This window comes from Reyranella sp. (assembly GCF_004297265.1).
Classification (GTDB): Bacteria; Pseudomonadota; Alphaproteobacteria; order Reyranellales; family Reyranellaceae; genus Reyranella.
The window spans coordinates 1-335,922 of the sequence record NZ_SCUT01000050.1; the positions used below are offsets into that span (position 1 = coordinate 1).

312 protein-coding genes, 1 tRNA gene, 2 pseudogenes and 1 riboswitch are annotated in these 335,922 nt (G+C 66.6%); of the genes and pseudogenes, 141 read left to right on the top strand and 174 right to left on the bottom strand.

The features are described 5' to 3' along the window. The 7 genes from EPO41_RS21625 to trxA form a co-directional block, all read left to right on the top strand. Positions 1–931: adenosylhomocysteinase (locus tag EPO41_RS21625; RefSeq protein ID WP_296329543.1), on the top strand; the 931-nt coding region annotated here is incomplete at its 5' end. A 40-nt stretch (positions 932–971) separates the two neighbouring features. Beyond that, positions 972–1,415 carry a tRNA (adenosine(37)-N6)-threonylcarbamoyltransferase complex ATPase subunit type 1 TsaE gene (gene tsaE / locus EPO41_RS21630; RefSeq protein ID WP_296329545.1) on the top strand — a complete coding sequence of 148 codons (444 nt, stop codon included), beginning with the start codon at positions 972–974 and terminating at the stop codon, positions 1,413–1,415. Next, complete coding sequence (locus tag EPO41_RS21635; protein WP_296329547.1) at positions 1,402–2,409, top strand: phosphotransferase; 1,008 nt, start codon at positions 1,402–1,404, stop codon at positions 2,407–2,409. Before tsaE ends, EPO41_RS21635 begins: the two co-directional genes overlap by 14 nt. Then, complete coding sequence (locus EPO41_RS21640; RefSeq protein ID WP_296329550.1) at positions 2,406–3,098, top strand: nucleotidyltransferase family protein; 693 nt, start codon at positions 2,406–2,408, stop codon at positions 3,096–3,098. Before EPO41_RS21635 ends, EPO41_RS21640 begins: the two co-directional genes overlap by 4 nt. After that, on the top strand, positions 3,095–6,040 hold the full coding sequence (gene addB / locus EPO41_RS21645) for a double-strand break repair protein AddB (RefSeq protein WP_296329552.1): 2,946 nt from the start codon (positions 3,095–3,097) through the stop codon (positions 6,038–6,040). The genes EPO41_RS21640 and addB overlap by 4 nt, the downstream gene beginning before the upstream one ends. Beyond that, the gene (gene addA, locus EPO41_RS21650) at positions 6,037–9,477 is read left to right on the top strand and encodes a double-strand break repair helicase AddA (RefSeq protein ID WP_296329555.1); all 3,441 of its coding nucleotides are present in this window, start codon (positions 6,037–6,039) and stop codon (positions 9,475–9,477) included. Before addB ends, addA begins: the two co-directional genes overlap by 4 nt. 86 nt (positions 9,478–9,563) lie before the next feature. Further along, positions 9,564–9,881, top strand: coding sequence for a thioredoxin (gene trxA / locus EPO41_RS21655; RefSeq protein WP_295132524.1), 318 nt, complete (start codon positions 9,564–9,566; stop codon positions 9,879–9,881). A gap of 9 nt (positions 9,882–9,890) precedes the next feature. On the opposite strand, the gene EPO41_RS21660 is transcribed toward trxA, so the two are convergent. The 3 genes from EPO41_RS21660 to EPO41_RS21670 are packed head-to-tail and all read right to left on the bottom strand — an operon-like array spanning position 9,891 to position 13,381. After that, positions 9,891–11,189, bottom strand: coding sequence for a folylpolyglutamate synthase/dihydrofolate synthase family protein (locus tag EPO41_RS21660; protein ID WP_296329559.1), 1,299 nt, complete (start codon positions 11,187–11,189; stop codon positions 9,891–9,893). Positions 11,190–11,202: 13 nt separating this feature from the next. Further along, positions 11,203–12,096, bottom strand: a complete 894-nt coding sequence (accD, locus tag EPO41_RS21665) for an acetyl-CoA carboxylase, carboxyltransferase subunit beta (protein WP_296329561.1) — start codon at positions 12,094–12,096, stop codon at positions 11,203–11,205. Positions 12,097–12,133: 37 nt separating this feature from the next. Continuing rightward, a complete protein-coding gene (locus EPO41_RS21670; RefSeq protein WP_296329564.1) occupies positions 12,134–13,381 on the bottom strand; it encodes a D-alanyl-D-alanine carboxypeptidase family protein in 1,248 nt (415 codons plus the stop codon). A gap of 41 nt (positions 13,382–13,422) precedes the next feature. Here EPO41_RS21670 and EPO41_RS21675 point away from each other — a divergent pair, with 41 nt between their 5' ends. Further along, positions 13,423–14,073, top strand: coding sequence for an MBL fold metallo-hydrolase (locus EPO41_RS21675; protein ID WP_296329569.1), 651 nt, complete (start codon positions 13,423–13,425; stop codon positions 14,071–14,073). Positions 14,074–14,222: 149 nt separating this feature from the next. On the opposite strand, the gene trpA is transcribed toward EPO41_RS21675, so the two are convergent. From trpA to EPO41_RS21710, 7 genes are all read right to left on the bottom strand, one after another. Further along, positions 14,223–15,059, bottom strand: a complete 837-nt coding sequence (trpA, locus tag EPO41_RS21680) for a tryptophan synthase subunit alpha (protein WP_296330422.1) — start codon at positions 15,057–15,059, stop codon at positions 14,223–14,225. Then, positions 15,059–16,273 (bottom strand): tryptophan synthase subunit beta, encoded by a 1,215-nt coding sequence (gene trpB / locus EPO41_RS21685; RefSeq protein ID WP_296329572.1) that lies wholly within the window; start codon positions 16,271–16,273, stop codon positions 15,059–15,061. The genes trpA and trpB overlap by 1 nt, the downstream gene beginning before the upstream one ends. Before the next feature lie 58 nt (positions 16,274–16,331). Beyond that, positions 16,332–16,901, bottom strand: coding sequence for a RidA family protein (locus EPO41_RS21690; protein ID WP_363247309.1), 570 nt, complete (start codon positions 16,899–16,901; stop codon positions 16,332–16,334). A gap of 12 nt (positions 16,902–16,913) precedes the next feature. Continuing rightward, positions 16,914–17,552, bottom strand: coding sequence for a phosphoribosylanthranilate isomerase (locus EPO41_RS21695; protein WP_296329574.1), 639 nt, complete (start codon positions 17,550–17,552; stop codon positions 16,914–16,916). Beyond that, entirely contained in the window at positions 17,549–18,301 is a 753-nt protein-coding gene (gene pyrF / locus EPO41_RS21700; RefSeq protein ID WP_296329577.1) for an orotidine-5'-phosphate decarboxylase, read from the bottom strand. The genes EPO41_RS21695 and pyrF overlap by 4 nt, the downstream gene beginning before the upstream one ends. Before the next feature lie 38 nt (positions 18,302–18,339). After that, positions 18,340–19,824 carry a glycerol kinase GlpK gene (gene glpK, locus EPO41_RS21705; protein ID WP_296329580.1) on the bottom strand — a complete coding sequence of 495 codons (1,485 nt, stop codon included), beginning with the start codon at positions 19,822–19,824 and terminating at the stop codon, positions 18,340–18,342. Between the two features lie 77 nt (positions 19,825–19,901). After that, positions 19,902–20,921, bottom strand: a complete 1,020-nt coding sequence (locus tag EPO41_RS21710) for a polyprenyl synthetase family protein (RefSeq protein WP_296329584.1) — start codon at positions 20,919–20,921, stop codon at positions 19,902–19,904. A gap of 145 nt (positions 20,922–21,066) precedes the next feature. Here EPO41_RS21710 and EPO41_RS21715 point away from each other — a divergent pair, with 145 nt between their 5' ends. The 3 genes from EPO41_RS21715 to EPO41_RS21725 are packed head-to-tail and all read left to right on the top strand — an operon-like array spanning position 21,067 to position 23,057. Then, positions 21,067–21,711, top strand: coding sequence for a methyltransferase (locus EPO41_RS21715; protein ID WP_296329586.1), 645 nt, complete (start codon positions 21,067–21,069; stop codon positions 21,709–21,711). Between the two features lie 25 nt (positions 21,712–21,736). Next, a complete protein-coding gene (locus EPO41_RS21720; RefSeq protein ID WP_296329589.1) occupies positions 21,737–22,576 on the top strand; it encodes a S49 family peptidase in 840 nt (279 codons plus the stop codon). 13 nt (positions 22,577–22,589) lie between these two features. Continuing rightward, positions 22,590–23,057 (top strand): ketosteroid isomerase, encoded by a 468-nt coding sequence (locus EPO41_RS21725; protein WP_296329592.1) that lies wholly within the window; start codon positions 22,590–22,592, stop codon positions 23,055–23,057. A 24-nt stretch (positions 23,058–23,081) separates the two neighbouring features. Here EPO41_RS21725 and EPO41_RS21730 read toward each other — a convergent pair whose 3' ends face one another. The 3 genes from EPO41_RS21730 to EPO41_RS21740 are packed head-to-tail and all read right to left on the bottom strand — an operon-like array spanning position 23,082 to position 25,601. Continuing rightward, positions 23,082–24,017, bottom strand: coding sequence for an N-carbamoyl-D-amino-acid hydrolase (locus EPO41_RS21730; protein WP_296329595.1), 936 nt, complete (start codon positions 24,015–24,017; stop codon positions 23,082–23,084). Between the two features lie 29 nt (positions 24,018–24,046). Then, the gene (locus tag EPO41_RS21735) at positions 24,047–24,877 is read right to left on the bottom strand and encodes an NAD(P)-dependent oxidoreductase (protein ID WP_296329598.1); all 831 of its coding nucleotides are present in this window, start codon (positions 24,875–24,877) and stop codon (positions 24,047–24,049) included. After that, the gene (locus EPO41_RS21740; protein WP_296329601.1) at positions 24,864–25,601 is read right to left on the bottom strand and encodes a FadR/GntR family transcriptional regulator; all 738 of its coding nucleotides are present in this window, start codon (positions 25,599–25,601) and stop codon (positions 24,864–24,866) included. Before EPO41_RS21740 ends, EPO41_RS21735 begins: the two co-directional genes overlap by 14 nt. An 83-nt stretch (positions 25,602–25,684) precedes the next feature. On the opposite strand from EPO41_RS21740, the gene EPO41_RS21745 reads away from it, so the two are divergent. The 3 genes from EPO41_RS21745 to EPO41_RS21755 are packed head-to-tail and all read left to right on the top strand — an operon-like array spanning position 25,685 to position 28,504. Beyond that, positions 25,685–26,674 carry a TRAP transporter substrate-binding protein gene (locus EPO41_RS21745; protein ID WP_296329605.1) on the top strand — a complete coding sequence of 330 codons (990 nt, stop codon included), beginning with the start codon at positions 25,685–25,687 and terminating at the stop codon, positions 26,672–26,674. Positions 26,675–26,715: 41 nt separating this feature from the next. Beyond that, complete coding sequence (locus EPO41_RS21750) at positions 26,716–27,210, top strand: TRAP transporter small permease (RefSeq protein WP_296329608.1); 495 nt, start codon at positions 26,716–26,718, stop codon at positions 27,208–27,210. 13 nt (positions 27,211–27,223) lie between these two features. After that, complete coding sequence (locus EPO41_RS21755; protein ID WP_296329610.1) at positions 27,224–28,504, top strand: TRAP transporter large permease; 1,281 nt, start codon at positions 27,224–27,226, stop codon at positions 28,502–28,504. A 6-nt stretch (positions 28,505–28,510) separates the two neighbouring features. On the opposite strand, the gene EPO41_RS21760 is transcribed toward EPO41_RS21755, so the two are convergent. After that, positions 28,511–29,734 (bottom strand): Zn-dependent hydrolase, encoded by a 1,224-nt coding sequence (locus EPO41_RS21760; RefSeq protein ID WP_296329613.1) that lies wholly within the window; start codon positions 29,732–29,734, stop codon positions 28,511–28,513. A 116-nt stretch (positions 29,735–29,850) separates the two neighbouring features. Between EPO41_RS21760 and EPO41_RS21765 the strand changes: the two genes are divergently transcribed. The 3 genes from EPO41_RS21765 to EPO41_RS21775 are packed head-to-tail and all read left to right on the top strand — an operon-like array spanning position 29,851 to position 33,718. Next, positions 29,851–31,983: a protein-disulfide reductase DsbD domain-containing protein gene (locus tag EPO41_RS21765; RefSeq protein ID WP_296329616.1), complete on the top strand. Its 2,133-nt coding sequence runs from the start codon at positions 29,851–29,853 to the stop codon at positions 31,981–31,983. A gap of 9 nt (positions 31,984–31,992) precedes the next feature. Continuing rightward, positions 31,993–32,634: a redoxin domain-containing protein gene (locus EPO41_RS21770; protein ID WP_296329619.1), complete on the top strand. Its 642-nt coding sequence runs from the start codon at positions 31,993–31,995 to the stop codon at positions 32,632–32,634. Positions 32,635–32,644: 10 nt separating this feature from the next. Continuing rightward, entirely contained in the window at positions 32,645–33,718 is a 1,074-nt protein-coding gene (locus tag EPO41_RS21775; RefSeq protein ID WP_296329622.1) for a DUF3500 domain-containing protein, read from the top strand. A gap of 8 nt (positions 33,719–33,726) precedes the next feature. On the opposite strand, the gene EPO41_RS21780 is transcribed toward EPO41_RS21775, so the two are convergent. After that, a complete protein-coding gene (locus EPO41_RS21780; protein WP_296329623.1) occupies positions 33,727–34,782 on the bottom strand; it encodes a putative zinc-binding peptidase in 1,056 nt (351 codons plus the stop codon). 105 nt (positions 34,783–34,887) lie between these two features. On the opposite strand from EPO41_RS21780, the gene EPO41_RS21785 reads away from it, so the two are divergent. Further along, positions 34,888–35,976, top strand: a complete 1,089-nt coding sequence (locus EPO41_RS21785; protein WP_296329627.1) for an ROK family protein — start codon at positions 34,888–34,890, stop codon at positions 35,974–35,976. A 96-nt stretch (positions 35,977–36,072) separates the two neighbouring features. Here EPO41_RS21785 and EPO41_RS21790 read toward each other — a convergent pair whose 3' ends face one another. Then, positions 36,073–37,149, bottom strand: a complete 1,077-nt coding sequence (locus EPO41_RS21790) for a pyridoxal-phosphate dependent enzyme (RefSeq protein ID WP_296329629.1) — start codon at positions 37,147–37,149, stop codon at positions 36,073–36,075. 124 nt (positions 37,150–37,273) lie between these two features. Here EPO41_RS21790 and EPO41_RS21795 point away from each other — a divergent pair, with 124 nt between their 5' ends. Next, the gene (locus EPO41_RS21795; protein ID WP_296330425.1) at positions 37,274–38,248 is read left to right on the top strand and encodes an HAD family hydrolase; all 975 of its coding nucleotides are present in this window, start codon (positions 37,274–37,276) and stop codon (positions 38,246–38,248) included. A 15-nt stretch (positions 38,249–38,263) separates the two neighbouring features. Here EPO41_RS21795 and EPO41_RS21800 read toward each other — a convergent pair whose 3' ends face one another. From EPO41_RS21800 to EPO41_RS21835, 8 genes are all read right to left on the bottom strand, one after another. Then, complete coding sequence (locus tag EPO41_RS21800) at positions 38,264–39,115, bottom strand: endonuclease/exonuclease/phosphatase family protein (protein ID WP_296329634.1); 852 nt, start codon at positions 39,113–39,115, stop codon at positions 38,264–38,266. A gap of 148 nt (positions 39,116–39,263) precedes the next feature. Further along, entirely contained in the window at positions 39,264–40,007 is a 744-nt protein-coding gene (locus EPO41_RS21805) for a hypothetical protein (RefSeq protein WP_296329637.1), read from the bottom strand. A gap of 140 nt (positions 40,008–40,147) precedes the next feature. Beyond that, on the bottom strand, positions 40,148–40,915 hold the full coding sequence (locus EPO41_RS21810) for a fumarylacetoacetate hydrolase family protein (RefSeq protein WP_296329640.1): 768 nt from the start codon (positions 40,913–40,915) through the stop codon (positions 40,148–40,150). After that, a complete protein-coding gene (locus EPO41_RS21815) occupies positions 40,912–42,003 on the bottom strand; it encodes a sn-glycerol-3-phosphate import ATP-binding protein UgpC (protein WP_296329665.1) in 1,092 nt (363 codons plus the stop codon). Before EPO41_RS21815 ends, EPO41_RS21810 begins: the two co-directional genes overlap by 4 nt. Before the next feature lie 3 nt (positions 42,004–42,006). Continuing rightward, on the bottom strand, positions 42,007–42,855 hold the full coding sequence (gene ugpE / locus EPO41_RS21820; protein WP_296329667.1) for a sn-glycerol-3-phosphate ABC transporter permease UgpE: 849 nt from the start codon (positions 42,853–42,855) through the stop codon (positions 42,007–42,009). Then, complete coding sequence (gene ugpA / locus EPO41_RS21825; RefSeq protein ID WP_296329670.1) at positions 42,855–43,736, bottom strand: sn-glycerol-3-phosphate ABC transporter permease UgpA; 882 nt, start codon at positions 43,734–43,736, stop codon at positions 42,855–42,857. Before ugpA ends, ugpE begins: the two co-directional genes overlap by 1 nt. A 92-nt stretch (positions 43,737–43,828) precedes the next feature. Next, complete coding sequence (gene ugpB, locus EPO41_RS21830; RefSeq protein ID WP_296329673.1) at positions 43,829–45,148, bottom strand: sn-glycerol-3-phosphate ABC transporter substrate-binding protein UgpB; 1,320 nt, start codon at positions 45,146–45,148, stop codon at positions 43,829–43,831. A gap of 133 nt (positions 45,149–45,281) precedes the next feature. Next, positions 45,282–45,974: a glycerophosphodiester phosphodiesterase family protein gene (locus EPO41_RS21835; protein ID WP_296329676.1), complete on the bottom strand. Its 693-nt coding sequence runs from the start codon at positions 45,972–45,974 to the stop codon at positions 45,282–45,284. 51 nt (positions 45,975–46,025) lie between these two features. Here EPO41_RS21835 and EPO41_RS21840 point away from each other — a divergent pair, with 51 nt between their 5' ends. The 5 genes from EPO41_RS21840 (at position 46,026) to EPO41_RS21860 (ending at position 51,819) form a co-directional block, all read left to right on the top strand. After that, positions 46,026–46,790, top strand: coding sequence for an SDR family oxidoreductase (locus EPO41_RS21840; protein ID WP_296329679.1), 765 nt, complete (start codon positions 46,026–46,028; stop codon positions 46,788–46,790). Then, positions 46,790–48,205, top strand: a complete 1,416-nt coding sequence (locus EPO41_RS21845) for a sodium:proton antiporter (RefSeq protein ID WP_296329683.1) — start codon at positions 46,790–46,792, stop codon at positions 48,203–48,205. Before EPO41_RS21840 ends, EPO41_RS21845 begins: the two co-directional genes overlap by 1 nt. 130 nt (positions 48,206–48,335) lie before the next feature. Continuing rightward, the gene (locus EPO41_RS21850; protein ID WP_296329685.1) at positions 48,336–48,872 is read left to right on the top strand and encodes a TRAP transporter small permease subunit; all 537 of its coding nucleotides are present in this window, start codon (positions 48,336–48,338) and stop codon (positions 48,870–48,872) included. A 121-nt stretch (positions 48,873–48,993) separates the two neighbouring features. Further along, positions 48,994–50,601: a TRAP transporter large permease subunit gene (locus EPO41_RS21855; RefSeq protein WP_296330430.1), complete on the top strand. Its 1,608-nt coding sequence runs from the start codon at positions 48,994–48,996 to the stop codon at positions 50,599–50,601. A gap of 228 nt (positions 50,602–50,829) precedes the next feature. Beyond that, on the top strand, positions 50,830–51,819 hold the full coding sequence (locus EPO41_RS21860) for a TonB family protein (protein WP_296329688.1): 990 nt from the start codon (positions 50,830–50,832) through the stop codon (positions 51,817–51,819). An 85-nt stretch (positions 51,820–51,904) separates the two neighbouring features. Here the strand turns inward: EPO41_RS21860 and EPO41_RS21865 are convergent, their stop codons facing one another. The 4 genes from EPO41_RS21865 to EPO41_RS21880 all read right to left on the bottom strand — a co-directional run bounded on the left by EPO41_RS21865 (position 51,905) and on the right by EPO41_RS21880 (position 56,776). Further along, positions 51,905–54,322 (bottom strand): TonB-dependent receptor, encoded by a 2,418-nt coding sequence (locus EPO41_RS21865; RefSeq protein ID WP_296329691.1) that lies wholly within the window; start codon positions 54,320–54,322, stop codon positions 51,905–51,907. Between the two features lie 113 nt (positions 54,323–54,435). Further along, complete coding sequence (locus EPO41_RS21870; protein WP_296329693.1) at positions 54,436–55,398, bottom strand: FecR domain-containing protein; 963 nt, start codon at positions 55,396–55,398, stop codon at positions 54,436–54,438. 50 nt (positions 55,399–55,448) lie between these two features. Further along, complete coding sequence (locus tag EPO41_RS21875) at positions 55,449–55,958, bottom strand: sigma-70 family RNA polymerase sigma factor (protein ID WP_296329696.1); 510 nt, start codon at positions 55,956–55,958, stop codon at positions 55,449–55,451. A 92-nt stretch (positions 55,959–56,050) separates the two neighbouring features. Then, positions 56,051–56,776, bottom strand: coding sequence for a hypothetical protein (locus EPO41_RS21880; RefSeq protein ID WP_296329698.1), 726 nt, complete (start codon positions 56,774–56,776; stop codon positions 56,051–56,053). A 127-nt stretch (positions 56,777–56,903) separates the two neighbouring features. Here EPO41_RS21880 and EPO41_RS21885 point away from each other — a divergent pair, with 127 nt between their 5' ends. Further along, positions 56,904–57,623 (top strand): hypothetical protein, encoded by a 720-nt coding sequence (locus tag EPO41_RS21885; RefSeq protein WP_296329700.1) that lies wholly within the window; start codon positions 56,904–56,906, stop codon positions 57,621–57,623. A gap of 11 nt (positions 57,624–57,634) precedes the next feature. Here the strand turns inward: EPO41_RS21885 and EPO41_RS21890 are convergent, their stop codons facing one another. Then, the gene (locus tag EPO41_RS21890) at positions 57,635–59,806 is read right to left on the bottom strand and encodes a PAS domain S-box protein (protein ID WP_296329703.1); all 2,172 of its coding nucleotides are present in this window, start codon (positions 59,804–59,806) and stop codon (positions 57,635–57,637) included. A 262-nt stretch (positions 59,807–60,068) separates the two neighbouring features. On the opposite strand from EPO41_RS21890, the gene EPO41_RS21895 reads away from it, so the two are divergent. Further along, the gene (locus EPO41_RS21895) at positions 60,069–61,247 is read left to right on the top strand and encodes a hypothetical protein (RefSeq protein ID WP_296329706.1); all 1,179 of its coding nucleotides are present in this window, start codon (positions 60,069–60,071) and stop codon (positions 61,245–61,247) included. Between the two features lie 362 nt (positions 61,248–61,609). Here the strand turns inward: EPO41_RS21895 and EPO41_RS21900 are convergent, their stop codons facing one another. From EPO41_RS21900 to EPO41_RS21930, 7 genes and pseudogenes are all read right to left on the bottom strand, one after another. After that, positions 61,610–64,105, bottom strand: a complete 2,496-nt coding sequence (locus EPO41_RS21900) for a PAS domain S-box protein (RefSeq protein WP_296329709.1) — start codon at positions 64,103–64,105, stop codon at positions 61,610–61,612. Positions 64,106–64,253: 148 nt separating this feature from the next. Continuing rightward, positions 64,254–65,777: pseudogene (locus EPO41_RS21905) on the bottom strand (PAS-domain containing protein); the annotation flags it as partial. Positions 65,778–65,953: 176 nt separating this feature from the next. Next, positions 65,954–66,445, bottom strand: a complete 492-nt coding sequence (locus EPO41_RS21910) for a response regulator (protein ID WP_296329711.1) — start codon at positions 66,443–66,445, stop codon at positions 65,954–65,956. A gap of 17 nt (positions 66,446–66,462) precedes the next feature. Next, the gene (locus EPO41_RS21915) at positions 66,463–67,179 is read right to left on the bottom strand and encodes a hypothetical protein (RefSeq protein WP_296329714.1); all 717 of its coding nucleotides are present in this window, start codon (positions 67,177–67,179) and stop codon (positions 66,463–66,465) included. A gap of 164 nt (positions 67,180–67,343) precedes the next feature. Next, positions 67,344–67,715 carry a response regulator gene (locus EPO41_RS21920; protein WP_296329716.1) on the bottom strand — a complete coding sequence of 124 codons (372 nt, stop codon included), beginning with the start codon at positions 67,713–67,715 and terminating at the stop codon, positions 67,344–67,346. Between the two features lie 109 nt (positions 67,716–67,824). After that, positions 67,825–68,367, bottom strand: a complete 543-nt coding sequence (locus tag EPO41_RS21925; RefSeq protein ID WP_296329718.1) for a response regulator — start codon at positions 68,365–68,367, stop codon at positions 67,825–67,827. Continuing rightward, positions 68,367–69,113 carry a response regulator gene (locus EPO41_RS21930; protein WP_296329721.1) on the bottom strand — a complete coding sequence of 249 codons (747 nt, stop codon included), beginning with the start codon at positions 69,111–69,113 and terminating at the stop codon, positions 68,367–68,369. Before EPO41_RS21930 ends, EPO41_RS21925 begins: the two co-directional genes overlap by 1 nt. 223 nt (positions 69,114–69,336) lie before the next feature. Here EPO41_RS21930 and EPO41_RS21935 point away from each other — a divergent pair, with 223 nt between their 5' ends. Together EPO41_RS21935 and EPO41_RS21940 are read left to right on the top strand one after the other, a co-directional pair. Then, complete coding sequence (locus EPO41_RS21935) at positions 69,337–71,511, top strand: ATP-binding protein (RefSeq protein ID WP_296329724.1); 2,175 nt, start codon at positions 69,337–69,339, stop codon at positions 71,509–71,511. Further along, the gene (locus EPO41_RS21940) at positions 71,508–72,020 is read left to right on the top strand and encodes a low molecular weight protein-tyrosine-phosphatase (RefSeq protein ID WP_296329726.1); all 513 of its coding nucleotides are present in this window, start codon (positions 71,508–71,510) and stop codon (positions 72,018–72,020) included. The genes EPO41_RS21935 and EPO41_RS21940 overlap by 4 nt, the downstream gene beginning before the upstream one ends. Before the next feature lie 205 nt (positions 72,021–72,225). On the opposite strand, the gene EPO41_RS21945 is transcribed toward EPO41_RS21940, so the two are convergent. From EPO41_RS21945 to EPO41_RS22010, 14 genes and pseudogenes are all read right to left on the bottom strand, one after another. Continuing rightward, positions 72,226–75,081 carry a PAS domain S-box protein gene (locus EPO41_RS21945; RefSeq protein WP_296329728.1) on the bottom strand — a complete coding sequence of 952 codons (2,856 nt, stop codon included), beginning with the start codon at positions 75,079–75,081 and terminating at the stop codon, positions 72,226–72,228. 48 nt (positions 75,082–75,129) lie between these two features. Beyond that, positions 75,130–75,315, bottom strand: a pseudogene (locus EPO41_RS21950) (hypothetical protein); the annotation flags it as partial. Positions 75,316–75,375: 60 nt separating this feature from the next. Further along, positions 75,376–77,811 carry a TonB-dependent siderophore receptor gene (locus EPO41_RS21955; RefSeq protein WP_296329732.1) on the bottom strand — a complete coding sequence of 812 codons (2,436 nt, stop codon included), beginning with the start codon at positions 77,809–77,811 and terminating at the stop codon, positions 75,376–75,378. 134 nt (positions 77,812–77,945) lie between these two features. Further along, positions 77,946–78,920, bottom strand: a complete 975-nt coding sequence (locus tag EPO41_RS21960; RefSeq protein WP_296329733.1) for a FecR family protein — start codon at positions 78,918–78,920, stop codon at positions 77,946–77,948. A gap of 96 nt (positions 78,921–79,016) precedes the next feature. Then, positions 79,017–79,523, bottom strand: a complete 507-nt coding sequence (locus EPO41_RS21965) for a sigma-70 family RNA polymerase sigma factor (protein WP_296329736.1) — start codon at positions 79,521–79,523, stop codon at positions 79,017–79,019. 100 nt (positions 79,524–79,623) lie between these two features. After that, the gene (locus EPO41_RS21970; protein ID WP_296329738.1) at positions 79,624–81,066 is read right to left on the bottom strand and encodes a saccharopine dehydrogenase C-terminal domain-containing protein; all 1,443 of its coding nucleotides are present in this window, start codon (positions 81,064–81,066) and stop codon (positions 79,624–79,626) included. A 95-nt stretch (positions 81,067–81,161) separates the two neighbouring features. Further along, positions 81,162–82,292: a type III PLP-dependent enzyme gene (locus tag EPO41_RS21975; RefSeq protein ID WP_296329740.1), complete on the bottom strand. Its 1,131-nt coding sequence runs from the start codon at positions 82,290–82,292 to the stop codon at positions 81,162–81,164. Between the two features lie 409 nt (positions 82,293–82,701). Then, the gene (locus EPO41_RS21980) at positions 82,702–83,964 is read right to left on the bottom strand and encodes an MFS transporter (RefSeq protein ID WP_296329742.1); all 1,263 of its coding nucleotides are present in this window, start codon (positions 83,962–83,964) and stop codon (positions 82,702–82,704) included. Next, positions 83,961–85,112, bottom strand: coding sequence for a dATP pyrophosphohydrolase (locus EPO41_RS21985; protein WP_296329744.1), 1,152 nt, complete (start codon positions 85,110–85,112; stop codon positions 83,961–83,963). The genes EPO41_RS21980 and EPO41_RS21985 overlap by 4 nt, the downstream gene beginning before the upstream one ends. 7 nt (positions 85,113–85,119) lie before the next feature. Next, positions 85,120–86,040 carry a metallophosphoesterase gene (locus EPO41_RS21990; protein WP_296329745.1) on the bottom strand — a complete coding sequence of 307 codons (921 nt, stop codon included), beginning with the start codon at positions 86,038–86,040 and terminating at the stop codon, positions 85,120–85,122. A 14-nt stretch (positions 86,041–86,054) separates the two neighbouring features. Continuing rightward, positions 86,055–87,281, bottom strand: coding sequence for an aminotransferase class I/II-fold pyridoxal phosphate-dependent enzyme (locus tag EPO41_RS21995; protein ID WP_296329747.1), 1,227 nt, complete (start codon positions 87,279–87,281; stop codon positions 86,055–86,057). A 2-nt stretch (positions 87,282–87,283) separates the two neighbouring features. Then, positions 87,284–87,565 carry an acyl carrier protein gene (locus EPO41_RS22000; protein WP_296329749.1) on the bottom strand — a complete coding sequence of 94 codons (282 nt, stop codon included), beginning with the start codon at positions 87,563–87,565 and terminating at the stop codon, positions 87,284–87,286. A 134-nt stretch (positions 87,566–87,699) separates the two neighbouring features. After that, positions 87,700–88,620: an NAD(P)-dependent oxidoreductase gene (locus EPO41_RS22005; protein WP_296329751.1), complete on the bottom strand. Its 921-nt coding sequence runs from the start codon at positions 88,618–88,620 to the stop codon at positions 87,700–87,702. A 9-nt stretch (positions 88,621–88,629) separates the two neighbouring features. Continuing rightward, a complete protein-coding gene (locus EPO41_RS22010) occupies positions 88,630–90,369 on the bottom strand; it encodes a fatty acyl-AMP ligase (protein WP_296329752.1) in 1,740 nt (579 codons plus the stop codon). Positions 90,370–90,566: 197 nt separating this feature from the next. Here EPO41_RS22010 and EPO41_RS22015 point away from each other — a divergent pair, with 197 nt between their 5' ends. From EPO41_RS22015 to EPO41_RS22025, 3 genes are read left to right on the top strand one after another with little or no spacing between them, the layout of a single operon-like run. Then, positions 90,567–91,748, top strand: coding sequence for an aspartate aminotransferase family protein (locus tag EPO41_RS22015; RefSeq protein ID WP_296329753.1), 1,182 nt, complete (start codon positions 90,567–90,569; stop codon positions 91,746–91,748). A gap of 2 nt (positions 91,749–91,750) precedes the next feature. Further along, positions 91,751–92,677 carry an ornithine carbamoyltransferase gene (gene argF / locus EPO41_RS22020; RefSeq protein ID WP_296329755.1) on the top strand — a complete coding sequence of 309 codons (927 nt, stop codon included), beginning with the start codon at positions 91,751–91,753 and terminating at the stop codon, positions 92,675–92,677. Further along, positions 92,674–93,639 carry an Hsp33 family molecular chaperone HslO gene (locus EPO41_RS22025; protein WP_296329758.1) on the top strand — a complete coding sequence of 322 codons (966 nt, stop codon included), beginning with the start codon at positions 92,674–92,676 and terminating at the stop codon, positions 93,637–93,639. Before argF ends, EPO41_RS22025 begins: the two co-directional genes overlap by 4 nt. Positions 93,640–93,716: 77 nt before the next feature. Here the strand turns inward: EPO41_RS22025 and EPO41_RS22030 are convergent, their stop codons facing one another. The 9 genes from EPO41_RS22030 to EPO41_RS22070 all read right to left on the bottom strand — a co-directional run bounded on the left by EPO41_RS22030 (position 93,717) and on the right by EPO41_RS22070 (position 102,627). Then, complete coding sequence (locus tag EPO41_RS22030; protein WP_296329762.1) at positions 93,717–94,979, bottom strand: ABC transporter substrate-binding protein; 1,263 nt, start codon at positions 94,977–94,979, stop codon at positions 93,717–93,719. Positions 94,980–95,025: 46 nt separating this feature from the next. Next, positions 95,026–95,853 (bottom strand): carbohydrate ABC transporter permease, encoded by an 828-nt coding sequence (locus tag EPO41_RS22035; RefSeq protein WP_296329765.1) that lies wholly within the window; start codon positions 95,851–95,853, stop codon positions 95,026–95,028. Continuing rightward, entirely contained in the window at positions 95,850–96,749 is a 900-nt protein-coding gene (locus EPO41_RS22040) for a sugar ABC transporter permease (protein WP_296329768.1), read from the bottom strand. Before EPO41_RS22040 ends, EPO41_RS22035 begins: the two co-directional genes overlap by 4 nt. Further along, entirely contained in the window at positions 96,736–97,893 is a 1,158-nt protein-coding gene (locus tag EPO41_RS22045; RefSeq protein WP_296329770.1) for an ABC transporter ATP-binding protein, read from the bottom strand. The genes EPO41_RS22040 and EPO41_RS22045 overlap by 14 nt, the downstream gene beginning before the upstream one ends. Positions 97,894–97,917: 24 nt before the next feature. Further along, positions 97,918–99,018 carry a TauD/TfdA family dioxygenase gene (locus tag EPO41_RS22050; protein ID WP_296329773.1) on the bottom strand — a complete coding sequence of 367 codons (1,101 nt, stop codon included), beginning with the start codon at positions 99,016–99,018 and terminating at the stop codon, positions 97,918–97,920. Positions 99,019–99,116: 98 nt separating this feature from the next. After that, positions 99,117–100,079 carry a LysR family transcriptional regulator gene (locus EPO41_RS22055; protein ID WP_296329776.1) on the bottom strand — a complete coding sequence of 321 codons (963 nt, stop codon included), beginning with the start codon at positions 100,077–100,079 and terminating at the stop codon, positions 99,117–99,119. 129 nt (positions 100,080–100,208) lie between these two features. Beyond that, positions 100,209–100,640: a hypothetical protein gene (locus EPO41_RS22060; RefSeq protein ID WP_296329780.1), complete on the bottom strand. Its 432-nt coding sequence runs from the start codon at positions 100,638–100,640 to the stop codon at positions 100,209–100,211. A 95-nt stretch (positions 100,641–100,735) separates the two neighbouring features. Continuing rightward, on the bottom strand, positions 100,736–101,866 hold the full coding sequence (locus tag EPO41_RS22065) for a zinc-binding dehydrogenase (RefSeq protein WP_296329783.1): 1,131 nt from the start codon (positions 101,864–101,866) through the stop codon (positions 100,736–100,738). Next, the gene (locus tag EPO41_RS22070; RefSeq protein WP_296329786.1) at positions 101,866–102,627 is read right to left on the bottom strand and encodes an SDR family oxidoreductase; all 762 of its coding nucleotides are present in this window, start codon (positions 102,625–102,627) and stop codon (positions 101,866–101,868) included. The genes EPO41_RS22065 and EPO41_RS22070 overlap by 1 nt, the downstream gene beginning before the upstream one ends. Before the next feature lie 89 nt (positions 102,628–102,716). Here EPO41_RS22070 and EPO41_RS22075 point away from each other — a divergent pair, with 89 nt between their 5' ends. Genes EPO41_RS22075 through EPO41_RS22085 form a run of 3 tightly spaced genes read left to right on the top strand, consistent with a single transcriptional unit; the run spans position 102,717 to position 109,550 of the window. Next, a complete protein-coding gene (locus EPO41_RS22075) occupies positions 102,717–106,112 on the top strand; it encodes a transglutaminase family protein (protein ID WP_296329789.1) in 3,396 nt (1,131 codons plus the stop codon). A 55-nt stretch (positions 106,113–106,167) separates the two neighbouring features. Beyond that, positions 106,168–108,669: a circularly permuted type 2 ATP-grasp protein gene (locus EPO41_RS22080; protein ID WP_296329791.1), complete on the top strand. Its 2,502-nt coding sequence runs from the start codon at positions 106,168–106,170 to the stop codon at positions 108,667–108,669. Between the two features lie 2 nt (positions 108,670–108,671). Continuing rightward, complete coding sequence (locus tag EPO41_RS22085) at positions 108,672–109,550, top strand: transglutaminase family protein (RefSeq protein ID WP_296329796.1); 879 nt, start codon at positions 108,672–108,674, stop codon at positions 109,548–109,550. Positions 109,551–109,702: 152 nt separating this feature from the next. On the opposite strand, the gene EPO41_RS22090 is transcribed toward EPO41_RS22085, so the two are convergent. After that, positions 109,703–110,563, bottom strand: a complete 861-nt coding sequence (locus tag EPO41_RS22090; protein WP_296329799.1) for an isocitrate lyase/PEP mutase family protein — start codon at positions 110,561–110,563, stop codon at positions 109,703–109,705. A gap of 195 nt (positions 110,564–110,758) precedes the next feature. Here EPO41_RS22090 and EPO41_RS22095 point away from each other — a divergent pair, with 195 nt between their 5' ends. From EPO41_RS22095 to EPO41_RS22115, 5 genes are all read left to right on the top strand, one after another. Continuing rightward, on the top strand, positions 110,759–112,126 hold the full coding sequence (locus EPO41_RS22095; protein ID WP_296329801.1) for an MFS transporter: 1,368 nt from the start codon (positions 110,759–110,761) through the stop codon (positions 112,124–112,126). Between the two features lie 28 nt (positions 112,127–112,154). After that, a complete protein-coding gene (locus tag EPO41_RS22100; protein ID WP_296329804.1) occupies positions 112,155–113,369 on the top strand; it encodes an acyl-CoA dehydrogenase family protein in 1,215 nt (404 codons plus the stop codon). A 14-nt stretch (positions 113,370–113,383) separates the two neighbouring features. Next, a complete protein-coding gene (locus EPO41_RS22105) occupies positions 113,384–113,809 on the top strand; it encodes a VOC family protein (RefSeq protein WP_296329805.1) in 426 nt (141 codons plus the stop codon). A 242-nt stretch (positions 113,810–114,051) separates the two neighbouring features. Continuing rightward, positions 114,052–115,935: an alpha/beta hydrolase domain-containing protein gene (locus tag EPO41_RS22110; RefSeq protein ID WP_296329807.1), complete on the top strand. Its 1,884-nt coding sequence runs from the start codon at positions 114,052–114,054 to the stop codon at positions 115,933–115,935. Positions 115,936–115,959: 24 nt separating this feature from the next. Beyond that, on the top strand, positions 115,960–117,024 hold the full coding sequence (locus tag EPO41_RS22115; RefSeq protein ID WP_296329810.1) for a 2-dehydropantoate 2-reductase: 1,065 nt from the start codon (positions 115,960–115,962) through the stop codon (positions 117,022–117,024). A gap of 21 nt (positions 117,025–117,045) precedes the next feature. Here EPO41_RS22115 and EPO41_RS22120 read toward each other — a convergent pair whose 3' ends face one another. Then, positions 117,046–117,492, bottom strand: coding sequence for an Lrp/AsnC family transcriptional regulator (locus EPO41_RS22120; protein WP_296329813.1), 447 nt, complete (start codon positions 117,490–117,492; stop codon positions 117,046–117,048). 138 nt (positions 117,493–117,630) lie between these two features. Between EPO41_RS22120 and argG the strand changes: the two genes are divergently transcribed. The 8 genes from argG to EPO41_RS22160 all read left to right on the top strand — a co-directional run bounded on the left by argG (position 117,631) and on the right by EPO41_RS22160 (position 126,361). Continuing rightward, entirely contained in the window at positions 117,631–118,881 is a 1,251-nt protein-coding gene (gene argG, locus EPO41_RS22125; protein WP_296329816.1) for an argininosuccinate synthase, read from the top strand. A 223-nt stretch (positions 118,882–119,104) separates the two neighbouring features. Beyond that, positions 119,105–120,694, top strand: coding sequence for a TIGR04028 family ABC transporter substrate-binding protein (locus tag EPO41_RS22130; RefSeq protein WP_296330433.1), 1,590 nt, complete (start codon positions 119,105–119,107; stop codon positions 120,692–120,694). A gap of 14 nt (positions 120,695–120,708) precedes the next feature. Then, positions 120,709–121,653 carry an ABC transporter permease gene (locus tag EPO41_RS22135; RefSeq protein ID WP_296329818.1) on the top strand — a complete coding sequence of 315 codons (945 nt, stop codon included), beginning with the start codon at positions 120,709–120,711 and terminating at the stop codon, positions 121,651–121,653. Next, on the top strand, positions 121,650–122,507 hold the full coding sequence (locus tag EPO41_RS22140) for an ABC transporter permease (protein WP_296329821.1): 858 nt from the start codon (positions 121,650–121,652) through the stop codon (positions 122,505–122,507). The genes EPO41_RS22135 and EPO41_RS22140 overlap by 4 nt, the downstream gene beginning before the upstream one ends. Beyond that, positions 122,504–124,153 carry an ABC transporter ATP-binding protein gene (locus tag EPO41_RS22145; RefSeq protein ID WP_296329823.1) on the top strand — a complete coding sequence of 550 codons (1,650 nt, stop codon included), beginning with the start codon at positions 122,504–122,506 and terminating at the stop codon, positions 124,151–124,153. Before EPO41_RS22140 ends, EPO41_RS22145 begins: the two co-directional genes overlap by 4 nt. Continuing rightward, complete coding sequence (locus EPO41_RS22150) at positions 124,150–125,184, top strand: putative FMN-dependent luciferase-like monooxygenase (protein WP_296329826.1); 1,035 nt, start codon at positions 124,150–124,152, stop codon at positions 125,182–125,184. Before EPO41_RS22145 ends, EPO41_RS22150 begins: the two co-directional genes overlap by 4 nt. Then, the gene (locus EPO41_RS22155) at positions 125,181–125,756 is read left to right on the top strand and encodes a CMD domain protein (protein WP_296329828.1); all 576 of its coding nucleotides are present in this window, start codon (positions 125,181–125,183) and stop codon (positions 125,754–125,756) included. The genes EPO41_RS22150 and EPO41_RS22155 overlap by 4 nt, the downstream gene beginning before the upstream one ends. Beyond that, a complete protein-coding gene (locus EPO41_RS22160; RefSeq protein WP_296329831.1) occupies positions 125,753–126,361 on the top strand; it encodes an alkylhydroperoxidase domain protein in 609 nt (202 codons plus the stop codon). The genes EPO41_RS22155 and EPO41_RS22160 overlap by 4 nt, the downstream gene beginning before the upstream one ends. A 179-nt stretch (positions 126,362–126,540) precedes the next feature. On the opposite strand, the gene EPO41_RS22165 is transcribed toward EPO41_RS22160, so the two are convergent. From EPO41_RS22165 to EPO41_RS22200, 8 genes are all read right to left on the bottom strand, one after another. Continuing rightward, on the bottom strand, positions 126,541–126,975 hold the full coding sequence (locus tag EPO41_RS22165; protein WP_296329833.1) for a hypothetical protein: 435 nt from the start codon (positions 126,973–126,975) through the stop codon (positions 126,541–126,543). 20 nt (positions 126,976–126,995) lie between these two features. Then, on the bottom strand, positions 126,996–128,612 hold the full coding sequence (locus EPO41_RS22170) for a choline dehydrogenase (RefSeq protein WP_296329839.1): 1,617 nt from the start codon (positions 128,610–128,612) through the stop codon (positions 126,996–126,998). Between the two features lie 229 nt (positions 128,613–128,841). Then, the gene (locus EPO41_RS22175) at positions 128,842–129,816 is read right to left on the bottom strand and encodes a dipeptide ABC transporter ATP-binding protein (protein WP_296329843.1); all 975 of its coding nucleotides are present in this window, start codon (positions 129,814–129,816) and stop codon (positions 128,842–128,844) included. Next, a complete protein-coding gene (locus tag EPO41_RS22180) occupies positions 129,809–130,798 on the bottom strand; it encodes an ABC transporter ATP-binding protein (protein WP_296329844.1) in 990 nt (329 codons plus the stop codon). Before EPO41_RS22180 ends, EPO41_RS22175 begins: the two co-directional genes overlap by 8 nt. Further along, positions 130,795–131,688 (bottom strand): ABC transporter permease, encoded by an 894-nt coding sequence (locus tag EPO41_RS22185; RefSeq protein ID WP_296329846.1) that lies wholly within the window; start codon positions 131,686–131,688, stop codon positions 130,795–130,797. Before EPO41_RS22185 ends, EPO41_RS22180 begins: the two co-directional genes overlap by 4 nt. 7 nt (positions 131,689–131,695) lie before the next feature. Continuing rightward, complete coding sequence (locus tag EPO41_RS22190; protein WP_296329848.1) at positions 131,696–132,643, bottom strand: ABC transporter permease; 948 nt, start codon at positions 132,641–132,643, stop codon at positions 131,696–131,698. 28 nt (positions 132,644–132,671) lie between these two features. Further along, positions 132,672–134,267: an ABC transporter substrate-binding protein gene (locus tag EPO41_RS22195; protein WP_296329851.1), complete on the bottom strand. Its 1,596-nt coding sequence runs from the start codon at positions 134,265–134,267 to the stop codon at positions 132,672–132,674. 87 nt (positions 134,268–134,354) lie between these two features. Then, positions 134,355–134,732: a VOC family protein gene (locus EPO41_RS22200; protein WP_296329854.1), complete on the bottom strand. Its 378-nt coding sequence runs from the start codon at positions 134,730–134,732 to the stop codon at positions 134,355–134,357. Positions 134,733–134,777: 45 nt separating this feature from the next. Between EPO41_RS22200 and EPO41_RS22205 the strand changes: the two genes are divergently transcribed. Continuing rightward, a complete protein-coding gene (locus tag EPO41_RS22205) occupies positions 134,778–135,563 on the top strand; it encodes an aldolase/citrate lyase family protein (RefSeq protein ID WP_296329855.1) in 786 nt (261 codons plus the stop codon). Positions 135,564–135,605: 42 nt separating this feature from the next. Here the strand turns inward: EPO41_RS22205 and EPO41_RS22210 are convergent, their stop codons facing one another. After that, a complete protein-coding gene (locus EPO41_RS22210; RefSeq protein ID WP_296329859.1) occupies positions 135,606–137,258 on the bottom strand; it encodes a thiamine pyrophosphate-binding protein in 1,653 nt (550 codons plus the stop codon). A 202-nt stretch (positions 137,259–137,460) separates the two neighbouring features. Here EPO41_RS22210 and EPO41_RS22215 point away from each other — a divergent pair, with 202 nt between their 5' ends. Then, entirely contained in the window at positions 137,461–138,930 is a 1,470-nt protein-coding gene (locus tag EPO41_RS22215; protein WP_296329863.1) for an NAD(P)/FAD-dependent oxidoreductase, read from the top strand. 17 nt (positions 138,931–138,947) lie between these two features. Next, complete coding sequence (locus EPO41_RS22220; protein WP_296329866.1) at positions 138,948–140,540, top strand: GMC family oxidoreductase N-terminal domain-containing protein; 1,593 nt, start codon at positions 138,948–138,950, stop codon at positions 140,538–140,540. Between the two features lie 91 nt (positions 140,541–140,631). On the opposite strand, the gene EPO41_RS22225 is transcribed toward EPO41_RS22220, so the two are convergent. Beyond that, positions 140,632–141,657, bottom strand: a complete 1,026-nt coding sequence (locus EPO41_RS22225) for an amino acid ABC transporter substrate-binding protein (RefSeq protein ID WP_296329869.1) — start codon at positions 141,655–141,657, stop codon at positions 140,632–140,634. A 23-nt stretch (positions 141,658–141,680) separates the two neighbouring features. Beyond that, positions 141,681–142,658, bottom strand: a complete 978-nt coding sequence (locus EPO41_RS22230; RefSeq protein ID WP_296329874.1) for a tripartite tricarboxylate transporter substrate binding protein — start codon at positions 142,656–142,658, stop codon at positions 141,681–141,683. A 53-nt stretch (positions 142,659–142,711) separates the two neighbouring features. Here EPO41_RS22230 and EPO41_RS22235 point away from each other — a divergent pair, with 53 nt between their 5' ends. Then, positions 142,712–143,875: an acyl-CoA dehydrogenase family protein gene (locus EPO41_RS22235; protein ID WP_296329877.1), complete on the top strand. Its 1,164-nt coding sequence runs from the start codon at positions 142,712–142,714 to the stop codon at positions 143,873–143,875. Between the two features lie 134 nt (positions 143,876–144,009). Here the strand turns inward: EPO41_RS22235 and EPO41_RS22240 are convergent, their stop codons facing one another. The 4 genes from EPO41_RS22240 to EPO41_RS22255 all read right to left on the bottom strand — a co-directional run bounded on the left by EPO41_RS22240 (position 144,010) and on the right by EPO41_RS22255 (position 148,794). Next, a complete protein-coding gene (locus EPO41_RS22240) occupies positions 144,010–145,290 on the bottom strand; it encodes a hypothetical protein (protein WP_296329879.1) in 1,281 nt (426 codons plus the stop codon). A 50-nt stretch (positions 145,291–145,340) separates the two neighbouring features. After that, positions 145,341–147,188 (bottom strand): ABC transporter ATP-binding protein/permease, encoded by a 1,848-nt coding sequence (locus EPO41_RS22245; protein ID WP_296329882.1) that lies wholly within the window; start codon positions 147,186–147,188, stop codon positions 145,341–145,343. Continuing rightward, the gene (locus EPO41_RS22250) at positions 147,189–147,986 is read right to left on the bottom strand and encodes a class II aldolase/adducin family protein (protein WP_296329883.1); all 798 of its coding nucleotides are present in this window, start codon (positions 147,984–147,986) and stop codon (positions 147,189–147,191) included. A 67-nt stretch (positions 147,987–148,053) separates the two neighbouring features. Then, positions 148,054–148,794, bottom strand: coding sequence for a sulfite exporter TauE/SafE family protein (locus tag EPO41_RS22255; RefSeq protein ID WP_296329885.1), 741 nt, complete (start codon positions 148,792–148,794; stop codon positions 148,054–148,056). Between the two features lie 91 nt (positions 148,795–148,885). On the opposite strand from EPO41_RS22255, the gene EPO41_RS22260 reads away from it, so the two are divergent. Then, positions 148,886–149,827 carry a LysR substrate-binding domain-containing protein gene (locus tag EPO41_RS22260; protein ID WP_296329889.1) on the top strand — a complete coding sequence of 314 codons (942 nt, stop codon included), beginning with the start codon at positions 148,886–148,888 and terminating at the stop codon, positions 149,825–149,827. On the opposite strand, the gene EPO41_RS22265 is transcribed toward EPO41_RS22260, so the two are convergent. Together EPO41_RS22265 and EPO41_RS22270 are read right to left on the bottom strand one after the other, a co-directional pair. Beyond that, entirely contained in the window at positions 149,781–150,416 is a 636-nt protein-coding gene (locus EPO41_RS22265; RefSeq protein ID WP_296329892.1) for an NrsF family protein, read from the bottom strand. The two genes, EPO41_RS22260 and EPO41_RS22265, sit on opposite strands and share 47 nt — an antisense overlap. Continuing rightward, the gene (locus EPO41_RS22270) at positions 150,413–150,961 is read right to left on the bottom strand and encodes a sigma-70 family RNA polymerase sigma factor (RefSeq protein ID WP_296329895.1); all 549 of its coding nucleotides are present in this window, start codon (positions 150,959–150,961) and stop codon (positions 150,413–150,415) included. Before EPO41_RS22270 ends, EPO41_RS22265 begins: the two co-directional genes overlap by 4 nt. 154 nt (positions 150,962–151,115) lie before the next feature. Between EPO41_RS22270 and EPO41_RS22275 the strand changes: the two genes are divergently transcribed. The 4 genes from EPO41_RS22275 to EPO41_RS22290 are packed head-to-tail and all read left to right on the top strand — an operon-like array spanning position 151,116 to position 153,499. Continuing rightward, a complete protein-coding gene (locus EPO41_RS22275) occupies positions 151,116–151,406 on the top strand; it encodes a DUF2282 domain-containing protein (protein WP_296329897.1) in 291 nt (96 codons plus the stop codon). An 11-nt stretch (positions 151,407–151,417) separates the two neighbouring features. Then, on the top strand, positions 151,418–152,272 hold the full coding sequence (locus EPO41_RS22280) for a DUF692 domain-containing protein (RefSeq protein WP_296329901.1): 855 nt from the start codon (positions 151,418–151,420) through the stop codon (positions 152,270–152,272). Continuing rightward, the gene (locus EPO41_RS22285; RefSeq protein ID WP_296329904.1) at positions 152,256–153,053 is read left to right on the top strand and encodes a DNA-binding domain-containing protein; all 798 of its coding nucleotides are present in this window, start codon (positions 152,256–152,258) and stop codon (positions 153,051–153,053) included. The genes EPO41_RS22280 and EPO41_RS22285 overlap by 17 nt, the downstream gene beginning before the upstream one ends. Continuing rightward, positions 153,050–153,499, top strand: coding sequence for a DoxX family protein (locus EPO41_RS22290; RefSeq protein ID WP_296329907.1), 450 nt, complete (start codon positions 153,050–153,052; stop codon positions 153,497–153,499). The genes EPO41_RS22285 and EPO41_RS22290 overlap by 4 nt, the downstream gene beginning before the upstream one ends. On the opposite strand, the gene EPO41_RS22295 is transcribed toward EPO41_RS22290, so the two are convergent. From EPO41_RS22295 to EPO41_RS22370, 16 genes are all read right to left on the bottom strand, one after another. After that, the gene (locus EPO41_RS22295; protein ID WP_296329910.1) at positions 153,477–153,956 is read right to left on the bottom strand and encodes an Lrp/AsnC family transcriptional regulator; all 480 of its coding nucleotides are present in this window, start codon (positions 153,954–153,956) and stop codon (positions 153,477–153,479) included. The genes EPO41_RS22290 and EPO41_RS22295 overlap by 23 nt on opposite strands. A gap of 32 nt (positions 153,957–153,988) precedes the next feature. Then, the gene (locus EPO41_RS22300; RefSeq protein ID WP_296329913.1) at positions 153,989–154,261 is read right to left on the bottom strand and encodes a hypothetical protein; all 273 of its coding nucleotides are present in this window, start codon (positions 154,259–154,261) and stop codon (positions 153,989–153,991) included. Between the two features lie 124 nt (positions 154,262–154,385). Then, entirely contained in the window at positions 154,386–155,162 is a 777-nt protein-coding gene (gene soxA, locus EPO41_RS22305) for a sulfur oxidation c-type cytochrome SoxA (protein WP_296329916.1), read from the bottom strand. Next, positions 155,159–155,479 carry a thiosulfate oxidation carrier complex protein SoxZ gene (gene soxZ / locus EPO41_RS22310; RefSeq protein WP_296329919.1) on the bottom strand — a complete coding sequence of 107 codons (321 nt, stop codon included), beginning with the start codon at positions 155,477–155,479 and terminating at the stop codon, positions 155,159–155,161. Before soxZ ends, soxA begins: the two co-directional genes overlap by 4 nt. After that, on the bottom strand, positions 155,479–155,922 hold the full coding sequence (locus EPO41_RS22315) for a SoxY-related AACIE arm protein (protein WP_296329921.1): 444 nt from the start codon (positions 155,920–155,922) through the stop codon (positions 155,479–155,481). The genes soxZ and EPO41_RS22315 overlap by 1 nt, the downstream gene beginning before the upstream one ends. Then, the gene (gene soxX, locus EPO41_RS22320) at positions 155,923–156,357 is read right to left on the bottom strand and encodes a sulfur oxidation c-type cytochrome SoxX (protein WP_296329924.1); all 435 of its coding nucleotides are present in this window, start codon (positions 156,355–156,357) and stop codon (positions 155,923–155,925) included. It lies immediately after the preceding gene. 4 nt (positions 156,358–156,361) lie between these two features. Continuing rightward, positions 156,362–157,618 (bottom strand): NAD(P)/FAD-dependent oxidoreductase, encoded by a 1,257-nt coding sequence (locus EPO41_RS22325; protein WP_296329926.1) that lies wholly within the window; start codon positions 157,616–157,618, stop codon positions 156,362–156,364. Positions 157,619–157,631: 13 nt separating this feature from the next. Beyond that, complete coding sequence (locus tag EPO41_RS22330; RefSeq protein ID WP_296329931.1) at positions 157,632–157,925, bottom strand: cytochrome C; 294 nt, start codon at positions 157,923–157,925, stop codon at positions 157,632–157,634. Further along, on the bottom strand, positions 157,925–160,096 hold the full coding sequence (locus EPO41_RS22335; RefSeq protein ID WP_296329934.1) for a molybdopterin cofactor-binding domain-containing protein: 2,172 nt from the start codon (positions 160,094–160,096) through the stop codon (positions 157,925–157,927). The genes EPO41_RS22330 and EPO41_RS22335 overlap by 1 nt, the downstream gene beginning before the upstream one ends. A gap of 15 nt (positions 160,097–160,111) precedes the next feature. Then, the gene (locus tag EPO41_RS22340) at positions 160,112–160,561 is read right to left on the bottom strand and encodes a (2Fe-2S)-binding protein (protein WP_296329937.1); all 450 of its coding nucleotides are present in this window, start codon (positions 160,559–160,561) and stop codon (positions 160,112–160,114) included. Between the two features lie 99 nt (positions 160,562–160,660). Continuing rightward, the gene (locus EPO41_RS22345) at positions 160,661–161,992 is read right to left on the bottom strand and encodes a membrane dipeptidase (protein ID WP_296329940.1); all 1,332 of its coding nucleotides are present in this window, start codon (positions 161,990–161,992) and stop codon (positions 160,661–160,663) included. Positions 161,993–162,000: 8 nt separating this feature from the next. Further along, positions 162,001–163,059, bottom strand: coding sequence for a TlpA disulfide reductase family protein (locus EPO41_RS22350; protein WP_296329942.1), 1,059 nt, complete (start codon positions 163,057–163,059; stop codon positions 162,001–162,003). A 19-nt stretch (positions 163,060–163,078) separates the two neighbouring features. Continuing rightward, positions 163,079–164,713 (bottom strand): thiamine pyrophosphate-requiring protein, encoded by a 1,635-nt coding sequence (locus EPO41_RS22355; protein WP_296329944.1) that lies wholly within the window; start codon positions 164,711–164,713, stop codon positions 163,079–163,081. 110 nt (positions 164,714–164,823) lie between these two features. Further along, positions 164,824–166,005 carry a VWA domain-containing protein gene (locus tag EPO41_RS22360; RefSeq protein ID WP_296329948.1) on the bottom strand — a complete coding sequence of 394 codons (1,182 nt, stop codon included), beginning with the start codon at positions 166,003–166,005 and terminating at the stop codon, positions 164,824–164,826. Positions 166,006–166,027: 22 nt separating this feature from the next. Further along, positions 166,028–166,876: a MoxR family ATPase gene (locus tag EPO41_RS22365; RefSeq protein WP_296329949.1), complete on the bottom strand. Its 849-nt coding sequence runs from the start codon at positions 166,874–166,876 to the stop codon at positions 166,028–166,030. A 78-nt stretch (positions 166,877–166,954) separates the two neighbouring features. Then, on the bottom strand, positions 166,955–167,650 hold the full coding sequence (locus EPO41_RS22370; RefSeq protein ID WP_296329951.1) for a cytochrome b/b6 domain-containing protein: 696 nt from the start codon (positions 167,648–167,650) through the stop codon (positions 166,955–166,957). 201 nt (positions 167,651–167,851) lie between these two features. Here EPO41_RS22370 and EPO41_RS22375 point away from each other — a divergent pair, with 201 nt between their 5' ends. After that, positions 167,852–168,307: a cytochrome c gene (locus EPO41_RS22375; RefSeq protein WP_296329953.1), complete on the top strand. Its 456-nt coding sequence runs from the start codon at positions 167,852–167,854 to the stop codon at positions 168,305–168,307. Positions 168,308–168,361: 54 nt separating this feature from the next. On the opposite strand, the gene EPO41_RS22380 is transcribed toward EPO41_RS22375, so the two are convergent. The 3 genes from EPO41_RS22380 to EPO41_RS22390 form a co-directional block, all read right to left on the bottom strand. Beyond that, positions 168,362–169,012 (bottom strand): TetR/AcrR family transcriptional regulator, encoded by a 651-nt coding sequence (locus EPO41_RS22380; protein WP_296329958.1) that lies wholly within the window; start codon positions 169,010–169,012, stop codon positions 168,362–168,364. A 617-nt stretch (positions 169,013–169,629) separates the two neighbouring features. Continuing rightward, positions 169,630–170,493 (bottom strand): alpha/beta hydrolase, encoded by an 864-nt coding sequence (locus EPO41_RS22385; RefSeq protein ID WP_296329960.1) that lies wholly within the window; start codon positions 170,491–170,493, stop codon positions 169,630–169,632. Further along, positions 170,490–170,711: a hypothetical protein gene (locus EPO41_RS22390; RefSeq protein ID WP_296329963.1), complete on the bottom strand. Its 222-nt coding sequence runs from the start codon at positions 170,709–170,711 to the stop codon at positions 170,490–170,492. Before EPO41_RS22390 ends, EPO41_RS22385 begins: the two co-directional genes overlap by 4 nt. A 269-nt stretch (positions 170,712–170,980) precedes the next feature. Between EPO41_RS22390 and EPO41_RS22395 the strand changes: the two genes are divergently transcribed. Genes EPO41_RS22395 through EPO41_RS22405 form a run of 3 tightly spaced genes read left to right on the top strand, consistent with a single transcriptional unit; the run spans position 170,981 to position 173,153 of the window. After that, positions 170,981–171,472 carry a hypothetical protein gene (locus EPO41_RS22395; RefSeq protein ID WP_296329968.1) on the top strand — a complete coding sequence of 164 codons (492 nt, stop codon included), beginning with the start codon at positions 170,981–170,983 and terminating at the stop codon, positions 171,470–171,472. Then, positions 171,469–172,674 carry an SEL1-like repeat protein gene (locus EPO41_RS22400; protein ID WP_296329970.1) on the top strand — a complete coding sequence of 402 codons (1,206 nt, stop codon included), beginning with the start codon at positions 171,469–171,471 and terminating at the stop codon, positions 172,672–172,674. Before EPO41_RS22395 ends, EPO41_RS22400 begins: the two co-directional genes overlap by 4 nt. A gap of 11 nt (positions 172,675–172,685) precedes the next feature. Further along, the gene (locus tag EPO41_RS22405) at positions 172,686–173,153 is read left to right on the top strand and encodes an MmcB family DNA repair protein (RefSeq protein ID WP_296329974.1); all 468 of its coding nucleotides are present in this window, start codon (positions 172,686–172,688) and stop codon (positions 173,151–173,153) included. Between the two features lie 3 nt (positions 173,154–173,156). Here EPO41_RS22405 and EPO41_RS22410 read toward each other — a convergent pair whose 3' ends face one another. From EPO41_RS22410 to EPO41_RS22430, 5 genes are all read right to left on the bottom strand, one after another. Then, positions 173,157–175,328 (bottom strand): peptidase domain-containing ABC transporter, encoded by a 2,172-nt coding sequence (locus EPO41_RS22410; RefSeq protein ID WP_296329977.1) that lies wholly within the window; start codon positions 175,326–175,328, stop codon positions 173,157–173,159. A gap of 111 nt (positions 175,329–175,439) precedes the next feature. After that, the gene (gene metK, locus EPO41_RS22415; protein WP_296329980.1) at positions 175,440–176,726 is read right to left on the bottom strand and encodes a methionine adenosyltransferase; all 1,287 of its coding nucleotides are present in this window, start codon (positions 176,724–176,726) and stop codon (positions 175,440–175,442) included. Between the two features lie 190 nt (positions 176,727–176,916). Next, positions 176,917–177,387 carry a helix-turn-helix transcriptional regulator gene (locus EPO41_RS22420; protein WP_296329983.1) on the bottom strand — a complete coding sequence of 157 codons (471 nt, stop codon included), beginning with the start codon at positions 177,385–177,387 and terminating at the stop codon, positions 176,917–176,919. A gap of 195 nt (positions 177,388–177,582) precedes the next feature. Continuing rightward, complete coding sequence (gene lnt, locus EPO41_RS22425; protein ID WP_296329986.1) at positions 177,583–179,088, bottom strand: apolipoprotein N-acyltransferase; 1,506 nt, start codon at positions 179,086–179,088, stop codon at positions 177,583–177,585. A 15-nt stretch (positions 179,089–179,103) separates the two neighbouring features. Then, positions 179,104–180,054, bottom strand: coding sequence for a hemolysin family protein (locus tag EPO41_RS22430; RefSeq protein WP_296329989.1), 951 nt, complete (start codon positions 180,052–180,054; stop codon positions 179,104–179,106). Between the two features lie 51 nt (positions 180,055–180,105). Here EPO41_RS22430 and EPO41_RS22435 point away from each other — a divergent pair, with 51 nt between their 5' ends. After that, positions 180,106–180,936 (top strand): aldo/keto reductase, encoded by an 831-nt coding sequence (locus EPO41_RS22435; RefSeq protein ID WP_296329992.1) that lies wholly within the window; start codon positions 180,106–180,108, stop codon positions 180,934–180,936. Between the two features lie 2 nt (positions 180,937–180,938). On the opposite strand, the gene ybeY is transcribed toward EPO41_RS22435, so the two are convergent. From ybeY to EPO41_RS22465, 6 genes are all read right to left on the bottom strand, one after another. Next, positions 180,939–181,367 carry an rRNA maturation RNase YbeY gene (gene ybeY / locus EPO41_RS22440; RefSeq protein WP_296329994.1) on the bottom strand — a complete coding sequence of 143 codons (429 nt, stop codon included), beginning with the start codon at positions 181,365–181,367 and terminating at the stop codon, positions 180,939–180,941. 25 nt (positions 181,368–181,392) lie between these two features. Continuing rightward, positions 181,393–182,346: a PhoH family protein gene (locus EPO41_RS22445; RefSeq protein WP_296330436.1), complete on the bottom strand. Its 954-nt coding sequence runs from the start codon at positions 182,344–182,346 to the stop codon at positions 181,393–181,395. A 17-nt stretch (positions 182,347–182,363) separates the two neighbouring features. After that, positions 182,364–183,776 carry a tRNA (N6-isopentenyl adenosine(37)-C2)-methylthiotransferase MiaB gene (gene miaB / locus EPO41_RS22450; RefSeq protein ID WP_296329998.1) on the bottom strand — a complete coding sequence of 471 codons (1,413 nt, stop codon included), beginning with the start codon at positions 183,774–183,776 and terminating at the stop codon, positions 182,364–182,366. 31 nt (positions 183,777–183,807) lie between these two features. Further along, positions 183,808–184,683 carry a lysophospholipid acyltransferase family protein gene (locus tag EPO41_RS22455; RefSeq protein WP_296330003.1) on the bottom strand — a complete coding sequence of 292 codons (876 nt, stop codon included), beginning with the start codon at positions 184,681–184,683 and terminating at the stop codon, positions 183,808–183,810. After that, entirely contained in the window at positions 184,676–185,518 is an 843-nt protein-coding gene (locus EPO41_RS22460; RefSeq protein ID WP_296330006.1) for a GNAT family N-acyltransferase, read from the bottom strand. Before EPO41_RS22460 ends, EPO41_RS22455 begins: the two co-directional genes overlap by 8 nt. Positions 185,519–185,584: 66 nt before the next feature. Further along, positions 185,585–186,022, bottom strand: a complete 438-nt coding sequence (locus tag EPO41_RS22465) for a Fur family transcriptional regulator (RefSeq protein ID WP_296330009.1) — start codon at positions 186,020–186,022, stop codon at positions 185,585–185,587. 44 nt (positions 186,023–186,066) lie between these two features. Between EPO41_RS22465 and EPO41_RS22470 the strand changes: the two genes are divergently transcribed. Next, on the top strand, positions 186,067–186,300 hold the full coding sequence (locus tag EPO41_RS22470; protein ID WP_296330012.1) for a sulfurtransferase TusA family protein: 234 nt from the start codon (positions 186,067–186,069) through the stop codon (positions 186,298–186,300). Here the strand turns inward: EPO41_RS22470 and EPO41_RS22475 are convergent, their stop codons facing one another. Both EPO41_RS22475 and tsaB read right to left on the bottom strand, forming a co-directional pair. Then, positions 186,301–186,771 carry a GNAT family N-acetyltransferase gene (locus tag EPO41_RS22475; protein ID WP_296330016.1) on the bottom strand — a complete coding sequence of 157 codons (471 nt, stop codon included), beginning with the start codon at positions 186,769–186,771 and terminating at the stop codon, positions 186,301–186,303. 12 nt (positions 186,772–186,783) lie between these two features. Continuing rightward, complete coding sequence (gene tsaB / locus EPO41_RS22480) at positions 186,784–187,458, bottom strand: tRNA (adenosine(37)-N6)-threonylcarbamoyltransferase complex dimerization subunit type 1 TsaB (protein WP_296330018.1); 675 nt, start codon at positions 187,456–187,458, stop codon at positions 186,784–186,786. A gap of 57 nt (positions 187,459–187,515) precedes the next feature. On the opposite strand from tsaB, the gene ddpX reads away from it, so the two are divergent. Beyond that, a complete protein-coding gene (gene ddpX / locus EPO41_RS22485) occupies positions 187,516–188,073 on the top strand; it encodes a D-alanyl-D-alanine dipeptidase (RefSeq protein ID WP_296330021.1) in 558 nt (185 codons plus the stop codon). 24 nt (positions 188,074–188,097) lie between these two features. Here the strand turns inward: ddpX and EPO41_RS22490 are convergent, their stop codons facing one another. The 6 genes from EPO41_RS22490 to EPO41_RS22515 form a co-directional block, all read right to left on the bottom strand. Continuing rightward, a complete protein-coding gene (locus EPO41_RS22490) occupies positions 188,098–189,204 on the bottom strand; it encodes a glucosaminidase domain-containing protein (protein ID WP_296330023.1) in 1,107 nt (368 codons plus the stop codon). Positions 189,205–189,304: 100 nt separating this feature from the next. Next, positions 189,305–189,853: a NifU family protein gene (locus EPO41_RS22495; RefSeq protein WP_296330026.1), complete on the bottom strand. Its 549-nt coding sequence runs from the start codon at positions 189,851–189,853 to the stop codon at positions 189,305–189,307. Between the two features lie 291 nt (positions 189,854–190,144). After that, positions 190,145–190,627: a universal stress protein gene (locus EPO41_RS22500; protein ID WP_296330028.1), complete on the bottom strand. Its 483-nt coding sequence runs from the start codon at positions 190,625–190,627 to the stop codon at positions 190,145–190,147. Positions 190,628–190,647: 20 nt separating this feature from the next. Next, on the bottom strand, positions 190,648–191,493 hold the full coding sequence (locus EPO41_RS22505; protein ID WP_296330031.1) for a TIGR02186 family protein: 846 nt from the start codon (positions 191,491–191,493) through the stop codon (positions 190,648–190,650). Next, positions 191,490–192,416: a sulfite exporter TauE/SafE family protein gene (locus EPO41_RS22510; protein WP_296330035.1), complete on the bottom strand. Its 927-nt coding sequence runs from the start codon at positions 192,414–192,416 to the stop codon at positions 191,490–191,492. The genes EPO41_RS22505 and EPO41_RS22510 overlap by 4 nt, the downstream gene beginning before the upstream one ends. An 8-nt stretch (positions 192,417–192,424) precedes the next feature. Next, positions 192,425–193,453, bottom strand: coding sequence for a DUF2333 family protein (locus tag EPO41_RS22515; protein ID WP_296330037.1), 1,029 nt, complete (start codon positions 193,451–193,453; stop codon positions 192,425–192,427). An 83-nt stretch (positions 193,454–193,536) separates the two neighbouring features. Here EPO41_RS22515 and EPO41_RS22520 point away from each other — a divergent pair, with 83 nt between their 5' ends. From EPO41_RS22520 to EPO41_RS22535, 4 genes are all read left to right on the top strand, one after another. Further along, on the top strand, positions 193,537–194,490 hold the full coding sequence (locus EPO41_RS22520; protein ID WP_296330040.1) for an alpha/beta hydrolase: 954 nt from the start codon (positions 193,537–193,539) through the stop codon (positions 194,488–194,490). A 10-nt stretch (positions 194,491–194,500) separates the two neighbouring features. Continuing rightward, a complete protein-coding gene (locus EPO41_RS22525) occupies positions 194,501–195,625 on the top strand; it encodes an MFS transporter (RefSeq protein ID WP_296330043.1) in 1,125 nt (374 codons plus the stop codon). Between the two features lie 66 nt (positions 195,626–195,691). Then, complete coding sequence (locus tag EPO41_RS22530) at positions 195,692–196,138, top strand: MarR family transcriptional regulator (RefSeq protein WP_296330050.1); 447 nt, start codon at positions 195,692–195,694, stop codon at positions 196,136–196,138. Continuing rightward, positions 196,135–196,629, top strand: a complete 495-nt coding sequence (locus EPO41_RS22535) for an ATP-binding protein (RefSeq protein ID WP_296330053.1) — start codon at positions 196,135–196,137, stop codon at positions 196,627–196,629. The genes EPO41_RS22530 and EPO41_RS22535 overlap by 4 nt, the downstream gene beginning before the upstream one ends. On the opposite strand, the gene gloB is transcribed toward EPO41_RS22535, so the two are convergent. Beyond that, entirely contained in the window at positions 196,626–197,402 is a 777-nt protein-coding gene (gene gloB / locus EPO41_RS22540) for a hydroxyacylglutathione hydrolase (RefSeq protein WP_296330056.1), read from the bottom strand. The two genes, EPO41_RS22535 and gloB, sit on opposite strands and share 4 nt — an antisense overlap. Before the next feature lie 72 nt (positions 197,403–197,474). Between gloB and EPO41_RS22545 the strand changes: the two genes are divergently transcribed. Genes EPO41_RS22545 through EPO41_RS22560 form a run of 4 tightly spaced genes read left to right on the top strand, consistent with a single transcriptional unit; the run spans position 197,475 to position 200,145 of the window. Continuing rightward, positions 197,475–198,260 (top strand): methyltransferase domain-containing protein, encoded by a 786-nt coding sequence (locus EPO41_RS22545; RefSeq protein WP_296330059.1) that lies wholly within the window; start codon positions 197,475–197,477, stop codon positions 198,258–198,260. Between the two features lie 20 nt (positions 198,261–198,280). Then, positions 198,281–199,213, top strand: coding sequence for a DUF1932 domain-containing protein (locus tag EPO41_RS22550; protein WP_296330064.1), 933 nt, complete (start codon positions 198,281–198,283; stop codon positions 199,211–199,213). Beyond that, positions 199,203–199,706: a YbaK/EbsC family protein gene (locus tag EPO41_RS22555; protein ID WP_296330067.1), complete on the top strand. Its 504-nt coding sequence runs from the start codon at positions 199,203–199,205 to the stop codon at positions 199,704–199,706. Before EPO41_RS22550 ends, EPO41_RS22555 begins: the two co-directional genes overlap by 11 nt. Then, the gene (locus EPO41_RS22560) at positions 199,699–200,145 is read left to right on the top strand and encodes a GNAT family N-acetyltransferase (RefSeq protein ID WP_296330070.1); all 447 of its coding nucleotides are present in this window, start codon (positions 199,699–199,701) and stop codon (positions 200,143–200,145) included. The genes EPO41_RS22555 and EPO41_RS22560 overlap by 8 nt, the downstream gene beginning before the upstream one ends. Positions 200,146–200,210: 65 nt before the next feature. Here the strand turns inward: EPO41_RS22560 and metW are convergent, their stop codons facing one another. Together metW and EPO41_RS22570 are read right to left on the bottom strand one after the other, a co-directional pair. Beyond that, positions 200,211–200,816: a methionine biosynthesis protein MetW gene (metW, locus tag EPO41_RS22565; RefSeq protein ID WP_296330071.1), complete on the bottom strand. Its 606-nt coding sequence runs from the start codon at positions 200,814–200,816 to the stop codon at positions 200,211–200,213. Beyond that, positions 200,813–201,982 (bottom strand): homoserine O-acetyltransferase, encoded by a 1,170-nt coding sequence (locus tag EPO41_RS22570; protein WP_296330438.1) that lies wholly within the window; start codon positions 201,980–201,982, stop codon positions 200,813–200,815. The genes metW and EPO41_RS22570 overlap by 4 nt, the downstream gene beginning before the upstream one ends. 60 nt (positions 201,983–202,042) lie before the next feature. Beyond that, positions 202,043–202,118, bottom strand: a riboswitch (SAM riboswitch). Positions 202,119–202,222: 104 nt separating this feature from the next. Here EPO41_RS22570 and EPO41_RS22575 point away from each other — a divergent pair. From EPO41_RS22575 to EPO41_RS22590, 4 genes are read left to right on the top strand one after another with little or no spacing between them, the layout of a single operon-like run. Further along, positions 202,223–203,074, top strand: a complete 852-nt coding sequence (locus EPO41_RS22575; protein ID WP_296330073.1) for a chorismate mutase — start codon at positions 202,223–202,225, stop codon at positions 203,072–203,074. A gap of 24 nt (positions 203,075–203,098) precedes the next feature. Then, the gene (gene hisC / locus EPO41_RS22580) at positions 203,099–204,190 is read left to right on the top strand and encodes a histidinol-phosphate transaminase (protein ID WP_296330077.1); all 1,092 of its coding nucleotides are present in this window, start codon (positions 203,099–203,101) and stop codon (positions 204,188–204,190) included. Beyond that, complete coding sequence (locus tag EPO41_RS22585) at positions 204,187–205,071, top strand: prephenate/arogenate dehydrogenase family protein (RefSeq protein ID WP_296330078.1); 885 nt, start codon at positions 204,187–204,189, stop codon at positions 205,069–205,071. Before hisC ends, EPO41_RS22585 begins: the two co-directional genes overlap by 4 nt. Before the next feature lie 8 nt (positions 205,072–205,079). Then, positions 205,080–205,688: a gamma-glutamylcyclotransferase gene (locus EPO41_RS22590; RefSeq protein WP_296330081.1), complete on the top strand. Its 609-nt coding sequence runs from the start codon at positions 205,080–205,082 to the stop codon at positions 205,686–205,688. Here EPO41_RS22590 and EPO41_RS22595 read toward each other — a convergent pair. Further along, positions 205,639–206,265: a TetR/AcrR family transcriptional regulator gene (locus EPO41_RS22595; RefSeq protein WP_296330084.1), complete on the bottom strand. Its 627-nt coding sequence runs from the start codon at positions 206,263–206,265 to the stop codon at positions 205,639–205,641. The two genes, EPO41_RS22590 and EPO41_RS22595, sit on opposite strands and share 50 nt — an antisense overlap. Before the next feature lie 170 nt (positions 206,266–206,435). On the opposite strand from EPO41_RS22595, the gene EPO41_RS22600 reads away from it, so the two are divergent. Beyond that, complete coding sequence (locus EPO41_RS22600) at positions 206,436–207,590, top strand: aminotransferase class I/II-fold pyridoxal phosphate-dependent enzyme (protein ID WP_296330087.1); 1,155 nt, start codon at positions 206,436–206,438, stop codon at positions 207,588–207,590. 130 nt (positions 207,591–207,720) lie between these two features. Here EPO41_RS22600 and EPO41_RS22605 read toward each other — a convergent pair whose 3' ends face one another. Then, positions 207,721–208,878, bottom strand: a complete 1,158-nt coding sequence (locus EPO41_RS22605; RefSeq protein WP_296330089.1) for an acyl-CoA dehydrogenase family protein — start codon at positions 208,876–208,878, stop codon at positions 207,721–207,723. Between the two features lie 57 nt (positions 208,879–208,935). On the opposite strand from EPO41_RS22605, the gene EPO41_RS22610 reads away from it, so the two are divergent. Both EPO41_RS22610 and EPO41_RS22615 read left to right on the top strand, forming a co-directional pair. Further along, a tRNA-Gly gene (locus tag EPO41_RS22610) sits at positions 208,936–209,010 on the top strand. A gap of 23 nt (positions 209,011–209,033) precedes the next feature. Beyond that, a complete protein-coding gene (locus EPO41_RS22615) occupies positions 209,034–210,368 on the top strand; it encodes an enoyl-CoA hydratase/isomerase family protein (protein ID WP_296330092.1) in 1,335 nt (444 codons plus the stop codon). 133 nt (positions 210,369–210,501) lie between these two features. Here the strand turns inward: EPO41_RS22615 and EPO41_RS22620 are convergent, their stop codons facing one another. The 4 genes from EPO41_RS22620 to pyrC are packed head-to-tail and all read right to left on the bottom strand — an operon-like array spanning position 210,502 to position 214,343. After that, complete coding sequence (locus EPO41_RS22620; protein WP_295133027.1) at positions 210,502–211,092, bottom strand: ActR/PrrA/RegA family redox response regulator transcription factor; 591 nt, start codon at positions 211,090–211,092, stop codon at positions 210,502–210,504. A gap of 23 nt (positions 211,093–211,115) precedes the next feature. Continuing rightward, complete coding sequence (locus EPO41_RS22625; RefSeq protein WP_296330095.1) at positions 211,116–212,462, bottom strand: ActS/PrrB/RegB family redox-sensitive histidine kinase; 1,347 nt, start codon at positions 212,460–212,462, stop codon at positions 211,116–211,118. A gap of 4 nt (positions 212,463–212,466) precedes the next feature. Further along, positions 212,467–213,264 carry an NUDIX domain-containing protein gene (locus EPO41_RS22630; protein ID WP_296330101.1) on the bottom strand — a complete coding sequence of 266 codons (798 nt, stop codon included), beginning with the start codon at positions 213,262–213,264 and terminating at the stop codon, positions 212,467–212,469. 23 nt (positions 213,265–213,287) lie between these two features. Then, positions 213,288–214,343 carry a dihydroorotase gene (pyrC, locus tag EPO41_RS22635; protein ID WP_296330104.1) on the bottom strand — a complete coding sequence of 352 codons (1,056 nt, stop codon included), beginning with the start codon at positions 214,341–214,343 and terminating at the stop codon, positions 213,288–213,290. 51 nt (positions 214,344–214,394) lie between these two features. On the opposite strand from pyrC, the gene EPO41_RS22640 reads away from it, so the two are divergent. After that, positions 214,395–215,450, top strand: a complete 1,056-nt coding sequence (locus EPO41_RS22640) for a serine hydrolase (RefSeq protein ID WP_296330107.1) — start codon at positions 214,395–214,397, stop codon at positions 215,448–215,450. Beyond that, positions 215,447–216,349, top strand: coding sequence for an alpha/beta hydrolase (locus EPO41_RS22645; protein WP_296330111.1), 903 nt, complete (start codon positions 215,447–215,449; stop codon positions 216,347–216,349). Before EPO41_RS22640 ends, EPO41_RS22645 begins: the two co-directional genes overlap by 4 nt. Positions 216,350–216,488: 139 nt before the next feature. Here EPO41_RS22645 and EPO41_RS22650 read toward each other — a convergent pair whose 3' ends face one another. From EPO41_RS22650 to EPO41_RS22660, 3 genes are read right to left on the bottom strand one after another with little or no spacing between them, the layout of a single operon-like run. Next, on the bottom strand, positions 216,489–217,775 hold the full coding sequence (locus EPO41_RS22650) for a TRAP transporter large permease (protein WP_296330114.1): 1,287 nt from the start codon (positions 217,773–217,775) through the stop codon (positions 216,489–216,491). A 2-nt stretch (positions 217,776–217,777) separates the two neighbouring features. Then, positions 217,778–218,374, bottom strand: coding sequence for a TRAP transporter small permease (locus EPO41_RS22655; protein ID WP_296330119.1), 597 nt, complete (start codon positions 218,372–218,374; stop codon positions 217,778–217,780). A 37-nt stretch (positions 218,375–218,411) separates the two neighbouring features. Further along, positions 218,412–219,482 carry a TRAP transporter substrate-binding protein gene (locus EPO41_RS22660; protein ID WP_296330122.1) on the bottom strand — a complete coding sequence of 357 codons (1,071 nt, stop codon included), beginning with the start codon at positions 219,480–219,482 and terminating at the stop codon, positions 218,412–218,414. Between the two features lie 150 nt (positions 219,483–219,632). Between EPO41_RS22660 and EPO41_RS22665 the strand changes: the two genes are divergently transcribed. From EPO41_RS22665 to EPO41_RS22695, 7 genes are all read left to right on the top strand, one after another. Next, on the top strand, positions 219,633–220,601 hold the full coding sequence (locus EPO41_RS22665; RefSeq protein WP_296330124.1) for a hypothetical protein: 969 nt from the start codon (positions 219,633–219,635) through the stop codon (positions 220,599–220,601). 176 nt (positions 220,602–220,777) lie between these two features. After that, positions 220,778–221,500, top strand: a complete 723-nt coding sequence (locus EPO41_RS22670; protein ID WP_296330127.1) for an MBL fold metallo-hydrolase — start codon at positions 220,778–220,780, stop codon at positions 221,498–221,500. Positions 221,501–222,548: 1,048 nt separating this feature from the next. Beyond that, positions 222,549–223,550 (top strand): ABC-three component system protein, encoded by a 1,002-nt coding sequence (locus tag EPO41_RS22675; protein ID WP_296330130.1) that lies wholly within the window; start codon positions 222,549–222,551, stop codon positions 223,548–223,550. Then, positions 223,538–224,053 carry an ABC-three component system middle component 2 gene (locus EPO41_RS22680; protein ID WP_296330133.1) on the top strand — a complete coding sequence of 172 codons (516 nt, stop codon included), beginning with the start codon at positions 223,538–223,540 and terminating at the stop codon, positions 224,051–224,053. Before EPO41_RS22675 ends, EPO41_RS22680 begins: the two co-directional genes overlap by 13 nt. Continuing rightward, complete coding sequence (locus EPO41_RS22685) at positions 224,050–225,915, top strand: hypothetical protein (protein ID WP_296330136.1); 1,866 nt, start codon at positions 224,050–224,052, stop codon at positions 225,913–225,915. The genes EPO41_RS22680 and EPO41_RS22685 overlap by 4 nt, the downstream gene beginning before the upstream one ends. A gap of 84 nt (positions 225,916–225,999) precedes the next feature. After that, positions 226,000–226,965, top strand: coding sequence for an aldo/keto reductase (locus EPO41_RS22690; RefSeq protein WP_296330138.1), 966 nt, complete (start codon positions 226,000–226,002; stop codon positions 226,963–226,965). 301 nt (positions 226,966–227,266) lie between these two features. Further along, on the top strand, positions 227,267–227,665 hold the full coding sequence (locus tag EPO41_RS22695) for a globin family protein (RefSeq protein ID WP_296330140.1): 399 nt from the start codon (positions 227,267–227,269) through the stop codon (positions 227,663–227,665). 141 nt (positions 227,666–227,806) lie between these two features. On the opposite strand, the gene EPO41_RS22700 is transcribed toward EPO41_RS22695, so the two are convergent. Continuing rightward, on the bottom strand, positions 227,807–227,998 hold the full coding sequence (locus tag EPO41_RS22700; protein WP_296330141.1) for a hypothetical protein: 192 nt from the start codon (positions 227,996–227,998) through the stop codon (positions 227,807–227,809). An 87-nt stretch (positions 227,999–228,085) separates the two neighbouring features. On the opposite strand from EPO41_RS22700, the gene EPO41_RS22705 reads away from it, so the two are divergent. Both EPO41_RS22705 and EPO41_RS22710 read left to right on the top strand, forming a co-directional pair. Further along, entirely contained in the window at positions 228,086–228,538 is a 453-nt protein-coding gene (locus EPO41_RS22705) for an SRPBCC family protein (RefSeq protein ID WP_296330143.1), read from the top strand. 112 nt (positions 228,539–228,650) lie between these two features. Continuing rightward, complete coding sequence (locus tag EPO41_RS22710) at positions 228,651–230,324, top strand: amidohydrolase family protein (RefSeq protein ID WP_296330146.1); 1,674 nt, start codon at positions 228,651–228,653, stop codon at positions 230,322–230,324. A gap of 96 nt (positions 230,325–230,420) precedes the next feature. Here the strand turns inward: EPO41_RS22710 and queE are convergent, their stop codons facing one another. Continuing rightward, positions 230,421–231,146, bottom strand: a complete 726-nt coding sequence (gene queE, locus EPO41_RS22715; protein ID WP_296330149.1) for a 7-carboxy-7-deazaguanine synthase QueE — start codon at positions 231,144–231,146, stop codon at positions 230,421–230,423. Continuing rightward, positions 231,143–231,673, bottom strand: a complete 531-nt coding sequence (locus tag EPO41_RS22720; RefSeq protein ID WP_296330152.1) for a 6-carboxytetrahydropterin synthase — start codon at positions 231,671–231,673, stop codon at positions 231,143–231,145. The genes queE and EPO41_RS22720 overlap by 4 nt, the downstream gene beginning before the upstream one ends. Before the next feature lie 209 nt (positions 231,674–231,882). On the opposite strand from EPO41_RS22720, the gene EPO41_RS22725 reads away from it, so the two are divergent. Beyond that, complete coding sequence (locus EPO41_RS22725) at positions 231,883–232,590, top strand: ribonuclease activity regulator RraA (protein ID WP_296330154.1); 708 nt, start codon at positions 231,883–231,885, stop codon at positions 232,588–232,590. A gap of 14 nt (positions 232,591–232,604) precedes the next feature. Here the strand turns inward: EPO41_RS22725 and EPO41_RS22730 are convergent, their stop codons facing one another. Continuing rightward, entirely contained in the window at positions 232,605–233,987 is a 1,383-nt protein-coding gene (locus EPO41_RS22730) for an adenylate/guanylate cyclase domain-containing protein (protein WP_296330157.1), read from the bottom strand. A 167-nt stretch (positions 233,988–234,154) separates the two neighbouring features. On the opposite strand from EPO41_RS22730, the gene EPO41_RS22735 reads away from it, so the two are divergent. The 6 genes from EPO41_RS22735 to EPO41_RS22760 all read left to right on the top strand — a co-directional run bounded on the left by EPO41_RS22735 (position 234,155) and on the right by EPO41_RS22760 (position 240,310). Further along, positions 234,155–234,721, top strand: coding sequence for a glutathione peroxidase (locus tag EPO41_RS22735; protein ID WP_296330160.1), 567 nt, complete (start codon positions 234,155–234,157; stop codon positions 234,719–234,721). A 195-nt stretch (positions 234,722–234,916) separates the two neighbouring features. Next, positions 234,917–236,080 carry a phytanoyl-CoA dioxygenase family protein gene (locus tag EPO41_RS22740; RefSeq protein WP_296330163.1) on the top strand — a complete coding sequence of 388 codons (1,164 nt, stop codon included), beginning with the start codon at positions 234,917–234,919 and terminating at the stop codon, positions 236,078–236,080. A 4-nt stretch (positions 236,081–236,084) separates the two neighbouring features. After that, entirely contained in the window at positions 236,085–236,531 is a 447-nt protein-coding gene (locus EPO41_RS22745; protein WP_296330165.1) for a hypothetical protein, read from the top strand. 188 nt (positions 236,532–236,719) lie between these two features. After that, positions 236,720–238,405 (top strand): gamma-glutamyltransferase, encoded by a 1,686-nt coding sequence (ggt, locus tag EPO41_RS22750; RefSeq protein ID WP_296330168.1) that lies wholly within the window; start codon positions 236,720–236,722, stop codon positions 238,403–238,405. A 283-nt stretch (positions 238,406–238,688) separates the two neighbouring features. Further along, entirely contained in the window at positions 238,689–239,300 is a 612-nt protein-coding gene (locus EPO41_RS22755; protein ID WP_296330171.1) for a hypothetical protein, read from the top strand. Continuing rightward, complete coding sequence (locus EPO41_RS22760) at positions 239,297–240,310, top strand: hypothetical protein (RefSeq protein WP_296330174.1); 1,014 nt, start codon at positions 239,297–239,299, stop codon at positions 240,308–240,310. Before EPO41_RS22755 ends, EPO41_RS22760 begins: the two co-directional genes overlap by 4 nt. 78 nt (positions 240,311–240,388) lie before the next feature. On the opposite strand, the gene EPO41_RS22765 is transcribed toward EPO41_RS22760, so the two are convergent. The 3 genes from EPO41_RS22765 to EPO41_RS22775 form a co-directional block, all read right to left on the bottom strand. Beyond that, positions 240,389–240,529, bottom strand: coding sequence for a hypothetical protein (locus EPO41_RS22765; protein WP_296330176.1), 141 nt, complete (start codon positions 240,527–240,529; stop codon positions 240,389–240,391). 78 nt (positions 240,530–240,607) lie between these two features. Next, a complete protein-coding gene (locus EPO41_RS22770) occupies positions 240,608–241,213 on the bottom strand; it encodes a hypothetical protein (protein ID WP_296330178.1) in 606 nt (201 codons plus the stop codon). 290 nt (positions 241,214–241,503) lie between these two features. Beyond that, positions 241,504–242,253, bottom strand: a complete 750-nt coding sequence (locus EPO41_RS22775) for an SDR family oxidoreductase (protein ID WP_296330180.1) — start codon at positions 242,251–242,253, stop codon at positions 241,504–241,506. A gap of 97 nt (positions 242,254–242,350) precedes the next feature. Here EPO41_RS22775 and EPO41_RS22780 point away from each other — a divergent pair, with 97 nt between their 5' ends. After that, on the top strand, positions 242,351–243,568 hold the full coding sequence (locus EPO41_RS22780) for an aminotransferase class III-fold pyridoxal phosphate-dependent enzyme (RefSeq protein WP_296330182.1): 1,218 nt from the start codon (positions 242,351–242,353) through the stop codon (positions 243,566–243,568). A gap of 147 nt (positions 243,569–243,715) precedes the next feature. Here EPO41_RS22780 and EPO41_RS22785 read toward each other — a convergent pair whose 3' ends face one another. Both EPO41_RS22785 and EPO41_RS22790 read right to left on the bottom strand, forming a co-directional pair. Then, a complete protein-coding gene (locus EPO41_RS22785; protein WP_296330185.1) occupies positions 243,716–244,519 on the bottom strand; it encodes a glycoside hydrolase family 25 protein in 804 nt (267 codons plus the stop codon). Between the two features lie 13 nt (positions 244,520–244,532). Further along, on the bottom strand, positions 244,533–244,976 hold the full coding sequence (locus EPO41_RS22790; protein ID WP_296330187.1) for a hypothetical protein: 444 nt from the start codon (positions 244,974–244,976) through the stop codon (positions 244,533–244,535). A 117-nt stretch (positions 244,977–245,093) separates the two neighbouring features. Here EPO41_RS22790 and EPO41_RS22795 point away from each other — a divergent pair, with 117 nt between their 5' ends. Continuing rightward, complete coding sequence (locus EPO41_RS22795) at positions 245,094–246,689, top strand: GMC family oxidoreductase N-terminal domain-containing protein (RefSeq protein WP_296330188.1); 1,596 nt, start codon at positions 245,094–245,096, stop codon at positions 246,687–246,689. Between the two features lie 113 nt (positions 246,690–246,802). Here the strand turns inward: EPO41_RS22795 and EPO41_RS22800 are convergent, their stop codons facing one another. Both EPO41_RS22800 and EPO41_RS22805 read right to left on the bottom strand, forming a co-directional pair. Beyond that, positions 246,803–248,113, bottom strand: a complete 1,311-nt coding sequence (locus tag EPO41_RS22800; protein ID WP_296330189.1) for an HlyD family type I secretion periplasmic adaptor subunit — start codon at positions 248,111–248,113, stop codon at positions 246,803–246,805. Further along, the gene (locus EPO41_RS22805; RefSeq protein ID WP_296330192.1) at positions 248,110–249,918 is read right to left on the bottom strand and encodes a type I secretion system permease/ATPase; all 1,809 of its coding nucleotides are present in this window, start codon (positions 249,916–249,918) and stop codon (positions 248,110–248,112) included. Before EPO41_RS22805 ends, EPO41_RS22800 begins: the two co-directional genes overlap by 4 nt. A gap of 275 nt (positions 249,919–250,193) precedes the next feature. On the opposite strand from EPO41_RS22805, the gene EPO41_RS22810 reads away from it, so the two are divergent. After that, positions 250,194–251,240 carry a glycosyltransferase gene (locus EPO41_RS22810; protein ID WP_296330194.1) on the top strand — a complete coding sequence of 349 codons (1,047 nt, stop codon included), beginning with the start codon at positions 250,194–250,196 and terminating at the stop codon, positions 251,238–251,240. A 24-nt stretch (positions 251,241–251,264) separates the two neighbouring features. On the opposite strand, the gene EPO41_RS22815 is transcribed toward EPO41_RS22810, so the two are convergent. Beyond that, entirely contained in the window at positions 251,265–252,452 is a 1,188-nt protein-coding gene (locus EPO41_RS22815; RefSeq protein WP_296330196.1) for a glycoside hydrolase family 5 protein, read from the bottom strand. Between the two features lie 37 nt (positions 252,453–252,489). Between EPO41_RS22815 and EPO41_RS22820 the strand changes: the two genes are divergently transcribed. After that, positions 252,490–253,680 carry a hypothetical protein gene (locus tag EPO41_RS22820; RefSeq protein ID WP_296330198.1) on the top strand — a complete coding sequence of 397 codons (1,191 nt, stop codon included), beginning with the start codon at positions 252,490–252,492 and terminating at the stop codon, positions 253,678–253,680. Between the two features lie 182 nt (positions 253,681–253,862). On the opposite strand, the gene EPO41_RS22825 is transcribed toward EPO41_RS22820, so the two are convergent. Together EPO41_RS22825 and EPO41_RS22830 are read right to left on the bottom strand one after the other, a co-directional pair. Then, positions 253,863–255,623, bottom strand: a complete 1,761-nt coding sequence (locus EPO41_RS22825; RefSeq protein WP_296330201.1) for an NAD(P)/FAD-dependent oxidoreductase — start codon at positions 255,621–255,623, stop codon at positions 253,863–253,865. Positions 255,624–255,643: 20 nt separating this feature from the next. Further along, positions 255,644–256,618 carry a tripartite tricarboxylate transporter substrate binding protein gene (locus EPO41_RS22830; RefSeq protein ID WP_296330204.1) on the bottom strand — a complete coding sequence of 325 codons (975 nt, stop codon included), beginning with the start codon at positions 256,616–256,618 and terminating at the stop codon, positions 255,644–255,646. Between the two features lie 71 nt (positions 256,619–256,689). On the opposite strand from EPO41_RS22830, the gene EPO41_RS22835 reads away from it, so the two are divergent. The 3 genes from EPO41_RS22835 to EPO41_RS22845 all read left to right on the top strand — a co-directional run bounded on the left by EPO41_RS22835 (position 256,690) and on the right by EPO41_RS22845 (position 259,970). Beyond that, positions 256,690–258,144: an MFS transporter gene (locus EPO41_RS22835; RefSeq protein ID WP_296330206.1), complete on the top strand. Its 1,455-nt coding sequence runs from the start codon at positions 256,690–256,692 to the stop codon at positions 258,142–258,144. A gap of 238 nt (positions 258,145–258,382) precedes the next feature. Beyond that, positions 258,383–259,600: an MFS transporter gene (locus EPO41_RS22840; protein ID WP_296330210.1), complete on the top strand. Its 1,218-nt coding sequence runs from the start codon at positions 258,383–258,385 to the stop codon at positions 259,598–259,600. Between the two features lie 103 nt (positions 259,601–259,703). Then, complete coding sequence (locus EPO41_RS22845) at positions 259,704–259,970, top strand: GlsB/YeaQ/YmgE family stress response membrane protein (protein ID WP_296330213.1); 267 nt, start codon at positions 259,704–259,706, stop codon at positions 259,968–259,970. A gap of 21 nt (positions 259,971–259,991) precedes the next feature. On the opposite strand, the gene EPO41_RS22850 is transcribed toward EPO41_RS22845, so the two are convergent. Both EPO41_RS22850 and EPO41_RS22855 read right to left on the bottom strand, forming a co-directional pair. Then, positions 259,992–260,996: a 2-hydroxyacid dehydrogenase gene (locus EPO41_RS22850; RefSeq protein WP_296330215.1), complete on the bottom strand. Its 1,005-nt coding sequence runs from the start codon at positions 260,994–260,996 to the stop codon at positions 259,992–259,994. Positions 260,997–261,028: 32 nt separating this feature from the next. Continuing rightward, positions 261,029–261,181 (bottom strand): hypothetical protein, encoded by a 153-nt coding sequence (locus EPO41_RS22855; protein WP_296330216.1) that lies wholly within the window; start codon positions 261,179–261,181, stop codon positions 261,029–261,031. 126 nt (positions 261,182–261,307) lie between these two features. On the opposite strand from EPO41_RS22855, the gene EPO41_RS22860 reads away from it, so the two are divergent. Both EPO41_RS22860 and EPO41_RS22865 read left to right on the top strand, forming a co-directional pair. After that, the gene (locus tag EPO41_RS22860; protein ID WP_296330221.1) at positions 261,308–261,955 is read left to right on the top strand and encodes a hypothetical protein; all 648 of its coding nucleotides are present in this window, start codon (positions 261,308–261,310) and stop codon (positions 261,953–261,955) included. Between the two features lie 112 nt (positions 261,956–262,067). Continuing rightward, positions 262,068–262,796, top strand: a complete 729-nt coding sequence (locus EPO41_RS22865) for a glutathione S-transferase family protein (RefSeq protein WP_296330225.1) — start codon at positions 262,068–262,070, stop codon at positions 262,794–262,796. Positions 262,797–262,823: 27 nt separating this feature from the next. Here the strand turns inward: EPO41_RS22865 and EPO41_RS22870 are convergent, their stop codons facing one another. Next, positions 262,824–263,039 carry a hypothetical protein gene (locus EPO41_RS22870; RefSeq protein ID WP_296330228.1) on the bottom strand — a complete coding sequence of 72 codons (216 nt, stop codon included), beginning with the start codon at positions 263,037–263,039 and terminating at the stop codon, positions 262,824–262,826. A gap of 120 nt (positions 263,040–263,159) precedes the next feature. Between EPO41_RS22870 and EPO41_RS22875 the strand changes: the two genes are divergently transcribed. Further along, the gene (locus EPO41_RS22875) at positions 263,160–263,405 is read left to right on the top strand and encodes a hypothetical protein (protein ID WP_296330231.1); all 246 of its coding nucleotides are present in this window, start codon (positions 263,160–263,162) and stop codon (positions 263,403–263,405) included. An 87-nt stretch (positions 263,406–263,492) separates the two neighbouring features. Here EPO41_RS22875 and EPO41_RS22880 read toward each other — a convergent pair whose 3' ends face one another. Further along, entirely contained in the window at positions 263,493–263,705 is a 213-nt protein-coding gene (locus tag EPO41_RS22880; RefSeq protein ID WP_295133764.1) for a cold-shock protein, read from the bottom strand. A gap of 270 nt (positions 263,706–263,975) precedes the next feature. Here EPO41_RS22880 and EPO41_RS22885 point away from each other — a divergent pair, with 270 nt between their 5' ends. Then, complete coding sequence (locus tag EPO41_RS22885) at positions 263,976–265,451, top strand: FAD-dependent monooxygenase (protein ID WP_296330234.1); 1,476 nt, start codon at positions 263,976–263,978, stop codon at positions 265,449–265,451. On the opposite strand, the gene EPO41_RS22890 is transcribed toward EPO41_RS22885, so the two are convergent. After that, positions 265,438–265,833, bottom strand: coding sequence for a hypothetical protein (locus tag EPO41_RS22890; RefSeq protein WP_296330237.1), 396 nt, complete (start codon positions 265,831–265,833; stop codon positions 265,438–265,440). The two genes, EPO41_RS22885 and EPO41_RS22890, sit on opposite strands and share 14 nt — an antisense overlap. Positions 265,834–266,065: 232 nt before the next feature. Here EPO41_RS22890 and EPO41_RS22895 point away from each other — a divergent pair, with 232 nt between their 5' ends. Together EPO41_RS22895 and EPO41_RS22900 are read left to right on the top strand one after the other, a co-directional pair. Further along, positions 266,066–266,437 carry an STAS/SEC14 domain-containing protein gene (locus EPO41_RS22895; RefSeq protein WP_296330240.1) on the top strand — a complete coding sequence of 124 codons (372 nt, stop codon included), beginning with the start codon at positions 266,066–266,068 and terminating at the stop codon, positions 266,435–266,437. 70 nt (positions 266,438–266,507) lie between these two features. Beyond that, a complete protein-coding gene (locus EPO41_RS22900) occupies positions 266,508–266,939 on the top strand; it encodes a DUF3775 domain-containing protein (RefSeq protein WP_296330241.1) in 432 nt (143 codons plus the stop codon). A gap of 10 nt (positions 266,940–266,949) precedes the next feature. On the opposite strand, the gene EPO41_RS22905 is transcribed toward EPO41_RS22900, so the two are convergent. From EPO41_RS22905 to EPO41_RS22915, 3 genes are read right to left on the bottom strand one after another with little or no spacing between them, the layout of a single operon-like run. Beyond that, positions 266,950–267,180: a hypothetical protein gene (locus EPO41_RS22905; RefSeq protein ID WP_296330243.1), complete on the bottom strand. Its 231-nt coding sequence runs from the start codon at positions 267,178–267,180 to the stop codon at positions 266,950–266,952. Between the two features lie 17 nt (positions 267,181–267,197). Beyond that, positions 267,198–267,638 carry an SET domain-containing protein gene (locus EPO41_RS22910; RefSeq protein WP_296330246.1) on the bottom strand — a complete coding sequence of 147 codons (441 nt, stop codon included), beginning with the start codon at positions 267,636–267,638 and terminating at the stop codon, positions 267,198–267,200. 4 nt (positions 267,639–267,642) lie between these two features. After that, positions 267,643–268,509 carry an isocitrate lyase/PEP mutase family protein gene (locus EPO41_RS22915; protein ID WP_296330250.1) on the bottom strand — a complete coding sequence of 289 codons (867 nt, stop codon included), beginning with the start codon at positions 268,507–268,509 and terminating at the stop codon, positions 267,643–267,645. 199 nt (positions 268,510–268,708) lie between these two features. On the opposite strand from EPO41_RS22915, the gene EPO41_RS22920 reads away from it, so the two are divergent. After that, positions 268,709–270,250 carry an ABC transporter substrate-binding protein gene (locus EPO41_RS22920; protein ID WP_296330256.1) on the top strand — a complete coding sequence of 514 codons (1,542 nt, stop codon included), beginning with the start codon at positions 268,709–268,711 and terminating at the stop codon, positions 270,248–270,250. A 39-nt stretch (positions 270,251–270,289) separates the two neighbouring features. On the opposite strand, the gene EPO41_RS22925 is transcribed toward EPO41_RS22920, so the two are convergent. The 3 genes from EPO41_RS22925 to EPO41_RS22935 all read right to left on the bottom strand — a co-directional run bounded on the left by EPO41_RS22925 (position 270,290) and on the right by EPO41_RS22935 (position 273,154). After that, positions 270,290–271,270 carry a zinc-binding dehydrogenase gene (locus EPO41_RS22925; RefSeq protein WP_296330259.1) on the bottom strand — a complete coding sequence of 327 codons (981 nt, stop codon included), beginning with the start codon at positions 271,268–271,270 and terminating at the stop codon, positions 270,290–270,292. Between the two features lie 94 nt (positions 271,271–271,364). Continuing rightward, the gene (locus EPO41_RS22930; protein ID WP_296330261.1) at positions 271,365–272,078 is read right to left on the bottom strand and encodes a LytTR family DNA-binding domain-containing protein; all 714 of its coding nucleotides are present in this window, start codon (positions 272,076–272,078) and stop codon (positions 271,365–271,367) included. Then, a complete protein-coding gene (locus tag EPO41_RS22935) occupies positions 272,066–273,154 on the bottom strand; it encodes a histidine kinase (RefSeq protein ID WP_296330265.1) in 1,089 nt (362 codons plus the stop codon). Before EPO41_RS22935 ends, EPO41_RS22930 begins: the two co-directional genes overlap by 13 nt. A gap of 200 nt (positions 273,155–273,354) precedes the next feature. Here EPO41_RS22935 and EPO41_RS22940 point away from each other — a divergent pair, with 200 nt between their 5' ends. The 5 genes from EPO41_RS22940 (at position 273,355) to EPO41_RS22960 (ending at position 282,229) form a co-directional block, all read left to right on the top strand. Next, entirely contained in the window at positions 273,355–276,837 is a 3,483-nt protein-coding gene (locus EPO41_RS22940; protein WP_296330268.1) for a Calx-beta domain-containing protein, read from the top strand. A 308-nt stretch (positions 276,838–277,145) separates the two neighbouring features. Further along, on the top strand, positions 277,146–278,276 hold the full coding sequence (locus EPO41_RS22945; protein WP_296330271.1) for an acyl-CoA dehydrogenase family protein: 1,131 nt from the start codon (positions 277,146–277,148) through the stop codon (positions 278,274–278,276). 11 nt (positions 278,277–278,287) lie between these two features. Continuing rightward, entirely contained in the window at positions 278,288–279,544 is a 1,257-nt protein-coding gene (locus EPO41_RS22950; protein ID WP_296330274.1) for an acyl-CoA dehydrogenase family protein, read from the top strand. A gap of 94 nt (positions 279,545–279,638) precedes the next feature. Beyond that, positions 279,639–281,288, top strand: a complete 1,650-nt coding sequence (locus tag EPO41_RS22955) for an amidohydrolase (RefSeq protein ID WP_296330276.1) — start codon at positions 279,639–279,641, stop codon at positions 281,286–281,288. Beyond that, on the top strand, positions 281,285–282,229 hold the full coding sequence (locus tag EPO41_RS22960) for a CobW family GTP-binding protein (protein WP_296330280.1): 945 nt from the start codon (positions 281,285–281,287) through the stop codon (positions 282,227–282,229). The genes EPO41_RS22955 and EPO41_RS22960 overlap by 4 nt, the downstream gene beginning before the upstream one ends. On the opposite strand, the gene EPO41_RS22965 is transcribed toward EPO41_RS22960, so the two are convergent. Together EPO41_RS22965 and dctP are read right to left on the bottom strand one after the other, a co-directional pair. Then, complete coding sequence (locus EPO41_RS22965) at positions 282,193–283,191, bottom strand: D-2-hydroxyacid dehydrogenase (RefSeq protein WP_296330283.1); 999 nt, start codon at positions 283,189–283,191, stop codon at positions 282,193–282,195. The two genes, EPO41_RS22960 and EPO41_RS22965, sit on opposite strands and share 37 nt — an antisense overlap. Positions 283,192–283,228: 37 nt before the next feature. After that, entirely contained in the window at positions 283,229–284,302 is a 1,074-nt protein-coding gene (gene dctP, locus EPO41_RS22970) for a TRAP transporter substrate-binding protein DctP (RefSeq protein WP_296330285.1), read from the bottom strand. 20 nt (positions 284,303–284,322) lie between these two features. Between dctP and EPO41_RS22975 the strand changes: the two genes are divergently transcribed. Then, positions 284,323–284,886 carry a glutathione S-transferase family protein gene (locus EPO41_RS22975; RefSeq protein ID WP_296330289.1) on the top strand — a complete coding sequence of 188 codons (564 nt, stop codon included), beginning with the start codon at positions 284,323–284,325 and terminating at the stop codon, positions 284,884–284,886. Positions 284,887–284,986: 100 nt separating this feature from the next. Here EPO41_RS22975 and EPO41_RS22980 read toward each other — a convergent pair whose 3' ends face one another. The 5 genes from EPO41_RS22980 to EPO41_RS23000 all read right to left on the bottom strand — a co-directional run bounded on the left by EPO41_RS22980 (position 284,987) and on the right by EPO41_RS23000 (position 290,437). Beyond that, complete coding sequence (locus EPO41_RS22980; protein ID WP_296330292.1) at positions 284,987–287,317, bottom strand: xanthine dehydrogenase family protein molybdopterin-binding subunit; 2,331 nt, start codon at positions 287,315–287,317, stop codon at positions 284,987–284,989. Positions 287,318–287,405: 88 nt separating this feature from the next. Continuing rightward, complete coding sequence (locus tag EPO41_RS22985) at positions 287,406–288,044, bottom strand: NIPSNAP family protein (RefSeq protein WP_295133240.1); 639 nt, start codon at positions 288,042–288,044, stop codon at positions 287,406–287,408. A gap of 13 nt (positions 288,045–288,057) precedes the next feature. After that, positions 288,058–289,242 (bottom strand): mandelate racemase/muconate lactonizing enzyme family protein, encoded by a 1,185-nt coding sequence (locus tag EPO41_RS22990; protein WP_296330295.1) that lies wholly within the window; start codon positions 289,240–289,242, stop codon positions 288,058–288,060. 80 nt (positions 289,243–289,322) lie between these two features. After that, on the bottom strand, positions 289,323–290,111 hold the full coding sequence (locus tag EPO41_RS22995) for an SDR family oxidoreductase (RefSeq protein WP_296330297.1): 789 nt from the start codon (positions 290,109–290,111) through the stop codon (positions 289,323–289,325). Beyond that, a complete protein-coding gene (locus tag EPO41_RS23000; protein ID WP_296330300.1) occupies positions 290,108–290,437 on the bottom strand; it encodes a nuclear transport factor 2 family protein in 330 nt (109 codons plus the stop codon). The genes EPO41_RS22995 and EPO41_RS23000 overlap by 4 nt, the downstream gene beginning before the upstream one ends. 96 nt (positions 290,438–290,533) lie before the next feature. Between EPO41_RS23000 and EPO41_RS23005 the strand changes: the two genes are divergently transcribed. After that, positions 290,534–291,427 (top strand): LysR family transcriptional regulator, encoded by an 894-nt coding sequence (locus tag EPO41_RS23005; protein ID WP_296330303.1) that lies wholly within the window; start codon positions 290,534–290,536, stop codon positions 291,425–291,427. A 194-nt stretch (positions 291,428–291,621) separates the two neighbouring features. Continuing rightward, entirely contained in the window at positions 291,622–292,629 is a 1,008-nt protein-coding gene (locus EPO41_RS23010) for a hypothetical protein (RefSeq protein WP_296330306.1), read from the top strand. Here EPO41_RS23010 and EPO41_RS23015 read toward each other — a convergent pair whose 3' ends face one another. The 3 genes from EPO41_RS23015 to EPO41_RS23025 all read right to left on the bottom strand — a co-directional run bounded on the left by EPO41_RS23015 (position 292,630) and on the right by EPO41_RS23025 (position 295,197). After that, the gene (locus tag EPO41_RS23015; RefSeq protein ID WP_296330311.1) at positions 292,630–293,493 is read right to left on the bottom strand and encodes a transglutaminase family protein; all 864 of its coding nucleotides are present in this window, start codon (positions 293,491–293,493) and stop codon (positions 292,630–292,632) included. A gap of 11 nt (positions 293,494–293,504) precedes the next feature. Beyond that, entirely contained in the window at positions 293,505–294,590 is a 1,086-nt protein-coding gene (locus tag EPO41_RS23020; protein ID WP_296330313.1) for a sensor histidine kinase, read from the bottom strand. A 427-nt stretch (positions 294,591–295,017) separates the two neighbouring features. Further along, on the bottom strand, positions 295,018–295,197 hold the full coding sequence (locus EPO41_RS23025) for a hypothetical protein (RefSeq protein ID WP_296330316.1): 180 nt from the start codon (positions 295,195–295,197) through the stop codon (positions 295,018–295,020). Between the two features lie 197 nt (positions 295,198–295,394). On the opposite strand from EPO41_RS23025, the gene groL reads away from it, so the two are divergent. From groL to EPO41_RS23040, 3 genes are read left to right on the top strand one after another with little or no spacing between them, the layout of a single operon-like run. Next, the gene (groL, locus tag EPO41_RS23030) at positions 295,395–297,053 is read left to right on the top strand and encodes a chaperonin GroEL (RefSeq protein ID WP_296330319.1); all 1,659 of its coding nucleotides are present in this window, start codon (positions 295,395–295,397) and stop codon (positions 297,051–297,053) included. A 48-nt stretch (positions 297,054–297,101) separates the two neighbouring features. Further along, positions 297,102–297,644 (top strand): hypothetical protein, encoded by a 543-nt coding sequence (locus EPO41_RS23035; protein WP_296330322.1) that lies wholly within the window; start codon positions 297,102–297,104, stop codon positions 297,642–297,644. A gap of 52 nt (positions 297,645–297,696) precedes the next feature. After that, the gene (locus tag EPO41_RS23040; RefSeq protein ID WP_296330325.1) at positions 297,697–298,146 is read left to right on the top strand and encodes a hypothetical protein; all 450 of its coding nucleotides are present in this window, start codon (positions 297,697–297,699) and stop codon (positions 298,144–298,146) included. A gap of 34 nt (positions 298,147–298,180) precedes the next feature. Here the strand turns inward: EPO41_RS23040 and EPO41_RS23045 are convergent, their stop codons facing one another. Beyond that, positions 298,181–298,465, bottom strand: a complete 285-nt coding sequence (locus EPO41_RS23045) for an acyl carrier protein (protein ID WP_296330328.1) — start codon at positions 298,463–298,465, stop codon at positions 298,181–298,183. Between the two features lie 330 nt (positions 298,466–298,795). Between EPO41_RS23045 and EPO41_RS23050 the strand changes: the two genes are divergently transcribed. The 6 genes from EPO41_RS23050 to EPO41_RS23075 all read left to right on the top strand — a co-directional run bounded on the left by EPO41_RS23050 (position 298,796) and on the right by EPO41_RS23075 (position 305,279). Beyond that, positions 298,796–299,476, top strand: a complete 681-nt coding sequence (locus tag EPO41_RS23050) for a DUF4286 family protein (protein ID WP_296330331.1) — start codon at positions 298,796–298,798, stop codon at positions 299,474–299,476. A gap of 219 nt (positions 299,477–299,695) precedes the next feature. Next, positions 299,696–300,547: a ferric reductase-like transmembrane domain-containing protein gene (locus EPO41_RS23055; RefSeq protein ID WP_296330334.1), complete on the top strand. Its 852-nt coding sequence runs from the start codon at positions 299,696–299,698 to the stop codon at positions 300,545–300,547. Between the two features lie 12 nt (positions 300,548–300,559). Next, positions 300,560–301,246 carry a molybdate ABC transporter permease subunit gene (gene modB / locus EPO41_RS23060; RefSeq protein WP_296330339.1) on the top strand — a complete coding sequence of 229 codons (687 nt, stop codon included), beginning with the start codon at positions 300,560–300,562 and terminating at the stop codon, positions 301,244–301,246. Continuing rightward, complete coding sequence (modC, locus tag EPO41_RS23065; RefSeq protein WP_296330341.1) at positions 301,243–302,304, top strand: molybdenum ABC transporter ATP-binding protein; 1,062 nt, start codon at positions 301,243–301,245, stop codon at positions 302,302–302,304. Before modB ends, modC begins: the two co-directional genes overlap by 4 nt. A 53-nt stretch (positions 302,305–302,357) precedes the next feature. Continuing rightward, positions 302,358–303,980: an FMN-binding glutamate synthase family protein gene (locus tag EPO41_RS23070; protein WP_296330345.1), complete on the top strand. Its 1,623-nt coding sequence runs from the start codon at positions 302,358–302,360 to the stop codon at positions 303,978–303,980. A gap of 69 nt (positions 303,981–304,049) precedes the next feature. Continuing rightward, the gene (locus EPO41_RS23075) at positions 304,050–305,279 is read left to right on the top strand and encodes a PLP-dependent aminotransferase family protein (RefSeq protein WP_296330347.1); all 1,230 of its coding nucleotides are present in this window, start codon (positions 304,050–304,052) and stop codon (positions 305,277–305,279) included. Positions 305,280–305,401: 122 nt separating this feature from the next. Here the strand turns inward: EPO41_RS23075 and EPO41_RS23080 are convergent, their stop codons facing one another. The 4 genes from EPO41_RS23080 to EPO41_RS23095 form a co-directional block, all read right to left on the bottom strand. Continuing rightward, on the bottom strand, positions 305,402–305,821 hold the full coding sequence (locus EPO41_RS23080; protein WP_296330350.1) for a VOC family protein: 420 nt from the start codon (positions 305,819–305,821) through the stop codon (positions 305,402–305,404). 14 nt (positions 305,822–305,835) lie between these two features. After that, the gene (locus EPO41_RS23085; RefSeq protein ID WP_296330352.1) at positions 305,836–306,468 is read right to left on the bottom strand and encodes a YceI family protein; all 633 of its coding nucleotides are present in this window, start codon (positions 306,466–306,468) and stop codon (positions 305,836–305,838) included. Positions 306,469–306,494: 26 nt separating this feature from the next. Then, complete coding sequence (locus tag EPO41_RS23090; protein WP_296330356.1) at positions 306,495–307,031, bottom strand: SRPBCC family protein; 537 nt, start codon at positions 307,029–307,031, stop codon at positions 306,495–306,497. A gap of 85 nt (positions 307,032–307,116) precedes the next feature. After that, positions 307,117–308,724 carry an NAD(P)/FAD-dependent oxidoreductase gene (locus EPO41_RS23095; RefSeq protein ID WP_296330362.1) on the bottom strand — a complete coding sequence of 536 codons (1,608 nt, stop codon included), beginning with the start codon at positions 308,722–308,724 and terminating at the stop codon, positions 307,117–307,119. Positions 308,725–308,836: 112 nt separating this feature from the next. On the opposite strand from EPO41_RS23095, the gene EPO41_RS23100 reads away from it, so the two are divergent. The 5 genes from EPO41_RS23100 (at position 308,837) to EPO41_RS23120 (ending at position 317,548) form a co-directional block, all read left to right on the top strand. Then, the gene (locus tag EPO41_RS23100; protein WP_296330365.1) at positions 308,837–310,150 is read left to right on the top strand and encodes an FAD-binding oxidoreductase; all 1,314 of its coding nucleotides are present in this window, start codon (positions 308,837–308,839) and stop codon (positions 310,148–310,150) included. Beyond that, positions 310,147–312,447, top strand: coding sequence for a xanthine dehydrogenase family protein molybdopterin-binding subunit (locus tag EPO41_RS23105; protein WP_296330368.1), 2,301 nt, complete (start codon positions 310,147–310,149; stop codon positions 312,445–312,447). The genes EPO41_RS23100 and EPO41_RS23105 overlap by 4 nt, the downstream gene beginning before the upstream one ends. Further along, positions 312,444–313,037: a DUF938 domain-containing protein gene (locus tag EPO41_RS23110; RefSeq protein ID WP_296330371.1), complete on the top strand. Its 594-nt coding sequence runs from the start codon at positions 312,444–312,446 to the stop codon at positions 313,035–313,037. The genes EPO41_RS23105 and EPO41_RS23110 overlap by 4 nt, the downstream gene beginning before the upstream one ends. 145 nt (positions 313,038–313,182) lie before the next feature. Further along, positions 313,183–314,343 carry an efflux RND transporter periplasmic adaptor subunit gene (locus tag EPO41_RS23115; protein ID WP_296330374.1) on the top strand — a complete coding sequence of 387 codons (1,161 nt, stop codon included), beginning with the start codon at positions 313,183–313,185 and terminating at the stop codon, positions 314,341–314,343. 19 nt (positions 314,344–314,362) lie between these two features. Then, the gene (locus tag EPO41_RS23120) at positions 314,363–317,548 is read left to right on the top strand and encodes a multidrug efflux RND transporter permease subunit (RefSeq protein ID WP_296330377.1); all 3,186 of its coding nucleotides are present in this window, start codon (positions 314,363–314,365) and stop codon (positions 317,546–317,548) included. Between the two features lie 24 nt (positions 317,549–317,572). On the opposite strand, the gene EPO41_RS23125 is transcribed toward EPO41_RS23120, so the two are convergent. Both EPO41_RS23125 and EPO41_RS23130 read right to left on the bottom strand, forming a co-directional pair. Further along, positions 317,573–318,025 carry a hypothetical protein gene (locus tag EPO41_RS23125; protein ID WP_296330379.1) on the bottom strand — a complete coding sequence of 151 codons (453 nt, stop codon included), beginning with the start codon at positions 318,023–318,025 and terminating at the stop codon, positions 317,573–317,575. A gap of 3 nt (positions 318,026–318,028) precedes the next feature. After that, positions 318,029–318,535, bottom strand: a complete 507-nt coding sequence (locus EPO41_RS23130; RefSeq protein ID WP_296330384.1) for a pyridoxamine 5'-phosphate oxidase family protein — start codon at positions 318,533–318,535, stop codon at positions 318,029–318,031. Between the two features lie 93 nt (positions 318,536–318,628). Between EPO41_RS23130 and EPO41_RS23135 the strand changes: the two genes are divergently transcribed. Then, the gene (locus EPO41_RS23135; RefSeq protein ID WP_296330387.1) at positions 318,629–319,852 is read left to right on the top strand and encodes an FAD-binding oxidoreductase; all 1,224 of its coding nucleotides are present in this window, start codon (positions 318,629–318,631) and stop codon (positions 319,850–319,852) included. Between the two features lie 51 nt (positions 319,853–319,903). On the opposite strand, the gene EPO41_RS23140 is transcribed toward EPO41_RS23135, so the two are convergent. Both EPO41_RS23140 and EPO41_RS23145 read right to left on the bottom strand, forming a co-directional pair. Next, a complete protein-coding gene (locus EPO41_RS23140) occupies positions 319,904–321,274 on the bottom strand; it encodes an ATP-binding protein (RefSeq protein ID WP_296330392.1) in 1,371 nt (456 codons plus the stop codon). Continuing rightward, positions 321,271–321,933, bottom strand: coding sequence for a response regulator transcription factor (locus EPO41_RS23145; RefSeq protein ID WP_296330395.1), 663 nt, complete (start codon positions 321,931–321,933; stop codon positions 321,271–321,273). Before EPO41_RS23145 ends, EPO41_RS23140 begins: the two co-directional genes overlap by 4 nt. Before the next feature lie 175 nt (positions 321,934–322,108). Between EPO41_RS23145 and EPO41_RS23150 the strand changes: the two genes are divergently transcribed. The 4 genes from EPO41_RS23150 (at position 322,109) to EPO41_RS23165 (ending at position 326,372) form a co-directional block, all read left to right on the top strand. Beyond that, entirely contained in the window at positions 322,109–322,492 is a 384-nt protein-coding gene (locus EPO41_RS23150; RefSeq protein WP_296330397.1) for a PepSY domain-containing protein, read from the top strand. A gap of 146 nt (positions 322,493–322,638) precedes the next feature. After that, complete coding sequence (locus EPO41_RS23155; protein WP_296330399.1) at positions 322,639–323,109, top strand: DUF2271 domain-containing protein; 471 nt, start codon at positions 322,639–322,641, stop codon at positions 323,107–323,109. Between the two features lie 25 nt (positions 323,110–323,134). Then, positions 323,135–325,354 (top strand): PepSY domain-containing protein, encoded by a 2,220-nt coding sequence (locus EPO41_RS23160; protein ID WP_296330402.1) that lies wholly within the window; start codon positions 323,135–323,137, stop codon positions 325,352–325,354. Then, a complete protein-coding gene (locus tag EPO41_RS23165; protein WP_296330405.1) occupies positions 325,344–326,372 on the top strand; it encodes an FAD:protein FMN transferase in 1,029 nt (342 codons plus the stop codon). The genes EPO41_RS23160 and EPO41_RS23165 overlap by 11 nt, the downstream gene beginning before the upstream one ends. A gap of 240 nt (positions 326,373–326,612) precedes the next feature. Here EPO41_RS23165 and EPO41_RS23170 read toward each other — a convergent pair whose 3' ends face one another. After that, positions 326,613–326,990, bottom strand: a complete 378-nt coding sequence (locus EPO41_RS23170; protein ID WP_296330408.1) for a response regulator — start codon at positions 326,988–326,990, stop codon at positions 326,613–326,615. 215 nt (positions 326,991–327,205) lie between these two features. After that, positions 327,206–328,993 carry an alpha/beta fold hydrolase gene (locus EPO41_RS23175; RefSeq protein WP_296330440.1) on the bottom strand — a complete coding sequence of 596 codons (1,788 nt, stop codon included), beginning with the start codon at positions 328,991–328,993 and terminating at the stop codon, positions 327,206–327,208. A gap of 179 nt (positions 328,994–329,172) precedes the next feature. Here EPO41_RS23175 and EPO41_RS23180 point away from each other — a divergent pair, with 179 nt between their 5' ends. The 4 genes from EPO41_RS23180 (at position 329,173) to EPO41_RS23195 (ending at position 334,582) form a co-directional block, all read left to right on the top strand. Beyond that, complete coding sequence (locus EPO41_RS23180) at positions 329,173–329,730, top strand: cytochrome b/b6 domain-containing protein (RefSeq protein WP_296330411.1); 558 nt, start codon at positions 329,173–329,175, stop codon at positions 329,728–329,730. Positions 329,731–329,854: 124 nt separating this feature from the next. Then, the gene (locus EPO41_RS23185) at positions 329,855–332,464 is read left to right on the top strand and encodes a plasma-membrane proton-efflux P-type ATPase (RefSeq protein WP_296330414.1); all 2,610 of its coding nucleotides are present in this window, start codon (positions 329,855–329,857) and stop codon (positions 332,462–332,464) included. 14 nt (positions 332,465–332,478) lie between these two features. Further along, positions 332,479–333,309: a polyphosphate kinase 2 family protein gene (locus EPO41_RS23190; protein WP_296330416.1), complete on the top strand. Its 831-nt coding sequence runs from the start codon at positions 332,479–332,481 to the stop codon at positions 333,307–333,309. 28 nt (positions 333,310–333,337) lie between these two features. Further along, positions 333,338–334,582: an SLC13 family permease gene (locus EPO41_RS23195; protein WP_296330419.1), complete on the top strand. Its 1,245-nt coding sequence runs from the start codon at positions 333,338–333,340 to the stop codon at positions 334,580–334,582. Positions 334,583–335,922 lie beyond the last annotated feature (1,340 nt).

Consider the following 335,922-nt stretch of genomic DNA (forward strand, 5'->3'; position numbering starts at 1 on the left):
CAACGAGGAAGAGGAAGTCCTCTACAAGGCGATCCTCAAGACCAACAAGGAGAAGCCCGGCTGGTACGCCAAGCTCGGCGCCTCGATCAAGGGCGTCACCGAGGAGACGACCACGGGCGTCCACCGCCTCTACAATATGGCGAAGGAAGGCAAGCTGCTGTGGCCGGCCATCAACGTGAACGACTCGGTCACCAAGTCGAAGTTCGACAATCTCTATGGCTGCCGTGAATCGCTGGTCGACGGCATCCGCCGCGGCACCGACGTCATGATGTCGGGCAAGGTCGCGATGGTCGCGGGCTTCGGCGACGTCGGCAAGGGCTCGGCCGCCTCGCTGCGCCAGGCCGGCTGCCGCGTGATGGTCTCCGAGATCGATCCGATCTGCGCCCTGCAGGCCGCGATGGAAGGCTATGAGGTCGTCACGATGGAAGAGGCGGCGCCCAAGGCCGACATCTTCGTGACCGCCACCGGCAACGTCGACGTTCTCACGCTCGACCACATGAAGGCGATGAAGCACCGCGCCATCATCTGCAACATCGGCCACTTCGACTCCGAGATCCAGATCGCGAGCCTTCGTAACTTCAAGTGGCACAACGTGAAGCCGCAGGTCGACGAGGTCGAGTTCCCGGACGGCAAGCGCATCATCGTGCTGTCGGAAGGCCGCCTGGTGAACCTGGGCAACGCCACGGGCCATCCGAGCTTCGTGATGTCGGCCTCCTTCTCGAACCAGACGCTGGCCCAGGTCGAGTTGTGGACCAACCCCGGCAAGTACGAGAAGCAGGTCTACACGCTGCCGAAGTTCCTCGACGAGAAGGTCGCCGCGCTGCACCTCGAGAAGGTCGGCGCCAAGCTGACCAAGCTCCGTCCCGACCAGGCCAAGTATATCGGCGTGCCCGAGGCCGGCCCGTTCAAGGGCGACCTCTACCGCTACTAATCGCCCCACAGGGCTGCGTGCTAAAAGTCGGCATCTGACGATGCCGACTTTTTCTTTGTCCCTTCCCAACGAGGCCGCGACCGAGCGGCTGGGCACGGCGCTCGCCGTCCGGCTCAGGCCGCGCGACGTCGTGGCGCTCGAAGGCGGCCTGGGCGCCGGCAAGACGACATTGGCCCGTGCCATCCTGCGCGCCGCCGCGGGCGAGCCGGCGCTGATCGTACCGAGCCCGACCTTCACCCTGGTCGAGGTCTACGAGACCCCGCGCGGCAACTTCTGGCATTTCGACCTCTATCGGCTCGAAGAGCCGGAGCAGGTTTTCGAACTGGGCTGGGAAGAAGCCCGCGCCGATGGCGTGGCGCTGGTCGAATGGGCCGAGCGGCTGGGCCCGCTGCTGCCGCGCCAACGGCTCACCGTCAGCCTGTCGGTCGAGGGAGAAGGCCGCCGCGCGACCCTGGAAGGAGATTCCCGTTTTGGCGAAGTCTGAACGCGACGTGCTGCGCGCCGAGTTCGTGAGCAGGGCCGGCTGGGGCGATGCCGGCGAACGCCTGCTGGCCGGCGATGCCTCGTTCCGGAAGTATTTCCGCCTGACGCGGCCGCGCGGCTCGGCGGTCGTCATGGATGCCCCGCCACCGCAGGAGGACGTGCGGCCCTTCGTACGGATCGGCCGGCACCTGATCGCGCTCGGCCTCAGCGCGCCGGAAATCCTCGCCGAGGACGCCGGGAACGGCTTCCTGCTGCTGGAGGATTTCGGCGACGACACCTATGCGCGCGTGCTGGCGGCGGGCGGCGACGAGGGCGAACTCTACAGCCGCGCCACCGACGTACTGGTCGAGATCTATCGTGCGGGCGAACGCAGCCTGCTGCCGAATCTCGGCGCCTATGCCGGCGATGCGCTGATCGAGGCGGCGATGTTGCTGCCCGAATGGTACCTGCCGGAAGCCACCGGCAAGCCGACCCCGCCCGAGGAGACCGCACGCTACGTCGCGGTATGGCGCGAATGCCTGGCGGCACTGCCCGCCACGGGTGAAACGCTGCTGCTGCGCGACTATCACAAGGACAATCTCCTGTGGCTGCCGGCGCGGCCGGGCGTGAAGGCCTGCGGCCTGCTCGACTTCCAGGATGCCCAGCGCGGGCACCCCTCCTACGACCTCGTGTCGCTGATCGAGGATGCGCGCCGCGACGTGGCGCCCGCCGTCCATGCCGCCTGCCTCGACCGTTATATCGGCGAAGCCGGGATCGCCGACGCCGCCGGCTTCCGCACCGGCTTCGCGCTGATGGCCGCGCAACGCCACGCCCGCATCATCGGGCTTTTCGTCCGTCTGCTGCGCCGAGACGGCAAGCCGGACTACCTGCAGCACCTGCCTCGGGTCTGGCGCATGTTCGAGCGTGCCCTGCAGCACGAAGCGCTTACGCCACTGCGCTTGTGGGTCGATGGCACCCTGCCGCCGGCACTGCGCCGCATCGGAGCGGGCTCGTGATCCGCAGCGCCATGATCCTGGCGGCGGGTCGCGGCGAGCGCATGCGGCCGCTCACCGATTCGACGCCCAAGCCGCTAATCCCCGTCGCGGGCCGGTCGATGCTGGAGCGTGCGATGGATCGCCTGCAGCGCAGCGGCGTGCAGAACATCGTGGTGAACGTGCATCACCTGGGCAGCCAGATCGCCGACCGGCTGCGCGGCCGCGCGCGCATCATTCATGAAGATCGGCTGCTCGAGACCGGCGGCAGCGTGCGTAACGCGCTGCCCCTGCTCGGCAATGGACCGTTCTTCGTCCTGAACGGCGACGGGCTGTGGCGCGACGGACCGGAATCGATGCTGGGCCGGCTGGCATCGGCCTGGAATCCCAACCGCATGGACGCGCTGCTGCTGCTCCATCCGCTGGCCACCGCCATCGGCCGCGAGGAGAAGGATCGCGGCGACTACTATCTCGAACCCGACGGCCGCGCCCGCCATCGCGGTGCAGCCGAGACCGCACCGTATCTGTTCGCCAGCATCTCGGTCTGCGATTCGCGCCTGTTCAACGGTTCGCCCGAAGGCCCCTTCTCGCTGCTCAAGCTGTGGAACCGCTCGGAGCAGGCGGGCCGCCTGTTCGCCCTGGTGCACGACGGCGACTGGTTCCATGTCGGCACCCCCGCCGCGCTCGCCGAAGCCGAACGCGTGCTGGGATGAAAGGCCTCTTCACCATCGGCACGGAGCGTCGCTTCGCCGACGAGCTGGCGCGGGTGGTGCTGGCCGAGCATGGCGGCGATCCGCTTTCCCTCGCCGATGTGCTGATCCTGCTGCCGACGCGGCGCTCGGTGCGTGCGCTCCGCGAAGCCTTCCTGCGGGCTGCCGACGGCACGCCGACGATCCTGCCGCGCATGGCGCCGCTCGGCGACGTCGACGACGGCGAATGGGAGATCGCGTCGGGCGATGGCGATGCGCTCACCTTGCCCCCGGCCATCGACCCTGCCGAGCGCGAGGCGCTGCTGGCGCAACTGGTGGCGGCCTTCACCGACGACCAAGGCCACCCCATCGCGCAGTCGGCGGCGCAAGCGCTGAAGCTTGCGCGCGAACTCGGCCGCCTGCTCGACGAACTGGCGATCGAAGGCGTGTCGTTCGATCGGCTCGAAGGTCTGGTCGAAGGGAACTTCGCGAGCCACTGGCAGCGCACGCTGAAGTTCCTCGCCATCGTCGGCGAACACTGGCCGCAGATGCTGGCCGCGCGCGGGCGGATCGATGCCATTGAGCGTCGCACCCTGGCGATCCGCAACCAGGCCAAACGCTGGCGTGCGAGGCCGCCGCAGACACCGGTGATCGCGGCCGGCTCGACCGGCTCGCAACCCGCGACCCGCGACCTGCTGGCGACCATTGCCGAACTGCCGCAGGGCGCGGTCGTCCTGCCCGGCGTCGACCACGATATGGACGAGGCGAGCTGGGACGCGCTCGATCCGTCGCATCCGCAATATGGTCTTCGCGAATTGCTGACCGCGCTGGGTCGCGCGCGCAGCGACGTGGCGGAATGGCCCGGAGCCGCCGGCGGCTCGGCGCGTCATTTCCTCATCACCGAACTGATGCGGCCGGCCGAGACCAGCGAATCCTGGGTCAAGCCGGAGCCGGCGTCGCTGGAGCATGTGACGCGCGCCGATTGCGCGACGCCGCACCAGGAGGCGCTGGTCGTGGCGCTGGCGCTGCGCAGCGTCCTCGACACACCGGCACGAACGGCCGCCCTGGTCACGCCCGACCGCGAACTCGCGCGGAGGGTCACCGCCGAACTGAAGCGCTGGCACATCGACATCGACGATTCGGCCGGTGCGTCGCTCGCCGACACGCCGCCCGCCGCGCTCCTCCATGCGCTGATCGCCGCCATCGACTCGGGCTTCGCGCCGGTCGAGCTGCTGGCGCTGCTCAAGCATCCGCTGTGCACCCTGGGCAGCGAACGTGCGGCCGTGCTCGATGCGACGCGGCGGCTCGATCGCAAGTGCCTGCGCGGCCTCAAGCCGGCGCCGGGCCTCGACGCGATCCGTGCCCGCGTCGACGAAGCGAAGTTCGGCGATCCCGCCAGTCGCGCAGCCGTGCGGACGTTGGTCGACCGGCTGGGCGACGCGACGTCTGCACTGGTCGCGATGATGCAGGGCGACGCGGCGCCGGATGCGCTGCTCGATGCGACCGTCGCCGCGGCGGAGAAGATCGCCTCGGTGGAGGCGTTATGGTCGGGCGACGCGGGCAGTGCCCTGGCCGACGCGCTGGGCCGCCTGCGCACCGCCTGGACGGACCGGCCCGCGATTGCGTCCGGCGAATGGCCCGGCCTGTTCGCGGCGATGCTGGAACCGGAAACCATCCGGCCGGCCTTCGGCCGTCATCCGCGCCTCTCGATCTGGGGCCCGCTCGAAGCCCGCCTGCAGCGCGCCGATCTTCTGGTCCTGGGCGGCCTCAACGAAGGCACTTGGCCGCCCGCCGTGGAGACCGGCCCGTGGATCAACCGCCCGATGCGCGCCGAACTCGGCCTGCAGCAGCCCGAGCGGCGGATCGGCCTGTCGGCCCACGATTTCGTGGCGGCCCTCGGCGCCGAGCGGGTGCTTCTGACGCGCGCCGAGCGCGAAGGCGGTGCTCCGACCGTGCCGTCGCGCTGGCTGGCGCGCCTCGATGCCCTGTTCGGCTACGAGCCCGGCTCGGCACCCGTCCCGGAATACATCCAGCGCGGCCGCCGCAGCTTCGTCGCCTGGGCGGAAGCGATCGACCGGCCAGACGTCTATGCGCCCTGGCTGCGGCCTGAGCCGCGCCCCCCGCTCGAAGCGCGACCCACGCGGCTGTCCGTCTCCAGCGTCGAGCAATGGCGGCGCGATCCCTACGGTCTCTACGCCCGGCGCATCCTCGGGCTGGAGGCGCTCGATCCGCTGGAGGCCGAGCTGGGCGCGGCCGATCGCGGCAATGCCCTGCACGACGCACTCGACGAATTCTTGCGCGCGCATCCGTCCGGCGTGCTGCCGCCCGATGCGGTGCGGGAGTTCGAAGCCTTGGGCGAGAAGCATCTCGCCGACCTACTGACCGCACCGGCCGAGCGGGCCTTCTGGTGGCCGCGCTTCCAGCGCCTCGCGCGCTGGTTCGTCGGTCAGGAGAACGCGCGCCGCGCGGTCGGCACGAAGCTGCTGGCCAGCGAAAGCAACGCCGCGATGACCGTCGGACCCGCGTCGCATCCGCTGCGCATCGAGGCGCGTGCCGACCGGGTCGACGAGCTGGAGCGCGGCGCCTGGGAGATCATCGACTACAAGACCGGCAGGGTGCCGACCAAGGACGAGCTGGAAGCCTTGTTCGCGCCGCAGCTCCTGCTCGAAGCGGCGATGGCCGAGCGCGGCGGCTTCGAGAAGATCGACGGCAGGGCGAAGACGGTGCGCCTCTCCTACTGGCAGGCCAACGGCCTCGGCGACGGCGGCAAGGTGAGCGAGATCAAGGGCAGCGATGAACTCGTGGCGGAGATGATGGCGCTGGTCGAGAAGATGGCGGGGCACTTCGCGAACCCGAACACGCCCTATCCGGCCCTGCCCTGGCCCGCCTACGGCCCGTACTTCAACGACTATGCCCATCTCGAGCGCATTGCCGAATGGTCGACGGCGGGAGGCGGCGAGGAATGAGCGACGTCCTCGACGCCCTTGCCCTCGCGACCGAAGCGCAGCGGCGTGCCACGACGCCTGATCATTCGGCCTGGGTCGAGGCCAATGCCGGCACGGGCAAGACGAAGGTTCTCACGGATCGCGTGACGCGGCTGCTGCTGAACGATGTGAAACCCGAGCGCATCCTCTGCCTCACCTTCACCAAGGCCGCGGCGGCCGAGATGCGCAATCGCCTCGCCCATCAGCTCGGCCGCTGGGCGCTCGCCGACGAAGCGACGCTCGATACCGGCATCGCCAGGCTGATCGACAAGGCACCGACCCCGGCGCAAAGGATCGTGGCACGCCGCCTATTTGCCCGCGTACTCGATGCGCCGGGCGGCATCAACATCCTCACCATCCATGCCTTCTGCCAGGCGCTGCTGAAACGCTTCCCGTTGGAGGCGGGCGTCGCACCGGGCTTCGAGATCCTCGACGAGGCCGAGGCGCAGACGATCCTGCGCCGCGTGCAGGACGAGCAGATGGAAGCGCTCGCACGCAGCGACGCGCCGCCCGCGCTGGCCGCCGCCCTTGCCAGTGTCGCCGCCAAGGTCTCGATCGCCGAATACGCCGAACTGATGACGCGGCTGCTGAGCGAGCGCGCCTGGCTGCTGGCCCATGTCGTCAACGAAGCCGGTCTCGCGAGGCTCGGTCGCCGGCTGCGACGTCAACTAAACTGCGAGCGCGTGCCGACGCTCGACGAAGCCGCCCTGCGCGAGGCGGCGCGGAACTTGATCGAGACAGGCGGCAAGACCGATACGCCGAACGGCCAGAAGATCGCAAGCTGGCTGGCCGAGGACCGCAATGACCTGAGTCCCGCCTATCGCGCCGTGTACTTCACCAGCGAAGGGCAGGTGCGCAAGTCGCTGGCGACCAAGGCGGCACAAAAGCGCCTGCCCGGCATCGTCGACATTCTCCAGGCCGAAGCCGAGCGTCTCGAATGCGCGCGCGGACAGGCGCTGGTCGAACTGACCCTGGCACTGCTGCGACTGGGCCTCGACGTCGCCGATCGCTATACGCGCGCCAAGCGCCGCCGCGCCGTGCTCGACTACGACGATCTGATCGTCGCCACGCGCCGCCTGCTGGAAAGCGCGGAGAGCGCCGCCTGGGTGCTCTTCAAGCTCGACGGCGGCATCGATCATGTGCTGGTCGACGAGGCACAGGACACCAATCCCGACCAGTGGGAAGTGATCCGCCGCCTCACCGAGGAGTTCTTCGTGGGCGAGGGCGCAGTCGGCCGCAGCCGCACGATCTTCGCGGTGGGCGACACCAAGCAGTCGATCTTCGGCTTCCAGCGCGCAGATCCGCGCAAGCTGAAGGAGATGCGCGAATGGTTCGACGAGCGCAGCCGCGTCGCCGACCGAATCTTCGTGCCGGTCGAGCTCAACGTCTCGTTCCGCTCGACGCCGGCCGTGCTCGACGCGGTCGATTGCGTGTTCGGCGAGATCGAAGCGGCAAAGGGCGTCGCCGAACCGGGCGACGTGATCCACCTGCCCAGCCGCAAGAACGAGCCCGGCCGGGTCGAACTGTGGCCGCTGGTCGAAGCCAGCGAGGACAAGGCCGACACGAAGGACATCGAGGGCACCGGAAGCGGCGGCGCTTCGCAGGCGCTGCCACACGAACGACTGGCGCGCCTGATCGCGGCCCACACAAAGCACCTGATCGGCACCGAGCGCCGCGCGCGCGACGGCGAGAATCTTCATGCCGGCCACTTCATGGTGCTGGTGCGGCGGCGCAACGAATTCGTGAACGCGCTGGTGCGCGCACTGAAGCGCGAGGGCGTCGAAGTCGCGGGCGTCGACCGGCTGAACCTCGGCCAGGAACTCGCGATCCAGGACCTCCTGGCGATGGCGCGCTTCGTCCTGCTGCCGCAGGACGATCTCAACCTCGCGGCGCTCCTCAAATCTCCGCTGATCGGTCTCGACGAGGACCAGCTCTTCATCCTGGCCTGGAAGCGCCCCGGCCATCTCTGGCGCGCCCTGCGGGAGCGCTCCCACGAGGCGCCGTTCGCGGCGGCCCATGCGACCCTGGCGGAGTGGCTGCGGCGTGCCGATTACGACACGCCTTTCGACTTCTTTGCCCGTGTGCTCGGGCCGCAGGGCGGCCGTCGCCGACTGCTGGAGCGGCTGGGCCGCGAGGCCTCCGATCCGATCGACGAGCTGCTGGCGCGCGCGTTGCAGTACGAAGGCATCGAGGGCGGTTCGCTGCAGGGCTTCCTGCGCTGGTTCGAGACCGGCGGCGGCGAGATCAAGCGCGATCTCGACCAGAACCGCAGGCGCGAGCTGCGCATCCTGACCGTGCACGCCTCCAAGGGCCTGCAGGCGCCGATCGTCTACCTGCCAGACACAACGCGGGTGCCGCGCGATTCCGAACGGCTCCTGGCCGGCACCGAAGGCGAGGCACGGCTCTGGCTGCCGCGCGCCGACGATGCCAACGAGGCGGCCCGGACGTGGCGGAGCGAGGCGCGCGATCGCGCATTGGAGGAGCAGAACCGGCTCCTCTACGTCGCTATGACCCGCGCCGAGGACCGGCTCTATGTCGGCGGCTGGGTCGGCTCCAAGAAGCCCGATCGCGGCTGCTGGTACGAACGCATCGAGACCGGGCTGCGTGCCAGCAGCGAGGCCGGAAGCGGCCGTGCCGTGGCGCGGACGTTCGACTTCACCGCGCTCGTGGCCGACGGCTGGTCGGGCAATGGCTTCGAGCTGACGAACGAAGGTCGCATTGTCGAAGCCGAGCAGCGAGAGTTGCCGATCGCCGACGAGGCGCCGCTGCCTCCCTGGTGGACCGAGCCTGCGCCGGGCGAGCCCGACCCGCCGACTCCGCTCGCGCCCTCGCAGCCGCTGCCCGACGAGGCCGCCGCCGCGCCGCGGGCCTACAGTCCGCTGATCGCCGACGATCTCCGGCGATGGCAGCGCGGCCTGCTGCTGCACGATCTGCTGCGCCATCTTCCCGGCCTGCCCGCCGCGGAGCGCGCCGCCGCCGCCCGCCGCTTCCTCGCGCAGCCCGCGCACGCGCTCGCGCCGGAAGACATCGAGCAATGGGCCGACGAAGCGCTTTCCGTCACCGAGGCGCCGGTGCATGGCGCACTCTTCGCCGAAGGATCGCGCGCGGAAGTGCCGTTGATCGGTACCGTGCAGACGCCGCGCGGCACCTTCACCGTCAGCGGCCAAGTCGACCGGCTGGCCGTGTCGGACACCGAGGTGCTGATCGTCGATTACAAGACCAACCGCCCGCCGCCTGAGCAGGCCGCGGGCGTGGCGCTGGCCTATCGCCGCCAGCTCGCGCTCTATCGCACCCTGCTCCAGCGGATCTATCCCGGCCGGAAGGTGAGAGCCTTCCTGCTCTGGACGGCCGCGCCGCGGCTCATGGAGATCTCCGAAGAAACCCTAGAGAAATCAATGCCTTATGCCGCCGCATCTTGACTCGGGGGGCGTGCGTTCCTAGCTTCTGGACCAAGGGCGGCGCCGGTCCCATCGACCGGCCTGTAGTGTATTTGGGAGAACCCGCGATGACCGTCAAAGCAACCGATGCTTCCTTCGAAGAGGAAGTCCTGAAGTCCGATACACCCGTCCTCGTCGACTTCTGGGCCGAATGGTGCGGCCCCTGCCGCATGATCGGCCCCTCGCTGGAGGACATCTCCAAGGAGATGGACGGCAAGCTCAAGGTCGTGAAGATCAACATCGACGAGAACCCGATGGCGCCGACGCGCTACGGCGTCCGATCGATCCCGACCCTGCTGCTGTTCAAGAACGGCCAGGTCGCGGCCACCAAGATCGGCGCCGAGCCGAAGCAGAAGCTGGTGAGCTGGATCAACACCGTCGTCTGATCAAAACGGCTAGCCGTTGCGGACGAGGACCTCGCCCGCAAGGTAGAGCGAGCCGCAGATGAGAATGCGCATCGGCGCGGGCTGGGTGGCCAACAGGTCTTCCAGCGCCGCGCCGATGTCGTTTGCGGGCGCGCAATCGAGGCCGACATCGGCCGCCTTGGCGCAGGCCTCCTGCGGCGTGTAGGCGGCGTGTCCCTCGGGGAACGGCACCGCGCGCGCCGCCGTGGCGTAGCGCGCCAGCGGCCTCAGGAAGCCCGAAGCGTCCTTGGTCGTCTGCATGGCGAAGACGAGGTAGAGCGGCAGCGCCGCTGGCTCCTTCGCCCACTCCGCAGCCATGCGGCCGAGCACGATGCCGCAATCCTCGTTGTGGCCACCGTCGAGCCAGAGTTCGCATCCGGGCGGCATCGAGCCCGGCAGCGGCCCCTTGGTGAGACGCTGCAGGCGTGCCGGCCATTCGACGGAGCCGAGCCCCTTGCGGATGGCGGCGTCGCCGATGTCGAAGCGCGCTGCCCGAAGTCGCTCGATACAGGCGACGGCGGTCGCGGCATTGTCGATCTGGTGGGCGCCCGCCAGCGCCGGGTTGGGCAGGTCGAGCGCGAGAAGATCGCTCTCGTAGCGGAAGCCCGACTCCTGCGGCGTCACCTGCCATTCGCGACCCATGCGAAACAGCGGTGCCGCGAGCTTGGCCGCCTCGGTCTCGATGACCTCGGCACTCACCTCGCGCTGCCGGCCGATCACGGCCGGCGTCGCGCGCTTGATGATGCCCGCTTTCTCCCAGGCGATGCCTTCGAGCTTGTCGCCCAGGAAGCCCGTATGGTCGTAACCGACCGGCGTGATGGCCGACAGAGCCGGCTCGATCACATTGGTGCTGTCGAAGCGGCCGCCCATGCCGACCTCGATGATGCCGAGGTCGGCCGGCACGCGCGAGAAGGCGAGGAACGCAAGCGCCGTGGTGATGTCGAAGAAGGAGATCGGCGTGTCGCCGTTCGCCTCCTCGCACTCGGTCAGCATCTCGTCGAGTTCGTGATCGTCGATCAACCGGCCGGCGATGCGGATACGCTCGTTGAAGCGCACGAGATGCGGCGAGGTATAGACGTGCACGCGATAGCCCGCGGCCTCGGCCATGGCGCGCAGGTAGGCGACCAGCGAGCCCTTGCCGTTGGTGCCGGCGACATGGATCAGCGGCGGAAGCTTCTTTTCGGGAGAACCCAGGCGCACGAGCAGCCGTTCGATGCGCTCCAGCCCGAGGGTGATCACCCTCGGATGGTGGCTCATCAGACGCTGAACGATCGGATCGTTCGCGGTCACGTCAGCGATTCCTTTAGCGTGAAGACGGCACCGCGAGGGCGCGGTTTTCGACGACCAACGGATCCATGAACAGCGAGACCATGCGGATCAGGGTCTCGCGCATCTTGTGACGGTGCACGACGGCATCGACCATGCCGTGCTCCAGCAGATACTCCGAACGCTGGAATCCTTCGGGCAGCTCCTGACGGATCGTGTCCTGGATCACGCGCGGGCCGGCGAAGCCAATGATGGCATCCGGCTCGGCGATATGAACGTCGCCCAGCATCGCGAACGAAGCCGAGACGCCGCCGGTCGTCGGATCGGTCAGCACGACGATGTAGGGCAGCCCTGCCTGCTTCACCTTGCGCACGGCGATCGTCGTGCGCGTGAGCTGCATCAGCGAGAGGATGCCCTCCTGCATGCGCGCGCCGCCCGAGGCCGAGAAGACGATCAGCGGCGCGCCGCGCGCGACGGCGAGATCGGCGGCCATCACCAGCCCCTCACCGACGGCGGTGCCCATCGAGCCGCCCATGAAGCCGAAGTCGAGCAGCGCCACGACGGAGAGCCGATTGCCCATCAGGCCGCTCGCCACGACCAGCGCGTCGGTCGTGCCCTCGGCCTTGGCCTGAGCCTCCTTCAGGCGCGCGTCATAGCGCTTGGTGTCGCGGAACTTGAGTGGGTCGGCGTTCACCCGTGGCAACGGATGCAGCTCGTACTTGCCCTCGTCGAACAGAAACGGCAGGCGCTTCATCGGACGCAGCCGCATGTGGTGGCCGCAATGGCTGCAGACTTCCTGGTTGGCTTCCCAGTCGCGCGTGAACAGCATCTGTTCGCACTTGGGGCACTTCACCCAGAGATTGTCCGGCACTTCCTTGCGGGCGACCAGCGCACGCAGCTTGGGGCGGACGAAGTTGGTCAGCCAGTTCATGGGCGCGGTATCGCACGAATGAGGGGATGGGCCAAGGTCAGCGCCAGAACCCGCTATAGGGCGCCACGAAATCCGAAGGTTTCTTCACCATGCAGAAGGATTTCCGCGCCTGGTAGTCGGCGCACAGCCTCTGCGCCGCCTCTGGCTGGAGATCGGCGATGATGGCGGCCTGCCTCGTCACCTTTTCGGAAGAGGTGACGGGCAGGATGTACTCCTTGCCGTGGTGCGCAACGCCCATCGCCATCAGCCTGGCCTGTCCGGCGTCGAACGCATTCTTTGCCGTCCGCCAGTCGCCGAAGGTGCCGAGCCAGACCGCATCGCCCGGCATGTCGTAGCGGATGCCGCCGCACTCGCCGTAGGGCAGCACCGTCACTGGGCCGCCCTCGCCATTGCGCAGCTGCCAGACCTTCTGGCGATTGCCGCCGGTCTTGAGCGCATAGGCCTCGTCGAACAGGCGGACGAGGAATTCGTCGCGCAGGTCGGCCCGGCGGAAGCCGAAGGCGACGGCGACCAGCCGCCTGCCGTCGCGCACCGCGCTGCCCACGATGTTGAAGCCCGAGGCGCAGATGAAACCGGTCTTGAAGCCGTCGGCGTAGGGCGAATAGAGGTCGAGGAACTTGATACCCGGTCCGATCCGCTGCTTGCCCAGCATGAACTCCTTGGTGCGAAAGTAGCCGTAGTACTGCGGGAAGTCCTTGAGCAGGGCCAGGGCGAGCATCGCCATGTCGCGCGCCGTCGTGGTCTGCCCAGGGTCGGGCCAACCATTGGCGTTGCGAAAGGTGGTGGCCGTCATTCCCAGACGCTGCGCGGTGTCGGTCATGCGCTGGGCGAAGGCCGGTTCCGAGCCGGAGATGCGCTCGCCGAAGGCGGTCGCGACATCGTTGGCCGAGCGGGCGACCAGCGCCTGGATCCCCTGCTCGACGGTGACGCTCTGCCCCGGCGCCAGGCCGAGATGGGAGGCGGGCTTCTTGCGGGCGTTCTCCGAAAAGGGAAGCGTCGTGGCGAGGGTGAGGCGGCCGGACTTCAGCTCCTCGAAGACGATGAAGAGCGTCATCATCTTGGTCAGCGAGGCGGGATACCAGAGGGTGCCGGCATTGCGGTCGAGCAGGGCCTCCCCCGTCGCGACGTCGACCACGACGTACGGCCCCGCCGGGACGGGGCCGGAGGGTGAAGCGACGGTCGCGATCTGGGCCCGAGCGGAGGCCAGCGAAAGGGCGAAGAGGCCCAGAATGCACAGCAGAAGACGCACGTTGATTGCCATCGATGCCGGAAGGAAGGCCAGCATACGCCCTTCCAACGGGCCACGGGAGGCATTAGATCGAAAGCATGCTCAAGGTCATGATCGCCCCCGTCACCCCGTTCCAGCAGAACTGCTCCATTGTCTGGTGCGACGAGACCATGGAAGGCACCGCCGTCGATCCCGGCGGCGACTTCGACATGCTGCGCCAGGCGATCGACCAGCAGGGTATCAAGGTGACCAAGGTGCTGCTCACGCACGGCCATGTCGACCATGCCTCGGCGGCCGGCACCATGGCCGAGCATTACGGCGTGAAGATCGAGGGCCCGCACGAGGACGACCTGTTCCTGATCGAGGGCCTGCCGGACTCCGGCCGTAAGTACAATTTCCCGGTCTACAAGCCGTTCGTGCCCGACCGCTGGCTGACACACGGCGAGACGGTGAGCCTGGGCAACCTCACCCTCGACGTGGTGCACTGCCCCGGCCACACGCCGGGCCATGTCGTGTTCGTGAACAAGCCGGCGAAGGTCGCGTTCGTGGGCGACGTGCTGTTCCGCGGGTCGATCGGCCGCACGGACTTTCCGCGCGGCAATCACGACCAGCTCCTCGATTCGATCCGCCACCGCCTGTGGCCATTCGGCGACGACATCACCTTCGTCCCCGGCCACGGCCAGACCTCGACCTTCGGCTGGGAACGCAAGACCAACCCTTACGTCGCCGATCTGAACTTCGAGGATTGAGACGACAGCCTCATGCTGAGGAGGCTGCGCGGCAGCCGTCTCGAAGCATGGGTACACGCACGCCACACTTGTAGCCCATCCTTCGAGACGCCGCGCTTCGCGCGGCCCTCAGGATGAGGTGGTGCGGGCCGGTCCGGGACGGAAGGATCTTAAGCCTTCCGCACGCCCCTGACGCCATCCGCCAATGCCTTGATGTAGGCGAAAACGCCCGGCACCAGTTCGGGCTTGGCCTTGCCCTTGTCGTCGAGGCCTGCCTTGACGTGGTCGATAATGGCGGTGCCGACGACGGCGGCGTCGGCGTGGCGCGCCACGGCCGCCGCCTGCTCGGGCGTGCGGATGCCGAAGCCCACGCCCACCGGCAGCCTGGTGTGGCGCTTGATGCGCTCGACATGAGTGCGTACCGCCTCTTCCGTCGCCGACTTGGTGCCGGTGATGCCCAGCACCGACACGAAATAGACGAAACCCGACGCGAACTTCAGCACGGCCGGCAGGCGCACGTCGTCGGTCGTCGGCGCCGTCAGCAGGACTGTGTCGAGGCCGTTGGCCGTCGCGTGCGGCTTCAGCTCGTCCGCCTCTTCCGGCGGCAGGTCGACCAGGATGAAACCGTCGACACCGGCCGCCGCAGCATCCTTGCAGAACTTCTCGGGTCCGCGCTGATAGATCAGGTTGTAGTAGCCCATCAGCAGGATCGGCGTGTCGTTGTCGCCGGTCTCCTTGCGGAAGCGGCGCACCATGTCGAAGGTCTTGTCGACCGTCATGCCGGCCTTCAGCGCGCGCTGCCCCGCGAGCTGGATCGACGGACCGTCCGCCATCGGATCGGTGAACGGCATGCCGAGCTCGATCAGGTCGGCGCCCGCGGCCGGCAGGCCTTTCAGGATCTGGTAGCTGATCTCCGCATCGGGATCGCCGGCGGTGATGTAGGTGACGAGTCCGGCCCGCTTGTCGGCCTTGAGCTGGGCGAAGCGCTTTTCGATGCGGCTCATGATCAGATCTTCATCCCGAGGCGTTCGGCGATCTGCGGGACGTCCTTGTCGCCGCGGCCGGAGAGGTTGATCACGAGAAGATTGTCCTTCGGCAGGGTGGGCGCGAGCTTCGCGGCGTAGGCGACGGCGTGCGAGGATTCGAGGGCGGGAATGATACCCTCGAGCTTGCACAGGAGCTGGAACGCCTCGACTGCCTCGTCGTCGGTCGCCGAGACATACTCGACCCTGCCCGTCTCTTTCAGCCACGAATGTTCGGGCCCGATGCCCGGATAGTCGAGGCCGGCCGAGATCGAATGCGCCTCGGTGATCTGGCCTTCCCTGTCCTGCAAGAGATAAGTGCGGTTACCGTGCAGCACGCCGGGACGGCCGCCGGTCAGCGACGCGGCATGCTCCTCGGTGTCGAGACCGCGGCCCGCCGCCTCGACACCGAAGATGCGGACGGTCGGATCGTCGAGGAAGGGATGGAACAGGCCCATCGCGTTCGAGCCGCCGCCGATGCAGGCGACCAAGGTGTCGGGAAGGCGGCCTTCGGCCTCCATCATCTGCTTGCGCACCTCGTCGCCGATCACGCACTGGAAATCGCGGACCATCGCCGGATAGGGATGCGGGCCGGCCACCGTGCCGATGCAGTAGAAGGTGTTCTCGCAGGTCGCGACCCAGTCGCGCAGCGCCTCGTTCATCGCATCCTTGAGCGTCGAGGCGCCGGCCGTGACCGGCCGCACTTCGGCGCCCAGCATCTTCATGCGCGCCACGTTCGGCGCCTGGCGGTCGACGTCGACCGAGCCCATGAACACCACGCAGGGAATATCGAACAGCGCGCAGACGGTGGCCGTGGCGACGCCGTGCTGGCCCGCGCCCGTCTCGGCGATCACCCGCGTCTTGCCCATGCGCTTGGCCAGCAGCACCTGGCCCAGCACGTTGTTGATCTTGTGGCTGCCGGTGTGGTTCAGCTCGTCGCGCTTCAGGTAGATCTTCGCGCCGCCCAGCTTTTCGGTCAGGCGCTGCGCGAAGTAGAGCGGGCTCGGCCGGCCGGCATACTGCGTCAGCAGATACTTCAGCTCACCCTGGAACTGCGGATCTGCCTTGGCCTCGTTGTAGGCCTTCTCCAGGTCGAGAATCAGCGGCATCAGCGTCTCGGCGACGTAGCGACCGCCGAAAATGCCGAAATGTCCCCGCTCGTCGGGGCCGATACGATAACTGTTGGGTGTGCTGGACATTGCTCTTCCTGTCGGGACGGGCCGGCTTAGCAGCCCCGGCAGGGGCCGGTCAAAAGCCCTAGATTTTCTTCTTCTTGGCCGCCTTCGCCTTGGGAGCGGGCTTTGCCTTGGGTGCAGCCTTGGGCTTGGCAGCCGGTCTGGCGACGGCGGCGCGCGGCGGCGGGGCATCGTCCTCGATCTCGACGATCACCTCGATCTCGACCGGGATGCCGCGCGGCAGGGAGCCCATGCCGACGGCCGAGCGGGCATGGCGGCCCTTCTCGCCGAACACCTCGACGAAGAGATCGGAGCAGCCGTTGATGACTTCGGGCTGGCTACCGTACTCTGACGTGGCGTTGACCATGCCCAGCACCTTGACGATGCGCTTCACCCGGTCGAGGTCGCCGAGTTCCGCCTTGAGGGCGGCGAGGATGCTGAGGCCGGTGTCGCGTGCGAGGCGATTGGCCTGCTCGAGCGAGAAGTCGCGACCCACCTTGCCCACTGGCAGCGGCTTGCCCGGCAGACCCGGCCCCTTGCCTGCCATGAAGAGCAGGTTGCCGGTACGCACGGCATTGACGTAGCTGCCCATCGGCGTTGTCGCCTCGGGAAGTTCGATGCCGAGCTCCTTCAGCCGCTCTTCGACTTTCATGCCCTCTGCTCCTCAAAGCACTCTTACGGCGCCCAGAAAGGCGCGGATCAATTCAATGGATTTCACACCGCGCGTCGCTTCTACACCAGAAGAAACGTCGACGGCGCGCGCGCCAGTGACGCGGACCGCTTCGGCCACATTTCCGGGATTGAGTCCACCGGCGAGGAACCAAGGCAGCTGCACGGTCCGGCCCGACAGGATCGTCCAGTCGAAGGGCTTGCCGTTGCCGCCTGGCAGGAGTCCCTCGGCGGGCTCGAACATCAGTCGGTCGGCGACACCAGCATAGGCCGCGACGCCGCGCTCGACATCGGCGGGCGTCTCGACCTTGATCACCTTCATCACCTGCTTGCCCGTCCGCGCCTTGAGCGTCGCGACGCGCTCCGGCGTTTCGGCACCGTGAAGCTGCAGCATGTCGATCGCGCCCGTCGCCAGCCGCGCATCGATCAGCGCATCGTCGGGATCGACGAACAGGCCGACACGGACCACGGTCTGCGGCACGCGCTCACCCAGCGCCTTCAGAAGGTCGAGCGATTCGATATGGCGCGGCGAGCGCGGAAAGGTGACGAAGCCCACGAAGGCCGCGCCGGCCTCGACCGCGGCATCGAGCGTCTCCGGCGTCGACAGTCCGCAGATCTTGGCTTCGACCGTCATAGGTCGTTGACGCCGGCCTCACGCGCGATCGCCTCGGCGGCGGCGCGCGGGTCCTGGGCCTGGTAGATCGGCCGGCCCACGACGAGGTTGGTCGCACCGAGATCGACCGCCTGGCGCGGCGTCATCGCCCGCTTCTGGTCGTTGGCGGCACTGCCGACCGGGCGAATGCCGGGCACCATCAGCACGAAATCGGGACCGCATTGCTTGCGCAGGGCCGCAATCTCGTGGGGGGAGCAGATCACGCCGTCGAGACCGCTTTCATGCGCCAGCGCCGCGAGCCGCAGCACCTGGTCCGATGGATCGGCGTTGACGCCGGTCGATTCGAGATCCGACCGGTCGAGCGAGGTGAGAACGGTGACGCCGAGCAGCCTCGGCCGCGCGACATTCTGTTTTGCTGCCTGCGAACCGGCCTCTTCGACCGCCGCCTTCATCATCTCGCGGCCACCGCTCGCATGGATCGTGATGAAGGTAGGCGCCAGTTCGACCACCGCACGGATGCCGCCGGCCACCGTGTTGGGAATATCGTGCAGCTTGAGATCGAGGAAGAAGCCCACGCCCGTGGCCCGCACGGGCGTCGGGAAGGCGTAGCGCACGCCCGGCGCACCGTGCGCCAGGAAGAATTCCAGCCCGAGCTTGATGCCCCCGACCGCCGGCTTCGGTCCCCCGGCGACGCTCTGGATGAGCTTGGTGGCGTGGGCGAGATCGATCGTGTCGATGCTGGAATAGACGGGATTCGTGCGGGTCTTCATGGCGGGCGCAACCTAATGGCCGTGCCCCTCAGCAGCAATCAGGAACTGCGCACCCGGCGGACCGCGTCCTTCCAGCCGGCATAGCGACGATCGCGCGCGGCGCTGTCTTCCGCCGGCTTGAAGGCCCGGTCGAGCACCCAGGTCCTGGACAGGGCATCGAGCGAAGGCCACAGGCCCGCCTTCAGCCCGGCCAGGAAAGCCGCCCCCAACGCCGTGGTTTCGGTGACTTCCGGCCGCTCGACCGGCGTGCCCGTCGTGTCGGCCAGCCGCTGCATCAGCGGGTCGTTCACCACCATGCCGCCGTCGACGCGGACTTCGTCGATCTGGGCGCCGTCGCCCCGCATCGCCTCGAGCAGGTCGCGCGTCTGGTAACAGACCGAATCGAGGGTGGCGGCGGCAATCTCGCCCGGACCGGAATCGCGCGTGAGCCCCAGGATCGCAGCCCGCGCCTCGGGGTCCCAATGGGGCGCCCCCAGCCCGACGAAGGCCGGCACCATATAGACACCGTGGCCATCCCTCGCGCCGGCGGCCACCTTTTCCACGTCGGAGGATTTTTCGATCAGCTTCAAACCGTCGCGCAGCCATTGAACGGCGGCGCCGGCGATGAAGATGCTGCCTTCGAGCGCATAGGTGCGACGGCCGTCGAGCTGGTAGGCGATCGTCGTCAGCAGTCGATGACGCGAATGCACCGCCATGCTGCCGGTATTGAGCAGCGCAAAGCAGCCGGTGCCGTAGGTGGCCTTCACCATGCCGGGCTTGATGCAGGCCTGGCCCACGGTGGCGGCCTGCTGATCGCCGGCCATGCCGAGGATGGGAACCGGCGCGCCGAGGATCGCCGTGTCAGCGACGCCCAGCTCACCGGAACAATCGACGACCTCGGGCAGCAGCGACGCCGGCACGCCGAGGATCTTCATCAGTTCGGCGTCCCAGGTCCCCTTGCGGATATCGAGCAGCAGCGAGCGGCTGGCATTGGTCGCGTCGCTGGCATGCACCTTGCCACCGGTCAGGCGCCACAGCAGGAAGCATTCGATGGTGCCGGCAGCAAGCGCCCCCTTCTCTGCCGCGGCGCGGGCGCCGGCAACGTGATCGAGGATCCAGGCGATCTTGGTGCCCGAGAAATAGGGATCGAGCAGAAGTCCGGTGCGGTCGGTGAAGAGCTTCTCGTGCCCGTCCTTCTTCAGCGCGGCGCAGCGGTCGGCGGTGCGCCGGTCCTGCCAGACAATGGCATTGTGAACCGGTTTGCCGGTGGCGCGGTCCCACACGACCGTCGTCTCGCGCTGGTTGGTGATGCCGATGCCGGCCAGCGCCTTGGCGTCGAGCTTCGCCTTGGCGAGCGCGCCGCGGCAGACCTCGACCGTCGCCGACCAGATCTCCTCCGGATCGTGCTCGACCCAGCCGGGCTTCGGGAAAATCTGCGGCAATTCCTTCTGCGCCGAGGCGATCGGCCGGCCATCCGCATCGAAGACGATGGCGCGGGTGCTGGTCGTGCCCTGGTCGATGGCGAGAACGTGGCTGGTAGGCATGGCAGATTAGAGCACACCGGCCTTTGGCCAGCATCTACGTCTTTTCTGCTGCGCGCCTTCGCTTCGCTGCAGGTGCGTCAGTGGGCGCGATCGATGGCGAAGTCGACCGCCTCGAGGAGCGCGGCCTTGAGCGGCGTACTGGGGAACAAGCCCAGCGCATCGCGCGCCATGGCGCCGTAGTGGCGCGCGCGCTCCAGCGTGTCGGACAACGCGCCGTGGCGCTCGATCAGCTTCTGCGCCTGTTCGAGATCTTCCGGACGCTGATCGAGCTTCTCGATGGTGCGCTTCCAGAATTCGCGATCGACGGCACCGCCGCGCAGGAAGGCGAGGATCACCGGCAGGGTGATCTTGCCTTCGCGGAAGTCGTCGCCGACCGACTTGCCGAGCTTGGCCTCGCGGCCGGAATAATCGAGCGCATCGTCGACGAGCTGGAAGGCGATGCCGAGATTCATCCCGAAGCTCTGCAGCCCCACCCTCTCGGGGCCGTTGCGGCCGGCCACCATGGCGCCTACCTCGGCCGCCGCGGCGAACAGCTTGGCCGTCTTGGCCTTGATGATCTCGAGATAGGTCGATTCCGGCGTGCTGATGTCGCGCTGGCTCACCAGCTGCAGCACCTCGCCCTCGGCAATCGTCGAGGAGGCGTTCGACAGCACGCCAAGAATATCGAGGGAACCGACTTCCACCATCAGCTCGAAGGCGCGCGTGAACAGGAAATCGCCCACCAGCACCGAGGCCTTGTCGCCATACACGGTGTTGGCGGTCGGCTTGCCGCGGCGCAGAGCGCTCACGTCGACGACGTCGTCATGCAGCAAGGTGGCGGAATGGATGAATTCGACACAGGTCGCGAGCTTGATGTGACGATCGGTGCCTTCGCTGTAGCCGCACAGCCGCGCCGCCGCGACCGTGAGCAGCGGACGCATGCGCTTGCCGCCGGCGCCGACCAGATGATTGGCGAGCTCGGGAATCAGAGCGACCGGCGAGCGCATGCGCGCCACGATCTCGCGATCGACCCGCCCCATGTCGTCGGTGCAGAGCGCCAGAAGCGGTTCGAGGCTGGGCGACTTGCGCTTGCCTCCGAGAGAGACGACGGTTGCCATGTCGGAGGCCAAACTCTCCGGTGAAGCCTGTTACTGCGAATCAAAGTCGTGAGAGATGAGTAGCACGGAATTCGCGCCGACCGAAAACACTGTGATGGGCAGAAGAGTGAAGCTCTTGCAGCCCCGACGCGGATATCGAATTGCCGTGGATGCGGTCTTGTTGGCCGCAGCGGTCGACGCGAAGCCAGGCGAGAGCGTGCTCGACCTCGGTGCGGGCGTCGGCGCCGTGGGCCTTTGCATCGCCGCGCGCGTGCCCGACTGCCACGTCACCGGCATAGAGCTGCAACCCGCGCTGGCGGCACTGGCCGCGCGCAACGCCGTGCTGAATGACGCGGCAGACCGTGTCGTGACGGTGGTTCACGATCTGGCGCACCCTCTGCCGCCCGGCTTGGGGCCCTTCGACCATGTCGTGACCAATCCGCCCTATCTTCCGGCGGCCGTTGCGGATCCCTCGCCCGACCGCAGCAAGGCGCTCGCCACGGTCGAATCGAGCGCAGATCTCGCACGGTGGCTGACCGTGGCGACGGAAGCATTGAAACCTGCAGGGACTCTGCTTGTGATCCACCGCAGCGACCGGCTGGAAGAAATCGTCGGCGCGCTGGTCCGTTTCGGCTGGGGTGACGTCACCGTGAAGCGACTGCCGCCGGCCGCGCGCGTGCTCGTCCGCGCGCGCCGCGCCGATGAATTGCGCCGGCACGATGCCCAGCCGCTGGTCCTGCATCGACCCGAAAGCGGCTACACCGACGAGGCCGAGGCCATCCTGCGCCACGGACAGCCGCTTGCCTTCTAGAAGCGGCGCCGCGACAGTGCCCGGCATGCTGGATTGGATCAGGAATCGTCTTCGCCGCGGGCCCGTCGTGCCCGTCGTTCGCCTCTCTGGCGTCATCGCTTCCGGTGGCCTGCTTGGCAGCCGCGGCCTGTCGATTGAATCGGTCGCGCCGCTGCTGAAGCGCGCCTTCGAGATGCGGGGCGCCAAGGCCGTCGCGCTGTCGCTCAATTCTCCCGGTGGCTCCCCCGTACAGTCCGCGCTGATCGCCCAGCGCATCCGGCTGCATGCCGCAGAAAAGGGTCTGCCCGTCATCGCCTTCGTCGAGGACGTCGCCGCCTCGGGTGGTTACTGGCTCGCCTGCGCCGCCGACGAGATCGTCGCCGATCCGAGTTCGATCGTGGGATCGATCGGAGTCATCAGCTCGGGCTTCGGCTTCCAGGACCTGATCGCGCGCATCGGCGTCGAACGCCGCGTCCATACGTCGGGCGAGAACAAGTCGATGCTCGATCCCTTCCGGCCCGAGCAACCCGATGACGTCGTGCGGCTGAAGCGCCTGCAGGCGGAAATCCACGACGGCTTCAAGGACTGGGTCCGGCAGCGGCGCGGCAAGCTGCTGAAGGGCGACGAATCCATGCTGTTTACCGGCGAGTTCTGGACGGCCCGACGCGGCATCGAATTCGGCCTGGTCGACGGTTTCGGCGAACTGCGCGCGACCCTGCAGGCCCGCTATGGCGAGAAGGTGCGACTGCCCGTCATCGGGCCGCGGCGGCGCCTGTTGTCGCGCTTCGGTCTGCGAACCGGGATGGGCGGCGGCATCGACACTATTGGACCGGCCACGCTCGCCGCCCTGGAAGAGCGCGCGCTCTGGCAACGTTTCGGACTCTAGGGAGAGGCTTTCGATGAACCTTCGCAACCCGGTCAACTCCGACGACCTTGCCGCCGTGCGCCAGTGGTTCGACACGCTGTCGAAGCATTGCCGCGCCGTCGACTACGAAGGCGCGCGACCGATCTTCGCCGACGACATGATCGCCTTCGGCACCTTCACCGACTTCATGATCGGCCGCGACCTCGCTGAACAGAAACAATGGCGCAACGTCTGGGGCACCATCCGCGAGTTCCGTTATGACCTATCGAAGATCGAGGCCATCGTTTCGGCCGACCGGCTGACCGCCGTCGGCATGGGGGTGTGGCAGTCCGACGGCTTCTATCCGAACGGCGACCGTTTCGACCGGCCCGGGCGCACGACGGTGGTGCTGGGGCGCAAGGCGGTGGGCGACCCGTTCGTCGCCACGCACACGCACATGTCGCTGTTCCGTGGCACGCCGGACCGCAGCTACGGCAACTTCCCGAAAAGCGAAGTCGTCTGAGCGACGCCTTCGCCTGAAAACGGGCTACGCCGGATCCTGCGCGCCCTTGCGCTCGACGATCATGCGGTACTGGTCGGGCTGGCGATGGACGGCGAAGTTGAAGGTCGTCGTCTTGTAGCTCCGGCCGGCATCGAGATCGCAGCGATGGACGATCAGCTCGTCGCCGTCGCCGCCGGCGCGCGCGAGGACCTTGCCCGAGGGCGCCACGATCATGCTGTCGGCCAGCGACGGGACGCCCTCCTCGGTGCCGCCCTTGGCGACGCCGACCACCCAGGTGCCGTTCTGGTAGGCGCCGGCCTGCATGGAGAGCTGGTTGTGGAACCAGGAATGCTCGTCATGGTCGGGGGACGGCGCATTGTGAAGCGGCGTGTTGTAGCCCAGCAGCACCATCTCGACGTTCTGCAGGCCCATCACGCGATAGGTCTCAGGCCAGCGGCGGTCGTTGCAGATGCACATGCCCATGTTGCCGCCGAACGCTTTCACGACCGGGAAGCCGAGATTGCCGACCTCGAAGTAGCGCTTCTCGAGATGCTGGAACGGCCGCTCCGGCTCGTGCTCGGCATGACCTGGCAGATGGACCTTGCGATATTTGCCGACAATGCTGCCGTCGCGCTCGACCAGGATCGAGGTGTTGAAATGCCGGATGCGGCCCTCCTCGTTGGCAAGCTCCGCATAGCCGAGACAGAAACCCATCGCGAGTTGCTTGGCCTCGGTGAACAGGGTCGCTGTCTCGTTGGATGGCATCTCCTGCTCGAAGAAGGAATCGATCTCGGCCTGGTCCTGCATCCACCAGCGCGGAAAGAACGTGGTGAGCGTGAGCTCGGGAAACACCACGAGCTCGCAGCCCATGCGCTTTGCCTCGCGCAGATGGGCGATCAGCCGCTCGACCACGTCGCGGCGGGAATGGCTGCGCTGGATGGGACCCATCTGCGCCGCACCGACAGTCAGAAAACGCGTCATCGTCACCTCTTCGGCGGCGAGTATAGCCTCTAGGAGAGGATGCGCTTCACATCGTTGGTGAATTCAGCCGAGCAAAAAGTGCCGCCCTGGAAGAGATCACCGACCGGATCTGGTCCGATCCTTGCCTGTTCGGCTTCGGCGTGGGCGCGATGGTCTTCGGCCTTGTCCTGCGGACGATAGCCGAATTGCTGGGCACGCGAATTGTCCCACCAGCCGGCCGCATTGTCGGATGCGCCGTAGAAGATCTCGTAGTGCAGGTCGGGATGATCGAGCCCGATCTGGAAGAGCTGCACGAGGTCGCGCGGCGAGATCCAGATGGAGAGCCGGCGCACGTCGAGCGGCACCGGCCCGACATTGCCGATCCGCAGGCAGGTCACGCCGATTCCGTGCTTGTCGGAGTAGAGGGAACCCAGCGCCTCGCCGAACACCTTGCTGACGCCGTAGCGGCTGTCGGGCTTCACCGTGAGGTTGGTGCCAATGCGCTTCTTGCGCGGGTAGAAGCCGACCGCGTGGTTGGACGAGGCGAAGATGATCCGCTTCACGCCGGCCTCGCGCGCCGCCTCGAAGACATTGTAGCAGCCGATGATGTTGGCCTGCAGTATCTGGTCCCACGTGCCCTCGACCGAATGGCCGCCGAGATGGATGACACCGTCGGCCCCCTTCAGCACCGCAGCCACCTCGTCCGGCCTGGTGAGATCGGCAGCAACGAAGGTCTCGCCTGGCTGCAGATCCTTGGGCTCGACCCGGTCGCTCAACACCAGCCCCGGATAGAGCTTGGCCAGCAGCGGCCGGGTCATGGTGCCGATGCCACCGGCAGCGCCGGTGAGGACGATGCGGCGTGTATCGCTAGCGTCGGCCATTCCTGTTTCCTCCTGCCAATTTCCGATAGCGCTCGAGCGAGCGCGTGAGATGGTCGCGCATGGCACGCCGCGCTTCTACCGGTTCGCCCTCGGCGATCGCCGTCACGATGCGCGTATGCTCGACCTGAATGCGCTCGAGATAGAGGCGGCGCTCCTCCGGCGTGTCGACCTCGAGCCGCACGCTCTGGCGCGGGATCACATGGCTGCCGAGATAGGCCAGGAAGCGCGGGAACTGGTCGTTGCCGGTGGCCTCGGCGATCGCGCGATGGAAGGCGAAATCCTCGGCGACGGCGCCTTCGCCGCGCTGAAGGGCATCGCCGATCGCCCGCAACGCCGCGCGGATAGGCGCGAGCTGCTTCCGGCCGGCGCGCTCGGCCGCGAGGCCGGCCGTCTGAACCTCGACCGCCAGCCTCAACTCCATGACGTTCAGGATGTCGGACAGCGAGGTCGCACGGGGCGGAACAATGCGGAAGGGTCCCGCGGCGGGATCGGCGACGAAGGCGCCGGACCCGCGGCGCGTCACGACCAGCCCATCGGCGCGCAACGCGGCGACCGCTTCGCGCACCACGGTGCGGCTCACGCCCAGTTCGCTCGTCAGCGCCTGCTCGGTCGGCAATCGCGCGCCGGGCGCCAGCCTGCCGCCGCGGATGTCCGCACTCAGCCGCGCCACGATCTGCTCGGCAAGATTGCCGGGCGGTGAAGGGATACGGGACTTTCCTGGCATGCGGCTTGTCGGCTTCCGGGGGCGGTGCTAGCGTTCAAGTTGTCGTACAACTTTACAATAAAGATTTAAAGCGGAGGAACGACATGAAGCGGCGCAACATCATCGTGCTGGGCCTCGGCGCTGCCACGGCGGCGGCAGCCGGATCGCGGGCCTTCGCCCAGGACAAGGTCGTCCTGAAGTCCACCGACGTGCATCCGCTGGGCTATCCCACGGTCGAGGCCGTGGTGCGCATGGGCAAGAAGCTGGAAGCGGCCTCCAATGGCAGGATGTCCGTGCAGATGTTCCCTTCCGGCCAGTTGGGCGGCGAGAAGGAGATGATCGAGCAGGCTCAGGTCGGCGCCCTTCAGATGGCCCGCATCAGCACCGGTCCGGTCGGGCCCGTCGTCGACGAGCTGAACGTCTTCAACCTGCCGTTCGTGTTCCGCGACGAGGCGCATATGCGCAAGGTGATCGACGGCGAGATCGGCCGCGAGATGCTGGAAAAAGTGAGCGCCAATCCCAAGACCGGCCTGATTGGCCTGTGCTGGATGGATGCAGGCTCGCGCAACGTCTACACCAAGAAGCCGATCCGGACGCCCGAGGATCTCAAAGGGCTCAAGATCCGCATGATGGGCAATCCGCTGTTCGTCGACACGATGAACGCGATGGGCGGCAACGGCATCTCGATGGGCTTCGGCGAGCTTTACAACGCGCTGCAGACCGGGGTCGTCGACGGCGCGGAGAACAACCCGCCGACCTACGAGGTGCAGAACCACTACCAGCTCTCGAAATACTTCTCCTTCACCGAGCACCTGATCATTCCCGAGATCCTGGTCTTCTCGCGCCGTTCCTGGGACCGGCTCTCGCCGGCCGACCAGGCGCTGATCAGGAAGGTCGGGGCCGAAGCCCAGCTCGAGCAGCGGGAGCTGTGGGACGCCAAGGTCAAGGAGGCGCTGGCCAAGCTGCAGGGCCTCGGCGTCACCCTGGTCACCGACGTCGACAAAAAGGCGTTCCGCGCCTCGGTGAAGCCGGTCTACGACAAATACGGCGACAAATACGCCGCCCTGATGAAGCGCATCGATGCCGTGAGCTGACCGCCGGTCGCCCCGCGATGTTCAATGCCTACTCCCGGGCGATGGACTGGCTCCATCGCCTTTGCCTGGGCCTGTGCGGCCTGAGCCTGCTGGTCATCTCGCTGATCATCCCGTGGGGCGTCTACAGCCGCTACGTGATGGGCAAGGGCTCGCACTGGCCCGAGCCGCTCGCGATCCTGCTGATGATCGTTCTCTCCTTCCTGTCGGCCGCCCTCTGCTACCGCGACAATCTGCATATCGGCGTCATGGTGCTGCCCAACCGGCTGCAAGGCGCCGCCCGCCTGGCACTCGGCTGGCTGGTCGAGCTCTGCATGCTGGCCACCAACCTCTTCATGCTCGTCTACGGGCTCGCGCTGGTGCAGACGACCTGGAATCAGACCATCTCGGAATTCCCCATCATCTCGGTCGGCCTGTCCTACATGCCGATTCCCGTCGGCGGCACGATCACCCTGCTGTTCCTGGTCGAACGGCTGTGGGCCGGCCGCTTCTTCGAGAAGGCCAACGACGAGATCATCACCGCCTCGCCGGTGGAATGACGGAGCATATCCAGTGGACGCGTTGATCCTGATCGGCGGCTTCTGCCTCTTCTGCGCGATCGGCATGCCGGTCGCCTATGCGCTCGGCCTCTCGGCGATCATGGCCGCGCTGTGGATCGACATCCCGCTCGAAGCGGTGATGCTCAAGGTCTCCGACAGCGTCGACGACTTCCCGCTGCTCGCCGTGCCGTTCTTCGTCCTGGCCGGAGCCATCATGGCCGAGGGCGGCATGGCGCTGCGGCTGGTCAATCTCGCCAAGGTGTTCGTTGGCTTCATCCGCGGCGGCCTGGCGCTGGTGAACATCCTTGCCTCGACCTTCTTTGCCGGAATCTCCGGCTCCTCGGTGGCCGATACGGCCTCGATCGGCTCGGTGATGATTCCGCAGATGGTGCGGAACGGCTATCCGCGGCTGTTCTCCGTCAACGTCACGATCAGCGGCTCGCTGCAGGCGCTGCTGATCCCGCCGTCGCACAACGCGGTGATCTATTCGCTGGCCGCCGGCGGCACCGTGTCCATCGCCGATCTGTTCCTGGCGGGCGTCATACCCGGCTTCATGCTGGGCGTCTCGATCATGGCGCTCTGCATCTTCATCGCCTATCGCGACAAGTATCCAAAGGGCGAGGTCGTGCCGCTGAAGGCCGTGCCCAGGATCTTCCTCGACGCCTTCTGGGGCCTGGTCACCATGGCGATCATCCTGGGCGGAATCCTGAACGGCGTATTCACCGCCACCGAAGCGGCGTCGATCGCCTCGATCTACGCTTTCCTCGTCACCATGTTCATCTATCGCGACTACAAATGGCGCGAGCTGCCGATGCTGATGGCGCGCGTCGTGCGCACGATCGGCATGGTGATGATCATGATCGGGTTCGCCGGCGCCTTCGGCTACCTGATGGCGCTGATGCAGATCCCCGCGAAGACCACGCAGCTCTTCCTGGCACTCTCCGACAACAAGCTGGTCTTCCTGCTGCTGGTCAACATCCTGCTGCTGGTGCTCGGAACGTTCATGGACCTGGCGCCGATGCTGCTGATCTGCACCCCGATCCTGCTGCCCGTGGTCAAGGCGCTCGGCGTCGATCCGGTCCATTTCGGCATGATCATGATCCTCAACCTCGGCATCGGGCTGATCACGCCGCCGGTCGGACCGACCCTGTTCGTCGGTTGCGCGATAGGAAGAGTGACCATGGAGGCGGTCACGCGCACCTTCTGGGTGTTCTACGTGCCGATGCTGATCGTGCTGGGGCTCGTCACCTACGTGCCGGCCCTCTCGCTCTGGCTGCCGTCGCTGACGCGCTGACCCGGCCTAGGAGTCGGCAAGCTCCAGCATCACGTTCAGCAGCACCTGCGCGCCGGCCGCGAGGTCGGCGGCCTCGGTGTGCTCCTTCACATTGTGGCTGAGGCCCGCCACCGACGGCACGAAGATCATCGCCGTCGGGCAGAGGCGCTGCATCATCTGGGCGTCGTGGCCCGCGCCCGACGGCATGCGCCGCGTGCTGAGCGACAGCGCTCTGGCGTGATGCTCGACCCGGTCGACCAGGCCAGAGTCGAAGATCACCGGCTCGAAGCGCGCCAGCACCTTGGCCTCGACCTCGACCCGTTCGGCCTGCGCGACCTCCGCGATGTGTGCGGCGACCCGCGCCTCGGCTTCCTTGAGCCTGGCCTCATCGGTGTTGCGCAGGTCGACCGAGAAGATCGCGCGGTTGGGCACGACATTGATCAGGTTGGGCCGTAGCGCCAGCGAGCCCACCGTGGCGACCTGGTTGCCGCCCATCTCCCAGGCCAGCTTGCGCGCGAAGAGATTGACCGAGGCCGCGAGATAGCCCGCGTCCCGGCGCAGGCGCATCGGCGTCGTGCCGGCATGGTTGGAGACGCCGGTGACCGTGTACTCGGTCCACGAGATGCCCTGCACGCTCTCGACGACGCCGATCTGTACCTTCTCCTCATCGAGGATCGGCCCCTGCTCGATATGCAGTTCGACGAAGGCATGCGGCTTCACCGCGCCGGGCTTCGCCGGCCCGAGATAGCCGATGCGCCGCAGCTCGTCGCCGACCGTGGCGCCTTCCTTGTCGGCAGCGGCATAAGCCTCGTTGAGGCCGAGGCCGCCGACATAGACCAGGCTGCCCATCATGTCGGGCTGGAAGCGCGCGCCCTCCTCGTTGGTGAAGAAAGCCACCGCGATCGGCCGGCGCGTCCTGACGCCGGCCTCGTTCAGCGCCCGCACGACCTCGAGCCCCGCCAGCACGCCGTAATTGCCGTCGTAGCGCCCGCCGGTGCGCACCGTGTCGACATGGCTGCCGGTCATGACCGGCGCGAGGTTCTCGGTCCCGGCGCGCAGGCCGATGACGTTGCCGATCGCATCGACCGTCACGGCGAGGCCCAGCGCCGTCATCCAGCCCACGACCAGGTCGCGTCCGGCCCTGTCCTCGTCGGTGAGCGCCAGCCGCGCGCAGCCGCCGCCGTCGATGGCGCCGAGGGAAGCCAGCTCGTCGAGGGCACCCAGCAGGCGCCTTTCATCCAGTCTCAACATGAATTCTCCAGTGGAACCAAGACCTTAGTCGTTCGCAGACCATCGGGCAAAATATCACGGCGGCTTGATCCGGATTGCCTTGCCAGCGCCATGGGTCGGGGTCACTTAGGAAGGCGATGGCCCGTTTCCTCGCCTTTCTGTTCGTGCTGCTGGCAGGCCCGGCTTTTGCGCAGACTGTCGTGCAAACCGACAATGTGCGGTCCGAGCTCGTGTCCGAAGTCGCGACCGTGAAACCCGGCGAACCGTTCTGGGTCGGCCTGCGCCAGACCTTGCGGCCGAAGTGGCACACCTACTGGAAAAACCCGGGCGAATCGGGATTGCCCACCGAGATTGCGTGGAAACTGCCCGAAGGCGCCAAGGCCGATCCCATCGTCTGGCCGGCGCCGATCCGCTTCGATATCGGTGGCGTCATCAATTACGGCTTCAAGGACGAGTCGGTGCTGCTGGTGCGCATCACGCCGCCGGCTGGCCTGACGGGACCGTTCACCCTCGCCGCCGAAGCCAACTGGCTGGTCTGCGAGGACGTTTGCATCCCCGAGGAGGGCAAGTTCGAGCTGGTGTTGCCGTCCGGTGCGGCCACGACGCCGGCGCCGCCCGCCACGCTCGCCCTGTTCGAACAGGCGCGCCGGGCGGTCCCGATCGCCAGCCCGTGGCCGGCCCGCTATGGCCTGTCCAAGGCCGGCGACCCGACCCTGCTGGTCGAGGCCAAGGGCCTGAAGCCGGACGCGATCAGCGACGTCTACTTCTTTCCCGCCGAGTGGGGACCCGTCGCCACCATGGCCAAACAGAGCGCCACGGTCACGGCCGAGGGCATCCGCATCCCCTTGAAGAAGGGTGACGCCAAGGCCGCGATGCCCGCCGAACTCGCCGGCACCCTGGTCCTCACCGAAAAGACCGCCGACGGCAGTGTGAAACAGGCCTTCGATCTCTCGGCAAAGCTCGATCCTGCCTTCGTGCCAGCCGCGGCCGCATCGCTCGCAAATGCCGTGGGTGCCGAGCAGCTCTCGCTGTTGCAGGCGCTGGCGTTCGCGCTGCTGGGCGGGCTGATCCTGAATCTGATGCCCTGCGTCTTCCCGGTGCTGGCCATGAAGGCGGCGGCCTTCGCGCGGCTCGCCGGCCACGAGCGCAGTGAGATGCGGCGCGACGGGCTCGCCTATACGGCGGGTGTCCTGGTCGCCTTCGCCGCCATGGCGGGGGTCGTGATCGCGATCCGCTCGACCGTGGGCGACGTGAGCTGGGGCTTCCAGTTCCAGTCGCCGGTCTTTTCGCTGCTGATCGCCTATCTGTTCTTCGTGGTCGGCCTCAACCTCTCCGGCGTGTTCGAGGTCGGCAGCCGGCTGGCCGGCGTCGGCCAGGGTCTCGCTTCCAGGGGCGGTACGACGGGGGCTTTCTTCACCGGTGTGCTGGCGGTGATCGTGGCGACGCCCTGCACCGCGCCGTTCATGGCGGCCGCCCTTGGCTTTGCGCTCAGCCAGCCGGCGCCCGCCACGGTCGCGGTGCTGCTGGCCATGGGCCTGGGGCTTGCCCTTCCCTATCTCGCTTTGTCGATGACGCCGGCCCTGCAGCGGCTGATGCCGCGGCCCGGCCCGTGGATGGACCGGCTGCGCCAGTTCCTCGCCTTCCCGATGTACGCCTCCGCCGTCTGGATGATCTGGGTGCTGACCCAGCAGACCGGCGCCGACGGCGTGCTCTATGCGCTGGGCGGCATGATCCTGATCGCCTTCGCGATCTGGCTGCTGCGGCTCGGCAACGGCGCATCGGCGGGCACCTGGGTCCGCCGCGGACTGGCCGCTGGTGCCGTCCTCCTGGCCTTTGCCGCCACGCTCAAGCTGGACGACAGTCCCGCCACCGCCGCCTCGGCGTCGGGCGGCCCGAACGCCGGCGTCAGCTTCGACGGCTGGGAACGCTTCTCGCGCGCCCGCATGGCCGAAGCCGTCGCCGCGGGCAAGCCGGTGTTCGTCGACTTCACCGCCGCCTGGTGCATTACTTGCTTGGTGAACGAGCGGGTAGCGCTCGAAACGCCAGCCACTCGCAAGGCGTTCGAGCAGGCGGGGGTCGTCAAGCTCAAGGGCGACTGGACCAACCGCGATTCCGAGATCACCGGCGTGCTGAAGGAACTCGGCCGCGCCGGGGTGCCGTTGTATCTGTTCTGGGCGCCGGGGGCGGATCGGCCGAAGATCCTGCCTCAGGTCCTCACCGAGTCGCTGATCCTGTCGGAGTTGTCGTCAATCCAGCAAGCCAAGCGTTAGGAGGTAGACATGTCGAAGCTGAATGTTCCCCGTCGTTCGCTAATGATCGGTGGCGCTGCACTCGCCCTCGCCCCTGCTGCGGCTTTCGCCACCTCGAGCCCGGACATCGGCAAGCCCGCGCCGCAGTTCAGCGCGGTCGACAGCAACGGCAAGACCTGGTCGCTGGCCGACCTCAAGGGCAAGGTCGTCGTCCTGGAGACGACGAATCACGACTGCCCCTACGTAGGCAAGCACTACACGTCCAACAACATGCAGGATCAGCAGCGTGAGGCCGCCGCCAAGGGCGTCGTCTGGCTGACCGTCGCCTCCTCCGCCAAGGGCGAGCAGGGCCATGTGACCGCGCAGCAGGCGAACGAACTCACCCGGAGCCGCAACGCCGCGCCGGCGGCCGTGCTGCTCGACCCCGAGAGCAAGGTCGCGCGCGCCTACGGCGCCACCGTGACTCCGCACATGTACATCATCGATGCCAATGGCATCCTGGTCTACAAGGGTGGCATCGACTCGATCCCGTCCTCGAACGTCGCCGACATTCCCAAGGCCACGCAGTATGTCCGCGTCGCTCTGGGCCAGGTGCAGGCCGGCCAGCAGGTCGCCGACTCCTCGACCCGCGCCTACGGCTGCACCTTGAAGTATCCGAAAACCTCGACCTGACGAACCGGCCATGCCGCACGACGGCTGGCATCCGCACGACGAGACTCACGATCACCACCACCGTCACGGCCCGCCCAAGCGGCGGACCGTGCTGGCGGCGGCGGCGCTGCTGCCGTTCGGGAGCGCCAGCGCCCAGACGGTCGATGCCGCCCAGCGCATCGCCGACGCCGCCAACCGCTTCCTCCTCTCGCTCGACGACGGTCAGCGCCAGAAGGCGATGATCGCCTTCGAGTCGGGCAAACGTCTCGACTGGCACTACATTCCGCGCAGCCGCTCCGGGCTGAGCGTGGGCGAGATGCGGTCCAACCAGGCCGATGCCGCCCGCGCGCTCTTCGCCTCGGTGCTGAGCCAGCGCGGCCTCGAACTGCTCGACGGTGTGCGCCTGCTCGAAGGCGTGCTGCGCGAGCAGCAGGGCAGCTTCCGCGACCCCGGCCGCTATTACGTCTCGGTCTTCGGCACGCCCGGCCGTTTCCCCTGGGGCTGGCGCTTCGAGGGCCATCATCTGTCGCTGAACGTGGCGCTGCCCGCGCCCGGCCACGTCTCGGTAACGCCCTTCTTCGCCGGTGCCCATCCCGCCACCGTGCGCGATGGTCCCAATGCCGGCTTCCGCCTGCTCGGCGCCTCGGAAGACATAGCCCGCCGGATCATGGCCGGCCTCGACGAGCAGCAGCGCCAGGCCGCGACCATCGCGAACCGTTCGTTCGGCGAGATCGTGGCCAGTCCGCAGCGAGAGCAGGATCTCGGCAGTCCGAAGGGCCTGCTGCTCGGCGACATGACGGGCGCGCAGCGCACCCTGCTCGAGGCGCTGATGGACCGTTTCCTCGGCACGCTTGCCGCCGACCTGCTGGCAAAACAGAAACAGCGCGTCCTGGAACAAGGTCTGCCGACATTCCGCTTCGCCTGGGCCGGTTCATTGACACCGGGCGAGGCGCACTACTTCCGCCTGCACGGGCCTGCGACCCTGATCGAGCACGACAATACCCAGAACAGCGCCAATCATATCCATGCCGTGTGGCGCGACCTCGCCGCCGATTTCGGCCGCGACACGCTGGCCGATCACTATCGCCAGCAGAAGCATCGCTGAGGGACGGCTCAGCCCGGGTGGACAAGCCGGTGGATGAAGCCCAGCTTTTCGATCACCGGGGCCGACAGCACGAAGGGATAAAGGTCGGCCTGTCCCATGGCGCGGTTGAGGCTGTTCAGCGCCAGCGATAGCGGCATCCAGGCGTCGACGAGCTGACCGATTTCGGCCGCGCGATAGGGATCGAAATCGACGGTGGCATCGAGCTCGTCTCCCTTCGCGAGACGGGGCTGCACCGTCAAGCCGAAGGCTCGCGCGATCTCGAGCGTGTCGACGATGTGCATATAGTGCGCCCAGGTCTCGGCGAAGTCCTCCCACGGATGGGAGCTCGCGTAGTGGCTGACGAAGTTCGCCTGCCAGTCGGGTGGCGCGCCGTTGGCGTAGTGAGCCTGCAACGCCTGCCCGTAATCCTGGCTGTCATCACCGAAGAGTTGCCGGCAGGCCTCCAGCTGACCGCCATCTCGCACCAGCCGGTCCCAGTAGTAGTGACCGATCTCATGACGGAAATGCCCGAGGAGTGTCCGGTACGGCTCGTGCATGGCGACGCGGTTCTTCTCGCGCACCGCATCGTCGGCCTCGGCGAGCGCGATCGTGATGAGGCCGTTGTCGTGGCCTGTCATCACGCGCGGCGCATTGGGCTCGGGGAGTTCGGCCAGGAAGTCGAAGGCCAGTCCATTTTCCGGTGATTCGGCCTTGGTCGGTAGCGGCAGCTTCAAACGCAGCAGCGAATAAAAGAGCCGGTGCTTGGCGATCTCGATCTTCTGCCAGTGAGCCAGGTTGTCGGCGATCGCCAGATCGGGGATCGTCCTGTTATGCCGGCAGGACAGGCAGAAGGTTTCCGGGGAATCCGACTCCACCAGCCAGTTGCAGGCGGCGTGCCGGGCGTTCGCGCAAAAGCGATAGAGCACATCCGGCGAGGCCAGGGCACGCCACGAATCGCCCTCCGGCTCGAGAGCCGAAAGAGTCGCGACAGCGGGTACGTATCCCAGCTTGTGTCCGCATTTCACGCAGACATCGTTCTCGAAATAGAGGATCTGCTGGCAGCTTTGGCACTTGAACAGTTTCATGGCCGCCACAACGCCCGACCGGCCGCCATGTTGCGTTGCAGTCCCGTTGCGCGGGAACTTTATCCCCTCCTCGGCCGTTCAAGGGCCATACAGGGGGAGATGCACATGGCAGCCCGGACCGGAATCGAAACTGGGGCATCGGCCGAAGTGCCCGTCGAAGCGCCCTCCGTCTTCGTGCACGGCGGTCGCGTCCTGCCCTCCGTCACCGTGGATACCTACAACGAAGAGCTGCGCGACGAGGAAGGTTTCGTGGGCGACCGCGCCAGCCGGCGTGCGTTCCAGGCCATCCTCGCCGACTGGCGCGACCGGTTGAAGGAACGCGGCGAAGATCCGTTCGGCGACGTGCCGATGGAAGAGATATCGAAGTCCAAGCTGGACAAGATGCTGAACGGCGGCGACCCGGTCTCCGCCGGGCTCGTCCATACCGTCGTCGAAGAGTTCGCGGGCGAGCTGGCGACGGTGGTGCGCCGCTTCCTGCGCCTCGGCTCATGGAAGGACACCGAGCGCATCGTCATCGGCGGCGGCATGATCGGCAGCCGGATCGGCGAACTCGCCATGGGACGCGCCAGCATCATCCTGGCCGCCGAGAGCGTGACGATCGAGCTGCAGGCGATCGAGAACGATCCCGACGAGGCCGGGCTGATCGGCGCCGTGCACCTGGCGCCGAGCTGGGTAATGGCGGGACACGATGCCATCCTCGCCGTCGACATCGGCGGCACCAACGTGCGGGTCGGCGTGGTCGAGCTCAATGCCGGCAAGCGCGGCGAAGTCGGGGAGGCCGACGTCTGGAAGCGGCAGGTCTGGCGCCACGCCGACGACGAGCCCGACCGCGACGAGGCGATCGAAAGGATCGCCGCGATGCTGAACAAGCTGATCGACCGCGCGAAACAGGAGAAGATCAAGCTCGCGCCGTTCATGGGTATCGGCTGTCCCGGCCTGATCGACGAGCACGGCTTCATCCTGAAGGGTGGTCAGAACCTGCCGGGCAACTGGGAGGGCAAGTCGTTCAACCTCGCGGCCGCCCTCTCCGCCCATCTTCCCAAGATCGACGGGCACGAGATCTTCATCCAGATCCACAATGACGCCGTCGTCCAGGGCCTGAGCGAGGTCCCGAACATGAAGGACGTCGAGCACTGGGGCGTCATGACGATCGGCACCGGCCTCGGCAACGCCCGGTTCACCAATCGGGAGTGACGCAAAGAACGAAGCAATGGAGCGCGCAACTCCAGTTGCGCTCAAGCATCGCCGCTAGAACATGAGCGCCACTGGAGTGGCGCGCTCCAATGAGCCCTACCCCATCTGGTAGCCGGGCGTGGACCTGGAGATGGCGATCTCCTCCGCGTCCATGTCGTCGATGATGCCTTCGAACAGCGGCGTGGTGAGATAGCGCTCGCCAGTATCGGGCAGCATGCAGAGGATGACCGAACCGGGCGCGGCCTTCTCTGCCACCTGGAGTGCCACGGCGAAGGTCGAGCCGCCGGAGATGCCGGTGAAGATGCCTTCCTTCTGCGCCAGTGCCTTGGCGCACTTGATGCCTTCGGCTCCGGCGATCGGCAGCAGCTCGTCGTAGTACTTCTTGTCGATCGACTCCTGCAGCACGAGCGGAATGAAATCCGGCGTCCAGCCCTGGATCGGATGCGGCTCGAAGGCAGGATGGCTGACCGAAGGGGAGCCGTCGGCGGCCCTCTCCTGCGCCTTGCCGCTACCGACGAGCTGGGCATTGGCGGGCTCGGTGAGGATGATCTTCGTCTCCGGCCGCTCCTTGCGCAGCACCCGCGCCACGCCGGTGACAGTGCCGCCGGTCCCGTAGCCGCTCACGAAATAGTCGAGCCGGCCGCCCTTGAAGTCGGCCAGGATCTCACGCGCCGTCGTGGCTTCGTGAATCTCGGCATTGGCATCCGTCTCGAACTGATGGGCGAGGAACCAGCCGTTGGCCTTCGCGAGCTCGACCGCCTTCTGGTACATGCCGAAGCCCTTCTGGGCGCGCGGGGTCAGCACGACCTTGGCGCCCAGCATGCGCATCAGCTTGCGCCGCTCGATCGAGAAACTGTCCGCCATGGTAACGACCAGCGGATAGCCCTTCTGGGCGCAGACCATCGCAAGCCCGATGCCGGTATTGCCGCTGGTCGCCTCGACCACGGTCTGGCCCGGCTTCAGCGTGCCGTTGCGCTCGGCGGCCTCGATGATGTTGACGGCCAGGCGATCCTTCACCGAGCCGCCGGGATTGAAGGCCTCGGCCTTGACGTAGATCGTGACGCCCTTGGGCGCCAGCGCGTTGATGCGGATGCACGGCGTGTCGCCGATCGTGTCGAGCACGTTGTCGTAAAGCCGACCGCGTCCCGCGGTGGTCCGGATCTTGGTGCCCATTGTCGTCTCCCGTTGGGTGGAGGCGAATTCTACGCCGGTTCAGCGGCAGCGCGAAACTGGCGTAGGATGGCGAGGATGCGGGGGTGGGGAGCAAGCGATGAGACGCCGGACATTCTTGACGGCCATGGGAGCGGTGGCGTTTCTGGCGACGGCCCGGCCGGGCGCCGCACAGGCCGACGGGCTGCCCTCCTGGAATGACGGGCCGGCGAAGCGGTCGATCCTCGATTTCATCGCGCGCACGACGACGCCGGGCGGGCCGGACTGGGTGCCGGTAGCGGAGCGCATCGCCTGTTTCGACAATGACGGCACCTTGTGGACCGAGCAGCCTGTCTATTTCCAGGTCGCTTTCGCCGTCGATCGCATAAAGGCGCTGGCCGTCCAACATCCCGAATGGCGCACGCAGGAGCCCTTCCGGTCGGTGCTGGCCGACGACCGTGCCGCACTGGCGACGCTGGGCCTCAAGGCCATCGTGGAAGTGATCGAGGCCACGCATGCCGGCATGACGACGGAGGATTTCGCCGCGACGGTGGTCGACTGGCTCGCGACCGCGCGCCATCCCCGCTTCGACCGACCCTATACCGACCTCGTCTACCAGCCGATGATCGAGCTGCTGGCGCTGCTGCGCGCCCACCAGTTCAAGACCTTCATCGTATCCGGCGGCGGCATCGAGTTCATGCGGCCCTGGACGGAACGCATCTACGGCATCCCGCCCGAGCAGGTCGTCGGCACGTCGAGCGTCACGAAGTTCGAACTGAGGCCCGACGGCATGCCGGTCCTGATGAAGGAGCCCAAGGTCGAGTTCATCGACGACGGGCCGGGCAAGCCGGTCGGCATCAACCGCTTCATCGGCCGGCGCCCGGTCCTGGCCTTCGGCAACTCAGACGGCGACCAGCAGATGCTGGAATGGACGGCCGCCGGCAGCGGCGCCCGCTTCATGGGGCTGGTGCATCACACCGACGCGGTGCGCGAATACGCCTACGACCGTCCCTCGCCGGTCGGCCAGCTCGACAAGGCGTGGGACGAGGCGCTTCGCCGCGGATGGACCATCGTCGACATGAAGAAGGATTGGAAGGTGATCTATCCGTTCGAGCTGCGCTGACGTCCGTGTGCCCCGCTAGAGATCGAACTCCACGAAGACCGGCCAGTGGTCGGACGCGACGATGCCGTAGCCGATCCAGGCCTTCTTCACCCTGGGCGTGAGGTCGTGCGTGACGAAGACATGGTCGATGCGGCCCTCGCGCGGGAACGACTCCACTTCCTCCTCGCTGTTGCCCGCGGCGATCCAGGCGTCGGCCAGGTGCATCGTTGTGCCGAGGCGGCCGTAGTAGCTCGTCTCGCCGCAGACCAGCGGATATTCGGGATGGTCCGGCGTGAAGTTGAAGTCGCCGGCGACAATGGCGGCACGCGACACGTCGGGCCGGCGCTCCTGGAACATGAAGGTCGAGCCGGCGGCGCTGTCCCACGTCGCGCCGATGCGCTCGGCGTTGAGCACCGTCTCCATCAGGGCGCGGACCTGCGGCAGGCGCTGCTGAGGGCCGACATGGCTGAGATGGACGCTGTAGACACGCAGCGGTCCGGCCGGCGTCGCGATCGACGCCTCGACGAAGCCGCGCTGCAGGTCGAAGCGGTCGACGAGCGCTGTCTTGGGCAGGAGATGGCCGCGTGCCCAGACGATCGGCCAGCGCGAGATCACGGCATTGCCGAAGCTCCGGCGGCGGTTGACGATCCGCCCGTCGGCGCCGACCTCGCTGGCGTCGGACTCCATGGCACCGTGATACCAGTGATAGCGGTTGAGCCGGCCGGCGATCTCGGCGGTCTGGTCGGCGAAGCCGTTCTGCGGCCAGCCAGAAACGGCTTCCTGGATACAGACGATGTCGGCTTCCGCCACCGTGTCGGCGATGCGGGCCACGTCATAGCGTCCGTCGGAACCGACGCCGTAGTGGATGTTGTAGGTACAGAAGAGCATCCTGGCTGCTAACACATTGATCTATTCAGAGTTGCTTGGTTCACGTTAGATCAAGCATGCTCCGAAGTACCCGCTTTGGTGCAGGCTGCGACGTTACAACCACCATCGGGCCCGCTTCGTTCAGGACGAGAAGCGGCCGTGCCGAAGCCTATTCGGTCTTCGCGGTCGTAACGCCCGAACGACGGTCATAGGTCAATGTGATCTTTGTGAGATCGCAAAGGTCCAGGCTCTCCCAGATCGCTTCCGAATTGTCGTCAAAGACGACCTTGAGGTCTTGCATGCATCGGCCCTTGGCTTTGGGGACGGTGATCTTCCAGACCTCCCCGTTCTCGATGGTATGATCACCAAGAATATCCTTCCCCCAGGTCTTCGACTTCGTTGGCGACACGTAGAGTTCGCTGATCGCCGAGCCGGTCGCATTCGCCAGCCCGAAGCTCGTGCTGCTGCCGGCTGTGGCGGCAGTAGGAGGGGCGGCGGCAGGAGGGGCTGCCGCAGGAGGAGCAGGTGCAGCCTGGCCGGGCGCAGCGCCCATCATGACGGGCAGGCAAGGTCCTTGCGCATCGAAGTAGAGCGTGAAGGCCTTTGCCAAGGGTTTCGGGACAGAGTTCTCGCCGAAAGCCTCGCCTTTGGCTTCGGTTGCCTTCTGCAATTTCATTACCTCTGCCACGGCGTGGCGGTCGCCAGGGGTGATCTTGTCGGCTATGCAACCACACCATTTGGATCTGTTCGAAGCTGGCGCCTGTTTAAGCATTTCGCTGGTGTTTACGTAGTCGAGGCATGCGTCGGCCAGAACATCAGCTCGAGCCAAGGTCGAAAGCGAAAGTGTCGCCGCGCATCCAAAGGCCGCGGCAATGTACCGAAGTCCAATCATCAAAATCCCCCCCGTCGCCATGATCTCCGCCTTTACGATAATGGCAACAGCAATCCGGGACGAGCCGGGCGGAATGTGGCATGCGCCACCCGTCGTTCAGGGGCATCCCGAGGAACTTCTGAGGCGGCAATTGGTTCGGCCGCTCCGGCTCCTGGCCGTCTTCAGCCGTACCGGTTGCGCAAGGTGCCGATGCCGTCGATCACGATCTCGACCACGGTGCCGGCCTTCATCGGCAGGACACCCAGCGACGTGCCGCAGGCGATGACGTCGCCCGGGACGAAGGTCATGTCCTGCGAGAGGCGGCTGACCAGCTCGGCCGGCGGGAAGATCATGTCGTCGACCCGGTAGTTCTGGCGCTCCCGGCCGTTGACCAAGGTGCGGACCGTGAGCGACCCGGGATCGAGGCCGGTCGCGACGACCGGGCCGAACACGCCGAACCCGTCGAAGTTCTTGGCGCGCGTCCATTGCGCGAAAGACGGATCGCGCTGCAGCAGTTCCATCGCCGTCACGTCGTTCACGCAGGTGTAGCCCAGGATATGGCTGGCCGCCTCGTCGACCGACACGGCCGAGCAGGTCCTGCCGATCACGATGCCCAGTTCGCCCTCGTAGGCGACCCGGCCGTCATAGGATTTCGGCACCGGGATCGCCTGGCCGTGCGCGGCGAAGCTGTTCGGCGCCTTCAGGAAGGTGAGCGGCTCGGCCGGAATCGCCCAGCCGTTCTTCTCGGCGGCGGCGCGGAAGTTGTTCCACAGCGCCACCATCTTGGTGGGTTCGGTCGGTGTCAGCCAGCGCGCCACGGCCGCGGCCACCTCCTCGCCGGTCGCGGGTCCGGGATCGAAGATCGTGCCTTCGTGCAGGCGGATGCGCTCGCCGTCGACGGCACCGATGCGTGCACGTCCCTCGTGCTCGATGCGGGTCCAGAGGGTCATGCCGCGTCGGGGATACGCTTGCCGGTCTGCGAATCGAACAGATGGAGGTGTCCGGGATCGGCCTTGAAGCGCAGCTTCTCGCCGGGCTTGGCGAGGATGTGTCCGCTCTGGCGGACGGTCACGACCTCGCGCGCCTCGCCGAAACGGCCATGCAGCAGCGTGTCGGCACCCAGCGGCTCGGCCAGCTCGATCTCGAATTCCAGCGGGCCATCGGATGCCGGATGCAGATGCTCGGGGCGGATGCCGACGGCGACAGGGGTCCCGCCGGCGGCCGTGGTGGTGAGGCCGATCGGCAGCACGATGCGGACGGCGCCCGTGCCGGCCAGCTCGATCGACCGGCTGCCCTCGACCACCTTGCCCGCCAGGAAGTTCATGGCGGGCGAGCCGATGAACCCCGCGACGAAGACGGAGGCCGGGCGCTCGTAGACGTCCATCGGCGTGCCGATCTGGTCGGCGACGCCGGCGTTCATGACGATCAGCCGGTCGGCCAGGGTCATCGCCTCGACCTGGTCGTGGGTGACGTAGATCGAGGTGACGTCGAGCTCGCGCTGCAGGCGCTTGATCTCGAGCCGCATCTGCACGCGCAGCTTGGCGTCGAGATTGGACAGCGGCTCGTCGAACAGGAAGACGGCCGGCTCGCGCACGATGGCGCGACCCATGGCGACCCTCTGACGCTGGCCGCCCGAGAGCTGGCGCGGCTTGCGTTGCAGGAACGAGCCGAGTTCGAGGATCTTCGCGGCCTTCTGGACGCGGGTGTCGATCTCGGCCTTGGAGAGGCCGCGGATCTTGAGACCATAGGCCATGTTCTCGTAGACGCTGAAATGCGGATAGAGCGCGTAGTTCTGGAACACCATCGCGATGTCGCGATCCTTGGGCTCCAGCTCGTTGACCACGCGGTCGCCGATCGCGATGGTGCCGCCCGTGATGCGTTCCAATCCCGCCACCATGCGCAGCAGGGTGGACTTGCCGCAGCCCGAGGGGCCTACGATGACGACGAACTCGCCGTCGGCGATCTCGATGTCGACGCCGTGGATGACCTCGAGCTTGTCGTAGCTCTTCCTGACGCCGCGCAGGTGGACTTGCGCCATGGCCTACTTCTCCGTCTCGACCAGGCCGCGTACGAACTGGCGCTGCATGAACACGACGACCAGGACCGGCGGCAGCATGGCGAGCATCGCCATGGCCATCAGCAGGTTCCAGCTCGGCACCCCGTCGACGACGTTGGCCTGGCGCGAGACCGTCATGACGACGGTGTAATAGCTTTCCTTGGTCGTGATCAGCAGCGGCCAGAGATACTGGTTCCAGCCATAGATGAACTGGATCACGAAGAGCGCCGCGATCGAGGTCCGGCTCATCGGCAACAGGATGTCCCAGAAGAAGCGCATCGGCGAGGCACCGTCGACCCGCGCCGCCTCCGTGAGCTCGTCGGGTACGCTGAGGAAGAACTGGCGGAACAGGAACGTCGCCGTTGCCGAGGCGATCAGCGGGATGATCAGGCCGGAATAGGAGTCGAGCATGCCGAGCGAGGCCACGACCCCGTAGGTCGGCACGATGCGCACCTCGACCGGCAGCATGAGCGTCACGAAGATCGCCCAGAAGAAAAACATCCGGCCGGGGAAGCGGAAATAGACGATCGCGAAGGCCGAGATGATCGAGATGGCGATCTTCCCGATCGCCACGCCCAGCGCCATGATCATGCTGTTGGTCAGCGTCATCATGACCGGCGTGCTGCCGACCTTGCCATACCCTTCGGTCAGCACCTTGGCGTAGTTCTCGATCAGATGCGGCCCCGGCAGGACCGGGATCGGCGACTGCAGCATGGTCTGCTGGCTGTGCGTCGAGGCCACGAACGTCATCCAGACCGGGAAGGCGATGATGACCACGCCGAGCAACACGACGAAATGGCTCAGCAGCGTGAGGAAGGGCCGGTTCTCGACCATCAATAGTGCACCCGGCGCTCGATGAAGCGGAACTGCACGAAGGTGAGCGCGATGACCACGACCATCAGGATCACCGACTGCGCCGAGGAGCCGCCGAGATCCTGGCCGCGGAAGCCGTCGTTGAAGACCTTGAACACCAGGATCTCCGTGGACTTGCCGGGGCCGCCCTTGGTCAGCGAATCGACGACGCCGAAGGTCCCGAAGAAGGCATAGATGATGTTGACGACGAGCAGAAAGAAGCCGACCGGCGAAAGCAACGGGAAGACGATGTCCCAGAAGCGCCGGCCGGGGCCCGCACCGTCAATCGCCGCCGCCTCGATCAGCGATTTCGGGATCGACTGCAGCCCGGCCAGGAAGAACAGGAAATTGTAGCTGATCTGGTTCCACACCGCGGCGATGACCACCAGCAACAGGGCCTGGTTGCCGTTGACCACATAGTTGAATTCGATGCCGATGCCCTGGAGCATCCAGGCCAGGATGCCGACCGACGGATTGAACAGGAAGCCCCACAGAACGCCGGCGACGGCCGGCGCCACGGCGTACGGCCAGACCAGAAAGGTCTTGTAGGCCGTTGCTCCCCGGATCACCCGATCGGCCATCACCGCCAGCAGCAGCGAGATCCCGAGCCCGATGGCGGCCACCAGGAAGCTGAACACCACGGTGATCTGCGCCGAGTGGGCGTAGCTGTTGTCGCGAAAGAGCTGGGCGAAGTTCTCGAACCAGACGAACTTGGAATTGCCGCCGAAGGCATCCTCGATCAGCACCGACTGGTAGATCGCCTGGCCCGACGGCCAGAAGAAGAAGACCAGCGTGATGATCATCTGCGGCCCCAGCAGAAGGTAGGGCAGCCAGCGTTCGTTGAAGGTGACGCGCTTTTCCATCGAGCTAGTCCGTGGCCCTCCCCCTCCCTGCCTCCCCCGCCTTGCGGGGGAGGTGGTCCGAAGGACCGGAGGGGGAAAGCAACGGCAAGGCCTTACTTGTTCGCAGCTTCGAAGCGCTTGAGCTGCTCGTTGCCGGCCTTGACGGCGTCGTCGAGCGCGGTCTTCGCGTCCTTCTTGCCCGACCAAACGTTCTCGAGCTCGCCGTCGACGATGTCGCGGATCTGCACGAAGTTGCCGATGCGCAGGCCCTTGGAGTTGGCCGTCGGCGGGTTGAGCGTGAGCTCCTGGACGGCCACTTCGCGGCCCGGGAACTTCTTGTAGAAGCCCTCCTTCTCGGTCGCCTCGGCGGCGGCCAGGGTGATCGGCACGTAGCCCGTCTCCTGGTGCCACTTGGCCTGCACGGGCGTGCTGGCGAGGTAGCTCAGGAACTTGGCGACGCCCTTGTACTCGGCCGCCGGACGCCCCTGCAGCACCCACAGGGTGGCGCCGCCGATGATCGAGTTCTGCGGCTTGGCGATGACGTCGGGCGAGTAGGGCATCATGCCGATGCCGTACTTGCTCGTGCCGCCCAGCGCCTTGTCGATGCCCGCGGCCGAGCCGGACGAGGCGATGTGGAACACGCAGTCACCCGCGGTGAACAGCGCCGTCGACTTGCCCTCGCGGCCGCCGTAGACGAACGTCTTGTCCTTGGTCCAGTCGGCCAGCATCTGGATGAACTTGACGCGCGCGGGGTCGTTGAACTTCAGCTCGATGTCGATGCCCCCGAAGCCATTGTCCTTCGTGGCATACGGCAGATTGTGCCAGGCGCCGTAGTTCTCGATCATGGTCCAGGTCTGCCACTGCGGCGTGAACCCGCACTTGGCGCCGGCGGCGACCGCCTTCTTCGCCATCTCGCCCAGCTCCGGCCAGGTCTTCGGTGGCGTGTTCGGGTCGAGGCCGGCCTTCTGCAGCAGCTCCTTGTTCCAGTACAGGACCGGCGTCGAGGAGTTGAACGGCATCGACAGCAGCTTGCCGTCCGGCGTCGAGTAATAGCCGTAGACCGGGCCGATATAGGCCTTGGGATCGAACGGCTCCTTGGCGTCGGCCATGAGCTGGTAGACTGGATAGACGGCGCCCTTGGCGGCCATCATGTTGGCCGTACCGACCTCGAAGACCTGCACGATGTGCGGCGCCTGCTTGGCGCGGAAGGCGGCGATCGCGGCCGTCAGGGTCTCCGTATAGGAGCCCTTGTAGACCGGGTTCACCTTGTATTCGCTCTGCGACTTGTTGAAGCCCTCGGCGAGGGCATTGACGGTGTCTCCCAGATTGCCGCCCATGGCGTGCCAGAACTGGATTTCGGTCTGCGCAAACGCGGTGGACGCGCTCGCGAGGGCCGCCGCGGCCGCGACGGAAGACAGCAGTATCCGTGTCATGTCGAACAAACCTCCCAGAAAAATCCCCGGCGATGTATCGACGGGCCGCACGACTGTGATGTGTCGGTTTTATTGCGGTCTGATGACAGAACACCAAGACTGCGCACCGAGCGCAACCCCCAATTGGTCGAACCTACTGGAGCGCGGCCAGGATCACGTCCGGCGCGTCGGTGATGACGCACTGCACGCCCATGCCGACCAGCGCCCGGGCCACGTCGCCGTCGTTGATCGTATAGACGCTGAGGACGTAGCCGGCCTTGCGGATCTCGACGGCCCGGACCGCCGTCAGGCGCTTGCCATTGGTATTGATGCCGGCCGCCGCCACCGCTTCGGCGCGGCCCCGCCAGTCGTCCTTCAGCTCGTCGATCAGCAGCGCCCTCGCAAATTCCGGCGCGGCGTCGCGGGCGGCGGCGAGGGATTGGTCCTTGAAGCTCGACAGGAGCGGCGCCGGCAGCGCGGCCGGCCACAGGCGGCGCAGGGTCTCGACGGTGACCCGCGCAGTCTCGGCCTCGCGGCCCTCGCACGGCTTGATCTCGACGTTGCAGCCCAGCCCCAGTTCGGCGAAGCAGGCGATCGCCTGCGCGAAGGTCGGCACCGACGACGGCAGCTCGGACGCGCGCATCTCGGGCGCCAGCCTGTCGATTCCGGTCGTCCGCTTCAGCGACGAATCGTGCAGGACGATGGGCACGCCATCGGCCGTCAGCTTGACGTCGATCTCGACCCAGGTGGCCCCACGCCGATGGGCCTCCCGGAACGATTCCAGCGTGTTTTCGGGGGCATAGGCCATGGCGCCGCGATGGCCGATCACGTTGGGGAGTTGCAGCATTTGCGAATCCAAAGCTAAGTCGGCTGTCGCAATAGCCGAATGTCCCGATCCATGTCGACCTTCCCGGAAAAATTCCGCCTCGACGGCCGCACCGCACTGATCACCGGATCCGCCCGCGGCCTGGGCTGGGAAATGGCCAAGGGCCTGGCCGAGGCCGGCGCCCGGGTGCTGCTGCACGGCCGCTCGCACGAGAGGCTGGCGCCGCGGCTGGCCGAACTGCGCGCCGCCGGGCGGGCGACGGACGGCGTGGTGTTCGGCATGGCCGACCGCACCGCCATGAGGCTGGCCCTTGCCGATGCCGGGCCGGTCGACATCCTGATCCACAATGTCGGCGAACGCGACCGCCGCCCCTTCACCGAGATCGAGTCCGACGACTTCGCGCGCCTGATCGACACCGATCTGTCGGCAGGGCAGGCGCTGATCCGGCTGGTCGTCCCGGGCATGGTCGAACGGGGTTGGGGGCGGCTGATCCTCGTGACCTCGATAGCCGCGACGCTCGCCGCGCCCGGCGCTTCGTCGTACATCGCCGCCAAGGCGGGCCTCGAAGCCCTCGCCCGGGCGCTGGCGTCGGAACTCGGCGCCACCGGCGTCACTTCCAATGCGCTCTCGCCCGGCTTCTTCGCGACCGAGACCAACGAGGCGCTGATCGATTCGGCCGCCGGCGAACGGATGCGGCTGCGCTGCCCGGCCAAACGCTGGGCCGACCCGTCGGAAATCGCCGGCGCGGCCATCTTCCTCGCCTCCCCCGCCGCGAGCTACGTCAACGGTCATACGCTCACCGTCGACGGCGGCGTCACCGCAACCTACGTGAGCTGATGAAACCCCGACACCTCCTCCCCGGTCTGCTCACCTTCGCCTTCGCGCTGCCGGCACTGGCGGCCGGAGCCGATGCCCCGGCGATCGAAGGACGCCATCTCGGCCTCGCCTGGATGATCCCCTTCGCCGGCATCCTGCTGTCGATCGCGATCCTGCCGCTCGCCGCGCCGAGCTTCTGGCATCACCATTTCGGCAAGGTCTCCGCCGCCTGGGCGGCGATGATCGTCGTCCCTTTCGCCGTCCTTCATGGCGTTCCGACCGCTGCCTACGAGATCATCCATCTCCTCCTGCTGGACTACATCCCCTTCATCGTGCTGCTGCTGGCGCTGTTCACGGTGACCGGCGGCATCCACATCAAGGGCAACCTGTACGGCTCGCCGTCGATGAACACCGCCCTGCTGGCCATCGGCACGGTGCTCGCGGGCTGGATGGGCACGACCGGCGCCTCGATGCTGCTGATCCGTCCCATTATCCGCGCCAACGACGACCGCCGGCACAAGATCCACGTCTTCGTGTTCTTCATCTTCCTGGTGTCGAACATCGGCGGGGCGCTGACGCCCCTCGGCGATCCGCCGCTGTTCCTGGGCTTCCTGAAGGGCGTCAGCTTCTTCTGGACGACGGAGCATCTGTTCGGGGAGATGCTGGTCTGCGCGCTCGTTCTCCTCGCGCTGTTCTACGTCATCGACAGCTACTGGTACCGCAAGGAAGGCCGTCCGAAGCCCGACCCGACTCCCGAGACGCCGGTGCGGATCGAGGGCGGCGTCAACGTCATCCTGCTGGCAGCCATCGTCGGGGCGGTGCTGGCCAGCGGCACCTGGAAGCCCGGCGTTCACTTCACGGTCTTCCACGTCACGCTCGAACTGCAGAACGTGCTGCGCGACCTGATCCTGGTCGCGATCTGCCTCCTGTCGCTTCGCGTCACCTCGCGCGCGTCGCGCATCGACAACGGCTTCAGCTGGGGGCCCATGATCGAGGTCGCCAAGCTGTTCGCCGGAATCTTCATCACCATCGCGCCGGCCCTCGCCATCCTGCGGGCCGGCAAGGACGGCGTCCTGGCGCCCCTGGTCGCGCTGGTGACAGGACCCGACGGGCAGCCCAACGACATCTGGTATTTCTGGCTGACCGGCATCCTTTCGAGCTTCCTCGACAATGCGCCGACATATCTCGTCTTCTTCAACCTGGCCGGCGGCGATGCGAACCTGTTGATGGGCGCGCTCGCCAGCACCCTGGCGGCGATCTCGTGCGGCGCGGTGTTCATGGGCGCCAACAGCTATATCGGCAACGCCCCCAACTTCATGGTCAAGGCCGTCGTCGAGGAGGCCGGCATCCGCATGCCGAGCTTCTTCGGCTACATGGCCTGGTCGTGCGGCATTCTGCTACCGCTGTTCGTGTTGCTCACCTGGATCTTCTTCTGAGCGAGGTCGACACGGCGGCATGCGCATCATCGGTAGTCGTGCAATCCGGATTTTCTGGCACGGAGGAAAATCGGCATTAGAATGAATCGTAGCTGATAAGAAATATCTAGGGACAGGGAGGCTTGGGAAAATGGCCGCACTCCTCAAACTGAGTGCAGCGATCGATCGCATGACGGAGTTCGTCGGACGTTCGCTGTACTGGCTGATCCTCGTCATGGTTCTGGTCAGCACCCTGAACGCCATCTCCCGGAAATTCCTGAACATCAGCTCGAACGCCTGGCTCGAACTGCAGTGGTACATGTTCGCGGCCGTGTTCATGGGCTGCGCGGGTTATGCACTCCTGCGCAAGGAGCACATCCGGATCGACATCATCGCGAGTCATCTGTCAGATCGGGCCAACCAGCGCATCGCCCTGTTCGGTCACGTCTTCTTCCTCGTGCCGCTTTGCCTGATCATGCTCTATTTCTGCTGGCCGTACTTCTTGGAGTCGGTGCGGGTCAACGAGCATTCGAGCAATGCCGGCGGCCTGGTCCGCTGGCCGGTCAAGCTGATCATGGTCGTCGGCTTCGTGCTGCTGCTTGTGCAGGGCATCTCGGAAATCATCAAGCAGGTGGGCGTGATGCTCGGGGTCTATGTCGACCCGCGCACCGCACCGTCCTCGCACTGAGGCCCGCGCCATGAAAATTCTTCGCGGGATATTCTATCTCTTCCTGATCTTCATCGCCGTGCTGCTGGTGTCGTCCTTCGTTGCACCGCAGAGCGTGCTCGCGGGCTGGGTCAAGGCCGAGATGGCGCCGATCATGTTCGTGTCGCTGGTCTTCTTCCTGTTGCTCGGCTACCCGGTTGCCTTTTCGTTGAGCGCGCTGGGACTGCTCTACGCGATCGTCGGCATCGAGCTGGGCCTGTTCACGCCCAACCTGATGCAGGCGCTGCCGAATCGGCTCTACGGCGTGATCGAGAACGAGACCCTCCTGGCGATCCCGTTCTTCACCTTCATGGGACTGATCCTCGAACGATCCGGCATGGCCGAGGATCTTCTCGATACGATCGGCCAGCTGTTCGGGCCGCTGCCCGGCGGCCTCGCCTATGCGGTCGTGTTCGTGGGCGCGCTTCTGGCGGCGACCACGGGTGTCGTGGCTGCGTCCGTGATCTCCATGGGCCTGATCTCGCTGCCGATCATGCTGCGCTACGGCTACGACCGGAAGCTCGCATCCGGCGTCATCGCCGCCTCAGGCACCCTGGCGCAGATCATTCCACCCAGCATCGTGCTGATCGTGCTCGCGGACCAGCTCGGCCGATCGGTCGGCGACATGTACAAGGGCGCCATCATTCCCGGCTTCGTCCTGACGGGCCTCTATGTCGGCTACGTCTTTTCCAGGACGATCTTCACGCCGGGGGTGGCGCCGGCGCTGCCGCCGGAAGCGCGGCAACTCAAGGAGGACAATGGCAGCGCCGGCTACACGTCGCTGCTCGTGCTCGTGGCTTGTGTCATCGCCTGCAGCCTTGTGCTGGCCCACGTGCTGCACTGGGAGGGCATCTGGGCGGCGTCGCTGTCGGGCGTTCTGGCCTATGTGCTGGCGATCGCCAACCGCAGCTTCAACCTCGGACTGTTGAGCCGGCTGGCCCAGCAGGTCGTCATCGTGATGATGCCGCCGCTGGCGCTGATCTTCCTGGTGCTGGGCACGATCTTCATCGGTCTCGCGACCCCGACCGAGGGCGGAGCGATGGGGGCCACCGGCGCGGTGCTACTGGCTCTCGCCAACCGGCGGCTGGATTTCGCCCTGCTGCGGCAGGCCATGGATGTGACGGCCAAGCTCACGGCCTTCGTCATCTTCATCCTGGTGGGGGCGCGCGTCTTCAGCCTGAGCTTCTACGGCGTGAACGGCGACCAGTGGGTCGAGCATCTCCTCCTGGGATTGCCAGGTGGACCGATCGGCTTTCTCATCGTCGTGAACATACTGATCTTCTTCCTGGCCTTCTTCCTCGACTTCTTCGAACTGGCCTTCATCATCATTCCACTCCTGGCCAAGCCGGCCGAAGCCCTCGGCATCGACCTCATATGGTTCGGCGTGCTGCTGGGCGTGAACATGCAGACGTCGTTCATGCACCCGCCCTTCGGCTTCGCCCTGTTCTACCTGAGATCGGTCGCCCCCGAAGGCAGCTACGCCGACAAGGTCACGGGCAAGATGATGGACGGCGTCACCACGGCGCAGATCTATTGGGGTGCTGTGCCGTTCGTCGCCATCCAGGTCATCATGGTGGCGTTGGTCATCGCCTTCCCCGGCATGGTCACGGCCGGCCTCGACAAGGGCAACGGCGTCGATCCCAACAAGGTGAAGATCGAGATCCAGGCACCGCCCTCGGTCGACGACGCCCCGCCGATCTCGTTCAAGTAGTCCGATGCGGGTGCCCCGCCCGGAAAAACGGGCGGGGCATTTGGGAGCGGGCAGCTGAAGACCGCAATTTCGCCGGCATTTCCAACAAAGTAATGGACAAGAAACCGCAGGAGCGGCTTGGCGTCTTTCCTGTAGGTTTACGTTCGCCCCGGCCTTAGGTAGACCCCAGGCTCGCCCGCCCGCTCCGAGGACGCCAAGCATCGGGGCGAAAAGCTCTAGAATTGCCTCGTGGCCCACGCTGTAAGCGCCTTCTCATACCGTTCCGACCGCATGTCGCCCGTCGCGCTCGCGCTGGCGATCCTGCTGCATGCGCTGGTGGTGGCGGTCCTGTGGTGGCTGGCGCAGCAGAAGCCGCCGGTGCCGCCGGTCGAGGAGGCGATCACCGTCTCGTTCGAGCAGCCCAAGCCGCCCCCGCCCGAGCCGCCGCCGCAGCCACCCGTGGCCCAGCCGCAGCAGGTTCCGCTCCCCCAGGCGCTGCCGCCGATCAACCTCGGCGTACGCCCGCCGGCACCCGTCACTGGGGACCGGCCGACCCAGGCCCCGCCCACCGACCAGGTGTCGAAGGAGCCGCCGGCGCCTCCGCCGCCGCCTGAGAGCAAGGAGGAGCCGAGCCTCCTGACCGAGCCGGAAGCCGCGCCGCCCACGCCTGAGCCTCCCGTCGAGGCGCGCGTGGAGCAGCCCACGGAGCTGGGGCTGAAGACGGCGCCGACGCCTCCGCCGCCGGCGAAGCCAGCCGAGCCCGCCCCAGCGCCGAAGCCCGCGCCGCAACAGCAGGCGCTCGCCACGCCGCCGAGACCGCCCTCGCCTGCGCCGAAACCCGAGCTGAAGCCCTCACCGCTCTCGACGGCGCCGTCGCGGCGGCCGCCCTCCGCGTCCTCGGCCGAGCCGCCGTCGCAGCACCGCTTCGTCAATCCCGCGGACACCTATGCGCGCGCCAAGGTCGCGGACAATTATCTCTCGGAGGTTCTGCGCAAGATCGTGGGCTACCGCTACCAGTCGAGCACCCAGGCGCGGCGAGGCGTGACGGTCGTGCGCATCGTCATCGCCCGCGACGGCCGGCTGCTCGGCGCCACCGTCATCAGCTCGAGCGGCGAACCGGAGTTCGACGAGGGCGTGCTGGCCGGCGTCCGCGCCGGCGCGCCCTACTCGCCCCTGCCGGACAACATCAAGGGTGCCAGCGCCCCCTTCGATCTACCGCTGGTGTCGGTCAGGCGCTAGATACTCTTTTTCCGATTCGTCTGATTCGTTTATTTCGTTTGTTTCGTTTATTTGAGAGGATTCATGAATCTTCAGACACACACTACTAGAAGTCTGCGCTGAGCGACAGCAGGAAGGTGCGGGGCGCCCCCATCGCCAGGCCGTTGGTCGAGTTGGCCGCCGCCCAGTAGTTCAGGTCGAACAGGTTCTCGACGTTGAAGCGCAGCGACAGCGGCTTGCCGTCCGCCCGGTCGAACGTGTAGCGCATGCCGGCATCGAAGCGGGTCCAGGCCGGGATGCTCTGGGTATTGGCCGGATCGAGATACTGCGCGCTGGTGTAGATCGCGCGGCCTGAGAAGGTGAGCCCGCGCAGGAACGCGGCATCCCATTCGGCACCGAGATTGAGCTGCACGTCGGGCACGCCCGTCGCCTTCTTGCCGCTGGTCAGCACCGAGCCGGTATTGACCAGCACGCCGTTGGTGAAGGCGATGCCGCCCAGCACGCGCAGGCCGGACAGGGGCTCGCCGAACAGGTTGATCTCGATACCCTGGTTGCGTTGCAGGCCGTCGACGCTGAACGCGGCCGTCGTCGGGTTGGTGATGCCGGCGGGTTGCTCGATCTGGAACAAGGCGAGCGTCGTGGTCAGGCGACCGAAATCGACTTTGACCCCCAGCTCGAACTGCGTCGACTTGATGGGTGCGAAGACCTGGCCGGCATTGGCGGTGCCGGCCGGCGCGGTGGGACCCTGCTGCAGCCCCTGCATGTAGTTGCCGTATACGGACACGTTCTGCCAGGGCTTGGCGATGAAGCCGACGCCCGGCGTCACGGCGCTCTGGTCGTAACTCGATGTGACGGCACCGGCGGCGTTGAAATTGTCGATCCGGATGCGCTGGTAGCGGCCCCCGAGGATCAGCTGGATCCGCTCGTCGGCGGCCGAGATCAAGTCGGCGAAAGCCACGCTCGTCAGCTCGCGGTCATTGACCTTCGGCGGCGACGGCAGGGTGACGTTGGGATTGTTGACGAATGTCGGGAGATAGAGATTGGACGGCGTATTGAGGATGGGCGAGTAGAACGAATAGCCCGTCCCCGCCAGCCGGGTGCCGGTCAGCGACACGGAATGGTCGAGCAGTCCCGTGCGCAGCCGGCCGCGGACCCCGACCTCCTGCGTGTTCAGGTCGGTCCGCGACGGAAACTTCGCCACCGTGTCGATCAGGTTTCCGTTCGCGTTGTTTATGTTGGCGAAGCCTGTCAGGCCTTCGAACCGGTTGGTCCTCGCCCCCGCGCCGCCGAACACCGTCCAGTCGGCTGAGATGTCGAACTCGGCACGCGCCACGCCGAAGATGTCCTCCGTGTTGACGAAGGTCCAGGGCTGGAACCAGTTGGCGCGACCGCCGGGCGCCAGCGGCACGGTGAGCCCCGCCGCGACATAGGTCGGACGCTGAGGCGCGTTGACGTTCTGCTTCTGGTAACCGAAATCGAGCGAGGCGCGGAAGCGCTCGCCGCGGAAGTCGGCCCCGAACACCGACGCGATGATCTCCTGCGTCTGGCGATCGACGGGCGTATTTCCGGCGCGGAATACACCATTGTACCGCAAGCCGAACACCTTGTCGGCGCCGTAGCGCCGGCCGAAGTCGAAATTGCCACCGAACTGACCGCTGGAGAAGTAACCAGCCGTGAGCCGCGTGAGGTCCTCGTTCGCCGCGCGCTTCGGCACGAGATTGACCACACCGCCGATGCTGCCGAACGGCGGCATGCCGTTCAGCATCGCACTGGTGCCCTTCAGCACTTCGACGCGTTCCAGATACTCGGGCGTCACGGTCAGCGCCGGCGCCGCCCCGAACATGCCGTTGAACGCGAAATCCTGATTGCTCAACGGAAAGCCACGGATGAGGAGCGGCGTCGTGTAGCTCGCGGCGGGCCAGGAAACGCGCACGGACGGATCGTTGGCGACGACGTCGGCGATGCTGCGCGCCTGCTGGTCGCGGATGAGCTGTGCCGTGTAGCTGGTCTGGTTGAACGGCGTGTCCATCACGTCGCGCTCGCCGAGCAGGCCGAGCTGCGAGCCCTTGCCGACCTGGCCGCCGGCATAAGGGGGCGGCAGATTGTCGATCATGGCCTGCGGCGGGACGGAAAAGCCCTGCACCTGCACGGGATCGAGCTGAAGCGCGCCCGACGACGCGTTCGGCTTCTGCAGCGTCAACGTGTTGCCCACGATGCGCGGGACAAGCCCGGTGCCGCTCAGCAGTCGCTCCAACGCGACGTCTACAGAGAGACTGCCGGCGACTCCGGAAGTCGTGATCCCCTGCACGACCGCCGGATCGATCGAGACCTGAAGTCCTGCCTGCCTGCCGAACAGCGTGAGCGCATTGCCGAGAGGACCCGCGGGAACGGCGAAGGTTCGCTGGTCTCTCGCTGGCACGGCGTCGGTCGCCGGAGCGCCCTGCGCCCACACATCCCTGGACGACAGGGTCACAGCGGGCAGTACCGCAATTCCCAGGAGCAACGCCAGCCTCGACACCATCATGATCCCCCGCTTCGGGATCACTCGCGCATGCGCCTCGGACTGCGACCCCGTGCGAGGAGAACGTCGGCGGCGTTCGCCCTTTCACGGGAAAAGAGACAGCCGGAAGAATTCTCTCAGTCGGCCGATACGATGACGAGCCACGGCAGCACCTGCGTGACGCTTATCTCGCCGTACGCGCGGCCCAGGGCGCGCAAGGCGTCGACGGGCTCGCGCAGCCGATAGACGCCCGTCACGCGCCGTCTTGCGACCGCGTCGCTGGCGATGACGATCGCGCCGTTGAAGTAGGGACGAAGCTCGTTCACCACATCGGCGATGGGCTGATCGTGGACAACGATCTCGCCGTGCCGCCACAGGCCGATCTCACTCTCGGCTCGAATGCCGTCGCGCAGGCCGCCCGCAGCATCAACCTGGAGCCAGCGCCCGGCCACCAGCACGCGAGAGAGAGCGCCGTGATCGACACGGACGCGACCTTCGGCAACGGCAACCGCAGTTCCCATCCTGTCCAGCCGAACCTCGAATTCCGTGCCCAGCACGGTGGCACGGACATCCTGCGCTTCCACCTGAAACGGACGCCCAGGGTCCGGAGTTACCCGAAAGAAGGCCTGGCCCGCCAGGAGCCGCACTTCCCGCCGCCCCTCCCTCAGCGACACGTCGATGCCACTGAGGGGCGCGAGTTCGACGGAGCTTCCGTCCGCAAGCCTCACCTCGCGCCACTCGCCGGCCGCCGTCGCGAAATCCGCCTCCAGCCTGAGCATCCATCCCGGCAGGAAAAGCGGTGCCGCGAACGCCGCGAGGGCGATCCCGGCGCCGGCGGCAAGCAGGCGGTGTGCGAGCCTCTTCCGGGGCAGGGGCACCGGCCCGGAGGCCGCCTGCGGTCGCCGCGCGAGCGGTTCGCCGATCAGTTCGAAGGTCTGGGAGATCTCGGTCCAGGCGGTTTCATGGGCGGGCGCGGCCGCCCGCCAGGCCGCAAAACGAGCCTTGGTGTCCCGATCGTCGGGCGCCTCGCGCAGGCGGACCAGCCAGTCGGCCGCTTCGTCGGACGCGCGTTCGCGATCAGCCTCGGATGTCACCGCCATGTACTTCTAAACGCCCGACGTCCGGAATTTTCAAGAGTTACTCGGAGCGATCAATTTCTCCGGTCGAGGCGCTTCTGGCAATGACGCACGCCCTGCACGACCAGCTTGTGGGCGAGGCCGATGGAAATGCCGAGATGTGCCGCGATGTCCTTCAGTCTCGCATCCTCGAGCCGGTACATCCGCAGGGCAATCCGCGTGCGCTCCGGCAGTTCCGAGAGCGCTTCGTTGAGGATCGCGAGTTGCTCGCGGTGCAGGGAGTGCGCCTCCGGCGACGGACTCGGCGACGGGCGTTCCTCGACCGTCGCCCGGTCGGCCTGCCGGGCGAAGACACGACTCTCACGCGCCGCCTTCCGTCTTCCGTCGAGCGCCAGATTGCGGACGATCCGGTAGAGATAGCTCACCGGGTCCTGCAGGAAGCGTCCGCTCCAGGCGCCGTTGAAGCGCAGCCACGCCTCCTGGACGACATCCTCGGCAAGCGCCTTGGAACCGACGATCGCCGCCGCATATTCGATCAGCGCACTGCGATGCTCGATGTAGAGATCCGTCGTTTCAGAAGACACCGGCGCACTCGAAGGACCGACCCGCTGCTACATGTATCGCAATTGCGAACTATTCGCAAATACCCCCAAGCGGTAGCATGTTGTCGGCAGACTCAGCGGTCGTAACCCACCAGCTCGAACGTCTCGCGGCACGACTCGTAGATGGCCTTCTTCTGCCTCTCCGTCAGAATCTCCGCAGCGGGACGGCGATCGGCGCGCTGCACCGTCTTGGCGCGCGGCAACTCGCCATCGAACCGGAGTCCGGACTTCGCGAGGACCGCATTGAACGACGCGGGCAGATCCTCCTGGCGGATGATCTCGTCCAGGGCGACCTTGCCGTCGATGGTGTAGAGGTCCCTGTTGTCGATCTCCTCCCGGGCGATCAACTCGTCGAGCACGGCCTGGAAGTCGGCGGCGGGCCTTCCCATGAACCACATCTTCCAATAGGCCTGCGAGACCGCCTTCTCATACGGGTGCCGTTCGATCGTCCACTTGTGGGCCTTCTGCCAGAAGGCCTCGCCGAGCATGCGGCGCGCCAGGCTCGCCGGCATGTGGTTGAAGTACTCGTTGCCGGTGGGGTGTCCCTTCATCATCTCCTGGTAGTCGGCTTCGCCGCCCCTCTCGAGAACGCCCTCGTGGCCGCTCGCCGAGGCCGGCCCAACGCGGAAATTCTGCGGTCCGCGCCAGCCCTGCGCCTGCCGGATCTTCTCGTCGTCGGGATGGATGGGCGTGATGATGTCGGACTCGCCGCAAAGCCTGCTGAGCACCAGCTCGATCGCCGTACCGGCCGTCTTCCGGGTCTTGATGAAGATGAAGCCGTGTTCGAATGATGCGATCATGCCTTGCATGCCTCTCTGCTCGTCTGCCGCTGGCGCCTGTCGCAGGGCCTCGCACGCACCCCGTCGATGGTGGGCCCGGACGTTCCTGCTGGCGAAGCTCAGCCTTTTCTTCGTCCAGGCGCAAGCAATGGCGCAGGCGAGCGCGGAAAACCTCCAGAACACGTCAAACGATCCGCTGACGCCCAAGATGGCGTTCGAGTTTCACAACTATGCCCAGCCCGTCCTCGCGGAACGGCCTGGCAGCGGAGCCGATCAGGGATTCCTTCGCTTCGTCCTGCCTCATGCCCTGCTCGGCGTGGACCAGATGATGCGCGCGTCGCTGCCGGTCGTGTCCAGCTCCTGGGACCCCGAGAAGGCGGTCAACGGCGTGGGCGATTTCACGGTCTTCGACCTGGCCGTCTTCTATTTCGGCTCCGTGAAGACCGGCATCGGCCCGCTGCTGGTCGTGCCGACGGCCAGCTCGCCGGCCCTGGGCACGTCCAAGTGGCAGGCAGGCGTGGAGACGGTCGTCAGCGCGCCCCATTCCTGGGGCCTGACGACGCTCCTCGCCTCCTGGCAGCAGACCTTCGACGGCACGCTCCAGACCGTGACCGCGCAGCCGCTGCTCTTCTACAATCTCGGCGACGGATTCTATCTGCGCTCCACGGGCATCGCGTCCTTCGACCTGGGCAAGAATGCCGTGGTCCCGGTCGGCCTCGGGCTGGGGCGCGTGTTCGAGCTTCCCGGCGGCGCCAGCCTCAACACCTTCGTCGAGCCGCAATATTCGGTGATCCAGAGCGGCCCGGGCGTGCCGTCATTCCAGGTCTTCGCCGGAGTGGTCGTCCAGCTTCCCGTCAGGTTTCGCTGACGGGACCGGCATCAGTCCTTGGCGGCCGGTGGCGAGGCGATCCTGCACAGGGCGTAGGAGATGTCGTCGGCGAGGGCCGTGAGGAGCTGGACCTCCTCCGCGTCGAAGGCCAGCGCCTCTGCCGCGTAGAGCGAGAGCGCCGCCACCACCGCATCATGGCATCGCAGCGGCAGGGCGATGCTGGAGCGATAGCCGCGCCGCAGCGCTTCCTCGCGCAACGGCAATGTCGCGGGATTGCTCGCGAAATCCTGGTTGACCTGGACGGTCCCCGTCTCGATTGCCACGATCGGCGGCCCGCTGATCGTGGGTTGGGCCTTAAGGACGCTCTTGGCCTGGGCGAGATAGCCTTCGTCGTGCCCTGCGACGGAAGGAAACCGAATTCTTTCGGCCGGATCGCCGCTGGCAACGGCGACGGCCACCATCCTGTAGTCGCCGAACTCGACGAGAGCGCTGCAGATCTGATCGAAGATCTCGGCCTCGGATCGGGCTCGCAGCAGGATGCTGGTTGCCGCCTGCAGCGAGCGCTTCACGCGTCCCAGCCGCAGAACCTGCTGTTCGAGCCTCACGCGATCGCTGATGTCGACGCCGATCGCCTGACGATAGATCCGCCCGTCGAGTTCGAAGGCGCTGACCCGCACTTCCGCGGGAAACGTGCTGCCGTCCTTGCGGCGGATCATGGCACGGACCTCGATCCGGCCTCCCGGCGCCGCCAGGATCGCGTCCCCCTGCTCTGCGTCCTCCGCGCCGTCGGGTATCCGGAGGTATCGCGCATCCATACCCCGGAGTTCCTCCGCACTGTACCCGACAGCCTTCTGCGCGGCCTCGTTGGTCTCGAGAATGCGGTTGTCGCCGTCGAGCACGATGAACATGTCCTGCACGGCGTGAACGAATCGGAGGTTGCGCACCGCCAGTTCGTGCGTTTCCTCCCGCTGACTTCTCCAGAGCGACCAGACCAGGAAAGCTCCCACCAGGATGATCGCCCCGAATACGAGGACGATCTTCTCGGACCGGCGATCGACCGGGCCCATCACCTCGGCTTCGTCCGATTTGGCGATGACGATCCAGGGAACGGTCGCAGCGGACTGGGACGCGATGAAGACCCGCTTGCCGCGATAGTCCAGGCCTTCCCGCGTGCCGTCTCCATCGCGGATCGCGGCGGCGGCCGTGAGGTTCGGGGTCGATAGAGGGAGGCGCAGCCCCGAGGGTGAAATCGGCTGCTTCCAGAAGCGCGGCGCAAACAGGTAGAGGGCGTCGTCCCCATCATGACGCACCAGCAGGACTTCCGACGTCGCGCTGTCGGTCGGCCACGCCTGAATTTTCCGGAACAGGTCGACACCCGGGTCGACCACGAGCACGACGACGAACGGGCGTGGCGCGGGCGCACCGGCTTCGAAGGGTTGCACGAATGCCATGCTGGGGCTCGGTGGCGTTCCGGCATCGAGTTGCACCGGTCCGATCTTCAGCTTGCCGTCGCGGGCCGCCTCGCGCACCAGGCCTTCGACGCGGTCATGATCCTTGTGACCGGGAACGCCGCCAGCCTCCGCCAGCAATTGCCCATCGGTCGAAAACAACATGATTTCACGCCGCTCGGCGTGTCCGATCAGCACCTGATACAGGACCAACTCGACGATCTGCCGCAGCTCCGGAGTCTGCTCGATCTGCTCGAGCGGCAACCCTTTGAGGGACGTGATCAGAAATCCCAGGTCGATCGCTCTTTCGGCGACCCACTGGTCGATCTGCTGCGCCTTGAGGCGGGCGATACCGGCTTGCTGCGACATCCGCTCATCCCGAAAGGCGGTGCGCAGATCGTTGTTTAGAAGATATCCAGTACCCGCGATGCCCAGAGCAAAGGCGGCGAATACCACCACGAGCAACCGGTCTCCCGCCCTGAGGGTCGCTTCGGCGGGAGCCCCCTGCCGGATGCTCGTTACCAACGAACGCTGGAAGAAGAAGCCGAAGGCAATCAGGGCGATTACGAGGCCCGTCGCCAGCAGTGCTCCCCGCGAAAACAGGTCCTGCATCGCCCTCTGGAACGACGGGACCAAGTCCAGCCAGTGTTCGACCGTGAGCGCGGCGGCAACAAGCAGCAATCCGCCGAGTGCGGCCAGGGAAATACAAAAAATCCACCGCGCAGAGCCGGCTTTGGGTTCCGTCCTGGACCGAGGAAGCTGCTGCTGTTTCATCGTTCCCCGACCTGGGTGCATCTAGCGTCGCCTGAACGCGTCGCGGAATTTGGCCACCCCAGTATAGCCAAGGCGCCGACGGCGCCCTTGATCCAGCGCAATCATCAACCCTGCGCCCATGATCTAAAGAGGGATGGTGAATACGGAAGAGGTTGCATGATACATTCTCTACTCGCGCCGGGGAAATCCCCCCGGGGTGTTGCTGCGAGACGGGGGAAAAGTGTGACCCACTCCGAACCGGTGGCAGCGCGCGGTGGACGGGATGCCTAGGTGGCTGTCGTCCTTTGCGATCGGCTTCCTCTTCTGGAGCTTCGTGCCGGACGCCCGTGCCTTCAATATTACCCTCGACAGCAAGTCGATTCCCGGGTTGACCCCGAAGGCGCCCCTGGTCGCCCACACGCTTCGCATCACCGGCCGTTTCGAACAGGGCGATGGCGACAAGCTGCGGGTCATGCTGGTCGGCCTCAAGGGCAAGACCGTCCGGATGGCCAGTCAACCGCTGGCCACCGCCGAGCTCAGCAGCAGCGGCGGCGACCTGCTGGAAGGCTTGAAGGTCGGGTATCTGTTCCGCGAGTTCGAGGTCGCCACGCTCGTGCGCAAGGGCGACATCTGCCTTTCCGCCTGTGCGATGGCGTTCCTGGGTGGTACGGCCAGCCGACTGCCGCCCACACCCCTGCCCAGCCGCACCATCGAGATCGGGGGTCAAGTCGGCTTCCACAATTTCACGCTGGATTCCACGGTGGTCCAGAACGAGACGAAGGGCGATGCCACGGCGGGCATCGCCCGTGGCTTCGGACTGGGCAGGGCCGGCGCGTCGGCGCTGATCCGCTACGCCGCCGACCTCGGGGTCGATGCGGGCTTCATCGCACAACTGCTCGTGCGACCGCCCGACACTTGGCTCTACATCGACACCGACGAAATGTTCCTGACCGTCGGCGCCTGCCCGAGCGGGTCCGAACCGCCGCTGGGCCGCCTCGAACTGCAGGCCGTGAATGTCTGCAATCACGCAACCGGCGGGGCCAGTGTCGCCGAAGCGTCCCAGGCACGCCCGATGACGGCCCGCGAGGCCAAGCGCTACCTGCTCGAGCAGGTCCAGCGCAACATCGAGAGCGTGAACGTCAAGGGACCGCTGGTCGGACAGCTCGCGGGCGTCCTTGCCTCGAAGGACGACCGGCTGATCGACAGTGTCTATTCGGACCTGCGAGCCGGCGGGATCGCGTTGCCCGAGCCGGTGGGCCGAAGCTTCATGGTCAGCGGCTATACGTTCGGTGAACTGCAGGCCGAGTGCCAGGTGAACCTGTCGGCGAGCGATCCCAGCAAGTTCGACTTCGTCCTGGTCATCAGGGGAGTCGGCCTTTCCCGTCCGCTCGCCCTGCCGCCCCCCATGTGCCCGGCCCTCTTCCGGTACGACGGTCAGCAGGTCCTCAATCCGAAACGATGAGCGGCCGCCGACGATCCGTGAGGCCTATCATAACGCCCAGAGGTGAGAGTCTGGCGGGAAATGAATGCAGCCAAGACAAGAGGCTATGAATAGCCCCAATAACCTCATCCTGAGGAGCCGTGCGCAGCACGGCGTCTCGAAGGATGGGCAAAAGACGCGGTGCTCGTTCCCACCCTTCGAGACGCTCACTGCGTTCGCTCCTCAAGGTGAGGTCGGTGGTGGTCGGATAGACTCATTCAACCCCCGTGCGGAAGAGCCCAGGTTGCGCTGGAAATCCGTCTCGTCGGCCTCGACGACGTCCGCGTTCGGGCTCTCGAGCGCCCGGATGATTTTCGAGAGCACACTCCCGTCCGATGAGGCGCCTATCGGGTGCCTTCGACGGCGTGCCGAACGGCAACCGCGAGATCGACCTTGCGAAAGGGCTTGGTCAACAGGCTGACGCCCGGGTTCAGCACACCCAGCGTGGAGATGGCGTCATCGGAGTAGCCCGACATGAACAGCACACGCATGTCGGGATACAGTCCGGCCGCCCTGCTGGCGAGCACCTTGCCGTTGACTGCCCCCGGCATGATCACATCCGTCAGGAGGAGATCGAACGCAGGGCCGGCGTGAAGTTTGCCGAGTGCCGCCTCCCCGTTGCTCGCCTCGATGACGGTATAGCCGAGGCTGGACAATTGTCCGGCCACGATGGCGCGAACCTGATCCTCGTCTTCCACCACGAGGACCCGCTCGGTGCCGCGCGGAATATGGATGTCCGGAGTCGCGGTCTTTGCCCCGTCCTGCTGATCCGCCCGGGGCAGGTACAACCTGACGACCGTGCCGTGCCCCAGTTCGCTGTATATCGAGACGTGTCCCTTCGATTGCTTGGCGAAGCCATAGACCATGCTGAGCCCGAGCCCCGTGCCCTTGCCCACTTCCTTGGTCGTGAAGAAGGGTTCGAATGCCCTGGACAGGACCTCTTGCGTCATGCCCGTTCCGGTGTCGGTGACGGACAGACACACATAGTCGCCTGGCCTGGCCTCCGGATCGAGCGCCGCATGGTCCTCGTCGAGCGTGACGTTTCCGGTCCTTATCAAGAGGCGCCCGCCCCCTGGCATGGCGTCCCTGGCGTTTATGCAGAGGTTGATGATCGCGGCCTCGACCTGGCTGCGGTCGGCGTTGGTTTCCCAGAGATCGTCGGCCAGCACCGAATTCATCTCGATGTGCTCACCGAGGGTCCGGCGCAGCAGCGTGCCCGTGGCCACGACCAGGTCGTTGAGATTGATCTTCTGCGGCCGCAATGTCTGCTTGCGGGAGAATGCCAGCAACTGGCGCGTCAGCTGCGCAGCCCGCTCCGCTGCGCCGCCGATCCTCTCGATACTGCGGCGGGTCTCCGAGGCGACGTCTTCGGCGTCGAGGACCGCGTCGACGTTCGCCATGATCACCATCAGGATGTTGTTGAAGTCGTGAGCGACGCCCCCCGTCAGCTTTCCCACGACGTCCAGCCGCTGCGACGCGCGCAACTGCTCCTCCGCCGCCACGCGCTCGCGTTCACCGCGCAACCGGTCGCTGACATCCGACATGACCGCCAACGTCGCGGGCCGGCCGTCGTACTCCAGCAGCCGAACGGCCATTTCCACATCGATGAACGTCCCGTCCTTCCTTCGGTGACGGACATTCTTGAGGAGACTGCTGTGTTCGCTCGAATACGAGCGCTGACTGTCGGCCAACTCCTGCAGATCCTCTGGCGCATAGAAGTCCTTCATCGTCATCGCGAGCATCTCCTCCCGCGACCAGCCATACTGCTTCACCGCCGCGTCGTTGACCGCAATGAGACGGTGACTGTCGCGGTCCTTCACGATGATCGCGTAGGGTGCGGCCTGGAAGAGCGTCCGGTAGCTTTCCTCCGAGTGGCGTACCCGGTCCTCGAGTTCGCGCTGCTCAGTCACGTCTTCGGCGCTGCCGACGATCCGGACCGCCTTTCCCAGATGATTGCGAATGACCGCCGCCCTCGCGATCATCTGGCTGTACGACCCGTCGGCCCGCCGCAGCCTGTACTCCGCCGACCATTCGTCGCCGCCACCCCGCAAGGCCGCGATCAAGTCTCCAAGAACCCTTTCGCTGTCTTCCGGATGGATCCGCTCCAGCCAGGATTCTGGGCTGGCGGGCTTGTCTTCGGGCTTGAAGTAGCGGGCCGGACCGTCCTCGGTCTGCCAGATCACATTGGAAGCCAGCTCCCAATCCCACACGATATCGGCGCTGAGCTGCGCGACCGTCCTGAAGCGCAGCTCGCTGATGGCGAGTGCGTCCTGGGAAGCCTTCCGCTCGGTGATGTCCCGCTGAACCGAAACAAAATGGGTGATGCGGCTCGTGTCGTCGACGATCGGGGCAATGTCGAGTTCCGCCCAGTACGCCGCGCCGTCCTTGGCATAGTTTATGAGCTCGGCGCGAACGGGCGAGCCGGCTTCGAGGGTCGTGCGAATGCGGGCGAGTTCGGTTCGCGACGTTGCCGGGCCCTGGAAGATTCTTGGCGACTTGCCGATGAGTTCTTCCGGGCGGTAACCCGTCAGCTTCGTGACGGCGTCGTTGGCATAGACGATGCCGGGCCCCGGCTCATCGATGAGGTTTGCCTTGGTGATCAGGAAGATGTCGTTCGAGCGCGAGACCGCGGCTTCGAGAAGAGCGAGTTGCTCCCGCTGCTCCCTCGAGCTGGTGACATCCTGGAAATAGACAGCCAGGCCTTCGCTCGAAGGATAGGCGCGTACGCTGAACCACTTCGCGAGACCGGGGTCGTATTCGACGAACGTCGTCACTTCCTGCCTTGCGGCAGCCTCGCGCAATTGCTGTTCGAGACCCGAGCCGACGATGTCGGGAAACATCTCCCACAGCGATCTGTCGTAGAGATCGGTGTCGCTGGTTGACGAAGGTAAAGTGCCAATTCTCGTCGATCGTAACGAACCCATCGTTGATGTTGTCGAGCGTCTGATAGAGCTGCTCCGCCAGCCGCCTGGAACTCTCGCGGGCCTCCAGCAGCTCCGTTATGTCCTGCAGTGCTCCCCGGATCGACCTGATCGCACCGTCCGGGTCCCGTACGGCCTCGCCGATCACGCGCACCCAGACGCGTCTTCCCGTCGCGGTGACGATGCGCAGCGTCTCGTCGAAAGGCCTGCCGTCCAGGGCGCAGAGGTCGAGCGCGTCCTCCATCTTCTTTCGGTCTTCGGAGACGAAATATCGCAGACCTTCTTCGAAGGAGGGACTGAAGCCCGGCGGTTCGTCGTGGATCTCCGCGGTCACGGGCGACCACTGGAGCTGTCCCTTCTCGAGGTCGGAGACCCAGCCGCCCAGCCGCGCCGTTCTTCCCGCCACGCGCAGCAGGTTCGTCGCTTCCTCCGCCTTCAGTTGGGCGAGCTTCAGCTCCGTGCAATCCTGGCAGGTTCCGACGGCATGGCTGGACTTGCCATCGCTGTCGACCACGGCCTGCCACCGCTCGACGACGAATTTCAGTTTGCCGCCGGGCGTGACGATGCGGTGCTCGACGGTGCAGACGTCCGACGAGCCGAATGACGCCCTGAAGGCATTGTCGACGGCGGCGCGATCGTCCGGATGGACCAGCGCGAGGAACCGTTCGTGCGTTGGCGAAAACTCGTGCGGCTCGACCTCGAAGATCCGGAAGGTTTCGGCAGACCACCGAACCTCCATCGTGTGCAGGTTCGTTTCCCAGCTCCCGACCTTGGCGACGGTCTGCGCCGCCACCAGGCTCTTCCTTTCGCGTTCGAGCTGCTGGGCGAGGCCTTGTCGCTGCGCATCGTGCCGGCGAGCCTGGGTCACGTCGGAATAGGTCATGACGCCACCGCCGTCGGGCAAGGGCTCGAAATGCACGGAAACGATCCGCCCGTCCTGTCGCTCGCGATCGTTCGTGAACGGCTCACGGCTGCACATCAGCCGCGTACGGAGGGCGATGGCCGCCTGTTTTTCTTCGGGCGCATACTCGCCCCGTTCGGCGAGATAGCTCAGGATCTCATTCAGCGGCATTCCGTGGGCATCGAAGCTCTTGTCCAGCTCGAGGAAGTCCCGCAGGCGCTCATTATAGACGACGATCCTCATATCGCGGTCGAACAGCACGACACCCTGTTCGATATTCTCGAGGATGGACTGCAGATCCGCGGCATGTCCCGCGGCTTCCCGCTCGCGGCGGCGGAGGTCCGTAAGGTCGTGACCGACGCCGATATAGCCCGTGAAGACGCCCTGGTCCGAGAACAGGGGCGTGCCGCTGACCCGGAGCGGCCGCACGATCCCCTTCGCATCCACGAGCGTGGTTTCGAACTGCCGAAAGGGCCGACGATGGGCGAGATCATCGAGATGGGCGCGCCAGCCCGGACTTTCAGGGTCGGCCCGCTCGAGCTCCACGCGGCTCTTGCCGATGACCGACGCGGTCGGGACGCCGAAGATGCTCGTGAATTGCTCCGACACGAACGTGAAGCGCAACTTGGCGTCCATCTCCCACCACCAGTCGGAGGCCACTTGCGCCAGCAGTGAGAACTTGTCGGTCATGACGCCCCTCCTCCGGGCCGCCGAACGGTCCACTCTCTTCGGTGCGCCGGCGCCTCGACCGTGAGCGCGCGCCCGCGTTCCGAAGCATTGCCGAGGAGCGTCTCCCTGTCGAATGGGACGACAAGTCGCCAATCCGCCGGGAAGCGCCACCACAAGGCGAACGGCAAGGATCGGACTCAGCGCTTCCGGGGAAGGCCATCCGGAATGGGCGGTGTCTCGGGGCGTGCAGGCGAACCGATGCCCAGGGAGATCCAGGCTCTGGGCGTCTCCTGCTCCACGGGGCGGTCGCAGGACGTGCGGACCATGCGCTCGACGGCCTGCGCCAGCGCCCGCAACGGCAGCGGCTTGTTCAGGAATGCGCGGATGCGAAGCTGCCTTGCCATGTCTTCCGAGATTCCACCGACATCGCCCGACATCGCGATGAAGGTGGTATCGGGCCATGCCTCGCCGAGCTGGCGGATCAGGTGAAGGCCATCGATGTCCGGCAGGACGCAATCGACCAGGGCGACGACGGGATTGTAGCTCCGGGCGAGCGCAGCCGCCGCTTCTCCATCGAAGGCGACATGGGTGGACAGGCCGCGGCCGCGAAGCGCCGCCGCAATCGCCGCGGCCAGCTCCTGAAGGTCGTCGACGACGACGACATCGCAGCCGACCCGACCGGCGGTCATCCCAGGCTCCTGCTGTTTCATGCGGGTCCCCTCGAGCCCGGCGGCCGGGACCCTGCCGGTGGCGTCAACGAAGCCTTCACCCCGTCCACCCCGATCCCGCACGTCAGGGGCTGGCCACGCCGGCCGGCGCTACCGGGATCCGGCGGCCGCCTGGTGAATCCCCAGCAGTCGGCGTCCGGCGCATCGAGCCAGCGCACCTGGGTCGGTGCGCTGAGATGCATGAAGGCCATGAGCGAGCCGTAGGGTGTGCCGCGCGCCAGCGCGTTCTGGGCAATCAGCTCGTTGCAGACCATTGAACGGCTACGCTCCCGGGCATCGTAGCAGGAGTGCAGACCGAGTCGCCCGCCCTCCGCGACGGTGCGGTGAATGCCCGACAGGAACAGGATCTGGGCGCAGGCCGAGGCACAGGCGGCGCCCGGCATCACGATGGTGGAGACGCGCTCCTTGTCCATGATCTCGACCATGGCGAAGGCATCGAAGACCGAGCCACCGGAGCTGTCGAGCGCCATGATCTTGTGTCCGAACGCATCACGGTCGGCCGACTGCAATGCGACGCGCAGCCGGCCGGCATCGCCTTCGGCGATCGGGCCTTTCGCAAGTACGAAGCGCTTGCCATCGGCCAATACCGACGTCGAAAACGTCATGGCCGCGGCGGGCGGAATGGCCCAGGCCAGGAGAATGACGGCGAGCAGTGCCGCGGCACGGCATGGGAAGGTCCGATCGGTGAAATGCATGGCGCAAGTCCTCCTCCGATACCTCTAAGGCGGATGGATGCAGCGCGCCCGCGCCGACGTCTCCATTTTGGATGGGCTTGAGCGCGACCTTGCCAGCAAGCGCCGGCAGACAGCGGGCAAAGCTGCTTTTCAACGCCTCCGCTCTGGAAGCGAATCTGCGACGGTCAGGTCCGGGTAAATGCCGCGCACAATGTCCGCAGGGACACCGGCTTTTCGACGACGACGCAGGGGGCCAGGCTAATCCCGCCGCTCACCTTGTCGATCCGGTCGAGATCATGATTGCCCGACATCAGAACCCATTGGCAATTCGGCAGTTCGGACGAAAGGCCAATGTAGAAATCGACGCCGTTTCCGTCGGGAAGATTCACGTCGCATACAACGACTTCCGGCGGCGTCGATCCGGCGACCAGTCGCCGGACAGCAGCCCGGCCATCGCCGAGTGATCCGCAATCCGTGACCTCATGGCCGCGGCGTTGAAGATACTCGCGAATTTCAGTCCGAAGATCTGGGTCGTCCTCGACCAGAAGAACTCGCACACTCACCCCGGCGCATCGGGCAACATCGTGCCCAAAACCGCACGCGCGCATCGAGTGAGAACCCGATGGGGAGTGAAGTCAAGGATTGCACGCGCGCATGCACGAATATCTAGACTGCGTCTCGCGACAATCCGAACGGCAGCGAGAAAAACGGCTTCCTTGGCAGCAACGGAGGCAGTCCCGTACGCGTCGTCGTCCTGACCAGCTTGCGCACTGCACTGCGAAGGGGCCCGAGGGCGACCGGCTTGTTCATGAACGTGAAAATGCCGAACTTGGCGAGTGTCAGGTCAGACAGCCAGTCGATGCGGCCCGACATCACGATCATGGCCGTGCCGGGGCTGAGGCGCTTAATGCGCCCTGCCACCGTCACGCCGTCCATGTCGGGCAGATTGTAGTCGATCAGGGCGACCCTGGGCCGTAGCTGCGCGACCGTATGGATCGCGAGGGAGCCGCTCACGGTGGCCTCGACCCTGAGGCCGGCGCGGCGAAGGTAGCAGGCGAGTTCCTCGGCCTGGGTCGGATCGTCCTCGATGATCAGGACGTCCGTACCGAATGCCTCGGCGTCGGTGTCTGTGTGTGCCATGCCCCAGACTAGGACGGTCCCGGCCTGCCCTTCACCCTCGATCGCCTCCGGATCGGAGGGATCGCGCATCAGGTCGGCGGTCGCTGCAGGTAGGTATCGAAGAAGCCTTCGACGGCTGCGAGGCCGGCCTGGGTCAGGCGCACGATGGTACGGCGCTTGTCTTCGATGTCCTCGGTACGCTCGATCAGCCCGTGGGCCTTGAGCTGATCCATGCGGCGCAGCGCCGTGGTCAGGGGCACGCCCGATGCGGCTCCCAGGCTGGTGACGGTGACCTCCGCCCCGGCCAGATGGCCATCGTACAGATCGAGCAACATCTCCCAGCAGGGATCCGAGAAGAGCTGGGTGGGAAAATGCTGGCTGCGCATCCTGCGCAGGGAGCGCATCTGCTTCAGGGCGGCGCGTTTGCGGGTGGCCAGTCCTCCGGTTTCGGCGCCAACCGCCGGCGTCGCGCGGTCGCGTCCCTGGCGGGCAAGGAGGGCGGACTTCACCGCCTTCACGAGGCGTGGCCCGTCGACGGGCTTGGTGAGCAGGTCGCGAGCCCCAAGGCGGATCGCCTCCACCGCATCGTCGAAGCCGGCATGGCCGCTCACGAAAATCACCTCTGGCCCGTCGCCGCCGCCCAGCCTGGCGAGACGCTCGGCAAACTCGAGGCCCGTCAACTCGGGCATGCGCAGGTCGGATACCACCACTTTCGCCCGCCTCCCGTCCGCCAGGAGCTTCAGGGCCTGCCAGCCGTCGCCGGCCGAAAGGCAGGACAGGCCGGCCTTTACCATGCATTCGACCAGTTCCTCGACGGCATCGGAATCGTCGTCCACGACCAGGACATCGACGGTACGATCCGGGGGAAAAGGGCCATCCGGGCTCGACATGCAGGAAAGGCTTCCCTTGCGGCGGCAAATCATTTCCAAAGTGGAAGCGATCGGAGGCGGCGCCTCCTCCCAAACTGCCCGGTCTCGGGTACATTCCGCAAGGGTCTGCACCTGATGGGGCAGAGATTATTGTGGGCGCTGGAGTGCCTGGTCTCGGGACAGGCTGGCAATGACATTGTCAATCGCAGGTATAGGAAAGGCCAAGACGGAGCCGGCGCGCAATCGCGTCCTCGACGTGCTGAGCCGACCGGTGAGCAAGCGGCGCACGGTGATCATCTGCGCCGTCCACGTCGCGCTTGTCTGGGGCCTTGCGTTTCTCGTGGTGGGACAGAACTACGAACTTTCGGTCGCGGGCTGGAAGACCTCGGCGGAGAACATCTCCCTCACCGTGGCGGCCCACGCGGCCCAGACGCAGGGCGCGGCGGATCTGGTCGGCAAGAGCATGGCCGACTGGGTCAGCGACGAGCGCATCGAGACGCCTGAGCAGTTTCGCCGGATCATGGGAGAGAAGCGTTTCTTCGAGGCGATGCGCGATCGGATCGTTGGCCAGCCGCAGATCGGCGTGGCGCTGATCTTCGCGGCCAACGGCGACATCGTGAACACGACCACCGCCTGGCCTCCCCCTCAGCTCAATGTCGCGAACCGGGAGTCCTTCACGAGCGCCATAGAGCCCGGCGTGAAGACCCTGGCCCTCAGCGCCACCGCAACCGGACGGATAAGCGGCAAGCCGCGATTCTTCGTCTCCCGCAAGGTCGTGTCTCAAGCGGGCGAGTTGCTTGGCGTGATCGCCGTAGGGCTCGAATCCGAGTTCTTCGCCGACTTCTACAGGCGCATCGCGCTTGGTCCCGATAGTTGGCTCGCGCTGTTCCGGAACGACGGTACCTTGCTGGCGACCAGCCTTCCCGACCAGCCGCTCGGCAAGCGCCTCGACAAGACGCTTCCCTATCGCCTGATCGAGGCCGGCCAGGCCGGCAAGGCCGTCCTCACCAAAGGTCCCTTTCCCTACTATGCCGGCAGCAGTCCAACCCGGATCGTCGTCGCAACGAAGGTCGGGAGCCTTCCCGCCTATGTAACCGTCGTCGTCGGTGAAAGCGCCTTCCTGACACCCTGGCGCGACCGCAACCTGCTGATCTTCGTCATTGCCGCCATACTGACGGTGCTCACGGTGGTGGCGGGCCTGGGCATCCTCCTCCTGATCGAACGATCGGCCGCGGCGGCCCGCGAAGCCTCGGAGCGTCAGGTCCTCGCGGCGATCGTCGACACGCCGCTGGCGCTCACCGCGGTCGTCGACCGGACCGGCAAGGTCATTCACGCCAATTCCTCGTTCCGGAGCCTGTTGTGCGCAAATGGCCACGATGACGTATCGAATGCCCTGTTCAATCCCGCCCTCGAGGGAATCGAGCCGCTGCTGTCGTTCGTCAAGGGTGATGCGCCCCTGGCCGAAGTCGACGTCCAGCTCGTGAAAGCTGGCGATCAGACGCGCAGGTTACGCTTTTCCCTTTCGCGCCAGACCCTGCCCGACAGTGGCGAGAGCATCATCATGGTGGGGCACGACGAGACGCTTCGCCACCAGGCGGAGCGCGCGATCGCCGTCTCCGGAAAGCTGGTGACGCTCGGCGAGATAACCACGGGCATAGCCCACGAACTCAGCCAGCCGCTGAACGTCATTCGCATGGCCGCGCAGAATGCGCAGGCCGAAGCGGAGCCGCAACCCGCGGCTGATGGTGACGATTCCGAACCACCGCTGCCGATGATGTCCGATCGCGAGTTCCGCGCGTTCGCCGTCACCAAGCTCAACCGCATCGTGGCGCAGGTCGACCGGGCAGCTTCCATCATCTCGCGCATGCGCATCTTCAGCCGCGCGACGCGGGAGGGCCCGCAATCCTTCGACCTGCGCGACACCTGTCGCGCTGCCGTCGCCCGCGTCGCACAGTCCTACCGTGCCGCGGAGATCGTGCTGGAAGAAAAGCTCGGCGAAGAGCCTCTTGCCGTATCGGGACACCCGCCCCTGCTGGAACAGGTGCTGGTGAGCATCCTCGCCAACGCGCGCGACGCACTGGCCGACACGCTGGAGAAGAGCAGGACCGTCGAATTGTCGGCGGGTCGCGGTGCCGGCGGCCGCGTCTGGGTACGGGTGGCGGACAACGGGCCAGGCGTCCCCGAGGCCCACCGCGAACGCATCTTCGAGCCCTTCTTCACGACGAAGCCGGAGGGTCAGGGCGCCGGCCTCGGCCTGGCCGTGTCCTACGGCATCGTCCGCGACGCTGGGGGCACGCTGACGCTGAAGCCGGGCGGACCGGGCGCCACCTTCGAGATCGATCTTCCGGGGAGCATTCCATCGTGAGCATCGGGGTTCTGTTCGTCTCCACCGGCGGCATCTGCCGTGCGCCGATGGCGGCAGGCGTCTTCCGAACCTTCGCGACGAGGGCACGGATCGAGGACAGGTTCGACATTGCCGCCGTCGGTACCTTCGACGGCCATGCGGGCGAACCACCCTCGTTGCTGGCGTTCGAGGTCGCCCAGCGTCGGGGCTACGATGTGCCGGTCGCGCCGGTGAGGCCGCTGCGGCCGGAGGACCTGTCTCGCTACGATCACCTGATCGCCATGGACCGGAGCACCCTCGCCGCCCTGCGCTGGATGGCACCGAGCGGCCGCACCGACCTGCCGCAACTTCTGATGCGCCATGTCCCGCAGGCCGCGGCCATCGACATCGTCGATCCGTATGGTGGGACCGCCGAGGACTACGAACGGGCGCTCGATCTGATCGAGAAGGGATGTGCCGGACTGATGATGACGATCGTCTCGAACGGCAACCCATCCCTACAAGGTAAAATCCACGAAGATCTGCCGTAGACTCGATAAACGCTCTGCTAGGGGCTTCCCGCTTCAAGTTCATCCACACACCATCCTCATCCTGAGGAGCACGCCAAGGGCGTGCGTCTCGAAGGATGGGCAACAAACGTGGTGCTCGTGCCCATGCTTCGAGACGGCCCTGCGGGCCTCCTCAGCATGAGGTTGGCGGTAGCGGTGATTCTATCTCGATCGGAAAGACCCTAGTCTACCGCTCTCCATCTGCTGTCGATTCGCGCGCCTCCGCCAGCGCCCTTCTGACGACGCGCGCGAGTTGGGCCTTCCGGAACGGCTTGGACAGAAGGGTCTGGCCCGGCGGCAATTGGCCGGCGGCCGGGATCGTCCCGTCCGGATAACCGGACATGAGCACGACCGGAAGGCCGGGGCACAAACGTCTCACCTCGTCGAGCAATATGTCGCCGCTCACCGGACCGGGCATGACGACGTCCGTGAGCAGGAGATCGAAGGCATCGGTGTCGCGGCGCAAGATCGACAGCGCCTCCGAGCCGTTGCCGGCCTCGGTCACGCGGTAGCCCAGCCTCTCGAGTTGTGAGACGACGAGTACACGGACCGAGGCCTCGTCCTCCACCACGAGGATCCGCTCGGTGCCCCCAGGGAGATCCTCCTCGCCGCTTTCGGGTTTCGCGTGAATCGCCTTCTCGTCAGCCAACGGAAACAGCATGCGTACGGTCGTGCCGTGACCGGCGGCTGGCGCCGGGACGCTCTCGATCTCGACCAGCCCCTTCGATTGCTTCACGAAGCCATAGACCATGCTCAGTCCGAGGCCCGATCCACGTCCGGCCTCCTTGGTCGTGAAGAAGGGTTCGAAGACCCGGTCCCGCACCTCGGGAGTCATTCCGGTGCCGCTGTCGGTCACCGAAAGCACGACGTATTCGGTCTCCTCGCCGTCAGCCGCGGCTCGCGTTTCGCGCCTGGTCGCGACGGTAAGGGTGCCTCCCGCCGGCATTGCGTCGCGCGCGTTCAGGCAGATGTTCAGGAAGGCGGTTTCGAGCTGAGGTCGATCGGTCAGGATGGCCGGCAACCCGGATTCCATGCTGGTCTCGAAGGCGATGTGCTCGCCGAGCGTCCGTGCCAGCAGTTCGGAGGTCGTCGTCACGAGGTGGGCGATGTCGAGGCGTTCGGGCGTGAGTGTCTGGCGGCGAGAAAAGGCGAGCAGCTGGTGCGTCAGCTTGGCCGCGCGCGCCGCAGCGCCATTGATGCGCTTGAGGTGTTCGACGGCGAGATCGAGGGTCGCGCTGCCGTCCGCCGTCTCCTCGATGACGGCATCGGCATTCGCCATGATCACCATGAGGATGTTGTTGAAGTCGTGGGCGACTCCCCCCGTCAGCTGGCCGATGGCTTCGAGCTTCTGGGATTGCCGCGCGGCCTCCTCACGGGCCTTGCGCTCCGTAATGTCGACTCCACTTCCCACCAGGCGAATGGCCTGACCTTCTGCGTTGCGGATGACCTTTCCCTGTGCCGACATGAGTCCGTAGGTCCCGTCTGCCCGGAGGAGGCGGTATTCCTCGCACCAATGATCGCCGCCGCCGTCAATGACGGCCTGGGCCCCCTCCAGCACCTTCGACAGGTCGTCCGGATGGATTCGTCTACGCCAGTGATCGGTGACATCTGCTGTCTCTTCGGGCTGATAGCCGTACGTGACCGCCGCAAGGCCGCTGCGCCATACTGTGTTTTCCGGGATGTTCCAGTCCCATACGAGATCGGACGTCATCGAGGCGATGATCCGCAACCGCTCCTCGCTCACCGCCAGCGCGTCCAGCGCTTCCTTGTGCCTCGTGACGTCACGGATGATCGCCGTGTAGTGCGTCAGGCGGCCATGCAAATCCCGGATCGGCGCCAGGCTCACCTCGGCCCAGTACATTCTTCCGTCACGGGCGTAGTGCAGCAACTGCGCCGTCGTGGACTTTCCATCTTCCAACGCGGAGAGGAGACGCGCCGCCGCCGCAGGATCCGTATCGGGGCCGTGCAGCAGTTCGGCCGGCGTCCGACCCACCGCCTCGGAAGCGGAGTACCCTGTCTGTCGCGTAAAGGCTTCGTTCACATAGGCGATCCGATGCTTTCGCCGGTCGTCCATTCGATACTCGGTGATGACGACCATGTCGTCGAGATGCGAGACCGCAGCTTCGAGGAGGCTGTGATCCCGCTCCGCGGTCAGGTCGCGGCCGACGGCGCAGTAGCCCCCACCGGCCACGCGGGCGAACCTCATGGCGACGGGCACTTCGCAACCATCGCCGTGCAGCATCAGCGTCTCGATCGTATCGGTCGCCACGCTGTCTCTCGTGAGGATGCGGCCCAGCCGGGCCTCGAAGGCGGCGCGTGCAGCGGGAGCGACCAGCGCCGAGACCGGCTTTCCCGGCAGTTCGGCCGGATCGATCCCGAGCACCTCCCGAAACTGCGCGCCCGCATCGGTGACGTGACCTGAATCGTCCAGCGCGAGCACGAGGTCGGGCGAGGCGTCGACGATTCTCTGATAACGGTCACGCGCCTGTTCGGCCTCGCGCGCGCTGTCGGCCAGCCGCCTGGCCAGGTCGATGCGGTCGGTCTCGGCTGCCGGCAGCCAGCGCCAGACGACCAGAAAGAGAATGAGGCCACCGGCGAACAGGTTCACCAGCCGCGGCAGGACGACGAGGGCCGGGGCCTCGAGCAGTATCTTCAGGTCCGATGGCAGGACGCCGTAGACGGCATTCCAGTAGGCGCCAAAATAGGCGTTCTCGAACAGCGTGCGGAACGCGTCGATCGACAGCACGACCACGAGAACGAAGAATAATCGGTTGACGTCGGGAGGGCGCCGCAACCGGGCGAGCAGCACGCCCAGCACGACGGCCCACAGCAGCACGCCGATACCGTAGGTGGCGGGTACGACGAACCTCTCGAGCCCATGCAGCATGGGTGCCTCCCGGCCTATTGGTTCATTGATTACCGCCGATCGTACAAGGTCTGGCGCAACAAAGCGCGCGGCAAATGAAAATAGAACCGTCGTTGCGCAGGACGGGGCAGTTCCCGCAACTACGATGCTGCGGGTCTTTCTCGTGGGTTCATCCACGACGGAGCGGCTACCCTCCTCGATATCCGTCCCTGTCGACGCCGCCTTCTACAGGCTGAAGGGCGGCGTCGGCGACCACGGCTCCCTGGTATTTCCGAACGCTTGTCTGAACTGCCAGGGGTCGGACTCGTCGAGGTCCTCGGGGAAGAGGTCGCCGCGGCCCTGCAGCGGGGTCCAGTCGCTGTACTTGCCGACGACCGGGCCGAGATAGGGCATGCGGATATCCAGGTTGCGATTCCCAGGAGGATAAGACGACACCGAAGGCACCGGGTTCTCACGACGACGGCAGGGGCCTCACCATTTGTAGGTCAATGTCGCCAGGACATTTCTCCTGAACCCGTAGTAGCAGGTCGTCGTCGTCGAACAGCCCGCCACATATGTCGTGTCGAAGAGGTTGTTGACGTTGAGCGCCAGCCTGGCGCCCGAGGCTGCGGGAAAAGCCTCTCCTAGATCGTACTGCAAGGTCAGATCGGCGATCGTATATCCCGGCACCATGAAGGTATTCGCGGGGTCTCCGTATGACCAGCTCGTATAACGCACGCCACCACCGAGCGTGAGACCGGCCAACGGTCCCTTCTGAAAGGTGTAATCGACCCAAGCCGATGCAAGCTCCGGAGAAACGCCGGCCGGCATCTTGCCGATCAGTCCGCTGTTGCTCTTGGTCACCTTGTTGTCGAGGTAGCTGTAGCTCGCGACGACGTTCAGTCCTTCCGCCAGGCTCGCGGTGGCAGACAACTGGACGCCCTGGGATGTGATCTCGCCGGTCTGCACCTGCGAGTTGCCGTGCGCGGGGTTGGGATCCGCGGTCAGTACGTTCTGCTGCTTGAGATCGAAGTACGCGATCGTGAACAGGCCGTTGAAGAAGGTCGGCTTGTACTTCACGCCGATCTCGAATTGCTGACCGGTCGTCGGACGAAAGGGCGTGCCGGCAAAGTCGACGCCGATCACCGGCTCGAAGGACTCGGCATAGCTGGCATAAGGCGCAATCCCGTTGTCGAAGACATAGTTGACGCCGGCCCGGCCGGTGAACGCCCCGTCGTACTGGCCGGTCACGCCCTTGGTCAGCCAGTTGTTCTGCTTCTGGATGGACCAGTCGTACCGGCCGCCCAGCGTCACCATGAGCCTGTCGAGCTTGATCTGGTCCTGCGCGTAGAGACCGGTCTGGTTCTGGGTCTGGCTCAGATTCTGACCGAGGGCCGGCAGTACGATATTCTGGAAATAGTTGGGGCTCAGGATATTCAGCGTGGGCGCCGCTCCCACCGCGTAACGATAGGACCAGTTGGACTGGTAGTAGTCGAGGCCGAGCAGGAGCTCATGGCCGATGCCGCTGGTCTCGAACTTGGCAAGCAATGTGTTGTCGATGGCGAAGGTATCGAGCCGTTCCGTATCCAGGATCAGGTTGCGGCGCAGTGTCGTCGCGTTGGCGTACCCGGTTGCGTAGAGAAAATTATACGTGAGATCGATATGGCGATACCGCGCATTCTGCCGGAACGTGAACACGTCATCGAAGCGATGCTCGAACTGGTAGCCGATCGAGTATTGATCGCGCTGATAGACGTTGAGGTTCCGGTCGCCTGTGAAAAGACTCGTCGGTATGTATCCGAAGGGCGCTGGTGCAATGGATCCCAGCGCCGGGAGTCGCCCGTACAGGCCGCCCGCCGGATCGTCCTGATAATTCACGAGCACGGTGAGGCTGGTGTTGCTGTCAGGCTTCCACATCACCGTGGGGGCAATCGTCAGGCGCTGGTTGCGGATGTAATCGACCTGCGCGTCCGCATCGCGCGCAAGCGCCGTCAGGCGGTAGGTCAGCTTGCCTTCGTCGTCGAGCTTGCCGGCCGTATCCATGGCGCCCTGGAGCCTGTTGTAGCTTCCGGTCTGCAGCTGCAGCTCACTGAACGTCGTGCCGTCCGGTCTCTTGCTCACCATGTCCATGAGACCGCCCGGAGAGCTGCGGCCATAAAGCGACGAGGCAGGCCCCTGCAGGACATCGATCCGCTGCAGGAAATAGGGTTCGGTCTGCGACGCCGCGAACGAGCCGGTACCCAGGCGCAACCCGTCGAGATACTGCACAAGCGGGAAGCCGCGGGCGCTTGCATAGTCGAACCGGTTGTCTTCCTTGCCCGACACCGAGACGCCCGGGCTGTAGCGCAGGGCTTCGTCGACCGTCTGGGTTTGCCTCCTCTCCATCTGCTCCCGCGTGACGACACTCACACTTTGCGGGATGTCGAGGATGGGCGTGTTCGTCTTGGTGCCCGCGGCGCTCCTGGTCGCCACGAAGCCGATCGTTCCATCGGTTGATTTATGCGGTTGGCCTTCCACGCTGATCGGATCGAGGTGCACGGCACCGGCCGGACCGGTCTGCGCCGGCTTCTGCAGCACGATGGTCGCCCCCGACGGCATCGAGAAGATCAGCCCCGTGCCGGCCAGCAACCGCCGCAGCGCTTCTTCGACCGTAAAGCTACCCTGCACGCCAGGAGTGGACTGTCCCTGGATCACCGCGGCGTCTGCCGTGATCTGCCGGCCCGCCTGCTGCCCGAAAAGGACAAGAGCCGTGGAGAGTGCCTGTGGCGGGACGTTGAAGCTTCGTTGATTGGTGGTCTGGGCAATGTCCAGGCCCGGGCGAGGCTCTTGCGCGCGAGATGCCGGCACGATCGAGGCCAGTGCCGCGAGGACAGCGGCAAATCCCGCAGCAATGTTCAGGTAGTTGCCGCCAGCACAGGTATTCTTCACGCGAGACTCCATTCGACGCACATGGAGCGGACGCGACAGTTGCGGCGGCGACCCGTGAAGGTCTCGCGATCATCTCCCTTGATTCACGGAACGACGCCGACCCAGGAAATTCTTGCAAAAAAGTTGGCGCGACCCTATTCGGCCGAAATCAGGAGCATCCAGGAGGTGACCCGGCGCACCTTGGCACCGTGGGCATGCCCGATGGCGCGCAGTGCCTCTTCGGGATCCGCCAGATTGTAGATGCCCGTAACGCGCCGAGAGCCGAGGCTCCCGTCGGTCATGATGATCGCGCCGGAATAGAACCGCCGGAGCTGGTCCACCGCTTCCTGCAGGCTCATGTTCTGTGCCACGAGCTGTCCCTTTCGCCAGGCCGCGACGGTGAGCTGGTCGGCCGATCGCGCGACTTTCCCATTGAATTCGATGCGGATCGCCTCGCCCGCCTGGAGACGTTCCTTCGTCCCGAACTGGGAGGCCTCCACCTCGACCTGACCTTCCTCGACCCCGACGAACACGCCCCAACTGTCCCTGCGGACGTCGAACCGCGTCCCGACGACCGTGGTGCGCACCGGTCCGCTGATGACGCGGAAGGGCCGCGCCGGGTCCGGCCTGACCTGGAAGAATGCCTCCCCTTCGACCAGCGTCACCTGTCGCTCGCCCGCAGTGCCGGAAACTGCAATTGCGCTCCTGGCCGAAAGCATGACCGTGCTGCCATCGTCCAGCCCGATGTCACGCAGCTCGGCGGTGGAAGTGAGATGATCGGCTTCGAGCCGCTGCAGTACGGAGGGCCCGACCGTGAGGGCGATAGCCGCTGCCGCAGCCATGCCGAGCGTGGCGACAATCCAGCGTCGCCGGCGCGGCGTTCGTGCCGACGCACTGCGCTCCCGGCTTGAGAGATAGGTGGGCCATTCGTCGGACGGACGGGGCGGTATCGATCGCCCGATCTCGAGCACGCGCTGTGTCGACTGCCAGACTGCATCGTTCAGAGAGCTGGCGCTTCGCCAGACCTCGAACTGCCGCCGCAAGTTCGGATCGTCCGGATCTTCCTGCAGCGCGATCAGCCATGAGGTGGCTTCCCGCGCCGCCTGCTGTCTGGGCCCGTCAGCATCCATGGCAAAATCCCATGCCGATACAGTCTCACGCCGCGCCAAGAGCAGAAATCCTCTTTCCTTGACGTTCCCGCGGGCGGATTTTCTTTAATGGGCCTTTCATGGCCACCCCAACCGCTTCCGGCAATGGTCCATGCCGGCCGCGACAAGCGCCTGCGCGTAGGGCACGGAAATGCCGAGAAAGCCGGCGATCTCCCGCAGCTTGCACCCGCCCAGTCTGTGCATGTCGAATGCGATCCGGGTGCGGTCCGGCAGCTCGTTCAACGCATCGTTGAGAAGGCGCAACTGCTCCCGGTGTATCGCCTGCGATTCCGGCGTTACCGGCTTATCGTGGCTTTCCTCGGCCGCCGCATCGAGCTCGATGCCGACCAGCACGCGGCTCTTTCGCGCGGTTCGGCGGCGCGTATCCAGTGCGAGGTTGCGGACGATCCGGTAGAGATAGCTCAGCGGCTGCGCGAGATACCGACCGCGCGTGCTCTCGTCGAAGCGCATCCACGCTTCCTGCACCAGGTCTTCCGCCTCTGGCCTCGAGCCCACGATCTTCGCGGCATACGCGACCAGTGCGTTCCGGTGCATCGAGAAGAGTGAGGCGCTGTCGGTCGACACGATGCGTCGGGTCTAACGCAATTGCGAATAACTCGCAATCCAGGATCAGCGGGGCTTCTATCTCGGATTGCCAGCTTCGCCGACCGATGCGCCGCCTGGATCACACCACCCGGAAATTCCTGAACTGCCAGGGGTCGGACTTGTCGAGGTCCTCGGGGAAGAGGTCGCCGCGGCCCTGCAGCGGGGTCCAGTCGCTGTACTTGCCCACGACCGGGCCGAGATAGGGCATGCAGATCTCGAGGTTGCGCTGGAAGTCCATCTCGTCGGCCTCGACGATGCCCTCGTTCGGGTTCTCGAGTGCCCAGACGATGCCCGAGAGCACCGGAGCCACGACCTGGATCGAGGTCGCGTTGTTGTAGGGCGCGAGCTTCCGCGCCTCGTGGATGTCGATCTGCGAGCCGTACCAGTAGGCACCCTTCTTGTGGCCCATCAGCAGCACGCCGAGCTCGTCGCGGCCGGACGTCACTTCCTCGACGATCAGGCGCTGGCGCTTCTGCTGCTTCAGGTTCTTTCCCGCCAGTTCGTGCATCGACATGATCGCCTGGTCGCACGGGTGATAGGCGTAGTGCACGGTCGGGCGATAGACGGCCTTCTTGCCGTCATGCACCGTCAGGTAGTCGGCGATCGAGATCGATTCGTTGTGCGTGATGATGTAGCCGTGGAACGGCCCCTCGATCGGCGTCCAGGTGCGCACCTGGGTGAGCAGGCCCGGACGATTCAGATAGATCGCCGCGTCGCAGCCGAAGGTGTGGCGCTTGCCGTCGGGCGGCAGCGCCTTCTCGTGCGTGCCCCAGCCCATCTCGGCGGGCTGGCCGCCCTCGGAAACGAAGCCGTCGATCGACCAGGTGTTGACGAACTCGCCGACTTCCTTCGGCTTGGGCGAGACCTGCGTGTCGCGCTCGGCGATGTGGATCACCTTCACGCCCAGCCGCTGGGCGAGCTTGCCCCAGCCCTCGCGCGTGGTCGGCACCGCCGTCTTCACGCCGGTGTCGCGCGCCACGTTCATCAGCGCCTGCTTGGTGAAGTGCGAAACCAGGCCCGGATTGGCGCCATGGGCGACCACGGCCGTCGTGCCGCCCTTGTGACGGGCCTTGAGCTTCATCATCGTGTCGCGCAGCGCGTAGTTCGAGCGGCGCGAGACCGACAGGTTGGGGTCGGAATAGCCGCCCGGCCACGGCTCGATGCAGGTGTCGAGGTAGAGAACGCCCTTCTTCTGGCACAGCTCGATCAGCGCCGTCGATGCGACCTCGACCGAGAGATTGACCAGGAAGTCGCCCTGGCCCAGCCGGTTGTCCAGGGTCGACCGGAGGTTGGACTCGGTCAGGCGCTTCTCGACGAACTCGACGCCGAAGCGCTCCGCCTCGTCCTCGCCGCCGCGCATGTCGTCGGTGATGATGGTGATCTGCTCGGGCTTGATGCCGATATGGCGGAGGATCAGCGGCAGCACGCCCTGACCGATCGAGCCGAAGCCCACCATGACCATGCGGCCATGGAAATCGAGGTACTTCTTCGCGGCGGGCTTGCGTGCAGTCTTCTTCGCCATGTCAGCGTCCCCGTTCCTTCATTCAGCAGCCAGTTAAAACAGCAACGGGGCCCTTCTCAAGGCCCCGTCGTTCCGTACGCCCGAATTGTGTCAGTTCAGATGCAGACCGCCTTGAGCGGCGCGAAGCCGTTGAACGCGACCGAAGAGTAGGTCGTCGTATAGGCGCCGGTCGAGAGGATCTCGACCTTGTCGCCCGGCTTGAGGGACAGAGGCATCTTGTACTCCGTCTTCTCGTAGAGGATGTCGGCCGAGTCGCAGGTCGGGCCGGCCAGCACCACCGGGCCCATGCGCGTGCCCTCGCCGGGCGTGCGCAGCCGGTACTTGATGCTCTCGTCCATCGTCTCGGCCAGGCCGGAGAACTTGCCGATGTCGAGGTAGACCCAGCGCTTGCGGTCGCCCTGCGCCTTGCGCGAGACCAGCACGACCTCGCTCTGGATCACGCCGGCATCGCCCACCATGGAACGGCCCGGCTCGATGATGACCTCGGGCATGCGGTTGCCGAAGTGGCGCACCAGCGCGCGCGTGACCGCGTCGCAATAGGCGTCGATGCCGCTCACCTCGGCGCGATAGCGCGCGGGGAAGCCGCCGCCCAGGTTGACCATGCGCAGGTCCACGCCCGCCTCGGCCAGCGCGAAGAACATCTGCGAGACCTGGGCCAGCGCCTTGTCCCACTGGTCGAGATCGGTCTGCTGGCTGCCGACATGGAAGGAGATGCCGTAGGCGTCGAGGCCCCAGTCCTGCGCCTTGCGCAGCAGGTCCTTGGCCATCTCCGGCGCGCAGCCGAACTTCTTGCTGAGCGGCCATTCGGCACCGCCGCAATCGACCAGCACGCGGCAGAACACGCGGGCGCCGGGCGCCACGCGCGCGAGCTTCTGCAGCTCCGCCTCGCTGTCGAAGGCGAACAGGCGCACGCCCTGCTGGTAGGCCCAGGCGATGTCCTTTTCCTTCTTGATGGTGTTGCCGAAGGAGACGCGGTCCATCGAGACGCCGGTCGCCTGGATCATCTCGATCTCGCCGCGGCTCGCCGTGTCGAACTTGGAGCCCGCCGTCGCTAGACGAGCCAACACCTGTGCGGCTGGATTGGCCTTCACGGCATAGAAGATGTGCGCCGTCGGCAGCAGCTCACGCATGCGCCGGAAGTTGCTCTCGACCACGTCGAGGTCGATCACGAGGCACGGCGTTTCGGGCTGCTGCTCGCGGAGATAACGGAAAATACGCTCGGTCATCGCTGGGGGGTTCCCCGTAGGATAGTCAGTCTGTCGGAAAGAGATCGAACACGACGTACGGCGCCAAGCGTGGCGCGGTACGTCAGCCGATACTCGACTGAGCTAAAATCCGTTTATGCGGCTGAGCGAGGAAGGAGGCCCGAGCGAGGGTCGGGCAAATGACATAATAGCGGGGAACGCGCCCCGCGCGGTATGCAACCATCTCAGAAGCTCCTTCCCGGACCCGGCTCGAAACCGGCACTGCCAAAAAGAACACTTTCCGTCGTTGCGTAACCACAGAGGGCCAGCGGCACGTGCGTTGGGCGTCTTGTACGTTGGCTATCTACAACTAATCGACGCGGTTACAAGAAGAATCTGTCCCGCCTCGCAAATTAATGAGCCGCTTGTGGTGCGGGCGGCACACGAGATGTCAGACGCGTGGCAGCGAGGAGCCGGGCAGCTTGATCGACGCGGCGAGCACGGTAAGCGGCACCAGCATCACCACCGAGCCAATGAGCGCGGTGCGGACGTCGAAGAAGTTGGCGATCTTTCCCCACAGCAGCGCGCCCAGCACCATGGCGCCGAAGAACACCATCTGATGAACCGCCATGCCGCGCGCGCGCATGTAGTTGGGCAGGATCATCTGCACCGAGGCGCCGTTGTTGGCGATGACGGTGATCCAGCAGGCGCCGTTGATGGCAACGACGGCACCGACCACGACCGGCGTCATCGCCAGCGCCGCCACCAGCGTGGCGGCCGCCGAGATGCCCATCGCCCAGATGTTGGCGCGGTCGGCTCCCAGCAGGCGGTTCACCGTCGGCAGCATGAAGGCCGCGGCGACGGCACCGGTGCCGAACACGCCGTAGAGGATGCCGAAGGTGAACTCGTCGAGGCCCAGCTCGAAGCGGCCGATCACCGGCAGCAAGGTTCCCATGGCGATACCCGGGACGAAGAAGCAGAGGCCGCGCGCGAAGATCGCGCGTAGCTCGGCCGAGCCGCGGACGAAGGCGATGCCGGCGCGCGCCGCCTCGCCCAGGGTTTCGCGGCGCTGGGCGGCGCGCGCCTCGGCCGGCCGCTTCCAGGCGCGCATCGCGAGGATCACCCCCACATAGGTGAAGGCATTGATGGCGAAGAGCAGGAACACGCCGACCAGGCCCAGCAGCAGCTGGCCTATGACCGGACCGATGGTGCGGGCGAGGTTGAAGCCGGCGCTGTTCAGCGCGATGGCGGGGCGGAGCTGCGGGCCGGTCACGATCTCGGGCACCACAGCGTGCCAGGCCGGCGCGTTCATGGCGTTGCCCAGCCCCATGCAGAAGGACAGCGCCAGCAGGTTCCAGTGGTCGAGCTTGCCGAAGAAGGCCAGCACCGCCAGCGTCGCGGCCACGCCCATCATCCAGACCTGGCAGCCGATGATGTAGCGCCGGCGGTCGAACCGGTCGGCCAGGATGCCGGCGAAGAAGCAGAACAGGAACATCGGCAGGGTGCCGGCCGCGGCCAGCAGGGCCACGAAGATCGGCTCCTGCGTCAGGCTGGTCATTTCCCAGGCGGCGCCCGTGGTCTGCATCCAGCCGCCGACGTTCGACATCAGGTTGGCGATCCACATCGCCAGGAAGGAGCGATTGGCGAGCGGCGCGAACGCAGACGGCGGCTTCGGCGGCCGCGCGGGCGCCGGCCCAGGAACCGTCGGTGTCACCCCGCCAGCACCTTCTCGTAGATGCGGTGGGTCTTGTAGTGCACCCCGCCGACCGAGCGGATGATGTTGTTGGTCGCCTTGTTGTCCTCGAGGATCCAGCCCAGCTCCGCCGAGGTCTTGCCCAGCCGCTTGCCGTTCGCCCTGAGGGTATCGATGGCGATCATGGCGAGGCCGGCGCCGAGCAGTGGATGGTTGCGGAACTTCTTCTTCACGCCCATCAGCGGCACCCGCGTGCTGCCGACGCCGGCGATCTTGAGGCGCCACAACAGCTTGGCGAGATTGATGGGCCCCAGCTTGCCGTCGAATTCCGCGACCGCCTCGTAGATGTTGGTGAGCGCCACGATGAAGGCCACGCTCTCGTCGTCGACATCAACGAACACGGCGAGCTCGGGCACGATCACCGGGCCGAAGGCCTTGGAGGCGTGGTCGATCTCGGCCTGGGTGAAGGGCACGAAACCCCAGTTGTCGCTCCAGGCGTCGTTGAAGATGCCGACCAGGGTGCGCACCTCGGCATCGAACATCTTCATGTTGGCCGTGCGCACCTTGACCCGGCCCTCCAGCCCGCCGCGCGCCAGCAGCTTGGCGCCGATCGTCTCGGGCGCGTTCTGGACGTCGTAGTCGTAGGAGAAGACGTCCTTGGCCTTCACGTAGCCGCAGGCCTCGACCCTCGGCCCGGCATAGGCCGGGTCGTAGGGCACCAGCAGGACCGGGCGACTGTCGAAGCCATGGATCAGCAGGCCGACTTCCTCGTTGACCGTGAGGCTGAACGGACCGGTCACGTGCTTCATGCCCTTGGCCAGGAGCCAGCCCTCGGCCGCCACGAACAGGGCGGCGAAGATCGCCGGGTCGTCCTCGGCCGCCAGGCACCCGAAATGGCCGGTGCTGTCGTTGTATCGCTGGAGATGGGCGCGATCGATCTGGGCGGAGATGCGACCGACCACCTTGCCGGCCCGCCGCGCCAGGAAGAAGCGCACCTCGACATGCTCGAAAAGCGGGTTCTTGCCCGGCGTGAAGGCTTCCCGGCGCTCGACGTCGAGCGGCGCGATGTAGCCCTTGTGGCCGGCATAGAGGCGCTTGGGCAGCGCGATGAAGGCGTTCAGGTCGGCCTTCGACTCGACCGGGCTGACGACGATGTCCGACGAAGCCATTGCCGCCTCAAGCTGCCAGGGCGGCCGGCGCGCCGCTGTTGAATACGATCCGGCCGTCGGGCTCGCAGCCCGTGCCGTCGGCCCTGAGCGCGCGGATGTCGACGGCGATGCGCCAGCCCGCGGTCTCGCGCTCGATGCCGATCAGGTGATAGCGCGCCCGGCCATACTTGCTTCCCGGCGCCGCCGAGGCCGAGGTGACGCCGACGACCGGGATGGGCCCCTGTGGGCCCATGATGCGCGCGACCTCGCTGCGGTGGTTGTGGCCGTGCAGCACGATCTCGCAGCCGACCTGGCGGATCATCGCCTGGAAGGCGGCCGCGTCGGTCAGTCGCTTGAAGTGCGTTTCGGTGGTGAGCGGCGGATGGTGGATCATCACGACGCGGCAGAGACCTTCCCGGCCGAGGTCCGCCAGCAGCTTCCCGGCGGCGGCGATCTGCGCCTCGCCCAGGGTGCCGGTCGCGAGAAACGGCGGCTTCGGGACGCCGCTGTTCAAGCCGACCAGCGCCACCGGCCCACGCCGGCGCAGGGTCGGGAACACCCTGAAATCGGTCGCGGGTGGCTGACCATCGCCCGCCATGTAGGCGCCCCACCGGCCCAGCCCCTCGCGCCACAGGGTGGCGACGTAGACGTCGTGGTTACCGGGAATGACCGTGACATCGCCGGGCGTGCCGAGGTCCGCCAGCCATCGGGAGGCGCGGGCGAACTCGTCGGGCAGCGAGATGTTCACGAGGTCGCCGGTCAGCGCGATGTGATCGGGCTTCTGCGCCTTGATGTCGGCCACGATGCCGGCCAGCGCCTCGGGCCGATGGAGTTGCACACGATTGCGCCACCAGTTGAAGTAGCCGGTGGCGCGCTTGCCCAGGAGATCGAGAACGCGCGCCGGCGGCATCGGCAGATGCGGATCGGACAGATGCGCGAGGGTGAACATGGCGGATCCGCCCCTTAGCGGGCGCCGCCCACCACGCGGAGCGTGCGGTCGTCGAGGACGCCGAGCTGACGGCCGATGCCGGTCATGACCTCGATCATGTGCTCGAGCTGTTCCCTGGTGTGCACCGCGCAGACGGAGCAGCGCAGCAGCGACACGCCGTTGGGCGTCGCCGGTGGCACGGCCACGTTGACATAGATGCCGGCATCGAGCATCGCGCGCCAGAAGCCGATCGCGGTCATGCGGTCGGGCAGATGCACGCCGACCACCGGCCCGTGCTCGGGGCCGAGCTTGAAGCCCTTGGCGGCCAGGCCTTCGTACAGCGTGGCGACGTTGGCCCAGAGCTGCGTGCGCAACTCGGGCCTGGCCTTCACCACCTTGAGCGCCTGCCGCACCGAGGCCACGATCGACGGCGGCAGCGACGCCGTGAACATGTAGGAGCGCACCGTGACGCGCAGGATGTCGAAGTCGGGGTCGTCCGAGACGCAGTAGCCGCCGATGGCGCCCAGCGTCTTGGAGAAGGTGCCGACGATGAAGTGGCAGTCGTCCAGCACACCGGCCGATTCGCAGAGGCCGCGGCCATTGTCGCCCAGCGCGCCCAGCGAATGGGCCTCGTCCACGATCACGTAGGCGCCGTACTTCTTGCAGACGTCGATGAACTCGCGCAGCGGGGCGCTGTCGCCCAGCATCGAATAGATGCCTTCCAGCACCACCACCCGGTTGCCCGGACGGTCGCCCAGTCGGCGCAGGCGCGCTTCCAGGCTGGAGGGATCGTTGTGCTTGAAGCGCACGACCTCGGCCTGCGTCATCTTGCAGGCGTCGTAGATCGAGGCATGGCTGTCGGCATCGATCAGCAGCTGGTCGCCCTCGCCCGCGAGGGTCGAGATCAGGCCGAGATTGGCCTGGTAGCCGGTCGTGAAGACCATGCAGTGCTTCTTGCCGTAGAACTCGGCGATCTCGCGCTCGAGCGCCACATGCTCGCTGTAGCTGCCGTTGGCGATGCGCGAGCCGGTCGTGCCGGTACCCTCGGCACGGATCGCCTCAATGGCGGCTTCCATACAGCTCGGGTCGAAGGTCAGGCCGAAATAGTTGTTGGTGCCGACCAGCAGCATCTTGCGGCCGTTGATGATCGCTTCGGTCGGCGACAGCACCCGTTCCATGCGAATCTGGAACGGGTCGTAACCGGTGGTCCGAACGTCCCGATAGGCCTCGAGCAGGCCCGCATGCCGGTCGAACAGGCCCATGGCTAACGCCGGGCGCAGAGCTTCTGGATAGTGTCCGCGAGCTGGTCGACGGTGTGAATCTCGGCCACGACATTCATGGGAATCGAGATGTCGAAATGGTCCTCGAGCTCCATCACCATGTCCATGATGGCGAGCGAATCGATGGTCAGGTCCTTGGCGATCACCGTGTCGCCCGTGATCGGCCGCTCGCCGGTCTGGAACGGCGCCAGGTGACGACAGATCTCGCGAATGACCTCACCTCGCGACTGGCCGCTGACGCGGGCGCGTTCGAGGGTGTCGGTCATGCCGTCAGTTTCGACGATCATTTGATGGGCAGTGCGCAAAACGCTCTCCAGGGCCCGGGGGTGGGCGGTCACCTTGTGCCAGAAACAGCGATTCCGAGTGAAATGACAAATTGTTACGCCGTGTTTCACACGTCCTATAGCCAGTGCTTCGCGCGGTACCACAAGATCGTGTCCCGAAAGCCGGACGTGAGGTCATAACGGGGCTTGAAGCCGATCGCTGCGGCCAGCCGCCGGTCGGTGACCGACCAGTCGGGGTGGAAGATCTCGTTGACCTTCCCCCGGGTCAGGATCTGGGCGCCCGCGCCCAAGGCCTGCCGCAGCTCGTTCCAGCGGGCGATCCAGGCCATTACGCCCCGCGGCACGGAGAGACGCCACGGCCGCCGACCCAGCGCCTCCCCGGCTGCCTCGGCCATGTCGCCGTAGGTATAGGTCCGCCCGTCGTCGATTTCGCAGGTCGCGTTCGCCGCCGGATGCTCGAGGGTCAGGGCCAATGCCTCGGCGAGGTCCGCCACATGGATGAGCGACAGGCGCGCCTCCGGCACGCGGGGCTGCGGCGCAATACCCGAGTTAACCGCCCGGAAATAGGCCAGCGTCTCCCGGTCGCCCGGACCATAGACCGCCGGCGCGCGGACGATCGTCCAGGGACCGCTGCGGCCGGCGACGACCGCCTCTCCCGCGCGCTTGCTCGCGCCGTAGGCAGAAAGCTGCGGCTCGCGGGCGGCCAACGACGAGAGCAGGACCATGTGGGCGTCGGGCGCCAGCGCCGACAGGAGCGCAGCGCTGTCCCGGTTGACAGGCAGGAAGTCCCGGTCAGCCTTCGCCTTGATCAGTCCCGCGGCATGGATCACCGCATCCGCCCCGTCGACGAGCCGGCGCAGGGCGGACTCGGAGGAGAGGTCGCCCAGGATGAGGTCGGCATCGACGCCGGCCAGCGACGGCAACGGGGACCAGCGCCGGACCAGAAGGCGCAGGCGCCAGCCCCGCCGCGCGAGGGCCGCGACGAGATGCGGGCCGACAAAGCCGGTAGCCCCGGTGACGGCGACCAGCCTGCCCATGGCGAGCGGTCAGGCCGCCTCGGGCTTGGGCGCGTAGAGGCCAGCCAGGTAATTCGCCTTGGTCCGGGCGCGCGACAGCTTGCCGGACGAGGTGGTCGGCAGGCCCAGGGTCGGCGGCACCAGCGCGACGTCGCAATCGACGGCGATCGCCTCACGCACCGCCCCCGCCACGTCGCGCGCCAGCGACGCGCGCGCCTCCTCGCCCGACACACGCGCCAGCACGGCCACGACCACGCGCTCGCCTTCGCCGGTATCGATCGAGAAGGCCGCCGCATCGCCATTCTTTACGACGCGCTTGGCCTCGACCGCCCATTCGATGTCCTGCGGCCAGACGTTGCGGCCGTTGACGATGATCAGGTCCTTGGCGCGGCCGGTGACGACGATCTCGCCGTCCAGCATGTAGCCGAGGTCGCCGGTATCGAGCCAACCGTCCACCAGGACTTCGCGGCTGGCCTCGGGCTCGCCGAAATAGCCCGGCATGACGCTGGGGCCCGACACGAAGATGCGTCCGACCTCGCGGTCGGCCAGCACGGCGCCGTCGGGACCGCGCACTTCGAGCTGGTGGCCCGGCAGCACGCGACCGCAGATCACGAAGCGCCGCGCCCGCTGATGGTCGTTCGGATCAGCGGCCGGCACCGCACGCTGCGCCTCGGCCAGCGCCGTGCGGTCCACCGCATCGGTGCGGACTTCGGTATCGTGCGGACAGAAGGTGATGGCGAGGCAGACCTCAGCCATGCCGTAGCTCGGGATGAAGGCGGTGCTGTCGAAGCCGAACGGTGCGAACGTCGTGGCGAAGCGCTCCAGCACGTCGGCCCGCACCATGTCGCCGCCGATGCCGGCGTGGCGCCAGCAGCGCAGGTCGAGATCGGGCGGGACCTGGGCCGCGCCCCGGCGGACGGCGAGGTCGTAGCCGAAGCTCGGACTGTAGGAGATGGTGCAGCGGTTGCGCGAGATGAGGTTGAGCCACTGCATCGGCCGGCGCGCGAAGTCGCGCGGCGTCAGGTAGTCGATGGAGATCTGGGTCGAGAGCGGCGCCATCAGGAAGCCGATCAGGCCCATGTCGTGATAGAGCGGCAGCCAGCTCACCGCGCGATCACCCTCGACGACGTCGAGCCCGGCCGGTCCGACCATGCCGGCGAGATTGGCCATCAGGGCGCGCTGGGTGATCTGCACGCCGTGCGGGTGACGCGTGCTGCCCGACGAGAACTGGATGTAGCACTGCTCGTCGGCGCCGAGCGGTCGCAGGTCGACCGGCTTCTCGGGCAGCGCGTAGAGGGCGTCCATGCCGCCATGGAGCCGGACAGCGGGGAATTCCCGGGCCGCGTCGGCCAGATATCCCGCGAGATCGTCGAGACCGACCGCCGCGACCGCCCCGGAGGCGGCAAGCTGGCGTCGAAGCTGGTCGAGATAGGCATCCTTGCCGCCGATGCCGACCGGAATCGAGACCGGCACGGGCAGCAGGCCGGCATACTGGGCGCCAAAGAAGGCGTCGAAGAAGCCCGGCCAGGTGTCGGCCGTGATCAGGATGCGCTCGCCGCGCGCGAAGCCGGCGCCGATCAGCTTGCGGGCGACGACATGGGCCCGTTCGCGGACCTCGCGCCACGGCAAGGCTGAAAGCTGCTCACCCCTGGCATTATAAAAGGTCACGCCGGTCTCGCCGCGGGCCGCATAGTCGAGCATCGCGGGTACGGAGACGAAGCCGGCGCGATGCAGGGGCAGCGTGGAATTCCGGGTGGGCAGCATTTTCATCAGAAGGCGGGTCTCCTAGCAGAGGGGTCGGGACCCCTCAAGGCGCGCGCCGCCGGCAGCCCGGCCCAAGTTGACACACCCGGACCCCGGTAAGATAGTGCCCGCCCCTCGCCAAAACCCGGAGTTTCCATCCCGGAATCGTCGGATCGGCGGGGGTTTTTGGTTTTTGAGGGAGGCTCGCTGTGATTACGGCTGTGATGCCGACGTACGGTCGCAAGGACGTCGTGTTCGAACGCGGAGAGGGCAACTATCTCTACGCGGTGGACGGCCGACGTTACCTGGACTTCACGTCCGGTATCGCCGTGAACGCGCTGGGCCACTGCCATCCCTACCTGGTCAAGGCGCTGACCGAGCAGGGCTCCAAGCTCTGGCACACGTCGAACCTGTTCCGGATCGGCAACGGCGAGAAGCTGGCCAAGCGGCTGGCCGAGAACTCGTTCGCCGACACGATGTTCTTCTGCAACTCCGGTGCGGAGGCCATCGAGGGCGGCATCAAGCTGATCCGCAAGTATCAGTACATGAACGGCCAGCCCAAGCGGTACAAGATCATCTGCTTCCAGGCGGCGTTTCACGGCCGACTGCTGAACGCGCTCGCCGCCACCGGCAACGAGAAGTACCTCGAAGGCTTCGGCCCGCCGGCGCCCGGCTACAAGCATGCGCCACTGAACAACACCAACGTCGTCCGCGACATGATCGACGACGAGACCGCCGGCATCCTGGTCGAGCCGATCCAGGGTGAAGGCGGCATCCGCGCCACGACCACGCAGTTCCTGAAGGACCTGCGCGCCATCTGCGACGAGTTCGGCCTGCTGCTGTTCTACGACGAGATCCACACGGGTTTCGGGCGGACAGGCAAGCTGTGGGGCTACGACTGGTCGGGTGTGAAACCCGATGTCGCGGCGATCGCCAAGGGCATGGGCGGCGGCTTCCCGATCGGCGCCTTCATGGCGACCGAGAAGGCGGCGGTCGGCATGGTCCCCGGCACGCACGGCTCGACCTATGGCGGCAACCCGCTGGCCACCGGCGTCGCCAATGCGGTGCTCGACATCCTGCTGGCGCCGGGCTTCATCGAAGATGTGCGCGAAAAGGGCGAGTACCTGAAGGGCAAACTCGAGGAACTCTGCCGGAAGCATCCCACGGTGTTCGTCGAGCAGCGCGGCATGGGTTTCCTGCAGGGCCTGCAGTGCGCCCCGTCGGTGACGTCGGGCGACATGGTGAACAAGCTGCAGTCGCTGGGACTCCTGGTCCCGCCGGCGGGCGAGAACGTGATCCGCATCTTCCCGGCCCTGATCGCCGACAAGGCGGCGCTCGACGAGGGTATCGCGATTCTCGGACAGGCCGCGGAGTCGTTCGAGGCGGCGGCAAAGGCCGCCGAGTAGCCATGGCGACGCCCAAGCACTTCCTCGACCTCGACCAGGTCGATCCCAAGACGCTTCGCCAGATCCTGGATCACGGCAAGGCGATGAAGAAGGCACGGTCCAACGGCGGGCACGAAAAGCCGCTCGCCGGCAAGACCCTCGCCATGATCTTCGAGAAGCCCTCGACACGCACCCGCGTGTCGTTCGAAGTCGGCATGCGCGAGCTTGGCGGCCAGACGATCATGCTGGGCCGCACCGACACCCAGCTCGGCCGCGGCGAGACCATCGCCGACACCGCGCGCGTGCTCAGCCGCTACGTCGATATCATCATGATGCGCACCACCGTAGAGGAGAAACTCCTCGAGATGGCGAAGTATGCGACGGTGCCGGTGATCAACGGGCTCACCGACAAGACGCATCCCTGCCAGCTCATGGCCGACGTCATGACCTACGAGGAGCATCGGGGCTCCATCGAGGGCAAGTCGGTGGTCTGGTCCGGCGACGGCAACAACATGGCGACCTCGTGGATCCATGCCGCCGTGCAGTTCGACTTCGAGCTGCGCATCGCCTGCCCGCCCGAGCTGACGCCGCCGGCCGACGTGGTGCAGTGGGCGGAGAAGTCCAAGGGCCGCATCTCGATCGGCCACGATCCCGAGTCGATGGTGAAGGACGCCGACTGCGTCGTCACCGACACCTGGGTGTCGATGGGCGACGAGGATCCCGACAGTCCGAGCGCCGCGCGACGGCACAACCTGCTGCGCGCCTATCAGGTCGACAAGCACCTGATGAAGCAGGCCAAGAAGGATGCGATCTTCATGCACTGCCTGCCCGCGCATCGCGGCGAGGAAGTGACCGCCGAGGTGATCGACGGTCCGCAGTCGGTCGTGTTCGACGAGGCCGAGAACCGCCTGCACGCCCAGAAGAGCATCCTGGCCTGGTGCCTGTCTTGAGTTCAGACTCGGGAGGATTTCCTTCCGACGACTGGGACCGCGTCCTTCCTTTCCAGCTGGACGCGCTCGGTGTGCGCGGCCGGCTGGTCCGGCTGGGTCCCGCTCTGGATGAAGTGATCGAGCGCCACGGCTATCCACTGGCCGTGGCGCGGCCACTGGCCGAGTCGATGGTGCTGTGCGCCACCCTCGCGACCTCGCTAAAATACGATGGCATCTTCACCTTGCAGATCAGCGGCGACGGGCCGATCCGCCTGCTCGTCACCGACCTCACCAGCGATGGCGCCCTGCGCGGCTACGCGCAGTTCGATTCCTGGAAGCTCGCCATTGCGCTCGGCAGCGGCAACGAGGACGCGCCCGATGGCTACATTCCGAAGCTGTTCGGTCAGGGCCGCCTTACCTTCACCGTCGACCAGGGCCAGCACACCGAACGCTACCAGGGCGTGGTGCCGCTCGAGGGCGCGACGCTGGCGGACTGCGCGCACACCTACTTCCGCCAGTCCGAGCAGCTGCCGACCGGCATCAAGATCACGGCACGCCGCGACGACACCGGCGACGGGCACCGCTGGCACGCGGCCTCACTCATGGTCCAGCAGATGCCCGAGTTCGACGCCGGCCGCCTCGACGTCGATGCCGAGCAGCGCGAGGACGACTGGCGCAAGGCGGTGATCCTGATGGCCTCGGCCACCGAGAAGGAAATGCTGGATCCGGCGTTGCCCGGCACGACGCTGCTGCACCGCCTGTTCCACCAGGAGCAGCCGCGTGTCTTCGAGCGCCGCGCCTTCGAGGCGCGCTGCCGCTGCAGCCGAGAGCGGATCGACAACGTGCTGCGCTCTATCCGCCGCGAGGAACTCGGCGATCTGCGCGACAAGACCGGCCGTGTCTCGGTGAAGTGCGAGTTCTGCTCGACCGAATACGCCTACGACGACGGCGATCTCGACCGTATCTACGCCGCGGTCGCGTAGATCACGACGCCGGGGACGGGCGTTCAGGCCCGTGTTCCCGGCGAAGGACCATGGCGGATCGGGCGAGGCCGTCCGCGCTATTTCGGCAACAGCGCCTGCACCTGCGTGACGGACCGCTTCAACGCGTCCTCCGGCGTGGCCTTGCCCGCCACGACCGACTCCATGACGTCATAGATCACCTGGATCGCCTTGAGGCTGTTCTCGCCCGGGAAGCCGAGCCAGGCCGTCGTGCGTGCCCGCTGCGAGATGGCCGTGCGCATGTTGGGATTGTTCGCGTAGTAGTTGCCCAGCAGTTCGGGCGTATCGATTGCGATCTGGTTCGACGGCATGTAGCCGATATGGCGGACCATGATCGTCTGGCCGATCGGACCAGCCGCGAACTTGATGAACTCCCAGGCCGCGGCCTGTTTGGCCAGGTCCTTGGCGAAGATCATCATTGTCGCGCCACCCGAGACGATCTTCGAATCCGGCCGCGGGCTGGGGAACGGCGCGGTGCCCAGCTCGAAACGAGAACCGATCTTGTTCGTGAAGCTGTTCACGCGCGCCGAAGACGACATGTAGAACCCGATCTGGCCGGCAATGAAAGCCTGCGTCGCCTGTTCGTCGGTGAGGTTCGGCATGCCGCCCTCCTTCACCAGGTCGCGCAGGATCTCGAAGGTTTTGAGGCCCGCCGGCGTGTCGAAGCCCACCTTCTTGCCATCGGTCGACAGCATCTGGCCGTCGTGCGTGAACAGCAGCTCCTGCCAGAGATAGTTCCCTGTCGTCGTCCACACCATGTAGGCACCATGGGTGTTGCTGGCGGCATCGGTGACCCTGCGCGCAAGCGCAAGCAGTTCGGGCCACGTCTTCGGCGGCAGGGCGGGATCGCCACCCGCCTTGCGCAGCAGGTCGGCGTTGAAATACAGGATCGGCGTCGAGAGCGCGAACGGCATGCCGTAGAGCTTGCCGTTCACGAGGCCGGTCGAGATCATGCCCGGCACGTAGCCCTGCTTTTCCCAATCCGCTTCCTTCGCCACGAAGCCGTCGAGAGGAACCGCAAGTTTGCGGTCGACGAAGAGGTGCATGAGGTTGGTGCCGTTGAAGGCGATGTCCGGCATGCTGCCCGTCACGGCGCCGCGCAGCACGGCACTCGCCGTCTCCTCGTAGGCCTTGGTCGGCGCAAGGAGCTTCACCTGGATGTCCGGCCGTTTCGCGGCGAACGCCTTCACGATCTCCTCGACCGGGGCCTGGTAGAGGTAGGGCTGCGGATAGAGCACGGTGATCTCGACCGCACCGGCGCCGCGCATGCCCGCGAACCCGAACAGCAGCAGGGTGGAAAAGAGAAAGAGCAGTCGTTTCATCGGAGAGCTCGCTGATTGTGAGGGAGGAACACGGGAACGGCCGGCGTCACTTCGAGCCCAGCCAGGTCATGCCATCGAGGAAGCGCCGCTGGGCCAGCGCGAACAGGACGAGCAGCGGCGCTGCGATCATCAGAGCGCCCGCCAGCAAGGGGCCGTAGTCCGAACCGATCTCCTGGACCTGGAACAGCATCACGCCGAAAGGCGGAGTGGCCTTGGCTCCGGACGTGACCACCACCGACGGCCACAGGAGGTCGTTCCAGTGCGCCACGAGCGAAATGATGACGAGCGCGCCGATGGCGGGTGAGATCATCGGCACGAGCAGGCGCACCAGGATTTCGCCCTCGCCCAGGCCGTCGAGCCGCGCCGCCTCGATCATCTCGTCGGGAATCCGGAGGAACGCCTGCCGCAGCAGGAAGATCCCGAGCGGTGAGATCGTCCAGGGCAGGATGAGGCCGGCATAGGTGTCGATTAGCCCGGCCCCTGCCGCCATGATGAAGAGCGGCAGCGCCAGCGCCGCCGGGGGAACCACCAGCGCCACCAGAACCGCGAGCCAGATCAGGCGAAGGCCCGGCACACGGGCCTTCGCCAGCACGTAGGCGGCCGGAATCGCGACCAGAAGCTGGCACACGATGATCGCAACGCAGACGAAGACCCCGTTCGCCAGGAAGTGCAGCAACGGCGAGGCCGTGAGCGCGCGCGCGTAGTTCTCGAAGCCGATCCAGCGGCTGGGGAGGAGATGAAACTTCGGCGAGAACACGTCCTCCGCAGGCAGCAAGGAGATCCGGATCGCCCAGAGCAGCGGCAGCAGCACCAGGACGGCGCCACTGATCAGCACGACATGCCGCGCCAGTCCCGTGAAACGGGACCGGGTCATCGGGAACGCCCCGCGCGCGTCGCGTAGAGCTGGGCCAGGCTCAGCGCCAGGACCACCGCAATGAAGAGGATCGTGGCGGCTGCGGCAAGGTTCGTCCGGAAGAGTGAGAAGGCTTCCTGGTAGATGAAGTACAGCGCCACCAGCGTCGCCTTCTCCGGGCCGCCGCGCGTGATGATCGCGACCGTGTCGAACACGCGCAGCGCATGGATCGAACTGAAGACCAGAACGAAGACCGTGATCGGCGCGAGATGCGGCAGGGTCACATGCCACAGCCGATCGACAACCGAGCCACGCCCGTCGAGTGCCACCGCCTCGACCAGCTCGTGCGGCACGGTCTTGAGCCCTGCCAGGAAGAACAGCATTGCAAACCCCGCCTCGCTCCAGATGCCGATCATCGCCAGGGTCGGTAGCGCGGCTTGCGGGTCCTGCAGCCAGTTTCCGGGCGCGAAGCCCAACAGGCGCAGCACTTGCGGCACGGCGCCCACCGATGGGCTGAGCAGCATCTGCCATGCGACCGACATCGCCGCGAGCGTCGCCACCGATGGCAGGAAGAAGATCATGCGATAGAGGGCCTGCCCGCGACCGCACTCGGCGATCAGCAGCGCCACGGCGAGACCCGCCAGGGTCGTGACCGGTACCACGGCGCCGACATAGCGGGCGGTGTTCCAGACCGCGACCTGGAAGTCGTGATCCTCGAGCAACGCACGGAAGGTCTCGAGACCCACGAACCGAGGCGGACCGCCGCCGAGATGCCAGTCCGTGAAGGCCGTGGCGGCCACGAGCACCAGAGGCATCAGGATCATCACGACCAGCAGCAGAACCGCCGGCGCCAGCATCAGATAGGGACCGACGATGGAATCCCGCCAACGTGGAAACCGCGCCTCAACCACGCGCATAGGCCGCGATCGCGACGGGAAGCCCGGCAAGCCGTGAGCCGTCCTCCGAGAAGTAGAGGGCATCGTCGGCCGAGATGGCGGCGCGGACTTCGTCGCCGGGCCGGAACGCGAGCGCCCGGCCGGCACGGGCGACGAGAAGAGCTTCCCCGCCGTCCCGGCCAGCGAGATGGACGAGGCCGTCATGCCCGTGATCCTCGATTCGCGCGACCCGCAACAGAGGTCTGCTCTCGTCATGGCCTGGGGCGATCCGCACATTCTCGGGCCGAACCGCCACACTCACCTTCTGGCCGGCCGTGGTGCCGAGGCGCACATCGAAGACGAAGCCGCCGGCCAGCACGCGACCCGACGCGTCGGCCACGCCGTCCAGGACATTGATCGTCGGCGTGCCGACGAAGCGTGCGACCGCGAGGGAGACGGGATCGCGATAGATTTCCGCGGGCGTGCCGAACTGGGCCACCCGGCCTCCCAGCATCACCGCGACGCGGTCGGAAATCGCCAGCGCCTCGCCCTGGTCGTGCGTGACGAAGACGCAGGCGACCCCGAAGGCCCGCTGGATCTGCACGATCTCGTCACGCGCCTGCACCCGCACCTTGGCATCGAGACTGGAGAGCGGCTCGTCGAGCAGCAGCAGCCGGCTGTCGCGCACAAGGGCGCGGCCGATCGCAACACGCTGACGTTGCCCGCCGGACAACCGTCCGGGCACGCGGTCGATCACGCCTTGGATATCGAGACGGCCGGCGATGTCGTCGACCGCGCCGTCGATCTCGCGCTCGATCGACCGCACCGACGGCGAGAACCGCAGCGGGCCGAGCATCCGTTGCAGCCGGGTCAGCCGGCGGGCGCGCAGCGGCAGGGCAATGTTTTGCCGGCCGGTGAGATGTGGATAGAGAGCCAGCGACTGGAAGACCATCGCCACGTTGCGGGCGCCGGGCGGCAAGCTGGAAACGTCACGCGATCCGATCTGAACCACGCCGCGGTCTGCGCGCTCCAGGCCGGCGACGATCCGCAGCAGGGTCGACTTTCCGCAGCCCGAGGGGCCGAGCAGGCTGACGATCTCACCCTCTGCAACGGTGAGATCGATATCCGCCAGCACGGCCCCGGAGCCGAACGACTTGCAGACGCCTCGTACGCTGAGAGCCGGCACGCTACCCCCGAAACAAACGCATGTTCACGCGAAGGCTGGCGTCAGCGGTTCCATCGGAATGGTGAGCGCCTTGCGGTTGGGAATGTTGACGCCGCCCCGCACCGTGCCGCGCTCGATATGGACCCAGCGCTCGGCGATCGCGGGATGGAGCTCGCGCCCGTCGGGCAGCGAAATCCAGATGCGCATCAGGTGGCGCTTCTTCGCGGGATCGGGCCCGTCCTCGAAAGGGGTGCGCGAATGGAAGACGACATGGTTGTGCACGAACTGAAAATCCCCGGCCTCGAACGGAATCTTCACCGAGAAGGCCGGATCGTCGCAGATCGAGAAGAACAGCTCAGCCGCCTGCCACTGCTGCTCGGTCATCGGCGGCGCGTCGGTAAAGCGGCGGGCCGACTTCAGGTACTCGAGCAGAGGCGCGTAACCGGTGAAGGTACAGTCCTGCCACATGAACACCGGAATGCGCATCCAGGGGAACTTGCCTTCCGGCACCTCGCCCCGGCGATCGACGGTGACCGGCTGATAGAGCGCGCGGCAGAGATCGGGAGCCCGCCGCATCATCTCGTCGTGCACGGCGATGCCGCTGACCAGCGCGCTCTCGCCTCCTGCCATCGCGGTATGCAGGCAGCACAGGCCGACCAGGTCGCAGGAGTCCGAATGAAACGACAGGCCCGCGGAGGTCTGGGTCAGGCGCTTGTTGTAGTCGTCGACCTTTGTCCCGATGTCGATGACATGCCCGATCATGTGGCCGTTGCGGTTCTGCGGAACGACGTCGCCGAGGTGCGAGGCCAATCCCCAGTACATGCGCATGATCGTGTCGCGATCGTACTTGTGTACCGGCAGGCCGCGCAGATAGCCGAAGCCGTAGCGGTCCATGATGTCGGCACGCAGGGTGGCGACCTTCGCGGCGAGGGTCGGCAGGGGGAAGTGCTCGCGGCGCAGATCGAGGATGTCACCGACCACGATCCCGGAGTGAGCGGCGGCCGTTTCCAACTCGGCCACCTCCGCCTCCGTCAAATAGTGGATCCACGACTTGTCCGCAGCGAGATCGGCGCTCTTCCAAGCCAGCCGGCCACCGATGGGACCTGGCGCCGGGTCGAGCCCGGGCGTGCTGTTCGGTTGGTTCAAGACTTCGCCTCCATGCACACAAACGTCGATGCACGGAGACTAAGGGGCGGAGAATACGCTTTGATAACAAAGCCACAGGCCTTGCTTATCGCAAGGTATCACCGCTTCTTATTCGGACACGAACATGCGAGGCGTTGTTGCTGGGACTCCGCTGACGCACGGATCTCGGACAAGAGGGCCCGCAGCCCGGAATCGAGCACCTTGTCGGTGCGCAATATCAGCGAAAGGCGGCGGCGCACCGGCTGCGCGAGACGGCGGCGGACGATCGTATCGGGCATCGATCTCGTCGCCAGATCGGGAATCAGCGACACGCCGAGGCCGGCGCCCACCAGCACCTTGATGGCCTCGATGCTGCCCAGCTCCATGGTGGGGATGGGGCTCACGCCCCCCGCCCGAAACCAGCCGTTGACGATATCCCGCGTGCGGCCCGCCGGGTCGAACAGGATCAGCGGCAGGTGCGAGAAATCCTGCGGCCGCAACGGGTCGGGAAGCTGAAGTTCCAGTCGCTTCGGCAGGATGGCGACCAGCTCCTCGTCGAACACATGCTCGAGGTGGATCGCAGGATTCGACTTGAGCTCGTGCGCGGTCACCAGCCCGACATCGATGGCGCCCTCTTCGACACCGGAGACGATATCGGACGTGTTGCCCGTCACCACGACCAGCTGCAGGTTCGGCATTGACGTCTGCGCGCGTGCGAGCGGTTCGGGCAGGAAATGAATGCAGGCCGTAGCACCCGTCCCCAGGCGGACCAACCCCGTATCGGCTTCGCGGAATGCGGCGACGGCCGGCTCGATTTGATCCAGCGCGGCGAAGGCGCGCCGCACCGGCTCGATCATCGCGCGACCGGCGGGTGTCGGCAGCATGCGGATGCCTACCCGTTCGATCAGGCGAACGCGCAGCACCGTCTCCAGCTCCTGTAGCTGCTGACTGACGGCTGGCTGCGTGACGCCAAGGGTCCGCGCCGCCATCGAGGCGCTGCCGTTCTCGGCAGTGAGCAGGAAGGCGCGTAGTTGGCGCAGGGTGACGGCGGCCTTGGCACCGCTTCTCGGTCTGGTCGCCACGGTCGGGACTCGTTCGCTCGCAGCTTCGGGGGCGTGTAGTTGCGGGCCAATCCCGCCATGCTCATAAGGTCGATTCGAGCACAGACCCGAGAAAGTCTTATGACGATTGCGCCGCGGAACGAAGCCGCGTTACAGAACGGTGGCAGAAGCCGATGCCCTCAGATGGACGTAGGCAAGATAGTTCGCCTCGTGCCACTTCATGGTGAAACTCTGGGCCAGCTGGTCCAGGGCATCCCTCGACACCGCAGCTCTGGTTTCGGCGAGGAATCGAGCGAGCTGGCTTTTATCCATGACGTCGATGCCTGAAAGTCGTGATTGGCACTTCACGATGGCTTCCAAGGCCACTTTCTTTTGCGCCAGAGACCAGCCCTGTATGGATCCTGGTTCGGGAGACCGCCCGCTTCTCGTCCGCAAGAACGATCCGAACATGTGATCCAACGGCGTCGGTGCGGCTTCCCCGCCGGCCAGGGTGCCGTCGTCGACGATGTACAATCGCCGGCCGCCGATCACCAGCTCCCGGCCGAGCCATCGTCGGATTGTCGATGCCAATCGCGTGAGCATCGACGAGAGATAGGGCCTTCATGTTTCAGCCCGATGATCGCTCCAGCGACTGCTTTCAATGTCGCGACTGGCAAGCCGATTGATGCGGGCCTGACCTAACCGTGCGGCACCAGGACCTGCCGCACGGTGGCGACGTCCTGCAGGCGGTCGAAGCCTTCGTTGAGCTGGTCGAAGCCGATGCGCTGGCTGACCATGCGGTCGACCGGCAGCTTGCCCTGCTGGTAGAGCGCGATGAAGCGCGGGATGTCGCGCACTGGCACGCAGCTTCCCATGTAGGAGCCCTTGATCGTCTTCTCCTCGCTGACCAGCATGCTCTGCTTGAACGAGAAGTCGGCGACGATGGGCGAGAGGCCCGCGGTCACCGTCGTGCCGCCCCAGCGCGTCACCAGATAGGCCGTCTCCATCGCCTTGATGGTGCCGGCGAGATCGAAGGCATAGTCGACGCCGCCATTGGTGAGGTCGCGCACCTGCTGCACGTGATCCACGTCCTTGGCATTGACAGTGTCTGTCGCGCCGAGCTGGCGGGCGAGGCCGAGCTTCTCGTCGGAGAGATCGATGGCCACGATGCGGCCGGCGCCCGCGAGCACCGCGCCCATCAGGCCGCTCAGCCCCACGCCGCCCAGGCCGACGATCGCGACCGAGCTGCCCGGCTCGATCCTGCCGGTGTTCACCACCGCGCCCACGCCCGTGACGACGGCGCATCCGAACAGCGCCGCCACGTCGAGCGGCAGGCTCCTGTCGATCACCACGATCGAGCCGCGGTCGACCACGGCATATTCGGCGTAGCAGGAAACGCCGGAATGATGGTTCACCGGCTTGCCATCCAGGTGCAGGCGATGATGGCCCGACAGGAGCTGACCGGCGGCGCGCGGGCTGATCGAGCGTTCGCAGATGTAGGGACGGCCTTCGAGGCAGCGCCGGCAGCGGCCGCAGCTCACGTTGAAGGTGAAGCAGACATGGTCGCCGACCTTCACGTCATGGACGCCCGCGCCCACTTCGACGATCTCGCCGGAGCCTTCGTGCCCCAGCACGATCGGAACGGGGCGCGGCCGGTCGCCGTTGATTAGCGACAGGTCGGAGTGGCAGAGGCCGCCGCCGCCCACCTTGACCAGGACCTCGCCCTCGCCCGGCGGGTCGAGATCGACCTCGACGACCTGGATGGGCTTCGACTTCGCGAAGGGGCGGGGCGCACCGCAGACCGTGAGAACGCCGGCTTTCATTTTCATCAGGCTATTCCTCCATCGACCCGGACCAGCGATCCGGTGGTGAAACTCGATTTGCTCGACGCGAGATAGAGCGCCGCTGTCACGATCTCTTCCGGCTGGCCGCTGCGCCTGAGCGCCGCCGTCGGATTGGCCTTGTGCTCGTCCGGCCAGGCCTTGGACACGTCGGTCAGGAACCGACCCGGCGAGATGGTGTTCACCCTCACCTTCGGGCCGTATTCGAACGCGAAAGCCTCGGTCAGCGCGTTGAGCGCCGCCTTGGCGCCGGCGTAGGGGGCGATCTGCGGCCGCGGACGCAGGGCCCCGGCGCTGGAGACGTTGATGATCGAACCACCCTCGCCCGCCGCCATGCGGCTGCCGACCAGCGACATCAGGCGGAACGGCGCCTTGAAGTTCAGCGACACGATGCGGTCGAACAGCTGCTCGGAGGTTTCGAGCGACGAGGGCGCAAGCGGCGACGAGCCGGCATTGTTCACCAGGATGTCGACCTTGCCGAAGGCCGCATAGGCGGCATCGACCAGGTCGTCGAGTTCGGACCAGTTGGCGACGTTGCAGGCATGGGTTGCCGCGTTGCGGCCCATCGCCCGCACCTCGGCGGCGGCCCTGTCGCAGGCCTCGAGCTTGCGGCTGGTGATGAAGACGTCGGCACCGTGCGCGGCAAAGGCCTTCACCATCTGGTAACCCAGCCCGCGGCTGCCGCCGGTGACGAGGGCGACCTTGCCCGTGAGATCGAAGTAGTCGGTCATGATGAGGCGCCCGGTCAAGAAAGGATCATGACAGAGCATAGCGCCACTTCCTTGCTTAGTGGCATGTCACTTGCTTAGTCTGTCTCGGAGCGAAACAGCAGGCCGTCATGAGCATCCACGTCGCGCTGCATCATCGGACGACCTACCGGTACGACCGACCCATCGAACTGGGGCCGCAGATCGTCCGTCTGCGTCCAGCCCCCCATAGCCGGACCCCCGTCCTGTCCTATTCGCTGAAGGTCACGCCGGCCCAGCATTTCATCAACTGGCAGCAGGATCCGCAGGGAAATCACCTCGCCCGGCTGGTATTTCCCGAGAAGACCGACCTGTTCGAGGTCACGGTCGACCTGGTGGCCGACATGTCGGTCATCAACCCGTTCGACTTCTTCCTGGAACCCTCGGCCGAGAAATGGCCCTTCGCCTACGATCCCTCGCTGGCCGAGGAGATCGCGCCGTTCCGCAAGCTGGAACCGCTGGGGCCGAGGCTGTCGGCCTGGCTCGCATCGGTCGACCGCAAGGAACAGCGCACGGTCGATTTCATCGTCGGCCTGAATGCCCGCCTGCAACGCGAAATCGGCTACATCGTCCGCATGGAGCCGGGCGTGCAGAGCTGCGAGGAGACGCTCGGGCGCGCCAAGGGATCGTGCCGCGACACCGGCTGGCTGCTGGTCATGATCCTGCGCCATCTGGGCTTCGCCGCGCGGTTCGCCTCGGGCTACCTGATCCAGCTCGTCGCCGACGAGAAGCCGCTCGAAGGTCCGGAAGGCCCGACGCACGATTTCACCGACCTCCACGCCTGGTGCGAGGTCTACCTGCCCGGCGCCGGCTGGATCGGCCTCGACCCGACCTCCGGCCTGCTGACCGGCGAAGGCCACATTCCCCTCGCCTGCACGCCCGAGCCATCGAGCGCCGCGCCGATCGAAGGCGCGATCGAGAAGGCCGAGGTCGAGTTCGAACACGCAATGACGGTGACGCGCGTGCGCGAGACGCCGCGCACCACCAAGCCCTACACCGAGGACCAATGGGCCACCCTGCTCAAGGTCGGGGAGGCGATCGAACGCGACATCGGCAAGCACGACGTGCGGCTCACCATGGGCGGCGAGCCGACCTTCGTGTCGGTCGACGACATGGACGGGCCCGAATGGAACACGCTGGCGCTGGGACCCGAGAAGCGGCGACTGGCCGGCGTGCTGTTCCGCAAGCTCGCGCACCGCTTCGCGTCGGGACCGCTGCTGCATTTCGGCCAGGGCAAATGGTATCCCGGCGAGCAGCTCCCGCGCTGGGCCCTCGGTTCCTACTGGCGCAAGGACGGCGAGCCGATCTGGCGCAATCCGCAGCTCTATGCGCTGGAGTCCAAGCCGGTCGGCGCCACCGTCGAAGCCGCGCACCGCTTCGCGCTGGCCTTCGCACAGCGCCTGCAGCTCGACCCCGACTATCTTTTTCCGGCCTACGAGGACACCTGGTACTACCTCTGGCGCGAACGGCGCCTGCCGAGCAACGTCGTGGTCGACGAAGCGAAGGTGAAGGACCCGCTGGAGCGCGAGCGCCTGGCGCGGGTCTTCGAGAAGGGCCTCGAAAGCTCGGTTGGCTACGTGCTGCCGGTCATTCGGGATCACAATGGGCGCGACCACAACGGCCGCGGCAACGGGCATGCACATGCGCCGCGCTGGAAGAGCGGTCCGTGGTTCCTGCGCTCCGAGAAGTGCTACCTGATCCCTGGCGATTCGCCGATCGGCTACCGGCTGCCGCTGGATTCGCTGCCCTGGGCGGCGCCGGGCGACACCGACTACATCGTCGAACCCGACCCGATGGCACCGCATCCCGACCTGCCGCCGCTCGACGCCTTCCGGCGCGCGCCAGTGCTGCGCCGCCAGGAACCGGGCCTTACGCGCGATACGGTCGGCGATGCCGAAGCCCGCCGCGAGGCGTGGCGCCGCGCGCTGGCCCCGAACACCGGCCTGGGGCCCGCCGTCGGCAGTTCGGCCGCCGGCGTCGTGCGCACCGCGATGGCCTTCGAGCCGCGCGACGGCCATCTCCACGTCTTCATGCCGCCGACGGAGCGCATGGAAGACTATCTCGACCTCGTGACGGCGCTCGAGGACACGGCCGAGGAGCAGAGCCAGCCGATCTTCATCGAGGGCTATACGCCGCCCAGTGATTCGCGGGTCCTGCACTTCAGCGTCACGCCCGATCCCGGGGTGATCGAAGTCAATATCCACCCCTCGGCCACCTGGACCGAGGTCGTCGAACGCACGGAGATCGTCTACGAGGAAGCGCGCACGACCCGGCTCGGCGCCCAGAAGTTCATGATCGACGGGCGCCACACCGGCACCGGCGGCGGCAACCATGTCGTGCTGGGCGGCCCCACCGCCGCCGATTCGCCGATCCTGCGACGGCCCGACCTGCTGAAGAGCCTGCTGGGCTACTGGCTCAATCACCCGTCGCTCTCCTACCTCTTCTCCGGCCTGTTCATCGGCCCGACCAGCCAGCATCCGCGGGTCGACGAGGCACGCAACGATGCGCTGCACGAGCTGGAGATCGCCTTCCGCCAGATCGCGCCCGGACGGCAGACGCCGCCATGGCTGGTCGATCGCGTGTTCCGCAATCTGCTGGTCGACGCGACCGGCAACGCCCACCGCACCGAGTTCTGCATCGACAAGCTGTTCACGCCCGATTCTGCCGCCGGCCGGCGCGGGCTGCTGGAGCTGCGCGCCTTCGAGATGCCGCCGCACTGGCGCATGAGCGTGGCGCAGCAGGCGCTGCTGCGCGGCCTCGTCGCCAAGTTCTGGGAGCGCCCCTACGAGAGGCCGCTCAGCCGCTGGGGCACCCGCCTGCACGACGATTTCATGCTGCCGCATTTCGTGTGGCAGGACTTCAACGACGTGCTCTCGGATCTCGGCGAGGCCGGCTACGCCTTCGCCCCCGAGTGGTTCGCCCCGCATTTCGAATTCCGCTTCCCCAGACTGGGCGAGGTGGCGCAACGCGGTCTCGAACTCGAACTGCGCCATGCGCTGGAGCCGTGGCACGTGCTGGGCGAGGAGCCGGGCGGCGGCGGCACGGTGCGTTACGTCGATTCCACGGTCGAGCGCCTGCAGGTCAAGGTCGCCGGCTTGAACGACCAGCGCCATGTCATCGCCTGCAACGGCTGGAAGCTGCCGCTGCGCGCCACCGGCACGGCCGGCGAATACGTCGCGGGCGTGCGCTACCGCGCCTGGCAGGCGGCGAACTCGCTGCACCCGACCATCGGCGTGCACGCGCCCCTCACCTTCGACATCCACGATTCGTGGAGCGGCCGCTCGATCGGCGGCTGCACCTATCACGTGGCCCATCCCGGGGGCCGCAACTACGACCGCATGCCGGTCAACGCCAACGAGGCCGAGGCGCGCCGCCGTGCCCGGTTCTTCGCCATCGGACACACCGGCGGCCCCTCGCCGGAACCGCGGCCGCTCGACAATCCCGAGCATCCGCTGACGCTCGACCTGCGGCGGGCCCAGGGCCTATAGTTCGCCCGCCTCACAGGCAGTCCGACCGTTCGTCTCAACATCTGTTTCCGGGCCCATGGAGTCGTTGCGCGGCCTCTCTTCCTCGCCGGCGAGCGCGTACGACGAACTGGTCACCGGCCAGAAGTCGATCCGCTACCACTGGCAAGGCATCCTGAGCGTCATCCGCTCGCTGCCCAACGGGCTCGGCGAGCGGGTCGAGAGTGCGCGCCGGCAGCTTGAGGAATCGGGCGCGACCGTCAACCTGCTGGACGACCGCGGCGCGGCGCGCTGGACCTTCGACCCCCTGCCGCTCGTCATCGCGCCCGACGAATGGTCCCGTCTCGAGGCCGGCCTGATCCAGCGCGCCAAGCTGCTCGACCGGGTCCTGGCCGATGTCTACGGCCCGCAGACGCTGCTGAAGAAGAAGCTGCTGCCGCCGATGCTGGTCCACGCCAACCGGCATTTCCAGCGTCCTGCCCGGGTCACCGACGGCGCCGCGCCGCGACGTTACCTCGGCAATTATGCGGTCGACCTGGTGCGGCTGGGGAACGGACGCTGGCACGTCCTGGCCGACCATACCGAGCTTCCCGCGGGAGTGGGCTATGCCCTCGAAATGCGCCGCGTGCTGGCGCGCAGCCTGCCGGAGGCCTTCCGCTCCATTCCCGTCCGCCATCTCCGGCCCTTCGTCGACCGCTGGCAGGAGTCGCTGCGCTCGATGGCGCCGGCCGCCGTGTCCCAGCCCAACATGGCGGTGCTGACGCCAGGCTCGCTGTCGGCCACCTATTTCGAGCACGTCTATCTGTCGCGCGTGCTGGGCGTTCCGCTGGTCGAAGGCGGCGACATGGTCGCGCGCGACGGCCAGGTCTCGATCAAGACGCTGGCCGGCCTCCGGCCTGTGCATGTGCTCTTGCGGCGGCTCGACAGCGCCTTCGCCGACCCCCTGGAAATGCGCGCCGATTCCGCGCTTGGCGTCACCGGCCTCGTGGAAGCCACGCGCAACGGCAACATCTCGCTCGCCAATGCACTGGGATCGGGGGTCGTCGAGACGCCGGCCATCATGCCGTTTCTGGAGCGGCTGAGCGAACACCTGCTGGGCGAGAAGCTGCGCATGCCGTCGCTCGACGTATGGTGGCTGGGCGAGCCAGCGGCGCTGAGCTTCGCCATGGCCAATCTCGATCTCATGATCGTGCGTCCCTGCCTCGGCCAGGATCGCGAGCCCATCGTCGTGGGCATGCTGGAGCCGGCCGAGCGCGCAGCGCTGGTCGAGCGCATCCGCGCCCAGCCCGGCCAGTATGTCGCGCAGTATCCCATGACGCCGTCGCTCACGCCGAAGTGGGACGGGCAGTCCCTTGTGCCGTCCGCCGTCGTGATGCGCGCCTTCGTCGTCGCCGACCACGATACCTATCACGTGCTGCCGGGCGGCCTTGCCCGAGAGCCCGACGGCGACACCGCCCTGCGCTCGCTGAACCGCCTGCACGGCACCCTGAAGGACGTATGGGTGCTGGCCGAGGATGCGGCCGACGTGCAGCTGCCGACGACGCGGCGCTTTCACCAGCTCGCCGTCGAGCGCGGCACCGCCGACCTGCAGAGCCGCGTCGCCGACAATCTCTTCTGGCTCGGCCGCTACATCGAGCGCCTCGACAACGATGCGCGACTGCTGCGCACCACGGCGGCGCGCGTGGCGCAGGGCGCCGTCGGCCCGCGCGACGCGGTCGAACTGAGGTTGCTCGGCCGGTTGCTCGACGCGGCGAACCTGATGGATCACTCGTCGGCCCTGGCGCCGCCCGAGAGCGCGTTGTTCCAGCAGGGGCTGTCCACCGTCGCCGCCGACGATCGCGGTCTCGCCACCGTGCTCGACGGCATCCAGCGGCTCACCGCCACGATGCGCGACCGCTTCTCCATCGACATGACGACGGCCGCCGGCCCGGAGATGATCGAGGTGCGCAAGCGCCTGCTGGCCGCGCGCGGCAACCTCGACCCGCTGCTCGCAGCCCTCGACGAGATCGTGCGATTCGTCGCCACGCTCTCGGGCCTCGCGCAGGAGAACATGACGCGCGGCACCGGCTGGCGATTCCTCGATCTCGGCCGCCGGATCGAGCGCGCGCTGCACGTGCTGACCGGCGCGCTCGGCCCCTTCACCCTCTCGCCGATCGACTGGGACGCCGCGATGCGTCTCGCGCTCGAACTGTGCGACAGCACCATCACCTACCGCACGCGCTATCTCGGCCAGCTCCAGCCGGCCCCCGTGCTCGACCTCGTCATCCTCGACGATGCCAATCCGCGCGGCCTGGTGTTCCAGCTGCGCACCATCAAGGGTCATCTCGACTATCTCGCCCGCGCCTCGGGGGTGCGGGTCGCCGCGCCGCCGGACTCGCTGGAGGTGGATCTCGAAGCCGTCGTGCGCCAGTTCGGCGGCGACGAGCAGGCCTGGCGGCACGAGGGACTGGCCCTCGCCATGCTGCGCGACGTCGCGTCCGACACGGAGCAGCAGCTCGACAAGCTTTCCGAGGCGATCACCCGCGCCTATTTCTCCCATGTGCCGGCAGCCCAGGCCGTCGGCTCCTCGGGCGGAGACTGAGCGTGCATTACCTCCTCTCGCACCGTACGACCTACACCTACGCCAGCACGGTGGATTCGGCGCACCATATCGCGCACCTCCGCGCCCGCGACTTTCCCGGACAGAAAGTCAGCTCGATCAGCATCGTCACCAGCCCGCTGCCGGCGCTCGCCGTGCAGCATGTCGACCATTTCGGCAACCTCATCGACATCTACCGGATCGACAAGCCGCACACGCGCTTCGACATCGAGGTGCGGGCCGAAGTCGAGGTGCGTTTTCCGGAGCCGCCTGCCGCCGTCTCGACACCGCCCTGGGAAGACATAAGGGCGTCGCTTCTCGGCGACGGATTTCCCCAGAATGTCGAGGCCAGCGAGTTCGTCCACGAATCGCCGCTCGTGCCGCGCGTCGAGGCGCTGCGTGCCTACGGCGCGCAATCCTTCACCGCGGGACGTCCCATCCTGGAGGCGGCGCGCGAACTGACCTCGCGCATCAAGACCGACTTCGAATATCACCCCGGCGCCACCGACATTTCGACTCCGCTCGCCGACGTCTTCGCCGGCAAAGCCGGCGTCTGCCAGGATTTCGCCCATGTCGAGATCGCGGCCCTGCGCGCCCACGGTCTCGCGGCGGGCTACGTCTCGGGGTACATCCGCACCGTCCACTCCCGGGAGGAACTCGCCCTGCGCGGCGCCGACGCGAGCCACGCCTGGGTGGCCGTGTGGTGCGGCGCGGAGGCAGGCTGGGTCCATCTCGACCCCACGAACGACCTGATCGCGCACGAGGATCACGTCGCCGTGGCCTGGGGCCGCGACTTCTCCGACGTGAGTCCTTTGCGCGGCGTCATCCTGGGCGGCGACTCCCATTCCTACGGAGTCGCCGTGACCCTGGTGCCGACGGGCTGAGGCACAAAAAGTCCGTCGTCTCGACCGGAGCCTCGCGTAGCGAGGCGTAGTGGAGAGACCTCCTCTCAACCAAATGGCGGCAGATCGTGGAGAGTAGGTCTCTCCACTCCGCGCTGCGCGCTCCGGTCGAGACGACGGAGTTTTTTCGACAATCACCCACCCAAAAACTCCTTCGTCCAGCGCGCATAGTCGGCGTCGCGCGTGACCTTCTTCATCAGTTCCGGGCTCGCCACGCCCTGCAGCTTCGACGGCTGGGTGCCGTCGCGCAACGCCTTCAACGTGTCGTACACGGCCTTCACCGCCGCGGCGAAGGGCTGGTGGCCCTGCAGCGCGATGCGGACGCGGCGCGCACCGAGATAGGCGAGATCGGTGAGGTCGCCCGACACGCCGCCCAGAATGATCGGCAGCGTGGTCGCGCCGGAGATCGCGTCGAGCTCGGCGCGGGTACGCACGCCCACGAAGAACAGCGCGTCGACGCCGGCCGCCTCATAGGCCCTGCCGCGGGCGATCGCATCGTCGAGGCCCGTGATGGTGATCGCGCTGGTGCGGCCGGCGATGCAGAGCGACGGATCCTGCCGGCCGCCGAGCGCGGCCTTCATCTTGGCCACGCCCTCGTCGATCGAGATCAGCCGCGGCGCCATGGTGCCGTACGGTGTCGGCAGATCGGTGTCCTCGAGGCTGAGGCCGCAGACGCCTGCGGTCTCGAGCTCCTCGACGGTGCGGCGGGCGTTCAGGGCATTGCCGTAGCCGTGATCGGCATCGACCATGAGCGGCAGGTTGCCGGCCCGGTTGATGCGGTAGGCCTGGCCCGCGAATTCGCTCAGGGTCAGCACGATCAGGTCGGGCGCGCCCAGCACGGTCATGGAGGCGACGGAGCCGGCGAACATGCCGATCTCGAAGCCCAGATCCTCGGCGATGCGCGCCGAGATCGGGTCGAACACGGAGCCCGGATGGACGCAGCGCTCGCCCGCGAGCAGCGTCCGGAAGCGCTTCCGGCGGTCGGTCCAGTGCATGACGAATCTCTCCCCCTTGGTCTCCCCCTCCTTAGCAAAGGAGAGGGCTGCCATGCAGCGAAGCATTTCGACGGGCAAACACGGCGGGGGCACCAACCTTGCCGCTGCGGTGTGCCCGGGCGTAGCGTAACCGCCAGGGACGCGTGAACAGTGCGCGGCAAGCGCCCCCAAACAAAAGCGCACGGGGGAAATGCCATGTTCGATGTTCTCGACCGGCAGACCAAACTGACCGGCAACCAGAAGAAGATCATCGCCGCGGCGGTGATCGGCGATGCTCTCGAATTCTTCGACTACTTTCTCATCGGCTTCGTTCTCGCCTTCCTGATCGGGCCCTGGAAGCTCACCTTCGGACAGTCGGCCATCGTGCTGCTCTCGTCCGGCGTCGGCGCCATCCTCGGCGCCTATATCTGGGGCTGGCTCGCCGACCGAATCGGCCGCCGCAAGGTGTTCATCGGCACCGTGCTGAACTTCTCGATCGCCACCGGCCTTCTCTACTTCACACCGGAGAATGGCTGGATCTACATCACCATCATGCGCTTCTTCGTGGGCTTCGGCGTCGGCGGCCTCTATTGCGTCGACCTTCCGCTGGTCCAGGAGTTCGTGCCGGCGCGCAAGCGCGGCTGGGTCGGCGGTCTGGTCACCTGCGTGATCCCGCTCGGCGTCGGCCTCGGCGCGGTGCTGGGGGCGTTCATGGGCGCCGACCAGTGGCGCCTGCTGTTCGCCATCGGCGTGCTGCCGTCGGTTCTCGTCCTGCTGGTCCGCCTGTGGGTGCCGGAATCGCCGGTCTGGCTGGTCCGCCAGGGCCGCTACGAGGAAGCCCGCAAGTCGCTGGCCTGGGCTCTGCAGATGAAGCCTGAGTCGCTGCCGCTGCCCACCGCTCCGGCCGTCGAACCACCAAGGGTGAGCTGGTTCGAGCTCTTCAAGTATCCACGCAGCCTGCTCGTCTCGTGGCTCGGCAATGCCGGCGCCCAGACCGGCGTCTATGGCGTAACGCTGTGGGCGCCCTCCCTGTTCGTGCTGCTCCTGAAGGTGACGCCGCAGGAAGCGGCCAAGATGATGATCCTGCTCACGATCATGGGCTTCATCGGCCGCCTGTCATTCTCCTATCTGTCGGACGCGATCGGACGGCGGGCCGGCGGCGGGCTGATCGGACTGGGCGCCGGCGTGCTCATCATCGTCGCGGGCTACAACTACAATGCCACGCTCATGGGCATGTCGGCGCTCTGGATCCTGCTGGCGCTGGCCTTCTTCTTCGCCGATGGCGGCTTCGCGATCGTCGGCCCCTATGCGGCGGAAGTCTGGCCTTCGCACCTGCGCACCACCGGCATGGGCTCGGCCTACGGCTTCGGCGGCATCGGCAAGATCATCGGGCCGCTGGGTCTCGCGCTGATCGTCGGGTCGAACAACTACCTGAAGCCCGACGTGCCGCTGCCGCAGATTCCGACGGCCTTTCTCTATCTCGGCTGCTGGTTCCTGATGGCCGGGGCGGTCTATTATTTCTTCGGGCTGGAAACCAAGGGCAAGTCGATCGCGCAGATCGACCGGGAACTGGCGACGGCCTGATGCACACCAAGGTTCGAGGAGGATGGTCTTGGACACGCTGATCCCGTCTGCCGCCGATCTCGCCGGCGACCCGGCCGTGATCTCCCGTGCCGAGGCCCTCCGGCCGGCCGTCGAGGCCGCCTCGAACGAGATCGAGGAGACGCGCCGGCTGCCGCCGGCGCTGCTCGACAAGCTCCACGAGGCGCGGCTGTTCCGCCTGTTGCTGCCGCGTTCGTCGGACGGGATCGAGACCGATCCCGTGACCTTCTTCCATGTGATCGAGACGATCGCGCGCGGCGACGCCTCGACCGCCTGGTGCCTGAGCCAGGCCGGCGGCTGCGCCATGTCGGCCGCCTATCTCGACCTGCCGGTCGCCCGCGCGATCTTCGGCGACGATCCACGCGCGGTGCTGGCCTGGGGCCCCGGCCCCAAGGTCAAGGCCATCGAGTGCACAGATGACAAGTTGGGGGCCGGCTACCGCGTCACCGGCGTCTGGGCCTTCGCCTCGGGTGGCCGTCACGCCACCTGGCTCGGCGCCCATTGCCCGATCTTCAAGGCCGACGGCTCGCCGCGGCTCGACGACAAGGGCCGGCAGCAGGAGCGCACCATGCTGGTGCGCTCCGGCGACGTCGAGTGGACGGACATCTGGAACACGGTGGGCCTGCGCGGCACGGCGAGCGACCAGTTTGCGCTGAACGACTTCTTCGTGCGCGCCGACCATTCGATCACGCGCGAATTCGAACTCGAGTGCCGCGAGAGCGGGCCGCTCTACAGGATGGGCGCCGGCACCTGCTACCAGGTGGGCTTCGCCGGCGTGGCCTGCGGCATCGCCCGCGGTGCGCTGGACTGCTTCCTCGATGTCGCCCGCAACAAGGTGCCGCGTGGGCTGAAGAGCCCGTTGCGCGACAATGCCGTGGTGCAATCCAACCTCGCCCAGGCCGAGGTCAATCTCCGGGCCGCGCGCGCCTTCGTGCTGCAGTCGATGGCCGGCATCTGGAAGGACCTTTCCGCCGGCAACACGATCACCGTCGAGCAGCGCATCACCGTCCGCATGGCCGCGACCAACGCCATCCACAAGGCCAAGGATGCGGTCGACTTCGCCTACAATGCGGCGGGCGCCACGGCGATCTTCGAGAACCATCCTCTGGAACGCCGGTTCCGCGATATCCACACCGTGACCCAGCAGCTGCAGGGCCGGCTTTCCCATTTCGAGACCGTGGGCGCCTGGATGATGGGCGCCGACGCCGACCTCACGTTCGTCTGACCCGGAGACCGACCATGCCGCTTGGCCCTCTTCAGCACTACACGATCGAGCCGTCCGACCTCGAAGCGACCAAGGACTTCTATTGCGACGTGCTCGGCCTCGAGAACGGCGACCGCCCGCCGCTCGGATTCCCCGGCTACTGGCTCTATTCCGGCGGCGTCGCGACCGTGCACCTGCTGGGTGAGCGCAAGCCGCGCGAGGGCATCGTGGTGCGCGGCACCGAGAAGAAGTTCGAGGATACCGGCCGCTTCGACCACATCGCCTTCGCCGCCAGCGACCTGGCCGGCGTGCGCAAGCGCCTGCAATCGAAGAACGTGAAGTTCCGCGAGCAGATCGTGCCGCGCACCGGTGCGGCCCAGATCTTCCTCTACGATCCCGACGGCGTCGGCGTGGAACTGAACTTCCCCGCGGAAGAGGTCCAGGCGGAAGCCAGGGCCTAGATCGGGATGATTTCAAGGCAGATCAGCCAAAGACTCAGGAGCTTCGAAGCAGAGCCCGTCGTCTCGACCGGAGCCGAGCGTAGCGAGGCGAAGCGGAGAGACCTTTTATCTGGGATTAGCCGGCATTTGGTGGAGAGCAGGTCTCTCCACTCCGCGACGGAGCCTGCCCCGAGGCATTCGAGGGGCGCTCCGGTCGAGACGACGGAACCTCTGGTGCTCAACCTCGAACCTGGCGTGTATTAGTGCTCGTCTCCCTGGATATCGAGAAGGTCGAACCGCTCGCAGACGGCGCCGTGTTTGGCGAGGTTGGCGCCTATGAGCGCGTCATCGCCGTCGCCAAAGGCGAGGTCGATCCGTCGTCGCCCGCCAACAGCGGCATCGCCCTGATCGACAAGGCGCCGCTCAATGCCGCCGGCAGGGTCGAGTACGCAACCAGCGTGTTCATCCTGCGGCCCCGGGATCCTGCGCGCGGTAACGGGCGGATCCTCTACGAGGTCAACAATCGCGGCCGCAAGATGCTGTTCGGCAACATTGCCGACGGCCCGCAGGGCGTGAACGACCCGAGGACCCTGGCCGATCTCGGCAACGCCTTCCCGCTGCGGCTGGGCTACACGATCGTGTGGTCCGGCTGGGATCCCGACGCGCCGCGCGCCAACATGGGGCTCGCCCTCACGGCGCCCATTGCGACCGACAACGGCCAGCCGATCGTGCAGACGGTCCGCGAGGAATGGGTCTCCGGCACGCGCCTCGGCGTGCTGGAGACCTTCAAGCTCTCTCACGAAGCCGCCACGCTGGAACAGCCGCGGGCGCGCCTCACCGTGCGCGAACGCGCCGACGACGAGCCGCGCGAGCTGCCGCTGAACCAGTGGTCGTTCGTCGACGCCCGCTCGATCAGGCTGCGCGAGGGCACCCAGGCCAGGCCGGGCTACCTGTACGAGTTCCACTACGAAGCGAAGAATCCCAAGGTCCAGGGCCTGGGTTTCGCGGCGACGCGCGACGTGGTGAGCTGGCTGCGCCATTCGCCGGAAGCGCTGAAAGCCACAGGCCGGCCTATCACGCATGCGCTGGCCATCGGCTTCTCGCAGGCCGGCCGCTACCTGCGCAATCATATCTCCGATGGCTTCAATCGCGACGAACAGGGACGCCGCGTGTTCGACGGCATCCTGAGCCACATCGCGGGCGTCGGCCGTGTGTTCTTCAACACGCCCTTCGCCCAGCCGGCGCGCACCAGCACCCAGCATGAGGATCACGGGTTCCCCGAGAACGAGTTCCCCTTCTCGACGGCGACGCAGAGCGATCCGCTGACAGGCAGGAGCGGCTCGCTGTTCCGGGGCGACGGCAGCGATCCGCTGCTGATCGAGACGAACACCTCGACCGAATACTGGCAGAAGGGCGCCTCGCTTCTGCACACCGATCCGCTCGGCACCCGGGACGTCACGCTCCCCGGGAACTCGCGCGTCTACATGATCGCGGGTACCCAACATGGCGGCCGCGCCGGCGCGACGACCGATCCCGGCCCGAACGTCAATCCGCGCAACCCGCACAATCCGATGCCGGCGATCCGCGCCCTGCTGGTCGCGCTCGACGAATGGGTGGTGTCGGGCAGGGCGCCGCCGCCCAGCCGCGTGCCAACGCTGGCCGAAGGGACACTGGTCGAACCGAGCGAGACCGGCTTTCCCGCCGTGCCGGGCGCCGCGATCGTGCGCATCACAAACACCGTGGCGCCGCCCGGTGACTGGGTGAAGCCCGCCCCGTCCGACAAGGCGTATCCCACCCTCGTCAGCAAGGTCGACACCGACGGCAACGAGGTGGCCGGCATCCGCCTGCCCGACATCGCCGTGCCGCTGGCGACCTATACCGGCTGGAACGAATACAAGCCGCCCTACCCCGCGGGCGAAATCGCCGACCGCGACGGAAGCTGCCTGCCGCTGCCGATCGACAAAGCCGCCCGCGAAACCTCGAACGACCCGCGGCCATCGATCGCTGAACGCTACAGGAGCGGCGCAGACTATGTCGCCCGGGTCCAGGCCGTGGTCGCACAACTCATGGCCGACCGGCTGCTGCTGGCCGAGGACGGCGAACGCTATCTCGACCGCGCGCGCAAGGAGCCGCGCGTCGCGCCTTAACGAACGGATTCAAGGGAGATCAGGATGGGCAAGAGAATCGCAGTCGTCGGCACGGGTGCCCTGGGCGGCTATGTCGGCGGCTACCTCGCACAGGCAGGCCTCGACGTAACGCTCATCGATTTCTGGCCGGAGAACATCGAGATCATCCGCAAGCGCGGCCTCGAGCTTGACGGCGTGACGCCGGAGGAGAAGTTCACCGTCACCAAGGCCAAGACCATGCATCTCACCGAGATGCAGGACCTGTCGCGCCAGAAGCCGATCGACATCGCCTTCGTGTCGATGAAGTCGTACGACACCGAATGGGCGACCGCGCTGATCAAGCAGTACCTGGCACCCGACGGCTATGTCGTGTCTCTGCAGAACTGCCTGAACGAGGAGCGCATCGCGGGCGTCGTCGGCTGGGGCAAGACCGTCGGTATGGTCGCCTCGCTGATCTCGGTCGACATGTACGAGGCCGGAAAAATCCGCCGCACCGTCTCCAAGGGCGGCGACAAGCACACCGTGTTCCGCGTCGGCGAGGTCCATGGCCGCATCACCAAGCGGGTCGAGGAATTGCGCGAGATGGTGGGCATGATCGACAGCGCCAAGACCACGACCAACCTGTGGGGCGAGCGCTGGTCGAAGCTCTGCCAGAACGGCATGAAGAACGGTGTCTCGGCCGCCACCGGCATGACCGGCACCGACTGCGATCGCAACGACGCGGTGCGCCGCTTCTCGATCAAGCTGGGCGGCGAGGCGGTGAGGGTCGGCCAGGCGCTGGGCTATCACATCGAGAAGATCGGCAAGTTCGAGCCCGAGCTGCTGGCGCGCGCATCCGAAGGGGACAATGCGGCGCTCGACGAGGTCGAGGCGATCCTGCGGCCCGGCTCCAACACCAATCCCAATCCGCGCGCCGACATCCAGCGCCCCTCGATGGCTCAGGACATCATCAAGGGCCGCCGCACCGAGATCGAATTCATGAACGGCTACATCGCCGAACGCGGCGACTTCATCGGCGTCAAGGCGCCGACGCACGCCAGACTCACCGAGATCGTGAAGAAGGTCGAGCGCAAGGAGCTGCAGCCATCCGCCGCGCTGCTCGGCGGCTGATACAGGGCGGCGCGCGAGGACCTATCGGACCTTCGCCAGCATGAGCTTGGACGTCGTTCTCTCGACGCCCGATACGGCGATGATCTCGCCGATCGTGGTGTCGAGGGCGGCGGTGCCGTTGCCGTCGACGATCGCGAGAAAATCGTCGTTCTCGCCCACCATCTTGTAGAGTTCGCGTATTCCCCGGATCCGGGCGATGGCCCGGGCCACCGCGTCGCGGTTCTTCAGATTGGCCTTGATGAAGATGCAGGCCGTGACCTGTGCCGCCGTGGCCGCGGCATTCACCTCGACCGTGAATTTCGAGATGACGCCCCTTCGCTTCAATCGATCGATGCGGTCCTGAACCGTCGCGCGCGCGAGGCTCAACTTCCGCGCCAGCACCGTCGCAGGTTCACGGGAGTTGGCGGCCAGCAGCCGCAGGAGTTCGCGATCGGTATCGTCCAGCCCATCGCCCTTCCTGGTGCCCACTGACGGATCCCTCCTCCGGCCAATCGCCGGAAGCCTAGCATAGTGGCCGATCGATTCGCCGATGTTCGGCACATTGCGCCCTTCAGACCGGCCAAGCCGGCGGGTACCCAAGGAAGGGAACGAACGGGGGTAGCTGGCATGAACGTCCACGATCTCAAAGGCGAACGGATGGCCTTCGCGGCGTCCGGCGGATTGGACAGCTGCACGATCGTGCACTGGCTCTCGGCCAACGGCGTGAAAGTCGTCTGCATGACGGCCGATCTCGGTCAGCCGGATGAAACGAGCTTCGACGAGATCGGGAAGCGGATGCTGGCGAGCGGCGCCGACGCGTTCGTCGGCATGCCCCTTCAGGAGACCCTCTCGGAGATCGGCCTTGCCGTCGTACAGGCACAGGCATGCTACGAGGGACGCTACTGGAACACGACCGGCGCCGGACGCCAGGCGATTGTCCAGGGGCTGGTCCGACGGATGCGCAAGCACGGCCTCTCGATCATGAGCCATGGATCGACCGGCCGGGGCAACGACCAGGTCCGCTTCCAGATCGGCGCAAATCTGCTCGACCCCGACCTGAAGGTCTACGCGCCGTGGCGCGATCCGGCGTTCCTGGAGCGCTTCAGCGGCCGGCAACAGATGATCGACTATTGCGAGCAGCACGGCATTCCCATCAAGGCCACGCGCGACAAGCCCTATTCGACGGACGCCAACCTGCTCGGCCTCACGCACGAAGGCGGCGCCCTCGAACGGCTGGGAACGCCTGCGGATTTCGTGACACCGGCGATGGGCGTCTGGCCGGAGCAGGCGCCGGAACGCGCCGAGATCGTCGAGCTGCGCTTCGAAAACGGCCGGCCAACCGCCGTGAACGACGAACGGCTGTCCCTGCCCCTTCTCTTTCGCCGCCTGAACGCCGTGGCCGGGCGCCATGGCGTGGGGATTGGCCATCACATGGTCGAGAACCGCTTCGTCGGCGTGAAGTCACGTGGCGTCTACGAAGCGCCGGGCATGGAACTGCTGGGCACCGCCTACGCCCTGCTGTCGCAGATCGTCCTCGACAGGCGGGCCACCGAACTCCTCACGACCCTGTCAGGCACCCTCGCGCGGCAACTCTACCAGGGTTACTGGGCGGACCTCGCCTCCCAGATGGCGCGCGCCGCGATCGCCCATACCGCAGCCTTGATGAGCGGCACCCTGCGCGTGTCGCTGTACCGGGGCACGATCCGCTTCGTATCCGGGGTCGACATCCCGCATTCTCTCTTCACGGCCGACGGCTCCATGGAAGCCGAGGGATCGTTCGACCATGCGGACTCCGAAGGTCTCCTGCGGATCCTGAGCCTGAATGCGCGCACGCTCGCGCGGGCGGGGCAGATCGCAGATCACGATGCCGGTGGATGATTTTTCCGCACGTTTTCGCGCCGCAGCAGAATTTGCTCCCGCGAGCCCGTGAAATTGACAATCTGCTCTGTGTAATCGGCAGGATCTCGCGGCCATATATCCCGCTCGCACGGCGAGATTCGGTCCAAATTCTGCATGGCGTCTCCCGTGCCCTAGTGGCTTCGAGGGGGTTGTCGTGATTCAGGTGAAGTATCAGCGGTTTCTGGCCGGCGCGCTTGCGTCGCTGGCGTCCATCGCCGTCCTGGCAGGTAGCGGCGCGGCGCAGACGGCGGTCAACAAGGGCGGTACGCTGATCTATCTGGAGCAGCAGCCGCACACCAACCTCTACCCGCCGGCCGGCGGCTTCTACCCCAACGGCGGCGTGCTCAATCAGATCACCGACAAGCTCACCTACCAGAACCCCAAGACGCTCGAGATCGAGCCGTGGATCGCCGAGAGCTGGACGGTCAACGCCGACGCGACCGAATACACGTTCAAGATCCGGCCGGGCGTCACCTTCTCCGACGGCACGCCGCTCGACGCCGCCGCCGTGGCCAAGAACTTCGACACCTACGGGCTCGGCAACAAGGCGCTGAAGCAGCCGGTGTCAGAGGTGATCACCAACTACAAGGGCAGCGAGGTGGTCGATCCGCTGACCGTGAAGTTCTTCTTCACCAAGCCCTCGGTCGGGTTCCTGCAGGGCACCTCGGTGATCGGCTCGGGCCTGGTCTCGCTGAAGACGCTGGCGCTGCCGTTCGACGCGCTGGGCGACGCCACCAAGATCATCGGCTCCGGCCCATTCGTGGTGAAGAGCGAGGTGCTCGGCCGCGAGCTCGTGATGGAGGCGCGCAAGGACTACAAATGGGGTCCGGCCAAGCTGGCTCACCAGGGCCGCGCCAACCTCGACGGCATCAAGTACGTCGTGACCCCCGAGGACAGCGTGCGCATCGGGGCGCTTCTCGCGGGCCAGGCCAATGTCATCCGCCAGGTCCAGGCCTATGACGAAAAGCAGGTCCAGTCGAAGGGCTTCGTGATCTATGCCGCCCCGACTCGCGGCGTGAACAACACGGTCGTGTTCCGCCCCGACAATCCCCTGGTCTCCGACATCCGCGTGCGCAAGGCGCTGCTGCACGCGACCAACGCCAAGGAGATCGTGGCGACGCTGTTCTCGGCCAACTATCCGCAGGCCAAGTCGATCATCGCCTCGACGGCGCAGGGCTATGTCGACCAGTCGGCCAAGCTCGCCTACGACCCGGCGCTCGCGGCCAAGCTGCTCGACGAAGCCGGCTGGACGATGGGCCCGAAGGGCCTGCGCCAGAAGGACGGCAAGGAACTGGTGCTTCAGGCCTACGAATCGCCGCCGCAGCCGCAGAACAAGGAGACCCTGCAGCTCGTCGCCCAGCAATGGGCCAAGGTCGGCGTGAAGCTGAACGTGCTGGCGGGCGATGCCGGCAGCCGCGTCGCCGACAGCCTCGACCCGATGAAGACGCCCGTCGCCCCCGCGATGGTCGGCCGCGCCGATCCCGACGTGATCCGCAGCCAGTACTATCCGACGACGCGCAACGTGCTGCTGCAGAAGGGCGGCGTCAGCAACAAGGTCCAGACCTTCGTCGACGAGAAGCTCAACACGCTGCTCGAGGAGATCGCCGCTGCCACCGATCCGGTGAAGCGCATCGCCCTGGTGGGCGAGGTGCAGGCCTATGTGATCGACCAGGGCTACACGATCCCGATCTTCGAGGAGCCGCAGGCCTTCGCGGCATCGCCCAAGGTCAAGGACTTCACCTTCGAGGCAGTTGGCCGGCCGAGCTTCTACGCGACCTGGATCGCGAAGTAGGCGCAGGGCAGGTCATGGCGCGCTATCTCCTCGGCCGGGTCGGACAGGCCCTGGCCGTGCTGGCCCTGACTTTCACCGCGGCGTTCCTGCTGCTGCAGGTGCTGCCGGGCGATGCGATCATGATCAAGTTCATGAGCCCCGACATGGGTCTCACGGCCGACCAGATCGCCGAAATCCGCGCCTCCTACGGCGCGGACCGGCCGCTGTGGGAGCGCTACCTCACGACCGTCGTCAACTTCCTCACCGGCAATTTCGGCATGTCGATCCAGGCCGGCGTGCCCGTGAGCCAGCAGCTCGCCACGAATCTGCCGCCGACCCTGCTGCTCGCCTCGCTGGCCTTTGCCGCGGCGCTGGTCCTGACAATCATCCTGGCCACCGTCTCCAACATGGTGGGCATGGAATGGCTGCGGGCCGGGCTGCAGTCCCTGCCGTCGCTGTTCATCTCGGTGCCGGTCTTCTGGCTCGGCATCATGCTGATCCAGATCTTCTCCTTCCAGCTCGGCCTGGTCTCGGTCATCAGCCCCGGGCCGGTCGAGAGGCTGGTCCTGCCGGTCCTGACCTTGGCCATTCCGATCTCCGCGCCGCTGGCTCAGATCCTGATGCGCAACATCGACCAGGTGCTGGCGCAACCCTTCGTCGCCGTCGCCCGCGCCAAGGGCGCCTCGCGCAACTGGGTCCTGTGGAAGCACGTGGCGCGCAACGCCATCATGCCGACGCTGACCATCGCGGGCGTTCTGTTCGGCGAGCTGCTGGCCGGCGCCGTCGTCACCGAGGCGGTGTTCGGGTTGAGCGGCCTGGGCGGCCTCACCTACCAGGCCGTGGGCAACCACGACACGGCGGTGCTGCAGGCCATCGTCGTGATCTCGGCGCTGGCCTTCGTCACGATCAACCTGATCGTCGACCTGCTCTATCCGGTGCTCGATCCCCGGCTCGGTTCGAAATCGGGAGCGCCGGCATGACCGCGGAAACCGCAAGCGCCGCCAGCGCCGACATCCGACCCGGCTGGACGACCCGGCTGAAGCGCGTGCCGGTCACCCTGGCTCTCGCCTGGACCGTCGTGTTCATCGTGCTCGCCTGGGCCGCCCTGCCGTCGCTGTTCACGGGCTACAGCGGCACCGAGGGCGTGCCGGGCGAGCAGCTTCGCCCACCCAGCGCCGAACATGTTTTGGGTACCGACGGACTCGGCCGCGATCTCTATGCCCGCATCGTCTATGGCGCGCGCCATTCGCTGTCCGGTGCCTTCGTCGCGGTCACGGTCGGCCTGCTGATGGGCACGCTGCTCGGTTTGATCGCGGGTGCGCGCGGCGGCTGGATCGATGCGGTGATCATGCGGCTGGTCGATTCGATGCTGGCCGTGCCCTCGCTCCTGCTTTCGCTGAGCATCATCGTGCTGCTGGGCTTCGGCACCATCAACGTCGCCGTCGCGGTGGGCGCCGTCTCGGTGGCGCGCTTCGCCCGCCTCGCGCGGTCGGAAGTCGTGCGGGTCCGTCGCAGCGAATATGTCGAGGCGGCCTTCGGCAGCGGCGGCACCTTCTGGGCCGTCCTCTACCGCCACGTCCTGCCCAACTCGCTCACCTCGGTGATCGCACTGGCAGCCCTTCAGTTCGGCTCGGCCATCCTCGCCATCTCGACGCTCGGCTTCCTGGGCTACGGCGCGCCGCCGCCCACGCCGGAATGGGGCCTGCTGATCGCCGAGGGCCGCAACTACCTGTCGCGCGCCTGGTGGCTCACCGCCGCACCGGGCCTCGTCGTCGTGCTGGTCGTGCTGTCGGCCGACCGCATCAGCAAGGCACTGGGCAGGACCGCGCCATGACCGTCACGCCCATCCTCCAGGTCGACGATCTCGCCATCGCCTACAAGACCGGCGATCGCGAACAGCGGGTCGTGCACGGCGTCTCCTTCAGCGTTGCGCCCGGCGAGGTCGTGGCGCTGGTGGGCGAGTCCGGCTCCGGCAAGACCACGACGGCGCAGGCGACGCTCGGCCTGCTGGCCGGCAACGGCCGGGTCGAGAGCGGCATCATCCGCCTCAACGGCACCGACATCACGAAGTGGTCGCAGAAGCGGCTGGATTCGATCCGCGGTGCCGTGGTCAGCCTGATTCCGCAGGATCCCGGCAGCTCGCTCAATCCCGTGCGTACCATCGGCTCGCAGCTCGCCGAAGTGCTGCAGATCCACCGGCGCGGCGACCGCAAGGCGATCCAGGCGCGAGTCATCGAGCTGCTGGAACGGGTCGGCCTGACGCCCGCCGAGATGCGCGCCAGGCAGTATCCGCACGAACTGTCGGGCGGCATGAAGCAGCGCGTGCTGATCGCCATCGCCGTGGCACTCAAGCCGGCACTGATCGTGGCCGACGAGCCGACCAGCGCACTCGACGTTACGGTACAGCGCCGCATCCTCGACCTGATCGATGAGCTGCGCCGCGAGAGCGGCACGGCAGTCCTGCTGGTGACGCACGATCTCGGCGTCGCCGCCGACCGCGCCGACCGCCTCGTCGTGCTGCAGCACGGCCGCATCCAGGAACAGGGAGCCGTGAAGAACGTCCTGGCCGCTCCGCGCAGCGCCTACACGCGGCGCCTGCTGGCCGACGCGCCTTCGCTCGGCAAGCCGCGGCCGGTCCGGCCAGGCGTCGACACACAGGACTTCGCCATCGAGGTCGAGGGCCTCACCCACGATTTCCCGGTGACCGGCGGCGAGGCCGGGTCGTTCCGCGCGGTCGACAATGTATCGTTCAAGGTCCGGCGCGGCACGACACACGCGATCGTGGGCGAATCGGGCTCGGGCAAGACCACGGCCATCCGCAGTATCGTCGGCTTCATCAAGCCCACGGCCGGCCGCATCCTGGTCGACGGCGTCGATCTCACGACCCTGAAGGGTGAGAAGCTGCGGCAGTTCCGCAAGCACATCCAGCTCGTCTATCAGAACCCCTACGGTTCGCTCGATCCGCGCCAGACCATCGCGCGCATCGTCGAGGAGCCGCTGCTCAACTTCGAGCCGATCCCGGCCGCCGACCGCGCCCGCAAGGTGCGCGACATGCTGGCCCGCGTCGGCCTTTCGGAGAATTTTCTCGAACGCCATCCGCGTGCCCTGTCGGGCGGTCAGCGGCAGCGCGTCGCCATCGCCCGCGCCCTCGTGCTCGATCCGAGGGTGCTGGTGCTCGACGAAGCCGTCTCGGCGCTCGACGTCACGGTGCAGGCGCAGATCCTGTCGCTGCTCGACGAGCTGCAGAAGACGCTGGGCCTCACCTACCTGTTTGTCTCGCACGACCTCGCGGTGGTGCGGCAGATCTCCGACACGGTGTCGGTCATGCACAAGGGAAGGCAGGTCGATGGCGGTCCGATCGAGACCGTCTTCGGCCGCCCCGACAGCGCCTATACGCGCGAATTGATCGAAGCCATTCCCGGCCGCGGCCTTCCGGTCCTTGCCGTTCCACCTGAACTTCCCCCAAGGTTGAGCCCATGACGACGTTTCCGATCAAGCGACTCGGTTTCTTCACCCGCCTGCTCGACCAGGTGGACGCGGCCGAACGGTACCGCCTCGCCACCGAGCAGATCCGGCACGCCGAGACGCATGGTTTCGATTCAGCCTGGATCGCCCAGCATCATTTCCACGAGGGCGAAGGCGGCTTGCCCGCCCCCTTCGTGTTCCTGGCCCATGCCGCGGCCCATACGTCGCGCATCCGCCTCGGCACCGGCATCGTCACGCTGCCGTTGGAATTGCCGATCCGCGTCGCCGAGGATGCCGTCGTCACCGACCTGATGAGCGGTGGCCGCCTCGAAGTCGGTGTCGGGCCGGGCGGCAATCTCACGGCCTTCACCGCCTTCGGCCTCGACAGCGACCGGCGCCATGCGCTGTTCGACGACAATCTCGCCCTGCTGAAGACGGCGTGGTCCGGAGGCGCGCTGCCCGGCGGCGACAAGCTCTATCCATCGAGCCCGACCCTGGTCGACCGCATCTGGCAGGCGACCTTCACCGTGTCGGGCGCACGCCGGGCCGGACTGGCCGGCGACGGGCTGATGCTGTCGCGCACCCAGCCGCGCTCGCCCGAGGCGCCGAAGGCGTCCCTCGCGGACATCCAGAATCCGATGCTCGACGCCTATCTCGAGGCGCTGCCCAAGGGCGTCGAGCCGCGCATCCTCGCCTCGCGCACCATCTTCGTGGCCGACGACCACAAGGAGGCGATGCGCCTCGCCGAGATCGGCCTGTCGCGCATGCGCCATCGGCTGGCGGCCACGGGCAACTTCAGCTCAGGCAGCCTGGTGGGCGACCTGATCGCGGCGATGGACGTGCATATCGGCACCCCGGACGAGGTGATCGCCTCGCTGCAGGCCGACTCCACCCTGCAGCGTTCGACCGATCTCACCATGCAGGTTCACTCGATCGATCCGCCGCACCCGTATATCCTGCGCTCGATCGAGCTGTTCGCCGAGAAGGTTGCGCCCGCATTGGGCTGGGCGCCCGAAGTCAAAGCGGGGACGAGACAAGTCGCATGACCGATGTGATCGACAGCCTGGTGGGAATTTCACCAGGCTCAAAGCTGGACGCGATCCGCGCCCAGCGCTCCGAGGCGCGCAAGCACGCGCAGGCGAGCTACACCTCGCTGTTCGAGCCGAAGGACCGGGGCGGCGTCAGCACCGACGAGCGCCATGCCGTCGCGTCGTTCGTCGCCGGCCTGCACGGCGAGCCGAAAACGGATGCCTACTATGCGGCCAAGCTCCCCGCCAATCTGCGCACAGCCATCGCGACCGAAGTTTCGGCCGCGAAGACCAAGGGTCCCTACGGCCACTTTCCCAAGGGCCCGCTCTCGGTCGAGGACGCGCCGGGCCCGACCTGGAAGGTAAGCGATGCCGGACGTGCCGCACTGGGAGCGCGTCTCACGGCCGCCTTCGAGCACACGCACATGCTGGTGTTCCATCCACGCGATGCGTCGGCCGCGTCGCTGCAGTCGCTGCTCGACGCCGGCTGGTCGACCGACGACATCGTGACCGTCTCCCAGCTCGTCTCCTTCCTGTCCTACCAGATCCGGGTCGTGGCCGGCCTGGGCGTCCTCGCGAGCACCCTATGAGCACCGACAAGACCCTGACGCCGCCGCCGCACACCGAGCCGGTGGTCTTCACCCGCGACATGCTCGACTGGCTGCCCTGGCTGGAGCCGATGGCCGAAGCCGACATGACCGAGCACCACATCAGGAGCCTGGTCGATGCGGCGCGCGTGAAGTCGCCGTACTTCCGGCTGCTGGCGCGCGATCCCGACGTGCTGGAGGCCCGCACGCGAACCGACAAGGACATCTTCTACAATCCCGAGGCCGGCCTGCCGCGCGCCGAACGCGAGCTGGCGGCCGCCGCGACGTCCCGGCTCAACGGCTGCATCTACTGCGCCTCCGTCCATGCCCGCTTCGCTGCGACCTATTCCAAGAGGATCGACGACGTGCAGCGCCTGCTCGACGAAGGCGTCGACGCCAAGCTCGACGAGCGCTGGGAGGCGATCGTCGCGGCATCGGTGGCGCTCACCACCCTGCCGATGACCTTCGGCAAGGACCATGTCGAGCGCCTGCGCGCCGTTGGCCTCGACGACGCCGCCATCGCCGACCTGATCGGCGCGGCCTCGTTCTTCAACTGGGCCAACCGTCTCATGCTCTCGCTGGGCGTGCCGGCGACTCAGCCGAAGTAAAATAACATCCTCACCCTGAGGAGCGCTCCGCAGGAGCGCGTCTCGAAGGGTCGGCACGCGCACCACGTCTATTGCCCATCCTTCGAGACGGCGCTGGGCGCCTCCTCAGGATGAGGTGATGTGGAAAAGAAAAACGCCCGGCGGAGCGATCCGCCGGGCGTTTTGGTTTCAGGCCACTCTCAGTAGGGCAGGCCGTAGTAACCCGGATTGCCCCACTCGCCCCAGTCCCAGTCGCTGTCGACGGCATTGTCCATGCCGGTCGGGCTGTAGGGATCGTCCTGGAAGTTGGCGCGCATCGCGGTGGCGATCATCTGCTTCGACGCCTCCTTGATGTAGGCGTTGTAATTGTCCTGCGTGCCCATGTAGAGGCAGCCGCACATGGTCGGGTCGGCGTACACCCACACCGGCTTGCCGTTGTAGGTCTTCCGCACGAGCTTGTGCGGCGGCAGCTTCTTGAACGAAGCCGCCTGGCCCGGCGTCTTCAGGGAGACGACCTTGAAGCCCGAATCGGCCAGCATGTCGCGCTTGGATTCGGTCTTGGGATCGGTGCCGTGACAGGCTGCCAACAGGCCGCCCATCGCCAGCGTGGCGAGTATGGACCTCACAGGCTTCATCACATCCCCCAATGTTACCCTCAGGCGGCAGCCTTGAGGCCCGCCTTCGCATCCTCTTTGATCATGTCCGCGCCCTTCTCGGCAACCATGATCGTGGGGGCGTTGGTGTTGCCCGAGGGCACCGTCGGCATGATCGAGGCGTCGATCACCCGCAGCCCGGCGATCCCGTGCACCCGCAGCCGGTCGTCGACCACGGCCATTGGATCCGAGCCCATCTTGCAGGTTCCGATGACGTGATAGGTCGTCTGGCCATTGCCGCGGGCGAAGCTCAGCCACTCGTCGTAGCTCTGCACCTTGTCGCCGGGATTGTTCTCGAAGGCGATATACTTCGACATCGACGGATGCGAGACGATCTTGCGGGCGATCTGCATGCCGGCGACCGTGGCGTCGCGGTCGATCTGGGCCGAGAGAAAGTTCGGCCGGATGGCCGGCGCGCTGCCCGGGGTCGCCGACTTGATGTGGATCGAGCCGCGCGAGTCGGGCCGGCACTGGCCGATGACGACCGTCATGCCGGGCTCGCGCTCGAGATCGCGCTTCTGCGCCGTGTCGTAGCTGGCATGCGCCATGTGAAACTGCATGTCGGGCGACTCGAGGCCCGGCCGCGTGCGCACGAATCCGTAGACGACGCCGGCGGTGAGGGCGAGCGCGCCGCGACCCGACGTGTAGTAGCGCACCACCTCCTTCACGAGGTTGATGCCGCGGGTGCGCTCGTTCAGCGTGATCGGCAGCTTCACCCTCCAGTTCATGCGCGGCGCGAAATGGTCGCCGTAATTCTCGCCGACGCCCTTCAGCTCGTGCTTCACCTCGATGCCGAGATTGCGCAGGAGCTCCGGCTGGCCGATGCCGGAGTGCTCCAGCACGCCGGGCGACTGCACGGCACCGCACGAGACGATGACCTCGCGCCCGCAGCGGGCCTCCTTCGCCTGTCCATGAACGCTGTAGGAGACACCGACGCAGCGCTTGCCCTCGAGGATCAGCTTGCTCACCAGGGCGTCGGTTTCGATCGTCAGGTTGGGACGCGAGCGCACCGGATCGAGGAAGGCCCGCGCCGTCGACTGCCGCTTGCCGTTCTTCATCGTCACCTGGAAGTAGCCGAAGCCCTCCTGGTTGCCATTGTTGTAGTCGGCGTTCTTCGGATAGCCGCTCGCCTCGGCCGCATTGATGAAGGCATCGCAGAGCTCGTGCGTATCGCACATCTGCGCCACGTTCAGCGGGCCGCCGCGGCCGCGGCTGTCGTCGCCGCCCGGCTCGTAATTCTCCGACTTTTTGAAGTAGGGCAGGACCTGCGAATAGGACCAGCCGCGGTTGCCGAACTGCGCCCACGTATCGTAGTCGAGAGGCTGGCCGCGCACGTAGAGCATGCCGTTGATAGAGCTCGAGCCGCCAAGCGTGCGGCCGCGCGGACAGGGAATGCTGCGTCCGGCCATCCCTTCCTCCGGCTCCATCTGGAAGTTCCAATTGAACTTCTCGTGGTTCAGGAGCTTCGTGAAGCCCGCCGGTATGTCGATCCACATCGACTTGTCCGGAGGCCCGGCTTCCAGCAGCAGGACCTTGACGTTGGCATCCTCGGTCAGGCGGTTGGCCAGCACGCAGCCGGCGGACCCACCGCCCACGATGATGTAATCCCAAATGGCCATAGCGTTTCTGTCTCCCTCTGGAGACAGTGTAGCGCGTCTGTATTCCGGCGCGACTCCCCTCCTTCAAACTCCTCTCCGGCCACGCAGTGGGGGGGAGAGGCTGGGTGAGGTGGGTCATGCTCTTTGCAGGAGCGAAGGTCGGACTTTGGTGAGGCACCACCTCACCCTCCCATCGCTGTGCGATGGGCCCCTCTCTCCCCCGCTTCGCGGCGGAGAGGGCTGTTCCATCCTACCGCAGGTGGCAGGAGACCTGGTGCCCCGGTGCGATTTCGCGCAGCGGTGGCGACTCCACCTTGCAGCGCGCCACGGCATACGGGCAGCGCGTATGGAAATGGCAGCCCGACGGCGGCTTCACGGGGCTGGGCACGTCGCCCTGGAGCACGATCTTCTTGCGCTTGATGGCTGGATCCGGCACCGGGACGGCCGCCAGCAGGGCTTCCGTATAGGGATGCTGGGCGTTGGTGAAGATCGACCGCGTGTCGGCGTATTCGACGATGCGGCCGAGATACATCACCGCGATCTGGTGGCTGATATGCTCCACCACCGCGAGGTTGTGCGAGATGAACAGATAGGAGAGCCGGCGCTCCGCCTGCAGTTCCATCAGGAGGTTGATGACCTGGGCCTGGATGGAGACGTCGAGCGCCGAGACCGGCTCGTCACCCACGATCAGCTTCGGCCCCAGCGCCAGGGCGCGGGCGATGCCGATGCGCTGCCGCTGACCGCCCGAGAACTGGTGCGGATAGTTCTTCATCTGCGCCGTGCGCAGGCCGACCCGCGCGAACAGCGCCGCGACCTGCTCCTGGCGCTCCTTGGCATTGGCGACGCCGTGGACCAGCAGCGGCTCCCCCACGATGTCGCCCGCGGTCATGCGCGGATTGAGGGACGAGAACGGGTCCTGGAAGATGATCTGCATCTGCCGGCGGTAGGGCCGCAGCTCGCCCTTCGACAGACCGATGATCTCCTTGCCCTCGACCTTGATCGACCCCGAGGTCGGCTCGACCAGGCGCATGGCGGCGCGGCCGGCCGTGGTCTTGCCGCAGCCCGACTCGCCCACCAGACCGAGCGTTTCGCCGGCGCGCACGGTGAAGGTCACGCCGTCCACCGCATAGACCTGGCCGACCGTACGGCGCAGCAGGCCCTTCTTCACCGGGAAGTGCTTCTTGAGGTCCTTGACCTCGATGACAGGGGGATTTGCGCTAACCATGTGTGTGCCAGCAGGCGGCCCAGTGACCGGGCTGCTTCTCCTCATAGGCCGGACGCTCGCTGCGACACTTGTCGTCCGCCCTGCCGCAGCGGGGCGCGAAGGCGCAACCGGGCGGCAGGTCGAACAGCGGCGGCACGATGCCGGGAATTTCCTGCAGGCGTTCGTTGGAGCGATCGGTTTGCCCGCGCATCAGGTCGAGGCGCGGGATCGAATTCATGAGGCCGACCGTGTAGGGGTGAAGCGGCCTGGCGAACAGCTCGCCCACGGCCGCTTCCTCGACCTTGCGACCGGCATACATGACGATGACCCGGTGCGCGGTCTCGGCGACGACGCCGAGATCGTGCGTGATCAGGATCACGGCCGCGCTGAATTCGCGCTGCAGCTCGACGATCAGTTCCAGGATCTGCGCCTGGATGGTGACGTCGAGCGCGGTCGTCGGCTCGTCGGCGATCAGCACCTTGGGATTGCAGGCCAGCGCCATCGCGATCATCGCGCGCTGGCGCATGCCGCCCGACAGCTGATGCGGATACTCCTTCGCACGCTGCGCGGGCTCGGGGATGCGGACCAGATCCAGCATCTCGATCGCGCGCTTCATCGCCGCCTTGCGGTCCATGTCGCGGTGAAGGATCAGCGCCTCGGAGATCTGCTTGCCGATCGTCATCACCGGATTGAGCGACGTCATCGGCTCCTGGAAGATCATCGAGATCTCGTTGCCGCGCACATCGCGCATCTCCTCCTCGGAGATCTTCAGCAGGTCGCGGCCCGCCAGCCTGATCGAGCCCGACACGATACGTCCCGGCGGGTCGGGGATCAGCCGCATCAGCGAGAGCGCGGTCATGCTCTTGCCGCAGCCGGATTCTCCGACGATGGCCAGGGTTTCACCGGCGGCGACCTCGAAATCGACGCCGTCGACCGCCTTGACGATTCCCTGCCGCGTATAGAACCAGGTGCCGAGATCGGACACTTCCAGAAGAGAACTCATGTACGCTGTCTCGGATCGAGGATGTCGCGCAAGGCGTCGCCCAGCAGGTTGGTGCCGAACACGGTGAGGCTGATGGCGACGCCGGGGAAGATCACGAGCCACGGCGCCGTGCGGACATATTCCGCAGCTGACTCCGAGAGCATGCGCCCCCAGGATGGATAGGGTTCCGGAATGCCGAGGCCGAGGAAGGAGAGCGACGCCTCGGTCAGGATCGCCGAGCCGAGCTGGGCCGTGCCGAGGACGATCAGCGGCGCCAGCGTGTTGGGCAGCACGTGCCGGACGGCGATGCGGACCTCGCCCATGCCGATGGCACGGGCCGCCTCGACGAAGGGCTGCTCGCGCAGCGAGAGGGTGCTCGATCGCACGACGCGCGCCACGCTGGGCACCAGCGGGATGGCGATGGCGATGATCGTGTTCTCCAGCGAAGGCCCGAGCGACGCCGCCATGACCAGCGCCATGACCAGCAGCGGAAGCGACTGCATGATGTCCATCAGGCGCTGTGTCGCGAGATCGAACCAGCCACCGATGAAGCCGGACATCAGGCCGATGGCGACGCCCAGGATACCGCCCAGCAGGGTGGCGCCGACGGCGACGGCGAGCGAGATTCGCGCGCCGTAGACGATGCGGCTGAACATGTCACGGCCCATGAAGTCCGCGCCCAGCCAGTAGACACCGCCCGGTGTGGCCAGCGAGGCGCGCGAGTTGGTCGACAGCGGATCGTGCGGCGCGATGACGTTGGCGAACAGCGCCGTCAGCACGAAGAGCAGGACAAGAACCGCTCCCACCGCGCCGAGCGGATAGCGGCGGGCGAGGAAGCCGGCCTGGCCCCAGAAGCCCGATACGTTGGCGCCGGCCTTGGCCAGCGCGGCATCATGGTCGATGACAGCCATGGGTGCCTCAGTCCGCGTACTTGATGCGAGGGTCGAGTGCCATGTAGGCCATGTCGACCAGGAAATTGACGACGACCACGCAGAAGGCGATCAGCATCACCAGGTTCTGCACGATCGGGTAGTCGCGCCACAGGATGGCCTCGACGAGGAAGCGCGCCACGCCGGGAATGTTGAACACCGTCTCGGTCACGATCAGGCCGCCGACGAGGAACGCCGCCTCGATGCCGATGATGGTGACGACCGGCAGCAACGCGTTGCGAAGCGCATGCTCGTAGTTGACCGTGGTCTGCGATGCGCCCTTGGAGCGAGCCGTCCGGATATAGTCCTGCCGCAGCACCTCGAGCATGGACGATCTCGTGAGGCGCATGATCAGGGCGGAGCTCCGGAATCCGACGGCGGCAGCCGGAATGCTGAGCAGCAGCATCTCGTCGATGAAACTTCGTGGCTCGTTGGTGTAGATCGGGATCATGCCGAACCACTGGACCGACGCCATGAGGATCAGCAGGCCGAGCCAGAAGGAGGGCAGCGACAGGCCGCTCAGGCTGATGATGCGCAGCAGGTAATCGATCCCCGAATTCTGCCGCACGGCGCTGATGACGCCGAGTGGCACGCCGAGGATGACCGAGAAGAACAGCGCCAGGCCCGCAAGCTTGGCGCTGATCGGAATGCGTGGCGCGATCTCCTCGATGGCAGGCCGCTCGGACACGTAGGCGAAGCCCAGGTCGCCGCGCACGAGGCCGCCGACCCATTGCAGGTATTGATCGAAGATCGGCCGGTCGAGGCCAAGCTCGCGGGCGATCTTGGCCTTCTCCTTGGGATCGGCGATGCCCGCCGAATCCACCAGGATGTCGGCAATGTTGCCGGGCACCAGGCGCAGCATGACGAAGATGAGCACCGACATTCCGAAGAGAGTCAGGACCATCAACAATACGCGGCGGGTAAGATACGCTCCCATCCTCGTCGTGCCTCCGTACGCCTCGGCGTTACTTGTCGAGCCAGACGTCTTCGAGACGCCAGCCGTTGTAGATGCTGTTGTGCTGCAGGACGAGGTTCTTCACGGCCGGCGCCCAGCAGGTGTTGGCGACGCCATGCGTGATCGGCGGACGGGCCGCGTCCTTGAGCAGCGCCTGCTCGATCTTCGTCACCATGGCCTTGCGCTTGCTCACGTCGGTCATGGCCGACTGCTCGTCGATCATCTTGTCGATCTCGGGGTTCTTGTACCCCGTGTAGTTGCGGTCCGACGTGCTGTAGAAGTTCTCGTAGAACACGCCGTCCGGATCGTCGAGGCCGGCACCCGTCAGGTTCATTCCGACCTGATAGTTCTTCTGCTGGATCTTGTTGTACCAGATCGTGGTGTCGATCGGCTCCAGTTCCGCATCGATGTAGATCTGCTTCAGCTGGTCGATCAGGATGACGGCCGGGTCGCGGTAGATGGCGATGTTGCGGGTCGACACCTTGATCTTGAGCGGCTTGTCGGGGCCGTAGCCCAGTTCCTTCATGAGGCCGCGCGCGACCTCGCGGTTCTTCTCGATGTCCGGCCCGAAACCGGGAAGCTTCTCGAGCTCGCCCTGCGTCATGCCCCAGACACCGGCCGGCGGCGGCAGCATCGTCGCGCCACGCAGGTCGTTGCCCTGGGTCAGGATGTCGCTGAACGGCGTGCGATCAAGCGAATAGACCAGTGCCTCGCGCAGCTTGGGATTGTCGAACGGCGGCGCGTCGCGATTGACCAGCAGGTTGCTGTGCACGTTGGTCGGCCGCGCCTCGCAGATCGCATCCTTCTTCTGGTCCTTCACGTCCTTCAGCAGCGGGAAGGTGATGTCGGAATCGAAGGTGAGGTCGTACTCGCCGGCGACGAAGCCCAGCACGCGGGTACTGCGGTTCGGCACGATCTTGAACTCGATGGCGTCGAGGTAGGGCCGCCCCTTCTTCCAGTAGTCGGGGTTCTTCACCAGCTTGATGGCCTCGTTGCGCTTGAACTCGGCGACCTTGAACGGGCCGGTGCCGATCGGCTTGGAGCGCATCGCCCGCGAATCGACGTGACACGGATAGACCGGCGAATAGCCGGCGGCCAGCATCGACAGGAACGACGGCTGCTGGCGCTCCAGCGTGAAGGTGACCTCGTTGTCGCCGTTGGTCGTGACCTCCTTGAGGTTCTTGTACCAGACCTTGCGCGGGTTCTTGCGGATGATCTCCTGCTTCTCGTCACCGCGCAGGGCGTCCCACGTGCATTTCACGTCCTTGGACGAGAAAGGCTTGCCGTCGTGCCACTTCACGCCGCTGCGCAGCTTGAAGGTGAGCTTCGTCTTGTCGTCGTTCCACGCCCAGCTCTCGGCAAGCTCGGGCACGATCTTGTCGGGGCTGTTGATCTTCTCCTTCGGATCGAAGAACACGAGGTTGTTGAACACGGCCATGAACGGCATGTTCACCGAGATGGTCGCTTCCTCGTGGATCGAGGCGCTCGGCGGATTGTCGCGATGGGACACACGGAGCGTCCCGCCCTGCTTCTGTGCGAAGGCAGGGGCAGATATGACGACGGCGGCCACAAGGCCGCCGGCAATGATTGCCAGGCGATTGCGCATTTTCATCCTCCCAGAAGCACGCTCGTTGGCGTGTTCGTTCTTCCCCGTTGGCCGGCAGGCTATCACATCATGTGAGATGGCCAAGCCTTAATGCGTCGGACCTTTGAGTTCTATCTGGTTGCCTTCCGGATCATGGAAATAGACCGACGGGCCGGTGCCTTCGGCGCCGTAGCGCTCGACGGTTTCGCCGACCGATATGCCGAGCGGCTCAAGCCGCATGACGATGGCGTCACGATCGAACGGCTCGATGCGGAAGCACAGATGATCCATGTTTCGCGTCGTCACGTGCGCCTCATTGGCAATGAGGTCGAGCAGGGAAGCGCCCGCTCGCATCTGCACAAGACGCAGCGTGTCGATGCGCCGCTCCTCGCGAAATCCCAGCGCCTGCTCGTAGAAACGCACCATTCCCGGCAGATCGCGCACACGCAGCACGACATGATCGATCCGTTCGACTTTGAAGGTCATGGCGAATAGCTTCCTCCAGGCAGTTCCAAACCAATGGAGGAGAGAATGGCGTTCGCAGTCAATGCCGCCAAGGCGCGCCTGAAGAAGAACGAGCTGTCGATCGGCATCGGCATCCGGCTGGTCCGCAACGTCGACATCGTGAAGGTCATGAAGGCCGCCGGCTTCGACTGGCTGTTCATCGACCTCGAGCACGGATCCATGTCGATCGAGACGGCGTGCGAGATCGCGATCGCCGCACAGGATTCGGGTATCGCGCCGATCGTACGCGTGCCGTATGGCGAACTGACGATGGCGACCAGGGTGCTGGACGGCGGCGCGCTGGGCATCGTCGTCCCGCATGTCGATACGCCGGAGGAGGCGAAGGAGATCGCCGACAAGCTGCGCTATCCGCCGCGCGGCCATCGCTCGGTGGGCGGCGGCCAGGCGCAGTTCGACTACGAGCCGATGCCGCTCGGCGAGATGACGACCAAGTCGGACGAAAACACGCTGATCGTGGTGATGATCGAGACGCCCAAGGCGGTCGAGAATGCCGAGGCGATCGCGGCGGTGCCGGGCATCGATTGCCTGCTGGTCGGTTCGAGCGATCTCTCGATGGAAATGGGCATCCCCGGCGACACCGGCAATCCGAAGGTCCAGGCCGCCGTCGACAAGGTCGTCGCCGCCTGCCGCACGCACGGCAAGTGGCCGGGCATGGGCGGCGCTTATACGGAAGAGCTTCTCAAGCTCTACATCGACAAGGGCATGAAGTTCATGCTGTCGGGCAACGACCTGCCGATGCTGACGGGCGCTGCCCGCGCGCACCAGGCCAAGGTGCGGGCGTTTCAGAAGTAAGCTGCCGGGGGCGCGCCACTCCAGTGGCGCGCCCCCAGCTTCTTAGCGCTTCCCTTCGATCTCGATCTCGACGAGGTGCGGCTTGCCCGACTTGAAGGCGGCCTCGACGGCCGCCTTGATGTCGTCGGCCTTGGAGACATAGGTGCCGGCGACGCCCATGCCCTTGGCCAGATCGACGAAGCCCATGGTCGGGCCGGTCAGGTCCATGTGCATGTAGGGCTTGTTCGACTTCACGTCGAAGCGCGCCCGGTAGGCGTCGATGTTGTGCTTCAGCACGCGATACTCGCGGTTCGCCAGGATGACGAACACGATCGGCAGATCGTGATGCGCCGCCGTCCAGAGTGCCTGGATCGAGTACATCGACGAACCGTCGCCCGACACGCAGAGGATCGGCCGCTTCCTCTCGGCCACCGCCACGCCGATGGCGCCCGCGAGCCCCTGGCCGATGCCGCCGCCGCGGCCGCTGTAATAGTCGCCCGGTCCCTTGAAGGTGAAGGTCTTGAAGAGGTCGAGATTGGCGGTGATCGTCTCGTCGACCACGACGACGTCCTGCGGCGAGCCGGCGCGGACCTCGGCCATGGCACGGGCCATCGAGGTCGGCGTGCGCGACCAGGCCTTCTCGACGCGCGCTTTCTGGGCCGCATCGTCAGCCGCCTTGCGGGCCTTCATCGCTTCGTTGCGCTTGGTGGCCGCCGCGGCATCGATACCGGTCAGCGCTGCCTCGAGCGCTTCAAGCGCCGCACCCGCATCCGCGACCACGCCGGCATCGAGCGCGAAATTGTAGGCAAGCCGCGAGGCGCCCGCCTCGATCTGCAGCACCTTGGTGCCGGCCGCGAAGGGCGAGCCCGCCGCGTACCAGACTTCCTCGAAGAAGGGACCACCCACCATCAGCACGAGGTCGTTGCCCGCGAGCTGCTTGGCGACACCCGCCGCATCGAAGGCCAGCGTGCCGCAATAGGCCGGATGATCGGTCGGGAACGAGTTCTGTCCGCGCAGCCCCTCGAACCATACGGAGGCTCCCAGCTTCTCGACGAGCTTGACCAGGGTCCTGTCGGCGCCGGCGCGCGCGATGTCATCGCCGGCGACGATGGCCGGGCTCTTGGCTCCGGCCAGCAGCTTCGCCATGGCGGCGATGCCTGCCGGATCAGGCCGGGTCGCCGTGTAGGAATGGCCGGGCTTGCCGGCCGGAATGGTGGTCTCCTGCTCCATCACGTCGATGGGCAGCGCCACGAAGACCGGACCGGCGGGTGCCTCGTTGGCGATCTTGAAGGCGCGCTGGAGGATCGGCCCCAGCTCGTCGGCTCGCTCGACCTGCACGCTCCACTTGGTGACAGGCGCGGCGATGGCGGCGAGGTCGTGGCCCAGGATCGGATCGCGCAGGCGCATGCGCGTATCCTGCTGGCCGGCCGTCACCACCATCGGCGAATTGTTCTTCAGCGCGCTGTAGATCGCGCCGATCGCGTTGCCGAGGCCGGGGGCCACATGGAGGTTCACGAAGGCCGTCTTGCCGCTGGCCTGGGCATAGAAGTTGGCGGCGCCGGTCGCGACGCCTTCATGCAGGTGCACGATGTACTGGAGCTGCGGATAGTCGAGCAGGGAATCGAGCAGCGGGCTCTCGGTCGTGCCGGGATTGCCGAAGATCCGGTCGACGCCGTGATTGATCAGCGTCTCCAGCAGAACCTGACGTCCGCGCATTCAATACTCTCCCTTTGACTTTCCTTGCTCCGGATCGGCGATCCCGTTTCGAGTGTACCGGCGCCGGAGGCCCCGTGACATCCGGAGATGATCGCCGCCGGCCCTCCAGTTCCTCCCCGTGATACGACAGGCCGCAGAGGCTCGCAGTTCAATCGTCGGGGAGGCCCTGCTAAGGAAATGCATGGAGGGTCGGAAGCACGGCATGGATGGAATTGTCGAGCGGCATTCGGCGGGCCTGGACGAACTCGAGAAGGTCGCGCGCCACGACCTGGCGCGGTTGAACTATCCGCCGGCCAACTGGGTGCCGGAGAAGACCGGCGCGGACGGCAAGCCCGTGCTCGATGTCCTGATCGTCGGCGCCGGCATGTGCGGCCAGACCGCGGGCTGGGGCCTGCTGCGCGAGGGCATCCGCAACATCCGCGTGATCGAGCGCAACAGCCACGGCCATGAAGGTCCGTGGAACACCACGGCGCGTATGCCGACCCTGCGTTCGCCCAAGCACCTCACCGGCCCCGACCTCGGCGTGCCGTCCCTCACCTTCCGCGCCTGGTACGAGGCCCAGCACGGCGCCGACGGTTGGGAGAAGCTCTACAAGATCGCACGCCTCGACTGGCTCTCCTATCTCCTGTGGGTGCGCAAGGTCGTCGACCTGAAGGTCGAGAACGGCGTGTCGCTGCTCAAGGTCGAGGCGGCCGGCAACTTCCTGCAGGCGAGCCTGTCGACCGGCGAAACGCTTCTCGTGCGCAAGCTCATCCTGGCCAACGGCCGCGACGGATCGGGCGGATTCCGCTGGCCGTCTTTCCCGTCGTTCGATCCGGAAGATCCTTCTCGCGAAGGCCGCGTCTTTCACACGCTGGAAGAGATCGATTTTGCAAAGCTGAAGGGCAAGCGCCTCGGCATCCTGGGTGTGCTCGCGACGGCGATCGACAATGCCTGCACGGCGCTGGAAGCCGGCGCGGCAGAGGCGATCTGCTATGCGCGACGACCGCACCTGCCCCAGGTCAACAAGTCGAAGGGCGTGTCCTTCCCCGGCTTCCAGCGAGGCCAGGGCATGCTGGACGACGATTGGCGCTGGAAAATCTACACCTACATGCTGGCCGCCGGCTCGCCGCCGCCGCACGAATCCGTGTTGCGCGCGCAAAGACTGCCGGGCTTCGCCTTTCGCTTCGCCGAGCCATGGCTCGACATGATCGTCGAGAAGAACGGCGTCACCGTGAAGACGACCAAGGGGACGGAGCGTTTCGATGCGGTCCTGCTCGGCACCGGCTTCGACATCGATCTCGCGCGGCGCCTGGAACTGGGATCGTTCGCCGCCAACGCGACCCTTTGGGGCGACCGTCGCACGCCGGCGGAAGCCACTGCCAACGCCGAGGCAGCCCGCTATCCCTATCTCGGTCCGGCCTTCGAGCTGATCGAGAAAGTGCCGGGCCGCACACCCCATATGGGCGACATCCACCTCTTCAACTGGGGCAGCATCCTGAGCCATGGCGCGCTCGCCGGCGACATTCCCGGCCTGTTCGTGGGTTCGACGCGCCTCGTGCAGTCGATCTCGCATGCGCTGTTCCGCGAAGACGTCGAGACGCACGTAGAGAACATGTACGCTCAGGAAGATCCGGAGCTCGCGCCGACCGACTATTTCGTGCCGCGCGAAAGGCGATCCGGCACGCTCTGAGGGGGGGGGGAAGAAACATGCAGGCGGATTATGTCGTCGTCGGCGCGGGATCGGCCGGCTGCACGGTTGCGGCGCGCCTCAGCGAAACCGGCGCGACGGTGATCCTGCTGGAGGCCGGGCCCAGCGACTGGCATCCCATGATCCACATCCCGGCCGGCATCCGCTCGCTGATCCGCAATCCGCTGGTGAACTGGAATTACACGACCGAGCCGGAGAAGGGCTCGGGCGACCGCCGCATCGAATGGCCGCGCGGCCGCACCCTGGGCGGCTCGAGCTCGATCAACGGCATGCTCTATGTCCGCGGCGCGCCAGCCGACTTCGACAACTGGGCGCAGATGGGCTGCCGCGGCTGGAGCTACGACGACGTGCTGCCCTTCTTCATGAAGTCCGAGCAGTACGTGCAGGGCGGCGACAAGGAGGTGCGCGGCCAGGACGGCCCGCTCAAGGTCGAGGACTATCGCACCATCCTGCCCCTCACCCATCGCTTCGTCGAAGGTGCGCAGCAGGCGGGCTTCCCGTTCAATCCCGACCTCAACGGCAAGACACGCGACGGGGTCGGCTACTCGCAGATGACCCGTCGCGGCCGCTGGCGCGGCTCGACGGCCCAGACCTATCTCCGCGAGGCGCGCGGCCGCCCCAACCTGCGGGTCGAGACGAACGCCCAGGGCGGCCGGCTGTTGTTCGAGGGCAAGCGCTGCGTGGGCGTCGCCTTCCAGCGCGGCGGGAACCTCACCGAGGTCCGGGCCAACCGCGAGGTCATCGTCTCCGGCGGCGCCGTCAACTCGCCGCACATCCTGCAGATCTCGGGTATCGGCCCCGCCGCGCACCTCCAGTCGCTCGGCATTCCGGTCGTGCACGACCTCGCGGGCGTCGGATCGAACCTGATCGACCACTATGTCGTGCGTGTCGTGCATCGCGTGAAGGGCGCCGAGACGGTCAACGAGGTCTCGCGCTTCCCGCGCGTGCTGCCGGAGGTGCTGCGCTTCGCCTTTACCGGCCGCGGCGCCCTCACCTTTGGCGTGACCACGGCGCAGGTCTTCTGCGACAGCCGCGAGGGCCTCGCCTCGCCCGACCTGCAATTGCTCTTCACGCCCGGCAGCTCGCATCCGCTCAAGTTCGGGCAGCTCGACGAGCAGCCGGGCATGAGCTGCGTCGTCTGCGTCGTGAAGCCCGACAGCCGCGGCACCATCATGGCGGCCTCGTCCGACCCCTTCGCCCGGCCGCAGATCAAGCCCAACTATCTCACCACGCATACCGACGAGCTGGCGCTGCTGGGCGGTCTTCGGCACACGCGCCGCATCTTTGCCGCCCCGGCCCTCACCCAGCACAGCGAAGGCGAGATCCAGCCCGGCCCCGATGTGAAGACCGATGCCGACCTGCTGGCCTATGCCCGCCGCGCCGGCAACACGCTCTACCACCCGGTCGGCACCTGCCGGATGGGTGAGGACCCGCGCGCCGTCGTCGATTCACGCCTGCGCGTGCACGGCATCCACGGGCTGCGGGTGATCGACGCCTCGGTGATGCCGACCCTGACGACCGGCAACACCAACGCGCCCACCATCATGATCGGCGAAAAAGGCGCGGCGATGATCCGCGAGGATGCGCGCTGAGGCTATCAATGGAGCGCGCAACTCCAGTTGCGCTCAAGCTTCGTCGATCAGCAAGACATGAGCGCAACTGGAGTTGCGCGCTCCGATGAGACTAGCGGATCGGCGGGGCGTATTGCAGGCCACCCTGGGTCCACAGCGCGTTCTGGCCGCGCGGGATCTTGAGAAGCGAGCCCGAACCGACGTTGCGCTCGAAGACCTCGCCGTAGTTACCGACCTGCTTGATGATGTTGTAGACCCACTTTTCGTCGACCCCGAGCGCCTTGCCCATGCCCGGCGTGACGCCCAGGATGCGCTTGATCGTGGGGTTGTCGCTCTTCAGCATCTCGTCGACGTTCTTCGAGGTGATGCCGTATTCCTCGGCCTCGATCATCGCATACTGCGTCCAGCGCACGATGTCCTCGAACTGGTTGTCGCCGTGGCGCACGACCGGTCCCAGCGGCTCCTTCGAGATGACCTCGGGCAGGACGATATAGTCGTCGGGGTTGGGCGCATTGGCGATGCGCGTCGCATAGAGCCTCGCCTGGTCGCCGGAATAGGCGTCGCAGCGGCCGCTGAAGAAGGCGCTGCGGCTCTGGTCGGGATCCTCGAACAGCACCGGCTTGAAGCTCATCTTGTTGGTGCGGAAATAGTCCGCGATGTTGAGCTCGGACGTGCTGCCGGTCAGCACGCAAATCGAGGCGCCGTTCAGTTCCTTGGCGCTCTTCACGCCGAGCTTCTTCGGTACCATGAAGCCCTGGCCGTCATAGTAGGTGACGCCCACGAAATCGAGGCCGAGCGCGGTGTCGCGCGTCAGGGTCCAGGTCGAGTTGTTCGACAGCAGGTCGACCTCGCCCGCCTGCAGCGCCGTGAAGCGCTGCTGGCCCGAGAGCGGCACGTACTTCACCTTCTCGGAATCACCAAAGAGGGCGGCGGAGACACCCCGGCAGATGTCGACGTTCATGCCCGTCCACTTGCCTTGGTTGTCGACCACCATGAAGCCGGCGATGCCACCCACGGCCACGCCGCAGATAAGCTGGCCACGCGCCTTCACGGCATCGAGGTCCTTGCCGGCCATGGCATGGCCCGACGGGAGGATCATGGCCGCACCGAGCGCCATCGCCGCAAACATCTTCTTCATCGAACGTCTCCTCCTCAGGCCGGTCACTCGACCTTGGCGCCCACCGTCTTCACGACTTCGGCCCACTTGGCGCGATCACGCTTCACCGTGGCCTGGAACTGATCGATCGTTTCATAGCGCGGCGTGTTGCCGAGTTCGACCAGCTTCTTCTGGACATCGGGGTCCGCCAGCGCGGTCTTGATCGCCAGGTTCATCTTCTGTGCGATCGCGGGATCAAGACCCTTCGGCCCGAAGAGACCGAACCAGGTGTAGCTCTCGAAGCCGGGCAGGCCCGCCTCGTCGATCGTCGGCACGTCGGGAATCGCCGGCACACGCGTCTTGGTCGAGACGCCCAGCAGCTTCATCTTGCCCGCCGCCGCCTGCGGCATCGCGATCTGCACCTGGGCGAAGATGCAGCAGGTGTCGCCGTTCAGCACCGACTGGATGGCGTCGGGGGAGCCCTTGTACGGCACGTGCACCATGTCGAGGCCGGCCTTGGCCGTGAACTCGGCAAAGGCCAGGTGCGTGCCGGCGCCGTTGCCGGTCGAGGCATAGTTATACTTGCCGGGTGCGGCCTTCACCTTGGCGATGAAGTCCTTCACATCTTTGGCGTCGATCGCCTTGGGATTGATCGCCAGCACGTTCGACACGTCGACCAGGGTCGAGATCGGCGTGAAGTCCTTCTCCACGTCGAAGGGAAGCTTGCTGTAGAGGGCGGCATTGATGCCGTGCGTGCCGGCCGTGCCCAGTAGGAAGGTGTAGCCGTCGGGCTTGGCCTTCGCCACGAAGTCGGACGCCACGTTGCCGCCGGCGCCCGCCTTGTAATCGATCACGATGCGCTGACCGAGCGCCTTGTCGAGCAGCGGCTGCAGGACGCGCGCGACCACGTCGGTGCCGGAGCCCGGCGGGAAGCCCATGACGATGGTGATGGGGCGGGCCGGCCAATCCTGCGCCGACGCCGGAAGAGCGACGGATGCCGCACAGAGAAAAAGCGCCATGGTGCCGAGCAGAAATCTGCGCACTGTGATGTCCTCCTAGTCCGATACAATGCTCATGCAAGAAACGGGGAAAAACCATGGGTTACATGACCGACGAGCGCCGCATGATCCAGGAGACGGCGCGCGCCTTCGTCATGAAGGAAGTGCTGCCGGTCGCGAACAGGCTCGATCCGGAGAAGGGCGACATCCCGCCGGAGCTGATCCAGAAACTGGCCGATATGGGTTATTTCGGCATCGTCATCCCCGAAGAGTATGGCGGCCTGGGCCTCGGCGTCTTCGAATACTGCCTGATCACCGAGGAGCTGGCGCGCGGCTGGATGAGCGTGGCCTCGATCATCGCCCGCGGCAATGGCCTCAGCGCCGGCCGCGGCATGACCGAGGCCCAGCGCGCCGTGTTCCTGCCCCGCGCCGCCCGTGGCGAATTCCTGGGCGCCGCGGCCATGTCCGAGCCGAATGTCGGGTCCGACCTCGGCAGCATCGCCTGCCGCGCCCGCCGGGACGGCGACGACTGGGTGGTCACCGGCAACAAGTACTGGTGCACCTTCGCCGACGGCGCCGACTACATCATGCTTGTGGCCCGCACCTCCGACGCGCCCGATCCCAAGCGCAAGCATGTCGGCCTCTCCTCCTTCCTGATCGAGAAGCCGCGCGGCACGCTGCCGCCGGGCGTGAAGGGCGCGCCGATTCCCAAGATCGGCTATTTCGGTTGGAAGACGTGGGAACTGGCCTTCGACGAATGCCGCCTGCCCGGCTCGGCGCTGATCGGCGAGGAAGGCCGCGCCTTCTATTACATCTCGGCCGGGCTCGAGCGCGCCCGTGCCCATACGGCGGCCCGCGCCATCGGCCTCGCCCGCGGCGCGCTGGAGGACGCCACCGCCTACGCGCAGGAGCGCCGCCAGTTCGGCCAGGCGATCGGCGATTTCCAGAACACCCGCTTCCGCCTCGCCCGCATGGCCACCGAGATCGAGGCGTCGCGCCAGCTCATGTATTTCGTCTGCGACGAGATCGACCAGAAACGGCGCTGCGACAAGGAAGCGGCGATGGTGAAGTTCCACGCTTCCGAGATGGCCGAGAAGGTGACCTCCGAGGCGCTGCAGGTGTTCGGCGGCGCCGGCTACACCACGCTCCATGCCGTCGAGCGCTACTGGCGCGACGCGCGCCTCACCAAAATCTTCGAGGGCACCTCCGAGATCCAGCAGCGCATCATCTCCGACCACCTGCTCGGCAAGCTGAAGGCCTGAGAGAACGGCCTGCCTCCCCATTCAGATGGGGAGGTGCCCCGAAGGGGCGGAGGGGTCATGACCCCATCGCCCTCGTGAGACGAGGGCACTTCCCCTTTGCGGAACCCGCAAAGGGGAAGAGATTGAGCAAAGCTCTACTGACGCTTCGCCCTACGGCAAACCTCCGCAACCCGCGGAGCGATCATCGCGGCGAACTTTGAGGAACCCGTCGGCGAGAAGTGCTCGCCGTCCCAGAAATCGGCGGGCACGAACTGCTTTTCGTCGATGGCGATGTAGGTGTCGCCCAACGCTGCCGCTTCGCGCTGGAGGATGCCCGTCAGCCGCGAGAGCAGCGCCCGCAGGTCTCCAAGACTGACGAAGGGCGCCCACAGGCTGCCACGCCAGTTCGCCGCTTCGAGCGAGGCGTGATCGAAGACCTCGCCCACCCAGACGGTGGCAATACCGCGCTGACGGTTGATCGCCGAGATCGTCCGGACGTTGCGCGTGAAGATTGCCTCGAGCGCCGGATCGGGATCGGCACTCACCTGCCCGTCCGGCTTCGGCGCCCGGGCGGTATCGAAGGCGAAGGCGGCCAGGCGGCCGAGAAGACGCAGCAGCGGCGACACCGCGGGAAGCAGACGTTCGACGCGGCGCACTTCCAGAGCGTCGATCAAGAACGGCGTCTGATAGTCGGCGTAACCGGGATCGAGGTTGCGGAAGTGGGCGCTGGCGACATCGCCTCCGCCGACGAGATAAACAGCACAATCGGGCTGCGTGCCGTAGGCCGGTTGATAGAACGCCGTCCGGATCGCGATCTGGACCGTGCTGTTGGAAGTGACCCCGTGGTTCAGCACGGCGAACCTCTCGCCGCCCAGCAGGGCTTCGAGCCGCTCGGGCCAGGTCTCGCCGTCGCGAACGGCCAGATCCTCGGTCGTCGAGCCCCCGAAGACGGCGACGACCGTCTTGTCGCGCAGTTCCCCGGGCGACCGCTCGCGGCCGCGCAATCCCTGCGAATCGACGTGGTACTTTCCGGAAGCATTCGCCGATGTCGGCACGTTGGCCGCCTGCAGGAGGGGATGCCAGGTCCTGATCACTTCGCGCGGCCTGTCGGACGGCAGCAGGTCGCTCTTCGCCAGGTCGTGACGCGTCAGGGCGACGGAGCCGAGGCCGAGGCCGAGCTCGACCGCCGCGAGCGACAGGACCACCATCGTGATGCGCGGCCAGGGCGCGCAGACGATGCCGAGCCCGAGCAGGATCGCGACATAGGCGAAGTACCAGACGCGCGGCGAGCCCGGCGCCAGTTCCAGTGCCAGCCGGTAACGCCACACGACAGCTAAAGCCACCGTCGCCAGCGCCAGCGACACCAGGATCGCGATCGTCCGCTCGAAGCGATGGGGCTTCGCCAGCCCGATGTGATGTGAAACCCAAAGGAACATCTGCCTGCGGGCAATATCACGCCGCCGCGGGCCTCACAAAAAACCGAGGTTCAGCGGCCCAGCAGGTTGGCCCGGACCTTTGCCCAGAAGCCGGGGTCGCGCGGCGCCGAGCGGCTGGCCGCCGCCATCTTGCGGTAGAGGTCGCCCAGCGGCCGCTGGCTCGCGTCGGCCCGGAGCCTCGTACCGCCGGCACCAGGCTCCAGCGTCAGCTCGCGCGTATGGAAGAGTTCGAGTCCCGGCCGATGGCCGATGCTGATGACCGAGGTCTTCGGCAGCTCCTCGATCAGGAGCTTCATGACGTTCTCCTGGCCGGCCTCGTCGAGCGCCGACGTGGCCTCGTCCATGAAGATCCAGTCGGGCTTGTGGACCAGCACGCGGGCGAAGGCCACGCGCTGCTGCTCGCCGCCGGAGAGGATGTGGTCCCAGCGCTCGGTCTCGTCGAGCCGGTCGCGCAGATGGTCGAGGCCGACCTTGTGCAGCATGTCCTTCAGCGTCTCGTCGCTGATCCCCTCTTCCGGCTCGGCCGGGTAGAGCATCGCGTCGCGCAAAGTGCCCAGCGGGAAATAGGGCTTCTGCGGCATGAAGGTGATGCTGCCGGTCGGCAGGTGGATGGCGCCGCGGCCCCATGGCCACACACCCGCTACGGCGCGCATGATCGTGCTCTTGCCGCTGCCGGACTTGCCGCGGATCAGCACGCGCTCGGGGCGCACGATCTCGACCTCGGCCTCCGCCACCAACATTTCGCCGCTGGGGCGGGCCACGCCAAGATCACGCATCACCAGCTTGTCGGACTCTCCCGCCGGATGCACCACGATGCGCGCCTCGTCGGGCGCCTCGCTGCTTTCCTCGAGATCGGTCAGCGCCATGTGCAGGTGCACGACCCTGTCGGTCGAGGCGCGCCATTCGGCGAACTTCGGGAAATTGTCGATCAGCCAGGACAGCGCCCACTGCACGCTGGAAAAGGCCTGTGCGGTCTGCATCAGGCCGCCGAGCGCGATATCCCCGCCGAGATAGCGCGGCAGGGCGACGATCAGCGGCACGATCGGCGCGAGATAGGCCAGCGAGCTGGTGAGCAGCGAGAGATTGCCCTGGCCGAGGGTCTGGACATTCCAGGCCGAGCGCAGGTCGAACAGCGAGCCGCGCAGGCGTTCGCGCTCGTCATCCTCGCCGCGCATCAGGGCGATGCCCTCGGCATGCTCGCGCGCCCGCGTCAGCCCGGAGCGAAAATCGGCCTCGCGGCTCTGCCGAACGTTGCCGGCGTGGATCAGGCCGCGGCCCAGGAAGTAGGTGAGCGTCGAGCCGATCAGGGCATAGGCCACCGCAGCCCACACCATGTAGCCGGGCAGGTCGAACTCCAGGCCGAACAGCCTGATCGGCAGGGTGCCCGACAGGATCCAAAGGACGCTGAGGAAGGTGAAGAGCTGCAGCACGCACTGCAGGATGCTCTGCGCGAACTCGACGGCGAGTTCGGTCGAGATGCGGATGTCCTCGGCGATGCGGCCGTCGGGATTGTCGACCTCGTCCGCCAGCATACCGAGCTGGTACTGGCGGCCGCCGTTCAGCCAGCGCAGCACCGTGACGTGCGACAGCCAGGAGCGCCAGTTGATCTGCAGCCGGCGCTTGACGTGCAGCTGGATCGCCACCGCGACACCGGCGGAGGCGACGATGGCCGCCAGTATCCAAAGCAGCCGCATCAGCTCGACGAAGTCACGCTTGTCGAGCGCGTTGAAGAAGTCCCTGTTCCAGATGTTCAGCCACAGCGCGATGCCGACATTGGCGACACCCAGCAGCACCAGGCCGCCGGTGAGCGACCAGGCGACGGCACGATAGCCCGGCGCCGTCCAGTAACCACTGGCGACGGCGGCGAAGGCGCGTATCGAGCTGTGCGGTGTATCCAATCAGTCGCGGAAACCCGGATCGATCCGGTCGAGCTTCCGCAGGAGCGCCGGCCAGTCCAGCAGGCCGAACGGCCGCCGGGTCTTCGGCTGGTAATTCATGTAGGTCGCATCGACCACCTCGGCCGGGACCTCGATCAGCTTGGTGTTGCACGACATGGCCGCGATCTGAGTCTTGCAGCTGAGCTCCAGCCGGTGCATCGCGTTGAACGCCTCGGGAATGGTCGCGCCGGTCGTCAGCAGGCCGTGATTGCGCAGGATCATGGCATTGTTGTCGCCCAGACTCTTCACCAGTGCCTCGCGCGCCGCGAGGTCGAGCACGACGCCGTCGAAGTCGTGGTAGCTGATCCTGGCGAAGCGCATCGAGGTCTGCGTGTTGGGCAGCAGGCCGCATTCCATCGTCGAGACCGCCATGCCCGGCCAGGTGTGGGTGTGGATCACGCAGGCGACGTCGGGCTTGGCCATGTGAATGGCGCTGTGGATCACGAAACCGGCGCGGTTGACGCCGTATTCGAGGCCGCCGTTGAACTCCGGCTTGGCGAGGATGTTGCCCTCGTGGTCGATCTTCAACAGGCTCGACGCGGTGATCTCTTCGTAGAGCAGACCGTAGGCATTGATCAGGAAGGCGTCGGGCTCACCGGGCACGCGCACCGAGATGTGGTTCGCGATCAGGTCCGACATGCCGTACAGGTCGATCAACCTGTAGCAGGCGGCGAGATCGACACGAGCCTGCCACTCTTCGGGCGAGACGTTCGACCGGAGATTGGCAACCTTTGAAGTCTTGAGGGCGTGCACGGCCATGGAAACGCTCCAGGAATAAAACGGTTCCTGAAGCTAGACCCGGCCTCCGCTTCCGTCCATCGACGGCTCAGACCAGCCCGCGCGCTGCGAGATAGGCGCCGAGAACCAGAAGACCCGTGAAGAAGCACAACCGGAATGCCCCTGGCGACAGGCGCGCACGTACCGCCTGGCCCAGTCGCATCCCCGCCAACGCCACCGCGACGCCTGCCAACGACGGCCAGGCCAGGCTCAGGTCGAGGCCGGCGCTTCCGGCCAGGGCGACGGCCAGGGCCAGCGTCGAGACGGTGAAGGACAGGCCCAGCGCCTGCACCAGCTCATCCTTCGTGAGACCGATCGCCTGGAGATAGGGCACGGCCGGGATGACGAAGACTCCCGTGGCGGCGGTGATGGCGCCGGTCGTGGCCCCCGCGACCGGGCCCAGCCATCCTTCAATAGCAGCCGGAACGGTGAGCTTCAGCGCCGCGAGCCCCGAGACGGCATAGGCGATCAGCGCCATGCCGAGGGCCAGCGCGCCATAAGGCCCGCCCAGCCCCGAGATGAAGGCGGCGCCGGCCCAGGTGCCGAGGCAGACCCCGACGTTCAGGGGCCAGAGCCGTCGCAGGAGAGGCCTGAGATGCGGCCCGTCCAGCATCTGCCAGACATTGGTGATCAGCGACGGCAGGATCAGCAACGCCGCCGACTCGACGGGCGACAGGATCACGGCCAGCAGGCCCATCGAGATCGTGGGAAGCCCCAGTCCGATGACACCCTTGGCGAAGCCGGCCAGGGCGAAGACCGCGAGGACGAAGGCCAGGGTCGAAAGCGCCATGGCTTACCCTTGGCGGCACGCCGGATGCTTCGCAATGCGCAGAATACGGAGTATGCCTTCGGCCCAAGCGAAGGCTTATGGAGGCGTCCCCTTGCGCTTCGACCTCACCGACCTGCGGCTTTTCCTGCATGTAACGCAAACCGGCAGCATCACGCGCGGCGCCGAACGGGCGCACCTGGCCCTTGCCTCGGCCAGCGCGCGCATCCGCGGCATGGAGGAACTGCTCGGCGTTCCCTTGCTGAAGCGCGGCCGGCGGGGCGTCGAGCCGACCGATGCGGGTCGCAGCCTGCTCGACCATGCCCGCATCGTGCTGCAGCAGATCGAGACGATGCGCGGCGATCTCGGCGCCTATTCGCGCGGCCTGAAGGGCAGCATCCGGATCCTCGCCAACACCTCGGCGCTCTCGGAACATCTGCCGGCGCTGCTGGCGACCTTCCTCGCCGCCAATCCGACGATCGACCTCGATCTCGAGGATCGCGAGAGCCCGGCGATCGGCGCCGCCATCGCCGCGGGCGACGCCGATATCGGCATCGGGTCGCAAGCCGCGCTGGTCCCGGGACTGGAAAGCCATCCCTTCCGCACCGATCGGCTGGTGCTGGCCGTGCCGGCGGGGCATCCCCTCACCGGCAAGCGCCAGACCGGCTTCGCCGAGCTGCTCGATCTCGACTTCGTGGGCCTGCCGCGCGGCACCGCCCTCGACGAGCACGTGGCCATGCAGGCCGCCCGCCTCGGCCGCGCGCTGCGGCTGCGCGTGCGGGTCAACAGCCTCGACACCGTCTGCGCCATGGTTGCGGCGGGCGTCGGCGTCGGAATCGTTCCGGAAGCCACCGCCCTGCGCCACCGCCGCGCCCTGCCGCTCGCCATGTTGCGCCTCACGGAGGCCTGGTCGATGCGCGAGCTCGCCCTCTATGTGCGCGACGCACGGCGTCTTCCGAAGCCGGCGCGTCGGCTCTTCGAAGCCCTACGCGGAGCGGGCGAGCGGCCCGTTACCAGCGCAACAGGCGGTGCCCGACGGCAGCCCCCACGAGAATGACCGGGATCGCCGCCAGCGGATACCAGGTGAGAACGAAGAGCGGCGAGTCGTCGAAGCAGTGGAAGGCATAGATCGCAGCTGCGGCCGCAGCGGCCAGCGCGCCGGCAGCAGCGCCGGCAAGCGCCGGACTGGCTGGTGCACTCCGACGCAGCGCCAGCAGCAGCATCGCAAGGGGTGCGAGAGCAAAGACCGGAATGGCCGTCAGGCACACGAGCGCATTGCTGCCGACCAGCCGCGCCTCCCAGGTCTCGGCTGGGAGCACGGCGAGTTCGGTCCCCAGCGCGGCCGCCGCAATGAGGAGAACCGGCAGCACGGCCCACTGCCATCGCGCGGTGGCCACCGGCCGGGCCATCGCAATACAGGCGCCGGAGGCCGCCACCAGGGCGGCCAGCACCAGCACGAGCTTGAGGTCGAAGCGCCAGGTGGCAAAAGCCGCCGATAGATCGACGCGCGGTCCGAACTCGACCGCGAAGATCACGAGCGATACCAGCGCGCCCGCCAGGACGGCCCGCCCCATGGAGCGTCCGAGGGGTCTCGCCGAACCGGCGCGGTCGGCGACCAGGGACGCCACGAGTTGCTCGGTCTTCATGTCCTGTCCTTGCGATAGGCAGCGGCCAGAGCGCGAAGGGCACGATGAAGAGTCACCCGGACGGCGCCCTCGCTCATGCCCATCCTCGACCCGACGTCTCGCGCGCTCTGCCCCTCGATGGATATTCCTTCCACGATCCGGCGCTGACGCTCGGGAAGGCTGGCCAGCATCTGCCTCGCATCCAGGGCGCTCCCCTCCTCCGAGGTTGCGGGCGCGGCGAGTGTTTCGGAATGGTCGTCGATATCGACGTGATCGGTGAAGCCGCGGCGGCGCAGATGGTCGACCAGCTTGTGGCGCGCGATTGCCCTAAGCCAGGGCTGCAAGGGCTGCGTCTCGTCCCATGTGTCGCGCCTAAGATGCATGGCCAGCAAAGTCTCCTGGACGATGTCCTCGCAATCCGCATTCGGACGGCCCGCCGCCGCGAGGCCGCGCGCCGCCACCGCACGCAACCACGAAGCGACGTGGAGCAGCAGGCGCCGATACGCCTCGTCATCCCCCTTCCGGGCTGCCCGCATGAGCACGGCGAGATCTTCCGGATCGGACAACAGAACTCACTCTTCACGTGTTCGTGTGGAAGGGCTCGAACATTACAGGCGCTTTGCACGAAAAAGAAATGCGACGGCCTGTAACGCCGACGCTCGCGCGCCCGAATGACCTCTTGCGAGCCGACATTGGCTCGAAAGCCAGGAGGACTTGTCCATGATCAACCGTACCACCACCGCGGCCCTCGCCGCTGCCGTCGCCGCCGCGGCCCTGATGTCGTCCGGCGCCAACGCCCAGACCGCCAACACCGACAAGGAGAAGTGCTACGGCATCTCGATGGCGGGCAAGAACGACTGCGCCGCGACCGGCAACAATTCCTGCGCCGGCCAGTCCAAGGCCGACTACGACGCCAAGGCCTGGAAGTATGTCGCCAAGGGATCGTGCGCCACCATGGAGGTGACCCTCAAGGACGGCATGAAGCGCAAGGGCACCCTGATGCCCATGTAAGGAGCGTCGTCGTGACGGTGGACCGCCTGCCTCGTGCCGGTGCCGGGCTCAAACCCGAACACCAGCGGCACATCCTCGAAGCCCGGCCCGATGTCGGCTGGTTCGAGGTGCATGCCGAGAACTACATGGGAGCCGGCGGTCCACCGCATCACTCCCTGGAGCGCATACGCGCGCTCTATCCGCTGTCGGTGCACGGCGTGGGTCTATCGATCGGATCGGCCGATGGCATGGCGCCGGGTCACCTCGCCCGCTTGAAGACGGTGGTGGACCGCTATCAGCCCTTCACCGTGTCAGAACATCTCGCCTGGTCGACACATGACGGGATCTTCCTCAACGATCTGCTGCCGCTGCCCTACACCGAGGCCACCCTGTCGCTGGTGGCGCGCCATGTCGACGAGGTCCAGACGACGCTCGGGCGGCGCATCCTGATCGAGAACCCCTCGACCTATCTCCGCTTCGACGGGGAGGAAATGCCAGAGACGGACTTCCTGCGCGCGCTCGCCCGGCGCAGCGGGTGCGGCTTGCTGCTCGACATCAACAACGTCGTCGTCTCCGCGGCCAATCACGGCTTCGACCCCCGCGCCTATCTTGCAAGCTTCCCGCACGAACATGTCGGCGAAATCCACCTCGCCGGTCACGCCGTGCTGGAGAAGGATGGCGAGACGCTGCTCGTCGACACGCACGACCGCACCATCTCACTGGAGGTCTGGCGTCTCTTCCGAGAGGTGATTGCGCGCCACGGCCGTCGCCCCACGCTGATCGAATGGGATGTCGAGGTGCCCGCCTGGCAGGACGTCGAGGGTGAGGTCCGGCAAGCCCAATCTCTGCTGCAGTCGGCACGAGGCCTTGATGCCCGCGCAGCCTGAGGGAACCGGTCTCGCCGACCTGCAGCGCCGCTTTGGCCTGGCCCTGCTTCAGGGCCCCTTGGTGATACCCCACGGCATCCGACGAGACACGCAGCCCACACGCGGGCGACGGTTCGGCGTCTACCGCAACAATGTGAAGGCCAGTCTGGCCGCCGCCCTGGCGGCACGGTTTCCGGTGGTTGCGCGTCTGGTCGACGAGGATTTCTTCACCGCCATGGCGCTCGTCTTCATCGAGCGCCATCCGCCGCGCTCGCCCGTCCTCGCCGAGTATGGCGCTGCCTTCGCGGAATTCCTGGAAGGGTTCGAGCCCGCCGCAGACCTGCCCTACCTGCCCGATATCGCCCGGCTGGAATGGGCACGCCACGTCGCATTCCACAGCGCCGATGCCAGCCCGGTCGACATCGGCCGCCTCGCGGCGCTGCCACCCGAAGGGCTCGGCTCCGTGAAACTCGGTCTGCATCCCGCCATGGCCATCATCGCCTCGTCCTGGCCCATCGTGTCTATCTGGAGCACCAACACATATGACCTGACATCCCAGGCGCCGGCGGCCGATTGGACGGGCGAGACGGCGCTGGTGACGCGGCCGCATCTCGAGGTTCTCCTCCATCGGCTGCCACCGGGCACGGACCGGCTGGTGACCGCGCTGGCCAGCGGCGTCGCGTTGGGCCAAGCCGCCGAAGCCGCCTCACGCGCTTGCCAGGATTTCGATCTCGCAATCGCCCTCTCGACCCTTTTTGCCGCGGGCGCCGTCGCAACCCTGTCCGAAGGATCGTCCCGATGATTGCCCTGCTCTCGCGTCTCGACTCGCTGCCGGCACGCATCCCGCACGAGTTGCTGGCGCTTCTCGCACGCCTTTCCGTCGGCACGATCTTCCTGCGCTCGGGCCTGCTGAAGCTCGACGGCTGGGCCGACGGCACCACCCTCACGCTGTTTCGCGAGGAGTACAGGCTGCCGCTCCTGCCACCGGAGTTCGCGTCCTACCTGGCGACCGCAGCGGAACTCAGCCTGCCGCTCCTGCTCTTCCTCGGCCTGTTCACGCGGCCGGCGGCGCTTGCCCTGCTGGGCATGACCCTGGTGATCGAGATCTTCGTCTATCCCAACGCCTTCGACACGCACGGCGTCTGGGCGGTGGCGCTGCTCTATCTCGCCAAGTTCGGGCCAGGCCAATTCGCGCTCGACCGCCTTCTCTTCGCGCGGGCGATTCCTAACGCTTACGGACGGGCTTGAGATCGGAGACGATCGGATAGGCCGTCGTCGACTTCACCCTCTCCATCGAGAAGCGCGAGGTCACGTTCTTGAGCGGCATCGTGTCGATCAGCTTCTTGTAGAACAGATCGTAGGCCTGCATGTCGGGCACAGCGACCCTCAGCATGTAGTCGATGTCGCCGGCCATGCGATGGAACTCCATCACCTCGGGCATGGCCGTGACGGTGCTCGCGAACTTGGAGAGCCAGGCCGAGGAATGGTCGCCGGTCTCGATCGACACGAACACGGTAAGGCCCATGCCGATCGACTCGGGCGAGATCAGCGCCACCCGCTTCAGGATGACGCCGGACTTCTCCAGGCGCTGGATGCGTTTCCAGCAAGGGCTTTGCGAAAGACCGACCCGATGGGCGATCTGCGCCAGCGAAAGGCTCGCATCCTCCTGGAGGAGCGCCACGATCTTCTTGTCGATGGCATCCATGTTCATCAATCCGTCAACGCGGGGCGGCCAGTCTAGACCGGAAGCGACTCCAGGCGCACCGGAACGCCCAGGCGCTCGGTGAGAACGATAGCGAGTGCCTCGACGTCGCCATCGACCCGCCCGGCATAGCTCACCAGCCTCGGCGGGGCGTCCTTGAACCATGAAAGACGCCAGATGCCCGCCTCGCAGACCAGCGATCCGACGATTTGCCCGTCTGCGGAGACCGTCCAGAGAGCGGGCTCTTCATAAGCCGCCTGGAACAGGCGGGCCGCCCGGGCGACGAGGGTGCTGGCAAGGCTGAGCATGGGCGGACTGTACGGGCGCGTTCGCTCCTGCAGCAATGAAACGCTCGGTCGAATCCGGCGGCGACAAGGGCAGGAATCGCTCCGGCTCACACCCTTGGGAGAATTTCTTCTCCTGCGGCCCCGCTCAAGGCCGGATCGCAGGCGTCTCCAGCTTCAGGCCCTTCGCCCGATCCATCAGGAAAAGTTCCACGGCGACATACTCGGACGCATCGAGCGGCCAGGCTTCGGCCCGAATGCCGGCCAGGCAATTGCGCAGTCGCCGCTTCAGTGAGCCCAGCGCCTGCCATTCCAGGCGATAGATGGGATAGCCCGTCGGATGCGCCTCCGGGATGACAACGCCCGCCAGCTTCTTGCCGGCATTGTCGTCGTGGCAGATCGCGCAGGAAAGGTTGAGCTGACCCTGGCGGCGGCGATAAATCTCCGCCCCCTGCTGGCGGAAGGCGTCGAGGCGGTGGTCGTAAGGCGGCGCGATCGGCATGTCTCTCGACTGATGTGCGACATAGGCGGTGAGCGCCAGCAGCTCGCGATTCTCGGGCGGCAGCCGGTCGGCTCTCTGATGTTCGGTGCGGCAGAGGTTGATGCGGCCCTCGAGATCGACCGGACGGTCGCCGCCTTGCGGGATGGCAGGGTAGCGCGTGGCCACGCCCTTCATGCTGGCGGCGGCGGCGCCATGGCAGTCGGCACAGGATTTGTCCGCGACGCCTGTTTGCTTGCTCCAGAGCTGGCCGCCGAGCTGGACGAACAGCATGCCGGGATTGGCGGTGTCGTCGTCCTGCATCTTCTGCAGGGCCTCGCCCATGTCCTGATAGCCCGACCGACGCTTGTCCGCGCCGACCTGCGCGGTCGCATAGGAGGCCGCAAACACCAGCCCGAGACCGACGACGAGCAGCCGCCTGCTCATTCGACGGCGATGTCGACCCGATGCTCGGCGGCGAAGCCTTCGTCGCCGGTCCAGCGCAGGACGACCGTGCCACTGTCGTTCGCCCGGGCGAAGAAAGAGACGAACGGGTTGGCGGCAATCGCGGGCGACATGTCCATCGCGAAGATTTCGGTGCCGTTCCAGGTCGCAGTGAAGCGCTCGATGATGTTGCGCGGGAGAATGCGGCCGTTGGGGCCGGGCCGGAAGCCCGTCTCCATGGGGTGCAGGATCAGCGCCTTGATCTCGATGACATCGCCGCGCCTGGCGGTTTTCGGGGCGTTCACCAGAATGTTCGACATCAGGTCGCCTCCTCGAGGCAGGCGGCCAGGGTCACGATCACGTCGGCGCCGGCGCTCCAGAATTTGCCGTCGCTGGTCTCGGCGATGGCGATGATCCGCTGGCTGTCGCCCAGCTTGATGCGCGTGCCGATGACGGCCCTGCCGTTGCGCGGGCCGAGTCGTGCGGAAAAGACGTTGGGTTGCGGGTTCTTCTCATTGAAGACGTGGATCGCCTTGACGTGGTCGGCTTCGGTCATCGGGCTCTCGACCGACACGGTGAGCGGAACGGTGCTGCCGTTCTCGACCAGCGGCGGCACGTCGAGCTTCACGCGACCTTCGGTCGGTGTGGCCGTGCCGATGACCTTCCGGATCGCCTCGGCCATGGCGTCCGGCGTCGCCGCCGCGGGGGCGAGCGGGAGAATGACGATGGCGGCCGTGCCGGCAAGGAAGAGACGTCGGTCCATTCAATCCTTCAACGTGACGAGATAGGCCACGACATCCTCGACCTGTTCGGCCGACAGGATCGTCTTGCCTTCGAAGTTGCGGGCGACCCGCTGCAGGCCGCCGGTACGATAGTAGGCCGGCATGATCGTGTCGGCATTGAGACGTGACCCGTCGACGATGCGCAGTCGGAGTTGCCCCTCCGACCAGCGCGAGCCCGCACCGGCGAGGCTGGGCGCCAGATCGCCCTGGAAGCGTTCCTCGGCGATCGGACCGGAATGGCAGAGCAGGCAGAGGCCCACGCTGCGGTTGGCGACGATCGCCCGGCCGCGCGCGGCATCGCCCGGGCGACCCGTGAGCGAGCGGGGAATGGTATCGTCGACGATCTGAGGGGGGACCTGTTGGGCCGCCGCGGGACAGGCGGCGAGCGCGAGAGCGAGGACGGCCAGGGCCCGCATCGCATCAGCCGAAGGTCTCGGCCGTGATGGTGCGGAACCAGCTCGACGCGTAGAGCGCCTCCTGGCCGCGCAGGCCGCCCACGGCCACGAGCGGGCTGACGCCGCCGGCCCCCGGAACATCGGTGAGCTGCCCCTTGTCGGGCCGATAGACGCCGGCGATCGAGATGCCGTAATCGGCCGCGAGCAGGCTGTAGCAGGTGTTGATCACGATCGGATCCTGCGGCTTCTCGCCGGCCAGCAGCTTCACGAGGGCAGCGGCACAAACCTTGGCCTGGGCGTTGGCCGCAAAGGCCGACTTCGGCATGCCGCCCATGATGGCCGCATCGCCCAGCACATGAATGCCCGGCTGCAACGTCGATTCGAAGGCGACCGGCTCGACCGGGCACCAGCCGGTCCGGTCGGCGACGCCCGCCTGCGCGGCGATGGCCCCGGCCCTCTGCGGCGGGATCACGTTGGCGACGGAAGCCTTGTGGGTGGCGAACTCGGTCGTGAGGGTGAGCGTCGCGGGATCGACCGACGTCACCTTGCCGCCCTGGCTGAGCGGCACCCATTCGATCATGCCGGGGTACAGCTCGGCCCAGCCGTTCTGGAACAGGCGCTGCTTGGAGAACGCATCCTTGGAATCGAGCAGCAGCAGCTTCGATTTCGGCTTCCAGATCGCGAGCCAGTAGGCGATCAGGCTGGCGCGCTCGTAGGGGCCGGGCGGGCAGCGGAAGGGATTGGCGGGCGCAGACATCACGACGAGTCCGCCATCGTCCATCGCCTGCAACTGCCGGCGCAGCAGCACCGTCTGTGCCCCCGCTTTCCAGGCGTGCGGCATCTTCTGCGCCGCGGCCTCGTCGTAGCCGGGGATGGCGCCCCAGTTGAAATCGATGCCCGGCGACATGACCAGCCGGTCGTAGGAAAGCTTGTTGCCGTCGGCCAGTGTGACCGTCTTCGCGTCGGCATCGACTGCGGTCGCGCTCGTCTCGGCGACGGTGACGCCAGAGCCCTTGATTCCGTCGTAGCGGAACTGCTGCTGGCCGATCTCGCGCAGATCGGCCAGCACGGAGTTGCTGAACGGACACGAGGTGTAGACCGGATTGGGCTCGACCAGGGTGACGTCGAGCGCAGGCTGCAGCGCCTTCACGGTGCGCGCCGCCGTAGCGCCGCCGAAGCCGCCGCCGATCACCACGACCCTGGCCTTGCCTTGGGCCGAAACGACGGCCGGCGCGAGCCCTGCCGCGGCGGTGAGCTTCAGGAAGTGACGACGCGTCGCCATGCCTGCTTTGTCCCTACTCCGGCTGCGCCGCGAACCAGGCCGCGATGGCCTCGGTCTGCGCATCGTCGAAACCCTTGGCGATGCGGCCCATCACACTCGACGGCCAGGCACCGCTGCGATACTCGCGCATGAAGGTGACGATGTCCGCGGCCTTGCGGCCAGCAATGTGCGGGATCACCGAGTCCGCCACCTTCTTCGGGGCGTGGCAGCCCGTGCAGGAGCTGGCGCCCGGCGGCGCATCGGCCGCCGTTGCCGGACCGGCCAGCAGGATCATGCTGGCCAGGCCCGGCAGCAGCGCGCGATGCATCAGGCGCCCTTCTTAAGGTCGTTGTTCGCCAGCGGCAGATTGCGCACCCGCTTGCCCGTCGCCTTGGCGATCGCGTTCAGCACGGCGGGCGCCGCGACGGCGATGGTCGGCTCACCGACGCCGCCCCAGAAGTCGTGGGTCGGCACCAGAACCGTCTCGACGTCGGGCATCTCGTCGATGCGCATCACGTTGTAGCTGTCGAAGTTGGTCTGCTCGACCGCACCGTCCTTGACGGTGATCTCGCCATACAGGGCAGCCGACAGACCGTAGACGAACGAACCTGCGACCTGGCGCTCGATCTGCGCCGGATTGACCACGTGGCCGGGATTGGTGGCCGCCGTGATCTTGTGGATCTTGAGCTGCCCGTCTGGGCTCACCGAGACCTCGGCGACGCCGGCGACGTAGCTGCCGTAACCCATGACCTGCGAAATGCCGTGGAAGCGGCCCTCGGGCAGCGGCTTGCCGTAGCCCGCCTTGTCACACGCGGCCTTGAGCACCGCCGCCCACTTGGGCTTCAGGTACTTCAATCGATAGGCCAGCGGATCCTGGCCCGCCGCCGCCGCCAGCTCGTCCATGAAGCATTCCATGTAGACGGCGTTCTGGTTCACGTTCACGCCACGCCAGAAGCCCGCCGTGATGTGCGGGTTGCGCATGGCGTGGTCGACCATGAGATTGGGGATGTCGTAGCCGTAGGTCGCTTCGACACCGGACTGCATGAGGCCCTGGAAGGTGGCCGGATCCATGCCGTTCACCAGGTTCTGAGGCAGCAGCGAGGCTAGGATCGACTGGCCCGAGATGCGGATGTGCAGGCCGACCAGATTACCTTGGGCGTCGAGGCCCGCCGTCATCTTCGCCATCGTCGTCGGATGGTACTGGCAGTGCGTCATGTCCTCCTCGCGCGACCAGATGAGCTTGATCGGCGTGCCAGGCATTTCCTTGGCCGCGAGCACGGCCTGGCGGACATAGTCCGAACGGCCGCGCCGGCCGAAGCCGCCGCCCAGCATGAGCTTGTAGACCTCGCACTTGGCGATCGGGAGACCGGCCGCCTCCGACGCCGCGGCGAGCGCCGCCTCGCCGTTCTGCGTGCCGCACCAGACCTCGCACTTGTCGGGCGTGTAGAGCGCCGTGGCGTTCATCGGCTCCATGGTGACATGGTGCTGGTAGGGGAAGCTGTAGGTTGCCTCGACCTTCTTGGCCGCCCCCTCGATCGCCTTCTGCGCGTCGCCCGCCTTGTTGCCGACGAAGGCTTCCTTGGCGGTGAGGCCTTCCTTCAGCATCTCGGAGATGGTCTCGGTCGAGACCTTGCCGAGGTCGCCGATGTTCCACTCGGTGGTGACGGCGTCGAGCGCCGTTTTGGCCCGCCAGTAGGTGTCGGCCACGACCACGACGGCATCGCCGTCGATCGCGAAGATCTTCTTCACGCCCGGCATCTTCTCGGCCTTGCTGGCGTCGAAGCTCTTCAGCTTGCCGGTGATCACCGGGCAGGCGCGTACCGTGGCGACCAGCATGCCCGGCATCGTGTGGTCCATGCCGTAGATCTGCTTGCCGGTGACCTTGTCGACCGTGTCGAGCCGCGGCAAGGGCTTGCCCGCGACCTTCCAGTCCTTCGGGTCCTTGAGCTTCACCTCCTTGGGCGGCTCGAGCCCGGCCGCCGCCGCGGCGACCGCGCCGTAGGTCACGGTCTTGCCCGAGGCCTTGTGCGTGATGGTGCTGTTGGCCGCGCTGCATTCCGCCGCCGGCACGTTCCACTGCTTCGCGGCGGCCGCGATCAGCATCTCGCGGGCGATGGCGCCCCCTTCGCGGACATATTGCTGGCTCTCGCGGATGCCGCGGCTGCCGCCGGTCGAGAAGTTCTTCCAGACGCGGTTGCGCTTCAGGTTCTCGCCGGGTGTCGGATATTCCCAGGTCACCTTGTTCCAGTCGCACTCGAGTTCCTCGGCCACGAGCTGGCAGAGGCCGGTGAGCGTGCCCTGCCCCATCTCGGAGCGGGCGATGCGGATCACCACCTTGTCGTCGGGATGGACGACCACCCAGGCATTCAATTCCTTGACGGCCTGCGCATGCGCCACGCTTTCGTCGAAGGGCAGGTGGAAGCCGAGCGAGAAGCCGCCGGCGACAGCCGCGCCGCTGACCAGGAAGCCGCGACGGCCGAGAGAAGTCTGGATCGTCATGATGCGTCCCTCCCCTTAGGCCTTGGCCGCGGCGTGGATGGCGGCGCGCACCTGCTGGTAGGTGCCGCAGCGGCAGATGTTGGTCATCGCCTCGTCGATGTCGGCATCGGTCGGGTTGGGCTTGGCGGCGAGCAACGCCGTCGCCGCCATCACCATGCCGCTCTGGCAGTAACCGCACTGGGGCACGTCGAGCGCGACCCAGGCCTTCTGGATCTTGTTCAGTACGCCGTTGTCCGCGATCGCTTCGATGGTGACGACCTTCTGCGTGCCGACGGCATTCACGGGGATACTGCACGACCGGACGGGCGCACCGTCGATATGGACCGTGCAGGAGCCGCATTGCGCGATGCCGCAGCCATACTTGGTGCCGGTCAGCCCCAGTTGTTCGCGCAGAACCCAGAGAAGGGGTGTATCCGGTTCGGCAGTGTATTCGACCGCCTTGCCGTTGACGTTGAGGACAGCCATCCCAGCCTCCCGTTGTTCAGGAAATATGGAAATAGCCTAGCCCAGGGAGGGCGCACCTGCCTAAGCAACCGTACCGCTCTCACGGAGGTTTGATGGCCTTCAGCCGACACTCGCTTCGAATACGCGGCGGAAATTGCCACCGAGCAGTTTTGCCGTCTCCTCTGCGTTGAATTTCGTGCGCAGGGCGGACGCCAATTGTGGCAAATCGGTGTAACTCGACATGGCACTGGCTCCCACAAGGCCGAGCTGGTCGGTACCGAGCCCGACGTGATCGATGCCGACGACATCGACCATCCTCGCGAAGCCGTCCCTGGCGTACGCGACGACGTTCGGGAAATAATCGGCGACCGGCCAGATCCCGATGACGCCGCCGGTCGCGGCTACCGCTTTCGCGTGATCGGGCAGGATGCGGCGCGTCCAGGCGGCCGGCCGGGTGATCAGCGAGGTATGCGACAGGACGAGCGGCTTCGTTGTGACCGCGGCTGCCTTCTTCACACCTTCGAAGGTCGCATGGGCGACGTCGACCACGATGCCCAGCGCATTGCAACGACGAACCACTTCGGCACCGAACGCGGTCAGCCCGTCATGTACGCTGGGCTCGGTCTGGATGTCGCCCAGTTCGTTGGGCCGGTAGTGCGTCAACTGCAAATGGCGCAACGCCCAGCGCTGATAGGCCTCGTCGAGACGCTCGATCCTGCCTTCGAGGAAGTCGGCGCCCTCCGACGCGACGATGATCGATGGTCGGCTCGAGTGCGCAGCCCGCAGCTCCGCCGAGGTCCTGACGATCGCCATCCCTTGCTCGCGCGCGAGCGCATGCAGCGCCGGGAAGGCGCGCTGGCTGAACGCATAGAGCTCGCCCGGATGAGGATCACGGCTGGGTCTCAGCCGGCCGGCCGTGAGCTTGATGGTCGGCGAGTCCGAAACGACGGCCAGTGAAATCACGGATACGCCCCCTTGGCGCATTGGCTCGGCGACGGGGACAGATCCGCCGCTCCCGTAGCTCAGCCGCGTCAGGTTCCCGGCATGACTGTGAAGATCGACTGCCATGCCGTCCGTTGACTGTGCCATCGCGGGCACCGGAAGGCAGAACAATGGGCTCGCGGCCATCAAGGCCCGGCGCGTGACTCCCTTCACTGCCTCAGCCTCGCGCAATTGATAGCGCCATCCGGCGGCCTCGAGCGAAACATGCCAGATGCCGCTCAGCCGCAGCGCTCCATTAGCGATCTCGATCGGCTGTCGGGTGAGCACTTCAACGACCGCCAGCGGATTGTTGGGCACACACACCTGGCAGCAGCCAGGCTCCCCCATCATCAGGAAACCAGCATTGCCGCCCCACGCGCGCGAGCCGAGGGCAAAGCCCGTGATCTCGACGCGCTTGCCGTTCGCTCTGTCAGCGCGCGGCTTCCCGAGGTCGGTCCACGAGAGGCGCATCGACTCCTCTACAGTTTGGCAGGCGGATAGTACGGGCGATCGCCCAGCGCCTGGACGCGCTTCCAGAAATCGGGACCCGACGCCTTGCCGACCTCATCGAGATCGGCCGCCTGACGCCAGAGGCTCCACGAAACGGGGTGAAGGCGACTCGCCTCCGCCATCTGCAGGTCGCCTTCGGCGGCGCGACCGTTCGCGCGCAGCCAAAGCCCAAGACGGAAACGCGCCCGCGCCTCGGCGATATCGGGCGTCACCTTCGGCAGGCCCGCACGCGCCTCGTCGGCCGGCAATGCATGCGCGCCGGTGGTGACCCAGGCGCGCACCGCGTCGAGATAGGCCTGTCGTGCCACCAGTCGCTCGGCCTGGTCCTCCGCAGACATGGTGCGCGTCGCCAGATTCATGCGCCGGAAGTGATCGGTCGAGCCGGCCGTCTCGGGCGGTCGCGCGATCCGGCCCTGCTCATCGATCCAGATCGCCTGCGGCACGTTCACGAGATTGTAGAGGTCCTCGAGGCGATGGTCGGTGTCGATCAGCTGCCAGTAGGAGGTCTTCGCCTGCTCGATCCATGGACGGGCATGCTCGGCGCCGCGGCTCTCCTGCGCCACGGCCACGACCATGAACCCCTTATCCTTCAGTTCTTCGTAGAGATCCTGCCACACGGGCAAGTCGAACCGGCAGCCTCACCAACTGGCCCAGGTGGCGAGGAAGACCTTGCGGCCGCGCAGCTGCGACAGCGACCGCGGCACACCGTCGAGATCCGGCAGGGTGAAATCGGGCGCCTCCAGCCCTTCGAGCGCGGCGTTGCGCTCCTCTGGCGGTGCCCCCAGCGCCCACACGTCCTGCGTTTCGCTGGCGACCACGGGACCGCCCAGCTTGGTCCAGAAGGCCCTTAGATCGACCTCGTTGGGCGCCAGCGCAGCGGCCGGCAGCGGCACGCACAGATCGGCGCGGCACATGCCCTCGGGTTTCAGGATCCAGCCCGTGACACGCTCGGCATCGACGGGGCTGACCCAGAGGCCGTCATGCGCGGCGATGTCGTGCTCGCTCGTGGGCGTGAGGATCTTCGTCATCGTGGCCTCCCGTTCCAACTCACTTGGGTGTCGAGATCGTCACTTCCTTCGAGGTGATGAACTCGAGCAACACCGGCACGCCCTTCTGGGTCTGCTCGATGCCGCGCTTGATCGCCGGCACGATGTCCTCCGGCCGGGTGATGCGCTCGCCATAGCCGCCGAAGGCTTTCGCCATCGCGGCATAGTCGCCGGAAATGTCGGTCGATCGGTACTTCTCGGTCGACACCTTCATGATGTGCAGCTCGATCGCCATCGAGAAATTGTTGAGCAGGATCGACATGATGGGAATGCGCTCGCGCACCGCCGTCTCGAAATCCATGCCGGTGAAGCCGATGGCGGCATCGCCCCAGACATTGATGCAAAGCTTGTCGGGACAGGCGAGCTTGGCGCCCATGGCGAGGCCGAGCCCGTAGCCGAGCTGCGTGGTCTTGCCCCAGCCGATGTAGGTGTGCGGCGCCGTCGTCTTCCAGAACGGCGAGAGCTGGTCGCGCGGGCTGCCGGCATCGTGGGTGATGATCGTGTTGGCCTTGTCGACCGTGTGCTGGAGATCCCAGAGCACGCGGTAGGGATTGAGCGGCGCCTCGTTGTTGGTGAGCTTGGGCATCCACTCCTTGAGCCACTCGTCGGCGATCGGCTTGATCTCCGCGACGACCGGCGCGGCATCGCGATTCTTGCCCCCGACCAGTTTGCTGCACTCGTCGATCATCGCGCGGAGCGCCAGCTTCGCGTCGCCGATCAGGCCGTACTGGCAGCGCACGTCCTTGTTGAGATGGTTGGGATCGAGCGTGGTGTGGATCACCGTCTTCCCCTTCGGCATCGAGATGCCGAAGTTGGTCTCGGTGAAGGAGCAGCCGATGCCGAACAGCACGTCGCACTTGTCGAGGAAGTGGCGGACCTGCCGCGGATAGGCGCGACCGCCCGAGCCCAGCGACAGCGGATGGGTCTCGTCGAAGCTGCTCTTGCCCTGGAGCGAGGTGCAGACCGGGATCGCCAGCAGCTCGGCCAATTCCTTCAGTTCGTCATAGGCCTCGGCCCAGTGCACGCCGTGGCCGGCATAGATGACCGGGCGCTTGGCCTCGACCAGCACCTTCGCGGCCTCCTTCACGGCCGCCGGATCGGGACCGTAACGCGTCGGCCTGATCGGCTCGTAGGTCAGCGGATCGGGCGCGTCCTCGCCGTTGGCTTCCGCCGGGAACTCGATGATGACCGGCGAGCCGCGGCCATTGCGCAGCAGGCTGAAGGCCCGGCGCATGACGTTCTCGATGTCCTGGCCCGAGGTGATCGGCTCGGCATGCTTGGCGACATGCGCCATGGTGATGGTCGAGTTGAAGTTCGGCGGCACGTGCGCGATGCGCCGCGGATAGCCGGCCGGAATGACCAGCAGCGGCACCGATTCGCCGTAGGCCTGGGCCACGCCGCCATAGGCGTTCTCCGAACCCGGGCCGCTCTGCATGCAGAACACGCCCATCTTGCGGCCCTTGGTCATGCGCGACATGGCGTCGGCCATATGCAGGCCGATGCGCTCCTGGCGCACGATGATCGGGCGGATGTCGATCGCGGCGCAGTGCTCGATCAGATGGTTGACAGGGTAGGCGAAGAGATACTCGACCCCCTCGCGCTTCAGGATTTCGGCGACGGCCGGGCCGGTCTTCATTCTGAGCTCCTCCTATGACAGACCGTCACTGGGGCCCTCCCCCTCCGCCCTTCGGGCACCTCCCCCGTCCGACGGGGGAGGCAGGGAGGGGGTGAGCTACAGACGCGGTCCTATTTGTTCAGTTCCTTCATCGCACTGTCGAGACCGCCCAGGGTGAGCGGGAACATGCGATTGCTCGTGAGCTGTTGCAGCAGCTGGATCGACGGCGTGTAGCTCCAGTGACGTTCCGGCACGGGGTTCAGCCACGCCATGCTGCGATAGGTATCGGACACGCGCTGGATCCAGACCTGGCCCGCTTCCTCGTTCCAGTGCTCCACCGAGCCGCCGGGATAGGCGATCTCGTAGGGGCTCATCGAGGCGTCGCCGACGAACAGCACCTTGTAGTCCGGCGGATAGGTGTGGAGCATCTGCGCCGTCGAGAAGGTGTCGACGTGGCGGCGGCGGTTATCCTTCCAAAGCTTCTCGTAGAGGCAGTTGTGGAAGTAGAAGAATTCGAGGTGCTTGAACTCCGACCGCGCCGCCGAGAACAGCTCCTCGCAGACGCGGATATGCGCGTCCATCGAGCCGCCGATGTCGAACAGGATCAGCAGCTTCACCTTGTTGCGCCGCTCCGGCACCATCTTGATGTCGAGGTAGCCCGCGTTGCGCGCCGTCGAACGGATCGTGTCGGGCATGTCGAGCTCGACCTCGGCGCCCTCGCGCGCGAACTTGCGCAGCCGGCGCAGCGCGATCTTGATGTTGCGCGTGCCGATCTCGACCGTGTCGTCGAGGTTCTTGTACTCGCGCTTGTCCCACACCTTGACGGCGCGGCCCTCGCGGCCCTTGTCCTGGCCGATGCGCACGCCCTCGGGATTGAAGCCGTAGGCGCCGAACGGCGAGGTGCCGGCGGTTCCGATCCACTTGCTGCCGCCCTGGTGGCGCTTCTGCTGTTCCTCGAGACGCTTCTTCAGCGTCTCCATGAGCTTCTCCCAGCCGCCCATCGACTCGATCTGCTTCTTCTCCTCCTCGGTGAGAAGCTTCTCGGCGAGCTTGCGCAGCCATTCCTCGGGGATCTCGGCGGCGACGCCCTCGGCGGGCAGCGCCTCGAGCCCCTTGAATACGGTGCCGAACACACGGTCGAACTTGTCGAGGTTGCGCTCGTCCTTCACCAGCGCGGCGCGCGACAGATAGTAGAAGTCGTCGACGCTGTAGTCGGCCACTCCCTTGTCCATCGCCTCCATCAGGGCGAGATATTCCTTGATGGAGACCGGCAGCTTGGCGTTGCGCAGTTCGAGGAAGAAGTTCACGAACATCGCGTTCTCCTCTTCGCAGTGGTTACTGGCGCTGCTCCCGCCGCGCCATGAAGGCCAGACGCTCGAACAGGTGCACGTCCTGCTCGTTCTTCAGCAGCGCGCCGTGCAGCGGCGGGATCAGCTGCTTGGAGTCCTTGGAGCGCAGCGATTCCGGCGACATGTCCTCGACCATCAGGAGCTTCAGCCAGTCGAGCAGTTCGGAGGTCGACGGCTTCTTCTTGAGGCCCGGCACTTCGCGGATGTCGTAGAAGACGTTCAGCGCCTCGCGCAGCAGGTTGCGCTGCAGATCGGGGAAGTGGACGTCGACGATCTGCGTCATCGTCTCGCGGTCGGGGAAGCGGATGTAGTGGAAGAAGCAGCGGCGCAGGAACGCGTCCGGCAGCTCCTTCTCGTTGTTCGAGGTGATCATCACGATCGGGCGCTGCTCCGCCTTGATCGTCTGCTGCGTCTCGTAGACGTAGAACTGCATGCGGTCGAGCTCGAGCAGCAGGTCGTTGGGGAATTCGATGTCGGCCTTGTCGATCTCGTCGATCAGCAGGATCGGCCGCGTCTCGGCGGTGAAGGCCTCCCACATCTTGCCGCGCTTGATGTAGTTGCCGATGTCCTTCACGCGCTCGTCACCCAGCTGGCTATCGCGCAGGCGCGAGACGGCGTCGTACTCGTACAGGCCCTGCTGCGCCTTGGTCGTCGACTTGATGTGCCACTCGATGATCGGCGCATTCAGCGCCTTGGCGACCTCATGCGCGAGGACCGTCTTGCCGGTGCCGGGCTCGCCCTTGATCAGCAGCGGACGCTGCAGCGCGATGGACGCGTTCACCGCCACGCGCAGGTCGTCGCTGGCAACGTAGGAGTCGGTACCGGTAAATTTCATGGTGCAAAATCCAAATTTCACTGTGGTTAAAGCCACCCTAGAGGGGTGGTTTCAGGCCAGCAAGGCCGGGCGAGCAGGTCAGCCGCCCGCGCGGACGATGAAATAGACCAAGGCGGCACTGGCGAGCAGGAGCGAGATCGCAAGGCGGCTCGACGCGAAGCTGAGCCGCGGTGCGGGCGCGCCCGGCTCGATCGCGTGGTCGACCCGCTTGCGGCCGGTGATCATGGCGCCGACCAGATTGTGCCTCTTCCAGACGAGATAGAGCGCGACGGCCGCGACATGGATCGCTACCAGGATGAGCAGCGCGTTGATCCACCAGGAATGGAAATCCGTGGCCCGCTCGACCCACTTGTCGGCGACCTTGAGCGCAAGCGGCCCATTGACCATGCCGGTGTCGGTGTCGGCGCTGAAGAGGCCGGTTACGACCTGGGCCAGGACGGCGAAGATCAGGACGAGGACCATCGCGCCGCCCACCGGATTGTGCCCGACGTCGTGCGGGCCCTCTTTTCGGAACAGATGCGCGACGTGGGCGAACGCCGCCTTGGGGCCCTTGAGGAAGCTCGAGAAGCGCGCGGTGGTGCTGCCGACGAACCCCCAGGCGATGCGGAAGAGCAGCAAGGTCAGGATGGCGTAGCCCGACCAGAAATGGAGTTGCATCCAGTCGCCGCCGGCCCGGCCGCTGAAATAGGACGTTGCCATGAGGAGAACGAGCAACCAGTGGAACAGCCGGACGGGCACGTCCCAGACGAGGATCTTGTCGCTCTTGCCGGCCATCGGTCATCATCTCCCTGCGGGGCAACAGAATAGTCGAGTCGCCATGGCTCTAGGCAAGGACTACGCCCAAGACACTACACGCAGTCGTGATGGATCGTGGCCGACGCACCCGTTCGCTTTCCGCGCCAACCTCTGCAACATAGAAGTCGTCGGCGAGGCATAAATTGCCGGTCGACGGTGGAATTCAAAGGGGATGAGCCTATGAGGAAGACTTTGGTGGTGGCGTTGATCGGCGCGGTGGCGGCCGGCGCGATGGTGGGCGGCGCGACGATCACGATGGCCCAGGGCGACGTGATCGCCCAGCGCAAGGACAATCGCAAGCAGACCGCCGCCGCGATGCGCGCCATCAAGGCGATCGTCGACGCCAAGGGTCCGACCGCCGGTGCCGTCGAGCAGGCCGCCAAGCTCAAGACCCTCGAAGCCGCCTTCGTGAAGATGTTCCCGGCCGGGTCCGACAAGGGCGAGACCCGCGCCCTGCCGGCGATCTGGACCGACTGGGCCGGCTTCGAAGCCGCCAGCAAGGCGGCCGATACGGCCTACGACAAGCTCGCGACGGCGGCCGGCTCGGGCAATGCCGACGCACTGGCCGCAGCTTTCGCCGACACCGGAAAAGCCTGCGGTGCCTGCCACCAGAAGTTCCAGGCGAAAGCCAACTAAGCTATCCGCCCGACAGACATGAGGGGAGACGGTTTTCCGTCTCCCTTCACTGTCTCAGGCCGCCGCCGGCGACGAGCCCGGACCCGTGAGCGCCTGTTGCACGATCGCCTCGGCGGTGAAGCGCCAGGCCCGCGACGCATGCATGGGCGACAGGCGCTGCCGCTCGCGCATGTTCATCCAGCTGTCCAGGCCGAATGTGCGATCGAGGGAATCGAGCGCGTGATCGCGCGCCGCGGGATCGAGAGTGTCGAGTTCGGCGGCGAACCACACGGCGATCCGCTCACGCAGGAGCCGACGCAGATGGGACACGCCGGTGCCGACGGCCGGCGCAACCAGGCGAACCCGCTGCGCGAAGTGCCAGACCGGCAGCCATTCCTCGAAAAGTTGTGCACGGTCAGAAACCAGAAGCGCGATGCGGCTCGCAAGTGGCGACGCCTTGTCGACCGGACGGTCGGGCCTGAAGGCGCGGCCGACGGCGAGATCGAAGGCTGCAGCGTAGAGATCGGAAAGTCGGATGAAATGCTGGAAGAGCGTCCGGCTCGAAAGGCCGGCGATGGTCGCGATGGCGCCTGAAGTCGGCTCGACGTCGCCCGCCTGGATGAGATCCAGCGTCGCCTGGATCAGAGATTGTCTAATTCGCTGGCCCCGCACGATGCGTTCGTCCTGTGAGCGCGACACATCAACGGCGAATCCGACAATCTTCATTGGAAACCAATAGATAGAGATTTGCTCCAGTCAACGAACTCTAACACCCGCTGAATTTTGCGTAACCTGCAAAAATGCATATCTTGAAAATACAAAACCCAATATTCACGGCATTTTAAAATCTTTAGATAGGCGTTTTTGGGTGATCTGAAATTGCATATAATCGGCAATTACCAGTTGCCCCAAGCCGACCGACATTTCTCCATACTTTTCAAGGAAATACCCGCAAAACCCGCAAATACGAAAGGCCGGCCGCTTGGGGAACGACCGGCCTTCCTTATAAGCCCGCCTGGGTGTGGGGTAATCGAAGCCTTGGGGTGTGTGGGAAGGGGCTTCGATTGAGCGACTTGGGAGGCCGCCGGCGGGCTGTCTGCATCTCGATGTAGGCACTCTAACATGGGTTCAACACCCGGTTAGTTGCAATATTGCATATCTCCTTTCGAAGCCCCCGTCAAAAAGCCAACAATTCCTGAATACTTCACATCTTAGATAATCAAGAAAGGGAAAGCAGGAAGCGCGCAGATAGATTCCCGGAAGCTCCTGAACCCCGTACCAACACACTATTTGCGAGCATCGCCCTTGCGAACGATGCGCGGAAACCCTTGAGTTCGCTGCAATCAACCAGCCCTTTTGGCCAGTTCCTCAATATCCGAAAGAACCGGTCCGAGGTGTCCCAGAAAGCGCTCGGGATCTTCACTCATCGGAAAGTGCCCAAGTCCCGGCATGATCTTGTACCTTGCCCCCGGCACCAGGGCGGCAACCTCCTCTGTCTCGGCCGGCGAACACGAATAGTCGTATTCGCCGGTCAACAGGAACAACGGGCAACGGCTGGCATCGATCGAAGCGATGCGCTGGCGAAGGTCGCCATCGACCTTGTAGAAATGGAGGTCGCCCCTGAAGACGCCGGGACCGCCCTGCATGTAGTGCCAGAGGGTTTCCCAGCGGTGGATGTCCGGCGCATCGGGCCCAACGAGCCCCGAAACGATGCCGGCGCACACCTCGCCGCCGTGAACATCGGCATGATGCAGCCACTCGGTGTCGTAGTAAGGCGCAACATGGGCCGACGCCTGCAGGCCGATCAGCGCACGGAAGCGGTCGGGATGGATGGCGGCGAGATTGAGGACGACGCGACCGCCGATCGAACAGCCCATCACCACCGGACGCTGCAATGACATGGCGTCGGCGAAAGCCACGACGAACCCGGTGTAGAAATCCCGTGTCAGCCGGTATTCCTCGCGCTCGAATCCTTGTGGTGGCGAGGATTTGCCATGCCAGGGCATGTCGAAGGCGATGACACGAAAACGCCTGGTGACCTCGGCATCGTTCAGCACGCCTCGATACTGCCGGCCGTCGGCGCCCGCCGTGTGCAGGCAGATCAGCGGAATCCCCTCGCCTGCCTCCTCGAAGTAGACGCGATAGCGCCTGCCGTCGAAGTCGAGCGACAGGTAGCGGCCGACGATCGGCTCGAGCCCCGCCGTCATCGTGCCGTTCCCTTCGGCTGGGCCATCGCCCGTGGCGCCTCGAGCACGCCCTTGATGTAAAGCAGGTTTGCCATGAGCGGCTGGAGGTCGCCTTCGAATTTCAGGAGCCCGCGGCGGACCAGGGCAAGCAAGTCATGGTCACCCGGCGCCGGCCGTGGCTGCCAGAATCGCCGCCAGCTCGCTTCGTCGGCGCGCAGGGCGAAGCGCCAGGACGGCATGACGAAGGGCCCTTCCTCGACATTTTCGATCCGGCCCCGCAGCACATGGACCAGCCATGACCGCGGACGCCTCCACCAGGAAGGCGGCCGTCAGATGCCGGCCGCGCCGCACCAGGGCGGGGTCGCCATTCACAAGGCTCGCAAGTTGTTCGAGCATCAGTTCCTCCCGCGTTCGCGAGGCCTTCCGGGCTTCGTGTTTCGGCCTCAATTCCATGCTAGACGAAGTGCCGTTCCGCCAATACCCGTCGTACTTCCCGGAGGCTTCTTCCGTGCATCTCGTTCGTTTCGTCCGCGCCGCCCTGCCTCTCGTCGGCGCCGTCCTGTTGCTCGCCGCCCAGCCCGCCGCCGCCGGCATGGAGGAAGCGGTCAAGGCCCTGCAGGCAGGCGATCCCGTGACGGCCGAGAAGGAGCTGCAGCTCCTCGCCAAGGAACGCGATCCGCGCGCCCAGTTCCTGCTCGGCCTCTACGTCTACGGAAATGCCGAATCGAAGCTGTTCGACATCAACAAGGCGACGCCGCTTCTGCTCGACGCCTCCGAGCGTGGCTATCTGCCGGCGATGGTGCCGCTGGCCGGCGCCTATGCCGAGGGCAAAGGTGTGCCGAAGAGCCTCTTCGAAGCCTACAAATGGTGCGCGATCGCCGACCGCTGGAACGTCCCCAACGCCAATCTGGCGCTCGAGCAGGCGGCCCGCGAACTGCCGGCCGACGAAGCCGAGAAGGCCAAGGCGGCCGCGCTCGCCTATACGTTCAAGACGAAATGACCGCGGCGCGATCGGCGCTCGCCGCGGCCCTGATCGCCGCCAGCGCCATCGCGCAGGCCCAGCAGCCGTCCGACGCCTCGGATGTCGCGACGCCGCTGCGTCCCGCCGTCGTTGCCTACCGACAGGGTGATGCGGCCACTGCCGAGCGGGCGTTGCGCGCCCTCGGCTCGCCCAGCGCCGATGCCGATGCCTGGCTGGGCGCCGTCCTGCTCGACCGCGGCGCCAAGGCCGAGGGCCTCAAGCTGATCCAGCGCGCCGCCGACGCCGGGTCGGCCGAAGGCCAGCATCGTCTGGCTCTCGTCTTCATCAACGGCGACGCCGGCCTCCCGCGCAATCCGGCCCGTGCCGTAGAACTCTTTGAGAAGGCCGCGGCACAGGGCCACCGCCGAGCCCAACTCAACCTCGGCACGCTCCATTTCCGCGGCCAAGGCGTCCAGCGCGATCTGATCCAGGCTCGCGCCTGGCTGGAGCAGGCGGCTGCCGACGGCGATGCCTACGCGACCTATGCGCTGGGGCGAGCCATGTCGGAAAGCGCGCCGCCGGCATCGGCCGATCCGACGCGGGCCGCCGACCTCTACCGCCGGGCCGCCGAGAAGGGCCACATGCTCGCGGCCCTGCGTTACGGCATGGCGCTGGCCGAAGGATCGGGCGTCAAGCAGGATCTTCCCGCCGCGCAGCGCTGGCTGGTCCAGGCGCAGCAGAACGGCGTGCCCGAAGCGGCGCTGGCGTTGGGCGACATGGCGGTCCGCACGCCAGCGACGCGCGACAAGGCGGCCAACGAGAAAATCCTGCAATCGGCTCTCGCCTGGTACCAGGCCGCGGCCAATGCCGGCGTGCCGTCGGGCCAGTTCAAGCTGGCCAATGCCTATCTCGCGGGCTCGGGCGTGCCACGCGATCCGGCACAGGCCCAACTTTGGTACGCGCGCGCCGCCCAGCAGGGATTGACCGAGGCGCAGCAGGCGCTCGGCGTCATGCTGCTGACCGGCACCGCCGGAGCAACCGATCCCGTCGAAGCCTTCAAGTGGCTATACCTCGCCGAACGCGGCGGGCATCCGGAAGCCCGCGCCGTCCGCGAGAAGGCAGGCGACAAGGTGGTCGAGCGCGACCGCAAGCGCGGCGAGGCCCTGGCCCAGGCGTTCAAGCCAACCTACGAGCTGCCGCGCGACGAGGGCCCGCCGCGCCTCGTGCCGGTGCGACGCTGACGTGAACGCCGATGGATACACCGCAGAGCGCTGCGCGCCAGACGCGCCCTGACATCACCCTCGCGGTCTGTCGTGGCGCCTGCCGTCTGATGCGCCAGTCGGGCCGCTCCGTCCTGCGGGAGCTGCCGCTGCCCGACGGGCGGCGCGCCGACATCATGGCGATCGCCGGCAGCGGTGAACTCACGATCGTCGAGGTGAAATCGTCCATCGAGGATTGGCGCGTCGACCAGAAATGGCCCGACTATCTCGCCTGGTGCGACCTGCTTTACTTCGCCGTGCCGGTCGATTTCCCGCAGTCGCTGATTGCCGAGGAAGCCGGCTTGATCGTCGCCGACGCCTATGGGGCCGAAATCCTGCGCCATCCGCCGCGCCGGCCCGTCGCAGCGGCGCGACGCAAGGCGCTGCTCATCGACTGCGCGCGTCTCGCCTCGGAGCGCCTGGCGCGCCTCGAAGATCCCGAGTTCATCGATTTCGTCTGAGGCTCAGCCGGGCATCGTGCGTGCGGCTCCCCGACTGGCCTCGGCCATGCGGATGCGGGCATAGGCCATCACCTCGGTCGGCGGCCCGATGCGCTCCACCCTGCCGTCCATCACCAGCGCCACGCGATCGGCAATGGCAAGCGGGGCCAGCCGATGGGTGATCATGATGACGGTCCGCCCGCGCGTATTGGCCTTGAGCTGGCGCAGGAGCTGCTCCTCGGTGGCGGGATCCAGCGCGCTGGTCGCCTCGTCGAGTATCAGGATGCGCGGATTGCGGATCAGCGCGCGGGCGATGCAGAGGAGCTGGCGCTGGCCCGTCGACAGTCCCTGCCCGCGCTCGCCGAGCACGGTGTTGTAGCCCTGCGGCAGCCGCTGGATGAAATCGTGCGCGCCGACGAACTTCGCGACGGCGACCACCCGGCCCGGATCCTTGTCGATCACGCCCATCGCGATGTTCTCGCGCACCGAGCCGGTGAAGAGCTGGACGTCCTGCGGCACGGCACCGATCTGCGCCCGGAGCTGGGCGGGCGAGATATGAGCGATGTCGGTACCGTCGACCAGGACACGGCCGTCGCTCGGGCTCACGAGCCCCTGCACCAGGTTGGCGATGGTGGTCTTGCCCGATCCGGAAGGTCCCACGACGCCGATGATCTCTCCTGGGCCGATCGTGAGATCCGCCTCGCGCAGGACCGGCGGACCGCGATCGTGAACACGGAAGGTGACGCGCTCGAGCGCGATCTCGCCGGACAACGCCGGCACCGGCGCGAATTCGCCCGGCGACGCTTCGGGCGCTTCCCGCATCAGCTCGTCGATGCGCTTGAAGGCGGCACTCACGGCCTGGAGCTGATGCCAGGCGCCCGCGAGCTGGCGCATCGGCTGCAGCGCCCGCGCCGCCAGCATGTTGGCGGCGATGAGGGCGCCGATCGTCAGGCGATGATCGGCGATCTCGGCCACACCGATCATCACGATGACGAGCGACGCCACGAGTTGCAGCGTGCCCGAGCCGCTCGCGGCGATGTTGACGAGATTGTTGGCACGCTGGCTGGTGCGGGCCGACTGTTCGACCCGCGCCTGCCAGCGCTTCTCGACCTCGGCCTCGAGCCCGAGCGCCTTGATCGTGGCGGCATTGGCCACGGCCTCGGTGAGAGTCGAGCTCTTGGCGGCCTGGGCCTGGAAATTCTCGTCGGCCAGCCGCCGCTGCGCGCGATGGCCGGCAAGCGACACGCCGATCAGCACCGGGATGGCGAGAGCCGTGACTGCGCCGAGGGTCGTGCTGATCGCGAAGGTGGCGATCAGGAAGAGCACGACGAACAGCAGGTCGATGGCCAGCACCGGCATCTGGCCGGTGAAGAAGCTGCGCAGCACGTCCAGCTGGCGCAGCCGTTCGGCGATGACGCCCGACGGCGTGCGCTCGAAATGCCGGTAGGGCAAGGCCATCAGGTGATGCAGCACCTCGGCGCTCATCAGTACGTCGAGGCGCGCGCCGGTCCTGGCCGACAGCCAGCCGCGCGCGACGCGCAGGCCGAAATCGGCGGCATAGGCTGCGAGCATGCCCCCACACAGCGCCATCATCACCGACGAGAGGCCGTCGGGCGGATGGCGTCCGATCACGGTATTGACGACCAGCATCATGAAGAGCGGCGTGAGAAGCCCGAGCAGGTTGATGGCGAACGAAGCGGCGGCGAGCTTGAACAGGACCGGGCGCACGCGCGCCCACAACGGCGCATACCATTGCGCGGACGGAACCGGTCCGAGCGGCGGACGCAGCAACAGCGCGCGCTCGCCGAGCGCGCCGACTTCCTTCGCCGTCGCCTGCCAGACTCGGCCCTCGACGACATCGAGCATCGTCCAGTCGTTTGCGCGGCCCGAGACGACGACATGCACGCGCCCGTCGGCCGCAAGGAGAGCGAACGGAAGCGGCAGCTCGCCGAGCGAACGGGACGCGAGATCGACCGCCTCGCTTTCGAGGCCGAGCCGCACGGCCGCGGTCAGGAAGGCGGCTTCGTCGAGGCCCGCCGCAGGAACCGCGGTGAGGCGCCGGATATCGGCTTCGCTGACGGGCCTGCCCACCTGCTGGGCGATGTAGAGCAGGGCCCTCATCAGGGAATCGACGCGGTAGCGGCCCGCTTCGTCCCATACGGACGGCTGGAAGCTTCCGTTCTCGAGGGGAGCCATGTTCTGAGGGTACCAGAAATACCCCTTGATTCAACGATCTAGGAGTATTTCCTAAAGCAAAGGGCGCGCGACTCGCGTCGCACGCCCTGTTTCTTGGGATTGTCGAAGGGTCTAACGGGCGCCGAAAGCGCGCTTCAGCTCCGTCACGAGGTCGGTGCGCTCCCAGGAGAAGCCGCCATCCTTCTCGGGCTTGCGGCCGAAATGGCCGTAGGCCGCCGTGCGCTGGTAGATCGGCTTGGTGAGCTGCAGCGAGCGGCGGATGTTGGTCGGGCGCAGCGGAAACAATTCCGACAGGACCTTCTCGAGCTTGCGCTCATCGACCTTGCCGGTGCCTTCGGTGTTCACATAGAGCGACATCGGATCGGCGACGCCGATTGCGTAGGCGACCTGGATCAGGCAGCGGTCGGCGAGACCGGCGGCCACCACGTTCTTGGCCAGGTAGCGCGCGGCATAGGCGGCCGAACGGTCGACCTTGGTCGGGTCCTTGCCGGAGAAGGCGCCGCCGCCGTGCGGCGCGTAGCCGCCGTAGGTGTCGACGATGATCTTGCGGCCGGTGAGACCGCAGTCGCCGTCGGGACCGCCGACGACGAAGTTGCCGGTCGGGTTGACGAAGAAGTCGGACGCCTTCTTGGGCATCCAGCCCTTGGGCAGCGACTTCTCGACGTGACCGGCGATCATCTCGCGGATCATGCCCGAATTGTACTTCTTGCCCTTGGCAGTGGCCTCGCGATGCTGCGTGGAGACCACGACCTTGGTGGCGCCGACGGCCTTGCCGTCGACGTAACGCACCGTGACCTGGCTCTTGGCGTCGGGCTGCAGGTCGCCGAGCTCGCCCGAGCGGCGGGCCTTGCTCAGCACTTCGAGGATCTTGTGCGAGAAGAAGATCGGAGCGGGCATGAACGAGCCCTTCTCGTATTCCTCGCTGTCGCGGCAGGCGAAGCCGAACATCAGGCCCTGGTCGCCCGCGCCTTCCTGCTCGCCGAGATTGCCGCCCTTCTTCTTGGCGTCGACCCCCATCGCAATGTCGGGCGACTGGCCATGCAGCAGGACCTCGACGTCGGCGCCGTGGAAGGAGAACCCGTCCTGATCGTAGCCGATGTCGCGCACCACATTGCGCGCGATCTCGCCGATCGCCTCGCGATTGACGACGGTGTTCTTGCCGTACTTCTTCATGAACGGCTCGGATGCGCGGCCTTCACCGGCAATCACGATCTTGTTGGTGGTGACCAGCGTCTCGCAGCCGAGGCGGGTGTTGGCGTGGCTGTCGTCGGCATGGCCGAGCTTGACGTCGTTGGCGATGAAAGCATCGAGGATCGCGTCGGAGATCTGATCGGCGACCTTGTCCGGATGGCCTTCCGAAACCGACTCACTGGTAAAAATGTAATCCTTGAGCGCCAACGATCCCTCCCAAAGTGCACTGGACTCCGGGCAGGGCGGTGATGCCGCCAACGGCCGGCTTAGCCTTTGTTTGCGCGGTGGCAAGTCGTCCAAATCCGTCCGCGGCGGCCCCGACCATCGGAGCCGCAGTTCGCTAGAAACGCCAAAAACCGGCAAAAATCAAGAGGATCGCTGGGCGAATCCAGCGTTCCTAGTCCCGGGCCCTGGCCCCTTTGCGGGTCCCGACCGTCTCGGCGTGGCTGGCCGCACCCACGGCCTTCACCATCTCGAAAATGCGCTTGCGCACCTTGCTCTCGCTGATCTTGTAGTAGGCTCTGACCAGCTCGAGGGTTTCCCTCTTGATCAGCGGATCCTTCTCCTGTTCGAACGGCGTGCCGGCTTCTCCAAATCCACCCTTCTTGCCACGTCCGGACATCGGCCGGCCCGACAGGGCATTCGAGGGCATCTCGTCGAAAAAGTAGGACACGGGAACGTCGAGGACCTTGGCGAATTCGAACAGGCGGCTGGAACCGATCCGGTTGGAGCCCCGCTCGTACTTCTGGATTTGCTGGAAGGTAAGGCCGACCGCCGTCCCAAGCTTCTCCTGGCTCATGCCGAGGAGAGTACGCCGCTGGCGCATGCGCGCTCCGACGTGAACGTCAACGGGATGCGATCTCGCCATGGATTCCCCTTCTCCTTTCCAAGTCCCAAATCCGGTAGCCGCCGATCCGGCCGAATTGATGGCCGAGTGGTGCGCACCGGATGCCGCCAAGCCAAGATGTGCAAAAATGCATATCTACACGCGCAAGCTGCATATTACTAGGCGTGTCCCCACCGGAATGCAAGCCGGACTTTGACGGCTAACGCGTTGAAACTCCTATTTTTTCACTGGGTGCAAGCGAGACGACGCAAGCAGCAGTCCCAGCGCGGCCGTCAGAAGGAGGACCAGGGTGCCATCGCCCCAGCGGCCATACGGCGTCGGCGGCCGCGCCGCGGGAATTCGATGATCGATGACGCCGTCCTGTTGCATGTCGAGAGCGGCCAGCACGCGACCGTAGGCATCGATCACGGCCGAGACTCCCGTGTTGGCGGCACGGAGCATCGGCAGGCCTTCCTCCACGGCCCGCAAGCGCGCGCTGGCCAAATGCTGGTAGGGGCCACTCGAGAGGCCGAACCAGGCATCGTTGGTCACGTTGAGAAGCCAGCGCGGCCGCGCCCCAGGGCCGGTCACGGCTGCCGGAAAGATCACCTCGTAACAGATGATCGGAGAGAAGGAGGGCAGGCGCGGCAGATCGAGCGTGACGCGCGACTCACCCACTTCGAACGAGCCGCGTCCGATGAAGCCTGAGACCGGCGCGAGCTGCTTGTGGAAAGGGATGTATTCACCCAAGGGGACGAGATGGACCTTGTCGTAGGTGGCGACGATCCCGCCCTCTCCGTCGATCACCAGCAGAGAGTTCCAGACCCCGTCTTCGCGATTGCGCGTACCGCGCGCCGCGCCGGTGAGAAGGTAACCGCCAGGTGGTACGGCCTTCGCCATCACGTCGAGCGCCGGCGACCCCGGCTCGACGATGAACGGCGGCGCCGTTTCGGGCCAGATCACGGCCGCCAGGCGGTCGAAGCCGTCGCGGCGGCTCATCTCCACGAGCCTGGCGACCTGCGCGGCGCGATTCTCCGGGCGCCATTTCTCCGCCTGCGGCGTGTTGGGCTGGACGATGCGCACCAACGGCCCCTCTCCCGCCGTATCGACCGGCGCCATTGCGGCCTGCCCCGCAAAGCCCGCTGCGCCCGCAACGACGAGCGCCAGGACCGACGCGCGCCAACCCGCGGCCGGGGCCGCCAGGATCATAAAGGTCAGCAGGCCAAGACCGTAGATGCCGAACAGCGCCGCGCCCTGAAGCAGCGGCGTCGCGAAGGCCCAGACATGCGCCAGCGGATTCCACGGGTAGCCCGTGAAGACGTGCCCGCGCAGCCATTCCGCGATCGTCCATGCGATGGCCAGCAGCAGCAGGCGGCAATAGCGGCCACCCGTCGAGGGCCAGCGCGAGGCCGCCCATTTCGCGGCGCCCGCGGCCATCGCCGGAAAGAATCCCAGGAGGGCGGCGAGTCCGACGACGATGGGCGGACCGAGCGGTGCATAGTCCGCCGGCGGCACGAAGAAAGCTTCCACGATCCAGTAGGAGCCGACGGCGAAATGGCCGGTGCCCCAGGCCCATCCGCGCAACAGGGCGCTCCTGGGCCCCGGCGCGGTGTCCCACAGCCAGACGAAGGCCACGATGCCCAGGACGGCAAGCGGCAGCCACTGAAGGGGCGGCATCGCCAGCGCAGCGAGCGCACCGGCCACGAAGGCGGCGCCCGCGGCCCGCCAGCCTTTGAGGGTCATCGCGTCATTCGATGGTCAGGCGGCCGGCGCCGTTGTCGGCGGCCGAACACGCAGGCGGCGGATGCGCCTTGGATCGACATCGAGAATTTCGAACTCCACGCCCGACGGATGACGAACCACCTCGCCGCGTTCGGGAATGCGGCCGAGCAGCGAGAAGATCAGTCCGCCCACCGTGTCGATTTCGCGTCGCTCGTCTTCCGACAGGACCTTGCCGATCTCCTCCTCGAGCAGCTCGATCGGCGTTCGGCCGTTGACGTCGATCGTGCCGTCGACGCGACGTGCCACCGTCGGCGTCTGGGCGACGTCGTGCTCGTCCTCGATCTCGCCCACGATCTCCTCGACGAGATCCTCGATGGTGAGGAGTCCGTCGGTGCCGCCGAACTCGTCGACCACCAGCGCCATGTGCGTGCGCGAGCGGCGCATGTCGAGCAGCATGTCGAGCACCGGCAACGTCGGCGCCACGAACACGACGCGCCGCAGAATGTCGCGAAGATTGAACTTCTTCGACGTGCCCCAGTAGGCCAGCACGTCCTTGATGTGGATCATCCCGATCACGTCGTCGAGCGACTCGCGATAGATCGGATAGCGCGAATGGGCCTCGGCCTGGATCAGTCGGACGACCTCGTCGAGCGGCGTGTCGGCGGCGATGCCCACGATGTCGACCCGGGGCACCATGACGTCCGCGACGGTCTTGTCGCGCAGCTTCAGGATGTTGGCGAGAAGGACCCGCTGGTCCTCGCTGATCGGCGTGTCGCTCTCGGGCGTCTCCTCGATCAGCTCCTCGATGGCTTCGCGAACCGCTTCGTTCTTCTCCCGTCGGCGCAACCGCCGCAGGATGGCGCGCAGCAGCCCGCCGCTCGAAGGGACGTCAGGCGTGGCCGGCGACAGGGCCGGGATCGTCAGAGGCTCAGTCGACGAAGCCGGGCTGACGCCCGGCCTGGTACTGTGCGCTGTGGAGTCAGGCATGGCTGGTAAGATAGGCTATCGGCCCCGCGTTGCAATCCATGGAAGTTCCTGATGCGTTCCTGCAAGCTGCCTTCCGGAGCGGAAATGCCGGCTCTCGGCCTCGGCACCTGGCGTATGGGCGAGAATGCGCGCCGCCGGCCCGAGGAGCTCGATGCCCTGAAATACGGCCTCGACCTCGGCTATCCCATGATCGACACAGCCGAAATGTACGGTGAAGGCGGTGCCGAGGAGATCGTGGGCGATGCGCTGGCGGGTCGCGGCACCCGGCCCTTCATCGTGAGCAAGGTCTACCCGCACAATGCCTCCCGGGCGGGCACCATCGCGGCCTGCGAGCGCAGCCTGAAGCGCATGCGTCTCGAGCGCATCGACCTCTATCTGCTGCACTGGCGCGGCGGCGCCCGCCTGGAAGAGACGTTCGAGGCGTTCCACAAACTGAAGAGCGCCGGAAAGATCGGCGATTTCGGCGTGAGCAATTTCGATCTCGACGACATGCGGGATGCCGCCAAGCTCGACAAGGGCCTCACCGGCACCAACCAGGTCCTCTACTGCCTGTCGCGCCGCGGTCCCGAATTCGACCTGCTGCCGTGGATGCGCAAGCACTCCATCCCGCTGATGGCCTATTCGCCGCTCGACCAGGGGGCGCTGCTGCGCAAGGCGCCGCTCAAGAAGCTGGCAGACGAAGTCGGCTGCACGCCGGCGCAACTGGCGCTTGCCTGGCTGTTCGCCCAGCCGGGCGTCGTCACGATTCCGAAATCATCGAACCGCGAGCGCGTGAAGGAAAACTTCGCGGCGCTCCAGGTCGAGCTGCCTCCGAAGATCCTGGCCGAGCTCGACCGCACCTTCCCGCCACCGAAGACGAAGCAGCCGCTTGAGATGCTCTAACGCTAAGCATAGGGATCGGCGATCCCGAGCTTGGCCAGCACGCGGCGCTCGAGTGCTTCCATGCGCTCGGCATCGGCCTCGCCCGTCTCGTGGTCGTAGCCCAGCAGATGCAACGTGCCGTGCACGACGAGATGCGTGAAATGGTCCGCCATCGACTTTCGCTGCTCGCGCGCCTCGCGTCCCACGGTCTGGCGCGCCAGCACCATGTCGCCCAGGAAATCGCGCTCGCCGGAAGGATAGGACAGGACGTTGGTGGGCTTGTCCTTCTTACGGTCGCGTGCATTGAGCACACGCACGCCCTTGTCGCTCTCCAGCGCGACGTTGAGCGAGCGGCGACCGCCGCGACGCGCGCCGGCAAACGCCGCCCGTGCTGCACGCTTCGCCAGTCGTTCGGCATCGGGCAAGGCCTTGATCCAGCCTTCGTCCAGCACGATGACCGTGCAACGAAGCGACGGCTTAGCCCTTGGCCTTCTTGTCGCGGGCGTCATAGGCATCGACGATGCGGGTCACGAGATCGTGCCGCACCACGTCCTGGGAGGTGAGCCGTACAAAGCGTACGCCCTCGACGTTCGACAGCGTCTCCACGGCGTCGTTCAGGCCGGACTTCTGATTGTTCGGCAGGTCGGTCTGGCTCGGGTCGCCGGTGATGACCATACGCGAGCCTTCGCCGAGACGGGTCAGGAACATGCGCATCTGCATGGGCGTCGTGTTCTGCGCCTCGTCGAGGATGACGTAGCAATGCGCCAGCGTGCGGCCACGCATGAAGGCGAGCGGTGCGATCTCGATCTCGCCGGACTCCATGCGATGCGCGATCTGCTCGGCCGGAATCATGTCGTGCAGCGCGTCGTAGAGCGGCCGCAGGTAGGGATCGATCTTCTCCTTCATGTCGCCGGGCAGGAAGCCCAGCCGCTCGCCGGCCTCGACCGCCGGACGCGACAGCACGATACGCTCGACCTTGCCCGCGAGGAGCAGCGAGACGCCCATGGCGACCGCGAGATAGGTCTTGCCGCTGCCGGCGGGCCCGAGCGCGAACACCATGTCGCGCTCGCGGAGCGCCGCCAGATAGCCGCGCTGGCCGGGCGTGCGCGCCTGGATAGTGCGCTTGCGCGTGCGGATGCTTTCGGCGTCGCCGCCTTCCGCGCCGCTCCTGGCAAAGCGGACGGCCGCGTCGATGTCGGCGCCTTCGATGGAGAGGCCACGCTTCAGCCGCTCGTAGAGGCCGGAGATCGCCTTCTGCGCGATCACGGCATCGTCGGGCGTGCCGGAGATGGCGAGCTGGTTGCCGCGCGCGGCCAGCTGCACGTTCGCAAGCTGTTCGATGCGCACCAGGTTGCGGTCGTGATTGCCGTAGAGCACGGCCAGCAGCGCATTGTCGTCGAATGTCATGCGCCGAACGTCGGCAGCGCGCATGCCGGCGACCGGGTCGCTCACGCGGCCGCCTCGCAGGGACCAACGACGATTTCGCCCAGGAGACTGTTGGCATAGCCCTCGATCAGGCGAACGTCGACGACATGACCAAACAGGCGCGGATTGCCCTGAGCGTAAACCGACTGCAGCCACGGCGTCTTGCCCATGATCTGGCCAGGCTTGCGGCCGGGCTCAGCGAACAATACCGGCACGGTGGTGCCGGCCTTCGACTCGTTGAACCGGCGCGCCTGATGACCGACCAGCGCCTGCAGCGCCGCGAGACGCGCCACCTTCACGTTCTCCGGCACCTGGTCGGCCAGTGCCGCGCCGGGCGTGCCCGGCCGCCGGCTGTACCGGAAGGCGTAGGCCGAGGCGAAACCCACCTGTTCGATCAGGCGCATCGTGTCGTCGAAATCGGCATCGCTTTCACCCGGAAAGCCGACGATGAAGTCGGACGACAACGCGAGGTCGGCACGGGCGTGGCGCAGACGGTCGACGATGCGGAGATAGAGATCGCGATCGTGGCGGCGGTTCATCGCCTCGAGGATGCGGTCCGATCCCGACTGCACCGGCAAGTGCAGGTAAGGCATGAGTTGCGGGACGTCGCCATGCGCCGCAATCAGCTCGTCGTCCATGTCGCGCGGATGGGAGGTGGTGTAGCGCAGGCGCGCCAGGCCTGGGATCTCGCCGATCGCCCGCAGCAGACGCGCGAGCGACCAGGCCGAGCCGTCCGGGCCCTCGCCGTGATAGGCGTTGACGTTCTGGCCGAGCAGCGTGAGCTCCAGCGCGCCCGCTTCGATGAGCTGCCGCGCTTCGGCGAGCACCGCGGCAGCGGGCCGCGAATATTCCATGCCGCGCGTATAGGGCACGACGCAGAAGGTGCAGAACTTGTCGCAGCCTTCCTGGATGGAAACGAACGCCGAACCCGCGCGGATCCCCTGCGGCGACGGCAGGTGATCGAACTTGCTCTCGGGCGGAAACTCCGTGTCGAGAACGCCGGCGCCCGGCTGCCGCCGGCCGGCATCGCCGCTAGCCGCCTTGCGCGCCACCTGCGCCAGCAGTTCGGGCAGCCGGTGATAGGCCTGAGAGCCCACGACGATGTCGACGGCGGGCTGGCGACGGATGATCTCCTCGCCCTCGGCCTGGGCCACACAGCCGGCGACGGCGATGGTCAGGTCGCGCCCCTCCGCCCGGCGCTCGGTCTTCGCGGCGCGCAGGCGGCCAAGCTCGGAATAGACCTTTTCCGAGGCATGCTCGCGGATGTGGCAGGTGTTCAGCACGACCAGATCGGCCTGCTCGGGCGCATCTGCCAGAGCATAGCCCAGCGGCCGCAGGACGTCGGCCATGCGGTCGGAATCGTAGACATTCATCTGGCAGCCATAGGTGCGGATGAACACGCGCTTGGGCTGCCCGTCGGTGCGGACGTCCTTCATCGGTCTCCGGTGCTGGAACGGCGGGGTTCTATCATCGCCGACCGGCAGGGTCGAGGGCCACCGGCTCGGCCAGGGACGGCAGCAGTTCGGGCCGGCCTGAATTCGCCGCCTGCACGCCAGAAGACACCTGGCGATGGCAATACTCCGCCAGCTTCTTGCGGTCGCCCAGGAGGTCGATGTCGATCGGTGGGAAGAACGTCACCACCGCCTGCGTCTCGCCGAGGCAGACCATCTGCCAAAGATGCGGCACCAGGTCGAGATCGCCGAACCAGGCAAAGAGCGGCCGCCAGTAGCGGCCCAACGGGATTCCATCGAGACGGGTGTAGGAGATCGCCACCGGCTGCACGACGATCGGCCGGTCGTCACGCCGGAGTTGCGCCACGGCAAACAGGGCACTGCGGAAGGGCAGCACGCGCGTGCCGTCGCTGCTGGTTCCCTCGGGAAACAGCATCAGATTGTCGCCGGTGTTCAGCCGCTGCATCATCGCGTCGCGACTGCTGCTGGTCTTGTTGGACCGTCGTTCGACGAAGATAGTGCGCTGGGCCTTGGCCAGGGTGCTGAAGAACGGCCACGTCGCCACTTCGGCCTTCGCGACGAAGCAGCCGGGGATGAGCCCGCCCAGCACCTCGATGTCGAGATAGGAGACGTGGTTGCAGACGAAGAGCGTCGGCGTCACCGTCGAGCGCTCGCCGTTCACCTTCACCTTGATGCCGAGGATCACGCAGACCGTGCGGTGATACATCACCGGCAGCCAGCGTATGACGGGCGTCACGCGGAACGCCAGCGCCAGCAGATGGAACGGCAGCATCACCAGCGTGAGCAGCAGATAGCTCAGGAGCCGAAATGCGCCGCGCAGGGGAGAGCCGATCCACGTCACAGCGAAAGGAACGTCCGTCGCGCTACTCACGCATTCCGCGTTCGTAGTGGCGGATGTACTTCTCCGTCACCAGCTCGGTCTTCACGATGATGAAGACGTCCGTGCTGTTGAACTCGTGATCGATGACGGCGCCGTCGCCGACGAAGCCGCCCAGTCGCAGGTAGCCCTTGATCAGCGGCGGGACGCGCGCCATCGCCTTGCGCGGGTCGTAGCTGCCGGGCTCGAGCATATCCATCTTCACGTAGCGGCTCGGCAGCGCGCGCACGCGGATCTCGGGCGGCGCGAGATGGTGGTGATAGAGATAGGACAGCGCCTGGGCGTGCTGCGTCGGATCTATGCCCGGAATGCTGGCGCAGCCGAACATCACCTGGATGTTGTAATGGTAAGCGTAGAGCGCGATGCCCCGCCACAGCATCTGCATGGTCGCGGTATTGCGTGCGTCGCGCGCGATGCAGGAGCGGCCAAGCTCCAGCACTTCGCCCGGATAGTCGATCATCTTCTGGATGTCGTATTCGGCCGACGAATAGAACCGGCCCATCTTCGCCGCCGCGGGCCGGCGGATCAGGCGATAGGTGCCGACGATTCCTTCAGGTCCTTCGCCGCGGCGGCGGTCGAGCACCAGCAGGTGATCGCAGACCTCGTCGAATGGATCGAAGTCGCGGCCGATCGCCTTCATTTCGGGCGAGGCCTGCGCCGCCATTTCTTCATAGAAAACGCGGAAACGCAGGGCCTGCGCAGCTTCGATCTCGGCCGCCGTCTCCGCGAGGCGCACTTCGAAATCGCCAGCAACGACCTTCACGATCTCCGCATTGGAGACGGGCGGTCCAAGAAGCTCGGCTTCGCTATCAACGCGGTCGATGCGCATGATTAATCCGCAAGGGGGCCGCCCCGATCATGGCCCCATTATCGGGCTGGCGAGGGGCGCGTCCACTTATTTTTGGCGCTCGGATTTCCCATCCAGGGGAACACCATAGAGTTCCAGGCGGTGACCGACGAGCCGATACCCGGCCTTCTCGGCGATCCTCCGTTGGAGCTCCTCGATCTCGTCGTTGTGGAACTCCACGACCTTGCCACTCTGGATGTCGATCAGATGATCGTGGTGCTCCTCGGGCGTCTCCTCGTAGCGCGCCCGGCCGTCGCCGAAATCGTGCTTGGCGAGAATGCCCGCCTCCTCGAACAGCCGCACCGTGCGGTACACCGTGGCGATGGAGATGTTGGCATCGATCGCCGTCGCGCGCCGATGCACGGCCTCGACGTCGGGATGATCCGACGCATCCGACAGGACACGCGCGATCACGCGTCGCTGGTCGGTCATCTTGAGGCCGCGCTCTGCGCATAGGACTTCGAGTTTGGACTTTCGGTCTGGCATGCCCACCTACACTACACTGGCAGGCGTTCCGGGTATAGTTGGACATGTCCATACAGGCCGACCATGACATCGACATTACCGGCGAGGTCTGCCCCATGACCTTCGTACGGACGAAGCTCCGGCTCGAGCGCATGCAGCCCGGGGAAATTCTTGCCGTGCGCCTGCGCGGCGAGGAGCCGCTGCGCAACGTCCCGCGTGCCGCAAGGGACGAGGGCCATGCCATCCTCGGCATCGAGGTGGATGGGGATATCCACATCGTCACCATTCGCCGCCTCTGATCAGGTAAAATCGAGACGCATGACGAAGGCGTCGGCCGCCGGCCCGTCCCCGCGCATATAGTAGGCAGTCCGCCGTCCGACGGTCTCGAAGCCCAACGAGTTGTAGAGCTTCAGGGCGCCGGGATTATCCGCGCCGACCTCAAGGAAAAGTGTCCGCGCACCATCGCCCCGCACCCGGTCGATCACGGCGCCGAGGAGCAGCCGGGCAGCCCCACGGCGGCGATGGGCGGGATCGACGGCGATCGCGAGAAGCTCGGCCTCGTCGGCAGCCGTCCGACAGATGGCCATGCCGACGTCGACGTTGCTCTCCGTCAGCAGGAAGGCCGCGACACCCGGCGACGCCAGCAGGCCCGCAATGTCCTGCCGCGTCCAGCCGGGCTCGCCCATGGCCAGGAACGCCTCGCGGTGGAGACGCGACGCCCGGTCGAGGTCGACCGCGCGCAAGGGATTGAGGACGAAACCGGCGTTCATCGGCTCGCCCGGTCACTCGACCGTGCGGCGGGCGCCGTCCGGCAGGGTGATGTTGACCCCGCGCAGGTAAAGTGGTCGCGGCAGGCCATCGGCGCGATTTCGCCCTCGCCAGGCCTCAACGCCGTCCATGAGGGCAAGGCGGCCGAGCACGGCGGGATGGGGCTGCCCGTCTTGCGCGACGGCATCGACGCCGGCGGCCCGCAACGACGCGCCGAGCGGCGCCACGTCCTTTCCGACGATCAGGCATTCATGTCCGGCGAGGCGCGCCGCGAGGTCTGCGGCCGTCGCTGCGAAGGGTGCAGGATCGTCGCCGATGGCGGCGAACCAGTCGCCGAGCTTCGTGTCGACGGCCGCGACCACCAGCCGTTCCGTCGCCGGCGCCTGGGCGCGCAACACCGTCGTCGTGGGAAGACCAGCCAGGGGAAGGCCAAGTCCGACCGCGAGGCCGCGCGCGGCAGACAACCCCACGCGCACGCCGGTGAAACTGCCAGGACCGGTCGTGACGGCAATCAGGTCGAGCCCGGTTCGCGCCACGCCGGCCTGCTCCAGCGCAGCAGCGATCGCCGGGAGGAGCCGCGCCGCCTGGTCGCGTCCCTCCTCGAACAGACTCACCAGGCAAACGCCGTCGCGAACGACGGCAACACCCTGTCCGCTCACGGCGCAATCGAAAGCCAGGACAGTGCTCACGTGGCGTCACCGCGGCGGACACTGGCGCCGGCGGGAACGGCTGGGCATTGTGGTGTCATGAAGCTCGACATTGTTCCTATCGCTCCGCCCGATTTCGACGTCGACGTGACGCTGGCTTATGCGACCGAGGCAAATCTAACGGGGCGGCCGGTGTATCGGAACGCCGAATGCTGGCTGCATCGCGAAGCGGCCGACAAACTTGCCGCGGCGATCGCGCTGGCCCGGCCGCTTGGATACCGTCTGCGCATCTTCGACGCGCTGCGGCCCGTCGAAGCGCAGTGGGCGCTTTGGAACGTCAATCCCGACCCCGAGTTCATCGCCGATCCCCGTCGCGGCTCGCCCCACTCGCGCGGCGTGGCCGTCGACCTCAGTCTGCTCGACGCCGACGGTAACGAACTCGACATGGGCACCGCGTTCGATGCCTTCACGCCGCTGTCCCATCATGGACGCACCGACATTTCCGTCGGGGCGCAACGCAATCGCCTGCTGCTCATGGGCCTGATGACGTCGGCGGGCTGGGACTTCTACCGCAATGAATGGTGGCACTATCAGCTGTTCGACGCGCGGCGCTACCCGCTGGTCGCCGATGCCGACCTGCCCCGTCCCATGATGTGACCGATGATGTAGCGTCAGGCTCCCTCAGAATCCGGAGAGCTTGGCCTTGTCGAAATCGCGCAGATCGTTCTCGCGCATGATCTGGCGGACGAACTGCACGTAACCCTGGCCGCGCTCGGAATAGCGCAACAGCGAGCCGATCAGGCGGAAGCCGTCGGGATCCTCGCCGCGCTCGCGCATCGCCGCCCGCTCGTTGCGGAAGCCGGCATAGGCGGGATGGGTGTTCAGGTTGGCGACATAGGCGTCGGTCGCCTCGCCCACGTCGGTGAAGGGCTGCGGCATGCCGGCACCCGGCTTCCACGGCGCCGAGACGTTGTGACGGCCGACGGCCTGGATCTGGCCGTACAGGGCGTTGCCCGTGCGCGCCGCGAACGATGTGCCCCAACCCGACTCGACGCCGCCCTGGGCGATCGCCATCGAGGGCGGGACGATGTCGACCCTCCGGATGAGCTCGTCGATCTTGTCGGGTGTCGTGTCGTAGCGGTCGGCGAGATCGTCGAGCCAGATGCGCTCGATCGCCGTCAGCATCTGCGGCGTCGAATAGAGCTTGTCACGCAGGTAGAGAAGCTGTTCGCGATCGCCGAGGACGCGCTGGTTGACCTCGAGGATCACAGGCAGCAGCGCCGTGATGAACAGCATCTTTCGCTCGTTGCCGTCCTTGCTGCCGAGATCGGCCGGCACACGGTCGACCTTGTACGGGGGCACGGCCTCGCCCTGGCGGATGTCGGTCAGCGTATAGGAAACGTCGCGGAAGAAGCCGGCGAGCTCGTCGGCCGTGCGTGGACTGATCGCGCGCACCTGTACCTGGCGGCGAACGGCGTTGCCCGGCGCCGCGAAGCGACCGTGACCGCCGGACGAATCGCGCGTCGACCGATGCGCCACATCGTCGGGCTCGCTCCACTCGTGGCGCACGAAGGTGAGCGCGGCGGGTTCGGCTTCTAGGACGAAGAGACTGGCCTGATCGACTTCACGAGCCTCGGCGCTCCCGACACCGAAGGAAAGATAAGGCGCCGCGTCCACCGACGGCAGAGGCTTGTAGAGGACTACACCCGTTGCCAGCACGGCCGCCCAGGCGGCGGGAAAAGCATAATTGCGCCCACGCTCGATCGCGGGCCGTAACGTCAACTGCATGCCACACTCTTCATTGTTTTGCGCGCACGAACGGCCTGCCGCGCGGGCCCTGCGGGGCCCGCGAACGCCATCTCAACGCGAACGCTTGAGCTGAAGCGGCCTACTGGGCCGCTTGGACTTCAACGACTTCCGGCACGTAGTGCTTCAGAAGATTCTCGATTCCCATCTTCAGCGTGGCCGTCGAACTCGGGCAGCCCGAGCACGAACCCTGCATGTGCAGGTAGACGATGCCATCGCGGAAGTCGTGAAAGACGATATCGCCGCCGTCCTGGGCCACGGCGGGCCGGACGCGGGTGTCGAGGAGTTCCTTGATCTGGGCAACGACCTCGTCGTCGTCCGCCGCGACGGAAGCCGCCGCGTCCTGGTCGGCAATCACGGGATCGCCGGACGTGTAATGTTCCATGATGCCGCCGAGGATCGACGGTTTCATGATCTGCCAGTCCCGGTCGGCCGTCTTGGTGACGGTCACGAAGTCGGAGCCGAAGAACACGCGCTCGACGCCTTCAACCGCGAACAGCCTCTTGGCAAGCGGTGACGGCGTGGCGGCCTCGACGTTGGCGAAATCCGCTGTTCCCTTCTCCATGACCACTCGGCCAGGAAGAAACTTGAGAGTCGACGGATTGGGCGTCTGCTCGGTCTGGATAAACAAACCTACCTCCGGTTCGAATGCTTCGGGGGCGAACCCTTCGGCATCGCTCAGGCTGGGGATCAGGACGTCTCCATCCCCACTCGATGACTTTGGACGTAGGAACCGGGGGCAAGTCGATCAAGACGATTCTTGAGCCGCACTGTATAAATATTATGGAATAATCAAATATTATCTATATTTATCATGATGATAGAATGCGAAATTCCCAATGCAACCTTTATGCTTCAATTGTACACAAAGAAGATTTATGCGCGGATCGCCGCACTACAAACGACAAACCATGCGCACGGCTCATGATATTGCGTCGATCTCCGCCTCGGTGAGGGCGCCCGGGACGATGGTCAAAGGGATCCGAAGCTGCCCTCCGGACTTGCCTGTGAAGGCGGTCACCAACGGCCCCGGCCCCTCGCTGCCCGAGGCACTGCCAAGCACCAGGACCGAGATCGAACGATCCTCGCTGAGGAGCTTCGCGAGTTCGTCACGGCTCTTGCCTTCGCGGATGTAGATCGAGGGGGGCTGGCCGGTCATCGAGACCGCCACATCGGCGTGTCGGGCCACGACGGTCTCCGCCTGCTGGCGCGCTTCCTCGCGCATCAGCTCGATCACCGATCCCCATTGCTGCCCCTCGGGCGGATCCATGACGTACAGCATCGCCACCCGGCCCCCGGTGCGCTTGGCGCGGCGGCAGGCATACCGCAGGGCATTCCGCATCTCCGGACTCTCGTCGACGACGACCAGGAAGACGCGTTCGCCGGTCTTGAGCTGCTCGTTCATGGCCCTCTCCCTTCGATCTTCTAGAGACGCCGCATGACGGCGCCGCCCAGCCAGCCGACCAGCAGCGCCATCAGGATGGCGCCTACCCCGTACAGGGCTCCCTCATGCGCCGACCAGCCCGCGAGCTGGGCACTGAAGCCCACCTTGCCGACCGGCAGCGGCCGCGACACGGCCGCAACGATCTTACCCTCCCGCAACAGATAGACCCGGATATCGTACACGCCTTCCGGCAGCCGCGACGGGAAGGGCAGGTCGACGCGAAACAGCCGGCCGGCCTGCACCGTCACCTGGCCGATGGCCGCCGGGTAGAGACCCTCGCGCCGCTTCACCTCGACGAGCCCGGCGCGGAAGCGCGCCAGCTCCGCGGCGTCGCGGGGCGTCGCCGGCTTCAGGCTGGACAACCGGTCCTCGAGCGACAGGATCTCGCCACCGGCGCCACGGGCCAGCAGGCGCTGCAGCGGCTGGCTGGCTGCGATAGCATAGTAGGCCGGCACATCGTCGAACGCCTGCCGTCCGGTATTGAGCCAGATCCCCAGGAACCGCTGCTTGCGCATCACCGTCTCGCGCGCCGGCGGCCCGGCCACGACCACGACGATCTCGCCGGGCGGGTCGAACATACCGAACAGCAGGATGCTCTCGCCCTGGAAGGCCGAGGTGATCGACACGCGGGCGAGCGAGAGGTCCATGATCAGGTCGGGCGTCGTCGGCTGGTCCGGTACGGACGGCGGCACGGTAGCGTCGGGCGGCCCGCCGATGGTCGGCGCCGGCAAGGCTCCCGGCGCCGGCTCCAGGCGTGGGCCCTGCGCCAGGGCGCCGGTCGCGCCGACGAGGATCGCAAGGCAGGCCAGCAGACCCGACGACCTCACGGCAGCACCTCGCGGGTGCCCAGCGAATAAAGCGAGCTGGGGGTGCGCAACAGTTCGGTCAGGAGTTCGGCGGCCACGAGCAGGATCAGGAGCGACATGAGCGCACGCAGCGCCACACCCGGCAGCTTCGCGGCGAGCCGCGCACCGATCGGTGCGCCGACGACGCCGCCCAGGATCAGCAGCAGCGCCAGCACGACGTCGACAGTGCCGTTGGTCGCCGCCTGCAGGAAGGTGACGTTGGCCGCCACGAACAGGATCTGGAAGTTCGACGTGCCGATCACCACCGCGGTCGGCATGCCGAGCAGGTAGATCATCGCCGGCACCAGGACGAAGCCGCCACCGACGCCCAGGATCGCCGACAGGACACCGATGATGAATCCCAGCCCGATCGGCAGAAGGGCGCTGATGTAGAGCTTCGACTTGTAGAAGCGCAGCTTCAGGGGCAGCCGGTGCACGAGATAGTGGGTATGGAGCTTGCCACGCGGCGCGTCGGGATTGCGTCGGCGCTTGAAATAGGTGCTGAGACTCTCGAACATCATCAGCAGGCCGATCGTCGACAGCATCACGACGTAGAGCACCGCAATGACGAAATCGATCTGGCCGATGCGCTTCAGGTAGGTGAACAGCCAGACGCCGGCCGACGAGCCGAGCATGCCGCCCGCCAGCAGCACCAGCCCCATACGCAGGTCGACGTTGCCGCGCCGCCACTGCACCTGCAGCGAGGAGATCGAGTTGGCCACCACCTGGTTGGCCTGGCTGGCGACCGCGACCGCCGGCGGGATGCCGACGAAGATCAGCAGCGGCGTGGCAAGGAAGCCGCCACCGACGCCGAACATGCCCGACAGAAGCCCCGCCGCGGCGCCGAGGCCCAGCAGCAGGAACACGTTCATCGACAGCTCGGCGATGGGGAGATAGATCTCCACGCGGACGCCTACTTCAGCAGGATGTTGGTGATCTCGCGCAGCTGCGTGCGGGCGCGCAGCAGGTAGAAACCCTGCGCGAGCAGGTGATTGGGGATCAGCAGCGCATCGGGATAGCCGTTCCAGACGATCCACGGGTCGAGCTGGGCCGCGATACGGAAGGTGTCGACCGTGCCGTTCCAGGCGGTCGTGAGCTCGCGGTCGCGGATGACGTTCTGGAAGTCCACGCCGAGATCGCGCAGCAGCAGGTAGTAGACGTAGAGGCGGCCCTTGTTGAAATAGAAGATGTCATCGCAGCGGGCGTCGAACAGGTCCCCGGCCTTCTCGATGACGTGCTGGTCGATTGCCGCCGAATCCGAGCCGAGATCGTTGGCGATGCGATCGAGCAGCGCCTGGAGATTGTCCGCCCGCCGTTCGAACACCGCCTGCCCGGTGCCCAGGCGCTTGTTGTAGGCCATCAGCCTGTCGCGGCCGGCGCGGTACTTCTGGGCGGAGGTCGTGGATGGCAGCAGCGACACGCTGGGCTGCCACAGCCAGATGTTGGGCTGTTCGTTCAGGAAACCGCGTGCCTGCTCGAGGTCACGGTCGGTCTGGCTCGAGCCGCGCGTACGGCCGAGCTGGTCCATCAGCTCCGTGCTGAAGCGGCCCAGCGCCGACAGGATGCCGCGCTGGTAGTTCGGCATGTTGTCGAGCAGGCCGGCGGGCGTGAAGAAGGGCATCATCGGCGTCCAGGTGTGGACGTCGACCTCGCGCGTGACGAGGTCGGCCGCGGTGGCGACCGCCTTGCTTTCGCCAGGTGCAACGCCGCGCGCCGTGAACTGAGGATCGTCGTCGATGTCTTCCGTCACCAGCGCGCCGACCGGATAGTAGAGGATGAGCAGCGCGAGGACGATGCGCCACGTCCATCCCCAGACCCTGCGACCGCCTGACGATGGGGCGGAGGTCGAGCGGCCCGGGCGCCATCCCCGCACGCGGTCCCAGCTTCGCCGCCACCAGGAATCCGTGGCCGACGGGGCGCTGTAGTCCGGTTCGAATGTCATGGCACACCTTACCATTCGCCTCGTGACGAAATAGGGGCGAGGGCTGCTAGAGTGCAACGAATGTTTTCAATGGAGTGGGTGGAATGGCTCTCGATCCGGAATCCCAGCGGCTGATCGACCTGATGGCGGCGGCAAATCGCCCGGCCTGGAACACGCTCAGCCCGCAAGCCGCCCGCGATCTCTATCTTTCCCTGCGCCCCGGTGCACAGGGCCCCCGCCCCGCCGAGGTGACGGTCGCGGACCGCACCATCCCCGGCCCGGCGGGAGAGCTGCCCGTCCGGATCTATCGCCCGGCATCGGCGGCGGCCGATGCGAAACTGCCGGCACTGGTCTATGCGCATGGCGGCGGCTGGGTGTTCGGCAATCTCGACAGCCACGACGTGCTCTGCGCCCAACTCGCGATCGAGGCCGGCATCGCCGTCTTGCATGTCGACTATCGCCTGGCGCCCGAGGCCCGTTTCCCCGGCGCCTTCGACGATGTCGTTGCGGCCCTGAAGTGGGTGGCCGCCAACGGCGCCTCGGTCGGCATCGACCCTACGCGCCTCGCGATCGGCGGCGACAGCGCCGGCGGCAATCTCGCAGCCGCCACGTCGATCTGGGCGCGCGACCATGGCGGGCCGAAACTTCTGATGCAGCTTCTCGCCTATCCGGTGACGGACGCCGTGGCGCGCGCCGAATCGTACCGCCATTTCGAGGACGGCTACGGGCTGAACGCCGTCACCATGGAGTGGTTCTTCGATCACTACACGCCCGACCCGACGAGCCGCGGCGACTGGCGCGTCTCGCCGCTGCGCGCGGCGTCGCTCGCAGGCCTGCCGCCGGCGCTGGTTGTCACTGCCGGCTACGATCCGCTGCGCGACGAGGGCCGCGCCTATGCCTGGCGGCTGCAGCAGGAAGGCACGCAGGCCGACCTGGTCGAGTTCGGCGGCATGCTGCACGGGTTCCTCAGCTCGCCGATGCTGCTGCACGGCGCCCGGCGCGGCACCACGCTCTGCGCCGCGGCCCTGCGTGAGGCGCTGGTGCTGCGCGCCCCATGACCATCGCAGCGTGAGCGCGGCCTCCTCCCGCGGCGCCACCCCGGTCGGCATGGCGCTGCCGGGGCTGGTGATCGCCGTCTGCATGATTGGCGACACGCTGCTCTATGCCGTGCTGCCCCTCTATCATGAGGAGTTCGGCCTCTCGCTGGCGATGGTCGGCGTGCTGTTGTCGCTCAACCGCTGGATCCGCCTCCTCGCCAACTCCGGCGTCGCCCATCTCGGCGAGCGCATCGGCCCGCATGCGCTGATGATCGCCGCCGCCCTGGGCTCGGCCGTCTCGACCACGGTCTATGGCCTGATCGATGACCCGGCAGCGCAGGTCCTGGCGCGCATCCTCTGGGGCATCTCCTACGCCTCGCTCAATCTCGCGACGCTGGCCTATGCGGTGAGCGATCGCGCCAATGCCGGCAAGCGGGTCGGCGCGAGCCGCGCCGCCATCGGCCTCGTTCAGGCGATGTCACTGGTCGGCGGCGCCTGGATCGTGCTCGAGATCGGCGCCCGCCCGGTGTTCCTGATCTACGGCGTGGTGACGCTGATCGCACTCGGCGCGGCGATCGTCCTGCCGCGCCTGCCACCCGAGCCGGTCTCGAAGAAGGGCTTCAAACTGCCGATTCCCCACCGGCTGGAAGTCTGGGGTTTCGTCATGGGCTTTTCGGGTGACGGCGTCTTCCTGCTGACGCTCGCCTTCCTGATGAAAGACTCCATCACCTCCGTCGCTGCGGTGATGGCGACGGCGTTGCTGCTGGCGCTGCGCTGGCTGGTCGAGGTGACGACCGGGCCGATCGGCGGCTGGATCGGCGATCGTTTCGGGGCGCGGCGCATCGCCATCGCGAACGCGGCCTTCCTCATCGGCGGCTTCGTGCTGATCGCGGCGGATCACGAGTTGCTGGGCGCGCTGATGATCGTGATGACCCGCGGCATGTTCAACACGCTGATCCCGGTGCTGGTGATCGAGCGCGGCCACGGCACCGTCCTCTCCAGCCAGGCGAGCTACTCGACCTGGCGCGACTTCGGCGCCGCCGTCGGCCCCCTCACCGCGCCGTGGCTGTTCCTCAATGTGCCGCAGGCACCGCTCTACGCCGCGCTCGCCCTCGCCCTCGGTCTCAGCGGCTATTTTTGCCTCGTTCGGCGTTGATCTGGAAACGCGCGATTTATTTCCCCAATACTTGCAATTGGAAATATATCGGCCCATATACGGCCAATGAGCACTCCCTCTTTCTCCGCCACCCTCAACCTGCTCCGCGCCACGGCGCGCCTCGAAGAGCGCTTCGCCGGCGAGCTCGGCTCCGTGCACGGGCTTGCCCTCAAGGAGGTGCTGCTGCTGATGCACCTCGAGCGGGCGCCCCTGAACCGACTGAGCCGCATCGACCTCGCCAAGCGACTGCATGTCAGCCCCTCGACCGTGACCCGCATGACCACCCCCCTGGAGAAGCTGGGCTGTGTCGGCCGCGAAGCCGATCCGCGCGATGCCCGCCTCGCTTATGTCGTGCTGTCCGAAGCCGGCCAGCGGCTGGTCGGTGAGGCCCGGGCGACGCTCGAGCGCATGGCCGCTGACCTGTTCCGCGACCGCTGGGCCAAGTCGGAGATCGCCACTCTGGCCGACCTGCTGGGCCGCCTCACCGCCGGCCAGCCGGGAGACCTGTCGTGATCCATCTCATTTGCGGCTCGACCGGCGCCGGAAAGACCACTTACGCAAACAAGCTGCGCCAGCAGCTCGGCGCACTGCATCTGTCGATCGACGACTGGATGGTGACGTTGTTCGCGCCCGACAGGCCGCGGCAGGTGAGCTGGCCGTGGATCGAGGAGCGTGTGTTGCGCTGTGAGCAGCAGATCCTGGCAACGGCCCTCGATCTCGCCCGCACCGGTATCCCCTCGATCCTCGATCTCGGCCTTCAGCGAGCCGACCAGCGTCGTCGCGTCGCCGAACGGGTCGCGGCGGCCGGCGTCGGCGTGCGCCTGCATTTCCTCGACATCGATGCCGCGGAACGCTGGCGTCGCGTCGAGCAGCGCAACGGCCAACAGGGCGAAAGCTTCCGCGTGACGGTCACGCGCCCGATGTTCGATTTCATCGAGACGATCTGGCAGCCGCCGACACCGGAAGAAATGTCGGCCTTCGACGGCGTGCGGGTCGCGGCCTAGCGGAACACGTCCTTGCGGTGGCGCACTTCGGCGAACACCGCGACGGGATCGCCCCCGGCGAGGCCGACCGCGGCCTGGACCGCCGGCACGTCGACGCGCAGGAACGGGTTGGTAGCCTTCTCTTCGCCGAGCAGCGAGGGCACCGTGGCCTCGCCCTTGGCACGCGCCGCATCGATCGCCGCCGAGCGCGCCTTGAGCTGCTGGTTGCCGGTCTCGACGGTCATCGCGAAGCGGGCGTTCGACTGGGTGTACTCATGCGCACAATAGACGCGCATGTCGTCGGGCAACGCGCGTAACCGGCTGAGCGACGTCCAGAACTGCTGCGGCGTGCCTTCGAACATCCGCCCGCAACCCAGCGCGAACAGCGTATCGCCGCAGAACAGCGCCCTCTGCTCGCGGAACGCATAGGCGATATGGCCGCTCGTATGGCCGGGCACGAAGAAGATCTCGGCCTCGGCCTCGCCCAGCCGGTAGCGGTCGCCGTCGTCGACCTCGACGTCGATGCCGGGGATGCGGGCACGGTCCTGGCGCAGGCCGACGATGGTGCAGCCGGTCGCCTTCTTGATCTCGAGGTTGCCGCCCACGTGATCGCCATGGTGGTGGGTGTTCAGGACATGGGTGATCTTCCAGCGGCGCTTTTCGGCCTCCGCGAGGACCGGTCCGGCCACGGCGGGATCGACGACGGCGACGGCGCCGCTCTGCGGTTCCCGCATCAACCACACGTAATTGTCATTCAGGACCGGGATACGGACGATGTCTAGCGTTGTGCTCATGATGCAACGCTAGCAGAGCTGACCTGCGCCGACCATGGCCCGTGCGGCCGGCTTTCTGCTACACTTCCGAGCATGTGGAGCGACGTCCTCGACCTTGAGGAATTCTACGGCAGCACGCTGGGCCAGATGACCCAGCGGCTTCTGCGCACCCGCCTGCGCGAGATATGGCCGAACGTGCGCGGCGAGACGGTGCTCGGGCTGGGCTACGCGCAACCGATGCTGCGGCCGTTCATGGAAGAAGCGGGCCGGACGCTCGCCTTCATGCCGGCCCAGCAGGGTGTCGCCCGCTGGCCGCGCGAGGGCCGCAACCTCGCGACCCTGGTCGACGAACTCGACCTGCCGCTGCCCGACCGGTCGGTCGACCGGGTCGTGCTGGTCCATGCCGTCGAATGCACCGAGCAGCTGCGCCCGATGCTGCGCGAGATCTGGCGCGTGATGGCCGACGGCGGCCGCATGGTCGTCGTGGCGCCGACGCGCACGGGCTTCTGGTCGCAGGTCGACCGCTCGCCCTTCTATCAGGGCCATCCCTATTCGGCGGGACAGCTCAACGCCCTGCTGCGCGCCAACATGTTCGCGCCGCTGCGCCAGACGCGCGCGCTCTACATGCCGCCGACCCGGTCGCGGCTCATGATGCGCATGGCGCCGACCATCGAGCGGTTCGGCCAGCGCTGGCTCGGCCGCTTCGGCGGCGTCAACGTCATCGAATCCGGCAAGCAGCTCTATGCCGGCATTGCCGAGCGCAGCCAGCCGCAAGCCGTCCCGGTGCGGCCGAAGCTCCGGGTCGCCAGCTCGCGCGACACCCCGCAGGTCGCGGGCGCAGCGCGCAACGCCGAGGATGGCGACAAGCCCGCCTCCTGATTCCCAACGGAAAGATCGACATGTCATTTTCTCCGCGCGTCATCGCGCTGCTGGGTTTTGGCGAGGCGGGATCGGCCATCGCGCGTGGTCTCACGGCAGAGGGCGGCTGGCGCGGCCCCTCGAAGCCCGGCGACAACGCCCCGCGCCGCGTCATCGCCATCGACACCGCGCTCGACAGGGACCCGCGCGGCACGGCGCTGGGCAGGGTCGCGCGCGGCCTCGATGTGGCGATCGGTGACAGCTACACCGAGGCGCTGGGCGAAGCCGATCTCGTGATCTGCGCCGTGCAGGGCGAGCACGCGCGCTCGGCCGCCCAATCCGCCGCGCCGCTCCTGAAGAAGGGCGCCCACTATCTCGACCTCTGCACCGTCACCGGCAGGATGTCGGACGAGGATCGCGCCGAGATCGAGAAGGGCGCGGGCCGATACATCGACATCGCCGTCATGGGCGGCTTCTTCAAGCAGGGCATCAAGGCGCCGATGCTGGTGGCGGGCGAGGATGCCGCCGACGCCGTGGCCTGGATGAACGACAACGGCTTCGTCGCCACCTTGCTGGGACCGAAGCCCGGCAGCGCCTCGTCGGTGAAGATGCTGCGCAGCACGCTCGTGAAGGGCATCGAGGCGCTGGGCGTCGAGGCGCTGGTCGCCGCACAGCGCCAGGGCATTTTAGACGAAGTGCTGGGCTGCCTGGGCGACGCCGATTCGATGGGGCTCGCCGGCTTCATCACCATGCTGGTGCAGACGCATGTCGTTCACGCCCATCGCCGCTGGGAAGAGATGGGCCTGGTCGCGCAGACGCTGCGCGAAACCGGCGTCGATCCGCTGATGACCGAATCCATCGAGAAGAGCCACCGCCGGACCGTCGACGCCCATATCGCGCCGGCCGATGGCCAGGTGCCGAGCCTCGAAGAGGCGCTGAAAATCCTGTCGGAGAAGGTGATCCGTGGACACTGAGATCAAGACGGGTGAGGTCTTCGACCGGCTGGTGACGCTCCTCACCGACGCGAAAGCGAACTTCCGCGTCATCGAGCACGCCCACGAGGGCAAGTCGGAAGCCATCAGCGCCATCCGCGGCAACCGCCCGGACCAGGCGGCCAAGGCGATGGTGCTGGACGTGCGCGGCGGTGGTGGCGGCAAGCGGCATGTGCTCGCGATCCTGCCGGGCAGCCGCAAGCTCGACTTCGCCGCGGTCGCCGCGCTCTTCGAGGCGCGCAAGTGCGGCTTCGCCTCGCCGGACACGGCACAGCAGCTCACCGGCTGCGTCATGGGCGCCGTGCCGCCGTTTGCACTGGATCCCGCGATCTCGATCGTCGTCGAGGAAGACCTGCTGGCCAACGAGACGCTGTTCTTCAACGCGGGCCGCCTCGATCGCTCGATGGAACTCGACACGAAGGACTGGCTGGCGATCGCGAAACCGCGCCTCGCCCGGATCGCGACGCGTGACTGAGGTCTGGAGTTTCGGCCCCGTCAGCGAGGCCGACTTCGAACCGCTGCTGGCGATCCGTACCGATGTCATGCGCGAGCATCTCGAACGGGTCGGGCGCTATACGCCCGAGCGATCGCGCCACATGTTTCGAAGCCATTTCGACGAGCCGGGAATGCGGCTCATCCGGCAGGCGGGCATCCGCGTCGGTTGCGTCGGCTTCCGCCGGCACGATCACGAAATACGCATCGACTCGTTTTATCTCGAACGCCGCCTGCACGGCTCGGGCCTCGGCACCACGATCCTGAAGGCGCTACTGGCCGAAGCCGACGCGACCGGTCTGCCCGTGCGCCTCGAAGTGCTGACCGGCAGCAAGGCCGATCGCCTCTATCTGCGCCACGGCTTCGTGAAGCTCAGGGAAGACGAGATCGAGGGCTTCTACGAAAGACCGGCATCGTCATAGGAGCGCGCCACTCCAGTGGCGCAATCATGATCATGAGGCGCCACTGGAGTGGCGCGCTCCATGGATCAGTCCCGCCGCAGCATGAACACCGCCTGCTCGCCGATCAGGTTCGCGAGCAGCGGCGGCAGGGTGATGCGGCGGCTCTTGCTGTTCAGCACGATGGCGCGCTCGATGCGCACGCCCATGGCGCGGCAGAGCGCGCGGAAATCGTCGATGCTGCAGAGATGGATGTTGGGCGTGTCGTACCACTTGTAGGGCAGCGACGCGGTCTCCGGCATGCGGCCCCCGAACACCAGCCGCAGCCTCACCTGCCAGTGGGCGAAGTTGGGAAAGGAGACGATGGCGTGTTTGCCGACGCGCAGCATCTGCTCCAGCACCCGGCGCGGCTCGCGTGTCGCCTGAAGGGTCTGGCTCAGGATCACATAGTCGAAAGCGGCATCGGGATAGTCGCGCAGGTCGGTGTCGGCGTCGCCCTGCACCACTGACAGGCCGTTGGCAACGCAGGCGTTCACCCCGGCCTGGCTGAGTTCCATGCCGCGCGCATCGACCCTCTTGCCATTCATGAGATGGGCGAGCAGCGCACCGTCACCGCAGCCGACATCGAGGGCACGCGTGCCGGGCTCCACCATGTCGGCGATGAGCTGCAGGTCGACACGGATCGGCGCGTTCATCGGATCGCACTCCCGAGACCACGCACCGTCGCAGCCCCTTTCAGGAATCCCGAGAGCGTACGGAACATCTCGGGCTCGTCGAGCAGGAAAGCGTCGTGGCCCTTGTCGCTGTCGACCTCGACGAACGATACGTTGGCGGCCGCCGCGTTGAGCGCATGGACGACGGCGCGGCTCTCGCGCGTCGGAAACAGCCAGTCGCTGGTGAAGGACATCAGGCAAAACCGCGTCGCCGTGCCCCTGAAGGCATTGGCCAGCACATCGCCATGCGCGCCCGCGAGGTCGAAATAGTCCATCGCGCGCGTGATGTAGAGGTAGCTGTTGGCGTCGAAGCGATCCACGAAGGTCGAGCCCTGATGGCGCAGGTAGCTCTCCACCTGGAAGTCGGCATCGAAGCCGAAGCCCAGCGCGTCGCGATTCTGCAGCGCGCGGCCGAACTTGCGCTGCAGCGCCTGTTCCGAGAGGTAGGTGATGTGCGCGGTCATGCGGGCGACGGCGAGGCCGCGCGCCGGGTTGGTCTGGTGCAGGCGATAGTCGCCGCCCTTCCATTCCGGGTCGGCCATGATCGCCTGACGACCGACCTCGTGGAACGCGATGTTCTGCGCCGAGTGATGCGCGGCGCAGGCGATCGGTACCGCCGAGAAGACGCGCCTGGGATAGGTCGCCGCCCATTCCAGCACCTGCATGCCGCCCATCGAGCCGCCGATGACGCAGAATAGATCGGGAATGCCGAGATGGTCGAGCAGCGCCGCCTGCGCCCGCACCATGTCGCCGATCGTCACGACCGGAAAGCGCAGGTTCCAGGGCCGGCCGGTCGAGGGATCTTGGGCCTGCGGGCCGGTCGTGCCCATGCAATGGCCGAGTACGTTGATGCAGATGATGAAGTAGCGATCGGGATCGAGCACCTTGCCCGCCCCGATCAGGCTCTCCCACCAGCCATCCTTGCCGGTGACGGGATGGCGGTCGGCGACGAACTGATCGCAGGTCAGGGGATGGCAGACCAGGACGGCATTCGACTTGTCGGCGTTCAGCGTCCCATAGGTCTGATAGGCCACCCGGTAGGGACCGAGATCGACGCCGCAGTCGAGGCGCAGCGGCCGGTCCACGCCCAGGACCGCGTGGCGACACTGGGCGAGTGCCTTGCGTTCAGCATCGGTGAGGTCGTCCAGCACAGTCCTCTCCCGGCAAAATTGCCAACGAAAAAGCCCCCGACCGGAAGGACGGGGGCTTTTTCGAGCACTCCGACCTTTTAGCGGTGTTTAACGTGGCCGCAAGCCGGTCGGCTCAAATTCCACGGAGAGGCTCTATACGGTCGCGAGCGGCGGGAGGCAAGCCTCTTGCGGCTTGTTTGCCTTTACGCGGGCGGTGCGGACGTAGTATCGCCGCTGCGCACAGGAAAAAACGGCCTAATGGACGCTCCCAGTCTCGACAGCTTGCGGCAGGAAATCGACGCCATCGATACCGACTTGCACGGCCTGATCCGCCGCCGAGCGGAGGTCGTCGGGAATATTTCCGCGACCAAGCCGGCAGGCGGCCTCGCGCTGCGTCCGGGCCGTGAAGCGCAGGTCCTGCGCAAGAGGCTGGCGCTGCACGACGGCCAGTTCCCGTCCGGCGCCGTCTATCGCATGTGGCGTGAAATGATGAGTGCCTTCACGCTCATCCAGACGCCCGGCCTGAAGATCGCAATCTGCCGTCCGGACGACCAGCCCGGCTACTGGGACCTCGCGCGGGATCATTTCGGCTGCCAGATCCCCTTCGTCGCCCACGACACGCCGGCCGGCGTGCTGGCCGCCGTGCGCGCCAGCACGACCACCATTGGCGTCGTGCCGGCCCCGCTTGAGGCGGACTCGACGCCATGGTGGCCCATGCTTGCCGGCAAGGACACGACCCTGCCGACCGTGATCGCCCGCCTGCCTTTCCTCGCCATGCCCAACGCGCGCGCACGCGGCATCTCGGCCTTCGTGCTGGCCCGCATCGACGCCGAGCCGAGCGGCTCGGATCGCGCCCTCGTAGCCATCGAGGCGAAGAACGGCCTCAGTCGCGACCGCATCGCCGCGGCGCTCGCCAAGGCGGGCCTGCCCGCCTTCACCTCGGCGCTGGACCAGGTCGTGGCCGGGGTGCACCACTATCTGGTCGAGGTACCGGGCGTGATCGTCGACGACGATCCGCGCCTGCGCGACCTCGAAGCGGCGCTGGGACTGGAAAAAGGCTGCGCGGCGGCCATCGGCGCCTATGCCGTGCCGATCGACGCCAAACCGTGAACTGAATTTTCGCAGGAGACTGGCATGAGCGCGCTCACCCCGCGTCCGGGCATCATGAAGATCGCGCCCTATGTGCCGGGCAAGGATTCGATCGACGGCAAGGAGACGGTCGCCAAGCTCTCGTCCAACGAGGGCGCGCTCGGCCCCTCGCCCAAGGCGATGGCGGCCTATGCCAAGGCCGCTTCCGAGTTGCATCGCTATCCCGACGGCGACACCGCGAAGCTGCGCGCGGCGCTCGGCCGCCACTACGGTCTCGATCCGGCGCGCATCGTCTGCGGCGCCGGCTCCGACGAGATCCTGAACCTGCTGGTCCGCGCCTACTGCGGCCCGGGCGACGAGCTGCTCTACAGCCAGTACGGCTTCCTGATGTACGCCATCAACGCCCTGGGTGTCGGCGCGACTCCGGTCGCGGCGCCGGCCAAGGATTATGGCAGCGACATCGACGCGATGCTGGCGGCGGTGACGGACAAGACCCGCATCGTCTGCCTCGCCAATCCGAACAACCCGACCGGCACCTACGTCACCAAGGACGATGTGCGCCGCCTGCATGCCGGCCTGCCGAAGAACGTGCTGCTGATCATCGACGCGGCCTATGCCGAGTATGTCAGCCGGAACGACTATGAATCGGGCGTCGAACTGGTCGACCAGGCCGAGAACGTCGTGATGACCCGCACCTTCTCGAAGATCTACGGCCTGGGCGGCGTGCGTCTCGGCTGGATGTACGGGCCGGCCGGAATCGTCGACGTGATGAGCCGCCTGCGCCAGCCGTTCAACGTCAACCTCCCGGCGCAGATCGCGGGCATCGCGGCGCTGGAGGACATCGCCCATACCGACGCCAGCCGCACCAACAACGACATCTGGCTGCCGTGGCTCAGCGCCGAGCTGACAAAGCTCGGCCTGGAGCCGGTGCCAAGCGTCGGCAATTTCGTGCTGGTCGGCTTCGGCTCGAAGGAACGCGCGGTCGCGGCCAACGACTGGCTGATGAACGACGGGCTGATCCCGCGCCTCGTCGCCGGCTACGGCCTGCCTGCGCATCTGCGCATCACGGTCGGTACCGAGCAGGAAGTGAAGGCGGTACAGGCCTCGCTGGCCCGCTTCGCGGCTGCGGGCAAATGAACAAGCCCCTGTTCGACAAGATCGCGCTGATCGGCATCGGGCTGATCGGCGGCTCGATCGCGCTGGAGGCCCGCAAGCGCGGTCTCGCGAAGACGATCGTGGCGGCAACGCGCAGCCCCGAGACGGCCGCGCTCGCCAACAAGCTGAAGCTCGCCGACCATTGCGGCACCGACCTTGGCGAGGCCTGCAAGGACGCCGACCTCGTCATCGTCTGCACACCGGTCGGCGCCTGCGGGCCGGCGACCGAGACCATCGCGTCGAGCCTGAAGCCCGGCTGCATCGTGTCCGACGTGGGCTCGGTGAAGCAGACCGTGATCGCCGACATGGCGCCGCACATTCCCAAGGGCGTGCACTTCGTGCCGGCTCATCCTGTGGCCGGCACAGAGAATTCGGGCCCCGAAGCCGCGCTGCTCGACCTGTTCCAGGGCCGCTGGTGCATCCTGACGCCGCTGCCCGGCAGCGATGCCGCGGCAGTCGACACGCTCGAGGCCTTCTGGAAGGGCCTGGGCAGCCAGGTCGAACGGATCGACCCCAAGGACCATGACCGTATCCTGGCCATCACCTCGCACCTGCCGCACCTGATCGCCTACACGATCGTGGGCACCGCCGACGATCTGGGGGGCCATCTCAACAGCGAGGTCCTGAAGTTCGCCGCCGGCGGCTTCCGCGACTTCACGCGTATCGCCGCGTCCGATCCCACCATGTGGCGCGACGTGTTCATGAACAACCGCGAGGCCGTGCTCGAGGTGCTCCAGCGCTTCCAGGAAGATCTCTTCTACCTGCAGCGCGCCATCCGCTGGGGCGAGGGCGACAAGCTGTTCGACCTGTTCACCCGCACGCGCGAGATCCGCCGCGCCCTGATCCACCTGCACCAGGCCTAGGATTCAGCGTGGCCGCCGCAAAGCCCACCGCCAAGCCCAGGTGGGTCTTCGGCTACGGCTCGCTGATGTGGAACCCCGGCTTCGCGACGCCGGAGACACAGGCGGCGCGGCTGCAGGGCTGGCATCGCGCCTTCTGCATCTATTCGGAACACTATCGCGGCACGCCGGAGAAGCCGGGCCTCATGCTCGGCCTGCTGCCGGGCGGCTCCTGCCGGGGACTGGCGCACCGGCTGCCGGCCGCCCGTTACGACGAGGTGCGGCGCTACCTCATCCATCGCGAAATCGACAATGACGGGGTCTACGAAGAGACGGTGCGGCCGATCCAGCTCGACGACGGACGGACCGTGCCGGCATTGGTCTATCTCGCCGATCGGGCCCATCGGCAGTTCGCCGGCAAGCTGCCGGCGAAAGAGGCCGTGAGACTGATCCGCCAGGGCCATGGCGCCACCGGCAGCAACCTCGACTATGTGCTGAACACGGTCACCCATCTCGGCGAGCTGGGTCTCAGGGACCGCTCGCTCGAGATACTGGCGGCCGTCGCCGCAGGCGGCACAGAGCCGCGTGCCGCTAGCGGCGCGCGGCCTCGGTCGCGAACACCGACTTCACGACGAAGCTGAGTTCGTCGCGCGCCTGCTCGACCGACAGGCCGAGACGCTGGCGGAGGACCACCCAGCTTTCCGGCGCGATGGCCAGGGCGAGCGCCGTCAGCGTCCGCTGGCGCGACTCCGCCGGCAGCGCCCCCAGTTCGGCCGCGAAGGCCTGCGAGAGATGCGCCGTGTTGGCACTGTAGATCTGGGAGATCATGTCGGCGGCTTCCGGCGAGCGGCGCTGCAGGGTCTCGACGAAGGTCCACATCGGGCGAAGCTGCTCGTAGCGGTCCGCACACTGGTTGATCATGCTGGCGATGCGCATCTCGACGGGCCCGGCGGCCGCGATCTCGGGCGCCTCTCCCACCAGTGCGGCCAGGACGCGGCCCAGCACGGCGACGTACAGTTCGGCAGTGTCCGCGAAGTGCTGGAACACGGTGCGCGCGGAGACCCCGGCCATCTGGGCGATGTCACGCACGATCGGCGCGACCTGCCCGGCCGCGGCGAGGGCCAGGGCCGAGGCCACGATCGATTCGCGCGTGCGGGCGACGCGATCACCGCGACCGGCTGTGTGAAGCTGCTTCGTGTGCAGGGTCTGACCGTCCATTCCTGACTCCCCAGCGAGTGTTTGCCGTCTGGTCGGCAACCTTGCCGATCCTAAAGATAATGCGAGCAAATCACTACATATGAAGCTACTAGTGCATCCTCATTTCAAGTGCTGCGATGCGCTATAAGGGCGCGTTCGACGTAAGATTCGTGTAAGCCGACGGTGCCCGGATGTCCGAGAAAAAGTTTGCCCCCGCTTCTCTTGCCGCACAAGCGATGGGGTGGATCGACCCGATCACCAAGGCCGTCGTGCCGCCCATCCACATGGCCAGCACCTATCTCCGCGACGAGGACAACGGCTATCGCTCGGGCCGCATCTACGCGCGCGCCGACAATCCCACGTTCGACCAGGCCGAGGCAACGCTGACGGCGCTTGAAGGGGGCGCGAAGTCGCTGATCTTCTCGTCGGGCATGAGTGCCGCAACGGCCTGCTTCCTCGCGCTCGCGCCCGGTGACCATGTCGTGACCTCCAAGGTCATGTACTGGGCATTGCGCAACTGGCTGATGACCTTCGCGACGCAATGGGGCCTCAAGGTCGAGTTCGTCGACACCGACAGGACGGACGAGGTTGCCGCCGCGGTGAAGCCCGGGGTCACGAAGCTCGTCTGGATCGAGACCCCGGCCAACCCGACCTGGAGCGTGTCCGACATCGCCGCCATCGCCGACATCGCCCACAAGGCCGGCGCCCTGCTGGGTGTCGATTCGACGGTGGCGACACCGGTGCTGACACGGCCCATCGAGCATGGCGCCGACATCGTGATGCATTCGGCGACCAAGTACCTCAACGGTCATTCCGACATCATCGCCGGCGCGCTGACCGGTGCGCGCGACGACGCCTACTGGGCGAAGCTGCGCAGCATCCGTTCGCAGCTCGGCACGATCCTCGGGCAGACCGAGGCGTGGCTGCTGATGCGCGGCATGCGCACGCTGTTCCCGCGCGTCGCCTGGGCCTGCAGGTCGGCTCAAAGCCTCGCCGAGAAGTTCGCCGAGCATCCGATGGTGGAAGAGGTCCTCTATCCCGGCCTGCCCTCCTTCGCCGGCCACGCGGCGGCGGCGAAGCAGATGAAGGGCGGCTTCGGCGGCATGCTGTCGGTCCGGGTGAAGGGCGGCGAGCGCGCGGCCATCGCCACGGCGGCAAGGGTCGGACTGTGGAAGCGCGCCACGTCGCTGGGCGGCGTCGAGAGCCTGATCGAGCATCGCGCCAGCATCGAGGGGCCGGGCACACCCTGCCCGCCCGACCTGCTGCGGCTCTCGGTCGGCGTCGAGGTGAGCAGCGACCTGTTCGACGATCTCGACCAGGCGCTGAAGCGCGCGCACAACGCTTAACGGCGCGCGCTTTTGACCCCTCCGTCGCCGTGAGACGGCGACACCTCCCCATCTGAATGGGGAGGCGATGATCCGATTCCTCCCCATTCAAATGGGGAGGTGCCCCGAAGGGGCGGAGGGGTCATGTCTTCTAGGCTGTCGTGCCAAACACCGAACCGAGACCGGCGCCGATGCGCTCGTTCATCATCTCGATCGAGCCGTCGGTGTAGGCAGCAATCTTGGCGCCCGCGAGATGGCGGGCCAGCGGGTAATCGGCGCGCAGGCCGTTGGCGCCCATCGCCTGGATGCAGTCGGCGATGCGCTGCACGGCCATGTCGGTCGCGAACTTCTTGGCGTAGGCCGCCGGCATCACCGCATCGGCGCCTTCGTCGATCAGGCGCGCGGCGCGATAGGTGAGAAGACGCGCGGCCTCGAGATCGGTCGCGGCATCCACGAGCTTCCAGCGCACGCCCTGATGGTCGATCACCGGCTGGCCGAAGGTCCTGCGCTGCTGCGTGTAGCGCACCGCCGTCTCGAGTGAGGCCTGCAGCATGCCGCAGCACATGGCCGCGACATAGGCGCGGGCACCGTTGATGCCAGCGAGCGCCGCCTTGAAGGCCTTGCCCGGCGGATGCAGCACCGCCTCGTCGGGCGCGAAATAGTCGACCAGCCGGAAACCGCCCACGCCGATCGCGTGGCCGCCGTGAAGCTCGAACGGCTTCTCGCGATGGAAGCCCGGCCGCTCCGCCTCGATGGCGAGGCAGATGATGCCGCGATAGCCCTGCGCCTTGTCGGTCTGCGCATAGGCCACCGAAAGACCCGCGACGGCGGCATTGGTGATCCAGGCCTTGGCGCCGTTCACCTTCCAGCCACCCTCGACCCTGACCGCTTCCATTTCGAGCCCACCGAAATCGCTGCCGACACCCGGCTCGCTGAGACCGGCGCAGCCGATCAGGTCGCCGGTCAGCATCCGGGGCAGCAGACGCGCGACATGGGCCGGCTGGCCGTCACGCGCGAAGCGCGCACAGGCATTGTGGTGGTTGATCAGCGCGAAAGCGAAGGCGAAGTCGTGCCGCGCGATCTCCTCGAAGGCGCGCAGCTTGCAGGAGAAGGACAGGCCCTGCCCGCCATGCTTCGTCGCCAGCTCGATCGTGTTGAGACCGATGCCACAGGCGGCCTTGATGGCCTCGAGCGGATAGCGGCGCTCCCATTCCCAGCGCGCGGCGTTGGGTGCCACATGTTCTTCTGCGAACGTCTTGGCGCGCGCCACGACGGCACGCTCTTCGGGGGTGAGGACTTCATCGAGCATGTTCCTGAGATACACGATTGGACCTCGGACGCAACGGCAGGCTAGAATGGCGCCAATGCGGGTGTAGCTCAGGGGTAGAGCGTCGGCTTCCCAAGCCGTAGGTCGCGGGTTCGAATCCCGTCGCCCGCTCCATAATTCAGGGCAGGAACGTCGTGATGGATGGGGTGGCGCCGGTCGCGGCCAGCGGCGACTTCGCGGCCGATGTGGCTGCTTTCTCCAGCTATTGGCGCGACGCTGCCGAGCAACTCTCCCGCCTGCCCGCCAAACCGAACCGCGACGTCGCCACCTACGACCAGGCCGAGTCCCTGAAGCAGGCCGCGCGCGAGGCCCGCTTCGCCTTCCTGCGCCGCCACGCGCGCACGCTCTATGACAAGCTGACCGACAACCGCGCCAAGTTCGTGCGCATCGAGCGGCTGGTCTATGAGGCTGCCAACCTCGTTCCCGGCCTCGCGCCGACGGAAGCACAGGTCGCGGCCGAGGCCGAGCTGCGTCAGTCCGAGAAGGACGGCGCGGAGATCGACCAGGGCATTCTCTGCAACCAGTTCCTCGCCGATCCCGACTGCGGCCTGCATCTCTGCCACGCCATGCTGCTGCCGCGCGAGGAATCGGCGGAGGCGCTCGCGAAGTTCCAGCGCGACGGCACGCTCGACCTCGGCTACGCGCGGGTCGAGCGCCAGGGCAAGGCGGCGGTCCTCCTCTTGTCCAACCGCCGCTTCCTCAATTCGGAAGACAATGCCACGCAGGCCGCGACCGAGATCGGCGCCGATGTCTGCATCCTCGACCGGCAGAGCGAGGTCGCGGTGCTGCGCGGCGACGTGGTGCCGGAGGGCAAGTATGCCGGCCGCCGCGTCTACAATGCCGGCATCAACCTCACGCACCTCTACTATGGCAAGATCCCGTTCCTGTGGTTCCTGATCCGCGACATGGGCTTCGTGAACAAGATGTTCCGCGGCCTCGCGCGGCCGGACGTGCCGCCGGACGAGGTGGCGGGCGATTCGATCGAGAAGCTCTGGATCTCGGCGGTCGAGACCTTCGCCATCGGCGGCGGCTGCCAGATCCTGCTGGCGACCGACTTCAACATCGCCGGCCGCGACGCCTACATGACCCTGCCGGCGCGCAAGGAAGGCATCATTCCCGCGATGGCCAATCTTCGGCTGTCACGCTTCGTCGGCGACCGTCTGGCGCGCCAGGCGATCATGTACGAGCGCCGCATCGAGTGCGATTCCGACGTCGGCCGCATGATCTGCGACGAGGTCGTGGCGCCCGGCGAGATCGACGCGACGATCACCCGCGTGATCGACCGGCTGACCGGATCGGGCGCGGTCGGCGCCATCGGCAACCGCCGCGCCCTGCGGCTCGGCGCGGAGCCGCTCGACACGTTCCGCCGCTACGCCGCGCTCTATGCGCGCGAGCAGGCCTACTGCCATTTCAGCCCGGCGCTGATTTCGAATCTGGAGCAGTACTGGAACGCCGCGAGCCGGCGGGCTTAGCTAACGATCTGACCCCTCCGCCCCTGCGGGGCACCTCCCCATTTGAATGGGGAGGCAAGGCTTCTTCGTTCCTCCCCATTCAAATGGGGAGGTGTCGGCGTCTTACGCCGACGGAGGGGTCATGCTGGGGTGATCAATGCTCGCGCGGAGCGTGCTTGCCCAGGATTCGCTGCAGGGTGCGGCGGTGCATGTTGAGGCGGCGCGCCGTCTCCGAGACGTTGCGGTCGCACTGCTCGAACACGCGCTGGATATGCTCCCAGCGCACGCGGTCGGCCGACATGGGATTGCTGGGCGGCGGCGGCAGCTTGCGGCCGTGGGCCGTCAGCGCCTGCTCGATGGCGTCGGCGTCGGCCGGCTTGGCGAGATAGTCGACGGCGCCTTCCTTCACGGCGGCCACCGCGGTCGCGATGTTGCCGTAGCCGGTCAGGACGACGATCCTTATGTCCGGACGCGCCTGGCGCAGCGGGCCGACCAGCTCCAGGCCGTTGCCGTCGGCCAGCCTGAGGTCGAGCACGGCGAAGGCGGGGGGCCGGGCGGTCTGGGCCAGCGCTTCGGCGACCGAGCCCACGGCGGTGACGATGAAACCGCGTTGCTCGAGTGCACGCGCAATACGGTTGCGGAAAGCTGCATCATCGTCGGCGATCAGCAAGGTACGGTCCTTGTTGTTCGTCGTGCCGGCGATCACAGGCGACAAGGGGCGCGGGGCGCCGCTGTCCTGGGTCATGGCGACTCCTTCGACATCGGCCGCTATGTAGCCTTGAAGACCGGATTTGGCCAGCGTACCGAAACGGCCGCCCCGCCGCCCGTGTCGCCGCGATTGCCGAAGGTCACGTTGGCGCCGGTGCGCTCCAGCAGCGTCTTGGCGATGAAGACGCCCAGGCCCATGTGGCCCTCCTGGCCCTGGCGGGTCGAAATGAACGGCGTCCCGAGCTCGTCGAGCAGCGCCTCGGAGAAGCCCGGCCCGTCATCGACGACCTCGACCTCCGACCATTCCCGGGTCCAGCGGGTGGTGACCCGGACCTCGCGCCGGGCGAAGGAAACGGCGTTCTGCACGATGTTTCCGATACCCTGCATGATCTCCGGGCTGCGCAGCTGGATGGGCGCGGTCTTCGGCACGCCGTCGCCGACCGGGCCGGCCTCGAAGGCAATGGCGATCTCCTCGCGCGCACAGTTCTGCGCCGCGGCCTCGATCAGCGCCGGCAAGGGGACGAGAGTGTAGGAATCCGAGACGTCGCCGGCCGGATCGGTCGAGAGCCGGGCCAGGATCGACCGGCAGCGCTCCGATTCCGCGGCCAGCAGTTCGACATCCTCTCGCAGCGGATCGTCCAGCTCGATCTCGCGCAGCATTTCCTTGGTGACGACGGCGATGGTCGACAGCGGCGACCCCAGCTCGTGGGCGGCGGCGGCGGCGAGCGCGCCCAGGGCCGAGAGCTGCTGCTCGCGCGCCAGCGCCGCCTGGGCGGCGGCCAGCGCATCGGCCATCTGGCGCTGTTCCTCCGCGAGCCGCCAGCCATAGAGCGTGATCAACATGGTGGTGAGCGAAAGGCCCGCCCAGACGCCGACCTGGTAGATGTCGGGGAGCTCGGGCGGCGGACCCCGCCAGGGCAACGGCTGATAGAACAGTCCCAGCACCGCAATGCTGGCGATCGTGAGCAGCGTGAGCGCGACGTTGCTCGCCAGCGACAGGATGGTGGCGCCGATGGCGACCGGCGCCAGCAGCAGCAGCGAGAACGGATTGGTGAGACCGCCCGTGAGGTAGAGCAGCACGGCGAGCTGCAGGATGTCGAAGGCGAGGAAGATCGCCGCCTCGCGGTCGTCGATGCGCGCCGAGCCCGGCCGGCCGATGCTGACCGTGAGATTGAGCAGGGCCGAGAGCGCGATCGTGCCGCCGACCGCGAGGACCGGCATGCCGAAGCCCAGCCCCCAGTGCACGACGGCGGCGGTGAAGGCCTGGCCCGCCACCGCGCCCCAGCGGATGAGAACCAGGGTGCGCAGGCGCACGCCACCGCGCAGCACGGGCACGGCGCCGGAGCGCCGGGAAGCGGCGAGCGGAGGCTCTGCAGATCGGGGCGCGTCGTCGTCACGCACCGCCACGGCGCTACTCTTCGAGCATCAGGTGCTTGCGATGCACCGTGGTGAAGAGCGGGATCCTGCGCTGCTGCCGGCGGTCCGGCGGTTCCTTCACCAGCCGGCCGATCTCGCCCAGGATCAGCCCGGTGATGGTCGGCAGCGGCAGCTCGCGCGCCTCGTCGAGCTTCACCCAGCGGATGTCGCCCATCTCGCTCGAATGGCGGATCTCGCCCGACGCGTCCTCGGCGCGCGCCATGAAGAAGCGCGCATTGAAGCGGCGCGGCCGGCCTGGCGGCGTCACCGCGCGCGCGATCAGGTCGAGGCAGTCGAGCGCCGGCGCCATGCCCTGGTCGAGGAAGCCCTTCCAGTGCTCGCCATAGTCCTTCTTCGGCGCGCCGCCCTGGAGAGGCTTGCCCAGCATCAGGCCGCTCTCCTCGAAGGTCTCACGCACCGCGGCGACGGCCAGCGCCCGCGCGCGCTGCGCCGAGGCCGCGCGCATCAGGCGTTCGTTGACGAAGGGATCGAGCGACGTCGCGACGGGAACGCGCGCATCGTCGGGATCGACCTTGCCGCCCGGGAACACGTAGCGGTTGGGCATGAAGGCGTGGGCAGCGGCGCGGCAGCCCATCAGGACTTCCGGCGTGTCGCCCTGCATGCGCACCAGGATCAAGGTCGCCGCATCGCGCGGCCGCATGTAGGGGTAGACCTTGTCGATCTTCTCGACCGGCCGCTCGCTGCCGGGCTTCAGGAGGACTTTGGGGGCTTCGTCGTAGCCTTTGTCGGTGCCGCGGACGACCGCGCCTTCGGGAATGCCTCTTTTGCTCATGCTGCTACGATAGACCAGCGATTCTAGAACGACCAGTCAACCGGCGTGTCGGGGCGGAAGACGGTGATGTCCTTGGCCCCGCCCGGGACCGCGATGCGGTCGGGGATGTCGAGCGGCCGGGCGTGCAGCGTCACCTTCTCCTCGTTGGCCGGCAGGCCGTAGAAACGCGGGCCGTTGAGCGACGCGAAGGCTTCGAGATGGGCGAGCGCGCCCTCCTCGGCGAAGACCTGCGCATAGACCTGCATCGCGACCGGCGCATTGAACACGCCGGCGCAGCCGCAGGCGCATTCCTTGGTGTCGGTCGTGTGCGGCGCGGTATCGGTGCCGAGGAAGAACTGCGTGCCGCCCGACGTCGCCGCCCGTCGCAGCGCAAGACGATGCTCCTCGCGCTTGGCGATCGGCAGGCAATAGAAGTGCGGACGGATGCCGCCCTTGAAGATCGCATTGCGATTGTAGCTGAGGTGATGCGGCGTGATCGTGCCGCCCATCCGTCCCGGATTGGCCTCGACGAAAGCGACACCCTCACGCGTCGTGATGTGCTCCAGCACGATCCTGAGGCCCTCGTGCCGCTTCAGCAGCGGCGCCAGCACCTTGTCGAGGAACACCGCCTCGCGGTCGAAGATGTCGACCTCGGGATCGGTCACCTCGCCATGGACCAGGAGCGGCATGCCAGCCTTCTCCATGGCCTCCAGCCCTTTCGCGACCCTGTCCATCGAGGTCACGCCGTGCGCCGAATTGGTCGTGGCATGGGCCGGATAGAGCTTGGCCGCGACCCACACGCCTTCTGCCTTGCCGCGCGCCAGCTCGGCCGGGTCGGCGCCGTCGGTCAGGTAGCAGGTCATCAGCGGCTCGAAGTTCAGGTCCTTCGGCACCGCGGCGCGGATACGCTCGCGATAGGCGCTGGCCTCGGCGACCTTCGTCACCGGCGGCACGAGGTTCGGCATGATGATGGCGCGGCCGAACTGGCGGGCGGTGTGCACGGCGCAGGCCGCCAGCATCGCACCGTCACGCAGGTGGACGTGCCAGTCGTCGGGACGGCGGAGGGTGATCGTGGAGGGTGTCGGATTTGCGGGAGCCATGATGCGCTTTCTACGCTTGCTCCCGGACGGGCTCCAATGTTGATTGCGGGCATGAACGACCTGAACGACGCCGTAGCCTTCGCCCTGGCCGCCCAGTCCAACTGGCCCGCCAGCATGTACATGCCCGACGGGCAGTTCGTGATGACCTACGATTCGGGCGAGAAAGCACCCGACAACGAGGTGCTGGGACCGGTGACGCCGCGCGGCGGGCCGGCCGGCCTGGTCTATCGCGGGGCTGAGAAGATCGCCGAATGGGGCGATGTCGACCGCGCCGACATGACCTTCAGCGTGGCCAAGAGCTACCTCGCGCTGCTCGCGGGCCTCGCGCTGGGCGACGGGCTGATCAGAAGCCTCGACGACAAGGTCGCGGGATACGCGCTCGACGACGGGTTCACCAGCGAGCAGAACCGGGACATCACCTGGCGCCACCTGCTGACCCAGACCAGCGAATGGTCGGGCACCGTCTTCGGCAAGGAAGACCGCATCGACCACAATCGCGTGGTCGGCGTCGCCGTCGCCGACGCGCCCAAGGGCACGCGGCGCGCGATGAAGAAGCCGGGCACCTTCTACGAATACAACGACGTCCGGGTGAACCGGCTCTCGCGCTCGCTGCTGCAGGTCTTCCGGGAGCCGCTGCCGCAGGTGCTGAAGCGGCGCATCATGGACCCGATCGGCGGCTCGCAGACCTGGAAGTGGGACGGCTACCGCAACTCCTACGACACGATCGACGGCAAGCAGATGCTGTCGGTGCCGGGCGGCGGCCACTGGGGTGGCGGCATCGTCATCTCGGCGCGCGACCTCTCGCTGATGGGACGGCTGGTGGCGCAGGGCGGCGTGTGGGACGGAAAGCGGATCCTGCCCGAGGGCTGGACAAGTGAGCTGGTGAAGCCCTGCCCGGTCGCGCCCTTCTACGGGCTGATGTGGTGGCTGAACACCGGCCGCAGGCAGTTCGCCGCCGCGTCGGAGAGCAGCTACTTCGCGCTGGGCTGGGGCAGCCACATCGTCTGGATCGATCCCGAGAACGACCTCGTCACCGTGTTGCGCTGGATCGACCGCAAGAAGGCGCCGGAATTCGTCGAACGTCTGTTGGGTGCGATCAAGGCATGAGTCTCGATTACTCCGCCGTCCCGCGAATGTCGGACGGCCGCACCGCTGCCGAACACATCGAAGAGGTCGCCGCGAAGTCGGAGATCGTGCGTGTGCCGATGGGCCCACGCAGCGCCGGCGGTACCGGGAAGATGATGTGGCACGTCTTCGGCGCCGCAGCCCACAAGCCGATCCTGCTGCTGTTCCATGGCGGCTCGGGCTCGTGGATCCACTGGATCCGCAACGTCCTGCCGCTCTCCGAGCATTTCAGCGTCTACGCCGCCGACCTGCCCGGGCTCGGCGACAGCGACCCGCCCGACGACGTGAACGACATCTGGTCGGTGACGCATTGCGTCGAGGCCGCGATGAAGGCGCTGCTGCCGAAGGACCGGGACTTCGCCATCGCGGGCTTCTCCTTCGGCGGCATGGTCTCGGGCCACATCGCGACGCTGTTCGAGGATCGAATCAAGCGCATCGCGCTGGTCGGCGCCGGCGGCCTCAAGGCCACGCGCAAGCCCGGCCCCAAGCTGCACAAGCTGCTGCCCGAGATGCCGCCCGAGATTCTGGCGGCCGAGGCGCGGCGCAATCTCGAGATCCTGATGCTGCACGATCCGAAGAGCGTCGACGGCATCGCGATCCACATGCAGATCCTCAACACCACGCGCGCCAAGACGCGCAGCCGCATCATGGGCCAGGCCTTCAAGCTCAGCGAGGTGCTGCCGCGCGTGAAGACGCCGCTCATCGGCATCTGGGGCGAGTTCGATTCGACGACCTATCCGCACATCCAGGAACGCATCGACCTCTTCCGCGCCCTGCAGCCGGATTTCGAGATGAACGTCATCCCGGGCGCCGGGCATTGGGTGGCGTACGAGGCGGCGGAGGCGTTCAATAAGGTGCTGCTCCGCATCCTCGCGAACTAAGCAATCAATTGCTTCCCCATTCAGATGGGGAAGTGCCCCCGTCTTGTGGGGGCGATGGGGTCATGCAGCCTATGACCCCTCCGCCCGCGATTACGCGGGCACCTCCCCATTTGAATGGGGAGGAAGCGACTCGACTGGGTCAGCCCATCACCAGGCGCGGGAGGCCGAGCGCGATGTCGGGGAAGGCCATCAGCAGCAGGATCAGGCCCAGCATCGCGGCCACGAACGGCAGGGCGCCGCGGATCACGTCGGCGATGGCGCCGCCCGTGCGCAGGCTCTGCACGACGTAGAGGTTGAGGCCGACCGGCGGCGTCACCAGCGCCGCCTCGATCAGGATGGTGAGCACGATGCCCCACCAGATCGGATCCCAGCCCAGGCCGACCACGATCGGGAACACGAACGGCGTCGTCAGGATCATCATGGAGATCGTCTCCATGAAGCAGCCGAGGATCAGGTAGAACACGATCAGCAGCAGCATGGTGCCGACCTTGCCGAGCCCCAGCGCCTCGATCGCCTTGGCCACGCCGTCGGTGACGCCGATATTGGCCAGCACGAAGTTCAGGAACTGCGCGGCGATGATGATCAGCATGATCATCGCGGTCGTGCGCATCGTGCCCTCGAACACCGCCTTGATCATCGGCCAGGAGAGCGCGCGCTCCCAGGCGGCCAGCACCAGCGCCGCGAAGACGCCCATGGAGGCCGCCTCCGTGGGCGTGGCCCAGCCGGCATAGATCGAGCCGACCACGACGCCGAAGATGAACAGCGGCGCCACCAGGTCCTTCAGGCTGCCGAGTCGCTCGCGCCAGCTGCTCTCCACCGGCGTGCCGCCCTTGGCCGGCCAGATCAGGCAGTAGACGAGGATGATCGACATGAACAAGCCGGTGAGCAGCAGGCCGGGGATCATGCCCGCCAGATAGAGACGCGGCACCGAGGTCTGGGTCAGCAGCCCGTAGAGGATGAAGTTGATCGACGGCGGAATGAGGATGCCGAGCGTGCCGCCGGCCGCCAGCGTGCCGAGGAACAGCGGCTCGTCGTAGCGGCGGATCTTCACCTGCGGCAGGGCCACGACGCCGACCGTGGCGGCTGTGGCGACGCTCGACCCGGAGGTCGCGGCGAACATCGCGCAGGTGCCGATATTGGCATGCATCAGGCCGCCCGGCAGCCAGGAGAGCCAGGTCGCGATGGCGGCATAGACGCGATGGGCGATGCCCGAGCGCAGCAGGATCTCGCCCAGCATCACGAACATCGGGATGGCAATCAGGATGTATTCGGAACTGGCGTTCCACACGATGTCGCCCATCGCGAGATAGAGCGGGATGGACGAGAAGAACTGGTTGAGCGCGAGGCCCAGCACGCCCATGACGGCGGCGACCGGGACGCTGACCGCCAGCAGGGCGACGAGGAGAAGGAGCGCGGTGCCGAGCATCGTTACCGCCCCGCGCCCGAGCCGGTGCCGATCCCCAGCGAGCCCAGCTCGCCCTTCACTTCCTCGTCCTGCGACGGCACGCCGATGGTGGCCGCGACCGTGCCGACGTCGCCGCGCAGCAGCGCGAGCAGGCTGCGCAAGAAGGCGAGCCCGGTGACGGCGAGGAACAGGACGAAGCCCGCGAACCACGGCGCCTGCGGCCAGGCGAGCGGGATGCGCAGCGGCGTGTTGGAGCGGTTCCCGCCGGAGAGATTGTCGAGGAAGATCTCGCCGGCGCGGTCGACGATGGCCAGGACGAGGATGGCGAGGCCCGCGATCGCCACCAGATCGAAGGCCGCCCGCATCCGCGGCCCGAGCGCGCCGTAGAGCACGTCGATGCGGACATGGCCGCGCGTCACCAGCACGTGCGCCAGCGACCACGAGGTGCCGACCGCGAAGAGATAGGCCGCGATCTCGTCGGAGCCCGAGAAGGCGAAGGCGAGCAGCTTGCGGCTGATCACCTCGACCGTGACGACGACGGCCGCCAGCAGGATCATGGCGCCGCCGGCCCAGGCTCCCCAGAGGGCGAGGGCCGACGCGCCGCGCCACAGACGTTCCATCTATTCCCCTCTCCGAAGGGCGGCCGCGGGGCGAAGCTCAGTTCGCCTTGGCGACGAGGCCGTAGCGCTTGCCGACCATCTCGGTCCACTTGGCCGCGCACTCCGCGCCGCAGCGCTTGGCCCATTCGGGCAGCACGACGTCGTTCAGCGCCTTCTTGACCAGGGCGCGGTCGGCGTCCGTCGGCATCACCAGCTTCAGCTTGGCCGGCGGGCCGACCGAGCACGGGCCGTTGCCGGTATCGCAGGCGATGCCTTCCTTGGTGTCGGACTCGACGCTGGCCCAGGCGGCCTCTTCGAGCTTCTTGAACTGGCCCGTCATGAATTCCTGGGTGGGCTTGGAGAGCTTGTTCCAGGCGTTGAGGTTCACGGCGACGAAGCCCGCGGTGTAGCCCAGCGACACGTCGACGACGGTCTTCACCACCTCCGGCCACTTCGCCTGGTAGCCCGGCAGCGTGCCGGTGATGCCGCAATCGACGACGCCCTTCTCCAGCGCCGGCACGACCTCGCCGAACGGGATGGTGACCGCCGCGCCGCCCAGCGCCTTCACCAGGTCGGACTGCGAGACGCCCTGCACCCGCACCTTCTTGCCCTTGATGTCGGCCAGGCTGGAGATCTCGTCGCGGCAGAAGAAGACCTGCTGCGGGAAGGCGAAGGTCGATACGATCATCGAGCCGAACTTGTCGCGCATCACCTTCTGCATCTCGGGCATCCAGAGGTTCAGGATCTCGCGCTGCTGGGCGACGCTCGCCGCCACGCCCGACAGGTCCGAGCCCTCGAACACGGCGGCGCCGTCGTCGACGTAGATCGGCAGCGCATGCGCCACGTCGTAGACGCCGGTCTTCAGCAGCCGCAGCACCTCGGTGCCCTTGAGGTTGAGCTCGGTGATCGACTTGATGTTGCCGGTCAGCTTGCCGCCCGAAGCCGCGCCGAGCTGCTCGCTCCAGAACGGCTGTTCGACCTTTTTGTTGATGTTGAGGAAGTTCCACGTGCCGATCACGTTGAACTTCTTGGTGTCGAGCTGCGCCGGCGCGGCCGTCTGCGCCGAGGCGATACCCGTGCTGCCGACGACCAACGCCGCCGCCATTCCGAGAAGTGCGGTGAATTTCATCTGAGACTCCCTGGTTCCACGCCTTTGACCCCGCGCGGTTGCCGGCGACTGTCGTTCAATTCGCCGAGGGAGGCAAGGGCACGGCCCGTGCTTGCCTGCGAGGCCGGGGCTGTCGACTATAGCCCCGTCGAATAAGAACGAGAGGAAACGATGCCCAACCTGCTCTGTGTCGGCACGGCCGGCATGTCGGTGTGGTTCAGCCGCGACGACGGTGAGACCTGGATCCGGCCCTATATCGAATCCGGCCTCTATCTCGAGGCGAGGGTCTGGGCGCTGTCGGCGCATCCGCAGCGGCCCGGCGAGGTGCTGGCCGGCACCGATTCCGGCCTCTACCGCTGGAACGAGACCGACCAGAAATGGACGCACCTGCCCTCGGTGCTGGACGGTTACGACATCTGGGCGATGGCGCAGGCGCCCGACGATCCCGACCTGATCGTGGTCGGCACCCAGCCCGCCGCCATCTTCGTCTCGACCGACGGCGGCAAGAGCTTCACCCCGGCGCAAGGCACCTTCGCCGACGCCTGCATCTTCGTGGGCAAGCCGCGGGTGACGCAGATCCTGTTCGATCCGGTCGACAGGGACACGCTGTGGGCCGGCGTCGAGATCGACGGCGTGCACCGCTCGACAGATCGCGGCCGCAGCTGGAAGAAGGTCGGCCAGGGCATCAACTCCGAGGACATCCACGGACTCGCCGTGATCCGGAACGGAGCCAAGCTCGTCTACGCCACGACCAACCGCGGCCTGAACCTCAGCCGCGACAATGGCGAGACCTTCGCCTTCCAGGAACTCGACTCGCCCTGGCAATACACCCGCACCATCGTGCCCCGCGCCGACGGCGATGCGACGGTGTTCCTCACCAACGGCAACGGCCCGCCGGGCTCGACCGGACGGCTGCTGCGCAGCACCGACCATGGCGCCCACTGGACGGACGCCAACCTGCCCGGCGAGCTCAACTCGACGCCTTGGACGGTGGCGACGCATCCCTCGAACCCCAAGCTGATCTTCGTCTGCTCCAACCTGGGCCAGCTCTTCCGCTCGAGCGACGGCGGCGAGAGCTGGACCAAGCTGCCGCGCGAGTTCGGCGAGGTGCGCAGCACGATCTGGCAGCCGCTGCCCTGACGGCTTTTTGGAAGGTTCTTCCAGGGGCGCGGACACGCAATATTATTGTGAATGCGGTAATATACTACCTGCCAGGAAATGCCGTTTTTCCGTTTCGTCCGCTTCGTCTATTTCGATTGTTTCGTTTGTTCGCCGGATTTTCGACTTGATCCGGCGGCCCGCCAAGGGAGGCCCTGATGAGAACCAGCATAGCCGAAATCGCCCCCAGCATCTACCGGCTCTCGACCTTCGTGAACGCCGTCGGGCCGACCGGCTTCACCTTCAACCAGTTCCTGATCGACGCCGACGAGCCGCTGCTCTTCCACTACGGCCAGCGCAGCCTCTTCCCGCTGATCGTCGAGGCGGTGAAGACCGTGATCCCGCTCGACAGGCTGCGCTGGACGACCTGCTCCCATGTCGAGGGCGACGAGAGCGGTGCGCTCAACCAGTGGCTCGCCGCCGCGCCCAACGCCCAGCCGGCACACGGCCTGACCGGCTGCAACATCTGGCTCAGCGACATGGCCGACCGCCCGCCCCGCGTGCTCAAGGACAACGAGGTGCTCGACCTCGGCGGAAAGAAAGTGCGCTGGCTCGACACGCCGCACGTGCCGCACAACTGGGACGCCGGCCTGATCTACGAGGAGACGACCGGCACGCTGTTCAGCAGCGACCTCTTCACCCAGACCGGCCCCGCCGATCCCACCACCGAAAGCGACATCGTCGCCCCCGCCATCGCGGTCGCCGAGCGCCTGCCGTTCATGCCGCCGACGCCGATGGCCGCGCCGACGCTACGCCGGCTGGCCGCACTGAAGCCAACGACGATCGCGCTGATGCACGGGCCGACGTTCAAGGGCGATGGGGCGGCGGTGTTGGAGGGGTTGGCGGGGTATTACGGCTGTCTCGTGGATGGTCACTTTTGAGCAAAGAAACAGGCGGATTCGACCTGGGAGCACGGACTAACTAGGTGACGGCGGCCAAGCCAGCTCTGCGAGGAGATAATTGATATAACTACGTGTTAGATTGCAGTAGAGGTGGGCCTCCCTAATCGACGGAGATACGTCCGCGGCGAGTTCTGTGCCGTGCCTTACGCCGCCACCACGTGGCGACGACAGGAATCCATGCATCTTGGACATCCAGCCAAGCGCTTCAGCAAGAGCGCTACCGCGATTGTTACGTCGGAGATTCCGGATGATTTCATTGAAGTATTTCCCCTCGACAGTTCCAGCACCACTTTCCTGACCCTGAAATGCAGTAGCCACCGTTTCCAGTAGCCAGAGTATCTCCTGCACGGCCTATCGTGGTCGCTGCTCATGGAGTAGTCGATCAGCTTGGTCCAACGAGGCATGAATTAGGACGTAGGCTCGATCTCCAATTGGTAGTTTAGGGGCTTGGACAGGGATTGGAGCTTGCGGATAGCGGGCCAACAATGCCGGAGGACGTAGCTCATATGGCTGATCGTGTTCGTAGAGGATTCGATTGACGACATCGGGATCGGGAAGTCCGACTTCCGGATATTGCGCACGCACTTGCTCGCAGCCATCCCAGAAAGCGCTTATGAAGACGGGCGCATTTTCGGCGGCTGCCATCATGATGGTGTGAAGATCACTAATGGCCCAACGTTCGCTCGAGCTTTTCGAGTAACCACCGCTGAACTTAGCCTTGAACAACTCAAGGACGGCCCAGGACGAGCCAGTTTGGCTTGCAATAGCGTGAACCAGGGAGTTGAAGGCATTCGCAGCGGCCGCAGACATCGCACCGGGCGAACCGTATCGCCAAGCTGTTGGCATTGTTAAGCTCACCCGATTCTTCCTTTTCAGTTACTTGCGGGATGCCGCCACTTGAATGCTACTCCAAGGTGCAGAACGGCACAGCACCCCGAGGAGAGTGCTTAAGTCGGAATGTGGGCGTTTACAGATCCGGATAGTTAGAGGCATGATTGACCTCTTGCCATTCTTTCCAGGATGAACCTTGCGCATCAATCCAGCGATCCAGCTCCGCTCATTGCAAGCAGATCAGCTGGAAGAGTTCGTCGATGATTGGCTGGCCCAGCGGTACAAGGACTACCATTCCCATGAGCTGTGGCGTGGCACCGGCGATTTGGGGCGTGACGTCACTGGGTACCTAACCGAGCGTCGAATGGAAGGACCTTGGGACAACTATCAGTGCAAGCAATTGAATGTGTCCCTCTCAGAGACAGCCGCCTTCGTAGAACTTGGGAAGATCTTCATGCATTCTGCGGCCGGAGCCTATTCCCTGCCGCGACGGTACTTCTTCGTCGCTCCTAGAGGCGTAGCAAGGAATGTTCGGCAATTGGTGGCGCACCCAGAGCGGTTCCGGCAGGCTTTTCTTGATCGCTGGGACGAGGACATCGCTGGACGGTTGGTGCAGGGACAGACCGTGCTGCTTACGACCGAGATATCAGCTAAGATTCGCGCTTTCGATTTCACGCAAATCGGATGGTTTGACGCCCTACGCCTAATCAATGATACCGCCTCCGGGCCTGCGATGGTGAAGTGGTTCAATCAGGACCCGGGACGTTCTCCCCGCGGAGTCGTACCTGAACAAATTCAGCCCGACGAGTCTTCTTATATTGGCCAGCTATTGCGGCTTTACGTAGAGCGGGGGCCCGGCTCATTTCCTAACGTTGCAGCCGCCCTGGCGGATCCCGCCTTTGGGACGCATCTCAGGGACCAGAGAACCCGCTTTTTCGACTCGGTCGCATTCGATCGATTCTATCGCGACTCCACCCCTCCAGATTACTTGGTCACGTTCAAGGACGAAATCTACCATGGCGTCGTTGAAACTCATGGCGAAACACACCCCGATGGCCTAGCAAAACTCAGCCGGGTAATGACGCAGGCGGCCATTCTGCAGCCCTCGGGTATCCTTGGCCGGCATGCAGGTCCCCAAGTGAAGCAGGGAACCTGCCACCAGTTCGCGAACGAGGGACGCTTGCCGTGGCACCGCTAGAGGATAATCCACCAAGCAACCATCCGTTCAACAGTACGCTTGAGACCGGCATTCGTGCGCTTATCGTACTTGAGGCATTCTATCCGCGTCGTTGTGACCTCATGGAGATGACTTGGCTTGACCACCTAGTTGTCCACACCGGCGACCTTGACGGCGAAGATGTGCCTCGAAGCCTTCATCCCGATTTGCCGAACCGCGCCGGCGAGCTGCTGGTGCGCCGCCAGCTCGTTGAACGAAGCCTGCGCATGATGCAACAGGTCCATCTCGTCGATGTGTTCGAGACAGAATTAGGAATAGAATTTTGTGCCAGCCAGGAGGCACCGAGTTACCTTGATCTGCTTCAGGCGCCCTACTCAGCTGAACTAAAGGCGCGAGCGAAGTGGATGGCCGCTCGCTTCGGCGGAATGGCAGCATCCGAAATCCGATCGATTATCGAGACACGTATCGGTCGCTGGACTGCTGAGTTTCGCCTGGAAGAGCGCCCGGCAGGTCTGTTCAGATGAGTGGCATCCGACTGCAGTACCTCGCCTTCACCGGGCCCGACATTGAGACCGCCGAACTCAAGTTCAACGAAGGGCTCAATATCATCTATGGCGCATCCAATACCGGTAAATCCTTCGCCTTGAAGGCGATCCTCTTCATGCTCGGGGTCAGCAAGACTCTGCCAGAAACCGAGGAAATCGTTGTCTATGATGGCGTGTGGCTAGGCCTCACGATGCCGGATGCGAGTGAAATCACACTTTATCGCTCGACCCGCGGAGGCGCTTTCAAAATTCACGAGGGCCTTGTTTCGAGCGCCGGCCCCGACGATGGAAAGGTGCTCAAAGCGCAGCACGACTCCAAGAGAACTGACAATGTTTCGCATCTAGTGCTTGAGGCGATTGGACTATCGAGCAAGAAAATCGTTCGCGACCAGTATGGCACCAAAGACAATCTCTCGATCTACCTGCTGTCACCTTACGCGGTGGTATCAGAAGAGGATATCATTGCAGAAAAAAGTCCTGTCTATTCATCAGGCGTCCCGGCAGAGCGCGTTTTCGAGAGAAACCTGCTCAAACTGTTACTGACTGGCATCGATGATTCTGCGGCGGTGACCGTACCCAAGGTGGCTGAACGCAAAGCAGCCAAAGCTGCGAAGATTGAACTAGTTGAGGAGATGATTACCCAACTTGACGCCGAACTCGGCGAGGACGCCCCTGATCGAAAGGAAATCGAAGAACAACTCGAGCGCCTCGATAATAGCTCCTCCGGGCTTCTCTCGCGACTTCAGGAAACGCAGGGTCAGCTTGACACCCTTGTTATCGAACGCCGCGCCAAGGTCGATCGTCAGAGCGAACTCGAGGAACGGGCAAGCGAACTCGACCTAACCTTGGAGCGCTTCGACAAACTCCGATCCGTCTACGCATCAGACCTGCAGCGTCTGCAATCGATCGAAGAAGGGGGGTACGTGCTAGTGGCAATGGCAGGTTTAGACTGCCCCGTCTGCGGCGCCCCACCCGATGCGCAACAGCACAATCATGCGGTTGATGAGATCGAGATGGCGCATGCGGCGGCGGCCGCTGAATCGCGTAAGATCGAAGTTGAGCAACGCGAGTTGCTTCAGACGATTGCCTCACTCGCAGCCGAGGTAAGCGGTCTACGCAGAACCCTGTCTCAAGTTAGAAATGATGTCGAAAGCCTAGATCGCGACATCGAAGCTGCTCGACCGCGCGAAGCATCTGTCCGTGAGAGCTACGAAACATATGCTCAGAAACGCCAGAAAATTACTCGCACTCTCGAACTTCTAGATCGTCGCGCCAAACTTGCCGCTCGCAAGGCCGAGATCGAGACAGAGAAGACGAAGCGTGATGGTAACAGCCTACCGGCCGGTCCAGACCCGACAACTGCTTTCGAGTTTGGTGAAGCCGTCAAGAAAGTGTTGGAGGCTTGGCATTTTCCAGATGCTGATAAAGCTCAATTCGATCTGGCCAGCAACGATGTGACTATTGCTGGCAAGCGGCGCTCTTCCAATGGAAAAGGTGTTCGCGCAATTTTGCATGCGGCTTTCAAAGTCGCGATCATTGAATACTGCATCGACAAGGACCTTCCACATCCTGGGTTATTGGTCCTCGACACGCCCCTCCTTACATACCGTGAGCCCCTGACATCGAAGCATGGGGATCTGAGCGAAGACGAAGAAGCGCTCAAGGCAACCAGTGTCGCAGAATTCTTTTACAGGCATCTAGCGAGCCTGAAGGCCCATGCCCAGATCATCGTACTTGAGAATTCTGAACCGCCGTCACCGATCCTCCCGTTGGCGCGCATCGAGACCTTTACCCACCGCGACGGCCCTGGCCGCTTCGGCTTGTTGGCGCGGCGGAAGTAAGCCTCGACGAGACATCATCGTTGCGGAAGCCCACGTGCGACGCCGCGCGAAATACCTGTTGCTAGTTATCAATAGGATTATCCAATGCACTACCACCCCCTCGGAAACACCGGCCTCACCGTCTCCGTCGCCGGGCTCGGCTGTGGCGGCAACAGCCGGCTGGGGCTGGGGCGCGGGGCGAGTTTCGACGAGTGCGTGGGGGTCGCGCGGGCGGCGATCGATCTGGGGGTCAACTTCCTCGACACGGCCGAGGTCTATGGCACCGAGGAGATCGTGGGCGCGGCGGTGAAGGCCTACGACCGCGACAAGCTCGTGATCTCGACCAAGGCGCTGTTCAAGACCGAGGACACGGCGGAGACAGTGACGCGCAAGGTCGAGGCGTCACTGAAGCGGCTCGGGCTCGACCATGTCGACGTCTTCCACTTCCACGCGGTCGGTCCTGCCGCCTACGAGCATCATCGCGACGTGCTGGCGCCGGCGCTGCTGCGGCTCAAGGAGCAGGGCAAGGTGCGCCATGTCGGCCTCACCGAGACGGGGCCGCGCGATCCGGAGCAGGCGATGCTCACGCGCGCCGTCGAGGAGGCGCCGTGGGAGGTCATCATGCTGGCCTACAGCCTGGTGAACCAGGGCGCGCGCACCAAGGTGTTCCCGGTCACCCGGCGGCGCGGCATCGGCACGCTTCTCATGTTCGTCGTCCGCAACATCTTCAGCAACGACGCCTACCGCCGCGCCGTGTTCGCGAAGCTGGTCGAGGACGGTTTGCTCGATAAGTCAGTGCTGTCCGATGCCGGGGCCGACGGCGACCCGCTCGCCTTCCTCGTCTCCGAGGGCGGCGCGGAAAGCATCACCGATGCGGCCTACCGCTATGCCCGCCACGAGAAGGGCGCCGACGTCATCCTGTTCGGCACCGGCAACCGGGCGCATGTGAAGGCCAACATCGAGTCGATCCTGCGCCCGCCCCTCCCCGCGCCGGTCGTCGAGCGGCTGCACAAGACGTTCGGGCACCTGAGCGGGGTCGGGCTCGACCTGCCGGGGCCGGTGAAGGCTTAGAGACCTCTCCAACACCGCCCGCACCCCGTCTGTGGCCCATCCTTCGAGACGGCCCTTCGGGCCTCCTCAGGATGAGGTGGTGTGGTCACTCAGAACTGAAAACTTTTGGAGACGCTCCCAACACCGACCTCACCCTGAGGAGCGCTCCGCAGGAGCGCGTCTCGAAGGGTGGGCACGCGCACCACGTCTGTAGCCCATCCTTCGAGACGGGCGCTTTGCGCCCTCCTCAGGATGAGGTGGGTGGGTTGTGCATGGCGCGGCTCTTGCTTCTTCCGTTCCGACACCACGGGGGACTCCGCCGATGACACCGCAGCAGATCGAACTGGTCCAGACGAGCTTCAAGAAGGTCGTGCCGATCGCCGGCACCGCCGCCGACCTGTTCTACGACCGCCTGTTCGAGACCGCCCCCGAGGTGCGCGCGCTGTTCCCGCAGGACATGAAGGAGCAGAAGGTGAAGCTCATGGCGATGCTGGGCACCGCCGTCTCCAGCCTGCACAAGCTCGACGAGATCCTGCCGGCCGTGAAGGCGCTGGGCGAGCGCCACAAGGGCTATGGCGTGACGGCCGCGCACTATGCGCCGGTCGGCGCGGCGCTGCTGTGGACCCTGGAACAGGGCCTCGGCCCCGACTTCACGCCCGAGGTGAAGGAAGCCTGGACCCTGACCTACACCGCGCTCGCGGGCGTCATGACGTCGGCGTAGGCCGAGCTTCGCTCGGCCTCCTGAGCGTCAGGACATTGCTTGCAATGTCCGGGAGCGCCGAAGGACGAACGGCCGCCTCTGACCCCTCCGTCGTCGTAAGACGACGACACCTCCCCATTTGAATGGGGAGGCCAAAAGCCTCTAATCGTCGTCGCGGACCACGAAGCGGGCCTGCCGGACTTCCTCCGCCGACCAGCCGTCGGCCTGCATCTGCGCGCGGGCGCGGTCGACGTAATCCTGGTCGAAGATCGGGGCGTTCACGAAGCCCAGGACGATCGAATAGGAGCGGAGATATTCGTCGCGCAGGAAGACGTCGATGAGCTTGGTCGGCACGACGGACCTAATGCCAGACCTTAGTGAAGCTATTTTGAAGGCAGGTCCGGTCCGGGGGAGACTGCGCCCAGAAGGAGGATCAGACCCATGTCGAATGAGACCGGAACCGTCCGCCTGCACCGCGTGCTGACCGCCCCGCCCGAGCGCATCTACCGCGCCTTCCTCGACGCCGACGCCATGGCCAAGTGGCTGCCGCCGCACGGCTTCACCGGCCACGTCCACTCGATGGACGCGAGGGTGGGCGGAAGCTACCGCATGTCCTTCACCAACTTCTCGTCGGGCAACAGCCATTCCTTCGGCGGCACCTTCGTCGAGCTGGTGCCCAACGAGCGCATCCGCCACACCGACAAGTTCGACGATCCCAACCTGCCCGGCGAGATGCAGACCACGATCGTCCTGCGCAAGGTGTCGGTCGGCACCGAGATCGAGATCGTCCAGGAGGGCATCCCCGCCGTCATCCCGACCGAGGCCTGTTACCTCGGCTGGCAGGAATCGCTGACCCTGCTGGCGCAGCTGGTGCAGCCGGAAATCCCGGGCTGAGCGGCCGCAACAAAGCAGGCGCAGCGAACCCGCGCTCTGCGGCTCGGGGGAGTGGCATGGCCGGCCACCGGTGGTAGCGTTTCTCCCAGAAGTTTCTGGGAGGAAACGCACAATGAGCTACGACCTCGTGATCAAAAACGGCACCGTGGTCGATGGCACCGGCGCCGCGCGCTACCAGGCCGATGTCGCGATCGTTGACGGCAAAGTGGCAGAGATCGGCAAGGTGACGGAAGGCGCCAGGCGCACCCTCGACGCGCACGGGCTCGTCGTCGCGCCGGGCTTCGTTGATCCGCACACGCATTACGACGCGCAGATCTGCTGGGACGGGGCGGTGACGCCCTCCTCGTGGCACGGCGTCACCTCGGTGGTGATGGGCAATTGCGGCGTCGGAATCGCGCCCTGCAGGCCCGAGACGCGCGAGATCGCGATGAAGGACCTGGTGAACGTCGAGGGCATCCCCTTCGACGTGCTGAACAAGGGCATCACCTGGGACTGGGAGACCTTCCCCGAATTCATGGACGCGGCGGCGGCGCGCAAGCCGTCGCTCAACCTCGCCTTCATCGCGCCGCTGACGCCGTTCCGCCACTACGTGATGGGCGAGGCCTCGATGGAGCGCGCGGCGACGCCGGAGGAGACGCACCAGATCGCGAAGCTGATCGGCGAGGCGATGGACGCCGGCGCGCTGGGCTTCTCCTCGACCACGCTCAACCAGCATATGGGCTTCGAGGGCAAGCCGCTCGCCTGCCGCAACGCCAGCCGCGAGGAGATGAAGGCCTACGCCAACCAGCTGAAGCAGCGCGGCCGGGGCGCCATCGAGATCGCGCTCACGCGCCAGGTCGGCGTGCTGGAACAGGACCAGTGCGAGCTGCTGGACTTCCTGCTGGAGGAGAGCGGCCGGCCGGTGACCTTCATCGCGCTGTTCGACCGCGACGACATTCCCGAGGCGGTGCGCGACACCTTGCGCCGCGCGGCGCCGATGATCGCCAAGGGCGCGCGGCCGCAGACCTCGCCGCTGCCGCTCACGCGCGAATGCAACATGGACAATCCCTTCGCCTTCGCCGCCTTTCCGGCCTGGAAGCGCGTCTTCGCCGACACCTCGAAGGCGGCGCAAAAGAAGGTCTATGCCGATCCGGCGTTCCGCAACCAGTTCAAGGCCGACCTGAAGAATCCGACCGGCTTCAGCGACTGGCGCCGGGTCGTCGTCCACGACGTGCGCAATCCGGCGCTGAAGCACCTCGAGCGCAAGTCGATCGCCGAGATCGCGCAGGAGCAGGGCAAGGACAGCGTCGACGCCTTCCTCGACACGGTGCTGGCCGACGATCTCGACACCGAGCTCACCATCTCCTCGTGGAACACGCGCGAGGACCGCATGCGCGAGCTCCTGAACAACCCCGCCATCCTGATGGCGCTGGGCGACGGCGGCGCGCATGTCGACATGCTGTGCGACGCCGGCTACCCGACCTACCTGCTGGGCACCTGGGTGCGCGAGAAGCAGGCGATCACCCTGGAGGAAGGCGTGCGCAAGCTCACCTCCGATCCCGCCGATCTCTTTGGCCTGAAGGACCGCGGCCGCCTGCGGAAAGGCGCGCCCGCCGACATCGCGATCTTCGATCCGTCGGCGATCGGCTCCAGCAACCACGGCGAACGCCGCCACGACCTCCCCGGCGGCGCCAAGCGCATCGTCATGCCCTCCCGCGGCGTCGAATACACGGTGGTGAACGGCGCACTCACCTGGGAGCAGGGACGGCTGACGGATGCGAAGGCGGGGGTGGTGTTGCGGGGGTAAGCTCAATGGAGCGCGCCACTCCAGTGGCGCTCAAGTCTTGCTGTCGATGCAGTATGAGCGCCACTGGAGTGGCGCGCTCCATTGAGCGTCTTCGCGCTACACCCCGCGCTCGTTGCCCCAGGCGAGCACGTGCAACTGCGGCAGCACGGTCGCGGCGAACCAGCGGTCCTGCGCCACGCGGTCGACCAGCCAGCGGAAGCGGGCCATGAGGCCCTTCTGGTCGACGCCGTCGCGGCCGGCCTCGTTGGGCTCGCCGGGCGTGTGGTTGCCGATGGAGAGATAGACCGGCAGTGACGGGTGTCGCGCCGAGGCGGCGCGGGCGAAGGCGTAGTCGGCCTCGTCGAAGACGGCGACCTTGAGCACGGTCTGCGGTCCGCCCTGCGCGGCGGCGAGGCAGGCGTGGAAGGCGGACCAGTCGGTTTCCATGCCGGACGAGGGCGGCTTGGGCGAGAGGACGAGATGGTCGAGCGTGGCGAACCAGGCGGCGGCGACGCTGCCCTGGGTCTCCATCGCGAAGCGATGGCCGCGCGCGTGGCCCTGCTCGATCAGGGGACCCAGCGGCTGGATCGCGGGATTGCCGCCGGAGATCGTCACCAGCACCGGTGCGCCGCCGGTCAGGTCATCGACTTTCGCGAGGATCGCCTCCGGTTCCATCGGCCGCCAGTCGTGGCGGTATTCCGGCAGCACGGCATAGAGCGTGTCGCACCAGGTGCAGCGATAGTCGCAGCCGCCGGTGCGCACGAAGACGGTCGGCTTGCCGATCAGCGCGCCCTCGCCCTGCACCGTCGGTCCGAAGATCTCCGAGATGCGGATGGCGCTCATGACGGCGCCAGATCGTTGATGCTGTCGTCGGCGCGCACCCACCAGCCGCCGCCACCAAGCGCGGGCAGCACGTCGGCCGGATCGCCCGTGAGAGTCACCGCGTTGGTCGGCGTCTCCTCGACCGTGAGCTCGACGCAGTGCAGCCCGTTGCCGTCGGCCGCGAGGAAGGCGTTGAGCTTGGCCATGAAGCAGGCGGCCAGCATCTCGGTCGTCGGATCGCCGGGCGTCACCAGCAGGCGCGACAGCCGCTCCCGCTCGTGCGCGCGGAACCAGTCGATCATCGGGTCGCGCTCGCCCAACTGAAAAGCGTGGTCGACCCGGTCGTCGATGAAGCGGTGCCAGCGCGCCTTGGCGCGATCGAACGGCGCCACCATGTTGGCGTCGCCGTCGAGGCGCTGCGGCGCGACGGGCTGGATGCGGGCGATCACCTGTTCGTTGTGACCGTGGGGAATGGCGCATTTGCTGCTGGCGTCGGCGATCAGCCGGTGCGCCATGCTGTAACGCCGGGTGAAGACGAGGCTGAACATCAGCCGCGCGCTCGGGCTGCGAAGTCGATCATCGGGAACTCCTGTTTTGACCGGGTGGGTCTGCGACCGGGCCGGCACGGGGCGCCGACGGGGCCGTTCTACCCGATCCCGCGGCTGGAGGAAGCCGCCCCGGACGCGGCATGGTGGCCTCCGGAAGCCCCCTCGCCTATTCTCCGCCCGACTCAGAATCCCAGAGAAACGGAGACACCGTGCAGACCACGCCCCTTTCGAAAGAGCTCCACGACACCCTGTCGAAGATCACCACGGCCAGCATCACGACGATCCTGCTGAAGAAGGGGCTGCGCAATGTCTGGATGCGCGGCACGCGGCCGATCAAGCCGGGCCAGGGCCGTCTCGTGGGCCGCGCCTTCACCCTGCGCTTCGTGCCGGCCCGCGAGGATCTCGCCACGCCGGAGAGCTGGTCGTCGCCGATCTCGACCCGGGCCGCCATCGAGGCGATGCCCGAGGGCGCGATCGTGGTGGCCGACGCGATGGGCGTCACCGATGCCGGCATCTTCGGCGACATCCTGTGCGCGCGCATGGTGAAGAAGAACGTCGCCGGCCTGATCACCGACGGCGTGGTGCGCGACATCGCGGGCGTGCTGGGCACCGGCCTGCCGGTCTGGTGCCAGGGCGCCGCGGCCCCGCCCTCGGTCGCCGGCCTCACCTTCGTGAGCTGGCAGGAGCCGATCGGCTGCGGCGGCGTGGCCGTGTTCCCCAACGACGTGGTCGTGGTCGACGATGACGGCGCGGTGCTGATCCCCCAGGCACTGGTCGAGGCGGTTGCCAAGGAAGGCACCGAGCAGGAGCGGCTGGAAGGCTGGATCATGTCCGAGGTCGAGCGCGGCGTGGCCCTGCCCGGCCTCTATCCGCCGAACGACGAAGCCAAGGCGCGCTACGCCGCCACCAAGAAATAGGCTGTCACGCCCGGCTAGGCGACCCAGACGTCGATCGGCGCCTCCCGCCCGCGCAGGCTGAGCGCCGGCACGCGGCGGAAGCCGCCGGTCACGGCGCCTTGAGTGCCTTCGCCGACGCGCGATACCAGCGCGTCGCTGGCGACGATGCGGCAGCCCAGCGCGCGCGTCGCCGACTCCAGCCGGCTCGCCACGTTCACCGTGTCGCCCAGGGTCGCGAATTCCAGCCGCCTCTCGGAGCCGATATTGCCGAGGATCGCCGGCCCGAAATGAACGCCGACGGAGATTTGCAGCGGCGGCAGGCCGGCGGCCACCAGCCCGGTATTGGCGGAGGCGACGCCCTCGACGATGTCGCGGGCAGCGGCGAGCGCGTTGGCGCAATCCGCGGGCGAGATCCGGGGCGTGCCGAAGGTCGCCATCACGCCGTCGCCCAGGTATTTGTCCAGCGTGCCGCCGTTGGCGAAGATCGCCTGCTCGATGACGGCATGGCAGCGCCGGAGAAGCTCGACCACCGTCTCCGGCGTCTCGCGCTCGGCGAGCTTGGTGAAGCCCACGATGTCGGCGAACAGCACCGCGACGTCCTGGGATCGGACCGCGCCCACGTCGCTGCTGGCGGTGGCCAGCTCGTCGACCATCGAGGGCGGGAAATAGCGCGAGAGGCTGGCGCGCTCCGCGGCCAGGTCGGCCTGGCGGATCAGCAGCGCGTTCGACCGCTGCCCGCGCAGCGCGAGGATCGCCGCCACCAGGAAGAAGATGACCATCTCCTGGGCGCGGATCGACCAGACCACGGAGTTCGGGTCGACGATACCCCGCAGGACCGGCACGTCGCCGAAGGCGGCGGCGACCCGGGCGCCCAGCTCCGGGTCGGTCGTGCCGAACAGGGCGACGCCCAGCACCGACACGAGCCAGATCACGACGACGACGCTGCCGATCGAAAGGATGGTCCGCCACGAATAAGCGAGCGTCGCGAGCGCGAGGATGATGAAGAAATAGGGAAAGGTCTCGAAACGGAAGACCATCGCCGTCGGGAAGCGTTCGGCCACGAAGGGATTGGGAACCGTGAGCGTCACGGCCAGCAGCACGAGGTCGGCCAGGATCAGCAACAGCTCGATGCGGGAGCGGCCGACCGTGGCGAAGCGCAGCTGCGCCCAGCCGAGGGCAATGAAGACCAGCAGCAGCCCGTGGAAATAGAGCATGCTCCAATTCGCGTTCTGGAATGCGATCAGAACGCCGGTCGCTGCCAGCGCGACCGTTCGCGCCCAGGCGGCGATGCGCTGCCCTTCGAGCTTCTCCTTGCGCAGCGCCTCGAGCAGGAACGGGTTCTCGGACGAGGCACGCCATTCCGCCGCGCGCCGGACGCGCAGGCCTCGGACGAACTCGGCCAGACCGGACGACACCATCACGTCCTCCTCGTGAACGCCATCAGGACACAGCATGGCGGGTGATCCACGGCCGGTACAGCGCGACCGGGACGACGGACGTCGCCATATACGATACGCTTGGGCGCAGGGAGAGAGTCTATGACGGACGGGCGGGATCGCGCGAACACCAGCGGAGCAGGCGGCACATGAAGGTGCTGCGCATGCTGGCCTTCGCCGTCGCGGGCGCGCTGCTGTCGGCGGTGGCCTGGTCGCAGGCCGGGCGCCAGCCGGTCGACTGGGCGAATGTCTCGCTCGAATCGATCGGCGGCGGTCCGCTGCCGACCGGAGACTATGCCGGCAAGGTCGTGCTGCTGGTCAACACGGCCTCCCTGTGCGGCTTCACCGGCCAGTACAAGGGGCTGGAGGCGCTGTGGCGGCGCTACAAGGACAAGGGTCTCGTGGTGCTGGGCGTGCCGTCGAACGATTTCGGCGGCCAGGAGCCCGGCAGCAAGGAGGAGATCAAGCGCTTCTGCGAGGCGAGCTTCGACGTCACCTTTCCGCTGGCCGACAAGCAGATCGTGACCGGCGCCAACGCCCATCCGCTCTATCGCTGGGCCGCGGCGCAGACCGGCACGATCGGCACGCCGAGCTGGAACTTCCACAAGATCCTGATCGGCCGCGACGGACGGGTCATCGACTGGTTCACCGCCGTGAGCGGCACGGGTTCGAAACTCGAACGCGCGATCGAGGCGGCGCTGGCGGCGAAGGGCTGATAACCTTCCTCCCCATTCAAATGGGGAGGTGGCCCGCAGGGCCGGAGGGGTCATGACCCCATCGCCCCGTATGACGGGGCACTTCCCCATTTGAATGGGGAAGCAGGCGCTGTCCGCAGAGCGGGCGGCAGGGTTTGGCCTCGAATGAACCGCCGCGCTATCGTCGGTGCCTGAAAAAATAATGGAGACGTCCTGATGGCGATGGCCGAAGCCGCTGCCCCTCTCACTGCCGATGACCATGCAAAGGTGATGGCCGAGTACAGTCGTGCCGGCGAAGAGCGCGCGCGGGCGCTGGGCAATCGCGGGCCGATCCGGCTCGATGCCAACGGCAGGCTGGCGCAGGACATTCTCGACGCCTACTGGACGCACGGCTTCTATGTCTTCGAGGGCGTGGCCGGGCCGGAGGAGCTGGCCGAGCTGCGCGCCGACGTCGATGCGATCCTCGAGCGCGCGCCGGTCGAGCCGGGCGCGACCATCGATCGCCACGGCCGCCCGGCCTTCGGCGAGGGCGTGCTGAAGCCGCCCTATCGCTGGGCCAAGCCCTTGAGCGACCCGCTCGGCGGCACGACCAAGAACAACGGCCGCCATCCCGTGGCGATGAGCCAGCCGACCCTGGCCGCCGACGCACCGGCCTGGACCGTCGAGCTGCTCGACGGCAACCTCTACCTGATGAACGCGGCGTTCCGGCTCTACGGCCATCCCGGCCTGCTGGCCGCCGCCGAGGCGATCCTGGGCGACGACTTCGTGCCCTACAACGAGGTGACCTTCATCAAGGAAGCCGGCCTCGGCCCGTCGGTCGCCTGGCACCAGGACGGCACGACCCATTGGGACGCCGCCGACTGGGACATGGGCGCCCACGGCTTCAACTTCATGACCCAGCTCTATCCCAGCACGGCGGGCAACTGCGTGTGGGTGCTGCCGGGCAGCCACCGCCACGGCAAGGCCGACATCCTCAAGCTGGTCGCCGAGAGCGGCTCCGACCGGATCGCGGGCGCGGTGCCGATGCTGGCCGGCGCCGGCGACACGATCGTCACCAACCGGCAGCTGCTGCACGGCTCCTTCGCCAATTCCTCGCCCGACCGCCGGGTCACGCTCAACGCCGGCTTCTTTCCGCGCAAGCGCGTGCTGAACGTCACGACCAAGCGCCTGACCGGCGAGACCGTGACCTACGACGCCGAGCGCATCGACAAGCGGCTGCGCATCCTGCTGCTGGCGATCGACGCGCGCCGCCAGCGCTTCCCGCAGGAGAAGAGCTACGTCTATCGCCCGCTCGCCGAACAACAGGAAGCCAATCGCTGGAGCGAGGCGATGCGCGAGACGGTGCTGAAGAACTACAATCAGCTCGACATGTTCATCTGACGGGATGCGGTTCGGACTCTGCCTGCTGCTCCTGATCGCCGCCCTGCCGGCCCAGGCGCAGACGCAGGACCCCGAACCGCTCCTGAACGACGACGACATCGCCGCCTATTGCCTCGGCGTGAACGGCCAGCTCGCCGAGCGCTTCCGCCAGATGCAGCTCTGGGGCTGCGGCAAGGCGGCGGCGATGCAATGGTGCCGCGACGCCAAGGCCTCGGCGCCCGAGGCGATGCGCGCGCGCGAGCGGCTGGTCATCCGCTTCGCCAACGTGCTGACCCGCAAGGGCCTGCTGGACGTCGAGCGCCCGGCTGAGTCCCGCGCCCGCCTGACCAGGATCGTGTCCGACGGCACCACCGACGCCCGCGCCTGCTTCAACCCCAAGGGCGACCGCGACGAAGCCGCCTGCGAGCGGCTGCAGCGTTGCGAGGAAGCCGAGCAGCGTGTGGGGCAGTAGAGTTTGAACGCCACCCGCGCCCCCACCCCGTCATCCTGAGCGAAGTGAGCGAAGCGAACGCAGTCGAAGGATCTCTTTTCCGACGCACGGTGTGTCGAGGCGAAAAGAGATCCTTCGACTGCGTCGCCCTTCGGGCGACTTCGCTCAGGATGACGGGTATAAACGCGCGACATTCAGCGAGGATACGGATGACCCAGTCGACATGGCGCGAGCGCGCGGGCACGCAATTCACCTGCGAGAAGCAGCCGGCGCACGGGCCCGCGGGCATGGCGGTCTCCAACCATCCGCTGGCCTCGGCCGCGGGCCTCGAGATGCTGGCGGCCGGCGGCAATGCGGTCGATGCGGCCGTCGCGATGCAGTTCGCGCTGACCGTGGTCGAGCCGATGATGGTCGGGCTGATCGGCGGCACGACCTGCCACATCCGACTGGCCGACGGCAGCCATCGCATCCTCGACGGCATGAGCGCCGTGCCGCAGATGGGCCATCCCGACATGTACAAGCCGGTGCCCGGCGCCGCGCCCGAAGTCTATGACGTCGAGGGGCAGGAGAACCTGGTCGGGCCGAAGTCGGTCGCGACGCCGGGCTCGCTGCGCGCCTGGTGCCTGGCGCTGGAGCGCTTCGGCACGATGAGCCTGGCCGACGTGATGCAGCCCGCGATCCGCCACGCCGCGCGCGGCTTCGCGGTGACGCCCTATCTCTCGGACTGCATCAAGGACGCCGGCGCCGATCTCTCGAAGGACAAGCTCGCCGCCGCCCTCCTCCTGCCCAATGGCACGCCGCTGAAGGCGGGCGAAAGGCTGGTGCAGGCGCAGTACGCCGAGGCGCTGACCCTGGTCTCGCAGGAGGGCGAGAAGGCGCTGCATGGCGGGCCGCTGGGCGACCTGCTGGTCGAGTGCATGGAGAAGACCGGCGGCTTCGTACGCCGCGACGATCTCACCGGCTACAGGGTCGAGGAGCGCGCACCGATCCGCGGCCACTATCGCGGCTGGGAGATCCTGGGCCCGCCGCCGCCCGCCGCCTCGGGCGTGCACATCGCCCAGATGCTGAACATCCTCGAAGCCTACGACATCGCGAAGATGGGCTTCGGCACGGTCGACACGCTGCACCTGCTGGCCGAAGTGCTGAAGATCGCCTTCGCCGACCGCGCCGAGGCGAGCGGCGATCCGGACTTCGTGAAGGTGCCGGTCGAGCGCATCGTCAGCCGCGACTATGCCGACCAGCGCCGCAAGCTGCTGGACATCGCCCGCGCCACGCGGTGGACGGGCGGACTCCAGGCGGCGGAAGGCCAGGACACGACCCATCTCACCGTGGCCGACGGCAAGGGCAACGTCGTCAGCACGACGCAGACCATCAACAGCCTGTTCGGCGCGCGCTTCATCGTGCCCGGCACCGGCATGATCCCCAACAACTACATGAACAACTACGACCCGCGCCGCGGCAACGCGCTGTCGATCGCTCCGGGCAAGCGGGTCACGACCTCGATGTCGCCGATGATGGCGCTCAGGGACGGCAAGGTGCGCTATGCGCTGGGCCTGCCCGGCGGCCGCAAGATCTTCCCCTCGGCGCTGCAGGCGTTGCTGAACCTGATCGACCATGGCATGGCGTTGCAGGAAGCCGTCGAGGCGCCGCGCATCTGGACCGAGGGCCCCGTCCTGGAAGTCGAGCACGGCATCCCCGCCCCGGTGCGCCAGGGCCTCGAAGCGCGCGGCCACACGCTCAAGATCATGCCGACCGTGGCCGGCGGCATGAACGCCATCCAGTTCCACGACGACGGCACCATGACCGGCGCCGCCTGCTGGCGCGCCGACGGCACGGCCGCAGCGCTGGGCGGCGGGTTGGCGCGGGCGGGGGTGAGGTTCGTGTTGCCGAGTTGACGGCTATTGCCAAGCTTTAGGTAGCGCCTCAGAACCCGCAGCGTGTAGCGCTGGCTTTCTTCAATGACATCAGAGGAGAAGAGGTGCGCCAGTGCAACGCACAGACACGATGGTAGTTACTGGCTACAGATACCACAACATATAGTTGTCGCACCATGGATGAAGATGTTACGGTTCAGAAAAGCCTCGGACCCAAAGGGGGAATCCGAACCGGATGTCTGCGGAACGAGACTATCTCAACTGGCGACGTGGGCCGCACGTGGGCTGCATGTTCGCTCGCCATATGGCGACTCGCTACGGCGATTTTCCACAGCGCATTGCATCCGTTGCGACCGGCCGCGGTGTCGAGCGGGCGTCGGCAGATATTGCGAATCGAATTAGTGCATTGGTCGCTGATCCAGCTGTGTCTGCCGCGACTCTGGTTTTTCCGAGCCTTACAAGTCTTGAAGAGACAGCCCGCGTCATGCTGGGTCTTCAAGCCCATGAATTTTGGTCTGTATCTACATCGAGGCTTCAGCCGCCGCCGGACCGAGATCTCATCGCCATTCACATTTCGCGAGCGATTCCATTCGGCGACACGACGTGTCCATCCGAGGTTCTGGTATTGGGAGACTTTCGAGAGTTTCCCAATACGAGGCGCTCTCCTGTGACGGCTCTTGAAATGTACGTCGGCACGCCAATGGCGAACGACCCGAAGACCGGAGCGCCGACGCTGAAGGCGAATCTGGCACACATTGACACGCCGTCCCCTAGCCCTACGTTCCGGCAGAAGATGTGGGATCTTTCTGTCAAAGGCCGTGCCGATTCGTTGGGCGAAGATGACAATAGGGCGAAAGCCAAAGTCGCTCTCGTCGTTACTTCGCCCATGGCCCGCAGATTGGGCTGTTTGCCATGACTCAGGATGTTGTCATCATCGGTCATGCCGACGCGGACGGCCATCTGATCACGGAACAGGTTCGCCGCAATCTGGCACGAATTGATCGCTTCAAGGTGACAGCGATTGTCGACCCTTCACGTACACGCGATCATAAAGCTTGGCTAAACCTCGATGCGTTCCCAGAGGTGTTAAAGGCCGACATCGTCTTCTTCGTGGACTTGATGTTTGCACCGGCATCATTCGCTCAAGAATCCCAAGCGTTGGTTGATTTCGTCGGTCGCTATCCCGAGAAGAAATTCTTCCTTTTCGACCATCATCCGTTGCCACTACGGCGACTGGAAGCGGCGCGTAATCTTCGCGTGATATATCGTCCGGATGTGTTTGAGTGTGCCATCGGACCCAGGTCAGGAATGATGGTTGTGGCGGCACTCTGTGAGAAGCAAAGACGCCAAGTCGCAGATATCACGACTGAGCGGCATGAACTCATAGCAGAAGGCATGCGTAGAGCCGCCGCATTGGGCGGCAATTTGCCCGGCGAAAAGCTACTCGCTCTTCTGCGCGCGGATCATTGGCGTGATTTTGTGGAATTGGCTCAGGAAGCTCGTGAGGAGCACCGGCTGCCACGTGGCCGCAGACCAGCCGGCAAGCAATCACCTGTCCTTGATAAACTCGAACGGACGGCGAGCAAATTGCTAGGTACAACAACGGGCGCAAAGCTGGGGAGCACCACTATGTCTTACGATTTCGACGTCACGATTGAACGTTACTCGTATGAGAGCGGTCGCCGCCAATCCACAACGAACAAAGTCTCTTCGGGCAGAGATCTTGAAGCCATCATTACTTTATTAGAAGTCGCAGCGCTTTCTCTGACTACTGAAGAAGGCGCGACGTTCTCGCGAGAGCACCTGATCCGCGAGGCTCGCGAAATTGGCGGGCCAGAAATTGACCTGCGCGATGAAGACATCGACATCGTCCTACAAAAGCAAGGCTTCCTCGCCAGAGTTGGACGCGAGCTACGTCTTCGCTAGGTCGGGTTCGCCCGAAGTACCAGCTTGGGGTCATACGACGTGGAAGGTTTGGCTCCAGCGGCTGATCGACTCTTGCCCTTAGTGAAACACTCGCCCTGAATCGATTACCAGCGTCTGCCCCGTCGTGTTGGTCCGGCACATCGTGACGACCTGGTCGGCGCAGTCGTCCTTGTCGGCGGGCTTGCCCAGCAGCGAGGCGCTGGCGTTCTTGGCGACCACTTCGGGGCGCAGGTTCGCCGTCGCGCGGGAGTTAGGTTCGTGTTGCCGGGTTAGGGTCTTGCAGAGCTTGCGCGTGAGCTAGCTCGGGCTACCCGTCCTTTTCGAGACGGGCATGGGACTATCGGGGTTCCGGTTATGACGCATGGAGATTTCGGTGATCTTCCAATCGGCGATTGCGTAGTTGGGGGCCCAAGTCCCGACGCTCTCACGGACAGGCCAAATTTGGAAATGACCGAAGGGGGTCTCCCAATCAACGCCATAAAGGCTTGGGTCCGATACGGCGACGATAGAAAATACAGCATAACCTGCGCCCCACGTCATCGTGCATGCGTTCTGTCGGATGGGTAGCATCTTCTTGAGTGCACTCAGGCCGAAGACGATCGGAGAAACAAAGACGCCGGCTCGGTGAATTTTTGCCGCCTCGCGCCATTCTGGGCCGCCTCCGGTTCCAATCCAGATTGTGAACCCGGGCGGTACTTTCTGGTCCTTCATGAACTTTGCGAGCGTGGCGGCATTAAAAATTGATTTGGCGCCTTCACCAAGCCGTGGGGCGTGGTCCGCAACAAGAACCTTGAGCGCGATCCATTCAGCGAGACGCGTCTGAACGTCTTTGGTTAGCGTCAAAGGCTCACCCTTCAAAAGACGCTCTGCAACGGGGATGATCTGATTGTCCAGTTTGGACATCCAGCCATTGTTGCAGAGGGCGCATATGACTCGGAGTTTGATATGGCGCGTTGTGCCATTCATGACCCAGCGAGAATATGTGCCGATCCTATGACCAACTTGATAGTTGGCGACCTCCTCTATGCGAGACGATGAGTCAGCGGGAAGTAGACGATTATTCTTGTGCATCCACTCAGACCAAAGATGCTCGCCGCTGAGCGTCATGCCTCTGGTGAGCGGTCGGTCACAGAAAATACAATGGCTAGGCAGCCCTAAATATGCTCGCCTGATCTTGGCCATTGAAGAGCTACTCAGTGAAACACCCGCCCTGAATCGATCACCAGCGTCTGGCCGGTCGTGCTGTTGGTCCGGCACATCGTGACGACCTGGTCGGCGCAATCGTCCTTGTCGGCGGGCTTGCCCAGCAGCGAGGCGCTGGCGTTCTTCGCGACGACCTCCGGGCGCAGGTTCGCCGTCGCGCGGGTGCCTTCGAGCAGGCCGGGGGCCACGCAGTTCACCAGCACCTCGGGCGCCAGCGCCACGGCCATGCATTTGGTGAGGTGGATGAGGCCGGCCTTAGAGACGGCGTAGGCGATCGAGGAGCCGGTGGGGCCCAGCCCCGCGACCGAGGCGATGTTGACGATGCGGCCTTCGCCCTGGCGCTTCATCACCGGGCCGACGGCCTTGGTGAGCAGCATCGGGCCGGTCAGGTTGATGTCGATGATCTTCGTCCATTCCTCGTAGGTGAGGCCGTCGAGATCGGTGAAGGGGATCGACTTGTTGTAGGCCGCGTCGTTCACCAGGATGTCGAGCCGGCCGAAGCGCTTCACCACCTCGTCGACCAGCCGGTCGACCTGGTCGCGCTGCGTCACGTCGCAGGCGAAGGCGGCGGCGGTGACCTGGTGCCGTTCGAGATCGCGCGCCACGCCCTCGGCCTGGTCCTTGCTGCGCGCATAGACGACGGCGATGTGGCAGCCTTCTGCCGCCAGCGCGTGACAGATGCGCTGGCCCAGCCCGCCATTGCCGCCGGTGACGACGGCCACCTTCCCCTCGAGATCCATCCGTTTCCCCCGTGGCTGCCTTGCGACCCGTGCCGGGTGCAGGCTCGTGTTGGTGCGGTATATATAGGCCAGTTCACAGCGTAGCGGAGCCCGTCCGATGTCCCTCACAGCCGACCAGAAATTGCGACAGCGCGCCCAGCAGGTCATTCCCGGCGGCATGTACGGGCACCTGCGCAGCGACCGGCTGCCCGAGGGCTATCCGCAGTTCTTCGAGCGCGGCGAGGGCTGTCACCTGTGGGACGTGAACGGCAAGCGCTATGTCGATTTCATGTGCAGCTGGGGCCCGATCGTGGTCGGCCACGGCAATCCGGTGGTGGCCGAAGCGGTGGCGCGGCAGATGGCGGCGGGCGACTGCCTGAACGGCCCGTCGGAGCGGCTGGTCGAGCTGGCCGAGCGGCTGGTCGGGCTGATCCCGCATGCCGACTGGGCGCTGTTCGGCAAGAACGGCACCGACGCCACCACGACCTGCGTGACGCTGGCGCGCGCCGCCTCGGGCAAGCGCAAGATCCTGGTGGCCGAGGGCGCCTATCACGGCGCCATCCCCTGGTGCACGCCGAACCCGTACGGCGTGACGCCGGAAGATCGCGCCCACATGCTGACCTTCAAGTTCAACGACACCGGCAGCCTCGAGAGCGCCGTCCAGCGCGCCGGCGACGACCTGGCGGGCATCGTCGTCTCCGCCTTCAAGCACGATTTCGGCAAGGACCAAGAGATGCCGGACGCCGCCTTCGCCCGCCGCGCGCGCGAACTGTGCGACGCCAACGACGCGGCGCTGATCGTCGACGACGTGCGCGCCGGCTTCCGGCTGACGATGCGCGGCAGCTGGGATCTGGTCGGCGTGCAGCCCGACCTCAGCGCCTGGAGCAAGGCGATCGCCAACGGCCACGCGCTGGCCGCCGTCACCGGCAACGACCGCTATCGCGAGGCCGCGTCGAAGCTCTACGTCACCGGTTCGTTCTGGTGCAGCGCCGTGTCGATGGCCGCCGCGCTGGCGACGCTCGACGTGCTGGAGAGCACGGACGGACCCACGCATATGCGCGCCATGGGCCAGCGGCTTCGTGATGGCATCGCGGCGCAGTCGGCCGAGTTCGGCATCGGCGTGCGCCAGAGCGGCCCGCCGCAGATGCCGACGCTCCTGTTCGACGACGATCCCGACTGCGAGAAGGGCAACTTCTTCACCGTCGAGGCGCTGAAGCACGGCGCCTACCTGCACCCGCGCCACAACATGTTCCTGTCGACCGCCCACACCGAAGCCGACATCGACTTCGCGCTGGAGGCGACGCGCAAGGCGTTTCAGGCGCTGGCGGCGCGGTAAATCAGCTTCCTCCCCATTCAAATGGGGAGGTGGCGCCGTCATACGGCGACGGAGGGGTCATGAGCTTCGTGTGGCCGCTCTTCCTTCGGCGCTCCCGGACATCGCTCCGCGATGTCCTGGCGCTCAGGAGGCCGAGCGAAGCTCGGCCTACCGCCCGCCGTTCTTCCACCAGCGGTTCAGGCTGGCGGCGTCGCCGTTGTACATGTTGCGGTCGCAGTGGCCGACGCCCTCGACGTGGCGGGGTTCGCTGCCGTAGGCGAAGTTCTGCGCGGTCTCGTCGGCGACGTACTGCCAGAGCTTCCAGCCGCGGGTCGCCCAGGCCATGGGCAGCCGCGGCTCCTCGCGATAGTCGGCCAGCCACAGGTCGCAGCGCGCCAGGATCGAGCCCGGCCGCACGCTGGCGCCGAGGCTGATGCGGCGGCGGCCGTAGATCTCGCCGTCGGCCCAGGCGGGATGGGCGTAGAGCATCGGCAGCCGGCCGGTGGCCTTCTGCACCGCCAGCACGAAGGCCTCGGCCTGCTCCAGCCGCATCGTGTTGCGCGGGTTGGCGTCGTTCGGCTCGAGGTCGAGCGCCATCACGGTCTGCGGGCCGGGCTGGCAGGCCGACAGGAACGCGTCCGCCTGCCGCTCGCCCGAATACTGGCGCGTACCGAAATGGTAGCCGCCCCACAGCAGCCCCGCCGCCTCCGCCTGGCGCCGCCGCGCGGTGTAGGACGGGTCGAACCAGTCGCCGCCCTCGGTCACCTTGTGGATGACGCCCAGGATGTTGCTGCGGCGGACCGCGGCGAAGCTGGTGACGGTCACGTTGTGGCTGATGTCGATCACCGCATCGAGGCCGGGCCGCGTCTGGCCGGGCGCGTAGGCCGTCGGCTGGGTCGTCGGCTGGCCGCCGCAGCCGGCCAGCGCCGGCAGGGCAAGACCGCCTGCCAGCATGCTTCTCCGTGAGATCATCGAGGGGGAGTTCCTACTTCGCTTTCTTCAGCACGTTCGTGGCGGCGACGGAAACGCCGGCGCGGTTCTCAGTATAGAAGAGTTCGAGCGTGCCGTCGTCGAGCAAGGTGCCCTCGATCGCCGAACCGCCCTGCCCGATCATGCGCACGCGCTTTCCGTCCGATCCGATGACGCCGATGATCGGCTCGGCCTTCGATTCCGAGGACAGCGTTCCCCAGAAGCGGCCCTCGTCCTGGCCGTCGATCTTCACCGTGATCTTGAGCTCGACCAGGCGGTTGCCGTCGACGATCGTCGCTGGCGCGGTCACCGGGAAGTGGGCCGGCAGGCCGCTCACGATGCCCTTGTTGGTGCCCGTCCAGGTGCCCGTCATGTCCGGCCCGGCCGGCTGGGCGACCGCGATGCCGGCGGCGCAGGCGAGGGAAAGGCCGAGGGGAAGCAGGAGGGTGGCACCGCGCATGGCTTTTTCCTTCGAAGTTGTCGGGGGCCGCATCATGCCCAAACATCGGCCCGCGTAAAGCCGGGCCATCGTCGCGGCGGTCGACAGGCGGAGCGGGTGGGCGCCATACTGGCGGCAATGGAATACGACTATATCGTCGTCGGCGCCGGTTCGGCGGGCGCCGTCGTCGCCAACAGGCTGTCGGCCGACCCGCGCCACAAGGTGCTGCTGCTGGAAGCCGGCCCCGCCGACCATCCCTGGACCCGCATTCCCGTCGGCTATTCGCGGTTGATCACCAACCCGGCCGTCAACTGGCTCTACAGTTCCGAGCCCGAGGCCAGCACCAACGGCCGCCGCATTCCGGTGCCGCGCGGAAAACTGCTGGGCGGCTCTAGCGCCATCAACGGCCTCGCCTTCGTGCGCGGCCAGGCGCAGGACTTCGACACCTGGGCGCAGATGGGCAACCCGGGCTGGGCCTACGAGGACGTGCTCCCCTTCTTCAAGCGCATGGAGAGCTATCCGGAAGGCGACGAGCGATTTCGCGGGCGCTCCGGCCCGCTGAAGGTGACCAATCCGCTGCCGCTCAATCCACTCTACGCCACCGTGATCAAGGCGGCCGGGGAAGTCGGGATCCGGCACAACCCCGACTATAACGGGGCGACGCAGGACGGCATCGCCATGAGCCAGGCCACGATTGCCTCGGGCTGGCGCATGAGCACGGCCCGTTGCTACCTCGATCCGGCCAGGCGGCGCCCCAACCTGCGCATCGAGACCGGGGCGCTCGCCGAACGGCTGCTGCTCGACGGCAAGCGCTGCACCGGCGTGCGCTATTCGGTGGGTGGCGAGTCGCGCGAGGCCCGGGCGGGCCGCGCCGTCGTGGTGAGCGGCGGATCGATCAACTCGCCGCAGCTCCTCGAACTGTCGGGCATCGGCCAGCCCGACCGGCTGCGCGCGCTGGGCATCGAGGTGCAGCATGCGCTGCCCGGCGTCGGCGAGAACCTGCGCGAGCACTATGCGCCGCGCACGCGATGGACCATCGGCCAGCGCGGCGTCACCTTCAACGATCGCGGCCGCGGGCTTGGCCTGGTCCACCAGGCGCTGCGCTGGGCGCTGAACCGCGACAGTCTCCTCTCGATGGTCGGTGCGCCGCTGCGCGCCTTCGTGCGCTCGCGCCACGGACTCGACGCGCCCGACCTGCTGCTGGGCTGGGTGCCGATGTTCACCGAAGCCGGCCCGCGCGGGCCCCGCATCGCGCGGCAGTCGGGCGTCTCGTGTTATGCCCATCCGATGCGGCCCGAGAGCAAGGGCACCATCCACATCGTCTCCCCCGACCCGAAGCGGCCGCCGGAGATCCGCTACAATTTCCTCTCGGCGCCGGTCGACGGCGAGCTGACCGTGCGCGCCGTGCGCATCGCCCGCGCCATCATGACCGCGCCGGCGATGGCGCCGCTGCAGGTGGCCGAGATTGCGCCCGGGCCGAACGGCAACAGCGATGAGGAGATCCTCGACTGGGTGCGCCGGGCCGCCGAGACGACCTATCACCCGGTCGGGACCTGCAAGATGGGCTCCGACCCGATGGCCGTCGTCGATGCGCGGCTGCGGGTGCATGGCATCGAGGGGCTCCGGGTCGCCGATGCCTCGATCATGCCGACGCTCACCTCGGGCAACACCAACGCGCCGTCGATCATGATCGGCGAGAAGGCGGCGGACATGGTGATACGGGACACAATGTAGCCCCTTCCCCATTCAAATGGGGAAGTGCCCTCGTCTTACGAGGGCGATGGGGTCATGACCCCTCCGTCGCATAAGATGCGACACCTCCCCATTTGAATGGGGAGGCAGCCTGATCACCGCCCGCGGAAGGCGCGCGCCAACTGGTCGCTGAGCGGCTTCACCAGGAACGACGCCACGGTGCGCGGCGTGGTCTGGATGAAGGCTTCGACCGGCATGCCGGCCAGGAGTTGCAGACCCTCGAGGCGGGACAGCTCGCCCTCGGAAACCCGGATGCGCACCGAGTAATAGGGTTCGGTCGCCTTGTCCTCCTGCGTGACGTCGGCGCCGATATGGATCACCTCGCCGTCGACCTCGGGAGTCGTGCGCTGGTTGAAGGCGGCGAAGCGCAGCACGGCGTGCTGGCCGACATGGATCTGGTCGATGTCCTGCGGCACCACCTTGGCATCGACGATCAGCGCGTCGGAGTCCGGCACGATCAGCATCAGCGGCTCGCCGGCCTGGACGACGCCGCCGACCGTATGGACGTTCCGCTGGAACACCTTGCCGTCCTGCGGCGAAACGAGATCGATGCGCTTCAGCTGGTCCTCGGCCGAGACGCGGCGCTCGGTCATCTCCGATTTCTTGGCGCGGATCTCGGCCAGTTCCTTGCCGACCTCGGTGCTGAGATCCTGATCGATCTGGTGGATCTTGAGTTCGAGCTCGGCGATGCGGCCGCGGCTCTGCGCCAGCGAGGCGACGAGCGCCGAGCGTTCGCCTTCCATGCGGGCCGAATCGCGCTCCAGGGTCGTCACCCGGCTGATCGGCACCAGGTTCTGCTTCCACAGTGTGCGCACGCCGTCCAGCTCCTGCGCCAGCAACGCCAGCTCCTTGCCCTTAGCGACTTCCTGCGCCTGGGTGCCGTCGATCTGGAGATTGAGCTGCTTGATCTGCTCCCGGAGCTGCGCCTTCTGGCCGTCGCGCGCCGTGCGGCGCATCTCGAACAGCTTCTGCTCGCCGCTCATCAGCCGCGCGATCTCCGGATCGCCCGCGCGCGACGTCAGCTCGGGCGGAAACTCCACGGTCCTGTCGTTGTCGCGCTCCGCCTCGAAGCGGGCCTGGCGGGCGGCCAGTTCGTCGAGCGACTTGGTCACGATCCCGAGATTCGCCTTGGCCTGCGTTCCGTCGAGGCGGACGACCACATCGCCCTGCTTGACCCGATCGCCCTCCTTGACCGGCAGCTCGCCGACGACACCCCCGGTCGGGTGCTGGATCTTCTTGACGTTGGTGTCGACGACCAGCTTGCCGGGCGCAATCACCGCGCCGGACAGCTGCGTGGTGGCGGCCCATCCTCCGATCCCGAAGACGAGGACGAGGCACGACACGACGCCGACGATCAGGGGCTTGCGCGTCATGGCCGGGATCGACACGGGCGGGTCCTGCTTCATGACGGCTCTCGCGCACGCACGGCCGGCTGCGGGACCGGCCTGGTCTGGGCGACGTTGGCCGGCGGGGCTGGCCGGCCCATCGCTTGCGGGCCCGCCGGTGGCGCGGCAGCCTTCATGGTCTCGCGCAGCACGGCGTCCTTGGGCCCGAAGGCCTGCTGCCGGCCGCCGCGCATCACCAGGAGCTGGTCGACGGCGGCCAGGGCGCTCGGCCGGTGGGCGACCACGATGGCGATGCCGCCGCGTGCCCGCACCGACATGATGGCCTTGGTCAGGGCCTCCTCGCCGTCATGATCGAGGCTCGAATTGGGCTCGTCGAGCACCACGAGGAAGGGATCGCCGTAGAGCGCGCGTGCGAGGCCGACGCGCTGACGCTGCCCGGCCGACAGCGCGGTGCCGCCCTCGCCCATCTCGGTCTCGTAGCCGTTGGGCAGGCCGAGGATCAGCTCATGGACGCCGGCGGCCTGCGCCGCCGCGATCACCTTCGTGGCGTCGGGCTCCGGTTCCAGGCGCGCGATGTTCTGGGCGACCGTGCCGGAGAACAGTTCCATGTCCTGGGGCAGGTAGCCGATATGCTCGCCCAGCGCCTCGGACGACCATTGGTCGAGCGTCGCGCCGTCGATCCGGACCTTGCCGTTGACGGGCCGCCACACGCCCACCAGCGTACGCACGAGCGACGACTTGCCCGAGGCGCTGGGTCCGATGATGCCCAGCCCCTGGCCGGCCTTCAGGCCGAAGGTGATGTCACGGGCCACGAGCATGTTGACGCCCGGCGGCGTCACGCTGACCGCTTCGACCGACAGCGAAGCCTTGGGCCTGGGCAGCTGCATGACGTCGCGATCGTCGGGAATCCGGGCCAGCAGGTTGTTGAGCCTGTGCCAGCTCTGGCGGGCCGACACGAAGACCCGCCATTGCGCGATCACCTGCTCGACCGGCGCCAGCGCGCGCGCCGAGAGGATGGAGCCGGCGATGATGATACCGGCCGTGGCCTGCTGCTTGATCACGAGGTAGGCGCCGACCGCCAGCACGGCGGACTGCAGCGCCATGCGCAGCGCGCGCGAGAAGCTGCCCATGCCGCCGGTGATGTCGCCAGCCCGCTGATGAGCCGCGACGTAGCGGCGTCCATAGTCCGCCCACTGGTGCGCGAACCGCCCGACCATGCCCATGGCATGCAGGACTTCCGAGTTGCGGCGGCTGGCTTCGGCCAGGCTGGTGCGCCGGCTGGAGAGGGACGAAACCTCGATCGAGGGCTGGCGGACCTTGACCTCGGTGACGAAGGTGATGGCGACCAGGATGAGGGCGCCGACCGTCGCCGTGAGGCCGATCAGCGGATGGAACAGGTAGCAGATGCCGAGATAGAGCGGCATCCAGGGCAGGTCGAACAGCGCCGCGGGGCCGGTGCCCGACATGAAGCCACGGATCTGGTCGAGGTCGCGGACCGGCTCGAAGCCCCCCATCTGCGGCGCCCGCAGCGGCAGCTTGACCAGCAGGTGATAGATGCGCCGGTCCAGCGTCTCGGCGAACCCGCCGGCGATCCGGATCAGCACCCGGTTGCGGACGATGTCGAGGACCGCCTGGAAACCGTAGAGACCGAGCGCCAGGATGCAGAGCGCGACCAGGGTCGGCACGCTGCGGCTCGGCAGCACCCGGTCGTAGACCTGGAGCATGAAGAACGAGCCGGTGAGATAGAGCACATTCAGGACGGCGGTGAAGAGCGCCACCCCCAGATAGGAGGTGCGACAGGACCGTAACGCCTCCGCCAGTTCGGTCCGTGGCGATCCTGCGGCAGGAGAAGGGGCCCGCGTCATTTTGCTCGTCACGTCCCTGGTCGGCACCCTGCCGTCCCCAGACGACGGGCCACCTAGCCCCTAGCACTCGCAAAGCGCGGCTGTCTTCCTCTTTTGGTCGCGGAAAGCCTCTTTCACGGCGCATTCACCCTTCGGACTCGTGGGGAATGGCAGCCTTTACCGGCAGGACGATGGCTTGAGGTTGCAGTGCACCCAAACGTCGACCATCTTCAGGGCGCCGCATATTCCGTGCGATCGCCCCCAAAAGTCCAATCCAGCAAACGGAAACGGTAAACATGCCTTCAGCGCCCCCGGTCGGTGTGGTGATTGCCAACTACAACAACGGCGCCTTCGTGGGACGGGCGATCGAATCGGTCGCCCGCCAGTCGTGCCGCAACCTGCGCACCCTCGTCGTCGACGACGCCTCGACCGACAACTCGGACGAAGAGATCCGCAGCTGCCTGTCGCGGCTCGGCGATTCGAGGTTCGACTATATCCGCCTCGACACCAATGTCGGCCAGACCGGCGCGATCAAGCGCGGCCTCTCGCGACTGGACACGCCGTTCGTCGGCTTCCTCGATTCCGACGACATCTGGTACGAGCGTTTCATAGAACGGCACCTGTGCGTTCACATGAACGCGGACTTTCCGGTCGCCCTCACCTACTGCGACTCGCACATCATCGACGGCGACGACCAGCTGCTGGCGGGCACCGCGTGGTGGTTCGAGCAGGGCGCCTCGGCGAACAAGGCTTTCGAAGCCGCCATCGTGCCGAGGATCGACGCGGCGACCGGCGAATTCGCCTTTCCGGCGAACGGCCGGCTGACCTTCCATCCGCACTGGACGCCGCTCAGCGCCACGAACAGCATGGCGAGCATGATGTTCCGTCGCAGCTTCGTGGACCTCGTGCTCGTCGTGCCGGACAACGATCTCAGGCTCTATCTCGACTACTACCTGTCGACCTTCGCGGTTCTGCTGACGGGCTCCATCGCCATCCACGACGCGCTCTATGCCTACCGCATGCATGGCGCCAACAAGCATTCGAACGCCGCGGTGATGGGCGGCAGCTACAATTCCTCGACCAAGGACTGGGAGCCGATCAGCAATCACATCCTGCAGCTGGTCCAGCGCATCCTCGAGGAAGAGGCTTCCTCCATCCGCGCCGCCTTCGGCGACTGGCGTCATGCCCATTCGAAGGCGCTGGTGAAGCGCGCGCTGGATGCCCGTTCGAACAGCAGCAAGGGCGCATGGATCCGTTTCGTCGACGCGCTGTCGACGAGAGCGCAGGCCCTGTTCGGCGGCGGCCGCTCGGGTCTGGCGGGGCAATTGCATCGCGAGCATTGAAGGCCGCGTGCCCCGCGCCGCCTGTCAGGGCTCTCCCTTCAGGCCGAGGGACGCCAGGTAGCTCCAGCGCACCGTGCCGTTCCGAAACCGGATGCCCTCGAGATATTGCGCGACGGCACGGTCGATCAGTTCCGCCGAAGGCTTCTCCTTCGTGACACCGTCGGCATAGGCCACGATCTCCTTCCAGCCCTCGGGGCGCGGGATCGACACCACGGTCGACGGCGTGTCGAGGTTCTTGTAGGTCCAGAACGACCAGCCGATTCCATGCGCCTCGTGCAGACGACGGAATTGCTCGTTCCATTCGTCGGTGAGCTCGCCGGTCTCGCCGAGGAACAGCGGCACGTCATGCAGGTTGGCGAAGTTCAGGTGTCGCTGGATCGAGTCGCGCTGCGTCGAGGCCCAGAACGAATGGTAGGTGTAGGCGAGGTTCTTCGCGAAGGGCGGGCCGAACATGGCGAAGCTCGAACTCCATTGGCCGCCCGCCAGGATCACGATGCGCCCGGGATCGACGTCGCGGATCGCCGCCGTCGCCCGCTTGTAGAACGGCTCCAGCCGCGCGTTCAGGGTCGCCACGTCGTGATAGGGCGCGATCGGCTCGTTCAGGATGTCGTAGCCCAGGATCGCGGGATTGCCGCGATAGCGCTGTGCCACGGCGCGCCACAGCTTCACGGTGAGGTCGCGGTCGCGCCGCACGTAGAACATCAGCGGATAGCCCGGCCCGTCATCGTGGTTGATGCCGGTCTGCCCGCCCGGCGCGGCATGCAGGTCGGGAATCACGTACAGGCCGGCGGCGGCGGCCCAGCCGACCACCCGGTCGAGCAGAGACCAGCCCTCGCCGCCGATCTCGCCGTCGGCCGTCATGAACAGCCGCCAGTGCAGCGGCACGCGCACCATGTTGAAGCCGGCCGACTTGATGAAGCGGATATCGTCCTCGGTCACGTAGGCGTCACGATACTGGCGCCAGAACCGGGCGGCGCGTTCCGGTCCCAGCAGCCGGTCGAAGGCGCCATGGATCTGGCGTGGCGACTTCGCGACCTCGAACTTGAACATGTAGCCTTCGGGCATCAGCCAGTTGCCGAGGCTGATCCCCTTGAGGCGCAGGATGCGGCCGTCGGGTTCCACGAAGTTCCTGCCCTCGATGCGCACCAGCGCCTCGGCGTGAACGGGGGCCGCGAGACCGAGCAACATCAGGAGAGCGACGAGGAGGCGCATGACGGGACTGTAGCAGGCCACTAAGATTCGTCCCGTCATGTTTCTCGCCTCGCTCCTCTTGCCGATCGCCGTCGCCGCCATCGTCTTCCTGGTCCAGCGCATCCGCCTGCCGGTGTTTCTCGCGATCATGGCCACGGTCGTGGTCTATGGCATCGCCGCCGACATGACATTCGAGTCGGTCGGCAAGGCGTTCGGACTGGGTTTCACGGCGGCGCTGGAGCAGACGGGCCTGCTGGTCGTCGCCGGCGCGCTGGTCGGTGGCCTGGTGCTGCACACGCCGCTCGGTACCGGCACGTCCGCAGCCGCGGGACTGGTGGCGGGACTGGGCGCCTCGGCGTCAGCCGGGCTGGCGCTCCTGCAGCCGGCCGGGCAGGACGCGCCGCGGCGCGCGCTGGGCCTGGCGCTCACCCTGCTCGCCACCGCGGCCCTCCTGGCGCCTTCGCCTCTGGCCGTTGCCGCGGCCTCGGTCATGAAAGCGGACATCCGCACGGAATTCATGATCGCCTTGCCGGTCGCGGCGGCCGCGATCGCGCTGGGCTGGTGGCATGTGGCGCGGCAGGTCCCGTCGCAGCCGACCGAAGGACAGCTTTCCTGGGCATGGCTCTGTGTCGGCATCCCGCTCCTGCTGCTGGTGCTGCAGTCGGTGGCGCAGATGCCGAGCGAACCGCTGGGCCGGGGCGGCTCACGCGAATTCTATATCGGCATCTCCAGGCCGCTGATGCTGATGGCCATCGCGGTCACCCTGGCGATCCTGTTCGCCCGCCGCTGGGAGCCGTCGGTCCTGGCCGGCCGGTCATGGGCGCCATTGCTGCTGGCGGTCGGCGCATCGGGCGGGCTGGCCCGGGTGTTCGACGAGACCGGCATGTCGGAACTCCTGGCCGAGTATGCGCTGCACCCGCGCTACGGCGTGCTGACACCGTTCCTCGTCGCGGCCATCGTGAAGACGATGCAGGGCAATTCGCTCACCGCCGTGCTCACGGCCTCGGGCATGGTCGAGCCCATGCTGCCGGCGCTCGGCCTCGACAGCGCCTCGGGCCGCGCCATTGCGGCGGCGGCCGTCGGCGCCGGCTCGATGGCGGTCTGCCACGTCAACGACCCGTTCTTCTGGATCGCCGCCCATATGGGCCGGCTGTCGCCCGGCCGCGCGCTCTATGTGATCTCGCTGGGCAGCGCCGTCATGGCGATCGGCGCGCTGGTGCTGATCGCGGCGATCCGTCAGTTCATATAGCGTCTTTTCGATCAGGAAAGGGCCACACAGGCCCACCAACAACGACCTCACCCTGAGGAGCGCTCCGCAGGAGCGCGTCTCGAAGGGTGGGCACGAGCACCGCGTCTGTTGCCCATCCTTCGAGACGGCCCCTTGGGCCTCCTCAGGATGAGGTAGCGGGCGCAATTCCTGACGGAAAGATTCTACCGAATGAGCCCCTCCTCGCGGGCCTTGATCTGCAAAGCGATGTAGCGGGAGTAGATGCGGCACTGGGCGAGGCTGCCGGCGATGAACCACAGGCCGGGCTGTGGCGTCGGCTTGAACATGTTGGCGAGTTCGCCGCCGGCATCGAAGCCCCAGACCGGGCCGATCCGGTCGGCCACCGCGTCGCCCAGGAAGGCGCGTACCGTCTCCTGCTGGTTCTCGTAGCCGGTGGCGACCACGACCAGCTCGGCCTCGCGCAGGGTCCCGTCCTTCAGGCGCACGCCGCCCGATTCGAACCGGTCGATGTCGTCGTACTGCAGCAGCTCGATGCGCCCGTCGACGATCATGTCGGAGCAGCCGACGTTGAAGTAGTAGCCGCCGCCACGGCGCAGATACATCATCTGGAAGCCGGTATCGTCCTCGCCGAAGGTCAGGCGAAAGCCGCGCTTCTCCAGCCCGGCCAGGAGATCGCGGTCGACCTCGCGCATCTCGGCGGTCGAGAGCTGATAGGCGCGCTGCAGCACCGGATAGGGCGAGGCGGCGGCCAGCAGGTCGCAATCCTCGAACGGCAGGCCCTCGGTGTAGATCGCATAGACCTTCTGGGCCTCGCGGATCGACACGACATAGGTCGGGCTGCGCTGGACCATCGTCACCTCGGCGCCGCTGGCGCACAGATCCTGCGCCACGTCGTGACCGCTGTTGCCGGTGCCGACCACGATCGCCTTGCGTCCCTTCCACGCAGCGCCATTGGTATAGGCGCCGGAATGCATCACCGTGCCGGCAAAGGAGTCGAGCCCGGGCAGCGACGGCTTGATCGGGATGGCGCTCACGCCGGTGGCGAAGACGACATGGCGTGGATGCAGCACCCTCTCCGTCCCGTCGCCGCGCTTCAGGGTCACCGTCCAGCGCCGCGCCGCCTCGTCGTAGCTTCCTGAGGTGAGCTGCGTATCGGTCCAGTAGTTGAGGTCGAGATTTTCGACATAGGCCTCGAACCAGTTGGCCAGCTTGTCCTTGGGAATGAACACCGGGAAGGTCGGCGGGAACGGCATCAGCGGCAGGTGATTGACGTGCACCTCGTTGTGCAGGGTGAGCGAGTGGTAGCGCCGCCGCCAGTTGTCGCCGATGCGCTTGTGGCGATCGACGATCAGCGTGTCGACGCCCAGTGCCCGCAAACGCGCCGCGGTGGCAAGGCCCGCCTGGCCGCCGCCGACCACGAGCACGGCGGGATCACGATCCCCGTAGGCCTGCGCCTTCAGCCGCTGGTCGAGCCAGTTGTCGCCGCCGAAGTCGCGGCTGTAGCGCTCGGCGTCGCTCAGCTCGCGCGGCCTCCCGTCGGGCCAGCCGTGCAGTTCCTCGAGCGTGGTGAGCAGCGACCAGGCCCGCCACGTTCCGCCCTCATCGACGAGCCGGACGACGGCGTTGGCATGGCCGAACGCCGTCTCGAACTCGAAGATCGCCTCGATGCAGTCGATGCCGGCCCGCGTCACGCGACGCGGCGGCGTGCGCGTACCCGGTACCTGCACATCCTTCGCCGCGGTGCGGGCCAGCACCGGCGCCAGCGACGCCTCGATCGCCGCTCGCCCAGAATGGGTGACGACGTCCCAGGTGAAGGCCAGCACGTCACGCCAATGCCCTTCGGGGATGAACGTCGCCGCGACCGCAGCGGCATCCTGCGCCTGGAGCGCCGCCCCGAACGAATCGAGCCAGCGCGCGGCGATCTCTCCGGCTTCGTCCGGAACTTCGGCAAACTGTACGGACATCGATGCTACTCCAGTGAGAATCAGTCGAGCTTCACGCCCGAGGCCTTGACCGCGGGCTCCCAGAGCTTGCGGTCCTCGGCCAGGAACTTGTCGAAGCCGGCGCGGCCGGGCGGTGGCAGGTCGAGGCCGAGATCGTCGTTCCAGCGCTTCTGGATGTCGGCCGACTTCAGCGCCTCGGCGATCGCGGTCTCGAGCCGGGCGAGGATCGGTTCGGGCGTGCCGGCCGGCGCTCCGATGCCGTACCACGAGGTGGCGACGTAGCCCGGCACGGTCTCGGCAATGGCCGGAATGTCGGGCGCCGCCCGGGAGCGCTGGGCCGAGGTCACACCCAGCCCCTTCAGCTTGCCGCCGCGCACCTGCGGCAGCATCGAGGGCATGTTGGCGAACATCATGTTCACGACCCCCGCCATCAGGTCGGAATAGACCGGGCCGGCTCCCTTGTAGGGGACATGGATGATGTCGACGCCGGCCAGCTTCTTGAACAGCTCGCCGCTCAGGTGCAGCGACGTGCCCGGGCCCGACGAGGCGAAGGAATACTTGCCGGGCTCCTTCTTGCAGAGCGCGATCAGTTCCGCGACGTTGTTGGCCGGCAGCGAATTGGTGACGCCCAGCAGGTTGGCGAGGATCGCCACGCGCGAGACCGCCACGATGTCCTTGTCGGGATTGTAGGGCAGCCTGCTGTAGAGCATCGGGTTCAGCGTGTGGCTGGCCACCGAGATGAGGCCCAGCGTGTAGCCGTCGGGCGCGGCGCGCGCGAGTTCGACCGTGCCGATGTTGCCGCCGGCGCCACCCTTGTTGTCGACCACGAAGGTCTGGCCGAAGGTCTTGGAGAGCGCGTCGCACATCAGCCGGCTCACCGTGTCGGTGCCGCCGCCGGGCGCGAAGGGACAGATGAACTTCACGGTCTTGTTGGGCCAGCTCCCCTGGCCCAGCGCGACGGCGGGAACGATCGAAGGCGCGGCGAGGGCCGCGACCAGCAGGCTGCGTCTTTTCATGGCGTTTCCTCGATTTTCTATTTTTTGCTTTTCGGACACCCGAGCGTAACGTCCTTGGGTAATCTGTCCAGATGACAGAGCCGCAAAGCGTACAGGCCTATATCGACCAGACCCCGTCATGGCCCGATGGGACTCCCACTCCCAGCGTGCCGATGACCTCGATGCAATGGCGCATCTGGGTACTCGCCACCGCCGGCAAGTTCTTCGAAGGCAAGGTCGTGTTCATGACCGGCGTCGCGCTGCCGCTGATCGTCGAGGAGTTCGGCCTCTCGGCCGCCGGCAAGGGCATCGTCAGCGCTGCCACCCTGGCGGGTATCATGGTGGGCGCCGTGGCGCTTGGCGGGCTGGCCGATACCTACGGACGCCGCCGCATGTTCGTGATCGAAATGCTGGTCTTCGTCGTCTTTCTGGCCGGCCTGACCATGGCACCGAGCGTCGGCTGGCTGGTCTTCTTCCTGTTCGGTGTCGGCGTCGCGCTGGGCTGCGACTATCCGACCGCGCATCTCGTGATCTCCGAGAGCATCCCCAGTCGCGACCGCGGCAAGCTGGTGCTGGCGGCCTTCGCCTTCCAGGCGATCGGCGCGCTGGTCGGCACGGCGCTGGGCTTCGTGATCCTGACCCTGGATCCCTCGCTGGACGCCTGGCGCTGGATGTACGGCACCGTGATCATACCGGCCGCCTTCGTCGTGTGCGCCCGCCTGTTCGTGAGCGACAGCGGCCAGTGGCTGATGAGCCGCGGCCGGCGCGCCGACGCCGAGCGCGAGCTGCGGCGTCTGCTGAAGCGCAAGCCGCAATATCCCAAGCAGGTGCGCCTGGCCGAACGCGCCGGTTCTCCCCATCGCAGCCACCATCGGCACGGAAGCTGGAGCGATCTCTTCAACCGGAAGAACCGGCGCGCCACCCTCCTTGCCTCGGTCCCGTGGTTCCTGCAGGACCTCGGGACCTACGGCATCGGCATCTTCACGCCGACCATCCTGTCCCACACGTTCGGGCACGGGACCGGCAACGCCCACAACGTGTCGGCCCTCATCGCCCGCGACCTCCAGGGGGCGAAGGGCGCGGCGCTGGTCGATACGCTGCTGATCGTCGGCATCGTCGCCGCCGTGCTGATGTCCGACAAGGTCGGCCGCATCCGGCTCCAGGTCCTGGGCTTCATCGGCTGCGCCGTCGGGCTCGCCATGGCGGTGCTGCAGTCGCATGTCGAGGAGCCGATGCGCACGCTGCTGCTGTTCGGCGGCTTCATGATCTTCAACTTAATGACCAACCTCGGGCCCAATGCGCAGACCTACCTGCTGGCCGGCGAGGTCTTCCCGACCCACATCCGCGGCAAGGGCGCGGGCTTCGCCGCCGCCTTCGCCAAGATCGGCGCGGTCCTGACGGCCTTCGCCTTCCCCGTGGTGCTGGCCGAGGCCGGCACCGACGTCCTGCTGACCGCCCTCATCTTCACCTCGCTCCTCGGTGCGCTGATCACCTGGTGGTTCCGCATCGAGACGGCAGGCGTCAATCTGGAGGAAATCGGGCGCTAGAGCCCTTCCGAACGAGATAGAATCGAGCTGAGCATTCCAACTGACCTCACCCTGAGGAGCGGCCGCAGGCCGTGTCTCGAAGGGTGCGCACGAGCACCATGTCTGTTGCCCATCCTTCGAGACGCCGTGCTGTGCACGGCTCCTCAGGATGAGGTGAGTGGGTCAATGCAAACGGAAAGACGCCAAAAATCCCACACCGCGCTTCGCTTGACGCGGCCCGGCGGGTACCTTGTGCGCAATGGACTCGCCGATCCGGGAGCTGTTGCGCTCGCCCGACTTTCTCAGGCTGTGGCTGGTGGGCGCCTTCGCCAACGCGATGCGCTGGCTGGAGCTGCTGGCGTCGGGCCTGTTCGCCTGGGAAGTCACCCACTCCGCCTTTGCCGTCACGGCCGTGGTGGCGTTGCGCCAGATCCCGCAGCTCCTGTTCGGCGCCTTCGCGGGCGCGATCTCCGAGGCGGTGAACCGCAAGCTGATCTTCATGCTGGCGCTGGTCATCCCGGCCGCGATCTCGACCCTGCTCGCGACGCTGGCCGTCACCGGCCATCTCGAGGTCTGGCACGTGGCGCTGGGCAACCTGGTCTCCGGCATCATGTGGTCGACGGAGATGTCGACGCGCCGCCGCATGGTGGGCGAGGTCGCGGGACCGCACCGCATCGTGAACGCCATCGCCCTCGACAGTGTCACCTCGGCGGCGACGCGCGCGGTGGGACCGCTGCTGGGCGGGATGGCCTTCGAGTGGCTGGGCATGAAGGGCGCCTACACCGTCACCGCCCTCGTGCAGTTCTTCGGCGCCTTCGCCATCGCGGGCCTCACCCACGCCCAGGTGACGCGGCGGCTCGACCTGCTGCGCATCCCGCACGACATCGCCGACGGGCTGCGCTTCGCCTGGACGCGGCCCACCATCCTGCTGGTGTTCGGCGTCACCATCGTCACCAATGCCTTCGCCTTCGCCTATTCGGGCCTGGTCGCGCCGCTCGGCCAGGGCGAGTTCCACGTCTCGCCGGCGCTGGTCGGCCTGCTGGCGGCCGGCGAGCCGCTGGGGGCGCTGATGGGCGGCGCGCTGATCGCGGCCGGCATCGTGCGCATGGACCGCCGCCTCGCCTTCGCCGGCGGCGCCTCGCTCTTCATGGTCGCGCTCGTCTTCATGGCGCTGTCGCCGTTCTATTGGCTCGCCTTCGCGCTGCTCGTGCTGGGCGGCTTCGGCACGGCAGGCTTCAGCAACATGCAGTCGACCCTGATGCTGACCGAGGCGCCGCCCGAGATGCGCTCCCGCCTGATGGGCGTCGTCACCGTCTGCATCGGAACGGGACCGCTCGGCCAGCTCGCGGCCGGTGCGCTTTCCGGCCCCCTCGGCCCGCGCGGCGCCGTGGTCGCGATGGCGGCGGTGGGATTGGTGCTGACCGGGGCGATGGTGTTGGCGCTTAAGAAGAGGTCGCCCACGCCACCTGCGGCGTGACCGCTGCCACGAACACGCGGACGCCACGCAACGCCGGGAGGCCCGGCGCGTTCACCTCAAGCCGATGTGCTGCGCGTCCGCGGGACGGCCAGGGGATCTCACCATGAACATGTCGGCCGAAAGCATTCTCGTCATTCTCGTCGTGGGCATCGCCGCCGGCTGGCTGGCCGGCCAGGTCTTGCGCGGCACCGGGTTCGGGCTGGTCGGCGACCTTCTGGTCGGCATCGCCGGCGCCCTGTTCGCGGGCCTGCTGTTTCCCCGCCTGGGGCTCAACCTGGGCGGCGGGCTCCTCTCCCAGATCCTGTTCGCGGCGCTGGGTGCGATCATCCTGCTGCTGATCGTCGGCCTGGTGCGCGGGCGACGGGCGTAGCACCCCTCTGGCCCCCAGGCGTCAGGCGAGCTTCTCGACCGAAATCTCGTGGACGGCCCGGCCGTCGCGCTCGAAGGCCGTGATGTTGGCGATCGTGGTGCCGGCGATGCCCTGCAGGGCGTCGGCGGTGAAGAAGGCCTGGTGCCCGGTGACGAGGACGTTGGGGAAGGACAGGAGCCGGGCAAAGACGTCGTCCTGCATCACCTTGTCGGACAGGTCCTCGAAGAAGAGGTCGGCCTCCTCCTCGTAGACGTCGAGGCCGAGATGGCCCAGGCGCCCGTCCTTCAGCGCCGCGATCACCGCCGGCGTGTCGATCACCGCGCCGCGGCTGGTGTTGATCAGCATTGCGCCCGGGCGCATGCGGGCGAGCGCCGGCGCGTCGATCAGGTGATGGGTCGCGGGCGTCAGGGGGCAATGGAGCGAGACGATGTCGGAGGCCGCCAGCAGTTCGGGCAGATCGACGTAGCGTACACCCGCCGCGATGCAGGCCGCGTCGGGTGCCGGATCGACCGCGAGGATCGTGCAGCCGAAGCCCGCCAGGATGCGGGCGAAGGTGGCGCCGATGCGGCCGGTGCCGACGACGCCGACGGTGCGGCCCTTCATGTCGAAGCCCAGCAGCCCCTCCAGCGCGAAGTTGCCCTCGCGGACGCGGGCATAGGCGCGATGGATCCGGCGGTTCAATGCCAACACGAGGGTGACGGCATGCTCGGCAACGGCGTGCGGCGAATATTCGGGCACGCGGGCGACGGTGATTCCCAGCCTCCGCGCCGTCGCGAGGTCGACATTGTTGAAGCCCGCGCACCGCAGCGCCACGAGGCGGATGCCCCCTCCGGCGAGCGCCTGGAGCACCTCCGCGGGCAGCGCATCGTTGACGAAGGCGCACACCGCCGTCGCGCCCCGGGCGAGGGCGGCGGTCTCAATCGTCAGGCGCGGTTCGAGATAGGCCAGCTCATGGCGGGCGGACGCGTTGGCGGCGTCCAGGAAATGCCGGTCGTAGGGTTTGGTACTGAAGACCGCGACGCGCATGGCACGCGGCCGGAGCGCCGGTCCCGCCTCTCCTAGCCTTTCTGGCCGTGGCCGGTCGGGCGCTTGTCCTTCTTCACCGACTTCGGTCCACCGCGCACCGCGTCCTTGGCGATCTGTTTCGTCGAGACACGGAGGGCCGCCTGGTGCTGACGGTCGTTGGGCGTACGCTGGGGAGTCTTTGTCATGACGGCTCAACGCCCGTTCTGCCCGGAAGTTGCATGGAGCGCGCGCTGGCAGGACGGCGCGAAAGGCGGCACACTCGTGCCGACCTCGCGTGATTTCGCGGCGGCGGCCGAGGAGCGACAGAGACAGTGCAGGACAGCGAGCAGACTCCCCCCACGGTGCGCAGCGCAAAGGCGATTCCCAAGCCGGGCCGAATGGACGGCCGCGCCCTGCGGAGCGAGCGGACCAAGCAGCTCATCATCGAGGCCTATCTGGCGCTGCTGCGCGAGAGTCCGGAAATCCCGACGGCGGCGCAGATCGCCAAGCGTGCCGGCTATTCGGTGCGCTCGGTGTTCGAGAGGTTCGACGACCTGCTGGCGCTCAGCCTCGCGGCCGCCGACTACACCTTCGCCGAAGGGCTGACCCAGGCCACGATCCGCGACCTCGACGGCACCCGCGCGCAGCGGCTCCGGGCCCAGGTCGAGACACGTGCCGGAATCTGCGAACGCTGGCTGCCGCTCTGGCGGGTGCTGCTGCACAACCAGAACGAATCGGAGCATCTCAAGGTGCGGATCGGCCGCATGCGCGACGCCGTGTGGGCGCGGCTGGCGCTGATGTATCGCGCCGAACTCGATACGCTTGCAGACCACGAGCGCAGGATGCTGCTGATCGCGCTCGAGCAGCTCACCGACTTCGAGAGCTGGGGCCGCATGCGCGAGCGTCACGGCCTTTCGGTCGAGCAGGCACGTGACGCATGGATCATCGCGATCGACCGGCTGCTGCCGCCGACGCCCTGAACGGACGCCCCCGGCGATGCGGCGCCGCGACAAGCCAGGGAGCAACCCACCCTTCGTTCGGTTATGAACATTGACGGTCATCAGGCCGGTTGTCGTCATCGGGGATCAGTGAATGCTCACGCTCTATCACGGCTGGAAATCGTCGGCGTCGCGGCGGGTACGGTTGTGCCTCGCCGAGAAGGGCCTCCCCTTCGAGAGCAAGGTGATCGACCTCACGAAGATGGAGCATCACGCGCCTGCCTTCCTGAAGCTCAATCCCAACGGCGTCATCCCGCTGCTGATCCTCGAGGACGGGCGCTCGCTCTACGAGAGCGGCACGATCTGCGAATATATCGACGAGACCTGGCCCGAACCGCCGCTGCGTCCGGCCGAGGCCTACGGGCGCGCCGTGATGCGCAACTGGATCCGCCACGTCGACGGGCTGATCGGCAACCTGATCATCTTCAACTGGGCGCACTCGATGGCCAAGGTCGCCACGCAATGGTCCGATGCGGAGCTCGCCGAGAAGCTGGCCAACGTGCCCAGCAAGGAACGGCGCGAGGCGTGGCTGCGCACTGCGCGCAAGCCCTACACCGAGGAAGAACGCCAGGAGGCGCGCACCAGGTTGAAGGTCGGGCTGGTCGACCGCATGGAAGAGACGCTGCGCCAGAGCCGCTGGCTGGCTGGCGACAGCTATTCCTTGGCCGACATCGGCGCAGTGCCCTTCATCAAGCGCATCGACGAGGAGATCGCGCCGGAGGAGATCACGCCGGCCAAGCATCCCCGGGTCGCGGCCTGGTGGACGGCGATCCAGTCGCGGCCGGCCTTCGCCGCCGCCAGGATAGGCCCTTTCACGGGATGAAGGACGCGGCCGGGCGGCCGTGTCCATTCAGGCGCGCACGAGCGTCTTGATGGCGAGCGCCGGCTTGCCCGACTTCTCGGCGACCTCGCGATCCTGAGCCTCGATGATCGCCCGGGCGGGCAGGTCCTTTTCGAGCCCTTCGAGGGCCTCGAGCGGTACGCGGCGGTTGGAGCGCTGGCTGCCGTCCTCGTAGGTGACGTTGAACAGCACGTATTCCGTACGCTTGTTGGATTTCTTGCCCATCGGGGCCTCCATATCGGTTCAAGTCCGTCGACCCGGAGGGGACTCGCACGCTTTCCCCGTCGGGAACGCGCGCACGGGGCCTGCGTTGACAGCAGAACCCGCGCCAGGGAGATGCGGCCCATGTCCGGCCAAGACCGTCGACCGACCGATCTGCACACCCCGGTTGTTCCGCACGCCACGGCCAGCGGCAGGAGTGGCCTGCCCTGGATCGTCGCGGGCCTGCTGCTGGTCGTCCTGGCCGCCGGCTATTTCGCGTTGGGCATACCGATCCTGAAGGCACCGGACGAGGCCCGCGCGCCCGAGCTGCGGATCGACGGGGCCATTCAGCCGCCGGCTGCCGTCGCACCGGCAGAGCGCCGGCCGTAAGCGGCCAACGAAAAACCCCGCACCCAGAGGGTGCGGGGTCAATTCGGTATCGCTGTTACGAGGCCGCCGTCACCGGCAGCCGCGTGATCAGCCGATCGCCTTCAGATTGTCGGCCGCCATCTTGCCGCTGCGGCGGTCAGCGACGAGTTCGAACTCGACCTTCTGGCCTTCGTTGAGCGTGCCCAGGCCCGCGCGCTCGACGGCGCTGATGTGCACGAAGGCATCGGCACCGCCGTTGTCCGGCTGGATGAAGCCGAAGCCCTTCTGAATATTGAACCACTTCACGGTTCCCGTCGCCATGGGTAACCCTTTCACTACTTTAGATATGCTGAACCGCGCGGCGTCCCACTCATGAAAATGGAACGCGCAGCCGGCCGTCGAATTCGCACTGGTTTTCGGGATCAAAGTTCGGGAGCGAGCTGCCGGCGAGGCCGGGAACGCGGACCAAATCGTCTGTCCGTCTATCGACCGCGTGCATATGGCCTTTCGCCACGACTTTTGCAAGGACCGATTGGTCGCAACTCCGAAGGGAAGCTAAGCTGCCCCGCCGCAGGCAGGGGGAGAGTTCACATGGCCGGCAATCCGAAAGTGCTCATATCGGGTGCGGGTCCGGTGGGCCTCACCCTCGCCAACGAGCTGGCACGGCACGGGATTTCCGCTCGCATCGTCGACAGGTCCACGGCACGTACCGACAAGTCCAAGGCGCTCGTCATGTGGAGTCGCACGCTCGAACTGTTCGACGATGCCGGCTATGCGAAGGACTTCATGTCATCCGGCATGCCGGCGCATGGCGCGCAGATCTCGACCGGCAGGCAGGTCGTGGCGAGGGTCCCGTTCGACCTGATCGACAGCCGCTTCGCCTATGCGCTGATGATCGCGCAAAGCGAGACCGAGAGGGTGCTCGAGGAACGACTCGCCACGGCCGGGGTGACGGTCGAGCGCGACGTGGAGCTGACGAGTTTCGTCGACAAGGGCGTCTGCGTCGAAGCAGTGCTCACCAAGGCCGGAGGCCAGCGCGAAACGCTCGAGGCCGACTGGCTGGTCGGGTGCGACGGCGCCCACTCGACCGTCCGGCACGGGCTGGGCTTCGCCTTCGAGGGCTCGACGCTCCAGTCGCACTGGGCGCTGGCCGACGGCCACGTCACCGGCCTCGATCCGGCGGATCATCTTCACATCTTCTGGCACCGCGACGGCATCCTGGCCTTCTTCCCGATCGTCGGCGACCGCTGGCGGGTGATCGCCAACCTCGGCGCGGCAAAAGACGGCGAGACCCGACCCGATCCGACCCTCGAGGAGATCAATGCGCTGATGGCGCGTCGCGGCTCGCCCGGCATCGTGATGTCCGACCCGGTCTGGCTGGCCGCGTTCCGCATCAACGAGCGCAAGGTCCGGGACTATTCCAGGGGTCGTGTGTTCCTGGCGGGCGATGCGGCGCACATCCATAGCCCGGCGGGCGGCCAGGGCATGAACACCGGCATGCAGGATGCCTTCAATCTCGCCTGGAAGCTGACGCTCGTCATCGAGGGCGCGGCAACGCCCAGCCTGCTCGACAGCTATTCGCCGGAGCGCACGGCGGTCGGCGATCGGGTGCTGAAGAATGCCGGCCGCCTTACCGAGGCGGCAATGCTGCGCAATCCGCTGCTGCAGGATCTGCGCAACACGATCGTTCGCTTCGCGGCGGGTTTCCCGCAGGTTCAGCACAGGATGGCGGATCAGCTCGGCGAGATGGATATCGGCTATCCCGACAGCCCTCTCACGGCCAGGAACGGACAGGTCGACAATGGACCGAAGGCCGGCGAGCGGTGGCCTTACCGGCTGCCCGACGGAGCGGGCGGGTACCGGTTCACGGCCGTGGGTCCGGCCGGTCTCGTGGCCGACCTGGCCGCGAAGTTTCCAAGGCTTGTCGTCGCGGCCCCGACGAGGGATCCGGCACACGCGACGGCCCTGCGGCTGATCCGGCCCGATGGCTATGTCGGCTTCGCCGGCGCGCCGAAGGACGTCGGGCGGGCCGAAGCCTATCTCGCGGCGCTGGCTAGCGAGGCGTAGGATCCGGAGGGAGGGGGCGGACCAATGTCATGAGCCAGCCGCGCGCATCGAGCGGATCGGTGAAGATGCGGAACGGCCTCGGGCCGACGCGCTGCTTCAGCAACACCGCCATGTCGATGTTCAGCGCCCCGTGCACCACCAGGGCGACAGGACCGGCGCCGCCCCCGATCCCGTACTCGAGCAGGGTCCGGGCGACCGACTCGAGGTCGTCGCGATCGAGGTTGAGATTGGAAGCGGTGACATCGACGAGCTTGGCATGGGCCTTGGTCCCCTCCCGCACGGTGGCGTTCAGGTAGTCCTCTATGTCCCGCCGGCCGACGTCGCCTTGCCCCACGACGGTCAGGATTCCGAACTCGTCGCTGCGCGTCCAACCAAGCGGCATGCTTACTCCTCACGCTGGAACAACCGGTTCCAACAGGAGCAATGTAGAGGAAGACGAGAAAGTTTCAGCGCGAGATCAGAGGTTTTTCGGGGCATCCGGGCGATGATGCGGGCGGCGCGATCGCGTATGCCAGCAGGGGAAGCCGACAGCACTAGGCCTGCGCCACGACGGAGTCACCCCCTCCTTTCGCAGTTCTGGCGCTGCGTTCCTGTCGCTGGCAGACTCTGCGGCCATGCCGCTGAACTGGACCATCGACTCCAAGGCGAAGCTGCTCACCGCCGTCGCGGAGGGCGATGTCACGCGTGCCGATTTCGAGGCCTATCTCGACATGATCGATCAGGCTGGCCTCCATACCTATCGCAAGCTGTTCGACGGCACCCTCGCAGACACCAGCATGGGGTCGGAGCACATTCTGGCGATTGGCGTGCGTATGCGAACGTCGCACCAGACCAACCCGGTCGGCCCGCTGGCCGTCGTCGTGGCCGAGGACAAGATCGCCATGGTCTCCCGCGTGCTCGGCATGCTGGCCGCGGCGAGCCGACCGATGCGCGTCTTCCACGAGGTCGGCCCGGCACGCGAGTGGATCCGGAAGCAGCCGCTCTAGCTGGAGCGCGCGCAACCGGGAACAGATGGCGCCGTTGGTGGGCCTGACCAGCCTCCCGGGAAAAACCGCGATGTCCGACCCCACGACGAACCCGCCCGCTCTTGCCATCGCCATCGACATGGTCTGCCACCTCATCGTGAAGGCTCGGGAATTCGACGCGCAGGACGTCGAGACCGATCCCGATTCGGGTTCGAATGCCGCCGACGACGGCGGCGTATCGATCCTGGAAGCGCATGGCGACGATCCGACCAGGGCCGAACTCGTGGCCTTCATCGAAGCGCTCGACGACGACGAGCAGGTCGAACTGGTGGCGCTCCTGTGGCTCGGCCGCGGCGATGGAGAGCTCGAGGACTGGGAGGATCTGCGCCGCCAGGCGCGGGAGGCCCGCAACGAGCGCACCTCCGCCTACCTGCTGGGCCAGCCCCTGCTCGCCGATCATCTCGCCGACGGGCTCTCGGCGTTCGGCCTGTCCTGCGAAAGCTTCGAGAAGGACTACCTCTAGCGAGCGCGGATCAGGGCATCGTGCCGTGTGGCCGCCTCTCTCCCGGCCGCACGCGACGGTCCTCGTCCTCCGGCTCGACGGTGCGGGCAGTGTCGGTCTCCCGCCGGGGCACCCGCTCCTCCGTGCCAGACTCGCGCTCGATATCGATATTGTTGCGTTCGCGGGGCCTGGGATTGGGATCGGGATCGGGATCGTCGGCCATGGCGCGCTCCTCCTCTGCTGGCAGAAGAGCGAACGGCATCGGACGCGGGCGGTTGCTCAGCGGCGGCGGCGCGCCTTCTTCCGCGACGTCGCCGGGACCTCCTCGTCGCGGCTGAGATTGTCGTGCCGCTCGTCCATGAGACGGTAGTCCATGGTGAGCTCCTCGCCGGCCTTGATGTCGCGCAACGCATAGTAGGTCACGTCGCCATCGTCGGAGCCGATGTTGGGATCAGCATCGTGGTTCATGTACCAGCCGGTCGAGATCCGCAGGAAGTCGAGCGGCGCCCAATAGCCGCCGCCGCTGCGGATGCCGAAGCGCTTGATCAGCTGGACCTGCGGCGAGGCGTGCGCCCGGGCGAGCGGAATGAAGCGGCTGTCCTTGCCGTCCCACACCTTGACGGCCTCGCCCTTCTTTATATCGATGTCGGCGAAGCAGCCGAGGCCGTGGATCGAGGAGGCGCCGAGATGGACGAACGCCTTGCTGGCCTTGCGCTTCATGGACTCAGGCCTTCACGATGAACGGCTTGGCCGCGGTGTCGTAGTCGGCATAGCCCAGCACGCCACGCAGGTCGGCCGGCGACAATGCGCTCTTGCTCTCAGCCTCGCCGGCCTTGAGCGCGGCCAGTCCCGCCTTCATGCCGGCGGCGGCCGGCGACAGCATGCCGGTCGGATAGGTGCCGATCTTGAAGCCAAGCTTGGCGGCTTCCGCCTGCGAGGGCGTGGCGCGCGGCGCGCCCGGCGAAAGCACCGCAAAGGACGGACGTCCCTTGGCGGCGGCGACGCCACGCCTGATCTCCTCGTCGTCGGCCGGCGAGTCGAGGAACAGGATGTCGGCCCCCTCCTCGACATACATCTCGATGCGCGCCACCGCCTCGTCGATTCCCTGCGTTGGCCGGCAGTCGGTGCGAGCCAGCACCAGGATACCGGACTCTTTCGCGGCCTCGACCGCGGCGCGGATCTTCATGCGCGCTTCCTCGCGCGGCAGGCAGGGCTTGCCGGCGGCGGTGAGCGCGCGCGGCGTGATCTTGTCCTCGATCAGCACCGCGGCGGCGCCGGCGCGGCCATAGGCGCGCACGGTGCGCTGCACGTTCATCGCATTGCCGTAGCCGTGATCGCCGTCGGCGAGGACGAGGAGATCGGGCGCGGCGCCGCGCACCATGTTGAACGAATCGAACATCTCGCCGAACGAGACGAGATCGAGATCGGGACCGCCCAGACGGCTGGCGGCCACGCAGGATCCCGAGAGGAACGCCGTCTTGAACCCTTCGCCATAGGCCAGCTTCGCGGTCAGCCCATCCCACACGGCCGGCATGACGACGAGGCCGGGTTCGGCCAGCAGGGCGCGCAGACGTTGGGGGGCAGTGGTCACAGAAATCTCCTCCGGGTGAATTTGCGGGCCGGACGATAGCAGAGATGCCGTCGCAGTCGACACGGCGACTGCAACGGGTCTAGGTTTCGCACGCACTGCAATCGAACTGGAGAGACCAAGAACGAACAAGCGACGTCACTGGGAGGACAACATGAAGATCCCGAATGGGTGTTTCGCGTTGGTTTGCGTAGTGGCAGGAGTGATTGCATCGACAGGCGCCGCATGGGCGCAGAAGTATGGCGGCGTGCTGAAGATCCAGCACATGGATACGCCGCCCAGTGCCTCGATCCACGAGGAAGCGACCGTTTCGGTCGCCGTGCCTTTCATGGCGCTCTACAACAACCTGGTGATCTTCGACCAGCACGTGGCGAAGAACAGCCTCGACTCCGTCGTGCCGGACCTCGCGACCGGCTGGACGCAGAAGAACGACGGCCGCGCGCTCACCTTCAGGCTGCGCGACGGCGTCAAATGGCATGACGGCAAGCCGTTCACCGCCGAGGACGTGGGCTGCACCTTCGACCTGCTGCTCAGCCCCGACAAGCTCCGGCGCAACCCGCGCCAGGCCTGGTACGGCAACGTCGAGAAGGTGACCGTCGACGGCCCGCTCGAGGTGACGCTCCACCTGAAGCAGCCGCAGCCGTCGCTGCTGGCCCTGCTCGCGTCGGGCTACTCGCCGATCTATCCCTGTCACGTGCCCGCCGCCGACATGCGGCGCAGGCCCGTGGGAACCGGACCGTTCAAGCTGGCCGAGTTCAAGATGAACGAGGGCATCAAGCTGGTGAAGAATCCCGACTACTGGAAGAAGGGACGGCCCTATCTCGACGGCATCGAGTATACGATCATACCCGATCGCTCGACGCGCATGCTGTCCTTCGTGGCCGGCAAGTTCGACATGACCTTCCCCAGCGACGTGTCGGTGCCGCTGCTGAAGAACATCAGAAGCGATGCGCCCCACGCAAAGTGCACGATGCGCGAGACCGGCGTCAGCACCAACCTGATCGTGAATCGCGAGGTCCAGCCCTTCGACGATGCACGGATACGCCGCGCCATGGCGCTGACCCTCGACCGCCCGTCGTTCATCAGGATCCTGAGCGAGGGCGAGGGCCAGATGGGCGGCGCCATGCTGCCGCCGCCCGACGGCGTCTGGGGGCTTCCCGGCGACAAGCTCGAAGGGATCATCGGCTACGGCGACGTGGACAAGGCCCGCGCGGAGGGGCGCGAGCTGATGAAGCAGGCGGGCTACGGGCCCGACAAGCGGCTGAAGCTCAAGGTCAGCACGCGCAACATCGCGACGTTCAAGGATCCGGCGGTCATCCTGATCGACCAGCTCAAGCACATCTGGATCGATGGCGAACTCGAGATCATCGACACCACGATCTACTACAACAGGGTCTTCAAGAAGGACTACGTGGTGGCGCTGAACCTGAGCGGCAGCGCCGTCGACGATCCCGACGTCACCTTCTTCGAGGGCTATGCCTGCGGCAGCCTCCGCAACTACAACAACTACTGCAATCCGGAGATGACCAGACTGTTCGAGGAACAGTCGCGCGAGACCGACCGCGGCAAGCGGCAGGAACTCGTGTGGGAAATCGACCGGCGCCTCCAGGAAGACATCGCCCGGCCGATCATCAGCCACGGCCGCGCCGCCGGCTGCTGGCAGCCGCATGTGAAGGGCGTCGTCATCCAGACCAACAGCATCTACAACGGCTGGCGTTTCGAGGACGCCTGGATCGATCGCTGACACATAACCTCCCCCGTCAAACGGGGGAGGAAACGAGGATCAGTTCGCCTTCAATAAGAGCTTGCCGGCGACGCCCCGGCCTTCGAGGCGGCGGTGCATGTCCGCTGCCTCGGCTAACGGAAACACGCCTTCGATCGGCACTTTCAGCCAGCCTTCGGCGAGGCCCGCCAGCACCTGCTCGACGCCTTCCCGCCATTCGGGCGAGGTCTGGTCGATATGGCCGAGATGCAGGCGGGTGAAGGTCTGGGAGCGCGGCAGGATGCGCTCGCGGATGTTCTTGAAGGGCTGTCCCTCGGCCTCGCCGATGCTGATGATGTGGCCCAGCATCTTCACGACGCCGAACGTGCGGTCGAGCATCGTGGCACCGTAGGAGTCGATGGCGAGGTCGACGCCCTTCCCGTCGGTGAAGTCGAGCACGGCGCGTTCGAAATCGTCCTGCGAGGTCACCACGACGCGAGAGGCGCCGAAGGCCAGCGCCTTCGCCTCCTTGCCCGGCGTGCCGGTCGTGCCGATGACTCTTGCACCGGCATGAACGGCGAGCTGGGTGCACATCAACCCGACGCCGCCGCCGATCGCGTTCACCAGCACCGTGTCGCCCGGCCCGATGCCGCCGTAGATCGTCCACATCATGTGCCAGGCCGTCAGGGCCTGGATGGGAAAGGCCGCCCCGACGTCGAGGCCGACCGCGTCGGGCAGCTTGATCAGGCCCTTGGCCGAGGCGACGCACTTCTCGGCGTAGGCACCGCCCTTCTCCGGAAAGGTCGCGACGCGGTCGCCCACCTTCACGCCGGTCACGCCCGCGCCCAGCGCGGCCACCGTGCCGGAGACCTCGAAGCCCAGGACCATCGGATAGGTCATGGGATGCGGATAGATGCCCATGCGGACCTGCGTGTCGGCCCAGTTGCAGCCGGCATAGGCCACGTCGATCAGCACCTCACCCGGTCCAGGCACCGGATCGGGCAGATCGGCCAGCACCAGTTGCTCAGGCCCCCCGGTGGCATGGATGACGACGGCTTTCATGGACTCCTCCCGCAGCATTTGCGACGGAAGCCTTGCAGCTTCGGTGCCAGACCGCTCCTGCCAATGAACTCCGGGCCAGCCAGCTCCGGGCCAGTCAGCTCCTGTCCGCCAGCAGTTCGCGCAGACGCGCCATGGCGGCACGGCCGATCGCCAGCGGATGCTCCATGCCGTCGAGCACGAGACGGCCGGTCGAGCGCGTCGGCGCTTCGAGGCTGCGCAGCCGGTCGCGATTGATCATCACCGACCGGCCCAGCCGGACGAAGGGCGGCGCCGGCAGCACCCCCTCGAAATGGGCGAGGGTCCGCAGAATCATGACGGCCGCCTGCCCCGCCACGAAGACGCGCGTGAAGTCACCGTCGGCGCAGATCGCCACGATCTCGGCCGGCGTGACGAACAGAACGCGCCGCGGCGTCCTGAGTTCGATCACCCCCGGCCCGGGCGGCAGGGACTGGAGCGCGAGCTGCCGCGCCGCCCGCGCCAGCGCCATCTCGAGGCGCTGCGGCTCGACGGGCTTCAGGAGATAGTCGACGGCATCCACGGCGAAGGCTTCTACCGCGTGCTCGGCGAAGGCCGTGACGAAGATCACGATGGGTGGCCGTTCCAGCGAATCGAGCAGATCGAACCCGTCACCGCCTCCGCCCAGCTCGATGTCGAGAAAGACGAGGTCGGGCCGCAGGCCGATGATATGGGCGCGGGCCGCTTCGCCGCTGTCGGCCTCGCCCGCGATCTCGACATCGGGATGAGCGGCGAGCAGCCTCCGCATGGCACTGCGGGCGAGCGGCTCGTCGTCGACGATCAGGACCCGCACGGTTCTCCCCGGAGTTCGAGCGTCGCGGTCACTTTCTTGTCGCCGGCACGCTCGCCGATCTCGGCTAAGCTGAAGGCATGCCGGTCGGGATAGTGCAGCGCGAGACGACGGCGCACATTCTCCAACCCGATGCCGGGCCGCTGGCGACGGGCCGATGGCCGCGTCGCGTCGAGCGTTCCCGTGTTCTCGACCTCGACATGCAGCGTATCGCCCGAGAGGCGGATGTCGACGCGAAGGTCGAGTCCATCGTCACGCCGGCCATGTTTCACGGCATTCTCCACGAGCGGCTGCAGCAGGAAGCTGGCGATGCGCCGTTGCGCGGCCTCGGGCGTCACGTCGAGACGGGTATGCAGGCGGTCGCCGAAGCGCGCCTTCTGGACGGCAAGATATGCCGCGAGCCCCGCGACCTCGCCCTCGACGGTCACCACCGTGTGATTGATGCCGTCGAGCGAATGCCGAAGATAGGCCGTCAGGTTGCGCAGCATGTCCAGCGCCGCGGCCGGATGCTCGGGAATCTCCTCGGCGACGCCGTTCAGGGCGTTGAACAGGAAATGCGGGTCGAGCTGCAGGCGCAGCTGCTCGAGCTCCGCCCTCAATGCCGCGGCCTGCGCGCGCATGGTCCGGCGACGCTGTGCCTGCTTCGCCAGCTCGGCGCGCAGCCAGAAGTAGGCGAGACTCCACCCCACGAGGGCAAAGAAGTAATGCACGAATGGGACGAAAAACTCTTCGACGCCGCGGCGACCGGGCGGCACGATCCAGGGGAGAGCCTCATGCACAAGGACGACCGTGCTTGCGATGATGAAGGCGCCCAGCAGCGAGAGCAGGCCGATCAGCGCGACGCCTACGACCGATACCCGGTTGGCGAAGGGCCGTGAGAGATAGATGCCACGCATGGCCGTCGAGATCGCCACCAGGCAGACCAGGAAGAGCGCCGTGCGCGCAAAGGCTATGGTGTAGCTATGAAAGGCGACACGCTGGGCAACCACGTCGGCGATCGCGAAGAGCCCCCAGCCCGCGATCTGAATTCGCCAGAACAGGGACAGACCGTTCCACCGGGCGAGCAGGAATGCGGACAAGGCGGGAAGCTCCGGTCGGAACGGCTGAATCCCGTGGAAGATTGGGCATTTGGCGCGAGCAGGCAAGCGCTGCATGACCGGCTCCGCAAGACCGGTTCGTCGACTTTCCTGCCGCTTTCGTCGACTAGGGACGGAGGCGCCGATGTAACGCCTCAATGTCGATGGCATCTGTCACGCACGCAACCGAGCGGAGGGAAGCGATGGCGACTGTGAAGTACGCGGTCAGGGACAACTGGGGTTCGGGCTTCATCGGCAACATGACGGTCGAGGGCGGCACCGCCGGTGTCCACGGCTGGACCGTCGAGTTCGATGCCGGCTTCGCCATCACCAACATCTGGGGCGCCGAGATCGTCAGCCATGTCGGCACGCACTATGTGCTCCGTAACGCCTCCTACAACGCCGACGTCTCCTCCGGCGGCAGCGTCACGTTCGGCTTCCAGGCGGCAACCGGCGCCACGGGCGGCACGACGGCGACCGGCCTGTCGCTGAACGGCGCCGGCCAGGAGCCGCCACCGGTGCTGCCGGCGATCTCGGTCGGCGACGCGTCGCTCGTCGAGGGCAACAGCGGCACCAAGCAGATGGTCTTCACGGTGAGCCTCTCCAAGGCCGCCACCGGACCGGTGACGGTCAACTATGCGACCGCCAACGGCAGCGCGACGGCCGGCCAGGATTACGTCGCCAAGTCGGGCACGCTCAGCTTCGCCGCCGGCGAAACGCAGAAGACGGTCAGCATCACGGTCAACGGCGACACCGCGGTCGAACTCAACGAGACGCTGGCTCTCAACCTCTCGTCGCCGAGTGGCGCGACCATCGCCGACGGCGCGGCGGTCGGCACGATCATCACCGACGACGTCGTCGTTCCCAGGATCGCCATCACGGACGCCACGGTGAAGGAAGGCGACAGCGGGACCCGCGACCTCTCCTTCACCGTCACGCTGTCGCAGGCCACCACCGGCACGGTTACTGTGACCTACGGCACGGCGGACGGTACCGCCAAAGCCGGCCAGGATTACATCGCCCAGACCGGCACACTGACCTTCGCGCCCGGCGAGACCTCCAAGACGATCAAGGTCAAGGTTGCCGGCGACACGGCGATCGAAGGCAACGAGACGCTGAAGATCAACCTCACTTCGCCGACCGGCGCCACGATCGCCAACAGCGCCGCGACCGGCACGATCGTGAACGACGATGCGCGGATTTCGGTCGCCGACGCCACGGTGACGGAAGGAAACAACGGCACCAGCAACCTGGCCTTCACCGTCACCCTGTCCGCCGCGGCGTCCGGTCCCGTCACCGTCGCCTATGCCACCAGCGACGTCTCCGCCAAGGCGGGCCAGGACTATGCCGCCCGGTCGGGCACGCTGACTTTTGCCGCCGGCGAGACGTCGAAGGTCGTTCTGGTGCCGGTGACGGGCGATACGATGGTGGAGGCCAACGAAACGCTGAGGCTCACCCTGTCGCAGCCGACCGGCGCCACGATCGACGACGGCGTGGCCACCGGCACCATCGTCAACGACGACGTCGCGCCCCCGCCTTCGCTGTCGGTCAGCGATGCCTCATCGAGCGAAGGCAGCGCGGCAGCGCCCGGGCACACGACCTTCACCGTGAGCCTGTCGTCCGCGGCCGCGGGCCCGGTGACCGTGAACTTCGTGACGGCCAACGGTACGGCGGTGGCCGGCAGCGACTACGTGGCCCAGTCCGGCACGCTCACCTTCGCCGCCGGCGAAACACAGAAGACCATCCAGATCGCCACGATCGGCGATGCGGTCGTCGAGGCCAACGAGGGCTTCAGCGTCGTCCTGTCGAGCGCGACCGGCGCCACCATCGCCGACGCGACCGGCATCGGCACGATCGTCAACGACGACGTGGCGACGCCGGGCCAGCCGACGCTCAGCATCTCGGATGCCTCGGTGAACGAGGGCAATCCCGGCGGCGGCGCGGCGCCCGGCTGGCTCAGCACCTCGGGCAACCAGATCGTCGACGCGGCCGGCCACTCGGTGCAGATCGCCGGCGTGAACTGGTTCGGCTTCGAATCGTCGACCTTCGCCCCGCACGGCCTGTGGACGCGCGGCTACAAGGACATGATGGACCAGATGGTGGACCAGGGCTTCAACACCATCCGCCTACCCTTCTCCAGCGAGATGCTGCACACGACCGCGGCACCCAACGGCATCGACTTCAGCAAGAATCCCGACCTGCAGGGCCTGTCGGCGCTGCAGGTCATGGACAAGATCGTCGACTATGCCGGCGAGATCGGGCTCAAGATCATCCTCGACCATCATCGCAGCAACGCCGGCGCCGGCACGTCCGAGAACGGCCTCTGGTACAACAGCCAGTACACGCAGGCCGCCTGGATCAACGACTGGAAGATGCTGGCGGCACGCTACGCCGACGATCCGGCGCTCATCGGCGCGGACCTGCACAACGAGCCCTACAACGGCACCTGGGGCGGCGGTGGCGCCAAGGACTGGGCGCTGGCGGCCGAAACCGCCGGCAACGCCATCGGCACGGTCAACGCCAACTGGCTGATCTTCGTCGAGGGTGTCGGCACCTACAACGGCCAGAGCTACTGGTGGGGCGGCAACCTGATGGGCGTGCGCGACCGGCCGGTCGACCTCGCGCTCGACAACAAGCTGGTCTATTCGGCGCACGACTATCCCAACTCGGTCTACGAGCAGTCGTGGTTCCAGGGCGCAGACTTCCCGGCGAACCTGCCCGCCAAGTTCGACCAGATGTGGGGCTACATCTACAAGGAAGGCATCGCCCCGGTGTGGATCGGCGAGTTCGGCACCAAGCTGGTCGACCCGAAGGATGCGCCGTGGCTGGAGGCGATCACCTCCTACCTGGGCGGCGACTTCAACAATGACGGCACGTCCGATCTCGCCGCGGGGCAGAAGGGACCGAGCTGGACCTTCTGGTCGTGGAATCCCAACTCGGGCGACACCGGCGGCATCCTGAACGACAACTGGACCACCGTGAACCAGACCAAGATGGGCTACCTGACGCCCATCGAGTACCAGTTCCACGAGGATGCGCCGGGCGACGGCGGCACGCCGAGCGGTCCGACGGCGAGCTTCGTCCTCACCCTCTCGGCGGCCGCCACGCACGAGGTGACGGTCGACTACCAGACCGTCTACGGCACGGCCGGCGCATCGGACTTCATCGCCAGCAACGGCCACGTCACCTTCGCGGCCGGCGAGCAGAGCAAGACGATCACGATCGAGATCTCGCCGGACAAGCTCGTCGAGGGCAACGAGCATTTCGGCGTCGTGCTGAGCAACGCCGTGGGCGCCACGATCGCGCGCGCCACCGGTACCGGCACGATCGTCGACGACGACACGGCGCCGACGACGCCCATCGATCCGACACCGCCGTCGGGGTCGGGCGACCTTGAAGCCATGTTCGCGATCGTCAATTCCTGGTCGGGAGGCTTCAACGGCAGCGTGACGCTCGAGAATGACGGGGCGAGCGCGGTCAACGGCTGGCAGGTCAGGATCGACACGACCAACCAGATCACCGACATCTGGAACGCCGTCATCGTGTCGCACGATGCGAGCGGCTATGTCGTCAGCAACGCGTCGTACAACGGAACGATCGCCCATGACGGCGAAACCAGCTTCGGTTTCGTGGCCTCGGGCGCACAGAATCCATCGACCGTGCATATCGACCTGCTGCACGTCTGAGTCGAACGTCTGAGGTGACGCTGCCAAGGTCTTTCCGTCTCGGATTGACCCACTAACCTCATCCTGAGGAGACCACGAAGTGGTCGTCTCGAAGGATGGGCAACAGACGCGGTGCGCGTGCCCACCCTTCGAGACGCTCACTGCGTTCGCTCCTCAGGGCGAGGTCGATGTTGGAACGTTCGACTGATTCAATCCCGCCCGGAGAAACTCTAAATTCAGCGGCGTCTCGCCCTGCAATCCACGACGCCCGCGGGGCGCTTCCGGTCATCACGCCCAGTGCCTAAAATCGGCACCGGGAGGATTTGTGTATGAAGTTCAGCTTCTCGAGCGAGCAGGAAGAGTTCAGGACCAGCCTGCGCCGCTTCCTGGCCGAGCGCTCGCCCACCAAGGAAGTGCGGCGCCTGATGGAAACCGATGCCGGCTTCGAACCGGCGGCATGGCGCAAGCTCAATGCCGAGCTGGGACTGACCGCGGTGCGCATCCCGGAGGCTTATGGCGGACAGGGTTTCGGCTTCGGCGAACTCTGCATCGTGCTGGAGGAGATGGGCCGGGCGCTGCTCTGCGCGCCCTTCTTCTCGACGGCCGTCCTGGCGACCGGCGCCATCCTGAATGCCGGCACCGAAGCCGAGAAGCAGGCGCTGCTGCCCGGCATCGCCTCGGGCGACACGATCGCGACCCTGGCCTGGGTCGAGGATCCCGCGCATTGGGACGCCGCGGCCACCAGGATGACGGCCACCCCGTCGGGCGGCACCTGGAAGCTCGACGGCCACAAGAGCTATGTGCTGGACGGTCACACCGCCGACCTCATCGTCGTGCTGGCGCGTGCGGCGGGAACGTCGGGCGATGCGGGCCTCTCGCTGTTCACCGTCAAGGGCGATGCCAAGGGGCTGGAGCGGCGGAACCTCAAGGTGATGGACCCGACGCGCAAGCTGGCGCGGCTGGATTTCAAGGGTGTCGAGGCGACGCTCCTCGGCACGGCGGGCGCCGCGGCGGTCCCCTTTGCCCGCACCCTGGTCGAGGCGACGGTCTGCCTGTCGAACGAGATGGCGGGCGTTTCCGAGCGGCTGCGCGAGGATGCGCTGGCCTATGCGCAGATGCGCATGCAGTTCGGCCGGCCCATCGCCTCCTTCCAGTCGATGAAGCACAAGCAGGCCGACATGCTGGTCGACGTCGAACTGGCGAAGTCGGCGGCCTACTACGCCGCCGCCGCGCTCGACGAGGGTGACGAGGATATCGTCGCGGTCGCGTCGCTGGCCAAGGCGGCGGCCAGCGAGGCCGCCCTGCAGACGGGCATCCATGCCATCCAGATCCATGGCGGCATCGGCTTCACCTGGGACAACGACACCCATCTCTGGTTCAAGCGCGCCAAGAGCTCGGAGGTGCTGCTGGGCGATGCCCACCATCACCGCGAACAGATGATGCAGCACTGGGCCGCCTGAGGAGCAAGAAGATGAGCGAACTCACCGAAGACTCCGTGCGCGCCGAAGTCCGCGCCTGGCTCGAAGCCAACTGGAATCCCGAGCTGGGCCTGGTCGAATGGCGCAACAAGCTCGCGGATTCCGGCTGGGGTGTGCCCACCTGGCCCAAGCAATGGTACGGCCGCGACCTGCCGCAGGCGTTCCAGGCTGTCGTCGACGAGGAATTCCAGAGGATCGGCGCAATCGGCGTCGCCAAGGCCGGCATCCGCACGCTTGCGGCCGCGACCATCCTGGAGCACGGCAGCGACCTGCATAAGGAGAAGTTCCTGCGCCGCATCCTCACCGGCGAGGATACATGGTGCCAGCTGTTCAGCGAGCCGGGCTCCGGCTCCGACGTGGCGGGCGCCGTCACCCGCGCCGAGATGCAGGGCAACAAGTGGGTCGTGAACGGCCAGAAGGTCTGGACGACCTCGGCGCATCACGCTCATTGGGGCCTGCTGCTGGCCCGCACCGACTGGGACAAGACCAAGCACAAGGGTCTCTCCTACTTCATCCTCGACATGCACCAGCCCGGCGTGAACGTGCAGCCGCTGAAGCAGATGAACGGCCATGCCTCGTTCAACCAGGTGTTCATGACCGACGCTGTGGTCGAGCCGGAGTTCCTGGTCGCCAACGTGGGCGACGGCTGGGCCGTCACGACCACGACCCTGATGCACGAGCGCCGCGGCGCCGATGGCTTGCGCACCTGGGCGATGGGTTCGGACCGCAAGGGCCGCATCTACGACGAGGAGCGGGCCGAGATCGCCACGACGATGGAGCCCTACAAATGGTATCCGCAGCGCGCGGGCCGGGTCGATCTGATCCTGCAGCGGGCGAAAGAGACCGGCCGCTTCGACGATCCCGTGGTGCGCCAGGAGATCGCCAGGCTGCTGGTCATGTCCAAGGCCGCTGAATGGACGGCGCGCCGCGCCCGCGCCGCCGCCCAGCAGGGCAAGCCGCAGGGTCCCGAAGGCTCGCTCGGCAAGCTGGTCTCCAGCCATGTCGCCCGCGCCGCCGCGCGCGTGCACACCCAGCTCTCCGGGGCCGATGCGCTGCTGTCCGGCTCCGACAGCCCGATGAACGGCGTCATCGCGGAAATCCTGGTATCGGTTCCGGCGACGTCGATCGCCGGCGGCACCGACGAGATCCAGCGCAACATCATCTCCGAGCGCGTCCTCAAGATGCCCAAGGAGCCGAGCATCGACACGACCAAGCCCTTCAGGGACGTGCCGCGCAATACGGTGCGATAATTAATAATCGACCGGCGGCGGTGTCCCTGACACCGCCGTCTTTCTTTGTGATGCCGATTGTCTTCGCGGCCTCGCGACCGATAGTGTCTGCAACATGACATCGAGCCCGATCACGATCTTCCGCGCCCGCCGCATCCTCACCATGAACCCCGCCCGTCCGGAGGCCACGCATGTGGCGGTCCGCGAGGGCCGCATCCTGGGCGCCGGGCCGCTCGAGGAGCTGGCCGGCTGGGGCGCCTACACGCTCGACGACAGCTTCGCCGACAAGGTGCTGATGCCAGGCTTCGTCGAGGGCCACAGCCACGCCGCCGAAGGCACCTTCTGGCGCTACACCTATCTCGGCCGCTTCGACCGCATGGATCCCGAAGGCAAGGTGTGGCCCGGCGCCGAGTCCATCGAGGACGTGGTGGCGCGCCTGCAGGAGGCGGAGCGCAAGCTCGCCACGCCGACCGAGGCGCTCGCCGGCTGGGGACTCGATCCGATCTACTATGGCGACCGCCGCGTCGTGCGCGCCGACTTCGATCGCGTGTCGACGACCCGCGCCGTCGGCGTGATGCATGCGAGCGGCCACATCTTCAACGTGAACAGCCGGGCGCTGGAACTGGCCGGCCTGCTGCGCCAGGGAGTCAACCATCCGGGCATCCCCCTCGGTGACGACGGTCTGCCCACGGGCGAGCTGAAGGGGCCCGAGGCGATGACGATCGTCGGCGCCCATGTCGGCTTCGACCGCGAGGCGCTGGCCAACGACGAGGCCGGCCTGCGGCGCTTCGCAAGGCTTTGCGTTCGCCAGGGCGTCACGACCGCGACCGATCTCGCGAACCTGCTGCCGGACGATGCGGTATCGATGATGGCCCGCGTCACCGGCGAAGCGGGCTTCCCGGTGCGCATCGTGTCGTTCCGCCGCTTCCAGGCGCTGACGCCGGAGCAGGTCGTCGACATGGCCGTGAAGCTCAAGGCGAAATCGACGGACCGGTTGCGGCTGGGCGCCATCAAGCTGTTCGTCGACGGCTCGATCCAGGGTTTCTCGGCACGGCTGCGCTGGCCCGGCTACTACAACGGCGCGCCCAACGGCCTGTGGTACACGCCGCCCGAGGCGATCAGCGGTCTCTACAGACTGGCACTGCAGAAGGGCGTGCTGGTGCACAGCCACACCAACGGCGACCAGGCGACGGAGATGGCGCTGGATTGCCTGGAGGGCGCCCTGCTCGACCAGCCGGCGCGCGACCACCGCTTCACCCTGCAGCATTGCCAGCTGGCCGATGCCGCCCAGTTCCGGCGCATGGCGCGGCTCGGCATGTGCGCCAACCTGTTTCCCAACCACCACTTCTACTGGGGCGACCAGCATTGCGAGACGACGGTCGGACCGGAGCGGGCGATGCGCATGAACGCCTGCGCCACGGCGCTGGCCAGCGGCGTGCCGCTCGCCATCCATTCGGACGCGCCGGTGACGCCGCTCGGCCCGCTCTTCACCGCCTGGGGCGCCGTCAACCGCCGCACCGCCAGTGGCCGCGTTCTGGGCACGACCGAGTGCATCTCGGTGGCCGATGCGCTGCGCACGATCACCCTGGGCGCCGCCTGGACGTTGAAGCTCGACGGCGAGGTCGGCTCGATCGAATGCGGCAAGCGCGCCGACTTCGCGGTGCTGGAGGACGATCCGCTGGAGATCGCGCCGGAGAAGCTCAAGGACGTGCGCATCTGGGGCACCGTCCAGGGCGGCCGTCTCTTCCCCGCCAACGGGGCGTGAGCGAGACGCGACCGGGCGGACGGCTGCCGGTCACGGTGATCGGCGGCTACCTCGGTGCCGGCAAGACGACCCTGGTCAATCGCCTGCTGCGCGCCGCGGACGGCCAGCGGCTCGCGGTCCTGGTCAACGACTTCGGCGCAACGCCGATCGACCGCGACCTGATCGTGTCGTCGGCCGGCGATACGCTGGAGATCTCCGGCGGCTGCATCTGCTGCAGCTATGGCTCGGACCTGATGGACGTGCTGATGGCCCTGCCCGAGCGGCAACCGGACATCGAGCGCGTCGTCATCGAGACCAGCGGCGTCGCGCTGCCGGGCATGGTGGCCAGCGCCGTCACGCTCCTTCTGCCCTATCGCATCGACGGCATCGTCGTGATGGTCGATGTCGAGACGGTGCGGACGATGGCCGAAGACGCCTATCTCGGCGACACGATCACGCGCCAGCTCGGCGCCGCCGATCTCGTCGTCGCCAATCGCTGCGATCTCGTGGACGGTGCCTCGCTTCAGCAGACCCTCGCCTGGCTCGCCACGGAAAATCCTGCGGCGCGGATCCTGCCGGCGACGCGGGCGGAAATCGCGCCCGACCTGCTGCTGGGATTGCGCGACGGCGCCCTGCCCCGTCTGTCGGCGACACTCACCACGCCGGGCGCACCCGACGCGGCTTCGCTCTACGCATCGCTCGAACTGGACGTCCCTGAAGACATCGACGTCGCCGAACTCGGCCGCCGCCTGAGCGCACCGGGCACGGGCGTCCTGCGCGCCAAGGGCATATTGGGCGAGGTCGCGCTGCACGTCGTCGGCCGGCGCTTCGAAATCGATGCGGCCCCTGCCGATGCGAAACCGGGCAGGCTGGTCGTGATCGGCCTGCGGGCGCGGCTCGATCGCCGCGCCGTGGAGCAGGCGCTTCAGCCGAGATTGTCGACGTCGTTGCGCAGCGCCTGACCGGCGCGGAAGCGCGCCAGATTGTCGAGGAAGATGCCGAAGATCGCCTCGTTCTGGCCGAGCGTATGGCTGGCGGTGTGCGGAGACACCAGCACGTTGGGCAGATCCCACAACGGCGACGCCGGATCGAGCGGCTCGCGCTCGAACACGTCGAGATAGGCGCCCGCCAGCTTGCCGCTCTGCAGCGCGGCGATGATGTCCTTCTCCAACGCGATCTCGCCGCGCGCGACATTGATCAGATGCGCCCCCTCGGGCATCGCGGCGAAGGCTGCGGCATTGGCGATGCCGCGCGTCACCGGCGAGACCGGACAACAGAGGATCAGCCAGTCGGCCTGCGGCAGCACCTCGTGCAACTGCTCGTAGGCGACGACCCTCTCGCACGGCTCCACCGGTTCGGCGGTCCGGCGCACACCGATCGAGCGCATGCCCAGCATCTTGAGCAGCGAGGCGATGTTGCGGCCGATCGGGCCCATGCCGACGATCACCGCACACTGGCCCGCAAGGTCGCGCGGCGAGCGCTCGCCCAGGCGCGGCTCCCAGGCATGGCGGCGCTGCGCATCCGCGAGCAGCGGGAAGCGGCGGTTGATCGCGATCACGGCGCCGAGCGTGCTGTGTGCCACGGTGATCGCCGTGGCGCCCGAGGCGGTCGTCACCTTGACGCCCCGCGCGCGCAGTTCGCGATAGATCGGGCGCTCGGCGCCGGCCGGATGGATCTGCAGCCATTTTAGGTTCGGTGACTTGAGCACCACCGCATCGAAGCCCTGCAGTTCGGGTGTCGGACTGGCGGGACCGGACTTTCCCGTCACTTCGCGGGTCATGAAGGCGATGTCGGCGGCGCTGGGACCGTCGGCCGCCAGCGCCTCCTCGGCGGTCAGGAAGGACAGCGTGCCGGGCGGCACGGCGGCCGCGATGCGCTCGCCCCAGGTACGCTGCGCGTGGGACGATAGCAGGAGGGTGATCATGAACCGAGATTAGCGGAGTGTCGCCGCAATCGCGAGATCATTGCTCCTCCTGCAGGCGGGTCACCAGGGCCTGCAGATGCACCTCCTCCACCACCGTGGGATAAAGCGGCACCATCGCATCGACGAACGATTGCCGGTCGACATCCTCCTCGACCCGGACTCCTGCCGCTTCGGCACGCCGGCGGGCGGCCGCTTCGTAGTCGTCGAGCAGGGCGCGCATGTGGCTCACCGATTCGCGGGCGGCTTCGCGCAGCAGTTTCTGATCCGCGGCCGACAGCGTTCGCCAGGTGCGTTGCGAAACGATGAGCACGGAAGGCGGTTGGGAATGCTGCGTCAGGCTGTAGAACGGCGCCACGACATGATGGCCCTCCGTCACGTAGCTCGCCCAATCGCCATCCGCCGCGTCGATCACGCCGGTCTGCAGCGCCGCCTTCACCTGCGCCATGGGAAGCGTCACCGGTTCCGCACCGAGCGCCCGCAGCAGGATGGCCCAGCTGTCGGCGATCTGGACTCGCACCTTCAACCCCTTGAGGTCGGCCGCGCTGCGGATCTGGCTCGACCGGCTGTAGAACGAACGGGAAGGCCCATCGTAGAAGCACAAGCCGATCAGCCCTTGGCGTTCCAGGGCGGCGAGAATATCGTCGCCAAGCGGGCCGTCGACCGTGCGGCGCATGTGGGTCACGGACCTGAACACGAATGGAAGGGTCAGCAGCACCGACGGCGGCACCGATGCGTTCAGCGCGCTCAGGTTGACCCGTGCCATGTCGAGTGAGCCATTGCGGACCTGACCGATGATGAAGCCGTCGGACTCCTGCCCGCTCTCGCTGCGTCGGGAGAGGGTCAGGCGGCCGCTCGTCCGGGTTCGAACGGCCTCGCCCATGAACGCCAGGGCGCGGACAGTCGGATGATCGTCGGGAAAGGTATCCGACACCCGCAACTCGCGGGCCGTGGCCGGCCCGGCGATCGCGACTGTGAACAGAAAGACGAGAACAGGAAGCAACGCCATGACAACAACCCAACAGGCTCCGTCAGCTACCAAACGCTGGTGAAACTCGCAGGTTGCGACTTCCGAAGAGAGTGCAAATTGTCGTTGCAGAAGCCAGACAATCACATGTGTGGTAGGGCTTTCATATGCTCACCCTCTACTACTCGCCTGGCTCAAGCTCCATGGCCGCCCATATCGCCCTCCATGAGGTCGGTGCCTCCTTCGAAAAGCATGCGGTCTCGGTGCCGCGCAAGGAAACGCGCACGTCCGAATTCCTCGCCGTGAATCCGGTCGGCAAGGTTCCGGTGCTGATGATCGACGGCCGCCCGCTCACCGAAGTGGCGGGCATCCTCTACTATCTCGCCCGCACCTATCCGGCGGCCAACCTCCTGCCGGCGGGCGACATCGAGGCCGAGGCGCAGGCCATCTCCTGGATGTCCTACGTCGCCTCGACGATCCATCCGGCGATCCGGCAGGGCGTCGCCGAGGCGCGCGCACTATACGCCGTGGCCGACACGCGCCTGGGCGACCGCAAGTGGATCCTGGGCGATCGCTATTCGATCGCCGACATCCACCTGTTCCGCGTCTACTGGCGCTTCCGCGACCAGCTCGAGCGCCAGCCCGGCGATTTCCCGGCGCTCGAAGCCCACCACGCCCGCATGCTGGAGCGTCCGGCCGTGAAGAAGACGATCGAGGTCGAGAAGGCCTAAGCGCCTCATTGGAGCGCGCCACTCCAGTGGCGCTCATCCTTGCTTATCGACGAAGCTTGAGCGCCACTGGAGTGGCGCGCTCCGCTGAACGGCTTCGTCGCTACCCGCCGTTCAGCGCCCGCCAGACCTTCTCCGGCGTGGCCGGCATGTCGATGTGCTTGCCGCCCAGCGCATCGACGATGGCGTTCATGATCGAGGGCAGCGCGCCGGCGCAGCCCGCCTCGCCGCAGCCCTTCACACCCAGCGTGTTGGTCTTCGCGGGCACGGGATGGCTCTGGATCGTGAAGCTCGGCGCGTCCTGCGCCCGCGGCAGGGCGTAGTCGGTGAAGCTGCCGGTCAGAAGCTGGCCCTGCTCGTCGTAGACGGTGCGCTCCATGATCGCCTGGCCGAGCCCCTGCACCACGCCGCCATGCGCCTGGCCCTCGACCAGCAGCGGATTGATGACCGTGCCGAAGTCGTTGACCATGAAGTAGCGCACCAGCTCGATCGTGCCGGTCTCGGGATCGACCTCGACCTCGCAGACATGGCAGCCGTTGGGGAAGGACGAGGGCGGCGTGTCCGAGACATGCGCCACGTCGAGCGTCTGCGGCACGTCCTGTGGCAGCGCCAGCCCGTCGTGCAGCTTCTTTGCGAGTTCGAGCAGGCCGATGCTGCGATCGGTGCCGGCGATCTTGAAACGCCCCTTGTCGAATTCCATGTCGGAGACCGACGCTTCGAGTACATGGGCCGCGATCTGCTTGCCCTGGTCGATCACCTTGCGGCTGGCTTCGAGGAACGCCTCGGCGCCGACCAGCGCCGAGCGCGAACCGCCGGTGCCGCCGCCCGCCTTGAGCTGGTCGCTGTCGCCCTGCAGCAGCTTGAAGCGTTCGAACGGAATGCCGAGCAATCCCGTCAGCACCTGGGCGAAGGCCGAGGCATGGCCCTGGCCGTAGTCGAGCGTGCCGCTCAGCATGGTGACGTCGCCGTCGGGCTCAAAGCGGATGCCGCCATGCTCCTTGCCGGCCGGCGCGGTCACTTCGAGATAGCTGCCGACGCCGCGGCCGCGCAGCTTGCCGCGCTTCGCGCTCTCTTCCTTGCGGGCCGCGAAGCCCTCCCAGTCGGAGAGCTGCAGCGTCTCGTCGAGGATCGCGCGGAATTCGCCGGAATCGTAGAGATTGTTGGCCGGCGACTTGTACGGCATCTGCTCCGGCGCGATGTGATTGCGCCGCCGCAGCTCGATGGCGTCGATGCCCATCTCGCGCGCCGCCGTGTCGATCAGGCGCTCCATGAAATAGTTGCCTTCGGGACGGCCGGCGCCGCGATAGGCCGCGACCGGCGTGCAGTTGGTGAAGACGATCTTGGAATTCACCTCCATCGCCGGTGTCCGGTAGACGTCGATCAGGTTCTTCACCGCGTTGGTCGTGGCCGGCATCGGCGGATAGATGTAGGCGCCGGCATTGCCGTAGCCGGTGAGCCGCACCGCGAGAAACTTGCCGTCCTTGTCGAGCGCCAGTTCGGCAACGCGCTCGTGGTCGCGGCCATGATGATCCGACAGGAAGCTCTCGGAACGCTCGTCGGTCCACTTCACCGGACGGCCGAGCTTCTTCGCCGCCAACAGCAGCGGGCCATATTCCGGATAGGGCGGCGCCTTCATGCCGAACGAACCGCCGACATTGCCGGTCAGCACATGGAGCTTGTCGGGCGTGACCTTGAGCACGTCGTTGGCCAGGCCGCCGCGCAGGCCGAACACGCCCTGGCAGCCGACGTTCAGCACCCAGCGGTCCTTCGCCGTGTCGTAGGACCCGATCGCCGAGCGCGGTTCCATGGCATTGACCACGATGCGCTGGGAATCGATCTCGAGCCTCGTGACGTGGGCCGCTTCGGCGAAAGCCTTCGCGACGGCCTCGGCGTCTCCGAAGTGGAAATCCAGAACGAGATTGCCCGGCGCCTCGGCATGGATCTGCGGCGCCCCTTCGGCCAGTGCCGCCTCGGGGGTGGTTACGGCCGGCAGTTCCTCGATGTCGAGCATCACGGCTTCCGCGGCGTCCTTCGACTGGACCGCCGTCTCCGCAACGACCATGGCCACCACTTCACCGACGAAACGCACCTTGCCCTTCGCCAGCGACCAGCGCGGCGGCCGCTTCATCGGCGTGCCGTCCCGCTGCGGGAGGTTGAGCGGACACACCAGCGGGCCGAAGCCCGCCTCGTCGAGATCGGCGGCCGTCAGGATCGCCAGCACGCCCGGCATGGCCTCGGCTTCGGACGTGTCGATGCCCTTCAGCACGCCGTGCGCGTTGCGGCTGCGCACCATCACCGCATGGGCCTGGCCCGGAAGGTTGATGTCGTCGGTGTAGCGGCCCTCGCCGCGCAGGAGGGTCGGATCCTCCTTGCGCGTCACCGGCTGACCAACACCGAACTTCACGAAGGCGAGGCTGTCGTCGAACGTGTCCATGCGGCTACTCTTGGATACAAAAAAGTTGTCATCCTGAGCCCCAGGCGAAGGATCCTTCGCTGCGCTCAGGATGACAAAGAAGAGGTTGCTACTTGAGCGGCGAATAGTTGGTCGGCAGCAGCAGCGTCGAATGCATCTCCTGCAGCTTCGCCGGGCCCTTGGCGAGATAGGCCTGCCACGCCGGATCCTTCATCGCCGCGGCGCGGGCCTCGAAGCGCTCCTGCAGGTTCTTGTAGCGCCAGAGATGGATCCACTCGTTGGGCTGCGGGAACTCGCCGGTCCAGGCGCCCCAGATCGGCGAGTACTTCTCGCGCGCCGCCTGGACCTCCTTGAAGTCCTTGCCGTACTGCACCGCGCCGCCGAGGCCGCAGCGGTAGATGCGCAGCTCGTAGACGTTGCCGGTCGTGCCGTCGTCCGGCCGGATGTCGACCACCGCGTTCATCAGGCGCAGATCCTGCCGCACCACGCAGGTGCGCACGATCGGCAGGTACTTCTCGGTCCAGTCCTTGTTCTTCTGCAGCTCGGTGCGCAGGCGCGTGCGCTCCTCGTAGCTGTCGTACTTCCACAGGTGCCAGATCTGGTTCAGGGCGCCGAACTCCGACGTCCAGTAGCCGTGGTTGACACCGTAATTGTTGCCGCGCGCCGGCCGGCCGATCGTCTCGGCGGCCTTGAGATATTCCGGCATCTTGCCGGGCGCGAGCGTATAGGTGCGAAACTCGTAGACCATGTTTTGAGTCCTCTCAGGGATGCGGGTTCTTCGGCGGATGCGCCTTGACCGCCTCCTCGTTGATGTCGGCGCCCCAGCCGGGCCGGGTGGGCACGATCAGTTCGCCATTCTGGATCACCGGCGGGTGAGTCACCAGATCGTCCTTCCACGGCACGTCGTCGATATCGATTTCCATGATGCGGAAGTTCGGCATGGCAGCGCAGAGATGCGCGCTCATCAGAGTCGACATGTGGCCGTAGAAATTGTGCGGCGCGCAGTTGATCTCGTAGGCCTCGGCCATCGCCGCGATCTTGAGCGACTCGGCCAGCCCGTTCCACGGCACGTCGATGATCGACACGTCGATCGAGCGGTTCTCGAAGTAGGGCCGGAACTGGCGGCGGCCGAACAGCGATTCGCACGACGCGATCGGCATCGACGCACGGTCGCGGATCAGCCGCAGCCCCTCGGGATCGTAGGAATCGATCTCCATCCAGAAGAGGTTGTAGGGCTCGCAGGCGCGCGCCACCTTGATGTAGCCCTCGGTCTTGAAGTTGAAGTTGGTGTCGAGAAGGATGCCCATCTCGTGGCCCGCGCCCTGGCGGAAGGCTGCCAGCCCGTCGGAGATCGCGCCCAGCACGGCGCCGTCGGCATTCAGCTCCGGCCCGCCGGGGCTGCGGCCGAAGCCCGGCTGGTACATGTTCGGCGGATCGAGATCGAAGCGGAAGATGTTGGTCTTCAGCGCCTTGAAGCCGCGCTCCTTCACATGTCGGCCGAGCGTCACCAGGTCGTCGAGCGAGCGCACCGGCTCGACACCCATCACCTCGGCATTGCGGAAGCGGTAGCTGCCGCAATGCGACCAGTAGAGCGGCAGGCGGTCGCGCACCGGCCCACCGAACAGCTCGCAGACCGGGATGCCCAGCGCCTTGGCCTTGACGTCGATCAGGGCGTTCTCGATGGCGGCCATCGCCTGCTGGTTGATGCCGCCCGGCGCCTGGCGGGTGACGGCATAGAGCGTCGACATGATGCGCTCGATGGGCCGCGGATCCTGGCCGATCAGCCCCTGCGCCATGCGCCGGATCACGGCGGTGAGGCCGGCGCTGCCATAGCCTTCGTTGTATTCGGACCAGCCGACCAGCCCGTCGTCGGTCGTGACCTTGAGAAATGAAAAGTCGCGCCAGCCGGCGTCGCAATGCAGATCCTCGATCCTGGCGATTTTCATGCTTTTTCCTCCCGCGGAGCCGGGAGCATAGACCAGGCGACAACGTCGGCGGGATGAAACAATGCCCTTGCAGGCCGTCTTCAGACCGTTCGAATGGTGCCGCCATCGATGACGAACTCGGCGCCGTGGATGGCGGCGGCGCGATCGGAGGCCAGGTAGGCGATGAGGTCCGCGACCTCATAGGGCTCGGCGGCGCGCCCCATCGGAATGCCGCCCAGGCTGTCGAGGACGACTTGCCTCGCCTCCTCGACCGTTCCGCCATTGGCCGCCTGCAGACGCTCCAACAGGTCGACGGACGACTCGGTCATGATCCAGCCGGGGGACACGGTGTTGACGCGCACGCCCTTCGGCCCGAGTTCCTTCGAGATCGACTTGCTGTAGGTTCTGAGCGCGGCCTTGGCGCTGGCGTAGGCGGTGGTCGCCTCGGGAAGAGGCAGGACCGACTGGATCGAGGTGACGTGCACCACCGTGCCGGCGCCCCGTTCGATCATTTGCGGGATGAGAAGCCGATCAAGGCGGACCGTGGCGAGAAGGTTCAGGTTCAGCTCGGCGAGCCAGTGATCGTCTGTCAGGGCAACAAAGCCGCCGCCCGGAGAGGACGAGCCGCCAATCACATGGGCCAGGATGTCGACGCCACCCATATGCCCAAGCGCGGCGTTGGCCAGGATTTCCCCTCCCTCGGCCGTCGTCAGGTCCGCTTGCACGAACTCGACGCCGTCGATGGGCTCAGCGTGTCCCCGGGCGGCGGTGATCACCCGGGCGCCACCGGCCAGGAAGCGGTCGACGGTGGCGCGGCCCAGACCCTTGGTGCCGCCGCTGACGAGCACACGCTTTCCCGCGAACTCGGTCGGATCAGCTTTGATGGTCATATCGTGATCTCCAGGGCTTTGATCGCGTCGTGCTGGAGCGTGAAGCGATAGGTGAAGCGGATGGGGCTGCCCTTGAAGTCGCCATGGGCGAGGCCTTCGGCCACGACCTGACCGTTCTCGTGGCGAACAGTGTCCGGCGTGAAGATGGCCTTGACCGCAATCACCTCGTCTTCGAACAAGGTCCGGAGCTCGGCGTGGCCCTGGTAGCGCTTTCCATTGTCCACGATGACCGCATCGGCGGCGAAAGGCTTCAGCATGCCGTCGACATCGAGTCGTGCGTTGGCCTCGACATAGTCGGCTATGGGTTTGGGTAGTTCGATCGACATCGTTCGGCTCCCTCAAGTGACGAGATTGATCTAGGGGAAGGAATCACTCACGATAATCGGGTCAATCTGGCATGCAGCGTTGCGAAAAGTAGGACAATGCCGAAACACGGCCTGATGGAGTTTGATGCTGTTCTCGCCATTGCGCGGCGCGGGTCGTTCCGGGCAGCGGCGCTGGAACTCGGTCTGTCGACCACCGCACTGAGCAACGTGATCGGCAAGCTGGAGCGACAACTCGGCGTCCGGCTGTTCAATCGCACCACGCGCAGTGTTTCCCTGACGGACGCCGGACGAAATTTCGTCGATCAAGTGGGGCCGGCGGTACGCACCCTGCACGAGGCGATGGGCGCTGCCCGCTCGCAGCAGGAAACCCCATCCGGGACCCTTCGGATCAACGCATTCGCGACAGGCGCGCGGGAGGTGCTTCGTCCGCTCCTCCTGAAGTTCTTGCGGCGCTATCCGCAAGTTCACATCGATCTCGTCACCGAGGGCCGGATCGTGGACATCGTTGCCGAAGGATTCGATCTTGGCCTGAGGAGCGCCGACCTGGTGCCGAGCGACATGATTGCCATTCCCGTCGGTCCTCCCCGTCGCTTTGCCGTGGTCGCATCGCCCGAATATTTCAAGGCCAACGGCAAGCCCCGCGTGCCCCCCGACCTGCTACGCCACTCATGCCTCCGCATCCGGTTGCCGAATGGCGCACTGCATCGCTGGCAATTCGAAAAGAACGGTCAGCCCGTCCAGATCGACGTTCAAGGACCCATCAGTCTGGACGAGGCCAGCCTCTCGCGCATCGCGGTGCTCGACCATGTCGGCATCGGCTACTTCATGGAGTCCGATGTGCGCGAGGACATCGAGGCGGGGCGTCTCGCTCGGGTCCTGGAGGACTGGACGCCGCCAATGGCACCGCTCTGTCTCTACTATCCCAACAGGCGCAATCCTTCGGCCGCGTTCAAGGCGTTGATCGATATGGCGCATCGCCCCGCTAGCTGACGGCTTGCGCGGTGGTAACGACTGTGCCCTTCAACGCCCCGACTCCGCGCTTCACTGCGATCCGCTCCCGTACCGGAGCTCATTGGTCACCCGATGCCTCGGCGCGGACCACGCCTCCGATTTGTCACGACAATTCACCGCCGGGCGGCGATTTGCCGATTGTTAATCGGGTGCGCGGAGGGCACGGGCATGGCATGCGCTCCAACAAGCCGGTGAACATGGACATCGAACAGCTTCGGGGATGGGCCTCGATCATGGACAAGGCCATGATCGCGAGCCTTGTCGCCACCCTCCTGGCCGTGTCGGCGCTGGGCATCACGACCTTCCTGTCGTTCCGCTACAGCGCCGCCGTTCGCGCCCATGAGCAGGCGGCCCTCGATCGCTACAAGGGCCTGGAAAGCGAGGCCGCACAGCGTGAGCGGGAGGCCTCGGCGGCGCGCGAGCAGGCGGCGGCGCTCGAACGGGCCATCGCCACCGAGCGGGATCGCACGGCAAAGCTCGAGCGGGAGGTCTCGATCGCGCGGGACCAGGCGACGGCGCTGGCGCAGGAAGCGGAGAAGGCGCGCGAGCGGAGCATCGCGCTCGAGCGGGCGGCCCGCGAGGCGACCGAGCGAGCGGCCCAGGCGCCGGTCGAGAACAGGACGGCGTCGGAAAGCGCACGACCGCCGCTGTTCGATGCGGCCGAAATCCGGCGGCGCCTCGCCGACCTGGGGAAGCTGGTCAAGGACGCGACCACGCGCACCCCGGAGCCGGCCCGGGAGACGCCTGCGGAAGCGGCACCGCCGGCCGTCGCGGCGCCGGCCCCGCCGCCCTCGCCGTTCGTGGCGAGCCTGCAGAGATATGCCGGTACGCCGGCCGCGATCTTCCTGCTGGGCCAGATCACCGACGCGCCCGCCATCGGCGCGACGATTTCCGACGATCTCGGCAAGGCAGGTTGGGCACCGCAGACCTGGACCTGGGGCGGCGTGGCCGGCATCTATGGCGTCGTCGTGCTGGTCCGGGACGGCAGCGATCCGGCGACGCACGAAGCGGCCGCCGCCCTCGTGGACGCGCTGGGCGCGGCCGGCTTCAACGCCAGCAAAGGCGACTGGCCGGCGAACTGGGGCCGGTTCCGCGGCACGCTCAACGGGCCGCAGACCCCCAGCCCGACCGACGCCGCCATCCGCATCGTCATCGGCGAGAAGGCGCGCAAGGCCTCCTGATCAGAGCGGCGTCACGTTGAGGTCGACCCAGAGGCCGCGATAGGCGTCGCTGGCGCCGATGAAGTCGCCCGAGACCGGCGTCACCTGCCAGATCTCGCGCGCCACGGCGACCGGAATCAGGTTGGCCCCGCCGACGCTGCGGTTGGTCGGGTCGAAGGTGATCCAGCCGGCGCCCGGCACATAGACCTCGGCCCAGGCATGCGTGGAATCGGCTTCGTAGTTTCCCGTCGCCCGATCCGGCCTGAAGAGATAGCCCGAGCAGAGCCTTGCGCCGAAGCGCAGGCAGCGTGCCGCCTCGACGAACAGCACCGCCAGGTCGCGGCACGAGCCCAGCCCGCGCGCCAGCGTCTCGAGCGGCGCCTGCGTCCCTTCGCTCTCGCGGCTCTGGTAGCGGATCTGCTGGGCGACGCCGGAGCTGAGGTCCTTCAACAGAGACAGTGTGTCCGTCGGATCGCTGCGAACGAACCCTTTCGCCCAGGCCAGCAGCTTGCGCTCGGGGTCGAGATACTGCGGCACCACCAGCGCGCCGAGATCCGTCCAGTCGGCATCGGTGTAGGCGAAGGGATAGCGCGTCGCGACGGCGGCGATGTCGAACACCGGCCACGGATCGACGCCCAGCGTGAGCACCGCTTCGCTGTCGACCACCAGCCGGTCGGTGAGCCCCTCGAAACCCGCCGTCGCCACGGCATTGCCGAACACGTCGTGCGCCCAGGTCACGGTGGCCGCCGGCGTCACCGTGACCTCGTGCGACACCAGCCGCAGCTCGCGGCTCTCGCGCGGCCGCAGCATCAGCCGGTGCGGCCCCAGGCGGACGGGCGCGTGGTAGAGGTAGGTGGTGCGGTGGCGAATCCTGAGGGTAAGCAAGTGGACCTTCGTCAAGCGACCGGGAAGACGACCTTGAAGCACGAGCCGCGGCCCACTGGATTGGGATGCGCCGTGAACTTGCCGAGCAGCTGGGCCGCCAGGGCGTGCACGACCTTCATGCCGAGGCCCAGACCTGCCGTCGCCGCGACGTCGAAGCCCCCGGACAGGCCCGGACCCTCGTCGAGAACGCAGAGTTCGCACTCGCTTCCGGCCAGCCGGTGGAACGTGATCGTGATCGGATCGCCGGCATGCTTGCGCGCGTTGGTGACCAGTTCGTTGACGATCAGGCCGATCGGCAGCACCTGCTCCTTCGGGACGTCGAACTCGTCGGCGCCCTCGAGCCTGATCTCGCCGCCGATGCTGGTCGACAGCTCCTCGCAGAGCCTCCGGAGATGGGCCGCGATCGGCACGCGACCGGCGGTTTCCTGGGTCGAGAAGGTCCGATGCACACGCGCCACCGACAGCACCCGGTTGGCGGCAGCACGCAATTGCTGCGTCACCTCGGACGATCCCGACGCCCGGCTCTGCAGCTGCAGCAGGCTCGCCACGAACTGCAGGCTGTTCATCGCGCGGTGGTCGACCTCGCTGGACGTGATCTCGGCCTGGGCCAGCGCGCGCCGCGCCGCAAGCCGCATGGCCAGTAAGTCGGTTGCGATGCCGCCCAGCACGCGCAGCCGGCGGATCTGCTGCTCGTCGACCTGGCGCGATCGCCGGTCGATGACGCACAGCGTGCCGAGTTCGTACCCGTCGGGATCGTGCAACGGGACGCTGGCATGAAAGCCGTTCGTGAACTCGGCTCGCAGCCAGGGCATCATGACCGGCGCCGCAGGATCATCCCCGCGGTTGGCCTGTGTCGCGTCGAGCCCATGATGCGATTTGAAGAACACGTGCCCGGCACCGATGAAACCCAGGATCGCGATCGGCGTACTGAAGATGTCGGCGGCCAGGGCGGTGATGCGGTCGAAGGCGGGCTCAGGCGCGGTGTCGAGTATGCCATACTGCTCTATTGCCGCGAGGCGCGCCGCCTCGATGCCAGCACGCTCGCCGGGCAACGTCTCGGCCCTCGTGCCCGGCGGAGTCTGGACGAGATGCAACATGGCCTGCACTCTTGCCCCGGTATCGCAGGAGAGGATCCTCATGCGCCACGATAGATCGCGACCCTACTCGCAAACGGTCCCCGAGTCTGTGCTTTCATCGGCGCGGAGGCCAGACCAAAACCGGTGGAGTCGCGGCAACCGGCAGGCGCAAGATACCGCTCGGAGAAATGACCGCAGCCTGCGTTTGCGTGCGCCCCCGGAATCGGGTCATGCAGGCGGAGGACCAGGAGGCGGCTCGCGCGGCGGCGGCATCGGAGGAGTAGGCGTCGGCCTCGATCCGGGCGGCGGCTCGCGAGGCGCCTCGTTCGGCGGTCTGGGAATACGTGCCATGGGAAGTCCCTTCGCCGTTGCCGGCCGGAGCCGGTGAACCAAATTCCACTGTCGCACGTCTGACCTGCCGGGCACGACCGGCCAGCCTCATGCAAGCTCAGGATCGGCGTTCTTTCCTCGCGCGACAAGCGTCGAGGGCGGCAACCGCTGACTGCCAAAGCGCGCGCGCCGCCTCCACGACCTGCACGTCATGAAAGCTCTCGAGGCGCAGGTACCTCCCATGAGCGGCCTGCGCGGCTTTTTCGAGGCGCTCCAGTTCGGGATCGATTTCGCTCATTGCTCATCAAGGCGCACCGGGGACTCGACGTTGCACATATTTTGAAACATTGCACGGCACCTTCGGATCACACCCGAAGAATATCCCTCGCCATTGTCCCCTTTCGTCACCATGTTATGAGGACGCGCCGCACCGCGGCCGATCAGGTCTGCTCGTCAGACCGACCCATTCAGAACACCTCCCGGGGGCGAAACGCCATGTCCGCTAAGGAAGTCCGCTTCGGCGGCGACGCGCGCGCGCGCATGATGCGCGGGGTCGACATGCTGGCCGATTCCGTGAAAGTGACGCTCGGTCCCAAAGGCCGCAACGTCGTGCTGGCCAAGTCCTACGGTGCGCCGCGCATCACCAAGGATGGCGTCACCGTCGCCAAGGAGATGGAACTCTCCGACCGCTTCGAGAACATGGGTGCGCAACTCGTCCGCGAGGTCGCGACCCGCACCTCCGACACGGCGGGCGACGGCACCACCACCGCCACCGTGCTCGCGCAGGCGATCACGCGCGAAGGGTTGAGGTCGGTCGCCGCCGGCATGAGCCCGATGGACCTCAAGCGCGGCATCGACCTCGCCACCGACTGGGTGATCGAGGAGCTGAAGCGTCGCGCCCGCAAGGTCTCGACCAGCGAGGAGATCGCCCAGGTCGGCACCGTATCGGCGAACGGCGACAAGACCATCGGCAAGATGATCGCCGAGGCCATGAAGAAGGTCGGCAATGAGGGCGTCATCACCATCGAGGAGGCGACCACGCTCGACTCCGAGCTCGAGGTCGTCGAGGGCATGCAGTTCGACCGCGGCTACCTCTCGCCCTACTTCGTGACCAACGCCGCCAGGATGAGCTGCGAGCTCGAGAACCCCTACATCCTGATCCACGACAAGAAGCTCTCCGGCCTCTCGACCGTGCTGCCGGTGCTCGAACTGGTGGCGCAGTCGGGAAAGCCGCTGCTGATCATCGCCGAAGACATCGACGCCGAGGTGCTGGCCACCCTGGTGGTCAACAAGCTGCGCGGCGGCCTCAAGGTCGCGGCCGTCAAGGCGCCGGGCTTCGGCGACCGCCGCAAGGACATGCTGGGCGACATCGCCATCCTCACGGCGGCGCAGGAGATCTCCGAGGACCTCGGAACGAAGCTGGAGGCCGTGACGCTGGCGATGCTGGGCACCGCCAAGCGCGTCGTCATCGACAAGGACAACACGACCATCATCGACGGCGACGGCAAGAGGAAGGACATAGAGTCCCGCGTGGCGCAGATCCGCGCCCAGATCGACAAGGTCGAGTCCGACTACGACCGCGAGAAGCTGCAGGAGCGGCTGGCCAAGCTCGCGGGCGGCGTCGCCATCATCAAGGTGGGCGGTGGTTCGGAGTTCGCGGTCAAGGAGAAGAAGGACCGCGTCGAGGACGCCATGCATGCCACCAAGGCCGCGGTCGAGGAGGGCGTGGTCGCCGGCGGCGGGGCCGCTCTGCTCTACGCCACCCGCGCGCTCACGGAGTGCCGCGGCGCCAACTCCGACCAGCAGGCCGGAATCGACATCGTGCGCCGCGCGCTGCAGGCGCCCGTCCGCCAGATCGCCCAGAACGCCGGCCATGACGGCGCGGTGGTGGCCGGCCACATGCTCGAGCAGAAGGACGCCAACTTCGGCTTCGACGCCCAGAAGGGCGAATACGGCGACATGATCAAGGCCGGCATCATCGACCCGCTGAAGATCGTCCGCACCGCCCTGCAGGGTGCCGCCTCCGTGGCGGGCCTGCTCGTCACCACCGAGGCCATGATTGCCGAGTTGCCCGGCGAAGGCGGCGGAGCCGGTGGCATGGCCGGTGGAATGGGTGGAATGGGCGGTGGCGGCATGGGGGGCATGGGCTTCTAGCCCACCCCCGCGGCCACGATGACGAGAAATGCCAACCCCGGAGGCCCGATGACCCTGCGTCCGGAATATTCACTCGGCCACTCGGCCTACAACGATTTCCTGTTCGGCTCGCTGGGCCAGGACGCGGCAGGTACGGAGGTCACCATGCTCTCCGCCTTGTCGCGGCTCGGCATCGACCCGTGGCAGGAGGCGGCGCGTCTCGCCGCACTGCCGCGCGACGCGGCAGCCGAGGCTCTGGCCGCCACCATCCTGCGACTGCCCGACAGGACGGGCCGGGACGCCGAGGTGCCGAAGATCGCGGCCCGCCTGGTGGCCTTGTTGCCAGAGGGCGCCGTCGTGGACATCCCGCAGACCAAAGAGGCCCGCGTCGCGTCGCTGGAAGCGGCGGTCAGATCTGAACGGGTCGGCCAGAACACGAAGAAGGACGCGACCGGAACCACCATGCATGCGGCCGTCCGCAAACCGAAAGCGCGTCTCACGACCTGGCTGATTTGGGGAGCGCTCGCCATGGCATTCTATTTCCTGATCGTGCAGCTCACGCCGACCCGCAATCTCGAATCCGAGCGTTATGAGACCCCGCGGGGTTCCTGACGCGTGAAGGTTCGCGACGCGACAGGCGCTCATCCCCAGTAGAGGCAAATGCATGTCTGCGACTGCACTCCATGCCGATCAGGAGCTCATGACCGTTCTTCCCGACTATGCGCTGAGCCGGGCCCGCTACACGCCCTTTCTCTTCACCGTCGTCGGCACCGAAGGGAAAGGCGCCAGGAACGGCGGCGAGGACATCACCGTCCTCACCGCGCTGGCGCGCATTGGAATCGATCCGTGGCAGGAGGCGGCGCGCCTGGCTGTGTTGCCACGCGCGGAAGCGGCAGAGTCCCTGGCCGCGACCTTCGTCAATCTGCCGGACACGCGCTGGGCCCTCGGCGACGCCGCGGGTACGGCGCGACGCATCGTCGACACGCTGCCGAAGCCGAGCGACCGCGCACCGCCCGCACTGGGTCCCTGGATCTTTCTGACATGGCGTTTCTGGGCAGCCGTGGGTCTCACGCTCGCACTCGTCGCGCTGAACTACGTGAAAGAAGGCACCTGACGAGCGCTTGCTCAGCGCGTGGCCATGACACCCGCTACTTCGCCCGCATGCGGTCGATGAGCGCGACGAGGTCGTCGAGGGTAACCAGCTTGTCGGCTTCGGCGTCGGAGATTTCGACACCGAACACATCCTCGACCGCCATCACCAGCTCGACGAAGTCGAGGCTGGTCGCGCCCAGGTCGGCCACGAGGGCCGCGTCGCCGCGCACCCTGTTGGGCGAAATGCCGAGGACGGCCCCCACGATTTCGCGGACTTGAGCCGGGAGACTATCGGGGCCGGGCGGATGGACAGAAGCGCTCTGCGTGCCGGAGATCATCATCGGGAACCTCATATCGGTTCATCTCGCCGGAAATCGAGCAACGCCATCACGCGAGGGGTTCGCGCAGGACTTCCACCGGGAGCCGCTCACGCCGGCCGCAGAGCGTACGAGACGACCAGTAGTGCGATGATGACCGGTAACAGAAACGGCGGATCGCACCAGTGATCCACCTGCGCACCTCCGAGGGTGGGCGACGGTGCCCCTGTTTACACTCGGCACCGATCACTGTCGAGGAAACGTTCGTCCATTTGGGAAGCCCATGAAAGATGTAACTGCGCCTCCGCAAAATGCTAAATTGCATAGGCATCCGGCACATCCACGACAGGAGTTATGATGCCCCTCCTCGGCAAGGGAATGCTGCTCACGTTCACCGACGTGTCGGCGCGCGACGAGCGCGACTACAATGAGTGGTACAATCGTGAGCATATCGACGACCGCGTGAACCTGCCGGGCTTCCATCGCGGCCGGCGCTACGCCGCGGTGCGCGGCACGCCGCGATATCTCGCAGTCTACGAATGCGACAGCGTCGCCGTCCTCGGCACGCCGAACTATCTGCAGACGCTGGACAACCAGACGCCGTGGAGCCAGCGGGTGATGGCGCGGTTCACGCATTTCACCCGGCTGACCTTGCGCATCCAGGTCGACCAGACTCATGGCGTTGGCGCGGCGCTGGCCACGGTCCGTTTCGTGCCGGACCTGCACCGGCGCAATGCGCTGGTCGAATTCCTGTCCACGCAGATCCTGCCGAAGCTGATCGCGCGCCCCGGCGTGCTGGGCGCCGCGGTCGGCGAGAACGATCTCGAGGTGATGCATGCGCCCCTGCAGGACAAGAGCATGGACCATCCCCGGGCGGATGAATCCGAATGGGTCGTCCTGGTCGAGGGCGCGGACGTCGCGGCCGTCGGCGCGGCCGCGCGCTCCCTGTTCACGACCTCGCGGCTCCGCCCCTTCGGGGTCGAGGCGGCGCCCGCGATCACGACCTGGCGTTTCCTGTTCGGCAACCAGCGATGACGTATCTTTGACCCGCTGTTGATCGCTCATTCGACTAAGGTGTTCCCAAGCGAGGCAGAATCGCTTTCCTCCCCATTCAAATGGGGAGGTGTCGACGTCATACGTCGACGGAGGGGTCATGATGGACCAGTCTTTCGCCCATGACCCCATCGCCCCGTATGACGGGGCACTTCCCCCTCTGAAGGGGGAAGCAGTTGATTTGTCTGACGGGGTCGGCGCGTGTCCAATCAACGAACGATTTTCTGGCTGAGGCTCGCGACGCTGGTCGCCCTCTGCCTGCCCGCCGCCGATCTCGCCTGGCGCTGGTACACCGGCGATCTCGAGCCGCGCGCCGTGACGCTTGCCACGCACATCACCGGCGACTGGGCCGTCGTGTTCCTGCTGGTCTCGCTGGCGCTGACGCCCGCGCGCGCCGTGTTCGACTGGTCGCCGCTGATCCATATCCGGCGAAGGGTCGGCGTGGCCGCGGCGCTCTACGCGGTGGCCCACCTCCTGATCTACGTGCTCGACCAGAAATGGAACCTGGTGGTCGTCGCCACGGAGATCGTGAAACGCTTCTATCTCACCATCGGTTTCGTGGCCCTCCTCGCCCTGGTGGCGCTGGCGATCACCTCGACCAATGGCTGGCAGAAGCGGCTGAAGCGCAACTGGAAGCGCCTGCACTGGCTGGTCTATCCGGCCGTCACGCTGGCCCTCCTGCACTTCTTCATCCAGTCCAAGGTCAATATCGGCGAGGCCGCCTTCGCCGCCGGACTGTTCGCCTGGCTGATGCTGTGGCGCGTGCTCCCGCCGAAGATCCGCACGGGCTTCGCCGGCCTGTTTCTGCTTGCCGCCGGCGCGACCCTGGTCACGGTGGTCTTCGAGGCCTCGTGGTACGGGCTGGTGAACAAGATCGATCCCCTGCGCGTCCTGGCCGCCAACCTCGATCCCGAGCTGGTGCCGCGACCGGCGCAGAAGGTGCTGGCGGTCTCGCTGCTGGTGATCGTCCTCGCGGCACTTCGGCGTGGACTCGCCTCGGCGAGCCGGCTCTGGACGCAGCGCTATATCCGGCGGACTATACCGACTTCCTGATCGGAAGAGGGTATGACTCCGGAAGAATGGACGGCCGTACGGCTGAGCCTCCTGATCGCCACGACGGCGACGTTCGCCAGCCTGCCGTTCGGCATCGCCGTTGCCTGGCTGCTGGCGCGCGGCCGCTTCTGGGGCAGGAGCCTGCTCGACACGCTGGTTCACCTGCCCCTGATCATGCCGCCGGTCGTCACCGGCTACCTGCTGCTCCTGTCCTTCGGCCGGCGCGGGCCGGTCGGCTCGTTCCTGGCCGAGGAGTTCGGCATCGTTTTCTCCTTCCGCTGGACCGGTGCGGCGCTCGCCTGCGCCATCATGGGCTTCCCGCTGATGGTGCGCGCCATCCGCCTGTCCATCGAGGCGGTCGACCAGCGCCTCGAAGCCGCCGCGGGTACCCTGGGCGCCAACCCGCTCTGGGTCTTCGCCACCGTCACCCTGCCGCTCTGCCTGCCCGGCATCATCGCCGGTGCCATCCTCGCCTTCGCCAAGTCGATGGGCGAGTTCGGCGCCACCATCACCTTCGTTTCCAACATTCCCGGCGAGACGCAGACCCTGCCGTCCTTGATCTACACGTTGACCCAGGTGCCGGGCGGCGACGCCGCCGCGATGCGGCTCACCCTGGTGTCGATCGCGATCTCCATGCTGGCGCTGCTCGGCTCGGAGCTGCTGGCCAAGCGTATCGGCGCACGGCGGCAAACGGCATGAGCCTGGACATCGACGTCGACCACAGGCGCGGCAATTTCCGGCTCCAGGCGCGCTTCACGGCCGCGCCGGGACTGACGGCGCTGTTCGGCCGTTCGGGCTCCGGCAAGACCAGCCTGGTCAACATCGCGGGCGGCCTGATCCGTCCGGACCGCGGCCGCATCGCCATCGACGGCCAGACGCTTGTCGACACCGAACGCGGCGTCTGCGTGCCCGCCCATCGCAGGCGCATCGGCTACGTCTTCCAGGACAGCCGGCTGTTTCCGCATCTCAGCGTGCGGCGCAACCTTCTCTACGGGCGCTGGTTCGCGCGCGGCGACGGCGGTGCGGCGGCCGATCTCGGCAGCGTCGTCGAGCTGCTGGGCATCGGCCATTTGCTGGAACGCGACCCCGACTCGCTGTCGGGCGGCGAGAAGCAGAGGGTCGCCATCGGCCGCGCCCTGCTCGCGAGACCGCGGCTGGTCCTGATGGACGAACCGCTCGCCTCGCTCGACGAAGCGCGGCGCGCCGAGATCCTGCCCTTCATCGAGCGGCTGCGCGACGAAGCGGGCGTCCCCATCCTCTATGTCAGCCATTCGGTCGCCGAAGTCGCCCGGCTCGCCACGACGGTCGTGATCCTGAGCGAGGGCACGGTGGCAGCCGTCGGGCCGGTCCAGGACATCCTGCCGATGGCCGATGCCGCCGATGGCGGCGCGGTGCTGGAGGCGCGGATCGTCCGGCACGACGAGACGTTCCACCTCTCGGTGCTGGAAAGCGCCGCGGGCGAGCTGCAGGTGCCGCGGCTCGATGCGCCCGCCGGCGCACATGTCCGTGCCTATATCCGCGCCCGCGACGTGATGCTGAGCCTCCGGCCTCCCGAGGACATCAGCGCGCTGAACGTGCTGGCCGGGCGCATCGCGTCCATCAGCGCGACGACGAATGCGCAGGCCGATGTCCGCCTGGACTGCAGCGGCGCCGTCCTGATGGCCCGGCTGACCGCCAAATCGGTCGACCGCCTGGCCCTGGCGCCCGGACGGCCGGTCTATGCCGTCGTCAAGAGCATGTCATTCGAACGCAGTTAACTGCGCTAGAGTGAGGGGGGCCGACCGGTCCGCCAATGAACGCGAGGAACCGAATGAAATCGATGCCGCTGCCGCTCTCGCCGCGATTCATCACCTGGACGCTGGCGACGCTCTTCGCCGTCCTGCTGGGAGCGGCCTGGGCCGTCGATCCCCGCTCCTGGTGGATCGGCATCGCTTTCCTCATCGCCCTCTTCCTCGCCTGCGTCGGCCTCTACGATTATTTCCAGACCAAGCACGCGGTGCTGCGCAATTATCCGATCGCCGCGCATCTGCGCTTCATCTTCGAGGCGATCCGGCCCGAGATGCGCCAGTACTTCTTCGAGGGCGAGAAGGACGGCATGCCCTTCCCGCGCGACCGGCGCGCGATCGTCTACCAGCGCGCCAAGTCGACGCTCGACGTCCGGCCCTTCGGCACCACCCACGACGTCTATGCCGAAGGCTACGAATGGATGACCCATTCGATCTCGCCGACCCCGGTCAGCAAGGAGCCGTTCCGCATCACCATCGGCGGGCCGGATTGCACGCAGCCCTACTCGGCCTCGATCTTCAACATCTCGGCCATGAGCTTCGGGGCGCTCAGCGCCAACGCCATCCGCGCGCTGAACAGCGGTGCCAAGCTGGGCGGCTTCGCCCACGATACCGGCGAGGGCGGCTACAGCCCCTATCACCGCGAGGGCGGCGGCGACATCATCTGGGAGATCGGCTCGGGCTATTTCGGCGCCCGCAACGCCGACGGCACCTTCTCGGCCGAGAAGTTCGCCGCCGGCGCCGCCAACCCGCAGGTCAAGATGGTCGAGCTGAAGCTCAGCCAGGGCGCCAAGCCCGGCCATGGCGGCGTGCTGCCGGGCCCCAAGGTCAGCGAGGAGATCGCCCTGACGCGCGGCGTGCCGGTCGGTGTGGACTGCATCTCGCCCTCGCACCACACGGCGTTCACGACACCCATCGAGATGATGCAGTTCATCGCCGAGATGAGGCGTCTCTCGGGCGGCAAGCCGGCCGGCTTCAAGCTCTGTGTCGGCCATGAATGGGAATTCCTGGCGATCTGCAAGGCGATGCTGGAAACCGGCATCTATCCCGACTTCATCGTCGTCGACGGCAAGGAGGGCGGCACCGGCGCGGCGCCGCTGGAATTCCTCGACCATGTCGGCAAGCCGATGCGGCAGGGCCTGCACATCGTGCACAATGCCCTGGTGGGCATCGGCGCCCGTCATCGGGTCAAGATCGGCGCCGCCGGCAAGATCGTCACCGGCTTCGACATCGTCCGGACGATGGCGCTGGGCGCCGACTGGTGCAACTCGGCGCGCGGCTTCATGTTCGCCGTGGGCTGCATCCAGTCGCAGTCCTGCCACACCGATCGCTGCCCCACCGGCGTCGCCACCCAGGACCCGACGCGCCAGCGGGCGCTGGTCGTACCGGACAAGATGGAACGGGTGGCGAACTTCCACCGCGCCACGCTGGCCGAGCTAGCCGAGCTGACCGCCGCGGCCGGCCTCGACCATCCGACCGACTTCAAGCCCATCCATATTTCCCGCCGCGTCTCGCCGAGCATCGTGGCGACCTATGCCGACCTCTATCCGGCGCTGGCCGAGGGTGAGCTGGTGTCGGGCACCAGCGACAAGCGTTGGCGGCGGGCCTGGGACATGGCTCACACCGGTTCGTTCCGCGCGACGGCCTGAGTCCGCGCAAACCTGTTGCGATTCCCCTTTGGTTGGCCCAGCAATTAGCCAACCAAAGAGGAAACGACCATGACCGCTCCGTTCGATTTCGCGCCCCTGCTGGCGCCCGGCACACCCGCGCCCGCCGCCAAGTGGAACGGATTCCCGAAGTACAATTTCATCGGCGGCCACAACGACGCCGGCAACGTGCCCGTGCAGGCGCTGATCGACGCGGCGACGGCCGTCCTGACGCGCGAGGGCGCGACCCTGGCGACCTATGGCCTGAACAGCGGCCCGCTGGGCTACAAGCCCTTGCGCGAATTCCTCTCGGCCAAGCTCAAGGACCATGCCGGAATCGAATGCGCGTCGGACGAGATCCTGATCACCTCGGGCTCGATGCAGGGCCTCGAGCTGATCAACAGCCTGCTGGTGACGAAGGGCGACACCGTCATCATCGAGCAGGAGACCTATGGCGGCGCGCTCACCAAGCTGAACAAGATCGGCGCCAACGTCGTCGGCATCCCGCTCGACCATGAGGGCCTGCGCCTCGACGTGCTGAAGCAGAAGCTCGAGGAGCTGAAGCAGAAGGGCATCAAGCCCAAGTACATCTACACGATCCCGACGGTGCAGAACCCGACCGGCGCCATCATGGGCGAGGCGCGCCGCGCCGAGCTGCTGAAGATCGCCGCCGAGTACGGCGTCATGATCTTCGAGGACGAGTGCTATTCCGACCTGATCTGGAGCGGCAAGCGTCCGCCCTCGCTCTACGCCATGGCCAGGGGCGAAGGCGTGATCTTCATCGGCTCCTTCTCCAAGTCGATCGCGCCGGCACTGCGGGTCGGCTACATCGTGGCCAAGTGGGAGATCCTCGGCCGCATCCTCGGCCTGAAGCAGGACGCCGGTTCCGGCGCGCTCGAGCAGATGGTGCTGGCGGAGTTTTGCAAGCAGCACTTCACCAACCACGTGCCGAAGCTCAACAAGACCCTGTCGGCCAAGCTGCAGGTCCTGCGCGAGGCGCTGGCCGAGCAGTTCGGCACCGATGCCGAATTCGGCGATCCCGAGGGCGGCATCTACCTCTGGATCAAGCTGCCCGACAACGTGGACACCACCAAGCTCGCCCAGGCGGCGCTCGCCGCCGGCGTGTCGCTCAATCCCGGCCCGGAATGGTCGACCAACAAGGACTATGCCCGCTCGCGCCTGCGGCTCTGCTTCGCCAATCCCGAGCCCGAGACGATCCGCAAGGGCGTCGAGGTCCTGGCCGACGTCTGCCGCCGCGAATTCGGCGTGCCGCTGCGCTCGGCCAACGTCGAGAAGAAGTAATTCTTCCTCCTTTGTCGGAGGATCAATGGAGCACGCCACTCCAGTGGCGCCCAGGCCCGATCGAGCGGTAAGGCATGAGCGCCACTGGAGTGGCGCGCTCCATTGGGAGACCTTGACCAGCCTCACATCTCCTGCGGGACAATCACCATCCACGAGACGCCGAACTTGTCGGCGACGCAGCCGAAGCGCGGCGAGAAGAACGTCTTGCCGATCGGCATCTGGATCTGGCCCTCCTTGGCCAGCGCCGCGAAGGCCTTGTCCGCTTCGGCTTCGTTGGCGACGTTGAGCGCCAGCGAGAAGCCCTGGAAATTGGTCTTGCCGTCGCTGCCCATGCCGTCCGAGCACATGATCATCGCGTCGCCGATATGCATGCTGGCGTGCATGACGGATTCGGGATCGACCTTCATATGCTCCATGGCGCCCTTGTCGGGGTTCTCCTTGAAGCGCATCAGCATGTCGACCCTGGCGCCGAGCTTCTCCTTGTAGAAGTCGAGCGCTTCCTCGCAGCGGCCGTTGAAGAACAGGTAAGGTTGAATGGCCATGTCTCTCTCCTTTGCTAGGGGTTCTTCTCGAACTCGGTATCGATCTGGATCTGGATCGGATCGGTGAAGAGCGACGGCAGGCCGTAATCCTGCGGATTGATGGTGGCGACGGCGTGAACGCCGATCCTCGGCTTGTTGTCGAAGCCCTTGCCTGCGCCGCCCAGTTCGACGTCGAAGGTCACGGGCTTCGTCTTTCCCATGAGGGTGAACTGTCCTTCGACCTTGCCGCGCGTCTTGTCGACGGGCTTGAACGCGGTCGAGACGAAGGTGGCTTCGGGAAAGGCTTTCGACTTCAGGAAGTTTTCGCCCGCCAGTTCCTCCGCGAAACCCTTGACGTTGGTCGTGATCGAGGCCGTCTCGACCGAGGCCGAGAGCTTCGACTTCTCGATCGCCGCGGGATCCCAGGTGAGCGAGCCCTTGGCGCGGTCGAAGCGGAACACGCTCTGCGAGTAGCCGATATGGGAGACGCGGACGATGACGGCGGTATGCATCTCGTCGAGCGTATAGGCGCCGGCCGTCGCCAGCGCGATGTCCCGCTCCCCGGCAAAGACACCGGGCGGCAGGGCCATGGGTGCAGGCGCCTGTGCCAGTGCTGCCATCGGACCCATCGCCAGAACGACGGCGAACGTACGCAATACGCGGTTCATATGAATCCTCCTCGACAAGTGTGTGTTCACTTCTCGACGACGGTCTTGAGCTTCGCCAATCCTGCCGCGAAATCCCGGCCGATCATGTCGTCCATGTCCATGAAGGTGCCGATCAGCTTGGTCATGAAGGTGCTGGGACCGTACATCGCCCAGGTGACAATCGTCTGACCGCCCTTCGGTTCCACCGTCAGTTCGGCCGTGTTGTGACCTTCGAATGGTTTCAGGAAGTCGAGCTTGATCACGACCTTGTTCGGCGGCTTGGAGTCGACGATCTCCATGCGGCCCTTGCCGACACTGTCGTTGCCGTCCCATTCATAGACGGCGCCCTTGCCGCTCTCGGCGCCGCTGTAGGTGCGCTTCATCGCGGGATCGCGGCCCTCGTAGGGCGACCACTCCGTCCACCGCTTCAGCCCCTCGATGTAGGGAAAGATCTTCTCGGGCGGCGCGTTCATGGTCGCTGTCCGCTGGACACGGAACGAATCGGGCTTGGTCGAGGCGTAGATCAGGATCGCCGCAATCGCCACGATGACGCCCGCGCCGACGATGGTCAGGATCTTCCGCATTCGGCCGCACCACCTTTAGTTAACCAACAAGTTAACTCTAGGACGATATGGAGGCCGTCGTCAATCCACGGCGCCGGCCTTGGCTTCAGGCCAGCGCGAAACCCTCGTAGCCGTTGGCCACGACCTTCTCGCAGGCCTGGATGTAGGCCGGCAGGCCGCCGATATAGGGCATGAACACCCGCGGCTTGCCGGGGATGTTGGCGCCGACATACCAGGAGCTGCAGGTCGAGCGAAGGGTGATGTTGGACACGTCGCCGACATGGCCGACCCATTCCTCCTGCGCTTCCGGCACCGGCTCGATCACCGTCTTGCCCTGGGCGCGCAGCGACTCGAGGCAGTCGGCGATGAAGTCGACATGCTGTTCGATCGAGGGAAGCATGTTGGTCAGCACCGAGGGGCTGCCCGGGCCGGTGATCATGAACAGGTTGGGGAAGTCCACGACGGTCAGGCCGAGATAGGTCTTCGGCCCCTCGTTCCAGCGCTCCTTCAAGGTCACGCCGCCGCGACCGCGAAAGTCGACCTTGAGCAGCGCACCGGTCATGGCGTCGAAGCCCGTCGCGAGGACCAGGCAGTCGAAGGTGAAATCCTCTCCCTTGGCGCGCAGGCCGGTCGGCGTGATGCGCTCGATCGGCTCGTCGCTGATGTCGACCAGGGTCACGTTCGGCCGGTTGAAGGTCGCCCAGTAGCCGGTGTCGACGCAGAGCCGCTTGCAGCCGATGATGTTCTTCGGCACCAGCGCCGCCGCCGTCTTCGGATCCGTCACCACCTCGCCGATCTTGGCCCGCACGAAATCCGCCGCGGCCTTGTTCGAATCGTCATTCAGCAGCAGATCGGAGAAGGACGCCATGAAACCCAGCCCGCCATAGTCCCAGCGTGCCTGGAACTGCCGATTGCGCTCCTCCTCCGGCGTCTCGGCGGCCGAGGCGGGATTGATCGTGAAGTCGATGCCGGCCGGCTTGGTCTTGGCCCGCCGGCGCATCTCGGGATAATTCGCCTTCACCTGCCGCACATAGTCGGGATCGAGTGGCCTGTTGTGCGCCGGCACCGTGTAGTTCGCGGTGCGCTGGAAGACGGTGAGGTGCTTGGCCTGCTCCGCCATCACCGGGATCGACTGGATGGCCGAGGAGCCGGTGCCGATCACGCCCACGGTCTTTCCCGTGAAGTCGACGCCCTCATGCGGCCAGTTGCCGGTGTGATAGGTCGGACCCTTGAAATCCTCGAGGCCGGGAATCTTCGGCGTGTTGGGCGAGGACAGGCAGCCCATCGCGGTGATCACGAACCGGGCCGTGACCGTCTCGGCCGTACCGGACGCGCCGGCCTTCTCCGTCTCGACCCGCCAGACATTCGCGGTTTCGTCGAAAGTCGCCTTGCGGACACGCGTCTCGAAGCGCATGTCGCGGCGCAGCTCGTAGCGGTCGGCGACATGGTTGGCGTAGCGCAGGATCTCGGGCTGGGTGGCGTAGCGCTCGCTCCATTCCCATTCCTGCTCCAGTTCCGGATCGAACTGGTAGGAATACTGGACGCTCTCCACGTCGCAGCGCGCCCCCGGATAACGGTTCCAGTACCAGGTGCCGCCGACACCTTTGCCGGCCTCGAACACACGCGCCGTGAAGCCCTTCTGGCGAAGCCGGTGCAGCATGTACATGCCGCCGAACCCCGCGCCGATGATCACCGCATCGAAATCGATCGACATGCGTCCTCCGGAATTGCTGAAGTCGGTAGAAAATCCCTGGCAAAATTAGTGCGGGAGAGGAGGTGGCCGCGCAAGCCTTCCCATGGCACCTCTTCTCGCGGAGAAGAATGAAATGACCGAATCCGACTATCCGGCCAGCTGGTATGCCGCCACGCGAGACGTGGACAAGCCGCGTGCGCCGCTCGCCGCGCAGGAAGAGGCCGATGTCGCGGTCGTGGGCGGCGGCTTCGCGGGCCTGCATACGGCGCGGCTGCTGGCGCGGCAGGGGAAGCGCGTGATGTTGCTGGAACGGCGGCGCATCGGCTGGGGCGCCTCCGGCCGCAACGGCGGCTTCGTCGGCCCGGGCTACGCCCAGCGCTCCGGCGCGCTGATCGACCGGCTGGGACTCGATCATGCGCGCCGGCTCTATGCCCAGTCACAGCGCGGCGTCGCGATCGTGCGCGAGGCGATCGCGGAGCTCGGCCGACCCGACATCCTGATGGGCAGTGGCAAGCTCAGCGTCTCGCGCACCGACCAGGGCGCGGGCTTCGCCGAGCGCACGCGCAAACTGGCGGAGCAGCTCGGCGCGTCGTTCGAACCCTGGGAGACCTCGCGCGTGCGCGCCGTGCTGGCAACGAAGCGCTATCATCAGGCCATCCACGACCCGGCCTCGTTCCATATCCATCCGCTCAACCTCGCCCTGACATTGACGGACGACATCGAGCGTCAGGGCGGGCGCGTCCACGAAAACACCGAGGCCATCGGATTGACACGCGACGGCAAGGGCTGGCGCCTGCGCACGCCGCGTGGCGGCGTCAGGGCACAGCATGTCGTGCTGGCCGGCAATGCCGATCTCGGTGCCGTACAGCCGGGTGTCGCGCGGGCGGTGCTGCCGGTCGCGACCTATGTCGCCGTCACCGGGAAGCTCGGTCCCCGGCTCGGCGAGGCGGTCCGCTGGACGGGCGCGATCTCAGACACGCGCCGTGCCGGCGACTACTACCGGGTCGTCGACGGCGACCGGCTTCTATGGGGCGGCCGCATCACCACCGACACGAGCGAGCCGCCGCGCCTGCGCGAGATGATGCGCGGCGACATCCTCTCCGTCTATCCCCAGCTCGGCGAGATCGAGATCGCCTATGCCTGGCCCGGCATCATGGGCTACGCGCCGCACAAGATGCCCCAGGTGGGCGAGACCGAGCCCGGCCTCTGGGTCTGCTCGGCCTTCGGCGGCCATGGCGTCGCGCAGACGGCGGCCGGCGCCGATGCGGTCGCGGCCGGCATCCTGGGCGATCCGTCGCGCTGGCGCCTGTTCGCGCCCTTTGGCACGGGCTGGGCCGGTGGTCCCGCCGGACGGGCGGCGACTCAGCTTGCCTACTGGGGCCTCCAGATGCGTGACTGGTGGGACGAGAAGCGCCAGGCACAGAACGCGGAGACGTTGCGCACATGACGATCGAACGGATGGGCGACTCAGCCCTGCGGCGAGAGGATGCGCGGTTCGTCACCGGCCACGGCGCCTATCTCGACGACCTGAAGTTCGACGGCGTCGCCCAGGCCGTGGTGCTGCGCTCGCCGCATGCCCATGCGCTGATCCGGTCCATCGACACGACGGCGGCACGCTCCGCGCCCGGCGTGCTTGCCGTCCTCACGGCGGCCGACGCCGCGGCCGACGGGCTGAAGCCGCTGCGTCCCTATGCCGAAGCGAACGTGCAGACCGGCGAGCCCTTCGCCTTCGCACCACAGCCCCTCCTGGCCTCGGACAAGGTCCGCTTTGCCGGCGAACCCGTGGCGCTGATCGTCGCCGGGACGCACGCGCAGGCGCTCGACGCCGCCGAGTTGGTCGTCGTCGATTACCAGGCGCTGCCGGCCGTGACCTCACCGGAGGGCGCACGCGCCCACGGTGCGCCCCAGCTCGCCAAGGAGATTCCCAACAACACCTGCCTCGACTGGCACGCCGGCGACACGGAAGGCACCGACGCGGCGTTCGCCCGGGCCGCGCATGTCGTGTCGCTCGACCTCGACAATCATCGCATCGTGATGAACCCGATGGAGCCGCGCGGCGGCGTGGGCACGTTCGATCCAACGACCGGGCGCTACACGCTCCACGTCTCGAGCCAGAACATCCACATCAACCGCACCTTCGTGGCGCGCTCGCTCGGGGTCGAGGCGAAGGACGTGCGGTTCATCGCGCACGATGTCGGCGGCGGCTTCGGCGCCAAGAACTTCGCCTATGTCGAGCACGCGCTGATCCTGTGGGCCGCGCGCCGGATCGCCCTGCCGGTGAAATGGATCGCCAGCCGCAGCGAGGTCTTTCTGTCGGACCATGCAGCGCGCGACATGCAGGCCGAGGCGTCGCTGGCGCTCGATGCAAACGGCAAGTTCCTTGCGCTCAGGATCGCGAGTGTCGCCAATCTCGGCGCCTATATGGCCGGGGCCGGCGGCGGCGTGCAGACCTTCCAGTACATCCATCTCCAGGGCTCGGTGTACCGCATCCCCGCGATCGCGCTGCACGTCGTGGCCGTCGTCACCAACACCGCGCCCATCGGCGTGACGCGCGGCCCCGGTTTTGCCGAGGCGATCAACATCGTCGAGCGGCTGATCGATGCGGCGGCGCACCGGACCGGCTTCGATCGCGCCGATCTCAGGCGATGGAACATGGTGCCGGCCGAAGCGATGCCCATGACCAATGCCTTCGGCTTCGAGGTCGACAGCGGCCGCTTCGCCGAATCGCTCGACCATGCCCTGGCCCGTGCCGACCGTGCGGGCTTCGATGCCCGACGGCGCGAGAGCGAACGACGCGGACGGCTGCGCGGGCTGGGCTTCGCCTATCACATCAAGGCGACCGGCGGTCCGCCCGATGAGAATGTCGACGTACGCTTCGAAGCGGACGGCACCGTCTCGCTGATCACCGGCACCCAGCATATCGGCCAGGGCCACGAAACGACCTTCCCGCAGATCCTCAGCACTCGGCTGGGCATTCCCAACGCGCGTATCCGCCTCGTGCAGGGCGACACCGACGCGATCCCGTTCGGCGGCGGCCATGGCAGCTCGCGCGCCACCTACATGGGCGGCACGGCGATCTGGCGCGCCTCCGACGAGATCATCGCCAAGGGCACCGCGCTGGCGGCCGACGCACTCGAAGCATCGGTGGCCGATATCCGCTTCGAGGATGGGCGCTTCGTCGTCTCCGGCACCGACCGGGCCATCGGCTTGTTCGACGTGGCGGCGCTCGGTCGCGAGAGGGGCAGGCCGCTCGACACGTTCCACGCCTGGAAGCGCGAGCACATGACCTTTCCCAACGGTGCGCACGTGGTCGAGGTCGAGATCGACCGCGACACCGGCCGGGTCGACCTGGCGCGCTACACGGCGGTCGACGATTACGGCGTGCTGGTCAATCCGATGATCGCGGCCGGCCAGGCGCACGGCGCCATGGCGCAGGGCGCGGGCCAGGCGCTGCTGGAGCATGCGACCTACGACCCGGAGTCGGGCCAGATGGTGGCCGGCTCCTTCATGGACTACGCCCTGCCGCGCGCCGACGACCTGCCCTCGTTCGACCTCGGCTTCAACCCCACCCGCTGCACGACCAACCCGCTGGGGGTGAAGGGCTGTGGCGAGGCCGGCGCCATCGCGGCCTTCCCCGCCATCGCCAACGCCATCCTTGACGCGCTGGCGCCGCTCGGCGTGAAAGGCTTCGACGGTCCGGCGAGTCCGCTGCGGATCTGGCAGGCCATCGAGGAGGCACGATGAGACGCGAAGCACCGGCTGCGGCCCGCAACCGGCAACCGATCCTCGAGGTGCTGCAGCCGCGCCTGCCGGAAAAGGGACTGGTGCTGGAGATTGCCAGCGGCACCGGCGAGCATGTCGTGCACTACGCCGCCGCCCGGCCGGGCCTCACCTTCCAGCCCAGCGACCCCGATGCCGGCGCGCGCGCCAGCGTCGACGACTGGGTACGGACGCTTGGCCTCGGCAATGTGCGGCCGGCGCTGGAGATCGACGTCACCATGGAGTCGTGGCCGGTCGAGCGGGCGGACGCCGTGCTCTGCTGCAACATGATCCATATCGCGCCGTGGGAGGCCGCGATCGGGCTGGTGACGGGCGCCGCGCGCCTGACGCCCCCGGGCGGCCTGCTCTTCCTTTATGGCCCGTACCGGCGCGGCGGCCGGCATACCGCGCCCAGCAACGAGTCCTTCGACGCCGACCTCAAACGTCGCAATCCCGCATGGGGCGTGCGGGACCTCGAGGCTGTCACCAGACTGGCCGCCGCGCAGGGCTTTTCCGCGCCGGAGATCGTCGAGATGCCAGCAAACAATCTGTCGCTGCTCTTCAATCGCCTGTGATGATGCTGGGCGGTGGCAATCCTGCAGGGGATGCGCTAACGCTTGAACCGGCCTCGCGGGGAGCATCGTCGGAAATATGTCGAATCGTAACGATGAAGCCGTAGTTTTTGCAGTCACGAGACCGCTTCGGGTATTGGCGCCAGTCATGGCGGCCGTCACGCTGGCTGCGCTGCTGGCCGGCTGCAAGCCCGAGAACAAGTTCCAGCCGCCGCCGCCGGCCGAAGTCAGTGTCGGCGTCCCGGTCAAACAGGAAGTCGCGCCCTTCGAGGTCCTGACCGGCAACACGGTGGCCTTTGCGACCGTCGACCTCGTGGCCCGCGTCGAGGGCTTCCTCACCTCGCAGAACTACGTCGACGGGTCGGAGATGAAGAAGGGCGACCAGCTCTTCGGCATCGAGCAGACGATGTACAAGGCCAAGGTCAAGGAGGCCGAGGCCCAGCTCGACGGCGCCAAGGCCTCGCTGGCCCAGGCCGAGGCCGAGTTCACCCGCCAGGAGACCCTGCTGCGCCAGAACGTCTCGGCTCAGGCCACCTACGATCAGGCCAAGGCCAAGCGCGACAACGCCCGGGCCAATGTCGAGAATGCCGAGGGCAACCTCACGGTCGCTCAGACGAACCTGGGCTACACCACGGTCCTTGCGCCGTTCGACGGCATCGTCAGCAAGCATCTGGTCTCGGTCGGGGAGCTGGTCGGTGCGACCACAGCCACCAAGCTGGCCACGATCGTGCAGCTCGACCCGATGTACGTCACGTTCAACATGAGCGAACAGGACGTGCTGCAGGTCCGCCAGAACCTGAAGAACCGTCGCATCGACGTCGAGGAACTGAGCAAGATCCCGCTCGAGATCGGCCTGATGAACGAGGAGGGATTCCCCCACAAGGGATTCATGAACTACGTCTCTCCCGAGATCGATGCGACCACCGGCACGATCCTGGTGCGCGGCCTGTTCAGCAATCCGACGCGGGCGCTCATTCCGGGCTTCTTCGTCCGGGTGAAGGTCCCGCAGGGGCTGGGCCCTGCCGCCGCACTGCTGGTGCCCAACCGGGTGATCGCGGAGGACCAGGCGGGCAAGTATCTCCTGACGGTCGGCAAGGACAATGTCGTCGTCCAGACCCGGGTCACCACTGGCCAGCTTCTCGCCAACGGTCTGCGCGTCATCTCGACGGGGCTCCAGCCCGACGACCAGGTGGTGCTGAACCTGAACGGCGCCGCGATCCCCGGCGCCAAGGTGGTTCCCAAGGTGACGACCATCCCGGTCACGACCGACAGCGCCCCCGCGGCGCCGACTCCCGCCGCCCCGAAGTGACCGGCCGGGAAACGCAGCCATGATCTCCGCGTTCTTCATCAACCGGCCGGTCCTGGCCAACGTCCTCGCCATCATCATCGTGCTGATCGGCGGCGTGGCGCTCGCGACCCTGCCGGTCGCTCAGTATCCCAACGTCGTGCCACCCACGGTCCAGGTCACCACGACCTATCCGGGTGCCAGCGCCGCGGTCGTCGTCAACGATGTCGCCCTGCCCGTCGAGCTGCAGGTCAACGGCGTCGAGAAGATGATCTACATGCAGTCCTACAGCACGGACTCCGGCACCTACACGCTCACGGTGACGTTCGAGATCGGCACCGATCTCGATTTCGCGCAGGTGCTGGTGCAGAATCAGGTCAGTGCGGCGCTCGCCTCGCTGCCCATGCCGGTGCAGGCCCAGGGCCTCGTCGTCCAGAAGAAGTCGACGTCGATCCTGCAGATCATATCGCTGACGTCGCCCGACCAGCGTTACGACAGCCTCTATCTCAGCAACTACGCCACCATCAATCTCGTCAACGAACTCGCGCGCCTGCCCGGCGTGGGCAACGTCAACGTGCTGGGCGTCGGCCAGTATTCGATGCGCGTCTGGCTCGATCCGCAAAAGCTCTACACGTTCGGCCTCACCCCGTCGGATGTGAGCAAGGTCATCCAGCAGCAGAGCCAGGACGTGACGGCGGGCCAGGTCGGCCAGCCGCCGGCACCCAAGGGCCTGGATTTCCAGTACACGATCGACGTCGTCGGACGCCTCAGCACGCCCGAGGAGTTCGGCAACATCATCGTCAAGGCCGACCAGGGCAATGGCGGCCGCATCGTGCGGGTGCGCGACATCGGCCGTGTCGAACTCGGCGCCCAGACCTACTCCCAGACCTCGCACATCAACGGCAAGCCCAACTCGGGCCTCGCGATCTACCAGCTGCCTGACGCCAACGCGCTCGACGTCGCCAAGGCCGTGAAGGCCAAGATGGCGGAGCTGTCCAAGGCGTTCCCGCCCGGCCTGGCCTACGAAGTTCCGTTCGATACGACGCGCTTCGTGACGGCCTCGATCCACGAGGTCTTCATGACCCTGATCGAGGCCGGCATCCTGGTCCTGATCGTGATCGTGATCTTCCTGCAGGACTGGCGCGCGATGCTGGTGCCTGCGACCACGATTCCCGTCACGATCATCGGCGCCTTCGCCGCGATGGCCGCCCTGGGCTTCACCATCAACACCACGACCATGTTCGGCATCGTGCTGGCCATCGGCATCGTGGTCGACGACGCGATCGTGATCGTGGAGGGCGTCGCCCATCACATCGAACGCGGCCTGACACCCCACGACGCCTCGATCAAGGCGATGGACGAGCTGTTCGGGCCCGTCATCGGCATCACCCTGGTGCTGATGTCGGTGTTCCTGCCGGCCGCCTTCCTGCCCGGCCTGACCGGCCAGATGTTCGCGCAGTTCGCCCTGGTCATCGCGGCCACCGCACTGATCAGCGCCATCAACGCCGCCACCCTGAAGCCCACCCAGTGCGCGATGTGGCTGCGCGCTGCGACGCCGCCGGAGAAGCGAAACGTCTTCTTCCGCGGCTTCAACAAGGTCTACGGCAAGGTCGAGGACGCCTATGCGGGCCTGGTCGGCTTCATGGTCCACCGGGCCGGGCTGATGGTGCTGGTGGCACTGGTCGCGGCCGGCATCGGCGGCTGGGGCGTCGCGCGCCTGCCGACGGCCTTCATCCCCAACGAGGACCAGGGCTACCTCATGATCGGCGTGCAGCTGCCGGATGGCGCGTCGCTCGAGCGTACCGGCGCCACGCTGACCCAGGTCGCCGAGATCGCCATGGCGGCGCCGGGCGTCGAGAATGTCGTCGCGCTGGGCGGCATGTCGGTGCTCGACAGCAACTCCTCGCTGGCGAACGCCGCCGTGTCCTACGTCATCCTCAAGGATTGGGACACGCGCCTGAAGCAGCCCGGCCAGGACCTGCGTTCGATCGTGCTCGGCCTGATGGAGAAGCTGCAGGTCCTGCAGGACGGACGCGCCTTCGTCATCGTACCGCCCGCCATCCAGGGTATCGGCAATGCCGGCGGCTTCCAGATGCAGGTCGAGCAGAAGGACGGCAGCTTCGACTACACCAAGCTGCAGGCCATCACGGACACGATGATCCAGAATGCCCGCACGCAGTCGGCGCTCTCCAACCTCGTCACCTCGTTCCGCTCCGGCGCACCGCATGTCCGAATCGAGGTCGACCGCGTCAAAGCCGAGTCGCTCCGCGTCCCGGTCGGCGACGTCTTCACGACCCTGTCGAGCTACATGGGCTCGGCGTACGTCAACCGCTTCAACAAGTTCGGCCTCAGCCTGCAGGTCTACATCCAGGCGGATTCCCAGTACCGGACCCGGCCCGAGGACATCCTGAGGCTCCAGGTGAAGAACCTCGACGGCCAGATGGTGCCGATCGGCGCCATCGCCGAGCTGAAGCCGGCGCTGGGCCCGCCGCTGATCAGCCTGTACAATCTCTACCCGTCCGCCGCGATCGTGGGCTCGCCCGCGGCCGGCTTCAGCTCGGGCGAGGGCATCGAGCTGATGGACCAGATCGCCAAGGCGATCCTGCCGCCGGGCACCGGCTACGAATGGACCGGCATGGCCTACCAGGAGAACATCGTCGGCAATCAGCTGATGTACGTCTTCGCGCTGGCCATCCTGCTGGTCTATCTCTGCCTCGCCGGCCAGTACGAGAGCTGGATCGCGCCGCTCGGCGTCATCCTCGCGGTGCCGCTGGCGCTCAGCGGCCCGGCCATCGCGTTGACCTCGGTCGGCCTCGCCAACAACATCTACACCCAGATCGGCCTGATGCTGCTGATTGCGCTGGGCGCCAAGAACGCCATCCTGATCGTCGAGGTGGCGCGCGAACGGCGGGCCGAGGGGATGGAGATCATGGAATCGGCCATCGAGGCGGCCCGTACCCGCTTCCGTCCCATCCTCATGACCTCGTTCGCCTTCATCCTGGGCGTCGTGCCGCTGGTGACGGCGACCGGCGCGGGCGCGAACTCGCGCGTCTCCCTGGGCCTCTGCGTGTTCAGCGGCATGATCGCCTCGACTTGCCTGGCGGTGCTGTTCGTGCCGTCGTTCTTCACGGTGCTGCAGCGCTTCGAGGAGCGCCGCAAGGCAAAGAAGAAGCCGACGCAGACGCCCAGCGCGCCGCCGCCGGAAGGCGTGCCGGCCGCGGGCGACTGATCGACAGGACGATCCTCCGCGCCGTCAGGCGCGGGCGATCCGGATCGCATCGTCCGAACGGCGGCGGCTGCCCGATGGCGCGGGCCTTGCGTCGAAATCGCCGCGCAGGATCTTGAGGGCGACCCGTTCGATCTCGATCTCGCGCGATGTCCGCACGCCCATGCGTCTCAGGATGGGCAGAGGCGGACACCAACCCTGCACGGCGTGCTGGAAGAGGAATGCCGTCACGGCCGCGGGGACGAACAGCCAGCGGCGATTGACGGCACTCCCCAGCACAAGCCCCAGGAACGCAACCACCGACGCGTTGGTCTCCAGCACGCGCTCGATGTCCCATTCGCGGTCGAGCTCGCGCAGCCGCCGCTCGATCTGCAGGGGGTTGCCGACGCAGCGGCGCAGGCGTTCGCCGGTCGCCCGCTCGATGCGGTCGTTGACCGCCTGGACCGTGTTGTGTGGGACGCGATCGATGGTCGTTGGCATCGGTCACCCCCGCAGGCTCACCCGAGCGACCTTGTCCTTGTAGTCGGGCTTGGGGTCGACGCCGAGCAGCATCTTGATTCCCGCGACGAGGCTCGACGCATCGAGCCAGATCTCGGCCTTCTCCGGATCGAGCCTGAGAAGCGCCAGCTTCGGATCGGCCTTGCCGCCCTCGTACCAGGCCGCGACATAGCGGTTCCACAGCCGGTCGATCGTCGCCGGGTTGTTGTCCAGCGACAGCCCGCCATGAACCGTGGCGAACAGGTCGTGGCCCTTCGAGGTGAAGGTCGCAATAGCGCGATTGCCCTGCCCGGCGCCCAGCTTCTGCACGATGGCATTGTCGCGGCTGGTGAAAAACCAGATGGGTCCCCGATCACCCTCCCGCTCGCCGTCCATCTGCGCCGTCATCGGGCGCGCATGGCCGTCCTCGACGCCATCGAGGCCCAGCATCATGGTCATGTCGGACTGCAGCGCCGACCAGAACTTCTCTTCGATTTCCTTCGGGGTGGGCATCGTCGACTCCTGTCTGATGGATTGGACTGGCCGGCCAACGCACGCTCCGGAGCCCCGTTGCAACGATTCGCCCACCGATGTCGTTGGGCGCGGGTGAGTGCGACGCATCATCGAAGCCTGCGGACAGGACGCACTGTCTGGCAGGACATTCCGGTTCCCCGACCCACGACACGCCCCCTGCGACGCGATCTCGCCTGCGACGTCGTCGTCATCGGCGCCGGGATCAGCGGTGCGATGATCGCCGAGCGGCTGACGGAGGACGGGCTCGACGTCGTGATCATCGACCGCCGCGCGCCTCTCACCGGCTCGACGATGGCGTCCACCGCGTTGCTGCAATACGAGCTCGATGTTCCGTTGAGCCGCCTCTCGACGCGGATCGGCCTCATCCGCGCCGAGCGGCTGTGGCGGCGCTCCAAGCTCGCGCTGGATGCGCTCGACGAGCGACTCCATCGCCTGGGCCTCGGCGCCGACTGTGCACACCGCAGTTCGATCTACCTGCAGGGCGATGTGCTCGATGCCGAGGGATTGCGCCACGAGGCGACCGCGCGCCGGCGCGCCGGCTTCGAGGTCTCCTACCTGGACCGCGGCGAGGTCCATCGCCTCTACGGCATCAAGGGTCGCGCGGCGCTGCTCGGCCATGGCGGGCTGGCGGCCGATCCGCGCAAGCTCGCCTCGGGCTTCCTGCGGAACGCCGTCACCCGCAAGGCGCGCCTGCATGCGCCGGTGGAAGCGACCGAAATCGAGCCGCTTGCCTCCGGCGCCGTCGTTCATACCGCCGCCGGTCCGTCGCTACGCGCCCGCGCCGTCGTCTTTGCCACCGGCTACGAGATGCCCAAGGGCGTTCCGCACAAAGGACATCGCGTGACCTCGACCTGGGCATTCGCGACGCGGCCGCAACCGCGGGCCCTCTGGCGGGACGAGGTGATGATCAGCGAGGCTTCCGATCCCTATCTCTACCTGCGGGTCGGACCGCAGGGCCGCATCCTGTGCGGCGGCGAGGACGAGGCGTTCCTCGACGAAGAGAAGCGCGATGCGTTGATCCCGCAGAAGATCGCGACCCTCCAGGAAAAACTCGTGCGCCTGCTGCCACGGGCGCGCCCGGAGGCCGACTATGCCTGGACCGGAAGCTTCGGCGCCTCGCCCACCGGATCGCCGTCGATCGGTGCGGTGCCCGGCATGAAGAACTGCTTCGCCGCGCTCGGCTACGGCGGGAACGGCATCACCTTCTCGATGCTGTCGGCGCAGGTCCTGTCGGCAGCGATCGCCGGCCGCGACGATCCGGACGGCGATCTCTTCTCGTTACGCCGCAAGTTCTAGGTGGCGCCGCGGTCGTCCGCTTAATTCTTCCCGGCGCTTCGATCGGGATCGTCATCCGGCTCTCGCTCTTCCGGCAGTGAGCCCTTCCACGCCAGGAGGCGGGGCCGCGAATCTCGCCTCGAAGCCGCTTTGCCGCCCCGGCAACGGCGATGTCAGGACCAGCCGACCGCCGGTTCCGGTGGCGATGGCGTTGACGATCGTGAGGCCGAGACCGGAACCCTCGGCGGCGGTGCGCCCGCGCTCGAAAGGCTGCAGCAGGCGCAACAGCAGGTCGGGCGGAACGGGCGGCCCCTCATTAGAAACGGTCAGGACGCCGTCGCCGGACAGAGCGACGGCAACGGGCCTGTCGGGAGCGCCGTGCTTGAGACCGTTCTCGACGAGGTTGCGCAACACGATGGCGAAGGCGTCGGCATCGATGCCGGCCTGCACCGGTCCTTCGGGAACATCCAGGGTGATCCGTTCGATCATCCCGGGCTTCCGCGCCATCTCGTCGACGACCATCTTCGCGACGCTTGCGATGTCGGTCGTTTCCCCGCCCTTGAGGTGGCCGCCCTCTGCCCTCGCCAGTTGCATCAGCTTCTCCGACAGCCGCGAAAGCCGCTGCAACGCCCGCTCGATCTGCTCCGCCCGCTCCCGGGAAACGGCGTCCTTCGTTTCGACGATGAGTCGTTGTGTCTGTGCCAGGGCGGCGGCAACGGGCGTGCGCAGTTCGTGCGCCGAATTGGCGGTGAAACTGCGTTCGGCATCGAGGGCGCGGCCCAGTCTGAGAAGGAGATGGTTCACGGCGTCCGCGATCGGGCCGATCTCGGACGGCAGGCCGGCAGCGGGAATGGGTGTGAGGTCGCCACTGCCGCGCGCCTCGATTCCGGTCCGCAGGTTCCGGATCGGCGCCATCGAGACGCGAACGACGCCCCAGACGAGGAGAAAGCTGGCGGGAATCAGCAGGGCCAGCGGCCAGGCGAGACCCAGGAGAGCCTCGTTCGCGACTTCGCGCCGATGCGCGAGCGGTTCGGCCACGGCAATCGTGATCGTGCCTTGCAACGCGGCGTCGAAGTAGACCCTGTGGGTCGGCGTATCGACGAACCCCATCTTCGAGAAGGGCGGAAACACCGAATCGTCGGCGCGATGCGAGCGCAGCAGCATGCCGCCGTGCGCATCGCGTACCGCGTAGGTGAAATACTCGTCGTGCTCCCTCAGCGTCACGATACGCTGGGACTTGTCGCCCTCTTCGCGGTTCAGGACATCGAGCACGGCGAGCGGGAGAAGACGCTGGGCGGTCTCCTCGAGGGCGCTGTCGAAGACCTCGTCCATCTCGTGGCGAATTTTCTGTGCCGTCGCCACGGTGGCAACGCCCCACAAGAGCGCAACGCCAAGCCCCAGCCACAGCGAAATCCGCCACTGCAGGCTGCGCGGCACCGTCACGTGGCACGTCCCAGCCGGTAGCCGACGCCGCGTACGGTTTCGATGATGCCATGGCCGAGCTTCTTGCGCAGGCGACTGACGTGCACCTCGGTCGTGTTGCTCTCCACTTCCGCCCCGAAGGAATACAGCCTCTCCTCCAGTTGCACCTTGGACAGGATCTGGCCGGGGCGCTGCACGAAGGCCTCGAACAGCGCCCATTCGCGAGCCGTCAGGTCGATGGTCCGTCCCGCCCGGCGGATCGAGCGCGCGGCGAGGTCCATCTCGAGGTCCCCGATACGGACCAGAGGATTGGGGTTTCCCGCATAGCGCCGCGCCACGGCATTCAGCCGGGCCGACAGCTCGGAAAGGTCGAAGGGCTTGACCAGGTAGTCGTCGGCCCCGGCATTGAGCCCTTCTACGCGATCGGACAGTTGATCCATCGCGGTTAGGATGATGACCGGCGTGACATTCCCCCTGGCGCGGAGGTCGCGAAGCAGGCCAATGCCACGGCCATCGGGCAGCATCAGGTCGAGCAGAAGAAGATCGTAGGCAGCGCTGCGGATATGGTCCCGCGCCGCATCCAGCCGCGTGACCCAATCCACCGAGTGGCCCTCGGCGACGATCTGATCGCTCACGGCCGCGCCAAGAATCGTATCGTCCTCGATCAGCAGAACCCGCATGGTCCAATCCGGTCAGTTGCTCGATCCGCCCGCCGGACCTCGGATGAACTATAGGCGCCGAGCTGACATTGACCTGAAGCAAATCGGGGGGCGCCTTCAGCTTGTCGTCAGGAAGCCGGCTCAAGAGAAGGCATCGAGACCACCGGCGGGAGTACGGAACGTGAAAAGGACGGTATTGATCGCCGCCATTCTTTCGAGCGCGCTGGTGTCGTCGGCGGTGCTGGCCAGGGAGGACGACTGCAAGGTCCCCATGGCCCAGTGGCAGCCGCGCGAAGCCGTCGAACAAATGGCGAAGGCCCAGGGTTGGACGGTGCGGCGACTCAAGGTCGATGACGGCTGCTATCAAATCAGGGGAACTGATGCGGAAGGCCGCGAGATCGCAGTGAAGGTCGATCCCGGGTCGCTCGCCATCGTCCGGATGAAGCACAGGAACGGACGCGGCGATGGCGACGACGGACGGCGCAGCGCCGTTCCGGAACACCCCCTCCCGGGCACGCCGGCGCCCCCCGCCAACGAGCTCCTGAAGGGAACGACGCCCCCCAAGGCGGAGATTCAGTAGAGGACGCCTCGTTTGAATTCGGTCGTTCTGCATTCTCCAACCTGACGGCGACCTGAAGCAGAGTCCCGTCGCGCTTCAGCAATGCGTCAGTCTTTGCCTCCAGTGTGGGCTCGCCAACACGATCCGCTGGAGATGAGACGATGCGAATGAAGACACTTCTTGCCGGCCTCGCCCTGACGACCGCCCTGACCGTCCCGGGATTGGCGATGGCGCGGCCCGTCACGCTGACCACCACGCTCAAGAACTATGGCGGCAACGGCGCCTATCTCGCGCTCTACGTGACCGACGCGTCGGGAGCCTACAAGGGCACGTTGTGGGTGGCCGGCCCCAAGTCGAAGTATTACAGCCACCTGAGCGGCTGGGATCGCGCATCCCGCGGCAACGTCGCCGGGATCAACGGCATCACCGGCGCGAGCGTCGGTGCCGGCCGCACGCTGAAGGTCGCCGTCGACCTGGCCGATGCGCTGTTCGATGCCGGCTACAAGCTGCACATCGACGTCGCGGCCGAGGACATGCGCGACAGCCCGTCCGAAGTGGTCGTTCCATTGACCGCCGCCGGCGCGGGCCGACCGGTGGCGGGCCGCAGCTACATCCAGACCTTCACCTACGGCCTGTAGGCCCACGCCGCTCGGGAGGCATGTCATGCTGCGCTGGCTTCACAAGGTTCTCGCTCTCTCCGTCATCGTTCCGCTGATGGCACTCGTCGTCAGCGGCTCGGTGCTGTCGGTGATGCCCGCCCTGGACCGTGCCGGAGTGGTTTCGCCTCCTGCAGACGGCATCAGTGTCGCCGAGCTGGCCGCGCGGACCGCCGGCGCCCTGCCCGGCGTGGAGCAGATCAAGCGGCTGCCCTCGGGCAAGGTCGTTGCGTTCCATGCCGGGACCGACGGGCCGGCGGCGACCGTCGTCGATCCTTCCAGTGGCGAACCGGTTTCGACCTACGCGCCTTCGGCGTTCGAGCGCTGGATGACCAATCTTCACCGGTCCTTCTTTCTGGGCGACGGAGGGCGCATCGCCGCCGGCGCGGCCGCGCTGGCATTGCTCGTCCTGACGCTGTCCGGCCTGCAGATGACGGCCCGGCGAATGGGCGGATGGGCGCGCCTTCTCGATCGTTCGCGCGGCGGCGTCATGGAGCGGCTGCATGCCGACCTGGGCCGGCTGGCGACGCCCGGGCTCATCGTGTCGACGCTGACCGCGCTCTTCCTGTCATTGACGACGTTCGGGTTGATCCCGGACGGCCGGTCGCCGCCGCCCGCCTCGCCCACCTTCCCGACGATGGCGCCGGGCGGTCCCGCTCTGCCGCTGGCTGAGATCGATGCGCTGCGCGGTATCGATCTCAGCCAGCTTCGCGAACTGACGTTTCCCAACCCGGCCGATCCGACCGATCTCTTCCGTCTGACGACCGCTGACGGCGAGGGCTGCATCGACCCGACGAGCGGCGCGTTGCTGGCCTGGCAGGATCACACGCTTGGCCGCCAGATCCACGAATTCATCTACACGATGCATACCGGCCGGGGATTGTGGTGGGTCGGCGTGCTGCTCGGGCTGAGTGCCCTCGGTGTTCCGGCCCTCGGCGTGAGCGGCACCGTCCTGTGGTGGAGGCGGCGGCGTGCTCGCGCGCCCATCGCCGCCAACGTTCCCGCCAGGACTGCCGATACGGTCATCCTGGTCGGGAGCGAAGGAGGCAGCACCTGGGGTTTCGCCCGGACGCTGCATGCGGCCCTGACGGCCAAGGGCCACAAGGTCCACACCGTCGCGATGGGCCGCGTCGCGTCCTCCTATCCGGCGGCGCAGCGCATGTTCCTGCTGACGGCAACCCATGGCGACGGCAGGGCCCCGGCGAGCGCGGGCGCATTCCTCGAACGCCTCGACGGGATCGGGGCGCCACCGCCCTTCCCGTTCGCCGTCCTGGGCTTCGGCGATCGCCAGTTCCCACAGTTCTGCCGGTTTGCACGCGATGTGGATGCTGCATTGACGCGCAGAGGCTGGACGCCGTTGCTCCCGCTGGAGACGATCGACCGTCAGTCCCCGCAGGAATTCGCGCGCTGGGGCAAGTCCCTGTCGGCCGTCCTGGGCGAGGACCTGGTGCTGGCGCATGTGCCGGAGCGGCCGCGTACCCAGGCGCTGACGCTCGTCGAGCGCATCGACTACGGCACGGAGGTACAGGCGCCCACCTGCGTACTGCGCTTCGCCTTGCCCCGAAGCAGCACGCTCGCGCGTCTTGCCGGCCTCGGCTGGCCGCTGTTCTCGGCCGGCGACCTGCTGGCTGTCGTACCGCCGGGCGACACCCTGCCGCGTTACTATTCCCTGGCCAGCTCGACCCACGATGGCTTCGTCGAGATCTGCGTGCGCAAACATCCCGGCGGCCTCTGCTCGGGCCTGCTCCATGGCTTGCGCCCGGGCGACCTCATCGAGGCTTTCGTGAAGCCCAACCCGTCCTTCCATCCGGCGCCGGGCCGCAAGCCTGTCATCCTGATCGGCGCGGGCACGGGTATTGGGCCCCTGGCGGGATTCATTCGGGCCAATCGCGGACGACGGCCCCTGCACCTCTATTTCGGCGGGCGCGATCCGGAATCGGACTTCCTCTACCGGCGCGAGATCCAGGGGTGGCTGGACGACCGGCGGCTGACGAGCCTGTCGACCGTGTTCTCGCGCGTGAGCGGTGGCGGCTATGTGCAGGATCGCCTCCGCGCGGATGCCGAGCGCTTGCGCACCCTCATCGGCGCAGGCGCCCAGGTCCTGGTTTGCGGCGGACGCGAGATGGCTGCCGGCGTGAAGGAAACGCTGGACGAACTGCTCGTTCCCGCCGGCCTCACGCCCGCCCTTCTCAAGCGCGACGGGAGATACCTCGAAGATGTCTACTAGCCTTCGTCGCCACGCCTTGAACGGCGCAACCATGGGAACGCGGTGGTCGGCGCTCCTCCACGCCTCACCCGCGACCGACATACCCGCTCTGGACATCGCCCTGGCGAACGCCGTCGATCGCGTCGACCGCCAGATGTCCACCTGGAAGCCGGACAGCGACCTGATGCGCCTCAATGCCGCCTCTCCCGGTACCTGGGTGTCGTTGCCAGGGGAACTCATGCAGGTCCTGGCCAAAGGGCTGGAGATCGGGCGCCTGTCCGGAGGCGCGTTCGACATCGGTGTAGGGCGCCTGGTCAATGCCTGGGGCTTCGGAGGCGCCGGCACGGTGCCCGACCGGGACGCGATCCGGGCCGCCCTTCACCAACGGCTGCCGCCGACCCATACGGTGCTGGAGTTGGATGCGCCGGGCGCACGGGTTCGCAAGCACGCGCCATTCGACCTCGACCTTTCGGGTATCGCCAAGGGATTTGCCGTGGATGAGATGATGCGCACCGTGAAGGCGTTTGGCATCTCCGACGTGCTGGTCGCACTGGATGGTGAACTCGCGGCAAGCGGCACGAAGCCGGACGGAACGCCGTGGCGCATCGCCGTGGAGAAGCCGGACTACGAGCTTCGCAGTCCGCTCGGCATGATCGAGTTGCGCGATGCCGCCGTCGCCACCTCGGGCGATTACCGTCACTGGATCGAAGTCGGAGGAACGCGGCTGTCCCACACGATGGACCGATCGCGGGGCGGTCCGGTCGACAATGCTGTCGCTTCGGTTTCGGTCGTTGCGTCGAGTTGCATGGATGCCGACGCATGGTCGACCGCGCTCTTGGTGCTCGGGCCGACAGACGGCAAGGCACTTGCGGAGAGGTACGGCCTCGATGCCTTGCTGGTCGAACGACGCGACGGGAAGCTCATCCAGAGCGGAATCGGTCACGTCTTCGGGGCGACTTCGACCGGGGCATTCTCTCCGCAATCCGATTCGATTCGCTCGAGCTTCGAAACGCTCCAGCGTCCTTCCGACATACATTGAGCCATCGCGCCTCAATTGCTTCCCCATTCAAATGGGGAAGTGCCCCGTCATACGGGGCGATGGGGTCATGGGCTGAGCGAAGCTCAGCCCGGGAAGCGGCAGGACATTGCCTTGGCCATGTCCGGAAGAGCTGAAGGAGGAACGGCCAAAGGAAGCCTATGGCCCCTTCGTCGGCGATTACGCCGCCACCTCCCCATTTGAATGGGGGGGGAAGATGACTCTGCTTCGATCGGAAAGACTCTAGTCGGTGCTCTGTTCGGCCAGCATTTTCGCCAGTGCTTCGATGATCTGCTCGGGGCGGAACGGCTTGTCGAAGAACGGCTTGTCGCCATGGCGCAACGGCATCAGGGCGGTCGACCGGCCGCTGGCGAAGACATAAGGCACGCGCAACGCCTGCAATGTGTCGGCGACCGGAAATACCAGCTCGTCCTTGTGGAGGCGGATGTCGAGGATGGCGGCGTCGATCGCATGATCGGCGATCAACGCGAAGGCGCCCTCGACGCTGTTGGCCGGTCCGACCGGAGTGGCCCCCGCCGCGAAGAGGCTCGCCTTCAGATCCAGCGCAATGGCCGGATCGTTCTCCACGATGAGGATCGTGCGGCCGTCGAGAAGAGCCAAGGAACGCTACTCCAGTCAGCCTTGCGTGAACGCATCTGCATCATCCAAGTTGCACGGACCGACGCAACCTTCAAGACCAGCGCCCCGTTTGCAATCGCCTTGACACAAAGGAGATTCCCATGGGCCGTTCAATTCTGCTCTGGCTGATCGGCGTTCCGATTCCGATCATCATCCTGCTGGCGCTGTTCTGGCGCTGACGTTGCACTCGGGCAACATCACTCCTGAAGCACATAGGTGCCCGGCGCATCGCAAAGCGGCGTCAGGCCGGCGGCTGGATTGCCCATCTGCGGCGGGAGATGACCGCCCTCCGAACGCGACGTGAGCCATGCGGCGAGCGTGGGCCACCACGAGCCCTCCTGCTGCGGCGCGATGGCCAGCCAGGTATCGGGATCGACATAGCGATCCTCGGCCTTCTTGGTCATGACCTGGTGATGGCGGCCGTCGCGGCCCGGTTCCGACACGATGCCGGCATTGTGCCCGCCATTCGTCAGAACGTAGGTGACCTCGGTGTCCGCCAGTAGATGGATCTTGTAGGTCGACCGCCAGGGCGCCACGTGATCCCATGTGGTTCCGACGGCGAAGATCGGAACGCGGATGTCGGTCAGGGCGATCGGCCGGCCCTCGACCTGGTAGCGTCCCTCCGCCAGGTCGTTGCCGAGGAACAGGCCGCGCAGATATTCCGAATGCATTCGATAGGGCAGACGTGTGGAATCGGCGTTCCAGGCCATGAGGTCGCTCATCGGCTCCCGTGTTCCCATCAGGTAGCGGTGCAGGACCACGGACCAGATCAGATCGTTGGAGCGCAGCAACTGGAAGGCGCCCGCCATCTGCTTGGCATCCAGGAACCCCTGCTCCCACATCATGTCCTCGAGGAACGCGATCTGGCTGTCGTCGATGAACAGCATGAGCTCGCCGGCTTCGCTGAAATCGGTCTGCGCCGCCATCAGCACCATCGACTTGAGCCGTGAGTCACCGTCCCGTGCCATCGCGGCGGCGGCGATCGCCAGCAGCGTGCCGCCCAGGCAGTAGCCCAGCGCATGCACCTGACGCCCGGGGACGATGTTTGCAATGGCATCGAGAGCGGCCATGACACCGAGGCGACGATAGTCGTCCAGGCCCAGGTCACGGTCCTCGGCGGACGGGTTCTTCCACGAGATCATGAACACGGTGAAACCCTGCGCCGTCAGGTATCTAACCAGCGAGTTCTGCGCCGACAGGTCGAGAATGTAGTACTTCATGATCCATGCCGGCACGATCAGCACCGGCTCGGCATGGACTTGGCGGGTCGCGGGCTCGTATTGCAGCAATTCGATGAGCCGGTTGCGATAGACCACCTTGCCCGGAGTCGCCGCGACGGTGCGCCCGACCTGGTAGGCTTCGGCGGCCACCGGCTTCTTGCCGCTGACGGCTCGCTGCCAATCTTCGAACAGGTGCTGCAGTCCGGCGACGAAGTTCTGCCCGCCGGTCTCGAGGGTGCGCTGCTGGAGTTCGGGGTTCGTCGGCAGGAAATTCGACGGCGCGAAGACGTCGAGCATCTGCCGGCACGCGAACCTGACGATGTCCTCGTGATGACGCGTCACGCCGCGGACGTCGGACGTCGCATTGTGCCACCATTGCTGCTGCAGCAGGAACCCCTGGTAGAAGAGATTGAAGGGCGGGTGCTGCCAGGCCGCTCCGGCAAAGCGCCGGTCCTGGGGCAGCGGCTCGATCGCCAGGGGAGCCTTGCCGGGGCGTTGCACCTGTTGCCCGGCGAAGTCGGCGAAGCGCATCGACTTGCGCGCCATCTTGTCGATCAGCTGCAGGCGCTTGCCGGGCGCCGCCATCAGATGCGCCAGCCAGTCGAGATAGGCCGCCGCGATCGCCGCTGGCGAAAGGCCCATGGTGAACCGCGCCATCCCCGCATGGAGCGCGCGATCGGTGATATCCGACAGGGCCGTGACGACATAGGAATCGCGCTCGGCCGGCGTGGTGGCGACGGAAGCGCTTTCGTCTTTTCGCACCATCTCCATCCACCGCCTCCTGCAGTTGCGAGAGTCACTCTAACGAGCAGCGAACGACGGGCATTGAGACAAATCAAGAGCCGGCCGGTGTCGACACGGCACCCACGCTCGCGCGCATCGATCCGACCTTGACTCAAATCAATGACATCCAGCCGCATCGAAGACTCCGAAGGAGGCCCTCAATGCAATTGCGCAATTCGGCCAGCGGCTACGGCGTCGTTTCCCGGTCCCTTCATTGGATCACGGTCCTCCTTGTACTGATCGCCTGGTTGGTGGGCACGTTCGGGGACGCCGTGCCGAAAGGCGAACCCCGCGCGATCGGGCTGGCCATCCACATCGCCGCCGGGCTCGTGATCCTGATGGTGCTCGCCCTGCGCATGCCGTGGCGCGCGATCGATCCGCCGCCACTCCCCCCCGAACCCACCAGACTCGGCCCATGGGGCGATCGCGCCAGCCGGCTTGCGCACTACACGCTGTATGGGCTGCTGCTGGCGGTGCTGGTGATCGGCATCGCGGTACAGTTCGCACGCGGTGCGCCCCTGCCCTTGTTCGGCTTTGCCGAAATCACCTCGCCGTGGACCGCTGACCGCGCGTTCGCGCGCTTGATCAAGGAAGTGCACGAGGTCCTGGCCAACGCGCTGGTGATCCTCGCCGCCCTGCATGCCGCCGCAGCTCTCATCCACCATTGGGTGCTGCACGACCGCACGCTTGCGCGCATGCTCCCGGGCGGCGGGAAATGAGCCGCCGGTTCCTTGATCCAGATCATAGTCACCCCTCGCCATTCCAATAAGTAAGATCGGACGACCATTGCCGCCCGCGCTCTCGGCCGGCGATGGCGGACAGCGACAGCGGGGGGCGACCGCCATGGACACAGCCGCAACGACCGGCCAGCCCGGCAAGGACGCCGCGGCCGTGGCCGATCTCGAGAAGGTTCCCATCGAGCGCGTGCTCGCCGCCCTGGACACGGTTCCCGGGACAGGTCTGTCGGCAGCGGAGGCCGACCGTCGCCTCGGCCAGTACGGTCCCAACGCCATCGTCGAGAAGGAGAAGAGCCTCGCGGCGAAGGTCCTGGGCTGCTTCATGGGACCGATCGCCTATCTCATCGAAGCGGCGGCGGCCATTTCGGCGTTCCTCGGCCACTGGGAAGACTTCGCCATCATCGCCGCGCTGCTGCTGTTCAACGCCGCCCTCGACCTGTGGCAGGACCTGAAGGCCTCGAACGCGCTGGCGGCCCTCAGGAAGGGACTGGCGCCGATGGCCACGGCGCGACGCGACGGAACGTGGGGCCACATCGCCGCCTCGACATTGGTGCCGGGCGACATCGTGAAGATCCGCCTGGGCGAGATCGTGCCCGCCGACCTGCGCCTCGTCGGCGGTGACTACGCGGCGATCGACCAGTCCGCCCTCACCGGCGAATCGCTGCCTGTGGCCAGGAAGATCGGCGACGAAGCCTATTCGGGCAGCGTCGTGAAGCAGGGCGAGATGGAGGGCGTGGTCATCGCCACCGGCTCCCACACCTTCTTCGGCCGCACCGCCAAGCTGGTGGCCGGCGCCGGCGCGGCGAGCCACGCGCAGAAGGCCATGTTCCAGATCGGCAACTTCCTGATCGTGCTGGCGCTGGTGCTGGCCGCCGTGATGGTCGCCTTTCGCGTCTATCACGACATCGTCGTGGTCGACTCCTGGAGCACCGGCGATGCGCTCCGCATCCTGCAGTTCGTGCTCGTCCTGCTGGTGGCCTCCATCCCGGTCGCGATGCCCGCGGTCTTCTCCGTCACCATGGCCCTGGGGGCGCTCGCGCTGTCGCGCCAGAAGGCGATCGTGTCGCGGCTGGAGGCGATCGAGGAGATGGCCGGGGTGGACATCCTCTGCTCCGACAAGACCGGCACGCTCACCAAGAACCAGCTCAAGCTCGGCGACCCGATCCTGTTCGCCGCGCGGGACGGGCAGGAGGTCGTGCTCGCCGGCGCGCTGGCCTCGAAGGCCGAGGACCGCGACGCCATCGACACGGCCGTGATCGAGGCACTGGCGGATCCGGGGTCCCTGAAGGCCTGGAAGCAGACCGGCTTCACGCCCTTCGATCCCGTGACCAAGCGCACCTCGGCGCAGGCGACGGCGCCCGATGGACGCGAGATCGTCGTCTCCAAGGGAGCGCCGCAGGTGATCGCCGATCTCGTCAAGGCCGACGAAAAGGCCGTCGCAACCGTGCACGAGACGGTCGAGGCGCTGGGCGCGCGGGGCTACCGTGCGCTGGGCGTGGCCCGCTCGGACGACGCCGGGGCGACTTGGCAGCTGCTCGGCATCCTGCCGATGTTCGATCCGCCGCGCGACGATTCGAAGACGACCATCGACCTCGCGCGCGCCAAGGGCGTGACCGTCAAGATGATCACCGGCGACGATACCGCGATCGCCCGCGAGACCGCGCGGCAGCTCGGGCTCGGCACCAACATCATCGCCGCGGCCGACGCCTTCCCGAAGGACATGGACCCCAACAACGTGCCGCCGCACATCGTCGATGCGATCGAGGCGGCGGACGGGTTCGCGAGGGTCTTCCCGGAGCACAAGTACGCCATCGTCAAGGCCCTGCAGGGCCGCGGCCACCTGGTGGCGATGACCGGCGACGGCGTGAACGACGCGCCGGCCCTGAAGCAGGCCGACTGCGGCACCGCGGTCTCCGGCGCCACCGACGCCGCCCGCGGTGCGGCCGCGCTGATCCTGACCTCGCCGGGTCTTTCGGTGATCAACAGCGCCATCGACGAGGCGCGTCGCATCTTCGGCCGCATCACCAGCTACACGATCTACCGCGTCGCGCTCACCATGACGATCATGTTCCTGGTGGTGCTGTCGTCCATCACGCTGGGCTTCCAGCCGCTGACGGCCGTCATGATCGTCATCATGTCGCTGCTCGACGATATTCCGATCATGACCATCGCCTACGACAACACGCCGGTGTCCGAGCGTCCGATCCGGTGGCGGATGACGCGCCTGCTTTCGGTGTCTGCGGTGCTAGGCCTGTTCTCCGTGGCCCAGGCCTTCGGCCTGCTGCTGATCGGCATGGAGGTGCTGTCCAACCCGGCATGGAACGCCTGGTTCGCACTCGACGACCGCGCCCATCTGCAGACCGCGGTGTTCCTGCAGCTCGTGGTCGGCGGGCATCTCCTGCTGTTCGTCACCCGCACGGAACGCTGGTTCTTCCTGCCGCCCTTCCCGGCGGCGCCGCTGTTCGCGGCCATTGCGGCCACGCAGGTCGTGGCCGCCCTGATGTGCGGCTTCGGCTGGCTGGTGCCGGCGATCTCCTGGGGGACGATCGCGGCGGTATGGGCCTACAATCTCACCTGGATGGTCGTGCTCGGTGCCGTGCGCCTCGCGACGGAGCGGACGATCGACAATCGCACGGCGGGGCGCCTGCGCAGTGCGTCGATCGTGACGCAATCGCTGCAGAGCCACGTGCCCCTGCGCCCGAAACCCATGAGTTGAAAGGGAGAGCCGCGATGAACTACGCACGCGAGCTGATCGTGGCGCCGGGACACAAGGTCAAACTCAAGGACATCGATCCCGGCTTCCACGGCAGGCACGAATCCAGCGATGCGGCGGCGCCGGAGACCGCCGCCTATCTCGAGAAGCTCGGGAGGCTGCAATACACGCTCTATGCCGAGCGCGCCCATTCCCTGCTCATCGTGCTTCAGGGCATCGATGCTGCGGGCAAGGATGGGGTATGCCGGCACGTCATCGGCGCCATGAACCCCCAAGGCTGCGCCGTCACGGGCTTCAAGCAGCCCACGGCCGAGGAACGCGGCCACGACTTCCTGTGGCGCGTCCACCGGCATGCGCCGGAACTCGGCCAGGTGGCGATCTTCAACCGCTCGCACTACGAGGACGTGCTGGTGGTGCGCGTGCACGACCTCGCACCGAAGGAGACATGGTCTCTCCGCTACGACCACATCAACGCCTTCGAGAAGCTGCTGGCCGACAGCGGCACGACGATCCTGAAGTTCTTCCTCTGGATATCGAAGGAAGAGCAGCTCGAACGCTTCAAGCAGCGGCTGGACGATCCGGCGCGCCGCTGGAAGATCAGCGACAGCGACTACAAGGAACGCGAATACTGGGACGACTACGTCAAGGCCTATGAGGATATGCTGGAGCGCTGCTCGACGGACAGGGCGCCGTGGTACGTCATCCCGTCAAACCACAAGTGGTTCCGCAATCTCGCGGTCTCGCAGATCATCTGCGAGGCAATGGAAGGGATGAAACTGCAGATGCCGAAGCCCACCGTCGACCTCGACCAGATCCGCAAGGCCTACCACAAGGCATCGAAGGAATGAGAGCCGACCTGAACGAACCGCCGGCAACATGGCCCTGACCGTCGCGATCTTCCTCGCGACCTACGTCGCGATGGCGCTGGGGCGACTCCCGGGCTTTCGCGTCGACCGCACGGGCGCGGCCCTGCTCGGCGCCATCGCGATGCTGGTGTTCGGGAAGATCGGCGTGGACGCCGCCTGGGCGTCGGTCAGCTTTCCGACCATGGCGCTGCTGTTCGGCCTGATGATCGTGTCAGGCGCATTCTCCGTCTCCGGCTTCTATGGCTGGCTCGCCGCCCGCGCCACCGCGCTCGAGGTCGGGCCGGCGAAGCTGCTCGCCGTGATGATCGCCACCTCGGGCGTGCTGTCCTCGATCCTGACCAACGACGTCGTCGTGGTCGCCATGGTCCCGCTGCTGGTGCAGCTCTGCCTGGCACGCGGCCTCAACACCACGCCTTTCCTGCTCGGCTTCGCATTCGCAGCCAATGCGGGATCGGCCGGCACCATCATCGGCAGCCCGCAGAACATGATCATCGCCCAGGGGCTGGACCTCAGCTTCATCGGGCTGATGCGCGCGGCCCTGCTGCCGTCGCTCCTGTCGCTGGTCGCGATCTGGGGCGTGCTCGTGGCGCTGTACCGCGGACGCTGGACGCTCGCGCAGGCCGCTGCCGCGCCTGTCGCCGCTCAGCCGCCGCAGGTGCCCACAGAGCCGCCGCTCGACCGGATCGAGATCGCCAAGGCCGCCATCGTGACCGCGCTGGTCGTGGCCGCCTTCTGCCTGACCGACTGGCCGCGCGAGCTGATCGCGCTCGCCGCCGGTGCGGTCCTGCTGCTGAACCGCCGCATCGCCTCGGCCGACGTCATGAAGCATGTCGACGGCGACCTGTTCATCCTTCTGGGCGGGCTGTTCGTGGTCAATGCCGCGTTCGCCGGCACCGGCATTCCGCAGCGGATGATCGCCGACCTCACGCAATGGGGTCTCGACCTCAGGCACCCGGTGGCCCTGCTGGTCGGGAGCGGGGTGGTGAGCGACATCGTCGGCAACAATCCCGCGGTCCTGCTCCTCATGCCCTACATCCAGGGCGGCAACCCCGAGCAGACCGGTGCCGCGATGGCGCTGGGCACCGCGCTGGCGAGCAACGTCGTGGTGTTCGGCAGCCTGGCGGGGATCATCGTCGTGGAGCAGGCGGCCAAGCGCGGCGCGCCGGTCTCCCTGGCGGAGTTCTCCCGCGCCGGCGTGCCGGTGTCGCTGATCAGCATGCTGATCGCGGCAGGCTGGCTGCTTCTCCTTGCCTGACATGGAGATACGAGAGGATGGCGTCCCCGAGAGGATTGGAAGTGGGTATCTTTTCTACCCCGCGCTCCGGCCTTTTGGTGATCTGGACGCGTCGTTTTCAGAGATTCCGCTATTTCGAAGAGTTTGGAGGCGGGATTGGAGGATGCGGTTGCAATATCCAAGGTGCTTGTGAAACCCAATTTGGGGCATCGGCATCTTTTCGCCTACGGGTTTTTTCTGAACGAACGAATTGTTCGTTCATTCTGCCCAAACGCCAGTTTTGTCGGCATCGCCTACTATGATAATCGACGCTTTGCCGTCGATGCACAAGGATGCCTCACGCTGCGGCCCAGAGCCGGGCACCGGACGTATGGTGTCATTTGGCAGGTACCTGACGTTAGCGTGTATGCGCTAGACTTACGCCTATCGGTCCCGCGCCTCTATGATCGTATTGGTGCGTTTGCCCGCACGTTGCAGGGCCAGCTCTGCATTTCAGAGTTCTTGGCAACTAGGGACCAGGGAACAGGATATCTTGAGAAGCGGGCGCTCGAGTTCATCTTGCGAGCCGCCGGCCGCTGGGAGTTCCCGTCCGATTATCTATGCGAAATCGAGTCTTGGGGTGGCGACGCTCAACTCCGGCGGGCGCACTAATGAACACCCCCTGGAGCGCACCCAAGTTTTCCCCGGCTATCGTCATTTCGCCCTATCAGTGGGTCAAGCTGGCGGTGTCCAAATACAATCCCACTCATGTGATCTCAATCTTAGGCAGCACCGATCGCCTGCCATGGCCTCTCTTGGAAGATCCGAAGGTGTTGCGGCTCAGCTTCGATGACACCTACCTGTCAACAAGGTATGCAGCCGGCCCTACTCCACAGCAAATTCGATCTCTAATCGATTTCGCCAAGGAGTGGGGTGGCCATAGCTCCATGCTGATTCATTGCCGCGCAGGCGCATCCCGCTCACCATCGGCAGCGCTCATTGCAGCTGCTGCAATTGGTAGACGAGACCTGTTTGCACGTCTTCTAGACGCAAAGACTTACTTTCGTCCGAATCGTCGTATGCTGGAGTTGGCAAGTAACATACTCGCAGATGACGAGCTTCGGTTGCTTAGGCCTACCGATCACACTGGAACGCCGTCCAGCAAATGGGGAGTAGCGACTATCCAACTACAGGGTACTGACACGTAGGCGAGACCATTAGCGCATAGCCTGCCCCCAGCCAGCAAGCAGGTGTGCCTTGCGACAAAGCAGGTAGATTTGGTCGAGACACTTTGGTCTCAGATTCGCAATCGCCATCGTGGCCCGGACCGCAGCAAATCGGTAGCAGATACTAGGTCGCATACTCGCAAGCGATCCCCCCCC

Excerpts from the sequence above, each read along its gene's own strand:
- tsaE (WP_296329545.1), top strand. The coding sequence starts at position 972 with ATGCCGACTTTTTCTTTGTCCCTTCCCAACGAGGCCGCGACCGAGCGG.
- addB (WP_296329552.1), top strand. The coding sequence starts at position 3,095 with ATGAAAGGCCTCTTCACCATCGGCACGGAGCGTCGCTTCGCCGACGAG.
- addA (WP_296329555.1), top strand. The coding sequence starts at position 6,037 with ATGAGCGACGTCCTCGACGCCCTTGCCCTCGCGACCGAAGCGCAGCGG.
- trxA (WP_295132524.1), top strand. The coding sequence starts at position 9,564 with ATGACCGTCAAAGCAACCGATGCTTCCTTCGAAGAGGAAGTCCTGAAG.
- accD (WP_296329561.1), bottom strand. The coding sequence starts at position 12,096 with ATGAACTGGCTGACCAACTTCGTCCGCCCCAAGCTGCGTGCGCTGGTC.
- EPO41_RS21670 (WP_296329564.1), bottom strand. The coding sequence starts at position 13,381 with ATGCTGGCCTTCCTTCCGGCATCGATGGCAATCAACGTGCGTCTTCTG.
- EPO41_RS21675 (WP_296329569.1), top strand. The coding sequence starts at position 13,423 with ATGCTCAAGGTCATGATCGCCCCCGTCACCCCGTTCCAGCAGAACTGC.
- trpB (WP_296329572.1), bottom strand. The coding sequence starts at position 16,273 with ATGTCCAGCACACCCAACAGTTATCGTATCGGCCCCGACGAGCGGGGA.
- EPO41_RS21690 (WP_363247309.1), bottom strand. The coding sequence starts at position 16,901 with ATGAAAGTCGAAGAGCGGCTGAAGGAGCTCGGCATCGAACTTCCCGAG.
- EPO41_RS21695 (WP_296329574.1), bottom strand. The coding sequence starts at position 17,552 with ATGACGGTCGAAGCCAAGATCTGCGGACTGTCGACGCCGGAGACGCTC.
- pyrF (WP_296329577.1), bottom strand. The coding sequence starts at position 18,301 with ATGAAGACCCGCACGAATCCCGTCTATTCCAGCATCGACACGATCGAT.
- glpK (WP_296329580.1), bottom strand. The coding sequence starts at position 19,824 with ATGCCTACCAGCCACGTTCTCGCCATCGACCAGGGCACGACCAGCACC.
- EPO41_RS21710 (WP_296329584.1), bottom strand. The coding sequence starts at position 20,921 with ATGGCAACCGTCGTCTCTCTCGGAGGCAAGCGCAAGTCGCCCAGCCTC.
- EPO41_RS21720 (WP_296329589.1), top strand. The coding sequence starts at position 21,737 with ATGCTGGATTGGATCAGGAATCGTCTTCGCCGCGGGCCCGTCGTGCCC.
- EPO41_RS21725 (WP_296329592.1), top strand. The coding sequence starts at position 22,590 with ATGAACCTTCGCAACCCGGTCAACTCCGACGACCTTGCCGCCGTGCGC.
- EPO41_RS21730 (WP_296329595.1), bottom strand. The coding sequence starts at position 24,017 with ATGACGCGTTTTCTGACTGTCGGTGCGGCGCAGATGGGTCCCATCCAG.
- EPO41_RS21735 (WP_296329598.1), bottom strand. The coding sequence starts at position 24,877 with ATGGCCGACGCTAGCGATACACGCCGCATCGTCCTCACCGGCGCTGCC.
- EPO41_RS21740 (WP_296329601.1), bottom strand. The coding sequence starts at position 25,601 with ATGCCAGGAAAGTCCCGTATCCCTTCACCGCCCGGCAATCTTGCCGAG.
- EPO41_RS21745 (WP_296329605.1), top strand. The coding sequence starts at position 25,685 with ATGAAGCGGCGCAACATCATCGTGCTGGGCCTCGGCGCTGCCACGGCG.
- EPO41_RS21750 (WP_296329608.1), top strand. The coding sequence starts at position 26,716 with ATGGACTGGCTCCATCGCCTTTGCCTGGGCCTGTGCGGCCTGAGCCTG.
- EPO41_RS21760 (WP_296329613.1), bottom strand. The coding sequence starts at position 29,734 with ATGTTGAGACTGGATGAAAGGCGCCTGCTGGGTGCCCTCGACGAGCTG.
- EPO41_RS21765 (WP_296329616.1), top strand. The coding sequence starts at position 29,851 with ATGGCCCGTTTCCTCGCCTTTCTGTTCGTGCTGCTGGCAGGCCCGGCT.
- EPO41_RS21770 (WP_296329619.1), top strand. The coding sequence starts at position 31,993 with ATGTCGAAGCTGAATGTTCCCCGTCGTTCGCTAATGATCGGTGGCGCT.
- EPO41_RS21775 (WP_296329622.1), top strand. The coding sequence starts at position 32,645 with ATGCCGCACGACGGCTGGCATCCGCACGACGAGACTCACGATCACCAC.
- EPO41_RS21780 (WP_296329623.1), bottom strand. The coding sequence starts at position 34,782 with ATGAAACTGTTCAAGTGCCAAAGCTGCCAGCAGATCCTCTATTTCGAG.
- EPO41_RS21785 (WP_296329627.1), top strand. The coding sequence starts at position 34,888 with ATGGCAGCCCGGACCGGAATCGAAACTGGGGCATCGGCCGAAGTGCCC.
- EPO41_RS21790 (WP_296329629.1), bottom strand. The coding sequence starts at position 37,149 with ATGGGCACCAAGATCCGGACCACCGCGGGACGCGGTCGGCTTTACGAC.
- EPO41_RS21795 (WP_296330425.1), top strand. The coding sequence starts at position 37,274 with ATGGGAGCGGTGGCGTTTCTGGCGACGGCCCGGCCGGGCGCCGCACAG.
- EPO41_RS21800 (WP_296329634.1), bottom strand. The coding sequence starts at position 39,115 with ATGCTCTTCTGTACCTACAACATCCACTACGGCGTCGGTTCCGACGGA.
- EPO41_RS21805 (WP_296329637.1), bottom strand. The coding sequence starts at position 40,007 with ATGGCGACGGGGGGGATTTTGATGATTGGACTTCGGTACATTGCCGCG.
- EPO41_RS21810 (WP_296329640.1), bottom strand. The coding sequence starts at position 40,915 with ATGACCCTCTGGACCCGCATCGAGCACGAGGGACGTGCACGCATCGGT.
- EPO41_RS21815 (WP_296329665.1), bottom strand. The coding sequence starts at position 42,003 with ATGGCGCAAGTCCACCTGCGCGGCGTCAGGAAGAGCTACGACAAGCTC.
- ugpE (WP_296329667.1), bottom strand. The coding sequence starts at position 42,855 with ATGGTCGAGAACCGGCCCTTCCTCACGCTGCTGAGCCATTTCGTCGTG.
- ugpA (WP_296329670.1), bottom strand. The coding sequence starts at position 43,736 with ATGGAAAAGCGCGTCACCTTCAACGAACGCTGGCTGCCCTACCTTCTG.
- ugpB (WP_296329673.1), bottom strand. The coding sequence starts at position 45,148 with ATGACACGGATACTGCTGTCTTCCGTCGCGGCCGCGGCGGCCCTCGCG.
- EPO41_RS21835 (WP_296329676.1), bottom strand. The coding sequence starts at position 45,974 with ATGCTGCAACTCCCCAACGTGATCGGCCATCGCGGCGCCATGGCCTAT.
- EPO41_RS21840 (WP_296329679.1), top strand. The coding sequence starts at position 46,026 with ATGTCGACCTTCCCGGAAAAATTCCGCCTCGACGGCCGCACCGCACTG.
- EPO41_RS21845 (WP_296329683.1), top strand. The coding sequence starts at position 46,790 with ATGAAACCCCGACACCTCCTCCCCGGTCTGCTCACCTTCGCCTTCGCG.
- EPO41_RS21850 (WP_296329685.1), top strand. The coding sequence starts at position 48,336 with ATGGCCGCACTCCTCAAACTGAGTGCAGCGATCGATCGCATGACGGAG.
- EPO41_RS21855 (WP_296330430.1), top strand. The coding sequence starts at position 48,994 with ATGGCGCCGATCATGTTCGTGTCGCTGGTCTTCTTCCTGTTGCTCGGC.
- EPO41_RS21865 (WP_296329691.1), bottom strand. The coding sequence starts at position 54,322 with ATGATGGTGTCGAGGCTGGCGTTGCTCCTGGGAATTGCGGTACTGCCC.
- EPO41_RS21870 (WP_296329693.1), bottom strand. The coding sequence starts at position 55,398 with ATGGCGGTGACATCCGAGGCTGATCGCGAACGCGCGTCCGACGAAGCG.
- EPO41_RS21880 (WP_296329698.1), bottom strand. The coding sequence starts at position 56,776 with ATGATCGCATCATTCGAACACGGCTTCATCTTCATCAAGACCCGGAAG.
- EPO41_RS21885 (WP_296329700.1), top strand. The coding sequence starts at position 56,904 with ATGGCGCAGGCGAGCGCGGAAAACCTCCAGAACACGTCAAACGATCCG.
- EPO41_RS21890 (WP_296329703.1), bottom strand. The coding sequence starts at position 59,806 with ATGAAACAGCAGCAGCTTCCTCGGTCCAGGACGGAACCCAAAGCCGGC.
- EPO41_RS21895 (WP_296329706.1), top strand. The coding sequence starts at position 60,069 with ATGCCTAGGTGGCTGTCGTCCTTTGCGATCGGCTTCCTCTTCTGGAGC.
- EPO41_RS21900 (WP_296329709.1), bottom strand. The coding sequence starts at position 64,105 with ATGTTTCCCGACATCGTCGGCTCGGGTCTCGAACAGCAATTGCGCGAG.
- EPO41_RS21910 (WP_296329711.1), bottom strand. The coding sequence starts at position 66,445 with ATGACCGCCGGTCGGGTCGGCTGCGATGTCGTCGTCGTCGACGACCTT.
- EPO41_RS21915 (WP_296329714.1), bottom strand. The coding sequence starts at position 67,179 with ATGCATTTCACCGATCGGACCTTCCCATGCCGTGCCGCGGCACTGCTC.
- EPO41_RS21925 (WP_296329718.1), bottom strand. The coding sequence starts at position 68,367 with ATGCGCGATCCCTCCGATCCGGAGGCGATCGAGGGTGAAGGGCAGGCC.
- EPO41_RS21935 (WP_296329724.1), top strand. The coding sequence starts at position 69,337 with ATGACATTGTCAATCGCAGGTATAGGAAAGGCCAAGACGGAGCCGGCG.
- EPO41_RS21960 (WP_296329733.1), bottom strand. The coding sequence starts at position 78,920 with ATGGATGCTGACGGGCCCAGACAGCAGGCGGCGCGGGAAGCCACCTCA.
- EPO41_RS21970 (WP_296329738.1), bottom strand. The coding sequence starts at position 81,066 with ATGGCGAAGAAGACTGCACGCAAGCCCGCCGCGAAGAAGTACCTCGAT.
- EPO41_RS21975 (WP_296329740.1), bottom strand. The coding sequence starts at position 82,292 with ATGACCGAGCGTATTTTCCGTTATCTCCGCGAGCAGCAGCCCGAAACG.
- EPO41_RS21985 (WP_296329744.1), bottom strand. The coding sequence starts at position 85,112 with ATGGCTTCGTCGGACATCGTCGTCAGCCCGGTCGAGTCGAAGGCCGAC.
- EPO41_RS21990 (WP_296329745.1), bottom strand. The coding sequence starts at position 86,040 with ATGTTCACCCTCGCGCATCTGTCCGATCCGCATCTGCCGATGCCGCCG.
- EPO41_RS21995 (WP_296329747.1), bottom strand. The coding sequence starts at position 87,281 with ATGGGCCTGTTCGACCGGCATGCGGGCCTGCTCGAGGCCTATCGGGAC.
- EPO41_RS22000 (WP_296329749.1), bottom strand. The coding sequence starts at position 87,565 with ATGACCGACACCCTCGAACGCGCCCGCGTCAGCGGCCAGTCGCGAGGT.
- EPO41_RS22005 (WP_296329751.1), bottom strand. The coding sequence starts at position 88,620 with ATGGGCAGGCTGGTCGCCGTCACCGGGGCTACCGGCTTTGTCGGCCCG.
- EPO41_RS22010 (WP_296329752.1), bottom strand. The coding sequence starts at position 90,369 with ATGAAAATGCTGCCCACCCGGAATTCCACGCTGCCCCTGCATCGCGCC.
- EPO41_RS22015 (WP_296329753.1), top strand. The coding sequence starts at position 90,567 with ATGCCGACGTACGGTCGCAAGGACGTCGTGTTCGAACGCGGAGAGGGC.
- argF (WP_296329755.1), top strand. The coding sequence starts at position 91,751 with ATGGCGACGCCCAAGCACTTCCTCGACCTCGACCAGGTCGATCCCAAG.
- EPO41_RS22030 (WP_296329762.1), bottom strand. The coding sequence starts at position 94,979 with ATGAAACGACTGCTCTTTCTCTTTTCCACCCTGCTGCTGTTCGGGTTC.
- EPO41_RS22035 (WP_296329765.1), bottom strand. The coding sequence starts at position 95,853 with ATGACCCGGTCCCGTTTCACGGGACTGGCGCGGCATGTCGTGCTGATC.
- EPO41_RS22040 (WP_296329768.1), bottom strand. The coding sequence starts at position 96,749 with ATGCGCGTGGTTGAGGCGCGGTTTCCACGTTGGCGGGATTCCATCGTC.
- EPO41_RS22060 (WP_296329780.1), bottom strand. The coding sequence starts at position 100,640 with ATGCTCACGCGATTGGCATCGACAATCCGACGATGGCTCGGCCGGGAG.
- EPO41_RS22065 (WP_296329783.1), bottom strand. The coding sequence starts at position 101,866 with ATGAAAATGAAAGCCGGCGTTCTCACGGTCTGCGGTGCGCCCCGCCCC.
- EPO41_RS22075 (WP_296329789.1), top strand. The coding sequence starts at position 102,717 with ATGAGCATCCACGTCGCGCTGCATCATCGGACGACCTACCGGTACGAC.
- EPO41_RS22080 (WP_296329791.1), top strand. The coding sequence starts at position 106,168 with ATGGAGTCGTTGCGCGGCCTCTCTTCCTCGCCGGCGAGCGCGTACGAC.
- EPO41_RS22090 (WP_296329799.1), bottom strand. The coding sequence starts at position 110,563 with ATGCACTGGACCGACCGCCGGAAGCGCTTCCGGACGCTGCTCGCGGGC.
- EPO41_RS22095 (WP_296329801.1), top strand. The coding sequence starts at position 110,759 with ATGTTCGATGTTCTCGACCGGCAGACCAAACTGACCGGCAACCAGAAG.
- EPO41_RS22105 (WP_296329805.1), top strand. The coding sequence starts at position 113,384 with ATGCCGCTTGGCCCTCTTCAGCACTACACGATCGAGCCGTCCGACCTC.
- EPO41_RS22115 (WP_296329810.1), top strand. The coding sequence starts at position 115,960 with ATGGGCAAGAGAATCGCAGTCGTCGGCACGGGTGCCCTGGGCGGCTAT.
- argG (WP_296329816.1), top strand. The coding sequence starts at position 117,631 with ATGAACGTCCACGATCTCAAAGGCGAACGGATGGCCTTCGCGGCGTCC.
- EPO41_RS22135 (WP_296329818.1), top strand. The coding sequence starts at position 120,709 with ATGGCGCGCTATCTCCTCGGCCGGGTCGGACAGGCCCTGGCCGTGCTG.
- EPO41_RS22140 (WP_296329821.1), top strand. The coding sequence starts at position 121,650 with ATGACCGCGGAAACCGCAAGCGCCGCCAGCGCCGACATCCGACCCGGC.
- EPO41_RS22145 (WP_296329823.1), top strand. The coding sequence starts at position 122,504 with ATGACCGTCACGCCCATCCTCCAGGTCGACGATCTCGCCATCGCCTAC.
- EPO41_RS22150 (WP_296329826.1), top strand. The coding sequence starts at position 124,150 with ATGACGACGTTTCCGATCAAGCGACTCGGTTTCTTCACCCGCCTGCTC.
- EPO41_RS22155 (WP_296329828.1), top strand. The coding sequence starts at position 125,181 with ATGACCGATGTGATCGACAGCCTGGTGGGAATTTCACCAGGCTCAAAG.
- EPO41_RS22160 (WP_296329831.1), top strand. The coding sequence starts at position 125,753 with ATGAGCACCGACAAGACCCTGACGCCGCCGCCGCACACCGAGCCGGTG.
- EPO41_RS22165 (WP_296329833.1), bottom strand. The coding sequence starts at position 126,975 with ATGAAGCCTGTGAGGTCCATACTCGCCACGCTGGCGATGGGCGGCCTG.
- EPO41_RS22170 (WP_296329839.1), bottom strand. The coding sequence starts at position 128,612 with ATGGCCATTTGGGATTACATCATCGTGGGCGGTGGGTCCGCCGGCTGC.
- EPO41_RS22175 (WP_296329843.1), bottom strand. The coding sequence starts at position 129,816 with ATGGTTAGCGCAAATCCCCCTGTCATCGAGGTCAAGGACCTCAAGAAG.
- EPO41_RS22180 (WP_296329844.1), bottom strand. The coding sequence starts at position 130,798 with ATGAGTTCTCTTCTGGAAGTGTCCGATCTCGGCACCTGGTTCTATACG.
- EPO41_RS22185 (WP_296329846.1), bottom strand. The coding sequence starts at position 131,688 with ATGGCTGTCATCGACCATGATGCCGCGCTGGCCAAGGCCGGCGCCAAC.
- EPO41_RS22190 (WP_296329848.1), bottom strand. The coding sequence starts at position 132,643 with ATGGGAGCGTATCTTACCCGCCGCGTATTGTTGATGGTCCTGACTCTC.
- EPO41_RS22195 (WP_296329851.1), bottom strand. The coding sequence starts at position 134,267 with ATGCGCAATCGCCTGGCAATCATTGCCGGCGGCCTTGTGGCCGCCGTC.
- EPO41_RS22200 (WP_296329854.1), bottom strand. The coding sequence starts at position 134,732 with ATGACCTTCAAAGTCGAACGGATCGATCATGTCGTGCTGCGTGTGCGC.
- EPO41_RS22205 (WP_296329855.1), top strand. The coding sequence starts at position 134,778 with ATGGCGTTCGCAGTCAATGCCGCCAAGGCGCGCCTGAAGAAGAACGAG.
- EPO41_RS22210 (WP_296329859.1), bottom strand. The coding sequence starts at position 137,258 with ATGCGCGGACGTCAGGTTCTGCTGGAGACGCTGATCAATCACGGCGTC.
- EPO41_RS22215 (WP_296329863.1), top strand. The coding sequence starts at position 137,461 with ATGGATGGAATTGTCGAGCGGCATTCGGCGGGCCTGGACGAACTCGAG.
- EPO41_RS22220 (WP_296329866.1), top strand. The coding sequence starts at position 138,948 with ATGCAGGCGGATTATGTCGTCGTCGGCGCGGGATCGGCCGGCTGCACG.
- EPO41_RS22225 (WP_296329869.1), bottom strand. The coding sequence starts at position 141,657 with ATGAAGAAGATGTTTGCGGCGATGGCGCTCGGTGCGGCCATGATCCTC.
- EPO41_RS22235 (WP_296329877.1), top strand. The coding sequence starts at position 142,712 with ATGGGTTACATGACCGACGAGCGCCGCATGATCCAGGAGACGGCGCGC.
- EPO41_RS22240 (WP_296329879.1), bottom strand. The coding sequence starts at position 145,290 with ATGTTCCTTTGGGTTTCACATCACATCGGGCTGGCGAAGCCCCATCGC.
- EPO41_RS22250 (WP_296329883.1), bottom strand. The coding sequence starts at position 147,986 with ATGGCCGTGCACGCCCTCAAGACTTCAAAGGTTGCCAATCTCCGGTCG.
- EPO41_RS22255 (WP_296329885.1), bottom strand. The coding sequence starts at position 148,794 with ATGGCGCTTTCGACCCTGGCCTTCGTCCTCGCGGTCTTCGCCCTGGCC.
- EPO41_RS22265 (WP_296329892.1), bottom strand. The coding sequence starts at position 150,416 with ATGAAGACCGAGCAACTCGTGGCGTCCCTGGTCGCCGACCGCGCCGGT.
- EPO41_RS22275 (WP_296329897.1), top strand. The coding sequence starts at position 151,116 with ATGATCAACCGTACCACCACCGCGGCCCTCGCCGCTGCCGTCGCCGCC.
- EPO41_RS22285 (WP_296329904.1), top strand. The coding sequence starts at position 152,256 with ATGCCCGCGCAGCCTGAGGGAACCGGTCTCGCCGACCTGCAGCGCCGC.
- EPO41_RS22290 (WP_296329907.1), top strand. The coding sequence starts at position 153,050 with ATGATTGCCCTGCTCTCGCGTCTCGACTCGCTGCCGGCACGCATCCCG.
- EPO41_RS22295 (WP_296329910.1), bottom strand. The coding sequence starts at position 153,956 with ATGGATGCCATCGACAAGAAGATCGTGGCGCTCCTCCAGGAGGATGCG.
- EPO41_RS22300 (WP_296329913.1), bottom strand. The coding sequence starts at position 154,261 with ATGCTCAGCCTTGCCAGCACCCTCGTCGCCCGGGCGGCCCGCCTGTTC.
- soxA (WP_296329916.1), bottom strand. The coding sequence starts at position 155,162 with ATGAGCAGGCGGCTGCTCGTCGTCGGTCTCGGGCTGGTGTTTGCGGCC.
- soxZ (WP_296329919.1), bottom strand. The coding sequence starts at position 155,479 with ATGTCGAACATTCTGGTGAACGCCCCGAAAACCGCCAGGCGCGGCGAT.
- EPO41_RS22315 (WP_296329921.1), bottom strand. The coding sequence starts at position 155,922 with ATGGACCGACGTCTCTTCCTTGCCGGCACGGCCGCCATCGTCATTCTC.
- soxX (WP_296329924.1), bottom strand. The coding sequence starts at position 156,357 with ATGCGGGCCCTGGCCGTCCTCGCTCTCGCGCTCGCCGCCTGTCCCGCG.
- EPO41_RS22325 (WP_296329926.1), bottom strand. The coding sequence starts at position 157,618 with ATGGCGACGCGTCGTCACTTCCTGAAGCTCACCGCCGCGGCAGGGCTC.
- EPO41_RS22330 (WP_296329931.1), bottom strand. The coding sequence starts at position 157,925 with ATGCATCGCGCGCTGCTGCCGGGCCTGGCCAGCATGATCCTGCTGGCC.
- EPO41_RS22335 (WP_296329934.1), bottom strand. The coding sequence starts at position 160,096 with ATGACGATCCAGACTTCTCTCGGCCGTCGCGGCTTCCTGGTCAGCGGC.
- EPO41_RS22340 (WP_296329937.1), bottom strand. The coding sequence starts at position 160,561 with ATGGCTGTCCTCAACGTCAACGGCAAGGCGGTCGAATACACTGCCGAA.
- EPO41_RS22345 (WP_296329940.1), bottom strand. The coding sequence starts at position 161,992 with ATGCGCCTCTCGTGGACCGACCTCGGGAAGCCGCGCGCTGACAGAGCG.
- EPO41_RS22355 (WP_296329944.1), bottom strand. The coding sequence starts at position 164,713 with ATGAAGACCGGCCCGGCCGTCGCCGAAATCCTGAAGCGCGAGGGGGTC.
- EPO41_RS22360 (WP_296329948.1), bottom strand. The coding sequence starts at position 166,005 with ATGTTCGTGAACTTCTTCCTCGAACTGCGCAACGCCAAGCTGCCGGTC.
- EPO41_RS22365 (WP_296329949.1), bottom strand. The coding sequence starts at position 166,876 with ATGAAATTTACCGGTACCGACTCCTACGTTGCCAGCGACGACCTGCGC.
- EPO41_RS22370 (WP_296329951.1), bottom strand. The coding sequence starts at position 167,650 with ATGGCCGGCAAGAGCGACAAGATCCTCGTCTGGGACGTGCCCGTCCGG.
- EPO41_RS22375 (WP_296329953.1), top strand. The coding sequence starts at position 167,852 with ATGAGGAAGACTTTGGTGGTGGCGTTGATCGGCGCGGTGGCGGCCGGC.
- EPO41_RS22380 (WP_296329958.1), bottom strand. The coding sequence starts at position 169,012 with ATGAAGATTGTCGGATTCGCCGTTGATGTGTCGCGCTCACAGGACGAA.
- EPO41_RS22385 (WP_296329960.1), bottom strand. The coding sequence starts at position 170,493 with ATGACGGCGGGGCTCGAGCCGATCGTCGGCCGCTACCTGTCGCTCGAC.
- EPO41_RS22390 (WP_296329963.1), bottom strand. The coding sequence starts at position 170,711 with ATGCCGTCCTGGCGCTTCGCCCTGCGCGCCGACGAAGCGAGCTGGCGG.
- EPO41_RS22400 (WP_296329970.1), top strand. The coding sequence starts at position 171,469 with ATGACCGCGGCGCGATCGGCGCTCGCCGCGGCCCTGATCGCCGCCAGC.
- EPO41_RS22405 (WP_296329974.1), top strand. The coding sequence starts at position 172,686 with ATGGATACACCGCAGAGCGCTGCGCGCCAGACGCGCCCTGACATCACC.
- EPO41_RS22410 (WP_296329977.1), bottom strand. The coding sequence starts at position 175,328 with ATGGCTCCCCTCGAGAACGGAAGCTTCCAGCCGTCCGTATGGGACGAA.
- EPO41_RS22420 (WP_296329983.1), bottom strand. The coding sequence starts at position 177,387 with ATGGCGAGATCGCATCCCGTTGACGTTCACGTCGGAGCGCGCATGCGC.
- lnt (WP_296329986.1), bottom strand. The coding sequence starts at position 179,088 with ATGACCCTCAAAGGCTGGCGGGCCGCGGGCGCCGCCTTCGTGGCCGGT.
- EPO41_RS22430 (WP_296329989.1), bottom strand. The coding sequence starts at position 180,054 with ATGCCTGACTCCACAGCGCACAGTACCAGGCCGGGCGTCAGCCCGGCT.
- EPO41_RS22435 (WP_296329992.1), top strand. The coding sequence starts at position 180,106 with ATGCGTTCCTGCAAGCTGCCTTCCGGAGCGGAAATGCCGGCTCTCGGC.
- EPO41_RS22445 (WP_296330436.1), bottom strand. The coding sequence starts at position 182,346 with ATGCGCGCTGCCGACGTTCGGCGCATGACATTCGACGACAATGCGCTG.
- miaB (WP_296329998.1), bottom strand. The coding sequence starts at position 183,776 with ATGAAGGACGTCCGCACCGACGGGCAGCCCAAGCGCGTGTTCATCCGC.
- EPO41_RS22460 (WP_296330006.1), bottom strand. The coding sequence starts at position 185,518 with ATGCGCATCGACCGCGTTGATAGCGAAGCCGAGCTTCTTGGACCGCCC.
- EPO41_RS22465 (WP_296330009.1), bottom strand. The coding sequence starts at position 186,022 with ATGCCAGACCGAAAGTCCAAACTCGAAGTCCTATGCGCAGAGCGCGGC.
- EPO41_RS22470 (WP_296330012.1), top strand. The coding sequence starts at position 186,067 with ATGTCCATACAGGCCGACCATGACATCGACATTACCGGCGAGGTCTGC.
- EPO41_RS22475 (WP_296330016.1), bottom strand. The coding sequence starts at position 186,771 with ATGAACGCCGGTTTCGTCCTCAATCCCTTGCGCGCGGTCGACCTCGAC.
- ddpX (WP_296330021.1), top strand. The coding sequence starts at position 187,516 with ATGAAGCTCGACATTGTTCCTATCGCTCCGCCCGATTTCGACGTCGAC.
- EPO41_RS22490 (WP_296330023.1), bottom strand. The coding sequence starts at position 189,204 with ATGCAGTTGACGTTACGGCCCGCGATCGAGCGTGGGCGCAATTATGCT.
- EPO41_RS22500 (WP_296330028.1), bottom strand. The coding sequence starts at position 190,627 with ATGAACGAGCAGCTCAAGACCGGCGAACGCGTCTTCCTGGTCGTCGTC.
- EPO41_RS22515 (WP_296330037.1), bottom strand. The coding sequence starts at position 193,453 with ATGACATTCGAACCGGACTACAGCGCCCCGTCGGCCACGGATTCCTGG.
- EPO41_RS22520 (WP_296330040.1), top strand. The coding sequence starts at position 193,537 with ATGGCTCTCGATCCGGAATCCCAGCGGCTGATCGACCTGATGGCGGCG.
- EPO41_RS22530 (WP_296330050.1), top strand. The coding sequence starts at position 195,692 with ATGAGCACTCCCTCTTTCTCCGCCACCCTCAACCTGCTCCGCGCCACG.
- gloB (WP_296330056.1), bottom strand. The coding sequence starts at position 197,402 with ATGAGCACAACGCTAGACATCGTCCGTATCCCGGTCCTGAATGACAAT.
- EPO41_RS22545 (WP_296330059.1), top strand. The coding sequence starts at position 197,475 with ATGTGGAGCGACGTCCTCGACCTTGAGGAATTCTACGGCAGCACGCTG.
- EPO41_RS22550 (WP_296330064.1), top strand. The coding sequence starts at position 198,281 with ATGTCATTTTCTCCGCGCGTCATCGCGCTGCTGGGTTTTGGCGAGGCG.
- metW (WP_296330071.1), bottom strand. The coding sequence starts at position 200,816 with ATGAACGCGCCGATCCGTGTCGACCTGCAGCTCATCGCCGACATGGTG.
- EPO41_RS22575 (WP_296330073.1), top strand. The coding sequence starts at position 202,223 with ATGGACGCTCCCAGTCTCGACAGCTTGCGGCAGGAAATCGACGCCATC.
- hisC (WP_296330077.1), top strand. The coding sequence starts at position 203,099 with ATGAGCGCGCTCACCCCGCGTCCGGGCATCATGAAGATCGCGCCCTAT.
- EPO41_RS22585 (WP_296330078.1), top strand. The coding sequence starts at position 204,187 with ATGAACAAGCCCCTGTTCGACAAGATCGCGCTGATCGGCATCGGGCTG.
- EPO41_RS22595 (WP_296330084.1), bottom strand. The coding sequence starts at position 206,265 with ATGGACGGTCAGACCCTGCACACGAAGCAGCTTCACACAGCCGGTCGC.
- EPO41_RS22600 (WP_296330087.1), top strand. The coding sequence starts at position 206,436 with ATGTCCGAGAAAAAGTTTGCCCCCGCTTCTCTTGCCGCACAAGCGATG.
- EPO41_RS22605 (WP_296330089.1), bottom strand. The coding sequence starts at position 208,878 with ATGCTCGATGAAGTCCTCACCCCCGAAGAGCGTGCCGTCGTGGCGCGC.
- EPO41_RS22615 (WP_296330092.1), top strand. The coding sequence starts at position 209,034 with ATGGATGGGGTGGCGCCGGTCGCGGCCAGCGGCGACTTCGCGGCCGAT.
- EPO41_RS22620 (WP_295133027.1), bottom strand. The coding sequence starts at position 211,092 with ATGACCCAGGACAGCGGCGCCCCGCGCCCCTTGTCGCCTGTGATCGCC.
- EPO41_RS22630 (WP_296330101.1), bottom strand. The coding sequence starts at position 213,264 with ATGAGCAAAAGAGGCATTCCCGAAGGCGCGGTCGTCCGCGGCACCGAC.
- pyrC (WP_296330104.1), bottom strand. The coding sequence starts at position 214,343 with ATGGCTCCCGCAAATCCGACACCCTCCACGATCACCCTCCGCCGTCCC.
- EPO41_RS22640 (WP_296330107.1), top strand. The coding sequence starts at position 214,395 with ATGAACGACCTGAACGACGCCGTAGCCTTCGCCCTGGCCGCCCAGTCC.
- EPO41_RS22645 (WP_296330111.1), top strand. The coding sequence starts at position 215,447 with ATGAGTCTCGATTACTCCGCCGTCCCGCGAATGTCGGACGGCCGCACC.
- EPO41_RS22650 (WP_296330114.1), bottom strand. The coding sequence starts at position 217,775 with ATGCTCGGCACCGCGCTCCTTCTCCTCGTCGCCCTGCTGGCGGTCAGC.
- EPO41_RS22655 (WP_296330119.1), bottom strand. The coding sequence starts at position 218,374 with ATGGAACGTCTGTGGCGCGGCGCGTCGGCCCTCGCCCTCTGGGGAGCC.
- EPO41_RS22660 (WP_296330122.1), bottom strand. The coding sequence starts at position 219,482 with ATGAAATTCACCGCACTTCTCGGAATGGCGGCGGCGTTGGTCGTCGGC.
- EPO41_RS22665 (WP_296330124.1), top strand. The coding sequence starts at position 219,633 with ATGCCCAACCTGCTCTGTGTCGGCACGGCCGGCATGTCGGTGTGGTTC.
- EPO41_RS22670 (WP_296330127.1), top strand. The coding sequence starts at position 220,778 with ATGAGAACCAGCATAGCCGAAATCGCCCCCAGCATCTACCGGCTCTCG.
- EPO41_RS22685 (WP_296330136.1), top strand. The coding sequence starts at position 224,050 with ATGAGTGGCATCCGACTGCAGTACCTCGCCTTCACCGGGCCCGACATT.
- EPO41_RS22690 (WP_296330138.1), top strand. The coding sequence starts at position 226,000 with ATGCACTACCACCCCCTCGGAAACACCGGCCTCACCGTCTCCGTCGCC.
- EPO41_RS22695 (WP_296330140.1), top strand. The coding sequence starts at position 227,267 with ATGACACCGCAGCAGATCGAACTGGTCCAGACGAGCTTCAAGAAGGTC.
- EPO41_RS22705 (WP_296330143.1), top strand. The coding sequence starts at position 228,086 with ATGTCGAATGAGACCGGAACCGTCCGCCTGCACCGCGTGCTGACCGCC.
- EPO41_RS22710 (WP_296330146.1), top strand. The coding sequence starts at position 228,651 with ATGAGCTACGACCTCGTGATCAAAAACGGCACCGTGGTCGATGGCACC.
- queE (WP_296330149.1), bottom strand. The coding sequence starts at position 231,146 with ATGAGCGCCATCCGCATCTCGGAGATCTTCGGACCGACGGTGCAGGGC.
- EPO41_RS22720 (WP_296330152.1), bottom strand. The coding sequence starts at position 231,673 with ATGTTCAGCCTCGTCTTCACCCGGCGTTACAGCATGGCGCACCGGCTG.
- EPO41_RS22730 (WP_296330157.1), bottom strand. The coding sequence starts at position 233,987 with ATGGTGTCGTCCGGTCTGGCCGAGTTCGTCCGAGGCCTGCGCGTCCGG.
- EPO41_RS22735 (WP_296330160.1), top strand. The coding sequence starts at position 234,155 with ATGAAGGTGCTGCGCATGCTGGCCTTCGCCGTCGCGGGCGCGCTGCTG.
- EPO41_RS22740 (WP_296330163.1), top strand. The coding sequence starts at position 234,917 with ATGGCGATGGCCGAAGCCGCTGCCCCTCTCACTGCCGATGACCATGCA.
- EPO41_RS22745 (WP_296330165.1), top strand. The coding sequence starts at position 236,085 with ATGCGGTTCGGACTCTGCCTGCTGCTCCTGATCGCCGCCCTGCCGGCC.
- ggt (WP_296330168.1), top strand. The coding sequence starts at position 236,720 with ATGACCCAGTCGACATGGCGCGAGCGCGCGGGCACGCAATTCACCTGC.
- EPO41_RS22755 (WP_296330171.1), top strand. The coding sequence starts at position 238,689 with ATGGCGACTCGCTACGGCGATTTTCCACAGCGCATTGCATCCGTTGCG.
- EPO41_RS22760 (WP_296330174.1), top strand. The coding sequence starts at position 239,297 with ATGACTCAGGATGTTGTCATCATCGGTCATGCCGACGCGGACGGCCAT.
- EPO41_RS22770 (WP_296330178.1), bottom strand. The coding sequence starts at position 241,213 with ATGTCCAAACTGGACAATCAGATCATCCCCGTTGCAGAGCGTCTTTTG.
- EPO41_RS22775 (WP_296330180.1), bottom strand. The coding sequence starts at position 242,253 with ATGGATCTCGAGGGGAAGGTGGCCGTCGTCACCGGCGGCAATGGCGGG.
- EPO41_RS22780 (WP_296330182.1), top strand. The coding sequence starts at position 242,351 with ATGTCCCTCACAGCCGACCAGAAATTGCGACAGCGCGCCCAGCAGGTC.
- EPO41_RS22785 (WP_296330185.1), bottom strand. The coding sequence starts at position 244,519 with ATGATCTCACGGAGAAGCATGCTGGCAGGCGGTCTTGCCCTGCCGGCG.
- EPO41_RS22790 (WP_296330187.1), bottom strand. The coding sequence starts at position 244,976 with ATGCGCGGTGCCACCCTCCTGCTTCCCCTCGGCCTTTCCCTCGCCTGC.
- EPO41_RS22795 (WP_296330188.1), top strand. The coding sequence starts at position 245,094 with ATGGAATACGACTATATCGTCGTCGGCGCCGGTTCGGCGGGCGCCGTC.
- EPO41_RS22800 (WP_296330189.1), bottom strand. The coding sequence starts at position 248,113 with ATGAAGCAGGACCCGCCCGTGTCGATCCCGGCCATGACGCGCAAGCCC.
- EPO41_RS22805 (WP_296330192.1), bottom strand. The coding sequence starts at position 249,918 with ATGACGCGGGCCCCTTCTCCTGCCGCAGGATCGCCACGGACCGAACTG.
- EPO41_RS22810 (WP_296330194.1), top strand. The coding sequence starts at position 250,194 with ATGCCTTCAGCGCCCCCGGTCGGTGTGGTGATTGCCAACTACAACAAC.
- EPO41_RS22815 (WP_296330196.1), bottom strand. The coding sequence starts at position 252,452 with ATGCGCCTCCTCGTCGCTCTCCTGATGTTGCTCGGTCTCGCGGCCCCC.
- EPO41_RS22820 (WP_296330198.1), top strand. The coding sequence starts at position 252,490 with ATGTTTCTCGCCTCGCTCCTCTTGCCGATCGCCGTCGCCGCCATCGTC.
- EPO41_RS22825 (WP_296330201.1), bottom strand. The coding sequence starts at position 255,623 with ATGTCCGTACAGTTTGCCGAAGTTCCGGACGAAGCCGGAGAGATCGCC.
- EPO41_RS22830 (WP_296330204.1), bottom strand. The coding sequence starts at position 256,618 with ATGAAAAGACGCAGCCTGCTGGTCGCGGCCCTCGCCGCGCCTTCGATC.
- EPO41_RS22835 (WP_296330206.1), top strand. The coding sequence starts at position 256,690 with ATGACAGAGCCGCAAAGCGTACAGGCCTATATCGACCAGACCCCGTCA.
- EPO41_RS22840 (WP_296330210.1), top strand. The coding sequence starts at position 258,383 with ATGGACTCGCCGATCCGGGAGCTGTTGCGCTCGCCCGACTTTCTCAGG.
- EPO41_RS22845 (WP_296330213.1), top strand. The coding sequence starts at position 259,704 with ATGAACATGTCGGCCGAAAGCATTCTCGTCATTCTCGTCGTGGGCATC.
- EPO41_RS22850 (WP_296330215.1), bottom strand. The coding sequence starts at position 260,996 with ATGCGCGTCGCGGTCTTCAGTACCAAACCCTACGACCGGCATTTCCTG.
- EPO41_RS22855 (WP_296330216.1), bottom strand. The coding sequence starts at position 261,181 with ATGACAAAGACTCCCCAGCGTACGCCCAACGACCGTCAGCACCAGGCG.
- EPO41_RS22865 (WP_296330225.1), top strand. The coding sequence starts at position 262,068 with ATGCTCACGCTCTATCACGGCTGGAAATCGTCGGCGTCGCGGCGGGTA.
- EPO41_RS22870 (WP_296330228.1), bottom strand. The coding sequence starts at position 263,039 with ATGGGCAAGAAATCCAACAAGCGTACGGAATACGTGCTGTTCAACGTC.
- EPO41_RS22875 (WP_296330231.1), top strand. The coding sequence starts at position 263,160 with ATGTCCGGCCAAGACCGTCGACCGACCGATCTGCACACCCCGGTTGTT.
- EPO41_RS22880 (WP_295133764.1), bottom strand. The coding sequence starts at position 263,705 with ATGGCGACGGGAACCGTGAAGTGGTTCAATATTCAGAAGGGCTTCGGC.
- EPO41_RS22885 (WP_296330234.1), top strand. The coding sequence starts at position 263,976 with ATGGCCGGCAATCCGAAAGTGCTCATATCGGGTGCGGGTCCGGTGGGC.
- EPO41_RS22890 (WP_296330237.1), bottom strand. The coding sequence starts at position 265,833 with ATGCCGCTTGGTTGGACGCGCAGCGACGAGTTCGGAATCCTGACCGTC.
- EPO41_RS22895 (WP_296330240.1), top strand. The coding sequence starts at position 266,066 with ATGCCGCTGAACTGGACCATCGACTCCAAGGCGAAGCTGCTCACCGCC.
- EPO41_RS22900 (WP_296330241.1), top strand. The coding sequence starts at position 266,508 with ATGTCCGACCCCACGACGAACCCGCCCGCTCTTGCCATCGCCATCGAC.
- EPO41_RS22905 (WP_296330243.1), bottom strand. The coding sequence starts at position 267,180 with ATGCCGTTCGCTCTTCTGCCAGCAGAGGAGGAGCGCGCCATGGCCGAC.
- EPO41_RS22910 (WP_296330246.1), bottom strand. The coding sequence starts at position 267,638 with ATGAAGCGCAAGGCCAGCAAGGCGTTCGTCCATCTCGGCGCCTCCTCG.
- EPO41_RS22925 (WP_296330259.1), bottom strand. The coding sequence starts at position 271,270 with ATGAAAGCCGTCGTCATCCATGCCACCGGGGGGCCTGAGCAACTGGTG.
- EPO41_RS22940 (WP_296330268.1), top strand. The coding sequence starts at position 273,355 with ATGGCGACTGTGAAGTACGCGGTCAGGGACAACTGGGGTTCGGGCTTC.
- EPO41_RS22945 (WP_296330271.1), top strand. The coding sequence starts at position 277,146 with ATGAAGTTCAGCTTCTCGAGCGAGCAGGAAGAGTTCAGGACCAGCCTG.
- EPO41_RS22950 (WP_296330274.1), top strand. The coding sequence starts at position 278,288 with ATGAGCGAACTCACCGAAGACTCCGTGCGCGCCGAAGTCCGCGCCTGG.
- EPO41_RS22955 (WP_296330276.1), top strand. The coding sequence starts at position 279,639 with ATGACATCGAGCCCGATCACGATCTTCCGCGCCCGCCGCATCCTCACC.
- EPO41_RS22965 (WP_296330283.1), bottom strand. The coding sequence starts at position 283,191 with ATGATCACCCTCCTGCTATCGTCCCACGCGCAGCGTACCTGGGGCGAG.
- EPO41_RS22975 (WP_296330289.1), top strand. The coding sequence starts at position 284,323 with ATGCTCACCCTCTACTACTCGCCTGGCTCAAGCTCCATGGCCGCCCAT.
- EPO41_RS22980 (WP_296330292.1), bottom strand. The coding sequence starts at position 287,317 with ATGGACACGTTCGACGACAGCCTCGCCTTCGTGAAGTTCGGTGTTGGT.
- EPO41_RS22985 (WP_295133240.1), bottom strand. The coding sequence starts at position 288,044 with ATGGTCTACGAGTTTCGCACCTATACGCTCGCGCCCGGCAAGATGCCG.
- EPO41_RS22990 (WP_296330295.1), bottom strand. The coding sequence starts at position 289,242 with ATGAAAATCGCCAGGATCGAGGATCTGCATTGCGACGCCGGCTGGCGC.
- EPO41_RS22995 (WP_296330297.1), bottom strand. The coding sequence starts at position 290,111 with ATGACCATCAAAGCTGATCCGACCGAGTTCGCGGGAAAGCGTGTGCTC.
- EPO41_RS23000 (WP_296330300.1), bottom strand. The coding sequence starts at position 290,437 with ATGTCGATCGAACTACCCAAACCCATAGCCGACTATGTCGAGGCCAAC.
- EPO41_RS23005 (WP_296330303.1), top strand. The coding sequence starts at position 290,534 with ATGCCGAAACACGGCCTGATGGAGTTTGATGCTGTTCTCGCCATTGCG.
- EPO41_RS23010 (WP_296330306.1), top strand. The coding sequence starts at position 291,622 with ATGCGCTCCAACAAGCCGGTGAACATGGACATCGAACAGCTTCGGGGA.
- EPO41_RS23020 (WP_296330313.1), bottom strand. The coding sequence starts at position 294,590 with ATGTTGCATCTCGTCCAGACTCCGCCGGGCACGAGGGCCGAGACGTTG.
- EPO41_RS23025 (WP_296330316.1), bottom strand. The coding sequence starts at position 295,197 with ATGAGCGAAATCGATCCCGAACTGGAGCGCCTCGAAAAAGCCGCGCAG.
- groL (WP_296330319.1), top strand. The coding sequence starts at position 295,395 with ATGTCCGCTAAGGAAGTCCGCTTCGGCGGCGACGCGCGCGCGCGCATG.
- EPO41_RS23035 (WP_296330322.1), top strand. The coding sequence starts at position 297,102 with ATGACCCTGCGTCCGGAATATTCACTCGGCCACTCGGCCTACAACGAT.
- EPO41_RS23040 (WP_296330325.1), top strand. The coding sequence starts at position 297,697 with ATGTCTGCGACTGCACTCCATGCCGATCAGGAGCTCATGACCGTTCTT.
- EPO41_RS23045 (WP_296330328.1), bottom strand. The coding sequence starts at position 298,465 with ATGATGATCTCCGGCACGCAGAGCGCTTCTGTCCATCCGCCCGGCCCC.
- EPO41_RS23050 (WP_296330331.1), top strand. The coding sequence starts at position 298,796 with ATGATGCCCCTCCTCGGCAAGGGAATGCTGCTCACGTTCACCGACGTG.
- modB (WP_296330339.1), top strand. The coding sequence starts at position 300,560 with ATGACTCCGGAAGAATGGACGGCCGTACGGCTGAGCCTCCTGATCGCC.
- modC (WP_296330341.1), top strand. The coding sequence starts at position 301,243 with ATGAGCCTGGACATCGACGTCGACCACAGGCGCGGCAATTTCCGGCTC.
- EPO41_RS23070 (WP_296330345.1), top strand. The coding sequence starts at position 302,358 with ATGAAATCGATGCCGCTGCCGCTCTCGCCGCGATTCATCACCTGGACG.
- EPO41_RS23075 (WP_296330347.1), top strand. The coding sequence starts at position 304,050 with ATGACCGCTCCGTTCGATTTCGCGCCCCTGCTGGCGCCCGGCACACCC.
- EPO41_RS23080 (WP_296330350.1), bottom strand. The coding sequence starts at position 305,821 with ATGGCCATTCAACCTTACCTGTTCTTCAACGGCCGCTGCGAGGAAGCG.
- EPO41_RS23085 (WP_296330352.1), bottom strand. The coding sequence starts at position 306,468 with ATGAACCGCGTATTGCGTACGTTCGCCGTCGTTCTGGCGATGGGTCCG.
- EPO41_RS23090 (WP_296330356.1), bottom strand. The coding sequence starts at position 307,031 with ATGCGGAAGATCCTGACCATCGTCGGCGCGGGCGTCATCGTGGCGATT.
- EPO41_RS23095 (WP_296330362.1), bottom strand. The coding sequence starts at position 308,724 with ATGTCGATCGATTTCGATGCGGTGATCATCGGCGCGGGGTTCGGCGGC.
- EPO41_RS23100 (WP_296330365.1), top strand. The coding sequence starts at position 308,837 with ATGACCGAATCCGACTATCCGGCCAGCTGGTATGCCGCCACGCGAGAC.
- EPO41_RS23105 (WP_296330368.1), top strand. The coding sequence starts at position 310,147 with ATGACGATCGAACGGATGGGCGACTCAGCCCTGCGGCGAGAGGATGCG.
- EPO41_RS23110 (WP_296330371.1), top strand. The coding sequence starts at position 312,444 with ATGAGACGCGAAGCACCGGCTGCGGCCCGCAACCGGCAACCGATCCTC.
- EPO41_RS23115 (WP_296330374.1), top strand. The coding sequence starts at position 313,183 with ATGGCGGCCGTCACGCTGGCTGCGCTGCTGGCCGGCTGCAAGCCCGAG.
- EPO41_RS23120 (WP_296330377.1), top strand. The coding sequence starts at position 314,363 with ATGATCTCCGCGTTCTTCATCAACCGGCCGGTCCTGGCCAACGTCCTC.
- EPO41_RS23125 (WP_296330379.1), bottom strand. The coding sequence starts at position 318,025 with ATGCCAACGACCATCGATCGCGTCCCACACAACACGGTCCAGGCGGTC.
- EPO41_RS23130 (WP_296330384.1), bottom strand. The coding sequence starts at position 318,535 with ATGCCCACCCCGAAGGAAATCGAAGAGAAGTTCTGGTCGGCGCTGCAG.
- EPO41_RS23145 (WP_296330395.1), bottom strand. The coding sequence starts at position 321,933 with ATGCGGGTTCTGCTGATCGAGGACGATACGATTCTTGGCGCGGCCGTG.
- EPO41_RS23155 (WP_296330399.1), top strand. The coding sequence starts at position 322,639 with ATGAAGACACTTCTTGCCGGCCTCGCCCTGACGACCGCCCTGACCGTC.
- EPO41_RS23160 (WP_296330402.1), top strand. The coding sequence starts at position 323,135 with ATGCTGCGCTGGCTTCACAAGGTTCTCGCTCTCTCCGTCATCGTTCCG.
- EPO41_RS23165 (WP_296330405.1), top strand. The coding sequence starts at position 325,344 with ATGTCTACTAGCCTTCGTCGCCACGCCTTGAACGGCGCAACCATGGGA.
- EPO41_RS23175 (WP_296330440.1), bottom strand. The coding sequence starts at position 328,993 with ATGGTGCGAAAAGACGAAAGCGCTTCCGTCGCCACCACGCCGGCCGAG.
- EPO41_RS23180 (WP_296330411.1), top strand. The coding sequence starts at position 329,173 with ATGCAATTGCGCAATTCGGCCAGCGGCTACGGCGTCGTTTCCCGGTCC.
- EPO41_RS23185 (WP_296330414.1), top strand. The coding sequence starts at position 329,855 with ATGGACACAGCCGCAACGACCGGCCAGCCCGGCAAGGACGCCGCGGCC.
- EPO41_RS23190 (WP_296330416.1), top strand. The coding sequence starts at position 332,479 with ATGAACTACGCACGCGAGCTGATCGTGGCGCCGGGACACAAGGTCAAA.
- EPO41_RS23195 (WP_296330419.1), top strand. The coding sequence starts at position 333,338 with ATGGCCCTGACCGTCGCGATCTTCCTCGCGACCTACGTCGCGATGGCG.